Annotated in this window: 447 protein-coding genes and 4 tRNA genes (2 of these 451 only partly in view); 229 read left to right on the forward strand and 222 right to left on the reverse strand. The window is 61.3% G+C overall.

Translation table 11 applies throughout. The features are described from left to right. Window positions 1–575, forward strand: partial view of a LolA family protein gene (locus tag AC0V6T_RS13365; RefSeq protein WP_486127623.1) — the 3' portion only. It extends 91 nt beyond the left edge of the window; 575 of the gene's 666 nt are visible here — the last part of the coding sequence; its start codon lies off the left edge, out of view; its stop codon occupies window positions 573–575. A gap of 445 nt (window positions 576–1,020) precedes the next feature. On the opposite strand, the gene AC0V6T_RS13370 is transcribed toward AC0V6T_RS13365, so the two are convergent. Next, on the reverse strand, window positions 1,021–2,454 hold the full coding sequence (locus AC0V6T_RS13370) for an alkaline phosphatase (RefSeq protein ID WP_486127625.1): 1,434 nt from the start codon (window positions 2,452–2,454) through the stop codon (window positions 1,021–1,023). A gap of 101 nt (window positions 2,455–2,555) precedes the next feature. On the opposite strand from AC0V6T_RS13370, the gene xth (AC0V6T_RS13375) reads away from it, so the two are divergent. Genes xth (AC0V6T_RS13375) through AC0V6T_RS13385 form a run of 3 tightly spaced genes read left to right on the forward strand, consistent with a single transcriptional unit; the run spans window position 2,556 to window position 4,947 of the window. After that, window positions 2,556–3,344, forward strand: a complete 789-nt coding sequence (gene xth / locus AC0V6T_RS13375) for an exodeoxyribonuclease III (RefSeq protein WP_486127627.1) — start codon at window positions 2,556–2,558, stop codon at window positions 3,342–3,344. Next, window positions 3,341–4,435: a GTP cyclohydrolase II gene (ribA, locus tag AC0V6T_RS13380; protein WP_486127629.1), complete on the forward strand. Its 1,095-nt coding sequence runs from the start codon at window positions 3,341–3,343 to the stop codon at window positions 4,433–4,435. The genes xth (AC0V6T_RS13375) and ribA overlap by 4 nt, the downstream gene beginning before the upstream one ends. Continuing rightward, window positions 4,432–4,947 carry a GNAT family N-acetyltransferase gene (locus AC0V6T_RS13385; protein ID WP_486127631.1) on the forward strand — a complete coding sequence of 172 codons (516 nt, stop codon included), beginning with the start codon at window positions 4,432–4,434 and terminating at the stop codon, window positions 4,945–4,947. Before ribA ends, AC0V6T_RS13385 begins: the two co-directional genes overlap by 4 nt. Here the strand turns inward: AC0V6T_RS13385 and AC0V6T_RS13390 are convergent. Then, on the reverse strand, window positions 4,944–5,960 hold the full coding sequence (locus tag AC0V6T_RS13390) for a right-handed parallel beta-helix repeat-containing protein (protein WP_486127633.1): 1,017 nt from the start codon (window positions 5,958–5,960) through the stop codon (window positions 4,944–4,946). The genes AC0V6T_RS13385 and AC0V6T_RS13390 overlap by 4 nt on opposite strands. A 151-nt stretch (window positions 5,961–6,111) precedes the next feature. Between AC0V6T_RS13390 and AC0V6T_RS13395 the strand changes: the two genes are divergently transcribed. The 6 genes from AC0V6T_RS13395 (at window position 6,112) to AC0V6T_RS13420 (ending at window position 11,260) form a co-directional block, all read left to right on the forward strand. Beyond that, complete coding sequence (locus AC0V6T_RS13395; protein ID WP_486127635.1) at window positions 6,112–6,423, forward strand: hypothetical protein; 312 nt, start codon at window positions 6,112–6,114, stop codon at window positions 6,421–6,423. Window positions 6,424–6,429: 6 nt separating this feature from the next. Continuing rightward, window positions 6,430–6,684, forward strand: coding sequence for a hypothetical protein (locus AC0V6T_RS13400; RefSeq protein ID WP_486127637.1), 255 nt, complete (start codon window positions 6,430–6,432; stop codon window positions 6,682–6,684). Beyond that, complete coding sequence (locus tag AC0V6T_RS13405; protein ID WP_486127639.1) at window positions 6,681–7,886, forward strand: acyl-CoA dehydrogenase family protein; 1,206 nt, start codon at window positions 6,681–6,683, stop codon at window positions 7,884–7,886. Before AC0V6T_RS13400 ends, AC0V6T_RS13405 begins: the two co-directional genes overlap by 4 nt. Window positions 7,887–7,913: 27 nt before the next feature. After that, complete coding sequence (locus AC0V6T_RS13410; protein ID WP_486127641.1) at window positions 7,914–9,167, forward strand: CoA transferase; 1,254 nt, start codon at window positions 7,914–7,916, stop codon at window positions 9,165–9,167. A 10-nt stretch (window positions 9,168–9,177) separates the two neighbouring features. After that, window positions 9,178–10,404 (forward strand): acetyl-CoA C-acetyltransferase, encoded by a 1,227-nt coding sequence (locus AC0V6T_RS13415; protein WP_486127643.1) that lies wholly within the window; start codon window positions 9,178–9,180, stop codon window positions 10,402–10,404. A 250-nt stretch (window positions 10,405–10,654) separates the two neighbouring features. Beyond that, window positions 10,655–11,260, forward strand: coding sequence for an HTD2 family dehydratase (locus tag AC0V6T_RS13420; RefSeq protein WP_486127645.1), 606 nt, complete (start codon window positions 10,655–10,657; stop codon window positions 11,258–11,260). Here the strand turns inward: AC0V6T_RS13420 and AC0V6T_RS13425 are convergent. From AC0V6T_RS13425 to ppk2, 4 genes are all read right to left on the reverse strand, one after another. Next, window positions 11,257–12,213 carry an alpha/beta hydrolase gene (locus tag AC0V6T_RS13425; RefSeq protein WP_486127647.1) on the reverse strand — a complete coding sequence of 319 codons (957 nt, stop codon included), beginning with the start codon at window positions 12,211–12,213 and terminating at the stop codon, window positions 11,257–11,259. The two genes, AC0V6T_RS13420 and AC0V6T_RS13425, sit on opposite strands and share 4 nt — an antisense overlap. Before the next feature lies 1 nt (window position 12,214). Continuing rightward, window positions 12,215–12,415 carry a type II toxin-antitoxin system antitoxin gene (locus AC0V6T_RS13430; protein ID WP_486127649.1) on the reverse strand — a complete coding sequence of 67 codons (201 nt, stop codon included), beginning with the start codon at window positions 12,413–12,415 and terminating at the stop codon, window positions 12,215–12,217. Between the two features lie 25 nt (window positions 12,416–12,440). Beyond that, a complete protein-coding gene (locus tag AC0V6T_RS13435; RefSeq protein WP_486127651.1) occupies window positions 12,441–13,358 on the reverse strand; it encodes an SPFH domain-containing protein in 918 nt (305 codons plus the stop codon). A gap of 65 nt (window positions 13,359–13,423) precedes the next feature. Beyond that, on the reverse strand, window positions 13,424–14,200 hold the full coding sequence (ppk2, locus tag AC0V6T_RS13440; protein WP_486127653.1) for a polyphosphate kinase 2: 777 nt from the start codon (window positions 14,198–14,200) through the stop codon (window positions 13,424–13,426). A 56-nt stretch (window positions 14,201–14,256) separates the two neighbouring features. On the opposite strand from ppk2, the gene phhA reads away from it, so the two are divergent. Continuing rightward, window positions 14,257–15,195, forward strand: coding sequence for a phenylalanine 4-monooxygenase (phhA, locus tag AC0V6T_RS13445; protein ID WP_486127655.1), 939 nt, complete (start codon window positions 14,257–14,259; stop codon window positions 15,193–15,195). On the opposite strand, the gene AC0V6T_RS13450 is transcribed toward phhA, so the two are convergent. The 4 genes from AC0V6T_RS13450 to AC0V6T_RS13465 form a co-directional block, all read right to left on the reverse strand. Beyond that, window positions 15,192–15,449 carry a hypothetical protein gene (locus tag AC0V6T_RS13450; RefSeq protein WP_156777282.1) on the reverse strand — a complete coding sequence of 86 codons (258 nt, stop codon included), beginning with the start codon at window positions 15,447–15,449 and terminating at the stop codon, window positions 15,192–15,194. The genes phhA and AC0V6T_RS13450 overlap by 4 nt on opposite strands. Before the next feature lie 18 nt (window positions 15,450–15,467). Further along, on the reverse strand, window positions 15,468–16,325 hold the full coding sequence (locus AC0V6T_RS13455; RefSeq protein ID WP_486127657.1) for an undecaprenyl-diphosphate phosphatase: 858 nt from the start codon (window positions 16,323–16,325) through the stop codon (window positions 15,468–15,470). 63 nt (window positions 16,326–16,388) lie between these two features. Beyond that, window positions 16,389–18,560 (reverse strand): M13 family metallopeptidase, encoded by a 2,172-nt coding sequence (locus AC0V6T_RS13460; RefSeq protein ID WP_486127659.1) that lies wholly within the window; start codon window positions 18,558–18,560, stop codon window positions 16,389–16,391. A 222-nt stretch (window positions 18,561–18,782) separates the two neighbouring features. Beyond that, window positions 18,783–20,609 carry an ABC transporter transmembrane domain-containing protein gene (locus AC0V6T_RS13465; RefSeq protein WP_486127661.1) on the reverse strand — a complete coding sequence of 609 codons (1,827 nt, stop codon included), beginning with the start codon at window positions 20,607–20,609 and terminating at the stop codon, window positions 18,783–18,785. Window positions 20,610–20,803: 194 nt separating this feature from the next. Between AC0V6T_RS13465 and AC0V6T_RS13470 the strand changes: the two genes are divergently transcribed. After that, window positions 20,804–22,039, forward strand: a complete 1,236-nt coding sequence (locus tag AC0V6T_RS13470) for a polyhydroxyalkanoate depolymerase (protein WP_486127663.1) — start codon at window positions 20,804–20,806, stop codon at window positions 22,037–22,039. Window positions 22,040–22,055: 16 nt separating this feature from the next. Here the strand turns inward: AC0V6T_RS13470 and AC0V6T_RS13475 are convergent, their stop codons facing one another. Beyond that, the gene (locus AC0V6T_RS13475; protein ID WP_486127665.1) at window positions 22,056–23,945 is read right to left on the reverse strand and encodes a TonB-dependent receptor plug domain-containing protein; all 1,890 of its coding nucleotides are present in this window, start codon (window positions 23,943–23,945) and stop codon (window positions 22,056–22,058) included. Window positions 23,946–24,083: 138 nt separating this feature from the next. On the opposite strand from AC0V6T_RS13475, the gene AC0V6T_RS13480 reads away from it, so the two are divergent. Further along, the gene (locus tag AC0V6T_RS13480) at window positions 24,084–26,198 is read left to right on the forward strand and encodes a PQQ-dependent sugar dehydrogenase (protein WP_486127667.1); all 2,115 of its coding nucleotides are present in this window, start codon (window positions 24,084–24,086) and stop codon (window positions 26,196–26,198) included. Beyond that, window positions 26,195–27,202 (forward strand): NAD(P)H-dependent flavin oxidoreductase, encoded by a 1,008-nt coding sequence (locus AC0V6T_RS13485; protein WP_486127669.1) that lies wholly within the window; start codon window positions 26,195–26,197, stop codon window positions 27,200–27,202. Before AC0V6T_RS13480 ends, AC0V6T_RS13485 begins: the two co-directional genes overlap by 4 nt. Before the next feature lie 9 nt (window positions 27,203–27,211). On the opposite strand, the gene AC0V6T_RS13490 is transcribed toward AC0V6T_RS13485, so the two are convergent. From AC0V6T_RS13490 to AC0V6T_RS13520, 7 genes are all read right to left on the reverse strand, one after another. Further along, on the reverse strand, window positions 27,212–27,655 hold the full coding sequence (locus AC0V6T_RS13490) for a hypothetical protein (protein WP_486127671.1): 444 nt from the start codon (window positions 27,653–27,655) through the stop codon (window positions 27,212–27,214). Then, entirely contained in the window at window positions 27,652–28,614 is a 963-nt protein-coding gene (locus AC0V6T_RS13495) for a DUF5996 family protein (RefSeq protein WP_486127673.1), read from the reverse strand. Before AC0V6T_RS13495 ends, AC0V6T_RS13490 begins: the two co-directional genes overlap by 4 nt. 17 nt (window positions 28,615–28,631) lie before the next feature. Further along, a complete protein-coding gene (locus AC0V6T_RS13500) occupies window positions 28,632–29,813 on the reverse strand; it encodes an acetyl-CoA C-acyltransferase (protein ID WP_007165920.1) in 1,182 nt (393 codons plus the stop codon). A 104-nt stretch (window positions 29,814–29,917) separates the two neighbouring features. Then, window positions 29,918–30,367 carry a MaoC family dehydratase gene (locus tag AC0V6T_RS13505; protein ID WP_007165919.1) on the reverse strand — a complete coding sequence of 150 codons (450 nt, stop codon included), beginning with the start codon at window positions 30,365–30,367 and terminating at the stop codon, window positions 29,918–29,920. A gap of 104 nt (window positions 30,368–30,471) precedes the next feature. After that, on the reverse strand, window positions 30,472–31,569 hold the full coding sequence (locus AC0V6T_RS13510) for an acyltransferase family protein (RefSeq protein WP_486127675.1): 1,098 nt from the start codon (window positions 31,567–31,569) through the stop codon (window positions 30,472–30,474). Next, window positions 31,566–32,948: a DUF5935 domain-containing protein gene (locus AC0V6T_RS13515; RefSeq protein WP_486127677.1), complete on the reverse strand. Its 1,383-nt coding sequence runs from the start codon at window positions 32,946–32,948 to the stop codon at window positions 31,566–31,568. The genes AC0V6T_RS13510 and AC0V6T_RS13515 overlap by 4 nt, the downstream gene beginning before the upstream one ends. Next, a complete protein-coding gene (locus AC0V6T_RS13520) occupies window positions 32,945–33,148 on the reverse strand; it encodes a hypothetical protein (protein WP_486127679.1) in 204 nt (67 codons plus the stop codon). Before AC0V6T_RS13520 ends, AC0V6T_RS13515 begins: the two co-directional genes overlap by 4 nt. A gap of 68 nt (window positions 33,149–33,216) precedes the next feature. Here AC0V6T_RS13520 and AC0V6T_RS13525 point away from each other — a divergent pair, with 68 nt between their 5' ends. The 7 genes from AC0V6T_RS13525 (at window position 33,217) to AC0V6T_RS13555 (ending at window position 44,451) form a co-directional block, all read left to right on the forward strand. Beyond that, entirely contained in the window at window positions 33,217–34,482 is a 1,266-nt protein-coding gene (locus AC0V6T_RS13525; protein ID WP_486127681.1) for a TIGR04063 family PEP-CTERM/XrtA system glycosyltransferase, read from the forward strand. Window positions 34,483–34,530: 48 nt separating this feature from the next. Beyond that, complete coding sequence (locus AC0V6T_RS13530) at window positions 34,531–35,634, forward strand: hypothetical protein (protein ID WP_486127683.1); 1,104 nt, start codon at window positions 34,531–34,533, stop codon at window positions 35,632–35,634. Window positions 35,635–35,934: 300 nt separating this feature from the next. Then, window positions 35,935–40,587: a glutamate synthase large subunit gene (gltB, locus tag AC0V6T_RS13535; protein ID WP_486128609.1), complete on the forward strand. Its 4,653-nt coding sequence runs from the start codon at window positions 35,935–35,937 to the stop codon at window positions 40,585–40,587. A gap of 12 nt (window positions 40,588–40,599) precedes the next feature. Next, window positions 40,600–42,036, forward strand: a complete 1,437-nt coding sequence (locus AC0V6T_RS13540) for a glutamate synthase subunit beta (RefSeq protein WP_486127685.1) — start codon at window positions 40,600–40,602, stop codon at window positions 42,034–42,036. 164 nt (window positions 42,037–42,200) lie between these two features. Continuing rightward, window positions 42,201–43,538: a carbohydrate porin gene (locus AC0V6T_RS13545; protein WP_486127687.1), complete on the forward strand. Its 1,338-nt coding sequence runs from the start codon at window positions 42,201–42,203 to the stop codon at window positions 43,536–43,538. A 36-nt stretch (window positions 43,539–43,574) separates the two neighbouring features. Then, a complete protein-coding gene (locus AC0V6T_RS13550; protein WP_486127689.1) occupies window positions 43,575–44,045 on the forward strand; it encodes a Panacea domain-containing protein in 471 nt (156 codons plus the stop codon). After that, complete coding sequence (locus AC0V6T_RS13555) at window positions 44,023–44,451, forward strand: hypothetical protein (protein ID WP_486127691.1); 429 nt, start codon at window positions 44,023–44,025, stop codon at window positions 44,449–44,451. The genes AC0V6T_RS13550 and AC0V6T_RS13555 overlap by 23 nt, the downstream gene beginning before the upstream one ends. On the opposite strand, the gene AC0V6T_RS13560 is transcribed toward AC0V6T_RS13555, so the two are convergent. Together AC0V6T_RS13560 and ung are read right to left on the reverse strand one after the other, a co-directional pair. Beyond that, the gene (locus AC0V6T_RS13560; protein WP_486127693.1) at window positions 44,448–44,780 is read right to left on the reverse strand and encodes a TraR/DksA family transcriptional regulator; all 333 of its coding nucleotides are present in this window, start codon (window positions 44,778–44,780) and stop codon (window positions 44,448–44,450) included. The two genes, AC0V6T_RS13555 and AC0V6T_RS13560, sit on opposite strands and share 4 nt — an antisense overlap. Beyond that, window positions 44,777–45,463 carry a uracil-DNA glycosylase gene (gene ung / locus AC0V6T_RS13565; protein ID WP_486127695.1) on the reverse strand — a complete coding sequence of 229 codons (687 nt, stop codon included), beginning with the start codon at window positions 45,461–45,463 and terminating at the stop codon, window positions 44,777–44,779. The genes AC0V6T_RS13560 and ung overlap by 4 nt, the downstream gene beginning before the upstream one ends. A gap of 84 nt (window positions 45,464–45,547) precedes the next feature. Between ung and AC0V6T_RS13570 the strand changes: the two genes are divergently transcribed. From AC0V6T_RS13570 to AC0V6T_RS13580, 3 genes are read left to right on the forward strand one after another with little or no spacing between them, the layout of a single operon-like run. Continuing rightward, window positions 45,548–46,183, forward strand: coding sequence for a ribonuclease D (locus AC0V6T_RS13570; RefSeq protein WP_486127697.1), 636 nt, complete (start codon window positions 45,548–45,550; stop codon window positions 46,181–46,183). A 9-nt stretch (window positions 46,184–46,192) separates the two neighbouring features. Beyond that, window positions 46,193–46,858 carry an LPS export ABC transporter periplasmic protein LptC gene (locus tag AC0V6T_RS13575; protein WP_486127699.1) on the forward strand — a complete coding sequence of 222 codons (666 nt, stop codon included), beginning with the start codon at window positions 46,193–46,195 and terminating at the stop codon, window positions 46,856–46,858. A 4-nt stretch (window positions 46,859–46,862) separates the two neighbouring features. Further along, a complete protein-coding gene (locus AC0V6T_RS13580; RefSeq protein WP_486127701.1) occupies window positions 46,863–47,414 on the forward strand; it encodes an LptA/OstA family protein in 552 nt (183 codons plus the stop codon). Here AC0V6T_RS13580 and AC0V6T_RS13585 read toward each other — a convergent pair. From AC0V6T_RS13585 to AC0V6T_RS13605, 5 genes are all read right to left on the reverse strand, one after another. Beyond that, window positions 47,411–48,814, reverse strand: coding sequence for an exopolysaccharide biosynthesis polyprenyl glycosylphosphotransferase (locus AC0V6T_RS13585; RefSeq protein ID WP_486127703.1), 1,404 nt, complete (start codon window positions 48,812–48,814; stop codon window positions 47,411–47,413). The genes AC0V6T_RS13580 and AC0V6T_RS13585 overlap by 4 nt on opposite strands. Before the next feature lie 116 nt (window positions 48,815–48,930). Further along, window positions 48,931–49,971 carry a DNA polymerase III subunit delta gene (gene holA, locus AC0V6T_RS13590; protein ID WP_486127705.1) on the reverse strand — a complete coding sequence of 347 codons (1,041 nt, stop codon included), beginning with the start codon at window positions 49,969–49,971 and terminating at the stop codon, window positions 48,931–48,933. Between the two features lie 19 nt (window positions 49,972–49,990). After that, a complete protein-coding gene (gene lptE, locus AC0V6T_RS13595; protein WP_486127707.1) occupies window positions 49,991–50,497 on the reverse strand; it encodes an LPS assembly lipoprotein LptE in 507 nt (168 codons plus the stop codon). Continuing rightward, window positions 50,497–53,064: a leucine--tRNA ligase gene (gene leuS / locus AC0V6T_RS13600; RefSeq protein ID WP_486127709.1), complete on the reverse strand. Its 2,568-nt coding sequence runs from the start codon at window positions 53,062–53,064 to the stop codon at window positions 50,497–50,499. Before leuS ends, lptE begins: the two co-directional genes overlap by 1 nt. A 42-nt stretch (window positions 53,065–53,106) precedes the next feature. Next, window positions 53,107–53,559 (reverse strand): DUF3576 domain-containing protein, encoded by a 453-nt coding sequence (locus tag AC0V6T_RS13605; RefSeq protein ID WP_007165900.1) that lies wholly within the window; start codon window positions 53,557–53,559, stop codon window positions 53,107–53,109. Between the two features lie 427 nt (window positions 53,560–53,986). Here AC0V6T_RS13605 and AC0V6T_RS13610 point away from each other — a divergent pair, with 427 nt between their 5' ends. The 6 genes from AC0V6T_RS13610 (at window position 53,987) to AC0V6T_RS13635 (ending at window position 57,426) form a co-directional block, all read left to right on the forward strand. Then, complete coding sequence (locus tag AC0V6T_RS13610) at window positions 53,987–54,772, forward strand: hypothetical protein (RefSeq protein ID WP_486127711.1); 786 nt, start codon at window positions 53,987–53,989, stop codon at window positions 54,770–54,772. A 137-nt stretch (window positions 54,773–54,909) separates the two neighbouring features. After that, window positions 54,910–55,632: an acetoacetyl-CoA reductase gene (gene phbB / locus AC0V6T_RS13615; protein WP_486127713.1), complete on the forward strand. Its 723-nt coding sequence runs from the start codon at window positions 54,910–54,912 to the stop codon at window positions 55,630–55,632. A 34-nt stretch (window positions 55,633–55,666) separates the two neighbouring features. Continuing rightward, window positions 55,667–56,062, forward strand: a complete 396-nt coding sequence (locus AC0V6T_RS13620; protein WP_486127715.1) for a RidA family protein — start codon at window positions 55,667–55,669, stop codon at window positions 56,060–56,062. Between the two features lie 130 nt (window positions 56,063–56,192). Then, window positions 56,193–56,837, forward strand: coding sequence for a PilZ domain-containing protein (locus tag AC0V6T_RS13625; RefSeq protein ID WP_486127717.1), 645 nt, complete (start codon window positions 56,193–56,195; stop codon window positions 56,835–56,837). Between the two features lie 107 nt (window positions 56,838–56,944). Further along, on the forward strand, window positions 56,945–57,163 hold the full coding sequence (locus AC0V6T_RS13630; protein ID WP_486127719.1) for a DUF2805 domain-containing protein: 219 nt from the start codon (window positions 56,945–56,947) through the stop codon (window positions 57,161–57,163). Then, on the forward strand, window positions 57,160–57,426 hold the full coding sequence (locus tag AC0V6T_RS13635; protein ID WP_486127721.1) for a ribbon-helix-helix domain-containing protein: 267 nt from the start codon (window positions 57,160–57,162) through the stop codon (window positions 57,424–57,426). Before AC0V6T_RS13630 ends, AC0V6T_RS13635 begins: the two co-directional genes overlap by 4 nt. Here the strand turns inward: AC0V6T_RS13635 and AC0V6T_RS13640 are convergent. Together AC0V6T_RS13640 and murA are read right to left on the reverse strand one after the other, a co-directional pair. After that, window positions 57,423–57,650: a hypothetical protein gene (locus AC0V6T_RS13640; RefSeq protein ID WP_486127723.1), complete on the reverse strand. Its 228-nt coding sequence runs from the start codon at window positions 57,648–57,650 to the stop codon at window positions 57,423–57,425. The genes AC0V6T_RS13635 and AC0V6T_RS13640 overlap by 4 nt on opposite strands. Before the next feature lie 75 nt (window positions 57,651–57,725). Then, window positions 57,726–59,009 (reverse strand): UDP-N-acetylglucosamine 1-carboxyvinyltransferase, encoded by a 1,284-nt coding sequence (murA, locus tag AC0V6T_RS13645; protein WP_007165891.1) that lies wholly within the window; start codon window positions 59,007–59,009, stop codon window positions 57,726–57,728. 148 nt (window positions 59,010–59,157) lie between these two features. Here murA and galU point away from each other — a divergent pair, with 148 nt between their 5' ends. Continuing rightward, window positions 59,158–60,036: a UTP--glucose-1-phosphate uridylyltransferase GalU gene (gene galU, locus AC0V6T_RS13650; RefSeq protein WP_486127725.1), complete on the forward strand. Its 879-nt coding sequence runs from the start codon at window positions 59,158–59,160 to the stop codon at window positions 60,034–60,036. A gap of 62 nt (window positions 60,037–60,098) precedes the next feature. Here the strand turns inward: galU and AC0V6T_RS13655 are convergent, their stop codons facing one another. The 8 genes from AC0V6T_RS13655 to glnE all read right to left on the reverse strand — a co-directional run bounded on the left by AC0V6T_RS13655 (window position 60,099) and on the right by glnE (window position 71,119). Next, window positions 60,099–61,868, reverse strand: a complete 1,770-nt coding sequence (locus AC0V6T_RS13655) for a flotillin family protein (protein WP_486127727.1) — start codon at window positions 61,866–61,868, stop codon at window positions 60,099–60,101. A gap of 84 nt (window positions 61,869–61,952) precedes the next feature. Further along, entirely contained in the window at window positions 61,953–62,591 is a 639-nt protein-coding gene (locus tag AC0V6T_RS13660; protein ID WP_486127729.1) for an OB-fold-containig protein, read from the reverse strand. A gap of 561 nt (window positions 62,592–63,152) precedes the next feature. Continuing rightward, window positions 63,153–64,442, reverse strand: coding sequence for a cytochrome P450 (locus tag AC0V6T_RS13665; RefSeq protein ID WP_486127731.1), 1,290 nt, complete (start codon window positions 64,440–64,442; stop codon window positions 63,153–63,155). Next, a complete protein-coding gene (locus AC0V6T_RS13670) occupies window positions 64,439–65,983 on the reverse strand; it encodes an acyl-CoA synthetase (protein ID WP_486128611.1) in 1,545 nt (514 codons plus the stop codon). The genes AC0V6T_RS13665 and AC0V6T_RS13670 overlap by 4 nt, the downstream gene beginning before the upstream one ends. Before the next feature lie 252 nt (window positions 65,984–66,235). Beyond that, window positions 66,236–67,021, reverse strand: a complete 786-nt coding sequence (locus AC0V6T_RS13675) for a M23 family metallopeptidase (protein ID WP_007165885.1) — start codon at window positions 67,019–67,021, stop codon at window positions 66,236–66,238. A gap of 110 nt (window positions 67,022–67,131) precedes the next feature. Then, complete coding sequence (locus tag AC0V6T_RS13680; RefSeq protein WP_486127734.1) at window positions 67,132–67,923, reverse strand: ferritin-like domain-containing protein; 792 nt, start codon at window positions 67,921–67,923, stop codon at window positions 67,132–67,134. 5 nt (window positions 67,924–67,928) lie between these two features. Further along, a complete protein-coding gene (locus AC0V6T_RS13685; RefSeq protein WP_486127736.1) occupies window positions 67,929–68,402 on the reverse strand; it encodes a peroxiredoxin in 474 nt (157 codons plus the stop codon). Further along, the gene (gene glnE / locus AC0V6T_RS13690; RefSeq protein ID WP_486127738.1) at window positions 68,402–71,119 is read right to left on the reverse strand and encodes a bifunctional [glutamate--ammonia ligase]-adenylyl-L-tyrosine phosphorylase/[glutamate--ammonia-ligase] adenylyltransferase; all 2,718 of its coding nucleotides are present in this window, start codon (window positions 71,117–71,119) and stop codon (window positions 68,402–68,404) included. Before glnE ends, AC0V6T_RS13685 begins: the two co-directional genes overlap by 1 nt. 115 nt (window positions 71,120–71,234) lie before the next feature. Here glnE and AC0V6T_RS13695 point away from each other — a divergent pair, with 115 nt between their 5' ends. From AC0V6T_RS13695 to AC0V6T_RS13705, 3 genes are read left to right on the forward strand one after another with little or no spacing between them, the layout of a single operon-like run. Next, window positions 71,235–72,929, forward strand: coding sequence for a M28 family metallopeptidase (locus tag AC0V6T_RS13695; protein ID WP_486127740.1), 1,695 nt, complete (start codon window positions 71,235–71,237; stop codon window positions 72,927–72,929). A gap of 27 nt (window positions 72,930–72,956) precedes the next feature. Further along, on the forward strand, window positions 72,957–73,937 hold the full coding sequence (locus AC0V6T_RS13700) for an agmatine deiminase family protein (RefSeq protein WP_486127742.1): 981 nt from the start codon (window positions 72,957–72,959) through the stop codon (window positions 73,935–73,937). A gap of 43 nt (window positions 73,938–73,980) precedes the next feature. After that, window positions 73,981–74,115 carry a hypothetical protein gene (locus tag AC0V6T_RS13705; RefSeq protein WP_486127744.1) on the forward strand — a complete coding sequence of 45 codons (135 nt, stop codon included), beginning with the start codon at window positions 73,981–73,983 and terminating at the stop codon, window positions 74,113–74,115. Here the strand turns inward: AC0V6T_RS13705 and AC0V6T_RS13710 are convergent. The 3 genes from AC0V6T_RS13710 to thrS are packed head-to-tail and all read right to left on the reverse strand — an operon-like array spanning window position 74,112 to window position 77,629. After that, complete coding sequence (locus AC0V6T_RS13710) at window positions 74,112–74,846, reverse strand: sulfite exporter TauE/SafE family protein (protein WP_486127746.1); 735 nt, start codon at window positions 74,844–74,846, stop codon at window positions 74,112–74,114. The genes AC0V6T_RS13705 and AC0V6T_RS13710 overlap by 4 nt on opposite strands. A gap of 8 nt (window positions 74,847–74,854) precedes the next feature. Next, window positions 74,855–75,610 carry a TSUP family transporter gene (locus AC0V6T_RS13715; protein ID WP_486127748.1) on the reverse strand — a complete coding sequence of 252 codons (756 nt, stop codon included), beginning with the start codon at window positions 75,608–75,610 and terminating at the stop codon, window positions 74,855–74,857. A gap of 3 nt (window positions 75,611–75,613) precedes the next feature. Beyond that, window positions 75,614–77,629, reverse strand: a complete 2,016-nt coding sequence (thrS, locus tag AC0V6T_RS13720) for a threonine--tRNA ligase (protein ID WP_486127750.1) — start codon at window positions 77,627–77,629, stop codon at window positions 75,614–75,616. Window positions 77,630–77,984: 355 nt separating this feature from the next. Here thrS and AC0V6T_RS13725 point away from each other — a divergent pair, with 355 nt between their 5' ends. The 4 genes from AC0V6T_RS13725 to AC0V6T_RS13740 are packed head-to-tail and all read left to right on the forward strand — an operon-like array spanning window position 77,985 to window position 79,550. Further along, window positions 77,985–78,161, forward strand: a complete 177-nt coding sequence (locus AC0V6T_RS13725) for a hypothetical protein (protein WP_007165874.1) — start codon at window positions 77,985–77,987, stop codon at window positions 78,159–78,161. Then, window positions 78,158–78,766, forward strand: a complete 609-nt coding sequence (locus AC0V6T_RS13730; protein ID WP_486127752.1) for a hypothetical protein — start codon at window positions 78,158–78,160, stop codon at window positions 78,764–78,766. The genes AC0V6T_RS13725 and AC0V6T_RS13730 overlap by 4 nt, the downstream gene beginning before the upstream one ends. Beyond that, window positions 78,763–79,362 (forward strand): hypothetical protein, encoded by a 600-nt coding sequence (locus AC0V6T_RS13735; RefSeq protein ID WP_486127754.1) that lies wholly within the window; start codon window positions 78,763–78,765, stop codon window positions 79,360–79,362. Before AC0V6T_RS13730 ends, AC0V6T_RS13735 begins: the two co-directional genes overlap by 4 nt. After that, window positions 79,359–79,550, forward strand: a complete 192-nt coding sequence (locus AC0V6T_RS13740; protein ID WP_486127756.1) for a helix-turn-helix transcriptional regulator — start codon at window positions 79,359–79,361, stop codon at window positions 79,548–79,550. Before AC0V6T_RS13735 ends, AC0V6T_RS13740 begins: the two co-directional genes overlap by 4 nt. Before the next feature lie 63 nt (window positions 79,551–79,613). Here the strand turns inward: AC0V6T_RS13740 and AC0V6T_RS13745 are convergent, their stop codons facing one another. Both AC0V6T_RS13745 and AC0V6T_RS13750 read right to left on the reverse strand, forming a co-directional pair. Then, window positions 79,614–79,877: a hypothetical protein gene (locus AC0V6T_RS13745; protein ID WP_486127758.1), complete on the reverse strand. Its 264-nt coding sequence runs from the start codon at window positions 79,875–79,877 to the stop codon at window positions 79,614–79,616. 55 nt (window positions 79,878–79,932) lie between these two features. Then, window positions 79,933–81,609: an alkaline phosphatase D family protein gene (locus tag AC0V6T_RS13750; protein ID WP_486127760.1), complete on the reverse strand. Its 1,677-nt coding sequence runs from the start codon at window positions 81,607–81,609 to the stop codon at window positions 79,933–79,935. A gap of 82 nt (window positions 81,610–81,691) precedes the next feature. Between AC0V6T_RS13750 and AC0V6T_RS13755 the strand changes: the two genes are divergently transcribed. The 6 genes from AC0V6T_RS13755 to AC0V6T_RS13780 all read left to right on the forward strand — a co-directional run bounded on the left by AC0V6T_RS13755 (window position 81,692) and on the right by AC0V6T_RS13780 (window position 91,606). Next, window positions 81,692–82,423 (forward strand): alpha/beta hydrolase, encoded by a 732-nt coding sequence (locus tag AC0V6T_RS13755; RefSeq protein WP_486127762.1) that lies wholly within the window; start codon window positions 81,692–81,694, stop codon window positions 82,421–82,423. A 13-nt stretch (window positions 82,424–82,436) separates the two neighbouring features. Then, a complete protein-coding gene (locus AC0V6T_RS13760; protein WP_486127764.1) occupies window positions 82,437–83,303 on the forward strand; it encodes a tetratricopeptide repeat protein in 867 nt (288 codons plus the stop codon). Continuing rightward, window positions 83,300–84,292 (forward strand): LLM class flavin-dependent oxidoreductase, encoded by a 993-nt coding sequence (locus AC0V6T_RS13765; RefSeq protein WP_486127766.1) that lies wholly within the window; start codon window positions 83,300–83,302, stop codon window positions 84,290–84,292. The genes AC0V6T_RS13760 and AC0V6T_RS13765 overlap by 4 nt, the downstream gene beginning before the upstream one ends. 126 nt (window positions 84,293–84,418) lie before the next feature. Then, window positions 84,419–89,140, forward strand: coding sequence for an NAD-glutamate dehydrogenase (locus AC0V6T_RS13770; protein ID WP_486127768.1), 4,722 nt, complete (start codon window positions 84,419–84,421; stop codon window positions 89,138–89,140). Between the two features lie 63 nt (window positions 89,141–89,203). Beyond that, window positions 89,204–90,448, forward strand: coding sequence for an NAD(P)/FAD-dependent oxidoreductase (locus tag AC0V6T_RS13775; protein WP_486127770.1), 1,245 nt, complete (start codon window positions 89,204–89,206; stop codon window positions 90,446–90,448). Window positions 90,449–90,454: 6 nt separating this feature from the next. Beyond that, window positions 90,455–91,606, forward strand: a complete 1,152-nt coding sequence (locus tag AC0V6T_RS13780) for a CaiB/BaiF CoA transferase family protein (RefSeq protein ID WP_486127772.1) — start codon at window positions 90,455–90,457, stop codon at window positions 91,604–91,606. Here the strand turns inward: AC0V6T_RS13780 and queG are convergent. Then, window positions 91,603–92,622 carry a tRNA epoxyqueuosine(34) reductase QueG gene (gene queG, locus AC0V6T_RS13785; protein ID WP_486127774.1) on the reverse strand — a complete coding sequence of 340 codons (1,020 nt, stop codon included), beginning with the start codon at window positions 92,620–92,622 and terminating at the stop codon, window positions 91,603–91,605. The genes AC0V6T_RS13780 and queG overlap by 4 nt on opposite strands. 112 nt (window positions 92,623–92,734) lie before the next feature. On the opposite strand from queG, the gene AC0V6T_RS13790 reads away from it, so the two are divergent. From AC0V6T_RS13790 to msrB, 4 genes are all read left to right on the forward strand, one after another. Further along, window positions 92,735–93,721 carry an ABC transporter ATP-binding protein gene (locus tag AC0V6T_RS13790; RefSeq protein ID WP_486127776.1) on the forward strand — a complete coding sequence of 329 codons (987 nt, stop codon included), beginning with the start codon at window positions 92,735–92,737 and terminating at the stop codon, window positions 93,719–93,721. Further along, a complete protein-coding gene (locus tag AC0V6T_RS13795) occupies window positions 93,718–95,022 on the forward strand; it encodes an ABC transporter permease (protein ID WP_486127778.1) in 1,305 nt (434 codons plus the stop codon). Before AC0V6T_RS13790 ends, AC0V6T_RS13795 begins: the two co-directional genes overlap by 4 nt. Window positions 95,023–95,132: 110 nt before the next feature. Further along, on the forward strand, window positions 95,133–96,470 hold the full coding sequence (locus AC0V6T_RS13800; RefSeq protein ID WP_486127780.1) for a cytochrome P450: 1,338 nt from the start codon (window positions 95,133–95,135) through the stop codon (window positions 96,468–96,470). Window positions 96,471–96,563: 93 nt separating this feature from the next. After that, entirely contained in the window at window positions 96,564–97,070 is a 507-nt protein-coding gene (gene msrB / locus AC0V6T_RS13805; protein WP_486127782.1) for a peptide-methionine (R)-S-oxide reductase MsrB, read from the forward strand. Here msrB and AC0V6T_RS13810 read toward each other — a convergent pair. The 7 genes from AC0V6T_RS13810 to AC0V6T_RS13840 form a co-directional block, all read right to left on the reverse strand. After that, window positions 97,048–98,886 carry a hypothetical protein gene (locus AC0V6T_RS13810; RefSeq protein ID WP_486127784.1) on the reverse strand — a complete coding sequence of 613 codons (1,839 nt, stop codon included), beginning with the start codon at window positions 98,884–98,886 and terminating at the stop codon, window positions 97,048–97,050. The genes msrB and AC0V6T_RS13810 overlap by 23 nt on opposite strands. A 6-nt stretch (window positions 98,887–98,892) precedes the next feature. Next, window positions 98,893–99,318 carry a GtrA family protein gene (locus AC0V6T_RS13815; protein ID WP_486127786.1) on the reverse strand — a complete coding sequence of 142 codons (426 nt, stop codon included), beginning with the start codon at window positions 99,316–99,318 and terminating at the stop codon, window positions 98,893–98,895. A gap of 4 nt (window positions 99,319–99,322) precedes the next feature. Continuing rightward, window positions 99,323–100,954: an NAD(P)/FAD-dependent oxidoreductase gene (locus AC0V6T_RS13820; RefSeq protein ID WP_486127788.1), complete on the reverse strand. Its 1,632-nt coding sequence runs from the start codon at window positions 100,952–100,954 to the stop codon at window positions 99,323–99,325. Between the two features lie 145 nt (window positions 100,955–101,099). Then, window positions 101,100–101,792, reverse strand: a complete 693-nt coding sequence (locus tag AC0V6T_RS13825; RefSeq protein ID WP_486127790.1) for a PilZ domain-containing protein — start codon at window positions 101,790–101,792, stop codon at window positions 101,100–101,102. 109 nt (window positions 101,793–101,901) lie between these two features. Then, a tRNA-Leu gene (locus AC0V6T_RS13830) sits at window positions 101,902–101,988 on the reverse strand. A gap of 143 nt (window positions 101,989–102,131) precedes the next feature. After that, window positions 102,132–102,413, reverse strand: a complete 282-nt coding sequence (locus AC0V6T_RS13835; RefSeq protein ID WP_007165838.1) for an integration host factor subunit beta — start codon at window positions 102,411–102,413, stop codon at window positions 102,132–102,134. Window positions 102,414–102,598: 185 nt separating this feature from the next. Next, complete coding sequence (locus tag AC0V6T_RS13840; protein ID WP_007165837.1) at window positions 102,599–102,937, reverse strand: GntR family transcriptional regulator; 339 nt, start codon at window positions 102,935–102,937, stop codon at window positions 102,599–102,601. Window positions 102,938–103,148: 211 nt separating this feature from the next. Between AC0V6T_RS13840 and AC0V6T_RS13845 the strand changes: the two genes are divergently transcribed. From AC0V6T_RS13845 to AC0V6T_RS13860, 4 genes are all read left to right on the forward strand, one after another. Continuing rightward, entirely contained in the window at window positions 103,149–104,792 is a 1,644-nt protein-coding gene (locus AC0V6T_RS13845) for a peptide MFS transporter (RefSeq protein WP_007165836.1), read from the forward strand. Between the two features lie 127 nt (window positions 104,793–104,919). Beyond that, window positions 104,920–106,314, forward strand: a complete 1,395-nt coding sequence (locus tag AC0V6T_RS13850; RefSeq protein ID WP_486128613.1) for an amidohydrolase — start codon at window positions 104,920–104,922, stop codon at window positions 106,312–106,314. Then, window positions 106,311–107,627 carry an amidohydrolase family protein gene (locus AC0V6T_RS13855; protein ID WP_486127793.1) on the forward strand — a complete coding sequence of 439 codons (1,317 nt, stop codon included), beginning with the start codon at window positions 106,311–106,313 and terminating at the stop codon, window positions 107,625–107,627. The genes AC0V6T_RS13850 and AC0V6T_RS13855 overlap by 4 nt, the downstream gene beginning before the upstream one ends. Further along, window positions 107,627–108,148 (forward strand): FKBP-type peptidyl-prolyl cis-trans isomerase, encoded by a 522-nt coding sequence (locus AC0V6T_RS13860; RefSeq protein WP_486127795.1) that lies wholly within the window; start codon window positions 107,627–107,629, stop codon window positions 108,146–108,148. Before AC0V6T_RS13855 ends, AC0V6T_RS13860 begins: the two co-directional genes overlap by 1 nt. Here AC0V6T_RS13860 and AC0V6T_RS13865 read toward each other — a convergent pair. Further along, the gene (locus AC0V6T_RS13865; RefSeq protein ID WP_486127797.1) at window positions 108,145–108,498 is read right to left on the reverse strand and encodes a winged helix-turn-helix transcriptional regulator; all 354 of its coding nucleotides are present in this window, start codon (window positions 108,496–108,498) and stop codon (window positions 108,145–108,147) included. The genes AC0V6T_RS13860 and AC0V6T_RS13865 overlap by 4 nt on opposite strands. 80 nt (window positions 108,499–108,578) lie before the next feature. Here AC0V6T_RS13865 and AC0V6T_RS13870 point away from each other — a divergent pair, with 80 nt between their 5' ends. Both AC0V6T_RS13870 and AC0V6T_RS13875 read left to right on the forward strand, forming a co-directional pair. After that, entirely contained in the window at window positions 108,579–109,028 is a 450-nt protein-coding gene (locus tag AC0V6T_RS13870; protein WP_486127799.1) for a PaaI family thioesterase, read from the forward strand. Window positions 109,029–109,062: 34 nt separating this feature from the next. After that, window positions 109,063–109,737 carry an NnrU family protein gene (locus tag AC0V6T_RS13875; RefSeq protein ID WP_486127801.1) on the forward strand — a complete coding sequence of 225 codons (675 nt, stop codon included), beginning with the start codon at window positions 109,063–109,065 and terminating at the stop codon, window positions 109,735–109,737. On the opposite strand, the gene AC0V6T_RS13880 is transcribed toward AC0V6T_RS13875, so the two are convergent. Together AC0V6T_RS13880 and AC0V6T_RS13885 are read right to left on the reverse strand one after the other, a co-directional pair. After that, window positions 109,734–110,549, reverse strand: a complete 816-nt coding sequence (locus AC0V6T_RS13880; RefSeq protein WP_486127803.1) for an alpha/beta hydrolase — start codon at window positions 110,547–110,549, stop codon at window positions 109,734–109,736. The genes AC0V6T_RS13875 and AC0V6T_RS13880 overlap by 4 nt on opposite strands. 3 nt (window positions 110,550–110,552) lie before the next feature. Continuing rightward, complete coding sequence (locus AC0V6T_RS13885; RefSeq protein ID WP_486127805.1) at window positions 110,553–111,350, reverse strand: crotonase/enoyl-CoA hydratase family protein; 798 nt, start codon at window positions 111,348–111,350, stop codon at window positions 110,553–110,555. 124 nt (window positions 111,351–111,474) lie between these two features. Here AC0V6T_RS13885 and AC0V6T_RS13890 point away from each other — a divergent pair, with 124 nt between their 5' ends. Then, complete coding sequence (locus AC0V6T_RS13890; RefSeq protein ID WP_486127807.1) at window positions 111,475–112,587, forward strand: MlaA family lipoprotein; 1,113 nt, start codon at window positions 111,475–111,477, stop codon at window positions 112,585–112,587. Here the strand turns inward: AC0V6T_RS13890 and AC0V6T_RS13895 are convergent. The 8 genes from AC0V6T_RS13895 to rpe all read right to left on the reverse strand — a co-directional run bounded on the left by AC0V6T_RS13895 (window position 112,584) and on the right by rpe (window position 121,236). After that, complete coding sequence (locus AC0V6T_RS13895) at window positions 112,584–113,009, reverse strand: hypothetical protein (RefSeq protein ID WP_486127809.1); 426 nt, start codon at window positions 113,007–113,009, stop codon at window positions 112,584–112,586. The two genes, AC0V6T_RS13890 and AC0V6T_RS13895, sit on opposite strands and share 4 nt — an antisense overlap. An 18-nt stretch (window positions 113,010–113,027) precedes the next feature. Beyond that, window positions 113,028–114,953 carry a 1-deoxy-D-xylulose-5-phosphate synthase gene (dxs, locus tag AC0V6T_RS13900; protein WP_486127811.1) on the reverse strand — a complete coding sequence of 642 codons (1,926 nt, stop codon included), beginning with the start codon at window positions 114,951–114,953 and terminating at the stop codon, window positions 113,028–113,030. Between the two features lie 158 nt (window positions 114,954–115,111). Next, window positions 115,112–115,579, reverse strand: coding sequence for a Fur family transcriptional regulator (locus AC0V6T_RS13905; protein ID WP_486127813.1), 468 nt, complete (start codon window positions 115,577–115,579; stop codon window positions 115,112–115,114). Between the two features lie 53 nt (window positions 115,580–115,632). Continuing rightward, the gene (gene msrA / locus AC0V6T_RS13910; RefSeq protein WP_486127815.1) at window positions 115,633–116,319 is read right to left on the reverse strand and encodes a peptide-methionine (S)-S-oxide reductase MsrA; all 687 of its coding nucleotides are present in this window, start codon (window positions 116,317–116,319) and stop codon (window positions 115,633–115,635) included. Beyond that, entirely contained in the window at window positions 116,316–116,522 is a 207-nt protein-coding gene (locus AC0V6T_RS13915; protein ID WP_486127817.1) for a hypothetical protein, read from the reverse strand. The genes msrA and AC0V6T_RS13915 overlap by 4 nt, the downstream gene beginning before the upstream one ends. Before the next feature lie 536 nt (window positions 116,523–117,058). Then, entirely contained in the window at window positions 117,059–118,681 is a 1,623-nt protein-coding gene (purH, locus tag AC0V6T_RS13920; RefSeq protein ID WP_486127819.1) for a bifunctional phosphoribosylaminoimidazolecarboxamide formyltransferase/IMP cyclohydrolase, read from the reverse strand. A gap of 9 nt (window positions 118,682–118,690) precedes the next feature. Next, window positions 118,691–120,574 carry a heparinase II/III family protein gene (locus tag AC0V6T_RS13925; RefSeq protein WP_486127821.1) on the reverse strand — a complete coding sequence of 628 codons (1,884 nt, stop codon included), beginning with the start codon at window positions 120,572–120,574 and terminating at the stop codon, window positions 118,691–118,693. After that, the gene (gene rpe / locus AC0V6T_RS13930; protein ID WP_486127823.1) at window positions 120,574–121,236 is read right to left on the reverse strand and encodes a ribulose-phosphate 3-epimerase; all 663 of its coding nucleotides are present in this window, start codon (window positions 121,234–121,236) and stop codon (window positions 120,574–120,576) included. Before rpe ends, AC0V6T_RS13925 begins: the two co-directional genes overlap by 1 nt. Window positions 121,237–121,482: 246 nt before the next feature. Here rpe and AC0V6T_RS13935 point away from each other — a divergent pair, with 246 nt between their 5' ends. Further along, a complete protein-coding gene (locus tag AC0V6T_RS13935) occupies window positions 121,483–122,019 on the forward strand; it encodes a DUF2141 domain-containing protein (protein ID WP_007165817.1) in 537 nt (178 codons plus the stop codon). Between the two features lie 10 nt (window positions 122,020–122,029). Here the strand turns inward: AC0V6T_RS13935 and AC0V6T_RS13940 are convergent, their stop codons facing one another. Both AC0V6T_RS13940 and AC0V6T_RS13945 read right to left on the reverse strand, forming a co-directional pair. Continuing rightward, window positions 122,030–122,944, reverse strand: coding sequence for a hypothetical protein (locus AC0V6T_RS13940; RefSeq protein WP_486127825.1), 915 nt, complete (start codon window positions 122,942–122,944; stop codon window positions 122,030–122,032). 18 nt (window positions 122,945–122,962) lie between these two features. After that, window positions 122,963–124,000, reverse strand: a complete 1,038-nt coding sequence (locus tag AC0V6T_RS13945; RefSeq protein ID WP_486127827.1) for a diacylglycerol/lipid kinase family protein — start codon at window positions 123,998–124,000, stop codon at window positions 122,963–122,965. A 197-nt stretch (window positions 124,001–124,197) separates the two neighbouring features. Between AC0V6T_RS13945 and AC0V6T_RS13950 the strand changes: the two genes are divergently transcribed. Continuing rightward, window positions 124,198–125,406 carry a M20 metallopeptidase family protein gene (locus tag AC0V6T_RS13950; protein ID WP_486127829.1) on the forward strand — a complete coding sequence of 403 codons (1,209 nt, stop codon included), beginning with the start codon at window positions 124,198–124,200 and terminating at the stop codon, window positions 125,404–125,406. Between the two features lie 3 nt (window positions 125,407–125,409). On the opposite strand, the gene AC0V6T_RS13955 is transcribed toward AC0V6T_RS13950, so the two are convergent. Beyond that, window positions 125,410–125,486: transfer RNA gene (locus AC0V6T_RS13955), tRNA-Arg, on the reverse strand. 177 nt (window positions 125,487–125,663) lie between these two features. Here AC0V6T_RS13955 and AC0V6T_RS13960 point away from each other — a divergent pair. The 10 genes from AC0V6T_RS13960 (at window position 125,664) to AC0V6T_RS14005 (ending at window position 135,253) form a co-directional block, all read left to right on the forward strand. Next, entirely contained in the window at window positions 125,664–126,056 is a 393-nt protein-coding gene (locus tag AC0V6T_RS13960; protein ID WP_486127831.1) for a hypothetical protein, read from the forward strand. A gap of 50 nt (window positions 126,057–126,106) precedes the next feature. Then, complete coding sequence (locus AC0V6T_RS13965) at window positions 126,107–126,604, forward strand: MmcB family DNA repair protein (RefSeq protein ID WP_486127833.1); 498 nt, start codon at window positions 126,107–126,109, stop codon at window positions 126,602–126,604. Between the two features lie 52 nt (window positions 126,605–126,656). Continuing rightward, window positions 126,657–127,433, forward strand: coding sequence for a sterol desaturase family protein (locus tag AC0V6T_RS13970; RefSeq protein WP_486127835.1), 777 nt, complete (start codon window positions 126,657–126,659; stop codon window positions 127,431–127,433). Further along, window positions 127,430–127,867 carry a DUF2141 domain-containing protein gene (locus tag AC0V6T_RS13975; protein ID WP_486127837.1) on the forward strand — a complete coding sequence of 146 codons (438 nt, stop codon included), beginning with the start codon at window positions 127,430–127,432 and terminating at the stop codon, window positions 127,865–127,867. Before AC0V6T_RS13970 ends, AC0V6T_RS13975 begins: the two co-directional genes overlap by 4 nt. A 170-nt stretch (window positions 127,868–128,037) precedes the next feature. Continuing rightward, the gene (locus AC0V6T_RS13980) at window positions 128,038–129,987 is read left to right on the forward strand and encodes a PAS domain-containing protein (RefSeq protein ID WP_486127839.1); all 1,950 of its coding nucleotides are present in this window, start codon (window positions 128,038–128,040) and stop codon (window positions 129,985–129,987) included. A gap of 79 nt (window positions 129,988–130,066) precedes the next feature. Beyond that, entirely contained in the window at window positions 130,067–131,173 is a 1,107-nt protein-coding gene (locus AC0V6T_RS13985) for a phosphatase domain-containing protein (protein ID WP_486127841.1), read from the forward strand. Window positions 131,174–131,202: 29 nt separating this feature from the next. Further along, window positions 131,203–132,162, forward strand: a complete 960-nt coding sequence (locus AC0V6T_RS13990; protein WP_486127843.1) for an alpha/beta hydrolase — start codon at window positions 131,203–131,205, stop codon at window positions 132,160–132,162. 11 nt (window positions 132,163–132,173) lie between these two features. Beyond that, window positions 132,174–133,553 (forward strand): M48 family metalloprotease, encoded by a 1,380-nt coding sequence (locus AC0V6T_RS13995; protein ID WP_486127845.1) that lies wholly within the window; start codon window positions 132,174–132,176, stop codon window positions 133,551–133,553. 12 nt (window positions 133,554–133,565) lie between these two features. Continuing rightward, window positions 133,566–134,267 carry a DsbA family protein gene (locus AC0V6T_RS14000; RefSeq protein ID WP_486127847.1) on the forward strand — a complete coding sequence of 234 codons (702 nt, stop codon included), beginning with the start codon at window positions 133,566–133,568 and terminating at the stop codon, window positions 134,265–134,267. Further along, complete coding sequence (locus tag AC0V6T_RS14005; protein WP_486127849.1) at window positions 134,267–135,253, forward strand: M48 family metalloprotease; 987 nt, start codon at window positions 134,267–134,269, stop codon at window positions 135,251–135,253. The genes AC0V6T_RS14000 and AC0V6T_RS14005 overlap by 1 nt, the downstream gene beginning before the upstream one ends. Here the strand turns inward: AC0V6T_RS14005 and AC0V6T_RS14010 are convergent. Further along, the gene (locus AC0V6T_RS14010) at window positions 135,250–135,384 is read right to left on the reverse strand and encodes a hypothetical protein (protein ID WP_486127851.1); all 135 of its coding nucleotides are present in this window, start codon (window positions 135,382–135,384) and stop codon (window positions 135,250–135,252) included. The two genes, AC0V6T_RS14005 and AC0V6T_RS14010, sit on opposite strands and share 4 nt — an antisense overlap. Here AC0V6T_RS14010 and AC0V6T_RS14015 point away from each other — a divergent pair. The 4 genes from AC0V6T_RS14015 to AC0V6T_RS14030 all read left to right on the forward strand — a co-directional run bounded on the left by AC0V6T_RS14015 (window position 135,368) and on the right by AC0V6T_RS14030 (window position 138,832). Continuing rightward, window positions 135,368–136,603 (forward strand): sensor histidine kinase, encoded by a 1,236-nt coding sequence (locus tag AC0V6T_RS14015; protein ID WP_486127853.1) that lies wholly within the window; start codon window positions 135,368–135,370, stop codon window positions 136,601–136,603. The two genes, AC0V6T_RS14010 and AC0V6T_RS14015, sit on opposite strands and share 17 nt — an antisense overlap. Next, complete coding sequence (locus tag AC0V6T_RS14020; protein ID WP_486127855.1) at window positions 136,603–137,400, forward strand: LytR/AlgR family response regulator transcription factor; 798 nt, start codon at window positions 136,603–136,605, stop codon at window positions 137,398–137,400. Before AC0V6T_RS14015 ends, AC0V6T_RS14020 begins: the two co-directional genes overlap by 1 nt. Window positions 137,401–137,528: 128 nt before the next feature. Next, entirely contained in the window at window positions 137,529–138,395 is an 867-nt protein-coding gene (nadC, locus tag AC0V6T_RS14025) for a carboxylating nicotinate-nucleotide diphosphorylase (protein ID WP_486127857.1), read from the forward strand. Beyond that, complete coding sequence (locus AC0V6T_RS14030) at window positions 138,392–138,832, forward strand: hypothetical protein (protein WP_486127859.1); 441 nt, start codon at window positions 138,392–138,394, stop codon at window positions 138,830–138,832. Before nadC ends, AC0V6T_RS14030 begins: the two co-directional genes overlap by 4 nt. Window positions 138,833–138,890: 58 nt before the next feature. Here the strand turns inward: AC0V6T_RS14030 and AC0V6T_RS14035 are convergent, their stop codons facing one another. Continuing rightward, window positions 138,891–139,076, reverse strand: coding sequence for a hypothetical protein (locus tag AC0V6T_RS14035; protein ID WP_486127861.1), 186 nt, complete (start codon window positions 139,074–139,076; stop codon window positions 138,891–138,893). A 303-nt stretch (window positions 139,077–139,379) separates the two neighbouring features. Between AC0V6T_RS14035 and AC0V6T_RS14040 the strand changes: the two genes are divergently transcribed. The 3 genes from AC0V6T_RS14040 to AC0V6T_RS14050 all read left to right on the forward strand — a co-directional run bounded on the left by AC0V6T_RS14040 (window position 139,380) and on the right by AC0V6T_RS14050 (window position 141,444). Next, window positions 139,380–140,060: a ribonuclease T2 family protein gene (locus tag AC0V6T_RS14040; RefSeq protein ID WP_486127863.1), complete on the forward strand. Its 681-nt coding sequence runs from the start codon at window positions 139,380–139,382 to the stop codon at window positions 140,058–140,060. 43 nt (window positions 140,061–140,103) lie between these two features. Further along, window positions 140,104–140,514 (forward strand): phosphate-starvation-inducible protein PsiE, encoded by a 411-nt coding sequence (locus AC0V6T_RS14045; protein ID WP_486127865.1) that lies wholly within the window; start codon window positions 140,104–140,106, stop codon window positions 140,512–140,514. Window positions 140,515–140,583: 69 nt separating this feature from the next. Continuing rightward, on the forward strand, window positions 140,584–141,444 hold the full coding sequence (locus tag AC0V6T_RS14050) for a SpoIIAA family protein (RefSeq protein ID WP_486127867.1): 861 nt from the start codon (window positions 140,584–140,586) through the stop codon (window positions 141,442–141,444). Here the strand turns inward: AC0V6T_RS14050 and AC0V6T_RS14055 are convergent. The 3 genes from AC0V6T_RS14055 to AC0V6T_RS14065 all read right to left on the reverse strand — a co-directional run bounded on the left by AC0V6T_RS14055 (window position 141,441) and on the right by AC0V6T_RS14065 (window position 142,821). Beyond that, window positions 141,441–141,941 (reverse strand): GNAT family N-acetyltransferase, encoded by a 501-nt coding sequence (locus AC0V6T_RS14055; RefSeq protein ID WP_486127869.1) that lies wholly within the window; start codon window positions 141,939–141,941, stop codon window positions 141,441–141,443. The two genes, AC0V6T_RS14050 and AC0V6T_RS14055, sit on opposite strands and share 4 nt — an antisense overlap. A 152-nt stretch (window positions 141,942–142,093) precedes the next feature. Further along, complete coding sequence (locus tag AC0V6T_RS14060; protein WP_007165793.1) at window positions 142,094–142,543, reverse strand: nucleoside deaminase; 450 nt, start codon at window positions 142,541–142,543, stop codon at window positions 142,094–142,096. 47 nt (window positions 142,544–142,590) lie between these two features. Then, a complete protein-coding gene (locus tag AC0V6T_RS14065) occupies window positions 142,591–142,821 on the reverse strand; it encodes a hypothetical protein (protein ID WP_007165792.1) in 231 nt (76 codons plus the stop codon). A 240-nt stretch (window positions 142,822–143,061) separates the two neighbouring features. Between AC0V6T_RS14065 and rpmB the strand changes: the two genes are divergently transcribed. Next, window positions 143,062–143,349, forward strand: a complete 288-nt coding sequence (gene rpmB / locus AC0V6T_RS14070; RefSeq protein WP_007165791.1) for a 50S ribosomal protein L28 — start codon at window positions 143,062–143,064, stop codon at window positions 143,347–143,349. Window positions 143,350–143,422: 73 nt separating this feature from the next. Here the strand turns inward: rpmB and AC0V6T_RS14075 are convergent, their stop codons facing one another. The 4 genes from AC0V6T_RS14075 to xseA are packed head-to-tail and all read right to left on the reverse strand — an operon-like array spanning window position 143,423 to window position 147,069. Next, a complete protein-coding gene (locus tag AC0V6T_RS14075; RefSeq protein ID WP_486127872.1) occupies window positions 143,423–144,400 on the reverse strand; it encodes an esterase-like activity of phytase family protein in 978 nt (325 codons plus the stop codon). A 1-nt stretch (window position 144,401) separates the two neighbouring features. Next, window positions 144,402–145,322: a M23 family metallopeptidase gene (locus AC0V6T_RS14080; protein ID WP_486127874.1), complete on the reverse strand. Its 921-nt coding sequence runs from the start codon at window positions 145,320–145,322 to the stop codon at window positions 144,402–144,404. Between the two features lie 11 nt (window positions 145,323–145,333). Further along, window positions 145,334–145,537 carry a DUF2093 domain-containing protein gene (locus AC0V6T_RS14085; protein ID WP_007165788.1) on the reverse strand — a complete coding sequence of 68 codons (204 nt, stop codon included), beginning with the start codon at window positions 145,535–145,537 and terminating at the stop codon, window positions 145,334–145,336. A 47-nt stretch (window positions 145,538–145,584) separates the two neighbouring features. Then, window positions 145,585–147,069, reverse strand: coding sequence for an exodeoxyribonuclease VII large subunit (gene xseA, locus AC0V6T_RS14090; RefSeq protein ID WP_486127876.1), 1,485 nt, complete (start codon window positions 147,067–147,069; stop codon window positions 145,585–145,587). Here xseA and purD point away from each other — a divergent pair. Beyond that, on the forward strand, window positions 147,068–148,354 hold the full coding sequence (gene purD / locus AC0V6T_RS14095; RefSeq protein ID WP_486127878.1) for a phosphoribosylamine--glycine ligase: 1,287 nt from the start codon (window positions 147,068–147,070) through the stop codon (window positions 148,352–148,354). The two genes, xseA and purD, sit on opposite strands and share 2 nt — an antisense overlap. Before the next feature lie 44 nt (window positions 148,355–148,398). Next, entirely contained in the window at window positions 148,399–148,758 is a 360-nt protein-coding gene (locus AC0V6T_RS14100) for a hypothetical protein (RefSeq protein WP_486127880.1), read from the forward strand. A 225-nt stretch (window positions 148,759–148,983) separates the two neighbouring features. Here the strand turns inward: AC0V6T_RS14100 and AC0V6T_RS14105 are convergent, their stop codons facing one another. Then, entirely contained in the window at window positions 148,984–149,976 is a 993-nt protein-coding gene (locus tag AC0V6T_RS14105; protein WP_040465048.1) for an adenosine kinase, read from the reverse strand. Window positions 149,977–150,110: 134 nt separating this feature from the next. Between AC0V6T_RS14105 and AC0V6T_RS14110 the strand changes: the two genes are divergently transcribed. The 3 genes from AC0V6T_RS14110 (at window position 150,111) to AC0V6T_RS14120 (ending at window position 152,271) form a co-directional block, all read left to right on the forward strand. Continuing rightward, window positions 150,111–150,830 carry an EI24 domain-containing protein gene (locus tag AC0V6T_RS14110; RefSeq protein ID WP_486127883.1) on the forward strand — a complete coding sequence of 240 codons (720 nt, stop codon included), beginning with the start codon at window positions 150,111–150,113 and terminating at the stop codon, window positions 150,828–150,830. Further along, the gene (locus AC0V6T_RS14115) at window positions 150,823–151,242 is read left to right on the forward strand and encodes a hypothetical protein (protein WP_486127885.1); all 420 of its coding nucleotides are present in this window, start codon (window positions 150,823–150,825) and stop codon (window positions 151,240–151,242) included. The genes AC0V6T_RS14110 and AC0V6T_RS14115 overlap by 8 nt, the downstream gene beginning before the upstream one ends. Window positions 151,243–151,326: 84 nt before the next feature. After that, window positions 151,327–152,271, forward strand: a complete 945-nt coding sequence (locus tag AC0V6T_RS14120) for a hypothetical protein (RefSeq protein ID WP_486127887.1) — start codon at window positions 151,327–151,329, stop codon at window positions 152,269–152,271. A gap of 3 nt (window positions 152,272–152,274) precedes the next feature. On the opposite strand, the gene AC0V6T_RS14125 is transcribed toward AC0V6T_RS14120, so the two are convergent. The 15 genes from AC0V6T_RS14125 to AC0V6T_RS14195 all read right to left on the reverse strand — a co-directional run bounded on the left by AC0V6T_RS14125 (window position 152,275) and on the right by AC0V6T_RS14195 (window position 163,772). Beyond that, window positions 152,275–152,829, reverse strand: coding sequence for a hypothetical protein (locus AC0V6T_RS14125; protein ID WP_486127889.1), 555 nt, complete (start codon window positions 152,827–152,829; stop codon window positions 152,275–152,277). 44 nt (window positions 152,830–152,873) lie between these two features. Beyond that, entirely contained in the window at window positions 152,874–153,350 is a 477-nt protein-coding gene (locus AC0V6T_RS14130) for a hypothetical protein (RefSeq protein ID WP_486127891.1), read from the reverse strand. After that, on the reverse strand, window positions 153,350–153,718 hold the full coding sequence (locus AC0V6T_RS14135; RefSeq protein ID WP_007165779.1) for a HesB/IscA family protein: 369 nt from the start codon (window positions 153,716–153,718) through the stop codon (window positions 153,350–153,352). Before AC0V6T_RS14135 ends, AC0V6T_RS14130 begins: the two co-directional genes overlap by 1 nt. Further along, window positions 153,718–154,215 (reverse strand): SUF system Fe-S cluster assembly protein, encoded by a 498-nt coding sequence (locus tag AC0V6T_RS14140; RefSeq protein ID WP_486127893.1) that lies wholly within the window; start codon window positions 154,213–154,215, stop codon window positions 153,718–153,720. The genes AC0V6T_RS14135 and AC0V6T_RS14140 overlap by 1 nt, the downstream gene beginning before the upstream one ends. 4 nt (window positions 154,216–154,219) lie before the next feature. Beyond that, complete coding sequence (locus tag AC0V6T_RS14145) at window positions 154,220–155,446, reverse strand: cysteine desulfurase (RefSeq protein ID WP_486127895.1); 1,227 nt, start codon at window positions 155,444–155,446, stop codon at window positions 154,220–154,222. Then, window positions 155,443–156,210, reverse strand: coding sequence for a SufD family Fe-S cluster assembly protein (locus tag AC0V6T_RS14150; RefSeq protein ID WP_486127897.1), 768 nt, complete (start codon window positions 156,208–156,210; stop codon window positions 155,443–155,445). Before AC0V6T_RS14150 ends, AC0V6T_RS14145 begins: the two co-directional genes overlap by 4 nt. Then, window positions 156,207–156,512, reverse strand: coding sequence for a hypothetical protein (locus tag AC0V6T_RS14155; RefSeq protein ID WP_486127899.1), 306 nt, complete (start codon window positions 156,510–156,512; stop codon window positions 156,207–156,209). Before AC0V6T_RS14155 ends, AC0V6T_RS14150 begins: the two co-directional genes overlap by 4 nt. After that, the gene (gene sufC, locus AC0V6T_RS14160) at window positions 156,509–157,264 is read right to left on the reverse strand and encodes a Fe-S cluster assembly ATPase SufC (RefSeq protein ID WP_486127901.1); all 756 of its coding nucleotides are present in this window, start codon (window positions 157,262–157,264) and stop codon (window positions 156,509–156,511) included. The genes AC0V6T_RS14155 and sufC overlap by 4 nt, the downstream gene beginning before the upstream one ends. Next, window positions 157,248–157,802, reverse strand: coding sequence for a hypothetical protein (locus tag AC0V6T_RS14165; protein ID WP_486127903.1), 555 nt, complete (start codon window positions 157,800–157,802; stop codon window positions 157,248–157,250). The genes sufC and AC0V6T_RS14165 overlap by 17 nt, the downstream gene beginning before the upstream one ends. Further along, entirely contained in the window at window positions 157,799–158,833 is a 1,035-nt protein-coding gene (locus tag AC0V6T_RS14170) for a GNAT family N-acetyltransferase (protein WP_486127905.1), read from the reverse strand. Before AC0V6T_RS14170 ends, AC0V6T_RS14165 begins: the two co-directional genes overlap by 4 nt. Continuing rightward, complete coding sequence (sufB, locus tag AC0V6T_RS14175) at window positions 158,830–160,317, reverse strand: Fe-S cluster assembly protein SufB (protein WP_486127907.1); 1,488 nt, start codon at window positions 160,315–160,317, stop codon at window positions 158,830–158,832. The genes AC0V6T_RS14170 and sufB overlap by 4 nt, the downstream gene beginning before the upstream one ends. Then, window positions 160,314–160,748 (reverse strand): SUF system Fe-S cluster assembly regulator, encoded by a 435-nt coding sequence (locus AC0V6T_RS14180; protein WP_007165770.1) that lies wholly within the window; start codon window positions 160,746–160,748, stop codon window positions 160,314–160,316. Before AC0V6T_RS14180 ends, sufB begins: the two co-directional genes overlap by 4 nt. 86 nt (window positions 160,749–160,834) lie before the next feature. Further along, window positions 160,835–161,749, reverse strand: coding sequence for a helix-turn-helix transcriptional regulator (locus tag AC0V6T_RS14185; protein WP_486127910.1), 915 nt, complete (start codon window positions 161,747–161,749; stop codon window positions 160,835–160,837). Window positions 161,750–161,935: 186 nt separating this feature from the next. Beyond that, window positions 161,936–162,814 carry a helix-turn-helix transcriptional regulator gene (locus AC0V6T_RS14190; protein ID WP_486127912.1) on the reverse strand — a complete coding sequence of 293 codons (879 nt, stop codon included), beginning with the start codon at window positions 162,812–162,814 and terminating at the stop codon, window positions 161,936–161,938. A gap of 31 nt (window positions 162,815–162,845) precedes the next feature. Further along, window positions 162,846–163,772 carry a helix-turn-helix domain-containing protein gene (locus AC0V6T_RS14195; RefSeq protein ID WP_007165767.1) on the reverse strand — a complete coding sequence of 309 codons (927 nt, stop codon included), beginning with the start codon at window positions 163,770–163,772 and terminating at the stop codon, window positions 162,846–162,848. Between the two features lie 300 nt (window positions 163,773–164,072). Here AC0V6T_RS14195 and AC0V6T_RS14200 point away from each other — a divergent pair, with 300 nt between their 5' ends. The 3 genes from AC0V6T_RS14200 (at window position 164,073) to AC0V6T_RS14210 (ending at window position 168,893) form a co-directional block, all read left to right on the forward strand. Further along, window positions 164,073–165,140: a quinone-dependent dihydroorotate dehydrogenase gene (locus AC0V6T_RS14200; RefSeq protein WP_486127914.1), complete on the forward strand. Its 1,068-nt coding sequence runs from the start codon at window positions 164,073–164,075 to the stop codon at window positions 165,138–165,140. Window positions 165,141–165,152: 12 nt separating this feature from the next. Further along, complete coding sequence (gene ggt, locus AC0V6T_RS14205) at window positions 165,153–166,910, forward strand: gamma-glutamyltransferase (RefSeq protein WP_486127916.1); 1,758 nt, start codon at window positions 165,153–165,155, stop codon at window positions 166,908–166,910. A 135-nt stretch (window positions 166,911–167,045) separates the two neighbouring features. After that, the gene (locus AC0V6T_RS14210) at window positions 167,046–168,893 is read left to right on the forward strand and encodes an AMP-dependent synthetase/ligase (protein WP_486127918.1); all 1,848 of its coding nucleotides are present in this window, start codon (window positions 167,046–167,048) and stop codon (window positions 168,891–168,893) included. Between the two features lie 12 nt (window positions 168,894–168,905). On the opposite strand, the gene AC0V6T_RS14215 is transcribed toward AC0V6T_RS14210, so the two are convergent. The 3 genes from AC0V6T_RS14215 to AC0V6T_RS14225 all read right to left on the reverse strand — a co-directional run bounded on the left by AC0V6T_RS14215 (window position 168,906) and on the right by AC0V6T_RS14225 (window position 170,943). Then, window positions 168,906–169,412, reverse strand: a complete 507-nt coding sequence (locus AC0V6T_RS14215; RefSeq protein ID WP_486128615.1) for a hypothetical protein — start codon at window positions 169,410–169,412, stop codon at window positions 168,906–168,908. A 109-nt stretch (window positions 169,413–169,521) separates the two neighbouring features. Further along, window positions 169,522–170,514 carry a sulfur carrier protein ThiS gene (gene thiS / locus AC0V6T_RS14220; protein ID WP_486128617.1) on the reverse strand — a complete coding sequence of 331 codons (993 nt, stop codon included), beginning with the start codon at window positions 170,512–170,514 and terminating at the stop codon, window positions 169,522–169,524. Between the two features lie 39 nt (window positions 170,515–170,553). Continuing rightward, the gene (locus tag AC0V6T_RS14225; RefSeq protein WP_040465039.1) at window positions 170,554–170,943 is read right to left on the reverse strand and encodes a MerC domain-containing protein; all 390 of its coding nucleotides are present in this window, start codon (window positions 170,941–170,943) and stop codon (window positions 170,554–170,556) included. 117 nt (window positions 170,944–171,060) lie between these two features. On the opposite strand from AC0V6T_RS14225, the gene AC0V6T_RS14230 reads away from it, so the two are divergent. The 5 genes from AC0V6T_RS14230 (at window position 171,061) to rpsI (ending at window position 174,509) form a co-directional block, all read left to right on the forward strand. Continuing rightward, a complete protein-coding gene (locus AC0V6T_RS14230; RefSeq protein WP_486127920.1) occupies window positions 171,061–172,152 on the forward strand; it encodes a COX15/CtaA family protein in 1,092 nt (363 codons plus the stop codon). Next, window positions 172,149–172,487: a divalent-cation tolerance protein CutA gene (gene cutA / locus AC0V6T_RS14235; protein ID WP_486127922.1), complete on the forward strand. Its 339-nt coding sequence runs from the start codon at window positions 172,149–172,151 to the stop codon at window positions 172,485–172,487. Before AC0V6T_RS14230 ends, cutA begins: the two co-directional genes overlap by 4 nt. Window positions 172,488–172,672: 185 nt before the next feature. After that, the gene (locus AC0V6T_RS14240; RefSeq protein ID WP_486127924.1) at window positions 172,673–173,278 is read left to right on the forward strand and encodes a hypothetical protein; all 606 of its coding nucleotides are present in this window, start codon (window positions 172,673–172,675) and stop codon (window positions 173,276–173,278) included. Between the two features lie 233 nt (window positions 173,279–173,511). Then, window positions 173,512–173,991 carry a 50S ribosomal protein L13 gene (gene rplM / locus AC0V6T_RS14245; protein WP_486127926.1) on the forward strand — a complete coding sequence of 160 codons (480 nt, stop codon included), beginning with the start codon at window positions 173,512–173,514 and terminating at the stop codon, window positions 173,989–173,991. After that, window positions 173,991–174,509 (forward strand): 30S ribosomal protein S9, encoded by a 519-nt coding sequence (rpsI, locus tag AC0V6T_RS14250; RefSeq protein ID WP_486127928.1) that lies wholly within the window; start codon window positions 173,991–173,993, stop codon window positions 174,507–174,509. The genes rplM and rpsI overlap by 1 nt, the downstream gene beginning before the upstream one ends. A 434-nt stretch (window positions 174,510–174,943) precedes the next feature. Here the strand turns inward: rpsI and AC0V6T_RS14255 are convergent, their stop codons facing one another. Further along, on the reverse strand, window positions 174,944–175,690 hold the full coding sequence (locus tag AC0V6T_RS14255) for a metallophosphoesterase family protein (RefSeq protein WP_486127930.1): 747 nt from the start codon (window positions 175,688–175,690) through the stop codon (window positions 174,944–174,946). A 47-nt stretch (window positions 175,691–175,737) separates the two neighbouring features. Next, window positions 175,738–176,064 carry a hypothetical protein gene (locus AC0V6T_RS14260; protein ID WP_486127932.1) on the reverse strand — a complete coding sequence of 109 codons (327 nt, stop codon included), beginning with the start codon at window positions 176,062–176,064 and terminating at the stop codon, window positions 175,738–175,740. A gap of 175 nt (window positions 176,065–176,239) precedes the next feature. Here AC0V6T_RS14260 and AC0V6T_RS14265 point away from each other — a divergent pair, with 175 nt between their 5' ends. Continuing rightward, window positions 176,240–176,548: a UrcA family protein gene (locus AC0V6T_RS14265; RefSeq protein WP_486127934.1), complete on the forward strand. Its 309-nt coding sequence runs from the start codon at window positions 176,240–176,242 to the stop codon at window positions 176,546–176,548. Window positions 176,549–176,679: 131 nt separating this feature from the next. Here the strand turns inward: AC0V6T_RS14265 and AC0V6T_RS14270 are convergent, their stop codons facing one another. From AC0V6T_RS14270 to fumC, 3 genes are all read right to left on the reverse strand, one after another. Next, window positions 176,680–177,450: a LytR/AlgR family response regulator transcription factor gene (locus tag AC0V6T_RS14270; protein ID WP_007165750.1), complete on the reverse strand. Its 771-nt coding sequence runs from the start codon at window positions 177,448–177,450 to the stop codon at window positions 176,680–176,682. 21 nt (window positions 177,451–177,471) lie between these two features. Beyond that, window positions 177,472–178,728 (reverse strand): sensor histidine kinase, encoded by a 1,257-nt coding sequence (locus AC0V6T_RS14275; RefSeq protein ID WP_486127936.1) that lies wholly within the window; start codon window positions 178,726–178,728, stop codon window positions 177,472–177,474. Window positions 178,729–178,864: 136 nt separating this feature from the next. After that, window positions 178,865–180,316, reverse strand: coding sequence for a class II fumarate hydratase (gene fumC / locus AC0V6T_RS14280; RefSeq protein WP_486128619.1), 1,452 nt, complete (start codon window positions 180,314–180,316; stop codon window positions 178,865–178,867). Window positions 180,317–180,553: 237 nt separating this feature from the next. Between fumC and AC0V6T_RS14285 the strand changes: the two genes are divergently transcribed. The 5 genes from AC0V6T_RS14285 to AC0V6T_RS14305 are packed head-to-tail and all read left to right on the forward strand — an operon-like array spanning window position 180,554 to window position 185,778. Continuing rightward, window positions 180,554–181,153, forward strand: coding sequence for a protein-L-isoaspartate O-methyltransferase family protein (locus AC0V6T_RS14285; protein WP_486127938.1), 600 nt, complete (start codon window positions 180,554–180,556; stop codon window positions 181,151–181,153). Continuing rightward, window positions 181,150–182,625, forward strand: a complete 1,476-nt coding sequence (locus AC0V6T_RS14290; RefSeq protein WP_486127940.1) for a TolC family outer membrane protein — start codon at window positions 181,150–181,152, stop codon at window positions 182,623–182,625. The genes AC0V6T_RS14285 and AC0V6T_RS14290 overlap by 4 nt, the downstream gene beginning before the upstream one ends. A 50-nt stretch (window positions 182,626–182,675) precedes the next feature. Next, entirely contained in the window at window positions 182,676–183,146 is a 471-nt protein-coding gene (locus tag AC0V6T_RS14295; protein ID WP_486127942.1) for a DUF2497 domain-containing protein, read from the forward strand. A gap of 56 nt (window positions 183,147–183,202) precedes the next feature. Next, entirely contained in the window at window positions 183,203–185,368 is a 2,166-nt protein-coding gene (locus tag AC0V6T_RS14300; RefSeq protein ID WP_486127944.1) for a dipeptidyl-peptidase 5, read from the forward strand. Then, window positions 185,365–185,778 carry a (2Fe-2S) ferredoxin domain-containing protein gene (locus AC0V6T_RS14305; RefSeq protein WP_486127946.1) on the forward strand — a complete coding sequence of 138 codons (414 nt, stop codon included), beginning with the start codon at window positions 185,365–185,367 and terminating at the stop codon, window positions 185,776–185,778. The genes AC0V6T_RS14300 and AC0V6T_RS14305 overlap by 4 nt, the downstream gene beginning before the upstream one ends. On the opposite strand, the gene AC0V6T_RS14310 is transcribed toward AC0V6T_RS14305, so the two are convergent. Next, complete coding sequence (locus AC0V6T_RS14310; protein WP_007165742.1) at window positions 185,775–186,089, reverse strand: hypothetical protein; 315 nt, start codon at window positions 186,087–186,089, stop codon at window positions 185,775–185,777. The genes AC0V6T_RS14305 and AC0V6T_RS14310 overlap by 4 nt on opposite strands. A 149-nt stretch (window positions 186,090–186,238) precedes the next feature. Between AC0V6T_RS14310 and AC0V6T_RS14315 the strand changes: the two genes are divergently transcribed. The 3 genes from AC0V6T_RS14315 to xth (AC0V6T_RS14325) are packed head-to-tail and all read left to right on the forward strand — an operon-like array spanning window position 186,239 to window position 187,905. Next, window positions 186,239–186,670: a CBS domain-containing protein gene (locus AC0V6T_RS14315; RefSeq protein ID WP_486127948.1), complete on the forward strand. Its 432-nt coding sequence runs from the start codon at window positions 186,239–186,241 to the stop codon at window positions 186,668–186,670. A gap of 49 nt (window positions 186,671–186,719) precedes the next feature. Then, entirely contained in the window at window positions 186,720–187,049 is a 330-nt protein-coding gene (erpA, locus tag AC0V6T_RS14320) for an iron-sulfur cluster insertion protein ErpA (protein WP_486127950.1), read from the forward strand. A 49-nt stretch (window positions 187,050–187,098) separates the two neighbouring features. Further along, the gene (gene xth / locus AC0V6T_RS14325) at window positions 187,099–187,905 is read left to right on the forward strand and encodes an exodeoxyribonuclease III (RefSeq protein WP_486127952.1); all 807 of its coding nucleotides are present in this window, start codon (window positions 187,099–187,101) and stop codon (window positions 187,903–187,905) included. A 63-nt stretch (window positions 187,906–187,968) separates the two neighbouring features. Here xth (AC0V6T_RS14325) and AC0V6T_RS14330 read toward each other — a convergent pair whose 3' ends face one another. From AC0V6T_RS14330 to AC0V6T_RS14375, 10 genes are all read right to left on the reverse strand, one after another. Next, window positions 187,969–188,517, reverse strand: coding sequence for a cell wall hydrolase (locus tag AC0V6T_RS14330; protein ID WP_486127954.1), 549 nt, complete (start codon window positions 188,515–188,517; stop codon window positions 187,969–187,971). 317 nt (window positions 188,518–188,834) lie between these two features. After that, window positions 188,835–189,170, reverse strand: a complete 336-nt coding sequence (locus AC0V6T_RS14335) for a DUF1491 family protein (protein WP_007165737.1) — start codon at window positions 189,168–189,170, stop codon at window positions 188,835–188,837. Between the two features lie 16 nt (window positions 189,171–189,186). Next, window positions 189,187–189,654, reverse strand: coding sequence for a PaaI family thioesterase (locus AC0V6T_RS14340; RefSeq protein ID WP_486127956.1), 468 nt, complete (start codon window positions 189,652–189,654; stop codon window positions 189,187–189,189). Next, entirely contained in the window at window positions 189,644–190,105 is a 462-nt protein-coding gene (locus AC0V6T_RS14345) for a PTS sugar transporter subunit IIA (protein WP_486128621.1), read from the reverse strand. Before AC0V6T_RS14345 ends, AC0V6T_RS14340 begins: the two co-directional genes overlap by 11 nt. A gap of 164 nt (window positions 190,106–190,269) precedes the next feature. Next, the gene (gene hpf / locus AC0V6T_RS14350) at window positions 190,270–190,833 is read right to left on the reverse strand and encodes a ribosome hibernation-promoting factor, HPF/YfiA family (RefSeq protein ID WP_007165734.1); all 564 of its coding nucleotides are present in this window, start codon (window positions 190,831–190,833) and stop codon (window positions 190,270–190,272) included. 27 nt (window positions 190,834–190,860) lie between these two features. After that, on the reverse strand, window positions 190,861–191,565 hold the full coding sequence (gene dnaQ / locus AC0V6T_RS14355) for a DNA polymerase III subunit epsilon (RefSeq protein ID WP_486127959.1): 705 nt from the start codon (window positions 191,563–191,565) through the stop codon (window positions 190,861–190,863). A 52-nt stretch (window positions 191,566–191,617) separates the two neighbouring features. Then, entirely contained in the window at window positions 191,618–192,226 is a 609-nt protein-coding gene (gene coaE / locus AC0V6T_RS14360; protein WP_486127961.1) for a dephospho-CoA kinase, read from the reverse strand. Then, window positions 192,223–193,086 (reverse strand): shikimate dehydrogenase, encoded by an 864-nt coding sequence (gene aroE / locus AC0V6T_RS14365; RefSeq protein ID WP_486127963.1) that lies wholly within the window; start codon window positions 193,084–193,086, stop codon window positions 192,223–192,225. The genes coaE and aroE overlap by 4 nt, the downstream gene beginning before the upstream one ends. Next, window positions 193,083–193,679, reverse strand: coding sequence for a Maf family protein (locus AC0V6T_RS14370; protein WP_486127965.1), 597 nt, complete (start codon window positions 193,677–193,679; stop codon window positions 193,083–193,085). Before AC0V6T_RS14370 ends, aroE begins: the two co-directional genes overlap by 4 nt. Next, a complete protein-coding gene (locus tag AC0V6T_RS14375; RefSeq protein WP_486127967.1) occupies window positions 193,676–194,521 on the reverse strand; it encodes a pyruvate, water dikinase regulatory protein in 846 nt (281 codons plus the stop codon). Before AC0V6T_RS14375 ends, AC0V6T_RS14370 begins: the two co-directional genes overlap by 4 nt. A 330-nt stretch (window positions 194,522–194,851) precedes the next feature. On the opposite strand from AC0V6T_RS14375, the gene hemE reads away from it, so the two are divergent. From hemE to rho, 3 genes are all read left to right on the forward strand, one after another. After that, window positions 194,852–195,880 carry a uroporphyrinogen decarboxylase gene (hemE, locus tag AC0V6T_RS14380; protein WP_486127969.1) on the forward strand — a complete coding sequence of 343 codons (1,029 nt, stop codon included), beginning with the start codon at window positions 194,852–194,854 and terminating at the stop codon, window positions 195,878–195,880. A gap of 2 nt (window positions 195,881–195,882) precedes the next feature. Next, window positions 195,883–196,338 carry a CopD family protein gene (locus tag AC0V6T_RS14385; protein ID WP_486127971.1) on the forward strand — a complete coding sequence of 152 codons (456 nt, stop codon included), beginning with the start codon at window positions 195,883–195,885 and terminating at the stop codon, window positions 196,336–196,338. Between the two features lie 245 nt (window positions 196,339–196,583). Then, a complete protein-coding gene (rho, locus tag AC0V6T_RS14390) occupies window positions 196,584–197,849 on the forward strand; it encodes a transcription termination factor Rho (protein WP_007165726.1) in 1,266 nt (421 codons plus the stop codon). A gap of 43 nt (window positions 197,850–197,892) precedes the next feature. On the opposite strand, the gene AC0V6T_RS14395 is transcribed toward rho, so the two are convergent. Further along, window positions 197,893–198,297, reverse strand: coding sequence for a nuclear transport factor 2 family protein (locus AC0V6T_RS14395; RefSeq protein WP_486127973.1), 405 nt, complete (start codon window positions 198,295–198,297; stop codon window positions 197,893–197,895). After that, window positions 198,294–198,992, reverse strand: coding sequence for a dienelactone hydrolase family protein (locus AC0V6T_RS14400; RefSeq protein ID WP_486127975.1), 699 nt, complete (start codon window positions 198,990–198,992; stop codon window positions 198,294–198,296). The genes AC0V6T_RS14395 and AC0V6T_RS14400 overlap by 4 nt, the downstream gene beginning before the upstream one ends. Window positions 198,993–199,130: 138 nt before the next feature. Here AC0V6T_RS14400 and AC0V6T_RS14405 point away from each other — a divergent pair, with 138 nt between their 5' ends. The 9 genes from AC0V6T_RS14405 to AC0V6T_RS14445 all read left to right on the forward strand — a co-directional run bounded on the left by AC0V6T_RS14405 (window position 199,131) and on the right by AC0V6T_RS14445 (window position 209,725). Beyond that, complete coding sequence (locus AC0V6T_RS14405) at window positions 199,131–199,400, forward strand: DUF6489 family protein (protein WP_007165723.1); 270 nt, start codon at window positions 199,131–199,133, stop codon at window positions 199,398–199,400. Window positions 199,401–199,424: 24 nt separating this feature from the next. Next, window positions 199,425–200,711 carry a tRNA uridine-5-carboxymethylaminomethyl(34) synthesis GTPase MnmE gene (mnmE, locus tag AC0V6T_RS14410; RefSeq protein ID WP_486127977.1) on the forward strand — a complete coding sequence of 429 codons (1,287 nt, stop codon included), beginning with the start codon at window positions 199,425–199,427 and terminating at the stop codon, window positions 200,709–200,711. Between the two features lie 62 nt (window positions 200,712–200,773). After that, window positions 200,774–202,627, forward strand: coding sequence for a tRNA uridine-5-carboxymethylaminomethyl(34) synthesis enzyme MnmG (mnmG, locus tag AC0V6T_RS14415; RefSeq protein WP_486127979.1), 1,854 nt, complete (start codon window positions 200,774–200,776; stop codon window positions 202,625–202,627). Then, window positions 202,624–203,265 (forward strand): 16S rRNA (guanine(527)-N(7))-methyltransferase RsmG, encoded by a 642-nt coding sequence (rsmG, locus tag AC0V6T_RS14420; protein WP_486127981.1) that lies wholly within the window; start codon window positions 202,624–202,626, stop codon window positions 203,263–203,265. The genes mnmG and rsmG overlap by 4 nt, the downstream gene beginning before the upstream one ends. Before the next feature lie 62 nt (window positions 203,266–203,327). Then, the gene (locus AC0V6T_RS14425; protein ID WP_040465028.1) at window positions 203,328–204,104 is read left to right on the forward strand and encodes a ParA family protein; all 777 of its coding nucleotides are present in this window, start codon (window positions 203,328–203,330) and stop codon (window positions 204,102–204,104) included. Next, window positions 204,101–205,087, forward strand: a complete 987-nt coding sequence (locus tag AC0V6T_RS14430; protein WP_486127984.1) for a ParB/RepB/Spo0J family partition protein — start codon at window positions 204,101–204,103, stop codon at window positions 205,085–205,087. The genes AC0V6T_RS14425 and AC0V6T_RS14430 overlap by 4 nt, the downstream gene beginning before the upstream one ends. Window positions 205,088–205,331: 244 nt before the next feature. Beyond that, a complete protein-coding gene (locus tag AC0V6T_RS14435; protein ID WP_486127986.1) occupies window positions 205,332–205,871 on the forward strand; it encodes a DUF4402 domain-containing protein in 540 nt (179 codons plus the stop codon). Between the two features lie 206 nt (window positions 205,872–206,077). Continuing rightward, window positions 206,078–206,914: a fimbrial biogenesis chaperone gene (locus AC0V6T_RS14440; protein WP_486127988.1), complete on the forward strand. Its 837-nt coding sequence runs from the start codon at window positions 206,078–206,080 to the stop codon at window positions 206,912–206,914. A 30-nt stretch (window positions 206,915–206,944) separates the two neighbouring features. Beyond that, a complete protein-coding gene (locus AC0V6T_RS14445; RefSeq protein WP_486127990.1) occupies window positions 206,945–209,725 on the forward strand; it encodes an MSCRAMM family protein in 2,781 nt (926 codons plus the stop codon). Window positions 209,726–209,734: 9 nt separating this feature from the next. On the opposite strand, the gene AC0V6T_RS14450 is transcribed toward AC0V6T_RS14445, so the two are convergent. Both AC0V6T_RS14450 and AC0V6T_RS14455 read right to left on the reverse strand, forming a co-directional pair. Then, a complete protein-coding gene (locus AC0V6T_RS14450) occupies window positions 209,735–210,601 on the reverse strand; it encodes a glycine zipper 2TM domain-containing protein (RefSeq protein ID WP_486127992.1) in 867 nt (288 codons plus the stop codon). Between the two features lie 207 nt (window positions 210,602–210,808). Further along, the gene (locus tag AC0V6T_RS14455; RefSeq protein WP_486127994.1) at window positions 210,809–211,306 is read right to left on the reverse strand and encodes a GAF domain-containing protein; all 498 of its coding nucleotides are present in this window, start codon (window positions 211,304–211,306) and stop codon (window positions 210,809–210,811) included. Between the two features lie 89 nt (window positions 211,307–211,395). On the opposite strand from AC0V6T_RS14455, the gene AC0V6T_RS14460 reads away from it, so the two are divergent. Then, complete coding sequence (locus AC0V6T_RS14460; RefSeq protein WP_486128623.1) at window positions 211,396–212,880, forward strand: PQQ-dependent sugar dehydrogenase; 1,485 nt, start codon at window positions 211,396–211,398, stop codon at window positions 212,878–212,880. On the opposite strand, the gene AC0V6T_RS14465 is transcribed toward AC0V6T_RS14460, so the two are convergent. Then, on the reverse strand, window positions 212,877–213,701 hold the full coding sequence (locus AC0V6T_RS14465; RefSeq protein WP_486127996.1) for a DUF815 domain-containing protein: 825 nt from the start codon (window positions 213,699–213,701) through the stop codon (window positions 212,877–212,879). The genes AC0V6T_RS14460 and AC0V6T_RS14465 overlap by 4 nt on opposite strands. 6 nt (window positions 213,702–213,707) lie before the next feature. Next, window positions 213,708–215,450, reverse strand: a complete 1,743-nt coding sequence (locus AC0V6T_RS14470) for an acyl-CoA dehydrogenase family protein (protein ID WP_486127998.1) — start codon at window positions 215,448–215,450, stop codon at window positions 213,708–213,710. 81 nt (window positions 215,451–215,531) lie between these two features. Between AC0V6T_RS14470 and AC0V6T_RS14475 the strand changes: the two genes are divergently transcribed. After that, window positions 215,532–216,479, forward strand: a complete 948-nt coding sequence (locus AC0V6T_RS14475) for an L-threonylcarbamoyladenylate synthase (protein WP_486128000.1) — start codon at window positions 215,532–215,534, stop codon at window positions 216,477–216,479. 2 nt (window positions 216,480–216,481) lie between these two features. Here the strand turns inward: AC0V6T_RS14475 and AC0V6T_RS14480 are convergent, their stop codons facing one another. The 7 genes from AC0V6T_RS14480 to AC0V6T_RS14510 form a co-directional block, all read right to left on the reverse strand. After that, window positions 216,482–216,808 (reverse strand): hypothetical protein, encoded by a 327-nt coding sequence (locus AC0V6T_RS14480; RefSeq protein WP_486128625.1) that lies wholly within the window; start codon window positions 216,806–216,808, stop codon window positions 216,482–216,484. A gap of 57 nt (window positions 216,809–216,865) precedes the next feature. After that, complete coding sequence (locus AC0V6T_RS14485) at window positions 216,866–217,633, reverse strand: head GIN domain-containing protein (protein ID WP_486128002.1); 768 nt, start codon at window positions 217,631–217,633, stop codon at window positions 216,866–216,868. A gap of 157 nt (window positions 217,634–217,790) precedes the next feature. After that, window positions 217,791–218,327, reverse strand: coding sequence for a CarD family transcriptional regulator (locus AC0V6T_RS14490; protein ID WP_007165706.1), 537 nt, complete (start codon window positions 218,325–218,327; stop codon window positions 217,791–217,793). A gap of 218 nt (window positions 218,328–218,545) precedes the next feature. Next, on the reverse strand, window positions 218,546–219,343 hold the full coding sequence (locus tag AC0V6T_RS14495; RefSeq protein WP_040465022.1) for a YihY/virulence factor BrkB family protein: 798 nt from the start codon (window positions 219,341–219,343) through the stop codon (window positions 218,546–218,548). A 58-nt stretch (window positions 219,344–219,401) separates the two neighbouring features. Continuing rightward, window positions 219,402–219,740 (reverse strand): ferredoxin FdxA, encoded by a 339-nt coding sequence (gene fdxA, locus AC0V6T_RS14500; RefSeq protein WP_007165704.1) that lies wholly within the window; start codon window positions 219,738–219,740, stop codon window positions 219,402–219,404. A gap of 123 nt (window positions 219,741–219,863) precedes the next feature. Then, window positions 219,864–220,142 (reverse strand): S4 domain-containing protein, encoded by a 279-nt coding sequence (locus AC0V6T_RS14505; RefSeq protein WP_486128005.1) that lies wholly within the window; start codon window positions 220,140–220,142, stop codon window positions 219,864–219,866. Further along, window positions 220,139–222,808: a helicase-related protein gene (locus AC0V6T_RS14510; protein ID WP_486128007.1), complete on the reverse strand. Its 2,670-nt coding sequence runs from the start codon at window positions 222,806–222,808 to the stop codon at window positions 220,139–220,141. Before AC0V6T_RS14510 ends, AC0V6T_RS14505 begins: the two co-directional genes overlap by 4 nt. Window positions 222,809–223,023: 215 nt before the next feature. Between AC0V6T_RS14510 and AC0V6T_RS14515 the strand changes: the two genes are divergently transcribed. The 5 genes from AC0V6T_RS14515 (at window position 223,024) to AC0V6T_RS14535 (ending at window position 227,488) form a co-directional block, all read left to right on the forward strand. Continuing rightward, the gene (locus AC0V6T_RS14515) at window positions 223,024–224,757 is read left to right on the forward strand and encodes a peptidoglycan DD-metalloendopeptidase family protein (protein ID WP_486128009.1); all 1,734 of its coding nucleotides are present in this window, start codon (window positions 223,024–223,026) and stop codon (window positions 224,755–224,757) included. Window positions 224,758–224,829: 72 nt separating this feature from the next. After that, entirely contained in the window at window positions 224,830–225,825 is a 996-nt protein-coding gene (gene hemB / locus AC0V6T_RS14520; RefSeq protein WP_486128011.1) for a porphobilinogen synthase, read from the forward strand. Next, entirely contained in the window at window positions 225,818–226,375 is a 558-nt protein-coding gene (locus tag AC0V6T_RS14525) for a GNAT family N-acetyltransferase (RefSeq protein WP_486128013.1), read from the forward strand. The genes hemB and AC0V6T_RS14525 overlap by 8 nt, the downstream gene beginning before the upstream one ends. Continuing rightward, a complete protein-coding gene (locus AC0V6T_RS14530; protein WP_486128015.1) occupies window positions 226,368–226,925 on the forward strand; it encodes a GNAT family N-acetyltransferase in 558 nt (185 codons plus the stop codon). The genes AC0V6T_RS14525 and AC0V6T_RS14530 overlap by 8 nt, the downstream gene beginning before the upstream one ends. After that, on the forward strand, window positions 226,922–227,488 hold the full coding sequence (locus AC0V6T_RS14535; RefSeq protein WP_486128017.1) for a gamma carbonic anhydrase family protein: 567 nt from the start codon (window positions 226,922–226,924) through the stop codon (window positions 227,486–227,488). The genes AC0V6T_RS14530 and AC0V6T_RS14535 overlap by 4 nt, the downstream gene beginning before the upstream one ends. Window positions 227,489–227,492: 4 nt before the next feature. Here the strand turns inward: AC0V6T_RS14535 and AC0V6T_RS14540 are convergent, their stop codons facing one another. The 5 genes from AC0V6T_RS14540 to AC0V6T_RS14560 form a co-directional block, all read right to left on the reverse strand. Then, window positions 227,493–228,005 carry a DUF1993 domain-containing protein gene (locus AC0V6T_RS14540; RefSeq protein ID WP_486128019.1) on the reverse strand — a complete coding sequence of 171 codons (513 nt, stop codon included), beginning with the start codon at window positions 228,003–228,005 and terminating at the stop codon, window positions 227,493–227,495. A 51-nt stretch (window positions 228,006–228,056) separates the two neighbouring features. Further along, window positions 228,057–229,649: a cisplatin damage response ATP-dependent DNA ligase gene (locus AC0V6T_RS14545; protein WP_486128021.1), complete on the reverse strand. Its 1,593-nt coding sequence runs from the start codon at window positions 229,647–229,649 to the stop codon at window positions 228,057–228,059. Next, window positions 229,646–230,683, reverse strand: coding sequence for a ligase-associated DNA damage response exonuclease (locus AC0V6T_RS14550; protein ID WP_486128023.1), 1,038 nt, complete (start codon window positions 230,681–230,683; stop codon window positions 229,646–229,648). The genes AC0V6T_RS14545 and AC0V6T_RS14550 overlap by 4 nt, the downstream gene beginning before the upstream one ends. Window positions 230,684–230,749: 66 nt before the next feature. Further along, entirely contained in the window at window positions 230,750–233,155 is a 2,406-nt protein-coding gene (clpA, locus tag AC0V6T_RS14555) for an ATP-dependent Clp protease ATP-binding subunit ClpA (protein ID WP_486128025.1), read from the reverse strand. 122 nt (window positions 233,156–233,277) lie between these two features. Then, on the reverse strand, window positions 233,278–233,481 hold the full coding sequence (locus AC0V6T_RS14560) for a DUF1192 domain-containing protein (protein ID WP_007165692.1): 204 nt from the start codon (window positions 233,479–233,481) through the stop codon (window positions 233,278–233,280). 149 nt (window positions 233,482–233,630) lie between these two features. Here AC0V6T_RS14560 and AC0V6T_RS14565 point away from each other — a divergent pair, with 149 nt between their 5' ends. From AC0V6T_RS14565 to AC0V6T_RS14590, 6 genes are all read left to right on the forward strand, one after another. Beyond that, window positions 233,631–234,617, forward strand: a complete 987-nt coding sequence (locus AC0V6T_RS14565; RefSeq protein ID WP_486128627.1) for an NAD(P)H-quinone oxidoreductase — start codon at window positions 233,631–233,633, stop codon at window positions 234,615–234,617. Beyond that, window positions 234,610–235,239: a glutathione S-transferase family protein gene (locus AC0V6T_RS14570; RefSeq protein ID WP_486128027.1), complete on the forward strand. Its 630-nt coding sequence runs from the start codon at window positions 234,610–234,612 to the stop codon at window positions 235,237–235,239. Before AC0V6T_RS14565 ends, AC0V6T_RS14570 begins: the two co-directional genes overlap by 8 nt. A gap of 150 nt (window positions 235,240–235,389) precedes the next feature. After that, window positions 235,390–236,337, forward strand: a complete 948-nt coding sequence (locus AC0V6T_RS14575) for a UDP-2,3-diacylglucosamine diphosphatase (RefSeq protein ID WP_486128029.1) — start codon at window positions 235,390–235,392, stop codon at window positions 236,335–236,337. Continuing rightward, entirely contained in the window at window positions 236,334–237,431 is a 1,098-nt protein-coding gene (locus tag AC0V6T_RS14580) for a glycosyltransferase family 4 protein (RefSeq protein WP_486128031.1), read from the forward strand. Before AC0V6T_RS14575 ends, AC0V6T_RS14580 begins: the two co-directional genes overlap by 4 nt. Before the next feature lie 156 nt (window positions 237,432–237,587). Continuing rightward, window positions 237,588–238,409 (forward strand): cell cycle transcriptional regulator TrcR, encoded by an 822-nt coding sequence (locus AC0V6T_RS14585; protein WP_486128033.1) that lies wholly within the window; start codon window positions 237,588–237,590, stop codon window positions 238,407–238,409. A gap of 112 nt (window positions 238,410–238,521) precedes the next feature. After that, window positions 238,522–240,189 carry a long-chain-fatty-acid--CoA ligase gene (locus AC0V6T_RS14590; protein WP_486128035.1) on the forward strand — a complete coding sequence of 556 codons (1,668 nt, stop codon included), beginning with the start codon at window positions 238,522–238,524 and terminating at the stop codon, window positions 240,187–240,189. Between the two features lie 68 nt (window positions 240,190–240,257). Here the strand turns inward: AC0V6T_RS14590 and AC0V6T_RS14595 are convergent, their stop codons facing one another. Together AC0V6T_RS14595 and AC0V6T_RS14600 are read right to left on the reverse strand one after the other, a co-directional pair. Next, on the reverse strand, window positions 240,258–240,668 hold the full coding sequence (locus tag AC0V6T_RS14595; protein ID WP_486128037.1) for a bactofilin family protein: 411 nt from the start codon (window positions 240,666–240,668) through the stop codon (window positions 240,258–240,260). 55 nt (window positions 240,669–240,723) lie between these two features. Next, complete coding sequence (locus AC0V6T_RS14600; protein WP_486128039.1) at window positions 240,724–241,755, reverse strand: M23 family metallopeptidase; 1,032 nt, start codon at window positions 241,753–241,755, stop codon at window positions 240,724–240,726. Between the two features lie 382 nt (window positions 241,756–242,137). Here AC0V6T_RS14600 and AC0V6T_RS14605 point away from each other — a divergent pair, with 382 nt between their 5' ends. From AC0V6T_RS14605 to AC0V6T_RS14645, 9 genes are all read left to right on the forward strand, one after another. Continuing rightward, the gene (locus tag AC0V6T_RS14605) at window positions 242,138–243,442 is read left to right on the forward strand and encodes a glutamate-5-semialdehyde dehydrogenase (RefSeq protein WP_486128041.1); all 1,305 of its coding nucleotides are present in this window, start codon (window positions 242,138–242,140) and stop codon (window positions 243,440–243,442) included. A gap of 17 nt (window positions 243,443–243,459) precedes the next feature. Continuing rightward, window positions 243,460–244,101: a nicotinate-nucleotide adenylyltransferase gene (locus AC0V6T_RS14610; protein ID WP_486128043.1), complete on the forward strand. Its 642-nt coding sequence runs from the start codon at window positions 243,460–243,462 to the stop codon at window positions 244,099–244,101. A gap of 90 nt (window positions 244,102–244,191) precedes the next feature. Continuing rightward, the gene (gene rsfS / locus AC0V6T_RS14615) at window positions 244,192–244,605 is read left to right on the forward strand and encodes a ribosome silencing factor (RefSeq protein ID WP_486128045.1); all 414 of its coding nucleotides are present in this window, start codon (window positions 244,192–244,194) and stop codon (window positions 244,603–244,605) included. A gap of 117 nt (window positions 244,606–244,722) precedes the next feature. Further along, window positions 244,723–245,145: a 23S rRNA (pseudouridine(1915)-N(3))-methyltransferase RlmH gene (locus AC0V6T_RS14620; RefSeq protein ID WP_486128047.1), complete on the forward strand. Its 423-nt coding sequence runs from the start codon at window positions 244,723–244,725 to the stop codon at window positions 245,143–245,145. Window positions 245,146–245,149: 4 nt separating this feature from the next. Beyond that, window positions 245,150–246,388 carry a murein hydrolase activator EnvC family protein gene (locus AC0V6T_RS14625; RefSeq protein WP_486128049.1) on the forward strand — a complete coding sequence of 413 codons (1,239 nt, stop codon included), beginning with the start codon at window positions 245,150–245,152 and terminating at the stop codon, window positions 246,386–246,388. A gap of 166 nt (window positions 246,389–246,554) precedes the next feature. Further along, complete coding sequence (locus tag AC0V6T_RS14630; RefSeq protein ID WP_007165678.1) at window positions 246,555–247,958, forward strand: S41 family peptidase; 1,404 nt, start codon at window positions 246,555–246,557, stop codon at window positions 247,956–247,958. Between the two features lie 33 nt (window positions 247,959–247,991). Continuing rightward, entirely contained in the window at window positions 247,992–248,444 is a 453-nt protein-coding gene (locus tag AC0V6T_RS14635) for a disulfide bond formation protein B (RefSeq protein WP_486128051.1), read from the forward strand. A gap of 28 nt (window positions 248,445–248,472) precedes the next feature. Continuing rightward, window positions 248,473–248,994, forward strand: coding sequence for a demethoxyubiquinone hydroxylase family protein (locus AC0V6T_RS14640; RefSeq protein WP_486128053.1), 522 nt, complete (start codon window positions 248,473–248,475; stop codon window positions 248,992–248,994). Window positions 248,995–249,099: 105 nt separating this feature from the next. Then, on the forward strand, window positions 249,100–249,717 hold the full coding sequence (locus tag AC0V6T_RS14645) for a hypothetical protein (protein ID WP_486128055.1): 618 nt from the start codon (window positions 249,100–249,102) through the stop codon (window positions 249,715–249,717). A 10-nt stretch (window positions 249,718–249,727) separates the two neighbouring features. Here the strand turns inward: AC0V6T_RS14645 and AC0V6T_RS14650 are convergent, their stop codons facing one another. The 4 genes from AC0V6T_RS14650 to AC0V6T_RS14665 form a co-directional block, all read right to left on the reverse strand. Next, entirely contained in the window at window positions 249,728–250,741 is a 1,014-nt protein-coding gene (locus AC0V6T_RS14650) for an SDR family NAD(P)-dependent oxidoreductase (RefSeq protein ID WP_486128057.1), read from the reverse strand. A 30-nt stretch (window positions 250,742–250,771) separates the two neighbouring features. Next, complete coding sequence (locus AC0V6T_RS14655) at window positions 250,772–251,767, reverse strand: UDP-glucuronic acid decarboxylase family protein (protein WP_486128059.1); 996 nt, start codon at window positions 251,765–251,767, stop codon at window positions 250,772–250,774. A gap of 112 nt (window positions 251,768–251,879) precedes the next feature. Further along, window positions 251,880–252,647, reverse strand: coding sequence for a glycosyltransferase family 2 protein (locus tag AC0V6T_RS14660; protein ID WP_486128061.1), 768 nt, complete (start codon window positions 252,645–252,647; stop codon window positions 251,880–251,882). Between the two features lie 82 nt (window positions 252,648–252,729). Then, window positions 252,730–254,139, reverse strand: a complete 1,410-nt coding sequence (locus AC0V6T_RS14665; RefSeq protein ID WP_486128063.1) for a capsular polysaccharide export protein, LipB/KpsS family — start codon at window positions 254,137–254,139, stop codon at window positions 252,730–252,732. A 186-nt stretch (window positions 254,140–254,325) separates the two neighbouring features. Between AC0V6T_RS14665 and AC0V6T_RS14670 the strand changes: the two genes are divergently transcribed. The 5 genes from AC0V6T_RS14670 (at window position 254,326) to AC0V6T_RS14690 (ending at window position 259,889) form a co-directional block, all read left to right on the forward strand. Then, window positions 254,326–255,933 carry a lipopolysaccharide biosynthesis protein gene (locus tag AC0V6T_RS14670; RefSeq protein ID WP_486128065.1) on the forward strand — a complete coding sequence of 536 codons (1,608 nt, stop codon included), beginning with the start codon at window positions 254,326–254,328 and terminating at the stop codon, window positions 255,931–255,933. Window positions 255,934–256,099: 166 nt separating this feature from the next. Further along, window positions 256,100–257,500 (forward strand): DUF6418 domain-containing protein, encoded by a 1,401-nt coding sequence (locus AC0V6T_RS14675; protein ID WP_486128067.1) that lies wholly within the window; start codon window positions 256,100–256,102, stop codon window positions 257,498–257,500. A gap of 78 nt (window positions 257,501–257,578) precedes the next feature. Then, the gene (locus tag AC0V6T_RS14680) at window positions 257,579–258,217 is read left to right on the forward strand and encodes an SDR family NAD(P)-dependent oxidoreductase (protein WP_486128069.1); all 639 of its coding nucleotides are present in this window, start codon (window positions 257,579–257,581) and stop codon (window positions 258,215–258,217) included. After that, window positions 258,214–258,930, forward strand: a complete 717-nt coding sequence (locus AC0V6T_RS14685) for a metallophosphoesterase family protein (RefSeq protein ID WP_486128071.1) — start codon at window positions 258,214–258,216, stop codon at window positions 258,928–258,930. The genes AC0V6T_RS14680 and AC0V6T_RS14685 overlap by 4 nt, the downstream gene beginning before the upstream one ends. Then, a complete protein-coding gene (locus AC0V6T_RS14690; protein ID WP_486128073.1) occupies window positions 258,927–259,889 on the forward strand; it encodes an ATP-grasp domain-containing protein in 963 nt (320 codons plus the stop codon). Before AC0V6T_RS14685 ends, AC0V6T_RS14690 begins: the two co-directional genes overlap by 4 nt. 127 nt (window positions 259,890–260,016) lie before the next feature. Here AC0V6T_RS14690 and AC0V6T_RS14695 read toward each other — a convergent pair whose 3' ends face one another. The 13 genes from AC0V6T_RS14695 to AC0V6T_RS14755 all read right to left on the reverse strand — a co-directional run bounded on the left by AC0V6T_RS14695 (window position 260,017) and on the right by AC0V6T_RS14755 (window position 276,904). Further along, window positions 260,017–261,519: a surface carbohydrate biosynthesis protein gene (locus AC0V6T_RS14695; RefSeq protein WP_486128075.1), complete on the reverse strand. Its 1,503-nt coding sequence runs from the start codon at window positions 261,517–261,519 to the stop codon at window positions 260,017–260,019. Beyond that, complete coding sequence (locus AC0V6T_RS14700; RefSeq protein ID WP_486128077.1) at window positions 261,516–263,765, reverse strand: N-acetylneuraminate synthase family protein; 2,250 nt, start codon at window positions 263,763–263,765, stop codon at window positions 261,516–261,518. The genes AC0V6T_RS14695 and AC0V6T_RS14700 overlap by 4 nt, the downstream gene beginning before the upstream one ends. Further along, window positions 263,762–264,445, reverse strand: a complete 684-nt coding sequence (locus AC0V6T_RS14705; RefSeq protein ID WP_486128079.1) for an acylneuraminate cytidylyltransferase family protein — start codon at window positions 264,443–264,445, stop codon at window positions 263,762–263,764. The genes AC0V6T_RS14700 and AC0V6T_RS14705 overlap by 4 nt, the downstream gene beginning before the upstream one ends. Beyond that, window positions 264,442–265,665, reverse strand: coding sequence for a hypothetical protein (locus AC0V6T_RS14710; protein WP_486128081.1), 1,224 nt, complete (start codon window positions 265,663–265,665; stop codon window positions 264,442–264,444). Before AC0V6T_RS14710 ends, AC0V6T_RS14705 begins: the two co-directional genes overlap by 4 nt. Before the next feature lie 85 nt (window positions 265,666–265,750). Further along, the gene (locus AC0V6T_RS14715; RefSeq protein ID WP_486128083.1) at window positions 265,751–268,009 is read right to left on the reverse strand and encodes a GumC family protein; all 2,259 of its coding nucleotides are present in this window, start codon (window positions 268,007–268,009) and stop codon (window positions 265,751–265,753) included. Window positions 268,010–268,041: 32 nt separating this feature from the next. Continuing rightward, complete coding sequence (locus AC0V6T_RS14720; RefSeq protein WP_486128085.1) at window positions 268,042–268,788, reverse strand: polysaccharide biosynthesis/export family protein; 747 nt, start codon at window positions 268,786–268,788, stop codon at window positions 268,042–268,044. A gap of 46 nt (window positions 268,789–268,834) precedes the next feature. Next, window positions 268,835–270,268, reverse strand: a complete 1,434-nt coding sequence (locus AC0V6T_RS14725; RefSeq protein WP_486128087.1) for an O-antigen ligase family protein — start codon at window positions 270,266–270,268, stop codon at window positions 268,835–268,837. Window positions 270,269–270,277: 9 nt separating this feature from the next. Beyond that, entirely contained in the window at window positions 270,278–272,356 is a 2,079-nt protein-coding gene (locus tag AC0V6T_RS14730; RefSeq protein ID WP_486128089.1) for a polysaccharide biosynthesis protein, read from the reverse strand. A 40-nt stretch (window positions 272,357–272,396) separates the two neighbouring features. Next, entirely contained in the window at window positions 272,397–272,957 is a 561-nt protein-coding gene (locus tag AC0V6T_RS14735) for a sugar transferase (RefSeq protein ID WP_486128091.1), read from the reverse strand. A gap of 41 nt (window positions 272,958–272,998) precedes the next feature. Further along, on the reverse strand, window positions 272,999–273,916 hold the full coding sequence (locus AC0V6T_RS14740) for an NAD-dependent epimerase/dehydratase family protein (RefSeq protein WP_486128093.1): 918 nt from the start codon (window positions 273,914–273,916) through the stop codon (window positions 272,999–273,001). 23 nt (window positions 273,917–273,939) lie between these two features. Continuing rightward, entirely contained in the window at window positions 273,940–274,752 is an 813-nt protein-coding gene (fabI, locus tag AC0V6T_RS14745) for an enoyl-ACP reductase FabI (RefSeq protein WP_486128095.1), read from the reverse strand. Between the two features lie 23 nt (window positions 274,753–274,775). Further along, window positions 274,776–275,873, reverse strand: a complete 1,098-nt coding sequence (locus AC0V6T_RS14750) for a YihY/virulence factor BrkB family protein (protein ID WP_486128629.1) — start codon at window positions 275,871–275,873, stop codon at window positions 274,776–274,778. Window positions 275,874–275,908: 35 nt separating this feature from the next. Continuing rightward, window positions 275,909–276,904 carry a DnaJ C-terminal domain-containing protein gene (locus tag AC0V6T_RS14755; RefSeq protein WP_486128097.1) on the reverse strand — a complete coding sequence of 332 codons (996 nt, stop codon included), beginning with the start codon at window positions 276,902–276,904 and terminating at the stop codon, window positions 275,909–275,911. A gap of 234 nt (window positions 276,905–277,138) precedes the next feature. Between AC0V6T_RS14755 and pdxH the strand changes: the two genes are divergently transcribed. Together pdxH and AC0V6T_RS14765 are read left to right on the forward strand one after the other, a co-directional pair. After that, window positions 277,139–277,792 (forward strand): pyridoxamine 5'-phosphate oxidase, encoded by a 654-nt coding sequence (gene pdxH / locus AC0V6T_RS14760; RefSeq protein ID WP_486128099.1) that lies wholly within the window; start codon window positions 277,139–277,141, stop codon window positions 277,790–277,792. Window positions 277,793–277,799: 7 nt separating this feature from the next. Next, on the forward strand, window positions 277,800–278,606 hold the full coding sequence (locus AC0V6T_RS14765) for a PhzF family phenazine biosynthesis protein (protein WP_486128101.1): 807 nt from the start codon (window positions 277,800–277,802) through the stop codon (window positions 278,604–278,606). Window positions 278,607–278,610: 4 nt separating this feature from the next. Here AC0V6T_RS14765 and AC0V6T_RS14770 read toward each other — a convergent pair whose 3' ends face one another. Next, window positions 278,611–279,747: a serine hydrolase domain-containing protein gene (locus AC0V6T_RS14770; protein WP_007165650.1), complete on the reverse strand. Its 1,137-nt coding sequence runs from the start codon at window positions 279,745–279,747 to the stop codon at window positions 278,611–278,613. Window positions 279,748–279,783: 36 nt separating this feature from the next. Between AC0V6T_RS14770 and AC0V6T_RS14775 the strand changes: the two genes are divergently transcribed. Continuing rightward, a complete protein-coding gene (locus tag AC0V6T_RS14775) occupies window positions 279,784–280,143 on the forward strand; it encodes a hypothetical protein (RefSeq protein ID WP_486128103.1) in 360 nt (119 codons plus the stop codon). A 3-nt stretch (window positions 280,144–280,146) separates the two neighbouring features. Here AC0V6T_RS14775 and mnmA read toward each other — a convergent pair whose 3' ends face one another. Next, a complete protein-coding gene (gene mnmA, locus AC0V6T_RS14780; RefSeq protein ID WP_486128105.1) occupies window positions 280,147–281,319 on the reverse strand; it encodes a tRNA 2-thiouridine(34) synthase MnmA in 1,173 nt (390 codons plus the stop codon). Window positions 281,320–281,475: 156 nt separating this feature from the next. On the opposite strand from mnmA, the gene AC0V6T_RS14785 reads away from it, so the two are divergent. The 7 genes from AC0V6T_RS14785 to AC0V6T_RS14815 all read left to right on the forward strand — a co-directional run bounded on the left by AC0V6T_RS14785 (window position 281,476) and on the right by AC0V6T_RS14815 (window position 289,496). Next, a complete protein-coding gene (locus AC0V6T_RS14785; protein WP_486128107.1) occupies window positions 281,476–281,874 on the forward strand; it encodes a hypothetical protein in 399 nt (132 codons plus the stop codon). Then, on the forward strand, window positions 281,874–282,173 hold the full coding sequence (gene sciP, locus AC0V6T_RS14790) for a CtrA inhibitor SciP (RefSeq protein ID WP_007165646.1): 300 nt from the start codon (window positions 281,874–281,876) through the stop codon (window positions 282,171–282,173). Before AC0V6T_RS14785 ends, sciP begins: the two co-directional genes overlap by 1 nt. A gap of 118 nt (window positions 282,174–282,291) precedes the next feature. Beyond that, complete coding sequence (locus AC0V6T_RS14795; RefSeq protein ID WP_007165645.1) at window positions 282,292–282,558, forward strand: GlsB/YeaQ/YmgE family stress response membrane protein; 267 nt, start codon at window positions 282,292–282,294, stop codon at window positions 282,556–282,558. Between the two features lie 234 nt (window positions 282,559–282,792). Beyond that, entirely contained in the window at window positions 282,793–283,992 is a 1,200-nt protein-coding gene (locus AC0V6T_RS14800) for an efflux RND transporter periplasmic adaptor subunit (RefSeq protein WP_486128109.1), read from the forward strand. 82 nt (window positions 283,993–284,074) lie between these two features. Continuing rightward, window positions 284,075–287,578 carry an efflux RND transporter permease subunit gene (locus AC0V6T_RS14805; protein WP_486128111.1) on the forward strand — a complete coding sequence of 1,168 codons (3,504 nt, stop codon included), beginning with the start codon at window positions 284,075–284,077 and terminating at the stop codon, window positions 287,576–287,578. A 90-nt stretch (window positions 287,579–287,668) separates the two neighbouring features. After that, complete coding sequence (locus AC0V6T_RS14810) at window positions 287,669–288,934, forward strand: DUF445 domain-containing protein (protein ID WP_007165642.1); 1,266 nt, start codon at window positions 287,669–287,671, stop codon at window positions 288,932–288,934. A gap of 187 nt (window positions 288,935–289,121) precedes the next feature. Continuing rightward, window positions 289,122–289,496 carry a hypothetical protein gene (locus tag AC0V6T_RS14815; protein ID WP_486128113.1) on the forward strand — a complete coding sequence of 125 codons (375 nt, stop codon included), beginning with the start codon at window positions 289,122–289,124 and terminating at the stop codon, window positions 289,494–289,496. A 144-nt stretch (window positions 289,497–289,640) separates the two neighbouring features. Here the strand turns inward: AC0V6T_RS14815 and AC0V6T_RS14820 are convergent, their stop codons facing one another. Both AC0V6T_RS14820 and AC0V6T_RS14825 read right to left on the reverse strand, forming a co-directional pair. Further along, the gene (locus AC0V6T_RS14820; RefSeq protein ID WP_486128115.1) at window positions 289,641–290,573 is read right to left on the reverse strand and encodes an electron transfer flavoprotein subunit alpha/FixB family protein; all 933 of its coding nucleotides are present in this window, start codon (window positions 290,571–290,573) and stop codon (window positions 289,641–289,643) included. Between the two features lie 30 nt (window positions 290,574–290,603). After that, on the reverse strand, window positions 290,604–291,350 hold the full coding sequence (locus tag AC0V6T_RS14825) for an electron transfer flavoprotein subunit beta/FixA family protein (RefSeq protein ID WP_486128117.1): 747 nt from the start codon (window positions 291,348–291,350) through the stop codon (window positions 290,604–290,606). A 324-nt stretch (window positions 291,351–291,674) separates the two neighbouring features. Between AC0V6T_RS14825 and AC0V6T_RS14830 the strand changes: the two genes are divergently transcribed. Then, window positions 291,675–292,121, forward strand: a complete 447-nt coding sequence (locus AC0V6T_RS14830; RefSeq protein WP_486128119.1) for a DUF6265 family protein — start codon at window positions 291,675–291,677, stop codon at window positions 292,119–292,121. Window positions 292,122–292,235: 114 nt separating this feature from the next. On the opposite strand, the gene sucC is transcribed toward AC0V6T_RS14830, so the two are convergent. Beyond that, complete coding sequence (sucC, locus tag AC0V6T_RS14835; RefSeq protein WP_486128121.1) at window positions 292,236–293,435, reverse strand: ADP-forming succinate--CoA ligase subunit beta; 1,200 nt, start codon at window positions 293,433–293,435, stop codon at window positions 292,236–292,238. Between the two features lie 131 nt (window positions 293,436–293,566). On the opposite strand from sucC, the gene AC0V6T_RS14840 reads away from it, so the two are divergent. Further along, complete coding sequence (locus AC0V6T_RS14840; protein WP_007165636.1) at window positions 293,567–294,343, forward strand: 3'(2'),5'-bisphosphate nucleotidase CysQ; 777 nt, start codon at window positions 293,567–293,569, stop codon at window positions 294,341–294,343. 48 nt (window positions 294,344–294,391) lie between these two features. On the opposite strand, the gene AC0V6T_RS14845 is transcribed toward AC0V6T_RS14840, so the two are convergent. Further along, the gene (locus AC0V6T_RS14845) at window positions 294,392–295,087 is read right to left on the reverse strand and encodes a YiaD family glycine zipper/OmpA-like lipoprotein (RefSeq protein WP_486128123.1); all 696 of its coding nucleotides are present in this window, start codon (window positions 295,085–295,087) and stop codon (window positions 294,392–294,394) included. Window positions 295,088–295,277: 190 nt separating this feature from the next. On the opposite strand from AC0V6T_RS14845, the gene AC0V6T_RS14850 reads away from it, so the two are divergent. After that, window positions 295,278–296,594 carry a hemolysin family protein gene (locus AC0V6T_RS14850; RefSeq protein WP_486128125.1) on the forward strand — a complete coding sequence of 439 codons (1,317 nt, stop codon included), beginning with the start codon at window positions 295,278–295,280 and terminating at the stop codon, window positions 296,592–296,594. Between the two features lie 35 nt (window positions 296,595–296,629). Here the strand turns inward: AC0V6T_RS14850 and AC0V6T_RS14855 are convergent, their stop codons facing one another. From AC0V6T_RS14855 to AC0V6T_RS14900, 10 genes are read right to left on the reverse strand one after another with little or no spacing between them, the layout of a single operon-like run. Further along, window positions 296,630–297,040: a DUF3035 domain-containing protein gene (locus tag AC0V6T_RS14855; protein ID WP_007165633.1), complete on the reverse strand. Its 411-nt coding sequence runs from the start codon at window positions 297,038–297,040 to the stop codon at window positions 296,630–296,632. A gap of 3 nt (window positions 297,041–297,043) precedes the next feature. Beyond that, window positions 297,044–297,577, reverse strand: a complete 534-nt coding sequence (gene lspA / locus AC0V6T_RS14860) for a signal peptidase II (RefSeq protein WP_486128127.1) — start codon at window positions 297,575–297,577, stop codon at window positions 297,044–297,046. Then, a complete protein-coding gene (gene ileS, locus AC0V6T_RS14865; RefSeq protein ID WP_486128129.1) occupies window positions 297,574–300,405 on the reverse strand; it encodes an isoleucine--tRNA ligase in 2,832 nt (943 codons plus the stop codon). The genes lspA and ileS overlap by 4 nt, the downstream gene beginning before the upstream one ends. Before the next feature lie 54 nt (window positions 300,406–300,459). Beyond that, window positions 300,460–301,512 carry a glycerophosphodiester phosphodiesterase family protein gene (locus AC0V6T_RS14870; RefSeq protein ID WP_486128131.1) on the reverse strand — a complete coding sequence of 351 codons (1,053 nt, stop codon included), beginning with the start codon at window positions 301,510–301,512 and terminating at the stop codon, window positions 300,460–300,462. Further along, complete coding sequence (locus AC0V6T_RS14875) at window positions 301,509–302,435, reverse strand: bifunctional riboflavin kinase/FAD synthetase (protein ID WP_486128133.1); 927 nt, start codon at window positions 302,433–302,435, stop codon at window positions 301,509–301,511. Before AC0V6T_RS14875 ends, AC0V6T_RS14870 begins: the two co-directional genes overlap by 4 nt. Then, window positions 302,435–302,959, reverse strand: coding sequence for a dihydrofolate reductase (locus tag AC0V6T_RS14880; protein WP_486128135.1), 525 nt, complete (start codon window positions 302,957–302,959; stop codon window positions 302,435–302,437). The genes AC0V6T_RS14875 and AC0V6T_RS14880 overlap by 1 nt, the downstream gene beginning before the upstream one ends. Window positions 302,960–302,967: 8 nt before the next feature. Beyond that, window positions 302,968–304,038: a 5-(carboxyamino)imidazole ribonucleotide synthase gene (locus AC0V6T_RS14885; RefSeq protein ID WP_486128137.1), complete on the reverse strand. Its 1,071-nt coding sequence runs from the start codon at window positions 304,036–304,038 to the stop codon at window positions 302,968–302,970. Beyond that, window positions 304,035–304,514 (reverse strand): 5-(carboxyamino)imidazole ribonucleotide mutase, encoded by a 480-nt coding sequence (purE, locus tag AC0V6T_RS14890; protein WP_486128139.1) that lies wholly within the window; start codon window positions 304,512–304,514, stop codon window positions 304,035–304,037. The genes AC0V6T_RS14885 and purE overlap by 4 nt, the downstream gene beginning before the upstream one ends. Before the next feature lie 14 nt (window positions 304,515–304,528). Beyond that, window positions 304,529–305,215, reverse strand: a complete 687-nt coding sequence (gpmA, locus tag AC0V6T_RS14895; protein WP_486128141.1) for a 2,3-diphosphoglycerate-dependent phosphoglycerate mutase — start codon at window positions 305,213–305,215, stop codon at window positions 304,529–304,531. A gap of 52 nt (window positions 305,216–305,267) precedes the next feature. Then, on the reverse strand, window positions 305,268–305,417 hold the full coding sequence (locus AC0V6T_RS14900) for a hypothetical protein (protein WP_007165624.1): 150 nt from the start codon (window positions 305,415–305,417) through the stop codon (window positions 305,268–305,270). 87 nt (window positions 305,418–305,504) lie between these two features. Here AC0V6T_RS14900 and AC0V6T_RS14905 point away from each other — a divergent pair. From AC0V6T_RS14905 to AC0V6T_RS14915, 3 genes are all read left to right on the forward strand, one after another. Next, window positions 305,505–305,579 (forward strand) — tRNA-Thr (locus AC0V6T_RS14905). Between the two features lie 176 nt (window positions 305,580–305,755). Further along, complete coding sequence (locus AC0V6T_RS14910) at window positions 305,756–306,493, forward strand: PH domain-containing protein (RefSeq protein WP_241761216.1); 738 nt, start codon at window positions 305,756–305,758, stop codon at window positions 306,491–306,493. 6 nt (window positions 306,494–306,499) lie between these two features. Continuing rightward, window positions 306,500–308,056, forward strand: coding sequence for a PH domain-containing protein (locus AC0V6T_RS14915; RefSeq protein ID WP_486128144.1), 1,557 nt, complete (start codon window positions 306,500–306,502; stop codon window positions 308,054–308,056). On the opposite strand, the gene AC0V6T_RS14920 is transcribed toward AC0V6T_RS14915, so the two are convergent. Next, window positions 308,053–308,382, reverse strand: coding sequence for a GNAT family N-acetyltransferase (locus AC0V6T_RS14920; RefSeq protein WP_007165621.1), 330 nt, complete (start codon window positions 308,380–308,382; stop codon window positions 308,053–308,055). The two genes, AC0V6T_RS14915 and AC0V6T_RS14920, sit on opposite strands and share 4 nt — an antisense overlap. A gap of 52 nt (window positions 308,383–308,434) precedes the next feature. Here AC0V6T_RS14920 and AC0V6T_RS14925 point away from each other — a divergent pair, with 52 nt between their 5' ends. Both AC0V6T_RS14925 and AC0V6T_RS14930 read left to right on the forward strand, forming a co-directional pair. Continuing rightward, the gene (locus AC0V6T_RS14925; RefSeq protein WP_486128146.1) at window positions 308,435–309,442 is read left to right on the forward strand and encodes a threonine aldolase family protein; all 1,008 of its coding nucleotides are present in this window, start codon (window positions 308,435–308,437) and stop codon (window positions 309,440–309,442) included. Continuing rightward, window positions 309,439–310,359, forward strand: coding sequence for a DMT family transporter (locus AC0V6T_RS14930; RefSeq protein WP_486128148.1), 921 nt, complete (start codon window positions 309,439–309,441; stop codon window positions 310,357–310,359). The genes AC0V6T_RS14925 and AC0V6T_RS14930 overlap by 4 nt, the downstream gene beginning before the upstream one ends. Here AC0V6T_RS14930 and AC0V6T_RS14935 read toward each other — a convergent pair. Continuing rightward, a complete protein-coding gene (locus AC0V6T_RS14935) occupies window positions 310,342–311,124 on the reverse strand; it encodes an NAD-dependent epimerase/dehydratase family protein (RefSeq protein WP_486128150.1) in 783 nt (260 codons plus the stop codon). The genes AC0V6T_RS14930 and AC0V6T_RS14935 overlap by 18 nt on opposite strands. 53 nt (window positions 311,125–311,177) lie before the next feature. On the opposite strand from AC0V6T_RS14935, the gene pepN reads away from it, so the two are divergent. The 8 genes from pepN to AC0V6T_RS14975 all read left to right on the forward strand — a co-directional run bounded on the left by pepN (window position 311,178) and on the right by AC0V6T_RS14975 (window position 320,968). Further along, the gene (gene pepN, locus AC0V6T_RS14940; protein WP_486128152.1) at window positions 311,178–313,832 is read left to right on the forward strand and encodes an aminopeptidase N; all 2,655 of its coding nucleotides are present in this window, start codon (window positions 311,178–311,180) and stop codon (window positions 313,830–313,832) included. After that, window positions 313,825–314,628, forward strand: a complete 804-nt coding sequence (gene pgeF / locus AC0V6T_RS14945) for a peptidoglycan editing factor PgeF (protein ID WP_486128154.1) — start codon at window positions 313,825–313,827, stop codon at window positions 314,626–314,628. The genes pepN and pgeF overlap by 8 nt, the downstream gene beginning before the upstream one ends. A 243-nt stretch (window positions 314,629–314,871) precedes the next feature. Further along, on the forward strand, window positions 314,872–315,420 hold the full coding sequence (gene petA / locus AC0V6T_RS14950; RefSeq protein ID WP_486128156.1) for a ubiquinol-cytochrome c reductase iron-sulfur subunit: 549 nt from the start codon (window positions 314,872–314,874) through the stop codon (window positions 315,418–315,420). Between the two features lie 59 nt (window positions 315,421–315,479). After that, window positions 315,480–316,856, forward strand: a complete 1,377-nt coding sequence (locus AC0V6T_RS14955; RefSeq protein ID WP_486128158.1) for a cytochrome b — start codon at window positions 315,480–315,482, stop codon at window positions 316,854–316,856. Between the two features lie 47 nt (window positions 316,857–316,903). Further along, window positions 316,904–317,758, forward strand: coding sequence for a cytochrome c1 (locus AC0V6T_RS14960; RefSeq protein ID WP_486128160.1), 855 nt, complete (start codon window positions 316,904–316,906; stop codon window positions 317,756–317,758). Window positions 317,759–317,888: 130 nt separating this feature from the next. Further along, window positions 317,889–318,425: an adenine phosphoribosyltransferase gene (locus AC0V6T_RS14965; protein WP_486128631.1), complete on the forward strand. Its 537-nt coding sequence runs from the start codon at window positions 317,889–317,891 to the stop codon at window positions 318,423–318,425. 55 nt (window positions 318,426–318,480) lie between these two features. After that, window positions 318,481–320,358, forward strand: a complete 1,878-nt coding sequence (locus tag AC0V6T_RS14970) for a cation:proton antiporter (RefSeq protein ID WP_486128162.1) — start codon at window positions 318,481–318,483, stop codon at window positions 320,356–320,358. A 13-nt stretch (window positions 320,359–320,371) separates the two neighbouring features. Next, window positions 320,372–320,968, forward strand: coding sequence for an OmpA family protein (locus AC0V6T_RS14975; RefSeq protein ID WP_486128164.1), 597 nt, complete (start codon window positions 320,372–320,374; stop codon window positions 320,966–320,968). On the opposite strand, the gene AC0V6T_RS14980 is transcribed toward AC0V6T_RS14975, so the two are convergent. From AC0V6T_RS14980 to panC, 6 genes are all read right to left on the reverse strand, one after another. Then, window positions 320,948–321,685 (reverse strand): 3'(2'),5'-bisphosphate nucleotidase CysQ, encoded by a 738-nt coding sequence (locus AC0V6T_RS14980; RefSeq protein WP_486128166.1) that lies wholly within the window; start codon window positions 321,683–321,685, stop codon window positions 320,948–320,950. The genes AC0V6T_RS14975 and AC0V6T_RS14980 overlap by 21 nt on opposite strands. Window positions 321,686–321,696: 11 nt before the next feature. Further along, window positions 321,697–323,613: a sulfate adenylyltransferase subunit CysN gene (cysN, locus tag AC0V6T_RS14985; RefSeq protein WP_486128168.1), complete on the reverse strand. Its 1,917-nt coding sequence runs from the start codon at window positions 323,611–323,613 to the stop codon at window positions 321,697–321,699. Then, the gene (gene cysD / locus AC0V6T_RS14990) at window positions 323,613–324,515 is read right to left on the reverse strand and encodes a sulfate adenylyltransferase subunit CysD (RefSeq protein ID WP_486128170.1); all 903 of its coding nucleotides are present in this window, start codon (window positions 324,513–324,515) and stop codon (window positions 323,613–323,615) included. The genes cysN and cysD overlap by 1 nt, the downstream gene beginning before the upstream one ends. Window positions 324,516–324,579: 64 nt before the next feature. Then, window positions 324,580–324,653: transfer RNA gene (locus tag AC0V6T_RS14995), tRNA-Gly, on the reverse strand. Window positions 324,654–324,709: 56 nt separating this feature from the next. Continuing rightward, window positions 324,710–325,762: a DUF475 domain-containing protein gene (locus tag AC0V6T_RS15000; protein ID WP_486128172.1), complete on the reverse strand. Its 1,053-nt coding sequence runs from the start codon at window positions 325,760–325,762 to the stop codon at window positions 324,710–324,712. Window positions 325,763–325,791: 29 nt separating this feature from the next. Further along, window positions 325,792–326,649, reverse strand: coding sequence for a pantoate--beta-alanine ligase (gene panC, locus AC0V6T_RS15005; RefSeq protein WP_486128174.1), 858 nt, complete (start codon window positions 326,647–326,649; stop codon window positions 325,792–325,794). 86 nt (window positions 326,650–326,735) lie between these two features. Here panC and AC0V6T_RS15010 point away from each other — a divergent pair, with 86 nt between their 5' ends. The 6 genes from AC0V6T_RS15010 (at window position 326,736) to AC0V6T_RS15035 (ending at window position 333,553) form a co-directional block, all read left to right on the forward strand. Further along, complete coding sequence (locus AC0V6T_RS15010) at window positions 326,736–327,548, forward strand: division plane positioning ATPase MipZ (protein WP_111990975.1); 813 nt, start codon at window positions 326,736–326,738, stop codon at window positions 327,546–327,548. 3 nt (window positions 327,549–327,551) lie between these two features. Next, window positions 327,552–327,875, forward strand: a complete 324-nt coding sequence (locus tag AC0V6T_RS15015) for a J domain-containing protein (protein ID WP_486128177.1) — start codon at window positions 327,552–327,554, stop codon at window positions 327,873–327,875. Between the two features lie 61 nt (window positions 327,876–327,936). Further along, complete coding sequence (pgmG, locus tag AC0V6T_RS15020) at window positions 327,937–329,352, forward strand: phosphoglucomutase/phosphomannomutase PgmG (protein ID WP_486128179.1); 1,416 nt, start codon at window positions 327,937–327,939, stop codon at window positions 329,350–329,352. 14 nt (window positions 329,353–329,366) lie between these two features. Next, window positions 329,367–330,209, forward strand: a complete 843-nt coding sequence (locus AC0V6T_RS15025) for a DUF2059 domain-containing protein (RefSeq protein ID WP_486128181.1) — start codon at window positions 329,367–329,369, stop codon at window positions 330,207–330,209. Window positions 330,210–330,280: 71 nt separating this feature from the next. Continuing rightward, window positions 330,281–332,782 (forward strand): ligase-associated DNA damage response DEXH box helicase, encoded by a 2,502-nt coding sequence (locus tag AC0V6T_RS15030; protein ID WP_486128183.1) that lies wholly within the window; start codon window positions 330,281–330,283, stop codon window positions 332,780–332,782. Window positions 332,783–332,785: 3 nt separating this feature from the next. Next, window positions 332,786–333,553: an aminoglycoside adenylyltransferase domain-containing protein gene (locus tag AC0V6T_RS15035; RefSeq protein ID WP_486128185.1), complete on the forward strand. Its 768-nt coding sequence runs from the start codon at window positions 332,786–332,788 to the stop codon at window positions 333,551–333,553. A 76-nt stretch (window positions 333,554–333,629) separates the two neighbouring features. On the opposite strand, the gene AC0V6T_RS15040 is transcribed toward AC0V6T_RS15035, so the two are convergent. The 4 genes from AC0V6T_RS15040 to AC0V6T_RS15055 all read right to left on the reverse strand — a co-directional run bounded on the left by AC0V6T_RS15040 (window position 333,630) and on the right by AC0V6T_RS15055 (window position 336,308). After that, window positions 333,630–334,067: an ExbD/TolR family protein gene (locus tag AC0V6T_RS15040; protein WP_007165597.1), complete on the reverse strand. Its 438-nt coding sequence runs from the start codon at window positions 334,065–334,067 to the stop codon at window positions 333,630–333,632. Window positions 334,068–334,101: 34 nt separating this feature from the next. After that, on the reverse strand, window positions 334,102–334,638 hold the full coding sequence (locus AC0V6T_RS15045) for an ExbD/TolR family protein (protein ID WP_174214221.1): 537 nt from the start codon (window positions 334,636–334,638) through the stop codon (window positions 334,102–334,104). A 131-nt stretch (window positions 334,639–334,769) separates the two neighbouring features. After that, window positions 334,770–335,567 carry a MotA/TolQ/ExbB proton channel family protein gene (locus tag AC0V6T_RS15050; protein ID WP_486128188.1) on the reverse strand — a complete coding sequence of 266 codons (798 nt, stop codon included), beginning with the start codon at window positions 335,565–335,567 and terminating at the stop codon, window positions 334,770–334,772. 72 nt (window positions 335,568–335,639) lie between these two features. Further along, the gene (locus tag AC0V6T_RS15055; protein WP_486128190.1) at window positions 335,640–336,308 is read right to left on the reverse strand and encodes an energy transducer TonB; all 669 of its coding nucleotides are present in this window, start codon (window positions 336,306–336,308) and stop codon (window positions 335,640–335,642) included. A 485-nt stretch (window positions 336,309–336,793) separates the two neighbouring features. Between AC0V6T_RS15055 and AC0V6T_RS15060 the strand changes: the two genes are divergently transcribed. Together AC0V6T_RS15060 and AC0V6T_RS15065 are read left to right on the forward strand one after the other, a co-directional pair. Next, a complete protein-coding gene (locus AC0V6T_RS15060; protein ID WP_486128191.1) occupies window positions 336,794–337,633 on the forward strand; it encodes a hypothetical protein in 840 nt (279 codons plus the stop codon). A 120-nt stretch (window positions 337,634–337,753) separates the two neighbouring features. Then, a complete protein-coding gene (locus AC0V6T_RS15065; protein ID WP_486128192.1) occupies window positions 337,754–339,079 on the forward strand; it encodes a homoserine dehydrogenase in 1,326 nt (441 codons plus the stop codon). Here the strand turns inward: AC0V6T_RS15065 and AC0V6T_RS15070 are convergent. Both AC0V6T_RS15070 and AC0V6T_RS15075 read right to left on the reverse strand, forming a co-directional pair. After that, window positions 339,063–339,707 carry a hypothetical protein gene (locus AC0V6T_RS15070; RefSeq protein WP_486128194.1) on the reverse strand — a complete coding sequence of 215 codons (645 nt, stop codon included), beginning with the start codon at window positions 339,705–339,707 and terminating at the stop codon, window positions 339,063–339,065. The two genes, AC0V6T_RS15065 and AC0V6T_RS15070, sit on opposite strands and share 17 nt — an antisense overlap. Then, the gene (locus AC0V6T_RS15075) at window positions 339,704–340,432 is read right to left on the reverse strand and encodes a hypothetical protein (protein ID WP_486128196.1); all 729 of its coding nucleotides are present in this window, start codon (window positions 340,430–340,432) and stop codon (window positions 339,704–339,706) included. Before AC0V6T_RS15075 ends, AC0V6T_RS15070 begins: the two co-directional genes overlap by 4 nt. On the opposite strand from AC0V6T_RS15075, the gene glpX reads away from it, so the two are divergent. Then, window positions 340,431–341,471 carry a class II fructose-bisphosphatase gene (gene glpX, locus AC0V6T_RS15080; RefSeq protein WP_007165589.1) on the forward strand — a complete coding sequence of 347 codons (1,041 nt, stop codon included), beginning with the start codon at window positions 340,431–340,433 and terminating at the stop codon, window positions 341,469–341,471. The two genes, AC0V6T_RS15075 and glpX, sit on opposite strands and share 2 nt — an antisense overlap. Window positions 341,472–341,544: 73 nt before the next feature. Further along, on the forward strand, window positions 341,545–342,423 hold the full coding sequence (locus AC0V6T_RS15085) for a TolB family protein (RefSeq protein ID WP_486128198.1): 879 nt from the start codon (window positions 341,545–341,547) through the stop codon (window positions 342,421–342,423). Here AC0V6T_RS15085 and AC0V6T_RS15090 read toward each other — a convergent pair. Then, complete coding sequence (locus AC0V6T_RS15090) at window positions 342,420–343,706, reverse strand: patatin-like phospholipase family protein (protein WP_486128200.1); 1,287 nt, start codon at window positions 343,704–343,706, stop codon at window positions 342,420–342,422. The genes AC0V6T_RS15085 and AC0V6T_RS15090 overlap by 4 nt on opposite strands. A gap of 182 nt (window positions 343,707–343,888) precedes the next feature. Between AC0V6T_RS15090 and AC0V6T_RS15095 the strand changes: the two genes are divergently transcribed. The 16 genes from AC0V6T_RS15095 to AC0V6T_RS15170 all read left to right on the forward strand — a co-directional run bounded on the left by AC0V6T_RS15095 (window position 343,889) and on the right by AC0V6T_RS15170 (window position 359,904). Beyond that, window positions 343,889–344,824 (forward strand): ribose-phosphate pyrophosphokinase, encoded by a 936-nt coding sequence (locus tag AC0V6T_RS15095; RefSeq protein ID WP_007165586.1) that lies wholly within the window; start codon window positions 343,889–343,891, stop codon window positions 344,822–344,824. 112 nt (window positions 344,825–344,936) lie between these two features. Beyond that, window positions 344,937–345,296, forward strand: a complete 360-nt coding sequence (locus AC0V6T_RS15100; RefSeq protein WP_486128202.1) for a ribose-phosphate pyrophosphokinase — start codon at window positions 344,937–344,939, stop codon at window positions 345,294–345,296. A 118-nt stretch (window positions 345,297–345,414) separates the two neighbouring features. Next, a complete protein-coding gene (gene hisN, locus AC0V6T_RS15105; RefSeq protein ID WP_486128204.1) occupies window positions 345,415–346,185 on the forward strand; it encodes a histidinol-phosphatase in 771 nt (256 codons plus the stop codon). 474 nt (window positions 346,186–346,659) lie between these two features. Beyond that, entirely contained in the window at window positions 346,660–347,310 is a 651-nt protein-coding gene (locus AC0V6T_RS15110) for a hypothetical protein (RefSeq protein ID WP_486128206.1), read from the forward strand. 515 nt (window positions 347,311–347,825) lie between these two features. Next, window positions 347,826–348,254 carry a gamma-glutamylcyclotransferase family protein gene (locus AC0V6T_RS15115; protein WP_486128208.1) on the forward strand — a complete coding sequence of 143 codons (429 nt, stop codon included), beginning with the start codon at window positions 347,826–347,828 and terminating at the stop codon, window positions 348,252–348,254. Between the two features lie 373 nt (window positions 348,255–348,627). Further along, window positions 348,628–348,831, forward strand: a complete 204-nt coding sequence (gene rpmI, locus AC0V6T_RS15120) for a 50S ribosomal protein L35 (RefSeq protein WP_040464994.1) — start codon at window positions 348,628–348,630, stop codon at window positions 348,829–348,831. A gap of 23 nt (window positions 348,832–348,854) precedes the next feature. Beyond that, entirely contained in the window at window positions 348,855–349,214 is a 360-nt protein-coding gene (rplT, locus tag AC0V6T_RS15125) for a 50S ribosomal protein L20 (protein ID WP_486128211.1), read from the forward strand. 186 nt (window positions 349,215–349,400) lie between these two features. Then, window positions 349,401–350,333 (forward strand): helix-turn-helix domain-containing protein, encoded by a 933-nt coding sequence (locus AC0V6T_RS15130; RefSeq protein ID WP_486128213.1) that lies wholly within the window; start codon window positions 349,401–349,403, stop codon window positions 350,331–350,333. Window positions 350,334–350,485: 152 nt separating this feature from the next. Next, a complete protein-coding gene (locus AC0V6T_RS15135; protein WP_486128215.1) occupies window positions 350,486–351,382 on the forward strand; it encodes a helix-turn-helix domain-containing protein in 897 nt (298 codons plus the stop codon). A gap of 97 nt (window positions 351,383–351,479) precedes the next feature. Continuing rightward, window positions 351,480–352,580 carry a phenylalanine--tRNA ligase subunit alpha gene (pheS, locus tag AC0V6T_RS15140; RefSeq protein ID WP_486128217.1) on the forward strand — a complete coding sequence of 367 codons (1,101 nt, stop codon included), beginning with the start codon at window positions 351,480–351,482 and terminating at the stop codon, window positions 352,578–352,580. Next, entirely contained in the window at window positions 352,577–354,976 is a 2,400-nt protein-coding gene (pheT, locus tag AC0V6T_RS15145; protein ID WP_486128219.1) for a phenylalanine--tRNA ligase subunit beta, read from the forward strand. The genes pheS and pheT overlap by 4 nt, the downstream gene beginning before the upstream one ends. Window positions 354,977–354,994: 18 nt before the next feature. Further along, window positions 354,995–356,515 carry a peptide chain release factor 3 gene (locus AC0V6T_RS15150; protein WP_486128221.1) on the forward strand — a complete coding sequence of 507 codons (1,521 nt, stop codon included), beginning with the start codon at window positions 354,995–354,997 and terminating at the stop codon, window positions 356,513–356,515. Window positions 356,516–356,552: 37 nt separating this feature from the next. Next, window positions 356,553–357,428, forward strand: coding sequence for an alpha/beta fold hydrolase (locus AC0V6T_RS15155; protein WP_486128223.1), 876 nt, complete (start codon window positions 356,553–356,555; stop codon window positions 357,426–357,428). A gap of 12 nt (window positions 357,429–357,440) precedes the next feature. Next, window positions 357,441–357,998: a pyridoxamine 5'-phosphate oxidase family protein gene (locus AC0V6T_RS15160; RefSeq protein WP_486128225.1), complete on the forward strand. Its 558-nt coding sequence runs from the start codon at window positions 357,441–357,443 to the stop codon at window positions 357,996–357,998. Between the two features lie 223 nt (window positions 357,999–358,221). Next, window positions 358,222–358,560, forward strand: coding sequence for a P-II family nitrogen regulator (locus AC0V6T_RS15165; protein WP_007165571.1), 339 nt, complete (start codon window positions 358,222–358,224; stop codon window positions 358,558–358,560). A gap of 18 nt (window positions 358,561–358,578) precedes the next feature. Continuing rightward, the gene (locus AC0V6T_RS15170; RefSeq protein WP_486128228.1) at window positions 358,579–359,904 is read left to right on the forward strand and encodes an ammonium transporter family protein; all 1,326 of its coding nucleotides are present in this window, start codon (window positions 358,579–358,581) and stop codon (window positions 359,902–359,904) included. A 178-nt stretch (window positions 359,905–360,082) separates the two neighbouring features. On the opposite strand, the gene AC0V6T_RS15175 is transcribed toward AC0V6T_RS15170, so the two are convergent. From AC0V6T_RS15175 to AC0V6T_RS15190, 4 genes are read right to left on the reverse strand one after another with little or no spacing between them, the layout of a single operon-like run. Then, window positions 360,083–361,678, reverse strand: coding sequence for a GMC family oxidoreductase (locus AC0V6T_RS15175; protein ID WP_486128230.1), 1,596 nt, complete (start codon window positions 361,676–361,678; stop codon window positions 360,083–360,085). A gap of 24 nt (window positions 361,679–361,702) precedes the next feature. Further along, window positions 361,703–362,674 (reverse strand): sterol desaturase family protein, encoded by a 972-nt coding sequence (locus AC0V6T_RS15180; RefSeq protein ID WP_486128232.1) that lies wholly within the window; start codon window positions 362,672–362,674, stop codon window positions 361,703–361,705. A gap of 8 nt (window positions 362,675–362,682) precedes the next feature. Beyond that, window positions 362,683–363,081 (reverse strand): hypothetical protein, encoded by a 399-nt coding sequence (locus AC0V6T_RS15185; protein WP_486128234.1) that lies wholly within the window; start codon window positions 363,079–363,081, stop codon window positions 362,683–362,685. Between the two features lie 37 nt (window positions 363,082–363,118). Beyond that, window positions 363,119–363,550: a protein tyrosine phosphatase family protein gene (locus tag AC0V6T_RS15190; RefSeq protein ID WP_486128236.1), complete on the reverse strand. Its 432-nt coding sequence runs from the start codon at window positions 363,548–363,550 to the stop codon at window positions 363,119–363,121. A gap of 287 nt (window positions 363,551–363,837) precedes the next feature. Between AC0V6T_RS15190 and AC0V6T_RS15195 the strand changes: the two genes are divergently transcribed. The 6 genes from AC0V6T_RS15195 to queC all read left to right on the forward strand — a co-directional run bounded on the left by AC0V6T_RS15195 (window position 363,838) and on the right by queC (window position 369,103). Beyond that, the gene (locus tag AC0V6T_RS15195) at window positions 363,838–364,626 is read left to right on the forward strand and encodes a cold-shock protein (protein ID WP_486128238.1); all 789 of its coding nucleotides are present in this window, start codon (window positions 363,838–363,840) and stop codon (window positions 364,624–364,626) included. A 120-nt stretch (window positions 364,627–364,746) separates the two neighbouring features. Next, window positions 364,747–365,946, forward strand: coding sequence for an acetylornithine transaminase (locus AC0V6T_RS15200; protein WP_486128240.1), 1,200 nt, complete (start codon window positions 364,747–364,749; stop codon window positions 365,944–365,946). Continuing rightward, window positions 365,946–366,887, forward strand: coding sequence for an ornithine carbamoyltransferase (argF, locus tag AC0V6T_RS15205; protein ID WP_486128242.1), 942 nt, complete (start codon window positions 365,946–365,948; stop codon window positions 366,885–366,887). The genes AC0V6T_RS15200 and argF overlap by 1 nt, the downstream gene beginning before the upstream one ends. A 52-nt stretch (window positions 366,888–366,939) precedes the next feature. Beyond that, window positions 366,940–367,845 (forward strand): Hsp33 family molecular chaperone HslO, encoded by a 906-nt coding sequence (hslO, locus tag AC0V6T_RS15210; protein WP_486128633.1) that lies wholly within the window; start codon window positions 366,940–366,942, stop codon window positions 367,843–367,845. A gap of 85 nt (window positions 367,846–367,930) precedes the next feature. Beyond that, entirely contained in the window at window positions 367,931–368,344 is a 414-nt protein-coding gene (locus AC0V6T_RS15215) for a DUF3617 domain-containing protein (protein WP_040464992.1), read from the forward strand. A gap of 60 nt (window positions 368,345–368,404) precedes the next feature. Beyond that, window positions 368,405–369,103 (forward strand): 7-cyano-7-deazaguanine synthase QueC, encoded by a 699-nt coding sequence (queC, locus tag AC0V6T_RS15220; RefSeq protein ID WP_486128244.1) that lies wholly within the window; start codon window positions 368,405–368,407, stop codon window positions 369,101–369,103. Between the two features lie 109 nt (window positions 369,104–369,212). Here queC and AC0V6T_RS15225 read toward each other — a convergent pair whose 3' ends face one another. From AC0V6T_RS15225 to AC0V6T_RS15315, 19 genes are all read right to left on the reverse strand, one after another. Continuing rightward, window positions 369,213–370,355 carry an OmpA family protein gene (locus tag AC0V6T_RS15225; RefSeq protein ID WP_486128246.1) on the reverse strand — a complete coding sequence of 381 codons (1,143 nt, stop codon included), beginning with the start codon at window positions 370,353–370,355 and terminating at the stop codon, window positions 369,213–369,215. 179 nt (window positions 370,356–370,534) lie between these two features. Beyond that, window positions 370,535–370,999, reverse strand: a complete 465-nt coding sequence (locus tag AC0V6T_RS15230) for a DUF2793 domain-containing protein (RefSeq protein WP_486128248.1) — start codon at window positions 370,997–370,999, stop codon at window positions 370,535–370,537. A 17-nt stretch (window positions 371,000–371,016) separates the two neighbouring features. After that, window positions 371,017–373,197 carry a phage tail protein gene (locus AC0V6T_RS15235; protein ID WP_486128250.1) on the reverse strand — a complete coding sequence of 727 codons (2,181 nt, stop codon included), beginning with the start codon at window positions 373,195–373,197 and terminating at the stop codon, window positions 371,017–371,019. 17 nt (window positions 373,198–373,214) lie between these two features. Further along, window positions 373,215–373,640: an NlpC/P60 family protein gene (locus AC0V6T_RS15240; protein WP_486128252.1), complete on the reverse strand. Its 426-nt coding sequence runs from the start codon at window positions 373,638–373,640 to the stop codon at window positions 373,215–373,217. Beyond that, a complete protein-coding gene (locus tag AC0V6T_RS15245; protein WP_486128254.1) occupies window positions 373,627–374,442 on the reverse strand; it encodes a DUF2163 domain-containing protein in 816 nt (271 codons plus the stop codon). Before AC0V6T_RS15245 ends, AC0V6T_RS15240 begins: the two co-directional genes overlap by 14 nt. After that, window positions 374,442–376,763, reverse strand: a complete 2,322-nt coding sequence (locus AC0V6T_RS15250) for a DUF2460 domain-containing protein (RefSeq protein WP_486128256.1) — start codon at window positions 376,761–376,763, stop codon at window positions 374,442–374,444. Before AC0V6T_RS15250 ends, AC0V6T_RS15245 begins: the two co-directional genes overlap by 1 nt. A gap of 16 nt (window positions 376,764–376,779) precedes the next feature. Further along, complete coding sequence (locus AC0V6T_RS15255) at window positions 376,780–377,352, reverse strand: tail tape measure protein (RefSeq protein ID WP_486128258.1); 573 nt, start codon at window positions 377,350–377,352, stop codon at window positions 376,780–376,782. Continuing rightward, entirely contained in the window at window positions 377,345–377,560 is a 216-nt protein-coding gene (locus AC0V6T_RS15260; RefSeq protein WP_007165552.1) for a phage tail assembly chaperone, read from the reverse strand. The genes AC0V6T_RS15255 and AC0V6T_RS15260 overlap by 8 nt, the downstream gene beginning before the upstream one ends. Next, entirely contained in the window at window positions 377,557–377,865 is a 309-nt protein-coding gene (locus AC0V6T_RS15265) for a gene transfer agent family protein (protein WP_486128260.1), read from the reverse strand. The genes AC0V6T_RS15260 and AC0V6T_RS15265 overlap by 4 nt, the downstream gene beginning before the upstream one ends. A 2-nt stretch (window positions 377,866–377,867) precedes the next feature. After that, complete coding sequence (locus AC0V6T_RS15270) at window positions 377,868–378,275, reverse strand: phage major tail protein, TP901-1 family (RefSeq protein ID WP_486128262.1); 408 nt, start codon at window positions 378,273–378,275, stop codon at window positions 377,868–377,870. Between the two features lie 22 nt (window positions 378,276–378,297). Beyond that, complete coding sequence (locus AC0V6T_RS15275; protein WP_486128264.1) at window positions 378,298–378,690, reverse strand: DUF3168 domain-containing protein; 393 nt, start codon at window positions 378,688–378,690, stop codon at window positions 378,298–378,300. 4 nt (window positions 378,691–378,694) lie between these two features. Then, window positions 378,695–378,859: a hypothetical protein gene (locus tag AC0V6T_RS15280; RefSeq protein ID WP_486128266.1), complete on the reverse strand. Its 165-nt coding sequence runs from the start codon at window positions 378,857–378,859 to the stop codon at window positions 378,695–378,697. Continuing rightward, entirely contained in the window at window positions 378,856–379,413 is a 558-nt protein-coding gene (locus AC0V6T_RS15285; protein WP_486128268.1) for a head-tail connector protein, read from the reverse strand. The genes AC0V6T_RS15280 and AC0V6T_RS15285 overlap by 4 nt, the downstream gene beginning before the upstream one ends. Before the next feature lie 181 nt (window positions 379,414–379,594). Beyond that, the gene (locus tag AC0V6T_RS15290; RefSeq protein WP_486128270.1) at window positions 379,595–380,749 is read right to left on the reverse strand and encodes a phage major capsid protein; all 1,155 of its coding nucleotides are present in this window, start codon (window positions 380,747–380,749) and stop codon (window positions 379,595–379,597) included. Between the two features lie 76 nt (window positions 380,750–380,825). Further along, entirely contained in the window at window positions 380,826–381,245 is a 420-nt protein-coding gene (locus AC0V6T_RS15295; protein WP_486128272.1) for an HK97 family phage prohead protease, read from the reverse strand. Continuing rightward, on the reverse strand, window positions 381,245–381,550 hold the full coding sequence (locus AC0V6T_RS15300) for a DUF6127 family protein (RefSeq protein WP_486128274.1): 306 nt from the start codon (window positions 381,548–381,550) through the stop codon (window positions 381,245–381,247). The genes AC0V6T_RS15295 and AC0V6T_RS15300 overlap by 1 nt, the downstream gene beginning before the upstream one ends. Next, window positions 381,547–382,704 (reverse strand): phage portal protein, encoded by a 1,158-nt coding sequence (locus AC0V6T_RS15305; RefSeq protein ID WP_486128276.1) that lies wholly within the window; start codon window positions 382,702–382,704, stop codon window positions 381,547–381,549. Before AC0V6T_RS15305 ends, AC0V6T_RS15300 begins: the two co-directional genes overlap by 4 nt. A 26-nt stretch (window positions 382,705–382,730) precedes the next feature. After that, window positions 382,731–384,056 carry a DNA-packaging protein gene (locus AC0V6T_RS15310; protein WP_486128278.1) on the reverse strand — a complete coding sequence of 442 codons (1,326 nt, stop codon included), beginning with the start codon at window positions 384,054–384,056 and terminating at the stop codon, window positions 382,731–382,733. Beyond that, window positions 384,053–384,526 (reverse strand): hypothetical protein, encoded by a 474-nt coding sequence (locus AC0V6T_RS15315; protein ID WP_486128280.1) that lies wholly within the window; start codon window positions 384,524–384,526, stop codon window positions 384,053–384,055. The genes AC0V6T_RS15310 and AC0V6T_RS15315 overlap by 4 nt, the downstream gene beginning before the upstream one ends. Window positions 384,527–384,795: 269 nt before the next feature. On the opposite strand from AC0V6T_RS15315, the gene AC0V6T_RS15320 reads away from it, so the two are divergent. Both AC0V6T_RS15320 and AC0V6T_RS15325 read left to right on the forward strand, forming a co-directional pair. After that, complete coding sequence (locus AC0V6T_RS15320; protein ID WP_486128635.1) at window positions 384,796–385,419, forward strand: YqaA family protein; 624 nt, start codon at window positions 384,796–384,798, stop codon at window positions 385,417–385,419. Next, window positions 385,416–386,099, forward strand: coding sequence for an aquaporin (locus AC0V6T_RS15325; protein ID WP_486128282.1), 684 nt, complete (start codon window positions 385,416–385,418; stop codon window positions 386,097–386,099). The genes AC0V6T_RS15320 and AC0V6T_RS15325 overlap by 4 nt, the downstream gene beginning before the upstream one ends. Here the strand turns inward: AC0V6T_RS15325 and spt are convergent. Both spt and AC0V6T_RS15335 read right to left on the reverse strand, forming a co-directional pair. After that, on the reverse strand, window positions 386,089–387,324 hold the full coding sequence (gene spt, locus AC0V6T_RS15330; RefSeq protein ID WP_486128284.1) for a serine palmitoyltransferase: 1,236 nt from the start codon (window positions 387,322–387,324) through the stop codon (window positions 386,089–386,091). The two genes, AC0V6T_RS15325 and spt, sit on opposite strands and share 11 nt — an antisense overlap. 13 nt (window positions 387,325–387,337) lie before the next feature. Further along, complete coding sequence (locus AC0V6T_RS15335) at window positions 387,338–387,580, reverse strand: acyl carrier protein (protein WP_007165537.1); 243 nt, start codon at window positions 387,578–387,580, stop codon at window positions 387,338–387,340. Between the two features lie 135 nt (window positions 387,581–387,715). Here AC0V6T_RS15335 and AC0V6T_RS15340 point away from each other — a divergent pair, with 135 nt between their 5' ends. Then, window positions 387,716–388,297 (forward strand): Pycsar system effector family protein, encoded by a 582-nt coding sequence (locus AC0V6T_RS15340; RefSeq protein ID WP_486128287.1) that lies wholly within the window; start codon window positions 387,716–387,718, stop codon window positions 388,295–388,297. Between the two features lie 3 nt (window positions 388,298–388,300). On the opposite strand, the gene AC0V6T_RS15345 is transcribed toward AC0V6T_RS15340, so the two are convergent. Continuing rightward, window positions 388,301–388,669 carry a response regulator gene (locus AC0V6T_RS15345; RefSeq protein ID WP_040464442.1) on the reverse strand — a complete coding sequence of 123 codons (369 nt, stop codon included), beginning with the start codon at window positions 388,667–388,669 and terminating at the stop codon, window positions 388,301–388,303. A gap of 83 nt (window positions 388,670–388,752) precedes the next feature. On the opposite strand from AC0V6T_RS15345, the gene AC0V6T_RS15350 reads away from it, so the two are divergent. Genes AC0V6T_RS15350 through AC0V6T_RS15370 form a run of 5 tightly spaced genes read left to right on the forward strand, consistent with a single transcriptional unit; the run spans window position 388,753 to window position 391,981 of the window. After that, complete coding sequence (locus AC0V6T_RS15350; protein ID WP_486128289.1) at window positions 388,753–389,028, forward strand: DUF3572 family protein; 276 nt, start codon at window positions 388,753–388,755, stop codon at window positions 389,026–389,028. Beyond that, window positions 389,025–389,645, forward strand: a complete 621-nt coding sequence (locus tag AC0V6T_RS15355; RefSeq protein ID WP_486128291.1) for an HAD family hydrolase — start codon at window positions 389,025–389,027, stop codon at window positions 389,643–389,645. The genes AC0V6T_RS15350 and AC0V6T_RS15355 overlap by 4 nt, the downstream gene beginning before the upstream one ends. A gap of 4 nt (window positions 389,646–389,649) precedes the next feature. Continuing rightward, complete coding sequence (locus AC0V6T_RS15360; RefSeq protein ID WP_486128293.1) at window positions 389,650–390,105, forward strand: RidA family protein; 456 nt, start codon at window positions 389,650–389,652, stop codon at window positions 390,103–390,105. Continuing rightward, window positions 390,102–390,830 (forward strand): glycerophosphodiester phosphodiesterase family protein, encoded by a 729-nt coding sequence (locus AC0V6T_RS15365; protein ID WP_486128295.1) that lies wholly within the window; start codon window positions 390,102–390,104, stop codon window positions 390,828–390,830. The genes AC0V6T_RS15360 and AC0V6T_RS15365 overlap by 4 nt, the downstream gene beginning before the upstream one ends. Beyond that, window positions 390,827–391,981 (forward strand): GNAT family N-acetyltransferase, encoded by a 1,155-nt coding sequence (locus AC0V6T_RS15370; protein WP_486128297.1) that lies wholly within the window; start codon window positions 390,827–390,829, stop codon window positions 391,979–391,981. Before AC0V6T_RS15365 ends, AC0V6T_RS15370 begins: the two co-directional genes overlap by 4 nt. Before the next feature lie 11 nt (window positions 391,982–391,992). Here the strand turns inward: AC0V6T_RS15370 and AC0V6T_RS15375 are convergent, their stop codons facing one another. After that, the gene (locus AC0V6T_RS15375) at window positions 391,993–392,319 is read right to left on the reverse strand and encodes an SEL1-like repeat protein (protein WP_007165529.1); all 327 of its coding nucleotides are present in this window, start codon (window positions 392,317–392,319) and stop codon (window positions 391,993–391,995) included. Window positions 392,320–392,642: 323 nt separating this feature from the next. Between AC0V6T_RS15375 and dksA the strand changes: the two genes are divergently transcribed. From dksA to AC0V6T_RS15415, 8 genes are all read left to right on the forward strand, one after another. Then, window positions 392,643–393,101, forward strand: coding sequence for an RNA polymerase-binding protein DksA (gene dksA / locus AC0V6T_RS15380; RefSeq protein ID WP_007165528.1), 459 nt, complete (start codon window positions 392,643–392,645; stop codon window positions 393,099–393,101). Window positions 393,102–393,335: 234 nt separating this feature from the next. Continuing rightward, window positions 393,336–393,713, forward strand: coding sequence for a PilZ domain-containing protein (locus tag AC0V6T_RS15385; RefSeq protein ID WP_486128300.1), 378 nt, complete (start codon window positions 393,336–393,338; stop codon window positions 393,711–393,713). A gap of 76 nt (window positions 393,714–393,789) precedes the next feature. Beyond that, complete coding sequence (locus AC0V6T_RS15390) at window positions 393,790–395,259, forward strand: ABC transporter substrate-binding protein (protein ID WP_486128302.1); 1,470 nt, start codon at window positions 393,790–393,792, stop codon at window positions 395,257–395,259. 90 nt (window positions 395,260–395,349) lie between these two features. Then, window positions 395,350–395,733: a DUF4112 domain-containing protein gene (locus AC0V6T_RS15395; protein WP_156777386.1), complete on the forward strand. Its 384-nt coding sequence runs from the start codon at window positions 395,350–395,352 to the stop codon at window positions 395,731–395,733. A 50-nt stretch (window positions 395,734–395,783) separates the two neighbouring features. Continuing rightward, window positions 395,784–396,575, forward strand: coding sequence for a tryptophan 2,3-dioxygenase (locus AC0V6T_RS15400; RefSeq protein WP_486128304.1), 792 nt, complete (start codon window positions 395,784–395,786; stop codon window positions 396,573–396,575). After that, entirely contained in the window at window positions 396,575–397,207 is a 633-nt protein-coding gene (gene kynB / locus AC0V6T_RS15405) for an arylformamidase (protein WP_486128306.1), read from the forward strand. The genes AC0V6T_RS15400 and kynB overlap by 1 nt, the downstream gene beginning before the upstream one ends. Further along, window positions 397,200–398,417: a kynureninase gene (gene kynU / locus AC0V6T_RS15410; protein ID WP_486128308.1), complete on the forward strand. Its 1,218-nt coding sequence runs from the start codon at window positions 397,200–397,202 to the stop codon at window positions 398,415–398,417. The genes kynB and kynU overlap by 8 nt, the downstream gene beginning before the upstream one ends. 88 nt (window positions 398,418–398,505) lie before the next feature. Further along, window positions 398,506–399,213, forward strand: coding sequence for a hypothetical protein (locus AC0V6T_RS15415; RefSeq protein WP_486128310.1), 708 nt, complete (start codon window positions 398,506–398,508; stop codon window positions 399,211–399,213). 38 nt (window positions 399,214–399,251) lie between these two features. Here AC0V6T_RS15415 and AC0V6T_RS15420 read toward each other — a convergent pair whose 3' ends face one another. After that, window positions 399,252–399,689, reverse strand: a complete 438-nt coding sequence (locus tag AC0V6T_RS15420) for a potassium channel family protein (RefSeq protein ID WP_486128312.1) — start codon at window positions 399,687–399,689, stop codon at window positions 399,252–399,254. A gap of 57 nt (window positions 399,690–399,746) precedes the next feature. Next, the gene (locus tag AC0V6T_RS15425) at window positions 399,747–400,340 is read right to left on the reverse strand and encodes an HNH endonuclease (RefSeq protein WP_371170589.1); all 594 of its coding nucleotides are present in this window, start codon (window positions 400,338–400,340) and stop codon (window positions 399,747–399,749) included. Window positions 400,341–400,509: 169 nt separating this feature from the next. Between AC0V6T_RS15425 and gluQRS the strand changes: the two genes are divergently transcribed. The 5 genes from gluQRS to AC0V6T_RS15450 all read left to right on the forward strand — a co-directional run bounded on the left by gluQRS (window position 400,510) and on the right by AC0V6T_RS15450 (window position 403,526). Then, window positions 400,510–401,340: a tRNA glutamyl-Q(34) synthetase GluQRS gene (gene gluQRS / locus AC0V6T_RS15430; RefSeq protein WP_486128314.1), complete on the forward strand. Its 831-nt coding sequence runs from the start codon at window positions 400,510–400,512 to the stop codon at window positions 401,338–401,340. 24 nt (window positions 401,341–401,364) lie between these two features. Continuing rightward, window positions 401,365–401,601, forward strand: a complete 237-nt coding sequence (locus AC0V6T_RS15435) for an HIG1 domain-containing protein (RefSeq protein WP_007165516.1) — start codon at window positions 401,365–401,367, stop codon at window positions 401,599–401,601. 11 nt (window positions 401,602–401,612) lie between these two features. After that, window positions 401,613–402,200: a cob(I)yrinic acid a,c-diamide adenosyltransferase gene (locus AC0V6T_RS15440; RefSeq protein ID WP_486128316.1), complete on the forward strand. Its 588-nt coding sequence runs from the start codon at window positions 401,613–401,615 to the stop codon at window positions 402,198–402,200. 62 nt (window positions 402,201–402,262) lie between these two features. Then, on the forward strand, window positions 402,263–403,132 hold the full coding sequence (locus tag AC0V6T_RS15445) for a 3-hydroxyacyl-CoA dehydrogenase NAD-binding domain-containing protein (protein ID WP_486128318.1): 870 nt from the start codon (window positions 402,263–402,265) through the stop codon (window positions 403,130–403,132). An 82-nt stretch (window positions 403,133–403,214) separates the two neighbouring features. Then, window positions 403,215–403,526: a hypothetical protein gene (locus tag AC0V6T_RS15450; protein WP_486128320.1), complete on the forward strand. Its 312-nt coding sequence runs from the start codon at window positions 403,215–403,217 to the stop codon at window positions 403,524–403,526. Between the two features lie 55 nt (window positions 403,527–403,581). On the opposite strand, the gene AC0V6T_RS15455 is transcribed toward AC0V6T_RS15450, so the two are convergent. Then, a complete protein-coding gene (locus AC0V6T_RS15455) occupies window positions 403,582–404,046 on the reverse strand; it encodes a hypothetical protein (protein WP_486128322.1) in 465 nt (154 codons plus the stop codon). 48 nt (window positions 404,047–404,094) lie between these two features. Continuing rightward, complete coding sequence (mutS, locus tag AC0V6T_RS15460) at window positions 404,095–406,722, reverse strand: DNA mismatch repair protein MutS (protein WP_486128324.1); 2,628 nt, start codon at window positions 406,720–406,722, stop codon at window positions 404,095–404,097. Between the two features lie 177 nt (window positions 406,723–406,899). Between mutS and AC0V6T_RS15465 the strand changes: the two genes are divergently transcribed. Further along, on the forward strand, window positions 406,900–409,161 hold the full coding sequence (locus tag AC0V6T_RS15465; protein ID WP_007165510.1) for an NADP-dependent malic enzyme: 2,262 nt from the start codon (window positions 406,900–406,902) through the stop codon (window positions 409,159–409,161). A 93-nt stretch (window positions 409,162–409,254) separates the two neighbouring features. Here the strand turns inward: AC0V6T_RS15465 and AC0V6T_RS15470 are convergent, their stop codons facing one another. The 3 genes from AC0V6T_RS15470 to trmB form a co-directional block, all read right to left on the reverse strand. Continuing rightward, window positions 409,255–409,755, reverse strand: coding sequence for a ferritin-like domain-containing protein (locus AC0V6T_RS15470; RefSeq protein ID WP_486128326.1), 501 nt, complete (start codon window positions 409,753–409,755; stop codon window positions 409,255–409,257). 127 nt (window positions 409,756–409,882) lie between these two features. After that, window positions 409,883–411,124 carry an S-methyl thiohydantoin desulfurase family protein gene (locus AC0V6T_RS15475; RefSeq protein ID WP_486128328.1) on the reverse strand — a complete coding sequence of 414 codons (1,242 nt, stop codon included), beginning with the start codon at window positions 411,122–411,124 and terminating at the stop codon, window positions 409,883–409,885. Between the two features lie 96 nt (window positions 411,125–411,220). Then, window positions 411,221–411,925 (reverse strand): tRNA (guanine(46)-N(7))-methyltransferase TrmB, encoded by a 705-nt coding sequence (gene trmB / locus AC0V6T_RS15480; protein WP_486128330.1) that lies wholly within the window; start codon window positions 411,923–411,925, stop codon window positions 411,221–411,223. Between the two features lie 121 nt (window positions 411,926–412,046). Here trmB and AC0V6T_RS15485 point away from each other — a divergent pair, with 121 nt between their 5' ends. Continuing rightward, the gene (locus AC0V6T_RS15485) at window positions 412,047–413,255 is read left to right on the forward strand and encodes a mechanosensitive ion channel family protein (RefSeq protein ID WP_486128332.1); all 1,209 of its coding nucleotides are present in this window, start codon (window positions 412,047–412,049) and stop codon (window positions 413,253–413,255) included. Window positions 413,256–413,319: 64 nt separating this feature from the next. Here AC0V6T_RS15485 and ctrA read toward each other — a convergent pair whose 3' ends face one another. The 3 genes from ctrA to lptB all read right to left on the reverse strand — a co-directional run bounded on the left by ctrA (window position 413,320) and on the right by lptB (window position 416,667). After that, a complete protein-coding gene (gene ctrA, locus AC0V6T_RS15490; RefSeq protein WP_007165505.1) occupies window positions 413,320–414,015 on the reverse strand; it encodes a response regulator transcription factor CtrA in 696 nt (231 codons plus the stop codon). Between the two features lie 207 nt (window positions 414,016–414,222). Next, window positions 414,223–415,728 (reverse strand): RNA polymerase factor sigma-54, encoded by a 1,506-nt coding sequence (gene rpoN, locus AC0V6T_RS15495; RefSeq protein WP_486128334.1) that lies wholly within the window; start codon window positions 415,726–415,728, stop codon window positions 414,223–414,225. A 138-nt stretch (window positions 415,729–415,866) separates the two neighbouring features. Next, window positions 415,867–416,667, reverse strand: a complete 801-nt coding sequence (gene lptB, locus AC0V6T_RS15500; RefSeq protein ID WP_486128336.1) for an LPS export ABC transporter ATP-binding protein — start codon at window positions 416,665–416,667, stop codon at window positions 415,867–415,869. A gap of 194 nt (window positions 416,668–416,861) precedes the next feature. Here lptB and AC0V6T_RS15505 point away from each other — a divergent pair, with 194 nt between their 5' ends. Continuing rightward, on the forward strand, window positions 416,862–417,233 hold the full coding sequence (locus AC0V6T_RS15505) for a hypothetical protein (protein WP_486128338.1): 372 nt from the start codon (window positions 416,862–416,864) through the stop codon (window positions 417,231–417,233). Between the two features lie 78 nt (window positions 417,234–417,311). Further along, window positions 417,312–418,688: a mechanosensitive ion channel domain-containing protein gene (locus AC0V6T_RS15510; protein ID WP_486128340.1), complete on the forward strand. Its 1,377-nt coding sequence runs from the start codon at window positions 417,312–417,314 to the stop codon at window positions 418,686–418,688. 9 nt (window positions 418,689–418,697) lie between these two features. On the opposite strand, the gene AC0V6T_RS15515 is transcribed toward AC0V6T_RS15510, so the two are convergent. After that, window positions 418,698–419,267, reverse strand: coding sequence for a hypothetical protein (locus AC0V6T_RS15515; protein ID WP_486128342.1), 570 nt, complete (start codon window positions 419,265–419,267; stop codon window positions 418,698–418,700). 89 nt (window positions 419,268–419,356) lie between these two features. Next, on the reverse strand, window positions 419,357–419,887 hold the full coding sequence (gene ppa, locus AC0V6T_RS15520; RefSeq protein ID WP_040464438.1) for an inorganic diphosphatase: 531 nt from the start codon (window positions 419,885–419,887) through the stop codon (window positions 419,357–419,359). 98 nt (window positions 419,888–419,985) lie between these two features. Here ppa and hisS point away from each other — a divergent pair, with 98 nt between their 5' ends. The 7 genes from hisS (at window position 419,986) to AC0V6T_RS15555 (ending at window position 428,377) form a co-directional block, all read left to right on the forward strand. Then, the gene (gene hisS, locus AC0V6T_RS15525; protein ID WP_486128344.1) at window positions 419,986–421,221 is read left to right on the forward strand and encodes a histidine--tRNA ligase; all 1,236 of its coding nucleotides are present in this window, start codon (window positions 419,986–419,988) and stop codon (window positions 421,219–421,221) included. A 126-nt stretch (window positions 421,222–421,347) separates the two neighbouring features. Continuing rightward, entirely contained in the window at window positions 421,348–422,415 is a 1,068-nt protein-coding gene (gene prfA / locus AC0V6T_RS15530) for a peptide chain release factor 1 (protein WP_486128346.1), read from the forward strand. Next, complete coding sequence (gene prmC, locus AC0V6T_RS15535) at window positions 422,412–423,236, forward strand: peptide chain release factor N(5)-glutamine methyltransferase (RefSeq protein ID WP_486128348.1); 825 nt, start codon at window positions 422,412–422,414, stop codon at window positions 423,234–423,236. Before prfA ends, prmC begins: the two co-directional genes overlap by 4 nt. A 247-nt stretch (window positions 423,237–423,483) precedes the next feature. Beyond that, the gene (locus tag AC0V6T_RS15540; RefSeq protein WP_486128350.1) at window positions 423,484–424,122 is read left to right on the forward strand and encodes a DUF4167 domain-containing protein; all 639 of its coding nucleotides are present in this window, start codon (window positions 423,484–423,486) and stop codon (window positions 424,120–424,122) included. Between the two features lie 32 nt (window positions 424,123–424,154). Further along, window positions 424,155–425,816, forward strand: coding sequence for an apolipoprotein N-acyltransferase (gene lnt / locus AC0V6T_RS15545; protein ID WP_486128352.1), 1,662 nt, complete (start codon window positions 424,155–424,157; stop codon window positions 425,814–425,816). 95 nt (window positions 425,817–425,911) lie between these two features. Then, window positions 425,912–427,159, forward strand: a complete 1,248-nt coding sequence (gene metK / locus AC0V6T_RS15550) for a methionine adenosyltransferase (RefSeq protein ID WP_486128354.1) — start codon at window positions 425,912–425,914, stop codon at window positions 427,157–427,159. 18 nt (window positions 427,160–427,177) lie between these two features. Next, a complete protein-coding gene (locus AC0V6T_RS15555; protein ID WP_486128356.1) occupies window positions 427,178–428,377 on the forward strand; it encodes a DUF418 domain-containing protein in 1,200 nt (399 codons plus the stop codon). Here AC0V6T_RS15555 and AC0V6T_RS15560 read toward each other — a convergent pair. From AC0V6T_RS15560 to AC0V6T_RS15575, 4 genes are read right to left on the reverse strand one after another with little or no spacing between them, the layout of a single operon-like run. Beyond that, complete coding sequence (locus AC0V6T_RS15560) at window positions 428,374–429,525, reverse strand: CaiB/BaiF CoA transferase family protein (protein WP_486128358.1); 1,152 nt, start codon at window positions 429,523–429,525, stop codon at window positions 428,374–428,376. The two genes, AC0V6T_RS15555 and AC0V6T_RS15560, sit on opposite strands and share 4 nt — an antisense overlap. Before the next feature lie 16 nt (window positions 429,526–429,541). Next, entirely contained in the window at window positions 429,542–430,207 is a 666-nt protein-coding gene (locus AC0V6T_RS15565; protein ID WP_486128360.1) for a CoA transferase subunit B, read from the reverse strand. Continuing rightward, the gene (locus AC0V6T_RS15570) at window positions 430,207–431,586 is read right to left on the reverse strand and encodes a hypothetical protein (RefSeq protein WP_486128362.1); all 1,380 of its coding nucleotides are present in this window, start codon (window positions 431,584–431,586) and stop codon (window positions 430,207–430,209) included. Before AC0V6T_RS15570 ends, AC0V6T_RS15565 begins: the two co-directional genes overlap by 1 nt. Before the next feature lie 6 nt (window positions 431,587–431,592). Further along, on the reverse strand, window positions 431,593–432,315 hold the full coding sequence (locus AC0V6T_RS15575; protein WP_486128364.1) for a CoA transferase subunit A: 723 nt from the start codon (window positions 432,313–432,315) through the stop codon (window positions 431,593–431,595). A gap of 540 nt (window positions 432,316–432,855) precedes the next feature. Here AC0V6T_RS15575 and AC0V6T_RS15580 point away from each other — a divergent pair. Next, window positions 432,856–435,189 carry a CDC48 family AAA ATPase gene (locus AC0V6T_RS15580; protein WP_486128366.1) on the forward strand — a complete coding sequence of 778 codons (2,334 nt, stop codon included), beginning with the start codon at window positions 432,856–432,858 and terminating at the stop codon, window positions 435,187–435,189. Here the strand turns inward: AC0V6T_RS15580 and AC0V6T_RS15585 are convergent. Further along, the gene (locus tag AC0V6T_RS15585) at window positions 435,186–436,277 is read right to left on the reverse strand and encodes a mechanosensitive ion channel family protein (protein ID WP_486128368.1); all 1,092 of its coding nucleotides are present in this window, start codon (window positions 436,275–436,277) and stop codon (window positions 435,186–435,188) included. The genes AC0V6T_RS15580 and AC0V6T_RS15585 overlap by 4 nt on opposite strands. Further along, window positions 436,259–439,099, reverse strand: coding sequence for a DNA polymerase I (gene polA / locus AC0V6T_RS15590; RefSeq protein ID WP_486128370.1), 2,841 nt, complete (start codon window positions 439,097–439,099; stop codon window positions 436,259–436,261). Before polA ends, AC0V6T_RS15585 begins: the two co-directional genes overlap by 19 nt. A gap of 277 nt (window positions 439,100–439,376) precedes the next feature. Here polA and AC0V6T_RS15595 point away from each other — a divergent pair, with 277 nt between their 5' ends. Further along, window positions 439,377–439,640: a hypothetical protein gene (locus AC0V6T_RS15595; RefSeq protein WP_486128372.1), complete on the forward strand. Its 264-nt coding sequence runs from the start codon at window positions 439,377–439,379 to the stop codon at window positions 439,638–439,640. A gap of 98 nt (window positions 439,641–439,738) precedes the next feature. Here the strand turns inward: AC0V6T_RS15595 and AC0V6T_RS15600 are convergent, their stop codons facing one another. Beyond that, window positions 439,739–440,761 (reverse strand): serine hydrolase, encoded by a 1,023-nt coding sequence (locus AC0V6T_RS15600; protein ID WP_486128374.1) that lies wholly within the window; start codon window positions 440,759–440,761, stop codon window positions 439,739–439,741. A gap of 287 nt (window positions 440,762–441,048) precedes the next feature. Here AC0V6T_RS15600 and AC0V6T_RS15605 point away from each other — a divergent pair, with 287 nt between their 5' ends. Next, complete coding sequence (locus tag AC0V6T_RS15605) at window positions 441,049–443,415, forward strand: DUF305 domain-containing protein (protein ID WP_486128376.1); 2,367 nt, start codon at window positions 441,049–441,051, stop codon at window positions 443,413–443,415. An 83-nt stretch (window positions 443,416–443,498) separates the two neighbouring features. On the opposite strand, the gene AC0V6T_RS15610 is transcribed toward AC0V6T_RS15605, so the two are convergent. After that, the gene (locus AC0V6T_RS15610) at window positions 443,499–445,337 is read right to left on the reverse strand and encodes a DUF885 domain-containing protein (RefSeq protein WP_486128378.1); all 1,839 of its coding nucleotides are present in this window, start codon (window positions 445,335–445,337) and stop codon (window positions 443,499–443,501) included. 134 nt (window positions 445,338–445,471) lie between these two features. Further along, a protein-coding gene (locus tag AC0V6T_RS15615) for a baeRF12 domain-containing protein (RefSeq protein ID WP_486128380.1) crosses the window boundary here: on the reverse strand, window positions 445,472–445,633 show its 3' portion. Its footprint extends 249 nt past the window's final position; 162 of the gene's 411 nt are visible here — the last part of the coding sequence; its start codon lies off the right edge, out of view; its stop codon occupies window positions 445,472–445,474.

Consider the following 445,633-nt stretch of genomic DNA (forward strand, 5'->3'; position numbering starts at 1 on the left):
CGGCACCGCATGCGCTCGCGCAATCCTCCGCCGACCTCGATCGCGCGGTCTCGGCGCTGCGCAGCATTTCGACCATGAAGGCCGACTTCTCGCAGACCGACCGCCAGGGGCGGACCGCGCGCGGGACCATGACGCTCAAGAGCCCGGGCAAGATCCGCTTCGATTATGGGCGCGATTCGGACCTGCTGATCGTCTCCAACGGACGTTCGCTCTACATGGTCGATTACGAGGTCAACCAAGTGGAGCGATGGCCGATCCGCAATTCGCCGCTCGGCGCGTTGCTCGATCCCGAACGCGACATGAAGGACTACGGCACGCTGATCCCCACCGGCAATCCGGACGTGCTCAGCATCGATGTGCGCGATCCTAACAAGCCAGAACTCGGGCGCATGAATCTTATCTTCGTGCGCAATTCCGGTGCTCCGGGCGGCTTGCAGCTGACACATTGGGTCGCGCTCGATGCGCAGAATCACCGAACCACTGTTCGGCTGACGAATCACCGCTATGGCGTTTCTGTTCCTGACAGCACGTTCAATTTCCGCGATCCGCGCCGCTCATCCCGTCGCCCACGCTGAACGTTTCGCCCGCGAAAAGTTGTAGGAACGCGACAAACCTAGGTGCGCGTTCATATAGGCGAAAGCGAACGGGTCGTATTTCTTAGATCAAGGCGGGCGAGGAAGGGTTTCCCCCCTGTTGCCCCTCCACCGAGAATGGCCGCCTTGCAAAAGCGTGACGAACGCTAAGACGAAGCCCCTGTGCCACCGCCCCCGGCACAGGGGCTTTTTTGTTTCCCTCAAGCGCCGGCGCGCGCATCCGCGCGCTTGGCTATCCTCCGGGGACCCGACGCCTTCGGCGCCACCCCTCCGGACGCGCAGTCGCGCTTGCGGCCGCTTGCGCGTCCGAAAATTCACTTAAACCGCCAGTCGGTCCGCGAAGCGGATCGCAAGGCCGACTGGCCGCCCGCAGCGGGCGCAGCTTTGCTGCGCGTATAGCGAGGACGCACCCGCGGATGCGGGTGCGCTACTCCCACCCATAAGCGCTTCGGATGATGTCGTAGATGACGTTCTGTTCGATCACGCCGCGTGCCCTTTCCGCTCCCGGCCCTTGGGCGTAGAGCGCGACGTCTTCGCCCGCATGGGTTTCGCTGTAGAGCGGGACGGTCGATTGCTGGCGTGCTGCGACACCGGTTTCGGGGATCGGGCGTTCGGCTTCGCCCGCAATCGAGCCGGGGCCGTTGCCGTATCCGAGCGTGGTGTAGGGCTTTTCATCCTGCGCAAGCGTGGGCTCTGCCGCTTCGCCGTCTTCGCCTTCGCTGGGCGGAACGACGAGGCCGAGAATTTCGTTGCCGCGCCTCGGATAGCCTGAAATCGTGAAGACGTGACTGTGATCGGCAGTGACGAGGATCAGCGTCTCTTCCGGGTTGGTGTTCTGGATTGCGTAGTCAATCGCATTCGCGAACTCGACCGCTTCTTCGAGCGCCAGGCCTGCGCGGCCCGCGTGGTGGCCGTGGTCGATCCGGCCCGATTCGACCATCAGGTAATATCCGTCGGGATCGCTCGAAAGCCGCGTGATCGCCTGTGCAGTCATTTCGGTCAGTGTCGGCTCGGTCGAGCTTTCGTCTTTTTCAGCCATGTAGGCCATGTGGCTGTTCGAGAAGAGCCCGAAGACCGGGGTGTCTGCCGGTGCTGCCGAGAGCTCCTGGGCGGTGGTGACATACGTGCCGCCAGTGCGAGCGACCCAGCCTGCCGGTAGATCGGCGACTTCTTCGCGGCGGCCCCCGCCATTTTCGCTGCCGAAGAATGCGCGCGCGCCTCCGCCCAGCGCAACGTCGAAGTCGCTTTCGACCAGCTGGGTCGCGATGTCGCGGCAGCCGGGGGTCTCAGGGTCGATGACACGCTCGAGATAAGCCTCCCAGTCGCGGTCTGCGGCGCGCGCATAAACGCTTGCAGGCGTTGCGTGCGTGATCCGCGCGGTCGAGACGATGCCAAGCGCAAGGCCGCGCTCATTGACTTCCTCGCCAAGCAGCGGAAGCGGGTGGGCGAGCGTGCCTGCGCATGAGCTGCGCCGTGCCCCGGGACCCACTCCCAGAAATCCGATCTTGGTCTTGCTGCCCGAATGCATCGCCGTCGCGGTTCCCGCGCTGTCGGGCACCTGCGCGTTGGTATTGTAGGTCTTTACCAGCGCGACATTGTCGAAAGTCTCAAACGGCAGGACATATTCCTCACCGCTCTGCCCGCGCTTTTGTCCGGCGTAGATGCGAGCGGCGGTGATCGTTGAAATTCCCATGCCATCGCCGATGAACAGGATCACGTTCTTCGCGCGAGGCTCGGCCGCCTCGTCGGCTGGTTCGGCATAGGTCGAGGCGCTCGCAAGCGGTGCGGTTCCCTGATCGGTGGTGCAGGCGCCCAGAGCGAGCGTGGTGGTGGCGAGCAGGGCGGTGAGCGAGCGGGTCATCACAAGGGTCTCCATTGAGTTTGCGGGTCTCGCTATCGCTTATGCGCATGTCGGGAAAGTGAAAGGTGGCGTTTTTCGAAGGCGCTGCCTAAATCGCCCCCATGCTGTCTGTTGCTACCTGGAATATCAATTCGGCTCGCCTGCGCCTGCCGATCATCGAAAAGTATCTCAAGGCCGAGGCCCCCGACGTCCTGTGCCTGCAGGAGATCAAATGCGAGAGCCACCTCTTCCCCGCCGAGGCGCTGGCCGAAATGGGGTACGAGCATCAGGCGATCAGCGGGCAGAAAGGCTATCACGGGGTCGCCACCGTCAGCCGCGTTCCGATCCGCGAAATTTCGCGCCACGACTGGCAGGACAATGGCGAAGCGCGCCATGTCGGCGTCGAGGTCGTGGGCAAGGATATGCTGATCGAGAATGTCTACGTGCCCGCAGGCGGCGACATTCCCGACCGCGAGAAGAACGCAAAATTCGGACAGAAGCTCGATTTCCTCGGACGCATGACCAGGTGGGCTGACAAGGTCGACAAGCCCACGCTGATTGTTGGCGACTTCAACATCGCCCCGCTCGAAAGCGACGTCTGGAGCCACAAGCAGCTCCTTAAAGTCGTCAGCCACACGCCGATCGAGGTCGAGACGCTCCAGCGTTTCAAGGACGCGCATGGCTGGGTCGATATCGGGCGCGAGCACATCCGCGATCCCGAGCGCTACTACAGCTGGTGGTCCTATCGTTCGCCCGACTGGCGCAAGAACGATCGCGGGCGCAGGCTCGACCATATGTGGGCGTCGCCCGAACTGGCGGCGCAGGCAAAGGCACACCGCCTGCTGGAAGAAGCGCGCAGCTGGGAAAAGCCCTCCGATCACATTCCGCTCGTCACCGAGTTCGATATTTGAGCGAGGGGGGCAACCTCCCTGCCGCTTCGGCAGAGCGGCGCGCGGCGCAGGCCGTCGATGCGCTGCGCCATGGCTGGCCTCTCGGGTTCGAAGGTGGACCTGTGCTGCTTCCTATCGAGACCGCGATTGCGAGCTCGGCCTCGGCGGATCACGTCCTGATTTCGGCTGCACGAGCGGCCACTCTCAAGCTCACCAATCAACTCGAAGCGGCGCGAAGTGATGTGCCTCACACCCCGATTCTGATCCGTGGTGGCGAGCCGATTGCGCTGCCTGAAGCAAGGGCCATCGCCGATCCGGCGCTCGACCTTGCCAATCCACTCAAAGGGCCGTTCCGCGCACAAGCGATCGAATGGGCCGATGAAGCCGTGGCGGCAATGGAACTCGCGCGAATCGCAGGCATCCTTCCCGCCTTCATGGTCGACCCGGAGCAAGGCGGCGAAGCGCACCATCTCCTCGCCAGCGATCTTGCCGCGTACACCGATGCGGGCCAGCTCGACATCGTCACCCGCGCAAGGCTGCCGGTCAGCGCCTGCGACACAGCCGAGATCGTGGCCTTCCGTTCGAACGCCGACACGCGCGAGCATGTTGCGCTCATCATCGGCGAGCAATCAGGCGACCGCGAACCGCTCGTGAGGCTGCATTCCGAATGCCTCACCGGGGACGTTCTCGGCAGTCTAAAGTGCGATTGCGGGCCGCAGCTTGATGCAGGGCTCGATGCGATGGCTCGCCATGCGCGAGAAGACAGCGGCTGGGGCGTACTGCTTTACATGCGGCAGGAAGGGCGCGGGATCGGCCTCGTTAACAAGCTGCGCGCCTATCGCCTGCAAGATCAGGGCTTCGATACGGTCGATGCCAACCAGCGACTGGGCCTGCCTGATGAAGCGCGCGACTTTCCGGTGGCCGCGCGAATGCTGCATCTGCTAGGCGCACGAAAGGTCCGGCTGATGACCAACAATCCCAAGAAAGTCGAAGCGCTCACCGAAGCGGGTATCGAGGTGAGCGAGAGAGTGCAGCACCAGCTGCCCGACAATCCGCACAATGCGCGTTACCTTGCGACCAAGCGCGATCGTTCGGGGCATTTGCTGACATGATCGGTCCTGCAATCCCAATCACGATCCGCCCCGAAGCACCCGGCGACGAAGAGATCATCTTCGCCATCACCGAGGCTGCCTTCACCGACATGAAACACTCCGACGGCGACGAGCAACATCTGGTGGATCGCCTTCGCAAAGCCGGTGACCTGACCCTGTCACTTGTCGCGGAGGATGGCACACGGATCGTTGGTCATATCGCGATATCGCCGGTGACGATCAGCGATGGCGCCAAAGGCTGGTACGGGCTTGGCCCGGTATCCGTTTGGCCCGAAGTCCAGCGCGCAGGGATCGGCGGAGCACTCGTCAAGCGGGCCATCGCCGACATGCGGGCGGCGGGTGCGAAGGGGATCGTGCTCTTGGGAAGCCCTGAGTATTATTCGCGCTTCGGATTTCAGTACGTGCCACAGATCACCTTCCCCGGCCCACCTGCGGAGTACTTCCAAACTTTGCTCCTCGACGGTGAAATGCCCAGCGGCGAGGTCACCTATGCGCCGCGCTTCTACGGCTAGCGCCGCTCGTAGCCAGTGAGGCCGCGCGCCAGATTGTTTTCCGACATCGCAACGCGCGCACCCATCCAGTCGGCCAGAAAGACGCTCGACCGGGTGAGGCCGGGTACGAAGCGCGCTTCGTTGCCCTTGATTACCAGCCCATCGGCGGAATGCATGACCGTCTCCGCGCCGAGCGCGATGAAGGCGGAGTAATTCTCCTTGTCGCGCCCCTGGACGAACCAGTTGTCCGTGATTGCGCCCTGACTGCCGGCAGGAAGGTCAATCATGTAGTTCGTCCCGCGCCCTGCGCTGTCGTCGAAGGAGTTGTTCTCGATGATGACCTTGGCGCTGCGCGACTTGACGTAGTGCCCGCCCGTTCCGCGCTCGAAGCGGCTGTCTCGCACGGTGAGCTCGCCGTAATTGCCGACATAGATCGAATGCGCGCAGCCACCTGAATTTTCGCAGGTGCCAAGCCCGCTGAAGGTCGAGCGCATGATGTAGATGCGGCTGTCGGTATCGTTGTTCGCAAGGATGCCCTGCTGGCTGTCCTCAAAGCGCGAATAGGCGATGTTGAGCGCACCTTTCTCAAGCCGGATGCCAGCGCCATTGCCATCGGCAACGGCCATGCCGGTGAAGGTGATCCCGCGGATCTCTGCGCCAAGCCCGCGCAGCACCAGTGCTGCTTTGCCCTGGCATGTCTTGCGCGCGAAGGTGACGGTTCCATACTCGCTCGCAGTGTAGATGATCACGCCCTCATCCTGCACCGCGCATTGCTCGTAAGTGCCCGGCGCAATCTGAATCGTTCCGCGCTGAGAGCCGATCGCATCGACCGCCGCCTGCAGCGTGGCGTAACCGCGTCCAGTCTCGGCAATCGTGAAAGGTCGGCTGCTCGACTGTGCCTCGGCAGGAGCGGAAAAACCAACTCCGACCGCCAACGTGACCAGTGCGAATGCGAAGACTGTATCGAGCCAGCCTGCCAGTCTCCGGGAAAGCGGCGTGCGGCGAATGCGATCGAGAGATTGTGCGTGTGCCATAGCGTATGGTCATACCTCAGTTTGCACGGTGATACGCAGGCTCGTCTTGGCGCTGTGCCGTTTCGGCGCAGCAAAAGGCGCTTGGCTTAACCCGGCTTACCTCGCTAGACCGTGATCCAACGAAATCTGGGATCATTTGAGGAGGCCTCCCATGAAAAAGCTCATTCAATTCGCAGGCGCCGGCGCGCTCGCTCTTGCACTCGCAGCATGCGGCAGCACCGACGACGCATCGACCGAGGCAGAGGCCGACACGGTCGAGATGCCCGCAGACGAGGCGCTTGAACCTGTCACGGAAGAACCGGTCGCAGACCCCGAGGTCCTTCCCCCTGCTGATCCGGCAGATACCGCACCTGACCTCCAGACTACCGAGGAAGCCGCCGACGCCGCTGCCGATGTCGCCGCCGAGGCCGCTGCTGCTGCCGCAGCCGCTGAAGCTGCTGCCGACCTTCCTCCCGAAGAGTAAGATTGGATGATCACGGGCCGATTGCCCCTTTTGGCAGGTGCTCTCGCCGTCACACTTCCGCTTGCCGGATGCGATAGTCCGGGTGCTGGCTCAAGCGGTCCAGGCGGCGTAAGCGAGGGCGAGGCGCGCGCGCTCGACGATGCGGCTTCGATGCTCGAAGAACGCGAGCTGCCCGAAGGCGTGCTGCCGCCGACAGGCGCAGACGCCCTGCCGCCCGAGGATGCGCCCGAAACCCCCGCGCAAGAGGAAAACGCCGAATGAACAGCGAACTCAAGCACCCCTTGGGGGCGAACCCCGGCATGGACGAGGATGTTTTCGAACAGTTCGCCGAGCAGCTTACACGCTATGTCCGCGAGCGCCTGATCCCGGCCGAGCCGGAAGTCATCGAGAACGACCGCATTCCCGACGAGATCGTCGACGAGATGCGCGAAATGGGCCTGTTCGGCCTGTCGGTCCCGGAAGATTATGGCGGCGCGGGCCTCAACATGACGCAATATGCGCGCATCGTGAACATCATGGCCTATGCCGCGCCCGCCTACCGCTCCATCTTCTCGATCAACGTCGGCATGTTTGCGAGTGCTCTGAAAAACGGCGCAACCGAGGCGCAGCGCGCGGAGTGGTATCCGAAGCTGGTCGAGGGCAAGATCGCCTGCTTCGGTCTCACCGAACCCGGTTCGGGAAGCGATTCTGCCGCGATGGCGACCACGGCCACGCCCGATCCTGACGGCAACGGCTGGGTCTTGAACGGCACGAAGCGCTACATCACCAACGCTCCGCATGCCGATGTCGCTCTCATCATGGCGCGCACCGAGAAAGAGGCGCTTCCCAAGAACGCGCATGTCAGCGCCTTCCTCGTGCCGATGGACACGCCGGGGATCTCGACCGGCTCGCCCGACAAGAAGATGGGGCAGGCTGCGAGCCATATCTCGGACATCATGCTCGACAATCTGAAGGTTCCGGGCGATGCGCTCTTGGGCGGCGAGACCGGCAAGGGCTTCCGCTTCGCCATGCAGAGCCTCGATAATGGCCGCATCTCGGTCGGCGCGGCTGCCACCGGTTATGCCCGCCGCGCTCTCGACAGCGCGGTGCGCTACGCCAACGAACGCAAGGCTTTTGGCGAACCTATCGCACGTTTCCAGCTGATCCAGGCGATGCTGGCTGACAGCGAGATCGAAATCTACGCCGCCGAAGCGATGATGGCCGACGTCACCGCCCGTGCAGACCGGGGAGAGAACATCCTCGTCAAGGCCGCCGCCTTCAAGGTCTTCGCCTCCGAAATGTGCGGCCGCGTAGTAGACCGCGTCGTGCAGGTCTATGGCGGCGCGGGCTACCTCGCCGAATACGATGCCGAGCGCTTCTATCGCGATGCGCGAATCTATCGCATCTACGAGGGCACGACGCAGATCCTTCAGCTCCAGATCGCCAAGCATATGCTGCGCGAATGGGAAGCTGCGAACAGCTAGGCGAATTGCTCTCCAACAGGGGAATACATGTACAACCTTCTGAATGACCTCTCGATCATAGAGGTCTCCAGCTTCGTCGCCTCGCCCACTGCTGGCCTTTACTGTGCGCAGATGGGTGCAGAAGTGATCCGGGTCGACCACAAGGCGGGCGGGCTTGATTACGATCGCTACATGCTGACCAAGGAAGGGCGTTCGCTCAGTTGGGAAAACCTCAACCGCGCGAAGAAATCGGTCGCTCTCGACCTGCGCAGCGGTGAGGGGCGAGAGCTTTGCGTCGAATTGGCCGCGCGCACCGGCAACTGCATCACCAACCTGCCCGAGAAAAGCTTTCTCAGCCATGACGCGATGAAGGCTGCGCAGCCTGAGGGCGCGCCCGACATGACATCGGTGCGCATCATGGGCTGGCATGACGGCAGGCAGGCGATGGACTTCACGGTCAATGCCGCTGCGGGATACCCGCTGATGACGGGGCCCGAAGAATGGGAGATGGAAACCGCGCCGCCGATCAATCAGGTGATGCCTGCGTGGGATTTCATCACCGGCGCCTATTGTGCCTTCGCCATTCTCGCCGCCCTGCGCCACCGTGACGCTACGGGCGAGGGCAGCGAAGTGCGCGTGCCGCTGGGCAATGTCGCCATCGGTACGCTCGCCAATTCGGGCACGATGGCCGAAATGCTCCTGCGCGGCGCTGACCGCGAACGGCTGGGCAATGCAATCTGGGGAGCGTTCGGACGCGATTTTCGCACCAAGGACGGCGTGCGCTTCATGGTTGCTGCATTGACCCCAAAGCAGTGGGACGGACTGGTCGAAGCCTTCGGTCTCGCGACGCCCATCGGCCAGCTTGAAGCCGAACTCGGCGTCAAATTCTCCGATGGCGACCGCCCGCGTTTCGAGCACCGCCACCGTTTGTTCGAGCTGTTCCAAGGCGTCGCAGGAAGCCACGAATTTTCATCACTCGAAGCACGCATGGCCGCGCAGGGTTGTACCTTTGAACGATACCGGACCGCTCACGAGGCGGCAAACGATCCGGTACTCGTCGCCGACAATCCGCTGTTCGGGCCCTCGCCTACCAACCCGTCCGGCCTCGACTATCCCGCAACCCGAAGCTTTGCGAACCTCCCTGCAAAGGAAGCAGGAGACCCTGCACCAGCGCCCTATCTCGGCCAGCATTCCGAAGAGGTTCTCGCCGAGCGCCTCGGGCTATCGTCGGGTGCGATCGGCAAGCTCGTCGATGCAGGCACGGTCGCGCTGAGCGACGAAGGCAAGACATACAACCGCTAAGGACCAAGGCATGACCAGAAGAGCCGCCATCGTATCGCCCCTGCGCACGCCCGTAGGCAAGTTCCTCGGCGGGTTGTCGAGTCTCAACGCAGGCGAACTCGGCGCAATTATCCTAAAGGCACTGGTCGAGCGATCAGGCATCGATCCGGAGCGCGTCGACGATGTCGTCTTTTCGCAAGGCTACGGAAATGGCGAAGCCCCCGCCATCGGGCACTGGTCCTGGCTTGCGGCTGGACTGCCGCTCGAAGTGCCTGGCTACCAGCTGGATCGCCGGTGCGGGTCGGGCCTTCAGGCAGTCGCCAATGCGGCGATGATGGTCGAAACCGGTATGGCCGACGTGGTGGTCGCAGGCGGCTGCGAGAGCATGTCCAATGTCGAGCACTACACGCTGCAAGGGCGCGGCGGCGCGCGGATGGGCGACATCACTCTGCATGACCGCCTCTCGCGCGGGCGCTTGATGAGCCAGCCGATCGAGCGCTTCGGCATCATCACCGGCATGATCGAAACCGCCGAAAACCTCGCCAAGGATTACGATATCACCCGCGAGGATGCCGACGCCTACGCGGTGCGGTCGCACCAGAACGCAGCGACCGCTTGGGATGCGGGCAAGTTTGACGATCATCTCGTGCCGGTCGAAGTCCCTCAGCGCCGCGGCGATCCAGTGATGTTCGAGCGCGACGAGGGATACCGCGCCGATGCTTCGATGGAGACGCTCGGCAAGCTGCGCGCCATTGACCTCAAACGCGATCCCGACGCGATCGTCACGGCCGGCAATGCAAGCCAGCAGAATGATGCCGCAGCGGCTTGCCTCGTGGTGGCAGAGGACAAGCTTGCGGAGCTGGGGCTTACCCCTTCGCTTTGGTTCGGGGGATGGGCGGCTGCGGGCTGCGACCCCTCGCGCATGGGGATCGGACCGGTCCCCGCGGTCGAGCGCCTGTTCGAGCGGCGCGGCTACAGCTGGGACGATATCGACCTTGTCGAACTCAACGAAGCCTTCGCACCGCAGGTTCTCGCGGTGCTCAAAGGCTGGGGCTGGAGCGGCGATGACAGCCGCCGCGAGATACTCAACGTCAATGGCTCGGGGATCTCGCTGGGGCACCCCATCGGTGCGACCGGCGGGCGTATCCTCGCTGACATGGCCGCCGAAATGCACCGCCGCGAGGCGCGCTTTGGACTTGAAACCATGTGCATCGGGGGCGGCCAGGGTATCGCTGCGGTCTTCGAGCGAGCAGCATGAACTTTGAGCAATGGATCGGGCGCGAGGTTCGGGCTACGGACCGTCTCGACGAAGCACTTGCTGCACGTTGGCTTGCGACCTTCGACCTCCCGATGCCAAGCCCTGCAATCATGCCGCAGGGCATCCATTTCGCGCTGTGCACGCCCGATGCACCAACCGGCACACTTGGCGAAGATGGCCATCCGGCGCGCGACGAAAGCGAGAGCAGCTTCCTCCCCCCTTTTCCCAGTTCGTTTCGGGGCCGCGCCGCATGTGGGCATCGAGCGCGATCGAATTCATCGCTCCCATTGCCATTGGCGCTGTGGTCGAGCGGACGAGCCGCGTCGCTTCGATCAAGGAGAAGGAGGGCGGATCGGGCAAGCTCGCCTTCGTCGAAGTTGAGCATGAAACGAAGGCCAATGGCACGCGATCGGTGCGCGAAATGCAGACGCTGGTTTACCGCGATGCCGCCGCGCATGATGCACCGCTTACCCCGCCCGAGCCGGAAAGCGGTCATTTCGACAAGGAGGCATGGCGAACCGTTCGCGCGCTTACGCCGGACCCGCGCCTCTTGTTCCGGTATTCGGCCCTCACCTTCAACACCCACCGCATCCATTACGATGCGCCCTATGCGCGCGGTGTTGAGCGGTATCGCGGGCTGGTTGTTCACGGCCCGCTTACGGCGAGCCTGCTCCTCCAGCTTGCGGCGAGCGAGCTTGGCGAAAACCGCCTGCGGCGCTTCGCCTTTCGCGGTGTGTCGCCAGCGATTGCCGGTGACCTGCTGTTTCTGGCGATGCGAGACAGCGATGAGGGTTTCGAACTCGGCGCATTTGCCCGTGATGGGCGTCAGGTCATGAAGGCCAGCGCCGCGCTCTAGATGCCCGGTTCTTCCACGAAAGCCACAACCGCCTCGACCAGCTCTGGGTGGATCGGAAGCGAGCTGTCGCTGTAGGTGGCCATATTGGCGAGGCGCGTGTCCCCCTCGACCGCCTTTAGAACGTGGTTCATGTCTTCAATCACGACGAGTTTTGCCTCGGGTTGTCCTTCGGCCAGAGCCTCCGCGTCACTCACGGGGGTCTGGATATCCTTGCCTCCTGCGACGATCAGCATGGGCACCTCCACCGAGGCTGCCAGCTCGGCCGGATTGCGAGCGAACATGTCGATCAGGAAGCCCTGCACGGCCGGATTGAACAGCGGCAGCAGCCCGCGATGCATGTCCTGCGTATCGACCCGCTCGCCCGCTTCGAGCTTGTCGATGGCGGCGAAGGCTTCGTCCAGCACGACCGCATTGGCCGGATTGGATTGAAGCTGTTCGCGCAGCGTATCGCCCAGAGGTCGACCAACCGATGCCACCAGCAAGATGCCGCACAGATCGCCCGCTTCCTGCGCAGCCGCGAGCGTGACGAGACCGCCTTCGCTGTGGCCCAGCACGAAGACGCATTCCACACTCGTCTCGCTCTTCGCCACTTGAGCCCACGCGGCAACGTCATCGGCATAGCCGCCAATCGTCACATCATTGGGGTCAGGGATTGCGGCCTTGCTCCCGAACATGCCGCGCTTGTCGATCCTCAGCGAACCAATGCCGCGCTCTGCCAGAGCTTCCGCAAGCAGACGATAGCTTGCTGCCGTGACGCCCATCGGATTGTTTCCATCGCGGTCGGTCGGGCCAGACCCCGGTACGATCAGGACAAGAGGCTTGCCCTCTTCAGGGGCGATGAGCGTGCCCGCAAGTTCGCCCTCCGGTCCCGGTGCGGTTACGGCCACAGGCTCCGATGCGGCAATGCTTGTCGCGAGGCTCGCAGCCGCGAGCGTGCAAAGGGTTTTCTTCATCTCAATCCTCCTTGGGCGGACGACCCCGCCGGGGCTGCTCAGACTGCCGCACGTCGATCCCGCGATGCTCCAGTGCCTCGCGCAGGAGCATTTCTATCTGTGCATTGGCAGAGCGCAATTCGGCCCCCGCCAGCCGCTCGACCGCTGCGTGCACCGCTGGGTCGAGCCGGAGGGCAAAGGCTTTCTTTTTGGGTGCAGCCATGGCTGCCTCCTCAGGTGTTCTCGCGTTACTGGTAAAGCGTTCCGGTGTTGACGACCGGATGCGCCTCGCGGTCGCCGCACAGGACCACCATGAGGTTCGAAACCATCGCCGCCTTGCGCTCTTCGTCGAGCTCGACAACGCCGTCCTTCGAGAGCTTTTCGAGCGCGTCTTCGACCATCGAGACCGCCCCGATCACGACTTTCTTGCGTGCAGCGATCACCGCATCGGCCTGCTGGCGGCGCAGCATCGCCCCGGCGATTTCCGAGGCATAGGCAAGGTGGGTAAGACCCGCTTCGTCGACTTCGATCCCGGCGACCTCGAGCCGTTCATTGAGCTCGGTGCGCAGCTCGGAGTTCACGACATCGGCGCTGCCGCGCAGCGTTGTTTCGTCTTCGTCGGACATGTCGTCATAGGGGTGGCGCGCGCCCACGGTGCGAAGTCCCGCTTCGATCTGGATGTTCACGAACTCCTTGTAATCGTCGACGTCGAACACTGCCTGCGCGGTATCCTTGACGCGCCACACGACGTTGCAGGCGACCTCGATCGGGTTGCCGCGCAGGTCGTTGATCTTGACCTTGTCGGAGTGAATGTTGATCGCACGAACGCTGACCTTCTTACGCATCATCCAGGGCCAGACCCAGTGAAGCCCTTCCTTGCGCACGGTGCCGCGATATTCGCCGAACATGGTGATGACGGCTGACTGGTTTGGCTGGATCATGAAAAAGCCGAGCGCGACAAATGTCAGAGCGAGGCCGCCGCCAACGAGACTGGTGACCACCATGTCGGGCACGGGCATCGCAGCGATCAGCAGCGCGGGAATTAGCAGCGTCGCGAAGAGCACGACCAGCATGGCGTATCCATTGTAGCTGCTGGCTTTGCTTTCGACGCTGGGCACGCGAGGCGCTGCGGCCTGAGCCGATTGAGGGGATGGGGTGTCGGACATGCGAGGGCCTCCTGTTGATTGCGATATAATTATGATATCATATTTATATCGTCAGAGACCTTTTGTCAATCAATCGGGAAGTTCTCGATCGGCTCAAGCACGGCGTAGCTTTCCTGTTCAGGCTCGCGGCCAAGTTTGGGAAAGTCGATTGCCGGAGGCTCGCAATAGGTATCGGGCAGACGGTCGAGCAGGTCGCGGATCAGCGTCAGCCGCCCGCGCTTCTGGTCATTGAAGTCAACCAGCGTCCAAGGGGCGTTGTCCCTATGCGTCGCGCGCAGCATCGCCTCGCGCGCATTGGTGTAAGCATCGTATTTCTCGCGCGCGGCCAGATCGACGGGCGAAAGCTTCCAGCGCTTGAGCGGGTCTTCCAGCCGCTCGCGCAGCCGCTCCTCTTGCTTGTCCTGATCGGTTGTGAGCCAGTACTTGAAGAGCAGGATACCATCGTCGGTGAGCATCTTCTCAAAGACCGGAGCCGCTTCGAGAAACGCCTCGGCTTCCTCCTCGGTGCAGTAGCCCATCACGCGTTCGACGCCGGCACGGTTGTACCAGGACCGGTCAAACAGAACGATTTCGCCTGTCGTCGGAAGGTGATCGACGTAGCGTTGGAAATACCATTGGCCGCGCTCGTCATCGGTCGGCTTGCCAAGAGCCACTGTGCGGCATTGGCGCGGGTTGAGCTTGTCACGAACGGCCCGGATCGCCCCGCCCTTGCCCGCCGTGTCGCGTCCTTCGAAGATCACGACGATGCGCTGTCCCGCCACCCTCGCCCAGCGCGCCATAGCAACCAGCTCTTCGGTCATGGGCTCAAGCAGATTGCGGTATTCCTTGCCCTTCAGGCCCATAGGTTTCCTCGCCTCGGTTGTTGTTACAAGGCGGTGGTAGTATCATATGCGACATCATGGCTACCCTCGCTGACCCGGAAACCGACTTTACCCGCCTGCCCGAGCTATCGGACGAGGTTTTCACCGCGCCTTTGCGCCGTCCGGCTCATCTCGGCGAAGACTGGCTGGAGCCGGAGCAAGCGCACTATTCGAGCGACGACCACGCGATCTGGGACGAGCTTTTTACGCGCCAGATGGACGTACTTCCGGGCCGTGCGGCGAGCGCCTTTATGGCAGGCCTCGATAAGCTAGACCTCTCGCGCGGTGGCATTCCCGAGTTCGGCCAGCTTTCGGAAGAACTGGACAAGCTGACGGGGTGGAGCGTCGTCCCGGTGCCGATGCTGATCCCGGATCACGTATTCTTCTGGCATCTTGCAAACCGCCGTTTCCCGGCGGGCAACTTCATCCGCACGCGCGAGACATTCGACTACATTCAGGAGCCTGACGTATTCCACGATGTCTTCGGCCACGTCCCGATGCTGACCGACCCGGTCTATGCCGATTACATGCAGGAATATGGCCGCGCCGGGTGGAAGGCGATGCGCTACAACCGGCTGAAAGCGCTTGGCGCGCTCTACTGGTACACGGTCGAATTCGGGCTGATCGAGGAAGATGACGGCATCAAGGCCTATGGCGCCGGTATCCTGTCAGGCCCGACTGAGGCGAAGTTCGCCGTCGAAGCCGAGAGCCCCAACCGCATCATGCTCAACGTCGACCGGGTGATGCGCACAGATTACGTCATCAGCGACCTGCAACCGACCTATTTCGTGATTGAGAGCTTCGAGGACCTCTACCGACAGACGGTGGAGCGCGATTTCGACCGGCTCTATCGCAGCCTTGGTCCCAACTTTACCTATGCCAATTCAGCGATCATCGACGTCGACAATGTGGTGAAACGTGGGACGCAGGAATACTGGCTGCGCGGTGGCCGGGGTTCAGGCGCCAAAGCGATTTAAACTTCAGCGTTTCGCCGCAAGTAATAGTGGTAGCCGCCAAGCGCCGCCGCGCTTGCAAGGATCGCGGCGCCTGCCCCGATCCAGCCGAGGCTGCCCAGGAACGTCCCGCTGTTCGCCAGAAGACCCACGACCAGGCTTACCACCAGGCCAATGCCGATCTGCCTCAAGATTGCGCCGCGCTCTTCGGTGCGGGCGATGATCGAGGCGAACCAGCCGGCAAGCACTCCGATGATGAACAGCAATATGAGCGCCATGGCGTCGAATTCCTCCAGCTAGAAGAAGTATAGCAGCGCGCAGCCCATCGCCACCCGGTAGAGCACGAAAACCAGCATTGAGGCGCGTTTGAGGAAGTTCATCAGGAACGCCATCGTCAGGAAGGCCGAGATGAAGGTCAGCACCCCGGCGATCAGCGCATCGAACGCCAGCTCGGTCCCAGCCTCGAAAATCTCGGGCACGATCAGCACACCCGCCCCCGCGACCGCCGGGATCGAGAGAAGAAACGAAAAACGCGCCGCTTCCACCCGCTTGAAGCCAAGGAACCGCGCCGCCGTCATGGTGACCCCTGAACGCGAAGTGCCCGGAATGATCGCAAGCGCCTGAGCAATCCCGACCAGTAGGCCGTCGCGCCAGGTCATGTCCTCGAACACCTTCACTTCCTTGCCCAGCCAGTCGGCGAGGCCAAGCAGCACGCCGTAAAAAATCAGGTTGAAGGCGATGAGGTCGGTGAAGCGGATCGAGCTCATCAAGTCGCCGTCGACGATCTCGATCCCGAACATCGAGGTCGCGAAATCGTTGAAAAGGCCAAGCTTGATCGACAGCCCGAATGCAACGGCGGGGATGGTGCCGAGCACGATCCACCACAAGAGACGCTTTTCTGCGGGCGCTTCGGGCCGGTCTGCGCCGATCCCGATTGTCGCAAAGCCGCCGCGTGCAAGGACTACGACATCCTTGAAAAAATAGACCATGATCGCGAGCAGCGAACCCACGTGCACCGCCACGTCGATCAGGGGACCCTGATCGGAAAAGTCGGTAAGGTAGGGGATCAGGATCAGGTGCCCCGACGAGGAAATCGGCAGGAACTCGGTGATCCCCTGAACTACCGCGATGATGAGAAGCTGCAAAAACGTCATGACCCGCACTCCATGAATGAAGCGCGGGCCATGTCAATTTGCGAAAGGGCTGTGCGCCCAGTTTTACCAGATCTTCACGCGCTTTTCGGGCGGCAGGTACAGCTCGTCATCCTCGGAGACGTTAAACGCTTCGTACCATGCATCGGTGTGACGCACCGCATTGTTGAGGCGGAATTCACCCGGAGGGTGGTTCGCGGTCATTACGCGGTTGCGCAGGCTCTCCTCGCGCTCCATCCCGCGCCAGATCTGCGCGTAACCAAGGAAGAAACGCTGGTCGCCGGTCAGGCCGTCGATCACCGGAGCTTCCTCGCCATTGAGGCTCATCTTGTACGCGCGGTAGGCCATCTGCAGACCGACCACGTCGCCAAGCGTTTCACCCATCGACTGACCGGCGCGAAGGCATTCAGGGCCTTCCGAACCTTCGACCGGGCAATAGGCCTCGATGAATTCTCCCATGGCGCGGGTGAACTTGACGAAGCCTTCGCGGTCCTCGTCCTGCCACCAGTTGCGCAATGTGCCGGTTGCATCGAATTGCGACCCCTGGTCGTCATAGCCGTGGCCGATCTCGTGACCGATCACTGCGCCGATGCCGCCATAGTTCACCGCCGGATCTGCTTCGGCGTTGAAGAACGGCGGCTGAAGGATCGCAGCGGGGAAGACGATGCGGTTGGTGAGCGGCGAATAATACGCGTTCACCGTCTGCGGCGTCATGCCCCATTCGGTCGGGTCGACCTCGGTGCCGAGGCGCGAGCGCGAGTCCTCGTCGTTCCACTTGGCGGTCGCCATGCGGTTGGCGAGCGGATCGTCAGCGACGATGGTGAGGCCGTCATAGGTCTCGAATTCGTCGGGATAGCCGATCATCGGGACGAAGCCGTTGAGCTTCTCGCGTGCCTGCTCGATGGTCGCAGCGGTCATCCACTCGTTGTCGTCGAGGGCCGCGTTCATGGCCTTGCCGAGATTGGCGACAAGCTCGTCCATCCGGGCCTTGCTGGTTTCGGGAAAGTGTTTCTCGACGTAAAGAGCGCCAAGCTGTTCGCCGAGCGAGCTTTCGACCACCGAGATCGCGCGCTTCCAGCGTTCCTGCTGCTCTTCCTGGCCGTTGATGGTGCGCCCGTAGAAGTCGAACACCGCCTCGTCGAGCTCGCTCGACAGGACCGCGGCGTTATTGCCGAGGAACTGCGCGGTCATGAAGGCCTTGAGCGTGGCGAGCGGCGTCTCGGTGAGAAGTTCCATCATCGCCGGTAGGCCGCCGCCGATCATGGTGCGCTGCTCATCGGTCAGCTCGGCTGCTTCGAGCTCTTCCTCGGTCGGCGGAATCTGCGCAGCAAGAAAGCGCGGCTGGCCCTCAAGCTGAGCGGAGGCAAGCAGCGTGTCGATCGGGAAGTCGCCCGCGTAACCGGCGAGGTCTTCAGGCGAAAGCTCGTTATAGGTCAGCGTCGGCTTGCGAAAAATCTGACGAGCCCATTCGATTTCGGCGACCTTGGCTTCGAAAGCATAGACCGCTTCGGCGGCAGCGACGGGGTCAGCATAGCCTGCCTGGCCAAGCACGGTTGCGAGCAGCGCCTTGTACTTCTCGCGGATCTCGAGATTGCTCTCGCTGTCGACGAGATAATAGTCACGGTCGGGAAGGCCCATGCCGTCGAAGCCGATACCGACGACATATTGCGTCGGGTTGCGCGCATCGATGGTGACGCCAGCGCTCACGAGGGAAGGATAGCCCGGCTTGCCAAAGAGCGCGGTCAGAGCTTCAAGATCCTCGGCTTCGAAAATTTCCTGCAGGTAAGGCTGTGCGGGTGCGAGGCCGCTTGCGTCGATAGCCTTGACATCCATGAAGGCGTTGTAGGCATCGACGATACGGCGCGCCTGCGTGCCCTCGGCCGGATTCGAAGCGACCAGAGTGTTCACCAGTTCGCGGACATCGTTGATCGAGCCTTCGCGAAGCATGTCGAACGCGCCGTAACGCTGGCGGTCGGCGGGGATTTCGTTGGCCGCGATCCACTTGCCGTTGACGTAGGCATTGAAGTCATCGCCCGGATCGACGTTCTGGTCGATGGTCTGAAGGCCGACGCCCCAGGTGCCGAAATCCATTGTCGGCGCGCTGCTCTCGCTGGCGGAGGCGTCTTCGTGAGCCTCGATCAGGACGTGTTCGGCATGGCCTTCGTCATGGGCAAGAGCCGCGCTCGAAAGCGCGAATGTGGCGGTGGATGCAAGCAGGAGCTTGGCTGTGCGGATCATATTGGTCCCCGTTGGTCAAAAATGTTCAGTTGTTCCCCGGACGCTCGTCTAGCGCATCTCGCGCATCAAGGATGCATCTCGTCGCCGCGAGGCCGCGCTTTGTCGAAAGTTTGCTCGAACTCACGGCGCCGCACGCGTTGCAAGCGCGACTGCGCGGCCGAGCTTATGCGAGGAAGCCAAGCGGGCCGGATGGCCCGCGCCCGGCGTCTTAGGGCGAAGATATTACGCGGCTTCGGCGGCGAACTGGAGCGAGGCCAGCCGAGCATAAAGCCCGCCAGCGGCGGTCAGCTCTGCATGCGTGCCTTGCTCTGCGATTTCGCCATTATCGAGCACGATAATCCGATCGGCAGCGCGCACGGTCGCAAGGCGGTGGGCGATGACCAGAGTCGTGCGATCCTTCATCAGCTCGTCCAGTGCCTGCTGCACAAGCTGCTCGCTTTCAGCGTCCAGCGCGCTGGTGGCTTCGTCGAGCAACAAAATCGGCGCATCGCGAAGCAGCGCGCGAGCGATAGCCACGCGCTGGCGCTGGCCACCAGATAGCTGCGTGCCGCCTTCGCCGAGATAAGTGTCGAGGCCGGCGGGCAGCGCTTTCAGGAACTCATGCGCGTTTGCTGCGCGTGCGGCTTCCCAGATTTCCTCTTCGCTCGCATCCCAGCGGCCATAGCGAAGGTTGTCGCGAGCATCCGCGCTGAACAGCACGCCGTCCTGCGGGACGAAGGCAATCCGATCGCGAATCTCTGCAGGGTCCGCCTTGGTGAGCGGGACCCCGTCGAGCCGGATTGTGCCGACCTGCGGGTCATAAAATCGCTCGACCAGCTGGAAAAGGGTCGACTTGCCTGCACCGGACGGTCCGACGATGGCGACGGTCTCGCCCGGTTCGATCTCGAGGCTGAAATCCTTGAGGGCTGGCGTCTCTGGCCTTGCGGGATAGCGGAAAGTCACATTGCGGAAGGAGAGCGAACCGCGCGGCGGCACGGGCAGGCTTTCGGGACGCGCCGGAGCTGCGATAGCGGGCCGTGCTTCGAGCAATTCTGCCAGACGGCTTGCCGCGCCTGCTCCGCGCAAAAGGTCTCCATAGACTTCCGTAAGCGATCCGAACGCGCCCGCGACAAGACCCCCCGTCAGCACAAACGCGGCGATTGTGCCGCCGCTGATCGCGCCTTCCGAGACGGCAAGCGCGCCGCGCCACATGACCAGCGTGATACCGCCGAAAATCAGCAGAATGACGATCGAGGTCATTCCGGCGCGAAGGGCGATGCGCTTTCTCGCGGTGTCAAATGTCCGTTCGACCACGCCGCCGAAGCGGTCTCCTTCGCGCTTTTCCTGTCCAAAGCTCTGGACCACTTTCATCGCGGAAAGCACTTCGGTGACGTAAGCGCCCACATCGGCCACGCGGTCCTGGCTCGAGCGCGAGACGCTGCGGATCTTGCGGCCGAAGAAAACGATGGGTGCAATCACCAGCGGAATGCCGATCAAAAGGCCCAGCGTCAGCGTCGGCGCGAGATAGAGCAGCAGCGCAATCCCGCCGATACCGGTCAGCGTGTTGCGCAAAGCAACCGAGACCGTCGTGCCCACGACCGTCTCGATGATCGCGGTGTCCGATGTCATGCGGCTCGATATTTCCTTGGGACTGTTCTCTTCATAGAAACCGGGCGACAGGCGCAGCAGATTCTGCTGAACTTTAAGGCGAATATCGGCGACCACGCGCTCACCAATCCAGCTTACGAAATAGAACCGCGCCGCCGTACCGATTCCGAGGATCACGACGATCATAAGCAAGTACTGAAACGCGTGCGCGATCTCTTCGGGGCCGGCCGTGCCGCCAAATGCATCGTCAATGATGACCTTGAAGCGCCACGGAATAGCCAGCGTCGCAAGCGCGGTGACAGTCAGCGCGGCAAGCGCGTAGCCGATCTGTGCAGGGTATTTGCCCGCCTCGCGATAGACCATGCGCAAGGGCGCGAGCGAGCGCGATTTCTTCGTCGCGGCTGCGTTTTCGACGTCGCCTGCGACTTCATCGGACGAGATTTCGGATACTTCCCCGCTCATAGCTGGCCCCATCTAGCCACCCATCCAGCAAATTTCACGTGCAAAAAGCACATGAGAGCGCCTCGGGCTGCTGGATTGAGATTAATTGTGCATTGCACCATTAGCGGGTAAGGCCCATCTCACACACCGATAGCACAGCTGCGGGCTCAGAACGCGCGGCAGGCCTTTCTCGAAGGCCGCAACAGGGAACGCACATGCTTTACCAAGCCTACGAACTGCAACGCAGCTGGATGAATTCGGTGAGCTCGCTCGCTTCGATGAGCTCTGAAATGCTGGCGAGCCCGGCCAACCCGATGAGCTATTGGGGCATTGGCGGCATCGCGGCTAACGCACTCGACGTGTTGGCCCATGCGACGGCTCATTATGGCAAGCCCGCTTTTGGGATCACCGAGGTCGATGTCGACGGAAAGACCATGTCGGTGATCGAAGCAACGGTGCTCAATCGACCGTTCGGCGACCTGAAGCGGTTCCGCCTCGACGGCGTCGACGACAAGCGGTCCAAACTGCTGATCGTTGCCCCGATGAGCGGGCACTATGCGACCCTGCTGCGCGGCACGGTCAAACGGATGCTCCAGAAATACGAGGTCTACATCACCGACTGGGCGGACGCGAAGACGGTGCCGCTGCACGAAGGGCATTTCGATCTCGACACCTATATCGACTACCTCAGCGAGTTCCTCGAATATATCGAGCAGGTCGAACCGGGTCAGCGCCCGCATATGCTCGCCGTGTGCCAGCCGAGCGTGCCTGCTTTTGCGACCACCGCGCTCCTCAATCAGCACAAGTCGCCCGCGACACCCAAGACGCTTACGATGATGGGCGGCCCCATCGACACCCGCGAAAGCCCGACTACCGTCAACGACCACGCCATGAACCGCCCGATCGAGTGGTTCCGCACCTCGGTCATCGCGCGCGTCCCGATGCAATATCGCGGCGCTGGACGCATGGTCTATCCCGGCTTCATGCAGCTGAATGCGTTCATGAGCATGAACCTGCAAAGTCACATGATGAGCCATTGGGAGATGTTCAAACACCTCACCGCAGGCGATGACGAGAGCGCGCAGGCGACCAAGAGATTCTACGACGAATATCGCGCCGTGTGCGACATGACCGCGGAATTCTATCTGCAGACGGTCGAGGAAGTGTTCCAGAAGCACTCGATCCCCAACGGCACGTTTGAGCACAAGGGCGAGATCGTCGACCTGACCCAGATCACCGACACCGCTCTGCTCGCGATCGAGGGTGAACGCGATGACATTTCGGGCCTCGGCCAGACCAAGGCTGCGCTCAAGCTCGCAACCGGGCTGAGCGAAGACATGAAGCGCTACTACATGGCCGAGGGCGCCGGGCATTACGGCATCTTCAACGGCAGCCGCTGGCGCACCAAGGTGGCCCCGGTTGTCGAGGAATTCATCGAAGCGCACGGCTGATTAGCGCCGCGGTGGTTCAGAACCGCGTTCGCACCCCGACGAACACATTTCGACCCGGCTCTGGAAAACCGACCGTCCGCTCGAAATCGCTGTCGGTAAGGTTTCGCAGTGCGCCGAAGATTGCGACGTTCTTGCTGGCTTGCCATTCTGCGTCGAGCGCTAGCGTCTCGAAGCCCGGATTGCGAAGAAAGCCGGTTGGAACCGAGGAATCTGCGAAGCTGCTTGAAAGCTCGCCGTTGAGCGTGATCGCGAGGGTACTGAGCGCCTGCCAGCGGATCGCAAGTCGCCCGGTCCAGTCAGGCCGGAAACGAAGTTGAGCGCCGTCGGCGCTGCTCGTCGTTTGATAGGTCAGGGCCGCGCGCGCACTCACTTCTCCCATCTGCAAAGTGCCCGCCGCTTCGAAGCCGTGGACCTCGACGCGGCTACGATTGACGTTGGTGAAGAGCTCGGGCTCGAAATCGACGAGGTTGCGGTAGGTCGCGTTGAAGTAGGCAGCCGTCAGCGACCAGCCTTCGCCATCGGGGGCGAGTTCGACCCCCGCGTCGAAAGTCTCGCTGCGTTCATCTTCAAGGTCCGGATTGGCAATCAGCGGGAAGCCGAGCGCGAACAGACTGGGCCGCTTGAAACCGCGCGCGTAGTTGGCAAACAGTCGCGCGCCGTTTTCGCCGACCGGAACGCTTGCCCCCACCCGCGGGGTCCAGCGAGCCGAGGCATCTTCGGGCCAGTCGACGCGAAGGCCCCCGCTCAGTTCCACGCCCGATCCGGGCGCGATCGTGACCGTTGTGAACACGCCGGGCATATCGCGCTCGATGGTGAATGCGGTGGGAATCAGCACGCCGAAATCGAGCGAGCCAGTGCTCTCTCCATCTTCGCGCGTAAAACTGGTGCCGACCTCGAGTGAGAGCCAGTCAGCCGGGCGATGCGTAAGGCTCGCCACCGCCTCGTACCGCTCAAGTTGGCTGTCCGAAACGATCGGCGGCACGCCGTCAAGCGCGCCGGGCGCGATGCCGGGCGCGTCGGTTTCAAGGTCGCTTTGCGAGTAGCCGAGCCTCAACTGCGCGGTGAGATCCGGCGCGAGCGCGGCAGCAAGCGTGCCTCCCACTGCAATCTGTTGCCTCTCGCGGGTCTCAAGTTCGCCAATGACAGCAAGCTGGGGTCCGCCGCTATCTTCGGGAAAGCCCTCGCTATCGCTTCCCGCGATGAGGGCGAACAGGTCGAAGCTGACAGTCGCGCCAAGGTCGGGCGAGGCCGTGGCAGCGATCGAGTAACGCTCGCTCGTAGTGCCCGGCACGAAATTGTCGCTGTCGAGAAAACCGCCAGCGATGCCGAATGAGCCCGCATTGCCTTCTACGCCCAGTGATCCACCGAACCGATAGCGCCCCTCGCTCCCGATGCCGGCATGCGCCGAAGCGCCGGTGCCGAGCGGTCCGACGTCCAGCGCGATGACACCTGACAATGCATCGGCGCCGTACGCGGTCGATTGCGGGCCTGAGACGACCGCGATGCGCTGCACGATCTCAGGGTCGATCAGCGAGAAGTCGAACCCGCCGCCGCTCGAATTGAGCGGATCGTCGACCCGCACGCCGTTGATCGTCACCAGTGCAAAATTGGGCTCGCCGCCGCGAATCGAGACGTAGGAGCCTGCCCCGGGTCCGCCCTTCTCGAACGCGACGACACCGGGAAGCAGCGACAGGTCTTCGGTGACCGAAACCGCGCCGCGCACGCCCGGACGATCCTCATCGAGCACTTTTGCGCTCGCTCCCGCATCGCTCGCCGGATCGGCGAGGTTGGCCTCGACGAGGATTGCGGGCGCCTCTTCCTGCGCCTGGGCTGAGACCGGCAGCGCAAGCGATAGGGCAGCAAAAACGCCGCATCGCCGGACTGGCGTGAATAGAGTCAAAGTCATGGTTTCGGAGAAATCTTGCAGAAAGGGGGTTGGCAGACGTGTCGTTTGTCGATTCACAGTTAGGCGAATTGTTACGAAAACACGGTTAACAGTGCATCCTCACCGGCGCACCTTCGCTTCGCGCATTGAAGGGTATTTATGCAAAGAATTCTCGGAGTAGCGATCAGCGTGGTCATCGCAGGCCTGGCGCTGGGCGCGGGCTATGCGCTGGTGGACGTGACGCATGCGCTCATCCGCCTCGCGCTGCCGCTACCCGAAGTCGAGCTTTCGGGAGACGATCTCGCCAACACGGTGACTTATCTGATGGGGGCAAGCCTTGTCGTCTTTTCGCTGGTCGCTGTTTTTGCAAAACAGGGTGTGTTCGAAACCGCTCGCCGCACAGCCGCTCAGGTCTATGCGTGGGGCACGGCGTGGGGCGCAGGATCCCTGACGCTGTTCCTCATGAGCGCGAGCGTCTTCCCGCATCGCCTGCTCGTGGGCGCGTTTCTGGTCGGCGTCGTGGTTTTCGTTGCCGGTTATGCCGTTTTCGGCGGCGACCGCGAGAAGGGCGTCATCGGGCGCCTTGGCGAAGTTATCGTCGCGCTCTTCACCTCGCTCAAGAACCCGCTCGCATGGCTGGCGATCCTCGTGACCATCGCTCCACTCGCAGCAGCGGTTGCCTATGTCGTGAGCCAGGAGTTCCGCGATGCGGTCGCGGAATTTCGCGTACAGCAGAACGTCTCGGTTGACGGCGACTGGATCACTGTGCCGGTCAACACGCAGACCCAGTTGCTTCAGCCGATTATGATCCGCATGGTTCCGGGCGAACCCGGCCAAATGGTCGTGCTCGAGCGCGCTGGACGCCTCTACCGCATCGGCTATCCTGACAACGGCACCAAGGAATTGCTCGTCGATTTCGCCGATCAGGTGGGCGAGGTGAACCTCGAAAACGGTGCGATGGGTTTTGATTTCGACCCGCGCTTTGGCGAGGAAGGGCGCAGTTTTCTCTACGCCTATTTCACCAGCTTCGAGACAGACGCTCAGACCAACTACCTAGCGCGCTTCGATCTTGGCGCGGGCGATCCCGAAGCCGTGCTTGCAAGCCAGCAGAACCTGATCGAGATCGGCCGCCCGCCCACGCAGTATCACAATGGCGGGCATGTCGAGGTCGGCCCTGACGACATGCTCTACATCGCCATTGGCGAGCTCGACATGGCGGACAGCCATCAGACCATCGACACGACGCTTGCAGGTGGCATCCTCAGGATCGACGTGCTCAATCAGGGTGGCGACGTCTCAGGCCCGATCCTGCGCCAGCCTGAAAACGGAGCATCGCGCGGCTATTCGATACCGCTCGACAATCCCTTCGCCGGGCGCGAGGACGCCTTTGGAGAATTTTACGCCATCGGTCTTCGCAATCCCTTCCGCTTCGCCTTCGACCCGGCCAACGGTTCGATCTGGGCAGGCGAGGTCGGCTCGACCGTGTGGGAGGAAGTCAACGTGATCGAGAAGGGCATGAACTACCAGTTCCCCTTCATCGAAGGCCGCGAAGACACCACCTTCGCGCCGCCGCCGGTCATCCACGGCCAGCAGAAAGGCCCTGCTTTTACTTATCGCCACACCGCCTATGATCGTTCGGTCATCGGCGGGATCGTCTATCGCGGGTCGCGCTGGCCCACCCTCGATGGCAAATATTTGTTTGGCGACAATTACTCGGGCAAGTTCTGGGCGATGCCAGCCATCAACGAGGTGACCGAAGAGGTCGAGGTGCTGGGGCAGGCTGACAAATATGCGCAGCGCGGCTTCACCTCGATGATCCAGACACCCGATGATCGCATCCTCATCACGGTGATGGGGTCATCCTCCTCGCCAAACGGCGCCATCGTCGAACTGGTGCGCAAGGATGCGGGCGCTCAGGCGAGCATTGGCGGCGGAGGGCAGGCCGCGGCGGCAGAGGCTGTGCCACTGACCGAGCTAGAAATCCGTCAAAGCTACGTCACCAATTGCGCGCGTTGCCACGGTGAGAACGGCTATGGCGACGGACCGGACGCCGCAGCCTTGCTGGAAAATGCAGGCGCGGCACCGATCAGCTTCCATTCGGACGAATTCGCAACGCGCAGCCGCGACCATGTTCGCCTTGCCATTTCGGGTGGCGGCGAAGCGGTCGGGATGAGCTACGCCATGCCTCCATGGGAGGGCGTGCTGGTCGAGGAAGAGATCGACGCGCTAACCGATTACATCATGGCCATGCGCGAGAATGAGACTGCGCCATGAGCACTCGGTTGAGCGAGAGCCGGTTTGCCAAACGCTTCGGCCTCACCACTCCGATCGCGCTTGCCCCAATGGCATTCGCGACAGGAGGATCGCTCGCCGCCGCCTGCGCAAAGGCAGGAGCGCTCGCGCTGATTGGCGGGAGCTACGGCGATCTCGACTGGACGAGCCGCGAATACAGCGTCGCCGAAGATGGACTGGCGGGCGATGCAACCGCCCTGGCGAAACTGGGCTGCGGGTTCATCACCTGGAAGCTGGACGAGGACGCCTCCGCGCTCGATTGGGTGCTCGAGCGTCCGGCAAAGCCTGCCGCTATCATGCTCTCTTTCGGTGACCCGACCGCGATTGCGAGGCGGATCACCGATGCCAATGTGCCTCTGATCTGCCAGATCCAGACGATCGCGCAACTGCCCGAAGCCGTCGACGCGGGCGCCAATGTAATCGTCGCACAAGGCGGTGAGGCTGGCGGGCATGGCATGAACGCCCTCGACGGTCGCGGCACTTTCACGCTCGTGCCCGAGATCGCTGACTGGCTTGCAGGTCATGCGCCACACGTTCAACTGCTTGCTGCCGGTGGCGTAGCGGATGGTCGCGGCCTGGCCGCTGCGCTCATGCTTGGTGCAGACGGTGCGCTTGTAGGGTCGCGGTTATGGGCAACGCGGGAATCGCTTGCTCCCGATGCGGCGATTGCGGAGGCGATCAACGCGTGCGGAGACGGTTCAGCTCGCTCGAAAGTGTTCGATATCCTGCGCGAGAAGAACTGGCCTGCCCATTTCGATTTCCGCGCTCTTAGAAACGCGATCCACCGCGAATGGGAAGGCCGCATCGACAAGCTTGCCACTGACCCCGCTGCCGCAGTTGCACGCTACAAAGAAGGCGTTGCAACCGGCGACTATTCGCGAGCGCACGTAACTGTAGGCGAATGCACCGGCCTTATCCGCAGCAATGCCAGCGCCGCCGAAGTCATAGCCGCGATCGACGAAGAGGCGCAGCGGCTTTTTGGATAGAAGCAGCGCCTATGCGCGGCTACGCGGCGGGACAATCAGGCGCTGGATCAGTGTAAAGACTGCCCGGTAGAACAGATAAAGCAGCGCGGCGATGAATGCCGGCATGAGGACCGCATCAAATTGCAGCCTCCCCATCCAGAAAAGCCGGTCCCACAATGGGCCAGCGATGAGCAGGTGAACTGCAACCGCTAACAGAATACCGAGGGTCGACGCGGGGAGCTCAGGCAAGCGCCCAAAGCGGCCAAGCGCCCATGCAGCGACGCGCGCAATCGCGAACAACGTCAGGAACGATGCGACTGTAAACCCCAGCCAGGCTATCGGAGCCTGAGCAAAGACCGATCCTGGACGCGAGATATGGTCCCAGTAATCAAACGCGCTCCACACAAGCAGGATCACGAACAGCCAGACCCAGTGCGATGCGGCAAGGCGAGCACGGTCGCGGCCTCCGGTCATCCGCGCATATCCCTCAGTTTGGCAACATCATAGGGCCGTCCCAATCGTCCGCCGGGTATCTCCAGCGCGGCCCTGTCCCAGCCTGCGCGCTCCGCAATCGCTTCGTAGGTCTCATGCAGGAAACCAATCAGCACCTTGTCCGGGTCATCGGCCATCGCAACTACCGCATAAGGCAGGATGAATTCGCCAAGCTGCGCATCCCGGTACGCGCCGTCAGTCTCCAATGAAGCTTCCGCAATGCCATCAGGGGTGGGATATCCGTAGGCGTAGAAAGCCGCTTCCTCGATCCCCCCGCCTCCTAACCAGAAACCGGCGCTGGCGACCTCGTGGCTATAGGCTTCGCGCGTGGCACGGTCAGGCAGGTTGGGAACACCGCCCGGGTGGAGCGGGGCTTCTTTCCCGGAGAAGCGCGTGACGGCCAAGTCGAAGCTGCCCCAGAAGAGATGGCTTGGACTGGACTTGCCGACGAAGAAGCTGCGGAAGTGCGTGAAGACCCGGTCGGCGCTGCGGAAAGCGGCGTGGAAGCGGCGCAGTGCGCCCTCGTCCCAGTCACGCGGGCGGTCGTCGGATTGGAAAGGGACTGCGGGGTCGACCTCATTGGGCGAGCCGCCAATGTCCGGCGCGATCCCAGCGCGCCTTAGAAGCCCCGTTAGGCTCTGAAAAAGCTCGGCGACCGTCTGCCCATGGAGCGCAACCGAGCCTCGGAATCCCGCGGAGGTTTCAAGCACTACCTCGCTCGCGAGGCAATCGAACAGCAATTCCGCTTCGTGATCGCCGACGGCCACCGGGTAGGTGCGAAAGCCGCGCGGCGTCACGCGAAGGGCAAGCTGCCACCCGTGATTGGTCCAGACCCGCGCACGGGTGGGAAGCTTGCCGATAATTTGCAGATAGGCGTGGCACGTCTCGATCATCGCCTTGTCGGCTGCGTAATCGAGAACAGGCCAGCGCCCATCTGTCATCAGGGTCGATCCCTTGCTTAGAAGACCTCGAACAGGCCAGCTGCGCCCATGCCGCCGCCGACACACATCGTGACGACGACATATTTCGCACCGCGGCGCTTGCCTTCGATCAGCGCGTGGCCGGTGCAGCGAGCGCCGGTCATGCCGTAAGGGTGGCCGATCGAGATCGAGCCGCCATTGACGTTGAGGATGTCGTTGTCGATGCCGAGCTTGTCGCGGCAGTAGAGCACCTGCACAGCAAACGCTTCGTTCAGTTCCCAAAGGCCGATATCGTCCATCTTGAGGCCGGTCTGCTTGAGCAGCTTGGGAATGGCGAAGACCGGGCCGATGCCCATTTCGTCAGGCTCGGTTCCGGCAACAGCCATACCAACATAACGGCCAAGCGGCTGAAGGCCCTTCTGCTCGGCAAGCTTCGCTTCCATCAAAACGCTCGCCGAAGAACCGTCGGAAAGCTGCGAGGCGTTGCCCGCAGTGATGACCTTGTCCGGGCCCATCACCGGGTTGAGGCTCTGCAGGCCTTCAAGCGTCGTCGAGGGGCGGTTGCCTTCGTCCTTGGTGATCGTGGTTTCAACCTGCGAGATCTCGCCGGTTTCCTTGTCCTTGACCATCATGGTGGTGCTGACGGGCACGATCTCGTCGTCGAACTTGCCCGCTTCCTGAGCTGCTGCGGTGCGCATCTGCGACTGGAGCGCGTATTCGTCTTGCGCTTCGCGGCTGATGTTGTAGCGCGCAGCAACCGTCTCAGCGGTGCCGAGCATCGGCATGTAGACGTCCTTATGCATTGCGATCAGCGAGGGATCGGGAGCGACGCGCATTTCCGGGGTCTGGACCATCGAGATCGAGTCCTGACCGCCGCCGACGACCACATTCATATTGTCGACCACGATCTGCTTGGCAGCCGTCGCAATTGCCATCAGGCCTGAAGAGCACTGACGGTCGATCGTCTGGGCAGCAACCGTCACCGGAGCGCCGCCGCGAAGCGCGACCTGGCGACCGATGTTACCGGCCTGCGTGCCTTGCGTGAGGACAGCGCCCCAAACGACATCGTCGATCTCGCCAGCGTCAATGCCAGCGCGCTCAACGGCAGGAGCGAAGGAAAGCGAACCGAGCGTTGCGCCCGGCGTGGCGTTGAAGCCGCCCTTGTAAGCACGGCCAATCGGCGTGCGAGCGGTGGAGACGATGACTGCATCGCGTGACATGAGAGGTATCCTTTCAAACGTGTGGGTCCGTCCCCGTCTTCACAAGATGGAGACTGAATGGGTCAAAAGCGCGTCAGATTTTCTTCGCGCGCTGAAAGTGGGCTTCAGACGAAGTAGAGGGTGATCCACTCGCAGATCAGCGCGGGCGTTTCCTCGCCCTCGATCTCCATCGTCACTTCGCAGGTCTGCTGCCACTGGCCGGGGCGCTTTTCGACCATTTCGGTGAGCTTCCAGTGGCCACGAATGCGCTTGCCAGCGCGCACGGGCGAGAGGAAACGGCATTTGTTGCCGCCATAGTTCACGCCCATCTTCACCCCGTCGAGCTTGGGCGTGTCGCTGTTCGCGCCGAGGTAAGGCATCATCGAAAGCGTGAGAAAGCCGTGCGCGATGGTCCCGCCGAACGGGGTCATCTTGGCCTTTTCTTCGTCGATATGAATGAACTGGTGGTCACCGGTCGCATCGGCAAACTGGTTGATGCGTTCCTGGCTCATCTCGACCCAGTCACTGGTGCCGATGGTTTCGCCAACTTTGGCTGCGAGATCCTGCGGGGTCATTTGGCTCTCCCTTTTGAGTGTTGAGTCCCTAAATCCGCGCGCGGTTTGGGCGACAAACGCCGCGAGGGCAAGCCCCCGGCACTCGGACGTAGCGTGCCCTAACGTCAGGCGGACTTGAGAAGCAGGGGAGTGCGCTGATTAAGCCATTTCTGCGCCGGTTTCTCGAATCCGGCAAAGAGCGCTGCGGAAACGGCAAGAACGAGCGCGCCATAGACGGCAAGGCCGATCCAGCCGATCTGAAGATCGCTGCCGACAAAGGCCAGTTTGAAAACCACGAACAGGAGGTAGTGCGAAAGGTAGGTCGCATAGCTCCAGTCGCCGAGCTTCACGAGCGGGCCCGATGCCAGAACGCGGGCGGGAATGCCGCCATCAAGTGCGAGCGCGAGCAGCAGGCTTGCAAAGCAGGCCGGAACCCATAGCGTTTCGGGAAGGCCAAGTGCGAGCCCCGCGATGGCTAGCGCGGCGCTGACCGCGAAAGGTATCGCGCCGCCACGTCGGCAATCGCGCATCTGCCGCCATATCTGTGCAAGCGCGATCCCCATGGTGAACTCGGCAAGGCAGCGAACGAGGCCGGTGCGCGGTATGTCGTCGTCCAGGATCGCGTATCCGAACGCTGCAAACCAGGCGTGCAGACACAAAGCCATCGCTCCTAGCGCCGCAATCAGCGCCGGAAGCCCAAGCTGCTCCCATCGGACTGCGAGGATGAGCGCGGGAAACGCAAGATAAGCCGCAAACTCGGCGCTGATCGACCATGCAGGCGGGTTCCATGCAAGCTCACTCGTAAACCCCCAGTTCTGGATCAGCAGTACGTGAAGTGGCAACTCTGCCAACGGATAGTTGCCGATTGGGCGGCCTGTCAGCGCGAGCATGAGCGCCAGCATCGCAAAGCCTGACAAAACCAGCGCGTGAAGCGGCCAGACCCGCGCAAATCGCTTCCACAGGAACGGGCGGGTCTGCGCCCAGCCTTGGGCTCTGAACTTCTCGCCATAGCTTAGCCACATAACGAAGCCCGAGAGCATGAAGAAGAAATCGACCGCGAGATAACCCTTGGAGAACACCGCGATAGCATCGCCCGGAAGGATCGCGGTGAGGCTGAGGCGGATGTGGTAGAGCACCACAAACCACGCCGCGAGCCCGCGCAACCCCGTCAGCTGGTCAAGCTGCAGACGCGATTTTGAAACGGGCGATCCGGCAACGCTCATAGGGCCTCGCTCGGTTTGCCGATCGTCGGAGGCGCGCGGCGCGATACAGGGCGCGCGGTCGCAGCTTCAACGGGCTCTTCGCATTGCTTGAGGTAGCTCGACAGTCCGATCTGGAAGGCGAGCAAAAGCAGCATTGGCGGTGTGTAGGCGATGCCTGTAAAGAGCGCGCCGACGAGATAAATGATCTGCGCCTGCGCCAGGGCTGAGGCCAGTGGCGCCTGCCATTGCTCGTCCGGTCCCTCGCGTCCCTTCCATCGTTTGCGGATGCGTGCCATCGAGACAAGGCCGGTGATCTGGATCAGGCTCCATAGAATGAGGCCGGGATAGCCTTGCTCGCCAAGAACCTCGAAAATCGCCGAGTGATAGGCACGCGCCTCGTCGACCACGTCCTGATAGGTGACCGAGGTTGTGCCGCCCGCAGTCTCTTCCACGCGCATGCGGTATTCGAACGAATTGCCGCGATAGGCGTCGAACCCGCCGCCCCACGGATTTTCGGCAGCGTAATCGAGCGTCCAGCTCCACACCGCGACGCGGGTCGAGGCGCTCTGGTCCTGCTCGAACTCGGTGATCGTGCCCATGCGCTCGGTAAAGCTGGCGGGCAGGAACGGGATCGCCGCGATCATCGCAATCGCGCCAAGCCCAGCGAACAGCACCTTGTTCTTCACATGCCGGAAGGTGAGCAGCAGCAGCACCGCAAAACAGACAAGCCCCGTGCGCGCTTCGGTGCCGACAGGAATCAGGATGCAGGCGAAAATGAAGGCATAGCCGAACAGCTTCACGCGCCAGTCGGGCGGAAAGATCGTACCATGCCGCGTGAACCAGTGGATCGCGGGGATGATCGCGATCGCCATGCAGGCTAGGACGCTGGTCTCATAGATGCCGGAATTATCGTTCACGATCAGCATGCGGGTCTCGTATCCGCCGCCGCCGAAGACGACCTTGATCCCGCCGCCGACGATGATGACCGCCATCGACAGGAGCATGGTTAGAAGCGCGCCTTCGATGCGCAGCCGCGTGGTCAGCGTCAGCGGCAGGAAGATGGCGAACAGCATCGCCTTCCACACCCAGTCCCACTTGGTCGCAGCATTTTCGGGAAAGTCGGCAAAGCCCGTCGTCCACCAGCAGTAAAGCAGAAACAGCAGCATCAGCCCCTGTCTCCCGGTGAAGCGTGCGCCCTTCTTGCTGTCGAGCGCGAGCCAGCCTCCGAACGCCGCCGCGAACGCAATCAGCGACACAGACAGCGATGTGATCAGCGAATAGCCAATACGCTGAGGGGCGAGGATGTCGATATAGATATAGAGCAGCACCCAGAGGAACGGGCGCTTGATGCCGAGCACCAGCACATATCCGATAAAGGCGATAAGGAAGAGATCGATCATTCCGAGCCTGACCCATCCTTCATCTGCGCACGCCGGCGCGCATTGCGGCTCGCCGCGCTGCCCTCCTCGCGCGCCGCCTCGGCCTTTTCGTCCAGTTCCCTGAGACGCGGATCGACGTCGGTATCCTCGCGCAACACCAGCCGAAGCAAGGCGAGCGCCAACAGGCCGTGGCCCAGCGCGAGTGCGAAATAGTCAATCATGGCAAGGATCGCCGTACAGGAGCGCGGTTGACGGCCCGTTAAGCATGGTTGCGCTAATTGCCTTTTCCATGACGCGCGTCCTCCACGTCCTCGACCACTCGCTGCCGCTGCATTCCGGCTACACCTTCCGCACGCGTGCAATCCTGAAAGCTCAGGAAGCGCTGGGGCTGGAAGTCCGCGGCCTGACCTCGCAGCGTCACAACGCCGAAGCGGAATGGGAGAATGAGAAGGAAGATTTCGACGGGTTGACCTTCCACCGCACGCCGGGCGTTTCGACAGGGCCCATGCTGGTGCGCGAATTCCGAGAAATGGCTGCAACGAGCGACACCATCCGCAAACTGGCGCAGGATTGGCGCCCTGACATCATTCACGCTCATTCCCCGGCGCTCAATGGTGGCGCCGCGCTGAGAGCCGCGCGCAGCCTCGGCGTCCCGCTAGTCTATGAAATCCGCGCATTCTGGGAAGACGCAGCGGTCGGCAATCGCACAGGCAAAGAAGGGTCGCCAAAGTATCGACTGACGCGCAGCCTGGAAACGCAGATCTCGGCGCGCGCTGATGCGGTGTTCACGATTTGCAACGGTCTGCGCGACGATCTCGTGGCCCGCGGCATTCCGGGCGGCAAGATCGGCGTGATGCCCAACGGCGTCGATCTCACCTTGTTTGGTGAACAGGTCCCCCGTGACAATGCATTGGCGACCGAGCTCGGCATTGACGAGAGTGCGCTCTTGATCGGCTATATCGGCAGCTTCTACGACTATGAGGGCATCGACGATCTGATCGCAGCCATGCCGATCCTGCGACGCTCGCATCCCGGCGCTCGGCTGCTTTTGGTTGGCGCTGGCGAGATGGAAGGCGAATGGCGCGAAGCTGCTGCAAAGCTGCCGGAGCCCGAAGCCGTTATCTTCGCAGGCCGCGTCCCGCATGACGAGGTCGAGCGTTATTACTCGCTGATTGATGTGCTGGCCTATCCGCGCAAAGCCTCGCGCCTCACCGATCTCGTTACCCCGCTCAAGCCGCTGGAAGCCATGGCGCAGCGTCGCCTTGTTGCTGCCTCCAACGTAGGTGGCCATCGCGAACTCATCACTCACGGCGAAACGGGTGTCCTGTTTGCTCCCGACGACCCGGCGTCTTGCGCACAGGCCCTCGGCGATCTGCTTGATGCACGCAGCGAATGGGACGCGCTGCGCGCAAATGGATTGGACCATGTCCGTTCGCGTCATGACTGGCACGCAAATGCGCGGCGTTATCTTGACGTTTACCATCTCTTGTTAACCCGAATTGACGGCGAAGTCGGTTCGGAGCCGCTTTCGCCAGAACAGGGATTACGGGCGTAGCGAGAGTGATCGGTGCGCCCGATGCGAAGAGAAGCACAAAAGGGCGCCATGCGACTGAGCCAGATCAAAGAAGCCAAGCCGAGCAAACGGCGCAAGGCTGCCACCTCCAATCGACCCTTTGCGGGCGTCGCGGCTCACAAGGCTTTCATTCCGATCGTCACGATCTGGGGCGCCGCATTGTTCGGCCTGATCATGGTCGTGCTGCCGCAGGGGATGATCGACAAGCTCGGGACACTTTCTGGCGGATTGGTCGCAGGATTGGTCGCGCGCATCGTGCTCGCCGCAGCCGCAGCAGTGATCGGCGGCGTGCTTTGCTACGGCATTTCATCCACGCTTCATTCTCGCGCCGCCAAACCGGCAGCAAGCCGCGGCGTGTACTCGGCATATCACGCTAGCCGCACGCGCCCCATCGACCCGGCAGCCGACCTTGGCAGTGAAAGCCTTGATGCGCCGCTCGACGCGGATTTCTCCGATCCCGAAGAGGCTGAAGCCGGCGAGGGTGGGCAAGCGGACAATGGCGCGCCCCGAGGTGAAACGCTCGGTGAATTGGCACAGCGCGGCTACGACATCGAAGCTCCCGAAGACGAAGCTCCGAAAGCCAATGCGCTCTTTACTCACGGGCAGTACAAACAGGCGCTGATCGAATGCTGCGAAGGCGCTTCGTGCGAGGCAGCGCCAGTGGACGATGCGCCCAAATCACCGCTCGTCGAAAAGCCAGAGCGCAGCGCGCAATCAAATAAACCGCGCGAACTCGACCTTGCTGAATTTGCTGAACTCCCGGGCCGAAATGCAGTTTGGGTCGTGGAGGAAGGCGCCAAAGCGCCCGCCGCAAAGCTCAAACCCGTTCCGGCCTCTGCGCTCGACAAACTGCGCGAGCGGCCAACCGATGAACTCAGTCTTGTCGAAATGGTCGAACGGTTTGCTGGCGCCCTGCATCAGCATCAGGAAAGCGAGCGCGAGCGTCAGTCTGGACACGCGCCGGGCCGCGATGCAGCGCTGGCCGAAGCGCTCAAGGCGCTGACGATGTTCACCGAGAGCGGCTTCGACACGCAAGCTGCTGCTCCCGCACAGCCGGGCGACCAGCTTGGCCAGACCGAGCGTGATCTGCGCGACGCGCTCGCCAAGTTGCAGACCCTTCGCGGCGCAGCATAAGCGCGGCGTAAGCTCGACACGGCGCTGCCTCCAAACCCGCTGAGAATCGGCAAAATCGCTGAAAACGACTCGCAAAAGCCACATTGACGCAACGTCATTAAAGCCTGGCTTTGCATCCTTGTAATATTCCTTCGCTTTTCGCGGTTGCAAAACGGCATATCCGCCTGCATTAGAGTTGGCCAACGATGCGCGGCTGCGGCCAAAAACCGTGAGCGCGCGTATTTCTGGTCGAGATCGAACATGCGAACCCTTCGGGATCGCCGCGGTATCGACATCTGACAGAACGGAAAGCTTGCCATGGTGGGTCAACCCGCTCCCCAGGGTCTCTACGACCCGCGAAACGAACACGACGCCTGCGGTGTGGGCATGGTCGCTCACATCAAGGGTGAGCGTAGCCACTCGATCGTCGAGCAATCGCTCGAGATTCTCGAGAAGCTCGACCATCGCGGTGCAGTTGGGGCGGACCCGCTTCTGGGAGATGGCGCTGGCCTCTTGATGCAGATTCCGCACGCGCTGATTCAGCGCTGGGCAGACGAGCATGGGCACGAGCTTCCCCAACCCGGCGATTATGCCGTCGCGATGAGCTTTATGCCGAAGGACGAGGTCGCGCGTGGTTTCGTTGCCGATCGTTTCGAAAAGCTGCTCGCCAAGGAAGGTCAGCGCCTCATCGGCTGGCGCGATGTGCCAACCACGCTTGATGGGCTTGGCGATGCGGTGATTTCCTCGATGCCCGTGATCCAGCAGGCTATCATCGCCAAGGGTGATAGCACGCCCGATCAGGACGCGTTTGAGCGCAAGCTCCTCGCGATCCGCAAGCAGACGCTCAATCCGCTCGCAAAACTGGCTGAAAAGCACGGACTTCCGGGTCTCACCGAAACCTACATGCCCTCCGTGTCGACCCGCACGATCGTCTATAAGGGTCTGCTGCTCGCAACGCAGGTGCAGAGCTTTTACGACGACCTGCGCGACCCCGAATGCGTCAGCGCTTTCGGCCTCGTGCACCAGCGTTTCAGCACCAACACCTTCCCAAGCTGGCGGCTTGCCCACCCGTTCCGCTTCATCGCTCACAATGGTGAGATCAACACGGTTCGCGGCAACGTGAACTGGATGAATGCGCGCCGCCGCACGATGGAAAGCGACCTGCTCGGCCCCGACCTCGACAAGATGTGGCCGCTCATCCCGCATGGCCAATCGGATACGGCCTGTCTCGACAACGCGCTCGAATTGCTGATCGCGGGCGGATATTCGCTTGCTCACGCGATGATGATGCTGATCCCCGAAGCGTGGAACAAGCATGAGCTGATGGCGCCCGAACTGCGCGCCTTCTACGAATATCACGCTGCCCTGATGGAGCCATGGGATGGGCCGGCCGCGGTCTGCTTCACCGATGGCCGCCAGATCGGTGCAACACTCGACCGCAACGGCCTTCGCCCGGCGCGTTTCTGCGTTACCAAGGACGACATCGTGTGCCTCGCGTCGGAAAGCGGCGTGCTACCCTTTGCCGAAGAAGACATCGTTCGCAAATGGCGTCTCCAACCGGGCAAAATGCTCCTGATCGACCTCGAACAGGGTCGCATCATTGAGGATGATGAACTTAAGGCGGAACTTGCGGGGGCCGAACCCTACACCGAATGGCTCGACCAGGCGCAGGTGCGCCTTGGCGATGTGAGCGAGATCGAGCCTGATCTTTCCGAGCTGCCCGAAGAGACGACAACCCTGCTCCAGCGCCAGCAGGCGTTTGGCTACACGCAGGAAGACATTGCGCGCTTCCTCGAACCGATGGCGGTGAAGGGGGATGATCCGGTCGGTTCGATGGGCACCGATACGCCGATTGCGGTTCTCTCGAACAAGGCGCGGCTGCTCTACGACTATTTCAAGCAGAACTTTGCGCAGGTCACCAACCCGCCGATCGACCCGATCCGCGAGGAATTGGTGATGAGCCTGCTTTCGATGATCGGTCCGCGCCCCAACCTGCTCGGCCATGATGCGGGTACGCACAAGCGGCTTGAGGTCGATCAACCGATCCTGACGAATGATGACCTTGCCAAGATCCGCTCGGTCGAAGCCGTGATGGATGGCGCTTTCCGCTGCGAGACAATCGACATCACCTGGGACGCCGAGGCAGGCGTCGAGGGGATCGAACTCGCGATCAGGGAAATGTGCTGGGCCGCGACCGAGGCGGTGCTGCAGGATCACAACATCCTGGTGCTGTCGGACCGCGCGCAGGACGAAGGCCGCATTCCGATGCCAGCGCTGCTCGCCACCGCTGCGGTGCACCACCACCTCGTGCGGCAGGGCCTGCGCATGCAGACCGGCCTCGTCGTCGAAACCGGCGAAGCGCGCGAAGTGCACCATTTCTGTGTGCTCGCCGGATATGGCGCCGAAGCGATCAATCCTTACGTTGCGTTCGAAACGCTCGAGGACATTCGCCGCCGCAAGCATCCGGGCGCAACCACCGATGCGGTGCAGCAGAATTACATCAAGGCGGTCGGCAAGGGCATCCGCAAGGTCATGTCCAAGATGGGCATCTCGACTTACCAGTCCTATTGCGGCGCGCAGATCTTTGACGCGGTGGGGCTGTCGAGCGCCTTCATCGACAAGTATTTCACCGGCACCGCCACGACCATCGAGGGCGTCGGGCTCGAGCAGGTCGCCGAAGAAGCGATCCGCCGCCACGCACAGGCCTATGGCGACAACCCGCTCTACAAGGGCATGCTCGATGTGGGCGGGATCTACCAATACCGCTTGCGCGGTGAGGAACACGCCTGGACCCCGCAAAATGTCGCGCAATTGCAGCACGCGGTTCGCGGCAATGTCTCCGAGCAATATCAGGAATTTGCCAAGTCGGTGAATGAGCAGAGCGAACGACTGCTCACCATTCGCGGGCTTATGGAGTTCAAGACCGCTGACGAGCCGTTGCCCCTCGACGAGGTCGAACCAGCCTCCGAAATCGTCAAGCGTTTCAGCACCGGCGCGATGAGCTTTGGCTCGATCAGCCACGAAGCGCACTCGACGCTGGCGGTTGCTATGAACCGTATCGGCGGGCGCTCGAACACCGGCGAAGGCGGGGAGGAACCCTTCCGCTTCACCCCGCTGGAAAACGGCGATTCCATGCGCAGCCGGATCAAGCAGGTTGCCTCTGGCCGCTTTGGCGTCACCACCGAATACCTCGCCAATTCCGACGACATCCAGATCAAGATGGCGCAGGGCGCGAAGCCCGGCGAAGGCGGTCAGCTGCCTGGCCACAAGGTCGACAAGCGCATCGGCGCTGTGCGTCACTCGACGCCGGGCGTGGGCCTGATCTCCCCGCCGCCGCACCACGACATCTACTCGATCGAAGACCTCGCGCAGCTGATTCACGACCTCAAGAACGTGAACAACGAAGCGCGCATTTCGGTGAAGCTCGTCTCCGAAGTGGGCGTGGGCACGGTTGCCGCTGGCGTGTCTAAGGCGCGTGCGGATCACGTCACCATCTCCGGCTACGATGGCGGAACGGGCGCATCACCGCTCACCAGCCTCACCCATGCCGGATCCCCTTGGGAAATCGGTCTTGCCGAGACGCAGCAGACGCTGCTCCTCAACGATCTTCGCTCGCGCATCGCGGTTCAGGTCGATGGCGGCCTTCGCACCGGACGCGACGTTGCCATCGGCGCGCTTTTGGGCGCGGACGAGTTTGGCTTTGCCACCGCCCCGCTGATCGCGGCTGGCTGCATCATGATGAGGAAGTGCCACCTCAACACCTGCCCGGTCGGCGTCGCGACGCAGGACCCGGTATTGCGAGCGCGCTTCACCGGTGAGCCTGAGCATGTGGTCAACTACATGTTCTTCGTCGCCGAGGAGCTTCGCGGCATCATGGCCGAAATGGGCTTCCGTACGGTCGAGGAAATGGTTGGCCGCGTCGACCGGCTCGACATGACGCGCATGCACCGTCACTGGAAAGCGCGCGGGATCAATCTTGAGCGCCTGCTTCACAAGCCGGAGCTCAAGGAAGGTGCACCGCTTCGTAACACCGAGGGGCAGGACCACGGACTTGGCGCGGCGATGGACAACGCGCTCATCGCCGATGCAACGGACGCTATCGAGGCGAAGGCCCCGGCACAGCTCGACTATACTATCACCAATGTCCACCGCACGGTCGGCGCGATGCTGTCGGGCGCGATTGCCAAGGCGCATGGCCACGAAGGCCTGCCCGCTGACACGATCCGCGTAAACCTCACCGGCGTTGCGGGACAGAGCTTCGGCGCATGGCTTGCGCATGGCGTGACGCTAGACCTTGTCGGCGATGCCAATGACTATGTCGGCAAGGGGCTGAGCGGTGGCCGGATCATCGTGCGCCAGCCCGACGGCGTTCCGCGCGAAAGCAGCGCCAACATCATCATCGGCAACACCGTGCTTTACGGCGCGATTGCGGGCGAGGCGTATTTCAACGGCGTCGCGGGCGAGCGCTTTGCCGTTCGCAATTCAGGCGCAATCGCCGTGGTCGAAGGCGCGGGCGATCACGCCTGCGAATACATGACCGGCGGCGTCGTGGTCGTGCTCGGCAAGACAGGCCGCAATTTCGCAGCCGGGATGAGCGGCGGCGTGGCCTATGTCTACGATCCCGACGGCGTGTTCAGCGCGCTCGTCAATCACGCACAGGTCGACCTGCTACCCGTATCGGCAGAGCGCGATGCCGAAGACGGCACCAACGATTCTTGGGGCCGCCCGCAGCAGCGCGGCAGCTCGGTCCACGATTTCGGCATGGGCGACATGCTGCGCCACGATTCAGAGCGCTTGCGCATCCTCGTCGAACGCCACCAGCTGCACACCGGCAGCGCGGTTGCGAGCGAGCTGCTCGCCGACTGGGACAAGGCGCTGGGCGCTTTCGTGAAGGTCATGCCGCGCGACTACAAGCGCGCGCTCGAAGCGCTCGAGGCAGAGCGCGAAGAAGCCGCCAGCGTGGCAGCGGAATAAGGTCAGGAAAAGATGGGCAAGGACACCGGATTTCTCGAACTGGATCGGCGCGAGCGCGACTATCTCGCGCCCGAAGAACGGCTGAACAATTACCGCGAATTCGTGGTGCAGCCGAGCGACAACGTGCTCGCTGCGCAGGCCTCGCGCTGCATGGATTGCGGCATTCCCTATTGTCACAACGGCTGTCCGGTGAACAACATGATCCCGGACTGGAACCACCTGGTCTACGAGCAGGACTGGAAGAACGCGCTCGACGTCCTGCATTCGACCAACAACTTTCCCGAATTCACCGGCCGCATCTGCCCTGCGCCGTGCGAGGCAAGCTGCACGCTCAACATCGTCGACCAGCCGGTCACGATCAAAAGCATTGAATGTGCGATTGTCGATCGCGGGTGGCAGGAAGGCTGGGTCACGCCGCAGGTTCCTGAGAAGAAGACCGGCAAGTCGGTCGCAGTCGTCGGCTCAGGCCCTGCCGGCATGGCGTGCGCGCAGCAGCTTGCGCGCGCGGGTCACTCGGTCACCTTGTTCGAAAAGAGCGACCGGATCGGCGGCCTGCTGCGTTATGGCATTCCCGACTTCAAGATGGAAAAGCACCTCATCAACCGCCGCTGCGTGCAGATGGAGGCCGAGGGTGTGACCTTCAAAACGTCCAAGGAAGTGGGCGTCGACATCTCCTTCAAGAGCTTGCAAGAAAACTTCGAGGCGGTCGTGCTTGCAGGCGGCTCTGAAGATGCGCGTCAGCTTGCCATCCCGGGCGCGGAGATGCCGGGCGTGCGCCTCGCAATGGAATTCCTGACCCAACAGAACAAGCGCAATGCGGGCGATGATGAGCAACGCGCAGCCCCGCGCGGCACGCTCAAGGCGACCGGCAAGCATGTCGTCGTAATCGGCGGCGGCGACACCGGCTCGGACTGTGTGGGTACGTCCAACCGCCAGGACGCGGCCTCTGTCACCCAGCTTGAAATCATGCCCAAGCCCCCTGAAAAGGAAGACAAGGCGCTGACCTGGCCCGACTGGCCGTTGAAGCTGCGCACTTCCTCCAGCCACGAGGAAGGCGTCGAACGCGACTGGGCAGTTCTCACCAAGCGCGTCGTGGGCGATGGCGTAGCCGTCACAGGCCTCGAATGTGCCCGCGTGGAGTGGGTTGATGGCCAGATGCGCGAGATCGTCGGCAGCGAATTCACGCTAAAGGCCGACCTCATCCTGCTCGCCATGGGCTTTGTCGGGCCGAAGAAGGCAGGCCTGCTCGAACAGGCGGGCGTCGATCTCACGGACCGCGGCAATGTGGGCGCCAACACCGAAAACTACCGCACCAATGTCGAGAACGTCTTCGCCTGCGGAGACATGCGCCGTGGTCAAAGTCTTGTCGTATGGGCCATCCGCGAGGGCCGCCAGGCAGCCCGCGCAGTGGACGAGGCGCTGATGGGCGCGAGTGAATTGCCCCGGTAAATCAGCGACTTCTTAACCAAACACGAAAGCCACAAGCGCGGATAAATCGTGCATTGCGGTTGAACCTGTCTTGACCGCCTGTGGTGGCGGTGGTTTGCCTCTCTCCCGTGCAAGGGAGCGAAGGCGCGCTGATAATGCGCCTGCAGGAGAGGATAAGGGTCGTCATGATTTCACGCAGCCGCCGCGCTGGCGCGCTAGGATTCGCAGCAAGTGCATTCGCCCTTGCCGCCGCAAACCCTGCCTTGGCCGAAACAAGCGAAGTCGAACTTACGACCGAGACCTTCGAACTCGCGGCAAGCGGCAAGGCTTCGCCCGACCTGCTTGAGATCGACGATACGGTCGAGCTCGCCCCGCAGACCGGCCCTGCAACTCCGGTCGCTGCTCCGCCATCCCGCCCGGCGCCCAAACCGGTCGATCTTCGCGTGGTCGCCTCGCAATTCGTCGACGTGCCTGTTGCAGGCGATGCGCGCAGCCTTGCGCGCTATTCAGGCCGTGTCGATGGATATCTCGAGGTGCGCGGCAGCTATTATGGCGGCCCATCAAACCTCAAGCTCAAGATCCGCCCCGAATACACTTGGGGCAAGACGTCGAATGGCGAGATCGGGCTGATCCCGAACAACACCGCGCTGTTCCGGCCAGAGAGCAAGGGCGACTTCGACCTTTCGGCCAGCCTCGAATATCAATGGCCATCGGGCGCGACCTTCGAGATCGGCAAGATGAACGTGCTCGATATCTCCGGCGCGCTCCCGATTGTTGCGAGTGACGGTCACTACGGGTTCCAGAACCTCGGCATTGCGCTGCCGCCGACCGCTGTCGTGCCCAACACGCTGACCGGCGCAATGCTGACCGTGCCCAAGGGCAAGATGATCTACCGCGCATGGGTGTTCGACCCCGACAGCCAATATCAGCGCACCGGGTTCGAGACCGCGTTCGAAAGCGGCGTTGCCTTCATGGTCGCAGCCGCACGCCGCACCACCATCAACCGCTTGCCTGGGATCGTGAACCTCGCCATCGTCGGCTCGACCCGCGACACCTTTGCGCAGGACATCCTGCCGCGCGCGCTGACCCCGCCGCCGCAGCCGTTTGGCACATTCGGCAATGAAAGCGGCGAAGTAGCGATGCAGCTTTCGTTCTACCAGTTCCTCAAGATGCACCCGCAGGCGCGCGGCAAGGGCTGGGGCATCCTCGCCCGCTTCCAGGCCTCGAACGGCGATCCGACCTTCCTCGACTATTCGGGCTATTTCGGCATCTCGGGCAATCCCGGCTATCGCCCGCAGGACCGTTTCGGCATCGCCTATTTCCACTATTCGCTCACCGACGAGCTGGTCGACGACATCGCCTTCCGCCTGCCGATCGAGGACGAAAACGGGGTCGAGGCCTTCTACACCTACCAGTTTGCCGAAGGGCTCGGCCTCACCGCAAACGTGCAGGTGGTCGACAGCGCGGTTGCGTTCCGCGACACCGGGGTGATTGTCGGCGCTAGGCTGACCGCGGGATTTTGATTTTCCTACGCTGGCTCCTATATATACGGCAAGACTATGGCCTACGATGCTCGTCAAATTGCGAATTGGTTTATTAGGCGCGCTGCCGATGACGGTAGGGCGCTCTCAATTATGTCGATACTGAAGTTGGCCTACATTGCCCATGGTTGGCATTTGGAGATGTATGGTAAGCCACTTTTCGACAATCGCATTGAAGCTTGGCAACATGGCCCTGTAATTCCGGATGTCTATTCGCGTTTCCGGAGACAAGGAATAGTTCCGAAGCAAATCGACGCGGAGTTTGATCAGCCAATTGGGCTAAATGACGTCACCTTTCTCGAAGAAATCTATGCGCTTTACGGTAAAATGTCGCCCTTCCATCTGTCAGAGTTGACACATGTAGCCGGAGGACCATGGCATACGTCGCGTGAGATTGGCGGCTGGTACGCCCCCATTCCGGATCACGTGATCAAGGAGCATTACGAAGCGAAAAGGCGGGTCGCCAATGCCGCAAGTACCGCAAGTTGATATCGGTTCAGAGTCAACCCAAGCGGCTTCTTCGCCCGAAGCGGTTGAAGCGAACGAGGGGCACGATTTTCGCTCTCTTGAAGCTGAAGTTCGAGCCAAGGAGAACCTAAACAGGGAGGCGGATCAACGCTACGGACTACGATTTTGGGCCGTAGTGGTGGTATCATTCCTGATTCTTTTCTTCCTTATTGTGTTTGCTCATATCCTCCACAATCTGGAGAAAATCCTTAATTCAGAACCATCGCTACCATTGATCTTGGCTCTCTATGTGGCCCCAACAATAGCTTGCTCTGGATTGGGGATCTCATTGCTCGTGGCGGCTTTTCGGGGCTACAAAGATAATGACAGCGCACATGCAGCAGATGCAATTGGCAACGGCGCTCGGCTAAGTAACCTTTCTCCTTAACTGCCTCCCGCACAACCCACGCATACCGCGACGCTGGGATCGTGCCTCAAACGCGCCTCCGCGATCTCATCACCGCAGCGCAGGCAATAGCCCCATTCGCCTTCGTCCAGCCTCGTCAGCGCAGCGGAAATCCGCGTGCGTTCGGCTGCGCGGCGGCGTTCCTGCGCTTTTGCCATTGCCTGTTGCTGCATCGCATCAATGCGTGAGAGGCGCCCGACGCTGTCCTGCTGAAGTTCGACCGTATCGCGAGAATCCGCGTTTGCAGCATCTTCGCGCGCAAGCTGTTCCCGGCGTGCAAGCAAGGCAGCGCGGGCTTCGTCCTTGGTCATAGCGTCCAGTCGATGCTGCCGCGCCCTTGGGCTTCGAGAAACGCGTTGGCCTGACTGAACGGCTTGGAGCCAAAAAAGCCCGAATGCGCCGATAGCGGGCTGGGGTGAGGCGAGGTCAGCACGAGGTGATGATCGCCTGCGCCAAGCCCCTTTACCCGGCCCGCTTTCTTGCGCGCATGGCTGCCCCACAGGACGAAAACGGTTGGCTCGCCGCTAGTCGCAACGGCCTCGACAGCCGCATCGGTGATCGCGTCCCAGCCGCGTCCCGCATGGCTGCCCGCCTGTCCCGCCTCGACCGTCAGCGTGTTGTTGAGCAGAAGCACGCCCTGCTTCGCCCATGGCAAGAGATTGCCAGTCGAGGGGCGCGCGATGCCAAGATCGCTTTCAAGTTCCTTGAAGATATTGACCAGCGAAGGAGGCTGCTTGACCCCGTCCTGAACCGAGAAACTCAACCCATGCGCTTGGTTTGGCCCGTGATAGGGATCCTGCCCGAGTATCACCACGCGCACATCGGGCAAAGGCGTTGCGGCGAGCGCTGCCAGCCGTGACCCACGCGGTGGGTAGATCACCTTGCCCGCATCCTCTTCGGCGCGCAGCCACCCGCCCAAACGGCGCGCTTCGGGTGTCTGAAGCACCGGCTCAAGCGCCTCGCGCCAGCTGTCGGGTATCTCTTCGGAAGCCATCGAGCGCCATGACTACACCGCCCGGCCCCGCGCAGGCGAGAGTCCCCTTTCCCTCTATCCCCATTACGCGTAATGGCGGTGGCGATGACAGTTCATTTCCATGAAGAAGACCTGCCCGCAGGCGTGCTCGAAGGCACCGGCCCGCTCGCAGTCGACACCGAGACCATGGGTCTCATCACCCACCGCGACCGCCTCTGCGTCGTCCAGATCAGTGACGGATCAGGCGATGAGCACCTCGTGCGCTTTTCTCCGGGCAGCGATTATGAAGCGCCCAATCTCTCGGCGATCCTCGCTGATGAAAGCCGGGTGAAGCTTTATCACTTTGCACGCTTCGACCTGGCCGCGATCCAGTATTATCTTGGCGTTGTCGCAGCGCCCGTCTTCTGCACCAAGATCGCATCGAAGCTGGTGCGCACTTACACCGATCGTCATGGCCTGAAAAACCTGACCGACGAACTGCTCGGCGAAAGCATTTCCAAGCAGCAGCAGAGCTCCGACTGGGGCGGGCCTGAGCTAAACGACGCGCAGCGCGAGTATGCGGCAAGCGACGTGCGCTACCTTCACCGCCTTCGCGATGAATTGATCGTGCGGCTGACGCGCGAAGGGCGCATGGAGATTGCGCAGGCTTGCTTCGACTTCCTCCCGACAAGAGCCGCGCTCGATATCGCCGGGTGGGACGGGCGCGACATATTCAGCCACAACGAAGGGTTCTACGCGTAAACAGCCGCCATGGTTATCAAGCGCCGCATCGAGACCAGTGAAGCCAAGGCGCTGCGTTCGCGACGTCAGCACTTCGCGGCGCCCGGTGGCAACCATGACCGGTTGGTCGCCTTCCTCGCACGCGCCTTGCCGATGGGCGTCGGGGTTCTCGCAGCGTTGATGATCATCACGCCCCTGTCACCGCGCGGCGAAGTCAGCTTTCTGCTCGATCGCAACGCCGTCTCCGTCATCGACGAACGGCTGAGCGTCGATAACGCCATGTACCGCGGGCGCGACGATCAGGGTCGCCCTTTCTCGATCACGGCGGGCGAAGCGGTCCAGCGCTCAAGCGCCGAGGGCAAAGTGCGTATGGACGACCTGATGGCGCAATTGCTGCTTCAGGATGGGCCAGCGCGCCTGATGGCTCCGGGCGGTGTTTACGATATCAACGAAGAAGTGGTTTCGGTCGACGGCGAGCTGCGCGTGCGCACCGCCGATGGCTATTCGATGACCGCAAGCGGCGTCGCCTTTGACCTCGAAACCCGCACGATGAGTGGCGAAGGCGGTGTCCAAGGGGCAGTCCCCGCTGGCACGTTTTCGGCAGACACCATGCAAGGCGACCTTGATGCGCGCACGATCATCCTTGATGGCAATGCGCGGCTTAGAATGGTGCCCGGTGAGTTACGGATGCCCTGATAGGATGACGGCAATGACGAAGAACCTCGGAAAAGTTGCGCTCAGCTGGGCTGCTGGCGGCCTCGCTCTCGGGCTGGTAGCCGCTGGCGGGATGACGCTTTCCGCGCAAGGCATCGCCTCGCACAACACGCGCGCGCCGGTGTCATTCGATGCAGGAAACATCGCATTTGACGACCGCGCGAACCGGGTGGTTCTGACCGGCAACGTGATTGTAGATCAGGCGGGATTGCGCGTACGATCTCAGCGCATGCTCATGAATTACAGCGATGAGGGATCAGTCGATATCAATCGCATTACCGCCAATGGCAACGTCGTGGTCACGCGCGGCAATGAGCGCGCAAGCGGCGATGTCGCGGTCTACGACTTCAACCGCCGGATCATCACTATGGCCGGTAATGTGAGCCTTCGCCGCGGAACGGACACGCTCAATGGCGGTCGTCTGGTCATCAACCTCGACACCGGGCTTTCGACGATGGACGGACGCGCCAGCGGTGCGCAGACCACCACGAACAGCGATGGCCGCGTGACCGGCACCTTTACAGTGCCGCAAGACTAAAACGCGTTGTCGTGGCGGAGCACGAAGATCGTGCGCCAGACGATCTCGATATCGCGCCTGAGTGACCAGCCGGAGATGTACTCCAGATCCGACTGAAGCCGGTCGGTGAGGTCTTTCTCCTGCGCCGTCGCGCCCCTGTGGCCGCGCACTTGTGCAAGGCCGGTGAGGCCCGGCTTGAGACAATGACGCCGCCAATATTGCGCGTCGACTTCCCAGAAAAGCTTGTTCCCCGCCTGACTTCCCAGCGCGTGAGGACGCGGGCCGACAATCGCCATGTCGCCGCGCAGCACGTTGATGATCTGCGGAAGCTCATCAATGCTCGTGCGGCGGATGAAGGCGCCGATCTTCGTCACCCGGTCATCGTCGCGCGCGGTCGAGCGGTCGCCATCGGCATCGTTCTGCTCGACCTTCATCGAGCGGAACTTGAGCATGTTGAAAAACTGGTTCCCGCGCCCCAGCCTGCGCTGCACGAACAGCACCGGACCGCCATCCTCGAGCTTGATCCGGGCGGCGATAAACAGCAGCAGCGGCGAGAGGACAACCAAGGCTCCTCCGGCCAGCACGATGTCGAAGAGACGCTTCGAAATACGTGATCGCAGCGCCAGCGGTCCGGTCGAAATCACCAGCGTTGTCCGGTCTTGCACCTCGTATCGATGCACCCCGATCGCGCCGAGCGAGTGAGCAGGCTCACTCACCACTTCGCCATAAACACCCGAGGATTTCAGAAGGAACGCCCATGCCTCGCGCCGCTCCTGCGGTGTCGAGACCACGACCTTGTCCTGGTTTTGCAAGAGCTTGCCCAGCCGGTCGAGCATGAAGGGATCGTGGCTGGTCGGGTCAAGTTCGAACTCGGCCGATGTGATGCGCAGCGAATTGTCGAGGTCGAAGCTCGGTCCGCCATCGTCAATGATCAGGCGATTGGACGTACGCCCGCCCCAGAAACGCTCGATCACGACCGGCACGAGACGCCTCAGCCCAACCACGGTGACGACAGAGAGCATGAAGCCAAGTGTTACCGAGACGCGGGAAAACTCGGCGTTCGACTTGGTGTAGAACGCGACGAAGTTCAGCAACGCGGCAGAAATCACCAGCGCGGTAAGCGCCTGGCGGCTGGCGAACATCCAATCGTCGAGCGCGCGCCCGCCATAGGTCTGGTTATACAGCGCGATAGTGAAATAAACCGGCAGCAGAGTCTGCGCTGCCAGCATGTTCTGCGCTCGCCACCAGTAGCCTTCGTAGAGCAGGCCGGCGCCTGCAAATGCAAGGTTGATCAGCACTGCATCGAACAGCATCAAGAGGACGTAAGCGCGCAGCCGACGCTTCTCTAGCGACGGCGCGATGGCGCGCAGATTTGTATCGGATGAACCGCCGTCGACGAGCGGTCCGGAAAGCTTATTCATCGTCCCTCATGCGCTTCCCTTAGGAAACACCCCTAACTTGCACCCCGACCCCTATAGGACATTTACGCAGAAATGCTTATTTTTTGCGAGTGCGAAATGCCGGGTGTCCGGATTTGCTACCCTTTAGCCGCAAAGCGAGCGATCTCTGCAAGGTCCTGGGCAAGCAGGAGTTCAGCGGCCTGACTGTTCGCAAGCAGGCTCTGATGAAGCGCGATCAGGCGCGGGACAAGCCGTTCGAGCTTGGCGGTTCGCCAACGCGTAACCTGTTGACGAATATCGCGTTCTTCCTTCCAGAAGATGCCAAGCCGCGCCTTTTCGCCGCGGTCGAGGTTTTCAAAACTGCCGCGTGGACCAAGGCGCGCAGCGATCTGCGCCAATTGCGCAGCACGCCTTTCGAGAGCGAGCAAAAGCCCCACGGGATTGAGCCCCAATTCCTTCATGCGCTTTAACTCGACCGCCAGTTTTCCAAGCTCTCCGCCCAGAACAGCGTTAACGATTGGGGCGAATCCGTCCTCTTCGGTCGACGCGCCGATCTCCCCGTAATCCTCGACCGAGGCGGTCTTGGGGCTTTGCGAGGAAGCGTCGAGATAAAGCGCGAGCTTGTCGACTTCCGACTGTGCCAGCCGCACGTCGAGACCCGCCGCGCGCGCAATCCGTTCGGCAAGGTCACCGCCCAGCCTGAGCCCCGCCCCATCGGCCATGGAGCGAACCGAAGCCGCAACGCTCGAGAGGTCGGGCGGGTAGAACATCGTCACCAGCGCATCGGGCCGCTTTTCGAGCAGCTTTGCGGTGCGCGACTTGTCGGTTGCGCTGGTCGCGACGACCAGGATGGGCGCCGCATCGCCTCCGCCGACGTCAGCGGTTTCGATCAGGGCCTTGAGCGCATCATGCGCTTCGTCGCCGGTTGCACGCACGAGAATGTGGCGCTTGTCTCCGAAGAGCGATCCCGAACGCGCCTCATCGCCCAGTTTGGCCGGGTCTCGCTTGAGGTCGCCGCCCGTTAATTCGATCCGTTCGCCCGCATCGGGAAGCGCCTCGATTACCTTGGTCGCGGCTGCGGAGGCTCCGGCTTCATCAGGTCCGCAGAAGAAGAATATCGAAGCCTGCTGCGCGGTTCTGGGAAGTCCGCGCGCGAATTCGGAATGTTTGGCTTTCATGCGCGATCCGCCCCTCGCGCTACTGCGTGCCCAGTGTTTGCTCTTGCTCTCGAAGGGCAAGCGCGATGCGGCGCGTCATGCGATCGGCGACGTCGCGGGCAAGCAATTCGAGCGCGCGCTGTTCTGCGGCGATGGTCGCATATTCCGAGGAGACCACGTCGATACCCGCGTCCGAACCTGCGGTCGCATCGAGGAGAATCTCTCCGGTCGCCAGATCGACCAACTGGTATCGCGCGCGAAGGATGCGGCGCTCGCGGCTGATCGTGTCATCGTTGAGAACACCGAGCGCTTCGAGCGCGTCGTCCAGCCGCACGTCTAGGCGATAGCGAGGGCTCGCATCGCCCGCAGCGCCAAGCCGCTCCTGAAGCGCGTTGCGCACCAGCCACCCGTCGCGCCCCGGAATCGCGGGCACATCGACGGCAGCCAGACCTTGCGCAATGCTGCTCGACGCGCCGCCGCCATACATCGGCTGCAAGCCGCAGGCAGAAAGCGCGAGAAGCGCTGCCAAGGCGAGCGAGCCGCGCATCACGTTACGATATTAACCAGCCTGTCGGGCACCACGATCACCTTTCGCACTTGCGCGCCATCAAGCGAACGCTGGACCTTCTCGCTGGCCAAAGCAAGCGCTTCGAGGTCCTCTTTCGACGACCCCTTGGGAGCGGTCAGCGTGTCGCGCAGCTTGCCCTTGTGCTGGATCGCGATGGTGACCTCGTCCTCGACCAGCATCGCAGGGTCGTGCTCGGGCCATGCGGCATCGGCGAGCAGGCCATCAGCGCCAAGCTTGGCGTAGGCTTCTTCGGCGAGGTGCGGCATCATCGGCGCAATCAGGTGCAGGATGGTGCGGATCGCGAAGTTGCGGCTCTCGCTCGGTTTTGCCTTTTCGGCGGCTCCGGTGAGTTCGTAAATGCGCGCGACCGCCTTATTGAAGCTGAGCGCCTCTATGTCTTCGGCCACAGCGACAATCGCCTGATGGGCTTTGCGGGCGAGTGATTTGTCTTCGCCGGTCGCGCTCTCGTCGATCTGGTCGAACAGGCGCCACAAACGCTGGACGAAGCGCCAGCAGCCTTCGATCCCGCTCTCCGACCAGGGCAGGTCGCGTTCGGGAGGGCTGTCGGACAGCATGAACCAGCGCACCGCATCCGCGCCGTACTCGTCGATGATGTTGTCGGGGTCGACGACGTTCTTCTTCGACTTCGACATCTTGACGACGCGGCCGGCTTCAACGTCACCACCTGTATCTTTAGCGAACCAACTTCCATCGCGTCGCTCGACTTCATGCGGGAAAAGGTACTCGCCGAGAATTCTAGCCATCTCAGGTGGCGTATCCGTCTGCGGCGGCAATTGGAGAATACGCTGATACGTCTCGTGCGTCACCATCCCTTGCGTGAACAGCGAAGCGAAAGGTTCCTTCACATCAAGCTTGCCGATGTGGGCGAGCGCGCGGGTCCAGAAGCGGGCGTAGAGCAGGTGCAGGATCGCGTGCTCGATCCCGCCGATATAGTGCTGCACCGGCATCCACTTGGCGATCTCTGCCGGGTCGAACGGCGCGTCGGCAGGCTGCGAGGCAAAGCGCAGGAAATACCAGCTGGAATTGGTGAAAGTGTCGAGCGTGTCGGTCTCGCGGGTCGCCTTGGCGCCGCATTTGGGGCAGTCGACATTCTTCCAAGTCGCGTGACGCTCAAGCGGGTTGCCGGGTGTCTCGAAATCGACATCCTCGGGCAGCTTGACCGGCAGCTGGTCCTTGGGAACGGGCACGATGCCGCACTCATCGCAATGGATGAAGGGTATCGGCGTGCCCCAGTAGCGCTGGCGCGAAATGCCCCAGTCGCGCAGGCGCCACACCGTCGTGCCCTTACCCCATCCGCCCTCTTCCGCGCGGCGGATGACGTCGGCCTTGGCATCTTCGACGGATTGTCCATCGAGAAAGTCTGAGTTGACGATCACGCCCCCATCATCCTTGGCGCCGCTCTCGGCCTCGTTGCCCATTGGCGCTTCGGCTTCGCTCGCATCGCGCGCAACGACGCGCTGGATCGACAGGTCGTACTTGGTCGCGAATTCGAAGTCGCGCTGGTCATGGCCGGGAACGCCCATGACCGCGCCGGTGCCGTAATCCATCAGCACGAAGTTCGCGATGAACAGTGGCATCGCCTCGCCGGTGAAGGGGTGGCGCGCGGTGATGCCGGTGCGATAGCCGAGCTTTTCAGCGGTCTCGAGAGCAGCTGCGGTCGTCCCGCCGCGCTTGCACTCTTCGATGAAGGCGGCGACCTCAGGATCGTCCGCAAGGCCCCGTGCAACCGGATGGTCGGCAGCGACCGCGACGAAGCTTGCGCCGAAGATTGTATCGGGCCGGGTCGTATAGACCGGCAACTTCTCGCCATTCGACAGATCGAACGAAAATTCGAGGCCCGACGACTTACCGATCCAGTTTTCCTGCATCAGTTTTACCTTGTCAGGCCAATCTTCAAGCTCGCCGAGCCCGTCAAGCAATCCTTGCGCAAAGTCGGTAATTTTCAGAAACCATTGATCGAGCTTGCGCTTTTCGACCTCTGCGCCCGATCGCCAGCCCTTGCCGTCGATCACCTGCTCGTTTGCCAGAACGGTCATGTCGACCGGGTCCCAATTGACCTCGGATGAGCGGCGATAGACGAGCCCGGCTTCATACATGTCGAGGAACAGCGCCTGTTCGTGGCCGTAATATTCGGCGTCGCAGGTCGCGAATTCGCGGGTCCAGTCGAGCGCGAAACCGATACGCTTCAGCTGCGCTTTCATCGCCTCGATATTGGCGTAGGTCCATTCGCCCGGATGGACCTTCTTTTCCATCGCGGCGTTTTCAGCCGGCATCCCGAAAGCATCCCAGCCCATCGGGTGGAGCACCTCGAAACCGCGCATCGCCTTGTAGCGCGCGAGCACGTCGCCCATCGTGTAGTTGCGCACGTGGCCCATGTGGATGCGCCCCGAGGGGTAAGGGAACATCTCGAGGATGTAGCTCTTGGGCTTGTCGCTGTCGGAGTTGGCCGTGAAGGTCCCGGCCTTCTCCCACGCAGCTTGCCAGCGCCCGTCGGCAGTGGACGGATCGAATCGAGTGTCAGTCATGAAAAACCGCTAGCGCGCCCTCGGTAAGGCGCAAGGCTTGAATTAGCCGGCGAGCGCTTTGCGGCGCAGGTCGCGAGCCTTGGTGAGGATGATATCCTCAAGCTTCTGGACGGTCGCGGCCTGAACCGGCGCATCGACCCAGCCCGCACCTTCAGCAACCTGGCGGCTGGCCGAAACGCGAAGCGCATCGGCGCGCAGATCCTGGTCGAGAATGGTCACGGTGACCTTCACGCGCTCATTCGGGTTCGACGGGTTTGCATACCAGTCGGTCACGATCACGCCGCCCTGGCTGTCAGCCGAAGCGAGCGGTGCAAAGCTCAGCGTCTCGAGCGCGCCGCGCCAGAGATAGGCGTTGACCCCGATCGTGTTCAATTGCGCTGCGGCAAGTTCGGTGCGGGGACGTTCGCTGCCACCGCATGCGGCAAGCAGGCCAAGTGCGCCGACAGCTGCGGTGAGACGGATGGATGTGGCAGTAATGGAAGTACGGCGTGTCACTGGAAAAACATGTCCCTCATTTGGCGTGGCGATTGCTCTATACCCGGCACTCGCTTGCGGCAAGGCCTCACTCTGGGCACTAAGTTGGGAGAGGCAGGTTTGGCGTCTCGCGCTGTATCCCGGCTGAACCGTTCATGCGCGCGACTCGCAGGCGATTCGGCAGCTACGTGCAAAAGAGTCTGTGTGCTGGGCGCAACAGGTCTTGCGCTAAGCGGAGGAGAAATCACCGAAATGATTGCACAATTGGCTGTCACACACCTATCAAGAACTGTCATAAATTGGATGTACCAATAGCGAGTCGGCGCCTGCTCAGCGCAAGTTAAGGCTCGATCTGGTTGAAGATTTTTCAGAACGGTCGGGATCAATCCGGCAAGACGAACGTAGAATAGTCGAACGTAAACAGAGTCATACGCAAGCAAGGCTGACAATGGCACGCAAGGACACACAGACAGCGACGAAGCAGCCCCGGCTGCCGCTGCTTGGCGTGGCCGGTGCACTTCTGTTGGCGCTGCCCAGCGCAGGGCTTGCGGTTGTGAGCTTCTCCGGCGGGGAAGCCGGTGTGCGCGCAAGTGCCTTCGACGTCTTCACCCCTGCTTCGGTCGATCCTGAACTGGCCGCCCGCGTTGCACAGAAAGCGCGCGAACGCGGCATTCGCTTCACTCCGGTTGGTGTGAACACTGGCGACAGCGAACGCACTGTAACGGTGGCCGTGCGCGTCGACGATGAAACTGCGCGCGCGATTTCGGTTCGCCCCTCGAACGAAGGGGCTCCCGGCCTTGGCAAGGGCATTGCCGGTCTCCAGACCAGCCGCTTCAATCTTGGCACGGCGCGTGGTTATCAGAGCTTTGCTCGGACGCCCGCTCCTGCGGCTCCCGTATCCGGTCGTCAGCCTGAGCTGCGCGAAACGCTCAGCGATCTGCAGATGCCCGATCTTGCCGACTTCGCTCCATCGCAGCCGACCCGCGAAGACCGGCCTAGCCGACTTCAGCCGCGGATCGAGCTTGGGGACGAAGCCATCGCTGGCCGTTCGCCCAACACGCTCGATGCAATCGGATCGCAGACGGTCGATGTCGGCGGCTCCTTCCGCCTTTCGCGCAATCTCGACGTGACCGCAGGTGTGCGCCTGTCACAGGAACGCGATCGTCTCGCGCCTCTGACGAATTCGGTTCAGGACAGCCAGGCGGTTTACGTAGGCACTCAGATCAAGTTCTGATCGACCGGCGACTTACCGCCCCACACATTGGCCACCTAAGACATTGGTATGAACGACCCTGCTTCGGCGGGGTTTTTTGTTGCCTGACGCTACGGCACCGCTAGGCTCGCGCGCAGACAAAATCAGGGAGTGGGATTATGGGCCGGGTAGCAATTGTCACCGGGGGAACGCGCGGTATCGGGGAGGCCATCTGCCAGCGCCTCAAGCGGCAGGGCCACACGGTCATCGCCAATTACGGGGGCAATGACGATGCCGCCGCCGCTTTCACCGAAGAAACCGGCATCCCCTCGATGAAATGGGACGTGGGCGATCACGAGGCCTGTCTCGAAGGCTGCGCCAAGGTCGCCGAAGAGCTTGGCGATGTCGACATTGTCATCAACAATGCCGGCATCACCCGCGACGGCACGCTTCACAAGATGAGCTTCGAGGACTGGAACGACGTCATGCGCGTCAATCTCGGCGGCTGCTTCAACATGGCGAAAGCGACCTTCCCCGGCATGCGCGAGAGGAAATGGGGCCGCATCGTCAATATCGGCTCGATCAACGGGCAGGCGGGGCAGTATGGCCAGGTCAACTACGCCGCCGCAAAGTCGGGCATTCACGGCTTTACCAAAGCGCTCGCACAGGAAGGCGCCAAGTTCGGCGTCACCGTCAACGCAATCGCGCCGGGCTATATCGACACCGACATGGTCGCCGCCGTGCCCGAGCCGGTGCTTGAAAAGATCGTCGCCAAGATCCCGGTCGGCCGCCTCGGCCAGGCAGAGGAAATCGCGCGCGGCGTCGCTTTCTTCACCAGCAAGAATGGCGCGTTCATGACCGGCTCGACCATGAGCATCAATGGTGGCCAGCACATGTATTGATGGTACTCTCCCTCACAGCAATGGGGGAGAAATCATGCAGAAGTCTACACACAACCCGACGCCGTGGCTCACACATTTCGGGCTCAATCACGGTGTCGAGGTCACGGGCGGCGCGCGCACCTTATACCTTTCAGGCCAGACGGCGAGCGATCCTGAGGGCGAGCCGCTGCACGCTGGCGACATCGTCGCGCAATACGGTTCCGCGTGGCAAAACCTGTTGGATGCGCTTGCCTCGGCAGGCATGGATGCAAGCAATCTGGTTAGGCTTAATTTCTACACCACCGATGTTCCTGCCTTCATGGAAGCGGCTGAGCCGATCACGGCCCATCATGTCAAAGCTGGCGCCACGATTGCGTCCACCTTGCTTGGGGTGAGCGCGCTTTATCATCCCGACATCATGATCGAGATCGAAGCGACAGCTGTCGGATAAGCCTGCCCCTGGCAGAGGGAGCGCCTTCACCGCCGCACATTAGCAAATTATTAAGTATCCTCAGCTAGCTTCACTTAGGAATAGTTACGATTCCGCTCGGAATTTTAACCACACACCCAAGGATGCAAGCGTGGAACACGGTAAGCAGGCATGGTCGGGAGAAGAAGCGAGGGCCGCAAAGCGCGCCTCCTTGCTGCTTCGCCGTGCCAAGCTGGTTTGCCAGTCGGGCGAGTATCTGTGCCTTATTCGCGATGTGTCTTCACTGGGCGTGGGGCTTGGCTTTGCTCACCCCGTACCGCCCGAAAAGCGCACGCTGCTGCAGTTGTCCAATGACCTGACCTATCCGGTCGAGCGTGTCTGGACCGGTCAGCGCCAAGCGGGCTACCGGTTCGGCGGCGAGATCACGGTCGAGGAATTCTTGCGCGAACAATCGCCGCATCCCTCGCGCCCGCTTCGCCTCAACATGACCGGAAATGTCCGCATTCAGGACGCACGCCAGCGCATCGATGCGCGGTTGGTGGACCTTTCCTGCGAAGGAGCGAAAGTGGCGAGCCAAGCCGAACTCAGGCTCGGGCGGCTCATCACATTCGAGCTCGACGGGCTGCCTGCCCAGCTTGCTCAGGTTCGCTGGAACGAGAATGGCCGCTACGGCATCCAGTTTCAGCATGCGATCGACACCGAAGAACTAGCGCGCTGCGCGCTTCACCTTCAGCCGTTCGACAAGACCCGCTCAAGCGGCTTTTCAAAGCTCCTGCGCAAGGCCCGCGCTGCCTGAATACGCTCACACTGGTTTGGTTCGCATCATCGGTGCATAAATTCCTGCGCCGTGCACGTATTTGGCTTAGTCTCTCTTTTCCGATTTTTGCGAAGTCAGCCAAGCCGATGCCCAGCCAATCCCGCTCCCTTTCCGAAGCTCAGCAAAGCGCCGTCGTCGAAATGGCTCTGAGCGATCATGTGCGCTTTTCGCAGATCGAGGATCAGTTCGGTTTGGGGGAGAAGGACGTGAAGGCGTTGATGCGTTCGCGGCTAAAGCCGGGAAGCTACCGCGCATGGCGCAAGCGCGTTCGCACCTTTTCGGATCGGCGCGAGCATTACAAGTGAGCAGCGACGACCCTCAGGCCCCGCACTATCACCCGCCGGTCAAACGCTCGGTCGCGATTGCCGGACACAAGACGTCGATCAGTCTCGAGCCCTTGTTCTGGGACATGCTCAAAGAGGCGGCCGAGCGCGAATCCATGCCGCTCAGCGCCCTTGTCGCAAAGATTGATGCCGAGCGGATCGCATCGGACACGCCGCCCGGCCTCGCCAGCGCGATCAGGGTATGGCTGGTGACGAACGCGCCAAAAGGCGCGCGCCGCTTTTAGTACTTCGCGGTAGCATCGCTCGCAGGATAGGTCGCATCGAGCGCTTCGTCCTGCTTGGTCATCGTGTCGTCCTTGGTGCCGGTCGCCTCTGCGCCAGCGTTGCGAAACGCGCCATTGGGTTCACCGTCAGCGAAGGCAACGCCGTTCTCGTCGACCTTTGACTTCTGGTAGAGCTTGTAGCCGGCAAAGCCGACCGCGCCGAGGACTGCGAGTTGTACGAGCATGGGAGTTCTCCAATTGAGTGTTCACTCAAATGAAGTCGCAGCCGCTCCGGAAAGTTCCAATTCTAGCGCATTCGATCAGTCATCGCCGACGCGCTCGATGTCGGCGCCGACCAGCTGGAGCTTTTCTTCCAGCCGCTCATAACCGCGATCGAGGTGATAGATGCGCCGCACCTGCGTTTCGCCTTCGGCGGCAAGCGCTGCGATGATGAGGCTCATCGACGCGCGAAGGTCGGTCGCCATGACTTCTGCGCCAGTAAGGTCGGCAGGTCCCTTGACGATTGCGGTGCGCCCCTCGGTCGAGATGTCCGCGCCCATGCGAGCCAGTTCAGGCACGTGCATGAAGCGGTTTTCGAAGATCGTTTCGGTGAGGACGCTCGTGCCCTCCGCCTTGCAAAGCAGGCTCATCAGCTGGGCCTGCATGTCGGTGGCAAGACCGGGGAACGGAGCGGTTGTCAGGTCGACGGGCTTGAGCGCGCCGTTGGTCTTGATCGTCACGCCCTTGGCATCGTCCTCGACATGGATGCCGATCTTGCGAAGCGCGGCGAGCGAGGAAATCATGTCGCCGGCGCGAGCGCCTTCGAGCCGAACATCTCCGCCCGTTATCGCGGCGGCGCAGGCATAGGAGCCTGCCTCGATCCGGTCGGGCATGACCTTATAGGTCGCGCCATTGAGCCGCTTTACTCCGTGGATCGTCAGGTCGGACGTACCGATCCCCTCGATCTCCGCGCCCATCGCGGTGAGCAGGTTGCACAGGTCGACGATCTCAGGCTCGCGCGCAGCGCCGGTCAGGCGGCTGGTCCCGTTGGCAAGGACGGCTGCCATCAGCGCGTTCTCGGTCGCGCCGACGCTGACCACCGGGAAGTCGAAATCGCCGCCCGGCAATCCGCCTTCGGGTGCAGAGGCTTTCACGTAACCCTGGGTGAGCTCAATCTCGGCGCCGAACGCTTCGAGCGCCTTGAGGTGGAGGTCGATCGGGCGGTTCCCGATCGCGCAACCGCCCGGCATCGACACGGTCGCCTCACCCGTTCGCGCGAGCATCGGGCCAAGCACGAGGATCGAGGCCCGCATCTTGCGCACCAGGTCATAGGGAGCAACGTTTGAGGTGATCCGCGAAGCTTCAAAAGTGACGACACGGCCGAATTCTTCGGGTCGCTTGCCGTGGATCTCGGTCGAGACCCCGAACTGCGTCATCAAGTGCTGGAAGCCGTCGATATCGGCAAGCCGAGGGAGGTTGCGCAGCGTCAGAGGCTCTTCGGTCAACAGCGCGCAGGGGATGAGCGTGAGAGCCGCGTTCTTCGCGCCGGAAATGGGAATTGTGCCCGACAGGCGATTGCCGCCCTTGATGATCAGTTTGTCCATGGCGCAGTTCCTTAGCGTAACGGGCGGTCTGCGCAACTGACCTGCAACATTGGGCGCGGATGTGGGCCTTCCATTGACCTTGTAACTCGAGCAGGGCACGTGACCGACGACGCTTGAAACGCACCAAACGCAAGAGAGTTCAATTTCCATGTCGCAAAAGCCGATCAAGAAAGCAGTCTTTCCCGTTGCAGGGCTCGGCACCCGCTTCCTCCCCGCAACCAAGGCGATTCCGAAGGAATTGCTCCCGATCGTCGACCGCCCGCTGATCCAGTACGCAGTGGACGAAGCGCGCGAGGCGGGGATCGAGCAGATGATCTTCGTGACGGGTCGCGGCAAGACCGCGATCGTCGAACATTTCGACGTCGCCTACGAACTCGAAGACACGATGAGCGAGCGTGGCAAGGATATGTCGGTGCTCGACCCCACGCGCGCGACGCCGGGCGACATCATCACCGTGCGCCAGCAGGTGCCGCTCGGCCTTGGCCACGCGATCTGGTGCGCGCGCGCTATCGTAGGCGATGAACCCTTCGCGATCTTCCTTCCCGACGAATTGATGATCGGCAAGAAAGGCGGCACGGGCTGCATGAAGCAAATGGTCGATGCCTATGAGAAGACCGGCGGCAACCTTATCAGCGTGCTCGAAGTGCCGATGGAAGAGGTTTCCAGCTACGGCGTCATTGCGCCGGGCGCGCAGAACGGGGCGCTGACTGAAGTCACGGGCTTGGTCGAAAAGCCCCCGGTGGCCGAAGCGCCTTCGAACAAGATCGTCTCGGGCCGCTACATCCTCCAGCCTGAGGTGATGCGCGTTCTGGAAGACCAGGAAAAGGGCGCTGGCGGCGAGATCCAGCTGACCGACGCAATGGCCCGCATGATCGGCGACCAGCCGTTCCACGCGGTGACTTTCGACGGCAACCGCTACGATTGCGGCAGCAAGCTCGGGTTCGTGGAAGCGACGCTCGCACTGGCGCTCGAGCGCGAGGATATGGGCGGCGAAGTGCGCGCCATGGCGCAGAAGCTTCTCGGCTAGTCCAAAACGAAACGGGGCCCACCACAAGGGGGCCCCGTCCGTTTGCCTCAGATCGGCAGTTCTTATTCGGCGGCGTCTTCCGCCTCTGCATCGTCGCCGCCAAGACGCTCTTCAGCCTCCTGAACCTGCTCTGCGACATCGGCCATGATCTGCGTCAGCGACTTGTCGTTGGCAGGTTGCTGCACGCCTTCAGCTGCGCCTTTTGCAAGGCCGCCGATGGACGAGCCGTCGAGCCCGAGCTCCTTCATCAGCCCGTCAAGCACTGGCGCCTGTGCGCGGTAGGCGAGAGCAGCTGACACGGCGTCGGTGGCAAGGTTGCCAGAAGAACCGGACGCGCCGCCTCCGCTTGCACCGCCAGCGCCCGATCCGTTCGAACCGCCGCCATTGTTGGTGAGCCCGTCGACCTGGACGATCTTGATCGAATCGATCGCTTCCATCGGTTTCGCGCTTTCGCGGATCACCTCTGGCAGGACCTTGAGCAGCGCCAGTTTCGTCTGCAGGCTGATCTGGTCCATCGAGAGGATGTTCGCGGCCTCGTTGATGGCTTCCTGACCGGCTGCCTCGACCTCGAAGCGGATGCGGTCGGCTTCGGCGCGCAGCACCTCGGCGTCAGCCTCACCCTTTGCTTCGAGCCTCGCGGCTTCGGCGCGGTTGGTGGCTGCATCCTTCTCAGCTTCGGCCTCGACCTTGATGCCGATAGCGTCGCGTTCTGCCTGCTTGGCTGCCTCGATCAGTTCGATCTTCTTCTGACGCTCGGCAATCTCGCTTTCACGGGACGTTGCGACCTGTTCTTCGGCGGCAACGGCTTTGGCGCGGGCCGCGTCTGCTTCGGCCTTGGCCTGGCTTTCCTCGCGCGACTTGTTCTGGACAGCGATCTGCTGTTCCTGACGGGCGATTTCGAGAGCGCGCTGTTGATCGATGCGGGCTTCTTCGACGAGGCGATCCGCCTCGATCTGCTGCGCGTCGACCTGCTTTTTCGCCTCGATCCGGGCAGCGTCGGCTTCGCGCTGGCGCTCTGCCTGTTCGCGGGCGATTTCAGACGTCTGCGAAGCCCTGCGCACCTCGACCTCACGCTCCTGCTGAAGGCGGGCATATTCAGTGTCACGCCCGATCTCGAACGAACGCTGATCGGCCTCGAGGTTCTTCGTCTCCATCTGCACGCGCGTGTCCTGCTCGATATCGTTACGCAGCTTCTTGCGCGCCTCGATCTGTTCGGTGAGCTTGGTCAGACCCTCGGCATCGAAGGCGTTGTTGGCGTTGAAGTGCTCGATACTGGTCTGGTCGAGACCGGTGAGCGAGACCGATTCAAGCTCCAGCCCGTTCATGGCAAGATCGTTCGACGAGACCTGCTGCACCTTCTGAACGAAGTCGGCGCGCTGTTCGTGCAATTCGTTCATGCTCATCCCCGCCGCGACCGAACGCAGCGCGTCGACGAATTTACCTTCGACGAGGTCCTTGAGCATTTCAGGCTGCATCGTGCGCATACCCAGCGTTTGCGCAGCCATCGCAATGGCGCCCGCATCGGGCCGAACGCGGACATAAAATTCCGCCTTCACGTCGATCCGCAGACGATCGAGCGTGATGAGCGCCTCACCATCGCGGCGCACGACCGCAAGCACCAGCGTGTTCATGTTGACCGGCATTGTCTCGTGGAAGACCGGCAGCACCAGCGCGCCGCCATTCATCACGACTTTTTCGCCGCCGACACCGGTTCGCACGAATGCGATTTCCTTCGATGCCCGGCGATAAAGGCTGGTGAGTACGACGAAGATGATGAGCAATACAAGAAAGCCGAGGCCAATCCAGATTGCAAGATCGAGTAAGTTTTCCATTTTCCCTCCTGTTTGGTGAACCGCGCTGGCTGTCGGGGAGCGCGCGGCATGTGATTGATCCCGGTTCGCGTCAGTGAGTTTTCATCAATTCAGGGCCAACATCGGGTTTTCGTATTGAACGGCGTAAAATGTCTCGCCCTCGCGGCGCACCAGCATGACGGTCTCGCCTTCGCTCAGGATGGCGCTGGGATCATGCGGTTCGACCATGACGAAATGCGGGTGGCCGTGCCGGTCGATCACCTTTGAGCGCGCGGGGCTGCCGGCGCGTGCGCTGCCGATCTGTATCTCGGCATCGCGGCGAACGAGGCTGTCTAGCCCCACTGCGCTTGTTTCATCCTGCGGGAGCAGGCGCGCGAGCGGACGGGTAAGCGCTCCTGTCACCGGCAGCGCGACCGCTGCGGCCACCGGGGCGGCGAGCCACATGGGCGCAGGCGCGCCGATCGTTTCGATAAGGGTCTGCTGACCTGCGACGCCGATTGCGGCGAACACGAACAGCAGAATGGCGAGCCAGATCAGGAATGGCACACGGCCAATCCCGAGCAGGCTGACCAGCGAGGCAAAGAACCCGGTCGGTTCAAGCCCGTCGGCATCGAGGTCGAGGTCGATATCCGCGTCTGCGCCGTCGAACATGTCGCCCATGCCGATCACCTGCGCGAGCGCGATGAAGATCAAGAGGATCGCAGCGCCTGCAAAAGGCAGGTTGTGCGGTTCCAGCAAAGTCATGTGAGCACTCCCTCCCAAGAAGCCCTCGCGTCAGCGCTACAAACGCAGCCGATTCCCTCGACCAGCATAGTCGAATTCGCGGCTCCGCAGCAGTTAAATGCGAAGCGTTTCCAAACTTTTCCCATGAATTGTCGATTAACACATATTGTGTGAAAAAGACAGATAAATCGTATATTGCAGCGCAATAATTCGTGATTAAAACTTTATCTTGTCTGTATACCTTGTAATATTGCGCGCGCCTCCCCATATCGGGGGCTTAGGCAGTTGGGCTCCCTCAGCGCTTTGCCGCGATTTTCCTACATCGATGACGCTTGATAGGCCGGGTGCATGGCACCCTCGCACGCCAACACTTCTGGAAGGGTAAATGCGGCGCGCCGCGAGGTGGTCGGAGCGGGTGACACTTTCTCGGCACAAGGTCACGGTTTTGCGAGCGATGTCGACGCTTTTGGCCGCTACAGTGACACTTTGCGCGCCCAGAATGACACAATCACGGTTTTGCCCCTGGACCGTGTAACATGCGGTCCACTTCTCGGCTTCGCGAAGTCCCAGAGCCTCTGCGAATCAGCTTGCCGTGATCCTCACTGGCAGCGTCTTGAGCCCGCCGACAAAGGTGCTGTTCGCGCGCCTCGCCTCGCCCGCAGGCTCCACAGCCTCCACCCGGTCGAGCAACGCTTCGAAGAGCAGCCGCATCTCAAGCCGCGCCAGATGCAGGCCAAGGCATTGATGCGCACCGGCCCCGAAGGCGAGATGACGATTGGGAGAGCGCGCGGCATCGAAGCGGCGCGGATTGTCGAACTGCGCGGGGTCGTGATTGGCGGCGACATAGTTGATCATCATCCAGTCGCCCTTGCGGATCAGCTGCCCGCCCACTTCGACATCCTCGGCAGCGGTGCGCATGAAGTGCTGCACCGGGCTGGTCCAGCGGATCGCTTCCTCGACGATACCGGGGAGGAGCGAACGGTCGGCCTTCACCTTTGCGAACTGCGCAGGATCGTTCGCCAGCGCCATCATCGCACCCGCGGTTGATGCGCTGGTCGTATCGTGCCCGGCGGTTGCCACGATGATGTAGTAGCCCGCCATGTCGCGCGGCGGCAGCGGCTTGCCATCGACGGTGGCGTTGGCAATCACGCTTGCCACATCGTCGGTGGGATTGGCGCGCCGCTCCTCGGCAAGCTTGGCGAAGTAGTCCTCGAACGTGGTCACGGCCCCGGCGACAAGCTGCACGACCTGCTCGGGCGACATGTTCTCAATGCCGCTGCCCGAAAGGTCGGCATCCTGCCCGCCGAACAGCTGCTGCGTGAGCATCTGCATGCGCGGCTCATCCTCGGGCGGAACGCCGAGGATCTGCATCACGACGCGCAAGGGGTATGGCCCGGCGACCTCCTTCACGAAGTCGAGTTCGGGCCCCGCCCCGATCATGCGGTCGACCGTCTGGTGGGCAAGCGCGCGGATCTCGTCCTCGATCTGCCTCAAGTTGCGCGGCATGAACCAGTCTTGCGTCAGCTTGCGGTATTTCGGGTGGATCGGCGCATCGAAGACCACCAGCGAATCCACCAGCATGTCCGACCCCGTTGCCGCGCGGCTGAACTCGGTCGCCTGACGGGTGGAGAAGACGACCGGGCGCGGATTGTTGAGGAAGGTCGCGTTGTCCTTCGAGATGCGCATCACGTCTTCGTATCGGGTGACGAGCCAGAAGGGCTCGAAGCTGTCATCCTCGGCGACGATCTTTGCGACCGGGCTCTCCTCGCGAAGCCGGTCGAACAGGTCGAGCAGCGGGTCCCACCTCGCATAGCTCTCCGGCGCGATGACCGCGCGCGCATCGTCATGGGCGAGGACGGCAGGCTCGCTCACGCCTCGGCGCTCTCTGCCGCCTTGGCCGCGAACTCGTCGCGAAGCTCGCGCTTGTACAGCTTGCCGTTCGCTTCGCGCGGAAGCTCGGGGCGGAAGTCGAAGAGCCGGGGCATCTTCACGCGGCTGAGGTTCGGGGCAAGGAAATCGCGCAGCTCCTCTTCGAGCGCTTCGCCCGCCTCGTCCATCGTCATGGGTTGCACCACCGCGACCACCTTCTCGCCAAGGTCGGGATCGGGTGCGCCGATAACGGCGGCGTCCATGACCTTGTCATGCGTCACCAGCAGGTTCTCGATCTCTTGCGGGTAGATGTTGACCCCGCCCGAGATGATCATGTGGCTCTTGCGATCGGTGAGATAGAGGAACCCGTCCTCGTCCACATGCCCGATATCGCCCAGCGTCATCCAGCCCTTGGGATGCATGGCGTCCTTCGTCTTGTCGGGGTCGTTGTGATAGGTCGGCAGCAGCGCGTTCTCGAAGTAGATGAGGCCGTCGGTGCCCGCCGAAACCTCCTCGCCATCCGGCCCGCAGATGTGGAGCGTGCCGTAGATCGCGGGACCGACGCTGCCGGGGTGGCTGAGCCATTCGGGGCTCTTAACCAGCGTCATGCCGATACCCTCGGAGCCTGCATAGTACTCGTTGATGATCGGCCCCCACCACTCGATCATCTCGCGCTTGATCGGCACCGGGCACGGCGCTGCGGCGTGCAGCGCGCGCAGATGGCTGGAGAGGTCGTAGCGGGTACGGATTTCGGGATCGAGCTTGAGGAAGCGTACGAAATGGGTTGGCACCCACTGGCTGTCGGTGATCTTGTAGGTCTCTATCGCCTTGAGCGCAGTCTCGGGTTCGAACTTCTCCATCACCACCACGGTCCCGCCAAGCCGGTGAACTGTCGAAGCCCAGCCGATGGGGGCTGCGTGATAGAGCGGGGCGGGGGAGAGATAGACCATCGAGCCATCGGTCGGCATGCCGGCGCCCATGATCGCGAGCCCCATGAGCGGGACCGCCGCCTGCACATCGGGATCCTCGGGAGGGGCGGGGCGAATACCCTTGGGCCGCCCTGTCGTGCCCGAGGAATATAGCATGACGACGCCCGCGCTCTGGTCATCGATTGGATCGGTTGGCTGAGCGTCGAGCGCGCTTGCGAAGTCCTCGTCCCCGCCACCATCGGCGATAAGGACTTCGAGGTCAGGAAGCTCTTCGCGAACACCTTCGAGCACGTCGGCATAGTGGGTCGAGGTGATGAGGATCTTCGCCTCGGCATCCTTGATGATGTAAGCGACCTCGGGCGCAGTCAGGCGGGTAGAGATCGGCACAAGCATCGTGCCCGAACGCTGCGAGCCCCAGATGAGGGTGAAGAACTCGATCCGGTTCTCAAGCAGGACCGCAAACGCATCGCCCTCGCCAAGCCCCCTAGCGCGCAGCAATTGGGCGAAGCGGTTGGCAGCTTCGTCCATTTGCTTAAAGGTCATCTGCTCGCCGCTGCCGGCCATGATGACTGCCGGATGATCAGGACGGTTCGCGGCGTGCGCGATCGGATGCATGCTCATGTTCTCTCCCATTTGCAGCGCCGCGCCCGCGTGGGGACGAAGGGCAGCGCTTCTCTCTCGAGCAGGAGATTAACGAGGCGGCAGAGCCACTCAAGCGAAATCGGTTGCAAGAAGGAGACTGAACGAAGGCGCACCACGGGCCTGCCGAACGCGCAAAAAAAGGCGGCGGGAAAACCCGCCGCCTATACTCGGACACCCTCTCCAATGTCCGACCCGCTTCCAGGCGGGCAATCTGTTCAGAGCGGCTTAGGGGCCGCCAACGCCGACCCGGCGGCGTCCCGGAAGCATGTCGCTGCGCTCCTCGGCCATCTGGATCTGCTCTTCGGTCTCCACCATATAGGGAATTGGATTAACCGCAACCCCATCTACTCGGACCTCGTAATGGAGGTGCGGGCCGGTCGAGCGGCCGGTCGAACCGACATAGCCAATCACGTCGCCCTTCTTGACCCGGTCGCCAGCAGCGACCGCGAGGCGCGACATGTGCGCATAGCGCGTTTCAAGGTCGGCGCCGTGGTCGATGCTTATGTAAAGACCGTAGCTCGAGAACCAGTCCGCGCGGCCAACGATGCCGTCAGCGGTTGCGTAAATCGGCGTACCGGTCGGAGCTGAAAGATCGACGCCCTTGTGAGCGCGGCGACGGCGCAGAACCGGGTGGTTGCGCATTCCGTATCCGCTGCTGAGGCGCGCGCCTTCGAGCGGCATGCGCGACGGAATCGAAACAGTCGAGCGTTCGAGCACCGTGGGCGCAACGCCGGATGCCTGCGGGCCCTTGTTGTCGAGAGCCGACCAGCTCGCGAACAGCTCGGTGAAGCGTTCGTCGTTGCTGGCAAGACCTTCATCCTGCGCTTCGAGCGCGGGCTCTGCCATGTCGGCTGCTGCTGCATTGGTGGAAGTGTTTGCAAGGGCAGGGCTTGCTGCCATCAAGCCCGCGGCGGCGCAAAAAGCGGCGGCGATCTTGGAAACTGGTCGCGAAATGCGCGAAATCATAATGACCCGGTCCTGACTGGCGTTCTCGCCATTGGTCTGAAGCACACGCGAACTTTTTTTGTTTTTGACGGAACCTTCGCGATCCCGGAAGCGTATGCAATTTTGTAATGGCGAACTCTGCGCCTTGGTGCGGGGTCAGTTATCGGTGCGATTCGTTAATTCGCAACATCTTCATAAAAGTCTCGCGATAGACCGGCTGCAAGACGCGCTGAGTCGTTGAACGGTGGTTTAATGGGCCCGCGAAAGTGGGCGCTTACCAGCGTTTTCCATGCTTCGGACGGCACTTGGCCGCTAGATTCGACAACTTTCAAAAAGTGCTTGGTGCCAAAGCCCACATGACGAATTTCGTCGTCAAGGATGCGGGCGAGGATTCTTGCGCCGTGCTCGTCGCCTGCGGCCCGGACGCGCTCAAGAGTTGCAGGCGTGACGTCAAGTCCGCGTGCTTCGAGCACCATGGGAACCACCGCAAGACGCGCAGCGACGTCGTGGCGCGTGTCGTGCGCCGCCTGCCATAAGCCGCCATGTGCCGGGAGCGCCCCGTAATTACTGCCGAGGCGTTCAAGCTTGCGTGCCAGCAGTGCGAAATGCATCGCTTCGTCTGCCGCAACCGAGAGGAAGTCCGATACGAATTCCTCTCCCATCTGCTCGCCGAATCGCCCTGCCATATCGAGCGCGAGGTCAATCGCGACGAATTCGATATGGGCAAGACTATGCCACAGGGCGATTCGCCCGCGCTCCGATCCGAACTTGCCGCGCTTGGGCATTCGGTTTGGCGCAAGCAGCTCAGGCCGTTCGGGCCGGGCGGGCTGCGATGGCATCGTGACGTCAAATTCGAACGCCAACGCACCCTTGCGCCAGCGGCGCGCGACATCGCGCGTGGCGAAGCACTTGGCGCGCGGCTCCCCGGTCAGGAGCGCGGCCCGAATGGCCGAAGCGACACTTTGCATAGAGGTCAGAGCGCTTTGGCAGCCGCCAGCACTTCCTCTGCGTGGCCCTTGACCTTCACCTTGTTCCAGACCTGAACGATCTTGCCGTCGGCATCGACGAGGTATGTCGTGCGGACCATGCCCATGAAAGTCTTTCCGTACATCTTCTTCTCGGTCCAGATGCCGAGAGCATCGGACAGGCCGTCTTCTTCCGAGTCGGTCGCAAGCGGTGTGGTCAGGTCGTGCTTGGCGATGAAGTTCTGGTGCTTCTTGGCCGAATCCTTGCTGACGCCAAGAAGCTCGACGCCTGCCTTGTCGAATTCAGGCTTGAGCGCGGTGAAGTCCTTCGCCTCGGTGGTGCAGCCGGGCGTGTTGTCCTTGGGATAAAAGAACACGACAAGCTTCTTGCCTTTGAAATCGGACGGCTTGACGGTCCCGCCATCGGGAGTGCCCATTTCGATATCGGGCATCGGGTCGCCTGCCTGGGGTAAATCGCTCATCAATCCAGCTCCAATGTCTGTTCGAAACTTTGCGCCCAGCTGCACGCGACAACCGCGCGCGCCTGATCGAGCCGGGCTTCGAGGTCCGCGTAGCTATCGCACTGACACGCTCGTGCAAGCGCTTTTGCGGCGGCGGGTGGGGGCTTTGAGCCATCGGGAGCGAGCAGGCGGCCAGCAACCAACAGATCGGTCATGAGATCGTAGGAAGGCCACAGGTCCTCTCCGACTAGTCCAGCCCGCATCATTGCAGGAATTGCCTTGGCAAAGTCGGGTGCGAGCATGTCCGGGTTCTCAGCCGCCAGTTCAGCCGCGTGGCGCAGTTGCAGGAAGTGGACGAGAAACTCGACATCGACGAGACCTCCACGCAGCAGCTTGACGTCAAGATTGCCGCGCGCCGGTTTATGCTGCGCGATATCGGCGCGCATCTTGAGCACGTCTTTTCGCAAGCTCGCGGGATCGCGCTCCTGACATTGCACCTCGGCAATAACGGCGTCGACTTGCGCGCGGGCGCTGTCAGACCCTGCCAGCACGCGAGCGCGGTTGATTGCCATATGCTCCCAGGTCCACGCGCTCTCGCGCTGATACTTGGCAAAGGCTTCGACCGACACGGCGAGCGGTCCCTGATTGCCTTGCGGACGCAGCCTCGTGTCGACCTCGTAGAGCACGCCCTGCGCGGTCGGTACCGAGAGAGCAGCGCTGACTTTGCTCGAAAGGCGGTTGTAATAGAGCGTCGCGCCCAGCGGCTTCTCTCCGTCGGACTGATCGGAAAATTCGCCTGTGAACAGGTAGATCATGTCGAGGTCCGAGGCATGCGTGAGAGCGCCGCCGCCGAGCCTTCCGAGGCCGACAATGACCAATTCGCTCTCGTCGATCTGCCCGTGCCTTCGTGCGAATTCGCGCGCCGCAGCTTCGCGCGCGACGTTGATCGCGGCTTCGGCCGTGTCTGACAGCGCGGCGCCGATTTGCGAGGGCTTGTATTCGGCAGTGATGAGGCCGACGCCTAATGTGAAGCGCGCCTCGCTGGTTATGTGGCGGATGCAATCGAGTTGCGCTTCGTAGTCGTCGCGCTCAGGTCCCCGGCGCATTTCTTCCAGCGTCGTCTCGAACAGATGCTCGAAATCGATCGGCTCGCGGTCGATCAGCACGTCGAGCGTTTCGGGCCGCCTTGCAAGCTCATCCGCCAGAATCGGTGAGAGCGTCAGCGCTGCGACAAGCCGTTCGAGCACGTCCGGCTCGGCGGCGAGCAATCGGAACAGTCGGATAGCCGAAGTCGTGCGCTCAAGGATGCCCTGCCACCGCGCAAGCGCGCGCTCGGGATCGTCGCTCTTGGCAATTGCCTTGAGCAGGCCAGGCAGCATGCGGTCGAATGCCTCGAGCGCCTGCGGGCTGCGGATCGCGGCATAGCGGCCATCGCGCCATTCCTCGATCCGCGCAGCCAGGCTCTCCGGATTGTCGAAGCCGAGAGCTTCGAGTGCGGCGGCGCGCTCGGTCGGTGGAGGCGCGCTCGCTACAGTACGCTGCTCTTCGCCGATCAGCTCCTCGTAGATCGCTCCGGTTCGCTCGGTCAGTTCGACCAGTTCCTCGACCAGTATCGCACCGCTTTCGATCGCGTCGAGCCGCGCGACACCGTCAAGCGCCCCTGCTTCGGGGAGCGAATGGGTCTGGCGGTCGTTCACCATCTGGAGGCGGTGTTCGATTTCGCGTAGGCGATCATAGCCCTCGCCGAGCACCCTTGCTTGATCGTGCTCGATACGACCCGCAGCCGCCAACGCGTCGAGCGCCTCGCGCGTGCCTCTGACGCGCAAGGAAGGGTCTCGCCCGCCGTGGATCAACTGGTGCGTCTGGGCGAAAAATTCGATCTCACGAATGCCGCCGCGCCCGCGCTTGATGTCGAAGCCCGGTCTAGGACGCTTGGGACCGTCGTAGCTTTGCCGGATGCGCAAGGTGAGGTCGCGGATTTCCTCGATTGCTCCAAAATCGAGAGCTTGCCTCCACACGAAGGGCGCAATCTCGGCGAGGAATTTTCGGCCCGCCTCGATGTCACCTGCCGCGGCGCGGGCGCGCACGAAGGCGGCGCGTTCCCATGCGAGCGCCTGTCCCTGATAATGCGTGAGCGCCGAGCTGCGCGGGACGACGAGCGGGCTGATCTCGGCTGCGGGGCGAAGCCTCAAATCGACCCGCAGCACATATCCCTCCGGCGTGTTGTCGGAGAGGACCTTGATGATCCGCCGCGCATATCTTTGGGCTACCTCGCCGGGATCATCGCTCTCGCGGCGCGGGAGGGTTTGCGGATCGTAGAGAAGGATCGGGTCGATGTCAGAAGAGTAGTTGAGCTCGCCTGCCCCCTGCTTGCCCAGCGCAAGCGCAATCATGCCATCGCTTCTATCTTCGCCGGTGCGCTCGACAATTGCGGCGCGGATCGCTTTGTCGAGCGCGTGATCGGCGAAATGGCTGAGTTCGCCCATCACACGCGCGAGCGGAAAGGCGCCTGCGAGATCGCCAATAGCCAGCGCCGTTGCGAGGCCGAGCCGATGGCGGCGAAGCGCGATGTCGACATCATCGTGATCCCCGCGCGCCCTCGCCCATTCCAGCGCGGCTTCGCCCTGACCATCGGCGAGCAACTTCGCAAGATCCCCCTGACGGTCGAGCGAACGTGCAAGGAAGGGCGCGTATTCGCGCGCGCGTTCGATCGCTCCGGTCCAGTCGGGCTCTGCCATGCGCAATCCTTTGGCCGCACGCCTGCGGCGGCGCAAGCCGCTTGCTAGGCACCGCGCGCTCTGCAACAAGCCGCGCTCACAGACACGTCATTCGAATGCGAGAGAGGAAATTTCGATGATTAGACGGGCAATGGCGCTCGGCGCTGCTGCACTGGCGCTCGCGGGCTGCGACGCGATGATGGGTACAGGCGAGGAAACGCCCGCGCTCGACATCCCCGAAGTGGAAGCCGGAGACATTTCGCAGGCCACCATGGTCGACATCACCCGCGAACTTTCGAGCGATGAATTCGAGGGCCGTATGCCCGGAACCAAGGGCGAGGAACTGACCGTCGCCCTGCTCACCGAGCGCTTCGAAGCTGCAGGCCTCCAGCCCGGCAATGGCGACAGCTGGGTGCAGGAAGTCCCGCTGATCGAGATCACCGGCAAGAACTTCGCCCCGCTTACCATCACCAATGGCGAGACCGATCTCGTTTACGATTTCGGTGCTGAATGGGTCGGCGTTACTTATCAGGAAGAGGCTCGCACGCAGCTTGCGAACAGCGAGATGGTCTTCGTCGGATACGGCATCAACGCGCCCGAGCGTGGCTGGAACGACTATGAGGGCGTCGATGTCACCGGCAAGACGGTCGTGATCCTCGTCAACGATCCCGACTACGAAACCGAAGGGCTTGAAGGCACCTTCAACGGCCGCGCGATGACGTTCTACGGGCGCTGGACCTACAAGTATGAGGAAGCCGCGCGCCAGGGTGCGGCAGCCGCGATCATCGTCCACGACACCGAGCCTGCAAGCTATGGCTGGAATGTCGTTGAAAGTTCGTGGTCGGGCCCGCAGGCCTATGCCGCACGCGGCGACAACCCGCCGCCGCTGACCAAGATGAATGGCTGGGTCCAGAAGGACGTTGCGCGCGAGATCCTCGCCGCCGCTGGACAGGACCTCGACGAGCTGTCCGCAGCTGCGAAGACCGAAGACTTCAAGGCGGTCGAGCTCGGCATGACCGCATCGACCAGCTTCGAAAACGATTTCCGCACCTTCAGCTCGCAGAACGTAATCGGTGTACTGCCCGGATCAGAAGCGCCCGATGAATACATCATCCACACCGCGCACTGGGACCACCTTGGTCGCTGCACGCCTGCTCCTGATGGCGACGACATCTGCAACGGCGCGGTCGACAACGCGACCGGTACGGCTGCGCTCGTTGCGCTTGCAGAGGCGCATGTGAAAGCGGGCGCGCCGCGTCGCAGCCTCGTCTTCCTCGCTGTCACCGCAGAGGAATCGGGCCTGCTCGGCGCCTATTACTACGCGTCGAACCCGGTCTTCCCGCTGGACCAGACCGTTGGCGGGATCAACATGGACGCTTTCCTTGTTGCCGGACCTTCGCAGGACGTGACCGTCGTCGGGCCCGGCAAGTCGCAGCTCGACGACTTCCTCAACGCCGCGCTCGAGGCCGACGGACGCACCCCCACTCCCAATCCGAACCCCGAAGCTGGCTACTATTACCGCTCCGACCACTTCGCATTCGCCAAAGAAGGCGTGCCGATGCTTTATGTCGACGGCGGCGAGGATCTGGTCGAGGGTGGCCGCGAAGCGGGTGCGGCGCTAGCAGCCGAATATCGCGCTGACCGCTATCACGGGCCGAAGGACGAGTTCGACGAGAACTGGGACTGGTCGGGCGTGATGCAGGACCTTCAGCTGTTTTACCGCATCGGCCGCATGATGGCGATGAGCACCAGCTGGCCGAACTGGAACGATGGCGATGAATTCCGCGCCATCCGTGATGAAAGCTGTGCCAGCGCCGAAACTGGCTGCTGAGCCACACTGACCTAGCGAAGCCGATCCATGACCAAACTGATGCCTCCTGAATGGGCGCCGCAGGACTGGCTGTGGATCGGTTTCCCGCACCTGGCCGAGGAATGGCCGGGCTGGCTCACGCCTGCACAGGAGCAGATCGCGGCTTTCGCTTCCGCTGTGGCGGAAAGCGGGCAGGAGGTTCGCCTGCTGGTTCGCGATGCCGACAACGAGGCCCGTGCAAGTAGCCTTGTAAGTGAGAAGGTCACTCTGGAGCGGCGGACTTACGGCGACATTTGGTTGCGCGATACAGGACCACTTATTGTCTCAGACGGCGGCTCGCGGTCGGCGGTCAGGTTCGGTTTCAATGGCTGGGGTGGCAAGTACCTGATGCCCGGCGATCGGACGATCGGCGAGGAATTGGCTCGCGATACGGGCCTGCCGGTCGAAAGCTCAACCATGATCCTCGAAGGCGGGGCGCTGGACGGCGATGGCACCGGGCTGGTCGCGACGACCGAGCAATGCCTGCTCAATCCCAATCGTAACAGCGGGATGACCCGCGAGGCAATCGAAGCTGAGGTCAAGGAGATGCTCGGCTTCGACCGCGTCCTTTGGCTTGGCGACGGATTGATGTGCGATCACACCGACGGCCATGTCGACAATCTCGCCCGGTTTGTCGGGCCGAACCAGCTGGTCGTACCGCATGCGACGGGCGATGATGATCCCAATGCGGCGATTTATGCCGATGCCAAGGCGCGCGCAGAAGCTTTCGGGGTCGAGGTGGTCACGATCCCCTCGCCCGGGCTGATCGAGCGCGACGGCATGATCGAGCCTGCAAGCTATGTGAACTTCGCAATCACCTCGAATCTCGTGGTCGTGCCGACATTCGGCTCCCCACACGACGAGGAAGGCGTGGCAGCAATCGCCGAGCTGTTCCCGGACCGGGACACGGTCGGATTGCCCGGCGATGCCGTGCTGGCAGGTGGCGGGGGCTTTCACTGCGCGAGCCAGCAAATGCCCTCCGCAGGCTGAAACTTAACGCCGCGTTAGGAATTTTGCGCGAGTTTGCTCTTTCATGAGCAAAGCCGTCGCCATCACCCGCACCGCACTCGCCGAAGCGCGCCGCCGTCAGGCCGAAGCGCTGAGCAGCGTCATCGTGCTCGGTTGCGGCGCTGCGCTGATCCTCGCGGGACAGGCGCTGCCCCTCTAAAGCAGCTTGGCCGCTGCACCCACAGCCGCCGCTCCCAGCACCAACCCCGTCGAAACCTGCCACTGGCGCGCCGTCACGTGTCCATAGGCCCTGTGCCCGAACCAGTCTCCGACAAGCACTGCGGGAAACAGCGCGAGCGCAAGCGCAGCCTCGCGCCATGACCCGATGCCCAGCACGATGAAGAAAAGTGCCGAGAGCGGGGTGAGCACGACGAAAATCGCCATCATCGATGCGCGTGCGCTTGCGGGTGGAAGGCGGCCTCTGAGGTAGAACGGCGCCATTCCCGGCCCCGGCATCCCTGCAAAGCCTCCGAAGAAACCGGTCGCGAGGCCGGATATCGCCATGGCCGGTCTGCGCGGCATGACCACTTTGCCGAGTGGAACGACGACCAGCACGAATGCTCCCAGCGAAACCGCTGCGATCATGACCCGCGCCCAGTCGGGCGGCAAAGCGACCAGAGCCCATAGGCCAAGAGGCATTGCCGCAAGTGCAATCAGGGTAATTGGCACAGCCGAGCTATCTGCATCGCGGCGAATGCGGCCGATGTCGGTTAGCCCGATCAGAAAGAGCGAGACGATGCCCACAAGCACCGCCGAAGACGGATCAATTGCCAACTGAAGCACAGGTACGAGAATGACCGAGAGGCCGAACCCTGCAAGGCCGCGCACGAAGCCTGCCGCAATAGCTGCGGCGACAGCAACGAGAATCGCTTCAGGAGTAAATCCGAACATGCGCGCGCTCAAATCAGCTTGACGAGCGCAGCGACAGCGGCAGCTCCCAGCACCACTCCGACACAGGCGCGCCATACCGGATCGCTGACCTTGCCGAACGCAAGGCTGCCAATCCAGTTGCCGAACAGGACCAGCGGAAAGAGCGCCAAGCCAAGGACCAAAGTGCGCCACTCGAGCACTCCGATAGCCGCTCCCGATCCGATACCGGCCAGCGCGGCGATGCCGAAAATGCCGATCATCGAGGCTTTCGCGGTCGTTCGCGGAATGTCGCGTCCGACATAGTAGGGCACGACCGGAGGGCCGGGCATGGCCGCAAAACCGGTGAGCAAGCCTGCTGAAATGCCCACTGCTCCCGTCGTCGCGGCACCCGGTTGTTGCGCGCCGCGCTTTGGAAGCAGGATCGCAAAGAAGGCTGAGAGCGCGATCAGCGCAATGAGCAGGCGGGCCAGATCCTGCGGTGTTGCATCGAGCAGGATCAGTCCCGGCGCGGTTGTAATCAAGACGAGCACCCCAATCGTAAGCGCGCTGCGCTCTGCTTCTCGCAAGATCAGGCGAATCTCGGTGAGTGCGAGCAGCCCTGCCATGATGTTAATCGCGAGCACCGCTTGAACCGGCGTCAGCGCCAGCGCGAGGATTGGCACCAGCAATATGCCGAAGCCGAATCCCGTTAGCCCGCGAATGAATGCCGCCCCGAGCGTCGCCGCAACAGCAACCGCGATCTGGACCGAAGTGAAGCCGGCCAGAAAGTCCGCGACCAGTTCCAAGACTTAGCCGCGCAAATCGGGCGGCATCGCCGCATCGCGCAGCATGGTGATGGCTTCATCGAGGCTCATCACGCGCTGCTCTTTCTCGCCAAGCGTGCGGACGGCGACCGTGCCTTCCTCGGCCTCGCGCTTGCCGACGACCAGCAGGTGCGGGACCTTGGCAAGCGAGTGTTCGCGGACCTTGTAATTGATCTTCTCGTTTCGAAGATCGCTTTCCACGCGAATGCCAGCTGCCTGAAGCTTGGCGGTTGCCTCGTTCGCATAATCATCTGCATCCGAAACGATGGTCGCGACCACGGCCTGCACGGGCGCGAGCCACGAAGGCAGGCGCCCGGCGAAGTGCTCGATCAAAATGCCGATAAAGCGCTCATACGAACCAAAGATCGCGCGGTGAAGCATGACAGGGCGATGCTTCTCCCCGTCCTCGCCGACGTAAGTTGCATCGAGGCGGTCGGGCAGCACGCGGTCGCCCTGGATCGTGCCGACCTGCCAGGTCCGCCCGATTGCGTCGGTAAGGTGCCATTCGAGCTTGGGGGCGTAGAAAGCGCCTTCGCCGGGCAGTTCTTCCCAGCCGTATTCCTCGTTCATCATGCCGGCTTCGCGCACGGCATCGCGCAGTTCCTGCTCGGCCTTGTCCCAGTCCTCGTCGGAACCGAGCCGCTTCTCCGGGCGCAGTGCGAGCTTGATCGCGAAGGTGAAGCCGAAGTCCTTGTAGACGTCGGCAGCCAGCTTGCAAAAGGAGCGAACCTCTTCAACCACCTGGTCCTCGGTGCAGAAAATGTGCGCGTCGTCCTGCGTGAACTGGCGCACGCGCATAAGGCCGTGGAGCGCGCCATGCGGTTCGTTTCGGTGGCAGCAGCCCATCTCGCCAAGGCGGATCGGCAAGTCACGATAGGACGTGATGCCTTGCTTGAAGACAAGGACGTGCGCCGGGCAATTCATCGGCTTGATCGCCATCCAGTCCGCATCGTCGGCGACCTTGGGCGAGGCTTCCGCTTCGCCGCTATCGTCGACGTCGGGTACGATGTCGGGCACCGCGAACATGTTCTCGGCGTATTTCCCCCAGTGCCCGGACTGGGTCCATTGGCGCACATCCATCAGCTGCGGCGTCTTGATCTCGCGATAACCACCGCCGTCCATCTTGCGGCGCATGTAAGCCTCGAGCTCGCGCCAAATGCGATAGCCCTTAGGGTGCCAGAAGACGCTCCCATGCGCCTCCTCCTGCAGGTGGAAGAGGTCCATCTCGCGGCCAAGCTTGCGGTGATCGCGCTTGGCGGCTTCCTCGAGCCGGTGGAGGTGAGCGTTCAATTGCTTCTTGTTAAGCCAGCCCGTGCCGTAGATGCGCGTGAGCTGAGCATTGCGCTGGTCGCCGCGCCAGTATGCGCCTGCAACCCGCATCAGCTTGAAGGCCTGCGGGTCGAGCTTTCCGGTCGAGGCGAGGTGCGGGCCGCGGCACATGTCGAGCCAGTCGTCACCCGACCAGTATACCGTCAGCTCTTCGTTTTCAGGCAGTTCCTTCGCCCATTCGGCCTTGAAGCTCTCGCCCTCGCTCTCCCACTTGTCGATCAGCTGCTGGCGCGACCAGACCTCGCGGCGCAGCGGCTTGTCGGCCTTGATGATCTCGCGCATCTTCTCTTCGATCGCGGGAAGATCATCCATGGAAAACGGCTCACGCGAGGCGGGCGCCATCACGTCATAATAGAAGCCGTCATCGGTTGCAGGACCGAAGGTGATCTGCGTGCCCGGATAAAGCGCCTGCACCGCTTCGGCGAGGACGTGGGCGTAATCGTGGCGCGCGAGTTCGAGCGCTTCTTCCTCGTCCTTCGAGGTAATCAATGAGAGTTCAGCGTCCCCCTCAAAAGGCCGGTTGAGGTCGCGAACTTCGCCGTCGACACGTGCGGCGAGCGCAGCCTTGGCGAGGCCCGGCCCAATCGCGGCGGCCACATCGGCAGGCGTCGAGCCCGCTTCCATTTCGCGCACCGATCCATCGGGCAGGCTGATCTTGAGCAATTCGGTCATTCTTCAAATCCGTCTCGTTTCGCCGCGCCCTGCCACAAGCAGGCTCGCACCGGAAGGGCGGTGTGTCAGTCTTTTTGCGATTTCGGGAGGACACCGCGCCACCCGAAACCGGGTGGCGAGAGCGCCGAGCCTAGCCCAGCCGCGACCGCCCCCGGAAAACCGAGGTTGTCGTGGTGGTAGTTGTGGTCAGCGTCATGCCCATGGCCCGGTAGATAGCGATCCATGGTTGCATTGTCATTACGCGAGTTGCGCAACCAGAAAACGGAAAGCCTCCGCTCCACTTTGGAAAGCTCGCTTGACATTACCGCGAAACAATGACAAGTGTCCTTTCCATAGTTGAAAGGAAGCTTTACCAATGACTGAGCAATCCAAATCTCTCCTATGGGCCGCGATCATTATCGCAGCCGCGCTCGTCTGCCTTGGCATCGACCTGAACACTGGCGCATCGTTCGGTGTGATCAGCGGATTGTCGGGGGCTGCATGGGGCTCGCTCAGCAGCGACTTCAGCTGCGGGCGGAGCTGCGTACTATGACGCAGCTAGAGGGAAATGCATGGCGTACGCCCGGCCCGTGGGTCGGGTTGACCATCGGCACCGCCGCCCCGATCCTCGCTCTGGCATCTGCCGGCGCGATCGGGACCGGGCTTGCCGCAGGACTCATGATCGTGCCGCTCGCCCTCGCCATTCAGGTGGTGCGAACCATCAGGAACCCGGTCGAGGTGCAGGTTTATGGCAGCGAAGCGATGCGGACCTACAACAAGCGGATGCTTGTCGCGAGCATGGCTTATGCCGCTGGGGTCATGTGCGGGGTTGGGCTTTACAATAACGCCGAGCTCAGCAGGCCGCTCGCCTTTGTAGCAGCACTCCTTCCGACCATTCCTGCGCTCGCAATGGTGTGGGCGATGGGGCGTTACCTCACAGAAGAAACCGACGAATATCTGCGCCACCGCGCCAGCCTGTCGGCCATGATCGGCCTCGGTTTCGTGTTGGTGGCTGGAACCGTGTGGGGCTTCATGGAGACCTTTGGCGTCGCACCGCATGTGTGGGCCTGGTGGGTCGTTCCGATCTTCGCCATCGGCCTTGGCATCGGCCAGGTCGTGATCTCGAGAAATGAACGGTCGCAAGGAGACGACGAATGACCAAGCAAAACAGCAAGGCCGTAAACCGGTGCTTGGTTGCCGCGGTCTCTTCGGTACTCAGCGCGCTGGCGCTCCTGTTCCTTTGGAAGTCCAACGCCATCAACACCACGACCGCCTACATCCTTGCGATTGTCCCGGTGAGTTTGATGATCTTCGCTTTCGTCAAGTCACTGCGCGGTGCAGCGCGAAGTGGTCCTGCGGCCCAACGCTATCTCACGCGCATCGCGATTACGATGGCGTTTTACCTCATCACGCTTTTCATGGCCGAACACTTCATTGAAGACCGCGGGGTGACGGGGCCGCTCGCCGTACTGATCGCGCTCTTACCGGGCCTTTCCTTTGCAGGTGTTATCTGGATTTTCGGCGCGCTGATTGTCGAGGAAAAGGACGAGTTCTACCGTCTGCTTTACGTGCGGCAGGGCCTGATCGCCACCGGCATTGCATTTACGCTCGCAGCAGTATGGGGCTTCCTTGAGACCTACAACATTGTCGAATCGGTCGCCGCGTTCTGGTGGCCCACGATCTGGTGCGTCGGCATCGCCATCGGCGCGGTCGCAAACAAGATCAAATACGGCACATTCGGTGAGATCCGATGAACAACCGCCTCAAGGTCCTTCGCGCCGAGCTGGACTGGAGCCAGCAAGATCTAGCCGACCGGCTCGGCGTTAGTCGGCAGAGCGTGAACGCGATCGAGAAGGGACGGTATGACCCGTCGCTTCCCCTCGCATTCAACATCTCCGAGGTTTTCGGCCTCCCGATTGAGGAAATCTTCAGCCGAGACTGAGCGCAAAACGAAAAGGGCGGCAATGCACTTGCCGCCCTTTCCAAAATTCAGTCTGATTGCCGCTTACGCAGTCGCGGGTTGCGGGATGCTCGCCACGGGTGCGGTCTCGCCTTCGGGCTGCGGCATCTCTTCCTCACCCTGCTTGTTCTTGCGTATCCGGTTGATGGCATAACCGCCCACTCCGAGCGCGATCATGGCCGGAATGCTGAGGCGGCTCAGAACGAACGGCGCCGCTGCGCCAAGCACCGCGCCTGTTGTTCCACCGATATTCTTAGTCTGGTTTGCGAGTTTGCCGCCTGCGACGGCGCCGATAATCTTACCAAGCATTGCATGTCTCCTTCTGCCTTTGCGAACAGAAGAGAAGCGCGATTGGTTCCAATTATCAGGCGTCTAGGGTGTTGCTGCCCGCTTGCGTGGTGATGCGCTTGGTTCCTGCAAGCTGCGTTGAGCGCTGGCGGATGCCCGAGACAAAGCGATATTCGGTTGTCGCAGCAGACGGCGTCAGCTCGACAGTCATGTAGCCGCGCTGCGAAGTATCAGCCCAAAGCAATTCGTCATTGGCTCCAACGACGCCAGCTGCGAGCGTTTGCGGCGGGATAGCAGCGAGATAGCTCTCGAAGCCCGGCGAGCTGACCGAGCAGACACCAAGCTCGACGCCGACACTCTCACCTTCATGGCCGAGATTGAACGCCCAGCCATTATGCGTATCGCCCGCCAAGACGAGCAGGTTCGCATCGGCGGCAAGCGCAGTTTCGAATACGCGGTCGCGCGCGGCAGGGTATCCGTCCCATGCGTCCATGTTAAGCGGAAGGCCGGCCTCGGCAGCGAGCGACGAGGCGATCAGACGACGACGCGCATAATCGGGCAGGCTATCGCCAATCAGCTCGAGCATGCCGCGCGGCGAAGAAAGCTTGCCCATCAGCACCTGCTGCACGAGAACCTGCCACGTCGTACCGCGCGCCTTCGACGATTGAAGCGCCTCTGCCAGCCACTGCTCCTGCGCAGCGCCCAGCAGCTGGCGCTCCGGATTGGCGTAATCTGCCTCTCTAAACGCGGCGAGGGCGGCGATCATGGCCTGCGGGTTTTCCTGCCCCTCGATGATCTTCGCGATGCTGAACTGCTCTTCGCGCCCCTCGAGGCGGGTGTCGAGACGGAACAGGGTAGCAAGGTCACCGATATCATATGCGCTGTACGGCTCATCCGAGACAGGCATCCACTCGCGATAGACGCGCTTCGCCACGGCCTTGCGAACCGACCACTCGCCCTCAGTCTCGGGCTGATGGTTTTGAGCACCATCTTTCCAGCTGTCATTGGTGCTCTCGTGATCGTCCCAGACAGCAATCATCGGGAGGACCTGATGCAAGCGCTGAAGATCGGGATCCTTGCGATAGGTCGCATAGCGCAGCCGGTAATCGGCTAGCGCGACGATCTCGGTCTGGGGCATAAGACTGCGGTCCGGATGCCGATTATTCGCGTCGGGATAGGTGTCGCCGCCATACTCGTAGATGTAGTCGCCAAGGTGCACGGCGAGGTCGCAATCGTTTGCCTCGGCCGCATGGGCATAGGCGTTGAACCACCCAAACCCGAAATTCGAGCACGAGAAAACTGCAAGCTTGAAGGAGGACGTCGGCCCTTGCGGCAAAGTGCGCGTGCGACCGACCGGCGACATCGAGCCGTCGGGGGCGACGAAGCGGTAAAAATACCAGCGGTCAGGGGTCAGGCCGCTCGCTGTTGCCTTCGCGCAAAAGTCGCGATCAGGGCTTGCCATGACTTGCCCTTCGGCGGCCACGCTAGAGAATTCGGCCGTTTCACTGATCTGCCACTCGAGCCTTGTTTCATCGTCCGAGACAAAACGCGTCCACAGCAAGACGCTGTCGGCCTTCGGTTCGCCGCTGGCGACCGAGTGCGTGAACCCTGTCCCGAAGGTTCGGGCGGTTGCCGGGGTGGCCGCTATTGCCGCCGTCGCGCCAGCAAGCGCGAAAATACCTCGGCGAGTGACTGCCGTGGCTGAGTGGTCATTCGGGCGAGCGGGCTGTCCAGCGGGTTCGGTCTTGATCATGCAAAGCGCGATATAGCGCAGTTTTTTCGTCATCGTGACAACTATTGCACCGACCCCTTCGGTAAGGGCATGAAGTCGCGCAATGATTGACACTCAATTTCACGAAATGCCCGATGGCACTCGCATCGCGCATCGCTTTCACTCTGGCGAAGGCCCTACCCTTGTTTTTCTGCCCGGCTACATGTCGGACATGGCTGGCGGGAAGGCGACCGCGCTCTTTGGCGAGGCACAAGACAAGGGGCGCGCTGCCCTTCTTCTCGACTATTCGGGCTGCGGTGAGAGCGATGGCGAGTTCGCCGACGGCTCCCTCTCCAAGTGGCGCGACGAAGTGCTTGCTTTGATTGAAGCGCGTGTCACTGGCGACGTGCTGCTCGTCGGCTCCTCGATGGGCGGGTGGCTCATGCTGCTTGTGGGGGAGGCGCTAGGTGATGGACTCGCTGGCATGATCGGGATTGCCCCCGCGCCCGATTTCACCCGGTGGGGATATTCGCCCGAGCAACGCGAGACGCTCGCTTCCGGCGGGATCGTCCTCGAAGACAATCCCTATGGCCCCGAGCCGACCCCTACGCATCCCGGCTTCTTTGCCGATGCCGAAAGGCTGCTCAAGCTTGAGAAAGAGATCGCAATCGAATGCCCGGTGCGCCTGCTGCACGGCCAACGCGATACGGACGTCCCTTGGGAAACTAGCATTCGGCTTGCCTCGGCTTTGCGTTCGGACGAGGTACAGCTTTGCCTCATCAAGGACGGAGACCACCGGCTTTCGCGCGAATCTGATATTGCGCTGCTGAAAGCTCAGGTCGACGGTTTCTACTAACGGACACCATATCGTGGCACTAATCTCCTCCCTCCTCGTTCTCGCACTGCAAGTCGGGCCCAACCCCAATGCGGGGGCATTGCCGGGCCTGCCCGATGAACTGCTTAACCGCCCACCCCGTCCAGGAGAGGAAAGCGCCGACTCATCGCCTGAAAGTGCGTGGCTTGCAGCGTGCCTTGACCTCGTCGCCGAGGACCCGGCTCGCGCGCACGCGCTTGCCCAGCTGCGCCGCAATGAAACCAGCGCGACCAATCGCATTCTTGCCAATCATTGCCTCGGCCTTGCCGCAACCGAACTATCGCTATGGGACGATGCCATCACCGCATTCACGGCGGCTCGTGACGAAACGCCTGACGATGAATTGAGCGCCCGTGCGCGGTTTGGGACGATGGCGGGCAATGCAGCGCTGGCAAGCGGCGATCACGGCGGTGCAAGGACAATCCTGGAGGCGGCAAAACGCGATGCGCAAGCCTCTGCTTCCGCAGATCTGCAGTCCATCGCCGCAACAGACCTTGCGCGCACGCTTGTCGCGCTTGGCGATGGCGAGGCAGCGCTCGCAGAGCTTGAGACAGCCACGACGCTGACACCAGACAAGGCGGAAGGCTGGCTGCTCAAGGCGACCCTGCTGCGCCGGCTTGAGCGGTTCGACGAGGCACAGATCGCGATTGAACGTGCCGGACAGATTGCTCCCGCCGATCCGCAGATTGGCCTGGAGGCTGGTGTGATCGCAGTCCTTTCAGGGCGCGATGAAGCGGCACGGGCAAGCTGGCAATCGGTGATCGATATTGCACCGGGCGATCCGGCGGCGCTGACCGCGCAGGACTATCTGGCACAGCTTGGACCGCCACCAACAGCAGGCGTGGAGCAGGAGCCATCATGACCGAGTTTTCCGTCCTTGACCTCGTGCCCGTTCGCGAGGGCGGGAGCGTAGGCGAGGCAATGGAAGCGAGCACCTCGCTCGCCCGCAAGGCGGAGGAACTTGGCTGCAAGAGGTTCTGGGTTGCAGAGCATCACGCCATGGAAGGCATTGCAGGAGGCGCCACCTCGGTAGTGCTCGCCCATATCGGCAACGCCACCAACCGCATCCGCATCGGTTCTGGCGGGATCATGCTTCCCAGCCACACGCCGTTCCAGATCGCTGAACAGTTCGGGACACTCGATGCGCTATTCCCCGGACGGATCGACTTGGGGCTGGGAAGGGCGCCGGGAGCGGGCCCTGAACTTCAACGCGCACTGCGCAAGAACCTTCAGCAGGCTTCAGAATACTTTCCACAGGATGTGGTCGAATTGCGCGCGCTGCTCACCGGCGACGTCGAACTATCGGTCAAGGCGACACCTGGGCTGGGCGCGTCGGTTGAATTCTGGATGCTGGGATCGAGCCTGTTTGGAGCGCAACTCGCAGCGAAGTTAGGCATGCCCTACGCTTTTGCCGCGCACTTCGCGCCCGACCATCTCGACGAGGCGCTAGACCTTTATCGTCGCAATTTCGAGCCTTCTGATGCGCTCGGCGAGCCGCATGTCATGGTCGCCATCAATGCTTTTGCAGCCGACAGTGACGAGGAAGCCCGCACTCTTGCATCCAGCCAGCAACAGGCTTTCGTTGCATTGCGCACCGGTAACCCGGGCAAATTAAAGCCCTCGATGAAGGATTACACATCGACATTGCCTGCGCCCCACCGGGCCATGCTCGACCATATCGGTCAGGCTTCCGCGGTCGGAAGTCGCGAAACGGTGGGAGACGCAATCGAACGCTTTATCAAGCGCACCAGAGCAGACGAGATCATCTTGTGCGGGTCGACCTATGATCCTGCGGCACGAGAAGCTTCGCTCGAGATCACGCTTGAAGCGGTAAGCGCCGTAGCGGCTTAAGCGCTTTACCGGCGCGGTTCTCGCTTGCGCCGACTCTCCAAATTCCTGTATTGCACCGAGCACAATACAAACAACCCGGCACAATAAAATTATACAAGTCAGACCGGGAGCAGGAGCAGTTAGGCGATGAGCGCAAATTCCTCAGGCGCAACCAAATCCGCGCCAGCAAGCAAGCGGAAAGCCCCTCCCAAAACGCTGGTTAAGGAGCTGAGTAAGCATCTCGCAGCCGCGATCCTGCCCGGCGACACTCCCCTTGATGGCGATGCGCTCGATGAGGCTGCCGAATTCCTGTTGGTGACGGCCCAGTCCCGCCAACCGTCGCAATCCGCGTTAAAACTGCAGTCCGACACATCCGAGCGTCGCCTGCGTATTGCCATCGTCAACGATGACATGCCGTTCCTCGTCGACTCGATCGCCGCGACGATCACGGCGCACGGCCTCAGCATCGACCAACTGATTCACCCGGTCGTAGCGGTAGAGCGCAACGACGCAGGCGAACTCACCAGTTTGACCAAGGCCGGTGGTAAGGGATCGCCTGAAAGCCTGATCTACATCGAAACCCCTCGCGTCGATGCTCGCCAGCGCCGCGAGCTTTTGGCTGAGATCAAGGTGACGCTCGGTGATGTCCGCGCCGCGGTGAGCGATTGGCCGAAAATTCAGGCCGCCATGAAAACCGATGCGGCTTTGATTGCAGACGAAACTCCGGAAAGCGCGGCACTGCTCGAGTGGCTTAACTCCGGAATGCTGACACAGCTCGGCCACGTCGTACGCACCCGCACCGGAGAACAAAGCGATGCTCTCGGCATTTGCCGCAAGAGCGCCAGTGAAATCCTCGCTGACACATCCTACGAACGCGCATTCGAGTGGTTTGATGTCAACGGGTCGGACGGCAAACCCCGCAACCTGCTCGTCATCAAGGCCAACCGACTTTCGAACGTGCACCGCCGGTCGCCGCTTGACATCTTCATCGTCCCCCGGCGCGAGAACGGAGCGGTAACTGCACTTTCGATCCATGCAGGTGTCTGGACCAGCGCCGGTCTTGCAACACCTCCTAGCGAAGTGCCCGTCCTGCGCAACGCTTTGAGCGAAATCATCAGCGCATTGGGTTTTGACCCTCAGGGTCATGCGGGCAAGGCACTGGTCCATGCATTCACCACCCTGCCCCACGACCTCCTGGCTGGCTTCAGGCCGAGCGATATAGAGCGGCTCGCAACCGCGATGATGAGCCTGGTCGATCGTCCGCGGCCGCGCGTCGTTCTGGTGCAGTCCGCGCTTGAGCGGCATGTCTTCGCTTTCGTGTGGCTCCCGCGCGACTTCCTCTCGACCGGCGTGCGCCTCCAGATCCAGGACTTGCTGACCAAGTCCACCGGGGTCGACATGCTAAGCTGGAGCCTTGAAGTCGAGGGTTCGACGCTGGCGATGCTCCAGTTCCTGCTCGATTCGCGCTCGACCGGTCAGATGCCGGATGCCGCAAAGATCGAAAGCGAGCTTATCGATCTGCTCAAGGGCTGGAACGAGGCGGTAGAGGCGCGCCTGGCCGAAGCGGAAGACAGCTCGCGCGTAGCTGCCATTGCGCAACGGTACGCCGGGGCATTCCCGGGGACCTATCGCGCGCGCTATGGAGCCGCCGAGGCCGCGCTCGACATCCTTGAGCTGCGCGCGATTGCCACCGGTGACAATCCCGAAGCGCGCTCTTGCCGACTTTACACGCTCGACCACGATCCGGTCGGCGACCTTCGGCTGAAGATCTATCACTCAGCCGGCGAAATGGCGCTTTCGGATGCGGTCCCGGCGCTTGAGAACTTCGGGTTCCGGGTGCTTGCGGAAATGCCGACGCGGCTTGACGATGGCAAGCTTGGGACGATCCACGAGTTTACGCTCGAATTGCCCGTCGGATCGCAGGTGAGCGACCTGCTCGATCGTGCAGACACAATCGAGACTGCAATTGCTGAAGTGCTTAACGGTCAGTCCGAGGACGATCCGTTCAACCGTCTGGTTGTCGCCACCGGGCTGAGCGCGCAGCACGCGATCTGGCTACGAGCGATCTACCGCTATCTGCGCCAGACGGGAATGGGTTTCACCATCTACACCGTGGTCGATGCACTGCAACGTGCGCCGGGCGTGACTCAGTCGATGATCGACCTGTTCGCCGCGCGCCACGATCCCGATTTCAAGGGCGACCGCGACGCCGCCATCGCAGCGGCAATCAGCGCATTTCAGCGCGGTCTCGGCAAAGTCAGCGCGATCAACGATGATCGCCTACTGCGTCTGTACCGCGCCGTGATCGATGCGATCCTGCGCACGAACGCCTTTGCGCTGGCAGCCGACGAGGCGCTGGCCTTCAAGATCAACTCATCGCTCGTCCCAGGCCTTCCGAAGCCCGTGCCATGGCGTGAGATCTTTGTCTATTCGCGCCGGGTCGAGGGCATTCACCTTCGCTCGGGCTCTGTGGCCCGCGGTGGTCTGCGCTGGTCCGACCGGCGCGATGACTTCCGCACCGAAATCCTCGGCCTGATGAAAGCGCAGAAGGTCAAGAACGCCGTCATCGTCCCAAGCGGTGCGAAGGGCGGCTTCTATCCCAAGCAATTGCCATCGCCTGCAATCGACCGCGACGCCTGGGCTGCCGAAGGTCAGGGTAGCTACGAAGTCTTCATCCGAACCTTGCTTTCGGTCACAGACAACATCGTCGATGGCAAAGTCGTCCACCCTGACGGCGTCCACGTTCTTGATGGCGAAGACCCTTACTTCGTTGTTGCCGCCGACAAGGGCACCGCTCGCTTCTCCGATGTTGCCAACGGGATCGCCGAGAAAGCAGGGTTCTGGCTCGACGACGCTTTCGCGAGCGGTGGTTCCAATGGGTACGACCACAAGGCGATGGGCATCACCGCACGCGGCGCGTGGGTGAGCGTGCAGCGTCACTTCCTCGAGATGGGCGTCGACGTCCAGAAGGACAGCGTGACAGTGGCTGGCTGCGGAGACTTGTCGGGCGACGTGTTCGGCAACGGCATGCTTCTGTCAAACGCCATCAAGCTGGTAGCAGCCTTTGACCACCGCCACATTTTCATCGATCCCGATCCCGATCCGGCGACAAGCTGGAAGGAGCGCAAGCGCATGTTCGAGCTGCCGCGTTCCAGTTGGGAAGACTACAATCCTGACCTGATATCAAAGGGCGGCGGCGTCTATTCGCGCGACCTCAAACGCATCAAGCTCTCCAAGAAAGCGCGCGATCTCCTCGGCATCGAGGAGAAGGAGATTGAGCCCGATGCGCTGATCAGCGCGATCCTCAAAGCCAAGATTGACCTTCTGTGGTTTGGCGGGATCGGAACCTACATTAAAGCCGAGAGCGAAAACCACGTCCAGGTCGGCGATCCCTCCAACGACGCGCTGCGCGTCGATGCCCGCGAGGTAGGCGCCAAGGTCATCGGCGAAGGCGCGAACCTCGGCATCACGCAAGCCGGACGCATCGCCTATTCGCTCGCCGGAGGACGGATCAACACCGACTTTATCGACAATTCGGCAGGCGTCGACTGCTCGGACAACGAGGTAAACATCAAGATCGCACTTGCCGCAGCCAAGCGCGATGGCGTGCTGACCGAGACCAAGCGCAACAATCTTCTCGCCAAGATGACCGACGAGGTTGCCGAGATCGTGCTCGAGGACAACCGGCTTCAGGCCTTGGCGCTTTCGATCGCCGAAAGCGGCGGACCCGGAGCAAGTTCCTCATACATCCGCCTGATCGAGCAACTCAGCGAAATGGGAGCGCTCGATCGCCGCAATGAAGGGCTGGCCGATGCCGATACATATGCTCGCCGCGCGGCAGACGGACTTGGCTTCACGCGGCCCGAACTCGCGGTTCTGCTCTCGTCAGCCAAGCTTGCGCTGCAAGACGCGATCGAGGCGAGCGGCCTGCCTGATGACCCGATCCTGGAGAGCAATCTGATCGCGATGTTCCCAGGTCCAATGCAGAAGAAGTTCGCCGACCAGATCCGCGACCACCGCCTGCGCCGCGAGCTGATCGCGACTGACCTGTCGAACCGGATCGTCAACCGTCTTGGCCTGATCCATGCCTTTGAGCTACCTGAGGAAGAGGGCGTGGGCCTTGCTGACGTTGCCGCCGCTTTCGTGGTGGTTGAGCGCCTGTTTGACCTCAAGACGCTGTGGCAGGACATCGACGCAAAGGCGATGAGCGAGACAGCGCGTCTCAGCCTGCTCGACAGGCTTGCTGCAGCGGTGGGCAACCTTATGTCTGATGTCTTGCGCACGGGCGCTGGCCGCGTCGAAGCAAGCGCCATGATCGAATCCCTCAAGCCGGGCGTCAGAAAACTTGCGGATGGCCGGGCCGACCTCATCACCGGCGAAACCCGCGAGCGCTCCGAAGCGCTGCGCGCGCAATTCGTGGAAGAAGGCGCACCCGAGGCCATCGCGAACCGGGTCGCAGACCTGTTCGACTATGATGGATCGGTGGGCCTTGCGAGCCTCGCGCTCAAGACCGAGATCGATCCGACCGTGCTGACACGCGCCTTTACCGATATCGGCACGCGTATCGGGCTCGATTGGGCACAGGGGACCGCTGCGCATATGACGCCGACCGACATCTGGGAGCGGTTGCTGGTCGATGGCCTTGCGCGCGATTTTCAGCATATGCGGCTCGAGTTTCTCGCCAAGCTCATGCGCCGCAAGAGGGGCAAAGACGATCCGCAAGGCGCGATTGCAACCTGGGCCGATCACAACAAGGATGCAGTCACGCAGTTCCGCGCTATGATCGCGCGGGCGCAATCGCGGCCTCCTGTGGCTCCGGCAGTGCTGGCCCAGATCGCAAGCCAGGCGCGGAACCTGCTCGACCGATGATGGCTCCCGGCCTTCGCAGGCGGGGTTGACGCGGGCCATGGTTTCGGGCGAACGCCCCTGCCCATGAACGCAACTGGAAGCACTTCGGCTGACGTCGTCATCGTCGGCACTGGACATGGCGGCGCGCAGGCGGCGATAGCACTGCGACAGCAGGGGCATGAAAGCTCGATCCTGATGATCGGTCGCGATGCCGAGCCGCCTTACGAACGTCCCCCTCTTTCCAAAGAGTATCTGGCGGGAGACAAGAGCTTCGAGCGCATGATGATCCGCCCGGAAAAGTTCTGGGCTGACAAGGGTGTCCAGCTGCGCCTTGGCTGCGCGGTTATCGAAATCGACTGGATGCGGCACGAAGTGACGCTCTCGGACGGGTCGAAGGTCGGCTACCGCAAGCTCATCTGGGCAGGAGGCGGCGATCCGCGCCGGATTGATGTGCCCGGAGCGGGCCTAAAAGGCATATTCTGCGTGCGCGACAAGCGCGATGCTGACGCGATGATGGGGGCGCTCGAAGCGGGCGCAAAGCGCGCGGTCGTCATCGGCGGAGGCTATATCGGGCTCGAAGCCGCAGCCGTCCTGCGCAAGCTGGGCTGCGAGGTCACGCTGCTCGAGGTTCAGGACAGAGTGCTTGCGCGAGTCGCGGGTGAGGAGCTGTCGCGCTTTTACGAAGAAGAGCACCGCCGACAGGGCGTCGATGTGCGGCTGTCTCAAGGCATCTCAGAGATCCTGGGCCAAGACGGCAAAGTGACCAGCGTCCAGCTCGACAATGGCGAAGTGCTCGCTTGCGACATGGTGGTGGTCGGCATCGGAATTGTGCCAGCTGTGGCTCCGCTCATTGCAGCAGGCGCGGCGGGCGCCAATGGAGTGGACGTCGATGTGTATTGCCGCACGACGCTCGATGACATCTACGCGATTGGCGACTGCGCGGCACATGTGAACCCCTTTGCGGAGAGCGCAGTCATCCGGCTGGAATCCGTGCAGAATGCCAACGATATGGCCAACACGGTCGCGCGGGCGATCATGGGGGACAAGCAACCCTATCACGCGCTGCCATGGTTCTGGTCGAACCAATATGACCTCAAACTCCAGACCGCTGGGCTAAGCCTTGGCTATGATGCGACTGTCGTGCGCGGCGACCCTGCCGAGCGCAAGTTCAGCGTGGTTTACCTCAAGGAGGGCCGCCCCATCGCTTTCGACTGTGTCAACGCGATGAAGGATTATGTCCAAGGCCGAAAGCTGCTCGAACGAGGGATAGAGAAGGTCGATCCCGCCTTGCTGGCGGACACTGAAATCCAGCTCAAGGAACTGATCTGACATCTCATGATGGCGCCGGGTGACAGCCAGCCGATGCTCGAAGGCATCAAGGTCGTTGACCTCACCAGCGTCGTGTTCGGTCCCTACGCCACACAAATCCTCGCCGACCACGGAGCCGAGGTCACCAAGATCGAGGCACCCGGCGGCGACGTCTATCGCTACAGCGCAAAGCCTGCGCAGACCCCCGGCATGGCGCCCGGCTTTATCGCGCTCAACCGCGGCAAGAAGTCGGTTGTGTTTGATCTCAAGGATAACGAGGACGTCGCGCGCCTGCGCGAGATGCTGAGCGTAGCAGATGTGTTCATTCACAATGTGCGCGAGGCTGCGATTGAACGGTTGGGGTTCGGCTATGATGCGGTCAAGGCGCTGAACCCTGCGATCATCTATGTTCACTGCGTCGGCTTTGGTTCTGGCGGTCCGTACGGCGGATTGCAGGCCTATGACGACGTAATCCAGGCGGCGACCGGTGCGACTTCGCTCCTGCCACGCGTCGATGGTGATGAGCGCCCGCGCTACTTGCCTTCGCTGATCGCAGACAAGGTAGCTGGGTTGCACGCCGCCTATGCGACGCAGGCGGCGATCATCCACCGCCTACGCACCGGCAAAGGACAGCACGTCGAAGTGCCCATGTTCGAAGCCTTCGCGAGCTTCATGATGAAAGAACATCTCGATGCGAAGACCTTCGACCCGCCCAATGGCGATGCAGGGTATTCGCGGCAGGTCGATCCCGACCGCCAGCCATTCCAGACCAAAGATGGTTGGATCAGCATCGTGCCCTATGTGCCGCAGCATTTCCCGTATGTTGTCGGCCTTTTGGGCGACCCTCAGATGGCTGCTGAAGAGCGGTTCGAGGATGTGAAGGGGATCATGTCAGCTGGGCCTGAGCTTTATCGCAGGATCGGTCAACTTACGAAAATGAAGAGCACGCAGGAATGTCTCGACATTCTACGCGAAGCCAACATTCCCTGCATGAAGGTGACCGATCTCAACGAAGTCATCGACGACCCGCACCTGCGCGAGAGCGGCTTTTTCGAGCGGGCCGAGCATCCAAGCGAAGGCGCGGTGTTCCAGATGCGCGATCCCAATCGGTATAGCGAGTGGTCAGCAGGCCCGCTCCAGCACGCCCCGCTCCTTGGCGAGAACAACGAGGACGATTAGCCCACCTTAGCGAGGCGCTCCGCCGCCCAGCTGGCTGCATCGGCGACCGCGGGATCGGGGTCGGACGTCAAATCGCGCACGCAATCGAGCATGCTAGGGTCATCGCTGTTTCCAGCCGCATAGAGGCAATTGCGCACGAACCGATCGCGCCCGATCCTCTTGATCGGTGAGCCAGAGAACAGAGAGCGAAAGCCAGCGTCGTCGAGGCACAGAAACTCGGCAAGCTTGGGCGCGGTCAGCTCTGCCCTCGGAAGGAATTCGCGCGCTGCATTGGCCTCGCTGGCAAACTTGTTCCAGGGGCACACTGCAAGGCAATCGTCGCAGCCATAAATCCGGTTGCCCAGCGCCTCTCTGAATTCTTCATCGATCGGGCCCTTGTGCTCGATCGTGAGGTAGGAAATGCACCGGCGCGCATCGAGCTTGTAGGGGTGCGGGAAGGCATCGGTCGGGCAGGCATCGAGGCAAGCGCGGCACGATCCGCACTGGTCGCGGTGTGGCTCCGCGGCAGCAAGCTCAAGCGTCGTGTAAATCGCACCGAGAAAGAGCCAGCTGCCATGATCGCGGCTGACAAGGTTGGTGTGCTTGCCCTGCCACCCTATGCCTGCTGCCTCGCCAAGCGGCTTTTCCATGACAGGCGCAGTGTCGACGAAGACCTTGACTTCGGCCCCCGGCGCTTCGGCGACCAGCCAGCGCGCCAGGGCTTTCAGCCGCTTCTTGACGACATCGTGATAGTCCTTGCCTTGCGCATAGACCGAAATCCGGGCGCGGTCCGGATGCGCTTCTAGCGCCATTGGGTCGATTGCGGGCGCATAGCTCATGCCGAGCGCGATTACACTGCGCGCTTCAGGCCAGAGCCCTTGTGGCGATCGACGGTGATGGAGGCGCGTCTCCATCCATTCCATCGAGCCGTGATTGCCTTCGCCAAGCCATTGTTCAAGGCGCTGCGCCCGCACAGGGTCCTCTGCCGCGCTGGCAAACCCGCAGGCGGCGAAGCCAAGGCTTCGCGCCTTCTCCATCAGCCGCTGCTCTAAGTTAAAGGTTGCCGCGTCGTTAACCACGTTTCGGGTTGCTCCCGTTCAGTTTCGCACGTTAACTCCCGCGCTCATGCACATGCAGGTAGGCCAACACATGACGCCAGACAATGCGGCAGCGCTCCACCATGGCGCCGAAGCATTAGCTCGTCCCCTCGCAATCGAAGCCCGCGGTCTCGTCAAGAGTTTTGACGGCACGCGCGCTGTCGACGGAGTCGATCTTTCCGTGCCGGAAGGTGCCATTTACGGCGTGCTCGGCCCGAACGGAGCGGGCAAGACGACCACGCTCCGCATGCTTCTCGGCATCATCGACCCGGACGAAGGCGTTCGACGTGTTTTCGGACATGATCGTCCGCACGATATCGGTCGCCTGATCGGTTATCTGCCTGAGGAGCGCGGGCTCTATCCCGCCATGAAAGCTATCGAGGCGATTGCGTTCATGGGCGCGCTGCGCGGCCTGCCGCTCGCCGAAGGGCGCAAGCGCGGCATGGAATTGCTAGAACGACACGAATTGCTTCACGCGGCAGAGCGCACGATCAAGCAGCTTTCGAAAGGCATGGCGCAAACCGTGCAGCTGCTCGGCACGCTGGTTCATCGCCCGCGCCTCGTGGTGCTGGACGAGCCCTTCTCAGGTCTCGATGCGATCAACCAGGGCAAGCTTGAAGGCATGATCCGCAACCTTGCCGAAGACGGCGTGACGGTGATCTTCTCGACCCACGTGATCCACCATGCAGAGCGCCTGTGCGAAGGCGTTGCGATTATCGCGGGCGGCAAGGTTCCTTATGCAGGCAGCGTTGAGACCGCACGCGACCGTATCCCGGCGCAGGTCCGCCTCGAGACCCGAGCGCGCGATGGCGGATGGACCGCGGCCTTGCCCGAAGACACCCGCCGCGAAGGCGACTTCTTCTATTTCTCGCTTCCCGAAACCGGCGTCGAGCCGCTGCTGCGCCAGCTGATTGAAGGCGATGCGGGTATCCTTTCGCTTTCGATCGAACGCGCCGGGTTGCACGACGCCTTCGTCGCGATTGCGGGCGAAGCGGCCGCGCGCCAGCTCGAAGCCGATGCACAGGGAGGCAACTCATGAGCGCTCACGATCAAGCCGCCATCGACGCGCGCCCGCGCCTCTCCCGGCTCGAAGCCGCCTGGGTCATCGCGCGCCGCGACTTCGTCGCCGTACTGTTCAGCCGCGCTTTCCTGTTCTTTCTAATGGGCCCGCTCTTTCCGGTAATCGTCGGCGGACTTGCCGGAGCGGTCGGCGGGCAAGTTGCGCGCGATGCAGTCGTGATCGAAGTCGGCCTTGCTATGTCTGCAGAAGACAACGCCGCCATGATCGCAGCACGCGACGAGCTCGCACCGCAATTGGGCGGAGCTGTCCCGATCCTGCGTGAAGTTCCCGAGGCGGCGAGCGGCCCATCCTTCGACGCGCGCGAATTCATGGAAGCTCGTCGTGGGAACTACGCCGCCATCGTGACGGGTACGTTGGCCTCTCCCGAGGTCGTAGGAACCAATCGACAGCTGCGCCGCTGGCAGGGGCCGGTTGAGCTGATTGCTGCGCAGGCCACCGCGGTGACACCGCTCACTATCCCGCAATCGAGCGCCCAGGCTGTTGCATCGAGCGCAGCGAGCGAGCGATCCAACCGTATCCGCACCGCTCAGGCCGCGCAGATGGTGATGTTCCTCCTCACCATGCTGCTTGCCGGGATGGTGCTTTCGAACCTCGCCGAGGAAAAGGGCAACAAGATCATCGAAATCCTCGCCGCAGCCATTCCGATGGATGCCGTGTTCATGGGCAAGCTGTTCGCGATGTTGGGCGTATCCTTCGTCGGGATCGCCGTGTGGGGTATGGTCGGTTGGGGTTTCTGGGCGCTCGCCGAAGATGCGATCCAGACTGTGACGCAAACCGACTTCAGCAACCTTCCTGGGCCCGCCGTGGGCTGGCCGCTATTCCTCGCGCTGGGCATTATCTACTTCTCGATGGCTTACCTGCTTCTGGGCGCAATGTTCCTCACCATCGGCGCGATGGCGAACACGGTGCGCGAAGTGCAGACCATGTCGATGCCGGTCACGATGATGCAGCTCATGGTGTTCTTCCTCGCGGCCTATACGATTACGCAGCCGGGCACCGCGCTCGAGATGTTCGCGATCGTCTTCCCGCTTTCCTCACCCTTTGCGATGCTGGCACGCGCCGCGCTCGATCCGGCGCTCTGGGTCCATGCGGCCGCGCTGGCGTGGCAGGCGCTCGCGGTGGTGCTGCTCGTCAAGGGCGGATCGCTGTGGTTCCGCAAGCGCGTGATGAAATCGGGCGGCGCGGGACGCGAGAAGAAGAAGCGCAACTGGTTCGGAAGCAAGCCGAGCGCACCCGAAGCGCTTGAACCCGCGGAATAGGTAGCCAAAAGAAACTGACTATTGACATTGCTGTCAGTTACGGCAGGATGAGAATCAAGGGAGAGGGTCGGCAGACGTAACGGCAACGGGCTCCTCCCAAGGAGAGAGACATGGCCAGTATTGCACCCGAACGTCCCAAGGTCCGCACGTCGCCCACGGCGTATGAAGCGCTGACCGAGCACTTCGCGAAGCATCCTGAAGAGCGTCCCTCCCACCCGCACAAGTGGGATCTCAGCCGATCCGACATCTATTTCGAGGACAAGTGGCAGCCAATCGTTGCTGAAATGCAGGCGGCCGGCCCGCTCCACTGGATTCCCGACAGCCCCTATGGTCCTTATTGGTCGGTCGTCGGCCACAAGGCGATCCAGCATATCGAGGCTCTGCCCGAAACCTTCTCTTCAAGCTGGGAATATGGCGGCATCACGATCCTTGAACGCCTGTCCGAGGAAGAAATCGCCGAAAGCGGTGTCGACCGCCGCGAGCTTCCTATGTTCATTGCGATGGATCGCCCACAGCACACCGGTCAGCGCCGCACCGTCGCTCCCAAGTTCACGCCTTCAGGCATGAAGGAAATGGAGCCGGAGATTCGCCAGCGCACCGGCGAACTCCTCGACACGCTGCCGCGCGGCGAAGTGTTCGACTGGGTCGACAAGGTCTCGATCGAGCTCACCACCGGCATGCTCGCCATCCTGTTCGGTTTCCCGTGGGAAGACCGCCGGATGCTCACCTTCTGGTCCGACTGGTCTGGCGATACCGAGCTTGCGACCGTCCGCGAGCTTGACGAGATGCGCTGGGAATTCCTCCACGAGATGGCAGCCTATTTCCAGTCGCTCTGGATGGAGCGCACGATGGAGAAAGAGCCGGGCAACGATCTCATCTCGATGATGATCCATTCCGAAGCGATGAACCAGATGCGCCCCGAGGAATTCATGGGCAATCTCATCCTGCTGATCGTAGGCGGCAACGACACCACGCGCAACTCGATGAGCGGCTTCGTCCATGCGCTCGACAAGTTCCCGGACCAGCGCAAGCTGTTCGAGGAAAACCCCGAGGTCATCCCTAATGCGGTGCAGGAAATGCTCCGCATGCAGACCCCGCTCGCGCACATGCGCCGGACATGCACCGAGGATACCGAGGTGTTCGGCAAGACCATCAAGAAGGGCGACAAGGTCGTGCTCTGGTATCTTGCCGCCAACCACGAGGCTGAAATCTTCCCGGAGCCGCACAAGCTCGACCTCAACCGCGAAAACGCCAAGCGCCATATCGCGTTTGGCTATGGCATCCATCGCTGTGTCGGGGCGCGCCTCGCCGAGCTTCAGCTGCGCGTCCTGCTCGAAGAGATGCACAAGCGCCGTATGCGCGTGCATATCGCGGGAGATATCGAACGGGTGCGAGCCAACTTCGTGCACGGTTTCCGCAAGCTCGAAGTGGAAATCACGGAGTTCTAATCGGGCCAGCCTAGGCAAGGGCGAAGTGAAACTTTTCGGGCTTTTGCGACGTATTAGAGTGTAGAAACACACTCAATTCGCGAGGGATCGCCCATGCCGTTCAACCTGACCAGTCGCCGGACCTTCATCGCCGCCACCGGCGTTGCCGCTGCCATGCCGCTGCTAGCCAGCTGCGGCGGGAGCGGGACCGAGTTCCGCAAGGAACGCTCCTTTCGCATCTCCAAAACCGAAGGCCAGTGGCGACGCCAGCTGACGCGCGAGGAGTTTCGGATCCTGCGCGAGGCAGGGACGGAGCGCGCTTACACCTCACCACTGAACGATGAAAAGCGCCGCGGCGTTTATAAGTGCGCAGGCTGCGGCAATCGGCTGTATTCCTCGGCGCACAAATACGACAGCGGAACAGGCTGGCCGAGTTTCTGGCAACCAATCGACAATGGCGCTGTGGGCACATCGGTCGATTACAAGATCGGCTATCCGCGCACGGAGGTGCATTGCGCCGATTGCGGCGGGCACCTTGGGCACATTTTCGGCGATGGACCGCGCCCAACAGGCAAGCGGCACTGCATCAACGGCGTCGCTATGGATTTTGTCCCGGCGTAATCGTCTGCGTGTCGCGGGCCGAAACAACGCGCCAGACCTGAAGGCCTGACAGCCCCTCGATAGCGACGGGCTCAAGCCATTCGGGCTTTTCGCCCCTCACGAGCGAAGCGACGAAACCCTCGGGCGCAATCTTCGAATACATGCGCGCTTCGCCGAGGTTGGGACAAATGGCGACATAGGAGGTCCCCCGATCGTGCAGTGTGTTGTATGCTGTTCGCTCGTCGGCGAGGGCTGTTTCGATCAGCACCTTCATCGACCTGTGACCGCGATGATGGCCCGTCGCGACGACCGTGTGATCAGTAACGAGAAGCAGCTCCGGCGCTATGTCGAGCAGGGCATAGAACTCGCCGGTCGGCAACTTCGTGAGCGCTTCGCCAGCATCCTGCACGCGGCAGTCAATCGCCTTCACGGGGGGCGGGCTTGCAGCGCTTACGGCAGCACCGCTCGGCATGGCGCGTGCGGGCAAGGCGCTAGCCAGCAGCATGGCAGGAAGCGCCGGCAGCAGCGCGAAGCACACGCCAACCATCGCGGCCATTCTCGGTGCAGGGCGCTCCATCGAACGGATCGCGCGTAGCCAGTGGCGCAACTGCCAGGCAAGCGGCGCGGCGGCCAGCGCGCAGGCAACGGCTCCAGCGCGCGACACGAAGATCGATACGAGGAAACTAGCCGCAAGAATGATAGCGTAATCGCTCCAGAACTGGCGCAACCAATCATGCGATCGCGAGGCAAGATTGATCGCTGCTGCCAGAGCAATGAGAGGCGTCACCGCAAATTGTAAAGCGGTGATGAGCGACTGGCGCCAGATCGGCATGCCTTCGAGGACATTTGCGTGCCAATAGCGCGCGACCACCGGATCAAGCGCTGAAAAGCCACCTCCGGTTGCGCATTGCGGCGCGTTATAGAGGAGCATTCCCACAGCGCCGCCGCCAGCCAGCGCAAACCCCATGACGAGAACGCCGCGCGGTGCAGGTTCGAAGCGCGAGAAAAGTGTGAGGACAAGCGCTCCCCAGCCGAACATGGCTAGGTGAATGGGACTGATAGCATCGCAGTAAGCAAGGAGATCGCCAAGCCCGCGGGTTAATCCGAAGAGCGCCGCACTGACAATTGCAAGCGCTTGAATCGCGCTTACCAACCATGCTCGCTCGTTACGACTGCGAAGCCAGCGAAGCGCCAGCACTGCGAAGAAAACAGCTGCAAGAGGCAAGCCCTCGATCGAGATGGAAAGCCAGGTAGCAAGCGCGCTGCCAATGACCCAGCCTCCGACCTTGGGAGAGCGCGCCATAAGGCCATTCACCGCGACCAACGCGCACACGATCTGCCAGCCGTGGTGGTCGATGCGCAAAGGTCCGAGTTGGAAGAGGACCGGCACCGAAAGAGCGACCACCAAGGCAGTCAATGTCGCTTCTTCGTCACCCATCAATCGCCATGCAATACGCGAGGCGAGCAGGATAACGGCCAAGAGGGTAATTAGCGGCACCGCGATCAATGCCGTGGTCTCCGCTGCGCTCGCTCCGATGACCGGGGTGAGGACAAGGATAATCAGCGCAATCGGCAGGTCAACGAGACGCGACCAGTGCATGCCAACACCGCCATTCGGGGCATCAACCCGGTATTGGGTGAGATCGAACCAGCTTTGGCCCGCGATCAGGTCGCGCACCTGAAGCAAGCGCATAATGTCATCGGGATCGGGGAAACGCTGGGTTGCGATGGCGTTCCAGTTGACGGCGACAAGCAGGGCACTGACGAGGGCCCATGCGATGCCAGCCCGCATCAGAAAGGCGAGCGGAAAAGCAGAACGGCGACGCTCTACCAACATTGCCCCTCAGCCTCCTTCGCCGCGAAAGACGATCCGGCTGCGGATCAGCCATGTGACAATGAAGCTCACCACGATCGCGCCCGCCTTTGCGATGCGCGGATCCATGCCGCTCCAATCACCGGCACCGACTATGGCCGTAGTGAGAGCGAGGCCGACCAAGGCCGAGATGACGAACAGCGCTTTCTGCTGAGTGCGCGCGGTCCCTTTGCCGGCAACCTTGTCCTGAAACACCGCACGGCTCGACATCAGCCAATGAGCCACAATCCCAAGCGAATAGCCGACAGCGGATGCAGGTGCGGCCGCTATCCCTAGCGAGAGAAGAGCCAGAAAGCTGCCGACGTCCACTGCAAGCGCGCCGACACTCGCGAGCACGTAACGCACAAAGCGTACGTCGCGCAGCTTGGTCAGAACGGATGCGGGAGACAGTTCCATCGCATCAAGCCGATTTGCGGGTGTCTTCGTCGTATTCCTCGCTGGCCGCGATGCGCTCGGGCACTCCGCGGATCGAGGTGAGCGCTGCGACCTGGTCCTCGGACAGAGGCTTGGTCTCGGCTTCGCGCGCAGGCAGGGCGGTTTCGGCGCCTTCGTCGCCTGCTTCGTGATATTCGGCGTCCTCGTTGACGCACCAGGTGTCGTAGATCCGCTTGCCAGAGATGATGTTCTCGACCGTCAGCATGGCGGTCATCATCGCGTGGTCCTGGTTGTTGTAGCGATGCATGCCGTTGCGGCCCACGAGGTGCAGCGTCGGGTGCTTCTCCTCCAGCTCCGCTCGCATCGCATCGACATTGGCTTCGTAATCGTCGTCATAGACCGGATAGGCCTTTTCTTGACGAACCACAGCGCCCGAGACGACCTTTGCCGGATCGCACAGTCCGAGAATTTCCATCTCGCGCGTTGCCTGCTTGACGAGATCTTCGTCGCTCGATGACCAGAGGCCGTCGCCTTCGAAGCAGAAATACTCAAGGCCCACGCAAGCCATGTCCTCATCGGGCACCATTTCAGGCGACCAGCTGCGGAAGTTCTGAACTCGGCCTACAGCCACGCGCTCGTCGTGGATGTAGATCCAGTTGTCGGGGAACAGGTCCTCGCTCTTCACCATCAAAGCGACGGTGAGGAAATCGCGATAGCGCAGATTGTCCGCTTGCAGCGTCGATTGCGGCAGCGGGTGGATGCGCTTCGAAAGCTCGCGCATGGGCGCTGAACTGATGACATGCTTTGCGCGGATCTGAGCGCTTCCGCCCGGTCCGCTTGCGGTCATCGACCAGTCATAGCCTTCATCGTTCGGCCCGATTTTAGCGAGGCGATCAAGCCCATGCCCCATGAGGACCTGACCATTACCGCTCGCTTCGATATGATCTTTTGCGGCGTCCCACATCATGCCCGGCCCAAGACGCGGATAGCGGAAGGTCTCGAGCAGAGTCTTCACCGCCTGCCCGTCATTGGGCTTCTTGTTGAGGCCGAGAGAGCGCTTGAGCCCGTCGGTCACGGCATTCCAGAGCGACAGGCCCTTGATGCGTTGAGCGGCCCAGTCGGCGCTCATTTCGTCGCAAGGCATGCCCCACACCTTCTCGGTATAGGTCTTGAAAAAGATCGAGTAGAGTTTCTTACCGAACTGGTTGGTGGTCCAGTCCTCGAAACTCTTCACGTCCTTGATCGGGAAGAGCTTGTAGCGAAGATAGCTCAACATGCAGGCGGTTGAGCGCAGGATGCCGAGATTGCGCAAAGCTTCGAAGGCGCGCAGCGGGTAGCTGTAGAACTTTCCCTCGTAATAGATGCGGCTCATGCGCGGGCGCTGGATGAAATCGTCCTCGCCGAGAATCTCGTTCCACAAGTCGACGACCTGCTGCGACTTCGAGAAGAACCGGTGACCGCCAATATCGAAGCGATAACCTTCGTGCTCGACCGTGCGGCTGATCCCGCCGACATAGGTCTCGTCCTTTTCGATGATTGCGACCGTCTTGCCCTGCTTCGTGAGCAGGTAGCCGGCGGTCAAGCCAGCAGGCCCCGCGCCAATGATCGCGACGTCACAATCGATAATACCAGGCTGCTTTTCGCCAACCACGCTCATTCGGGCCCCCGTTTGATGTGCCAATTTGCGGCTCGATGTCGGGAGTGAAGGAAATTGGTTAGCGAGGAGTAAACGTGACCGGTGAATTCCCTAAAATCGACAAGATTGCGGCACAAAATGTCCGCCACCTGGTCGCCATGCGGGTTCAGGTCAGGAGATCCGGGCACTGCAGCCGCGCTGTGAGCCGAGCAAATTCGCTTAAGGAAAGCGTGTCGTCGAAGACGACGCCGAACTCATTGTCGCGCCGCCAGCGGACCTTTGCGCGAACGTCTTTGAGCTCGTGTCCCCCATCAAGGCTTTCGATGCGCAGGTTCTGATCGATTGCGAAAACCTCGTCGCATTCGAAGCGCGCACCTTGCTGCGACAGGTTCAGAATGACAGCTTCGCTCGACTGAGTGAGTGTCTTCACCTTGATAGGGAAGCAAACGCCCAACCTTAGCCCGCGCTTGGGAAACTCGCCCGCTTCATTAATGAGCTGCGTGACATCAACCGGTTCGGCGAACTCAAAACCAGCTTCGTGGTCGCGCTCCCAGACGGGTTTTAGCTCGTACACACGCCCACCCGGCATGTGCAGCTCGATGGGGTCGCCCTTGGGAGCCTTGTGGAACAGGCGCACGCAAACACCCGTTTCCGAGACGTCTCTCAGGACGCCGACAAATTCGCCATGCGAGGAGACGAGCTTCGCCGCTCGGATAAGCAGAGTGATACGCTGCGCGGTGCGTACCCCGCTTTCGGCCGACGCGGCGTTTGACCCTGAGGGAGCCTGGTTTTCAGGCTCACAGCTGTCCACGCTGTGCCAATCACCCTGCGTCTGTGGTCTGCTCGCTGCTTCGCTCATCAAAAAATCGCCTATCGTGCCCCGCTCATGACATTGAGGAGGCACGAAAAAGAGGGGTCCCAATCCTTGAGCCGCCAGCCGTAGCGACAATCCGTTAAAGGTGAGATAATGGTGCGGGTGGTGGGACTCGAACCCACACGATCTATAGGATCAGGGGATTTTAAGTCCCCGGCGTCTACCATTCCGCCACACCCGCAAGGCTCTGAGCAAGCAGTCAGGAATGCCCGTTAGCCGAAAGCGATAGCGGCTAGCAATATAGGCACGAGGCTGGGGACAGATTGCATCGCACTGACAAGTCAGCGCGAATCCGATCGACAGGGAGAATAGACGTGAGTGCGATCAGTCTTCGTTTAGGCGGTTGCGGATTTCCTTGCCCGCCTTGAAGTACGGAACACGCTTGGCGGGGACTTCAACCGCCTCGCCCGTACGCGGATTGCGACCCGTGCGAGCTTCACGATCGCGGGTCGAAAACGCTCCAAACCCGCGAAGCTCGACGCGGCCACCTTCCGCAAGTCTCTGAGATATCTCATCAAAAAAGATGTCGACGACCTGTTCGACCTCTTCAGATCGCAGCTCAGGATTGTCTTTATGGAGTTCGGTAAGAAGCTCGGATCTTATCATTTTCGCCCTCCCGGCCCGTGCTGCAGCCCCTGGTCTGCAATCACACCGTCGCGACTCTTTGTTCGCCACCAATCAAGAACCCGGACCCGACGGGCGCTATTCGATTGCTAAGGGATGCCAGAATCTTGCTAATTCCGCAAGGATAGCAACAAAATATATTAGAATGCGGATCAGGAAGATCGCGGTCAGCTTTGCTCGACAAGGTCGGCGGGCTTGAGCCCAAGACGCTCCATCCGGGCACGGATTTCGGGCCACTCTTCACGAAGGAACAGATCGCGCTCTCGCCTGCGAAGCAGCTCCGCGGCACCTTTCACGACGTACATGCCCACGCCGCGCTGGACTTCGACCAATCCATCATTCTGAAACTGCTGATACGCTTTCGCCACCGTCAGCGGATTGGCACCCTGCTCTGCAGCCAACGCCCGAACGGAGGGAAGCATGGCGCCTTCTGGATACAGCCCTTCAATGATCGCGGCGGCGATCTGGTCGCGCAGTTTGAGATAAACGGGTCGTGATTGGGTCATAATTGTCTCTTCGCTAGGTGCTTCAGTGCCATAATACAGCCATGCGCGTCAAGCTACGCCTCTGACCGCATGCCGGATGCAGGAGGTCCCCACATGCGCGGCAATCGATCCCGTTCAGCGAAACAAAAGCTTCACACACGCAAAACGCACGCTAGGGTGCGCCGCATTGAAGCTCGGCACACACGAGCACTTTCGGGGATATTCATACAAAATGGTCGAGGGATTCTTCTTCACATTCGATAGCGCGTTCGAAATGTGGGCATTTCGCGGTGCCTCCGTCGCGCTGGCAGCCTTCCTGCTTGGCGGGCTTTTCCTAATCACGCGGCCCGAGCCCGAGGTCGTCGGACATCCGAAGGGCCTCTTCGTGCTCTTCCTCGCAGAGATGTGGGAGCGCTTTTCCTATTACGGGATGCGGGCGCTGCTGATCTTCTACCTCGTCCAGCACTGGATGTTCTCGGACAGCGAGGCCTCGATAATCTACGGCGCTTACACCGCGCTGGTCTACATCACCCCGGTCGTCGGCGGCTATCTCGCCGACCAGTTCATCGGACAGCGCAAGGCCGTTTTGTTCGGAGCGGTCCTGCTGACGATCGGCCACTTCTTCATGGCGTTCGAAGGGACGGGCGGTCAGGACGATCCGACCATCAACGTCTTCTGGCTTGCGCTCGCCCTGATCATCGTTGGTTCGGGCTTCCTCAAAGCCAACATCTCGGTGATCGTCGGACAGCTCTATTCGCGCACCGATATTCGCCGCGACCCGGCCTACACGATCTTCTACATGGGGATTAACGTGGGTGCTGCGACCGCATCGATCATCTGCGGTTTCCTTGGCCAGACCTATGGCTGGGAATACGGCTTTGGTCTCGCCGGTGTCGGTATGCTGATCGGCCTTATCTTCTTCGTCATCGGCAAGCCGCTGCTCATGGGCAAGGGCGAGCCGAAAGACCCGGCGCGCATTGCCGGTGGCAAGGAATGGGGCATTTATGGCGCAGGCCTCGGCATGGTCGCGCTGTGCTGGCTCGCCATCCAGTATCAGGACATGGTTGGCTGGGTTCTGCTCATCTTCGGCGGCGCATTGGTGGCCTACGTCATCTTCACCGCCATCGTGAAGTTGCCTTCCGAAGAACGCGACCGCATCTTTGCGGCGATGTTCCTGATCTTCGTTTCGATCGTCTTCTGGGCTTTGTTCGAACAAGCGGGCTCCTCGCTCAACCTGTTCACCGATCGCCACGTCGATACGCAGGGTGTTAACGCCTCGATGTTCCAGTCGATCAACGCGATCTATATCGTCCTGCTCGCGCCATTGTTCGCAATGACGTGGCAGGGGCTGGCATCGAAGGGGATGGAGCCTTCCACCCCGATGAAGTTCGGCCTTGGCGTCGTCCAGGTTGGCCTCGGCTTCCTCGTTCTCGTCTGGGGCGCATCGAGCGTCGGCGTGAACGTACCGACGCCGGTGATCTTCATCTTCCTCATCTACCTGCTGCACACCACCGGTGAGCTCTGCCTTTCACCAGTCGGCCTGTCAGCAATGAACCGCCTGAGCCCGGCTCATATGGCATCGCTCATCATGGGCACGTGGTTCTTCGCATCGGCTCTCGGCAACTTTGCTGCGGGCCTGATCGCGGCGGCAACCGGCGGTGACGGTATGACCGAAGAGGCCGGCAAGCAGGTCGTGCTCGAGGTTTATTCAACCGTCGGTTGGTACGCGGTTGCAATCGGCGTCGGGGTCATGGTCATCAGCCCGCTCGTCAAGAAGCTGATGCATCTCGACACGCTCAAGGACGACAGCGCGCACATCGAAGGCGAAGCCGAAGCAGGCCTCGAAGCGCACGAAGCAGGCCTTAGCAAAGCCTGACAAGCAAGCTTGTAGGCCAAGCTGTCCAGAAAACTGGACAACACCCTGATTTCTCGCCAAGTGAATGCTTTGCGCGAGAAATCAGGGGGCCAGCATGGCAAGACGTAGGGCAAGCACTCTTCCGGGAATGATGAGGGGGGCTGCACTCGCCACCCTCGCCAGCGCGCTGGCACTCGGGGCATGTGCCACGACCGGAACGGCCAGCGCTGCCTCGGACGACGATGATGACGAAGCACCGCGCTTTGCCGCAATGACCGAGGCTGACGGGCCCTTCGCATCTACCTATCGACGCTATCCCGGCCGCCCGACCGCGCTCGTCAATGCGACCATTTTCGATGGCGCGGGCGGCATGATCGAAGGCGGCACCGTGCTGTTCCGCGACGGCGAAGTGGTCGCGGTCGGCACCGCTCTTTCGACTGATGGATATGACGTGATCGATGCGAGCGGCAAATACGTTACGCCTGGTATCATCGACATCCACTCGCACCTCGGCGACTATCCAAGCCCCAGCGTCGACGCACACGCCGACGGCAACGAGGCGACCAGCCCTACGACTCCCGAAGTCTGGGCCGAACACTCGGTCTGGCCGCAGGACCCCGGCTTCAGCCGCGCGCTTGCCAATGGCGGGATCACCGCGCTTCAGATCCTGCCTGGCTCGGCAAACTTGATGGGCGGGCGCTCTGTCACGCTCAAGAACGTTCCCGCCCGCACGGTGCAGGGTATGAAGTTCCCCGGCGCGCCCTATGGATTCAAGATGGCCTGCGGCGAAAACCCCAAGCGCGTCTATGGCAATCGCGGGCGGATGCCTTCGACCCGCATGGGTAACTTCGCGCTCAATCGTCAGACCTGGTACGACGCGATCGACTACGCCAATTCCGAAGACCCCGACCGCGATCTCGCTAAGGAAACGCTGGTGGGTGTGCTCGAAGGCGATATCCTCGTTCACAACCACTGCTACCGCGCCGACGAGATGGCGCTGGTGATGGATATGGCGAAGGAGGTCGGATACCGCGTCACCGCTTTCCACCACGCGGTCGAAGCCTACAAGATCGGCGACCTCCTGCGCGAGAACGAGGTCTGCAGCGCGATCTGGGCCGATTGGTACGGCTTCAAGATGGAAGCCTATGACGGCATCCTCGAAAACGCCGCCTACCTTCAGCGCGAAGGCGCGTGCGTCGTGATCCATTCGGATGACCAGAACGATATCCAGCGTCTTAACCAGGAAGCGGCAAAGGCGCAGGCAGCCGGTCGCCGCGCAGGGATCGAGATTTCAGACGCGACCACCATCCAGTGGATCACCTTGAACGCCGCCAAGGCGATGGGCATCGACGAGATGACCGGTAGCCTCGAAGCTGGAAAGATGGCCGACGTGGTTTTGTGGAATGGCGATCCTTTGAGCGTCTATTCGCGGCCCGAAAAGGTCTGGGTCGATGGCGCGTTGTTGTTCGACATGATGGACCGTTCGCGCCGACCGGTCAGCGATTTCGAGCTCGGCCAACCGGGTGAAGGAGACGTGAAATGAGGAGTGTTCTCACAGCAGGACTGCTAGGCGCGGCAAGCGCTCTCGTCATCGCATCAAGCCCGCTCGCTGCGCAGGACGTCGTCATCACAAACGCAACCATTGCGATTGGGGATGGGACAGAGCCGATTGAGAACGGCACCGTGGTCATCCGCAGCGGGACAGTTGTCGCAGCCGGTGCCGGTGTGGCGGCACCTGCCGATGTGCCGGCAATGGACGCGGGCGGAGCCTGGGTGACGCCCGGCTTGTTCGCTACCGTCAGCACGCTCGGTATCTGGGATGTCAGTGCGGTCAGCGAGTCCAACGATCAACGCGCCGGTGGCTCACCCTTCAGCGCGGCGCTTGATACAGCGCCGATCGTCAACCCGAACTCGCAACATATTTTGATCGGACGGTCTGCCGGGGTGACACGCGCAGCAACCGCCACACTCCCTTCCGCCTCCATCTTCGGCGGGCAGGGCGCGATCATCGATCTCGATGGCGATGCGACACCGGTCATGCGCGAGAAGGCGTTCCAGATGGTGGTCCTCGGCGAAGCAGGCGGGCGAATTGCAGGTGGCAGCAGGGCCGCAGCCTTTGCCTTATTCCATGCCGCACTTCGCGAAGCGGCCGCGCTCGGCGCGGGCATGCCGCGTACGCCCGAAATCGCGCAGGACGGCGAAGTCATGCTCAGCCGCTTCGATGCCGAAGCGCTGCGCAGCGTGGTCAGCGGTAAGCAGAAGCTCTACGTGTGGGTTGAACGCGCCTCGGATATTCGCTCGGTCCTCGCGCTGAGGGAGGAGTTCGCCAACCTCGACCTTGTACTCGTCGGTGCGAGCGAAGGCTGGATGGTGGCAGGTGACATCGCTTCTGCGGGCGTGCCGGTGATCGCCGACAGCCTCGACGATCTGCCCTCGAGCTTCGAACAGCTCGCCGCAACACAGAGCAATATCGGGCGGATGGTCGATGCGGGCGTCAAGGTCGCGATCAATTCCGCAGGCCTCAATCACAGCCACCGGCTTTCGCAATATGCGGGCAACCTCGTCGCGCTCAACAAGGTGCCGGGTGCATCTGGCCTCAGCTGGGGCGAGGCGTTCGCAGCGATCAGCTCCGTCCCCGCCTCGATCAGCGGGTATGACGGTAGCGCCGGCGTGCTCGCGCCGGGCGCATTGGGCGACGTGGTAGTCTGGGATGGCGATCCGCTCGAAGTGACCAGCGTACCGACGCAGGTCTATATCGGCGGGGTCGAGCAATCGCTCGAGAGCCACCAGAGCCGCCTTCGCGAACGTTATCGCGATCTCGATGAGAGCATGTTGCCAAAGGCGTATGACTGGTGATGCGCGCATTGCTGATTGCATCGCTTGCGGTTCTGGCGAGCCCTGCGGCCTTGGCAGAGGCTCATATGGAATCGCCCAGCGAGGAAGAGCTTGCGGAAGAACAGGCCGCCGAGGAGGCCGCCAAGCGCGCCTATCTCAACGCGCAGCAAGCCTACCTGTCGGGACTGATGGCGACCGATGGCTGGTACACAATGCCCGGCGGGCTGCGCTGGCGGTATGTCGAATATCGCGGGACCGGCCCGAAACCCACGCCAGCCGACCGGGTGACGGTCAATTACGAGGGCACCTTCATCGATGGAGAGGTCTTCGACAGCTCGTTCGAGCGCGGGACGCCTGCGACTTTCGGGCTGAGCGGCCTGATTGAGGCGTGGGAGATGGCAATACCGCAGATGCATGTCGGCGAGACGATCGAACTCGCCGCTCCTGCGACTCTCGCTTACGGTCCTCAGGGTCGTGGGCCCATCCCGGGCGGGGCGACGCTTGTGTTCAAGGTTGAGCTAATCGGGATCGAAGGGCGCTAGCTGACCTTTGTAGCCCAATCCGTCGGGGCCTCGTCTTCGCCAAAAAGATGCTGCGCTCCCCAATCGGCCATCTCGCGGTACATCGGCGTGAGCGCTTTTGCGCGCTCGGTCAGCACATAGCGCGCGCGCTTGCCTTCGGGCGGCTCGCGCGTCATCAGGCCTGCCTCCTGCAGGATAGCCAGGCGTGAGGTCAGCGCGGCACGGTTGATCCCCAACGGCTCGATGAAATCTTCGAACCGCTCAGCGCCGAAGAAGGCTTCGCGCAGGATGAGCAACACCCAGCGGTCGCCGAGCACGCGCGCAGCACGGCCGATCGGGCAAGGCGAGCGAGAAGGCTGATAGGTCTTCATACAGTCTGCATATCAGACTTGGCAGCGTCGCTGGCAAGAGGCATAACGTCTGCGAATCAGACTTTATGGAGATGTCCGTCATGCCCTCGTCCCGTTTTGACAGTCCCGAAGCCTCGATCGACTACATGAAGAAAGTCGCAGTCGCGCGCTCCGGCTTTTCCAACTGGCTACAGGTCGAACCGCTGGTCGTATGGGAGGGCAAGAGCGAGTTGCTCCTCGAATTGCGCCCAGAAATGACCCAGCACCACGGCTTTGCGCATGGCGGCATTGTCGGGCTGATGGCCGACAACGCCTGCGCATGGGCCGGAGCGTCGGTCGCGGGCGACGTCGTGACAGGCGGCTACACGATCAATTTCCTGCGCCCCGCCCTCGGCGAGAGGCTCCGTGCCAAGGGAGAGGTCATCAAGCCGGGCAAGCGACAGGTCATCGTGCGTGCGAATGTCTGGGCAGAGAGCGAGGGCGCAGATCCGGTTCACGTGGCGACCGCGCAGGCCACAATTATCCCCACAGGACGCGCACAGGCAGACTAGGGGATCGGCTGGGCAAGTGGTATCTTGTCCAGCCATGGACGGGACAATCATCACGCTCATCGCGGCTAACGCCGCCTTTGTCGGCACGCACTTCATCATGTCGCATCCGCTGCGGGCGCCCATGGTGAAGATGTTCGGCGATCTGGGCTTTCAGGTCGTCTATTCGGTAATCAGCATCGCAACGCTCGCCTGGGTGTATTTCGCCTTCAAAGCCGCTCCGCCTTCCGATCTGCCCGGATCGGGACAGGTTGGCTGGATCATCGCGACGCTCCTTACATTGCCTGCGATGGTTTTGTTTGCAGGATCGGTGATGGGCAATCCCGCCCTGCCGACGCCGCAAGCCAAAGAGCAGGCCCGCGCCGCGCCCAAGGGCGTCTTCACCATCACGCGCCACCCGATGATGTGGGGTTTTGCGCTCTGGGCGCTTTCGCACATCGTGCTGTTCTGGAGCCTGCGCACCACCATCACTGCGCTGGCCATGGGCATCCTCGCACTGGTCGGAGCAAAGCTTCAGGACCGCAAGAAAGAGGCGCTGATGGGCGATGCCTGGCAGCAATGGGAGTCGAATACGAGCTTTTGGCCGCGAGTTGGCGGTTTTGCGAAGGCCGGGCCGCTGCCATGGACGCTGGGCCTGATCTTCTTCGTTTTCTTCAGCTGGCTCCACTGGCCGCTTGGCGGTATCCGTGCGGGCATCTGGGCCTGGTTCTAGCGCGCAGCTTCCTGTCCGAGCACCCAAGTGAGCCGCGCCTCCTGTGAGCGGCGCTCGAATGACAGCGCGTGGCCCGATCCCTCAAACGACTGAAATTGCCAGCCCGCGCCGATCTGAGCGAGCGCGCGTCCGTGGCTGTCATCGATGACGCGGTCGGCGGTGCCATGCTGGATGAGCACCGGCAGGTCGGAGAACTTCTCAAGCCTTTCAGCATTTTCGTATCGCTCACGCAGCAGGGCGCCGACAGGGACCCACCACAAGCTGTCCGACGCGGCATCGGTAAGCGAGGTAAACGGCGCGATGAGGACAAGTCCAGCTGGCGGCGATCCCGCCTCGACAAGTTTCAGCGCCGCATAGGTCGCGACCCCGCCGCCAATCGAGTTGCCGATAACGTAGAGCTCCGATGGCGATTGGCCACGCTCGCTCAGCCACGCCAGCGCCGCATCGGCATCGCGGTAAAAGCCCTCTTCCGAAGGCTCACCCGGATTTCCGCCATATCCGCGATATTCGACCAAAAGCACGCCCAGCCCTGCAGCAGCAAGCGCGCCATTCGACACACTCGCTCCTTCGAGAGTGCCGCCATTCCCGTGAAAGTAGAGCACGCTCGGCGCGCCGGGGGAGGGTGCGCGGTAGAAGGCTCGCAGTCGCAACCCGTCTTCGGTCTCGAGCGTGACTTCCTCATAGCCCGGAGTCAGCGGGGCAATGCGGTTTGGCGCGGGGTAGATGAAGCGAGATTGAAGCAGAAACAGCGCTGCAACCACGAGGGCGTAGGCGAGCGCTGCAAACCCGACAAACCGAAGCGCTGTGGTCAAGCTTTATTGCCCCTTGAACTGCGCCTCGCGCTTTTCGATCAGGGCAGCGACACCCTCGGCGTGATCATCGGTGGTGTGCATCATCGCCTGCGTGTTTGCTGCCATCTCGAGCGCAGTGTCATAGCTGACCTGCTGACCCTGGCGCAGCAGCATCTTGGACTGGCGAAGGCTGTGCGGCGGCATCTTGGAGATCTTCGCAGCCATGGCCTGCGCTTCGTCCATCAGGCTCTCATGCGGCACGACTTCGCTCACCAGCCCCCATTCCTTAGCCTGCTCTGCACCGATGACATCACCGGTGTAGAACAATTGCGAAGCGCGGCTCATTCCGATGACGCGCGGCAGGATCCACGTGCCGCCATCGCCCGGGATGATGCCGAGCTTGAGGAAGGTGACACCGAACCTGGCCTTGTCGCTCGCAATGCGGATGTCGGCGAGACAGGCGACGTCGCATCCCAGCCCGATCGCCGGACCGTTGATCGCCGCGATCACCGGCACGCGCAAAGTGTGAAGCGCGCGCAGCATCGTGTGAATGTTGTCGCGATACCCGTCCGAAATCGCAGGCGTCGTACCTCCGAACGTGCCGGTCTTGTCGCGCATCGACTTGATGTCGCCGCCCGCCGAGAAAGCCCGGCCAGCCCCGGTCAGGATGACGCAGCGAACCTCCATGTCACGGTTGATCGCCGTACAGACCCGCGTGAACTCATCTCCGTCGCCCGGCGCGCCGAGCGGGTTCATGGTTTCGGCGCGGTTGATCGTGAGCGTGGTCACTGGACCGTTGCGATCGATGGAGAGCAATGTCATTGTCCGAGGCAAGTCTTTCTATGAATGAGGCACGAAGATGCCTCGCATAGCAGGGCCGGGCGCCTGGAGGGAACCTTTGCAAAGCCTTGCAGTTGGTAAGGCACGGTAACACAGGAGTATTTGCATGGCGCATGCCGCATTGGCCGTATTGACCTCGCCCGTGCTCGTCGGGCCCATTCCGGCAGCAGCGATGGTCGATGTAAACGTTGCGGGCGTGCCAATTCCGGTGCTCGAATCGCCCGCTTCGCCGCCGCAGGAGCTCTTGCCGCTCAGCTGGTCGCTGACCCCGCGACAGGAAGAGCAGGAGCCGCAGCCCGGCACAACTCCACCCGAGCAAGGCGAAGAAGGCGACGAAGAGAACGTCATCGTCGTCGAGGGCGAGTATGGCCCGGCTGAAGGCGATCCGATGGAAGAGATCAACGCGGCGAGCTACCGGATCACTCAGGAAGTGGACGAGGCGCTCGTCCAGCCGGTTGCCTATCTTTACCGCGACGCTTTACCTGATCCGATCCGTGACGGGCTCAGCAATGTTGTTCGCAACCTGCGTGAGCCTGCGAATTTCCTGAACTTCCTGCTGCAGTTCAAGATCGGCGATGCGCTTGAGACGCTTGGTCGGTTCGCGATCAACTCGACGATTGGCGTGGGCGGCCTTTTCGATGTCGCCGAAAAGGACGGGATCGGCCTGCCATATCGCCGCAACGGCTTTGCCAACACGCTTGGCTTTTATGGCGTGGGCTCAGGGCCCTACCTCTACTTGCCCATTGCGGGCGCGACTTCCTTGCGCGACGTGATCGGCGATACGCTCGATCAGTTCGTGCTCCCGGTGGCGGTCGGGCGCCCGTTCAACACGCCGGAATATGCGATCCCCTATTTCGTCGTGAGCAACCTCGACAGCCGTCTCGAAGTCGATGCGGAGCTGGAGGAGATCCGCCAGACTGTCGATCCCTACGCCGCGCGCCGTGACACCTATCTTTACCGCCGCGAGCGCGAGATCGCCCTCCTGCGAGGCGAAGAACCGCCCGAACGGCCCGCCATCGTTGAGGAGATCGACGAAGCGCTTCCGGGGCTGCAGCCGGGTGAAACCGAAGGCGGTCCGGAGGATGACGATGCTCCGGATAGCCCGAGCATTTCGTACGAGCCGACCCTCGAGGCGATGCAACTGGCGCACGCAATCACGATCACGCGGCCTACCGAATACACGATCGCCTATGCCGGAGCTGAGCCAGCGACACGCTAAGGCTTGATCGAGAGGTCGAGACAACGAGAGTAATTTCGCACTGTTGCAGGCTGGTTCGCCGGCCACTCGGGCATCTCTGAGACATCGACGCCGCTAAGCCTGGCCCAGTCATGCGGCCAGTCGAGCGCGATATCGTCGCCGTCGATCATGAGGTCGGTGACCAGATCGTCGTCAGGATGAGGCGTCAGGCGTGGCTCCACATAGGGGAGCAATATATCCCATACGAATTGCGCCGCTGCGGGTGAGCATTCGTCGGACAAGCGGCGAAGAAACTCGCTCTGGTTCGGATTAAGCCGCGAGCGGGCCAGCCGCTCATGCGCGCGGCGGATACGCCAATAGCCATAGCCCATCCACGCCGACAGCGGAGTGACCACGAAGATCGTGGCCGCAAGCCATTCCGGGATACCCAGCAGCTCGCCCACAGGCGATCGCCGTCAGGTTCAAGCCCGCGCTTCCTCCTCGATGCTCGCCGAGTTGTGCTTGAGCGCCTTGAGGACAGTGTCGACGATATGCGGCGCGCTGAGGCCCGCTTCCTCGTATTGCTTTTCGGGCGAATCCTGATCCTGGAACGTGTCGGGCAGACGCATGGTGCGCACCTTCAGCCCGTTGTCGGTGAGGCCTTCGTCCGTGGCGTAGGTAAGCACATGCGCGCCCAGACCGCCGATTGCGCCCTCCTCGATCGTCACCACCACTTCATGTGTGCGCATCAGGCGGGCGATGAGGTCTTTGTCGAGCGGCTTGGCAAAGCGCATGTCGGCAACCGTGGTCGACAGTCCCTTGGCTTCAAGCTGGTCGGCGGCTTTCTTGGCTTCTTCGAGCCGGGCACCGAGCGAAAGAATCGCGACCTTGGAACCCTCGCGCACGAGCCGGCCCTTGCCGATCTCGAGCTTTTGCGGCGTCTCGGGAAGCGGGACGCCGACGCCGCTGCCACGCGGATAACGGAAAGCGATGGGGCCTTCGTCATACTCGACGGCCGTGTAGGTCATGTGGACCAGTTCGGCTTCGTCCGCTGCGGCCATGACGACCATGTTGGGAAGCGTCGCGAGATAGGTGATGTCGAACGATCCGGCATGGGTACAGCCATCCGCGCCCACGAGGCCAGCGCGGTCGATTGCGAAACGAACCGGCAGGTTCTGAATCGCAACGTCGTGCACGACCTGGTCATAGGCGCGCTGCAGGAAGGTCGAGTAAATCGCCGCGAACGGGCGCATACCCTGCGCTGCAAGGCCTGCGGCGAAGGTTACGCCGTGCTGCTCAGCAATGCCGACATCGAAGCTGCGATCCGGGTGGCGCTGGGCAAAGCGATCGACGCCGGTGCCCGACGGCATCGCAGCCGTGATCGCGCAGATACGTTTGTCGGTGTCAGCCAGGTCTGCCAGCGTGTCGCCGAAAACGTTCTGGTAAGCGGGCGCTCCCGCCGAACCCTTCTGCTTTTCGCCTGTGACAACATTGAACTTTGGCACGCCGTGATACTTGTCGGCGCTTTCTTCGGCAGGCTTGTAGCCCTTGCCCTTCTCCGTGACGACGTGGATCAGCACCGGGCCTTCGGACGTGTCGCGCACGTTTTCAAGCACGGGGATCAAGTGGTCGAGATTGTGCCCGTCAATCGGGCCGACATAGTAGAAGCCGAGCTCTTCAAAAAGCGTGCCGCCGGTCACCATGCCGCGCGAATACTCTTCCGCCTTGCCAAGTGCATCGTGCAGGCGGCGGCTCATCTTCTTGACTGCCTTGGAAGCAAGGCTGCGAAGGCCGAGATACTCGCTGGAGGAGACCATCCGCGCAAGATACGCCGACAGGCCGCCAACCGGAGGCGCGATCGACATGTCGTTATCGTTGAGGATCACGACCAGGCGATTGCCCGCCTGCGCCGCGTTGTTCATCGCCTCGTAGGCCATCCCCGCGCTCATCGCGCCGTCGCCGATCACCGCGATGCCGCGGCCAGGCTTGTCGTTGAGCTTGTTGGCAATCGCAAAGCCGAGCGCAGCTGAGATCGAGGTCGAGGAGTGCGCCGCGCCGAACGGATCGTATTCGCTCTCGGCACGTTTGGTGAAACCCGAAAGCCCGCCACCCTGACGGATGGTGCGGATGCGGTCGCGTCTGCCGGTGATGATCTTGTGCGGATAGCACTGGTGCCCGACGTCCCAGATCAGCTTGTCGTCAGGCGTATTGAAGACGTAGTGGATCGCCACAGTGAGCTCGACCACGCCAAGGCCGGAGCCAAGGTGCCCTCCCGAGACGCTGACCGCGTCGATCATTTCGGCGCGCAGCTCATCGGCCAGTTGGCGCAGCTGTTCAGGCTTGAGTTTACGAAGCTCGTCAGGAGTTGGGACCGTATCGAGCAGCGGAGTGGATGGCGAAAGACTCATGGCGAAATGCCCTACACCTTTGTTTCTAGCCTGTCGATGAACGCTTTACCGCTTGTGAAGCCCGGTTCACCGACCAGTGACAATAGACCCTTACACATAGCCTGTCAGGCTATCACGACTCTGGCGTGTTGGATAGGTTCGTCCGGGAAGACGTAGCGTCAAGCGCAAAGGCGGCACAGGCCGCGGATTTCCAGAACGGGCCGCTTAGCCTGAAAATCACGCGCGGAAGCAAGCGCACGCACGGCGCGGCTCACCTCTTCATCGTCGACATGGCTTGCCTCTCCGCATTCGTCACAGACTAGGAAGATGCAGTCATGCTGACAGCCCGGATGCGTATTGGCGAGGTAGGCGTTGGCGCTTTCGACCCTGAGCGCAAGGTTGTTCGCCACGAAAAGGTCGAGGATGCGGTAGACCGAATTGGGCGCAACGCGTTTGCCGCGCGCTTTCGAGAGATTGTCGGCGATGTCGTACGCAGATGCGGGGCGTTCCTGTCCGGCAAGTTCGCTGAAGACCGCCTCGCGCATGCTCGTCCACTGCTCGCCTGACGCAACGAGCGCGTCGTGGGCGGCGGCGATCAGATCGTCGCCTGCATGCTCTTCATGAGCGTGTTGGTGCTGTGTAGCCATGCGCCCTTTATAGGCGCGCGGTCGCCGGTTTGCCAGTCGCGCTGCCCCCACGATCAACCGTCGCGAAGGAAGCTATCCCTGAAGTCGCTCGGGAACATCACGCGCAGCGCCTCGACCTTGGGCGCGTCCCAGCGCACGATGTAGGGGCTGCGCGGGTTCTTCACCATGTAGTCCTGGTGGTAGTCTTCCGCCGTATAGAAGGTGCGCATGCGCTCGACCTTGGTGACGATCGGGCGCCCCCAGATGCCTGAGGCGTCCATCTGCGCAAGATATGCCTCGGCAACCGCACGCTGCTCGGCGCTGGTGGGGACGAGAGCGCTGCGGTAATGCGCGCCCACGTCAGGGCCCTGGCGGTTAAGCAGGGTCGGGTCAGCAACGACCGAGAAGAAGATGCGCAGCAATTCGTCATAGCGAATGACATAGGGGTCGTAAGTGATCCGCACCGCTTCGGCGTGGTTCGTGCCGCCAGAGGTGATGCGGTTGTACTTCGCGGTGGCAGCCGCGCCGCCGTGATAGCCGCTTTCTGCCGACTTCACGCCCTTGATGTGGCTGAAGACGCCTTCGACGCCCCAGAAGCATCCGCCTGCGAAGATCGCGGTCTTGAGCCCGGCGCCTTCGCGCGCGATGCGTTCGGGAGCGGGGGCGTTGACCGGCTTGTCGAGCGCAAGCGCCGGGGTTGCGGCACCGGTCAGCGCGAGGGCGATTGCAGCGTTACGGATTGCGCGGCGGGCTTTGCTCATTCGGCGTTCTCCGCAGCGTCGGCTTCGAAGGGCACGATCAGGAACTCGTCAGCAGGCTGCGGCGCTTCGAGCGGCTGCGCGGCGATTGCGGGCGATTCGAGTTCGGGGCCCCACTGGTCGATGGTGGCAGCACCGACAAGCAGGCCGCCAGCGGCAAAGCCGAGGGCGAAGTTGCGATAGAGATCAGGGGCGAAGAGGGTCATTGGTCGTCTCGCGGGGTCTGTTCAGGTTCGTCGGTCGTTCCATTAATAACGGCGCGCTTGCGCTGAGCTTAACGGGCGGATCATGCGACATTTCGTTACAGTGTTCGTGCCAAGGTGTTCATGCACGTGTTCGTTGCTGGCCCTGATTTGGTTACGCTTGCCCGTGTGCGAAAGATGCAGACCCCCAAGCCTTTCTTCGCCATCACGCAGGCGAACTTTGCCGCAAAGTGGACCACCCAAGCCCGCCTTTAGGAAAACGCGAAGTCGCTGCAATCACCTGTTTCCATGAGACAAAATGCTGTTTGGGTGTATTCATTGTGTGACTTTCCGAATTCCGCATTCCGATCCGCCGACCGAGCGGGTTTCGGAAAACGAATTAGCTGCTCAGAACTAAGTAGGAAAATCGAATGTGAAGGCGCTCGCAACCAATCGGTCGCCCCAGCGACCGCAAGGGCGACCGCCCGACCGCAGCGGGTGCGTAGCGAAGCGGAGCACGTCTAGCGAGGACGAGGGCGCGGATGCGCCCTCGCTAAGCTTTAGTGCCTGAAATGCCGCATCCCGGTAAAGACCATCGCGAGCCCCGCTTCGTCGGCGGCCGCGATCACCTCTTCGTCGCGGATCGAGCCGCCGGGCTGGATCACCGCGCTCGCGCCCGCTTCGGCGGCAGCAATCAGGCCATCGGCAAACGGGAAGAAGGCGTCTGAAGCCACCGCGCTTCCGACGGTTTTCGGCTCCGCCCACTCGTAGGTCTCAGCCGCTTCCTTCGCCTTGATCGCAGCGATGCGGGCCGAATCGCGGCGGTTCATCTGGCCTGCGCCAATTCCGGCGGTCGCGCCGTCCTTGGCATAGACAATCGCGTTCGACTTGACGTGGCGCGCGACGGTCCAGGCGAAGAAGCAGTCTTTCAATTCCTGCGCCGTGGGTTCGCGCTTGGTCACGACCTTAAGGTCGGCTTCGGCGACCGCGCCATTGTCGCGGCCCTGTATCAGCATGCCGCCTGCAATCGTCTTCATGAAGAAACCGCCGCGGCGCGGATCGGGCAACGTGCCGCATTCAAGCACGCGCAGGTTCTTCTTCTTTGCAAAAACAGCACGCGCTTCGTCGCTGACCTTGGGCGCGATGATGACTTCGGTGAAGATGCTAGCAATCGCCTCTGCGGTCGCACCGTCGAGCTCGGTGTTGACCGCGACGATCCCGCCGAATGCCGAAACGCTATCGCATTGCAGCGCCGCGTTCCATGCGTCGAGCAGCGTCGCGCCCTGCGCCACACCGCAAGGGTTGGCGTGCTTGACGATCACCACTGCCGGATCACCACCTGCAAATTCCGCCGCAAGCTCAAGAGCGGCATCGGCATCATTGAGGTTGTTGTAGCTCAGCGCCTTGCCCTGAAGCTGCTCGGCCTGAGGCACGCCCTGTGCGCCTGTCACCTGAGGCACGTAGATCGCGGCGGACTGGTGCGGGTTCTCGCCATAACGCAGCACGTCCTCTCGCTTGAAGGCGAGCGGCATGGTCTCGACAAAGGGCGTTGCCTTGAGCGTTTCTGCCCCAAGCGGATTGGTGAAGGCATCGCCGAACGCAAACCAGTTGGCGATCGCCGCGTCATAGGCTGCCGTGCGCGCATACGCTTTGCCCGCCATTCGGATGCGGAATGCATGGCTGGTCGCGCCGTCATTGGCGTCGAGTTCGTCGAGCAGCTCGGGGTAATCCGCTGCATCGGTCATGATCGTCACAAAGCCGTGGTTCTTCGCCGCCGAGCGCACCATCGAAGGCCCGCCAATGTCGATGTTCTCGATAATCTCGGCGCGCTCTGCGCCTTTGGCGACGGTTGCCTCGAATGGGTAGAGATTGACCACGACGAGGTCGATCGCGCCAATTGCATGGCTCTCCATCGCGGCGACGTGTTCGTCATTGTCGCGCAACGCGAGAAGCCCGCCATGGACCTTGGGGTGAAGCGTCTTCACCCGGCCATCCATCATCTCGGGAAAGCCGGTGAGGTCGGAGACATCGCGCACTTCAAGCCCCGCTTCGCGAAGCGCGCGCGCCGTGCCGCCGGTGCTGACCAGTTCAACGCCTCGCTCTGCCAGCGCCTTGCCCAGATCCGCCAAACCGGTTTTGTCGGACACTGAAAGCAGCGCCCGCTTGATTGCCTTCTCACTCATTTTTCGATGTTACCCCATCTTTTTGAGGAGCCAGCTGAACTGCCCCCCGCCGCGCGATGTCAGGCCCTCTATCACCAATTGCTCGGTAGCGTGAGGGCGTCCTTCACCGTCTACCCACAGGCTGTCTTCGAGAGAGAGCTTGATCTCGCTTTCGCGCGCCGCCTCGCCCCGCAGGCGGAACTGCCAGAGCTTGCCATCGGGCGTCAGCAGGCTTGCACCGCGTGTGTCCTGCGTGATGCGCGCATCGACGCCGCGTCCGAGGTGGAAGCGGATAGCGAAGCCGATCTTGCCGCGCTTGCCCTTGCGCGAGACGGGAAGGAGGATGTCCTCGCCGCCCAGTTCGGTGCCGTCACTGCGCAGCGTCAGGATGCGGCTGTGGGTGAGGCCAAACCGCGCGGCGTAGCCATCGTGGCTCGCCTCGACCCGGATTGCCTCGGCATTGCCGTTGCCCGAAGCGCGCTTGACCACGCGGCGCTTGACCTCGACCGTCTCGGCCCCGCGCCCAAGCTTTCCGTGAAGCAGGACGGCGGTCGAATTGGCATCGTCGAGCACCAGCGTCGAATGCGCCGCCGTTGCGCGCAGGCCCTGACCGATGCGCGCAGGCACCAGACCGCCCGCAATCGCCGCGCCGCCGCAATTGACGATGAGGCGCGAAGGTCCATCCGACAGTTCAAAGGCAAGCGTCGAGGCGCAACCAACCCGCGTATGGCGCGCGCGCGGCGGTGGTCCAGCGTCGAACTGCACGGTTGTCTTGCCGCCGCGAAGGCGCTGATAGCCCCAATGCTGCGGTTCGTTCAGCGGGCGGGTGCGGATACCGGTCGAGGCGATGAGACTGGCGACGCGGTCGGCGCTGATCGCCATCTGGCCCTGCCAGCTGCCAAGCGCGCCATCCTCGTGTCGCAACGCAAGAAGCGGCGGGACCAGCAGTTCGCGCATCACCCACAGCGCATCGGGAGCATCGACTTCGACCGCTTCGTAGCACGCGATGAGATGGGTGAGGATGCGGATCGCTTCCATCTGCGCGAGCGGACAACGGGCAAGCACTCCGCCATCTTCGGCAACCAGCTCGCCAAGCGACTTGATAAGCGCCGCCTCGCCATAGAGGCGGCGCGGGCGACCTTCGGGCAGCAGCAGCCCTGCCGCGGTGACCGCAGCCCAGCCTGCCACCTGCCCAAGCCCGGCGCCGTGACGCACGGTCTTGCGGTCGAGCCAGTTGGCGGTTTCTTCGATCGCGGTGAGAAGCCGCGGCTTCAGCGCGCCATCCTGTCCTGCCAGCACCAGCGGCGCGTGGACCAGCCATGCGAGCAGGCGAAGCCCGGTGTGCTCGACATCCCACGGCGGGCCTTTCGCTGGCGAAGGATTGGCGTCGAGCCACAGCGACGTGATGCGCTCTGCCACCGCGATGCAATCTTCGCGCGGTGCACTGGCAGCAAGATCGTCGAGCCATGAGAAGGAATGGACCGTGCGCTCAAGGCCGGGGCTGAGGCGCGCGGCGGCGTCGAACTCGACCGAGTGGATCGGCTGCTTGACGCCGTGAACGAGGAAATGGCCTGCACGAAGCGCGATGCCTGCAGCCCGGTCCCCCGCAACGGGGCTCTGCACGGTCGCAAGGATGCGCACCGGCGCGGGCCGGCGGAAAGGCGCGGCAAGGGCATGGCCGGGGACGCCGAGGCGATAAGCGAACCGGATGAGCGCCTCACCCGGCTTGGTGCGCGGCGCGATGACGTCGGTAAGCGCGAGGGCGCGCTCAGTCTCGACACTGGCCGCGCTCGCAGTTTCGCCCTCTTCGCGAAGCGGCTCGTCTCCAGGCCCCAGGCCAAAAGCTGCGTTCTGGTCTGCGGCGATCTCTTCGAATTCAGCCTCGACCGGCTCCTTGTTGAAGAGCGTCGCCATCAACTCTCTCCCTTGAGCGCCGCAATATTGGCGGCGTAGTGATCGGGGCCGCCCTTGAAGGTCGCGCTGCCTGCGACCAGCACATCGGCACCCGCCTCGACGCACAGCTTGGCGGTGTCGGGATTGACGCCGCCATCGACCTCGAGATGGATCTCGCGGCCAGTTTTCTCGATCATCGCGCGGATCCGGCGCACCTTCTCAAGCTGCGAGTGGATGAAACTCTGCCCGCCAAAGCCCGGATTGACGCTCATCACAAGGATGAGGTCGACCATGTCCATGATGTTGTCGAGCACCTCGACCGGCGTGCCTGGATTGATCACCGCGCCTGCCTTCTTGCCGAGCGAACGGATCGCCTGGAGCGTGCGGTGGATGTGCGGGCCAGCCTCGGGGTGGACGGTGATGATGTCGGCACCCGCCTCGGCGAAAGCTTCGAGATACGGATCGACCGGCGAGACCATCAGGTGGACGTCGAAGGTCTTGTCCGAATGGGGGCGCAGGGCCTTCACGACGTCAGGTCCGATGGTGAGGTTGGGCACGAAATGCCCGTCCATGACGTCGATATGAATCCAGTCAGCGCCCGCTGCATCGACTGCGCGCACTTCTTCGCCCAGCCGCGCAAAGTCGGCCGACAGGATGCTGGGAGAGATTAAAGGTGCTGCCATCAGTAACGCTGGTGCATGCTTAAAGCGCCTTCGCCGGTTTGGTGACGCATACGGCAGGGGCGATTCGCGCAGCAACGTCTATTAACCGCTTTTCCCCGCCCTTTTGCACAGGCTGGCGCTTGCTTGACCGCGCATTTCCGCCAGTTCAGCCGCAATTCAGCACGCAAATGTCATCTGAGGCTCATATTGTTGCGGCAAAGTGTTAGCCGTATTCCCGCTCACCACCTTTTTTGCGAGTTTCACCCGATGGCTTCGACTTCGAAGATCAAACAGATGGCCTTGGCCGCAGGAGCGGCGACGCTGCTTGGCCTTGGCGCTGCGGCGACCAGCGCGCCCGCGCTCGCACAGGCGTCAAACACCAGCGATTATCGCAACCAGATTTCGAACAACATGCGCTCTTGCGCGCCCGGCGGCGGCCCGGCGGTGCGCGTGACGATCAACGGCATCAAGAGCTCGACCGGCAAGGTCCGCGCGCAGGTCTACAACGGCACGCGCGACGACTGGCTTGAGCGTGGCCGCTGGCTTAACCGCATCGAACTTCCCGCACGCCGTGGCCGGATGGTGGTCTGCATGCCCGTGCCTGCAAGCGGCACTTACGCGATCGCCGTGCGCCACGACGCCAACGGCAATGGCGAGACCGATATCAGCGAAGATGGCGGCGCGATGTCGAACAATCCGTCGATCAACATCTTCAATCTTGGCAAGCCGGGGGTCGACAAGACCCGCTTCAATGTCGGCAACGGCGTGAGCACGATTGCCATCACGATGAAGTACCTGACCTAAGGCTTCGGGATTACTCGCGCGACTTGCGGTGCTTTCTGAGCGCCCACAGCACGCCCGGCGCCGCAAGCAGCGGATAGCGCTCGCGGAAAGGCGTTACCTCGATTGCAAGGCCGGTGTGCCGCTCGATCTTCCACGCGGCATAGCGCGCGGCACCTTCGAACGTGGTCGAAGCCTTGGCGAGCCGCGCGAAGTTGAGCGGCTTGCCGAGCCTTTGGCGGCGCCTCCACCATGCGAGGATACGCGAGCGCTCGCTTGCAGCGAGGCTTGGCGTCAGGAGATCGCCTGAGCGCGTGAACTGAACTCCGCCTGCTTCGAAAGCCAGTGGCAGAAGACCTTCGAAATGCGCTTCGTTGACGCTGAGAATGTCGTTCTCGCGCCCCGGCTTCTCGACGCGGAATTCTGCCTTGTAGGTCGCGCGGAACAGCGCTCTCCAATAATCCTCCGCCGCACCGCTCACCGGGCCGAGCGCAGCGGCAAGCCGCGCTGCGGTGGTCGCGGCGTCACCGATCGCAGAAACCACCTTGGCGCGTGCCGCGTCATCCTGAACCCAGGCAAGTGCGCTAGGCTGGACAAAACGCGCCCAGATCGTCGTATCGGTCAGTTCGCCCGAGGCGGCCTTGGCAAATGTCTCGATCCCCATCGTCGCGACCTTTGCGCGCAGCGTTGTCTCGCCAGCCTCGCGTTCGTGATAGCTGATACGCGGCCAGATGCGCGCTGTCGTTTCGCCGGAATGGAGGACGTAAAAATCCAGCACCCCGTCAAGCGATCCGGTCCGCAAATTCGACCCATAGAACAACACCGCCAGCGCGCCGCCTTGCGATGCCTCTTCGGCAAGCGCCTGCGCAAAATCACGCACTTCGGGTCGAACCTCGGCGCCGAGTTGCTGCGATATGCGTAAGGACAGGGTTTGAGGTGAGCGCGCCATGGCGCGGAGCTCTAGGCCTTAGGGGCGGACGAATTCAAGCTCGGGGCCTTGGCCGATGCGATATTTGCCGGCCGGAAACGCCTCGCCATCGAGGATGAAGCTGTCTTCGATCTCAAGCGTAAATTGCGGCGTGCTCAGCTGGTGAAAGCCACGCTCGCGAGCGCCCACAGGCGTGTGGCCGCGGATCATTCGAAACAGATCGAGGACCGACTTGCGCGAAATCTGGTCGGTGACGGCGAGTTTCAGACCCTTCTTCATCTCACCAAACGGCTTAATCCCGGCAGGCATGGTTTCGAGCGTCGAAGCGAGAAGGATCTGGCGCCATTCCGGATCGCCTACGCCGCTATGCTCCATCGCAACGGCTCCGTTGCCGAGCCGGATCGCCATCTTTGCGCCGCGACGCCAGGGATTGGCGCGTGAGCCAAGTGCCCACTGCATGACGCCCCAAGCCGCCGTGACCCCAACCACCGTCGAATTGAACGCGCCAAGGCGGTGCGCGCCCTGACCTGCATTGATAGCGGTGGTGAAAGCGCCGGCTCCAAAGATGAAGCCGAGCACGCGGCTGACCGGCCCATCGTTCAACGAGGTGACCTGCACAGGGCGGCGCACGACACGCGATCCGTTCTCGAAAGCGTCGATCGCATTCTGAAGCGACCAGTCGCCCGGCACGCCCAGATCGACGGTCAGCGCGTTGGTCTTGCCCTTGGGCAGCACCGCAATCGCGGGCCAATCGTCGCCGAAGATATCGATACCGTGCGTCAGCACGTCACGCACGGTCCCGTCGCCGCCATTAATGACCAGAAGGTCGATGCCGGTGGCGGCAAATTCGGCGAGCGCCTCAGGCAGATCGGAGCGATCGCCGGGTTTCGAGATGTGGACCTGCGGGTTGATGTCGCAGTCGAAGTCCGCGCCTTTGTTGCCATGGCTGCGCGGGTTGTAGATCACGCCGACGCTTGGCGGTTCGCCTTCAGCGCGCGCACGATGCGCACGCGCATTCACCGGGCTTATGGCAGAGCCTTTCGGTAGTTGCGAGAACTGATAAATCGGCGTCGCCATGCGTGGTCCTTAATCGTTAGTCGGCATTTTTACCACCGCGTTCATGTCCCGGTATTGTAATATCCGGTCATGTGTCGCAGCGCGGTTACATGGGTGGCTAACTTTCTTTCACAAGCTCTTTCCCGACCGATAGCCCGGCACATCGGTTGAACGTTAAACTGCTGGTCTTGGGCGCGATGCGCGCTAATCTTGTGGCCATGCTGACCCAAACCCTGCTCGAAGCCGCCCGCTCGCTCGCACCCGAAACCGTCGCCTTGCGCCGCGCGATCCATGCAGAGCCCGAACTCGGCCTGCACACGCCGCTGACAATGGCAAAGGTTCGCGAAGCGCTGGCTGGACTGCCGCTCGAATGGAAGAGCGGCCCGTCGACGACCGGAGAGGTGGCGACCTTGGTGGGAGCGAAAGCGGGCGAAGGCGCACGCCGCGTGCTTCTGCGCGGCGACATGGACGCACTGCCTATGGACGAGAAGACCGGGCTCGAATTTGCCTCGACCATTCCGGGGCGCATGCATGCCTGCGGCCACGACACGCACACCGCGATGCTGGTGGGCGCGGCGAAGGTCCTGTGCGCGATGCAGGGCGAGCTTGCCGGAACGGTCGATTTCATGTTCCAGCCGGGCGAGGAGGGCCATCACGGCGCGCGCTTCATGCTCGACGATGGGTTGATCGACCCGCTGCCCGATGCGGCCTTTGCGCTTCACATCATGCCCAATGCCAGGTTCGGAGTGGTCGCCGGGCGTGCTGGCCCCCTGATGGCTGCGGCTGACCAATTCACCATTACGGTCAAGGGCACGGGCGGGCACGCCTCGATGCCGCATGACTGCGCCGACCCGATCCCCGGCGCCGCCGCGATCGTCAGCGCGCTTCAGGCGATGGTGACCCGCCGGTTCAAAGCCTCGGACGCAGTGATCGTGACGGTCGCGCGCATGGAAGCAGGCACCACCTTCAACGTCATCCCCGACGAAGCGGTGCTGCAAGGTACGATCCGCACGCTCAGCCATGAACACCGCGAAAAAGTGCATGAGCTCCTCACCCAAACCGCCCGCGCCACCGCCGAAGCGCACGGCGTTGCCGCCGAGGTCGCAATCGAGCGCGGCTTTCCCGTCACCATCTGTGACGAACGGGCTGTGCGTCTGGGTCAAAAGGTCGCCCGCGGCATCGGTGACATCGAGGAAGGCTGGCACGACCTCCCCGCCCCGATCATGGGAGCGGAAGACTTCTCATACGTGCTGGAGAAAGTGCCCGGCGCCATGTTCTTCCTCGGCGTCGCGCCGGAAGGCGACAACTGGAGCGCCTGCTGCGCCATCCACTCCCCGCGCATGCATGTCGACGAGACCGCATTGCCCAGAGGCATAGCCATGCTCGCAGGCTGCGCGCTGGAGTTCATTGACGAGGAATTCGAATAAGACTGGCGCACCCGAGAGGATTCGAACCTCTGGCCTCTGCCTTCGGAGGGCAGCGCTCTATCCAGCTGAGCTACGGGTGCCGGTGCCATGACGGCGGTCATACTGTTCGCATGATCGCGTTGGGCGGGGCGCTTAGCAAGCCTGCTGGGTTAGCGCCAGTTGAATTGTTCCCAACCTTGCTCAACTTATCTCACGGCGTCATGCTCGCCTCGATCGCTTAACCAATAGGTAAGTGGCGGCGGATTAAGACTCGCCTCATGTCGGCTCTTCCCCCCAGCCAGATGCGCGCGATGCGCCTTGCCGTTCAGCCCGAGGCTGCCCCGGTAATCTCGATCGAGACCCGCTGGGACGCGTTGCAAATGCGCGCTGACGAAGTCGCTGCTCTTGCCCAACTTGCTCCGGAAAGAGGCGTGATGAGCGGCGATGCGCTAAGCGCCCTTTTTACCGAGGTTGAAGAATGGCAGGTCGAGCTGGCCCAGCGCGCGATCGAGGATCTCGATGCGCTTATGGACAAGGGGCTCACCGCGCTAGGCACTCTGGTTGAGCGCGGCAATGACACGACGGCACCGGCGCTCGCCCTGTGGCGCGAGTTTTATCACGGGCGCGAAGCGGTGCTTTCGCTGTTGAGACCACACCCTAAAGCTGCCTGAACTGATCATCCACGCTTGACCGCGTTCGCTCTATGTTCCAATCGTGGGGCATGAGCCAGCCAGCACCCCCTGTCCTTGATTCGGTTTTGCCCGAGACCGCCGCCGACGTTGCGCGCGGGATCAAGCGGTTGTTTGCCCGCAACGACATCTGGTGCGTTGAGGAGATCGCGTTGAAGAATGGCCGCCGCGCCGACCTGATGGGTGTTGATGCGCGCGGCCAGGTCGTGATTGTCGAGATCAAGGTCGCGCGCTCCGACCTTCTGGGCGATAACAAGTGGCCCGATTATCTCGACTTTTGCGACCGTTTCTTCTGGGGCGTTCCGCCGGGATTGGACCGCTCGCCGCTCGAGGGTGAAGCATACCAGCCAGAACGCTGCGGCGTGATCGTGGCTGACGGTTACGACGGCGAGATATTGCGCCCCGCTCCGCTCGAGCCGCTGGCTGCGGCCCGGCGAAAGGTGCAGGTCGAACGCCTCGCCCGGATCGCGATGCGGCGTAACACCGCTTTGATCGACCCCGAATGCAGCCAGTTCGGGATTGAGGAATAGGCGCAAAAATCCCCCTCGCACGCTGCCTGATTGTGCGTCATAAGTCGCTGCCATGATCCCCGGCGACACCCCCTTCCTGCTCGCATTTCTGATTGCCGGCACCGCGATGAGCGTGATGGTCATGCTGCGCTATTTCCTTGCAAGCGGGATGTTTGCCTGGATTACCGCGCGCACTCGGCCCGGCCTGTATGCCAAACAGCGCGCGCAGATCATGGCCGAGATCCGCTGGTCGCTCATTTCCGCTTTCATTTATGGCGCACCCACCGGGATCATTTTCTGGCTGTGGCGACACCACGGCGTCTCGCAGCTTTACACCGACTGGAATGCCTATCCCCTCTGGTGGTTGCCCGTGTCGGTGGCGATCTATCTCTTCGTCCAGGACAGCTGGTTCTATTGGAGCCACCGCGCGATGCACCATTGGCCCGCGCTCTTCAAAGCCGCGCACCGCGTTCACCACGAAAGCCGTCCGCCGACCGCATGGACCGCGATGAGCTTCCACCCTTGGGAGGCGGTGAGCGGGGCGATTGTCATTCCGTTCCTCGTCATGCTGGTGCCGATCCACCTCGCCATGCTGGGAGTGGTTCTTGCGGTTGCGACGATCATGGGCGTGGTCAATCACATGGGCTGGGAAATTTTTCCGAGGTCTTTCGTTCATTCAACGTTGGGAGGCTGGGTGATAACCGCCAGCCATCACGAGAAACACCACGAGGATTATCGATGCAATTTCGGGCTGTATTTCCGCTTCTGGGACAGGGTCTGCGGGACCGATCGCGGGCTTTCGACGCGGCTCGAAAAGCGCGAGGCAGCGCTCGCCGAGGTGCAGGGGTGAGGCGCGTCGCTGCGCTTACTGCGGCAACCGCATTGGCCGGTTTTGCCTCGCCCGCATTGGCCGGCACGGTCACGATCACCGTCACCGACCTTCGCAACACCGACGGCGTTATCCGTGCGTGCATGACCACGGTCGAAGACATCTTCCCGCGCTGCATCCGCGACCCCAAGTCGCATCGGACTGTCGTGCCTGCTGGCGACAACGTCACCATTCGTTTCGATGGAGTGGAGCCGGGCCGATATGCGATTGCCCTGCTTCACGACGAAAACGAGGACGGCAAGGCGAACCGCGTACTCGGCATGGCGCCAAAGGAAGGCTACGGCTTCTCGCGCGATGCGCCGGTGCGCATGGCGCCTCCCAAATGGGAGGATGCGGTCTTCGAGGTTAGCGAAGGTAGCCAGCGCGTCACGATCAAGATGCGCTATTTCCTTTAAACGCAGTCGCTTCACTAAGCCCCTGAAACTTCAGCGCAGCGCTGCGCCTATGCTCGGCCACGCCATCATCAAGAATTAACGCAACTTTCCGGCGCGACTTAACACTATGTTTACCACGTCCCTTCAAAACCGCGATGAACAGGCGTTTTTCAAGGGGCAAGAGCCGAGCCATGGACAATCTTCGGGGTACTTTCGACAGCGAACTTCCTGCTGACGACAGCGACGATTGGGGTGCAGATACTTCTGGACCCGACGAAGAGGCCGTGCGCGAATTGCCGCCAGAGGCCATCGGCCAGGATGAGCGCCGCATGCAGGTGCGCGCCTACAATCACTGGGCCAGCCTGCTGGGCGAGGCGACCTTCCCGTCCATCGAAGACCTCGAGCCAAACAACCTTCCCGATTTCGGACCCTATTCGGTCCTGCTCGACTTTTCTTCCGGCATCGAAGACCCGGTGGTCCAGTATCTCGGGGACGTTCTCGCCGAGGAATGCGGGACCGACAACATTTCGGAGATCGAGCGTCTGTCCGACGTCCCGCCGCGCTCTTTGCTGAGCCGCATCACTGATCACTACATGCAGATCCTCGCCAATCAGGCGCCGATCGGCTTCGAAGCGGAATTCGTGAACCAGCGCGGCTCCTCGATCCTGTATCGCGGTATCCTTCTGCCGTTCTCCAGCGATGATGAGACAATCGATTTCATTTACGGTGTGATCAACTGGAAAGAGATGGCGGACGCCGCCACCGCTGACGAGCTGCTGCTCGAAATCGACCAGGCCATCGAACAGGGCGATGCCGAAGAAGCTGAGGTCGAAGAAGACACGCCGCACAAGCATCACTCCGACCCGCTCACCGAATGGGCTGATGCGCCCTCGCATGAAGGCTCGCAAGAAGCCGAGGAGCCGGAGCTTCAAAATCCTGCCGATATCGACGAAGACCCTGCCGAGCTTGCCAATATTGCGAACCTTGGTTCGGATCTGATCGGCGACCAGTCGCACGAAGATGATCAGGGCGATGACCTGCCCTTCCCCGATTTCGGCCAGTTCTCGCTCGATGACGAAGACGAGCTCGACGAGTATGGCGAACCGGTCGAGGAAGAAGACGATGGCGCCGGCTACAGCTTCGCCTCGCTTTCCGACTACATTGATGCGCCGACCAAGAAAGCCGTCGACCTCGACGCTGAACGGTTTGACCCGGAAGACTATCGCGTAGACCTCGAGCAGCAACCTGTCAGCGAGCCTGATGCCGAAGCCGAACTGGCGAACGACGAGAGCCTCGAGGAAAGCGCCGGCATCGTCGATCCGCTCGACCTTTCGGGCCTCGAAGCTGCTGTCAGGAACGAAGAGCCTGCGGTTGAAGAAGCGGCTGAGGCTGAAGAAACCGCTCACAGCGAGCCGCAGCCTGAAGAGGTCGAATCACCGCAGATCGTCGAGGCTGAAGAACAGCGGCAGTCTGCCCCGGCACCTGTACGCGCACCGGACCCGGCTCCCGTAGTCGCGCAGAGCGATCTCGGCGAGGATGCAGACCTGTACGATTGCCTCGCCGCTGCACGCGAACTCGCGCAGACGGCAAGTGTATCCGAAGACCGCACCCGCAACGCGCTTTATGCCGCTGTTGGCCGCGCCTACGATTTCTCGCTGGCTGCCCAGGACGAACCTGAAGCCTATGAAGAGTTGATCGAGGACAGCGGCCTAACGGTCCAGGACCGCGCGCCGATGACGCCGATCGTCAAGCTCGTCTTTGGTCACGATTACGACAAGACCCGCCTGACAGAATACGCAGCCGTGCTCAGCCACGCGCATCGTATCGGGCTGGATCGTGGCAGCCTTGCAGGCTTCCTCGGCAAGGCCGATGGCGGTCTCAAGGGCGTCGTCGCGGCAGAACGCCGCCTGCGCCGCGAAGAAGCTGGCCAGGAAGTCGAAGCCGAAGGCGATGTCCGCGCACAGCTCGCAAAGAAGCTGCGCGAACTTGAAGAACTCACGCTTGAAGCGCTCTCGGGCGAAGGTCCGGAATTCTCGCTCGTCATGGTCCGCCGCGACGGCAAGGGCAAGGTCGCGCTGATCGGCGAGATCGACGACGACGTGAAGCTTATCGAGAAGGCAGGCAAACGCCTCGTAGGCTGACCGCTTAAGCGATACCTTACGCCGCATTTGCGCTTTAAACGCTTGGCCTTGAGGGCGGGCCCGGTTACCCGGTGCTCACATGCCTATCGGCCCTCTCTCCCGCCGCGCACCTGTGCGCGTGCAGCCTTTCTTCGGCTATCGCAACGCCTCGCGCCTCACCCTCAACGCGCGCGCAATCCGTTCGCGGGAACCTGAATTCGAAAACCGCAGCTTCTGGCGCGATTTCTCGACCATGGTGCGCCAATATATGAGCCACGAGGTGCCGGGCCTGCCGGTTGAACTCGAATACAGCTACGGCGATGCTCCTAGCGTTACCCGTACTGCCGTGACCGGGCCGGAGGGCTTTGCGCGTTTCGACCTCGAACTGCCCGCACCCTTTATCCCGCCCAAGCGCACCCGGTGGGAGAAGGCGACGCTGCGCTGGGGCGAGGGAGAGGAGGCTTCGGCCTATATCCTTACGCCGGGAAGCGAGACGCAGCTGGGCATCATCTCGGATATCGACGACACGATCCTGGAGACCGGGATCACGGGCAATTTCCGCAAGATCGCGCGCAACTGGAAAAGGGTCATGGCGCAAATGCCGTCGCAGCGCGTGATCGTACCGGGGGCGAGCGCGTTTTACGCAGCGATTGGCGGCAATCCGGCAGGCGCACGTGAACCAGCAAAGGCGATCGACGAGCTTGCGCCCGAAGCGCGCGTTCGCCCGGTCTTCTACGTCTCGTCGAGCCCGTGGAACCTGTTTTCCTATCTCGTCACCTTCAAACGCGAGCGCGGGCTGCCGCTTGGGCCGGTGATGCTGCGCGACTGGGGCTTCAACCGCGAGACACTGGGCAAGGAAGGGCACGGCTCGCACAAGCGCGATGCGATCGAGCGCATTCTGACGACCTTCCCTAACCTCAAATTTGCGCTCATCGGTGACGATACGCAAAAAGACCTCTCCGCTTTCGGCAGCATCGTGAGGGCGCATCCGGGCCGAATCGCGGCAGTCTTCATCCGATCTGTCGCGGGCGAGCCCTTGAGCGATGAGGAGCTTCACGCAAAAGAGGTGATCGAAAAGGCCGATGTTCCGCTATGGACAGGCGGCGATTACAGCTCGGCTGCCGATTTTCTTGCCGAAACCGGGCTCGATTTCGAAGGCGGGGTCGAACGGCTGGTCCGCACGGCCAGCGAGGGAACACCGGGCTGATCGACAGCGCGCGAACGGAGAGACGACGAGTGAAGACATTTCTGACCATCCTCGGCGTGATTGCCGTCATATGCATTGGCTTCGGCGCCTATCTGACCATGACCCTGTCGCGCAACGGCCCGGCATTGCTGACGGCGATCGACCGCGTGGCTGGGGGGGACGGCGGCGCCAGCGAGCTCGAAGTTGCCTCCACCGGCTCCCACCCCGCGCAAAAACTGCACGTCTGGGGCGCGGAAGACGCGGCCGGCGATGATCGCCCGGTGCTGGTCTTCGTCCATGGCGGGGGCTGGCGCAGCGGCGATCCGGGCACTTATGGATACTTTGGTAGAGCATTTGTGCCAGAAGGGTTCATCGTCGTTCTCGCAGGCTATCGCCTGGGCGAAGACGGGGTCTATCCAGGAATGCTCGAAGACACCGCAAGCGCGATCGCCTGGACCAAGGCCAATATTGCCCGTCACGGCGGCGATCCGGAGCGGATCGTGCTCGCTGGGCATTCAGCAGGGGCTTACAACGTCGTGCAAGTCGCGCTCGAGGATCGCTGGCTTGCCGCACACGGGCACTCGCCTGCCGATATCTCCGGTGTGATCGGGATGGCGGGGCCTTACGACTTCGCGCCGTTCAAGAGCGATTCGACCATTGCTGCCTTCGGCCATGTCGAGGATGCAGGTTCCACCCAGCCGATCAACCATGTCAGCGCCGATGCGCCGCAGATGCTGCTCATCAATGGCCAGAAGGACGAACTGGTGGGGGCGCGTAATGCGCGGCTGCTTGCCGAGAAATTGGAGGCTGCGGGCGGTCAGGCGCTCACCATCCTACCCCAGGAGATGGACCATAACGGGCCTATCGTCAGCCTCGCCGCCCCATGGCGCGGCAACAGCGACTTCTTCGACCTCGTCTCCGGCTTCGCGATAGCCGTGACCAACGAGGCACGCGACGTTGCGACGACACGCGACGAGGTTTCAGTTCCCGTTCAGGACGAAACGGGTTAGCACGACGCTTGATGCGCCCCGTCCTGATCCCTGTCCGCTCGCTAGCCGCTTACGCGCTCGCATTCTTTGCCGCCTGTGCGATGGCGGTCCAGCCGGTTTCCGCGCAGTCGATCCTGCGCGATGCGGAGACCGAAGAGCTGCTGCGCGACATGGCATATCCGCTGATCGAGGCATCCGAGCTTGAGCCGGAAAATGTCGAGATCGTGCTGATCAACGACAACTCGATCAACGCTTTCGTTGCAGGCGGCCAGGTCGTTTATGTCCATGCCGGGCTCCTGAACGCCGCGGAAACCGCTAACGAGGTACAGGGCGTTCTCGCGCACGAACTCGGCCACATCACCGCAGGCCACGTTGTCCAATTCAATGAACGCACCAGTCAGGCGCAGGGGATCACGATCCTCTCGCTGCTACTCGGCGTGGGCGCCGCGCTTGCAGGTGCGGGCGATGCGGCGTTGGGCGCAGTGCTGGCCGGACAGCAGGCCGCTGTCGGCAGCTTCCTCGCCTTCAACCGCAATCAGGAAGCCGCAACCGACCTTGCCGGCGCGCGCTACCTTTCGGGCGCAGGCATTTCGGGCAAGGGCATGCTCGATTTCTTCGACCGCCTGCGCGATATGGAAATCCGCCGCGGTTTCAGCCAGTCCGAAGCGGCGTCCTACGGGCGCACTCACCCGCTGGCAGGCGACCGTATCCAGATCCTTCGCGGATTGCTTGAAGGCGATGCCGCGTGGGACACGCCTCCCGATCCCGAATTGCAGGAACGCTTTCTCGCCGCGCAGGCCAAGCTTTACGGCTATCTCGCAGAACCGCAGCGCGTGATGCAGCGATACCCGGAGAGCGACCAGAGCGTACCCGCGCGCTATGCCCGCGCCTACGCCTATCACAAGGACGCGCAGGTCGAGAAAGCCGTGGCTGAGGCGGATTCGCTGCTCGGGACCGAACCTAACAATCCGTACTTCCTTGAGCTGAAGGGCCAGATCCTGCTCGAATCGGGCCGCCCTTCAGATGCGCTTCAGCCGCTTCGCCGCGCGGTCGACCTTACACTCGGTCAACCACTTATCGCAGGGATGTTCGGCCATGCGCTGATCGCAACCGAGGATGAGGCCAATTTTGACGAGGCGGAACGCGTGCTGCGCTCTGCCGTCTCGCGCGACCGGTTCAATCCGTTTGCCTGGTATCAGCTCGGCGTCGTCTACGCCGCGCGCGGCGACATTCCGCGCGCGCGCCTCGCCAGCGCCGAACAACAGGTGATGAGCCGCCGCTACCCCGAGGCCTTGCGCAGCGCGCAGGCCGCCGAGGCGGGACTGCCCGTCGGCTCGCCCGACTGGATCCGCGCACAGGATATCTCGCTTCAGGCTCGCGCCGCGCTGGAACGGATACGCGACAGCCGCTAAACGTGGGCCCCAATGGATAACACCTTCAAGAATTCGCTCCTGACCGCGATCACCGCGCTCATCTTCGGTTTTCTCGGTGCAGCCGCCTGGTCCTATGCGGGCCTCGCGGACAATCGCACGCGCGCTTACCTGATGGAGAACCCCTCAATCCTTCAGGACGTCGCGCAGGCTCTGTCGGACGAGCAGGCGCGCGAACGCCTCGCTTCGGTGGGGGACGAGCTTTTCACCCCCTTCCCAGGCGCGATCATCGGCAATCCGCAAGGTTCCAAGGTGCTGATCGAGTTCACCGACTACAATTGCCCCTATTGCGAGGCGAGTCTCGCCGATGTGCAGAAACTCGTCGCCGAAGACCCCGACCTCAAGGTCATCATGCGCGAATGGCCGATCTTCCAGGGCAGCGAAGACGCCGCCCGCATGGCTCTCGCCGCCGGGATGCAGGGCAAGTACCGCGAATTTCACGAGACCATGTTCGAGCTTGGCGACACATCGCCGCTCGGCGTAGAAACCGCCGCTCGCCAGATCGGCCTCGACATGGAGCAGGCGCGGGCTGACGCTGCGAGCGAAGCAGTTTCTCTCGAACTCGTGCGCAACCTGACCTTCGCGCAAAGCCTCGGCTTTTCCGGAACGCCCGCCTTTATCGCGGGAGAGACCCCGTTTGGCGGAGCGGTCGGTTACGAGGCCCTCAAGGAAGCGCTCGACGAAGCGGACAGCTGATGCTCGCACGCCTAATCCCGGCGCTGTGTCTCCTCGCGCTGCCCGTTGCAGCTGGGGCCGAGGTTAACTGGGACCGCATCGACCTTGCTGCCGAGCGCGCTGCAATCGAGAACTACCAACGTTTCGACCAGCGCCTTCAGGATGTGGGCTGGAAGCTGGTGCGCGGCAACGCCGATTTCTGCGACCGGGTGATCCCGTCAATCGGCCTGCAATTGCAGGACCTTGCCAGCTATGGAGGTCCAGCAATCGCACGCCGTGCGCTCGGCATGACCGGCGATTTCGCGGTGCAGACCGCGGCTCGTGGATCGCCTGCGGGGGCAAGCGGAGCGTTTGCTCAGAACCGCGAAGTGGTCGCGCTCGGCGCGCTCGACCCGAACAGATGGGAGGCGGAGGACCGCCTCGACTGGGCGCGGCTCAAGCGGGCGCACGACCATGTCGATGCACAGCTTGAAGGTGCCGGCTCGATCAATGTCACCTTCGCCGATGGCGACGTAGCGAACCTCGCAGCGGTCCCCGTCTGCGCCACGCGTTTCGAGCTCATGGGCGATGGCCGCAAGGCGGTTGCCGATGGCGAGCGGGTGGTGATCGGGATCAAGTTCGAAGCTTTCTCCTACGACGAAGAAGTGTTTGCGGGCGTTGTTGCGCATGAGCTTGCGCACAATTTCCTCGGCCACACCGCGTGGCTCGACCGCAACGGACGCGGACGCCGCAATGTGCGCCGGACCGAGCGCGAGGCCGACCGCCTGATGCCGTGGCTCATGGCCAATGCAGGCTACGATCCGGTCGCGGCGCAGACCTTCATGGAGACATGGGGCAAGCGCCATGACGGCGGCCTCCTGCGCGGGCGCACGCATGATGGCTGGGACGAGCGCGCGGAGTTCATCGCGGCAGAAATCCCCACGATCCGCGCTCTGATTGAGCAGACCGGCAAAGCCGACTGGCGCACCTATTTTCGCCGCGAGGTCGATCCGGACGCAGGGTTTTAGCGCGCGGCAAAACGCCCGTGAAACTGCGGCAGGCGGTTGCGCATATGCGCCCATCGCCGCCGCGTGGCGCAATAGACCATGCGACGAACCGAAAAATCGGCTACATGAGGCATCATGTCGATGATGCGCATCCAGCCTGCGCCCTTTTTCGCGAGCAAGAACCGTGCGTTCTGGAACCTGCAGCTTGCAGGCTGGGGCGGCTATTTCCTGCTTCGCATCGTCGTCGCGGTTGCCAACGACCAGCCTCTGAACCTGCTCGCCGTGCTGGTTGTGACCACGGTCACCGGCTTTTCGATCAGCCTCATCCTGTCGGTCATCTATCGCCAGTTGATCGACCGCCAGCCGATCGTCACCTGGGGCGGATCGGCTGTCGCGCTGATGGGTGCGGTGATCGTCTATGCGAGCATCGATGCGTGGCTGCAGGGCCTCTATTACGGCGCCGCGCGCGAGACGACCTTTGCCCAGCGTTTTATCGGGCTGTCGTTCATTCCGCTCACTCTGCTGGGCGCATGGAGCGCGCTTTACTACGCCATCAACTTCTTCCTGACGGTCGAGAAACAGGCCGACAGGCTCGAACGGCTTGAGGCTCAGACCACCGCCGCGCAGCTCGCCATGCTGCGTTATCAGCTCAATCCGCACTTTCTGTTCAACACGCTGAATTCGATCAGCACGCTGGTGCTGCTCAAACAGACCGAGCCTGCCAACGCCATGCTGACGCGCCTGTCGGGCTTTCTTCGCCATACGCTCATCACCGAGCCGGGCAGCCAGGTGACGCTCGCCCAGGAGGTCGAGACGCTCAAGCTCTATCTCGACATCGAACGCATGCGTTTTGAAGAGCGCCTGCGCACCCATTTCGAGATCGACGATGCGGCGATGGATGCGTGCCTTCCGGCAATGCTGCTCCAACCGCTGATCGAGAACGCGATCAAATACGCCGTCAGCCCGCAGGAGGAAGGCGCGCGCATTTCGCTCACCGCCCGCGTCATCGGTGAACGCCTGCGCATCGCGGTTGAAGACACCGGGCCAGGCATCGAAGGTCCCGTTCAGCTTTCTATGCTAGAACACCTGCCCGAAGGCGCCGGAAAGCCGGTTTCGACTGGCGTCGGCCTTGCAAACATCCGCAATCGGTTGATGCAAGGCTACGGCGAGGATCACGTCTTCGAAACCACCTCACAGCCCGGCGGCGGGTTCACCGTGCTGATCGAGATCCCCTTTGAACCTGTAAAGAAATCGCAATCCGCTCCCTCAGCGGCATCAAAAGGCAGACCCGCGAAATCCGCGTCCCCCGCAAATGAAACGCCGGACAACGTGGTCGCCCTCAACCCCCAACGCGCAATCGGGAACACATAATGACAATTCGCACCATCATCGTCGACGACGAGAAGCTGGCCATTCAAGGCCTCGAGTTAAGGCTCAAGGCGTTCGAGGACGTCGAGGTGATCGACACCTGCTCGAACGGGCGCGAGGCCATCCGCAAGATCAAGACCGAGAAGCCCGACCTCGTCTTTCTCGACATCCAGATGCCCGGTTTCGACGGCTTTTCGGTCGTCAAAGGCGTGATGGAGATCGAGCCGCCGCTGTTCGTCTTCGTCACCGCATTCGAGGAACACGCGATCCGCGCATTCGAAGCCAATGCGGTCAACTACCTCATGAAGCCGGTCGACGAGGACAAGCTTGCCGACACGGTCGAACGCGTGCGCCAGCGCCTTGCCGAGAAGAAGTCGGCCGAAGATGCCGAGCAGCTGATGGACGTGCTCGCCGAAGTCGCGCCTGACCGCGCGGCGGATTTCGGCGGCGATGGAGCCGAAAGCGCAGACCGTTTCGAAAAGCTCATCAACGTCAAGGATCGAGGCCAAATCTTCCGCGTCGAGGTCGACCAGATCGAGCGTATCGAAGCCGCGGGCGACTATATGTGCATCTACACCGCCGAGAACTCGCTGATTCTGCGCGAGACGATGAAGGACCTCGAACGCCGTCTCGACCCGCGCGTATTCCAGCGCGTTCACAGGAGCTGGATCGTCAATCTCGACCAGGTGCGGCAGGTGAAACCGCACACGAACGGCGAATGCTTCCTGGTGCTCGATTCGGGCGCAGAGGTGAAGGTGAGCCGGTCATATCGCGATGTGGTCGCGCGCTTTGTGCATTGACCTCAATCCTCGTCATTGCGAGGAGCGATAGCGACGAAGCAATCCATGGAGCGGTGCTCTAAGCCGAGAGCGCGCGCCATGGATCGCCACGGGGCTTTGCCCCTCGCGATGACGATATTGGGGCTGAGATGTCATTTGGGTTAGCCGGTTTCGACCTCGACAAATTCATCCGCGAAACGCTTGCCGAGGATCTTGGCGAGGGGCTTGAGGGTGGCGGGCGCGATGTCACTTCCGAAAGCGTGATCCCCGAAGACGCGCGCTTTGCAGGCGTCATGGACAGCCGCGATGCCATCGTGGTCGCAGGCCTTCCGCTGGCGGAGGCAATCTTCCGCCATCTCGACCCGCACTGCACCGTCCGCAGCCTTGTCAGCGATGGCGATGCGGTGGAGCCGGGTGCGGACCTCATGCACCTTGAAGGCAATGCCCGCGCGCTCCTGACCGCAGAGCGAAGCGCTCTCAACATTGTTCAGCACCTTTCGGGCATCGCTTCGATGACGCGCGATTATGTCGCCGCGATGCGCGTCGGCAGCGCGACCTGCACGCTGCTCGACACGCGCAAGACCCTGCCGGGCCTGCGCGCGTTGGAAAAATACGCGACGCGCCAGGGCGGCGCTCAGAACCACCGCATGGGCCTGTGGGATGCGGCCATGATCAAGGACAACCACGTCGCGGTCGCAGGCAGCGTCGGCGAAGCGGTCGCCCGTGCGCGCGAGGCAGGCGTCAGCCCGATCATCTGCGAGGTCGACCGGATCGACCAGATCGAACCGGCCCTTGAAGCAGGCGCACACCACCTGCTGCTCGACAACATGTCGCCGGTGATGCTCAAGGAAGCGGTCGCACTGGTAAACGGGCGAGCCAAGACCGAAGCGTCTGGCGGGATCAACCTCGACACCATCGCAGCCAAGGCCGAAAGCGGGGTCGACTATTGCTCGGTCGGACGCTTGACCCAGAGCGCGCCAGCGGCAGACGTCGGTCTGGATTTCAAGCCGCTGTGAACCTGGCCAGAAACCCGCGACCTGCTTCGATCCATGGCTTCGCGCTGCTTACAATCGCTGCAGGCCTTTCCGATCTCATCGAGAGCCTGCTCTTTATCGATCCGTCGTCTTATGAGTACTTGTTTCCGATAATCGAATGGACCCGCGACACGGTGATCGTCTTTGCCTCCGCGATGTTCACGATCGTTCTCATACCAGCCGTCGCTGTCTGGTTCTTTGCCAGCCGCACGGCTCGTACCATCGTCACGGTCATGTTCGCAATTTCCCTCCTGTGGCATTTGTTGACCGTATGGTCGGCGGTCACCGGCCTCGTCCAGAGCCCGCTGGACCTGCTCGAGGCGCTTGCCGTCATTGCCGCCATCGCCCTCCTGCACAGCCGCGCTTCCTCGCGCTGGCTGGAGCGAAATGGTCGCCGCCCGGAGGCCGCGCTTGCTTAGGGGAACGCTTGTTTCGGCAGGCTGCGCCGCCATGAAATTTGCCTGAAAATGAACCACTTTACCTCGCAGACTGTGCTGCTATCGATGTGTAAATGAAGCCAAAACCCATCATCGTTTTTGATTGGCTCTTCTGGATCGCGTTGATCGCGAGCGCTGCCTTTTCAGCGGGCGAGTGGTGGTCGACAACACAGGCAAACTGGGCTTCAGCAGAAATGCGCAACACCGTTATATCAGGCACGATCATCGGCCTGGTCCTCGTGTACGGAATCCCGATTTGGCTTTGGTCGCTGATATCATTGGCTGGGAGCAATGGGGCGCGATGGATTTATGCGATCTCGGTCGGCCTTTACCTCCTTGTTTCGATCCTTTGGCCGTCTTCCAATCCTCATACCTCACTTGCTGTCACGGCTGGCTTGATCGTTCTCAATGCAATCAAGATAGCCTGTCTCTTCGTCCCGAACGCAGCGTCTTGGTTTTTGAACAGCGGTGAGCAGGCGCGCATTGACGCACGCACTTTCGAATGAGGCTTGGGAAGGCGGCAGCGTTGTTGGCTTTGTCGGCGCCCACGCTTGCCAGCGCGCAAGCCTATCAATGCCGCACGCCGTCGGTCTCATCGGTCCCGCAGATCGCCCCCGACGGCGCGAGGCGCGATACGCCTGTCACCGGCTACACGCTGGCACTCAGCTGGTCGCCCGAGTTCTGTAAACCGCGTGAGGACAGCCGCGCCCACCGTGTACAGTGTTCAGGCGACAACGGACGGTTCGGCTTTGTCGTTCACGGCCTTTGGCCCCAATCGCCGCGCGGGAGCTGGCCGCAATGGTGCGCTGCGCAAAGCCGCCTGACCCCTGCACAAATCCGCGAGCATATGTGCATGATGCCCTCTGCGCGCCTCATCGCGCGGCAGTGGGCCAAGCACGGCAGCTGCATGACAAAGCGCCCGGAAACCTATCTCGGCGTCACCCGCATCCTTTGGGACAGCCTCCGTATCCCAGATTACGATCGGGTCAGCCGCGAAGACGGCCTCACCGCAGGTCGCATCCGCCAAGCCTTTGCCGATGCCAACGGCTCGAGCTGGCAGGCCAGCCATGTCGGTGTGAAGCTGAACGAGCGCGGATGGCTGCAGGAGATACGCCTTTGCTACTCCCGCCGCTTTCGCCCCACGCGCTGCGACGATGCGCGTTTCGGCGCGCGCGATGACGTAGCGGCAAGGATCTGGCGGGGGCTGTAGAACCAGCTGGCCTGCCATACCCACTTCGCGCTACAATCGCGCCATGGCTGAGCACAAACCCACGAAAGAGCGCCAATCACGGCTCAGCGCCCCGGAAACCACCGCCGATCGCGCCTTCATGCTGGTGGAGCGGCTGCTTCTCATCTTCGTTGCAGGCATGACCGTGCTTGCAGCCGGGGTCGAAGTGGTCACCGTCTACGAGCGCGGTTCGATCAACCTTGCAGATATCCTGCTGATGTTCCTGTACACTGAAGTCATCGGGATGATCGCGGTCTACTACACCGGCAAAGGCACCTTCTTCATCTACCCGATCTTCATCGCGATCACCGCAATTGCCAGGCTGATCGTGTTGCAGGGCAAGGACATGGCGCCAGAAAACGTGGTGTTCGAAGCGGGCGCGATCCTGCTGCTTTCCATCGCGGCGCTCGTCCTTTCGCACAGCAAGGAAGCCTAGCTTCTCCTCCGTTGCATTAAAGCCATTGCGGCTCGCACCGGCTGCGATGATCGGTTGCGCGCGAAAGGCTTGACAGGGTGGCGGCGCCAGGTCCGCATCTTGGCATTGACGCCGATCAAGGAAGGCACGCTGATCCGTGGTACAATGGCGGCCATGATAGACATCGAACGCCTCGCACCGCACGCCCACCGCATCGTCGTTATGGCCCAGTTCCAGCAAGACGATGTAAAAACCCTGCTCGACTTCGTGAAGGATCAGAACGCCTCCGCCGAAAAGGGCGGCCATCTCCTGATCGACGTGACAGCCATGGCGGGCTTTTCCTTTGCCTCGGTGGTCGAAGAGCTCGGCCACATGGGCACTTTCATGAAGTATATCTACGGTCTCGACCGGATTGCGATCGTGTCCGATGAAGAATGGATCAGGACAGCCGCGCGGCTGGAAAGCGCGCTGCTTCCGGGTGTCGTCTATGAAGTCTACGACGAAGATGAAGCTGACGCCGCACGCGCCTGGATCATGGAAGAGGCTGACGAACCGCATAAGGGCGCTTTTCACCCGCTCTACATCGATGCCCCCGGCATTGCCGCTTTCGAGCTCACCGGCAGGCTCGACCGCGAAGAATCCGAACGCGGCGTGGCAATGGTGCGCGCTTCGCTCGAAGACCCGGAATGCTCAAACCTGATGATCGTGATCAAGCGCTGGCACGGTTTTGACCCGGACGCCGCGATCAGCCGCGAAGTCATGGCGGGCAAGCTTGAATTGATGAAGAAGATCGAACGCTATGCCATCGTCGGTGGCCCAGCCTGGATCCGCAACCTCGCGAGCACATTCAGCGTATTGGTTAAGCCTGAGATCAAGAGCTTTGAACTGGACGATCAGGACGACGCGATCGCGTGGCTTAGCGAAAAAGCCACGCAATCTGTCGATGCTTAGAGGCTCCGGCTAAGCTGAACCGAAGGGATCGCTCGATCGAAGCCCGTTTTGCGGTAAGCCGCGCGGGCCGGAGCGTGGCTTGCGTCTCCTCCGGTAGAGACAACCGCCACCTTCATCCCAGCCGAGCGCATCAATTCCAGCGCGTGCCCATAGAGCGCCGCGCCAATTCCCCCGCCAGCGAAGTCGGGGTGGACGCCGTTCAAACCGATCTCGCCGATCAGGGTCTCGGCGTTGCAACTGTGATCGCAAAAGCCAACGACCTCGCCGCTTGAAACGGCGACGTGAACGCTGTGGCCCGCCGATGCCTCGCCGCATATCTTGTCCAGCCATGCGCCCTGCGCCTCTTCGGCTTTGGCAAAGAGGAGAGGAGCGATCTCGGGACCTGCGAGTTCCCGGAAGGATGCGAAGACTGGCGCGAAGGCGGCGATACGGACGCGGTGGACTGCCGGATTGTCCGCGGCCTTGAAGGCGCGGATGCTGAATTCAAACTTGCTCATGATTGCCTCATCGTAAATCCCGCCCGAACGCGAGAGGCCGGGCGGTCTAGGTGATTGTCTGCGATTTCGATGAGCGATCAAACCAACACGGTGCGTCCCCTGTGAGAGGGACTCAGCATAGGTCACGCCTGCGACCCGTCAACTTGCGGCCTTCAGCGACGTTCGCGAAAGAACCCGCGCAGCATGTCTGCTGCCTCTTCTTCGCCGAGCCCTGAATAAACCTCGGGCCGGTGGAGGCACTGCTCCTGCTCGAACACGCGCGCGCCATGCTCGACGGCGCCGCCTTTTGGGTCGCTTGCAGCATAGTAAAGCCGCGCGATGCGGGCATGAGCGATGGCGCCCGCGCACATTGCGCAAGGCTCCAGCGTGACCCACAGATCGCAGCCCGTCAGCCGGTCATCTCCGAGCGCGGCGGCGGCGCGGCGAATCGCCACGATCTCGGCATGGGCTGTTGGATCATTCTGGTCGCGCGTTTCGTTGTGTCCCTCGGCAATGATCTTGCCGTCCTTTACGACCACAGCGCCGATCGGCACTTCGCCAAGCTCGCTGGCGGCGCGCGCCAGGGAAAGCGCGCTGGACATGAAAGAGGCCGGGAAACGCATGATCTGCGCTCTCCCGGCCTCTCTTGATTAAGTCAAGCTGGTTGGGGTTATTCGCCCGGCTCGCCAGCGTCAGCTTCTTCGACATCGACGTCAAGCGTCGGAACTTCGACGGTCTCGGTGTCGCCTTCAACCGATACTTCAGCCGCGTCGACGTCATATTCGGGCAGGTTACCGCCCTCGACTTCGGGAAGTTCAGCTTCTTCGGTCTGTTCGACGTCGCAAGCGGCAAGGCCGAAAGTCGCAGCAGTCAGTGCAGCAGCAGCAATAATCTTTTTCATGTATTCCTCCAAAAACGAGCGAAGGACCGGTCCTTAGACGAACTCGGCCACATTCTCGACATAAACGTTTGGTGCCGTCAGAAGGTTCCAACTTGACGTTCGGTGCCGCGATAAGGTTCCAACTTGACCTTTGGTGCCCTCAAACGTATGTGCGCCGCTTTCCGGGATAACCCGAATTTTTCCACGGCGCGCCGATTCGACCGGTGAGCCTCACGCATATTGAACGAGACGAGAGATACCATGTCGCGTATTTGCGAACTGACCGGCAAGGGTCGCCAGGTTGGCAACAATGTCAGCCACGCCAACAACAAGACCAAGCGCGTCTTCCTGCCCAACCTGCAGAACGTCACGCTGATGAGCGAAAAGCTCGACCGCAGCTTCAAGTTCCGCGTGTCGACTCACGGCCTTCGTTCGGTTGAGCACAATGGTGGCCTCGACAACTGGCTGCTCAAGACCAAGGACGACAAGCTGTCCACGCGCGCCCTCAAGGTGAAGCGTGAGCTGAAGAAGGCTGTCGCCGCAGCCTGATCGCCCTTCGGGCAAACATCATGCGGGAGAGGCGTGCGGGTTGACCGTCACGCCTTTTTTGCGTTTGCGCCGCCTATTGCGCTTCGATCGAGGGGTCGAACACCAGCTTTGCCAGCAAGGTGCGCTGCAGGACCGAGAAATTGTCGTCCGACATAATCCAGACGGCGATCGTTCCATCGCCGTTGGCCCGCACCGCAATGCCTTCATAGTTTTCCGGCGGTATCACAGCGTCGAGGTCGAACAGTATCTCGGCTGACCACTCGCCTGTCATGCCGCTTTTGGGAGCGTTCGCGATGGCGAGTTTCCCGGTGAAGGGCGGGATACCCCAGGCAACATCGCGCAGCAGCAACAGCAGCCTGCCATCGGGCAGCTGGGCTATGTCCGTCACGGCATGATCGCTTGCCGGATTTGCGAACACGATCTCTTCAGGCGCGCCGCCTTCGATCGGATCTGCGGGGTAGATCAGTGCCTCGCTGCGGCCCTCGGGAATGGCGAGGAAGCGCCCGTCCGACAGCCGCTCCATCGCTTCGAGCCCGCCATTATCGTACCAGTCGACCTCACCGCCCAACATCCGCAACTCTTCAGGTTCGCTGCGTGCGGAGAACCGGTGGATCGCATGAGTGTTCTCGAAACCGAGCCAGAATGATCCCGTCTCCGGGTCGCGGGTGGCGGATTCTATGTCCCAAAGCATCCAGTAATGCTCGGGCTCGGCAAAATGCATGCGCGAGACACTCCGATCCTCGGCACGCTCAAGCGGTTGGTCAGGCTCGGTTATCGTCAACAGGAAACCGCGATCCGAATAGGCTCTCAATCTCCCGCTGCTGAGCGCAAGGAGCGCGGAATAGCCTCCGAAGCGCAGGTTGGGAGCGGTGGTGTATTCCCACACGCCGGCAACGCGCCAGCCGGCCGCGTCGATGTCGCTTTCTCCGGCGATCTGCTGAAGCTCAATCGACGTCGGGTTTTCTCGGACGATCTCGCTGCGGAGCCAGACTGTCGGTGCGCAAAGGGCCGCGACGACGAGGGCCGCGATCAAACGCCGCTTGCCGCGCATCCTAGTCCATCGGGCCCGTGAACAGCAGCGGATCGAGCCGCGCAGCGTTCCATTTCAGACCCCAGTGCAGGTGCGGCCCGGTCGCTCTCCCCGAAGCGCCGACATTGCCGATGTGATCGCCCTGCTTCACCGCCTGCCCTTCCTCGACAACGATGCGCGAGGCGTGGAGGAACGCGCTGTTCAGCCCTGCGCCGTGATCGATGATGATAAGCGAGCCTTCGAGGCTGAACCCCGTGCGCGCGAGCACCACGACCCCATCGGCGGGAGCGACGAACGCGACGCCGTTACCCGGCGCGATGTCGATACCCGAATGATAGCTGCCCGGCTCGCCGCGATAGATGCGCTGGCGGCCGAAAAGCCCGGAGATGCGACCCTTTACCGGCCAGATGAAGTCTTGGGTCCAGCCAGTCGCCCCGGTCTCCTTCGCGCGCGCGTCCTGAATGGCATTCCATTCAGGCTCGCGGCGTTTCCACCAGGCTTCGCTCGACCCGCTGGGGCGCTTGGCGACGTTGACGCGCTGGATCTGCCATTCGCGCGGCGAAACCGCGAGCTCCTCGCGGAGGATCCGCCCGCTTTCGAGCGTCGCGGTAAGCGGCAGGCTGTCCGCGCTGTCGCGATCGAAGGCAGCGAAGAAGCTGCCGTCGGGCGCGATGTCGAGCACCTGTTCGCCAAGCGAAGCGCTGGCCGTTCCTGCGGGGACGGTTCCACGGATGAAGCCGCCTTGGGTCAGCTCGCCAGAAAAGTCGAACTTCGCCTCTACGGGCTCCACCGGCGCCGCATTGCTCGCAGCAGGCTCAGCTTCGGCAACGATTTCGGGTTCGCTCGAAAGCGCTGCGTCCGCTGGCGCGCTCGGCTCTGTCCCGGCACAGCTGACGAGCGCCGAAAGTCCCAGGACACCAGGCGCCAGTGCTGCTCGGATCATGGAAGGCTCGCTCACCCCTCGCCAAGCAGGCGGCGGGTTGCGATTTCAGCCGAGGCGTAGGCCTCCTGATGCTCGGCGCTCCAGTAGCGCAGTTCTTCGAGCGGGATGACTTCGGCAGAAACGGCACAGATCACATGCTGGCCAGGGCGCAACACGCGGAAACTGGAGGCGCCGTAATAGAGCTTGGCGGCTTTTTCGCTGGAGGACATCAACATGGGGCTTGCCTTAGCATGGGGGGTGGGGGGCTGTCAGCCGGTCAATCTTAACCGAACAGGTCATCCTGTTTCGGGTTTGGCGCCGGGGCGCGACGCTTCTTCGCTGGCGCTGGCGCAGGCCTGGCAGGCGGCGGAGGCGGCGCGTCGCCAACACCGACATCGAGCTTGCCATCGCTGAATTCAAGGCTAAGCGCAGTCCGCTTTGCAGCCTCCGCGCTCGAAGTAACGACTTCGCCCGTCTCGCTGCGCACGATGGCATAGCCGCGTTCGAGCGGCTTCTTTGGATGAAGCTGGCTGGCCAGCCGGGCCAGCGCGTTCAGCCGCTCTTGCGCGGTGAGAATCGGGCGTTCAACCAGCTGGGGCGACAGCCTCGTGCGATCAAGCCGCTCCCTCCTACCCGAGAGCGCTTTTTCGAGAAGGCGCGGGGCGAGCCGTGATGCGGTTCCGGCCAGTTGCTGGCGCCCATGCGCCGCCCGGTCGGTGAGCCCGCGCCGCAGCCGCTCGGCCAGATCGTCGAGCCGCTGTGCCTGTGGTTGCAGCAGCACCTCGATCCGAGGCATCCGCCGGGTGCGCGCCTCGAGCCGCTCGCGTCCCAGCTCGACCGGACGGTGCACCGCGCGCCGCTGGCGAGCGGCGAAATCGGCGAGCGTCGCCTGCAAGTCGGCGCGCACAGGAACCGCCATTTCAGCAGCAGCAGTCGGCGTCGGTGCACGTCGGTCGGCGGCATAGTCGGCAAGCGTCGTATCGGTCTCATGTCCGACGGCTGAAATAACCGGAATGGTACACTCTGCGATGGCGCGAACCACGATTTCCTCGTTGAAGCTCCAAAGGTCTTCGATCGACCCGCCTCCGCGCGCGACAATCACGACGTCGGGCCGCCGCACAGCATCGTCCTTCGAAAGCTCTGAAAACCCTCGGATAGCGCTTGCAACCTGCTCCGCCGCACCCTGCCCCTGAACCAGGACCGGCCACACGATCACATGGCTGGGAAAGCGATCTGCGAGGCGGTGGAGGATATCGCGGATAACCGATCCGGTTGGCGATGTGACAACCCCGATCGTGCGCGGCAGGAAGGGCAGGCGGCGCTTGCGCTCACGCGCAAACAGGCCTTCTGCCTCCAGCCTCAGCCTCGTTTTCTCTAGCAGCGCCAGCAACGCGCCCTCGCCCGCAATCTCGAGACTGTCGATGACGATCTGATACTTCGAGCGCCCCGGATAGGTCGTCAGCTTGCCCGTCGCGATCACTTCGAGCCCATCTTCGGGCACGAATGCCAGCCGCCCGGCATTGCCGCGCCACATCACCCCGTCGAGCACCGCCTTGTCGTCCTTGAGCGCCAGATACATGTGTCCGGACGCCGCGCGTTTCACCCCCGACAGCTCCCCGCGCAGTCGCACATAGCCGAAGCGTTCCTCGACCGTGCGCTTCAACGCCTGCGAAATCTCGGTGATCGAGAGCGGCTCGGCGTTGTCGCCCGCCCGGCTGCGCGCTACCAGCCCGGTGTCTTGCGATGAGGATGAGGGAGTGCGCGCCATGAATGTCCTGCTGTTGGGGTCGGGAGGACGCGAACATGCGTTAGCGTGGAAGCTGGCGCAATCCCCGTCTCTAAGGAAGCTCTACGCCGCCCCCGGAAATCCCGGCATCGCCGAGGAAGCCGAGTGCGTTTCGCTCGATGCGAGCGACCATGGCGCGGTGGTGGAATTCTGCCGCTCGCACGAGATCGCGCTGGTCGTGATCGGGCCGGAAGCGCCGCTGGTCGACGGCCTCGCCGACAGCCTGGCCGCCGCCGATATCCCAGCATTCGGTCCGTCCAAGGCCGCTGCCCAGCTCGAAGGCTCTAAGGGCTTTACCAAGGATCTTTGCGCCCGCGCCGAGATCCCTACCGGAGGCTATGTCCGCACCCATTCGCGCGATGAGGCGGTTGCGGCGCTCGACGGATTCAGCGCGCCCTTTGTGCTCAAGGCCGACGGGCTTGCAGCGGGCAAGGGCGTCGTGATCTCACCGACGCGCGAACACGCCGAGGCGACGCTATCCGACATGTTCGGCGGCCAGTTCGGGTCGGCAGGTGCGCAGATGGTGATCGAGGAGTTTCTCGAGGGCGAAGAGGCGAGCTTCTTCGCCATCACCGACGGCACGCACGTCATCCCCTTCGGCACCGCGCAAGACCACAAGCAGGTTGGCGAAGGGGACAAGGGCGCGAATACCGGCGGCATGGGCGCCTATTCGCCCGCGCCCGTGCTGACCGAAGCCCTCCAACAGCGCGTGATGGACGAGATCATCCGGCCCACCGTCGACACGATGCGCTCAGAGGGGATGCCCTATTCGGGGGTGCTTTATGCTGGCCTGATGCTGACCGCGACCGGCCCGCAGCTGATCGAGTACAATTGCCGCTTCGGTGATCCTGAATGCCAGGTGCTGATGATGCGCTACCAAGGCGACCTTGCCGCGATGATGCTCGCCTGCGCGAAAGGCGAGCTTGAGGGGGCGGGCGCGACATTCGCGGAGAAAACCGCGCTCACTGTGGTGATGGCGGCAAAAGGCTATCCCGGCACGCCGCAAAAGGGCGGCGCAATCGCGCTGGATGGTGCCGAGGCGAACGGCGCGAAGGTTTTTCACGCAGGCACGGCGATCAAGGATGGCTCGCTGGTCGCCAATGGAGGCCGCGTGCTGAACGTAACAGCTATGGGGGCCAGCGTCACCGAAGCGCAAAAGGCCGCTTACGATGCAGTAGCCAAAGTCGACTTCGCCAGCGGATTCTACCGGAGCGATATCGGTTGGAAGGAAGTGGCGCGGGAAAAGGGCGACACGCCGCAGAATTGATCTGGGTCAACGACAGGTGCGCGCTGGTGAGCCATTATGCGGGCATGACAAGACACATCGCCCCGCTCGCCCCCGTCGCCGCACTCATGGCGCTTGCCGCCTGCCAGTCGGCCTATACCCCAAGGGTAGCGACCGAAGCGCCGCCTCCGCCCGCCTTCGTCGAGGCGGCCTGCGGAGGATGCCACGCGGTTGAGCCGCCGTTCCTGTCACCCAATATGCGCGCGCCAAGCTTCGAAGCGGTGGCCAATCGCCCCGGCGTGACCAAGGCAACGATCAGGGCCTGGCTCAGGGATGCGCACAATTACCCCGAGGATATGGATTTCGACCTGACGCGCGAGAGGGTCGACGAGGTCGCGGACTACATGATCACGCTGCGCCGCGCCGATTACGTGCCCATGCCTTGAGGCTGCGCAGATTGGGTTTTCCTACTCGTTCGCGCGCTGCCAATGTGTCGGCGGCTCTTTCACATCGTCGGGTTCGGTCAAGTTGCGCGTAAGGTCACGCTTTCACCCAGAAGGTGACACTTTTCGCACCTAAGCTGACAGAAAGCGGGTTTTGCCCCTGGACCGTGTAACATGCGGTCCACTTCTCACCTAAGTCGCTGAAAAAGCGAGGGTTGCCTAAGACCCTTACAGCCTCTCGGCCATCAGCGCCTTCATGTCGGCTTCGGGACGCGGACCGTAATGGGCGATCACCTCAGCCGCAGCAATCGCGCCGCGCTTAAGGCAGACTTCAAGTCCCTCGCCCTTCGCGTAGCCCGAGAGGAAGCCAGCGGCGAACTGATCGCCTGCACCGGTCGTGTCGACGACCTTGGCGACCGGAGCAGCGGCGGTCACCGCGCGCTCACCGTGAGCGCTGGCGACCGCGCCCTTGGCGCTGCGCGTGGCGACGAGAACGGGGACCTTGGGCGCAACAGCGTTGAACCCGGTTTCGAAGTCGTCCTCTCCCGTCAGCGTCGCAAGCTCGCTCTCGTTGACGAACAGGATGTCGATCAGCCCGTCGTCGATCATCGCGCGGAAGTCGTCGCCGTGACGCTCGATCACGAAGCTCTCGGACGCGGTGAAGGCGACCTTGCGGCCTGCCTCGCGGGCAACCTCGATCGCGCGGCGCATGGCGCGGCGGGGTTCTTCGGGGTCCCACAGATAGCCTTCGAGGTAGAGGATCCCGGCGCTTGCGATCAGGTCTTCGTCGAGCGCTTCGGCGGGCAGGAACTGGCCTGCGCCAAGGAAGGTGTTCATCGTACGCTCGCCATCGGGAGTGACGAAGATGAGCACGCGGCCCGTTGCGGGTTCGCCGTCGCGCGCGGGCGTGTCGAAATCGATGCCGGTTGCGCGCATGTCGTGGCGGAAGACCTTGCCAAGCTGGTCATCGGCGACCTGCCCGATGAAGGCACATTGCAGGCCAAGAGTGGAAAGGCCAGCCAGCGTGTTGGCCGCCGACCCGCCGGAAAGCTCGCGCGCTGGGGGCATGGCATCGTAGAGCTCGTCGGCGCGCGCTTCGTCGATCAGGGTCATGCCGCCCCGGTTAAGCGAAAGCTCGTCGATCAGCCCCTCTTCGCAAGAGGCGATGACGTCGACAACTGCGTTGCCGATGGCGATGACGTCGTAGCGGGTGTCGGTCACTAAGAAGGCGTCCTTGTGGTATCTGGTCTGATGGAAGGTTGCCGCAGCGCCTAGCCGCAAGCGCGCGGAAGGCCAAGAGGTTTGGCTTCGATGTTTGACAGGCGCCCCAACCCATCGCATCGCGGCGTGCGATGATGTCAGTGTTCAAAGCGCTTGGTCTGGCGGTGAGCCAGTTGACCCATGGGCCGGTGCTCAAGGTGCTGCTCAAGTCAGTCGCGATCACGGTGGGCGTGTTCATCCTCTTCGGTGCGCTGCTATATTGGGGGCTCGTCGAGGTCTTTGCAGCTTACGGATTAGAGGGCGGAGGGTTCGTCGGCGCTGCCGCGGCCGTTCTGGTTGCGGGGCTGTCCTTCTGGTTCCTGTTCCGCCTTGTTGCCTTGGCCGTGCTGCAGTTCTTCGCCGACGAGATCGTGGTCGCGGTAGAGGCCCGGCACTATCCCGAGGCTGCGCGAATGGCCCGCAAGCTGCCCTTCCGGCGCGATCTCGCCAATTCGGTGAAGGGAATCGGCAGGACGGTCGCGCTCAATTTGCTCGCCTTGCCGGTAGCGGCGGCGCTGGTTGTAACCGGCATCGGATCGGCCGCAGTGTTCCTTGCGGTCAATGCGTGGCTTCTGGGCCGGGAGCTCACCGATATGGCCTGGCTTCGCCATTGCGGGAGCGAACCTGCGGAGAACCCGGTGTCTTGGCAAAAGCGCGCCTTGCTGGGGGCGGCGGTTGCGGTGATAATGCTGATCCCGTTCGCAAATCTGCTCGCACCCGTGATCGGTGCTGCGGCAGGAACCCATCTGACCCAATCGGCATTGTCGCTGCGTGATGAGAAAGCTCTGCACCTGCATGGACAAAGAGATGCGTAGAATTGGTCTGCTGGCATTGCTTGCGATGGCCACGAGTGCGTGCGCCGGGGGTGCGGCGAGCGGCAACTACATCCGCACCAGCAACCCTCAAGCAACAGCGCAGCCAAGCTCGGCACCTGCCTATCGCGCACCCGCAGCGAGGTCTGGCCCCGGCGCTGACGGCATCCTTGGCCAGTCTGCCCCCTTCCTTGTAAGCCGCTTCGGAGCCGCAAGGATCGACATGGCCGAAGGCGATGCACGTAAGCTGCAATTCGCCTCTGAAAGCTGCGTGCTCGACATCTACCTGTACCCCGTTGGCGCAGGCAATGCGCCGGTTGCGACCCATGTCGCCACGCGGCTCAGGCAAGGCGGTGGAGAGACCGACAATGACCGCTGCATTGCCGACGTCGAAAGCGCTGCATCCGGGGGCTGAGCGTCTGCGGGCGGCGTGCTTGGTAACCCGGTCTTAAGCACATTCTGCGATGCCGATGGTTCAATAACAGGGACCAGACGGCCAATGACGACCCAATTCACCGATCTTGCACGGCGCGTTGCTACCGATGGACAGGTAACGGCTGACGAGGTTCTGGCGCTGCGCCGCGAAGGCTGGGGCGACGGGATCATCACCCGCGAAGAGGCCGAGGCGCTGTTCGCGATCAACAATGTGCTCGATGTGCGCGACGAACAGTGGTGCGACTTCTTCGTCGAGGCAGTCGGCGAATTCGTGTTGAACGGCACCGAGCCGCGCCTTCAGTGCAGCGTCAAGGAAGCCGGGTGGCTGATCGGTCAGGTCGATCATGACGGCGTGGTCGAAAGCCTCGTCGAGCTCGAAACCATCGTTCGCATTATCGAGCGCGCCGAGAATACGCCGGACAGCCTCAAGAACTACGTGATCGAGCAGGTCGAGCGCGAAGTGCTCAGCGGCACCGGCCCGACACGCTGCGGCGGCGAACTGTCAGACACGCATATCACCGCAGCTGAAGCGAATATCCTTCGCCGCGTTGTCTTTGCAAGCGGCGGTCACGGTCCCGCGGCCGTTAGCCGGTTCGAAGCCGAAATGCTCTTCCGCCTGAAGGACGAGACGCTGGCCGAGGCTAACGATCCGGAATGGGATGAGCTCTTCCTCGACGGCGTAAGCAACTACCTCAAGGGCTTCGCTCTGCAGAACGCGCAGCTTGAACATGGCCGGGCGAAGGAACTTCAGGAGTTCGTTGCCGACAACAAGGCCAATGTCGGGCGCTTCATCGGACGCATGGCGCGCGAAGCGCCGCAAGTTGCCAATCACTTCGGCAAGGTCTTCGGCAAGCGCGATGCTGGGCCGAGCTTCACCGAACAGGCGATTGCTGGCGAGGAAATCACCGATCACGAGCAGGAATGGCTCGACAAGATGATCGAAGCCGACGGTGAGATCGACGAACTCGAACGCCGCCTGATCGCCCGCATCATCGACGAAGGCGAGTAAGCCCTAGCTCTCGAAGTCGAGTGGAGCTTCGGCGCCGCCTTGCTTGGGCACAGGTCCATGTGGAGGCACGGCGGGAACCGGAATGCCAGCCTCCGGCGGCTTCTTAGGCCCACCTTTGGTCGCCTCGAGGATCGCAAGCAGAATGGCACGGTGTGGTCCGTCGAAGGCCGCGAGAACGCGTTCGATCCGATCTTTAGGTATCCGGTCCACCGGACCAAGCGAATCCGGCGCACGGTCGTGATACCTGAGGTCCGCCCTAAGGTTCTGGACCACCGCCTCGAAATGCACCAACTCTGCGCGCAGGAAGATGCGTTCTTCCGGCTCCTCGCAGATCTTCAACTTGCGATTGAGCCGTGTGATTTCACGCAAGAGCAGCGCGATCGAAAGCCGCAATTCGCGATCGCGCCGCGCCGCTCTACGATCATGCAAACGAGCGGTCGGCCTGCGAGACTGTCGCAGCTGCTCGATCTCTCGCCGATGAGCGTTGCGCAGCCGCTTCGATGCGCCGCGCATCAACTCCTGATAGCGTTTGGTATAGTCGCGATCGCGCTTTGCCATGGTGTTTAATTACCATAAAGCACCACGGCGCGCTATCAGCCTTATCAGCTTTCGAGCGCGGCGAATCCGTCCGCCGCGAGCTCACGCCAGCGCTTCTGCCTATGCGCGTAAAAGCGCTTGGCATAGGCGGCGACGGCGTTGGTCAGAAGACCTGCCTCGATATGGACGCGGTCCGTATAGTGCGTGGTTTGCGGCGAGCTTCCAGGCTTGAGGATGATCCAGTGGTCCCAGCGCTTGATCATCTGACTGTACCCGTTGTCGCGTAACATGAAGCTGCCTTCCGGGGCGTCGGGATACTCGATACCGATCACCTGCCAGCCAATTGGAGCCTTTCCGAAGGCATAGATCTGAGCGCGGTGTTCACCCTCGGGCCAGGGCGCTGAGCGGTCGAAACCGTCCTCGTACTCGAACCGGATTAGGGGATGCGCGATATGATCGAGAAGCGCGGGCTGTCGCACCCACTCCCACGCCTCCTCCAGCGGACAGTCAAGCTCGGTGGAAAGCTCGACCGTCGTGGCCATCAGACCATGAAGCTTTCGCCGCACCCGCAAGCGCCCTTGGCGTTGGGGTTGTCGAACACGAAGCCTGCGGTGAAGTCGTCCTCGACCCAGTCCATGGTCGAACCAACGAGATAGAGAACGCTCGCGCCGTCGATATAGAACGTGCCGCCGGGCGTTTCGATCTTCTCATCGAACTTGGCTTCTTCGGTGACGAAGTCGACCGAATAAGCGAGCCCTGAGCAACCCCGGCGCGGCGTCGACAGCTTCACGCCGATCGCGTCGTCGGGGGCCTTGCTCATAAGTTCGGCGATGCGGGCTTCGGCGCCCTTGGTGAGGATGACGGCGGCGGGGCGCTGGCGTTCATTGGCTCTTGTCTTGGTGTCGGCCATCAAAGCATCCCCAGTTCTAGGCGTGCTTCGTCGCTCATTTTCTCAGGCGACCACGGCGGATCCCAGACGAGCTCAACCTCGGCATCGCGGATGCCGGGAACCGAAGCAGCGCGCAGTTCAACCTCGCCCGGCATGGTCTCGGCAACCGGGCAATGCGGCGTGGTGAGCGTCATCGTGATCGTCGCATCGGCTTCGTCGTCGACGTCGACGCCGTAGATCAGGCCCAGGTCGTAGATGTTGACCGGGATTTCCGGGTCGTAGATTTCCTTGAGCGCGTCGATCACGGCCTGCTGCAAATCGCTGCCTGCCCCGCCGACCGGACCCTCGGCTGGCTTTTGATGGAGAAACCCTTCAAGATAGTCGCGCTCGCGCTTGGCAGCGGGCGCGTCGTCCTCGTCGATCGCATCCTCGACACGCGCGCGCGGCGGCTTGTCGATCACCGTGTCGTTGGGCGCGGGTGCGGCAACGTAGTCTTTCTCGTCCTGAGGCTTGTCCATCAGCCTAGTCCTTTCCAAAAATCCGGCGCGTGCGGGCGATCCCTTCGAGCAGCGCATCGACATCGGCCTCGGTCGAATAGAGCCCGAAGCTGGCGCGCGCGGTCGCGGGAACGCCGAGATAATCCATCAATGGCTGTGCGCAATGGTGGCCTGCGCGAATGGCGACGTTTGCCTCGTCGAGGATAGTGCCCAAATCGTGCGGGTGAATGCCGTCGATGGCAAAGCTGACGATGCCGGCACTGTTGTCAGGGCCGAACACCGTCACATCGTTCATCGCGGTAAGCTCGCGGCGCAGCCTCGTGACGAGCTTCGATTCGTCCTCGTGCATCTTCGCAAGTCCGACTTCGCTGACATAATCGGCGGCGGCTGCGAAAGCTATCGCTTCGGTGATGGCGGGTGTGCCAGCTTCGAATCGCTGTGGCGGTGCATCGTAAGTGGTCTTTTCGAAGGTCACGCGGTCGATCATGGACCCGCCACCTTCCCATGGGGGCATGGCTTCGAGCAATTCGCCCCGCGCCCAAAGGGCTCCGATCCCAGTGGGACCGTAAAGCTTGTGGGCCGAAAAAACATAGAAGTCGCAATCGAGCGCGGCGACGTTGACCGGCATATGCGGCACCGCCTGACAGCCGTCGAGAAGGATCTTTGCACCGACCTTGTGCGCCATGTCTGCTGCACGTTTTGCGTCGAGCACGCTACCCAACACGTTCGAAACATGCGCCAATGCGACGAGCTTGTGCTCTTCGCTGATCATCGCCTCGGCGGCGTCGAGATCGATCTGGTGATCGTCGGTCAGAGGGACGACGTCGATTTTCGCACCAGTCGCTTCGGCCACCATCTGCCACGGCACTATGTTGGAGTGATGCTCAAGCTGCGAGAGCAGAATCCGATCGCCTGCCTTTAGGTTCGCCCTGCCCCAGCTGTTCGCGATGAGATTGATCGCTTCGGTCGCGCCTCGGGTGAATACGATCTCGTTCTCCGCGCCGCCGACCAATTCGGCAATCCGCCGACGGGCCGCTTCGTAGGCAAGCGTCATGTCGGCCGAGCGCGAATAAACCCCGCGGTGAACGGTCGCGTAATCCTCGCCCATGGCGCGCGCCATCGCATCGATCACTGCGCGCGGCTTTTGCGAAGTCGCGGCGGTATCAAGATAGTGCCAGGGCTCGCCATCGCGGGTCACAAGACCCGGGAAGTCGGCGCGCAGATCGCGTGTCAAGGCGGTCGGAGCGTTCACAGCGATGCTTCCTCGAGCGCTTTGAGCGCGTCTTCGAGCATGCGCTCACGCGTCGCCTCGTCTTCAAGCGCGACAAAGGCATCGCCGATGAAGGCCTGAACAAGCAGGCGCTTAGCAGCGTCGGGCGAGAGCCCGCGTGCTGCCATGTAGTAGCGCGCCGCCTCGTCGAGCTGGCCAACCGTCGCGCCATGCGCGCACTTCACATCGTCAGCGAAAATCTCAAGCTGCGGGACGGCATTCGCGCTCGCGCCCGCTTCGAGGAGCAAACCCTTGAAATCCTGCGCGGCGTCGGTTTTCTGCGCGTGGCGAGCAACCTTGATCTCGCCAAGGAAACTACCCGTGCTCTGACCCCAATGCACCGCTCGAACCGTCTGGTTCGAGGTCGCGTTGGGATGATCGTGGCGGGTGAGCGTCACGAATTCCTGGACCTTGTCGCCGCCGCCGATCGTTACGCCGCCAAATTCAAAGTGCGCGCCTTCTTCAAGGGTCACGTCGAGCTCGACGCGCGCATACTTGCCGCCGGTGATTACCTTGAACGCTTCGAAGCGTCCGCCCCTGCCGACATGCACGCGCAGGCGGTCGACCATGCCCGGCGATTGCGGGCCAGCGCCGTGCACCGTGCATTCGCGGCGCGTCTCGCCAGCGGGCACTTCGAGCGTGCGCCAGTGGTTGATCGCCTCGGGTTTCGCCTTGGCGAGGTAATCGGCATCGGCATAGCGCCATGCTTCGTCCCGGCGGGTGGGGAGGGTTGCGGTGTCACTCATGAGGCATTGCGCTCCATCGCGCGTTCAACTCTGCGCATCAATCTTGCGCGTGTTTCTCGAATACAGCTGCTCACAGCCTGCTGGTCGCTCGCCCCTTCGCGTACGCACTGCGTCACTGCTCGGCAAAAGCGGTCGTCGAGGCGCGGCCGCCCGGTCGACTTGCTGAGCGAGCAATGCCAGTTGCCTTCGCGGTCCTGGCCCACGTTCGCCTGAACGCTACGCAGGTTCCCGAGCACAACGATCTCGGGCACGGGCTCAGCCGGCGCGGCCTGAATGGCAAGAAGGAGCGAGGTCAGGATCACGCGGACATCTCTGCCATGATCGCGTCGTAGCCTTCACTCTCGAGGCGAAGCGCAAGCTCGGGACCGCCGGTTTCGACGATGCGGCCACCTGCAAGCACCGATACGCGGTCAGGCTTCACCACGTCGAGCAGACGCTGGTAGTGCGTGATGAGCAGCACGCCCTTGTCGGGAGCACGCATGATCGAATTGATACCCTCGCCGACGACACGAAGCGCGTCGATGTCGAGGCCGCTATCGGTTTCGTCGAGAACGGCAAAAGCAGGGTCGAGAATGCCCATCTGGACCATCTCGGCGCGCTTCTTTTCGCCGCCGGAGAAGCCGACATTGACCTGCCGCTTGAGCATTTCCATGTCCATCTTGAGCAGGCCCGCCTTTTCCTTGGCGAGCTTCAGGAACTCGCCGCCGGAAAGCGGCTCTTCGCCGCGATACTTGCGCTGGGCGTTGAGCGCCTCGCGCAGGAATTGCACGTTGGAGACGCCGGGAATCTCGACCGGGTACTGAAAGCCCAAAAACAAGCCCGTCGCCGCACGCTCATGAGGGTCCAGGTCGAACAGCTCTGCGCCGCGAAACGTCACCGATCCGGCGGTCACATCGTAGCCCGACTTGCCGCCCAGCACATGCGCGAGCGTCGATTTACCGGCGCCATTGGGGCCCATGATGGCGTGGACCTCACCGGCCTGAACTTCGAGGCTCAGACCCTTGAGGATCGCCTTGCCGTCTACTTCGGCGTGGAGATTATTGATTGTCAGCACTGCGTGCCTCCCGTTCTTCATAAGCGGCCTGTGCAGCGTCCGCAGTCTCGTCTGTGCGCGCCTTGACTACCGATGCGTCGCGCAGTTCGAGCACGAGGCCTTTGGGTCGTTCGGCTTCGTATTGCTCCTGAGCTGCGGCCTGTGAGCGCTGCACGAAAGTGAATTGATTATCGAGGTCAGCGCCGCGGGCGATGTGAATGCGCCCGATATGCTCGAAGATCTCGCGCACATCGGCCGCGGTGTATTCAGCATTCTCCCCGCGACGTGCGAGGACCGAGCTTGCACCCTCAACCGAGGCGTCGAAAACCTCCGCGCAGCGAGGAAGGTCCGAGCGATGCTGCGATTCAAAGTCGGCCTGCCCGCGAACCTTGCGCAACTGCACGGATAAACAGCGCCGGTAATCGGCTACGAAAGGCTGGATCAGGCGCGGATATTCTAGGGTCCACGTCTCGGGCGCATCGTTCTCGATGGCAACAGGAGCCTGGCCCACGCCCTGAAGCGCGATCAGGGGAGCGATAATGAGAGATAAGCTGGTCATTGTTCGGCTGTGTCCCGTGATTGATACCTGCTGGGTGTGGAGGACGCGCGGTGTTCACGCCGCGCTTGACGCTTGTCATCGATGCGAATGCGCATTCCGGCGGTGACCCGCTGAAGGACGGCGTCCATGTTTTCGAGAATATCGCTTGCCTTGATTCGCATTACACGGATGCCAACCGCCTCAAGGCTCTTGTCGCGGCGCTTGGCCAGCGTTTCATCCTGATCGTCTTCGTCGATCATGATCGCCATGCCGAGATTGTGGCAATTGAAGTCGACAATCGCGCTACCGACTACGGCAAAACGCTTAAAGGTGTAGCGACCAAGGTCGGCATCGGCGAACCGCTTGGCGAGCGCCTTGTGTGCGGGCGAAGCAAACCGCCGCATTTCGCGCGCGCGGTCGTGCAACTCGTCGAGACGCTTGTCCGAAATCTTCCAGCCGCGACCTTTCTTGTTGAGCGTCGGCTCTGTGCTCGAAGTGTCCTTGAGGCCCAGGGTTTTACGAGCGGTTTCCTGATCGCTTTTCGCAGTCAGCGAATGGCGTTTGTGCACCCGGTCAACAGGTGTCCCGTCTGTAAGAGGTACGCCCGGGGTCACGTCATGATCCTCAAAACCCATCTTCGAATAAAACTCGAGGCCGCCGGTATTGTCGGCACGAACTGTCGCGTTGATCGCCTCAAAACCGAGTTCGACGGCGCTCGCTCGCGTCGCTTCGAACAGGCTCTTGCCGATCCCTTGCTGCGTTGCGCCAACCTTGGCGAAGGTGGCGATGTCAGCAACACCTTCGGGAAGTGCATCGTTTTGCACCAGCGTCTGAAAGCCCAGGAGCTCGCCCGTTTCGCTATCGATGGCAGCCACGCAGTTGCAAACGCCGGGACCGGTCAAATAAGCTTCGGCCAGATGCTCAGGGGTGAACGCCTCTTCAAGCGCGGTTGTCCCGCCCTTCGCGATAATCTCGTTGAGGATTACGGTCAGCCCCGGCGCGTCATCTTCTGTGACGGGCCTGACTACTATGACTTCTTCAAGAAGGCTCACCCCACGCTCCCTTCGAGGCTGATAGCGAGAAGCTTCTGCGCTTCGACGGCGAACTCCATGGGCAGTTCTTTGAGCACGTCCTTGGCGAAGCCGTTAACGATCAGCGCCACGGCCTCTTCCTCGTCCAGCCCGCGCTGCATGGCGTAGAACAACTGCTCGTCTGAGATCTTCGAGGTGGTCGCCTCGTGCTCGATCTGGGCCCCGGGGTTCTTCACCTCGATATAAGGCACGGTGTGCGCGCCGCATTCGTCACCGAGCAGCAGGCTGTCGCACTGGGTGAAGTTGCGCACGCCTTTGGCCCTGGGGCCGACGCGGACCAACCCGCGATAGGTGTTGTTCGACTTGCCCGCCGAAATACCCTTCGAGATGATCGTCGAGCGCGAGCCTGCGCCGTTGTGGATCATCTTGGTGCCGGTATCGGCCTGCTGATGATTGTTAGTGACAGCGACCGAATAGAACTCGCCGACGCTGTCTTTGCCGTTGAGCACGCAGGACGGATACTTCCACGTCACCGCGGAACCGGTCTCGACCTGCGTCCAGCTGATCTTGGAGCGGTCGCCTTGGCACAACCCGCGCTTGGTGACGAAGTTGTAGATGCCGCCGACGCCTTCGGAATTACCCGGATACCAGTTCTGGACCGTCGAATATTTGATCTCGGCATCTTCCATCGCGACCAGTTCGACGACGGCAGCGTGGAGCTGGTTTTCATCGCGCATCGGCGCAGTGCAGCCTTCGAGATAGCTGACGTATGAACCCTTCTCAGCGACGATCAGGGTGCGTTCGAATTGTCCGGTGTTTTCGGCGTTGATGCGGAAATAGGTGCTGAGCTCCATTGGGCAGCGCACACCCTCTGGCACATAAACGAAGGTGCCGTCCGAGAAGACTGCGCTGTTCAAGCAAGCAAAGTAATTGTCGCGCTGCGGCACGACGCGGCCGAGCCACTTTTTGACAAGGTCCGGATACTCCTTGATCGCTTCGGAGATCGACAGGAAGATGACCCCCGCCTTCTTGAGCTCCTCGCGGAAGGTGGTTGCGACGCTCACACTGTCGAAAACGGCATCAACCGCGACCTTACGCGCGCCTTCGACCCCGGCGAGCACTTCTTGCTCCGCCACGGGAATGCCGAGCTTGTCGTAAACCGCCTTGATCTCGGGATCGAGCTCGTCGAGCGATTTGAGCGTCGGCTTCTTCTTGGGCGCGGCGTAGTAATACGCGTCCTGATAGTCGATCGCCGGATAGCCGACCTTGGCCCAGTCGGGCTCCTTCATTTCCTGCCAAAGGCGAAAGGCCTTCAGACGCCAGTCGAGCATCCATTCCGGCTCGCCCTTTTTGGCCGAGATGAAGCGGACGGTCTCTTCGGAAAGGCCTTTTTCCGCATACTCGGTCTCAATATCCGAGGACCAGCCATGCTCGTATTCTGCAGCATTGGCTGCAGCCGCCTTGGCCTCTGCGTCCATCTCTTGTGTGTCGATCTGTTCGGTCATGCCATGTGCTTTTCGTAAGAAGTAGTGGGCGCCGGGGAGTGGCGCAGATGTTCGAGAGTGACCTCGGCGAGGGCGCCGCGCAGTTTTGCGTTGATGATCGGCCAATGCGGCTTCATCGAACAGCGCGCTTCGTGTTCGCACTCTTTGTGGTCGACGCAGGCGGTCAAGGCGATCGGACCTTCTACCGCCTCGACAATATCAGCGACAGTGATTGCCGCGGCGGGACGCCCAAGCTGCAAGCCACCACCTGCCCCGCGAACCGAGCGCAGCAGCCCGGCGGAAGTCAGCTTTGAGACCAATCGCTGTACGGTTGGAACAGGAAGCCCCGTCTCACTTGCCAATTCAGCAGCGCTCACGCGTCCATCGCCACAATGCGTGGCGGCCTGGCACATCGTAATGACGGCATAATCGGCTAGGTTGGAGAGGCGCATGAGCTCAGGAAAATCCGCTTGTTGCGAGTCATTCTTAAATCGGACTGAATCAGTCGGATTTCAAATACGCACAATTTGGTCTGATTTCAAGCTGTGTGATTCTCTATGCCAAGCGCCATGAAGGGGCTCAGGCGGTTGAGATTCTTCATCCTCAGCATCGTCTGGAACAGTGGCTCCGCTTCACCGCCCAGCCTCGACGGTGTGTAGCCACAATATCGCCTGATCTCATTTATCATGTGCGGCTGGTCGTAGAAGGCGGAAGCGATCTCCGCTTCGGCTTCGTCTGACAGATCTGGCTGGGCAAGCAGGTGAGCCGCGCGGACTGCACGCATCTTTCGGGCAAGGGCTGCGGGCGCAAAGCCGAAATACTTTGCGACCAATCGTTCAGACTGACGTCTGGAATAAGCAAGCTCGTCATAGAGCGCTTCGATGTCCGGATTGAGCGAAGTACCCAGCCAAGCGAGGACTGTCCTGATCACGGTTTCATGCGGCTTGGGTACTGACTTCAAACGCTGGGCGATCCAACCGGCCAGTTCGGCGCATGCCTCCGGACCGCCAATCTCGCCCGAACGATAGCGCGCGACCAGATCGTCATGGAACCTGGTCACTTCGTCACCGAGCAATTTCTCGGCCGGGATGAAGCGGTCGAGATGCGTGCTGGCGTCGGCCCTCGACAAGGCGGCCCAGCCGAGCGGGGAGAGCGACGCGCCAATGGCGTGCCAAGGCCCCGACATGCGAAACGGAGCAGCAGTCCTGAAACCGCTGAACATGTATGGCTTTCCGCCGACCTTCTGAACGACATCGTCAAACTGGATTTCACCCGACCCATAGGGCGTGAAAAACAGCTGCCCCAAAGCGCCGGGGTGGCGGTCGGCGATCTCACGTTCATCCCATTTGAAATGAAACAGCGCGAGCACGTGCTGCTTCAGGCCTTCAGGCGGATCAAAATAGGTGAGTTGAAAGTGCCGGTTGCTTGCGTCGGCCGCCTTGCCCGAGTTCATTGATCGTCTCGCAAGCGGGGCGGCACGATCGACCAAGTGCGACCCTTCGGTCGCACCGCCCCCAGTGCCTCTGCGCCAGGCGCTGGAGAACCGCGTTTGCGCGGCTCTTCGGCAGGGACATATGCTGGCTCGACCATATCGCCTTGTAATACAGCGACATGAGGCTTTTCAAAGCCTAAGTGTTTGTTATTCCTTCTCAAGCGCGTCGCGTGCATACTTTCCAGGCGGTCCATGGGCGGCAGGATCGAATGTCCGCACGACCAGGTCCCCCTCCTCCAGAATAGTCGGCGTTCTACCTGTGTAGCGACGCAAGTCGTTGATCAGATGCGACTGATCGAAATAAGCCAGTGAGATCTCGTCTCGAACGGTGGTTGGCAAATCTGGTTGCGACAGCAAGGTTGCTGCCCGCATTGCTCTTACTCTTTTCAGGAGTTGCCTCGGCGGGACACCGAAAAACCGATTGCTGAGCCGTTGGGCCTGTCGCCGCGATATCGCAAGCTGATCGAAGAGGGCCTCGACAGGCGGATTGAACTCTTTCGAGAGCCACGACATGGTCTCGTCTATGAAGGTCGCATGAGCGGGCTTGATCGGCGTGATCGCTTCACGGAACACTTGCGAGAGCGCTTCGGTCGCCTGCGCAGGATCGTCAGGATCTGCCTGTCCAATGCCGACCAAGCGATCAGCGAGTTCGTGGCTCAGAGCATCGTGTGGTGGGATCATACGGTGATGAACCGCGTCAACGGGCTCGCCAACCAGTTCAGCCCATCCGCGGTGTGTCAGCGACGCGCCCACGCAGCGGAAGGGTCCGAGAACCGACAAGCGGGTCGCTTGCAACAAGGGCGCATTGAGGAAGACAGGGGCGGGTGCTCTTTGCGTACCGCTCTCGAAATGCAGCTCGAACGTGCCTTCGAAAATAGCATAAACCTGACCCGAATAGGCCGGCATGACGTCCTCGATACGCTCGGCGCCTGTACGCATGGCGTAGAAGATGTTGACCTGTTCTCGAAGATCAGGCGGAGGGGCGATAAGCTCAAATTCGACAGGATGTTTGGTTTCGAAGAGCATGCCTTGTGTTGGGCAGCTTTGCTGCGCCCCCTTATGAATCCAGCTCGCGCAGATTTTTCGGCGCGATCATTTCGGACAGGTAGGGGTTGTCCGGGTTCTTGAGTCTGGCAGGGGTGCGGCCGACGAAGCGGTTGATCTCTCTGATCATGTGCGACTGATCGAAAAACGCTTCGCCAAGTTCGGCTTCGAATTCTGGGGTCAGGGTGGGGAAAGATAGCAGCGCCGCCGCTCTGAGCGCGCGATATTTGCGAGCCAGCGCTTGCGGTGAGAGGCCAAAATATCGCTCTGTCAGGCGTTGAACTTGGCGCTCCGAATAGGCCGCCTTTTCAAGCAGATCGCCAAGGTCCGGGCTGAGAGATGAACCAAGCCAATTGTTGACGACCTTGATGAGCTCTGCGTGTCGCGAATTCACGCGTTTGACCGAGCTGCCAATGAACTCACCAATCGCAAGCGCGCATTCCTGCCCGGTTTTCGTGCCCGCGCGATACTCGGCGATCAAGTCAGCACCAAGCTTGGTCGCACGGTCGCCAAGAATCTCGCCAGCATCGCGAAGCCGGTCGCGATTCTCGCCCGCGTGAAGCCCCGTCAGCGCGGCCCAGCCAAGCGGCGTGAGGGCTGCGCCAATGGCATGGAACGGGCCATCGACCACGATTGGATTGGCGGTCGACAGCGGTGTCATCACGGCCACTTCGGGATTGGGGTCGCTGTGGCCTGCCCGAAAGTGCATTTCACCCTTGCCGTAAGGGAACAGCGACAAATGGCCTACCGAAGCAGGCTGGATATCGGTGATCTTGGGCTCGTCACAGCGGAAATGATAAAGCGTTGTTACGTAGTCGCTGATCGCCGCTGGCGGGGCGATGTAATCGACGTGGATGAGCGACTGAGATGTGAGCTCATAGCTCACCTCATCAGGCTCAAATTCTGTGTCTCCATTCATGGAGTCTGTGAATTTTTCCATCAACAACGCCCCGATATGGAGGCGTGTAGCGTCTTTCTGGCTGTTATAACATCAAAAAAAGGGCGGCCCACGGATGGGCCGCCCATTTGAGTTGAGGAACTCTTTGCATTGCTGCTCCGAGCCCTTCGGGTCGCAGGACAGTATCTAGACGCGAACTCGGCCCAAGAATTGTATGCAAACGACAAGGTATCATGGAGCAAATTTTCGGTTCGATCACAAAGTTTTGAGCTTACCGCTTGGTAGAATGGTCGGACGTGCTCCTCTCGACAGATCGGATGAAATCGGCTTACGCGCAAAGCCATGACGCTCACCTCTCGCCTCTTCGCGCTCGCTCGTCCGGCCATCTTTGCGCTCGACCCCGAGACCGGCCACCGCCTTGCAATTAACTCGCTGAAAAAAATGCCTTTTGCTTCAACCTCTTCGGGAAGCTCCGGAAGCAATTCGCTGGCGGTACGAGTTGCCGGATTGGACTTCCCGAACCCGGTGGGAGTCGCAGCCGGGTTCGACAAAGACGCTGAAGTGCCCGATGCCCTGTTGAGACTTGGCTTTGGCTTCACCGAAGCAGGGTCGATCACTCCGCGCCCTCAAGCTGGCAATCCCAAGCCTCGACTCTTTCGACTCGCCGAAGATCGAGCGGTGATCAATCGGATGGGCTTCAACAACGCCGGCGCGCAAAAAGCTCTCAAGCGATTCGCAGCACGCAGCGGCCGCCCAGGCGTTGTCGGAGTCAACATTGGCGCCAACAAGGATTCCGAAGACCGCACGGCAGACTACGCTGAGATGGCCCGGCTCATGGCACCTTATGCGAGCTATCTTGCGGTCAACGTGTCGAGCCCGAACACTCCGGGCCTTCGAGCGCTTCAGGACGAAGCTGCATTGGCTGGCCTGATCGATGCCGTGATCGAGGCGCGTGGCCAAGCGGAGACGGAAACTGTGCCCCCGATCTTCCTCAAGGTCGCGCCAGATCTTGAGTACGATGATATCGACGCGATTGCGCGCATAGCCATCGACAAAAAGCTCGGCGCACTCATTGTGTCGAACACTACCATCTCGCGACCTGACCTTAGGTCACGCCACGCAAACGAAACCGGGGGGCTTTCGGGTGAACCACTGCGCGCCATGGCGCTCGAACGGGTTCGCGATTTCCGCAAGGCAACCGGCGGAGAGATGCCACTTGTCGGCGTTGGCGGCATTGCGACAGCCGAGCATGCGTGGCAGCGCATCAGGGCGGGCGCGAGCCTTGTCCAGCTTTACTCGGCCATGGTCTATGAAGGTCCCGGTCTCGGCAGCCAGATCGTGAGCGGACTGAAGCGGCTCATGAAACGCGACGGATTTTCGAGCATTGCAGAGGCGGTGGGAAGCGAATAGCAGTCGCAACCGATGCTCAAACACTTCTCGATAATCGCCCCGATCGCGCTTCTGGCCACAGCCTGCGCGGACAAGGATGCTCCCGTCGCAAGCCCGGCATCGGCCGCGCAAGTCACAGCGCCGGGCGCGGTCAGCGCAGCGGACCCGCGCGCCGCAGCAGCGGGCGAAGCGATCCTCGCGAAGGGCGGCTCTGCGGCCGATGCAGCCATCGCTGTCATGCTGGCCCTGACTGTGGTCGAACCGCAAAGTTCCGGAATTGGCGGCGGCGGCTTTATGATCCATGTGGGTTCGGACGGCATCGAAAGTTTCGACGGTCGCGAGACAGCTCCGGCCACGGCCACAGGGACTCGCTTTCTTGACGCAGATGGCGAACGCCTACCGCGTGAGACCCGAGTCACTTCGGGTCTGAGCGTCGGGGTTCCGGGCAACATCGCCCTCGCAGCGCTCGCCCATAAGGAACACGGCAGTCTTGCATGGGCCGAGCTGTTCGAGCCAGCAATCGCTCTTGCCCGCGAAGGCTTCATTATGAACCGCCGACTTCACCAGTCGCTCAGCGGTCAGCAATCGCGCGCAGGCAAAACCAAAGCTGCGAGGGCCATATTCTTCGGCGAAGATGGCGAGCCGCTTTCCGTTGGGGCGACGGTGAAGGTGCCTGAACTTGCGGATACACTAGAACGGATCGCAGCTGGCGGTCCCGAAGTCTTCTACCGCGAAAGCGCTGCCGAATTTGCGCGATACGTCGCCGCCGAAACGCCGCAGGACGGCAAGATGAGCGCCAGCGATGTGCGGGGTTATACAGCCAAGATGCGCGATCCAGTATGCGCCCCTTATCGAACTTATAAGGTGTGCGGCATGGGCCCGCCCTCTTCAGGCGGGGTCGCGGTTGCACAGATGCTGGGCCAGCTTGAGGGATTTGATCTCTCGGCACTGGGCCCGCAAAGCGCCGAATTCTGGCACTTGTTCCTGGAATCGCAGCGGATAGCTTACGCAGACCGCGAGCTCTATCTGGGTGACGCAGATTTTGTTGAAGTGCCAGTCGAAGGCCTCGTCAATCCCGATTACATGGCCAGCCGCGGTGCCTTGATTGACCGCAGCACCGCGATAGCAGAGGTACAACCAGGAACGCCCCCCGGTGCACCGATGGCCCGCGCTGACGGTGACGAACCGCCAGAAAACGGCACCACCCACTTCTCCGTGGTCGATGGTGAAGGCAATGCGGTCAGCTACACCTCAACCATCGAAGGAGCGTTCGGCTCTGGCCTCCATTGGGGCGGATTCTATCTCAACAACGAGCTCACCGACTTCAGCTCTTCGCCTGATGTCAACGGTGTCCCGGTGGCAAACCGGGTCGAAGGCAGCAAGCGTCCGCGTTCTTCGATGGCGCCTACAATCGTCTTCGATTCAGATGGAGAGATCGTGCTCGTGATCGGAGCTGCTGGCGGGCCGACTATCCCAGTACAGGTCGCGCGCTCAATCATTGGCGTCATTGACTTTGGCATGAGCGCTGAAGAAGCGCTTGCCCTTCCCTTGCTGATGTCATTTGGATCGGTCGCGATCACCGAAGAAGGCAGCGTCGCGGCAGCTGTGGCGGATCAGCTTACAGCCATGGGCCACGGCGAAATTCGGGTGATCTCACCGCGAGGCAAGACCAACGCGTTGCTTCGGACCGAAAATGGGTGGGAATCGGCTGGCGACCCAAGGATTGCAGACCTTTTGCGCTACGATCCCTTGTCAGCGTCAGAAGGCAACCGGGGTGCTGAACAGCCCTGAGCCGAAAGGCGCCAGCTGACGGCAACGCTTGTCGCTACGCGCTTGGGGGTTTATCTTAAGAACAATACTAAAAATGCAACGCCTCCAGCGCGGCTATGGCCTGGCGCAGCGGGGCGGGAAGAGGAGCTTCATTCCGTGCACGCACCCAACACCGCCCCGGCGGCGGATCCGAACGACGATCCGATCCTGCAGGATGTCGATAGAGCCAACAATCTGGTCGAGCTTTTTCTGAAACGCGCTGACGAAAAGGGTGACGCTCCTTTTCTAGGTCGAAAGCAGGACGGCGGATGGAAAACGCAGAGCTGGCGCGAAGTTGCTGACCAGATTTGCCTGCTCGCCGAAAGCCTGCGGCATCTTGGCCTGAGCGATGGCGACCGCGTTGCGCTCGTCTCCGAAAACCGTCCTGAATGGTGCATCGCGGACATCGCGATCATGGCGGCGGGCTGCATTTCGGTGCCGACCTACACCACCAACACCGAACGCGATCACGCGCACATCCTCGACAATTCGGGAGCACGCGCCGTCGTCGTCTCGACCGAAAAGCTGCTGGGTCCGGTGGTTGGCGCGATTGGCCGCACAGGCATTGTCGACCACGTGATCGGCATCGACGACCTTCACCGTCAGCAGGCTGGTAGCTTCGAGTATCACTCCTGGGACGATCTTATCGCAGGCGATGCAACCGCAGCGCGCGAGGCGGTCGAAGAGCGGATCGCTGGTATCACACGGGATGATCTCGCCTGCCTGATCTACACCAGTGGCACCGGCGGAGCGCCGCGCGGTGTCCGCCAGCACCACGGGTCGATCCTGTGCAATGTTGCGGGCGCTGCGGAAATCCTGATCAACGACTTCGGCATCAAGGACGAACGCTTCCTCTCCTTCCTCCCGCTCAGCCACGCTTACGAGCACACTGGCGGCCAATATCTGCCGATCGGTGTTGGGGCCGAAATCTTCTATTCCGAAGGCCTTGAGAAGCTCGCTTCCAATATCGAGGAAACGCGCCCGACTATCATGGTCGTCGTCCCGCGCCTGTTCGAAGTGCTGCGCACGCGCATCATGAAGCAGGTCGAAAAGCAGGGCACGGTCGCCAACTTCATGATGGATAGCGCGCTGAAAATCAGCGAGAATTCGCGCGACGGCAAGATCCGCAAGCGCGACATGCCACTCAACATGCTGGTCGAAAAGACCCTTCGCCCCAAGATCCGCGCTAAGTTCGGCGGCAGGATCAAGGCGATGGTTTCGGGCGGCGCGCCTCTAAACCCCGAAGTTGGCAATTTCTTCGAGGCAATGGGCCTCACGATGCTCCAGGGCTATGGCCAGACCGAGGCGGGTCCGGTGATGAGCTGCAACAGGCCAAAGGTCGGCCTCAAGATGGACACGGTCGGCCCGCCGATGCGCGGCGTCGACATCCGCATTGCCGATGATGGGGAAATCCTGTGCCGCGGCGAGCTTGTGATGCACGGCTATTGGCAGAACGAGGCCGAGACCGCGCGTACGATCGTCGATGGCTGGCTTCACACAGGCGACATCGGACACCTCGACGATAAGGGCCGGATCGTCATCACCGACCGCAAGAAGGACATGATCGTCAACGACAAGGGCGACAATGTCGCTCCACAAAAGATCGAGGGCATGCTCACACTTCAGCCCGAAATTGCGCAGGCGATGGTGAGCGGCGACAAGCGCCCCTATGTGGTCGGCCTGCTCGTGCCGGATGCGGAATGGGCGCTCGAATGGGCGCGCGCGAACGATGAAAAGTTCGACCTTAAGGCGCTGCAGGAGCTGCCCGCGTTCAAAAATGCAGTGCGCGCAGCAGTTGATCGCACAAACAAGGACCTCTCGGTGATCGAAAAGGTGCGCCAGTTCGCCTTTGCGGATGAAGCGTTTTCAATCGAGAACGAAGAAATGACGCCGAGCATGAAAATCCGGCGCCACAAGATCCGCGACCGCTACGAGGACAAGATCAACGGGCTTTATCGCAGTTGATCGAGAGGCGGCTCATGCTGCCTCAACGTCCTCCACATATTCGGGATAGAAACTCGGGCAACGGTCGGACCAGCCCGGCGCTGTCGCGGCTGCTTCGCTAAGCGATTGCAGCAGCACTTTGCGTTGGTGTGGGCGGATGGTCGGCAGCGCTGCCGCTGCACAGAAGGCTGCAGGCAGGTACGGCCGCGCTTCGGCTCCAAGAAGGCGTTCATACAGAAAGCGGAAAGCTGAGAAGCTGTTCAGGCGTTCTTGCGAAAGATCGAAAGACGTCATCCTTACCAGCTTGCCGATAAAGCGCTCGATCTCACCCATGGCGCCCTCTTGCGGGACCAGGTCGCGCAGCACTTTAAGGTCCTGATAGGCCACATACTGGCGACGGATGGCGGTGTTCTCAGCTTCTGTGCGGCCCCACAGCTTGAATGCATCGCACCGGCCGAGGCCAATATCGAGACTGCGCTTGATGTAGCGTTGCTCACATGCAGCGAAGGCCGCGAATTCGCGCATTTCGCCGATGGCCATGGTCGAAGTGGTGGCAAGGGTCACTGGCTCGTCTCCTCAAGTGCTGGAGACGTTTGTCCGACAGTTTGGTTAACACCGGGTAACCATGGCGCAGAAACTAGCGACTAGATCAGATCAGTCCTGCAAGCGGGCTCGAAGGATCGGCATATTTGCGCCGTCCCATGCGCCCAGCAAGATAGGCTTCGCGGCCGGCTTCCACCGCGAGCTTCATCGCGCGCGCCATGCGGATCGGATCTTTTGCCTCCGCAATGGCGGTGTTCATCAGGATGCCATCGCAGCCAAGCTCCATGCCGACAGCCGCGTCCGAGGCTGTTCCCACTCCCGCATCGACGAGCACGGGTACGTTCGCACCCTCTACAATGAGGCGGATGGTGACCTGATTTTGGATCCCGAGGCCTGATCCGATTGGCGCACCAAGAGGCATGATAGCGACCGCGCCCGCATCTTCGAGTTGCTTGGCGGCAATCGGATCATCCACGCAGTAGACCATGGGCAGAAACCCTTCCTTCGCCAGCGTCTCCGTCGCAGTCAGCGTCTCTCGCATATCCGGGTAAAGCGTGCGAGCCTCACCCAGCACTTCGAGCTTCACCAGATCCCAGCCGCCCGCTTCGCGTGCAAGTCGCAGGGTGCGAATGGCCTCTTCGGCGTTAAAGCACCCAGCGGTGTTGGGCAGGTAAGTGATCTTCTTTGGATCGATATAGTCTGTCAGCATCGGCGCCTTGGGATCGCTGACATTGACCCGGCGCACCGCGACGGTGACGATCTCTGCACCACTCGCCTCGAGCGCGGCGGCGTTTTGTTCGAAATCCTTGTACTTCCCTGTGCCCACGATCAGGCGAGAGCTGAATGTGCGGCCGGCAACGCTCCACGTATCCTTGGCGGGCGCGGAATGGTCGCCGCCACCGACGAAGTGTACGATTTCCAAGGTGTCCCCTGAACCAAGCGAAGCCTCGTTCAAGGTCGACCGCGGGACGATTTCGCCATTGCGTTCGACCGCCACTTTTTCAGGCACAAGGTCGAGTTCGCGGACCAGATCTGCGATGGTAGCGGCATTGGTGCGGCGCACTTCGCCATTCAGGGTTACGGATTTCGTTTCGGTCATGGCGATCATGGAATAGCCGCCAAACCCGCAGGTGCAAGCCTAGCGTAGCGAGGACCGAATGTTGAGCAGATGGCCGGCGGCAACGAGGGTGACGCCGATCATCGTCAGGACGATTTCTTCCTCACCATGAGGCATGGCCAATGCGCCGCCCATGAAGGTAAGCCCCATCATGGCAATCACGAAGGGTGCTGCGCGGCGATGCCTGAGTGCGCCCCAGCCGATTGCGACGGCGGCGATGACGAGGGCGATAGCGAGACCAACGCGGTGAATCTCGGGCGCAAGCAGGAAGTGTCCGCCGATGCCCAAGAACGAAACGACCACAATCGTTGCAAGGCAATGCAACGCACACAGACCCGCAAGGCCAATGCCAAGCTGGTCGAGCCGCCGGTTCGTTTCGGCCGTAGAATCAGAGAAGGGTCCCGGTGCCATCGCGATTGCCATGTATGTAATGTTGTCACATTGCGCAAGGGCTTGCGCCCCGCGCAGCATCCTTTTTCACGAACGCACTTGTCACGATGCGCGTTCCCTCACATTTACGCAGGCGTCATGGCCAGCCTTGCAGACAGCCCCTCTATCAAGACCAGCGAAATCGGATCACGCGCCCGCCCCTTGGCGATTGCGCGCTGGCTGGAGGTTGTCGCGTTCGTCGTCGTTATGATCGTGCTGGTTGGCGGGATCACCCGGCTTACCGAAAGCGGGCTGTCAATCACAGAATGGGAAGTTGCGACCGGCATCCTGCCTCCGCTAAGCGATGCGGCGTGGCAGGCTGAATTCGCGAAGTATCAGGCGACGCCGGAATATCGGCTTGAAGCAAGCTTGACCGGAATGACGCTGGCGGATTTCAAATTCATCTATTTCTGGGAGTGGTTTCACCGCCTGCTCGCCCGCATGGTCGGCTTGCTTTATGCCGCGCCGCTGGTCTTGTTCTGGGTGAAGGGAGCAATCCCGAAAGGGTTTAAACCGCGCCTCGTCGGGCTGCTTGCTCTTGGCGGACTGCAAGGCCTGTTTGGTTGGCTGATGGTGCAGTCGGGCCTTGTCGGGGACATGACCGATGTCAGTCATTTTCGCCTCTCATTACACCTTCTGACCGCGCTGTTGCTGTTGGGCCTGTTGGTCTGGACCGCGCGCGACATGCGCCGGCTCGCTCGTGAGCCCGGTTCAGGGGCGGCGCCGCTGACCTTGCCCGCAGCGCTCGTGGCCGGCGTTCTTTTTGTCCAGCTGCTCCTCGGCGCTTGGGTTGCCGGTCTCAACGCAGGCCACGCTGCTTACGATTGGCCGCTGATGAATGGTCGACTGGTGCCGGAACTTGATTTTACCTCGGGCTTCTTGTGGACGCTGACTCACGACCCCTTCCTGCTTCACTTCCTGCACCGTTGGTGGGCATGGATTGCTGTCGCTGCATTAGTTTATCTCGCGAGACGGGTCCGCAAGAGTGATCGCCGCGCATCGATCGCGGTTCACAGCGCCTTCGGCGTCATGATCATCCTCGGGATTGCAACGGTCATGACCGAAGTCTCGCTCTGGGTCGCGGCAGCACACCAGTTGACAGGCGCGCTCCTCGTCGCGTCAACGGCCTGGGCGATGCATAGCGATGGCGTTCGCATTCAAGAGCAGCGCGTCAGCGCAAAGTCGGCATGAACGACATTCAGGCCGCCTTGGCCTGGTGCCCGTTTCCCGACGTCGAAAGCGCAAAAGATGTCGCAGCGACACTTCTCGAAGAAAAGCTGATCGCCTGCGCCAACATCATTCCGGGCACCATCTCCGTGTTCGAATGGGAAGGCCAGTCCTCAACGCAGTCGGAAGTGGCAGTTCTGTTCAAGACGACGGAAGAATGCCTCAATCGCCTTGTGGCTCGACTGGGCGAATGTCACCCATATGACACACCGGCGATTGTCGGGTGGCTTTGCAACGCTGCACATCCTGATACAAAGCAATGGCTTGGAGTGACTCTGGGCAGCACAACTTCGGGATAAAGGATGCGCCGTGCAATTGTGGGGCGCCGCGTAACGGGTCCAAGAGCAAAGTGGTCGAGACAACAAAGATTGAAGAGGTATCACGTCGAGGGGCGCTAACCTCAATGGGGGCCGTGAGCGCGTTTCTAGCGATGCCTCCTGCCTTCGCGAGGACATCGAGCAGGCTCGCAATTCCTGAATCCAGCATGGTTTTACGGCGCCGGGTCGAGCGATCACTGCGCGATGGCAATGTGGTTCGCGTGGATCGCACGTGGGCAGTCACATTCAAGCGTCAGGGCCAGGTCATTGCAATAGACGGGGCACAGATTGGCGCTCGCGTTGATGCGCCCCCATCGCTCGCCCAACTCGCAAAGGTCGAACAAGCACGCTCTACAGATGATATGTGGCCGATGATCGTGTCGCAGGACGGCATACTGGTTGCGTCAGGCGGGCGGATTAGTGAGGAAGATCTCGCCTCGGCCATCGCCATCGCCAAGGATATGATGGCGAAGCGAAGGGGCCCCGGGCAACCGAGTCAGGCCGAGATGCAATATCTTGCAGATTTGCAGAGAGCGGGGTCAACGCTCCTCGATCGTTTGCCGGAAGACCTGTTCTACCCGCGATTGGGCCCAGTCCGTGCTAGTCGACAGATGACATTGCCTGACGGAATGATTGGAGAGTTTGAGGTTCGCTACGAAGGGGTTGCTGATCCTCAGGGAGGGTGGCTATCGCAAGCCGAGCGCAGCGTTACTTCTCGTATTGGTGACAGCGAGCAAACAGCGCGCGAGATGTGGCGGATGCAAGCCGAGTAAGCTGCCCACGATCTCTTTGAATAGCTCATCAAAGGCCTAGAGGTATTATTTTACCTCCCCGGAAACCCCCGGTTTTGGTTGACTTCCGCCCGGTTTGACGACAAATGCGCGCCTCCTAGCTGTGAGGGCAGATGTCCAAACCAGCGATTCGCTCGACCGAGGCCGAACCAGTCGGCCGGCCGTCGGCGAGGAACAGATTACTGCAATCCCTTTGATTGAAGGACAAACGAGCCATGAAGGCGCTTAGCAAACAGACCCAGTCGGTGAAGCCGGCAGAGGTCGAGAAGAAATGGCACCTGATCGATGCCGACGGCCTTGTGGTCGGTCGCCTTGCCTCGATCATCGCCAACCACCTGCGCGGCAAGCACAAGCCGAGCTACACCCCGCACGTCGACTGCGGCGATCACGTGATCGTCATCAATGTCGACAAGGTGAAGTTCACCGGCAAGAAAGCCACCGACAAGGTTTACTACAAGCACACCGGCCACCCGGGCGGCATCAAGGAAACGACCCCGGCCAAGGTGCTCGAAGGTCGCTTCCCCGAGCGCGTGCTCGAAAAGGCTGTTGAGCGCATGATTCCGCGTGGCCCACTCGGCCGTGCGCAGATGAAGGCGCTGCACCTCTACACCGGCACCGAGCATCCGCATGACGGGCAGAGCCCGGCCGTGCTCGACGTCGCCTCGATGAACCGCAAGAACAAGGTCACCGCATAATGGCTGACGAGAACAACACCGTTTCCGATCTGTCGGATCTCAAGGACATCGCCGGCGACGCACCTGCTGCGGACGCTGCCGAAATAGCTCAGAACCCGGCTGCGCCGCTTCGCGAGCAAGAACTCGACGCACAGGGCCGCGCCTACGCGACCGGTCGTCGTAAGGACGCCACGGCCCGCGTGTGGCTCAAGCCCGGCACCGGCAAGATCACCGTCAATGGCAAGGATCAGGAAGTTTACTTCGCACGTCCGACCCTGCGTCTGATCATCAACCAGCCGTTCGGCATCACCGAACGCACCGGTCAGTACGACGTCGTCGCCACCGTCAAGGGCGGCGGTCTGTCGGGCCAGGCTGGCGCCGTAAAGCACGGTATCAGCCAGGCTCTCACCAAGTACGAGCCGGAACTTCGCAGCACCGTCAAGGCAGCTGGCTTCCTGACCCGCGACAGCCGCGTGGTCGAGCGTAAGAAGTACGGCCGCGCCAAGGCACGCCGCAGCTTCCAGTTCTCGAAGCGCTAATCGCTCGCGAACAGATCAGCTTACGAAAAAGGGCGGCTTCTCTTCGAGAGGCCGCCCTTTTTCTTTGCCGTCCGGGTATCGTCAGCGCTGGATTATAAGCAGGGCCCAGAACAAGCCTGTGCCTCCAAGGAACATTGGCCAAGACCAGTATACCTTAAAATCAGCAATATCGAGCGCGTGGATGGCGAGCGCGCCCCCACTTGATCCCTGCGTGCCTACAACCACCGCGATGCAACAGGTGATCAGCGCGCCAAATCCCATAGCTTTCAGCAGGTCCATTCCACGACCTCCCCGTCTTCGCCCTTGCCTTGCACCAAACCTGCAGCCTGAGTTGAGGACCGGCTGCAAGCTTTGATGCTCATACGACTATCACCAACAAAGTCTTAAAGCGCAGCCGCTAAAAAGGGTTAAATCATGGGCCTGCTATCTTACGATCAGGTCGCGGCAAGTTCACGCAACTCCACGTGCATCTCTTCGCCGCGGCGACAATTAAGGACGCGGTAGGATGGCGGCGCTCCGTGGCGTAAGCGGGTTGAAAGAGTTCCTGCTCCGATCATGCGCATGGAAGCGCCCGCCATTTCGCGGGTTTCATCGAACGGGCGATGGACATGACCTGTCATGATCGCATCGGCCCCCGCAGACGCCAGTGCCGCAAAGGCTCTATTGCCTCCGATCGTCGGATTGCCCGCATCCTCCTTCGGGCCAAGCAGAGGGTGATGGGCGGTCACGATCACATGGCGCGGATCGCCGCTTAGCTTCCTAAGCTCTGCAAGCGTCCTTTCGAGCGACCGCTTCGTCACAATCCCATCAGACCATGGAAAGCGCGGCTGGGCACGCACAGTGGACTTCAGGGAGACAAGTACGACGTCGTCGTTTTCGAAGCGGCTGCCCACGGCAGAATCAAGCCGTCGGAAGCGGCGGTAAGGATCCGAAAACCGCTCGAGCAAATTGTAGTAAGGCATGTCGTGGTTCCCGGGCTCGAGAACCACCGGCACTCCCAGACCCGCAAACCATTCAGCGGCAGCTGCATATTCCAAGTGTTTCGCTCGCTGAGTGACATCTCCGGTGCAGACCAGTGCATCGGGCTGTTCATCACGTATTGCTTTTGCGACGTGCTCCAGAGCTTCGCGGTTTTCGACCCCGAAGTGAACATCGCTGACATGGAACAGGCGTGTGGTCATAGTGAGATAGGCTCAAGCGCGATTGCAGGAGGCTTGCAACCGCTATTTCAAATGCGCCCGCTGAGGATCAGCCAAGCAGACACGGCATTAAGCGCGCTGTATGCGCCATACGCCCAAGCAAGACCCTGCCACCCATTTGCGACAAGCAGCATTGCGGCGAGAAGAACAAGGAACTCAGCCAGCAATGTCAGGCGTCCGCCAAGCGCTTGAACAAAAGACGGCATCTGTCCCAGCAATCGGTGACCGCTTGAAAGAACAGCGCTGTGAAGAGCGAAGTTCACGATACCGAGCATGAAAATGGCGATCAAAGCGGCAATCACACATGACAGTATGGCGTAAACGTCCGTCGGATTGAAGGTGCCGTTGATCGGCAATACTCTGACATTCGTAATTCTGGCTGCTGCCAATCGACATGGATCGACGGGTTGGTCGAGTCTGAAATGACTGGCCGGGCCACCCTCGGTATTTCTTCAATCACGGCAAACGGATGGCATCCCCGGTTCGAACTCCCCGATCGAACTCCATCCCTTTGTCAGGAGGAGAAATGAAATGAAGACCCTTGCAATCGCGACAGCCGCCCTGGGCCTCGCTTTCACCGCATCACCGGCTCTGGCTGGGAGCAACGAATACCAATCCATGGATGTCAGCTATGCTGGCCTCGACCTTTCGACCATTGAAGGCCAGCGGCTGCTCGAACAGCGCGTTGAAATCGCTGCTCGCAAAGTGTGCGGCTACGATGACCGCCAGGTGGGCACGCTGATCCGCTCAAAGGAAGTGCGCGACTGCGTCGCCAACGCTCGCGCCAGCGCCCGCCAGGACGTCGCCACCATCCTTCAAGAACGTCAACGCGGCGGCTGAACCGCGTTCACGACCTGCACTTCCTCGCAAGTGCAGACATTGCGGCTCGAACCCTACTCAGTCCCGGGGTTCGGGCCGCTTCTTTTTGTGGTGGGTTTTGACCGAGCAATGACTGGCTCGAGCCAAGAGGCCTAGCGCCCGGCCATAGCCTTGACCTTGGAAAGGTATGTGCGCCCGATCCGCAGCGCCTCTCCATTTTGAAGCTCGGCTGACCAAACACCCAGCCCGTCGTGGCGCAGGCCGCGAATATTATCACGGCGCAGGATGGTGGAGCGGTGGATACGGATGAACTGCTCCGGATCGAGCCTCGCTTCCAGTCCGGCAATCGTCTGCAAGAGCAAGTAGGAGCGGCTCGGTTCGCCATTTTCTGACGGTTCACCCACATGCAGACGGACATAATCACGCTCGGCATCGATCTGGTGAACTTCGCTGACCGCGATGCGAAGCAATTCGCTGCGATGCGGGACCCAAAGTTCGTCCAGCCACTTGCTTTGCGGTTCCTTGCGTTCGCCGCGGCGCGCAACCGCGCGCTCTATCGCGCGTTCGAGTCGGTCGGCAGAAACGGGTTTGAGAACGTAGTCGATCGCCTCAAGATCAAACGCTTCAACCGCGAAATGGTCGTGGGCTGTGACGAAGATCACGGCAGGCGGTTCTCCGTCGCTTTCCGCAAATTTGCGGGCAACGCCAAGACCGTCGAGTTCAGGCATGGTCATGTCGAGCAGGACCAAATCCGGCTCAAGCTTCTCGGCAAGCCGCAGGGCGGCAGCACCATCGCTTGCCGTGCCGACGACATTGATGGCGGGAAGCTCCGCGCAAATCACCTGAATGCGCTCAACCGCGAGTGGCTCATCATCAACGATCATCGTCCGAAGAGCCTGGGTTTTGGTGTCTGTTTCGCTCATGTCAGCCCCTCCCTATATGGATCAGCTGGCGCGTCGGCGGGTGCTTGCCGGACGCGACAGGGGAATTCGCATTTCTGTCTTATAGCCGCCGGGGATCGGTGCTGAGGTGAAAGCAATGTCCGAACCGAAGCGCGCTTCGAGGCGTTCGCCCACATTGGCAAGCCCGATCCCAAAACCGTGCGGTGAGCCTTCCGGCACGCCTGGCCCATCATCTGTGACGGTTACGACTAGCCGGTCGAATTCCTCGCGCGCTGAAACCGTGATCGTGACCGGACGAGTTACAGCCGAAACCGCGTACTTGACCGAGTTCTCCACCAAGGGCTGCAGGATCATGCCCGGAACCCGGGCTTCTTCCAGATCTTCCGGAAGATCGAATTTGGGGATGAGGCGCTCTGGGAAGCGCACAGCCTCGATGTCGAGGTAGAGCTTCTGCAGATCGAATTCGTCCCTGAGCGCGACATCGCTCGTCGGTTCGTCGGCCAGAGAATGGCGATAAAAGCGGCTGATCGTCTGGATCATCCGTTCCGCGCGTTCGGCCTTACCCGTCATGACCAGCGCGGAGAGCGAGTTCAGCGTGTTGAAGAGGAAATGGGGATTGACCTGATAGCGGAGCGAACGAAGTTCTGCCGCCTTAGCAGCTGATCGGAATTCCTGTTCGCGCCGCTCTGCCGCGCGAGCCTGATAGCCTGCTAGCAGGGCAAAGTAGGTCGATGCCCAGGCCAGCAGCAGGAAATATCGCCCGATCGCAATTTGGAAGACGGCTTGCCAGGTTTCATCGCGCGCCTCGGCAGGTGCGATTATGAGCGATTCTGAAACTTTGTAACCGCCCGATCCATCCGGCGCGGGTGCCTTGATCGCGACGCCTGCAGGCAAATCATAGAGCAGGTTTCCTTCATCATCGAAACGGAAGCCCCGCTCCTCAGCATAACGTTGCTCGAGTTCCTTCTGGATGTCTGCGAAGACATACTGGTTGATGTGCCCGGTTGCTGTCGCAACAGGGATCGCAAACAAGCTGGCTGCCCCGATCTTGACCCACAGAGCCTGTCGATCAACCAGCCTGAGCATGCCCCACAGCACTATGGTGAGGCCGATGCCGGCGATTGTCACCGCCGCACGGCGCATCAGCATCTCGGACTGGAAGTCCATGTCCAGAATATAACTGCGCGCGCTGATGAGGACGAAATAGGTCCCCCACAGCAGCGCCATCGACAGCAAAACCGTGCGGAACGGTACGCTTACTGGCGCCTTCTTTGCAGGCGCTTTGGGTGGTGAGCTCATTTCCATAGTCTTGGCTGCCAGATAGCGCCTATTGCTCCGCAGCGCCAACCGGTCGTCGGCCTGGATGATCGCTTGGTCGATGGAAATCGACGCCGAACGACCAATCTCAGGCCCGCAAAGCCCGGTAATCCAAGACTCAGGCGCGCGGCTTGATCATGTCTGCCGGGACCACCCATTGAGCAAATTGTTCTTCGGTGAGCAGGTCAAGCTCGAGCGCGGCTTCTTTCAACGTCGTCCCGTCTGCATGGGCCTTCTTCGCAATTTTCGCCGCATTGTCGTAGCCAATATGCGGATTGAGCGCGGTGACGAGCATCAGGCTTTCGTTCATCAGCTGGTCGATCCGGCCACGGTTCGCCTCGATTCCGACGACACAATTGTTCGTGAAGCTGATCGACGCATCGTTGAGCAAGCGGATCGATTGCAGCACATTGTAGATCATCACTGGCTTGAACACATTGAGCTCGAGATGGCCGTGTGAGCCGGCCACACTGACTGTAGTGTTGTTGCCCATGACCTGCGCGCACACCATTGTCAGCGCTTCACACTGGGTCGGATTGACCTTGCCCGGCATGATCGACGAGCCTGGCTCGTTCGCCGGGAGCGCAATTTCACCAAGTCCCGAACGCGGGCCAGAGCCGAGCAGTCGGATATCGTTAGCGATTTTCATCAGGCTCACCGCGATGGTGTTGAGCGCTCCTGAGAGCTCGACAAGAGCGTCATGCGCGGCGAGCGCTTCGAACTTGTTTGGAGCGGTGACAAAGGCATGCCCGGTTGTATTGGCGACATGTTCGGCGAATTTTTCAGCAAATCCGGCCTTCGAATTGATGCCTGTGCCGACTGCCGTGCCGCCTTGAGCGAGTTCAAGAACCCGCGGGAGCGCGCTCTTGAGACGCGCGATGCCGTATTCGACCTGCTTCGCGTAGCCCGAAAACTCCTGACCCAGCGTCAGTGGCGTAGCATCCTGCAAGTGCGTGCGGCCAATCTTGACGATGTCGCCAAAGGCATCGGCCTTGTCATCCAATGCGCCGTGGAGGTGCGATAGGGCCGGGATGAGTGTGTCGATTGTCTCGCTCGCCGCAGCAATATGCATCGCAGTCGGGAAAGTGTCGTTCGAGCTCTGACCCATATTGCAGTGGTCATTGGGGTGCACCGGCTCCTTACCCCCGTGCTGGCCGGTGAGAATCTGGTTGGCGCGGCTCGCAATCACTTCGTTGGCATTCATGTTCGACTGTGTGCCCGAACCGGTCTGCCAGACGCTGAGCGGGAACTGGTCGGCGAGCGTTCCATCGATCACTTCGCTCGCTGCCTGCACGATGGCTTCGCCCAGTTTCGAATCCAGGACGCCAAGATCCATGTTGGCCTTCGCCGCAGATTGCTTCTGGATACCCAGCGCCTTGATCAGCGGTGCGGGCATCGTCTCAGTGCCGATCGCGAAGTTTGCAAGGCTGCGCTGGCTTTGGGCACCCCAGTGGGCGTCCACCGGGCAAGCCACATCGCCTAGCGAGTCGGCTTCGATGCGAACCTCGCCCGTTGCACCAAAAATGGATCCGTCGTTGTGGACGACTTTCGCCCCACCCTCGTTGGTCATGTCACTCATCGAAGCCCTCCTTGTTTCGGTCGATCCGGCAAGCCCTGTCTCTTGGCCGGTTTGATTGCGGCGTTCATATGCCGCCCCAGTGCATGAGGTCAAAGAGAAGCTGACCAATTGGAGCGCCTTAATTCGTTGTCACAATTTTGGCGCAAGTATCTTGGAAGTCCGAGCGCCGATGGCTAGGAAGGGTTGACGAACTGTATTGCGGTACTAATACAGCTCAACGGAGTAGTTATGAGCAACCAGACCATCTCGCACGATACCTTTGCTGCTCGCAAAGCGATGATCGACAGCCAGCTTCGCACCAGCGGCGTGAATGAGGAATTCGTCCTTGCCCGCATGCAGAGCGTTGCTCGCGAGGAATATCTTCCGCAGGACAAGGCCGCGATTGCCTATATCGACCGCTCTATCGCGCTCGATGACGGCCACCTCGCATCGCCGCTCTTCTACGGCAAGCTGCTGCTTGAGGCAGCACCCAAGCCTTCCGACCGCGTTCTGGTCGTTGAAGGTGGCACAGAATATCTCACCGATCTTATCCGTCCATTGGTGACCGATCTCGAAACCGTTTCCGCAAAGGACGCCGCTGAAGGCAAGCTTCCCGAAGGCACGTTCACGCTGATCCTTGTCGACGGTGCCATTGAGGCGTTGCCGGACGCAATCGCTGATGCGGTCGAAGAAAACGGCCTGATCGTCTCCGGCCTTGTGCTGCGCAAGGTGACCCGCCTCGCGTCGGGCCGCAAGGTTGCAGGCCAGGTGTCGCTTTCCGTGGTGGAAGACCTCGGCATTCCTGTTCTTTCCGCATTCAACAGACCCAAGAGTTGGACCTTTTCGTGACGCACACTTCCCGCCTGTTGACCACTGCTGCCGGGATCGGCGCTCTGACACTGGCGGGAACGGCAGTCCCGGCGCAGGCCGAGACGCTGCGCGATGCGCTCGTCGCGGTCTATAATACGAACCCGACGTTGGAAGCCGCGCGGGCCAACCAGCGCGCGACCGATGAAGGCGTGCCGATTGCTCGCGGGCCTGGTCTGCCCAGCGTCAGTGTTACCGCTACCCATATCGAGTTCCTGCGCCAGTCGGGCAACTCGTTCACGGCGCCGGAGCGCAACCTTGGGATCAACAGCCAGTTGCAGGTCCCGATCTACTCGGGCGGCTCGATTCGCAACGGGATCAACGCTGCGAAGGAGCGGGTAGCTGCGGGTCAGGCAGATCTGCGCGGGACCGAAAGCTCGGTTTTCAGCCAGACTGTCGCTGCATACATGGACGTCCTTCGCACCGAGGCGCTGGCACAGCTTGCTGCGAACCAGGTCGAGGTCCTTGAAGTCACCTTTCAGTCGACGAGTGACCGGTTCGAGATCGGCGACCTCACCCGAACGGATGTAGCGCAGGCGCAGTCCCGACTCGCTGTTGCACAAGGCGACCTGCGGACCGCTTACGCAAACCTCGTGACGGCGCGCGAAACCTACATCCAGCTTGTCGGACGCGCTCCGATGGGACTTGAAGCCCCTCCCCCGCTGCCGGGACTTCCCGACAATGTGGGAGATGCAGTGGTCACTGCAATTGAGAACAATCCTGACCTTATCGCAGCGAAGGAAAACGCCGAGGCGGCAGGGTACGACACCGAGGTTGCCGGTGCCGGTCGCCTTCCGACGGTCGGGTTCTTCGCAAATTACGACTACAGCGATTTCTTCGGCACCTTGGGCGGTCCTGTTTCGGCAAACTTTCTTCAGCGGGAAACGACAGCCAATGCGGGCGTGCGCGTGACCATCCCGATCTTCCAGGGCGGCCTTCCGGCGGCGCGTCAACGCCAGGCAGGTGCGCGCGAAAGCGCAGCGCTTGAGCAATTGATCGCAACCGAGCGCAGCATCATCCAGCAGACCCGTGCCGCCTATGCGAGTTGGGAGGCGTCGAACGCAGTCATCGAAAGCTCGCGCGCGGCGGTAGAAGCAGCCGAGGTAAGCCTTGAAGGCGTGCGCGCTGAAAACTCGATCGGCAATCGGACGATCATCGATGTTCTCAACGCCGAGCAGGAATTGCTCTCGGCACGCGCCCAGCTCGTGACTGCTCGGCGCAACGCATACGTTGCCGGATTCACGCTTCTTGCTGCCATGGGCAAAGCCGAGGCGCGCGATCTCAACCTCGACACTGGCGGCCCGCTCTATGATCCCGAAGTGAACTACGAACGCGTTCGCGGGCGTTTCTGGGATTGGGATCGTGATCCCGAACCCGCCCCGAATTCGACGAGAACCGTTGACATAGAGGCAGCGGACGCATTCATTGGCCCCGTTCTCAATCCGGACGAATGACACTAAAGTAGTGATTCGAATGGTTAACGCGCGTTTGCGAAGGATTTGTCGTGGCGAATGATGGTGGCGCTTCGGATACCGGGGCATCGGTTGAAGAAATTCTCGAATCGATCAAGAAAGTGATGGATCGCGACAGCCGCGAAGCCGCAATCAAGACGCGGGCACGCGCTACGCCAAAGGCCGAAGAAGCGCGCGAAGAATCCGAGCCGGAGGAAGAAGTTCTCGACCTCGCGGAAATGGAACTCGACGAGGTTGTCGAGGTCGAAGGCGAGGGTGAAAGCGAACCGCTCATTACCGAGGCCGTTCGCGGCGCGATGCAGGAAAACCTTGCAGCGCTGGCCATGCTGTCAGAGCCACCCGCCAAGCCTCAGATCGTTCGATCCGGCGAAACCTCGCTGGAGGGTCTGACGCGCGAGTTGCTTCGACCGATGCTGGCCGAATGGCTCGATCAAAACCTGCCAGGAATGGTCGAGAAGATGGTTCAGGCCGAAATCGCGCGGATCGCTGGCAAGCGTAGCTGATTCCCCACACGGGACTTTCGCTGGAATATCTCAGCGAGGCACGTTAACTCCCCTTTATGGGATGGAAGCTTCTGACAGGAGCCGCTTTCGCGGCTCTGGCATCGTTTGGCTCAGCCCCTCTGCTTGCAGAGGATCATGGCGAGTCGGTTTCTCACAAAGCTATCGAAGGCGTCAGCAAGACGCCGATGTCCGCTCGCGATCTAGTGACGATGCCGCGCTTAGGTGGTCCCACTGCGACGAGCGACGGTCGATACGCTGTCTATTCGATTACGATCACCGATCCTGATACTCTCAAGCGATCGCAGCGCCATTTCATTATTGATCTAACTCAGCCGGGAAGCGAGCCGATCTCTTTCGAGCTCGGGATCTCGGGTTATGGTCTAGCATTTGGTCCTGACGATTTTCTCTATTTTCTGAGCGCAGATAGCACGGACGAAGAGGCTGAGGATCGCGTTCGCGTGTGGAGAGTTGCGCTTGAGGCAAACGGCAACGTCACAGGCCCCATGCTTGTCGCTGATATCGAGGGTACGGACATTGGCGGCTTCAAGCTTGCCCCGACCGGAGATGCGATTGCGCTCTGGGCCGAGATAGATCGCGATTGCGAGCAACTTGAATGCGAAAGTAATGAAGGAGCGACAGGCAGCGGTTGGCTCTACGATGGAAATGATGGTTTCTATCGCCACTGGGATACCTGGACGCGGCCGGGCCACTTCAACCGTGTCTTCGTATTCAGCTTGGAGAACGGCAAAGTTGCCGGCGACGGCACGCCATTGGACGGCGGCAGCGCCGACAATGCACTGGTTGGCAATACTCCAACGAAGCCATTTGGCGGTGGCGGAGATATTGCCTGGGCGCCGGATGGCTCGGGCGTCTATTTCGTCGCTCGCCGAGCGGGCGCAGAGGAGCCGACCTCCACCGATCTCGACATTTACTGGTCTGACCTGTCGGGAAGCGCACCGGTCGAGCTGACATCAGCCAATCCCGCGCATGATTCCTCACCTGCACCGTCGCCCGATGGGTCAGCGCTCGCCTATCTCGCCATGGCCCGACCCGGCTACGAATCAGACCGCATGGTGGTGCACCTTCGCGATCTTCAATCAGGGGAGACCCGCGCTCTTACACAGAACACTGACCTGTCATTCGGCAGCCTCAGCTGGAGCGCAGACGGGTCATACCTGCTGGCTACCGCTGCAGACGTCCTGGATACGCCGGCATTTCGTATAAATCCCATGAGCGGCGAGGTTACCGAGCTCAACCTTATCGCCGGAAACGAAGCTCATATCGGCAGTTTGCGACCATTGCCGGGCGATAGGATGCTCTTCACGCGCGATTCGATCGGTGTGCCCAATGAGCTTTACCTTGCAGTAGGGAGCAGCGAAGCGCGCCCACTGACCGATGCGGTCACGACGCGGATGGGAGAGTTCGCCTCGACCGTGACCACCCGCTTCAGTTTCGCAGGCGCCAACGGAGATACAGTCTGGGGCCAGATCACAAGGCTGGAGCAGCAGGAAGGTTCGATCCCTGCGATCCTTTACATTCATGGCGGCCCGCAAGGCTCTTTCAGCGATGGCTGGTCATCACGCTGGAATCCCCGTGTGGTCGCGAGCCAGGGCTACGCTGTGATCTCGGTCGATTTCCATGGGTCGGCCGGATACGGGCAGGAATTCATGGACTCGATCAACCGCGATTGGGGCGGCAAGCCGCTGGAAGACCTCCAGAAAGGCCTCGCTGCCGCTCTGGAACTCGACCCCCAGATTGACGGTTCGCGCGCCTGCGCGATGGGAGCAAGTTATGGCGGATACATGGTCAACTGGATCGCCGGGCGCTGGCCTGAACGCTTCGATTGCCTTGTCCAGCACGATGGCCTGTTCGACTTGCGCAGCTTCTACTATTCGACCGAGGAATTATGGTTCCCGCGCTGGGATTTCGGCGGCTCCTACAGCGAAGCGCGCGAGACCTATGAGCGCTGGAATCCCGTCAATCACGTAGACAACTGGCAGACGCCCATGCTTGTCATAACGGGCGAGCTGGATTTCCGCGTTCCATACACTCAGGGAATTCAAAGCTTCACCGCCTTGCAAGAGCGCGGAATTCCTTCGCAATTACTCGTGTTCCCCGACGAGAACCACTGGGTCCTAGGCGCGAGAAACTCGTTACAGTGGCATGAGACAGTGTTTGCCTGGCTCGATCGCTGGCTGAACAAAGAAGATGATACCGAATGAGTGAGATTGACCGGCTTGCAGCCGAAACGGCGCTGGCCAAAAAATACGGTTCGAACGACGAGAACCACATTGAGCGACAGATTTTCCTATGCGCGCTTTCGGAAAAGCAGAAATGCTGCTCACGAGAAGAGGGTGAAGTCGCTTGGCAGCACCTCAAAGACACGCTCAAGAACCGTGGTCTGGTGGGGCCTAAGAGGACACAGGGGCACCCAAAGGGGCCCGGTGGCATTCAAAGGACGAAGGCTGATTGCCTTCAGATTTGCTCGCACGGACCGATCGCGGTCGTATGGCCTGATGGCGTCTGGTATCATTCTTGCCGTCCAGAAGTGCTTGACCGGATTGTCGATGAGCATCTCATTGGCGGGCAACCTGTCGAAGAATTCCGACTGAAGGCTCCGGGGGCGTCCTAGTCGTTGTCCTTCGGGGACCAGAACTCATCTTTGCCCGGCAACCGATTGTCGACCGATTCGTCGTGGCCGGTTCCGTTTGACAGGAACACGAGACCCATCAAGCCTCCGCCGAGCAGCATCGTGAAGCTTATCCCCAATGCGACCGCGATGTAGAAGTGAACCGACACCATGCCGTTGAATGCGTAGAGAATCCCAATCGCGAGCAAAACCGTCGCAATCGTCACGCCGAGTAGCACTTTCATGATGCTGCGATAGCGCGCCCATGCATGGGCGGCGTTCTCGGGGTCGTCGAGGGGGGATTTCTTGACCATCGGTGTCACATGCGGCTCGCGTCGTTATATTGCAATGCGAAAGCTACGGACCGAGCGGCAAAGTGGAGGCAATGCGGGCTAAATCCACGCCGGACTCGCCTTTTGGCTGCATTGGTGGCATTTTCGTTGGGGTAGAGAGGAGTACCCCAATGACTATCTCCAAAATTATAGGGGACCGGGACGCAACCGACATCATCTCCTGCGAAGTCACGACACCTGTTGCCGAGGCAGTGAGTCTGCTGGCCGGCAAGCGGATTGGTGCCCTACCCGTCATGCGGGACGGCAAGATCGCCGGGATCATTTCGGAGCGCGACGTTGTCTATCGCCTCGCCGAAAGCGGCCATGATGCGCTCGACATGACCGTTGGCGACATCATGACATCGCCCGCCGTCACGGTTGAGCCCGCGACATTGATCGATGACGCGCTCGCGCTGATGACGAAGCGGCGCTTCCGTCACTTCCCTGTGGTCGACAACGACAAACTTGTCGCGTTCATCTCAATCGGTGATCTGGTGAAACACAAGATTGACGAGGTCGAGCATGAGGCTGCGGCGCTGCGCGACTATATTCAGCACGCCTAACAGCACCGCACAGACTTGTGATTCAATCTGACGCCCCTAAATCGCACTAATGAGCCAAACACTCACACTGACCCCTGCCGCGGCCAAGCGCGTTGCCTGGATTGCCGAAAAGCAGACCAAGCCAGCAATCCTTCGCCTTTCGGTAGAGGGAGGGGGCTGTTCTGGCTTTCAGTACAAGTTCGACCTCGCCGATGGTGCCGACAGCGATGATGCGGTGAGCGAAACCGACGGCGTGAAGCTGGTTGTCGATCCGGTCAGCCTCGACCTCGTCGACGGCAGCGTCGTCGATTTTGTCGAATCGCTGGGCGGTGCCGCTTTCCGCGTCGACAATCCCAATGCTGCCGCCGGTTGTGGCTGCGGCTCGAGCTTCGGGATCTAGTCTCACCAAGCGATAGACGCGCTCGCCACTATCCGTCATGGATAGCGCCATGAAAATCGCGACCTACAACATCAACGGTATCAAGGCGCGCCTGCCGCGGCTCAAGGAATGGCTCGAGGAAACGCGGCCCGCAGTCGCTTGCCTTCAGGAAGTGAAAAGCCAGGACAAGGACTTCCCCGCCTCCGAATTCGAGGAACTTGGCTATCAGGCGATCTGGCATGGCCAGAAAGCCTTTAACGGCGTTGCGATCCTCGCGGATACCAAGGCGGGTTACTCGGCAAAGGAAGTCCAGCGCGGGCTCGGCATCGATGGGCCCAAGGAAGGTGAGGGTGAGCAGGCGCGTTATCTCGAAGTCGACGTTACGCGCGAAAGTTCAACCTGCCGGATTGTCTGCATTTATCTGCCGAACGGCAATCCGCAGCCTGGTCCCAAGTTCGACTACAAGCTCGCCTGGATGGAAAAGCTCCGCGGCCGAATGGCGCAAGTCTGGGAAAGCGAGGTGCCCGCCGCAGTGCTTGGCGATTTCAATGTCATTCCCGAAGATGACGATGTCTTCTCGGTGAAAGCGATGGCTTCGGATGCCCTCATGCAACCCGAATCGCGCGCAGCGTACGCACGGCTACTTGCCGACGGCTGGACCGACGCTCTGCGGACCCACAATCCGCGTGGGGGGGTGTGGACTTATTGGGATTACCAAGCCGGTGCATGGCAACGCGATCATGGCTTTCGGATCGACCACATCCTTTTGTCACCCGAACTTGCCGATCGACTGGTGAGCGTAGGCGTCGATCGAGAGCATCGCGGGCGCGAAAAGGCGAGCGATCATGCGCCGACCTGGGCAAAGCTGAACTTCTGAAGTGATGCACAAAAAACCCCGCCGATGAGGGCGGGGTTTCCAGTTTTCAGTGCGAACCAGGGCTCAGCGATAGAAGATGTGCGTATCGATCTGGGCGAGCCGAGTCTTGCGACGGCTCCAGCCCGGGCGAACGTAATTGGCGTGGAAGTAGACCGCGTCGGACGCTTTCGATTCCCAAAGGCCTTCATGTGCGATCTTCGCGACGGCTTTTGCACGCTTCCATGCATTGGAAGACTTGTTGATCTGCGGCATGCGGCCACCGCGAACGAACGAGAACTGGGCTCGCTGGTAGACAACACCGCAATAACTCGCCGGCCATCGGCGATCTTCGGAGCGGTTGATCACGACTTGCGCGACGGCCAGCTGGCCATCAAGCGGCTCACCGCGCGATTCGAAATAGACGGCACCAGCAAGGCAGTGCATTTGCTCGGAAAGCTTGTCAGGCGTGGTGACCTTGCCAACGAGCTCGCGGAGCGTAGAGGCCTGAAGTTCTGAGTCAGCATTTTCGTCGGCACTCGCTTCTTCGAGCGGCTGCACGACTTCTTCGGAAACGAAGACCGGCTGCTGGGGCACGATCTCGACGGTCTCTTGGACCGGTTGTGCAACGTCCATCTGGGACACTACAGGTGCATCCTGGGCGGATGCGACAGCGCTATCTGCGCTGGAAAAACTCAAACTGGCAGCCGCTGCTACTGCGACCGCACTCAACGAGTACGTCTTATGACCCATCGGTTGTACTTTTTATGCGGTGAGCAAGCTCCGACGCAGGTGAGGACCATGACGATTTTTCGTCTTGAGAGGTGGGTCTTGGTTGTGCCTGCCGGCTGCCCCCCGTCTGCGTGCCAAGACAAGCGATCGAATTATCGCTCGAAAAGGCCTGCGCGTCTGGAAGCTCGCGGCCAAATAGTCACAACTGAAACTAAGTCAAGTTAACGAGGGAGAAGTTCGACGAACCGTTCTCCACCGTCGATATCCACCTCAATAATCCAGATGTCGGGGTCCTGGCTTTTTCGGCGGTCGAGATACTCTGAAAATTCCATTGGTTTTTCAGGATCTTGTGCTTTGGTTGAAATAAATGGCCGAGTGCCGTCGAGTTGCGGCATTCTTTCGAAAAGCGTGGCATCCTGCCCGCGATGCATGGTTACTATGAGGACAGTCCCTGCGTCTCGCTCCCCCTTGGCTAGCACCATGGCGCTGCCACCCTGCGATTCGACGAGACGTATCAGCCCCGCCACTTCGAGGTGAGTGGGCAGTCTTTCACTCATTGTAGGGTCGCACGCCTCAAGCCGAATAGCTGTCGAGGCTCGACAGCGCGATACGTGAGCGCATGAAAGTGCCGGTCCCGCGACCGATCTCATCGCCTTCTTGGTCGATCAGCCGGCTTTCGGCAACGAACACCCGCCGCTTGCCGCTTACCCAGCGACCCTCTGCGATCACCTCGCCCACTCTCACCGGCTTGGTAAAATGCAGGTTGAAGCTGGTGGTGAGGAGAAATCGATCGGTAGCAAGCGTGTTCGCCGCATAGAACGCGGCATCGTCGAGCATCTTGAAATAAATCGTCCCGTGCGCAGCGCCCGCTGCGTGGTAGACATCTTCTGTGATCGAGAATGTAAGCCGCGAGAGCCCTTCACCCGAAATCTCGAGGCGAGAGGCAAACTTGTCATTGATCGGAGCCGACGCATAGAGTCGCTCAAGCGCGCGGTAATGCTGGCTCGCGCCGTCTTCCATCTGGCCTGCGTCAGGCGGCATCGCGCAGAAGCTGGTTGGTCAACAGGCCAAACAGGGCATCGGGATCAGGCGCTTCCGTTAGCGCGCTGAGCATCGTTTCGTCGCGCACCATGCGCGAAATCGCAGCAAGCGCGTGTAAGTGGGTTGCACCAGCGTTCTCAGGAGAAACGAGGCCGAACGCGAGGCTCACTGGAACAGCATCTGCCGCCTTGAAATCGACCGGTTGCTCCAGCTTCAGGATCGCCATTGTCGGACGATTGACCGACGCACTGCGGCAATGCGGGATAGCGACGCCTCGGCCAAAACCTGTGCTGCCAAGCAACTCACGCTGTTCGAGACCATCAAGAATATCCGCAAACTCTAGGCCGTAAGCCTTCATGTAGAGCTGCGAGAGCTGGTCCAGCACCTGCTGACTGGTTGTAAGGCGAGCGAAGCCAATAGCCTCAGGCTCGAATTTGATGTTCACGTCCATTGTGTTCACGAAATCCCGGTCACTTCAATCCGTGGGACCAAAGCTCATCATTCTCCAAACATGGCGCGAGACCGCACATGACGCGGCCGTTCTGCCAAGTTCAATGGGTTGGACCTCCCTCTCAATCCTCGTGATTACCTATTCGGTTTCACGTTATCGAGGTCCTAACGCGGCTCAACCCATCCGATCGAGCCATCTGCGCGGCGATAAACCATATTATGCCTACCAGTTCCAGCATTTTTGAAGAAGAGAGCCGGAGTATCGCGCAAATCCAGCATCATGACTGCATCGGCGACGCTCGATTCTGGGATATCAACGCTGGTTTCTGCAATAACGGGCGGCGCATCTGCGGGCGCCTCTTCTTCGGCTTCGTCTGCAGCAAAAATCGTGTAGGCGGCTTCTTCTTCTGCCCGCACCTGCAGAGCGCGTTCGTGGCGATCCTTGAGCCGCCTCTTATACCGACGCAGTTGTTTCTCAATCTTGGCCGCCGCTTCGTCGAGCGCATGGTGAGCATCGTGCGCGCTGGCCTGCGATTTGAGGATCATACCCTGCGTCACGTGCGTGACGATATCGCAGGAAAACGCTCCGGCAGGTGCCTTTCCGAAGGTCACATGTGAAGAAAGCGCTCGGTCGAAATACTTATCGACGATACCCCCCAGCCGATCCGAGGCATGCTCCTGGAGCGCTGCGCCGGTTTCAACCTGATGTCCTGAAATCCGGATATCCATCGTCACCACTCCTCCTGTTGGATAGTCCTATCGAGCCCAGATCGCGTCCTTGATCCCCTCAACAAATTCGCGATGCCTGGCCAATTCGCTCTCACTCGCCGCATACGGCCTGGGTTCGCGAAACGGTTTGTCCGACCGCCTGCCGATGACAGTTTCGACCACCTTCTCTGCGGCAGCGTGTGGGTCTTCGACGGTATCCGCGGCCAATTCGAGGCCGATTTGTCGGCCGCCTGTCAATTCGACATAAACCTGCGCGAGCAATTCGGCATCGAGCAGTGCACCATGCTTTACACGATGGCTGCGGTCGATCCCGTAGCGCGTGCAAAGCGCATCCAGCGATAGCTTCGCGCCAGGGTGTTTCTTGCGAGCGATAGCTACGGTGTCGACCATCCGCTCCATCGCGATCGGTTCGCGCCCAATGCGCTCCATTTCTGCATTCAGAAAGCCGAAGTCGAACCCGGCATTGTGCGCCACGAGCGGTGCATCGCCGAGGAACTCCAGCAGCTCGTCAACGGTCTCAGAGAACTTGGGCTTGGTTTCGAGAAACGAAATCGAAAGCCCATGAACCGCTTCTGCGGCAGATGGCATATCACGTTCCGGATTGTAGTAAGCGTGGTAAGACCGCCCGGTTTCGACCCGTCCGACCATTTCGACGCATCCGATTTCTACCATTCGGTCCCCGGTTTTCGGATCGAGGCCGGTCGTTTCGGTGTCGAAAATCACTTCACGCATTTGAAGCGTTATTCACCCAAGCGGGCGGCATGGCAAGAGGGGAGGGTGCGGCTCAATCTGCCGCGCCAGCTTCCCTGCGCAATTGCTTGATGAGCGCGTGCACTTGAGATTTGGTTTCCTCGAGTGCGGTGCCAGTGTCGATCACATAATCGGCCCCGGCTCGCTTATCGGCATCAGGGGTCTGAAGTCCTAGGATATGCTCGAACTTCTCGATCGTCATGCCAGGCCTTGCGAGCACTCGGTCGCGCTGCACTTCCGCAGGCGCCGATACGACAACGACCACATCGACGGCCTTGTTGCCTCCGCCTTCAAACAGGAGGGGTATGTCAAAAAGAATGAGAGGCGCTTGTGCATTCTCTTCAAGGAAAGTCGCGCGTTTGCGCCCGACTGCCGGGTGAACAATCGCCTCGAGTTCTGCAAGCTTGTCCTTGTCACCGAACACAAGCTTTCCGAGTGCCTCGCGATCGACGCCTCCGGGGCCGGTTAAGCCGGGAAATGCCGCCTCGATTGCGGGTAGAAGCTCTCCATCTGGGCCTTGCATGGCACGAACCGCAGCATCGGCGTCGAAAACCGGTACGCCTGCCTCCTCGAACATCGCGGCGACAGTCGATTTTCCCATGCCGATGGAGCCGGTGAGTCCAATGATTACCGGTCGTTTCATTGCGAGAGCCGCTTCATGAGCTCGGCGTCGTGAGCGCGTGGCGGAGGGGTACCGTAGAACTTCTCAAACGCGATTGCCGCCTGACCAATGAGCATCGCCAGGCCGCCAATCGTGCGAAACCCGGCGGCCTCGGCCTCTGTCAGGAGCCGCGTTTCGACCGGGCTTGTCACGATGTCGTAGACAATCGAGCGCGGAGGAGCATGACTGAGATCGAAACTGAGAGACTCGTTGCCCCTCATTCCGAGAGGCGATGCGTTTACGATCAGGTCCATGCATCCTTCGCGGTCGTCGAAAGCAAAGTCGGTCGGATCTGCAAAGTGCGATAAGTGGATAGCGTGATGCTCGCCTTCTGGTGCGAGCTCATCGAGCAATGTCCGCGCTTTCGCCGGATCACGCCCGGCCACGACGAGTGTGAAGCCCTGGTCGGCAAGAGCGGCAATAATCGCCCGCGCTGCACCTCCGGTGCCCAAGATCCTTGCCATGCGAAACAGGTGGTTGTTCGCGAGTTCTTGGCGAAGCGGTTCGAGAAAGCCGCGAGCATCGGTGTTATACCCGGTGAGCAACCCATCGTCGCTCCGAACGACCGTGTTCACCGCCCCGAGCCTCTTGGCAAGCGGGCTCACAGCATCGAGAAGAGGAATTATGTCTTGTTTATGCGGCATAGTGACATTGCAGCCGACCCAGCCGGATTTCGTGCGAGATGTGCCGAGATAATCGGCAAGATGCTCTGTGCTGACATGCGCCGCAGTGTAATCACCGGAAAGGCTGAGCTTCTCCAACCAGAACCGATGGATAATCGGCGATTTAGACTGCGCAATCGGATCTCCAATGACCTGCGCCAGGGGAGGTGGGCTTGTCACGACAGCAACACGCCTTGGTCACGCAATGCCTCCAGAACCGCCAGCAATGGCATTCCAAGGACAGTGAATTGATCGCCTTCGATGGATCCGAACAGTTGCACGCCCATTGCCTCGATCCGGAAACAGCCGACCGTAAAGCCCACTTCAGGCCATTCCTGCGCCAGGTAGTGCTCGATGAATTCATCGGAAAGAACGCGCACAGATAGCCGTGCACAATCTGCATGGCTCCATTCGCATGTATCGCCGCGCACAAGTGCTGCCGCACTGTGCAACTCGAGCGTCTTGCCGGAGAAGAAGCGAAGGTGTTCTGCGGCGTTTTCGCGCGAGGTTGGCTTATCGAAGCGTTTGCCATCGACCACGACAAGGGAGTCGCTTCCGAGCACTAGCGCGTCAGGGTGTTCCGCAGTCAGTGCAGCGGCCTTGGCAACGCTCAAGGCTTCGGCGATCTCTGGCGGTGTTGCATCCTGAAGGCCCGCTTCGATGGCGCGTTCATCCAATTCAGCGGGCAGGGCGCGATACTCCACCCCTGCTGCATCGAGCATCGAGCGGCGCGACGCGGATTTCGATGCGAGGATCAGTTCAGGCGAATTCATATTGGCTTCGCAACCCCGTCGACCTGCCGGTCCTTTCGCTCACGCTCTTGTACAAGCCGGATGATCGCAGCCGCGCTCTCTTCAATTGAGCGGCGCGTTACGTCGATCACCGGCCAGCCATTGTCCGCGAACATACGCCGCGCAAACTGGAGCTCTGTTTTGACCTTCTCACCGTCAACATAAGAAGTCTCGGTTCCCTCATTTAGCGACAGCAGGCGATTGCGGCGGATCTGGACGAGACGTTCGGGCGCAGTGGTGAGGCCAACGACAAGCGGATGCCTCAGCCCGAAGAGCGTCTTGGGAGGCGGGCTTTCCACCACCAGTGGAATGTTCGCGACCTTATAGCCACGATTAGCCAGATAGATGCTGGTGGGAGTCTTCGAGCTGCGCGACACCCCAGCAAGGACGATATCGGCATCCTCCCAATCTTCATGCCCGACGCCATCATCGTGAGCAATCGTGTACTGAATCGCCTCGACGCGCTTGAAATAGTCAGCGTCCATCATGTGCTGACGCCCAGGCCGGCCGTGTGCCTCCTGACCCAATTGTGCCTCAAGCGCAGCGGTCACTTGATCGAGAACTGGGACAGCCGGAAGGCCAAGATGCCGGCAATGCTCTTCCAATCGCGCGCGAGTCTCCGGATTGACGAGCGTGAAAAGCACCAAACCCGGATTGGCGGCGAGATCAGGCACGATCCGGTCTAGATGCTGGCGTGAACGCACCATCGGCCAGAAATGGCGGCTCACCTGCGGATCGTCGAATTGCGCAAGCGCCGCCTTCGCGATCATCTCCAGCGTCTCACCGGTTGAATCCGATACAAGGTGCAGGTTCAGGCGGTTCATCGGATGATTCGCTAGCCGCGATTGCGACCTGTGGAAAGTGGGTGGCATAAACTAAGGGAGAGAAGTGTCGACAAGCATGGGAGAGGAAAATGTGCCCACAATTCGAAATTTCGCAGGGCGACTTCTCGACACGGGATAGATGATGTCGACAGCCTGCGAACAGTGGGGATAGTTCGCTCTTGACTCAATCTGACTGCAGAGTCGCGAAACGCACAAGATGCTTCTCAGCGCGGGAGAAATCAGGCAGGGCCCGGTAATTCCCAGTATCCACAGGGCCAACAAACTCCTTCATCCCTTTTATAATTACATTTTATTTGATTAGAGAGACGCATGCCTGGACCTTTGCTCGAAACCCTTAAGGGTAACCGCCAGAAGATCGCCCCTGTCTGGCTCATGCGTCAGGCTGGTCGCTATCTCCCTGAATATCGTGAACTTCGTGCCGAAAAGGGCGGGTTTCTTGAGCTCGTGTATGACAGCGAGGCAGCGGCCGAGATTACGGTTCAACCAATCAGGCGGTTCGGGTTCGACGGCGCGATCCTGTTCTCCGATATCCTGATCGTGCCGCATGCAATGGGGCAGGGACTGGAGTTTCTTGCCGGAGAGGGCCCAAAACTAAGCCCAACTTTGCTCGAAACGACGATGGGTTCGTTCGAGCCGCAATTCGAGCGCTTTGAGCCGGTATATGAAACGGTGCGCCAAACTCGCGCGCAGATTGCCGATACTGTCACGATGCTGGGCTTTGCGGGGTCGCCCTGGACGGTCGCAACATACATGATTGCAGGCGAAGGCTCCAAGGATCAGGGCCCAGCGCGCTTGCTCGCATATCGCGATCCGGGACTGATGCAGGAAATCTGTGATCGCATCGCCGAGGTGTCGGTCGAATATCTGCGCGGTCAGATCGATGCCGGTGCCGAGGCCGTTCAATTGTTCGACAGCTGGGCGGGAAGCCTAGCCCCTGATGAGTTCGAACGTTGGGTTGTCGCTCCCAATGCGAAGATTACCGATGCGATCAAGCGATCGCATCCTGACACCCCGGTCATTGGCTTTCCGAAAGGCGCTGGCGCGAAATTGCCCGGTTACGCGCGCGAAACAGGCGTTGATGCAATAGGCTTGGACGAAACGCTCGATCCGGTTTGGGCTCATGAGGTGTTGCCGGACGGCATGCCGGTTCAGGGTAACTTCGATCCGCTGCTGATCGAGGCAGGCGGACCGGCGTTGGCTGTGAGGGTTCGCACGATCCTTGAAGCCTTCGAAGATCGCCCGCATGTCTTCAACCTTGGGCATGGCATTGGCCAGTTCACGCCGATCGAACATGTCGAGCAGCTGCTTGCAGCCGTTCGCGGCGGGGAAGGGGCGTAATCATGGACATTTTTCCGACGATTTACCCCTGGGTGAAGGCAGGACACGTGATATTCATGGTGTTCTGGCTTGCCGGGCTTTTCATGTTGCCGCGTCAATGCATCTACATCCTGGACACCGAGCCTGGTTCGGCTGACGAGGCGAAGTGGGCGCATCGCATGGGATTGCTGCGCAGAGTGATCCTGACGCCGAGCCTGATCGTCGTTTGGCTGCTCGGGCTCTATCTCATGTACGGTCTTTTCATTTCATCGGGCACGCTGGGTCAAAACGGCTGGCTACACGCCAAGATTACCCTCGTGCTTGTTCTCTCCGGCTACCATGGGTGGCTGGTCGCTCAGACCAAGAAGATGGCGCGTGGCGAGCGTCCTTTGACCGAAAAGCGTTTGCGCATAATCGGTGAAATTCCAGGCCTGCTTCTCGTTCTGATCGTTGTACTGGTTTACGTAAGACCGTTCTAACAGCTTCGATCGCCGCATTGATCAATTGAACGATTGACCTTCCCTCGCACGAATCTTATTTTGTGCGAGCCCACCACCGGTATAGGCAGCGCATCCAAAGCGCGGCCAGGTCTGCTTTCACCAAGCCCATACCCTCACCGTTGGACGCAAGAGATGAAACAACTTGCTCAGCTCAGGTTTGAGGGGGCCTCGTCCAAAGAGGCTTCGACCCGCCGGCCACCCCTACATTACGGATTAGAAAACCAATGCATCTCAAAGACTTGAAAGAACGCACACCGGCCGATCTGGTGGCGATGGCTGAGGAGCTCGGCGTCGAAGGTGCTTCGACCATGCGCCGGCAGGACCTGCTCTTCAGCATCCTTCGCGAACTGGCCGAGGATGAAGAATACGAAGAAAAAATCATGGGCATCGGCACCATCGAGGTGTTGCAGGATGGCTTTGGCTTCCTGCGCTCGCCAGAAGCAAACTACCTCGCCGGTCCCGACGACATTTACGTTTCGCCTAACCAGATCCGCAAATGGGGTCTGCGCACCGGTGATACGGTAGAGGGCGAGATTCGCGCGCCCAGGGAAGGCGAGCGCTATTTCGCGCTCACCAGCCTTGCAAAGGTCAACTTCGAAGATCCTGCCGCCGTTCGCATGCGCACCAACTTCGATAACCTGACCCCGCTCTATCCGGACCAGAAGCTCAATCTCGACACTGTGGATCCGACCGTAAAGGATAAAAGCGCGCGCGTGATCGATATCATCTCGCCGCAGGGCAAGGGACAGCGTGCGCTGATCGTCGCGCCGCCGCGCACCGGTAAGACGGTTCTGCTTCAGAATATCGCGAAGGCGATCACTGACAACCACCCTGAAGTCTTCCTCTTGGTTCTGCTCGTCGACGAGCGGCCTGAGGAAGTCACCGACATGCAACGCAGCGTGAAGGGTGAGGTTATCTCCTCGACCTTTGACGAACCGGCCAATCGTCACGTTCAAGTTGCTGAAATGGTTATCGAAAAGGCCAAGCGGCTGGTCGAGCACAAGCATGACGTGGTGATCCTGCTCGATTCGATCACTCGTCTGGGCCGCGCGTACAACACCGTTGTTCCGAGCTCGGGCAAGGTGCTGACCGGCGGTGTCGATGCCAACGCACTTCAGCGTCCCAAGCGCTTCTTCGGTGCTGCACGAAATATCGAGGAGGGCGGTTCGCTCTCAATCATTGCAACCGCGCTGATCGACACTGGCAGCCGAATGGACGAGGTTATCTTCGAAGAGTTCAAGGGCACCGGTAACTCGGAAATCGTCCTCGACCGCAAGGTTTCGGACAAGCGCATTTTCCCGGCGCTCGATGTCGGTAAATCCGGCACCCGCAAGGAAGAGTTGCTGGTCGAGAAGGACAAGCTTTCGAAGATGTGGGTGCTCCGCCGTATCCTCATGCAGATGGGCACCGTCGACGCGATGGAATTCCTCCTCGACAAGATGAAGGATTCCAAGACCAACGAAGACTTCTTCGATACGATGAACCAGTAATCTACGGTTCTGAGATCAGGCGAGGGCGGGCGATCCGAAAGGGTTAGCCCGCCTTTGCTTTTTCGAGCTGGCGTCCCATCATCTCCCAGACCTTGTTCACGGCCTTGAGTGGTCTGACCATTACCTTGAAATCCTTGATCATACCTACCTCGTCGAAAGTGATCATGTCGATCCCGTTGACCTTGATACCCTCCATCTCACACGCAAACTCCAGAACGGCGGTATCGCCGTCAGCGACTTCGCGCAGATAACGGAAGGTGTCGTTACCAAGGGTCTGGCCGGCGGCAGCGAGATAGGCGACGACGATTGCACGACCTTCTTGCGGTGTGTGGACCACGGGCGAGTGGAAGACGGCATCCTCTCGGATGATTTGGGCAAGGGCGTCACGCTTGCTGCCTCCCCCGATGACCGCGTGCCAATTCGCGAGGCCTTTTGCCGCGCTGCTCATGCCAGATGCGCCTTGAAGAATGCGGACGTCCGACTGTCGGCGAGATTTGCGGCTTCCTCGTCGCGGCGCTTGCCTATCTCGGTTGCAAATCCGTGGTCGAGACCTTGATAGTCGTGCAGCGTTGCCTTGGGATGGTTGTCCAGGCCTTCATGCATCGCGGCTTGTGTTTCCTTATCGACGAATCCGTCCTCGGTCGGAATATGAAGCATCAGAGGCTCTGCGATCGCTTCTTTTTCGCCAAGCAATCCATCGATCCCAACACCGTAATACCCGACAGAAGCATCGACGTCCGTGCGTGCGGCTGTCATGAATGCGAGCCGACCGCCCAGACAGTATCCAACGCAGCCGACCTTGGGCACAGCTTCTGCCTGGCGCACATGGTTGATTGTCGCCTGAATGTCTTTGATGCCTGCGTCCTGGTCGAAATTGTTCATGTGACCCAGAGCCTCCTGAAATTCAGGTTCAACGTCCGGGTCTAGCTCGATTCCAGGCGCAAGGCGCCAGAAAAGGTCTGGCGCGATCGCGAGATAGCCTTCGTTGGCCAGCTTGTCGCATTTCTGGCGGATGCCGGTGTTTACGCCGAAGATCTCCTGAATGACGACGATTGCTGCCCGTGGTGTTCCCTCGGGCCTCGCCACGTAGGCATTGAAGCTTTGGCTCTTGTCCAGGGTCGAGATCGAAACTGTGTCTGACATTGCTTGGTTATCCTCTCGAATCATGATGCTTTCAGCGTGGATCAAGGCCTAGCTACTGTGTTGGGACTGGCCAAACGCATTTATCTGCTGAATATACCAAAGGGTTGAACCCGTGCCGCTGGATGAGAGGACAAGCCCATGAAGGTCAATATCGAGATCGATTGCACACCTGAGGAAGCGCGAAGCTTCATGGGGCTTCCAGACGTGAGTGAGGCCAACACGATCTACGTCGACAACATCAAGAAAGCGATGCAAGGGGTGAGCAATCCTGCGCAGATGCAGGAATACGCCCAAGCTCTGGCTCCTATGGGGCAGGTGGGGCTCAAGATGTTTCAGAGTTTCGTCGAAGGCGGCATGCGTGCAGCCGGGGGCGGAGGGAAGAAGTCACGGGATAGCGCCGGAGACTGATTTGCCCACAGGTATGACGCTGGAATGAGCAGCGAAAGTTCGACAATTTTTGCGGTGTCCAGTGGATCGCCGCCAGCAGCCATTGGGGTGATCCGGATTTGCGGTCCGTCAGCAGGTTTGGCATTGCGTCAGCTGGCGGGCCGCAGCTTCACGCCGCGCAGAGCCAGCCTGGCTGTCTTGCGCGATGCAAACGGTGATACTCTCGACCAAGCGCTGGTGCTCTGGTTCGAGGGGCCTGCGACAGCAACCGGTGAAGATTTGGCAGAGCTTCACTGCCACGGCGGTCGAGCGGTGCTCCGGGCTGTTACAAAGGCGCTGGGGGAGATCGATGGATTGCGCCCCGCCGAGGAGGGCGAGTTCACGCGGCGAGCCTTTGCCAACGGAAGAATCGATCTCGCGGAGGCAGAGGGACTTGCCGACCTGCTGGAGGCAGAGACCGAGCTTCAGCGCGCAGCCGCAGTTGCTAACGTAAGCGGCGCCTTGTCGTCCAAGATCAACGAGTGGCGCGAGCAAGTCCTGCGTTTATCCGCTCAAGTCGAAGCCGCGCTCGATTTTTCGGATGAGGACGATGTGTCCGATCTTCCGGAAGGTTTCACGTGGAACATTGAAGAGCTGTCGCTGGGACTAGGTGAGTGGCTTGAGAGACCGAAGTCAGAAAAGCTCAAAGAAGGGTTCAGGGTTGTCCTTGCTGGACCGCCAAATGCAGGAAAATCAACCCTATTCAATGCCTTAATTGAGAGTGAAGCCGCTATTACATCACCGATTGCGGGTACTACACGCGATGTCATTGAGCGCAGTGTTGCGATTGGTGGTGTGCCGTTCACCTTTGTCGACACGGCTGGACTTCGTGATGACAGCGATGAGGAAATTGAGGTGATCGGTATCGAGCGCGCACATGACGAGCTCGCTCGAGCCGATCTTATACTTTGGCTAGGGGTAGAGGGCCAGGGTCCGGAAGGCGCTTGGGAAATCGGCGCGCGCGCAGATGCACAAGACCATGTAGGCAAGCGCTCCGCCCGCCACAATTGTTCGGCAATTTCAGGGCAGGGCATTGAGGAGTTGAAATTTGATCTCGTGCAAGCCGCGCGATCTTCGCTCCCGCGGCCCGGCGAGGCTGCGCTGAATGCTCGCCACCATGCGCGATTGCGTGAGGCGTTTGATGCCTTGGAATCGGCTCGCACCCAGTCTGATCTGCTTTTGATCGGAGAGGAGCTTCGTCGCGCTCGGGTCGCGTTCGACAGACTGGTTGGACGGGCAACCACTGAAGACATGCTCGATGCTTTGTTTGGTCGGTTTTGTATCGGCAAATGAGCGGCGGTGTTTCACGTGAAACAGCTTTGACGATTGAGGGGCGAAGTCCTATTTGCCCCCGCATGCATGAATTTGATGTCTTGGTGATTGGCGGCGGGCACGCCGGTGTCGAAGCGGCCTGCGCCGCAGCGCGAATGGGCGCGCGCACGGGGCTCGTCAGTTTTGACCTCGAAGCGGTTGGGGCCATGAGCTGCAACCCTGCCATTGGCGGCCTTGGTAAGGGGCACCTCGTTCGTGAGGTGGACGCCCTCGACGGCGTTATAGGGGTAGCCGCAGACGCGGGGGCCATCCACTATCGGATGCTCAACCGCTCTAAAGGAAGCGCGGTTTGGGGACCTCGCGTCCAAGCTGACCGGGTCCTATTTAGGGCAGCGGTTCAACAGATCGTCAGACAACAACAGAATTTGACGCTTGTGGAAGGTGAGGCGGCCGCCTTGTCGATAAAGGGCGGCGCTGTCGCAGGCCTCGAACTGGCCGATGGCACCTTGCTCCAGGCACCGCGAGTGATCCTTTGCACGGGAACATTCCTTGGCGGCGTGCTCTTTCGCGGCGAAGAGCGTTTCGAGGGCGGCCGAATAGGTGAGAACGCGGCCAGGCGGTTGGCATCGCAATTGCGCAGTGCCAACCTACCCATGGCTAGGCTCAAGACCGGCACGCCCCCGCGGTTGGACGGACGCACAATCGATTGGTCACAGCTCGAAGAACAACCCTCGGATGACGAGAGTTGGACCATGTCGTCCCTGACGAAAGAGCGACAAAACCCTCAGGTTTTCTGCGCGATCACCCGCACGACGCAGGTCGCGCACGACATCATCCGCGACAATCTCGACCGGTCACCGCTGTTTTCCGGAGCAATCGATGCCGCTGGACCGCGATATTGCCCGTCAATCGAGGATAAGATCCATCGATTTGGCGATCGTGACGGCCACCAGGTGTTCCTCGAGCCAGAAGGGTTGGGGACCCATCTGGTGTATCCGAATGGAATTAGCACCTCGCTGCCGGTTGATGTGCAGCAGGCGATGCTTCGGGCAATGCCTGGCTTGGCGTCCGTAGAAATGGCTGTGCCGGGTTACGCGGTAGAGTACGATCACATCGATCCCCGCGCGCTCACCCCCGATCTTCAGCTTCATGCAATCCCGGGCCTATACTGTGCTGGGCAAATCAACGGCACAACTGGCTATGAAGAAGCGGCTGCTCAGGGCCTTGTGGCGGGTCTTGAGGCTGCGGCTTCGGCGCTTGGGACGATGGCGCCCGCGCTCGACAGGGCCAATTCGTACATCGCGGTGATGATTGATGATCTCACTTTGCAGGGCGTGAGTGAGCCGTATCGAATGCTTACCTCTCGAGCTGAGTATCGTTTGCGGCTGCGCGCCAACAACGCATCTTCGCGCTTGACGGGGCTCGGCCTTGAAGCTGGTTGCATCGGTGACGATCGAGCAAAGTGGTTCTCGGAGCGACAGTCTTCGCAAACGACCGTGATTGAGGCTTTTTCCTTGCCGATTCATGCTCGCGAACTTGCAGATGCAGGTCTGAACGTTCGACGCGATGGGGGAGAAAAGACGATCGAAGAATGGTTACGCCACGACGGGGTGACGATCGATACTCTTCGGCCATGGCTTCCTGATGCGATCTTGGAGGATCGGCAGATCCTCGAGGAAATGGCTGAGGATGCCGCATACGCACCTTATCTCGCGCGGCAAGAATTGGAGTTACGCGATTTGCGGGCAAGCGAAGAGCTCCCTCTGGCGAGCGATTTCCCCTATGGCGAAGTGCCGGGCCTATCGAATGAGATGGTTGAACGTCTGTCATCTGCTGCACCAACAACTTTGGCAGCTGCGGGGAGGGTGCCTGGCGTGACTCCTGCGGCACTGTCGGCACTCTTGGTCCACGCCCGTCGCTGGCAACGTGCAGCGTGAGCGAGCGTCGAAAGATAGCGGGCGAAGCGGACGCTCGCGCTTATGTGGAAAGTTGGGCTGACGACCGCGCCGTTGGGCGGCTTCACGAATATGCAGGCCTGCTTCTCGCTGAAAACCAACGACAAAACCTGATCAGCAAACCCAGCGAAGAACAGCTTTGGCAGCGCCATATTGCTGACAGTGTGCAGCTATTGGAGCATGTTCCACGTGAAACATATGGGGATGGTGCACCAGGCCCATGGCTGGATCTTGGCACCGGGCCTGGGCTTCCCGGCCTCGTTATCGCGATCCTTTGCCCTACAATCGACGTCATTCTCGTCGAGTCCCGTGGTCGGCGCGTGGAGTTTCTGGAGAATTGCGTCACTCAGCTGGGGCTCGAAAATTGCAGGATCGAGGGCCAGCGCCTTGAGCGCGTTAGTCCATTCGAAAGTTGGGTCATTTCGGCACGCGCATTTGCGCCGTTGGAGAAACTCATCGCGTTATCCGCACCCTTCTCCACAAAGCGAACACGCTACCTCTTGCCCAAAGGCCGCTCCGCAGAGCACGAATTGTCTCAGGCTAAACCTGCGATTCGGAAGATGTTTCACGTGAAACACTCGTTGACCGATGATGAGGCGGGTATCATCGTGAGCAAATGAGCTCCGAATATGCCGAGTTTGATGAAACCGCCCGTCTGAGCGGGCAAATTGGGAAGCGCCCTATGCTAACGATTGCAATTGCGAACCAGAAGGGCGGGGTGGGCAAGACCACAACCGCAATCAATATGGCGACGGCAATGGCAGCGACAGGATGGCGCACGCTGCTGATCGATCTCGACCCCCAAGGCAACGCATCGACTGGTCTGGGTGTTGGTGCGGATGCACGCGACATTTCCAGCTATGATCTCTTGGTAGACGAAGTGCCATTGGTCGATTCGATTGTCCCGACAAGCATTCCCGGCCTCGATATCGTTCCTGCCACCGTCGATCTGAGCGGTGCGGAGGTTGAGCTTGTCTCCGTCGAAGAGCGGACTGCGCGGTTGCGTACCGCTCTGAGCAACCATGGTGGTCATGAAGTGTGTTTCATCGACTGCCCGCCCTCCCTTGGACTTTTGACCCTTAATGCTCTGTGTGCCGCTGACACATTGATGGTGCCTCTGCAGTGTGAATTCTTTGCCCTTGAGGGACTTAGTCAGCTTCTCAAGACCGTTGAGCAGGTGCAGCAGCGGTTCAACCCAACGCTCGATATCATCGGGGTTGTCTTGACGATGTACGACCGTCGGAACCGTCTCACCGATCAAGTTTCAGAAGATGTTCGCGATTGCCTCGGTGGATTGGTCTTCGAAACCGTCATTCCTCGCAACGTGCGGCTTTCCGAGGCTCCCAGCCACGGGCTGCCCGCGCTTGTTTACGACCATTCCTGTGCCGGCAGCCGCGCTTACATTGCGCTTGCGCGAGAGTTGATCGGGCGATTCCCTCCTGAAAGGAAGGCTGCATGAGCAAGCCATCAGACCCCATTCGTTTCTCCGTCCCGCAACGCAGCCCCGCCGATCGCAAGAAGAAACTCGGCAAAGGGCTGGGGGCCCTTTTGGGTGAAACCAAGCGAGAGGAACCTCTGGTTCGAAGCGATTCGGAAGTTGCGGCCTTTCAGAAGGGATCGGAGGAAGCTGTTGCCGCTTCCCCGCTGAAAGTGCTGCCGATCGCCAAGATTGAGCCTCTCCCGGGTAATCCTCGCAAGCACTTTGATGAGGCTGCCCTTGACGAGCTTGCCGCCTCCATCTCGACGCGGGGCGTAATTCAGCCGATTATTGTCCGCCCACACGGGGCAGGACGATATCAGCTCGTTGCGGGCGAACGGCGTTGGCGCGCTGCGCAAAAGGCTCGCCTGCACGAGATTCCAGCACTTGTCAGAGAATTGACCGAGCGCGAAGTGATGGCGCTGGCCCTGATCGAGAATCTGCAGCGCGAAGATCTCAATCCGGTCGAAGAAGCGCGGGCATATCAGAGGCTTAGCGGGGACGAGGGGATGACCCAGGCTGAGATCGCCAAGATGGTCGAGAAATCGCGCAGCCATGTTGCCAACCTTCAAAGGCTTCTCGGTTTGCCAGAGGATGTTCTGGATCTCGTCGAGAATGGTCGTCTTTCTATGGGCCATGCGCGTGCGCTCATCGGTCAGGAAGACGCGGCAAACCTCGCCGCCAAAGCGGTCAATGACAATTTGTCGGTGCGCGAGATCGAGAAGCTTGTTCGCAAAGTCTCCAAGGGCGTTAAGGCCGGGGCAGCCAGCGCAAAGGCGCATCCGAAGGCAGAGCATGAGAATGCCGACATCGTCGCGGTCCAGCGCCATCTCGAGGAGTTTCTGGGCCTCGCCGTACGGATCAAGGCTGATGAAGACCCCAAATCTGGCGCAATCACGATCAAGTATGGCTCGCTCGACCAGCTCGACATGCTTTGTCAGCGCCTCACTGGCGGCGATATTTAATGGGTTTTTCCAACCGGTAAGCCGTCCGGAAAGCCCGGAAAATCAGGCATTTTTGGCACTCGCGCCGCAAATCTTACGCGGCCATTAACCTTTTCCGAAAACGAAAGAGGAACTGGGTAATCCTACCTAAGTGAGGCGAGCGGGGTGACCAACCCGTTCGGCAGGCATGATTCGGCTCAAGCGATTCGGGTTGCTTATCGAACATGCGTGCATCGGGAATAGACCACGCTTGGAAGGACTTAAAATGACCAAGACCATTCGTTTCGGCGCAGCCGGCATCGCCATGTTCGCTGCTCTGGGCATGGGCACAGCGGCTCACGCAGACACTGCAACCGCAGACGCCACCGCAGAAGTGCTTGACGCACTGATCCTCAATAACGACGCAGCACTCGACTTTGGCACCATGGTTGTGACCGGTGCCGGCACGGTTACCATCGAAAGCGACGGTTCGGTGGATTGCACCGCAGCTGACATCGTTTGCTCGGGCACGACCAGCGTTGCAGCTTTCTCGGTAGAGGGCACCGCAAACAAGGCCGTGACGATCAGCCTCCCGGGTGCGGGTGTTGAACTGCGTCACCCCGATTACACGCTCGCAACCGCTGCGGAGCACACGATCGAGCTCGGAACGTTCACATCGAGCGAAAACGGTGCAAGCGGCCCGGAAGTAGGCCTCGACGGCACCGGCAACGCGACTTTCGACGTTGGTGGCACCATCAGCCTCGACGGCACTGAAGCCGCAGGCGTTTTCTCGGGTTCGTTCGACGTTTCGGTCGAATACTCGTAATCCTCACGGGCTGCGCTTCAGGGCGCGGCCAGTGATATCGGTTCGAGCCGCGCTCTCCCCCGAGAGCGCGGCTCTGCTATTTTCACGAAGGGCCCAGTTAGCGTGAGTTTAAGCCTTCTTAACCCTGATCGCTTACCAAGATCCGTGAAAATACGCGGGTCCGTGTGCTTTGCGCACTCGTCCCTGCATCAGGGAGTCAATAAGAAATGTCATTCAAAACACTTCGGAAATTGGCGCAGGGCAGCGCGGCGATGGCTGCCTTCTCGACGCTCGCCTTGGCTACGCCTAGCCAGGCGCAAGGCGACCTTCTTGTCGCCCCAACTCGCGTCATTCTTGATGGCTCACGCGGAACCGAAGTTATCCTGAGCAATATCGGCACAGAAGAAGCGACGTACCGCATCGGACTTGAGCTTCGCCGGATGCTCGACAATGGCCGACTCGAGCCGGTTGAGAAAACCGACGCAAACTCGGCAGAAGAGGCGGCATTGGGCATGATCCGGTATGCGCCCCGCCGTATCACGCTTCCGCCGGGCCAGCCGCAGGCCGTGCGTCTCGCGGCGCGCCCCGGGGCGGATCTTCCCGATGGGGAATACCGGGTGCACATGTCGTTCAAGGCGATCCCGCGCACGCGCGCGGTAGCCGAAGAGGCGCAGCCCGGTGAAGGCGTTTCGATCCAACTCATCCCGATCTACGGTGTCACTATTCCAATTATCGTGCGGCACGGCCGGGTGGAGGCACAAGTTGCGCTGTCTCAGCCGACGCTTGTCGATGGGCCCGATGGTCCGGAACTCGCACTGACAATCAATCGCGCCGGCGACAGCTCGACCTACGGTGTCCTTCAAGTGACCAAGCCAGGACTGGAGGAGCCGCTTCTCAATTTGCGCGGCCTGGCTGTTTATCCCGAGGTCAACGAGCGTGAAGTTCGAGTTCGCCTCACGCCGGAGCAGGCAGCCAGTTTTCGCGGCCAGCTGCGCATCGAGTATCGAGAGATGCCAAATGCCGGCGGCGGGCTGATTGCGGCGATCGATAGCTTCATCGGCTAGGGCCTCGCGAACGAGCCTGGATAGCTAGTCATGATCTCGCTGCGCCAAAGAACCCTGAGCGCCGCCGCGACTTTCGCGGTGGCGCTTGGTGCGTTTTCGGGTGCAGCACCTGCGTCCGCGCAGGAACAGCCAGAAACCTTGCAGTCCACTGCAGGTTCGGCGGGTTGGCAGGCCACCGATGACGATTTCCTCTTCCTTCAGCTCGTCATCAAGAACTTCAAGCTAAATTATGACGTGCGCGGCTATCAAACCGATCGGGGTGTATGCCTTGATCTTGCCGATGTCATTCAGTCGCTCGATCTTCCCATTCGCATTGACAAAGAGTCGCGCCGCGCAACTGGCTGGTTGTTCGCGGAGGACCAGAAATTCACGCTTGATCGAGACTCCGGTATAGTACAAAACGTGAACACAGGCGCTGCGCCGGTGTCTTCTGACATTTATGACACCCCAGAAGGGTGGTGCGTTGACACAAATGCCCTGTCTCGTTGGTTTGGCATCGAATTCCGTCCCGATCTCTTCAACGCGATCGTCAGACTGGAAACTGACGAAGATCTTCCCTTCATGCAGGCGATCGAGCGCAGAAGTCGCGCGGCGCGACTTCGTTCTCGACCCGCAACTTTTGATTTGTCGCAGTATCCCAGCGCGGAAATGGAGTATCGACCTTGGCGCACACCGTCGGTTGATGTCGTCGCGCAGGCGGGTTTTCGCGCGGGCGAGGGTGGCCGCAATGGAGCCGAGGGCCGTGTAGAGTTTTATGCTGCCGGTGAGGCGCTGGGTGCGAGCTACTTTGCCCGCGTCGCGACCGATGATCAGTTGAGCCCGCAGGCTGTCCGCCTACGCGCGTACCGCAACGACCCGGATGGCGGTCTTTTGGGTCCCCTCGGAGCTACACAGGTCGCTGCAGGTGACGTAGAAACGCTCCCCGGGCGTTTGACGGGGCAAACCGCCGTCGGGCGGGGTGCTTTCATCAGCAACCGTCCATTGGGTCAGGTATCCCGGTTCTCTGCGACCACCTTGCGCGGCACACTGCCGGCAGGATGGGATGCAGAACTTTATCGCAACGGCCAATTGATCGCCTTCCAGGACGATCGCGGTGACGGGCGCTACGAATTTATCGAAGTCGAGCTGTTCTTTGGCCGAAACGATTTGGAGGTCGTGCTTTACGGCCCTCAGGGACAGATCCGCCGCGACCGAACATCGGTTCCAGTGGGCTTCAATCAGATCGAGCCGGGTGAGACTTATTACTGGGCTGGAATACTCCAGACTAACCGGGACCTGATTGACCTCGGCACAGGCATTCGTGACGGCCCGCAGGCCTGGCGCTGGGGCATGGGGGTCGAGCGCGGCCTCGATGAACGAACCAGCGCCGCGCTCGGCGTTCAAAGCCTAGTCGTAGATGGCGCGCGCCGCAGGTTTGCGGAGGGCGCCGTTGCGCGCACATTTGGCGCCATGCAGCTAGAAATCGCCGCTGCACACGAATTCGGGGCCGGTTCGGCCCTCGAAACCAACGCGCTTGGCCGAATAGGAAGCAATTTCAACTTCGGAGCGAATGCGTTAGTGGCATTTGGCGACTTCACGAGCGAATTCACCGAGGGTGAGCTCGACTATCGCGGCGGATTCAATTTCTCGACCTCGCTGGCGATGGGCAAGGTCGTGCTGCCCGTGCAGGCGGAGGTGAGCCATTCGGCGCTGAAGGACGGCTCAAGGGTTAACGAATTCCTAATGACCACCTCGCTCACGGCGGGACGCTTCGCTGTATCCGCGCAACTGAGCCACCAGCAGCGAACCGAAGGCGATCTTACGCCAGCTCGGAACGAGACACGGGTGAGGTTGCTTGCAAATGCGCGCTTCAAGGATTTCCGTGTGCGCGGCAACGCCACGTTCCTTACCGGTGGCCGCGAGCAGGGCCTCGAGAGTGTCACCGTGCGCGCCGACATGGATATCGGGGAGGACGCCGATCTGCAGGGACAGATCGACTATACGGCCCGGGTCGACGAATTCCGCCTGACCGGTGGCTACACGCACAACTTCGAGAAGTTCTCGCTTCGCGGTGACGCCTTCGTTACGTCACGTGGCGGTGTCGGAGCTTCTGTCCAACTCGCTTTCAGCCTGGGCCCTGATCCGGTCTCTGGCGGTGTTCGGGTTACGGGCAGCAAGTTGGCTCGCAGCGGCCAGGCGGCCGTGACCGTCTTCAGGGACGATAACGGCAATGCGCGCCGCGATGAGGGCGAAGAAGTTCTGCCTGATGTGATGGTCGAAGCCGGTTTGCGCAGCACGGACGCGATTACCGGCGAAAATGGCCGCGCGATTGTCGATGACCTCCGGCCATTTCGTCCTGTGCTGGTAGGCATCGACACGTCCTCTCTGGACGATCCGTTCCTTGCGCCATCGGAAATGGGTATCGTTCTGACCCCGCGCCCCGGAGTGGTCGCGCAGATCGAGCTCGCTGTATCACCCACGGGTGAGGTCGAAGGAACCATTCGCAGTTCGTCAGGTGTTGAGCAGCCTGGTGTCCGGCTGGAGCTCGTCGACAATCGCGGAGCGGTTATCGCGCAAGCAATCAGCGAATTTGACGGGTTCTTCCTGTTCCAGCGCGTGCCCTATGGCCAGTACCGCCTGCGAGTGGATGAAGAGACGGCAAGGACGCTCGGCGTGCGCCGTGAGGTGAACCTCAACGACGGCCGCTCGCAATTTACCCTTAATCGCGACGAAGACGTGGTTCGCTACGGAACCGTAAGTCTCGTCCCTGAGGACAGGGACAACCAAGCACCCGAAACTGGCCCGGTCATCGCGGCGGTAAAGCCTGAATAACTACAGGCTTCAGTTGCCCTTGATATAGCGCGGCGGGTTTGGCCGCGGGACAGGGCGAGGCTCTGGAGTGGGGGCGGGTATCGTGCGCGCCGCGCCAGAAATGATCTCTTCGCGCACTGTCTCGCGCACGATCACGCGCTGCTGCTGCTCGTATCGGACGGGCACATAGACAATCTGTTGAGGGGGTGCGTAGCTGTATTGGTACGCTGGCGCATATCCATAGCCGTACCCATACGGGGCCGGCGGCGCATATGCCGGGTAGGCCGGTGCAGGAGCAGGGATTGTACGGAAAGCATAGCGCGGACCGGAGTGGCCATATTGCGAAAGGTAGCTGTCGAGAGCAGCCTCGCAATCATAGTCACCGCGGTCATTGCGTCCGCCGCCGATCAGGCTGCCAAGGAGCACCCCACCGATACCGCCAGCGCCAGCACCGATTAGAGTGCCGGCAAGCCTGTCGCCGTCGGCGACGCGGTTTCCGATGATGCCGCCTGCGATCGCGCCGAGCAGGCCCCCGATGATGCCGCCCTTTTCGCGGTCATCGCGCCCATTCGTGCGGCGCTCGCACTCGGCGATCCACTGGTCGCGCTCGAAAACGCTTGCTGCCGGGGCGTACCCGTATGAGTGACCTTGAGCAGGAATGGCACGGTGAGCATAGCGTTCGTCACCGCGATACTGCTGATATTCCATCGCATAGGGTGCTGTGCTTTCGATACGCCTTGTGCGCGTGATCGTCTCGACACCATCTGCGTCAACGGTAGTCTCTGTGAGGTCAGTGATGGTCGGCGCAGTGCGATATTCTGCAGGGAGTGCTTCGACTTCGGCGACACTCATCGGTGTAGGATCAGCAATTTGGGCCTGCGCCGTAGCCGGCATCATGAGCCCGCTCATTGCTACACCAGCCACTGCCAGACTTGAGAACGCCTTGATCGTCATAACTAAACCCCCGAAAACTGGGCGCGCGACTCGCATGGAGCGATGCACGACGCGTGATTTGGCGCAGGTTTACCATTGGCTAACCAAGGCAACCAAGCGCGCTTGGGGCCCTGTCTCGTTTCGGGGCGATCTTGCGCGGGAGACTAAGGCTCAGATTCGATCTGCGAGCAGTTCGGCCAGCTGTTCCAACCCTGTGGCATCATCTTCGCCAAAGCGTGCAGGCGAAGGGCTGTCGAGATCGATTACTGCGACGACTTTGCCATCACGCACGACTGGGACCACCACCTCAGAGCGGCTGGCGGCATCGCAGGCAATGTGGCCTGGAAAGGCATGCACGTCCTCGACCAGCTGGGTTTCTGCTTTCTCCGCGGCAGCACCGCAGACGCCGCGTCCGATTGGAATGCGAATACAGGCAGGGCGTCCGACGAACGGTCCGAGCACGAGTTCTTCTGCACCCGACTTGCTCTCGCCAACGCGGTAAAAGCCTGCCCAGTTAAGGTCGTCCACGAACTCCCAGATCAGCGCGGCGACGTTCGCCATGTTGGCAACGGCGTCCGGCTCGTCAGAAGTGAGCGCGTCGGCCGCATCGACCAACTGGCGATAGCGCTCCGCGACATCGATTGACGGGTCGGGTTTGAAATCAAACATGGTTCTTCCTGGTGAGCGTCCGGCTCGGGAAAACTGAAACGCAGAACAATCGGGTTGTCGGCAGCGATGCTCCGACCTATTCCGCCTACATGGGAATTTTACGCAAACTCGCAATCGCTCTCGTCGTCTTTATCGCAATATTGGGCGCCGGTTTCTTCTTCCTGTCGCGCGGCGACACTGCGGATTTGTCGGTCGATGCAGTCGCGGGAACTGACCCCACCCTTCAGGCACCAGAAGCCGAAAGCTTCCCAACGGTGCAGATCGCCAAGCCAATTGGCTGGGAAGAAGGGCAATTGCCCGACGCTGCAGAAGGTCTGACCGTCGGCAGGTTTGCAGAAGGCCTCGAGCACCCGCGTGTCCTTTATGCGCTGCCCAATGGCGATGTTTTGGTTACTCTCACCCGCTCTCCCAAAAGCGCCGATGACGGCGAAGGCGGCATCATGGCCACGATCCGCGGCTGGGTTGCAAGTTATCTATTCTCCGAAGCAGGTGCGGCGGGGGATTCTCCGAACCAAATCATCCTGCTGCGCGATGCGGACGGTGACGGCGTCGCTGAGATCCAGGAAACGATACTAAGCGATGGGCTGGATTCCCCATCGGGCATGAGCTGGCATGAAGGCACGCTGTTCGTTGCAAACCATGACGCAGTGCTGGCGTGGGATTATGAGCTTGGAAGCGAGGCAGTCACCGGCTCACCGCGCAAGCTCATGGATTTGCCCGCGGGTGGCGGCCACTGGATGCGTAACATGGAGATCCATCCCGACGGCGATCGGCTCTATGTGGCTGTCGGTTCGGTCAGCAATATTGGCGAATCTGGCATGGAGGTCGAGGAAGGGCGCGCTGCGATCTGGGAATACAATCTGGAGAACGAAACGGCTCGTCCCTTCGCTGCTGGCCTTCGCAATCCCAATGGTCTCGATTTCAGCCCCTGGTCGGGCGAGCTTTGGACGACAGTGAACGAGCGTGACATGCTCGGCTCAGATCTTGTGCCAGATTATCTCACCAACGTACCGCTAGGTGCGCAATATGGTTGGCCTTGGGTGTACTATCGCGAGAACATCGACCGCCGTGTCGAAGCGCCTATGCCGCGCTTCTTGCTCGAATATGCACGTAATCCTGAATTCGCTCTCGGCCCGCATGTCGCGGCGCTCGGACTGGTTTTCACCGCTGAAGGCCACCGAATGGGCGAAAACATGGCAAGCGGCGCTTTCATTGCCCGCCATGGGTCGTGGAACCGCAAACCACCATCTGGCTATGATGTTGTCTATGTCGCTTTCGACGAGTTCGGAAAACCGCAGGGCAAGCCCGTCCCCGTACTTACAGGCTTCTTGAATGAAGATGGCACGACCAAAGGTCGCCCAACTTGGGTCGAATGGGCGAGCGATGGTTCGCTTCTGGTTTCCGATGACACGGCAGGGATAATCTGGCGGACTTACGCGCCGAATTCCGAGCCTGGCGCAGCGATCGCGCGGCGAACGGGCGCTCCGCTCAGGCCACAGGGAGAGTTGGTCGACCCGCGTGCCACCTTCGAGGAAGATTATCTGCGGCAGCAGGCTGGACAGGAAATTCGTTAGAGCGCCTTGCCGGCTCTGCCTGCGACTTCGTTTGCAAACTGGTAGGCAATTCGGCCCGAGCGATTGCCGCGCGCAACAGCCCACGCCAGCGCTTCTTCCTCGTCGAAAGAGAGTGCCAGCGGATCGGTGTAGGCGCGCACGATCTCTAGGTAGGTGGCCTGATCGCAGGGGTGAAAGCCAAGCGTAAGGCCAAAGCGATCGGCGAGAGCCAGGGCATCGTCGCGCTCGTCGCGTTCGTGCCGCGCGGCGTTTTCTTCGTGACCACGCGGAACAATGGCCCGCCGGTTTGATGTGACGGCAAGCCGGACGTTGGGTGGACGAGCGACCACCGTCCCATCGAGAAGGCTGCGCAGTGCCAGGTTTTCGTGTGGTTCGCCTTGTGCAAACCCCAGGTCGTCGAGGAAAAGCAAGTAGGCACGATCTTGCTTTGCCAAGGTGTCAATCAGTCCTGCAATTGAGCCAAGTCCATCCGAGGCAACTTGGACAAGTGCCAATGCGCCTGGGTGCTCTTCGCCCTGCCATACGCTTGCCGCGCGGATGAGCGCGGATTTTCCCATGCCTCGAGAACCCCATAGCAACATATCATGCGCGGCAGCGCCCGTGGCGAGGCGCTCAAGATTGGTGCAGACCGCCTTCTTCTGCCGGTCGATACCGCGCAAAGTCGCAAGCGGCACAGTCTCGAGGCTGCCGATTGCGGCAACCGTGGTCCCGCTCCACACATAGGCGGGTGCGCCGAGCCAATCGATCGGCGTGCTCACCGGCGGCGCCAACCGCTCCAGCGCATCAGCAATACGCTCAAGTGGTTCGCGGCGCTCGGTCATTCGGGTTCAGCCTGCCAGCTTGTCGGAAGGCAGAGTGTAGAGCAGATCGGCGCCGGCCATTGCGCCCGCCTTAAGGCCAGCGGCTTCAGGTACGATCCTATCGAGGAAGAAGCGCACCGTGACCGGTTTGGTCTCTGCCAGTGCCGGGGCCGCACCTTGCGCGACTGCCTTGTCCTGTTTCATCAACTGCCAGCCAGCTACCGCGACTGCCGCCATGGTGCAGAAAGGAACGCTCCCAGCAAGACGATCATCGAGGCTGGCTTCGCCCTGCATCCAGCGGGCAATGTCGGCGCAGTCCTTCGCCAACGCGGCAAGCCCTGCTTCATCGCCCGCATCGCGCGCGATCTCTTCGAACAATACAATCACGGCTTCACCGCCCTCAAGGCCGAGCTTGCGCGTCACCAGATCGGCGGCCTGGATGCCATTCGTGCCTTCGTAAATCGGGGCAATCCTGGCATCGCGCCAATGTTGAGCTGCGCCCGTTTCTTCGACGAAGCCCATGCCGCCATGAACTTGGACGCCGATCCCGGCGACCTCGACACCGATATCGGTGCCCCAGGCTTTGAGAAGCGGCACCAGAATTTCCGACCGGTTCTTCGCATCGGCGTCTCCGATTGTGCCCCGGTCAACCTGTCCTGCACAGTAATAGAGAAGCGCTCGGGCCCCCTCGGTGAGAGCCTTCATGCGCAAGATCATGCGGCGCACATCAGGGTGCTCGATGATTGCGACTGGGCTTTTGTCCGGCGAACCGGCACGTGCTGATTGCACACGGTCGGTGGCGTAGGCGATCGCCTGCTGGGTCGCGCGCTCTCCGATCTGGACGCCCTGGTTGCCTACATTGATGCGGGCGTTGTTCATCATCGTGAACATCGCCATCAGTCCGCGGTTTTCCTGTCCGACCAACTCACCGATACACTCGCCATTGTCGCCATAGCTCATGACGCAGGTAGGCGAGGCATGGATGCCGAGCTTGTGTTCGAGGCTCACCGGGCGAAGATCGTTGTGCGGACCAAGCGACCCGTCGGCGTTCACGTGATACTTTGGCACCACGAAGAGCGAGATCCCGCGCGAGCCTTCTGGTGCACCCGGAAGGCGGGCGAGCACCAAGTGAATTATGTTCTCGGCAAGCTGGTGGTCGCCCCAAGTTATGTAGATCTTCTGACCCGCGATCCGATACTTGCCCGCATGCTCGCCTTCGGAGATCGGTTCTGCGGTTGAACGAAGCGCGCCGACATCGCTCCCAGCGGCTGGCTCGGTCAGGTTCATCGTACCCGACCACTTGCCGCTGACGAGGTCGGGCAGGTACATGGCTTTCTGCTGGTCGCTGCCGTGATGCTCGAGAGCCTCGATGGCGCCGACCGACAGCATCGGCAGCAGGCTGAATGCCATGTTGGCCGATCCGAGGTTCTCAAGGACATTGCAGGCGAGAGTGAAGGGTAGGCCTTGTCCGCCGTGTTCCGCCGGGCTTGCGATCGCATTCCAACCTTGCTCGACATAGCCCCGATACGCTTCGGCGAACCCGTCCGGCAGGCGGACTACGCCATTCTCAAGCTTCGCGCCTTCGAGATCTCCGATCCGATTGAGCGGCGCGAACTCGCCAGCAGCAAACTGACCCACCCCCTCGACGATAGCTTCGACCAGATCGGCTTCCGCGTGAGCAAATGTTTCTGTCTTAGCGAGCTGTTCGATGCCTGCATTGACTCGGATGGCGAGCAACTGGTCCTGGGTGGGAGGCGTGTAAGGGGTCACGTTGCGTTGGTCCTCTTTCTCGTGCGGCCATGCAGCCAAAGTCTGCTTGGCAAGTTGACGCTTCAGATATAGCGCGCAGGCATGACCGACAAGGACGCTACGGAAATCATATCGCCTGACGCGGCTGGAATTGCGAAGGCCGCAGATCATCTCACTTCCGGTGAACTTGTCGCAGTGCCGACCGAGACCGTCTATGGTCTCGCAGCACGCGCCGACAGCGCAGACGCTGTCGCGAAGATATACGCGGCCAAGGGGCGACCGGATTTCAACCCGCTTATCGTGCACGTTCGTGACATTGAGCAGGCGGAGGGATTGGCCGAGTTTGATGATAGAGCAATCGACCTGGTCGAAAGGTTCTGGCCCGGACCGCTAACGCTCGTTCTTCCAATACGCTCCGATGCCGCCATCGCGAAGGCGGTGACAGCTGGCTTACCAACAATCGGTCTGCGCCAGCCGTCACACAAGGTAATGCAGGCAGTGCTCAAATCGGTCGGCGTGCCTCTTGCCGCTCCGTCAGCCAATCGAAGCGAACATATCAGTCCGACCCGTGCCGAACATGTGACCGCCTCGCTGGGTGATAACGCTCCACTGATCCTCGATGGAGGACCAAGTCAAAGCGGGCTTGAATCGACGATCGTTGCTTTGAGACAGTCGGGTGATTGGAATCTTCTGCGTCCTGGCCCTGTCACCAAGGAGACTCTTGAGCGCATTCTTGGCCCGGAAAGCGAAATCGAAGGATCTAGCGTCGAAGCACCCGGCCAGATGGAGCGGCATTATTCGCCGGGCAAGCCGATGCGGCTGAGCGCGTCAGAAGTTGCGCGAGACGAGTTCTTCATCGGCTTTGGATCGCTCGAAGGTGACTGCAATCTGTCGCAGGCCGGCGATCTCAACGAAGCGGCTGCTCGCCTTTATGATTGCCTGCATCTTGCCGCAGCATCAGACAAACCCGCCATATCGGTCGCGCCTATACCCTATGGTGAAATGGGCCGGGCCATCAATGATCGGCTAAGGCGCGCCGCGACGCATTAACGTCAGCGCGGCTCCACCGGGACGGTGGGCAACAATTCCTGGATTTCTGCATATACCTCGCGCGCCTCATCGCATGCGCGGCGGTCGCCGTCCTCGCACTCTTCGCTTAATTCACGATATTCGCGCTCCAGCTTGCCGAGACGTTCTTCGCGGCGGCGAATTTCGCGTCCTCGCGCTTCATCGGCTTCCGACTGGCTGGTCGTGGCAAGATCGACCGCTTTACCTGCCGCACGCACCGGTGCGGTGACGACATTTGCTGCGGTTTTCACCAGGCAGCCAGACAGCATTAGCGACATGGCCACGAGGCCGAATACAGCAGGAGCGCGCATGGCCATCACCTTGCGCGCTCCCAGTGATAATGCAAGCCGGGAATTGCCCGGAAGTTCTTAATCTGCGGCCACTTCTTCGGTCGCGCGAGCGTCAGCTGTCTCCGGATCAGGGCGGCAGGTCAGCGAACCCGAGCCGGCTGTCGACACGGTGCAGGTGGCAGAGCCGACCACGACCACATCGCCCGAACCGGCGATCTCCGCATCGACCTTGCCGTTCGAAGCAAGGGAAACATTACCCGAGCCAGCGATTTCGACGCTTACATCGTCAGCAGTGAGCTCTGCGAGCCGGACATCGCCAGATCCGGCGATCTCGATTGAGAGGACTGAAGCGGTCCCTGCAGCCATCACATCGCCCGAGCCCGCGATTTCGACATCGAGCCGGTCGGCTTCAATGCTTTCGACCGTGATCGCACCTGACCCTGCGATTTCGATCTCTGCCGTACTTGCCATGCTGGCGGCTTCGATCGTGCCACTGCCGGCAATCCCGAGAGCGCCAGGCGCGGGCATGGTCATGCGCACTATTGCAGGCCGCGAGCCATCATAAATCTTGCTGTCGCGCGCAATCGTCAGCCGGTTTCCGTCGCGATCGAAACGTAGCGCATCGCCGGCTTCGTCATGGCCTTCGAGCGTGATCGTGAGCGCATCGCCTTCTGCGATCATCACCTTGTCTGGGCCTGCCAGCGTGATTTCGGTTGGGGCATCGCCCGACATGTCGAGCTCAGCAAGCGGAACGCCCTCAACTTCGCCCCAGTCGTTAATGTAGGCACAGGCGGAGAGCGATGCTCCAAGCGCAAGCGCTGCCAGCGCACCTGCGCCCTTTTTCATGTTTTGCCCAAATCCACGGAACATCGAACCCTCCAAGTATAAACAATGTGTATTGCCGATATAATACACTGGCAGAGGGCTTGCAAGACGGCTTCGTGCCCAAAACGAGAAAGGGCCACCAAAAGGCGGCCCTTTCGAATTTCTGGACAGACGCGACTTACTTGCTGTCGTCGTCGTTGTCGTAATATTGCGGAGCATGCTCGCGAAGCACTTCGAGAATCTTCTCAAGTGCGGTCGGCTCGTCGGTTTCTTCCATCGCAGCAAGCTCGCGTGCGAGACGGCTCGATGCCGCTTCGAAGATCTGGCGTTCGGAATAGCTCTGCTCGGGCTGGTCGTCCGGACGGAAAAGGTCGCGGGTGACCTCTGCGATCAAAACGATCTCGCCGGAATTGATCTTCGCTTCGTATTCCTGAGCGCGCCGTGACCACATGGTGCGCTTGACTTTCGGTTTGCCCTTCAGCGTGTCCATCGCCTCTTTCAGGGTCTTGTCCGAAGACAGCTTGCGCATGCCGATCGATTCAACCTTGTTGACCGGAACGCGCAGCGTCATGCGCTCTTTTTCGAATCGCAGAACATACAGCTCAAGCTGCATGCCGGCGATTTCTTCGCTTTGCAGTTCAATCACACGGCCAACGCCGTGCTTGGGGTAAACAACATAGTCGCCAACGGTAAAGGCGGGCGCATTGCTTGCCATGCGAGTTCCTTTCATGCGGCCCAACAACTATCAGAAAATGCAACATCTTTCCTCTGCGGTTCAGCAGCTCGATATCGAGAGCTGGACCGGGGCGATGCGTTCTGGAGCTGTTTTAGCTGGTAGCGGGCCTTTCTGGTTTCACGTCCGCGATCGGGTCCGACCGGCGCGGTTGCCTCATTATATAGCACAATCGCAACAATATTGCGAGTCTGACGTATTTAGTGAGCGTTGCGCCGAGAAGCGGCGGCGATATGAGCGCCGAGAAGCAACAGATATGCTGACAGGTACAACCATGTCAGGAATACGACAATCGCACCGAGCGAACCGTAAGTCGCGTTGTAGTTTCCGAAATTCGCAGCGTACCAGGCAAAACCAGCGCTCGCGATCATCCATCCAACTGCAAAAGGCAGCGCGCCGCGAAACGCTTCGCGCAAGGTTACGTCGTCGACGTTAGGAACGATACGATAGGCGAGAAGTGCCCCGCCGAGCCCTGCGATTGCAGCAACAACAAGACTGGCTGCTGCTTCACCCGAGTTGGAAATTGCGTTGGTAGCCAGTGTTGTCAGGGCCGCGACCAGCCCGAAAGCGATAATTGCTCCAACAGTGATGCACAATGCGAGCAGGTTGGCCTTGATGAAGCCCCGGCTTTCCGCCGCAGCAAAGGCTACGTTGAAAGCGGTGATGACAGCCCCCGCGGCAACGCGAGCTGCGAAGATTGATAGAGCAATAGCCAGAATCAAACCCAGCCCCGATGTGTCGGTGCGATTGTCGGTAATGTCTTTGAGCTGATCGCCGATCAATTCTGCAGCCGAAGGCGGAAGCGTTCTGGCGAGCTCTCGCGAATTCTCGGCAACAAGCGCCGGGTCGGCAAGCAACCCGTAAGTCAGCACGATTGCTGCAAGAAGCGGCATGAAGGACAGGAAAGCGTAATAGGTGACGCCTGCCGCTAGCAGCCCGGCATTGTTTGCCTGAGCCTTCGTCCAACCTGCTTTCAAAATGTGTAGGTAACTATGCATGCTCACCGAACGCGCCAAGGCGCTCGGCTGTTCCATGGCTTAGCGGAAGCCTGGCCTCTTAGTCGCCTTCGCCCGGCTCTGCGCTGAAGTACTTTTCGAACTTGTTCTCTTCGCCCTTGTGCTCGTCGGCATCGGCGGGCGGGTCCTTCTGGCTCGTAATGTTCGGCCATTCGGCAGAGAACTTGGTGTTGAGCTCGAGCCATTTTTCAAGGCCGTCCTCGGTGTCCGGGAGAATTGCCTCAGCAGGGCATTCCGGTTCGCAGACGCCGCAATCGATGCACTCGCTGGGATTGATCACCAACATGTTGTCGCCTTCATAGAAGCAATCGACCGGACATACTTCGACACAGTCGGTGTATTTGCATTTGATGCAGTCTTCGGTGACGACGTAAGTCATGTGAGCGCTATTCCGGTTGGTGATGCGATATTGAGCGCGCCTGCTATGGGCATTTTCCAAGGCGGGTCAAGGCCAGTATCGTTTTTGAAACGTGTCCCACTGTTTGGACAGCACGATCTTGGCCTAGGCCATGCGGCTCCACGCTCGCGCGGCTTCACTTGGCGAAAGGCGCCGGTCGGGTAGCTTCTCTATTCGCGCTACGCAGATTTCGCCGCGATAAGCGAGTGTCAGGACATCGCCGACACCCACCTCGCAGCTGATCTTCGTTATGCGCGTTGAATTCAAGCGCATCCGGCCGCTCAGGATCATCGCCTTCGCGATTGAGCGTGTCCGGGCAAAGCGAAGAAAAACGAGCAGGCGGTCGAGGCGCATTGTGCCTTCCTCGCCGCTCGTCGAACTCATCCCTTCAAAAGGTCCGCAAGGCCGTCAAAAGCACCGCGTGCACGCGCAGGTCCAGTATCGTGCCGCGGCGCCGGTTTGCCCTTGCCGCCTTTCTGGTTGCCCCGGCCAGGTTTGCGCTTTGCGTCCGCGTTTCTCTTTCCCGATTGGGGCCCACGACCTTTCCCCTTGCGCGCTTCGCCTCGCTTTGGTCGGCGCTCGTCGTTTGCTCGGCGCGGTCTCCAGGTCCAGCTGTCGGGCGCCGCAGGGCCGAAAGCCCCTTCTTCCAGCTCGCGTCCGCGCTGGAGGCGGAAACCCGCGCTGCCGAGCAAGCGACGGGCGTTGTCCTCTTCAAGACCGATAGATACCGGCAGCGAAAGATCGAGGGAGAAGCGCGGATTGCGCTCCTTGCCTGCTTTTTCGTTCGCCTTCGCCCGCGCCTCGAACGCTGCACGAAGGATCTTCTCTGCCAAGTCGACCCGGATCAACTGCTTGCCTGCGAGGCGATACCCTGCAGGAATTGCATCGCTTTCCGGAAGCACAGGCAGCATTGCTTCCTGAAGTGGCCTAGTGTCGAGCGCCAGTTTGTGAAGCAGCTGGCGAGGTGCCGGCTTGAGCAGATCGCGCGCAAAAATGTCCAGCGCGCCAAAGGTCACGCCCAGCTTTCTCAGGAATGGACGCATTTCCTTGGGCAAATGTTCAAGCCCGGCTTTCTCACGTCCGACCACACCGCGTGCGTCGATCAGCGTGACAAGCAAGGCGCGCGCTTGGCTGCCGGCTTCCGGATCGTTTGCGGCCTCTGCCAGTTTTCGCAGCGGGGCAAGCGGCTCAAGCTGGACCGTCAGCCAATTGCCGAGCCCTGCTTCAAGCCGTGCTTTTGCGTCCTCGGGAATGGCAGCGGTCTCGCGTGTGAACTCCAGCCGGGGTGCAGCGAAGTCATCAGGCACAACGATCCTGGCTAGCTCGCGCCCTTGCCAAACGATCGCTCCGCCTTCGATCGCAAGGTCCTCCATTCCAGCAGCCAGCAATTGGTCAGCGCGTTGCGCCAGAATAGCGGGCAACGCTTTCTCGCCGGCGGCGAGCAGCATCTTGCGGTCTGCGACGCCAGCATCGGGGTCGACACTGAAGCGGAAACCGTCGAGCTTCCCGATCGTCTCGCCCTCAACAGTCAGGCTGTCGTCGGGTTCTAGTGTTACGGGAAGGGATCCTCCGTCCTGTCCCAGCGATTTCATCAAGATTGCAGTCCTCCGGTTGACGAACCGTTCCGTGAGACGCGCATGAAGCGCATCTGAAAGTTTAGCTTCGACCGCACGCGCGCGTGCCGCCATTTCGTCGCGCGCCAGAACCCAATCGGGTCGCTGGCAGATATAGGCCCAGGATCGGATCGCGGCGATCCTGCCCTGGAGTGTGTCGATATCGCCCTGCATCCGGTCGAGTTCTGCGATGCGGGCGGCCACGAAGTCGGCGCCAATATAGCCTTGTTGCAGGTCTTGCCAGAGCCTCGCGACAAATCGCGCATGAGGATCGACGCCCAGCTGTCGAAAATCGGGCAGAGAGCAGGCCTCCCAGAAACGGCGCACGCTGCCCTTTCCCTTGACCGATTGCGCGATTGGCTCGCTTGCAAGCCGTTTGAGAACCGCCAGATCAATGGCTTCGGGAGCGGCGCGCAGAGCCTCATGCTCGGGTCGCGATCCGAGATCGCCGATAAGGGTCGCGAGCGTGTCGAAGCGAGGCTCCGCTTCTCGCCAGTGTAGCTTTGTCAGCGGCGCAAACCGATGCTCTTCGATCGCGTAGATTTCTTCCTCCGAGAACTCGATCGGAGCGCCAGAGCGACTGCCACCACCAGTCAGCACGCCAAAGCTGCCGTCCGTCTGGTGCCGACCTGCCCGCCCGGCGATCTGGGCCATCTCCGAGGGTGTGAGCCTGCGTTTGCGCCGCCCATCGAACTTGGTCAAAGCGGCGAATGCGACGTGCTGGAGATCAAGGTTGAGCCCCATGCCAATCGCATCGGTGGCAACGATGTAGTCGACTTCACCCGACTGAAAGAGCTCAACCTGCTTGTTGCGGGTTTCCGGCGAAAGCGCTCCCATGACCACTGCGGCTCCGCCTCGAAAACGGCGCAACGCTTCCGCCATTGCGTAAACTTGCTCTGACGAGAAGGCGACGACCGCGCTGCGCCGAGGCAGCCGCGATAGTTTGGCGCTCCCGGCATGAGTGAGGGTGGAAAAGCGCGGGCGCTCGACCATTTCGGCACCCGGGATCAGCTGTCGCACCAGCGGTTCCAGCGTCGCGGACCCTAGGATCATCGTCTCTTCGCGGCCACGCGCATTGAGCAGTCGATCAGTGAAGATATGGCCGCGCTCCGGGTCCGCACCGATCTGCGCTTCATCTATTGCAACAAAGGCGTGGCCTCCGCCAAGCCGGTCCATCGCTTCGGCAGTACAGCAGAAATAACGGGCATCGGGCGGTTCGATCCGTTCCTCGCCGGTGATCAGGGCGACTTGCGCATCGCCCTTGATCGCGCGAACCCGGTCGTAAACCTCCCGTGCGAGCAGTCGCAGAGGAAAACCCATCATGCCGCTCGAATGCGCGCACATTCGCTCGATCGCGAGGTGGGTTTTACCGGTGTTGGTGGGGCCAAGCACCGCTCGCACATGGCCGCCTGAGTGATTGAAATTGTTGCGGGTCACGTCACCGCTTGTGTCAGCCGCGCCGCCTCGGGGCAATCCCAAGTTGGGATTGCGTGTAGATGGACGTTTGCCGACGCCGGGCATCTAGGTAAAACACCTTATCGCACGAATGACTCGACTGAGCGCGAGTTAAGTGGACATTTACCTTAATTGGCCATGGATTAGCGGCGCGAGAGACGGGTTGGGGACAGCCTGCGCATTTGAGAAGCAGACAGTTGGAACACTCAGGCGATATTGCGGAAGGCAGCGAGGCCCAAGGCCCGGACGAAACATCGTCCGAGGGCGCGCTGGTCCCTGCCCCCTATGGTGCCGCAAGCCCTGTCGGCATTGATGCAGAGACGGCACGCGAATTTGCGCCCTATTTCAACCGATCTAAGAAATCCGCAGGGCCTACGCCTCAAAGCAAGGTCAAGCGCCAGGTACTTGAGCGCGTCGGAGGCTGGAGTGCGCGCTACGATGAATGGAAGTTGCGCGCGGGCGCAAGGCTGGAGGGGCTAGACCTTGCACCTGACCTTGCAGAAAACATCGGCAGTCGCCGCTGGTTTCGCGGGCTTGGAACGATGGTCGCCCTCGGAGCAATGGCGCTTGCATTCTGGCCAAGCCTGACCCCGCTCGAAGCGCGCGCCGCCATGCCCGAAGGCGAGGAAATCCGGGACGAGTTCCGCAGCCAGATGATCATGCCGCTCGCATTCGGAGCAGACAGTGGCCGCCGCATGGGGCCGACGGCTGACGTCATTCCACTCGCAAGCGCTCCCGAGCGGCCGCAGATCCAGCTGGTCGCAACGCTCGCTCCTGGCGACAGTTTCGCGAGCATGCTGCGCCGCGCAGGTGTTTCGGCGAGCGATATCGGCAATGTGAGCAGCCTGGTTGGTGAGGCTATGCCACTCTCCGAGATAGAGCCGGGCACCAAGATCGATATCACGCTCGGTCGCAGAGCCGCCACCGAAGCCGCGCGTCCGCTCGATGCGCTGAAATTCCGCGCCCGCTTCGATCTCGAGCTTGAGATCGCGCGGCAGGGGATGAATCCCGAAACCGGTCAGGGCGGTTCGCTCTCGCTCGCTCGCAACTTCATCCGTGTCGACGACACGCCCTTGCGCGTGCGCGGCCGGGTTGGATCGAGCTTATACCGCTCGATGCGAGCAGCGGGCGTACCTGCCAGCGCGGTGCAGGATTACCTGCGCACCGTCGATGATCAGATCGACATGGATCGGGAAGTCCGCGCCAACGACGAATTCGACGTCATCATAGCCTATCGCCGCGCTGCAACCGGCGAGCGCCAGGCGGGACAGCTGCTCTATGCAGGGATCGACAGAGGCGGTGAGCCCAAGACGCAGCTGATGCGCTGGGGCAAGGATGGCCGGTTTTTCGAAGCGTCAGGCGTCGGCGAACAACGCCGTGGCCTTGTCGCTCCCGTGCCAGGGCCAGTTTCCTCGCGTTACGGTATGCGTCGCCACCCGATCCTTGGATATCGCCGGATGCACGCCGGAATGGACTTCCGTGCGCGTCACGGGACGCCGATCGTGGCCGTGACTGATGGACGGGTATCGTCCGCTGGTCGTGCTGGCGGTTGCGGGATTGCCGTAAGATTGGACCACGGAAGCGGGCTTTCGACGCGCTATTGCCACATGAGCCGCATGTCCGTGCGCCGCGGGCAGAGCGTGCGGCGTGGGCAGGTCATAGGTTATGTCGGTTCGACCGGCCTGTCGACTGGGCCGCACCTCCATTACGAGATGTATCGCAACGGTCGCCATATCAATCCTGCGAGCGTCGACTTTGTCACCCGCGCGGTCCTTTCGGGCAGCGAGCTCGTCGATTTCCAGGAGCGCCTCCTAACGCTACGCCGGATCGAGCCGGGAGCAGCGCTTGAGGACCTCGTGCCGCTGCCAAGCGAGGTCGGCGAACCCGAGCGCGAGATCGAGAAGATCGACCTAGCCCAGCGTGTCTCCTGATCGACAAAGCTGACACCGGCAGCTGACAAGTGCGATTGATTAGCCGCACGAATTCCGGCAAGCCTCTCCTTTATGAGAGCAAGCTATCCGAATATCCGCCTGCGCCGAACGCGAGCATCTGCTTGGAGCCGCTCGCTACACCGCGAGACGCTGATTACACCGGCGGACTTGATCTGGCCGCTTTTCGTGACAGACGGCGAGGGTGTCGAGGAGCCGGTGGGCTCGCTTCCCGGCGTATCGCGCTGGTCGGTCGACGGAATTGTCGCGCGCGCAAAGGAAGCCGTCGATCTCGGCATTCCGGTTGTGGCGCTCTTCCCGAACACGCAGCCCGATCGCCGGTCGGACGATGGAGCGGAGGCGCATAACCCCGACAACCTGATGTGCCGCGCGATCCGCGCGATCAAGGATGCTTGCGGTGAAGACCTCGGGGTCCTGACCGATGTGGCGCTCGACCCTTATACGAGCCACGGTCAGGATGGCCTGATCGACGAGCGTGGCTACGTCACCAATGACGACACCGTGGCAGTGCTGGTAGATCAGGCGCTCAACCAGGCCGAAGCCGGTGCGGACATCATCGCTCCGTCTGACATGATGGATGGCCGCGTCCACGCCATCCGGATAGCGCTCGAAATGGGCAACCACCATAACGTCCAGATCATGAGCTACGCCGCCAAATATGCGAGCGCCTTCTACGGCCCGTTTCGCGATGCGGTGGGTTCCGGCGGCCTGCTGAAAGGCGACAAGAAAAGCTACCAGATGGACCCGGCCAACAGCGACGAGGCGCTGCGAGAAGTCGAACTCGACATTGCCGAGGGCGCGGACAGCGTCATGGTGAAGCCGGGTCTCGCCTATCTCGACATCATCTACCGCGTGAAGGAAGCTTTCGGCGTCCCGGTCTTCGCCTATCAGGTGAGCGGCGAATACGCGATGATCGAGGCAGCGCAGAGCGTGGGCGCAGGCGACCGCGATGCGCTGCTGATGGAGAAGCTGCTTGCCTTCAAGCGCGCCGGGTGCAGCGGGGTCTTGACCTATCACGCACCGGTGGCTGCGCGTCTTTTGAATGGCTGAATTCCGGCACGAGACCGACCGACTGATCCTGCGCGATTGGCGCGAGGATGACTGGGAGCCGTTCTGGAAGGGCGTGAATACGCCTGCAGTCGCCAAATGGGTCGGTGGGGTTGCGAGCGAGGCGGCCATGACCGAAGGGCAGGCAAGGCTCGAACGCTATGCTCGCGACTTTGGCCACACCTTTTGGTGTATCGAGCGAAAGGAAGACGGCAAAATTCTCGGTTTCTGCGGGCTCAAACGCTGCACCGACGAGGAAGGTCCATTTGGTGAGATGGAGGCAGGCTGGCGTCTTCGCGAAGATGCCTGGGGCAAAGGTTATGCAAAGGAAGCGGCTATTGCTTCGCTCGACCTTGCATTCACCCGCTTCGGCGCGGAGCAGGTCATCGCCATGACCTTCAAGGGCAACGAGCCAAGCTGGGGCCTTATGCTGAGGCTCGGCATGTCGCGGCGAGAGGATCTCGACTGGATCGATACAATGTGGGAGCTCGATGACCCGAAGGTCATCATCTACGCGATCACGCGCGAGGAGTGGCAACAGCAGCATGCCTGAGATTGTCCTCGAAACCGGGCGCCTTGTCCTGCGAACCATCGGTGAAGGGGACGCGCTGGAACAGGACCGCGTTCTCAACACGCCGACCGTCATGGACCACCTCGGCGGCGTCGAGGAACTGCACGAAATCGAAGCCAAACACGCGAAATCGATGCAACTTCACGCGCGCGAAGGGTTCAGCTTCCTTTTCCTGATCGAGAAGGCGACCGGCGAGATGGTCGGCACTTGCGGGATCAAGCGTGTCGACAATGATCATGCACCCAACCATGGCGATCACGAGATAGGCTGGCTGGTGCGCGAGGATCGTTGGAGGCGCGGTTACGCCTATGAGGCCATGCGCGCGGTGATTGACTGGGCCTTTGGGCGTGTCGCAGCGCCCCACGTCGTCGCGCTTACGAGCGAGGCGAATGTCGGCAGTTGGAAGCTGATGGAAAAGCTGGGTATGGAGCGGCGTAAAGACCTCGATTTTGTCGACCCGGATTTTCCGGAGAAAGACAATCCGATCATCCAATATTCGTTGACCGAACAACAGTGGGAGCAACGCACATGACCGCTCATCCCGGAGCCAATATCATCCCGATCCACGGGAAAGCGCCGAAGATTCATGAGACTGCCTTCATCGCGCCGGGATCGACGATCATCGGTGATGTCGAGATCGGGGCAGGGTCATCGATCTGGTACAATTGTGTCGTGCGCGCTGATGTGTTCAAGATCCGCATTGGTGAGCGGACCAATGTGCAGGACGGAAGCGTCCTTCATTGCGATCCACCAAGGCCAGATGATCCCGGCGGCTGTCCGCTTATCATCGGGGACGATGTGTTGATCGGTCATATGGCGATGGTCCACGGCTGCACGATCCATGACCGCGGCTTTGTGGGCCTTGGTGCAATTGTGATGAACAAGGCAGTCATTGGATCTGACGCCATGCTGGCAGCAGGCGCAATGCTAACCGAGCGCAAGGTCATGGGCGAGCGCGAGCTTTGGGCGGGCCGCCCTGCGAAAAAGCTCAAGGACCTCTCCGATGCCGCAATCATGGGCATGAAGATCGGCACGGCGCACTACGCCGAGAACGCCAAGCACCACACCACGGCGGTCCGCGACGCGCTGGGCTAGCCAATCAGCCCGGCCCCTTGGTCATGTATTTCATCATGTGCGGCATGAAGTCCGCCTTGCCGATCTCAAGGCCAGCCATCCTTAGAAGCGCGTAGGCCGTGGTCAGGTGGAAATAGAAGTTAGGCAGCGACCATTCGTGCACGTATTGCTCAGCGGTCATCGTGAACTGCATGCCGTTGGGAAGGTCGAGCACGATCGTGTCTTCGGTCCCGACCAACTCGTCTGGGTCGATCGAATCGAGCAGTTCGGCGGTCTCGGCAATATGCGCCTTTGCCTCGGCCAAAGTCGTCGCGTTTTCCTCGCGCGAGGTGAAGCTGCGTTCGGTGAGACGCGGCAATGCCTCGCCTGGCAGGTTCGCGACGAAGCGAACCTGCGTTGCGAGCGGATGCATATCCTCGGCAAGCTTGGCCTCGAGCAGCGCATCGCCTTGCGGGTGCGATTCGGCCTTGGTCAGAAGTGCGGCTAGGGTGTCGAGCCGCGTGCGATAGACGGCGATGGATTGTTCGTGCAGGGTCATTCGGTTCTTCTCCTCTGACCCAAAGATAACAAGCCAGTTGCGAATTGCAACTCAATCTCGGATAAGCGCGCGCAAGGTTTTGATCCGGTCGGCCTCATGCACGGGCTTGTCCCAACGAATGCGGTGAATGCGGGGGAAGCGCATGGCGAGACCTGACTTGTGCCGTTTCGAAGTGTGCACGCTGTCGAAAGCAACCTCGAACACCAGCGTCCGCTCGACTTCGCGCACCGGTCCAAAGCGGTTGAGCGTTGTCTGCCGCACGAGCCGGTCGAGCTTTTTGAGTTCAGCATCGGTGAACCCGGAATATGCCTTGCCGACGGGAAGCAGTTCCGCCCCTTCGTCTGGGTCGCCATCCCAGCATCCAAAGGTGTAGTCCGAGTAGAAGCTCGACCTTTTGCCCGACCCGCGCTGCGCATACATCAGCACGCAATCGATCAGCAGCGGATCGCGCTTCCACTTGTACCAGTAGCCGACCTTGCGTCCAGCGATGTAGGGACTGTCCTTGGCCTTCAGCATCAAGCCTTCGATCGCATCGTCGCGCGTGCCCTCGCGGATCTCGGCAAGATGGTCGAAATCGCGCGCCTGGACGATCTCCGAGATATCGAAGTGTGATGGTGGGAGCTTGCCCATCAGCTCTTCGAGCGCCGTTCGCCTTTTCGTCCATCGGTATTCGCGCAGGTCATCTCCCTCGACAATCAGCGCGTCGTAAAGGCGGACGAATGCCGGAAACTCGGCCAGCATCTTCTTCGAAACCGTCTTCCGACCCAGCCTTTGCTGAAGCGCGTTGAAGCTTGCAGCACCGCCTTGCTCGCCGCCCTGGACATTTCCGCGCACTAGCAACTCCCCATCCAGCACAGCGTCAATTGGCAGAACTTCGAGCAGTTCGGGAAAGGTCGCCGAGATATCATCACCGGAGCGCGAGTAGAGCCGCGTCTCACCGCCGACGCGGACGAGCTGGATGCGAATGCCGTCCCACTTCCACTCGGCTGCGAAGTCCGCAAGATCAACTCGCGTATCCTCAAGCGGATGAGCGAGCATGAACGGCCGAAAGCGCGGCGTATTCGAAACGTCCGGAGGATCGGCCCCATCGGCTGCCCATGCGAAAAGATCGGGGTAGGGTGCCTCGAGAGCGTGCCAATATTCCTCGACTTCCTCCACTGACACGTCGAAGGCCTGCGCAAAGGCGGTCTTGGCGAGCCGCGCCGAAACGCCGATGCGCATGCCACCTGTCGCCATCTTGATGAGCGCAAAGCGACCATTGGCATCGAGCCGATCGAGAAGGCCGGGCAATTCCTTGGGCGCGGTGTTGCGATTGAACGCCGACAATTGGTCGACCACTTGCGACACGCTGGGTGGATCGTCATCAACCTCGCCGCCAGGCCAAAGCAGGCTCGCCGTCTCGGCAGTGTCGCCCACGAAGTCGCGGCTGAGCGCCCAGAGAACAGGATCGACGCGATCCTTCATGAGGTTGCGGATCGTCGAGCTTTTCACCGCGGGAAAGTCTAGCTCGCCTGTGAGAGCAGCGAGAGCCCAGCCCCGATCGGGATCGGGTGTTTCGCGCAGATACTCGGCAATAAGCGCGAGCTTGCGGTTGCGGCTGGTCGTGTAAACCAGCGTGTCGAGGAGGGTAGCGAAATCCTTCACTCGTCCTCCTCCTCGCGGCCCACTAGTGCCAGCGCCCGCGCGCGGCGCTGGTGAAGCTCGCACCAGCGCAGCAAGGCCTCCTCGCGTCCATGAGTGATCCAGGTCTCCTGCGGATCCACCTCTGCAATCGTGTCTGTCAGTTCATTCCAGTCAGCATGGTCGGAGATCACCAGCGGCAATTCGACCCCCCGCTGCCTTGCCCGCTGGCGCACCCGCATCCAGCCCGAGGCCATTGCGGTGATGGGATTGGGCAGTCGCCTGCTCCAACGATCATTGAGCGCGCTGGGCGGAGCCATGACGATGCTGCCCTGCATGTCCTCTTTGGAGTGGTCGCTCACCAGACGCAATTCCCCGAGGTTCACCCCGTGCTCCTCGTAAAGCCGACACATTTTCTCGAGTGCTCCGTGAAGGTAGATCGGGTCACTGTGACCTGCTGCCCGCAATTCGGCGATTACGCGCTGCGCCTTACCAAGCGCATAGGCGCCGACGAGCACGCATTGATCGGGATGTGCCTCCAGCGCGGAAAGCAGTTTTGCCATTTCATCGGCGATCGGCGGGTGCGTGAAAACAGGGAGGCCGAACGTCGCCTCGGTGATGAAGATGTCGCATGGCGCAACTTTGAAGGGAGCGCAGGTCGGATCGGCGCGCCTCTTGTAATCGCCTGTGATGATTACGCGCTCGCCAGCATGTTCAAGCAGGATCTGTGCCGAGCCAAGGACGTGTCCAGCCGGAATGAAGGTCGCATCGACACCGCCGCCCAGGCTTAGGGTTTCGCCATATTCAACCGGCACGGCCTTGTGCGGGATCTTGCCCGCCTCGTCCTGTGAGCCGGTGCGGTATCGCAATTCCATGATCGCGAGTGTTTCGGGTGTTGCGAGCGTTTCGCCATGTCCGCCGCGCGCGTGGTCGGCGTGGCCATGCGTCACCAGCGCGCGTGGGACGGCCCTGCCGGGATCGACCCAGACGTCTGCTGGGACAACGTGGATTCCCCAAGGTTCGGGGCGGATCCAATGAGAGCCAGAAGTGTGTGCCATGGTGTACTTACGAAAAGGGCGCGAGAAGGTTTCCCTGCTCGCGCCCCCAATTCGTTTGAAGCTGGATCAGCTTTCCTTGTCGCTGCCTGATTCTTCGGGCTTCGTATCGCCCTTCGGATCCTCCTTGGCAGAAGGCGGCGCCTTCTTGGCTGCGGGCTTCTTGCGAGCCGGAGCCTTGCGCTTTGGCTTCGCCTTGGGCGGTGACGGGGTGAGTTCGAAGGAGGGTTTGCCGTCCTTCATCGTCACCGACACCTCGCCGCCATCGGCGAGCTTGCCGAAAAGAAGTTCTTCCGCGAGCGGTTGCTTGATCTTGTCCTGGATCAGGCGGCCCATCGGACGCGCGCCATAGAGGCGGTCGTAACCCTTGTCCGCCAGCCACGCACGCGCATCGCTATCGAACTGGATGTGGACGTTCTGTTCGGCGAGCTGGAGTTCGAGCTCGAGGATGAACTTGTCGACCACGCGGGCAACGGTGCTCTTGCCGAGATAGCCGAAGGGCACGATCGCATCGAGACGGTTGCGGAATTCGGGCGTGAACATCTTGTTCACCGCCTCGGTCCCGGCATCTTCCTTGGAAACGTCGCCAAAGCCGATGCCGCTCTTCGCCATATCGGCCGCGCCCGCATTGGTCGTCATGATGAGAACCACGTTACGGAAATCGACCGTCTTGCCGTGGTGGTCGGTCAGGCGGCCATTATCCATCACCTGCAGCAGGATGTTGAAGAGATCAGGGTGCGCCTTCTCGATCTCGTCGAGCAGCAGCACGCAATGCGGGTTCTGGTCGACCGCATCGGTGAGCAGGCCGCCCTGGTCGTATCCGACATAGCCCGGAGGTGCACCGATCAGACGCGAGACGCTGTGGCGTTCCATATACTCGGACATGTCGAAACGCTTGAGCTCGATGCCCATGATCGATGCTAGCTGGCGCGCGACCTCGGTCTTGCCGACGCCGGTGGGGCCACTGAACAGGAACGACCCGATGGGCTTGTCCGGATCGCGCAGACCTGCACGGCTTAGCTTCATTGCGGTCGAAAGGCGGGTGATCGCCTCGTCCTGACCGAAGACGACGTGCTTGAGATCGCGCGAGAGGTTCTCGAGCGCCTTCTTGTCGTCCTTCGAAACCGATTTGGGCGGAATGCGCGCCATCGTCGCAATCACGGCCTCGATTTCCTTGGCGGTAATCTTCTTCTTGCGGCGGCTGGGCGGCACAAGCATCTGCATCGCGCCAACCTCGTCGATTACGTCGATCGCCTTGTCGGGGAGCTTGCGGTCGTTGATGTAACGCGCCGAAAGCTCGACTGCGGTCTTGAGCGCATCGGGCGTGTACTTGACGTTGTGATGATCCTCGAAGGCGCTGCGAAGACCCTTCAGAATTTTCACCGTATCTTCGATAGTTGGCTCGTTCACGTCGATCTTCTGGAACCGGCGAAGCAGCGCGCGGTCCTTTTCGAAGTGGTTGCGGAATTCCTTGTAGGTGGTCGACCCGATGCAACGGATCGCACCCGAGGACAGCGCAGGCTTCAGCAGGTTCGATGCATCCATCGCCCCGCCGCTGGTCGCGCCGGCGCCAATCACAGTGTGAATCTCGTCGATGAAAAGGATCGCGTGCGGCATCCCTTCAAGCTCGGAGACGACCTGCTTGAGACGCTCCTCGAAATCGCCGCGATAACGCGTGCCGGCCAGCAGCGCGCCCATGTCGAGCGAGTAGATCACCGCTTCGGCAAGCACTTCGGGCACATCGCCCTCGACGATCTTGCGAGCCAGACCCTCGGCGATGGCGGTCTTACCAACGCCGGGATCACCGACATAAAGCGGGTTGTTCTTTGAACGGCGGCACAGGATCTGAACCGTGCGATCCACTTCAGGACCGCGACCGATCAGCGGATCGATCCGGCCATCCTCAGCCTTCTTGTTCAGATTGACCGTGAACTGGTCGAGCGCAGTTTCCTTCTTCGAGCCAGCATCCTTGGCCTGCTCGGCCTCGGCTGCGGCCTCTTCGGAACCCTGCGGCGCTTTCGATTCAAGCTGACGGCCACCCTTGCCGATGCCGTGGCTGATATAGCTCACCGCATCGAGGCGGCTCATATCCTGCTGTTGCAGGAAATAGACCGCGTAGGAATCGCGCTCGGAAAACAGCGCCACGAGGACATTAGCGCCTGTCACCGTGTCCTTGCCCGAGGACTGAACGTGCAGGATCGCGCGCTGGATCACCCGCTGGAACCCGGCGGTCGGTTGCGGGTCGGCGTCTTCCTCGGTCTTGAGGCTCTGATATTCCTGATCGAGATATTGCTTCACCACCTCGCCAAGCTCGGCAAGATCGACCCCGCAAGCGGCCATCACCTGCGCGCCGTCTTCATCATCGATCAGCGCGAGCAGCAGATGCTCCAAAGTCGCATATTCATGGCGACGCTCCGAAGCGTGAGCGAGCGCGTTGTGCAGTGTCCGTTCGAGATTCTGGGCGAAACTTGGCATGGATTGAGGTCTCTATTCGGGGGCGAAGAATGCTCCGACTATCGAAGCATAAAGGAGGGTGTACGAATTATATGGTACGCGTCTGCATAATTGCGAATCCGAATGGGGTTTCGCAAAAACGATCATGAGCCGGGACCCTTAAAAAGTGCATCTGCCGCCGCGCGATGAGCACTTGCCTTGTCGCGGTGCGCCGTGACCCGATCGATCTCCGCTTCAAGCAACGCAATACGCTCGGTCAGTTCATCCTGAGAGTAGGGTGCAAGGTCCTCTGCTGCCAGCTTGCTGGCGGCGTCTCCTTTGGGGCGCGGGAGATCGAGATCATCCATTGACGCCAGCATCGCTCGACACGCGGCTTGCTGTCAATGCGCTTGGCCTGTATTTCCGCTCTCCGCATCAAGGGTCGTCGCATGTGCGATCGCCAAATCCGGGGGCAGAACTCATGCTAGAGGCGAAAGCGCCAGTCATTCCTGACACCATGCAGGCTGTGGGATTTGATTTGCCCGGTGGCCCCGAAGTCCTTCGGCTCGAGCAGACAGCCACTCCAGCACCCAAGCAACACGATGTTCTCATCAAGGTGGCTTTTGCAGGCGTGAACCGTCCCGATTGCGCGCAGCGTGCAGGAATGTATCCGCCGCCGCCGGGCGCATCGCCGCTGCCAGGTCTTGAAGTAGCAGGCGAAGTTGTCGCGATCGGGAGCGGTGTCCCGGCCGAAATGCTCGGCCAGCGTGTCGCCGCCCTGACGCCGGGTGGTGGTTATGCCGAGTACTGCACCGCACCGTGGCAACACTGTCTCTCTCTGCCCGATGGCATGGACCTCAAGACCGCCGCCGCTCTCCCCGAGACGCTCTTTACCGTCTGGCACAACGTATTCGAGCGAGGGATGGCACGTGATGGTGAGCGACTCCTCGTTCACGGTGGAACTAGCGGCATCGGAACGATGGCGATCATGCTCGCCAAGGCGTTCGACATCGAAGTGCTCGTGACCTGCGGCGATGAGGCAAAATGCCAGGCCGCGCGCGACCTTGGCGCAGATCTAGCAATCAATTATCGCGAGCAGGATTTTGTCGAGATGGTCAAGGAGCACACGGGCGGCGAGGGCGTGAACGTGGTGCTCGACATGGTTTCTGGCGACTACGTCCCGCGCAACCTGCAGTGCCTCGCGGAAGACGGTCGCCACGTGACGATCGCCATGTTGGGCGGCGCCAAGGCCGAGCTGTTCATGCCGATGGTGATGATGAAGCGCCTGACTCTTACGGGTTCCACGCTGCGCCCGCGCTCGGATGCTTTCAAAGCCGCCCTCGCAGATGAGATCGCTGCGAATGCGTGGCCGCTATTCACCTCTGGCGAATTGGCGCCGGTAATGGACCAAACCTTCCCGCTTGGTGAGGCTGCCGCTGCGCATGCCCGGATGGAAGCGGGCGAGCATATTGGCAAGATCGTGCTGGAAGTCTCCGATGGCTGAGCAATTCACGCTTCACGAAGATCCGCGCAGCGGCAATTGCTACAAGATCAAGCTTACCGCCGCACTGCTCGGCTTGCCGCTAGCGACCCGGCAATACGACATCATGAAGGGCGAGACGCGCACACCCGAATTCCTCGCCAACATCAACGCGAATGGCCGCATCCCGGTGCTCGAAATCCGCGACAGGGAAAGCGCCCGATTCCTGCCCGAGAGCAATGCGGCGTGCTGGTATCTGGCAAGCGATTCCGACCTCATCCCGCAAGACCGCTATGCGCAGGCCGACATGCTTCGCTGGATGTTTTTCGAGCAATACAATCACGAGCCGAACGTCGCGACTCTTCGGTTCTGGCTGACATTCGTGGGCAAGGCGAACCTGTCGGAACAGCAGAACGCCCAGATCATGGCAAAGAGGATCGCCGGTTGCGACGCGCTTTCAGTGATGAATGTCGAGCTCAAGGACAGGCGCTTTCTATGCGGCGATCAGGTGACGCTCGCTGATATTGCGCTCTTTGCGTACACGCATGTCGCCGATGAAGGCGGCTTTCACTTGCGCGATTATCCCAATCTTGCGCCCTGGATCGAACGCATCTGCTCACTGCCGCGCTTCGTCCCGATGCAGTGAGGGTGTGGGTGCCGCTCTATTTACGCACTGCAACATGACCGTCATCTAGCTGCCAAAAGACGCGGAACCGTCACCGCCTTGTGAATCGCCTGTAACATTGGCGTGCCATGGATGCCTTTGAAATGCATCGCATTGCAAAAAGGCGCGTTCATGACCGACTTCATGCCGCAGGATAAATCTGGCGACTTCTCCGATCTCGGAAATGTGGCAAATCTCCCCGTGTCGCAGATCAATTCTCGGTTCAGCGCGCCCGAGCCGGAAGGGATTAATCGCACCAAGTATCGCACCATATGGATCAGCGATGTTCATCTCGGCACCAAGGGGTGCAATGCCGAGATGCTGATCGACTTCCTCGACCACACCGACAGCGATGTCATGTATCTTGTCGGCGACATTATCGACGGGTGGCGTCTCAAGAAGAAGTTCTACTGGCCTTCCACTCACAATGACATTGTGTGGCGCGTGCTCAAGCGGGCCAAGCGCGGTACGCGGATCGTCTACATTCCGGGCAACCATGATGAGATGTTCCGCCAGTTCACTGGATTGAACTTCGGCGGCATCGAAATTCGCCGCGCTGCCTTTCACGACACGGTCGACGGACGGCGGCTCATGGTCCTCCACGGCGACGAATTCGATGCAGTGATGCTCTCACAGCGCTGGCTCGCATTCGTCGGTGACTGGGCATACATCACCGCGATGAAGCTCAACGTGCTGGTGAATGCCGTGCGAAAAGCGATGGGCCTACCTTACTGGTCTCTTTCGAAAGCAGCCAAGCACAAGGTGAAGAACGCGGTCGAATTCATCGGGAAATACGAAGAAGTCGTCGCCAAGGCTGCTGGAGAGCGCGGTGTCGACGGGGTCGTTTGCGGCCACATTCACACAGCGGAAGCCCGTGAGTTCGAATTTGGCGGAAAGACGGTCGAGTATTGGAACGATGGCGACTGGGTGGAAGGGTGCAACGCTCTGGTCGAGCATCACGATGGTTCGATGGAGATCATCAATTGGGCAGACGTGATCGCGGCGCGCGCTCGTCATAGCGAACGCGCCCTTATCTCCGACCAAGAAACGAGCGAAAGCCGGGAACAGGAGGCGGCATGAATATGTCCGCAAAGATCGCTCCCGCCCGATTGGCAGCGGCGGAACGACCACAATCAATCGCGATCGTGACGGATGCGTGGTTCCCGCAGGTCAATGGAGTGGTCCGCACCTTGTCCACGACGTGCGAATTTCTGCGCCGCTGGGGCTATGACGTGACGGTCATTTCGCCTGAGCAATATCACAGCGTCCCCGCACCGACTTATCCCGAGATCCGGTTGGCCCTGACACTTCCGGGTGCGGTGGGAAGGCAACTGGGGAGAATCGCTCCTGATGCGGTTCATATTGCGACCGAGGGACCTTTGGGCTTTGCCGCGCGGCGATATTGCGCTGGGCGAGGGGTGCCGTTCACCACCGCTTATCACACGCAGTTTCCCGACTATATCTCGCGTCGCACTGGCCTGCCGGCGAGCGTGTTCTGGCCTTACATCCGCTGGTTCCATGGCCCTGCCGAGCGTGTGATGGTCGCAACCGAAAGCATCCGTGATGAACTGCGCGGTGAGGGACTTACGCGGCTCGCGCATTGGAGCCGCGGTGTAGACCTTGCCAGCTTCTCGCCTGATGTGCCCGCGCCGCTAGAGCTCGCCGACCTCGGTGGCCCCATCCTCCTTTATGTCGGGAGGGTAGCTGTCGAGAAGAACATCGAGGCTTTTCTGTCATGTGACCATCCGGGGACCAAGGTCGTGGTTGGCGACGGACCGGCGCGCGCTTCGCTTGAGGCGAAATTTCCTGAGGCCGTCTTCCTTGGTAAACGCACGGGCGCCGAACTTGCTGGCTGCTACTCCGCCGCCGATGTGTTCGTGTTTCCGAGCAAAACCGACACGTTCGGCCTCGTTATGATTGAAGCGCTTGCCTGCGGCACTCCGGTCGCTGCCTTTCCGGTGAGCGGGCCGGTGGACATCCTGAACGAGACTGTCGGCGCCATGGACGCGGATTTGGCCAAGGCGATTGCAACGGCGCGAACCCGTGACCGAGCGGCCTGTACTGCCCACGCTGCATCATTTTCATGGGAGGCGGCAACGCAGCAATTCCTCTCCGGTCTTGCACCTTTGGCCGACGAGGAATGCGTCTCGCTGCGGGCAGTGTCGGCGATTTGAAGGCCACGATGCATCCGGATCGGGGCCATACCGATCACCAGTTTTAGGCGCGGAGCACCCTTTCCCTTGCCGCGCGCACCTCTTTAGCCTATCTGACACTCGCACAGTGGCCGCTCCGCAAGGGGCGGCCCTTATATTTTGAACGGAGATTTCCCCATGGCACAAAAGGATCAGCCCAAGCCGCTGATGCCGCACGCCACGGCTACCTGGCTGGTCGACCACACCGGCCTTTCGTTTGAGCAGATCGCCGCATTTTGCGGCCTGCACATTCTCGAAGTCCAGGCGATGGCCGATGACCTTGCGGGCAGCAAGTATACAGGCCGCGACCCTGTGCACGCCGGTGAACTGACCCTCGAGGAGATCGAGAAGGGTCAGGCCGATCCCGAATACGCGCTGAAGATGCACAAGGCGCCGGTTGAAGTCACCCGGACCAAGGGCCCGCGCTACACCCCGGTGTCGAAGCGTCAGGACAAGCCCGACGGGATCGCATGGATTCTGCGCAACCACCCGGAAGTGTCGGATGCGCAGATTTCGAAGCTGATCGGCACCACCCGCAATACGATCGGCGCGATTCGCGAGCGTTCGCACTGGAACATCCAGAACATCCAGCCCAAGGATCCGGTGACCCTTGGCCTGTGCTCGCAGCGTGAACTCGACGCGGTCGTTGCCAAGGCAGCCAAGCGCGCTGGCGTGACGGAAGAAGTCGAAACCGTCGTTGGCGAAGACACTCGCAGCGACAAGGACAAACTGATCGAAGAGCTACGCGCAGAACGTGAAGCCAACGTTAAGGCTGCTGCCGAAGCCGCTCAGGAAGCCGAAGCCGAAGCATGGCTTGCCCAAAAGCGCGCTGCCGAAGCCGCTGGCGAAGATGGCGTGACGCCGCCGGACAGCGTGACCCCTCCCGCCTTCGCTCCGTCGGAGCCGAGCGAAGAAGAGGCCGTCACCGCACCCGAGCCGGAAGACGACGACAACGCCTGATTGCTCAATCAGTTAGGAAGGGCGGCCCCGCACATCGCGGCGCCGCCCTTTTTTGTGCCCGATGCCGCACCAATCGCTTGAGAATCGCTCGCAGATCGGCCATGTTACTGACATGAATGTAAATACGGCCAGCTATCACCACCCGACCCCCTGGGATGCGACATTCGAGCCAATGTCCCTGCCCGAAATGCTGGCGCGTACTGTCGCTCACAATCCGGACGCGCCGTTCCTTCATTTTCTGGGGCGAACATATTCGTTCAGCGAGATCGAGCGCGAGGCGAAGAGCTTCGCCGCCGGGCTGATCGCGATGGGCGTGGAGCAGGGCGACCGCATCGGCTTGTTCCTCCCTAACGTACCGATCTACGCCTCGGCCTATTACGGCTCGATGATGGCTGGCGCGGTGGTGGTGAACTTTTCGCCGCTCTATTCGGTCGAAGAACTTGCATGGCAGGTTGGCGATAGCGGGACGAAAGTGCTCGTGACGCTCGACGTGCCTGAACTCTATTCCACGGCAGCCAAGGTCCTCGAGGAATCAGAGCTTGAAACGCTGATTGTCGGCTCGCTTTCGGAAATGCTCCCGGCGGTGAAGGGGCTGGCGCTCAAACTCTTCAAGCGTAGCCAGATTGCTGACGTGGCCTGGGGTCCCGATACTTTGAAGTGGAGCGAGATGCTGCGGTCATGGCCCGAGGGTGAGGCCACGCTCGACCGCCGCGATGACCTGGCGCTCCTCCAATACACCGGAGGCACAACCGGGCGGCCCAAGGGGGCGATGCTCGGCCACAGCCAGCTGACGCAGAACGCGCAACAAGTCGCCGCGATCAACCCGTTCGAAGATCCACGCAAGGAGGTCTTCATGGGGGCTCTGCCATTCTTCCATGTCTTCGCGAACACTGCGCTGCTCAACCACGCGGTTGCAGCGGGCGCCTCGATCGCGATGGTGCCCCGCTTCGAGGCCAAGCAGGTTCTCCAGATGATCCAGAAATATAAGACGACCGGCTTTCCCGGCGTCCCGACCATGTTTCAGGCGCTGCTCGATCATCCCGACCTGACGAAAACCGACCTTTCATCGCTCAAGGTATGCATTTCGGGCGGTGCCCCAATGCCGGCGCAGGTTCACACCAAGTTTGAAGAGGTCACCGGCGTGCGCGTGGTCGAAGGGTACGGCCTGACGGAAAGTTCGGGCGTGGTCTCGACCAATCCCTATGAAGGGACCCGCAAGAAGGGTACTATCGGACAACTCGTAGCAGGCACCGAAATCGTATTGCTCGACAAGGAAGACCCGACCAAGCTTGCGCCCGACGGTGAGCCGGGTGAGCTCGCAATCCACGGGCCTCAGGTCATGCGCGGATATTGGCAGAGGCCCGAAACCGATGTTGACGGTTTCGTCGAACGAGACGGCAAGCGCTACCTGCGCACGGGCGACGTCGCGGTGATGGACGAGGACGGGTTTCTCGAAATCGTCGACCGGATCAAGGACATGATTGCAGTGGGCGGGTTCAAAGTGTTCCCTAGCGTAGTCGAAGATGCGATTCTGAAGCACGAGGCTATCAAGGAAGCGCTCGTGATCGGTGTGCCCGACGACTACAAGGGAGAGGTCCCCCGCGCATACGTCACGCTCGAAGATCCCGAGACCGATATCGGAGCCGATGCTCTCAAGGGCTGGCTCAACGACCGGATCGGCAAGCACGAGCGGGTCGATCAGGTTGTGATCCGCAAGGAGCTACCCAAGACGATCATCGGCAAACTCGACCGCAAGGCTCTGCGCGCCGAGGTTCTCTGACAGACAAAGAAAAACGCCGCAGACCCTCCGGGGCCCGCGGCGTTTTTGAATTCGCTAGACTGTGATGGTCAGTTGGCGATCTGAAGCTTTGCCTGCGCGTCGTCTGCGCTCGGCGATTCTTTTTTCATTGGCGCCGGAGCCGGCTTGGTCTGGCGATGCGAATTGGGTGCGAAGCGACCATCGACCTGCGCGCCTTGTTCGATGGTGAGCGCATCATAATGCACATCGCCTTCGATCTCGGCGGTCTTGAGGATAACGAGCTCCTTGGCGGCAATCGAACCGACGACTTTGCCTGACATGCGGGCGGTGTCTGCCATGACGGCGCCGTGAATGGCGCTGCCTTCACCCTGAACGATCGAAGCGCATTTGATGTCGCCTTCAATGGTTCCGTCGATGTGAAGGTCGACCGTGGCGCTGACATCGCCCTTGATCGTTACGTCTGAACCGATCACCGAAAAGGTGGAGTTACCGTTTGCCATGCTGCGTCCTTGAGATTTGGGGGCGGGTGCGCGCGGAGCGGGCGGGGCCGAATTATCAGTTGCCGCGGGCTTCTTTGAGAACATCGGGAGCTGTCTCCAGGAAAGGACGCGGATTTACGGGGCGTCCGTTGACTCGAACTTCGAAATGCAGGTGAGGACCTGTCGATCTACCTGTGCTGCCAAGACCGCCAAGAGTCTCACCCGCTTCGATGGACTGCCCGACCTTCGCGTCAATCCGAGACAGGTGAGCGTAGCGGGTCATGATGCCATTGGTGTGCGTGATCTCGACGCACTTGCCGTATCCACCCTTGCGGCCGGCGAAAGTCACGCGGCCCTTGGCTGCGGCATAGATCGGCGAGCCGTGCGGGCCCTTGAAGTCGATACCGTTGTGCATCGCGCTGCGGCGGGTGAAGGGATCGCGGCGATAGCCAAAGCGCGAAGAAATGCGCTGGTCGGCAGCCGGAACAACTTGAGGAACGCCTTCAAGTGCGAGCTCAAGTTCTGCCATGCGTGAGAGGCTGAACCCCAAGCGCTCAAAGCGCGGATCGAGCGAGCCGTCAGCCGAAGTGGCGAGCAATTCGAGCGGACCACCCATCGCGCTCTGTGCGGCGCGGCGGGTTGCGCGGGTCATTTCGCGCGGGTCGAGGTTGAGTTTGCGAAGCGCTTCTTCTGCGCGCTTGGCGCGCCAGTCGGCATAGCGCGTCATGTTCTCGACATAGGCCAGCTGGCGCGCTTCCACCTGCGCAAGGCCCACGGCTTGCGGGAACATCGCGCCGACTTGCTTTACCGTCTTCGCGGTTTCATCCGAGGAATCGGTCACATTGGTGTCGACGGTCTGGATGTCTTCAGGAAGCATTTCGCTCATTGCATCGAGCACGTCCTGACGCGCCTTGAGGTCATCGACGACGCGTTCAAGATTGCCGCCATACGCTTCAAGCCGCTGACGGTGATCGGCGACCTCTGCTTTTTCGTTCTGAAACGATGCAAGGTTCGATTCAGCGACGTAGTTGTTCCACGCCATGACGCCCATCGAACCGGCCCAGCCGGTTGCGAACAGCACTACGCCAAGTGCTGCACCTTTCTGCATGCGCGACGAGATTTTGATGAAGCGAACTTGCCCCTGAGACCGCATGAAGAATTCGCGGTCGGGAAACCACTCGCGCAGTTTCTCACTCCAAGAGCGTGAACTTTTTGATTCTGACAAAACGGCCCCGGCAACTTTTGTGTTTTTATTGCGAGGCGAGGGCTACCAAGTTGCGCGCAGGTGGTCGAATTGAAGTGTTAATGCGAGGGCTGAGTTGAAGCCAAAATGCGGCGAAACGTTCACAACGATGGAACGATCCCAAAATTCGTGTGTTTTCGGCGTCCAATCCCTGTCCGAACGGTAAGTTCGAGCCCGCCAAGAGGCGGCTAGGTGATTCCCTTGCGGAACCCTGACAGCGCCGTGAATCACTGCTATCGGACGCCGCATGAACACCCTAGCCACCCCTATCGCACCCGTTGATACCCAAGATATCGAAGCTCAAGACGCCAAGATCCTTATCGCAGAGCTCGCCCGCGCCGCTCGCAAGGCGCAGCGCGTGCTTGCCGCCATGTCCAGCGATGCGCGCGCCAACGCGCTCAAGCTTGCCGCCAAGCAGCTGCGCACGGATGCGGCAACCATCCTTGCCGAGAATGCCAAGGACATCGAGGCAGGCGAGGCGAACGGCCTCACAAAGGCGATGCTTGATCGGCTGAAGCTCGACGAAGAACGCCTCGAAGGCATCGCGTCGGCGGTGGAAGCCGTCGCCACTTTACCCGACCCGGTTGGCCAGGTGATCGACCAGTCCGAGCGTCCTAACGGGCTCAAGATGTCGCGCGTTCGCGTACCGATCGGAACAATCGGCATCATCTATGAAAGCCGCCCGAATGTGACCGCTGACGCCGCTGCACTATGTGTGCGGGCGGGCAATGCTGCCCTGCTTCGTGGTGGAAGCGAGGCGGTTCACTCGAACCGGGCAATCCTCGCAAGCCTGGCGGCCGGCCTTGCCGAAGGCGGCGTGCCTGTTGAAGCGGTGCAGCTGGTCCCCACACAAGACCGTGCGGCGGTTGGCGCCATGCTGACGGCATCGGGCCTCATCGACATGATCGTCCCTCGCGGCGGGAAGAGTCTTGTCGCGCGGGTTCAGTCCGATGCGCGTGTTCCGGTGCTCGCTCATCTCGACGGCATCAATCACACCTACATCCATTCCGCGGCTGATCCCACGATGGCGCGCGACATTGCGCTTAACGCCAAAATGCGCCGGACCGGCATTTGCGGTGCGATGGAAACGCTGTTGATCGACAGCGACTTTTCGGACGCTTCGGCACTTATCAAGGCGCTGATTGATGCCGGTGTCGAAGTGCGCGGTGATGACCGCATTCAGGCACTCGACGACCGCGTCACTGCCGCGAGCGCGAACGACTGGGACACGGAATATCTCGATGCAATCGTCTCGGTCGCGATGGTCGACGGTTTCGATGAAGCAACAGCGCATATCGCGCGCCATTCATCGGCGCACACCGATGTCATCGTCACTGGCGACGACAGCGTTGCCGAGCAATTTTTCGCCCGCGTCGACAGCGCCATCGTCATGCACAACGCATCCTCGCAATTTGCAGATGGCGGGGAATTCGGGCTTGGCGCAGAAATCGGCATCGCGACCGGGCGCCTGCATGCTCGAGGGCCCGTCGCACTCGAAGGTCTCACCACGTATAAGTGGCTTGTTCGCGGCAGCGGGCAGGCGCGCCCCTGAGGGCGATCTGGCAGGGCATGCGCACGGGGCTTCTTGGAGGCAGCTTCAATCCTGCTCACGGCGGGCACAGGCGCATCTCGCTCTTTGCGAAGGAAGCGCTGGGACTAGATGAGGTGTGGTGGCTTGTGTCGCCGGGAAATCCGCTGAAGCCCAAGGCGGGCATGGCGCCGCTTGCCGCCCGGCTCCTTTCCGCGCGCGAGCAGGCGCGCGGCGTCCCGATCGTGCCGACCGCGATAGAGGCACATTTCGGCACGCGCTACACCCACGAAACGCTGGGTCGCATCGTGCGGCGCTATCCCAAGCGGCAGTTCATCTGGCTCATGGGGTCGGACAATCTTGCTCAATTTCACCGGTGGAAAAACTGGCGCGCCATCGCGAGAACCATGCCGATTGCAGTCATCGATCGGCCCGGCTATAGTCGTGAGGCTATGACGAGCCCCGCCATGGCCTGGCTCAGGCAACATAAGGTGCCTGCCGCCAGAATTCGGAAACGGGGGCAATGGAGCGCACCGGCCCTGGTGTTAATGCGTTTCGATCCGGACCCACGATCGGCCACGGCCATCCGCCGTGACAACCCTGATTGGGCCCAGCGATATCGCGGCAAGGCGGTGCGTGACCGGCTGACTTTTCGCAACATATCGGGAGAAGGTACGGCATGAGGGCTAATCCCTTACGCTTGACCGTCACCCTTGCGAAACAGCGCGCCGGCGCCCATCTTAACCTCAAAATCTGGAGATCTGAACTTGCCTATGACACAGGCACACACGGCTTCGGCCGACACACTCAAACCGGTTGCTTCAATGCCCGCTGACATGAACCATGATGACCTGCATGACCTCGTCATGCGCCAACTCGACGATGACCAGGCACAGGAAATCGTCTCGATCCCGCTCGAAGGTAAAAGCTCTGTTGCCGATCACATGGTGATCGCCAGCGGACGCTCGACCCGTCAGGTGGCCTCGATGGCTCAGAAGCTTGCCGAAAAGGTCAAGCAGGCTGGCTTTGGTCCCGCGCGGATCGAAGGGCTTCCCGCAGCAGACTGGGTGCTCATCGACGCAGGCGACGTTGTCGTTCACCTGTTCCGGCCCGAAGTGCGCAGCTTTTACAATCTCGAGCGCATGTGGTCGTTCGAAGGCGGCGAAAAGGCAGCCGGAAGCGCATAACTGTTCCTTGCTCATCCATCCGGGTGAGCATTCTTGGTGCTGCGTCACGCCGTCCCGGCTTGAGCGCCTGAAGGCGGGCAGCTGTCCGTCCAACCCTTCATTTCAGGGTAAGTGCCTGTGCTTCTTCATGTTATCGCCCGCGGCAAGATTGCTCGCTCTCCAGAGGCGGAGCTGGTCGCACGGTATGAGAAGCGACTTACCTGGCCGGTCAAATTGACTGAATTGCCCGAAAGCGGCGGCAAGATCCCTGAGCCGCAAACCCCATACAAAACCGTAGTGCTTGATGAGCGCGGGAAGGCGCTTTCTTCCGAAAAGCTTGCCGCAACGCTCGAGCATTGGCGGGACACGGGTACGCGCGAGACGCGCTTTGTGCTCGGCGCTGCTGACGGGCATTCCGAGCAGGTGCGTCGCGAAGCCGACTTGCTTCTCGCCTTCGGACCCGCAACATGGCCCCATCTGCTGGCGCGCGCTATGTTGATGGAACAACTCTACCGCGCCACCAGCATTCTTGCAGGCCACCCCTATCATCGGGCAGGTTGAGCAGATGAACAAAGCTCGCCTTGCTGTCCTTGCCGTGACCGGCGCTGCTTGCGCAGCCTTGCTAGTCGCCCCGCCGCAAGGATGGGCGCAGCGCGACCCGGTGTTGCTCGAACCCGACGAAGCTCAGGCCCAGCTGGAACGGGCAACGCGCGAGGGCCAGCAGGCAGATGCACGCGCCGAGCGCTTTGCCCGAGAGGCTGAAGCCGCGACCGAGGCAGCCGAAAAGACCGCCCGCGAGGCCGCATCACTGGCCGCCGAAATTCAGGCGGCGGAGGCTGGCATCGCGATTGCGCGCGCACGCTATTCGCTGGCCCAATCGGACCGGGCACGGCTTTCTGTGCGGCTTGCGCAGCGTCAACAACCGCTTGTTCGCCTGACCGGCGCATTGCAGACAAGCTCGCGCCGCCCGCTCGCGCTTTCGGCGCTCCAGCCGGGATCCTTGAAGGACCTCGTTTACGTCCGCGCAGTTCTCGCATCGGCTGTGCCGGAAATCCGCCAGCGCACCGCTGCGTTGCGCGGTGAGCTGGAACAAGGTCGGCGGCTCGAAGCGCGCGCGGCCAGAGCAATCGACAACCTTCGCTCGAGCGAGCAGGAACTGCAGACTCGTCGCGCCGAATTGGCAGCGCTCGAGACGCGCCAACGCCTGACGTCACGCGAAGCCCGCAGCAACGCGGTGCGCGAGGGGGAGCGTGCACTCGCACTGGCAGAGGAGGCGCGCGATCTCGACGGGCTGATCGATCGGCTGGACGAAGCGGCTGGGCTTCGGCGCGAACTCGCCGCGCTGCCCGGTCCGATCCTGCGTCCTCGCGATATCTCGAGAGCTGTCGAAGGGCCGGCCAGCGCAGCGCCATCGCCGAATGCGGAAGGTGAAAGTGCACGGCTCGGCTCATTCCAGCTTCCCGTCCAGGGCCGCACACTCGCCGGTTTCGGTGAACTTCGCGAAAGCGGCCTCCGTGCAACCGGACTAACGCTTGCACCTGCCGCCGGCGCACTCGCAGTGGCGCCAGCGTCAGGCCGGGTTGCTTTTGCGGGGCCCTATCGCGGCTTTGGACGAATCGTGATCATCGAGCATCCCGGCGGCTGGACGAGCCTTGTGACCGGTCTCGCCAGCGTCGATGCCGAGGTCGGTGACGAAGTCATCGGTGGAGCGCCGCTCGGCAATGCTGGAAATGCCGGTCAGCCGCTCACAATCGAGCTGCGCCGTGACGGCGAACCGGTCAACCCGCTCAATTATCTTGGTTAATCGCGCCGCCAATGGCCGCGAGTATGCGTCACTCTCGCAGCGCTGCACGTAACTTCACTACGGCTGACTGCCCCGTCGCGGGACGCAGGATAACGCTCGTCGATGTTATCTGGCGTTAATGCGCGCTTGCCTATACGTTAATATTCGAAAGGAGCCCTCCACTCACATGAAAATTGCCGCTCTGCTTCGTAGCGCCGCGCTTGTCACCGCTGTTGCGCTTGTTCCCGCCACCACGGCCACCATGGCGCAGGTCGATGCCCGCGCAGGAACCGAAATCGCCAAGATCTTCACGATCATGCAACGCGTGCAGGCCAACTATGTAGAGCCGGTGGAGGACGAAGTGCTCGTTCGCGGCGCGATCGATGGAATGCTCGCAGCGCTCGATCCGCACAGCGCCTATCTCGATGGCAGCGATCTTGAGCGTCTGAACACGCTGATCGACGGCAATTATTCGGGGCTTGGCCTCTCGGTGATCCTCGAAGACGGTGCGGTGAAGGTCATTTCGCCGTTCAAGGGCAGCCCCGCAGACCAGATGGGCATCAAGGCGGGCGACTTCATCACCCACCTTGACGGTGATCTCATCTATGGCGGCGATCTCGACGATGCAGTCGCGCGTATGCGCGGCAAAGCCGGCACCTCGATCCAGCTTACTATCTTCCGCCCAGGCCGCGACGAGCCTTTCGAAGTCGACGTGACCCGCGGCGTGATCGAGCTCGAGCCGGTCACTTACGAGCTTCAGGCAGGCAATATTGGCCTGATCTCAGTCAACGAATTCTCCGCCGATGTTGGTCGCGACGTTTTCGAGGCCTGGCAATCGCTTCAGACCGAAGCGACGGGCCGGATGAGCGGTCTCGTGCTCGACCTGCGTTCGAACCCCGGTGGCAGCCTCGACGAAGCCGTCGCGCTGACCGATCTCTTCATCGATGAAGGCCAGATCGTCTCGCAGCGTGGGCGTTCGTGGGGCGAAACATTCCAGTTCGAAGCCGACGATATCAATTACTATCTACGCCGCCGGATGAGCCGCGATCAGGCGCAGATCTTTATGGGCCAGATCGCGAAGGACGTGCCGATGATCGTTCTGATCGACGCGGGCTCTGCCTCGGCAAGCGAAATCGTGGCGGGCGCGCTGCAGGATCACGGACGCGCGCTGATCATGGGCCAGCGCAGCTTCGGCAAGGGTTCGGTCCAGTCGCTTCTGCCGCTCGGTCCAGACTCGGCGCTCAAACTGACCACTGCTCGCTATTTTACGCCGAACGGCAAGTCGGTTCAGGAAGGCGGCATCGCGCCCGATATCCGCGTGCCGCAGCTTTCCGATCCGGATTACGCGCTTCGCGAACGCTATCAGACGCGCGAATCCGATCTTCGTGGGCATTTGATCAACGAACTCGGCATTGCTGACGAGGAAATGGAAGACGACCGGATCGATGATCCGCGCTTCCAGCTGACCTCCGAACAGCTTGAAGAGCAGGGTGTAGAGGACTTCCAGCTGCATTATGCGCTCGAAACCCTGCGCCGCACCACCGCCAGTTCGGTGGCGCTGCGTCCTGCTCCTGCGATGAAGCGCCCCTAGTCAGGAACGCGCTCGCCGCCTAAGGGCCTCGGCATGAATGGTTTGGATCAGGCGCGTGCGCTCGCGGTGGCAATTCCGGCGGCTTTGCTGGGCGGAGCCTACATCGCGCAATTCGGCTTTGACCTCTATCCGTGCGAAATGTGCTGGTGGCAGCGATACCCGCACTTCGCCGCCATTGGCTTGGCGATCGTATCCTACATTATGGTCCCGCACCGCGTCTGGGCCGCGCTTGCAGGGCTTGCGATCATCACCTCGGGCCTGATCGGCGGGTTTCACGCAGGCGTCGAATATGGCTGGTGGGAAGGCATCACGGGATGCTCTACCTTGCCGAGCTCGATTGACGTGATGGACGTCAATGCAGCGCCGATCGTGCGATGCGATGTTGCCCCTTGGGACTTGTTCGGCATTTCTCTTGCAGGCTGGAACTTCCTTATTTCCGGCATCGGCGGTGCAACAATTCTCGCGCTGGCTGCGTATAAGAAGTAGAAACAAAGCGATTTTTCGGGAGCGATTGATGGACAAGGCCGAACTTCACCGAATGATCCGCGTAGACCAGGCCGGAGAGTTTGGCGCAACGCGCATCTACGAAGGTCAGCTCGCCGTGATGGGTGACCGTGGGCCTCATTCGGCAGAAATCCGCCACATGGCTGAACAGGAAGAAGGCCACCGCGCCCGTTTTGACGAAATGCTCGCCAAACGCGGCGTTCGCCCGACGGCGCTGCAACCTTTCTGGTCGGTTGCCGGCTATGCGCTGGGCGCTGGCACTGCGCTGCTTGGTCCCGAAGCAGCCATGGCTTGCACCGCCGCAGTCGAGGAAGAGATCGACAAGCACTATTCCGAGCAGCTCGACCGCCTTGCGGAAACGAAGACCGATCCGGAGCTTGCCGAAATGATCGAGGAGTTTCGCGAGGACGAGCGCGAACACCGCGATGCAGCGCTTGCCAATGGCGCGGAGAAAGCGCCCGCCTATCCGCTGCTCTCCGGCGCGATCAAACTCGGATGCCGCATCGCGATCAAGGTCAGCGAGCGCGTTTGATTATTTGAAAACGCTAGAGCTTCAGTACCGGTTCACCGAGTGCTATCTAGCGGTGAAGATATGAAGGTTTGCGCCCATCCTGGGTGCGCCAGATAAGGAAACACCATGGCTTCGCTTGACCGTCTTGCGCTTGCAGCTTCTCTCGCGGCTTTCGCCATCGCAACTCCCGCCGCCGCGCAGGACGACATGGCGCCGCCTCCGGGTCAGGAGCGGGTCAATATGGTCATCGCCTACAGCGAAGACGAATGCCCTGAGCCGACCGACGCAAACGAGATCGTCGTTTGCGAAATCCTCGTCGAAGCAGATCGCTATCGCATTCCCTCCAACCTTCGCCAGAGCAACTCGCCCGAAGGCACAGCCTGGACTGAGAAGGTCGAGAGCATCCGCTATATTGGCGAGTTCGGCACGATGTCATGCAGCCCAGCGGGCGCGGGCGGCATCACTGGCTGCACGCAGGCGATGATCGACGTCGCTTATGCCGAGCGTGATCAGGGCGATGCCGTGCGCTTCAGCCAGCTGATCGAGGAAGCGCGTCAGGAACGCCTGTCGACCATCGACGAAGACGCAGCTGAAATGCAGGAACGCGTCGAGCAGATCGAACGCGAATATCTCGAGCGGTTGGAGCGTGAACGCAGCGCTCCTTTGCCGGGCGAAGATGAGCTTCCTGCGACCACTACGCAAACGACCGGCCCTGAGCCCGAAACCGAAGGTCCGGGCCAGTAAGCTCGACCTTTTAAACCTGGTAATAGTCGCGATACCACGCGACGAAGTGCTTCACGCCGGTGCGGATATCCGTCTTCGGCGCGTATCCCGTCAACTCTTTGAGCAATCTCGCGTCCGCCCAAGTGGCGGGGACGTCGCCCTTTTGCATAGGCATGAAGTTCTTCACCGCTTCGCGCCCGCATTCGGCCTCAATCGCTTCGACGAAATCCATAAGCCGCACCTTGTCGGAATTACCGATATTCGCGACGCGCCACGGCGCCGCAGGTGAGAGCGAATCCCACTCAGGGATGTCGTCACGATTGTCAGGGCGCACCGGTGGCTGATCAAGCAGCAGCCGAATACCGCGCACCAGATCGGTTACGTAGGTGAAGTCGCGGTACATCTCCCCTTCGTTGTAGATGTCGATCGGCTTGCCTTCGAGGATCCCGCGCGTGAACTTGAACAGAGCCATGTCGGGCCGACCCCACGGACCGTAGACCGTGAAGAACCGGAACATCGTCGTGGGCAGGTTCCACAAATGCGCATAGGAATGCGCCATCGCCTCATTGGCCTTCTTGGTCGCGGCGTAGAGCGTCAGGGGGTGGTCGGTTTTCTCCCGCTCATCGAAAGGCATGTCCTCGTTTGCGCCATAGACGGAGCTGGTCGAAGCCATCATCAGGTGATCGACGCCCAACTCGCGCGCGCATTCCATTACGTTGAAGGCGCCAACCAGATTGGCATCGACATAAGCGCGGGGATTTTCGAGGCTGTATCGCACGCCCGCCTGTGCCGCGAGGTGGATGATCGCGTCGGGCTTTGCTTCCATCGCCAGCGAATGCAGCGCTTCGAAGTCCTCGAGCATTCCGACTTTGCATGAGAAGTTTGCATTCTGAAGCAGCATCTGGTGCCGCCGCTCTTTTAGGGCCACTTCGTAGTAATCGGTCATCCCGTCATAACCGACGACGCGAAAGCCTTCGTCGAGCAGAAGCTGGGCGAGATGGTAGCCGATGAAGCCGGCCGAACCGGTGATGAGTACGGTGCGCATGAGTGAGAGGTTCCTTGCTTTTGCAAGCCTCTACACAACGCATTCCTCTGGTGCCAACACTGTTGCGGGACCGCCCACGACTTTGCGGAAGTAAGCGATGGTGCGATCCAGCCCTTCATCAAGTTCGACCTGTGGCTCCCAATCGAGCAGCTGCCGAGCCTGAGTGATGTCAGGCTTCCGCTGGAGCGGATCGTCCTGCGGCAGCGGTTGTGTCACGAGGTGTGACGGACCGCCCACTTTGGCGAGGACCAGCTCGGCAAGCTCCCTGATCGTGAACTCGCAAGGGTTGCCGATGTTGATTGGCCCGGAGATATCGGGGCCGGTGTCCATCAGTCGCAAAATTGCTTCGATCAGATCATCGCAGAAGCAAAAGCTGCGCGTCTGAGACCCGTCTCCGAAGATCGTAATGTCCTCTCCGCGTAGGGCCTGAACGATAAAGTTTGACACGACCCGGCCATCGCTTGCGTGCATCCGAGGGCCATAGGTGTTGAATATTCGCGCGACTTTCGTGTTGATCGCGTGTTGACGGCGATAGTCGAAGAACAGGGTCTCCGCGCATCTCTTGCCCTCGTCATAGCACGAGCGCGGGCCGATCGGATTGACATTGCCCCAATAGGCCTCTGGCTGGGGATGGATCGAGGGATCGCCATAGACCTCGCTTGTGGAGGCCTGAAAAATCGGGACTTTCAGGCGTTTCGCGAGACCCAACATGTTGATCGCACCGTGAACGCTCGTCTTGGTCGTCTGCACAGGATCGTGCTGGTAATGAATTGGCGATGCCGGGCAGGCGAGATTGAAGATCGCGTCCACCTCGACGAAAAGTGGGAAGCACACGTCATGGCGCATGAATTCGAAGCGCGGATTCCCTGCAAGGTGATCGATGTTGCTCTTGTCTCCGGTGAACAGATTGTCGACGCACAACACTTCGTCTCCGCGAGCGAGAAGCCGGTCGATAAGATGCGAGCCGAGAAATCCAGCCCCTCCTGTGACCAGTACGCGGCGGCGGCCATAAGACCTTTGTGACATGGGAGCCTCCCTCAGCGATGGACTGTTTCGAAAGGCGAATGTGCTGTCTGCCTCGACGCCGGTCCACGCGAATTGGCACCAGATCAGAGGCAGTTTGAGAGGCCTGCCGCCCTCAGAACTGCCTGTATTTGTGCAGCGCGCGCGCCGCGTATTGTGAGAAGTACCAGGCGCTGATCAGCGGCCCCAATTGCTCGATCTCTCGGTAGGCACGCCAGACCTGGGCTGCGCTCTTGCGCTTGTCGCGGCTGACCGAGGCATCCATCACCCGGTAACGCATCAGGTCTTCATCAAGGCCAACCGCCATGCCGCCTTTCTTGAGTAGCGACAGCCAGCAGGCAAAGTCGTCATAGTAGGTCTGCCGCATCGCAAATCGACCCGATAACGCCCTGTCGACAAGCACGCTCGACGTCGCGATCGCCGTGTTGCCGAGGAGTCCGCGATAAGTCAGCCGACCGGGCACGGAAATGTAGGACCCCGTCCGCGAAGCGTCGTCCGATATCCGCCTGAAGCCCGTGTAACTAAGCACCGCATCTGGCTGAGCGCGGTGGAATTCGAGCTGTCTTTCAAGCTTCAGGGGCAGCCACATATCGTCGCTGTCCAGAAATGCGATCCACCGCCCTTTTGCGAGCGCCAGAGCGTGGTTGCGCGCTGCGGCTGGCCCTCCATTGCGATCAGGTTCGATCAGCTTTACGCGCCTGTCCATGCTGGCAAAAGCGCGCACACACTGGCGCGTGTTATCCGGACCGCAATCTTCCGCGATGAGCATTTCCCAGTTTTCGTGTGTTTGCGACTGCACCGAACCGATTGCAGCGCCAATCACCCGCTCAGCCTTGTAAGCGGGGGTTATGATCGAGACGAGCGTTTCGATGTCGTTGGACATGACGTCTGGCTATCTCACCTGAGCGCTCTCGGCTGCAGATGAAAGCACCACAATGGAGGCTTCTGCGTCGTGGCGGACGGCTTCAGGCTGAGAGCCTGACCATTTCATCTTCAGAGTTCCGCCGATCTAGCGCCGCCAACAGCGAATCCGTGAATGCGGCAATGTTGGCCTGATTCGGCGCATAGAGTTCACCGGGAAGGCTGCGCTCCCACAGCGTGGCAAAGAAGCTTTGTGTCTCGTCCGCAGAGATGGCGGCGCGCGGCGTCGAAATCTGCTGAGCGATCGCAGGTCCAAGCTCAGAGATGTGATCGATCGTCCGTGCAAACGGCGCCTCGCGATAGAAGGCGTCTCCCAGCACAATGGGCTGCTTGCCAAGCAATCCTGCTTCCGCCCCGCTCTTCGAGTTGATCGTCACTATGCATTCAGCAGCACGCAGGACGTCGTAATTGTTGGCGTCCGGACGGATGATGGCGAAGCGATCGTACTGTGTCTTGAGCGCGATCAGAGCCTTGCTCGGCACTGCGCCAATCATCGCAGGGTGCTCCTTGATCGCAATAGTGATATCCACCGGCGCGACCCGGCAGAGGTAGTCCAGCAGCGCGATCTGATCGCAAAATTCGGGCGAGCGCAGGGTCAGAGCGATATCGCCCGGAACGTGAAGTGGGAAATACAGGAACCGGCCAAGCTCGCGAAAATCGCTGTAATACCCGCGCATCTTGGCAGCGCCAGCAAGCATTTTGAGATGGCTGCGCAGCTGAAGCCCAATCGCGCCGAATTCCTGCTCTGCTCCAAGGATGTACTTGTCGCGCGACTTTTCGACGAAGCGCCTGATATTGTGAGGTTTCAGAAGCTTGCTGCCGGGCCCAGAATAGAGGTGCCGATCTTTAGCCGGTATAACCACGGTGCCGCTCGCCAGCGCGTCGTCGATATAGGCGGCGAGGTCCGCGGACGGACTGATTTGACCCTGCGCGGTGATCTTTGGGGCGTTCAGCGAGTTCGCGACAAACAGCATGCGCCCTTTGAAGAAGCTCGGCTCGATCATGATCGTGTCGACCTTTGCGCTGAGTGCCGCGTGGTGCAGTCCGAGCACCGAGGCAAATCCGCCAAGTTCCTGGACAAGCACGGGCTGTCCCTTGCCACGGGCCCTTTCGATTGCCGCATCGCCGACAATCAACGCGCCTGCCAATTTGCGAAGGGCAGTGGCAGTGCTCCGCTCGGCAAAGGCAATGCGCTCGTGGGCGATAAGGGGGGCGGGATCGCTGATGCCGTGGGCAGCGCAGACCGATACCGGGTCAGCTGCGCCGAGGGCGGCAGCACGCGCGCTCACCGTTGCTTCGAGCACATCGAGGCCAGCTGCCTCCAGCATCCGCGTGCTGCGCGTGTCACACGAGACAAACGTCACCGCGTGTCCGCTAGCTTCCAGCGCCTTGCCAACCCGAACCCAGAATTCGGTCTGATACTCGGCAAGGGTCGAAATGATGATCGAGTGCATATCGAAGGCTCCTGCAAATTGGTCCTCAGCCTGAGGTCAAGGCGCGAGAAACGGGGTCGATAGGTCGTGAACGAACCTTTCTCCGCACCGTGACGGCTCGCCCCTCTGGTATCGCAAGGCTTGGCAAAGGGCGCTCTCATCTAGGTCCATTGCCGAGTTGACTGAGGCGAAAGGATCGCAACGAACATGCCTTCGAGTGCCGCCGCCAATGCTGAAGAGTTCCAGCAGCGCGCTGCGCAAGAGGAGTCGCGCTCGAACGGCCGGCTTGTGCGAAACACGGCTTTCAGCCTTGCGCAGCAGGTATCTGCGATGGCGCTCGCACTGCTGCTGGTCCCGTACATGTTGTGGATGCTCGGGCCAGAGCGCTACGGAATGTGGCTCAGCCTTCAATTGTTCAACATTCTGGGCCTCGCAGGGCTTGCGGAGCTCGGCTTTCAGGGGGCGATCATTCGGTTTCTCGCGCGCTATCACGCGCAGGGCGACCGGGCGGCCTGCGCAGGGGTGATGATCGCCGGTCTCGCGCTGTTCTGCGCGCTTGGGTGTGTTGTGGCAGCGGCCGTCATCCTTTTCGCCCAGACGGGGCTAGCGACGGTGTTTCCCTTTCCGGATGAAAACGCGGCAGAAATGCGGCTCGCGCTTTCGATCATGGGGGCCGGTCTCATCACGAGCTTTCCCGCGCTTGCGATCAAGGCATTTTTTGCCGGGCGTCAGGAGTTGGCGACCACCAAGGTTTGGGAGTTCTGTGACCGGCTGGCATTCGCGGTGGCAACGCTGGTGCTGCTGCAATTTACCACCAATCTGGCGATGCTTGTTTTCATCGAGCAAGCGATTGCCGTCTGCTTGGCGGCAATCTTCGGGGTTGTCGCATGGCGCAGCTCGGACGGCTGGCGAGACTGGAGCGCGGGCAAAGAGCTGCGGCGGCATCTTCGCGATATTGCTCGGCTATCGCGCCCGGTCTTTGCGGCGAACATTGCAAGTCAGGGCTTTAACCGGCTGCCTGACCTATTTGTCGCGGTTCTGCTGGGGCCTGTTTCTTTGACCGCTTACCAGATTGCAACGCGCATCCCGCGAGCGATCAAAGTGCTGCAGGGCAGCCTCAATGCAGCCGTGCTTCCCCATGTCGCCAAGCTGGATAGATCGCTGGTCGAGCGCGAGCCTGGTTCCGTCTCGCCTCAGGCCCAAGCGGAGTTTGTCCTTCTTGGGCTACGCCTCAACATGCTATTGGCGGTGCCGATCCTCATGGGCATGTCAGCGCTTGCACCGCTGCTTCTCGCAATGTGGGTAGGCCCGGATTATCGGAACCTTGCTGGCTACATGGTCGCCTTTGCGGTTTTTCAGACGCTGTTTCTGCTGTCCAATTACGCAGGCGCCACGCTGACACAGCCGCATCACTTCAAGGTATTCGTTCGCATCAACTTGTCGCTGCTTGCCGCGCTAATCTGTGTCTTGGCGTTAGGGTTGCAGAAGGGCGGGATTGGCTTGCTTGTCGGCGCGCTGGTTTTGAGCGGAGTTGGCATGGCAGGCGCCGCGCTTTTCGTCTTTCACACGATTCACGGGCTGCCTCTGGCAAGGATCTATCGCGAGGCGATCGCCGGTCCGGTGCTCCTTTCGGCAATGTCGGGGCTGATCCTGCTCGCGCCCGGCGCTCTTATGCTCGCAAACGGGCAATGGCTCACAGGCGCGGCGATAATTGCGGGCTCAGGTGTCTTCTATGCAGTAGTGCTTTATCGCGTGGTCCTGAAGGCGCCCGAGCGATCGTTTCTCACTGGCCGGCTCCGCAGGGCGCGCCACTGATGCCGCCAGATTGAACCCAATGGTGCTGGCGCTCGCTCGCAATTCTCTCAAGACTTGAAGGGTCAAAAACCCGGATTTCAGGAGAATGGGCTATGCAAACAAACCGGAAGCCATGGCGCAACCTGAATAGCACTGAGTCCGGCTCAACAGCTGCAATCAGCAGGGGATGAGCGCGTTCAGCCTTCTGGCGCTTGCGGCGTTCCTCGCGGTCATCGCTCACTTGGCCATAAGGCGCAAAGCCCTGCTTCTGGCCGGGTTCTTCACCATCTTTCCGCTGGTCTATCGCTCTATCGACGTGACTGTGCTTGACCTTTTCGGGCCAATGTACACCCGCGAACTTGGCGAGTTTGTTGGCGGCAACTTCGCAGCGCCAGTCTTCATATACTCGGCGCTCGCCTTGATTGTGCCGATGATGTGGCTGTTTCCAGATAAGGGGCGCAGATTTGCGAGCCTTGCTCGACTGCGTCCGGTTTACTCCGCATATCACTGGATGATAGCCAACTGCGCCTTCGCCGTGGGTTTAGCTGTCATCGCCCTGCTCGCGGCGAATTTTGTGCTGACCGGCACCATTCCCATCCTACAAGGCATCGACAGGATCGCTTACGCAGCAAGCGCGGGGCCGGTTCATTCCATCGCATATGAATTCAATTTCCTGCTGAATTTCGCGTTTGGGGCCTTCACCGTTCTGCCCCGCCTAAACGGGCGGGGTTACGATCTCCGATTTGCGATGCTTGCGGCGCTGTTGACCGCCTACTGGGTCATCACGGGCAATCGCTTCAGTGTCTTTTTCGTGCTGATCTCGTTCTATCTGATGCCGGCAGCGCTGGTGATCATCGCAAGCGCTGCCGGGCGTATTGGCGAACTAGACCGCAACCTGATCGGGCAACGCATCCTGACATCAGGGGTCAGCAAAGCCGGGGCCGTACTGGGGCTGGTGCTGATGGTGTCGGGACTGCTCTACAACTCCTATTACAATGTTCGCGACTATCGCGAGCCGCTCCAGGAAATCGAAGAACGCGTGCTGGTCCAACCGGTTCACCTATGGGTCAACGCCTGGGACAGGGTCGATTTCGAGAATGTCGCCGACCCGGTCAACGAGCATGCAGCTCGAGAGATCCTCGACCCGATCGATCCGAGCCGAAACAGTACGATCCAATACCTGATGACGCTGGAGCTCGGATACTTTCGTACCGCCGAGCTGACGCAGTTGGGGCAGGCGTATAACGGCGGCTATCCTGAGGTGCATTTCGAGCTGCTGGGCGCCTGGCTTCCCTTTGTGACGCTGCCTCTTGCTGGCATTATCACGGCGTGGTTCCTGTGCCTCTTTCTAAAGCTGCTTTACCGAAATCTGATCCTGACCTCGGTCCTGGGTCTCTACGTCTATTTCGGCATTACGCTCCACTACACAGGAGGGATGCTGACCTTTCTGCTGGCGCCGACATATTGGGTGAAGATCGCACTGTTCCTGATTTGCTGGGCGATTGAGCGGCATGTCGTCGAACGCGGCGCGCAATCGCGCGGGCGGGTGCTTTCGAACATGCATCATCCAGTTGCCACTGCTGCCTGAAATGGATCGCAATCTGACCCAAGCCTCCATGGCTGTGACCACGCATCAGGTAGTGGGACGGCGCTGCAAGCGATGAGGGTGGCGGTCGTCATCACAGGAGCGCGAAGCGGTCTGGGGGCAGCCGCTTATCGCTCACTCAGCGAACAGCAGGTTCATTGCATTCCGATCGTGCGCTCGCCCATGCCCGACGGAAATGAACAACAATGCATCGCCGACCTCGCAGAGCCGCAAGACTGGACCTCCAAACTTGCTCCATTCCTGAGCCACCTCGCCTTTGAGCGCCTTTGGTTCTTCGATATCGCTGCGGTCCTTCCCTTGGGCGGAATGCTCGATGATGGGGCCGCAGGGCGAATGGAGGAGGCGATGATGGTCAATGTTGCAAGCCCCTTCGCCATCGCTGGTGCTCTCGCGCCAATTGCGCGGGCCAAATCCGCCTCCCTCGATGTGGTCCATATCTCAAGCGGGGCGGCGAGCCGACCAATCCCCGGCTGGGGAGCATACAGCGCAAGTAAAGCCGCAGCGGCCCTTGGCTGGCAAGTTCTCGCTGATGAGAACAAGGACGTTGCCGTCCACATCTTTCAGCCGGGCGTCATAGCGACCCGCATGCAGACCAGTCTGCGCGAGGCTGACGATCCCGCAGCAGCGCCTGAAGCGGTCTTGCAGTCGCCCGAGGAAGTGGCGCGAAACCTTCTCTCGCAAACTGGCTTTGCGCCATGAAGGTCGCAGTCCTCGCTGACATTCACGCCAATCTCGCTGCACTTGAATTGGTAATTGAGGACGTGCGCCGCGAAGGGATCGAGCACCTTGTCGTACTGGGTGATGTCGTCGGATATTATCACGAACCTAGACGGGTAATTGAAATCCTGGCCGAGTTCGATTGCACCGTGATCCAGGGCAATCACGATCGGATGGCTCTGGACGCTCGCCACGATGCTAGCGTGCTTGACGATTATCGGCGGCGCTACGGTTCGGGTCTCGATGCGGTGTTCGAGCAGTTCGATGAGCCGCATTGGGATTGGCTGGCGCGAGCCCCCCAAACCCGCGAGATCGAGCTTGGCGCGTATCGGATTCTCCTCGCTCATGGATCGCCCTTTGATCCTGATGCCTATATCTACCCTGATGCTCCGCAGCGCATCTTGGGAGAGGTTGCCGGCCGGTTCGCGGGCGACCAGATATGGCTGGGACACACGCATTGGCCGTTCATTCAATCGGGCGCTCCGACAATCTTCAATCCCGGCTCCGTCGGCCAGCCGCGCGATATCGGGGGGCTGGCAAGCTGGGCAATCTTCCACACTGAGACCGGAGCGATTGCACCGCGCCGAACCGAATTCCCCGTCAAGGCGCTTTTGGCGCAATGCGAGGTTCGCGACGCCGCCCGCGCTAGCCTTGCCAGCACCCTCACGCGCCGGCGCATCGGATACGGCGCATGATTTCGGGGCCGATTCTCCTCACAGGGGCTGGCGGAGACATTGGCGTCTCGCTCGCAGGTATTCTGCGCGAGGCGTTCCCCGATGCAATTCTGCTCGGAGCGGACTGCGATCCGGCTGCGCCAGGTGCTCTATCTTTCGACCAATTCTTCACGCTGCCGCGAGCTGATGCTCCCAACTACCTGACAGCGTTGCGTGGCCTCGTGCGTGAGAACGCAGCACAGGCCTTGATCCCGCTTGCCGAAGCGGAGCTTGCCCGGCTTCTGGATGCACATGCGATCGGACTGTTTTTCGAAGGGGCCGTTATGATCACGGCAAACGATCGAGCGCTCTCGATTGGATTGGACAAGCTTGCCACCGCGCGTTGCCTGCAAACAGCTGGCATTCCGGTGCCCGAAACCGGAATTGTCGGCACGGATCAACCCGGCGACTATGATCTGATCGTAAAGCCTCGCAGCGGACAGGGCAGCAAAGGCCTGCTCCAGATCCGCCGGGAAGATTTCGATTTTCACGCAAAGGCCCGATCCGGTGACATTTGGCAGCGGTGGCTGAAGCGGCGAGAGGACGAGTTTACCTGCGGCCTGGTCCGATTTGGGGGGATGCCAACGCGGAGCATCAGTTTTCGCAGAACTCTGAAGGGGGGGCTGACCGGAAGCGGAGAGGTCGTGCACGATGCGCGCATCGATGCGATTTGCAAGGAAGTCGCCGACGCACTCGATCTTGATGGGGCGATCAATGTACAGCTGAGGATGGATAAGGGCGACCCGACTATCTTCGAGATCAATCCGCGCTTCTCAAGCACCGTAGGCTTTCGCCACCGGCTCGGTTTTCAGGACTGTGTATGGTCGATCGTCAATCGACTGTGGCTGGCTAGCGGCAGTTATGAGCCGCCTATAGCGGGCACGCTGATTGAACGCGGCGAACAAGAAATCATCCGGGTCCCCCAAGCCGCCGCCATATGAGAACCGATATGCTCGCGAGCGCGCAGAGGCTGGAAGTCACGTCATCCCCGCAAAGACTTTGAAAGACGCGGCATTGTGGTGCTTGCGAACGGGCAAGCGCACAATTTGGCCGACTGGGGAGAACCTGTCAGCGCAGGCGTTGAGCTTCGGTGAGGCGGCATTCCGCAGGCTGCTTTCTGACCGGCCTTAGTCGCAGAGCCATCGTTGGGGCTCCTGATGCTGTTCGAACCGTCTCGACAGTCGCAGCATTCGTTTGATGAACCGAGGCGAAGTGCTCAAGGCGCGGGCGAACATCGGCCGCATCGAACGCCTTGAGCGCGCGAGATGGTTTGAGCGATTGCCGGACCTTCTCAACACACCTTGAACCGAGAACCCTGCCAGCAAGTAGGTTCAATCCCTTTCTTATAAGCCGATAGCTCGCGGCCTGCGCCCCTGAGTCAACAAGCTCCGCCGAACTCAAAGCTTCGGCGGCACGCTCAGCTGCTCTCGCGTCTAGGGGTCCGAAAAAAGGAGAGATGTCTTTTGCCTTGGATGTCGCTGCGAGTGTGGGTGAGCGATCAATGAGAGCCAGTGCATGCGCGAGGTCTCTTGCATTGTGGCTGACTTTCGTGGGCAGGCTAGCCATAGCCTGCAGCTGCGGATCGTTGATGAAGTCCAAGGAAATGGCTGGGATGCCGCAAAGACCGGCCTCTATAGCGGTCGTGCAATTGACGTGGAGCATGCAGTCCGATTGCAGCAGCGCGCTCATGGCGCTGTCTTCCCTCACCACCGCGACATTGGGATGCGCTGAGAAAGCCTTTCGATAGGGCTCGCATCTCTCAAACGGGTGAGGGCGAATGACAAAGGAGCGCGAGGGTCTGGCTTCTGCAAGTCTGCCAACAGCCACGATCATTCGATCCATCACGGTTCGGACCGATTTCGCCAGTTCTTCAACTTCATCTTGAGTGAAGCCGGCGCTGCGCAGTGCCTTGTCATCGATACGCCTGCGACCGGTCTGCGCTGGATTTACGATCGGGAAGTTGGTGTTGACCAGCACGCAGTTATTGCGAACGCTGCCGCGCTTGTATCGGCTTGAGGAGAGGTCAAACCGTGGCGCCCCTGATACCACGGCGCGCGAGGGGGCTAAGGCGGTTTTTTTCACTATCGCGTCGCGCAGCCTCTCTCCCCAGAAGAGGTACACCGATAGGCGGGTGTCGAGGCCGCTCTCGCGCAGATAGGCAGCAATCCCGCTTGCAGAAGTCGGTCCAGTTTCCGGCAGCAATCCGCCTTCTGTATCGAGCACCGCGAGAGCGATCCCCCGCGCCGAGGCTGCCTCGACGAGTGCCCGGTTGGCCGGTCGCACGTAGTTGAGCACAATCAGGTCAAGTTCGAGGTTGGGCAGGTCAAGATGCTGCGTGTAAAATGGCATGAGCACGACCTCATGTCCCCGCTCACACAGCAACTGAGCGAGCAGGCACAGGCCATCAAGGTCACGAAGCGGATGGTCGACGACCAGGCCAATCCGCCGCGGCTTTGCGTCCGCAGCGGCGCCAAGATTGGCAACCCCATGCGGAGGGATCGAACCGCTTGCTCCGGAATAAGCGGCGGTGCCGTTCGGAGCATCGAGGCAAAGCGAGGCAGTGGAAGTCAAAACCACGCCTCCAGCCGGTCGAGCGCGGTCCAGAAGCCGGCTCCACCATCCTTGTGGCCCTGCCATATCTCGGGAATGAAGCTTGCCTGAGGGGCGCACTGATCGAGGACATTTGCGACCATTCGAAAGTCGATCGTGCCATCGCCAATCTGCAACCCTTCGCCATCAACGCCAGCTGCATCGACGATATGCAGATGGCGAGTATAGGGGGCGACCCGCTTGAGAAAGCTTTCGAAGCTGGTCTTCAGATGCGTCGCCGCCAGCGCCGAGTGCGAGATATCCAGGCAGATACGAGCATCGTAATCCTCGCAGTACTTGGCGATCTCGTCGGCATGCAGGAAGAGGTTGTGAAAGCGCTGACCCCCAAAATGCCAGGGGAAGGGCGGCATTGTCTGCGGGATGATTTCAACCCCATCGGTATCCAGGTTGGCAATGGCGTCGGCAATCCTAGCATAGCAACCCGGCCGGTCCGCGTCCGGCATCGGACGGTCGGCAGTGAAGCCACCCGCATTGACGATGATCGGTATCTCACCGTCAGTGTTGAAGCGTTCTGAGAGAGTGCGGGTGACGTCGATCACGCGCTGCAATTCGGCAATGGACCGAGCGCGATAATTGGCATCATCCGAGCAAAGATCCAACACATGGTCGCCCGCAAACAGTTCGGGGGCGTGGACAACAAGATCAATGTCGAAATGCCGTGTGCCCAGAACCTCTTTGATGTCGACTTCGAGATCCTTGAACGAGAAGTGGAACTCGACAAGATCAAGCTTGGAGGCATCCACCATATGCGTCAGGTCGTGATATCGGACCGGCACGCCAAAGGGCCTCTTGAACGTGTAATCGCGCGCCTTTGTTCTTTCCTCGTCAAGGTCGCTTGGGAAGAAGAAATCGCCGGCTTTCATGTCGTGCTTGGCAGCGCAGCCTAGAAGGTCTTTGCGACGGTATGGCTCAAGCCCCTGTCCCGGGCTGCGCACGGCGAAATCCTCATCACAAAGCATCGCGCCGCGCATGATCGGGCGCGCGGCGACGAGGCTTTTGCCTAACACTTCGCGGTTCATCATCTCGCCCTGAGTGACGACGCGCGGACCGCTTGAGCCCATCGCGGTCTCTACCTCGCGCACCTGTTCGACCATCGCCTTGAACTCGGCCGGGAGCAGGCTCACGCGGTGATCGTTGCCTTCCATGCCGCGATCGAGCGTGAAATGTTTCTCGACCACCTTTGCTCCACGCGCGACGGCTGCAACGGGAACATGGTATCCGCGTTCATGCCCGGAATAGCCGACCAGGCCATTCGAGAGCTTGCCCAGCCGTTCCATGAAAGACAGGTTGATGTCCTTGAACGGGGCGGGATATGTCGAATTGCAATGCAAGAGCACAAACGGCGATCCGTGGCGCCGAAGGAGGTTCGCCGCGTCTTCTATCTCGGCCTGGCTTGACATGCCGGTTGAGCAGATGAGCACCTTGCCGGTTCGCGCAAGGGCCCCCAGCAATTCGTGGTTGGTCAGGTCAGCCGACGCCAGCTTATAGGCGGGCATGCCATAGTCTTCGAGGATGGAAAGGCTCGCCTCGTCCCACGGCGTGCACAGCGGCTGGATACCGACCGATTTGCAGTGATCGAAGGCCTCCAGCATCTCCTCGTTGGTAAGCTGCATGCGCGCCAGAAGGTCGAGCGTGTACTGAGCGCCCAGATCCGCGCTCTGATCGCCGGCATCACCTCCGCCCCGGTAAAGCGAGGCCATGTCTCGCATCTGGAACTTCGCGCAGTCGGCGCCAGCTTCGGCGGCAAGCTCGATCAGGTCCTTGGCCAGATCGAGGCTCCCATTATGATTGTTGCCGATTTCCGCGATGATGTAGCACGGCTCATCCTCGCCAATCGAGCGCGCGCCGATCGAGATCCGCCGCGCATCCTCCCAAGCGACGGCAACCACGCGGTCCTGTGCATCAAGCACCGGCACGAAGCTCACCCGGTCTGAGAACATCGCCTCAATTGCGCCATCATCCATTCCGTCGCGCGCGGCAGTGAACCGCGTGTTGGCGACGCTGAGCGCGGTCACATCGAAATCGAACCGGTCTGCCTCCACCAGCCAGCGGCGAACATCGCCGTCGGTCAGCACCCCTTCAAGGCGACCAGACTGGGAGATGCACAAAACGCTGCCTCGGCGATTGTCGCTGATCTTGCGAAGCGCCACCAGAAGATCTTCTTCGGCAAAGACCACATAGGGCCGCAGGTTGGTGTCTATAATCATGCCGGGATCGCCTCCGACATCAGTGTTTCGAGCAGGCGGAAATCGGCAAGGCTGTCTATTTCGAAGCCTTCCTCCTCGCTGGTTTCTAGCAGCGCGATTTTGCCGCCGAGACGATTGCGCTCCCTGACGAGGACGTCGCGCCGAGTCAGATAGAGCGATCCCGTTTCCCGGTAATGGCGCTTGTCAGGGGCGATGTCCTGACGTCGCGGCCGGTTGTCATAATCGTAGAGCGCACGCACCGGCGATTGCCGCCAGAAGAAGGCGTGGCTCTCTGTTACGGTGAGCAAGCTGTCCGCTTGCTCGGAATTGAGCTGGGCGAGGGCGCGGGCACTCATCTCACGGGCGCGTAGCGGGGAGGTTGGCTGGAGCAGCGCAACACAATCGTAGCTGCGGCCCATATCCTCCATCGCCTGGAGAGCGTGAAGCATGACTGGCTCGGTTGGAGCCGTGTCTGTCGCGAGATCCGCAGGTCGCAAAAACGGCACCTCTGCCCCGCACCCGCGCGCGATTGCAGCGATTTCGGGCGAGTCGGTGCTTACCACGACATCGGCGATCGCATCGCAATTGACTGCATGCTCTATCGACCAGACGATCAGCGGTTTGCCAGCGAGAATGCGAAGGTTCTTGCCCGGAAGACCCTTTGATCCACCGCGTGCTGGAATGATTGCGAGTACTCTCAAAGCGTCTCTCCATCCGTGGAACTGGGAGTGGTTGCCCGCTCGAACCGGGCGCTTTCGATCAGGACGCTGATCGCTTCGCCGTTCGCGGCGATGGCAAGTCTGAGCGATTGGTATGGGCAGCCCGGTGGAACGGTGATTGTGAGGGCGGCGCCGGGCAAAGCGATCAATGCCTGCGCTGTGCCGGCGGTCCACTCACGGCCCTCAGCCAGGCAGACAGTCTCGAGCGAGAGCCGCCCTCCTTCGCCGCGCAGATCGCCGAGCGACAGGCCCAGCACATACTGGCCCGGATCAAGCCGGGTGATTACGCGCGCTGCTTCGCCAGACCTGTGTGCCTGGGCAAACAATTCGACAGCGCGATCGCGCGATCCGACCTGTCTTGCACCTGTGTCGATGTTGTCGATTTGTCGCCAATCCAGCGGGGGAAGCCGCGTGTTGATCAGGCTGCCCGGGTCTTGGGGCTTGGGGGAATAGGCTTCGTATGCGCCGAACGCTCCATCGAAATCGCGGCTGCCGGCAAGGCGGTCAACCAGTGGAGCGCCGTAGTCGATCGAGCGCGCGCGCGACCCTTTTGGAAAGTGCCGGGCGATGCGTGCGAATAGCGATGCTGAACCGCCTGGCCCGATGGCATGCTGGGCGAGTCTTTCTCCCCAAGCAGGGTCGCGCTCCAGAATTTGCCGAAACGCCGGCTCGAAGTCTTCGAACCGTGTTGCGCTTAAAAGCAGCGGGAATATTCGATCATCCAGTGAGCGGGAAATGACGAGCGCTTCATCCAGCGTCTCAAGACCGCGTTGCAGGTTGCCATTTCGAAATTCGAGTTCGGCAGTGTGCGCAGCGGCGCCAACATCGCGCCGCGAAACTCGGCGTGATAAGGTGAGCAGGCTGCGCTGCTGAGTGCGAGAGGGGCTGGCGATTGCAAGTTGGCGCAGGGCACCCGGCGAATAGGGAGTGTTCGCCAAGCTCGAACGGGCACTTGCTTCAAGTCGCGCCCGAACGTTCGGCGAAAGACTGTCTAGTCGTGCAGGGAGCGAGGCGAGCTCAGTCGGCTCGCCCCCGTGTGCAATCGGCGCTGCCGTGGCCTGCAGAGATTGGGCCAACACCGCGTCAGCTGCCTTTACCTTCGCCTTGGCATGCGCCGGATAGAGCTGATGAGCTGCAACAGGGTCGGTGGTGACCAGTGTATTGGCAAGCGACAGGGCGCCGCTCACAAAAGCGAGCGGCATCAGGAACAGGGCCGTAACCGCGACCCGCCTCGGTCGCAGTTGCGGCGCGCCAAAACGCTTTGTGCGAAACCCGCTGGAGGCGCGCTCAGGCTGCACCGCGCTCATCCTCCAGTCGGTCTGAGTAGGAATAGGAGTAGCTGTACCCGTACCCGTAATGCGAGGATCGCTGATCGAGTTTGGTAAGGATCGCGCCGACAATTGGCGATCCGGCTGCGGTCATCCGCTCAAGCGCCGAATTCAGACCACGCACGGACACACGTCCAGCCTCGGCGACGAATATGACAGCCTCGACCGCCTGGCTGACCAGGGGAGCATCTGCGAGCCCGATTACGGGTGCCGAATCAACGATGACGTGATCGTATTCCTTCGCCATTCGCGCCGTAAGCTCTCGCAGCCGATCGCTCGAGAAAAGCTCCGCTGCGCTGGGAACGCTCGGGCCCGAGGCCATCAGGTCGATATTGGGACGAACGTTCTGGATCAGAGCGCCGACTTGTTCATTTCCGGCAAGGTAATTCGACAGGCCGACCTTTCGGTGCGTGCCAAGATATGCGTGCGCCGACGGATTGCGCAGATCGGCATCGATCAAGAGCACCCGCTTGCCCATTCGGCCAAGCACAAGCGCGAGCGCCAGCGCGCTCAAACTTTTGCCCTCGGCCGGTTGCGAGCTCACCAGCATGAAGCTTTTTGGGACGCCTTGTGTGGTCGTGAACGCAAGGCTTGAGCGGATCGCGATATAGCTTTCGGCAATTTCGGTCTTGGGATCGGCGACCAGCTCGACCGGATCTTCATGATCCGGCACCTGCGGGACACTTCCAAGAAGGGGAATGCCGAGCGCTTCGTGCACCTTGCTTGGGTCACTCAACCCCTCGGTGCTCTGTTCGAGAAGGAAAACCAGTCCGCCAGCGCCGATTGCGCCTGCAACCAGAGCCAACGCCATGTTCAGCAGCAGGTTTGGCGAGGACGGGCGCTGGGGCGGCTGGGCTGTATCGATGACGGCGATATTGCTGGCCGAGACCGCGGCCACTCCGATCTCTTTGTAGCGTTGAAGCAGGCTGTCGTAGAGTTGGCGATTGGTGTCGGCTTCGCGCTGAAATATGTTGTACTGGATCGCGTCGCGACGCTGCGACAGCACCTGGCCGGACAATCCGGCGACCCTTGAGCGCAGCTCTGCTTCGCGCCTTTGAGCGGCGATCAAGGCTTCATTGGCAGCACGGCTGATCCGCGCTTCCTCGCCAAAAATCGCGCTGTCGAGTTCGGCTATCTGGTTTTCAAGAGCCAGAGCGCGCGGATACCCGGGCTCGAACTGGACCATCAGTTCGGCAAGCTCTGCAGCGCTTACCGCACGCTGTTCGCGGAGCCGGGCGAGGGTGGTGTTTGTCTGTGCAGACCCGCTATTTCGCGCGAGAGCCTGCGCTTCGACGCGCTCACCGGTTGCGGCGATCAGCTGAGCGTTCAGTCCCTGAAGGTTTTCAGATGCCAGCGTGTGTTCGCGGATCTGCGCTGTGCCCTGACCGCCGCTGTCCGATGTCAGGGTGATGATCCCCTGCTGCGTGGCGAAGTCGACCAGCGCTCGCTCGGATTGTTCGACCTTTGCGCGGAGTTCATCGAGGCGGCCTTCAAGGAAGTTGCGCGCCTCGGCAGTGGAGTCGAATTTGCGCGCAATCGACTGCGCGATGAATTCATCGACCCAGACATTGGCGATGCGGGCTGACATCTCGGGATCGTAGGAGGAATAGTCGAGGTCGATCAGCGATGAGCCGCGGATCGGATTGACCGAGACGTTTTCGAGGAGCGTCTCGATAGCGATGCGTTCGCGAGCACTCACGTTGCGGCGCGCATCCGTGAGCGGGGCGCTCGCGGCTCTGGAGCGTGCGTTCACCTGATCCGACTGTGCGAGTGACGATTTATCGATGGCAGCCGGATCGATGCCATGCGCGTTCCAGAAATCTTCGTTGCGATCGAGCCTCAGGCCTCGCACGACCCGTTCCGCAAGGGAGCGCGCTTCGAGCAATTCATATTGTGTCTGATAGAATTCGAGGTCGCGCCCGGCATTTTCGGATTCCACGCCTTGGACATTGGTCACATTGGCTTGTTCGCGGCTGACCTGAACCTGTGTGGTGGCCGTGTAGGTCGGGCGGGTCAGCAAGGTGATGACGAGCGCCGCCATCACTGCTGCCAGGATCACGGCCAAGATGACCCATTTGCGCCGCCGTAGCACGTCGAGATACTCAACCAGCACCGGCCGCATGCCACCTCTTTCTCCACTGGCAGAAAGGTCTGGGGGGAGCAGGGCCGCGGGCGCTGCGAGCGGGCGCATCGGGACGAGATTGGTGCTGTCGGTCATGATTGCCTCACCGGCCCGTTCGGGCGCACTTGTTAGTTCTGCAACAGTGCGATGATCGGGGCGGTCAGCAGCGGAGTAGCTGCAAGGATGTCGCGGAAGAGGCGACGCGAATTGGATTCGCCCACCACCACGACGTCACCGGCGTAGATCTCGGGATCGGAGTAGATGCCGCGCCTGATCGCACCCAGATTGTAGAGCGCGGCATAGCGTTGTCCGCCTGCCTCTCTGAAGACGACGACGTCATTGACCTTGGCAAATTCGGTAAGGCCGCTTGCCGTTGCGACGCCCTGCATCAGTGTCATCCGTCCGATCACCGGGTAAAGCCCCGGCTCACGCACCTGACCGTCGACCGTGACCACCTGGCTGACGGTTTCTTCAAGGTTCACCGTGACCTGGGGGTTGCGGATGAATTGTGCGCTGAGCGCGCTTTCCAGTTCGGCTTCGATTGCGCTTGGCGTTTTACCTGCCGCTTCGAAACTGCCCACGAGCGGAAACGACACCCGCCCGGCAGCGTCGACTTGCACTTCGCGGTCGCTGAGCTCCTCGATGCCGAATACGTCGATCCGAAGCTTGTCGAATGGACCGACATGGTAGGGCCGCGCCGAATGGCTTGCGGAGCCGGGCACGGGCGTGGGCAGCTGCGAGGCGGAGACGACATCAAGCCCCGGAGCGCCGCCAAGGGGCGGGGCCGATGCGCAGGCTGCGAGCAAGGACGATGCGCACATCAGGACGCCAATCCGTGTGAAAATGCCCTTATGCGATGCCGGTGTCGTAGCCATGATGCATTCCCCCTCGGTCAATCCCGACCGCGAGGGCGGCCATGGATCATGCCGCCAGTTTCGCGGCAGGTTCGGCTGTGCGAGCCGTCTGTTTGAGCGGGCGCATCGCCGATGCATCAGGGCTACTCTCTGGCGCTCGGCCTGCAATCCAGACCAGCGCCAGAATGGAGACAGTCGCGAGCGATGGAGTTCGCAAGGGGTAGTCATAAAGGCACGCCAGGGCGATCAGACCGACAGTGACCATGCCGAGGTGACGCAAGGTGCGGTCAGCCCCGGAGCTGTGCGCAAATGCGCGCAATCCCCTAAGCGAAAGCCAGCAAACACCACCCACAGCAAGTAGCGCCGCGGGCAGCCCTCCGGTCAGCGCGATCTCGAGAAAATCGTTGTGCGCGTGATTGATGTAGGAAGGACCCAAAGTGGAGGAAGTCTCACCCGCTTCGAACACTTCAACAAAGGTGCCGATGCCAGAACCGACGGGGAAATGCTCCGCGGCAAGCTCAATCACGCGAGGCCAGATTCGCATCCTTAACTCATCGTCCGCGTTGCCGCCCGTGATCAGCCGTTCGATCGCATTGTTGCCTGTCAGAACGCCTGTGAGAGCTGCCAGCGCAAGGGTTGCTGAAGCTGCGGCGAACAGTCCTAGTACGGTTCTGCGCGAGCTCTTCCTCGCCCCATCGGCTGGGCGCGCACTGCTGTGAAACCACCAAGCAGCGCCGAGCGACAGGAGGCCCAAGGCTAGGCCAGCACGCGACTGCGTGATGATCACGAATGGCACAAGCGAGAGCGCCCCGAACAGTGCAATCACCGGCAATCGCAGCGCATGCCGTCGCTCGACGGTGATCAAGCCTGCAAGCCCGCCAAGCACTGCGATGCCGATGGCGAGGAACACCGCGTTGTGATTGCGATTGGCGAACAGGCCGACTGCGGAATCGGCATTGGTGATCCGGTAAAGATAGAAGGCATTACCGGGCCCTCCGATCACCTGGAGCAGGCTTACGAAGGCGCTGGCAAAGGCGAGCAGCGCCAGCGCGAGCGCGGTCAGGCGCAATTGGCTGCGCGAAAGACTAAGCGAAAGCATCAAGGCCGCCGCCGGAACCGTGAGAGAGAACAGGCTGTTCATCGTGCGGTGCGGCACGAGACTTATCGGGCGCCATTTGTCCTCCAACCCCGTGGCAGCGTCGATCGCGACGGCAAGCTCACGGCCGGGGAGTTGGTGCCATAGGGCTGGTGGCAGTGGGACAAGGTGAATTGCTGTCAGAGCGATCCAGGCCGCGGCGAGCGCTACAAGGCCCTTGTTCGCTCGCAGCTGGTCAGGATCGAGGATGGCAATCGCGTAGCCTAGCACCGCGATAGACCCGACCCGCAAAACCGCGAGCGATCCAATGTCGGCCCGCGCGCCCCCTCCAAGCAGGAACACGAAAGCAAGGTAGAAGAGCATCACCGCCAGCGGTGGCGAAATTGGCGCGGCTCTTGGCATCATCGAGCGTTTCTAGGCCTGCGTCGGCTGTTGGTTTGGAGCGTTGACAACGGCCCCGCCGGCGCCGCGTGGAGAGCCGCTCTCGAGCATTCGCACTACTGGCCGGGAATAGGGTCTACCCCGCGCAGTCCGCTCTTGGGCCGAGAGGCGCAAGGTCGGCGCCACAATTCGCAGCGCGCGTTTGCAGGCGCCGACATCAGCGCGCGCGATCGCGATCTCGATTTGTGACAGCACCTGCGCGACTGTTGCCGCATGAGGAGCTGTGTCCGCACCTTGCATGATGCGGGGGTGTTCGGTCGCTGCGGCGGCTGCGTCGATCAGCAATTCCTCGAAGAGCTTTTCACCCGGCCGAAGTCCGCTTTCGATAATAGCTATGTCGCCAACAGGATTAGCAGCATCGCGCACAGAAAGGCCGGACAGACGCACCATCGAGCGCGCGAGATCCCAGATCTTCACGGGCTCGCCCATGTCGAGAAGAAAGACCTCGCCCCCTCGCGCCATCGCGCCGGCCTGGATGACAAGCTGCGCAGCCTCGAAAATGGTCATGAAATAGCGCGTTACCTTGCGGTCGGTGACCGTTACCGGCCCGCCCGCTTCGATCTGGCGTTGGAAAGTCGGGACGACCGAGCCGCTTGATCCCAAGACATTGCCGAAGCGCACGATAGCAAAGATTGCAGCCCCGCGGCAGCGCGCAAGGTCCTGAAGGACAACTTCGCACAAACGCTTGCTCGCACCCATGACATTGGGAGGGCGCACCGCCTTGTCAGTGCTGATGAGCACGAAACGCTCTACGCCATGCCGCTGCGCGGCCTCAGCCATAAGGCGCGTTGCAACCACGTTGTTTCGCACCGCCTCGAGGACGTTTTCCTCGACCAGCGGGACATGTTTGTAGGCTGCCGCATGGAAGATCGCATGCGGGGTAAACTCGGCAAACAGCCGATCGACAGCACCCGCCAGTGAGACGTCGGCAAGGCGTCGATACACAGTGGGCCGCGTCGCGGAGTCGCGCGCGGCAAGGCTCGCCTCAAGCTCACACCCGATGGAGAAGAGCGCAAATTCGTTCGCCTCGACGAGGATCAGCGCTGCCGGGTCCTGCGCGAGGACTTGGCGGCAGATTTCTGAGCCAATCGACCCGCCAGCGCCGGTCACCATCACGACTTTCCCTGAGATTTCACGAGATAGCAGGTCGCCATGCTCGGGCACGGCCGCGCGTCCGAGCAGGTCTTCGATCGCGACCGGGCGCAGCGCAGCAGCTGAAATCCGTCCATCCATCACCTCGCGCACCGGCGGCAGGGTCTGCACGTTCACGCCCATCGGTTCGAGCGCTGCGATGATGTGCTTGCGCCGTGCAAAACTGATCGCGGTGATCGCGATGACGATATCGGTGACGCCAAGCTGTTCGACGAGCGTGCTGGTCTGCGACGAGTGATAGACCCGCGCGCCGTTGAGAAAATGCCCGTCCTTGGCTGGGTCATCGTCGACGAACCCGACCACGCGCATGGCGGGCTCTGCAGAAAGCGACGAGGCAAGCTGCTGTCCTGCCGCGCCTGCGCCGTAGATGATGACCCGTTTGACGTTTGCATGGCTCGCACGCGCGCTGAACAGGTCGACCAGCACGTAGCGCCCGACAATTCGGGAGAGGGTGACGGCCATGAAGAACAGGAGCGGCGCAAGGATCGCGAGGGTGCGCGGGATGCCGTCGTGAGCGACCACCATAAAGCCCGCGATCAGCGGCAGTGTCACCAGCATCGCCGACACCATGAGGGACACAATCGCCCCGCGCCCTGCAAAGCGAAAGATCGAGCGATAGGTGCCGCGCCGCAGCGCTATCGGAAACCAGAGAGCGGTCATGGCAAGCGTGAGGAGCGCAAACCCCTCTCCCGGAACGTGGAATTCCCCGAGCCTCAGCGAGAAAGCGGCCCAGACTGCGAGAGCAGCGAGGCACACGTCCAGCGACATGACCGCAAGTCTCTTGAGCCGGCGAGGCCAGAGCATGGAGCCGGCTGCGAGGTTGACCCCAACGTCGACAAGCGCCGACACGCGCGCCTCAAGCGCGCTCGCCATATCGCCCGTTTTTGCGCTGCTTTGCATGATCTGCCCCCTTCCGGCGCCCAAGGTGCAAGTGTCGCGCCTAGTGCTGGATGCTGTCGGCGCGAACCACCTTGACGAATGTCAGAGCCAGAATGCGACAATCGAACAACAGGCTCTGACGCCTGTGATATTCGCCATCTAGAGCGACCTTGCGTTTGAGTGTCAAAACGTCGCGCCCGTTGACCTGCGCCCATCCTGTGATGCCCGGAGTGAGCGCGTACGATCCATTTTCTCTGCGCATTTCAATAAGATCGCCTTGATTGAACAGGGCCGGGCGCGGGCCGACGAGGCTCATGTCACCAACGAGAACGCTCCAAAGCTGAGGCAATTCATCGAGGCTTGTGCTGCGCAGAAAGCCCCCGATCCCGGTCAGAAGGCTCGTGCTGTCTTTAACCAGATGGGTTGGTAGCTGCGGCGCGTCTGTCCGCATGGTGCGAAATTTGGGCATTGCAAAAAGGCGCGCGCTGCGACCGTAGCGCTGTGACCAGAAGAGCGCGGTGCCGGGGGAATCGAGCCGGATCGCGATCGCGATCAGAACCATCAGCGGAGCGAACAGAAAGAGACCCGTCGCAGCAACGATGATATCCAGCAAGCGCTTCATTTCTTTGCCCTTTTGCCGTTGGCGCCCGCAGCGCCCTGCGGTTAGGCAAAGCTCAGCGTAAGCGCCTCGTCCATGTGGACCCGCGGCTCCCACCTGAAAGTGCGGGCAAACCTCGAGCCATCGAAAGCGGCGTTGCCAACCAGGCTGCTTGCCCTCTCGCCCAAAGCGGCGCGCGCAAGTGGCTGCACGAGCGGTCTTGGCCAGTTCCACACGCGCCCCGAATGGCCGGAGAGCGCGGTAAGCTTTCGATAGAGGGTGCCTACGCTGATCGGGACGCTGTCGGTCACGATAAATGATCCGTTCTGGTGGGACCGGGCGCTTGTCACGACGGCGTCGGCGATATTGCCGACGAACGCGATGCTCCGCGCATTGTCGATGCGGCCGATGGGAAAGGGCACGCCAAGCCGGGCAGCACGCGCGAGCATTGCAAACCATGCGCCCACGCCAGGGCCATAGATTGCGGGCGGACGCAATGAGATGACAGAGAAGTCCTCGCTCGCCAGCTCGGCAAGCGCCCTGTCAGCCGCCAGCTTGGCCTGCCCGTAAGGTGTGGTGGGGGAAGGAGCGCTTTCATCGTCGAACACCTCACCCGGCGCGGTTGCACTGGCAATCGCGGCAACCGAACTGACTTGAACGAACCGTCCAACCCCGGCGTTGCGCGCGGCCTTGGCCAGTTGGACCGGCAGTTCGGCATTCATCGCATGGAAGGCGGCCCGAGCCTTGGCGGGGTCCTCGCGCTTCAAGACGTGGACCCGCGCGGCGCAGTGAATCACCGCGTCAACGCCTTCAAAGTTGAGACTAGACCCACCTAGCAAGTCTCCGCTCGCCTGCACATCGCCGGCGCCCGGCACAGCCGCGCCCGCACGGCTGGCAGCGATCATGTGGTGTCCGGCCTTGGCCCCGCTCGCAACGACGGCGCGGCCCAGAAAGCCGCTCGCTCCCGTCACCAGCAGGCGCATGCCGCGCGTCGTTCCTTATGCGCTCAGGATACGGCGATATCGGGTGCGTCGACCTGCTTCATGCCGACAAGGTGGTAGCCCGCATCAACGTGGTGAACCTCTCCCGTGACGCCTGAGGACAGGTCGGAAAGGAGATAGAGGCCAGCGCCGCCCACATCGTCCAGCGTGATGTTGCGGCGAAGCGGTGCGTTGAGCTCGTTCCACTTGAGGATGTAGCGGAAGTCGCCGATCCCGCTCGCCGCAAGCGTCTTCACCGGCCCTGCGCTGATCGCGTTCACGCGGATGCCCGAGGAGCCGAGATCGTTGGCGAGGTAACGCACGCTCGTCTCCAGCGCCGCTTTCGCAACGCCCATGACGTTGTAGTGCGGCATGACCTTTTCCGCGCCGTAATAGGTTAGCGTCACGATCGAGCCGCCGCTTTCGGGCATCATCTCGGCCGCGCGCTTGGTCACCGCGACCAGCGAATAGGCCGAAATGTTCATTGTCATCAGGAAGTTGTCGAGGCTGGTATCGACATATTTGCCGCGCAGCTCGTTCTTGTCGGAAAAGCCGATGGCGTGGACGACGAAGTCGAGGCTGTCCCAGTGCTCCTTCAGCGTGTCGAACGCCGAGTCGAGTGAGGCCATTTCCGACACGTCGCACGGTATCGTGATGTCGCTGCCTAACTGTTCGGCGAGCGGCTTCACGCGCTTGAGCAAGGCTTCGCCCTGATAGGTGAAAGCCAGCTCGGCGCCCTGTTCGGCGAGCTGCTTGGCAATGCCCCAGGCGAGCGACTTGTCATTCGCAAGCCCCATGATCAGCCCGCGTTTGCCCTGCATCAGCCCTTGACCCGACATCTGTGTACTCCCTTTTGTCGCCCTTACTCGGGCCTTCCGTGCGCGCCTGTCTTCGCAAGCCCGGCGCCGATTTGCGCACCCGCATCGGGCCTTGCTGCATCGGCCGGCACGATCGAGCTGTCCTTTTCCGGTTCAGCCAGCGCCGCATTCAACTCTGCCCCGATAACGAGGCCGAGGCCAACGAGCCAGAAAAAGAACAGTGCAATGATGATCCCCGCCATGCTGCCATAGGTGAGATCGTAAGTGAAAAAACTGCGCATGATCGGCGGCAGCGCGATGGTGACGCCAAACCACCAGACGGCGGTGAACAGCGAGCCGGGCCACTTGGGATAGACCTTCGCGCGGTATTCAGTCGGCGTCAGCGTGTAAAACAGAAGATAAAGCGAGAGCATCAGGCCCGCAGCCGGAACGACCCGCGACAGCCGCAAGGTGCCGAGCGCTTCTAGCAATTGCGGAAAGCGCTCCATGATGACGACCTGTGCGGTCCCGATCATGACCTGCGCAAACAGCGAGGCCATCAGCACCACCACCGCGCCAAGGATAATCCCGGCAGAAAGCAGGCGATAACGCACGAAGGAATGGCGCGCGCGTGTGCCATACGCGCGGCGCAGGATGTCGCGGATTGATTCGATCAGGCTCGACACGGTCCACAGCGCAACCGCTGCACCGAACCACAAGAGCCAGCCGGTCCGCGCATAGACGACGTCCTCTGCAACCGGCGCAATCACCTTTGCCGCGCTGGGCGGCAGGCCCGCCACAACCGTCTGCACCATTGAAACGGCGAGATCGCGCCCGCCGAACAGCTCAAACAGGGCAGCGCCGAGGATGAAAAACGGGAAGATCGCCAGCATCGAGAGATAGGCGAGGTTGCCCGCGTGAATGAAGCCGTCCTGCCACGTCCCAACCAGCGTGCGACGCACCGTCTCGTAGATGCGCGTTCCGGGGCCGACGTGGTGGAGGATGAACCAGAACACGCCCGGCTGGCGGGGCGCCGGTTCACCCGGATCGGAGAAGAAAGCCTGCCGTTCGAGCGCGCGGACGCGGCGCGCCTCGGGCGAGAGCGAGCGGACTTCCGGCCCGCTCCACGGGTCGTCATAGACCTGCAATTGCTCTGGGCGCATCGTCACGAATGCTTCGCCTTTCGCCCTCTAGGCTCTCAGAGCCCGAATTTCTCGCGCGGTTTGGCCGGATCGGTCCAGTCGCCGAGACGATCCTTCAACCCGTCCAGATCCTCTGGCATCTGGATCTCTAGCGTGACCAGCTGGTCACCCCGCGCCGGTCCGCCATCCTTTGCCTTGCCGCTTTTCTTGGTCCAGCCCTTGCCGGACAGACGCATCACCGTGCCGCCATTTGCTCCCGGCTTCAACGTCAGCATCACCGGACCATCGACCGTCGGGCATTTGACTTTGCCGCCGTTGACCGCCTCGTCGAGCGTGATCGGCAAGTCCATGCGAATATGGTCGCCATCGCGGCGGAAAAAGGGATGCGGGCCGATTTCGACCATGACGATCCCGTCGCCCTTGCCGCCCGGGCCGTCGTGGCCCTTGCCCTTGAGACGCATCTGCGTTCCGTCTTCTACACCGGCTGGCAGTTTTAGGCTGATCGCCTTGCCATCGGCCAGCGTGATCCGCTGATCGCGGCCTGTCGCCGCATCGACGAAGGGAACCGCCAACCGGTATTGAATGTCCGCGCCCCGTTTGGGTGGAGGTGTCGGCCGCGCGCCGAAGCCACCGCGCCGAGGTGGCGGGTCATTCTGGCGCGCGCGTGTTCCGAAGAGCCCTTCGAACAGGTCGCCAAGGTCCATGTCTTCTGTGCCGAAGCCGCCGAATTCCTGGTCGCGATAGCCGCCGCGTGGGCCGCCCCCTCCATAAGCGCCGCGCGAAAAGCCTCCACCGCGCCCGCCACCCATGCCCGCAAACGGGTTCATCGGGTTGCCGTCGGCGTCGATCTCTCCTCGATCGAACTGCGCGCGCTTGTCCTTGTCCGAAAGCAGGTCATAGGCCTTGGTCGCCTGAGAAAACTTCTCGGCGGCCTTCGGATTTTCCTTGTTTCGGTCGGGGTGGAATTCCTTGGCGAGCTTGCGATACGCGCTCTTGATCTCTTTTTCGGACGCAGTGCGCGCCACGCCAAGGGTGGAATAAGGGTCGGACATCGTGTGTTAGCTAGGTCAGACAGTTGGAAGGTGCAAGCGGCAGCTTGGAATCGGGAAAGATGTTCGTCTTTCCTACTCGCGAGAACGTAGATAGCTGAAGTTAAATGTCGATCGCCCGATCATATTGCAAGCCGCGCCAAGGTGACACTTTTCGCAGCCAAAGTAACACTTTGCGGCTTTTCCCTCTGGACCGTGTAACATGCGGTCCACTTCTCAAGTAAGGTGTTGAAATCAATGGGAACCTCCGAAGCGCTCAACGACGCACAATTGGCCGACAGTGTCATCCCCGCAGGCGCGGACCCGTATGCCTTGTTCGATGAGTGGTTTGCCGAGGCCAAGGAAAGCGAGCCCAACGATCCCAACGCCATGGCGCTTGCGACCGCGACGCCCGATGGCAGGCCCTCGGTGCGCATGGTGCTCCTGAAAGGGCACGGCGCGGATGAGCGCGGCTTCACCTTCTTCACCAACGCCAACAGCCGCAAGGGCGGCGAGATTCGCGCCAACATGCACGCCAGCCTGCTGTTCCACTGGAAGAGCCTGCGCCGCCAGATCCGGATCGAAGGGCCCTTGGTCGAGGTGACGCCTCAGCGCGCCGATGCCTACTTCCACTCGCGCCCTTACAAGAGCCAGGTCGGCAGCGCGGCGAGCGACCAGTCGAGCCCGCTGCCAGAACGTCAGGACTACCTCGACCGGGTTCAGGAACTGTGGGGAAAGCACGAACAGGAAGGCGAGGTTCCGCGCCCCGATCACTGGACTGGCTTTACGCTGCGGCCTGAGGCCATCGAGTTCTGGATCGACCGCGACAACCGCCTGCACGACCGCCGCCGGTTCACGCTCGAAGGCGCAGGCGACGCGCTCAAATGGACCGACACCCTCCTCTACCCGTGAGACCTCTATGACCCAATCGATCCCCTACTGGCACGTCGATGCCTTCAGCGCGAAGCCGTTCGGCGGCAATCAGGCGGCTGTCATGGTAATGGACGAATGGCTGCCGGACGAAACGCTAGTCGCGATTGGCGGTGAGAACCTGTTCGCCGAGACAGCCTTCGTCATCCCCGATGCCAGCGGCGAGGCCGACTGGGAGCTGCGCTGGTGCACACCGACTTGCGAGATTGCGCTGTGCGGCCATGCGACGCTGGCGAGCGGGCATGTGCTTCTCACCCATCATGAATGGGGGAAGGGCAGGGATCGCGTGACCTTCCGCACGCGCAAGTCCGGCGTCCTCGAAGTGCGGCGCGATGGCGAGGGCTATGCGCTCGCGCTGCCAGCAATCGCAACCGAACCGGCGGAGCATCCGCAGGCCTCGGCGCTGATGGGGGCTGAGCCGCAGAGCATTCACCGATCCGAGCTTGGCTACAACATCATGCTCTACCGCAACGAGGCGGAGGTGCGCGCGCTCACCCCTGATATTCGCGGGCTGGAGAAGCTGGGCGCAGACCAGTTCATCGCCACCGCGCCCGGCGATAACAGCGACATTGCCAGCCGTGTCTTCGTGCCGGGCGGCGGCGTCGACGAGGACAGCGTTACCGGCTCAGCCCACGCGGCGCTTACGCCATATTGGGCAGCCAAGCTTGGCCGCGACGCCTTCACCGCGCATCAGGCAAGCCAGCGCGGCGGTGATCTGACGCTCAGGCTGGACGGCGACCGAGCATGGCTCGGCGGGCCTTGCGTGACGGTTGTGGAAGGCCGTTTCCTGCTTTGAAGCCTTACCTTACGGGATAAAGCGCCATGACGTCGGCGGCTTCTTGGAGCATCCGCGGGCGCTCTTCGCTGGTCGAGTGGCCGAGGCGAACGAGCGTCAGGCGCTGATCGGGTGAGACCAGCACGTACTGACCCATATGTCCGATCAGCGAAAACATGCTCGTTGGCGCGCGGTCGGGGAACAGTGGGTGCGGCCATTCGAGGTCGGGCTCGGGGCGGTTGAGCCAGATCTGGTAGCCGTAATGCTCGGAAACCGGGCTCGGCGTCAGCATCGCCTCTACCCAGCGGCGCGGGACCAGCTGCTCACCGCTCGGCGCCTGCCCGCCAGCGCGCAGGAACTCGCCAAAGGCCGCGTAATCGCGCGCCGATGCGTGCATCAGGCTGCCACCGATGAGCGTACCCGACGCATCGAACTCGGGTACGATGGAGGACATGCCGAGCGGCGCAAACAGTCGCTGCTGCAGGTAGGACGCGACCGCCTCGCGCCGCGCGGCGGGCTCTTCGCTGTCGGTCAGGGCGCGAGCCGCGATGTCAGCGAGGATGACGGTGGTGTTGGACGAATACTCGAACCGCTCACCCGGCTCCGCTTCAAGCGGCTGCTCCTTCGCCCAGCGCGCCATATCATCGCGCCCGTCGAGGAACAGCATCCGCACCTCCGAGCTCTCATAGGGAGGATCGCCCGCCTCGGTGTGACGCAGCCCGGCGCGCATCTGGAGTAGGTGGCGCAGCGTGATGTCCGAGCGCGGATCGCCGCTGCGCTGCCACATTGGGACAGGTGCAGGCTCATCAACGCTGAGGAGGCCATCGGCCACCAGCATCCCGATCAGTACGGCAGTGACGGTCTTTGCCATCGACCAGCTGATGTGGCGGGTCTCCTCGTCATAGCCATCGGCATACCGTTCAGCGGCGAGCTTGCCGTCGGCATAGACCAGCACCGCGCGCGTCTCGCCGAGCCCCTCCTTGGTGAAAAGCTCGTCCACGGCGCGGGCCAGCTGGTCCTTGGGAGCGCCAGCATTGTCAGTCACGGCGGCAAGCGCTTCGCCGGTCAGCGGAGGCAACTCGGATGGCGGACCCTCGCCACACGAAACGAGCACTGGAATGCAGGCGATGGCGGCGATAGAGGAAGCGAAACGCGTGATCATGGTCACGCTCAATCGAACAAGGGCCCGGACAAAGCAATGGCAAATCGCAGGCCAAATTCAGGAGCCAAGCGCTCGCTCGCATCGCGCCTAATCCTCTGGCTGCTCGTGCTGGCCGCGATCGGGGTGGCTGCGGCTGTGTGGGCCAATCGCGCACCCATCGAAGGCTATGCCAAGGTCGGCACGTCCTATGCCGCGCGGGTTGCGTGTTCGTGCCGCTTCGTTGCCGGGCGAAACCTCGAGGATTGCGAGAAAGACAAGCTTGCAGGGATGGAACTGGTCTCGCTCAGCGACGATGCCGATGCGCGCAGCGTTACGGCGAGCTTCCCGCTGGTGACGGCCAACACCGCCACTTACCGCGAAGGCTATGGCTGCGTGCTGGAAGAGTGGGAAGGCTAACGCTTAAGAGGCGACCGAGGTCGTCGCATCGATCCAGCCGCCACCGATCACACGATCATCGGCATAGATCACCGCCGCCTGGCCCGGTGCAACGCCGAACTCTGGCTGCTCGAAGTGCAGCGTCACTGTCGCGCCATCGCCCAGATCGCCCTCGAGCGTTACCGGAACCGGCTTTGCGAGGCTGCGGACTTTAGCGGTCAGCTGCGCTCCATCAGGGATCGCGCCGATGCGGTTGGTCTCGATCACTTCCGCGCTCTCGACCCCGAGCATGCGCTTGGGTCCGACTCGCACCTCGCGCGATGCGGCGTCCAGCGAGATGACATAAAGCGGTTCGGGCTGACCGCCGATTTCCAGCCCTTTGCGCTGGCCGACCGTGTAATGGATGATGCCTTTGTGCTCGCCCAGCGTCTCGCCGGTCGCGGCATGGACGATAGCGCCCGGTACTCCGCCTTCGGGGCGCAGCTTCTTGACGATGCCGGCATAGTTGCCGTCGGGCACGAAGCAGATGTCCTGGCTGTCGGGCTTTGCGGCGTTGCGAAGGCCAGCGGCCTCGGCGAGTTCGCGCACCTTGGTCTTCGGCAGTCCGCCAAGCGGGAAGCGGATATAGTCGAGCTGCTCCTGCGTCGTTGCATACAGGAAGTAGGACTGGTCGCGGCTCGGATCGTTGGCGCGGTAGAGGTGAGGGCCGCCTTCGGCCTCGACCCGGCGGACATAGTGCCCGGTCGCCAGACAATCCGCGCCCAGCTCGCGCGCCATGCGGAACAGGTCGGTGAACTTGGGGCCCATATTGCAGCGGATGCAGGGGACGGGCGTTCGGCCTGCAAGGTACTCGTCGGCAAACTGCTCGACCACATCCTCGCGAAAGGCGCTTTCATGGTCGAAGACATAATGCGCGATGCCAAGCCGGTCTGAAACAGCGCGCGCATCGGCGATGTCGTCGCCAGCGCAGCACGCACCCTTGCGACCCGTCGCGGCTCCATAATCATAGAGCTGCAGCGTGATGCCGATCACTTCCGCGCCGGTATCGGCGGCGAGTGCCGCGACCACGGACGAATCGACCCCGCCGCTCATCGCGACCACGATCCGGCACTCGGACGCAGGGCGCCGCAGGTCGAACAAGGCGGCGGAGTCCAGCCCGAACGGGCCGGTCGTTTCAAGGGCAGTCTGGGTGTTCATGATTGGCGCGCCATATAGGGGCAAGCGCGCCGGATCGCCAGCCTCGCTGGTCGCGGGTGGGGTCTGACTGCTTGCTCAGAGCGTCTGCGTTCTTCCTAAGCATTGGTAAAGGCGGGTTTTACCTGATCTTGACGACCGGTCCTTATAGCCGCCCGCATGTTCGAAAATGCACAGCCAATTCAACATGCAAGCGAAGACCGATTCGTGCGTGCCGAAGCGGAAGTATCCGCCGCTGGCGGCTCGGCCTTGCGCATGATGGACTGGAGCGAACTGACCGCCCGGCTCAACGCTGCGCGCGATATTCGCCATGTCCTCAGGCGCGATGCGTCACGCAGCATCGAGGCCTCGGCAAACTGCTTTGCCGACGCTGCGGCTCGCTATTTTCGCACTAAGGAAGAGGGGGAACGAGACGTTAACCCTGTTGCTTTAGAGCACAGCAAAGGCTCGCCCGGCATTGTCCCCGAAAGTCAGGGGGTTCCGGCATATCAGAGGCTTGAAGACCAAGACCAAGTAAATCCGGGGCAAGCTGCAACAGGCGATGCGAGAGAAGATTGATGATTGAGAACCAGGACATCCGCCCGGCACAGGTGATTGGCCCCCTCGGCGAGCCGTTGACGATCGACGACCTGCCTTCGCCCAATACCAAACGCTGGGTCGTTCGCCGCAAGGCGGAAGTGGTCGCAGCGGTGAATGGCGGCCTGTTGACGATTGACGAAGTGCTTGAGCGCTACGGCCTCACGCTTGAGGAATTCGCCTCGTGGCAGCGCGCGGTGGACCGTTCAGGTATGCAAGGTCTGCGTGTGACCCGCATTCAGCACTATCGCGACCTCTACGAGCGCCAGCTCAAGTACTGACGCGCGGCGCTCGCCTGGCGCCCGATCTCTACAATCCGGAACAATCCCGACCGCTTCTTGTTTGAGTGGCAAGAGCCATTGCGTCTATAGCAATGGCTGGGCTTCAAGGAGGAAGAATATGGGTTGGATTATTGCACTTATCGTCGGCGGTGTTGCCGGTTGGCTGGCGAGCCTTGTCATGAACCGCGATGCCTCGATGGGCATCTTCTGGAATATCGTCGTGGGCTGCATCGGCTCGGTTGTCGGCAACCTGATCGCTGGCCCGCTGCTGGGTATCAGTGGCAGCGTGCAGGAATTCTCGCTGGTCGGATTGGGCGTTGCCGTCCTCGGCGCGGTTGTCCTGCTCGGCGTGATGAACCTCATCCAGCGTGGTCGGGTGCGCTAAACCCCTGACGACATTATACAGTATCGGCAAGGCGGCGCGGCAGAGATGTCGCGCCGCCTTTCTCATGTTGCCAGGCCCGCTAGGCCCTTCGTCTAGGCTCAAAGTCATCAGTCGATGCACGGATTGCCCTTCGCTCCCCCTTGATTAAGAGGGATTGCGAAGGGTGACTTATACGTATAACACACTTGGGCCCGTTGAACCGGCCACAAAAGCCACCCGCATAAGGGAAGTATAATGAACTACGCGACCACGATCACAGCCGAGGCACAGGACGACATCCCCGCCGATGTCGCGACCCGGCATGGTCTCAACCGGTCCAATTCGCTGACCCGCACTCTGCTGATTGCAGGGGGCGGTCTTTTCGCCTTGTTGCTTGCGATCGCGGCCTATTTCGCTCTTCAGGGCGGCGAGCCTGCCGCGATGGCGGACGATAATGAGCAGGCACCGGTGGTCACGGTGATCACTCCCGGTCGTACAAGCGTCGACGGCACGATAGAAGCGCCCGGAACTCTGGCTGCACGTCGCCCGATGCCGGTGGGCGTCGTGGGTGAGGGCGGCCAGGTCCTGTCGGTGCGAGTCGATGCAGGTGACTGGGTGCGCCAGGGGCAGGTGCTCGCCGTGATCGACCGCTCGGTTCAGACGCAGCAGGCAGCGGCGCAGGCAGCCCAGATTGATGTCGCCCGCGCCGATGCGCAGCTCGCCCAGTCCAACCTCGACCGTGCACTTCAGCTGGTGGAGCGCGGCTTCATCTCGCAGGCCGAGATCGACCGCCTGACTGCCACCCGCGATTCGGCGGTGGCCCGCATCAAGGTGGCAGAAGCTCAGCTTTCTGAGCTGCGCGCGCGCAACGCCCGCCTCAACGTGATCGCTCCGGCAACCGGCTACGTGCTTGAGCGCAATGTCGAGCCCGGCCAGACCGTGACCGGCGGCACTCCGGCGCTGTTCGTGATCGCGCGCGGCGGCGAGTTCGAGCTTCTCGCACAATTGAGCGAAACCCAGCTTGCAGGCCTCTCGCAAGGCGTGACGGCCAGCGTCATCCCAACCGGGTCGGACAAGACTTTCGAAGGGCAGATCTGGCAGCTTTCACCCACGATCGACCAGCAGACCCGTCAGGGTACTGCCCGCATTGCATTGCCTTACGCTCCTGAACTGCGCCCCGGCGGTTTTGCAACGGCGAGCATCCAGAGCGGAACGCTCGAAGCGACGGTGCTTCCACAAAGCGCCGTTCTTGCTGATGACGAGGGCAGCTTCGTCTACGTTATCGATGAAGAGAACAAGGCCGTGCGCACTCCCGTGACAACCGGAATGACCACGCCCCAGGGGATCGCCATAACCGAAGGCCTTTCGGGCACTGAACGAGTGGTTCTGAGCGCTGGCGGGTTCCTCAACCCGGGCGAAATCGTCAAACCGCGCAAAGACGGCGAAGTAGAATGATAAGCCGCGCCGCTCCTCCTTTCGTAACTCTTTCGAAGGGTCATGGCGCGGCCCCGCATGCAGCTGAACTGGCAGAAACGATATGAATTTTCGCAATCTCTCGGCCTGGTCGATCCGCAACCCAGTGATCCCGCTCGTGCTGTTCACCGCGCTGCTCCTTGCCGGCATCGTCAGCTTCAGCCGCATGGATGTTACCAACAACCCGGATGTCGAATTCCCGGCGGTTACGGTCAACATCTCGCAGCCCGGCGCTGCACCGACCGAGATCGAAAACCAGATCACGCAGCGCGTCGAAAGCGCGCTGCGGTCGATCAACGGCGTCAACTCGATCCAGTCGACCGCGAGCGAGGGCAACTCCAGCACGTTTGTCGAATTCGAAGTCGGCACCGACATCATCGAGGCGGTCAACGAGGTCGAAACCGCCGTGAATGGCGTGCGCGCCAGCCTGCCTGACGGCATTCTCGAGCCGCGCATCGGCAAGGTCGACGTGACCGGCGACGCGATCGGCTATGTCGCGGTTGAAGCCGACGACATGACGATCGAGGAACTCAGCTGGTTCATCGACGACACGGTCGCAAAGCGTCTGCTCCAGATCGAAGGCATGGCCGAGGTTGGCCGCTTCGGCGGTGTCGATCGCGAGATCGAAGTGATCCTCGACCCTGCCAAGATGCAGGCGCTCGGCGTCACTGCATCGCAGATCAACGGCGTTCTGCGCAGCGAAAACCTCGATGCTGCTGGCGGCCTCGCCGAAGTCGGTGGCACGCGTCAGTCGCTGCGCGTCCTTGGCAACAATGACAGCGCATTCGAACTCTCGCAGCGCCAGATCCAGCTTGGCGGCGGACGCACAGTGCGCCTTTCGGATGTCGCAACCGTGCGCGATGGATTCGGTGAACGCGGCTCGATCAGCGAAGTGGGCGACCGCGAAGTCGTAAACTTCTACATGAACCGCGGACGCGGCTTCTCGGACCTTGCCGTCTACGAAGCCGCCGTTGCTGAAATGGACAAGATCGAGGCGGAGACCGCTGGCGTCCGCTTCATCCGCATGTTCACCAGCACCAAATACACAGAAGACCAGTACAAGAGCTCGATCTCGGCGCTGATCGAGGGCGCTGTTCTGGCGATCGTGGTCGTGTTCCTGTTCCTTCGCGATTGGCGCGCTACGTTCATCAGCGCAGTTGCGATCCCGCTTTCAGCGATCCCGACCTTCTTCTTCATGGACCTGATGGGTTTCAACCTGAACTTCCTCTCGCTCCTTGCGCTTGCGCTGGTGGCGGGCGTGTTGGTCGATGACGCGATCGTGGAGATCGAGAACATCGTGCGCCACATGCGCATGGGCAAAACTGCCTATCAGGCGAGTATCGACGCCGCTGACGAGATTGGTCTGCCGGTTGTGGCCACCAGCTTCTGTATCGTCGCTGTCTTCCTGCCTGTGGGCCTGATGCCTGGCATCTCGGGCCAGTTCTTCCAGAACTTCGGTCTGACTGTGGTGGTCGCGGTGCTCATGTCGCTGGCTGTCGCCCGAATGGTGACGCCGCTTATGGCGGCCTACTTCCTCAAGGCGAAGGGTCACGGCGCGCATGGCGAGGGCCCGATGATGGACCGCTACATGGCGGTGCTCGGCTGGACGCTTGATCGCGGCAAGATGCGCAACCGCCGCGAAGGGCTGGAAAGCCCGCGCAACCGCTGGGTGTATTCGATCGCATTGTTCCTGACCGTAATGCTGCTGCTGGTCGTCAGCGCAATGACCTTGTTCCAGGGCTACGGCCTCATCGCAGGACTTGAGATCCCAACGCGTGCTGCTGAGGCGTTCTCGGACGATATGAACTCGACGCTCTACAAGTTTGTCGCGAAGGTCTTCGAAGTCGTCCTCGTGCTGTTTATGTCGGTGCTCGCTTTCGTGGCCGGCTTTGCAGCTCTCAAGCTGGTCGAGCTTCTCGGAAGGGCCGGCGGCGCGTTCGGCCGGGGCGTCAAGTGGATGACGGCGCGCTTCTACGATCACCGTGTCTGGATGCTTGGCGTGGGTTGGTTCTCGTTCCTCGTGACCATCCTGCTGTTCGGCCAGATCCCGGCAGCCTTCCAGCCAACCATCGACGACGAAAACTCGACGGTTGAGATCGAAATGGTCCCCGGAACGACGCTCGCAACGACAAAGGGCGTGTCCGACCGTGTCGACGCGCTGCTCCGCGTACAGCCCGATGTCGAACGCACTTTGCAGCGCATTCGCGTCGGCAATTCGACCATCTTCATCAAGCTGAGGGACGACCGCGAGCTCTCCTCGATCGAGTTTGAGCGAAACCTAGCACCGCAACTCGCCCAGATCGCCGATGCGCGCGTGCGTTTCCGTTCGCAGAGCGGCGGCTTTGGCTCGGGTCGCGACCTTACCGTCATGCTTGCTGGATCCGACCCCGAATTGCTCGAACAGACGGCTGCGACTCTCGTTGAACAGATGCGCGGGCTAGACACGCTGGTCGCACCGCGGATCAGCGCCGACCTCAACCGGCCCGAGATCATCATCACACCGCGCGAACAGATCGCCGCCGAACTGGGCGTAAGCACGATCGCGCTTTCGCAGACGATCCGCATCGCGACCTTGGGTGAGATCGAGCAGAACGCGGCGCGCTTCTCGCTATCGGATCGCCAGATCCCGATCCGCGTGAAGCTGTCCGAGGATGCGCGCGGCGAGTTGACCACGATTGAGAACCTGCCGGTGCCAACCGCGAATGGTGGAACTGTCCCGCTCTCGCGCGTGGCGGAAATCTCCTTCGGTTCGGGCCCGACCGCGATCCAGCGTTACAACCAGAACCGCCGCGTTCTGGTGGGCGCCGACCTCGCCTCCGGCGTGATCAAGGGCGAGGCGCAGGCCGAGGTCGACCAGCTGCCGGTCTTGAAGAACCTGCCGACCGGCGTGATCCGCGATGTCGTTGGCGAAGACGTCTGGCAGCAGGAGCTCCAGCAGAACCTCGTCATCGCGATCATCGCCGGCGTCCTGCTGGTCTTTGCCTGCCTGGTCCTGCTCTACAAGCGTCTGATGAGCCCGCTCGTCAACATGACGTCGCTGGCGCTCGCACCGCTCGGAGGCATCCTGCTGGTGTGGCTGTCGGGCTTCGCGCAGTCGATGCCGGTCTATATCGGTATCCTGCTGCTGCTTGGCATCGTCTCGAAAAACTCGATCCTGCTGATCGACTTTGCAATCGAAGAGATGGAGCGTGGCACCGACAAGCTCGAAGCGATCATGGAAGCCGGGCACAAGCGTGCACAGCCGATCGTGATGACCACGGTTGCCATGACCGCAGGAATGGTCCCTGTGGCGCTATCGCTGAGCGGCGATGGTGCCTGGCGTCAGCCCATGGGCGTGGTGGTGATCGGCGGCCTTATCATGTCGACGCTGCTCACTTTGGTCATCGTCCCGGCAGGCTTCAGCCTTGCTGACGGGTTCGAGCGCCGTGCCGGGCCGTGGCTGCGCGAGCGTCTGCTCACCTACAAACCCGGCGACGACGGTCAGCCTGTTCGCGGCGAACACGGCGCTCCCAAGCCCGACCTGCCGTTCCCCGGCCAGCACCGCCCGGGAGCCGAGCCTGCTGAGTAATCGCACAGCATGCAGGGAGGGCGTGGCGCGCCGCGCTCTTTCAGGCTAGTAGGCGCCGAAATGGCAAGCACACCGCGCCCTATACCCTTGATGTTCGGCGGAGAACCGCTGACCGCCGACCGCGCGCGCCGGATGCGCTGGACCGCGACCGGGTTGCTGGCGGCAATGGCCGTGCTGTTCTTCTCGACCCACGCGTTGGCGGTCACGGGCCACCCGGCCTGGGGCTACGTCAACGCCTTTGCCGAAGCAGCGATGGTGGGCGGATTGGCCGACTGGTTCGCGGTAACTGCGCTGTTCCGCCACCCGCTCGGCTTGCCGATCCCGCACACCGCGATCATCCCGTCCAACAAGGACCGCATCGCCGATACGATGGCGCAGTTCCTTCAGGAGAACTTCCTGACGCCCGCCGTGGTCGCAAGGCGCATGGCGGGGATGAACGTCGCGCGCGCGGTCGGGGATTTTCTGGTCGAGAGCCCTGATCGCAACGGTGAGGACACGCGCTCGCGCATCACCGGCGGCGCTGCGGAACTGCTCGCCGAAGTGCTCGAATCGCTTGATCCTGACAGGCTCGGCAATCAGGTGCGCTCGGGACTTGGAGCGCAATTGGCGAAGCTTGATGTCTCCCCGCTCGCCGGGCGGATGCTTGAAAACGCGATGACCGACAATCGGCACTTGCCGCTCATCAACGGGCTGATCCGCTGGGCCGGCCTGACGCTTGAGGACAACGAGGACACGGTCCGTGATATCATTCACAACCGGGTCGCCGGTGTCCTTCGCTGGGCCGGGCTCGACAAGACGATCTCGGGCAATGTTCTCGATGGCCTCTACAAGCTCTTGGCAGAAGTGCTGGTCGATCCCGAGCACCCGCTTCGCGGCAAGATGGAAGAGGGCCTCGAAAAGCTGGCTCAGGACCTTCAGCACGATTTCGAAACCCGCGCGCGGGTCGAGGATATGAAGCGCGACCTGCTCGAAAACCCGGCTGTGGCTGAGTGGTGGCTGGGCGTCTGGGAGCGTATCCGCCAATCGCTCATCCGCCGGGCGCGCGATCCCGACAGCGAGCTGGGTGCGGAGATGCGCAACGGGCTTGCTGATCTTGGTGCAGCGCTCAAACAGGACCATCGACTGCAGCTCCAGATCAATCGCTTCGCTCGCCGTACGCTGGTTGGCATCGCGACGCGCTATGGCGGCGAGATCGTCACTCTCGTTTCAGAGACGGTGAAACGCTGGGATGCAACGACCATCACCGGACGCATCGAAAGCGCAGTGGGCCGCGACCTTCAGTTCATTCGCATCAATGGTACGCTGGTCGGTGGGCTCGTAGGGATGACGCTGCACTTCATCACAAGCCTCATGTGACCGGCCCCGTAGAACTGCGTTGAGGGTTGATGCGGAGCAACTTCATGGCTCCTGGTCCGTTGTAACCGGTATGATGCACACTCGCGCTCCAGAACGGATTGACCTTGGCAGCGGCCACCAAGCGGTGATCAATGGCGCCGTCGTCACAGTGGACGGGCCATGCACTCTGATCGTGAACGCAGGTGCAATGGTCATCGCACAGATCGAGGACGCAAAAACTGACAGGTCGTCGCGAAACCCGCGGGAAGAGCTGTACTTCTCGCTCATCGAGAAAGGGGCATCCCCTTATCTCGCCGAGGAGGATCAGATCAGGTTTTTCACACTGCTCTCCGAGATCGCGTCGCGACCCATGAGCGCGGAGGATGAGCAAGATTGCCGATCCTGCTGCACCGCCATGATGGAAAGCAGTTTGAGGGACGCTCTGGTTTACGCCGCAAGGCTGGCCTCACATAGCGTCGGCCCGGACCCGCTGCGCGCAAAGCCGGGGCCTGCGAAACAAGAACCTCAGAGGAACGAAAATGATTGCCTGTATTCGACGAAGGAATCGATCGGCTCGCCATAGGCATCGCGCGTTCGGCTGACATATGAGCTTCAGCAGAGGTTGAAAGTCAGATGGCGGAGTTGGCGAGGCATGAAAAAACCCTCCGCCGAGCGTGTTAGCGCGGCGGAGGGCTTTGATAAACTTCAGTTTTTCAGAACGTGAGGATTAAAGCGCCTCGGTCACTTCCGGAACAGCGTTGAACAGGTCGGCGACGAGGCCGATGTCTGCAACCTGGAAGATAGGTGCGTCTTCGTCCTTGTTGATGGCGATGATGACCTTGGAGTCCTTCATGCCGGCAAGGTGCTGGATCGCGCCCGATATGCCGATGGCAATGTAGACTTCGGGAGCCACGATCTTGCCGGTCTGGCCGACTTGATAATCGTTCGGCACGTAGCCTGCATCGACCGCAGCACGCGATGCGCCGATGGCTGCGCCAAGCTTGTCGGCGAGCGGGTTGATGATCTGTTCGAAGGTCTCGCCGTCCTTGAGAGCGCGGCCACCTGAAACGATGACCTTTGCGCTGGTCAGTTCGGGGCGGTCGCCGCCATCGGCGACTTCGCGGCTGACGAAGCTGGAGATGCCAGCATCGCCCGGACCTGCGACGTCTTCGACCGAAGCCGAACCACCTTCAGCAGCGGCCTTTTCAAAGGCGGTGCCGCGAACGGTGATGACGAGCTTGGAATCGCTCGATTCGACAGTTGCGATTGCGTTGCCCGCGTAAATCGGACGGGTGAAGGTCTTGGGGCCTTCGACCGAGAGAATGTCCGAAATCTGCATCACGTCGAGCAGGGCAGCAACGCGCGGGGCGATGTTCTTGCCCGAAGTGGTCGCAGGCGCGAGGAATGCGTCGTAGCCTTCCATGATGCCAGCCACCAGCGGAGCGACGTTTTCAGCAAGGCCTTCGCCGTAGGCTGCGTCGTCGGCCTTGAGGACCTTCGATACGCCAGCGATCTTGGCAGCAGCTTCGGCAGCGCCAGCGCAGTTGCTGCCAGCTACCAGAGCGGTGACTTCGCCCAGCTTGCCAGCAGCGGTAACCACTGCGAGCGTCGCGTCGTTGACGGAAGTGTTGTCGTGTTCGACCAGAACCAGAGTGTTCATTGTGTCTATCCTTCTCCTTAGCCGGGCCGCTTAGGCGATCCCCAGCTCCTTGATCTTGGCGACGAGCGCGGCGACGTCTTCCACCTTTTCACCGGCCTGGCGAACCGGCGGTTCGCTGACATTGGTGGTGGTAAGACGCGGTGCGATGTCGACGCCGTAGTCGGCCGGTGCTTTTGTATCGAGCGGCTTCTTCTTCGCTTTCATGATGTTCGGCAGCGAAGCGTAACGCGGCTCGTTCAGGCGAAGATCGGTGGTGACGATCGCTGGCGTGGTCAGCTTGACCGTTTCAAGGCCGCCGTCGACCTCACGCTTCACGATGACGCTGTCGCCGTCGACTTCGACGGTGTTCGCAAAGGTACCCTGCGGGCGACCCATGAGAGCTGCGAGCATCTGGCCGGTCTGGTTGCTGTCGTCGCTGATCGACTGCTTGCCGAGGAGTACGAGTCCGGGCTGCTCTTCGTCAGCGATGGCTTTGAGGATCTTGGCAACGGCGAGCGGCTCGACCTCTTCATCGGTCTCCACAAGGATCGCGCGGTCAGCACCCATGGCGAGCGCAGTGCGCAGCGTTTCCTGCGCCTTTGCCGGGCCAATCGAGACAGCCACGATTTCCTCGGCCTTGCCCGCTTCCTTGATCCGGATCGCTTCTTCGACTGCGATCTCGTCAAACGGGTTCATGCTCATCTTGACGTTGGCGAGGTCTACGCCGGAGCCATCGGGCTTCACGCGCGGCTTCACGTTGTAGTCGATCACCCGCTTGACGGGGACGAGGATTTTCATGGGTCTTGTTCCTTCCCTTTGTCCGCTCACTTCGGATCGGTGTGCGGATTTGGCTGTGCGAATTCGATGGCGCCGAGCTAGCTTGCGTTTACGTAAACGTCAAGCAAGAGGCCCATCAAATCTTTTTCGTTCCTTGTGTCGAATTGGGGTCTCGCGCTCCGTCTTACCTGCGTCAACCTCCTATTTGATGCTGCTTGCTTTCGAGTTGCATCAGGGGGAGGGTAATCGCGAGGAGACAGTGCAGTGTTTGCAATTGGACGCCTGTTTGGAAGCTTCTTGGTGGCGGGATTGCTGGCCGGAGCGGGTTTGGCTCAGGACTCGACCATGGAAACCCGGTTGGGTGACGAAGGTTCCGAATCGCCTGCCGCAACGCTCGAACAGATGGACTGGCTGGTAGGGCAGTGGGTTGGCGACGGGATCGGCGGCGCACCTGCCATGGAGAGCTGGCTGCCTCCCAGCGGCGGCACGATGGTCGGCACATTCGTTCAGCAGAACGAAGATGGCGGTATCCAGTTTACCGAGCACCTCTACCTGATGGAGGAAGAGGGCACGCTGGTCCTGCGCCTCAAGCACTTCAATGCCGACCTCACTGGGTGGGAGGAAAAGGACGGCATGCTGACATTTCGCCTGGTCGCGATGGAAGAATGCGCGGCATACTTTCACGCGCTGACGCTGAGATGTGCGGACGCCGAGGCACCGGGCGAAGGATTGGTGGCAGCAGTGCGAATGCAGTCCGGCAACGAACTGCTGTTCACATTCGAAGCAATGTAGGCGCAATACGCCAATCGGTCGCAAAGCCACCGTAAGGGCGACTGCCCGACCACAGCGGCGCGACGTGCCGCGCGTCTAGCGAGGACGCGGGCCCGGATGGGCCCGCGCACTACGTCACGCCGCCTGCTTGACCTCTGCGACGATCTTTTTGGCTGCATCGCCAAGATCGTCAGCCGGGACAATCGGAAGGCCCGAATTGGCGAGGATTTCCTTGCCCTTCTCGACGTTGGTGCCTTCGAGGCGCACCACCAGCGGAACGCTCAGGTCGACTTCCTTTGCCGCGATCACGATGCCTTCCGCAATGGTGTCGCAGCGCATGATGCCGCCAAAGATGTTGACGAGGATACCCTCGACCGCCGGGTCCTTGAGGATGATCTTGAACGCTGCCGTCACCTTCTCCGTGGTGGCGCCGCCGCCCACGTCGAGGAAGTTTGCGGGGAAGGCGCCGTTCAGCTTGATGATGTCCATCGTCGCCATTGCAAGGCCTGCGCCGTTGACCATGCAGCCGATGTTTCCGTCGAGCTTGATGTAGGCAAGGTCGTATTCGCTCGCTTCGACTTCGGCCGGATCTTCTTCGGTCTCGTCGCGCATCGCTTCGATGTCGGGGTGACGGAACAGCGCATTGCCGTCAAAGCTCATCTTCGCGTCGAGCACGAGCAGCTGGCCATCTTCGGTTTCGACCAGCGGGTTAATCTCGAGCATCTCCGAATCGGTTGCCATGAAGGCGTCGTAAAGCTTCTTCGCGAGCTTCTGTGCCTGCTTGTTGAGGTCGCCGGTGAGCTTGAGGCCGAATGCGACCGCGCGGCCATGGTGCGGCATGAAGCCCTGCGCGGGGTCAATCGTGATGGTGACGATTTTCTCGGGCGTGTCGTGCGCGACCGCTTCAATATCCATGCCGCCTTCGGTCGAGACGACCATGGCAACCTGGCCCGATGCACGATCGACGAGAAGCGAGAAGTAATATTCCTTGGCGATGTCGACGCCGTCGGTGACGTAGAGGCGGTTGACCTGCTTGCCTTCAGCGCCGGTCTGCACGGTCACGAGCGTGTTGCCGAACATTTCCTTGGCGTTGGCTTCAACTTCCTCAATGCTCTTGGCGAGGCGCACGCCGCCCTTTGCGTCCTCGGGGAGTTCCTTGAACTTACCCTTGCCGCGTCCGCCGGCGTGAATCTGCGCCTTGACCACGTAGAGCGGACCCGGAAGCTTCTTGGCAGCGGCAACCGCTTCTTCGACACTGAGTGCCGCGTGCCCGTCAGGAACGGCAATTCCGTGTTCCTTGAGCAGTTCCTTGGCCTGATATTCGTGGACGTTCATGAGCGCGTGATCCCTTTTGACTCGTATCGGTATGGGGGAGGAGGTTCTTGCGCAGCGCATAAGCATGGATTGGAGCACTTGAAAAGTGCCCGCGGTGCCGTCACGAGGGCGCATCCTACGAAAGTCGCACAATGATTGATCAGGCAGCATTTCAAGACATCGTCCGCGAGGCGGGCCGCATCGCGTTCGACCGCTGGCCGGGCGCGGGCAACGAATGCGAAACCTGGGAGAAATCACCGGGCAATCCGGTCAGCGAAGCCGACCTCGCGGTCGATGCGTTTTTGCGCCGTGAATTGGGCAAGTTGTTGCCTGCCGCGGCGTGGCTGTCCGAGGAGACGGCGGACGACAAGATTCGCACCCGAAGCGATCTCATCTGGTTGGTCGACCCGATCGACGGGACGCGCGATTATGTGCGTGGGCGTGCCGGGTGGTCAGTCTCTGTCGCGCTGATCAGCTCCGGCAAACCGCTTATCGGGATGCTTTCAGCGCCTGCGCGCGAGGAAGAGTGGTTTTCGTTCGCCGGACGTGGCTCGACGCTCAATGGCGAACCGTTGAAAGCCAGCACGCGCAAGGAGTTCTCAGGAGCGCGCGTTCCTACCGACCAGTTGCCAAGCGCCGATTCCGACCTCGTCGCGGTTGAGAAACCCAATTCGATCGCTCTTCGGATCGCGATGGTGGCTGACAATCGCGCTGACCTTCTGGCGACGCTGCGCTGGGGATTTGAGTGGGACATTGCCGCCGCCACTCTGATCGCGCGTGAGGCGGGCGCGCAGGTGTCGGACGCCTTTGGCAACCCGCTCGCCTATAACAAGCACGACCCGCGTGACTTCGGCGTGCTGGTGAGCGCCCCCGGCATTCATGCCGCTGCGGTCGCAAGGCTGGCCGAGCGGGCCAAGGCGCTCAAATAGAAAGGGCGGCCCGCAAGGGCCGCCCTATCAAAAGCGTTTCAGCGCGAATTACTGCCCGCGGGCAGCGTTCACGTCATCCTGGCTGATCGGAGTGATCTTGATCTCGACCCTGCGGTTCAGCGGCTCGTTCACACCGTCGGCGGTCTTGATGCGCAGATAGTCATAGCTTTCGCCATAGCCGCGCGTTTCCATGCGGCTGCGGGCAACGCCTCGGCTCGCGAGATAGTCTGCGACAGCCTGTGCGCGCTGTTCTGACAATCGCTGGTTCAGCGCATCCGAACCGGTCGTGTCAGTAAAGCCGTACACGTCGATCAGGCTGTTGGGATACTGGATCAGGCTGTTTGCGACCGAATCGAGCGAATCGTAAAAGCCCGGATTGATCGATGCCGAGCCGCTGGCGAAGGTGACGCCATCGGGCAGGCGAACGAGAATTGCGTCCTGGTCGCCGATTTCCTCGACATCAACCCCGGTGCCTTCGAGTTCTTCATCAAGTTCGCGGATCTGGTCGTCGAATTGCTTGCCGACAACCGCGCCCGCCGAGCCGCCAATACCTGCGCCAATGATGCGGGCCGTGTTGCCGCCGATAACTCCGCCAAGCAGGTAGCCGAGCGTACCGCCGACGCCTGCACCGATGGCTGTACGTGAAACCTTGCGCTCACCGGTGTTGGGGTCCGTGACGCAGGCGCTCGTTCCAAGAAGTGCGACAGCTGCGGTGGCCGAAAGCAGAATGCGTGATTTTTTCATTATAGTCCTCCAAGCGTTGGATATTCCGTGACCTAGTAACAGGTGATCATCGGCGAAGTTCCAACCTTTTCGCGCATGAGCGCCTCAGGTTTGCGGCAAGCTGAATGCATTTGGTGCAATATTCGGGTCACTTTCAAGCGCGTGAAGCCAGGGACTGGAACAATGTGGCAATTGTGCTAGCGCTCAACGCGTGACACCTTTTCCCTGGTCAGACCTGATACTCATAGCTGGGCTCATCGTGCTCAACGGCGTTTTTGCCATGTCCGAGCTCGCGATAGTCTCGGCCAAGACGAGCGCGCTGCGGGCACGCAGCGACGAGGGCTCTATTGCCGCGCGGATCGCTATTCGACTGGCGGAAGAGCCGGGCAAGTTCCTCTCGACCGTACAGATTGGCATTACGCTTATCGCGATCGTGACGGGCGCTCTTTCAGGCGCGAGCCTTGAGGCACCAATTGGCGAACGGGTCGCGCTCTTGGGCGTGCCGGAGGATACCGCGCGCCAGGTCGCTTTCGTCGGCGTTATTGCACTCACCACCTATTTCAGCGTCGTGGTGGGCGAGCTTGTGCCCAAGCAGCTCGCCCTGAGAGCAGCTGTCCCGATCGCTATCGTGATGGCGCGTCCCATGGACTTGCTCGCGCGGCTGGCGGCGCCCCTTGTCTGGCTGCTCGACAAGTCGTCCGCAGGAATCATCGCGCTGTTCGGCATCCGCACCAAGGGCCGCCCTTCGCTCACGGCAAAGGAGCTACAGATGATCTTTGCCGATGCGACACGCTCGGGCGTGATCGAGCAGGACCAGCACCAGATCCTGACCGGCGTCGTGCGCCTGGCCGAGCGGCCCGTGCGCGAACTGATGACCCCGCGCACCGAGCTCGACTGGGTCGATGCCGATGCCGATCTTGAACAGGTCCTTGCGACCATCAGCAACAGCCCGCACTCGCTGCTTCCGGTTGCCGAGGGATCACCCGACGCGATCCTCGGGATCGTCAAAGTGCGCGAAGTTCTGGCCGCACTCGTGGCAAAGGAGCCCGTCTCGATCCGCGGCATGGCGAAGAAAGCCGAAGTCGTTCCCGATCAACTCGACGCTATGGATGCGCTGCGCGTGCTGCAATCGGCAGAGATCGCCATGGCGGTCGTGCACGATGAATATGGCCACTTCGAAGGCATCGTTACTCCGGTCGACCTGTTGACCGCTATCGCCGGCACATTCGCCAGCGATCAGGATCAGGGCGACACACCGCAGATCATCGAATGCACCGACGGATCGCTGCTCGTCTCGGGCGCGCTGTCGGCTGATGGTCTGGCTGACCGGCTTGGGCTGGAATACGGCGAAGACCGCGAGTTCGGCACGGCAGCCGGCTATGCGCTGTCAGTGATGAAGAAGCTCCCGCTGATCGGTGAGAGCTTTACCGATCAGGGCTGGGAATTCGAAATTGTCGAGATGGACAACCGCCGTATCGACAAGATCATCGTCCGCAAGCGAGCGGAAGATCCAAGCGAAGACGGTTAGAAACGTGCGAGGCTCGTCCGGATGGGCGGGCCCGATCAGCCAGGAATAAGCGTTTGAGCGGTCGCGCCGTCACCTTCGGGTGCGGCGATGATGTCGCGCGTCACGCGGCCTTTGGCGACGGTGTTGGTGTCGGGATCGCCGATCTGCGAGCGGATGCTCGGTGCGGCCTGGCCTGCGCGGTCGATTGCGCTCGTCTCGATCTCGCTGCGCGGAGCCGGGCCGCCGAAGAGCGCTTCGAGAGCCTGCTCCGACGCGGTGCCTTCTGCCGGGCGCGGCGCGCCGGGTGCGGGCGGGGTGAGCGAGAAATCGGGCGGAACCACCAGCGGAGCCTGACGCTGTACGGCAAACTCGTCAGGGCGATCGCGGTTGAAAAGTCCGCCGCCGCCGCACGCGGCGAGCATTGCACAGCCGGAGGCGAGCAGGATGGCGGTCTTGAGGTTACGCATTACTTATTCTCCGCGTAGGATGGGTGTGCCATCCGTGTCCGTATTGTCTTCCTTTTCGCGCATGAAAAGGCTGCGCGCAAGGATGATGACGACGCCGATGGTGATAGCGGCATCGGCAACGTTGAAGATCATGAAGGGCCGGAACGTGCCGATGTGAAAGTCGGCATAGTCGATCACATAGCCCAGCGAATAGCGATCGTAGATATTCCCGATCGCTCCACCCAGAATGAGGCCAAGGCCGAGGATATCGCCAAGCAAACGCTCGCGCATCATCCACACCAGCACCACCAGCGCGATCAGAGCGGTCATGGCAACAAGCAGCCAGCGCATCTCCATATTGGTCGCCTGCAGCATCCCAAGCGAAATGCCGCGGTTCTCGGTATAGGTGAGGTCGAAGAACGGGATGAGCTCAATATGGCGCACGCTGCGCAGGTTGAGCGGGCCGATCACGTACCACTTGATGACCTGGTCGATGCCCGCGACAAACGCCGCGAGCGCCAGTCCGATCGACCGGTTGCGGGTGAAAAGGTCGCTCATGCCGCGCTGTCCATCTCAGCGACGACGCTATCGCACCGCCCGCACAGCGCGCCGTCTTCGGGCACGTCAGGGAGCAGGCGCCAGCAGCGGCCGCATTTCGCATCGGTGGACTTGGCGACGATCACCTCGTCTCCATCGCCGCGCGTCACTGTCCCGGTGATGAACAGTTCGGCGAGTTGTTCGTCGGTCACGCCCTCAGGCACCGCGCTTGCGGGGACTGTCACGACCGCTTCGTTGCTTGAGCGGATGACCTTCTCGCGCCGCAGTGGCTCGATTGCTTCGGTAACCCGCTCACGAAGGGCGCGAAGCTGCGTCCATTTAGCACGGTCTGCGGGAACGGCGGGCACGCTCGGCCATTCGAGCAGGTGGACGCTGCCGCCCTGCTCGTCGTCCTCGGGATAGCGGGTCTTCCACACTTCCTCGGCGGTAAAGACCAACACCGGCGCGGCGTAGCGGACCAGCGCGTGGAACAGCAGGTCGAGCACCGTGCGATAGGCGTTGCGCGTGGTCGAATTGGGCCCGTCGCAATAGAGCGAATCCTTGCGGATATCGAAGAAGAACGCGGAAAGGTCCTCGTTGCAGAAATCGACCAGCAGGCGGGTGTAGGTGTTGAAATCGTACTCTGTCGCGGCCTTGCGCAGCTTGCCGTCGAGCTCGGAGAGCAGCGCAAGGACGTAGACTTCTAGCTCGGGAATCTCGCCCGTGTCCGACATGTCGCCGACGAACCCGTCGAGCGCGCCGAGCAGGTAGCGGAAAGTGTTGCGCAGGCGGCGGTATTGGTCTGAGACACCCTTGACGATCTCGTCACCGATCCGGTGATCCTCGGTGAAATCGACGCTGAGCGCCCACAGCCGGATGATATCCGCGCCGGTCTGCTCCATCATCTTGACCGGATCGGTCGTGTTGCCGAGCGACTTGGATTGCTTACGCCCCTTGGCATCCATCGTGAAGCCGTGAGTCAGCACCTGATCGTAAGGCGCGCGACCGCGTGTGGCGCAGCTTTGCAGGAGCGAGGACTGGAACCAGCCGCGATGCTGGTCGGAGCCTTCGAGATAGAGGTTGGCGGGCCATTGCAGGTCCGGCCAGCGCCCGCTTTCGAGGACGAAGGCGTGGGTGCATCCCGAATCGAACCAGACATCGAGAATGTCGGTGACCATCTCGTAGTCGTCGGGATTGTGCGCATCACCCAGGAATTCGGCTTTGCGCGCCTCTTCCCATGCATCGACGCCTTCTTCGCGGATCGCGGCGACGACGCGGGCGTTCACGTCCGGGTCCTGAAGATAGGTGCCATCGGGCTTCACGAACAGCGTGATCGGCACGCCCCACGCGCGCTGGCGGCTGAGCACCCAGTCGGGGCGGCCTTCGACCATCGCACCGATGCGGCGCTCGCCCTTGGGAGGGACGAATTCGACGCGCTCGATTTCCGCCATGGCGCGGCTGCGCAATGTACCGCCGCCTACAAGCTGATCGTCCATCGGCACAAACCATTGCGGCGTACAGCGATAGATGACCTTGGCCTTCGAGCGCCATGAATGCGGGTAGGAGTGCGCGTAATCGGCAGAGGCGCTGAGCAGAGCGCCTGCTTCCCTGAGGTCCGAGCAGATCGGACCTTCGGGCGCGTTGAAGGGCTTGTTGATGACGGAGCGGCGGCGGTCATCATCGCCGCCAAGCCAGAGCCAGTCGTCGCGATAGCGCCCGTCGTCCATCACCGCGAAAACGGGGTTGATGCCATTCGCCTTGCACAGATCGAAATCGTCCTCGCCGTGGTCGGGCGACATGTGGACGATGCCGGTGCCGCTATCGGTGGTGACGAAATCGCCAGCGAGCATCGGGCGCGGTGTCGCGTAGAACCCGCCGAGATGATGCATCGGGTGCCGGACCTTGGTTCCGGCTAAGTCGGAGCCTTTGCCTTCCCAGATTACCTTCAAGTCAGAATCATCAAGCCATCCGCGTGACGCGGCTCCGGCAATCAAATCCTTGGCGAGAACAACCAACGGACCATTAGAATTGTGAACAGCGACGTAGTCGAGTTCTGGCCCATAGGCGAGCGCTTGGTTGACTGGGATCGTCCAGGGAGTGGTCGTCCAAATCACGGCGAACATTGTATCGCCTATGTCGAGAAGATCTTGGAGTGTCTTGCAGTTCGGAGCCGCAGTGATCTCGAACGCCACATCGATCTGCGGCGAGTCCGTGAGGTCCTCGTACTCGACCTCGGCCTCGGCCAGCGCGGTTTCCTCGACCGGGGACCACATCACCGGTTTCGAGCCGCGATAGAGGTTGCCTGCCTCCGCGAACTTCATCAGCTCGGCGACGATCGTCCCCTCAGCCTCGAAATCCATCGTGAGGTAGGGATTGTCCCAGTCGCCCATGATGCCCAGGCGCTTCAGCTGCTCGCGCTGGGTGTCGACCCATTTCTGAGCGTAGGCGCGGCATTCGGCGCGGAATTCCTTTGGCTCGACCTCGTTCTTGTTGCGCTTCTTCTTGCGGTACTGCTCTTCGACCTTCCATTCGATCGGCAGGCCGTGGCAGTCCCAGCCCGGAACATAGGGAGCATCCTTGCCCATCAGGTTCTGCGTACGGCAGACCATGTCCTTGAGGATGTGGTTGAGCGCATGGCCGATATGCATGTCGCCATTGGCGTAGGGCGGGCCATCGTGAAGGATGAACTTCTCGCGCCCGCGACGTGCCTCGCGCAATTTCTCGTACAGCCCAATCTCGCGCCAGCGTGCCTCAATGCCCGGTTCCTTCTGCGGAAGGCCGGCTTTCATCGGGAACGCGGTCTTGGGAAGGAAGACCGTATCTCTGTAATCGCGCTTATCGTCAGACATAAGGCGCAAGCCGTTAGGACATCTGGCGCAGGTGCGAAAGCCTTATTGCGCCCTTCATTGCCGAGCGCGACGTCGCTCGAGCCCTGCCTGACCCGCTTCGATCTCGGCTCGGGTGCGATTGTCGAAGCGCTGGTAGAGCGCCGGGGCAAGGTTGAAGGTGTCCTCGACCCAGATATGGCCGTTATAGCTGTCGGGGATCTGGGTGAGTTGTTCGGGCAGGGTAAGGCCGGTGTTGGGCTCGCCCGAAACGTATGGTCCGGTGACGATGATCCGCCCGCCATGCGCTTCCATCCGGGCGATCAGGCGGTCGGGCCAACCCCAGAACAGCCACTGGTAATTGAGCGGGATGACCATGGTTTTGCCTCGGCAGGAAGAGGGCAGGTAGCCACTCCAGCCCAGCGCCAGATACTCGGTTGCGCAGGTCCGCGCTTCGGCGGGGCTCCAAGCCCAGGCATCGGGATAAAGCTCGCGCACACGGCCGATCACAGTTGGTGCGCCGTAGAAGGCATCGCCCTTGGCTTCGGGGTCGCGCCCTGCTTCCAGGAGTTTTGCCGCGACGAGGTCGGCCTCTGCCGGATCATCCGACTTGAAATTGATCATCAACCGCCCGCGCGGGGGCAGCGCACGCGCCACGTCGACCAGCGTGGGCATTTTGCCGAGGCCGCTACCACGCAAGGGATAGGTTTCGCCGCCGTCCGCGCTGTAGCCATAACCGATATCGAGAGCGCGCAACTCCTCAGCGGTGGCCTCGCGAACCGGGCCGGAACCATCGGTGCGGCAATCGAGCGTCCAGTCGTGGAACAGCATGACTTCGCCATCGGCGGTGGGTGCAACGTCAACCTCGACAAAGGCCGCGCCCAGCTTGTCAGCGCGAAGCACCCCTTCGCGGGTGTTTTCGAGATAATCGTGGAAGGGCTCCTCGATCCGGGTCGCCGTGCAGGTGTCGCGCTCAACGCCTGCGCGGTCGAAATCCTGCGCGATCCCCCGGTGAGCGATCAGCTGCGGCGAGCCTACCGGAACCGGCGCAAGCCAGCTGGCATTCGTGACCGAAAGGATAAGAACCGCAAGGGCGAGCGCAAGCAGGCCCCAGCGCAGGACACGCTTCATCCCAGCAGTTCTCTTGCCCGGTCGCAGTCGCGCTCCATCTGCACCATCAGATCATCGAGGCTGTCGAACTTGGCCTCGCCGCGCAGGAAGTGGTGGAAGGCAACCTCGATCTCCTGCCCGTAAAGGTCGCCGGAGAAGTCAAAGAAATAGGGTTCGAGCAATTCCTTGGGCGGTTCGAACTGTGGGCGGATGCCGATATTGGCGGCGCCTTTCAGTTCTTGGCCGGTCGCGAGGATTTTGCCGGTGACCGCGTAGACGCCGTATTTGGGGCGCAGATAGGTGTCGATCGCGAGGTTCGCGGTCGGATATCCGAGCTTGCGGCCGTTCTTGTCGCCGTGTTCGACGATCCCGCGAATGGCGAAAGGACGCGTGAGCAATTCTGCCGCCAGTTCCGGTTTGCCCTCACGCAAAGCTTCGCGGACGCGGCTGGACGAGACAACGTCGCCGTGCCCCTCGACCGCCTCGACCACTCGGGATTTGAGGCCCTTTTGGCTTCCAAAGTCGCGCAGAAGATCGACATTGCCCTTCGCGCCCTTGCCGAAAGTGAAATCGCCACCGATTACCACGCCGTAAGCGCCAAAACGCTTGATCAGGATGTCGGTGATGAAGTCCTCGGCTGGCGTTCCTGCCAGTTCGCCGTCGAAGTGGAACACCAGCATCGCCGTCGCTCCGGCGGCAAGGTAGAGTTCCTGACGCTGTTCGAGCGTGGTTAGGCGAAAGGGTGGCACATCGGGACGGAAGAACCGCACCGGATGCGGGTCGAAGGTCGCGATTATCGAAGGACGACCTTCTTCATGCGCCCATCGGATCGCTTCACCCGCCACCGCCTGATGACCCCGATGAAATCCGTCAAAATTGCCGAGCGCAATAACCGCGCCGCGCAGCGCCTGCGTGACCTGTTCGCGGTGGTCGAGCCAGCGCATCAGCTGTGCTCCTCCGCGCTTTCTTCATCGTGGCGAACATAGGTGACGAAGGAATAGGCTGGCATCTCGCCATCCGCCGCGTGGTCTTCGCGTGCTTCCACTATCCATTCCGCGCCGAGCGGTTTCATGAATACATCGCCCTTGTACTCGGCATGGATTTCGGTGACTTCGATGCGGTGCGCCACAGGGCGAAACACGTCGTAAATCGCCGATCCGCCGACGACCGCGATTTCGCCGGTCTCGTTCCCGTCCTTTGCCGTAGCAATCGCCTCATCGACGCTGCAGACATGCTCCGCGCCGTCACTGTCCCAGCTGTCGCGCCGGGTCAGGACGATGTGGCGGCGACCGGGGAGAAGGCCGGGCAGGCTCTCGAAGGTCTTGCGGCCCATGATCATCGGCTTGCCCATGGTAAGCGCCTTGAAGCGTTTGAGGTCGGCTGGGATGTGCCATGGAAGGCGGCCCTCGAAACCGATCGCGCCGTTGGATGCACGCGCGTAAATCAGGACAATTTCGTAGTCTTCCATCGCGCTGATTATGCCTTGTGGCTGACCCGCGTGACATGACCCATCTTGCGGCCCTCACGCGCTTCGCGCTTGCCGTAGAGGTGCAGGTGCGGCTCGCCATCTTCTGCCAAGATCTGATGGGCGGATTGCGCATCCTCTCCCACGATGTTGCGCATATCGATGCTGGCGAAGCGGGTTTCGGTAGCGCCCAGGGGAAGGCCGCAAATGGCGCGGATGTGGTTTTCGAACTGGCTCGTCGCTGCGCCTTCAATGGTCCAGTGACCTGAGTTGTGCACTCGCGGAGCCATCTCGTTGAAGACCGGGCCTTGCTTGGTTGCGAAGAACTCAAGCGTGAGAACGCCGACATATTGCAGAGCGTCGGCAGTCTGGCGTGCAATATCGCGGGCGATCTCGACCTGTGCCTCGACCGCTGGGCCGGCGGGCAGGGTCGAGCGCACCAGCATGCCGCCTTCGTGCGTGTTGGCGGTCGAATCCCAGATACGCACCTCGCCGTCATGTCCGCGAACGAGAATGACGGAAAACTCGGCATCGAAATCGACCATGCCCTCATACACGCAGGGGCGACCGGGAAAGCGCACGCCCTCGGCTTCATGCGCAGACGCAATGCGCCACTGGCCTTTGCCGTCATAGCCTTCGCGCGCGGTCTTGAGGATGCCGGGCGTTCCGATCCGATCCAGAGCGCGGCGGAAATCCTCATCGCTTTCGACGCGCATGTAAGGCGCACACGTCGCGCCAAGCTCTTCGACGAAGCGCTTTTCGGTCAGTCGGTCCTGCGCCACTTGAAGCGACTTTGCGCCGGGTGCGAGGCGATCTGCCGGCATTGCATTCACAGCGGTGAGAGGGACGTTCTCGAACTCCCAAGTCACCACGTCGCACTGGGTGGCAAACGCTGCGAGCGCAGCGGTGTCGCCCCAGCCGTTCTCGAAAAAGTCGGCGCACAGGTTGGCTGAAACATTATCGCCTGCTGGCGCATATCCGATGCAGCGATAGCCTAGCTGGCTTGCCGCCATCGTCAGCATCCGGCCAAGCTGGCCTCCGCCAAGGATACCAATTGTCGATCCGGGGGTTGCGACTTTCATTCCGGCGCCTCTGCAACCGCATTGCTGCGCGCTGCTCGCCAGTCTTGCAGCCTCTCGGACAATTCCTCGTCGTTGATGGCAAGGATCGCGGCCGCCATTAGCGCCGCATTGTTCGCGCCCGCCTCGCCTATTGCGAGGGTTCCGACCGGAATTCCTGCTGGCATTTGCACGATAGACAGAAGGCTATCCATTCCGGACAGCGCCTTGGACTGAACGGGCACGCCGAGCACGGGAAGGTGTGTCATTGCAGCGATCATTCCGGGAAGGTGCGCCGCGCCGCCAGCGCCCGCGATAATGACGTCGAACCCTTCGCCTTCAGCGCCCTTGGCAAAAGCGCTCATGCGGTCTGGCGTTCGGTGGGCCGAGACGATCCGCGCCTCGTGTTCGACTTCGAGTTCGTCGAGTATCTCGCTCGCGCAGCACATGGTTGGCCAGTCCGACTGGCTACCCATCACGATTGCTACTTTCCCTCCCACTTGAGTTCTGCCCCTCAGCTGTCTTTCAGATAATACCGCTCGCCAGGCGTCATCGTATCATCGAATTCGTAGACGATCGGTTGACCGGTGGGAATCTCCAGCCCGGTGATGTCCTCATCAGAGATATTCGAGAGGTGCTTCACCAGTGCGCGCAGCGAATTGCCGTGCGCCGAGATGATGACTGTCTCTCCGCTGGAAAGAACGGGAAGAATGCCGCTTTCCCAATAAGGCAGCACGCGCTCGATCGTGAGCTTGAGGCTTTCAGTATAGGGAACGTCGATCCCTTCGTATCGAGGATCCGCGCCGGGGTCGTACTCGCTGCCCGGCTCCATCGGAGGGGGCGGCGTATCGAAACTGCGACGCCAGATGTGGACTTGCTCGTCGCCGTGCTTGTCCCGGGTTTCTTGCTTGTTGAGCCCCGTGAGGCCGCCATAGTGCCGCTCATTGAGGCGCCAGTCCTTGGTAACCGGCAACCATAGGCGGCCCATCTCTTCCAATGCCAGGTTGAGCGTCTTAATCGCGCGGGTCTGGACACTGGTAAAGCAGGTCGTGGGCAGGACGCCTTTTTCCTTCATCAGCGTCCCCGCGGCCTTGGCTTCGGCCACACCCTTTTCGGTCAGATCGACGTCCCACCACCCCGTGAAGCGGTTTTCGAGGTTCCACTGGCTCTGGCCGTGGCGGACCAAAATCAACTTAGGCATGTCGGCTCCCGCGAGACGGGGTCCCTTGCGCCCGCCATCAAGAGACAGCGCGTTAGCCCTCAGGCGCGTCCTTGGAAACCCCGTTCTCGCCTGATTCGGCTTTCATCTCACGGCTCTGGGCTTTTCGGCGGCGCAGGTTTTCGCGCAGCTTTGCCGCCATGCGCTCTTCTCGCGACATTTTCTTGCCAGTATCGTCGTTCATGCGAAACGCCTTGCCCCGTACGCAATCTCTCATCAAGCCCGCGCTTGACATTCGCCGCGCACCCGACAATAGGGCGCGCCTCGGTTGGCTGCTGTAGCTCAGTGGTAGAGCGCACCCTTGGTAAGGGTGAGGCCGAGAGTTCAATTCTCTCCAGCAGCACCATCCCTCTTTCATCCTCATCGCTATTCGCATCGCGGCGACTGCGGGCGGCCGGTCGGCCTTGCGAACCCTTGCGGGTTCGAGTGGCTTCCTTCTTCATCGGCTCTGCCTGACGGTTCACCGAATGCGAGGCGCTTTTGGCCTTGCGTGTGCGCGCCGGGTTCATCATCTATCGTTGCATGAGCGATACAGGTGGGGACGACGCCGACAAGAACGGCAAGACCGCGGGCAGCGCGCGGCAATTGTTCGGACACAAGGGCGGCGCAAAGCCTTGGGATGCGCCCAGAACTCCTCCGCCTCCTCCCCCGGCTGAGAGCAAGGACACCTCCTCCGCACCCTATCCGCGCGATGCGACCTACACACCGCGTCCGTCTGCTGAAGAAAAGCCCGCCGCATCCTCCGAAGCCAAGGCCGAACTCGAATCGCAATTGGGGCCGCTGGACGATGAAGGCGAGCTCACGAAGCTGCACCCCAACTACAAGCTGCTGATGCGAGTGGGTGCGATTATCGTTGCGCTCGTGATTATCGGGGGCGCGGCAGTGCTTGAGCTGGCGCTTAGCCAGGAAATTGATTTCCCGACCGGCATCATTCTCGGCCCAGCGGTGCTGGTTGCGCTGTTCATCGCGATCCGCATCCCGCTCGCGCGCTATAATGCGCGCGGCTATCAGATCAGCCGCGACCGCCTGCGAGTGGTGCGCGGGATATTGTTTCGCTCGGATACGGTCGTGCCGTTCGGCAGGGTTCAGCATATCGACGTAGATCAGGGACCGATCGAGCGAGCGCTCGATATTGCGACGCTGACGCTTCACACCGCAGGAAGTCACAACGCCTCGGTCCGGTTGCCGGGACTTGGCCATGCCTTGGCTGTCGAAATGCGCGAAACGATCCGCGCTCACATCAAGCGTGAGACGCTGTAAGCGCACATGGTCGAACCGGCCCCTGCACCAGCGCGCATGAACGAGCCGCGCAACACGGATCCCAAAACCATTATGGTGGGCGCCCTGGCGAGCGCTCAGAACTCGATCCTGCCTGTCGCCGCGATCATGTTCAGCACCGGCGGGTTCGGCCTGCTGGTCGCCATTCCGGCAGCGCTCGCCATCATCGCGATCGGGACGGCATTCAGCTATCTTGCATGGAAGCGCCTGACATACACAATCGGTCGGCAGGACATCCGGGTCGAAAGCGGCATCTTGAGCCGCGCGGCGCGCTCGGTCCCGTATGAGCGCATTCAGGATGTCAGCCTTGAGCAGAAACTGATCCCGCGCCTCTTCGGTCTCGTAGCGGTCAAGTTCGAAACCGGCGCAGGCGGCGGTGAGGACCTCAGCCTCTCCTATCTCACCGAGGAGCGCGGTGAAGAGCTGCGCCAACTGGTCCGCGAATGGCGCGACGAACAAAGCGCCGAGACGAGCGGCGATTCCGGTGACAGCGCTCCTGCCAAACCAGTCGAAGAGCATGCCGAGCCGCTCTTCACGATGGGGACGGGCAGGCTCTTCACCTTCGGATTGTTCGAATTCTCGCTCGCTGTTTTCGCCGTGCTGGGCGGCCTGCTGCAATATGCCGACACCCTGTTCGACTTCGAGTTCTGGGATCCCGACATCTGGCGCGGCTGGATCGATCAGACCGGCATCGACCTCAGCGCGCTCGATGCGACGATGCAGATCCTGGGCGCGATTGCCGGAATCGTCGTGCTGCTGATCATCGGCTCGCTCACGGGCATGATCCGCGTCTTCACCCGCGAATGGGATTTTCTGCTCGAACGCACCGCGCGCGGCTTCCGCCGCCGGCGCGGGCTCTTCACCAAGACCGACGTCGTCATGCCGATCCACCGGGTTCAGGGTGTGAAGCTCAATACAGGCTTCGTACGATATCGCTTCGGTTGGCACGGCCTGAGTTTCGTCAGCCTTGCGCAAGACATGGGCGCATCAAGCCACGTCGTCGCCCCGTTTGCAAAACTCAGTGAAATTGCCCCCATCGTCGAAGCGGCAGGCTTCAGGCTGCCGGGTGAGGATGCAGACTGGCGACGAGCAAGCGGGAAATACCTGGTCGACAATACGATTATCGAATCGATCTGGTTCGTGATCGGGGCGGTGGTCGCTGGCATCGCGACCGCGATTTACGCGCCTGAGTGGGTCGAAGTCGCAGTCGGCATTCCACTCGTGCTCGCTGGCCTGACTGTTGTCGCGAACGCGCTTGCCTGGCGTTTCCAGCGCCATGCGCTTGGCGAAGCTCAAATCATGTCGACGCGCGGGGTGCTTGCCCCAAAAAGCCAGATCGCGACGCGGCTCAAGCTGCACTCGGTCGAGATCTCGCAAGGTCCGATTGCGCGGCTGCGCGGCTATGCGACCATCCATTTGGGTCAGGCAGGTGGTACTTTCTCGATACGAGGGGTGCCGATTGAGCGTGCGCGCGAACTGCGTGGCATGGTGCTCGAAACGATTGCCGCGACCGATTTCTCGCAGCTGGAAAGCCAGACGGCTTAGGCTTTGAGGTCAGCCCAATCGGGGTTCTCGTCGAACTTCTTAGCGACGTATGAGCATTGCGGGACGATCTTGAAGCCCTTTTCGCGCGCATCCGACACCAGCCTTTCGACCAGCAGGCCTGCAACCCCGCGCCCGCCGATAGCAGGCGGCACGATCGTATGCGTCGCCACGCGCACATCGGCGGCGACCTGCTCTTGCGGAAGGCCCGTTTGCGGCTCCCATTCAAGGTGGCCCTGCGCGTCCTCGCCTTCGACATTGGCGACGTACTTGCCGCCCTGTCCCTGCGCGTGGTGAGTGATCGAAACTTTCTCGGCAATGTCGGTCATGGGGGCTTCTCCTTCTTGCCATAAACGTCTGCACGGTTAGAGGCGTTCCACGATGACCCAGATGAAGCCCTTCCTCTCCGACAACGCGGCGCCCGTCCATCCCAAGGTCTGGGAAGCGATGCGCGCCGCCGACAGCGCCGACAACCCCTATGACGGCGACGCGCTGAGTGCCGAGCTCGATGAGCGGTTCTCCGATCTGTTCGGGCGCGAATGTGCCGGGCTGTGGGTAGCGACGGGAACAGCTGCGAACTGCCTCGCGCTTGCCACGATGTGCCAGCCGCATGGCGGCGTGGTGTGCCACGAAGAGGCGCATATCGAGGTCGATGAAGGCGGTGCTCCGGGTTTCTACCTCCATGGCGCAAAGCTGATGCTGTGTGAGGGCGAAGGCGCGAAATTGACGCCAGAGGGCATTTCCGCGCTGATTGGTCCGATCCGCGACGATGTGCACCAAGTGCAGCCGCACGCCATCGCGATCACGCAGGCGAGCGAATATGGGCGCAGCTACACTTTGGCCGAGATCGAAGCGCTAAGCGCCTTTGCCAAAGAGCGCGACCTTGGCCTGCACATGGACGGGGCGCGCTTTGCAAACTCCGCCGCATTCCTTGGCGGGTCGGCAAAGGACGCGGCAGGCCCGGTCGACAGTCTCGCTTTCGGCTTCATCAAGAACGGCGGCATGAGCGCAGAGGCCGTGGTGCTGTTCGATCCCGAACAGGCCGACCTCGTCAAATATCGCCGCAAGCGTGCTGGGCACCTGCAATGTAAGGGCCGCTATCTCGCGGCGCAGGTCCTCGCGATGCTCGACGGCGACCTCTGGCTCGAAAACGCGCACCACGCCAATGCAGCTGCGCAAGATATTGCGAGCGGTTGCGGCGACCGGTTGATGCATCCGGTCGAAGCGAACGAGCTTTTCGTGCGTCTCTCGCCAGCAGAGCGCGAGGCGCTTCGTGCGCAGGATTTTGCTTTTTACGACTGGGGCGAAGACGCAGCGCGGTTCGTGACGGCATGGGACACCCGCGAGGATCACGCGGTCGCGCTGGGCAAGGCCATCGCCAGCTTGTGAGCGCCGCCACACCTCAAGTCCTCAATTGGCGTGTGATCGTCCCCTTCGTGCTGACCGGCACGATCTGGGGCTCGACCTGGCTTGTCATCACCGGGCAGATCGACGGAGTGCCCGCCGCTTGGTCGGTGTTCTACCGTTTCCTCCTGGCGACGCCCGCACTGTTCCTCGTCGCCTTTTTTATGAAGCGCCGCCTCAAGCTGACGGGGCCAGAGCATAAGCTCGCCCTGCTCGTCGGCATCTTCCAGTTCAGCGGCAACTTCCTGTTCGTCTATCACGCCGAGCTTTACGTCACCTCAGGTATCGTCGCGCTGATGTTCGGTTTGATGATGGTGCCCAACGCCCTGCTCGCGCGGGCTTTTCTCGGTGAGAAGGTGCAGGGCGGCTTCATGCTGGGAAGCGCGATTGCTATAGTCGGAGTGTCGTTCCTGCTCATCCACGAATGGACTTCGAACCCCAATGCAGGGGTGATCGGGGGCAATGTCGGCCTCGGCATCATTCTCGCGCTGCTCGGCATTCTTGCAGCATCGGTCGCCAACGTGATCCAGGCCAATCCGACCGGGCGCGCAGTTCCGATGGTGAGCCTGCTTGCATGGGCGATGCTGTACGGGACGATCTTCGATCTTGGCTTTGCGTTGCTAACCGCGGGGCCGCCTCCGCTCCCGACAAATCCGAACTACTGGGCAGGCATCGTCTATCTCGCGTTGATCGGATCGGTCATCACCTTCCCGCTGCACTACAATCTCGTGCGCGAGATCGGCGCGGGGCGCACGGCGTACAACGCGATCCTCACGATTTCGGTCGCGATGCTGCTGTCGACGCTGTTCGAGGACTATCGCTGGACGAGCCTCACCATCACCGGGATGGGCCTAGCGGTGATCGGGATGGTGCTGGCTCTGCGATCAAAGCAGCGCCGATAATCCTTCGACATAGGTCGGGTACTTCGGCTCCCAGCCAAGCACGCGCTTCGCCTTGCCATTCGCCACGCGGCGGTTCTCCGAGTAAAATCCGAGAGCCATTTCAGAGAGGTTGGCTTCCTCCAGAGTCTGCATCGGGGGCGGCTCTACCCCAAGCAACCGGCACGCATACTCGGTCACCGCATTGCCGCTCGCCGGAAGGTCATCGCCGAGATTGTAAGCGCCCGGCGGTGCGTCTTGCGTCAGCGCAGTGATCACGCCGCTCGCAATGTCGTCGACATGAATGCGGCTGAACACCTGTCCGGGAAGATCAATGCGCCGCGCCTTGCCCTCGTGCACCCGGTCGAGCGCGCTGCGACTCGGTCCGTAGATACCCGGCAGGCGAAAGACGCGCGCGCCCATCTCCATCCATGCAGAGTCCGCATCCGAACGCGCATTGCGGCGACCGGTCCCGGTGGGTGAGGCCTCGTCGACCCAGGCTCCCTGTTGGTCGCCGTAAACGCCTGTCGATGAAAGGTAGTAGAGCGCAAGTCCCTTGAGCTCTTCGCTATAGGCCTCGAGCACCGGATCGGCCCCCGCCTTGCGATCGGGTGGAACTGAGGACAGGACGTGGCTCGACTTCGCGAGCGCATCTGTCACCGCGCCGCGATCGTCGAAATCGATATCGCCGTCGCTGCCCGTCGCGCTGACGCTCCAACCTTGCTCCTCGAGCTCCGATTTGATCCGTTTTGCGGTGTAGCCGAGGCCGAATATGAACAAATGCGCCATGCCAAACGTTCTAATCGCTGGACCCGCCCTCAAATCAACTTAAATCGAGACTTATGGATATCGCCACGAACCCGACGAACCCCGAAGGCAACCCCGAACTCGCCGATGCAGCGCCCACGCCGCATGAGCCGCCGGTGATCCGGCGAGAGGATTACAAGCCCTATCCCTGGCTACTTCCCGAGACCCATTTGCACTTCGACCTCGGGATCGAGAAGGCGCGGATCACCTCCAAGATTGCAGTGGAGCGCAATCCCGCTTCCGAGCCTTCGAACGAACTGCGCCTCAACGGCGATGGCCTCACCGCATTGAGCGTGACGGTAGACGGAGAGGCGATCAATGATTGGCAGATGGACGGGCCGGACCTCGTCCTGACGCTTCCCGGCGACAAGCACACGGTCGAAATTGTCACCGAGATCGATCCGAGCGCCAACACCCAGCTGATGGGACTTTATGCCTCGAACGGCATGCTGTGCACGCAGTGCGAGGCCGAAGGCTTCCGCCGCATCACTTTCTTCCCGGACCGCCCCGATGTCCTCTCAACGTACCGGGTGCGGATGGAGGGTTCGAAAGAGCAATTCCCGATCCTTCTTTGCAACGGCAATAAGGAGGCCGAGGGCGACATGGATAATGGTCGCCACTTTGCCGAGTGGTTCGATCCCTGGCCCAAGCCGTCTTACCTGTTTGCACTGGTCGCAGGCGATCTGGTCGCGAACTCCGGGCCTTTCACCACGATGTCTGGCCGCGAGGTCGAGTGCAATATCTGGGTTCGCAAGGAGGATCTTGCGCGCACCGACCACGCGCTCCAGTCGCTTCACCGCTCGATGAAGTGGGACGAGGAGGTTTTCGGGCGCGAATACGATCTCGACCTATATAACATCGTTGCGGTCAGCGATTTCAACATGGGGGCGATGGAGAACAAGGGCCTCAACGTCTTCAACACCAAATACGTGCTTGCCGATGTCGATACAGCGACCGATGGCGATTTCGACGGCGTGGAAGGCGTGATCGCGCACGAATACTTTCACAACTGGTCGGGCAATCGCATCACCTGCCGCGACTGGTTCCAGCTTAGCCTCAAGGAAGGTTTCACCGTGCTGCGCGACCAGCTGTTTTCGCAGGACATGCAAGGCGAAGCGGTCAAGCGGATCGAGGATGTGCGCATCCTTCGTGCGGCCCAATTTCCAGAGGATGCCGGGCCATTGGCGCATCCGATCCGCCCGGACAGCTATCGCGAGATTTCAAACTTCTACACCGCGACGGTCTATAACAAGGGCGCTGAGGTCATCCGAATGATGCGCTCGATGGCAGGGGTCGAACGCTTCCGTCAGGGCACCGATCTCTATTTCGACCGCCACGACGGCGAAGCGGCAACCTGCGAGGATTTCATCAAGGCGATCGAGGACGGCGCAGGCCTCGACCTTGAGCAGTTCCGTCTGTGGTACTCGCAAGCGGGCACCCCTCGCATCCACGTTATGCAGGAAGAGAAGGACGGCGCTCTCGTCCTGACGCTCAAACAGGTGCTTCCTGCAACACCGGGACAGATCGACAAGCAGCCGATGCCAATCCCGCTGCGCGTTGCGGTGCACAGCCGTGCGAGCGGGGCGCTGGGCGACGAGCAGTTGATCGTGCTCGACAAGGAAGAAGGCAGCTTTGAGCTTCCGCTTGCTGGTGCGGAGCCGGTGGTCTCGATCAACCGCGGCTTCACCGCTCCGGTGGTGATTGAGCGCGAACTGGCGCGCGAAGACCTCGTTTTCCTGGCTGCAAAGGATGATGATCCTTTCGCGCGCTACGAGGCGATGCAGGAGCTGGCCGTCGGACATCTTGTCGCGACAGCGCGCGGCAAAGGTTCCAGTGAAGGCGAGGCCGCGATCATCGAGGCGATGAAAGCGATCATCACCGACGAAGCGCTCGACGATGCGATGCGCGGCGAGTTGATGATGCTGCCGAGCGAGACCTACCTCTTCGAAGCGATGGCGAGCGGCGACGAAAAAGCCGACCCCGGCGCAATTCACGAGGCGCGCGAGGCGCTCAAGGCGGCTATCGGTCGCGAATGCGCAAGCGAGCTTCACGCGCTATACGACCGCGCGGAGAAAGTCGCATTCGACGATCCGGCCGGTCGCGGCGCGCGCAAGGTGAAGACCGTGGTGCTGGGCTTTGCCGCAGTGAGCGATCCTGCCAAGGCGGCTGAGCTTGCCGCGCATCAATACGACAAGGCCGACAACATGACCGACCGGCAGGGCGCCTTGATGACGCTCGCAGGTCTCGATTGCCCCGAGCGCGAGACGCGGCTGGCTGACTATTACGAGCGCTATTCCGACAACGCTCTGGTGGTCGACAAGTGGTTCACGCTTCAGGCGCTCTCGCTTCATCCCGATGTGATCGAGCAGGTAAAGGTGCTTGCCGAGCACAAGGACTTTACGATGAAAAACCCGAACCGCGTGCGCTCGCTCTACATGGCGTTTGCGGGCAACCCGCAAGGCTTCCACGCAGCGGACGGGGCGGGGTATCGCATGATCGCCGATGTCATCCTCGAGCTCGATCCGATCAACCCGCAAACGGCTGCGCGCTTCGTATCGGCGCTGGGTCGCTGGCGGCGGATCGAGCCTAAGCGAGCCGCGCTGATGAAAGGCGAGCTTGAGCGGATTGCGAAAGCCAAGAACCTTTCGCGCGACACCTACGAGCAAGTCAGCCGTTCGCTCGATGGGTGATAGCGGCGAACCCGTGAGCGCGAAGGACACCCCGTTCGATATCGCGCGCAGCGACGTGCTCGAAGGCGTGCCGCACGGGTTCTTTGGCCATGCAGGCGGCGCGCATCAATTCGGTTATGGCGGGCCGGGCGATGTGCGCGACATTCGCGAACTGCGCGCGGCTGCGGCCAATGCGATTCGCCCCGGCGCGCCGCTGATGGCTCCGCATCAGGTCCACTCGCCCGAAGTCGTGACGATCGGCACGCCCGGCACGCGCAAATGGCCCGATGAGGAACTCAATCGCCCGGTCGCCGACGCCGTCGTGGCCAAGCGTCGTGATGTCGTGCTCGGCATCGTTACCGCCGATTGTGGCCCGATCCTGTTCGCCGATGTCGATGCGGGTGTGATCGGCGCTGCGCATGCGGGATGGCGCGGCGCGCATAATGGCGTGCTCGAAAACACCGTCGCCGCGATGGAAGCGCTGGGCGCCAGTCGAGAGCGGATTGCGGCTGCGCTTGGTCCGACGATCGCTCAGGAAAGTTACGAAGTTGACGCTGTGTTTCGCGAGCACTTCGATGCGTCGCAGGACGAATTCTTCGCCTCAGCCCCCGAACGTGAAGGCAAGGAGAGGTGGCATTTTGACCTACCGGCTTTCATTCTGTCCCGCTTGCGTGAAGCGGGCCTGTCGCGGGTCGGATGGGTCGCCAGCGACACGCATGTGCTTGAGAACAGGTATTATTCCTATCGCCGCGCGAGCCAGGCGGGTGAGCCAACCTATGGACGGCAACTCAGCGCCATAGCGTTGCCTCGCACCTAAGAAGCACCCAGGGCGGTCTTTCGCGGCTTGCACGAGAACGAACAGGCAGTGTTCAAAACACGGTTGGATTCTTGCGAGATTGCCGTATATCGCGCCCATCAGCCGGAACTGACTGCTCGACAGAGCGTTATCAACTCGGCCGGGATAATCACCATGGCTCTAGCGCCGGACGGGGCGAAGAGTTTTAACTGAAGCCACGAAGAGCAAATGCGCTTCGTGGCAAAACGAGCAGGGTAATACGTTATGGCTTCCACTGCAGAGGGTACCGAAGAGGGCGTTCGTCGCCGCGATTGGATCCACATTGCAGCTGTCAGCACGGCCGGTGTCGGCGGTGCGTCCGTTCTCTTCCCGTTGATCAGCCAGATGGCTCCGACTGCAGACGTGCTCGCCGCGAGTACGACTGACGTCGACGTCTCCTCGCTTGAGCCGGGTCAGTCGATCAAGGCCGTTTTCCGTGAGCAGCCGCTCTTCGTGAAGCGCCTGACGCCTGAAGAAATCGAAGAAGTGAATGCAATCGACGCAGGCGGCCTGCGCGATCCGCAGACGCTCGAAGATCGTCTAGGCGCTGGCAACGAAGATATTCTGGTCAATCTTGGCGTTTGTACTCACCTTGGGTGCGTGCCGCTTGGCGCTGCTGATGGCGAGAACAAGGGTGAGTTCGACGGTTATTTCTGTCCGTGCCACGGTTCGCACTACGATGCGCTGGGCCGCATTCGCAAGGGCCCGGCACCGACCAACCTCGAAGTGCCAGAATTCAGTTTCACGACCGAAACAACCATCCGTGTCGGGTGATCGTTCGTAACTGAACGCGCACCTGAAAATTTATCGCTGAGAACAAGCAAGAGATCATTATGAGCTTCGCCTGGGCAAATCAGTACGAACCGAAGAACGACTTCACCAAGTGGCTTGATGAAAAGCTTCCGGTTCCGCGGCTGGTCTACAACGCAGTGGGTGCCGGCTATCCGGTTCCGCGCAACCTCAACTACATGTGGAACTTCGGCGTGCTCGCCGGCTTCTTCCTCGTGTTCCAGATCATCACCGGCGTTGTTCTCGCGATGCACTATGCCGCGAACACCGAAGTTGCGTTCGGACAGATCGAACACATCATGCGCAACGTGAATTACGGCTGGCTGCTGAAATACGCCCACGCCAACGGCGCAAGCTTCTTCTTCGTCGTCATCTACATGCACATTTTCCGCGGCCTGTATTACTCATCCTACAAGGCTCCGCGCGAGATGATCTGGCTGCTCGGCGTGGTCATCTTCCTGCTGATGATGGCAACCGCATTCATGGGTTATGTCCTTCCCTGGGGCCAGATGAGCTTCTGGGGTGCGAAGGTCATCACCGGCCTGTTTGGCGCAATTCCGTTCATCGGTGAGCCGCTGCAGATCTGGCTGGTCGGCGGCTATGCGCCGAACGACTTAACCCTGAACCGCTTCTTCTCGCTGCACTTCCTGATGCCGTTCATCATTGCCGGCACCGTGATCCTGCACATCTGGGCGCTTCACATTCCTGGCTCGTCGAACCCGACCGGCGTCGAAGTGAAGCAGGAAAGCGACACCGTTCCGTTCCACCCGTATTATACGGCGAAGGACGGCTGGTTCCTGGGTCTAATCCTCATCTTCTTCTCGGCAATCGTGTTCTTCGCTCCCAATGCGCTGGGCCACGCTGAGAACTGGATCGAAGCCAACCCGCTTTCGACCCCGGCGCTGATCGTTCCGGAATGGTACTTCTACCCGTTCTACGCGATCCTGCGCGCCTTCACCGGCGACCTCACCATTCCGTTCACCGGTATCGTGCTGATCGAAGCCAAGCTGCTTGGCGTGATCGCGATGTTCGGCTCGATCCTGGTGTGGTTCTTCCTGCCGTGGCTCGACAAGAGCCCGGTTCGCTCGGGCTCCTATCGTCCGCTGTTCAAGAAGTTCTTCTGGTTCGGCCTCGTGCCCTGCATGGCCGGTCTGTTCTACCTTGGCGGCGCCAAGGCTGAAGAGCCCTACATCGTGCTCAGCCAGATCTTCACGGCTTACTACTTCCTTCACTTCCTGGTGATCCTGCCGATCATCAGTCAGATCGAAGTGCCCAAGCCGCTGCCGTTCTCGATCACGCAGGCTGTCCTTGGCAGCGACGACACCCCCGGCGGCACGTCGGGCGGCGGTGACAACCCGGGCGAAGTGGTCAAGCCGCTTCCCGGTGGCGACACCGACGGTTCGCTGCAGCCGGCCGAGTAATCGAGCCAACACCATTCACTGACCCGATAACGAGAAAGAGTTAGGTCATGACCATTCGACTTGGAGGCATCATCCTCGGCCTCGGCCTCACGGCGGTCCTGCTGCTGTGGTCGCTCGCGCCCGGCCTCTTCACGCTGACGAGCGAAGGCTTCCCGGAAAAGCCAGACTATTACGCTTTCCAGGAAGAGAACATCGCCCCTGAGGGCGGCTTCGCCTTCGACGGACCGCTCGGCACTTGGGACTACGCACAGCTCCAGCGCGGCTACCAGGTCTACAAGGAAGTCTGCTCGGCCTGTCACAGTCTGAAGTATGTCGCGTTCCGCAACCTCGAACAGATCGGCTACACCGAAGACGAAGTTCGCGCGGAAGCGGCGACCTGGATGGTTCCGGGCATCGACGAGAAGGACGGCTCGGTCATCGAACGTCCGGGTCTCCCGACCGACCAGTTCCCGAGCCCCTATGCCAACGACATCGAAGCGCGCGCGTTCAACAACAATGCGATCCCGCCTGACCTGTCGCTGATCACCAAGGCGCGCAAAGACGGCGTCCACTACGTCTACTCGCTGATGCAGGGCTATAACGAGCCCGATCCCGAGGACGTTGCCAAGTCGCCGAACTTCGAAACGCCTCCTGGTCTGTACTTCAACGAGTACTTTTACAACATCAACATCGCCATGCCGCCGCAGCTTCTCGATGGTATCGTCAGCTATTCCGATGGCACCGAAGCGACGGAAGAACAGATGTCCCAGGACGTGACCGCGTTCCTGACCTGGGCGGGCGAGCCTTCGCTAATCAAGCGCAAGCAGACCGGCTGGTTCGTGATCGGCTTCCTGCTGTTCGCCACGATCCTCGGCTTCCTGTCGTACAAGACAGTCTGGGCGACCAAGAAAAAGAAGATCTGATCGAGCGCCTTAGCCAAGAGGCACTGATTTTCGGCGAAGCGCCCCATCATCCCTTGCGGATGGTGGGGCGCTCGTGCTTTGAGGCTGGCAAATTCAGTGACTTGAGGGGAAGAGTGTGAGCGCTTCAACCATGACACCCGAAGCGCTGAAGGCGCTCGTCCGGACCGTGCCTGACTTTCCCGAACCCGGCATCCAGTTCCGCGACATCACCACGCTGATCGGACATGCTGAGGGGCTGTCGGCCAGCGTCGAGCATCTTGCCGCAAAGGCTCGCGCAGGCGGCGCACAGAAGATCGCAGGAATGGAAGCGCGCGGCTTCATCTTTGGCGCCGCTGTCGCCGCGGCGCTTGGCATCGGCTTCGTTCCGATTCGCAAGCCCGGCAAGCTCCCGATCGACACCATCGGCATCGACTATGCCCTCGAATACGGGGCCGACCGTCTCGAAATGGACCCGCAAGCGGTTGCCGCTGGAGAGAGGGTCGTCATCGTCGACGATCTGATCGCGACCGGCGGCACCGCGCTCGCCGCTGCAGAGCTCATTCGCATGGCGGGAGCCGTGGTCGAGCACGCGCTTTTCGTCATCGACCTGCCCGATCTGGGCGGCGCGGAAAAATTGCGTGGAGCCAAAGTGGCGGTTGAAGCGTTGATGCACTTCGAAGGCGAGTGACGCCAAGCGCAGGCATCCTGCCCGCGATCAAGCTGAAAGGGCCATAGCTATCTCGATGGAATCGCAAGCCGTGGTGATTGCAGCAGTCGGCGCATTGGGCGTAGGCGCCCAATGGGTTGCCTGGCGCACCGGTTGGCCTGCGATCGTCCTGATGCTGGCGGCAGGCTTTATCGCCGGGCCGATCACGGGGCTGATCGACCCTGAATCGGCCTTCGGAGAATTGCTCGACCCGATGATAAGCGTCGGAGTTGCGCTCATATTGTTCGAGGGAGGGCTAAGCCTCGACCTGAGAGAGTTGAGGCATTCGGGCAAGGCGGTATGGAGGCTTGCGACGATCGGCGTGCTCGTCGGTTGGGCGCTGGGTGCCTTGGCAGGGTTCTACATTGCAGGACTCGTCTGGCCTGTCGCGGTGCTATTTGGCGGTATTTTGATTGTCACTGGGCCAACCGTGGTGATCCCGCTGCTGCGCCAATCCAACATCCAGACGCGTCCCAACTCGATCCTTAAGTGGGAGGGCATCGTCAACGACCCGACCGGCGCGCTGTGCGCGGTCATCGCTTACGAATACTTCCGAAGGATCAACGAATTCCCTGACGCCTCGCTCGTCGACGTCGTGCCCCCGCTGATCTTTGCCGCGATCCTTGCCGGGCTCATCGGATACGCGGCTGCGCGCATGATCGCATATCTGTTCCCGCGCGGAGCGATCCCCGAATATCTCAAGGTGCCGGTGCTGTTCGTCGTCGTCATCGCGGTCTTCGTGCTCACCAACCTTATCGAACACGAAGCAGGGCTTGTCGCCGTGACCGTGATGGGCGTGACGCTGGCGAATCGCGAAGTCTCGAGCATCCGCTCGATCCATCCCTTCAAGGAGAACGTCGCGGTCCTCTTGGTGTCGGGCATCTTTATCCTGCTCGCCTCCAGCCTGTCGCTGGAGGATCTCGCTTACCTCAACCCGATGGAATCGGTCGGTCAGCGCTTCATCCTGTTTCTGCTGGCGCTCCTGTTCGTCGTCAGACCGATCACCGTCCTGGTCAGCCTCCTCGGCTCCGATGTGCCTTGGAACGAGCGCATATTCGTCGCATGGATTGCGCCGCGCGGGATCGTTCTGGTGGCTATCTCGGGCCTCTTCGCGCTGCGCCTCGGCGACCTTGGCATCGAAGGCGGGCAACTCTTGATCGGCCTGAGCTTTGCTGTGGTGGTCGTCACCGTCATAGCTCACGGCTTTACGATCGAACCCGTCGCGCGGCTCTTGAACGTCAAGGGATCGTCGCGCCCAGGGCTGCTGATCGTAGGCTCGACACCGTGGACCATCGCGCTCGCACGGCAGATGAGCGCGCTCGACACACCCGTCATGATTGTCGACCAGAGCTGGCAACGCCTCGGCGCAGCACGGCGTGAGGGGCTGCCCTATTATCACGGCGAAATCCTGAACGAGGCGACCGAGCACAATCTCGACCTGTCACCTTTCCAAGTCCTGATCGCTGCTACCGATAACGAGGCTTACAACACGCTCGTCTGCAACGAATTCGCGCACGAAATGGGCCGCGATTCGGTCTATCAGCTTGGCGAGAGCGCCGATGGCGATGACAAGCACGCTCTGCCGCTCTCGCTGCGTGGCCGCGCCTTGTTCGAAAGCGGCTATGGCGTCGACGAGGTCAACGACAAGCAGAAGCAGGGCTGGGTTTTCAAGAAGACCAAACTGTCCGAAGAGTTCGATTTCGAGGATGCGCAGCTGAAGCTGTCCGACACCGGCACCATGCTGTTGCTGGTTCGTAAATCCGGAACGCTGCGCTTCTTCACGCACGCCGCGCGGCCCGAGCCGCGCGCCGGCGACACCATCGTGAGTTTCACACCCCCGCAAATCAGGGCTAGTCCGAAGGAAGATACCGATCCGAAAGCCACAGAGGTCAGGCCAAGACCGCAAGCGACTTAGGACGAATGAGAGGATGAAAATGCAATACCGGGCCGCGATAATCGCGCTTTTTGGCCTTGGAGCCTTGAGCGCATGTCAGGCGAACAACGAAAACGAGGACGCTGGCGAAACGCAAACAGCGCCCGAAAGCCCTCTTGAGGGGGCGGAGCCCACCGAACCCGTTTCGATCCTGCGCGCCGACATTGATGGGCCCCCGCTTCCGGCCGCGCCGGTTTCCTCGTTCGAGCTGACCGTGGGATTTCCCGATGGCGGCGCCGAACTGGACGATGATGCGCTCGCAGCGCTCGAGCAGATCGCGAATTCCGAGCAGATCGCGCTGGGCGGACCGATTGTCCTAGGCGCCCACAGCGACAGCGACGGAAGCGACAGTGCGAATGAGCGCGCCGCCGAGGCGCGCGGTCTCGCAGTAGCAGGATGGCTGATCGAGCGCGGCGTGGACGAAGACCGGATCGACGTGATCGTCTTCGGCGAACAAAACCCCGCTGAGCCCAACGCGCTTCCCGATGGTTCACCCAATGAAGAAGGCCGCGCCCTCAATCGCCGGGTCGAGGTGCTGGTGGTGGTTCCTGATGCCAACGAAGCGGACGATTCAGTCGAGAGCGGCGACTAGTTCGAGCACGCGCTCGGCATATTCGGGGCGGCAGATGAGCAGGTCGGGCAGGTAAGGGTCGGCCATGTTGTAGCGGATCGGCGACCCGTCAATGCGCGAACAATGCAGGCCATGCGCTGCAGCGACGGCGACCGGTGCGCAGCTGTCCCATTCGTACTGGCCGCCTGAATGGAGGTAGATTTCAGCCTCGCCGCGCACAACGGCCATCGCCTTTGCGCCCGCGCTGCCCATGGCGACAAGCTCGCCGCCCATTTGTTCGCAAACCGCGGTTGCTTCCCTCGCAGGCCGGGTCCGGCTGACTAGGAAGCGTGGATTGTCGGCGGCGTCCTTGAGCGGTGCGATTGTATCAGTGCGAAGGACCGTGCCGCCATCAAGGCCCGGAAGCGCCACTGCGCCAACCGTCGCGGCGCCATCGACCGAAAGGCCCACATGGACCGCCCAGTCGCTGCGCTGCTCGCCATATTCGCGGGTGCCATCGACAGGATCGACGATCCACACACGGCTCATCGAGCAGCGCGCGGTGTCGTCCTTTTCCTCCTCCGAAAGCAGCCCGTCATCGGGCCGCACCGCACGAAGCGCATGGCACAGGAATTCGTTCGCAGTCGCATCGCCCGCTTTGCCCAGCGCTTTACCCTCAAACATCCCGCTTGAACGGACATCAAGCAGCATGCGCCCGGCCACTTCGGCCAAGTGAGCGGCAAGCTCGGCGTCGGTCATCGTCTCCGCACTCATTTGAGCGGCATGATCTGGCTGATGATGTATTCGGCAGCCTCGACCGGCGTCATGTCCACGGTGTTCACGCGGATCTCTGCATTTTCGGGCGCTTCATAGGGGCTGTCGATGCCGGTGAAGTTCTTGAGTTCTCCGGAGCGAGCCTTTTTGTAAAGACCCTTCACGTCGCGCTGCTCAGCGACTTCGAGCGGGGTGTCGACAAACACCTCGATGAACTCGCCTTCGGGAAGCATGCTGCGCACCATCTGCCGCTCGGCCCGGAAGGGCGAGATAAAGGCGGTGAGCACGATGAGGCCAGCGTCCGCCATCAACTTGGCAACCTCGCCAATGCGGCGGATGTTCTCGATCCGGTCGGTCTCGGTGAAGCCCAAGTCCTTGTTCAGCCCATGACGGACATTGTCGCCATCCAGCAGGAAGGTGTGGCGGTTCATCAGCGAAAGCTGCTTTTCGACCTCGTTCGCGATAGTGCTCTTGCCCGAGCCCGAAAGTCCGGTGAACCACAGCACGCGCGGCACCTGGTTCTTGAGCGCGGCATGCTCTTCGCGGGTGACCGTGGTCGGTTGCCAGTGCACGTTCTGCGCTCGGCGAAGGCTGAATTCGATCATCCCTGCGCCAGCGGTCGCGTTGGTGAACTTGTCGATCAGGATGAACCCGCCAAGTTGGCGGCTCTTGGCATAGGGTTCGAACGTGATCGGTCGGTCGGTCGCGAACTCGGCGACACCGATCGAGTTCAACTCCAGTGTCTTGGCCGCGAGGTGCTCGAGGCTGTTCACGTCGATCTCGTATTTGGGTGGCTGAACAGTGGCCGTGACCATCTGGCTGCCGAGCTTGAGCCAGTATCCACGGCCCGGCTTCAACGCGGTTTCGTCCATCCACACGAACGTTGCGCAGAACTGATCGCTGGCTTCGGGTGGATCGCCAGCCGCCGCAATCACGTCACCGCGCGAGCAATCGACCTCGTCCTCAAGCGTCAACGTGACCGACTGGCCCGCAACGCCTTCTTCAAGGTCGCCGTCGAAGGTCGTGACAGTCTTGACCGTGCTGGTCTTGCCAGCTGGCACAACGCGCACTGTGTCGCCCGGCTTGATCGTGCCGCCGGTGATCTGCCCCGCAAATCCGCGGAAGTCGAGATTGGGGCGATTGACCCACTGAACCGGCATGCGGAACGAACGTTCCTGCGCAGCGGTGTTCGCGACCTCGACCGTCTCGAGATGCTCGATCAGCGCCTGGCCATTGTACCATGGCGTGTTCGCGGAGGGCGATGACGTGATGTTGTCGCCCTTAAAGCCGGAGATCGGGATCGCGGTGAAGTCTTCGATGCCGACTTCCTTCGCGAACTCGGAATAGTCGGCAACGATCTTATCGAAAGTGGCCTGATCGTAATCGACAAGGTCCATCTTGTTCACCGCCAGCACTAGATGTTTGATGCCGAGCAAATGGGTGATGTAACTGTGCCGCCGCGTCTGCTGGAGCACGCCCTTCCGAGCATCTACGAGGATCACCGCGAGGTCTGCGGTGGAAGCGCCAGTGACCATATTGCGGGTATATTGCTCGTGTCCCGGCGTATCGGCGACGATGAACTTGCGCTTTTCAGTCGTGAAAAAGCGATAGGCGACGTCAATCGTGATGCCCTGTTCGCGCTCTGCAGCAAGGCCGTCGACCAGCAAAGCAAAGTCGATCTCTTGGCCTTGCGTACCGTGCTTGACGCTGTCGGCTTCGAGGCTAGCAAGCTGGTCCTCGAAGATCATCTTGGAATCGTAGAGCAGCCGCCCGATCAGGGTCGATTTGCCATCATCCACGCTGCCGCAGGTGATGAAACGCAGCAGGCTCTTGTGCTGATGCTGCTGAAGATAGGCGTCGATGTCCTCGGCGATGAGAGCATCGGTCTGAAAGCTGGAGTCAGCCTTGTTCATCAGAAGTAGCCCTCCTGCTTCTTGTCTTCCATCGAAGCGGATTGCCCCTTGTCGATCGCGCGGCCCTGACGCTCCGACCCAGTCGCGAGCAGCATTTCCTGGATGATCGCGTTCATGTCGGTCGCCTCGCTCTCGGTTGCGCCGGTGAGCGGGTAGCAGCCGAGCGTGCGGAAACGGACCGAACGCTCGACCGGTTCCTCGCCATCTTCGAGGCGGAAGCGATCATCATCGACGACCAGCAGCAGCCCGTCGCGTGTCACCGTGGGACGCTTGGAGGACAGGTAAAGCGGCACGATGTCGATCTTTTCGAGCGCGATGTACTGCCAGATGTCGAGCTCGGTCCAGTTCGAGATCGGGAAGACGCGGATGCTCTCGCCCTTGTTCTTTTTCGCGTTGTAGAGGTTCCAGAGCTCGGGGCGCTGATTCTTTGGGTCCCAGCGATGCGATGCGGTGCGGAAGCTGAATACGCGCTCCTTCGCCCGCGCCTTTTCCTCATCGCGCCTGCCGCCACCGAAAGCCGCATCGAAACCGTGCTGCGTCAGCGCCTTTTTCAGCGGATCGGTCAGCTGGGCCTGCGAATAAAGCGCGCTGCCGGTGTCGAACGGGTTGATGCCCTGTTCCTCGGCGTCTTCGTTCTGCGCGATGATCAGTTCAAGCCCGTACTCCTTCACCGTCTTGTCCCGGTGATCGAGCAGCGCCTGAAAGTCCCATCCGCTTGCGACATGCAGCATCGGGAAGGGCGGCGGCGAGGGGTAGAACGCCTTGCGCGCCAAGTGCAGCATGACGCTCGAATCCTTGCCAACCGAATACAGCATCACCGGGTTTTCAGCCTCGGCCACGACTTCGCGAAATATATGGATGCTCTCGGCTTCGAGCCGCTCGAGATGGGTCAGACTACGCATGAAACCCAGCTAGCGGGTGTGCGTGGCAACACAAGCCAAGAAAAGTTTGTGCAAGGGCAAGCTCTGGAGCGGGTAAGGGGAATCGAACCCCTCTAGCCAGCTTGGAAGGCTGGAGCATTACCACTATGCTATACCCGCCCGCTTTCGAGGGAGCGCCATTGCCATTATAACGCGGCGCTCGTCAAGAAAATGCTTCAGCCAACAACTTCGCCCGTCGGCCCCCGAAGCTCTGCGCGGTTTGCGCGAACCGATGACCAGAAGGCGAGACCGATAAGGACCGCTCCGATCAGGCCGGTGATGACCTCGGGGATATGCGAGAAGGTGTTGATGTACATGATCGTCGCGAGCGCGAGGATCGCGTAGAACGCGCCGTGCTCAAGATAGCGGTACTCGCTCATCGTTCCCTTGCGCACGAGGAAGATCGTCATCGAACGCACGAACATGGCGCCAATGCCCAGGCCGATCGCGATGATGATGAGATTGTTGGTGAGCGCGAACGCGCCGATCACACCATCGAACGAAAAGCTCGCATCGAGCACTTCGAGATAAAGAAATGCGCCAAAACCCGCCTTGGCAACGTCGCCGGAGGACGGGGTGGGCGGCTCGAGCACGTGATTGACGATCTCGACCGCGAGATATGTCAGCAGGCCGCCAATTGCCGCGATGATGAAAGTAAGAGCGTCAGCGTCGGCAAGCATGGTCGATGTCGCCCAGGTGGCGGCGAGCACAAGCCCGATTGAGATCGCTTCGATATCGGCAACCTTGGCCAGCGGGCGTTCGATTGCGGCGATCCAGTTCAGCTCCTTGTCGGCATCGAAGAAGAACTTGAGCCCCACCATTCCCAGAAACGCGCCGCCAAAACCCATCAGGCCGATATGCGCGTCGCTGACGATGCGCTGGTATTCGGCCGGATCGCTCAGTGCGAGGCGCACCGCGTCAATCGGGCCGAGGCTGGCTGCGACCATCACGATCACGATCGGGAACACGATCCGCATTCCGAACACTGCAATGGCGATACCCCAGGTGAGGAATCGCTGCTGCCAGACGGGGTCCATGTCCTTGAGGATCGAGGCGTTTACGGCGGCGTTATCGAACGACAGCGACACTTCGAGCACGGCCAGAACCGCGCAGATCCAGAGGATCGACAGCATCCCGCCAATCGTGCCGTGCAGCGCCCAGCCATACCATCCGCCAAGCGCAAGGCAGACAGCAGTGAAGAGGAGCGATCCCCAGAAATGCTTCAACATCGCTAAATCATGTCCCTAGAGCGGATCACCTAGCCCACCGCCATGTTGTCGATGAGCCGCGTGCCGCCAATCCGTGCCGCGACAAGAAGCCGCGCTGCGGCGCCAGATAGGCCTGTCAGAGGCGCAAGGGAAGCGGCATCTGCAAGCACGGCATAATCGACGCTGCTGAAGCCTGCGCCCAGTAGTTCATCCTCAAGTGCATTCAGCGTCGGCTGCACTTCCTGCCCGTCCTCGATCCGGGCGATTGCCTCTTTCATCGCGCGCGGCAATGTCGCGGCGGCTTCGCGGTGCTGGGGCGAGAGGTAGCGGTTGCGGCTCGACATGGCGAGGCCATCGGGCTCGCGGACCGTGGGCACGCCGATGATCGAGAGGACGTATGGGTGAGTGAGGTCGAGGTCTCGCGCCATCGCTCGGATCACGGCAAGCTGCTGGAAATCCTTTTCGCCGAAGAAGGCGAGGTCAGGCTGCACCTGGTTGAAGAGCTTGTTCACCACCGTCGCGACCCCGTCGAAGTGGCCGGGACGATCAGCGCCGCACAGCCCCTCGCTCACCCCGCTCACCGATATGCTGGTGACGAAGCCGTCAGGATACATGGCTTCGACGTCCGGCGCCCACAAAAGCGCGCAGCCTTCGCCCTCGAGCATGGCGGCGTCTTCCTTCAATTGGCGGGGATAAGCGTCGAGGTCTTCATTTGGCCCGAACTGGGTGGGATTGACGAAAATGCTCGCAACGACATGGTCGCAAGCCTCGCGCGCGCGGCGCACCAGGGTCAAGTGCCCTTCATGCAGCGCGCCCATGGTCGGCACGAGGCCAATGGTCGCCCCGTCGCTGCCGCGCAGCTTTGCGACCTGCGTTCTCAACACATCGAGCGTATGTGCAGTTTGCACGCCTCAAGACCCTCCGATATTGTCAGCAGCGTCGCTTTACCCCTTGGCCGCCATTCGCCAAACCCCGCACTAGGAAATATCTCCCGATGTCTCGCAACACCGCTCACCGGATTGTCTTTGCCAATGAGAAGGGCGGCACCGGCAAATCGACCACGGCGGTGCATGTCGCGGTCGCGCTGTCCTATCTGGGCGCCCATGTGACGATGCTGGATCTCGATCCGCGCCAGCGCACGTCCCACCGGTATATGGAGAACCGCTTCCACACGATGCGGCGGCGCAAGATCAATCTGCCGACGCCTGCGTGCGAGGTGTTCCTGAAGGGCGACAGCGACCAGCTGATCGAGACGATCCACGCGCTTGAGGCCGATTGCGATTTTCTGGTGATCGACAATCCGGGCCGCGACGATCCGCTTGCGCGCACTGCGGTTGAACATGCCGACACTCTGGTGACGCCGATGAATGACAGCTTCGTCGATTTCGACCTTATCGGGCAGGTCGATGCGGAGAATTTCAAGGTCAAGAAACTCTCCTTCTTCGCAGAGCTGATCTGGGAACAACGCATGAAGCGCACCAAGACCGCGATCACCGAAAAGCGCCCTGAGATGGACTGGATCGTCGTGCGCAACCGCACCGGCTTTACCGAAGCGCGCAACATGGCGCGTATCGAGCGTGCGCTGAAGGAAATGTCGAAGCGCGTCGGGTTCCGCGTGGCTCACGGCCTGTCCGAGCGCGTGATCTTTCGTGAGCTGTTTCCGTCGGGCCTGACCCTGCTCGACAAGGGGCATCTGGGCGATCTCGGCACCAGCCACATCGTTGCGCGCCAGGAGCTGCGCACTCTGGTTCAGGCGCTCAAGCTTCCCGAATTTGCCCGCGCCGACAACCCGCTGGAGCCGGCCTGAGCCATGCTTTTGCGCATCGCGATCATCCTGATCCTGATCTGCATCCTGTGCCGCTGGGCGCTGGGTCGCTGGCCGTGGCAATATATGAGCTTGCAGCCCTCGCGCTCGCAGGTCGTCCTCAACGCGCGCAAGCTTCTGAATGTTGAGCAGGGGGCCAGCCGCGAAGAGATCATGGCAGCGCACAAGCGCAGGATTGCGATGGTCCACCCCGATCGCGGCGGCTCGAACGCAGAAGTGTACGAGGCCAACGATGCGCGCGATGTCCTGCTTGGCGAATTGCCGGCGGGCAAGGTCGAAACAATCCGCGATGACGCATCGGAAGATTGACACATTCGCGCGGCAAGCGCTTTGCTTACTTCAATACTTTCACACTCAAGGCTTTTGACAGATGAACCACCAATTCGATCCAACCGTACTGCGCGAATACGACATCCGCGGTATAATCGGCGAGACGCTGGGCCCGGATGATGCACGCGCAATCGGGCGCAGCTTCGGGACGTTGCTCGTGCGTGACGGCGGATCGACGGTGGCGGTTGGTTATGACGGGCGCGTCAGTTCGCCCATGCTCGAACACGCGCTGGTCGAAGGGCTCACCGCAAGCGGGTGCAACGTGGTGCGGATCGGCATGAGCGCGACCCCGATGCTGTATTTCGCCGAAGCCTCATCCGAAGAGGTACATGGCGGCATTCAGATAACTGGCAGCCACAATCCCCCCAATTACAATGGCTTCAAGATGGTCTTTCAGGGCCGTCCGTTTTTTGGGAGCGATATTCAAAAGCTCGGGGAACTGGCCGCGGCGGGCGACTGGACGGATGGTGCGGGGAGCGTCACGTCGCTCGACATTCTGGACGCCTATGTCGAGCGGATGCTCGCCGGGCTCGACGGGATCGACACCGCGGTCCTCTCCTCGCTCAAGGTTGGCTGGGACGCTGGCAACGGCGCTGCCGGCCCTGCGCTCGAGGCGCTGGCCGCGCGGCTTCCGGGGGAGCATCACCTCCTTTTCACCGAAGTCGACGGGCATTTTCCCAATCACCATCCTGATCCAACCGTTGAGGAGAATCTGGAGGATTTGCGCGCTCTCGTCGCTGAGAAGCGACTCGATTTCGGAGTGGCATTCGACGGCGACGGCGACCGCATCGGCGCGATCGACGGCGAGGGCCGGGTAATCTGGGGCGACCAGCTCCTGATGATCTACGCCGAGGACCTGCTCAAAACCCGCAAGGGTGCAACGATCATCGCCGATGTGAAGGCCTCGCGCGCGCTGTTCGATCACGTTGCCGAGCATGGCGGCGAGCCGCTGATGTGGAAGACCGGCCACTCGCTGATTAAGTCCAAAATGAAGGAGACAGGCTCGCCGCTCGCAGGTGAAATGAGCGGGCACGTCTTCTTTGCCGACACCTATTACGGCTTCGACGATGCGCTTTATGCCGGTGTCCGCCTGCTGGCGGCCTCGGCGCGGCTCGGGAAATCGGTGACTGAGCTCAAATCCGCGATCCCCGATATGCTCAACACGCCCGAGATGCGCTTCCAGGTCGACGAGGCGCGCAAGTTCCCCGCCATGGCCGAGATTTCCGAGCGTATGACCACCAATCCCGGAGCAGGCGTCGAAGAGGTCAACACCACTGACGGAGTGCGCGTGAACACCGCCGATGGCTGGTGGCTGCTGCGCGCGTCGAATACGCAGGACGTGCTGGTCGCGCGCGCCGAAAGCGACAGCGATGAGGGCCTTGAACGCCTGATCGCGCAGATCGACGAGCAATTGTCGCTCTCGGGCCTCGAGCGCGGCGAGAGTGTGGGTCACTAAGAAAGGGTCGAAGCATGTTGAAAGGTCTCGTATTCGCCACTCTGGCCAGCGTCACCGCGCTGACCGCGACACCGGCTCTTGCCGATGCTCACACCGACACATCCAACGGGGCGGTCGAGCGTGAGCTGAGCGCTATGGGCGAGCTCTTCGGAGACATGTTCGGGACTGCCGAACCGCTCACCGCAGACCAGGAAGCGCGCGTCCCGATGGCGCAGTCGGTGGTGCTCAAGCTCTTCCCCGAAGGCACCTATGCCAAGATGATGGACGAGACGATGGCGCCGATGATGGACTCGATGCTCGGCAGCATCACAGGCTCGCCCGCCATGTTGCTCCTCGAGCTCACCGGCCTTCCGCCAAGCGAATTGAGCAGCGTCGACGAAACGCGGCTAGAAGCAGCGGTCGATCTGCTCGACCCGAACGCCGAGGCCCGCAACGCCGAAATCGCGGGCATGACCATGAGCCTTATCAGCGACATCGTGGTCCAGATCGAGCCAAGCTACCGTGCGGGCCTCGCGCGCGCTTACGCGGTGCGGTTTACCGAGGCTGAGCTTTCCGAACTCGACGCCTATTTCGCAACGCCCGTTGGCAGCAAATATGCAGCGGAAAGCTTCCTGATTTTTGCTGACCCTCAGGTCATGTCGGCGATGAACCAGATGATGCCCGCTGTGATGGAAGCCATGCCGGCGATGATGGGCGACATCGGCGACATCGCGTCGCGCTACCCCAAGGGTCGGACCTTCTCGGATCTCTCGCCAGCAGAGCAGGACAAGCTTGCAACGCTCCTGGGTGTCTCGCTTGAGGACCTCGCTGCGAGCGAGCCTGCATCGCAGACTGCTCCGCCACCCAAGGGCAAGTAGCAATGACCGAAAAGGTCTGAGATTCTGCGCCCTTGTCGGCGGGGCGGTCGGTGGCCATCTTTGATGGCACAGTGACAAAGACCGCTCTCTCTCCCCGCGCCTCCAGCATCGCGGTTCCACCTGAGATTCAGGGCTGGTTCGACGCGCGCGGCTGGCGCATCCGGCGTCACCAGAGCGACATGCTCGCCAAGGCGCGCGACGGGCGCGATGCGTTGCTGGTGGCTGATACCGGCGCGGGCAAGACGCTGGCGGGCTTTTTGCCGACCCTGTGCGATTTCGCGCCTTCCAACGATGCCGCGCCGCCCGAAGGTCTGCACACGCTCTACGTCTCGCCGCTGAAAGCGCTCGCGCATGACGTGAAGCGCAACCTGCTCACCCCGATCGAGGAAATCGGGCTGCCGATCACGGTAGAGACGCGCAGCGGCGACACCTCCTCGGACCGTAAAAAGCGCCAGCGCACCAAGCCGCCTAACGTGCTTCTGACGACGCCGGAGAGCCTGTCGCTGCTGCTCTCTTACCCAGAAAGCTTCGAGCTGTTCGCCAGCCTCAAGCGGGTGGTGATTGACGAGATTCATGCTTTCGCAACAGGCAAGCGCGGCGACCTGTTGGCGCTCGCCCTCGCGCGGCTCCAGACCATTGCGCCGGGCATGCAGCGCGTCGCGCTTTCGGCAACGCTCGCCAATCCGCTCAGCTTTCAGGAATGGCTCGCCCCGCAGCCCGCCGATGATACCGGCGAAATTCACGCCGCCGATCTGGTGTTGGGCGAAGAGGGCGCCGAGCCCGAGGTCGAGATCCTGCTTCCCAACGAGGAGCGCGTGCCGTGGGGCGGGCATGCCGGGCGCTGGGCGGTCGGGCAGCTCATGGAAGCGATAAAGGCCAATCGCACAACGCTGGTCTTCACCAACACGCGCTTCCTTGCTGAATTCATCTTCCAGTGCCTGTGGGAGGAGAACGACGACAACCTGCCCATCGGCGTTCACCACGGGAGCCTTTCCAAAGAGGCACGGCGCAAGGTCGAGGATGCGATGGCGGCGGGCGAGCTGCGCGCTCTGGTCTGCACTGCGAGCCTCGATCTCGGCGTTGACTGGGGCGATATCGACCTCGTCGTCCAGATGGGCGCGCCCAAGGGCTCTTCGCGCCTGCTCCAGCGCATCGGGCGCGCGGGCCACCGGCTCGACACCGCGAGCCGCGCCATGCTCGTGCCCGGCAACCGTTTCGAATTTCTCGAAGCGATGGCGGCGAAGGACGCGGTCGATGAAGGCATGCGCGACGGTGAGGATTTCCGTGAAGGCGGGCTCGATGTGCTTGCGCAACACCTCATGGCCTGCGCCTGCGCCGGGCCATTTCACGAGGATGACATGCTCGCAAAATTGCGCAGCGCCCTGAGCTACGCGTGGCTCGATGCCGAGGGGCTGGGGCGCGTGCTGCGCTTTGTCGAAAACGGCGGCTATGCGCTGCGGGCTTATGACAAGTTCAAGCGGATCGTGCGCCAAAAAGACGGCACCTGGCGGCTCACTCATCCGAACCAGGCGCAGCGCCACCGGATGAATGCCGGGATCATCGTCGACTCTGAAATGCTGGTCGTGCGCTTCAGAAACGGGCGACAGCTGGGCAAGGTGGAGGAACGCTTCGCCGCGCAGCTTTCGCCGGGCGATACGTTCTTCTTCTCCGGGATGAGCCTCGAGGTCGAGAAGTTGCAGGACATGGACCTGATCGTGCGCGCCGCAAAGACCAGCGCGACGATCCCGAGCTATGGCGGCCTTCGCCTGCCGCTCACAACGCATCTGGCAACCCGCGTTCAGGCGATGCTAGACGATCGTGCGGGCTGGGGGCGCTTTCCCGACGATGTGCGCGAGTGGCTGGAAGTGCAGGATTATCGCAGCCGCCTGCCGAGGCCCGGAGAGCTGCTGGTCGAAAGCTTCCCTCACGCGAAGAAGCATTACACGACCTACTATACGTTCGAGGGATGGAACGCGAACCAGTCGCTCGGCATGCTTGTGACGCGGCGGATGGAGGATCGCGGCCTGATGCCGGGCGGCTTCGTCGCGAACGATTACTGCCTCGCGGTCTGGGGATTGAAGCCGGTGACCGACCCCAAGCCGCTGCTCTCTCCCGATATCCTTGCAGGCGAATTCACCGAATGGGTCACCGAAAGCCATCTGCTGCGCCGCGCATTCCGAGAGGTCGCCGTGATCAGCGGGCTGGTCGAGCGCCAGCATCCCGGCAAGCGCAAGACCGGAAAGCAGGTCACCTTCTCGACCGACCTGATTTACGATGTGCTCAAGAAGTACGAGCCCGACCACGTCCTGCTCGAAGCCGCATGGGCCGATGCGCGCGCGCGGATGACGGATGTGGGCAGGCTCGCCGACTTGCTTGAGCGTTCGCAACATGAATTGGTGCATGTGGAGCTGGAGCGGGTTTCGCCTTTGGCCGTGCCCGTCATGACCATGATCGGCCGCGAAGCTGTGCCTCAGGGCGCGGTCGATGATGAGCTGCTGCTCGAAGCCGAAAGCCTCGCGGGCGAAGCGATGCGGATCGACCCGCGCGAAGCCGAGATGCTCGAAGGGGATTAGCGGTTGGACAATCCCGCCAGGCTTTTCCCCGCAGGTTCGGCGATCCCCGCTTACCTCGAGAACGTGGTTAGTGTTCACCGCGAGATTCTCGGCGACGACCTGATCGCCCTCTACCTTCATGGATCTGTGGTTCAGGATGACTTCCAGGCCGGGTCGAGCGACCTCGATATCCTGGGTGTCGTGTCGGGGCCTTTGCGTCCCGCGCAGCGAGAGCGGCTTGCGGTGGGCCTCAGTCACGAGGCCTTGCCTGTACCAGCCTTTGGGCTGGAGCTGATCCTCTGCATTGCCGATGCGGTGCGCGCACCGGTCGAGGCGATGCCTTATGATTTCGCGCTATCGACCGGGGTGGAATGGGGCACTGCGGTCGAAGTGAACGGCACCACCAGCGATATTCTCGTCCATATGCAGCTGTGCCGACAGGCAGGTCTGGCGCTGGTGGGTCAGCCGCCGTGGGAAGTCCTTTCTCCGATAAAGATGTCGGCTTTGCGGGCCGCCCTCAAGGGAGAGCTGGTCTGGCACCGCAATGAGTTGCGCGGCGAGCCGAGCGGGCAGGGAATAGTCAATGCAGTTCTGAATGCAGCGCGGTCGCTCCATGCGGCCGAGACCGGAGAAATCGTCTCGAAGTCGGAGGGCGCGAGGTGTTGGCTCGAAGTTCATCCGAATGAGGAGGTCGTCGCCGAGGCATTGGGGTACAGGCACCGGGATAGGAGCGGCGCTCCTGCTCTCCGTTCGGCCCGAAACTTCGTGGAGTTCGCCATCGCTGCGCTTTAGGCCGAGCGCCCCTGCAACAAAAAAGGCGCCGCGGTTTCCCGCAGCGCCTTATCTCGTTGGCCTGTTTGGCGGGTGCTTACGAACCCGAGCCGAACTGGCGATACTTTTCGTTGCCGACAAAGCCGAACTTCGTCACGCCCGAGCTCTTGATGACCTGCAGCACCTTTGCTGAAAGGTCGTAGCTGGCGAGCGCTTCTGGCTCGAACTGCAGCTCTGGCTCGGTCGCCATCTGCGTCGTCTCTGCAAGCAGGGTGACCAGCTGGCCCTGATTCACGGCTTCGCCGTTCCACAGGATCTGGTCGTCCTGCGTCAGGACGAGCTTGTTCTTGATCGGGTCGATGATGACATCAGTCGGCGGCGGATCGCCCTGCGGAAGGTCGATATCGACCGAGTGCGTTGCCACCGGGATGGTGATGATGAACATGATCAGCAGAACGAGCAAAACGTCGATCAGCGGCGTCATGTTCATGTCGATCATCGGTTCGCCGTCGAGCTTGCCTCCGGACATACCCATGTCAGTTACTCCTTAATCGTGTGTCCCGACCGGCTTAGCCGTTCGGGTCGACCGGGTTCGAAATGAAACCGACGGTCGGATAGCCAGCGGCCTGGACCTGATAGATCGTGCCCGCAACACAGCGCCACGGTGCATTCGAGTCTGCACGGATGTGGACCTGCGGGATGGCGTCGGGATCGTCGATGATCGCCTCTGCACCGCCCGGATAAGCCTGCACGATGTTGTCGAGCTTGGTGAAGGCTGCGTCGTAAAGCTCTTCAGACGACATCGGGGTGATGTTGTTGAAGTAGACGCGGCATTCGCCGGTGCGCGTCGCGCCGGTAAAGCCCGAACGGATCGTGCCTGCGGTGCGACCCTCGGCGTCGGTCGTGCTCACGGTCAGCTGGAGGTTTTCCACCTTGTCTTTCGATTCAACCGATTCGAAGACCGGGATTTCCAACTGCTCAACCGTCTGGATGGCCACCGGAACCGCGATGAGGAAGATGATCAGGAGAACCAACATCACGTCCACCAGCGGCGTGGTGTTGATGTCGGACATCGGGGTTTCCCCGCCTCCCATCGAAATCGCCATTGTGAATTCCTTATCTGCTCAAAAGAGCGTTTCTACTGCCAAGGCACCTTTGCGCAGATGCCATTTGCGAACCAAGATCGTCGCAAGAGACGGGCCGGGGCAGACATCGCCGCCCACCCCGGCAATCGCCCTTACTTCTTGATCGAGGCCGAAGCGCCGCCAGCCGTGGTGGCCGGCTTCGCAGCAGGCTTGGCAGCCGGCTTCGCAGCCGCAGCGGTCACAGCCGGCTTAATCGAACCGTTCGAGCCGATATAGGCAACGATGTTGTTCGAGAAGTCGGTCATGAGAGCGTCGATGCGACGGTTGCGCGACTGCAGCCAGTTAAAGGCAAGCACAGCAGGCACAGCAACGAGCAGGCCGATTGCGGTCATGATCAGTGCTTCACCAACCGGACCTGCAACCTTGTCGATCGAGGCCGAACCTTCGATGCCGATGTTGATCAGTGCGCGGTAGATGCCGATCACGGTGCCGAGTAGACCGATGAACGGTGCGGTTGCGCCGACCGATGCGAGGAACGACAGACCGCCCGAAAGCGACTGGTTGATGGTGTTCTGCGAGTGAGCGAGCTCTTCCTCGACGAAGTGAACTTCCTGGCCTGCGCCTTCCATCTTGCCGTGGTGCTCCTGAGCGGTCACGGCGTCGTCGGCGAGCTGGCGCCACGCGCTGTTTTTCTCAAGCTTGGTCGCGCCTTCCTTAAGCGACGATGCACGCCAGAACGACTGACGAACGCTCTGGTACTGGCGCATCACCTTGTTCTGTTCGAACAGCTTGGTGAACAGGATGTAGAACGAACCGACCGACATGATGATCATGACGGCAAGGATCGACCAGGCGACGGGGCCGCCTTCTTCCATGGCTTTCCAGAAGCCGAATTCGTTGACGGGCGCTTCCGTGTCGGCGGCCGCAGCTGCGAGATAATAAAGGTTCATTGCGAGTAGTCCTCTTAAAAAGTGTCCCGAAGGTCCCGGCGCCTTCCAGCGGGCCGGGAGCCTCAAAATTCATCAGTTCAAACGATAGGTGATCCGGGTGGAGTAGGATCCCGTGGTCTCGTTACCAGCGGCGTCGAGTGCGGGGTTGAAGCGCGCATAGCGTTCCATCCCGCGACAGGCTGCATCATCGAGGATGCTCGACCCGCTCGAACCGGTGACCTGGCAATTCGTTGCGCGGCCGTCAGCAGTGACGGTGACGCGAACGCCCACGGTGCCCTCAATCTCTTCACGCAGAGCACGCGAAGGATAGTTTTCCTGGATCCGCGTCGCCCAGCGGCGTTCGTTGCGGGTCGTCGCTCCACGCGCCAGCGAAGGCGGCGGGGGCGGCGGCGGTGCAACCGGTGCAGGCGGCGGAATTGTAAGAGCCGGTGGTGCAGGCGGCGGAATCGTCGGCTGCGTTTGAATCGGTGGCGGTGCCGGCGCGATGTTAATCGGCGGCGGCGGAGCAACCGGAGGCGGCGGGGCCGTTTCCTGCGGGGGCTGCTCGGGCGGTGGTTCCTCGGGCTCCTCAGGGGGCTCGGGCTCCTCAATGTCGACCGTGGTGACGCGCTCAACCACTTCCTGCACTGCCGAGATGGCAAGGCCGGAAATGAGCAGGTACCCGATCAGCACATGGATCAACGCCACAATGATGATGGAAGTTACCTTACTTCCACCCATTTGTTGGTCAGCGTAGGCCATCCAGTCGCTTTCTCTCCGTTATTTCCGTCGGGCGGGGGCCCGACACAATTCTCGCACACCGGGCCTAATCCTCGTCGCAACCGATTCGCAAAGCATGCGAAAGGCCAGCGATGAGATCGACCCGGGATGCGAATCCCAGAATCTTAAATCTCGGTCGGTTCCCAGAATTTGCCCGCGACGCTCGTCAACCCAGTGAGCGCTCGTAAGGAATCCTGCTCCAACCATCCGCGTGCAGCGCCCGTTCCAAAAGGCACCACAACGCAGCCGAGTTTGCATCGATCTTGTCCCCAACCTCGATACAAGCTCCCCGCGCTTTAACGGTCAACACCTATGCAATCAAACGAATTTACGGTTCAGCGGTGATTCACTGGCGGCTGCGTCCAATGTGGTCTAGCCCGAAAAAATGTGATGCCGGGAAACAGGATTTGACCATGAGACGGCGCGTTAACGCGATTTTAACCAATAAATTCCGCAGGTTGCTTTTGATGCCGCTTGCTGCAACGGCGATTGCGCTGGGCTCAGCACCGGCATCTGCGCAGCAAACTGTCCCATCTCCGGTCACCGCTGCCGAAGCGGCGACCTATGCCGACCTCGTGGATCTGGCCGAGCGAAGCGATCTTGTCATCCGCGCCGAGATTCGCCGGCAGATCGAAGTGGAGCCTGAGCGCGCGCCTGGTCTCGCCCCCGGATTCGCGCGCCTGTATATTGAGGCGCGCACGCAGGCCCTCCTTGCCGGAACCAGCCCGCTGGGCGAATCTCTGGTCTATCTCGTGGACGTCCCCTTGAATGAGCGCGGCAAGCCGGAAAAGCTCAAGGACAAGGTCATGCTGCTGTTTGCCGACGCGGTCCCGGGCCGTCCCGGCTCGATCCAGCTCACCGGCAAGAATGCGCAGCTCGATTATTCGCCCGAGCTTGAGGCGCGTGTGCGTCCGATCCTGACTTCGCTGGTAGCTAACGATCGTCCGCCGCTTATCACCGGCATTCGCGACGCGCTTGCGGTGCGCGGGACGCTTGCCGGAGAATCGGAGACGCAGATCTTCTTGTCCACCGACAGCCGCTCGCCGGTGTCGATCACGGTCCTGCGCCGTCCGGGTCAGCGCCCGGCCTGGGGCGTTTCCTGGGGCGAGATCATCGATTCGAGCGCCCGCGCGCCCCAGCCGCGCACGCTGCGCTGGTATCGCATGGCTTGCGCGCTGCCGCAGCGCCTGCCTTCGGCTGCAAACCTCGCGCGAGATCCTGAAGAGCGCCGGCTGGCTGAGGCGGACTACGCCTTCGTGATGCAGGAACTGGGCCCGTGTGCGCGGGCGATTACCGAGGCCACCTGAACCTTGCTCGCAAAGCGGGGCTGCGATTTGCCGCTTGACGCGTGAGGCGCTGATTGCCAGCGCTGCATCCCGCTTATATTGCATCGCACAACGAAACTCCCGGCCCAAAGGAACCTGCGCTTGGCTACCAACGCGTCCACTTCATCGCCTCTGCGCATCGCCATCGCCGGGCTCGGCACGGTTGGCGTCGGGGTCATCCGGCTGCTCGGCACCAACCGCGACCTCATCGCTGCACGCGCTGGCCGTGCGATCGAAGTCGTCGCGGTGAGCGCGCGCGAGCGGCACAAGGATCGCGGCGTAGACACCGGCTCCTATGCTTGGGAAGACGATATGACGGCGCTTGGCGCGCGCGATGATGTCGATGTCGTGGTCGAACTTGTCGGCGGATCGGACGGGCCTGCGCTTGCTTTGTCCCGCGCGGCTCTCAAAGGCGGCAAGGGGCTGGTCACCGCAAACAAGGCGATGGTCGCGCATCATGGGCTTGAGCTTGCCGAGGCTGCCGAAGCTGCGGGCGCGCCGCTCAAATTCGAAGCGGCCGTTGCAGGCGGGATTCCGGTGGTGAAGGGCCTTCGCGAAGGCACCAGCGCCAACGCGCTCACCAAGGTCTACGGCATCCTCAACGGCACCTGCAATTATATCTTGTCCGAGATGGAAGAGACCGGAGCGGACTTTGCCGAAACGCTCGCCGAAGCGCAGGCGCTGGGTTATGCCGAGGCCGACCCGACCTTCGATATCGAGGGGATCGACGCCGCCCACAAGCTCGCAATTCTTGCAGCGATCGGGTTTGGCGCAAAGGTCGATTTCGCCAGCGTTTCCACCACCGGCATCGTCCAGGTGCGCGCTGCCGATATTGCGCAGGCCGATGCGCTCGGTTTCGTCATCCGCCTGATCGCGGAGGCCGATGTGCAGGACGAAGACGGTACGCCCAAGCTGCTACAACGCGTGCGCCCCTGCCTTGTCGCCAAGGGTCACCCCTTGAGCTCGGTCGATGGGCCCACCAACGCGGTTGTCGCGGAGGGCAATTTTTCGGGCCGCCTGCTGTTTCAGGGCGCGGGCGCCGGCGATGGACCGACCGCGAGCGCAGTGGTTGCCGACCTTATCGACATTGCGCGCTCTGAAGTGGGCGCACCGTTCTCGATGCCGGTCGATCAGCTGCAGGCGCTCGGCCCCGCACAGCCCGGCCACCGCACAGAGCGCACCTATCTGCGCTTTACCGTCAAGGACCGCCCCGGCGTACTCGCCGAGATCACCGCCGCGATGCGCGACGCCGATGTCTCGATCGAGAGCCTGATCCAGCAGGGGCGAGAGCATGGCGGCGGCGAAGTGCTGGTCGCGATGGTCACGCATGAAGGGCCAGAGGCGAACGTCACCAAGGCGCTCGCGCTGCTTGAAGGATCGGAAAGCCTGACCGGCGAGCCGCTGGTTCTGCCTATCCTGCCGGCCTAGCGTCGCCCTCTTCGCGCGACGGTTCATAGCGCGAGGGCGGCAGGCCCAGCTCCTGCTCCAGCAATGCGCGCGCTTCTTCGGTAGGCTCGCCATCCTCGCCGATGGGATTAAGCCCGCGCGCGATGCGTTCGGCATCGCTGCCTGCGGGCGGCGCAGGCAATGCCTCGACATCGATCATCACCGGATGCGGGCCAGGGCAGGGCGGAATGAAGCAGCCGGTGAGAACAATCGTCACGCCCGAACCGGCGAACGGATGGTGGGTGTTGTCGACGTCAGGCGCCTGCGGGTCGTTGATATAGGCGCTCTCACGAGCATAACGGTCGGCCCAGGCCTCTGCCGAGCCTGAATACCAGTTGCCCGGATCATCCCCGCGCTGGCGGCACACGATGATGTCGCCTGAGATTGCGCTCGCATCCACCTCTTCCTCGCACTCCCTGACATCGGTTTCCGATGGAGCAGGCGCGGCGACGGACTGAGGCGTGAGGTCGATCCGCTGCGGCGGCGATCTCGGTTCGCTAAAGCCCTCGTCATCGAGAGGGATCGGTACCCGTTCCTGCGCGGCAACGGGAAAGGCCCCAGGGAAGGCCAGCGCCAGTCCAGCTAGAAGGCTGAACCGGGCATGCCTCACTCGGGAACCGGCGGCGCTTCGAGGCCGAGCGCGCGGCGGCGTGCAGCGATTTCTTCGGGCGTGGGGTCAGGATCGCGGCCAAGCGGCGGGAGGCCGCGCGCGATCCGGTCAGCGTCCGATCCCTCGGGCGCTTCGGGCAGGGCCTCGACATCGATCATGAGCGCCGCTTCGGGCGGGCAGGGCGGAATGACGCACAACCCGCTGACCGTTGCAGGTCCGCTGAAGATGCCGCCGCCCGCAACATTGACGGGCTGCTCACCCTGCGTGCGCTGGGCGTAGCGTTGTTCCCATTCTTCCTTGTTCCACGAACCATCGGTTGCCTCGCCAAGCTGGCGGCACACGACGATCTCGCCCGCGATCCGGCCCGCATCGGCCTCTTCCTCGCAGTCTTCTTCAAGGAGGCGGTCCGATTCCTCGCGCGGGACCGTCACCGACAGGTCGAGCCGGAGCGGGCGGGGCGCGCGACGCGGGGTCGCGGCGCTATCGGGCGCGGCGTCTTCGGCATCAGCCTCGGGCTCAGTTTCGGCTTCCTGTGTCACCGGCTGGTCATCCTGCGCGGCCACAGGAGCAGCAAGCGCGATGCCCAATCCTGCTGCAACCCCGAAAAGGGTCGATTTTCGGGGAAGGCGGGCGGCATTGCTCGACAAATGCGGCTCCTCCTGTCTAAGCGCATTGCGTTTCGAAGCTGAGCCGATGACAAGGCGCAAGAGGACTGAATTTCGCATGAACACCCCTACTGACACAGATGTGCTGGCGGCAAAAGAGCCTGAAGATTCAAACGCGATCGACCGTGTTTTGGTCCTGGAGATGGTTCGCGTGACCGAGGCCGCTGCGGTCGCCGCAGCGCAGCTGATCGGACGCGGGGACGAGAAGGCCGCCGATGCCGCTGCGGTAGAAGCGATGCGCCGCGCTTTCGATACGCTTTACATGGATGGCACCGTCGTCATCGGCGAAGGCGAACGCGACGAAGCGCCGATGCTCTATATCGGCGAGAAGGTCGGCATGGGCGCAGATGGCGGCAAGGCTCCGAAGATCGACATCGCGCTCGACCCGCTCGAAGGCACCACCATCACCGCCAAGGCTGGCCCCAACGCGCTTGCCGTTCTGGCGGCAGCGGAGAAGGGCGATCTTCTCAATGCGCCCGACGTCTACATGGACAAGCTCGCGGTTGGCCCCGGCCTTCCTGCCGACGTGATCGACCTTGCGAAGTCTCCGACCGAGAACGTTCAAGCGGTTGCGGCAGCCAAGGGCGTCGAGCCGAGCGCGATCAATGTCTGCGTCCTCGACCGCCCGCGCCATGCCGACCTCATCGCAGAGCTGCGCGCGCTCGGTTGCGGCGTTTACCTGATCGGCGATGGCGACGTTGCAGGCGTGATCGCCGTGACCGACCAGGACACCGGGATCGACATGTATATGGGCCAGGGCGGAGCCCCCGAAGGCGTGTTGGCCGCGGCTGCGCTTCGCTGTGTCGGCGGACAGTTCAATGGCCGCCTCGTCTTCCGCAACGACGATGAAAAGGCGCGCGCGAAGAAGTGGGGCATCGAGGACCTGGGTCGCATCTACAAGCTCGACGATCTCGCCAAGGGCGATTGCATCTTTGCAGCCACCGGCGTGACCGACGGCTCGCTGCTCGACGGCGTGAAGAAGCGCCGCAAGTCAACCGGCGCAACGATCATGACCACCGAAAGCGTCGTGATGCGCGCTTCGTCAGGCACTGTAAGGTGGATCAAGGGCGAGCACCGCATCACTCCGCACCGGAGTTGAGGGGCGGCTCGCCGCTAAACCATTGCTGACCCAGCCAAAACGCGCAGGCTGACCTTTGAACAAGGGGGCAAGCATGCTTTGGCTTTTTGGACCGGTTATCCTCACGGCGGCGAGCGCGCAGGGCGCCGCCTCCGACGATGCTCCCATCCCGCCCACGGAGCCCGAAGTGCTGGGCGCTGGAACGGTCTCGCAAGAGGGTCGCTACGAGTTCTGCTCGACCATGTCGCGCGACCGACGCACGGTCACTATCGGGATCGAGCATGGCGAGTGGCAGTCGATGGAGGCGTGGCACTGGGAGGACGGTGAGTGGACCGGGCCTCAGCATATTCTCGGCACGCCCGAATACACCGCGCAGGACCCCTATCTCAGCGAGGACGAGGCGCGGCTCTATTTCATTACGCGGGTGCGCGGTGACGCGGATATCGGCTATCTTACGCGCAACGCCGTGGGTGATTGGGCGGACCCGGTCCTGCTCGATGCGCCCATCAACGGACCTGGAAACGACTACTTCGTCTCGATCACGCGTTCGGGCGAGGTCTACTGGTCATCCGACCGCGCAAATGACGAGGGCGGGTATGACATCTACTCGGCCAACCTTGCGGACAGCGCCGAGGATAACGCGGCACGCCTTCCATCGCCCGTCAACACGCGCGCCTATGAAGGCGATCCCTATATCGATCCGGAAGGTCGCTACCTGATCTTCGCATCAAGCCGCCGCCGGGGGCTGGGGCGGGGCGACCTCTACCTATCCTTGCCCGACGGAGAGGGCGGCTGGTCTTATCCGATCGCATTCGATGAGCGGGTGAACACGCCGGGCCATGAGTTGTGCCCATTGGTGACGCTCGACGGATCGGCGCTGCTTTTCACGAGCAATGAGGACATTCGGTGGGTGTCGACAACCATCATCGACGAGATGATTGCAGAGCACTCCGAAGCGTCGGCTGAACGCTAGCGCGGCTGCTCGTCCCACTCGGCCTCTCTGGCACGATCACGTCCATACTCGATCAGGCAGCGCATGAAGCAGCGGTGAAATTCGACCGGGTCGTCCTGTGCATCGTCGATGCTGCGCCATTCTTCGCAGGTCTTGGGCCCCTGATCCTCGAAATCGGGGATCGAATAGCGACGATGCGGATCGCTCAAATCCCCGTTGCGGATGCGCGCGAAAAAGAATGGCAGGTTATCGTTGAGAGCCCGCTCGCGGGCGCGGTCAACCGATAGTCGCCTAATCTGGTTTTCGAACAGTTCGAGCGTGCGCACCGCAAGGTCCAGCACCTCCCAGTCCTTGCGCTGGCCGAACAAGGCCCGCTCGGGCGTGCAGTCGTCTGGATCGACCTTCTGACACTCTTCGCGCGAATCCCCCGACGCGTTGAGGATCAGGTAAAGCGCGTGGCGGTCTCCCGTGCGGACAGGCACATTCACAGGAGAAGGGCGCAGCACTTCGCTGAACCGGTCGTCGAAGACGGCGTAGCGCACGCCGCCGTCAATATACATGCGGTTGTCGATGAAGGACGGGCGCGCGCCCGGCGGGACGATGGATGAGGCGACGAGCGCCTCGATGTAGCAGTCCTTGTGACGATCGCGATCGGCCTTGGTTTTGGCGTTGGCATAGTCGAGTGCGATCTTGGTCATGTCGAACGCGACCGCAACGCCGAGGTCCACATCGGTCGCGCCGGCGAGCAGGTAAGAGCGGTTATCGGGATCGCGGTAACGGTCCGCCACCTCTCTCAAGACCTCGTCGGTCATGATCTCGTCCAGCCGATCGCGCAGCGGGATGAGGTCCGAGATCGCACCTTTGGTCAGCAGCTTGTAGATAGCCTTGAAACTGAACCCGTCATCGATATCCGAGCCATCGACATAGGTGACGAGCAGGCGGCCCTCGTCGTCGATGGTGTAGCCGTTTACGGAAATCTCCGGCCGCCCGATGAAAGCGCCGGTCGATTGCAGCGCTCCGGTGCTGATCCCGGTGACGAGCCTGAAATTCGGCATGGTGCCGCTCTTGTGCCAGCCATCGAGAAAGCCGACCCCGAACGCCCCGTTCTGGCTGCCGCCCGAAAGGAGCAGCATGTTTCCGGGATTTTCCGCGATGACACTGCTGAGGGGCCGTTCGCCCGGCAAGGATGTCTCGAGCGAATAGCGCGTTATATTGCACAGCTTGTCCTGCGGCGTGAACTCCGGCGTGTGCGAGCATGCGCCGAGGAAAATCAGCGCGAGGAATGCGACCCAAAAAGACTTCATGAAACGACCCCCATTTGCATAAGCTCCCTTGGACTGACACCAAAAAAGCGCGGATGCAAACAGGAGCGCGGCAAACACGCATTCGGGCAATCTGACGACAACGCAGACGCATGTGTTGCAATTGCATGACGCTTGGCTAGGCGTGGCGGGACAGCAGCACACCTCGTCGGGGATTCGCATTCATGAAAATCATGTCGGGCAATTCGAACCTGCCGCTTGCGCGCGCGATTGCGGCCTATCTCGAAATCCCGCTGACCGATGCGAGCGTTCGCCGGTTTGCCGATGAAGAGATCTTCGTCGAAATCCATGAAAACGTGCGCGGCGAAGACGTCTTCCTCGTCCAGCCGACCGGCTATCCGGCGAATGACAATCTCATGGAATTGCTGATCTGCATCGACGCGCTGCGGCGTGCATCGGCCAAGCGGATTACCGCGGTGATCCCTTACTTTGGCTATGCGCGTCAGGACCGGAAGCCCGGCCCGCGCACGCCGATCTCGGCCAAGCTCGTGGCCAATCTCATCACGGAGGCCGGCGCTGACCGCGTCCTTGCGGTGGACCTGCACGCAGGGCAGATCCAGGGCTTTTTCGATATCCCGACCGACAACCTCTATGCAGCGCCCGTTATGGCCGCCGATATCCAGGCGCGTTATGGCGACCAGGACCTGATGGTGGTGTCGCCCGATGTCGGCGGCGTGGTGCGCGCCCGTGCGCTTGCCAAGCGGCTCGACAACGCCCCGCTCGCCATCGTCGACAAGCGCCGCGACCGTCCCGGCGAGAGCGAGGTCATGAACATCATCGGCGATGTCGAGGGTCGGCACTGCATCATGATCGACGACATCGTCGATTCTGGCGGGACGCTGTGCAACGCAGCCGACGCGCTGCTTGAGGGCGGAGCGAAGTCGGTTGCCGCATACATCACCCACGGCGTCCTTTCGGGCGGCGCGGTGGCGCGCATCGATGGGTCGCAGCTGAAGGAACTGGTGATCTCCGATTCAATCCGTCCGACCGAAGCGGCGGAAGCTTCGGAGAAGATTCGCATTCTGACGATGGCCCCGCTGGTAGGCGAAGCGATCCGCCGGATTGCAGACGAAAGTTCGGTTAGCAGTTTGTTTGACTGATGGAACCGGTCGCAACGCGACCGCAAGGCCGACCGGCCGCCCGCAGCGACGCGATCTTTGATCGCATGAGCGAGGAAGTCGCGCGCCCGGATGGGCGTGCGCAAGAACAATAGTGTTCGACAAGGCTGAAGTTCGCGAACTCCTCATTGGCGCTGCCCGCGCAGGAAACGCGCTGACCTATTCGCAAATGCTCGGCCTGCTCGGCTACCGCTTCACGCGGCCCAAGATGCGTGCGCTGTGCAAGGTGCTCGACGCGATTGATCAGGACGGACGCGTGGCGGGGGAGCCTGACCTTGCGGTCCTCGTGGTGCGCCAGTCCGACGGGCTTCCGGGCCAAGGCTGGTTCGTCGCCCGCTCGCACCTGGCTGAGACCATGAAAGGCACATGGCCGCTCGACTGGGAGGGGGCGGAAGCGAAGGCCTATGTCAAATTGCACCAAGAACAGGCTTTCGATTTCTGGCAGGCGCGTTAGTACGCGCGTGCCAAGCCACCCGCTCCCTCCACCCTTCCACCCGGATCGTGACCCGGAGTGATAATCCGGGTGGAAGGGTGGAGGGAGCGGGTGGCCCCGGACCTTCAAAGAGAGCCCCATGACTCCAGCCGACCTCCAACTCGCCAACCGCCTTGCCGATGCTGCGGGCGCTGCCATCCGTCCCCTGTTCCGCGGCGAATGGGCCGAAGAGCGCAAGGAAGACCGCTCCTTCGTCACCGAGGCCGACCGCGCAGCCGAAGCCGCGATGCGCCAGATCATTGAGGCCGAACACCCCGACGACGGCATCATTGGCGAGGAATACGGCACCCGCAACGAGGGCGCAGGGCGGCAATGGGTGCTCGACCCGATTGACGGCACGACCAGCTTCATCGCCGGTCGCCCGATCTTCGGCACGCTGATCGCACTCCTTCAGGACGGCTGGCCCGTCCTCGGCGTCATCGACCAGCCGATTGCGAAAGAGCGCTGGGTCGGGCGGATCGGGGAGGGCACGACCTTCAACGGCAAGCCTGCCATGGTTCGCCCATGCAAGGACTTCTCCGACGCGGTGCTCGGCACCACCACCCCGCACCAGTTCGCAGGCGACGATGTCGATGCCTTCATGGGCGTCGCCAAGGCGGTCGCCGAGCGCAAGATCATCTATGGCGGCGACTGCTACAATTACGGCCTCGTCGCATCCGGCCACGTCGATGTCGTGATCGAAGCAGGCCTCAAAATCCACGACTTCGCCGCGCTCGTCCCCGTGGTCGAAGGCGCTGGCGGCACGATGAGCGACTGGCAGGGCAACCCATTGGATGCCGACAGCGACGGGCGCGTCATCGCCCTTGGGGACCCAGCACGGCTTGAGGACGTTCTTGAAGCGATGGGGTGAAGTCTGGAATTCTGACTTTTCCACAGGAGGTAAACAGGTCAACCCTCTGATTTCGTTAGAGCGAATCAAAAATGGGACGAAATGGTTTGTTACGGGATTCCCTTGGTCAGGCTCAGGTGCCATCTTGTGGGAATGTGGTGTCGGCATTGTTGCCAAATGAGTTGGGTCGCGTTATGGCACGCCGCTTTTTGGGGGTGATTCGCCTCTGTGGCTCTCAGTGAGCCGATGGGGTTGTAGGCTAGCTAATGAATGATGCTCTGAGATATCTAACTGGTCGCGGTCGTGATCCAAGGTACGGCTTTGGCGGAAGCATGCGTCATTCTGCTTTGCAGGTGGCTGCGCGTTTGTGGCGTGGCAACGTTCTGGCTCAGTTCGCTCGGAGGCAGCTTGGTCGCCCATCGGTCATCGACTCTCCCATATTTAAAGAGCTGGATTGACCCCGCGCTGGGGGCACTTGGGGGGGTCGCTTTCTCAATGCGTGAAACGGTTTTGCTCAGGCCGATTGAGGCCACTCCGCTGGACGTCGGAGAGCAGATCGGCAAGGCTGTTGCATTCTGGGACCAGACGGAAGGCCTGCTTAAGCGTGCGGAACAGATCAACGGCGCAATGGTCGGCCCTGCGGTTTCCGAACTGCGCTATGCTGGCCGGAAGCTAATTGATTTCGTTCGTGAAACATCTGCATCAGCTGACGCAGATAAGAGGCGCAGTCATCTGGAAGACTTTCTTCAATGTTGCGTCAGAGCTAGGCATGATGCTGTCGATGCGATGTTCAGCTATATTGTACTTTATCTAGAAGAACTCGAAGATCGCGTTGATTCCGATCTGATCGCGGTTCAATTCCCAAAGTATAAAGTGCTGAAATACGACCTAAAGAAGGCTATGATAAAAATCGCGGCATCTCGCGCTGACCGTGATCAGCGGAACAAAATTTACGAGGATATCGTAACGGCTGGTATCGAGAGAACCGTGAAAACCTTCGAAGGCCTGAGGTATATGGAGGACGAGCTATTTGCAGCACAAGTTAAGCGGAACAGAACGAGGCATCTCGTAGGATGGGCGATGTCATTTTCTGTCTCGGTGCTTGCGATAGCCATTTTAGCGCTCTTGGTGGTCTTAGCCACTTAGCGACCAGCCACCTCGATGCGTCTTATGTTCTATCTTGTTTTCGTTCTTGTGGCTGCGCCATTTGAGGCATGGACCCTGTTGGGAATTGGGTGGGGGCTCGGCGATAACGAGTTGATGATGAGGCCATATTCCAATGGTTTGCTATTTTTGGCCTCACTCATATTCTTTTGCGAGACTCTTTTTCGCATGAGCTTTGAATGGGCCGATGTGATGAGGGGAGATCGGAGTCGCTTGGCAACTTGGTTCTACCAAGCAGTATTTGGAGCTGTTCTAGTGGGGGCTATCATTACCGGCTTCTTTTACGTTGTAGGCCAGCTTAGAGCTGCCAATGGTGGGCCAATCATTGATCCGACAGGTACGTATCAAAGATGGGTTCTCACCGCGGCTATCATATCATCCTTGCTATCATTCGTTTGGGAGGATCGGAAAAGCAACCAGACCCGGCGACGGTCAAAGATTGAGCCACTGAGTTACTGAGCTTGAATGACTGATCCCAAGAACCGAAGTCGCGGATTATGATCCGTACCAAACATCTCTTCTTCTACGGCGTTTTGCAGGATGGGCTTGGTCCCGGCGGGCAGGACTGGCCCTTTTTGAAGGGTCTCGGGCTCGGGGCGAAGGCCACCGTGCACGGGTCGCTGTTCGCCATTCCCGACGAACACGGCTGGTATCCTGCGCTCATCCCCACGCAGGCGCGGCTTTCCTCGGTGGTGCAGGGCACGATCCACGATGCAAGCGGGGTGGATATCGCGGCAATCGATGCGTTCGAGGGGCCCAATTACACCCGCCAGCCCATGCCGGTCGATGGCTGGGACGGATATGGCGAGACACATGCCGAAACATATGTCTGGACCGCCGAGCTGCCCGAGGGAGCAGAGGTGATTGTGAGCGGCGATTTCAAACTGTGGCTTGAGACGACGGGACGCAAACCCTTCACCGGCTGAGCCTTCGCAGCGTTTTCCTACAGCGCTGCGGGCCGCTATGTTCGCTCGCGCTCTTTCCCATCGTCGGCCAGCCTTCAGCTTACACAAACGGGGTGATTTTTTATGAGCGCGAAGGTGACACTTTTCGCACTCTAAGTGACGGTTCTCGCCCCAAGGTGACGGTTTGACAGCACCAGAGTGACAGGTGAGCAGTTTTGGCCCTGAACCGTGTAACATGCGGTCCACTTCTCGCCTGCAGGACCCCCTCACAACGCTTGCAATCCTGCGCCAAAACGCTAAATGGCGCGTCTTCAACGACACGAATCAAGCGACCGGCCTGGCTGAAAGGGCTGCCAGGGCTGGTTTGACGTGTCTCTGATCAAAGGAGATGAAAATGCCCAAGCTTAAGACCAAGAGCGGTGTGAAGAAACGCTTCAAGATCACCGCCAACGGCAAGGTCAAGCACGGTGTTGCTGGTAAGCGCCACCGCCTGATCAGCCACAATGCGAAGTACATCCGCCAGAACCGCGGCACCACTGTCCTGTCCGAACACGACACGAAGACGGTGAAGAAATGGGCCCCTTACGGGCTCGACTGATCGCGATCTAAGGAGAAACTGATATGCCTCGCATCAAACGCGGCGTTACCACGCGCGCCAAGCACAAGCGTCTGCTCGATCAAGCCAAGGGCTATCGCGGTCGTCGCAAGAACACCATCCGTATCGCTCGTCAGGCCGTCGAAAAGGCCGGCCAGTACGCCTACCGCGATCGCCGCATCAAGAAGCGCAACTTCCGCGCTCTGTGGATCCAGCGCATCAACGCGGCGGTCCGCGCTGAAGGCCTGACCTACTCGCAGTTCATGCACGGCGTGAAGCTTGCCGGGATCGAGCTCGACCGCAAGGTCATGGCCGACCTCGCCATGAACGAAGAAGCGGCGTTCAAGACGATCATCGCTCAGGCGAAGGAAGCACTTCCCGCCTAAGCAGCATTGATCTGCTGACACCTCAAAAAGGGCTCCGGTGCAGGTCATGCACCGGGGCCCTTTTGCGTTGGAAGTAGGCGTTCGGCGCCCGCGTCTCATGCACCGCGCTCTTGTAGTAATGCGCCAGAACGCTTGTAGAACTGCGTCAATTGGCGCAGACTTCAACTCATGGGGATTGAGCAGGACATGCGAACCGGGGCGATCGCCCCCGCAGCCGGGCTGACGGGGCCCCAGCACTCTGTCCGCAGCCAGTTCTTCGCACCGACGAGCGAGTTCGACGGATGCTTCACGACGTTCTACCACCTTGAACTCGACGTGGCCGATGGCGGCACGGTCAAAGACTACCTGCAGCCCGAATGGGGCAATATCCGCTTCTTCAGCGGATCGCTGCCGAAATCGCAGATCGGCGAAACCTCGCTTGAGGGAGCAAGGTTCAACACCACCGGCCCAAGCTCGCTGCCCTGTGACTTCACCGTGGGCACGACGCGGATGTGGGGGATCGGCTTTCTCCCGATGGGCTGGGCGCGTTTCGTCGATGCGGAAGCCTACGACCTTGCCAACACGGTCTTTGAAGGAACCCAGCACCGGGCCTTTCGCAAGTTCGATGAGCTGTCAGGCGTGCTGTGCGATCCCGATGCGACGCTTGAAGAGCAATATGCTCACATCATCGAAGTGATGGGCAGGCTGATGCGGCCCTCGCGTGATGAGCCCAAGATCGTGCGCGTCCATGCAGCCCTTGTCAGCGGAGAGCATTTCGCGGTGGGCGACCTTGCCGACGCCTGCGGGATGAGCATTCGCACCCTCGAACGGGTTTGCCACCGCTACTTTGGCTTCGCACCCAAGCTGCTGATGCGTCGCCAGCGCTTCATGCGCAGCCTCACCAGTTTCATGCTCCATCGCGGACAGGGTAGCAGTGTGCGGTGGACCGAAGCGATGGACGGCGACTATCACGACCAAGCGCAGTTCACGCGCGAGTTCACCGAATTCATGACGATGACGCCGAGCCAGTATGCGGCGCTCGACAAGCCGGTGCTGACCTCTTTCATGGAAGCCAGGGCCCGCGTCTGGGGAAGCGCAGCGCAGACGCTCGATGAACCCAAACAGGGTGAGGGGACCTAACTCGCACGACGATCCGTGCAGTTTGCGGTTTCCTACCGGGCAAGGCGTCCCTATGTAACAGCTCTTCACAAGTAATGGGGTGAAGTCTCAGGCGGCCTTAAGCGGGGCCAAAGGGACCACAAAACGGGCAGTTGGGGGTTCGCACACCGTAAATGCGGAACGAGTTGGGTAATGCGATCACGATCCGCTTCGCGCTGCCTGCTGAAGAGCTGCGCCCTTATGTGACGACCTATTACTGCACAGAAGTTGCCGCTTCGCCCAAAGAGCCGGTGCTCGAAGATTACCTGCATCCCGAATGGGCCAATCTGCGCTTCATGGACGAGGGCTGGGCGCAGAGCGCGATCGGCGATGCGCCGCTTGAAGCGTCGCCCGCCTTTTCGGCTACCGGCCCGACCAGCAAGGCGGCCCGCTTTCGCATCGGCACGGGAAGGAGTTGGGGCATCGGCCTTATGCCGCTAGGTTGGGCAAACTTCGTGGACGCCCCCGCGAGCGATTACGCTGATCGCACCGCTGACGGGAATGCCGACAACGCCTTTGCCGCGTTCCAGCCGCTTGCCCGCGCTCTGGCCGCAAGCACTGGCGACTTTGCATCCGAACTGCGCCTGATCGAAGCGCACATGGCGCAGATTGCCCCCACCGAGAATGCATCGGCGCAGGCGATTCAGCGCATCAATGCGCAGCTGGTCGATCCAGAGCTTTCGAAGGTCGCCGATCTCGCCGACCGGGTGGCGATGAACGTGCGCTCGCTTGAGCGGCTGTCGAAGCGCGCTTTTGGCTTCACTCCCAAACTGCTGCTGCGCCGCCAGCGGTTCCTGCGCAGTCTTGCCCAGTTCATGCTCGATCCCTCGCTCAGATGGCTTTCGACGCTCGACTACCAGTATCACGACCAGGCGCATTTCGTGCGCGATTTCAAGCGCTTCATGGGCATGAGCCCGACTGCCTATTCAAGGCTGGAGAAGCCGCTGCTGGTCGCTGCTGCCCGGGCGCGCATGGCGATTGCGGGCGAGGCGGTGCAGGGCTTGCACGACCCGCGCACCAAGGGTTCGTAAGCCACACCCGCACCTGGCTCGCTCGCACCTGCAACAAGCGCTTTGCAACTGGAGCCAATAGGCGCTAGCGGACCCGCTCACCCAAGCAGGCCAGACAATGACCGAACTGACACAACAAAAGACCACCGCTCTCGAAGCGATCGCGGCCTCGACGTCGCTCGATGCGCTCGAGGAACAACGCGTTGCCGCGCTCGGCAAGAAGGGCTGGGTAAGCCTTGCTCTCAAGACGCTCGGCCAGATGAGCCCGGAGGAGCGCAAGGACGCAGCTCCCGCCATCCAGGCCGTGCGCGCCGAAGTCGCCGAAGCCATCGACGCGCGCAAGGCTGCGCTCGAAGCGGAAGCTCTCGAAGCGCAGCTGGCAAGCGAGACGATCGACCTGACGCTGCCCGCACCGAACACTCACAAGGGCTCGATCCACCCGGTGAGCCAGGTGATGGACGAGCTGGCGGAGATCTTCGCCGACCTCGGCTTCCAGGTCGCGACCGGTCCTGAGATCGAGGACGACTGGCACAATTTCACCGCGCTCAACATGGATGAGAGCCACCCGGCGCGCGCGATGCACGACACGTTCTACTTCCCGGACAAGTCGGCTGATGGCGGCGAGATGCTGCTGCGCACGCACACGTCACCGGTGCAGATCCGCTCGATGAAGGAGCAAGGCGCGCCCATCCGCATCATCGCGCCGGGCCGCGTCTATCGCTCTGACAGCGACGCGACGCACACGCCGATGTTCCACCAGGTCGAGGGCCTCGTCGTCGACAAAGGCATTCATCTGGGCCACCTCAAATGGACGCTGGAGACCTTCTTCAAGGCCTTCTTCGAGCGCGAGGATATCACGCTTCGCCTCCGCCCCTCCTACTTCCCCTTCACCGAGCCTTCGGTCGAAGTCGATGTCGGCTATTCGAATGAGGGCAACCGCCGCGTGGTCGGCGGTCATGGCGATGATGAAGGCCATGACTGGATGGAACTGGGCGGCAGCGGGATGGTGAACCGCCGCGTGCTCGAAATGGCGGGCGTCGATGCGGACGAGTACCAGGGCTTTGCCTTCGGCCTCGGCATCGACCGCATTGCGATGCTCAAATACGGGATGAACGACTTGCGCGCCTTCTTCGATGGCGATCCGCGCTGGCTGCAGCATTATGGCTTCTCGCCCTACGATCAGCCAACCCTCTCCGCAGGTGTAGGAGCGCGGCCATGAAGTTCTCGATCACGTGGCTGAAGGACCACTTGGAAACCGATGCTTCGTTGCAGGAGATCACCGATACGCTGAACGCGATCGGGCTTGAGGTCGAAGGCGTTGAAGACCCGTCGGAAACGCTTGCCGGCTTCAAGGTCGCGAAGGTGCTGACGGCAGAGAAGCACCCCGATGCGGACAAGCTTCAGGTGCTCACCGTCGACACCGGCGAAGGCGATCCGCTGCAGGTGGTCTGCGGCGCCCCCAATGCGCGTGCTGGCATGAAGGGCGTGCTGGGCCTTCCCGGCGCGGTCGTTCCGGCCAGCGGGATGGAGCTCAGGAAAAGCGCCATTCGCGGGGTCGAATCGAACGGCATGATGTGCTCGGTTCGCGAACTTGAGCTGGGCGATGAGCATGATGGCATCATCGAACTGCCCGAAGATGCGAGCGTCGGGCACTGCTTTGCTGACTATCAGGGCTCCTCGCCGATCATTGACGTCGCAATTACGCCGAATCGCCCCGACTGCATGGGTGTCTACGGCATTGCCCGCGACCTTGCGGCAGCTGGCCTCGGCACGCTGAAGCCCATCGCCTTTCCCGAATTCTCAGCCTCGGGCGAGTGCCCGGTCGAGATCCGCACCGACGATCCCGAAGGCTGCCCGGCCTTCTTTGGCCGCGTGATCAAGGGGGTGACAAACGGTCCGTCGCCTGATTGGCTGCAGCAGCGGCTGAAGAGCGCGGGCCAGCGTCCGATCTCGCTGCTGGTTGACCTCACCAACTACCTGATGCTCGCGTTCGGGCGTCCGGCGCACGTTTACGACCTCGCCAAACTGTCGGGCGCAGTCGTCGCCCGCCGCGCGAAGGGCGGCGAGCAGGTGCTGGCGCTGAACGAGAAGACCTACACGCTCGATGAGAGCATGGTCGTGATCGCGGACGACAACGAAGTCCACGACATCGCAGGCATCATGGGCGGCGAGAATTCGGGCGTTCAGGACGACACGACCGACGTACTCCTCGAGATCGCTTACTTCGACCCGCCGCGCATCGGCGTCACGGGTCGCAAGCTGGGCCTGGCCTCCGACGCGCGCACCCGGTTCGAGCGGGGGGTCGATCCGGCATTCCTCGAAGACGGTCTCGACCTTTTGACCGGCCTGATCGTCGAACTTGCAGGCGGAAGCGCGAGCGAAGCCGTGCAGGCCGGCGTGCCTCCGATGGCTCCCAAGGTCGTGCTGTTCGACACCGATCTGACCGCCAAGCTGGGCGGCGTCACAGTGCCAGCCGACGAGCAGCGCCGTATTCTTGAAACCCTCGACTTCACGGTTGATGCCAACTGGAACGTCACCTGCCCGCTGCGCCGTCACGACATCGAAGGGCCCGCTGACCTCGTCGAAGAAGTCGTGCGCATCCATGGCCTCGACAAGGTCGAAAGCGTTGCACTCCCTCGCATGGACGGCGTGGCTCGTCCGACTGCTACGCCGCAGCAGCAGATGGAGCGTAAGCTTCGCCGCGCAGCTGCCGGAAGCGGGCTGGACGAGGCAGTGACCTGGTCGTTCCTGCCCGAAGATGCCGCCGCGCACTTCACCGCGACCGACGATCTGTGGAAGCTCGACAACCCGATCAGCGAGGACATGAAGGTCATGCGCCCCTCGCTCATTCCGGGCCTGCTGATCGCCGCCAAGCGTAATGCCGATCGCGGCGCGGGCGCTTCGCGCGTGTTCGAACTCGGCCGCCGCTACTTCCGCGGCAAGAATGGCATGAGCGACGAGCGCGCGACGCTTGGCGTGGTGCTGACGGGTGAGAAGGTCCAGCGCGGCTGGGCAAGTGGCAAGGCCGCGATGTACGATGCCTACGACGCGAAGGCCGCCGCGCTCTCGCTGCTCGAGGCGGCAGGCGCACCTGCGGATAAGCTGATGGTGATGGGTGAGGCTGGCGACCAGTTCCACCCGGGACAGTCGGCAACCCTGCGCCTTGGTCCCAAGAACGTGCTTGCGCGCTTCGGCATGCTCCATCCCGCAACGCTCAAGGCGTTCGACATGGATGGCCCCGTCGCAGCGGTCGAGCTGTTCCTCGATGCGATCCCGGCGAAGAAGGCACCCAAGGGGCCGGTCAGCTTCGCACGTCCGGGCTTCACGCCGCCCGCGCTGCAGGCCGTGACCCGCGACTTCGCCTTTCTCGTGCCCGCCGACCTTGCAGCAGAAGACCTGCTCAAGGCAGTTCGCGGCAGCGACAAGACGAACATCACCGCCGCGCGCGTCTTCGACCTCTTCACCGGCGAAGGCGTGCCCGAGGGCAAGAAATCGCTCGCAATCGAGGTGACGCTGCAGCCGCAGGACAAGAGCTACAAGGACAAGGACCTCAAAGCGATTGCCGACAACGTGGTCGCCGCTGCGGCCAAGCTGGGAGCGGAACTGCGCGGCTGATCCGCAGGCCAGATTGTCATGTCGAACAGAAGAACCTTCGCGATCATCTCGCACCCTGACGCGGGTAAGACGACGCTGACCGAAAAGCTGCTGCTGCAAGGCGGCGCGATCCATCTGGCTGGCGAGGTTAAGGCGCGCGGGGCTGCGCGGCGGGCGCGCTCGGACTGGATGAAGATCGAGCAGCAACGCGGCATCTCGGTGACGTCCAGCGTCATGACCTTCGAACGAGACGGCGTGACCTTCAACCTGCTCGATACGCCGGGGCACGAGGATTTCTCCGAAGACACCTACCGCACGCTGACTGCGGTGGACTCGGCGGTGATGGTGATCGACGCGGCCAAGGGCATCGAGCCGCAGACGCGCAAGCTGTTCGAGGTCTGCCGGTTGCGCAACGTCCCGATCATCACCTTCGTCAACAAGGTCGACCGCGAAGGCCGCGATCCGTTCGAGACACTTGATGAAGTCGCCGACATGCTCGCGCTCGACGTCAGCCCGCAGGGCTGGCCGATCGGCATGGGCGGACGCTTTGAAGGCATCCTCGATTTCGCGACCGGCGAAGTGAGCCGCCCCGAAGGCGCTTCCAAGGAGTTCCTCGGCAAGCGCGACGCTGATCCCGAAATCCCGGACGAATTCGCCGAGGAAGCCGAGCTCGCGCAGGTTGGCTATCCCGAATTCGACCTCGAAGCCTATCGTAGCGGCGATCTGACGCCGGTCTATTTCGGATCGGCGCTCAAGAATTTCGGTGTCACCGAACTGATCGAAGCCATCGCGCGGGTAGCACCCCCGCCGCGTCCGCAACCTGCAGGCGAGGAACAGATCGCGCCTGACCACGGCGAGGTCACCGGCTTCATCTTCAAGGTGCAGGCCAATATGGACCCCAATCACCGCGACCGCATCGCTTTCATGCGGCAGGTGTCGGGCACCTTCAAACGCGGTATGAAGCTGACGCCGTCAGGCCTTGGCAAACCAATTGCGATCCACTCGCCGATCCTCTTCTTCGCGCAGGATCGCGAGATCGCCGACACGGCAGAAGCGGGCGACATCATCGGCATTCCGAACCACGGCACGCTGCGCGTGGGTGATACCCTGTCGGAAAAGAACGAGCTTCGCTTCACGGGCCTCCCGAACTTCGCGCCGGAAATCCTGCGCCGTGTGCAGCTGAAGGACCCGACCAAGACCAAGCAGCTTCGCAAGGCGCTCGATGATTTGTCCGAAGAAGGGGTGATCCAGGTGTTCTATCCCGAGATCGGCGCACAGCACATTGTGGGCGTGGTCGGTCAGCTGCAATTGGACGTGCTCATTTCGCGGCTGGCAGCGGAATACAAGGTCGAGGCCGCACTTGAAGCCTCACCCTTCGCGACCGCGCGCTGGATCAAGGGCGATGCGAAGGCACTTGCCGAATTCGAGAGCTTCAATCGCGCCAATCTCGCGCGTGATCGTGACGGCGATCTCGTTTTCATGGCCAAGAGCCCGTGGGATGTGAACTATCAGGTCGAGAAGAACCCCGAGCTTACGTTTAGCGCGACCAAGGAAAGGTGAGGTTGCGAGCCGCGCAACTTCGCGCCATGGGAACCGCATGAACGGTTCAGGCCCCACTTCACAAAGCTTCATCTCTCAGCGGCTCAAGCTCAATTACGAGGATTGGGGAGGCAGGGGAAAGCCGCCATTAGTGCTCGTCCATGGTGGACGCGACCATGCCCGCAGCTGGGACTGGACCGCCGAGGCGCTGCGTGACGAGTACCATGTCATCGCAATGGACCACCGCGGCCATGGAGACAGCGACTGGGTGTCCGACGGCAATTATGGCGCAGGCGATATGGTCTATGACCTTGCCCAGCTAATCCATCAGCTTGGCGTTGGCCCGGTGCGGATCGTGTCGCACTCGATGGGCGGCAATGTCGCGCTGCGCTATTCCGGCATGTTTCCCGAGATGGTGACCAAGCTTGTGGCGATTGAAGGTTTGGGCCCGTCGCCTGAATGGAAGGAAAAGCAGCGCGAGACGCCTTATCCTGAGCGTATGCGCGAATGGATCGAGAAGAAGCGCAAGGCGGCAGGGCGAAGCCCACGCAAATATGAGAGCATCGAGGCTGCCTTTGCGCGGATGATCGAGGAAAACTCCTATCTCACAGAGGATCAGGCGCGCCACCTCACCATCCACGGCGTCAACCGCAACGAGGACGGCACGTACAGCTGGAAGTTCGACCCGCACCTCAATGTCTGGGGCGTTGAGGATATCGCCGACGAATTCATGGAAGCGATCTGGGGCGCGATCACCTGTCCTACGCTCCTGATGTACGGCGCAGACAGCTGGGCCTCGAACCCGGAGAAGGACGGGCGGATCAAGCACTTCAACACCGCCGAGGTGATAGAGTTCGAAAAAGCGGGTCACTGGCTACACCACGACCAGTTTGACCGCTTCATCGGGGTCGTGCGAGACTTCCTCAAGGACTAGGAGACCAAGAACATGTCTGATTTCTTCGACGCGCTTGAACCCAAACACGTAGCGATGATCGAGAAACAGCCGGTGTTCTTTGTCGCTACTGCCGCCGCGGATGCGCGGATCAATCTCAGCCCTAAGGGCTACGATGCTTTTCGCGTGCTCGAGCCGGGCAAGGTCGCTTATCTCGACCTTGGCGGATCGGGGAACGAGACTCACGCCCACCTGGCTGCGGATGGCCGCATCACCATCATGTTCTGCAATTTCGAGCGGCCAGCGCTGATCCTGCGCATATATGGTCGAGGGAGGCCGGTTCTGCCGCAGGATGCCGAGTGGGAGGAGCTTGCGGCCAACTTCACGCTTCTTCCCGGCACGCGACAGATCTTCGTAATCGACATCGACAGCGTCCAGACCAGCTGCGGCTGGGGCGTTCCTTTCATGAGCCTCGAGGGTGAGCGCGAAACGCTCAAAAAAGCCCACAAGCAGTCCAATCCGGAGGAGTGGGAGGCCAAAGCCGCATCTCGCACAAGCAGCATTGATGGACTGCCGACCCGCGCGACGACGCAATATATTGCAGGCGAGTAGCCCACTGCGGTTACAAAGTAACATCAGAGACGCGTCAATTGCGGTAAATCAACTAACCCTGCTCAATAAATAAACAAATGATTAAACCTTAGGCACGCACTTTTGTGCAGGTGCGAAGAAAGCGCCTGATTCCCCAGCGTCAACCGTGTTGCACAATTGTGGCACGCCCCTTGCAGACCAATTGGTCAGCCGGATGAGCCGGCCAAAGCCAAAGGGGGCACGGATGAAGTTCATCATCGCCATCATAAAACCGTTTAAGCTTGATGAGGTCCGCGAAGCGCTGGGCTCCATCGGGGTCGCCGGGATGACTGTTTCCGAAGTTAAGGGGTTCGGCCGCCAGAAGGGCCAGACCGAAATCTACCGCGGGGCCGAATACTCCACCAACATGTTGCCGAAGGTGAAGCTGGAGATCGCTGCGAGCGACGATATCGCTCCGCAAGTGGTCGAGACGATCCAGCAAACCGCCAACACCGAAGCCATCGGTGATGGCAAGATCTTCGTGCTCGACCTTGCATCGGCCACCCGCATTCGCACCGGCGAAGCCGGCGAAACCGCGCTCTAATCCGGGGGACCTGAACTCATGAAAAAGCCTCTCCTTACCGGCGCTGCCCTATTGGCAGGCTCGGCATTCGCCGCGCAGCCCGCTCTTGCTGCCGTGCCTGACGCGGAAGTCGTTTCGGCTGGCACCGCGTATATCTTCAACACGCTGCTGTTTCTCATCGGCGGCTTTCTCGTCATGTGGATGGCAGCCGGCTTCGCAATGCTCGAAGCAGGCCTTGTCCGCGCCAAGAACACCTCCACCCAATGTATCAAGAATATCGGCCTTTATTCGATTGCCGGCCTGATGTTCTGGGTGATCGGCTATTCGATCGCGTATCCTGGCTTTGCCGAAGGTTCGCTTGGCCTGTTCGGCATCGGCGCTGCGCCTTATTCGATGCAAGGGGTAGGCGAAGCCGACACTGGCACGGGTTACTCGGTCGCATCCGACTGGTTCTTCCAGATGGTTTTCTGCGCCACCACCGCCTCGATCGTTTCGGGAACCGTGGCTGAGCGAGTGAAGATCGTTCCGTTCTTCATTTTCGTCACCATCCTGACCGGCATCATCTATCCGGTGGTCGTCAGCTGGGAGTGGGGCGGGGGCTACCTCGACACCGTCCACGGGTTCAGCGACTTTGCAGGTTCGACTCTGGTCCACTCGACCGGTGGCTGGGCTGCGCTTGTTGGTGCTGTCATCATCGGCGCTCGTGCCGGTCGCTATGGCGCGGATGGCAGGGTCAACGTATTCCCGGGCGCGAACATTCCGCTCGCAACGCTTGGTACCTTCATCCTGTGGCTCGGCTGGTTCGGCTTCAACGGTGCATCGCAGCTTGCGATGGGCACGGTTGGCGATGCTTCCGATGTTTCGAAGATCTTCGTGAACACCAACATGGCAGCCTGTGCCGGTGTGGTCGTCGCGATCATCCTCACTCAGGTCATGTACAAGAAGGCCGATGTCACCATGGCGCTCAACGGCGCACTGGCTGGCCTCGTGTCGATCACGGCAGAGCCTCTTGCACCCACCGTTGGCCAATCGATCCTGATCGGCGGTATCGGCGGCGTCATCGTGGTCCTGACGGTCCCGATGCTTGACAAGCTAAAGATCGACGATGTTGTCGGCGCCATCCCGGTTCACCTCTTCGCAGGTATCTGGGGCACGCTGATCGTTGCCTGGACTGGTGATGCGACCTTCCTTGGCCAGCTGGTCGGCGTGCTGCTCACCGCAGTCTGGGTCAGCCTAGCTTCGGCAGTCGTCTGGCTCGCTCTCAAGTACACCATCGGGGTCCGCCCGACGGAAGAAGAAGAGTTGGCAGGCCTCGATCATGCCGAGATTGGTGTGGAAGCCTATCCCGAATTCGCTCGAACCTGAGCGCATACAGTTTGGCGGGGGGAGGCTCTCTCTCTCTTCTCCCCTCTCCCCGCCAAAAGCCGTTCCTCCTGCGAACGAACAGACTGATGAAGGCCGGAGCGGCATGTTCGCTCCGGCCTCTTTTTTGTTGGGTTCGCTAAGCGCTGCGCGCCTTGGGTAGCGCCAACTGCACTACGTATTACGCGCCTACTTTTTCAGCCGCCTTGATGAAGTCAGCGCAGCGTTCGCCGATCATGATGCTGGGCGCGTTGGTGTTGCCGCTGACTATCTTGGGCATGATGCTCGCATCCGCGATCCAGAGGCCATCTATCCCGCGCGCTTTCAGCGTCGGATCGACGACAGCGTCGTCGTCCGCTCCCATCCGGCATGTACCGACCGGGTGGTAGACCGTGTCGGCACGCTCGCGGATCAGCTGATCGAGCGCATCGTTATCCTGAAGGTCAACCGGATGGCGGTCAGTGGGCCCGTAAACCTGCATCGCTGGCGTATCGACAATGCGGTGCGACAGGCGCACGCCCTCGCGCAGCACCGCGATATCGCGATCATCGTCGAGGAAATTGGGGTCGATCACCGGAGCCGCAGCTGCGTCCCGTGACCCGAGGCGCACAGTTCCGCGGCTTTCGGGGCGCAGCACGCAGGCGTGCAGCGAGAAGCCGTAACCCTTCACATTCTCGCGCCCATGATCCTCAAGTACCGCGGGGACGAAGTGCCATTGCACATCGGGCGCAGGAGCTTCGTCCATCACCTGCCAGAACCCACCGGCTTCGGCGAAGCAGGTGGTCATCGTCCCGGTGCGCTTGCGGCGATGCTCCAACACGGCGGCAGCCATCTTCAGCGTGCCTTTCAACGTGCCGCCGATCGGCACGTCGCTGTCGGTTTGCCAGCCGGAGACATAGTCGATGTGATCCTGAAGCTCGGAGCCCACCGCTGGCTTGTCGAGCACGACGTCGATGCCATGCTCCTTCAAGTGTTCGGCTGGGCCAATGCCCGACAGCATGAGGATTTGCGGCGAGCCGAATGCGCCCGCTGAGAGGATTACGCCATGCTTTGCGTGCAAGGTCTTCGACGTCTTGCCCTCGCGGATTTGGACCCCGGTGACCCGGCCATCCTCGATCACCAGCCTTTCAACCAGCGTCTTGGTGCGAACGGCGAAATTGCCCTGCTCGCGGATCGGCTCGACATAGCCGCGCGCGGCAGACCAGCGCTCGCCGTCACGCTGCGTGACTTGATAGAGGCCAAAGCCTGACTGTCGCTCCCCGTTGAAATCATCGTTGGTGCGAAGCTGGAGAGACGCGGCGCCTTCGACGAAAGCGTGGCTTGTGGGATTGGGCGCGCGTTGGTTGGAAACGAAGAGCGGACCTCCGCCGCCGTGATACTCGTCCCCGCCATTCTCGTTCGATTCGGACTTGCGGAAATAGGGAAGCACGTCGTCATAGGCCCAGCCGGTGCAGCCCATGTCTGCCCAGTTGTCGTAGTCCCATTTGTTTCCGCGGATATAGACCATCGCGTTGATGGCCGAGGATCCGCCCAAGCCCTTGCCGCGCGGCTGATAGCCAATGCGTCCGTTCAGGCCCTTTTGCGGGACGGTGTCGAACTTGTAGTTCGACGAGTTGCGGATGAAGGGCATGAAGCCGGGCGTCTTGATCAGGACGTTGTCGTTGCGCCCGCCCGCTTCGAGCAGGCAGACCCGCCGCGTTCCATCAACCGCAAGCCGGCCCGCTACAGCGCTACCGCCACTGCCACCGCCGATGACGATGTAGTCAAAGCTTTCCATATTCTCTCCTCTTGGCGAGGGAGGTTAGGCAGCTTGGCCGGGGCTTTCAATCGGGTTTCTTGTCGCAACCGAATTTGTGGCGGCATCGGCATGCGTTGTCTGCGCGTCTTGCCGCTCCAGCCAGCGCGCGCGTATCGTGTCGGATGTGTCGCGGCTGCCGTCATGCGTCCAGCCGGGCTCGCGCAGCAGGTAGGAAAGTTTGTGCCTCCATGGCGCGCTCCAGATATCGCGCACCATGCCGATCCATTCGTGGAACACAGCCCACAGCAGGTTGAACGAGCCTAGCTGTTTTATAATGCCGTAGCGGATCTGTTCTTCGTCGCGCTCTGGCTCGAAGGTGCCGAACATCTTGTCCCAGACGATGAAAACGCCCGCATAGTTGCGGTCGAGATAGCGCGGATTGGTTGCGTGGTGGACGCGGTGGTGGCTCGGCGTGTTCATGACCGCCTCAAACCAGCGAGGCATGCGGTCAATCGCCTCGGTGTGGATCCAGAATTGGTAGATGAGATTGAAGCCGCCACAGATCGCGATCATCAGCGGATGAAAGCCGAGCAGCACGAGGGGGATAGCGAACAGCAGGCCGAACGTGAAAGCGCCGGTCCAGCTCTGCCTGAGCGCAGTCGAAAGGTTGTAGTGCTGCGAAGAGTGGTGGTTCACATGGCTCGCCCACATCCAGCGGATGCGGTGGCCTGCACGGTGGACCCAGTAGTATTTGAGGTCATCGAGCACAAAGCAAAGCGGCCATGCCCACCAAACCGCCCACCACTCAGGGCCAAAATCGAACAACCGATATTCGTAGGCCTCGATAAAGACGTAAGCAGCAAACCCACCGAAAAGCGCGCCCGCCACCGTCGATCCCAGCCCAAAGGCGAGGCTGACGAGCGTATCCATCGGCTCGTATGCTTCCGGACGGCGCAGGCGCGACCAGATCATCTCGGCAAGCACGGCGACCACGAATAGCGGCACGGCATATTGGGTGGGCGCGAAGTCGGGCATTGAACGCTCTATAGCCGGTTGATCGCGTCAGCCCAATATCCGGGGTCGTCGAGAGATAACCGGACTGTTCCGAATCGCGCCTCTCCCGGATCCACGATCAGTGCATCGACCACCTCACTCACCGAAGCACGTGCGTCCAGCACCCTTCCAGCAAACTGATTGCCGTGGAGCTTGATCACAATGATCTGTCCCGATGCGTCGCGAGCAAGGGCGGCCGAGCCGCCGCGCGCGATCGATATGCGCGTGGCCTCGTAGCCATCGAGCACTTCCCGGGCGACCCGGCGCACATCGGCCTCATCCTTCAGGGCGGGTTTGCTCCCGAGCTTGAGCCAGCGCGCCAGCACAAAGAGCGCGAAGATCGCAGCCAGCGACCCGCCAAACTGAAGGAGGAGTGGGGGAATATCCATGCTTTATGAGAGATGCTGCCCGCAGCGAAATCTGGCTTCAGCGCGCTGAGAGCATGTCGATCATTGGTCTGATCGGGCTGACATCATAGCCTGCCGCCTTTGCAGCGCTGACTATCTCGTCAGGTGCGGCGCCGCTCTTCGCCTGAGCGAGGGCCCAGAGAAATGTCGAGCGTGTTCCGGACCGGCAATAAGCGAGAACGGGGCCGTTGGCGGCCTCGAGCGCAGCGACCATCTCGTTGACCTTCGCTTCGCTGAAACTGGAATGCCCAATCGGAATTGCGACATACTCAAGTCCCGCATCGTGCGCGAGGCTTGCGATCTCATCGCCCTGCGGCGCGCTTGGCTCCTCGCCATCGGGGCGATTGTTGACGATCATCGCAAAGCCCTGCTCCTTTGCAGCTGCAATATCCTCCGCGTCGATCTGCGGGCTTGCGGAGACGGAATTGGAGAGCTTGCGAAAATCTGACATCGTTCCTGCGCTTTCGTCTGGCTTGTCGCGACCTGCGTGGCAATGCCCTCGCTTGATCTGGCATGCAAGACCAACAGATCCATCAGGACCCCTCGAAATTGTCACATTTTTACGTCAAGACACTGTCTTGAGTTAAATCATTCGCATAGCGCCGCTTTGTGCGCTATGACTTGATCAATGAAGAGTTCTCTCGAATGTGGGAGCGCGATTCTTCGTCTGGTGCGGGTTGCTGCCCACGTTACCAGCGATTTGGAGGCCGGGTAGCGTGATAAGGTACGTACTAAGTTATGGGTTACGACAGGGGACGTCGGCGCGGACGGGACAAGCGGGACGGATTCGGCGAAGACAGCTTTGATCCATTTGGCGGCGGTGATGGCTTCTCGCCTCCTTCCGATTACGGAAATGATCGTGGTGGCGACCGTTTCGGCGGTGGTGATCGTTATGGCGGCGGAGGCGGTGGTGACCGCTTCGGCAGCGGTGATCGAAACGGAGGTGGCGGCGGCTTCGGCGGCGGTCCTCGTGGCGGCGGCGGTGGTGGCCGCGGCGGCGGCGCTGGTGGCGGTGGCGGCGGCTTCAACCGCATGCCCGCTCAGGTCGTTGGCACCGGCAAAGGCACGGTAAAGTTCTTCAACGGCCAGAAAGGCTTCGGCTTCATCCAGCAGGAAAGCGGTGGTGAAGACGTCTTCGTTCACATCAGCGCAGTCGAACGCGCAGGGCTCGAAGGTCTTGCCGAAGGCCAGGAGCTGGAGTTCAACCTGGTCGACCGCGGCGGCAAGGTGTCCGCCCAGGATCTGCAGGTTGTGGGTGACGTGATCGCCGTCCAGCAGGCCGGCGGCCCGCCCAAACGCGAACTCACAGGCGAAAAGGCAACCGGCACCGTCAAGTTCTTCAACAGCATGAAAGGCTTCGGCTTCCTCGTGCGCGATGATGGCCAGCCGGACGCTTTTGTTCACATCAGCGCAGTTGAGCGCTCGGGCCTCTCGGCGATCAACGAAGGCGAGCGTTTCGAGTTCGACCTCGAAGTCGATCGACGCGGGAAGTATTCGGCGGTCAACCTCGTGCCGGTGCAGGGCTAAAACTCTCAACATCCGGCCGTTTGACCATTCAGGTGAGCGGCCCTATTTCAAAGCGAATGGCGGCTCATAGACGAGCCGCCATTTGCTTTTGAGCTGCAAACACAATCAGGGATTAAACTCATGTCGATATCGCCGCTTATGCCAGTCTATCCGCGTTGCGGAGTACGGCCTGTCCGAGGCGAGCATTGCCACCTTATTGACGAGGACGGCACGCGTTATCTGGACTTTGCCAGCGGCATCGCGGTGAACTTGCTTGGCCATTCTCATCCCGGCCTAACCAAGGCGATCCAGGATCAGGCGGCGACCCTGATGCATGTCTCGAACCTCTATGGGAGCCCGCAAGGCGAGAAGCTGGCGCAGAAGTTGGTCGACAAGACCTTCGCCGATACCGTCTTCTTCACCAACTCGGGAGCAGAAGCGGTGGAAGGCGCGATCAAGGCAGCGCGCGCCTATCACCAGAGCGCCGGTGAGCACGGGGACAAGGATCGCTTTGAGCTGATTACGTTCAGCAATGCCTTCCATGGACGTACGATGGCGACGATCAGCGCGTCCAACCAGACCAAGATGCATCACGGCTTCTCGCCAATGCTCGAAGGTTTCAAATACGCGGAGTTCGACAATCTCGAGTCTGCGAAAGAATTCATCGGTCCGCGCACGGCAGGCTTCTTGGTAGAACCGATTCAGGGCGAAGGGGGCATCCGGCCTGCTTCCGACGGTTTCATGAAGGGGTTGCGCGAACTCGCCGACCAGCACGACCTGATGCTGGTTCTGGATGAGGTTCAGTGCGGCGTTGCTCGTACCGGTAAGATGTACGCTTACGAGCATTACGGGATCGAGCCAGACATTCTCGCCACGGCGAAAGGGCTAGGCGGAGGTTTCCCGATCGGGGCCGTTCTCGCAACCGAGAAAGCTGCGCGCGGCATGACCTTTGGCACGCACGGCTCGACCTATGGCGGCAATCCGCTCGCAATGGCCGCAGGCGGTGCTGTCATGGACGCGGTCGCAAACGAGGAATTTCTCGCTGAAGTAACAGAGAAGGGCGAGCGCATCCGAGCCCGGCTCGAACAATTCATCGGAAACTATCCAGAGCTGTTCGAACTTGTTCGCGGTAAGGGGCTGATGCTCGGGATCAAGATGAAGGTCGAAAGCCGGCCCTTCTTCGTCCACCTGCGCGATAACCACCAGCTTCTCACCGTTGCCGCTGGCGATCAAACTCTGCGCGTCCTGCCGCCGCTGGTGATCGGCGATGCTGAGATTGACGAGTTCTTCGAGAAGCTCTCGGCTGGGGCGGCAAGCTTCAAAGTGCCCGAGGCCGCGTGATGACTGTTGCCCGGCATTTTCTCGATCTTGGCGATGCCGGAGCCGACGCAATAGCCGCGATGATTTCGGATGCGCTCGACCGCAAGGAAGCGCGGCGCGATTGGCCGAAGGGCAAGACGGACGCAGATGAGCCGCTCAAGGGGCGTGTCCTGGCGCTCGTCTTTGAGAAGAACTCGACTCGAACCCGTGTCAGCTTTGACGTGGCGATGCGGCAGTTGGGCGGGACCGTGCTGATCCTCGAAGCGGGATCGAGCCAATTGGGCAGAGGCGAAACTATCGCTGACACCGCAAGAGTGCTCAGCCGGATGGTAGATGCGATCATGCTGCGCACCGACGATCATGCGAAGATCGAAGAAATGGCCCGCCATGCGAGCGTACCGGTCATAAACGGCCTGACCGATCGTTCTCATCCCTGTCAGATTGTGGCCGACCTCTTGACCATCATTGAGCATAAGAAGCCTTTACCCGGCCTCGAAGTTGCATGGTTTGGAGACGGCAACAACGTGTTGCACTCGGTTCTCGAGGCCGCAGGGCTGCTTAAGTTCAACGTGCGAGTGGCCACCCCAGAGGGTTACGAACCAGCGCCGGAGTTTGTCGAGATAGCTCGTTCAGGCGGCGCAAGCGTGACGCTGACGCATAACGCTCAGCAAGCCGCAGATGGCGCCGATGTGCTTGTTACGGACACTTGGATATCGATGGGTCAGGCAGATGCCGACGATAAGCGCAAAGCCATGGCCCCCTATCAGGTTAACGGCGACTTGATGGCGCGTGCCAAGCCCGAGGCAATCTTCCTACATTGCTTGCCGGCCCATGTGGGCGAAGAGGTGAGCGAGGATGTATTCGAAAGCTCCCAGTCAGTCGTATTCGACGAAGCAGAAAACCGCATCCATGCCCAAAAGTCAGTGCTTTTGTGGAGCTTCGGACTCTTGGCCAACGGCTGAGAATTTCAGGAACTCGGCAAGAGGGCTTCAAGGCAAGCATATCACCCACCATATGGTGTGGATGGAAAACCAACCTGAGACCTTTGCCGACAAGTTGCTCGGCTTTACACTGCCTTTGCGCAATGCCCGCGCCAGGGTTGTGAGACTAGACCGGGTTATAGACGACGTTCTTGCCGCCCATGATTACCCGCCCCCGATCACTCACCTACTAGGAGAAGCGCTGGTCCTCGGCGCCCTCATGGGCGGCTTGCTCAAAGCTGATGGCGACGATGCCCAACTGACAATGCAGGCTCAGACCAAGGACGGGGCGGTATCGCTTCTCGTGTGCGATTATCGCGGTGGGCAATTGCGCGGATATGCCGATTTTGACGATCCACGCCTGTCGCAGCTTGGGGCAAACCCGTCGCTGACCGCCCTCTTCGGTGAAGGATATCTCGCGATCACATTCGAGACTGGTCAGGGGCAGAGATACCAAGGAATTGTTCCGCTCGAAGGCGATAATTTGGCTCAGGCGTGTGAAAGCTATTTCACCCAGTCTGAACAGATCCCCACGCTAATCCGCATTGCCAGCAAGTCTTCTTCGACCGGGCGAGTTGCAGCGGGAATTCTTGTTCAGCATTTGGCAGACGGAGAAGAAGGCAGGGAGCGTCTGCATGTTCGGATGGATCATCCAGACTGGGAGCACATCGTCGCATTGGCGGGCACGATCAGTCACGAAGAGTTACTGGACCCCGCTCTGTCGCTGGAAGGCATCGCGTGGCGCCTTTTCCACGAAGAACCAGAGATCAGGATACAGCCAGGAGCAGCCCTTTCGCGAGGCTGTCGCTGCAATGCCGAGTATTATAACACCGTGATCGCGCGGTTTCCTGAGGCCGAACGGGAAGAAATGCGCGATGAGCAAGGACTTATCGTCGTTGACTGCGCATTTTGCGCAAAGAAATTTGAACTGTCCGTTTAACGATTTGCCGCTGTTCAGAAACGGCTCATCGTACTTAGCCTAATTTGGACAAGTGAAATTCATGCAATCCCGCAAGGACACCAATATGACTGAGCGTGTTCAACTCTCGCCGATTGGCATAATCGCAGCCTTGGGAATGATTATCCTGGGGCTCACGGTCCCGGCTGCCGCGCAGTCAGATAGCCTGTCCATGCTGACTGGGCTTTCGAAAGGCGAATGGACGATCAAACATCGAGACGGATCGGCAGATCGCAAGGTTTGTGTCAGGACCGGTGAGGAGCTCATTCAGCTTCGTCATATGACCTCGGGTTGCAGTCGGTTCGTTGTTGAGGACGATGCGAGCAAGGTGACCGTTCAGTATACGTGTCCCGGCAATGGCTATGGCCGCACCAACATCCGTAAGGAGACCGGCGCGCTCGTGCAGATTGAAAGCCAGGGAATTGCTTCAGGACTGCCGTTTCAATTTGTTGCAGAAGCGCGGCGTACGGGCAGCTGCTAGGTCTTAGACCAGTAAGTCGGGGTGGATTGCTAATTCGTCTACGTCCGCTAGTTGGTCTTGATGAAAAACAAAGGAAGCCAAAGCGGTCGACCCAAGGCGGTGGTTCTATTGTCTGGTGGACTCGACTCGATGGTCAGTGCGGCGACTGCTCTCGAGAATGGTTTCGACGTTCATGCCCTGACGATAGACTACGGCCAGCGCCATAGGCGGGAACTGGCAGCGGCGAGGTCGATTGCCGAGAAACTTGATCTGAGCAGCCAGACCGAACTCGCTCTCGATTTGACTGCATTTGGCGGATCAGCGCTTACTGACGAGATTGAAGTGCCGAAAGGAGGGGTCGGGGACGATATCCCGGTCACTTATGTGCCAGCGCGCAACCTCGTCTTCCTCGCGCTCACCACAGCTTGTGCTGAGGCCGCAGGAGCAAAAGACATCTTCATCGGGGTGAATGCGCTCGATTATTCAGGCTATCCTGATTGTCGGCCCGAATTCATTGCCAGTTTTGCGGAAACAGCAAAGCTCGGGACAAAGGCTGGCGTGGAAGGGGCTCCCTTCAAGATTCACGCGCCGCTCCAAAACATGACGAAGGCTGATATTGCGCGCGAATGCGCGAGGCTTGGCCTCGATCCGTCATGGAGCTGGTCTTGCTATGATCCGACGCCCGAAGGCCTTGCATGTGGCCTGTGCGATTCCTGTCGGTTGCGTAAGAAAGGCTTTGAAGAAGCGGGTCTCGTCGACACCACGCCCTACGCCAACTGATTGAAGCTCTTCAAAATCCTCTTTGAGACATCTGCGAAGATCGCCAAGCCAAAAAGAAAGGGGCCGGATCTCTCCGGCCCCTTCTTTACTTTGTGGCTGAAGCCAATCCTTACATGCCCGAGCCCGGACCGTAGGTTACTTCAACGCGGCGGTTCTGCAGTTCGCGAACACCGTCAGCGGTCGGAACACGCGGCTGTGATTCGCCGAATGCTTCACTGCTGATGCGGCCGTCAGGAATACCGCGACCCGTGAGGTATGCGCGGACCGATGCGTTGCGACGCTCAGCCAGACCCATGTTGTAGGTCACGCTGCCCGAACGGTCGGTGTGACCTGCGAGCATCACTGCAGCGGTGCCGCAGTTTGCGTAAGCCGTGACCGCGTTGTCCAGGATCGTCGCAGCATCAGCCGTGATGACCGATTCATCGAAGTCAAAGAAGACGATGTACGGGCCCGTGTTGCACGGCGGCGGCGGCGGCGGTGGAGGCGGCGGCGGCGGCGGTGGCGGAGGCGGCGGCGGCGGTGGTGGCGGCGGCGGCGGAGGAGGCGGAGGAGGCGGCGCTTCACCACCGAAGTTGTACGTCAGCGTACCAAGGATCGAGTGCGTGTTGAAATCGCCTTCGAGCGGACGACCGAGCGGGTCAATGATGCTCACGCTTTCGGCGTTGAAGTAACGATACTTCAGGCCGACGTCGAAGCTGTCGCTAAGCGGCGCACGGATACCTGCAAGCAGCTGCCATGCGAGACCGGTGTCGGAATCGTCCCACACGCCGGGGCCGTTGGTGTTCACGCGACCATCGAGATCGACACGAGCAACACCAACACCAGCGCCGGCAAAGCCCTGGATACCGTCGTCCGAACCGAAGTCGAACAGGCCGTTGATCATGAAGCTGAGCGCGCTCGTTTCACCGAGAGCGTCACGCACGTCAAAGAAGCGGTTGAAACCACCTTGAGCCGACGGGTTTAGCGCGAGGCCTTCCGTGCCTGCAGCCACTTCGTCGAGTTCAGCTTCTTTGTAGCTAACCTCTGCTTCGAGACGGAATGCTCCGAAGTCATAACCGACAAGCGCACCGAAGTCGCCTCCGGTATCGTGGTCAGCAACGGCGTCGCCGCGGCTGCCGTCTACATCAAATGTGGTGTCTTCGACGAGCATCACACCAGCATCACCCTGTACGTACCATTGACCTTCGCGGGCCATGGCGGGCGCGGTGAGTGCGGTCGAAGCCATCGCCAAGCCGATGACTAATTTACGCATTCTAGAATTCCCCTTCTTTTAAGTCTGAGGCGCCCAATATCTCTATCTTCTCCACAGATGAGTAGCAAGCGATCAATGGCGCAGATGTGTTGCAAGAATGCCGCTATTGGGGTGCTTTGCTGCAAAATGTGCAATTCTGACCAGAGCTCTTTGCAAGGCGGCCGCTGTTCCCAGCGCTCTTAAGCCGAGTTTCTCGGAAAAACTCCAATCATTCGAAGCGCTTCAATTAACTCGCCGATGGCGGCACGAGCTTCGCTATCGACAGTCGCCCCGCCGGTTGGGATTGCCGGTTCTGATGCTGCGCTCCAGCCTGCCTCGAAAAGCAGTGTCGCCATCGTTTCACGATTGGAGACCTGCATGCCGTCTTGAGGCGAGACATACTGCCAAGCCCCGGCGATCCACATAGCGATTTCGTCAACGTGGCCGGCCCATTCATCGATTGGGTCCGGACCAATCAGGAAACAGGCACCTTCTGCGGGATTGTCAGGCGGTGTGCTTGTGTGTTGCTCAACTGCACGAGGCAGCAAGGCATCGAGAATGGAAAAGGCTTGGTTCAGGAAGAATTCCTTTTGAGCCTGCCCCGAAAACAGCAGCGGTAGCGCGGCGTTTGGGGTGGTCGAGGGAAAGTGAATGGGGACAGCCATGACGAGTGCTCCTGGAGTTAGTCGATTGTTGCAAGCAGAAGGGCGCTTGATTGGCCGAAAGTGCCGATCTGTCTGACCCAAAGGGCGTTGCTGCCGTGTTGAGCTAGAAGCTCAGCCCGCATCGACTGCGAGAGCGAGAAGCTCGCAGTCGTTACAAGCCAAGCTTTTGCAGGATTTTCGCAAGAGCCATAACCGACGGTATAGGCTTCCTTTTCCTCAACGAGAGGCACCTCACTGGCATCGGGCCAATGCCACTGTCCACGTGCGCGCCTTGTCCAACAGAACGTTTGTTCACCGTCAGCCTGTCGGGTTGAGCGCGGCGCCATAGGCATAATCGGACGTTGCGATAAGCCCGCATTGTGAATGCTGGAAAAGACCGGTTCCTGGTCGGCGCGCCCGATGGCAGCGATCCTCGAACCTGCTCCCGGTTCCACCAAAGTCGGATCGATAGCTGTCAGTCTATGGTCTAGCAGCACAACGAGAGTCCCCGCTGCATGTCCTTCGGATGCAACGTCTTCTGTACCAGCGCGTGCTCGCAACAGGCCTTGGAGCCGCCACTGTGTCTCCGTGAGGCGCTGTGCAGACAAGAACTGGATGATCTCTCCCCCTACCAGCAAGCGATTGGCTCCCATGGCCAGCCCAGTCACATCGGTATCGTCGAACGCCAGGTCGTTCGCAGCGAGAGCGATGTCGAGGTGCGCATCTGGCTCCAGCAATGCGCCTGAGGACGGCCCGACTGGCGCAGATAGCTCGCCCGCGACTGCCCGGTCCTTGGCGCTCACACCGATTTCTTCGAGAGTTCCGGCGCGCTCGGCATAAAGAGCCGATCCCCGCCACCCTGCCCCCGAGGAGGATGCAGCCGCCATCACTACAGGATTGGTGGGCGATGAGCCATTCTCCGGGGGCAATTCAAAGGCCCAAAGGAGGCTTGGCGTCGCAATCAGATCCGCAGGGACGTTTGCAGCCCCTGCATCGCTCGACAAGGTTTCGGGAAGGACAGGTGCAAGTCGCTCGAGGCCAAGCTCAATTCCACGGTCGAACCACTCCCAGCTTCGCACCTTCCAGTTCCCGGTCTTGTTGGGCAGGCGAACCACGCTCCCAGGAGTTACACCGGGGTCAAGTTCTCCAATGCGCCAAACAACCTGCTCGTTGCGCCACCGAGCGCGGTAGGCGTTGGAATTTGCGAGCCTTCGTGCGCCTTGAGCGGTCATCGTGGCGGGTAGGTCGACCATCATCTCCCGGCCATTTGGGCGCAAGCCCGCCGCGCGTTGCACCCCTGGCTGATAGTCCCGTTGCTCGTCGTAATAACGAATGGCCAACGGCTCCGGGCCTGGCGCGGCCTCGCGCCGCGTGACTTGCTCGCTCGCCTCTTCGCTGTCGCGGTCAGACAGTTGTTCGGGCAGGACTGGAATTTCGCTCGGCAGGATACTCGCCGATGATAAGCGCAAGCCTTCACGCTGCGTCACGCAATCCATGGGAAAGACGCGGTTGATCGCGGAGAGTGAGGACCCGACTGCCCCTCCATCATCGGTAAATCCGCGAGCATCTTGAAGCTTGGATTGGGGTGAGCCCGAGATGCATTCCGGGACCAGCCGGTCGAGCGTTACCGCCGCGTCGTGGTCCGCGAATATCTCGAAGCTCAGCGCTGGGATGCGATTGCCATACTCGCCCAATTGCAAGTTTTCGAACACGACATAAGCGCAATCGCGAAAGGCGGGTGCCGATGTGCCCTTGTCGGCTGAGATTGCCGGGTCGACCGAATTGTCGCCCGTACCAAGGTAAACCCGCATATCGCCATCTGCCTTGAGGTCGCCGCTTGCACCTCGCAACAGATTGCCATCCGCCCATATGCGCCCAATTCCTGCGATCGGAGTGCTTGAAAGAGCGACGGCAAAGGAGACCGAATAGGAGTAGGTCGTGGTCGAAGGACGGCCCTTGCCGCCACCTTGTTTCGCCGAAGTTTCGACCAGATCTGTTGACCAGATGATCGTCCCTGCCGTTCGCACTCGCCCGAAGTTACGCGGAATTGACTGGCCGTACGTCGATGTGGTGACGGAGAGCTCTTTCAACCTCGGGCCTTCCCGAGCTCCGGCTCCGACAATGATGTTGTCAGCCTGTCTTCCGACGAAAGCACCGATTGCGCCCCCAAGCGGGCCGCCGATCGCAGTGCCGATCGCGGTGAATAACAAGGTGGCCATGGCCGCTCCTCAAATGTTCATGATGGAAAGCGCCAGCGCGCAACTATGGTAAGCGTCGGATCGCGCCGCTCGCGAACGACACGTCTGATCCCGGCATGCGCGTGAATAATCTCGGAGGACGCTTCGATAATCTGAATGTGCTGCTGACCAGGTCCTGCCTGTACAAGCAACACGTCGCCGCGCCTGTCGCAGCCTGTCGCCTCTTCCAGACCATACTGGCCGGCGGCCGCGAACCATCGCGAAGGAGCGCTGTTGCGCAATCTGTACCCTGATGGCGCAGGTGCTGATATTCCGATTCTGCGCAGGCTTTCATGAAGCAGACCGATGCAATCGAGGCCTGTTTTGACATCCCGGCCATACAGCCGAAAAGGCGTTCCGATCAGCCCAGCGGCGGCTTGGGCAAGCGCGTCGCCGCGCGACACCTCGGCGTTATCCGCTGCCATTTCCGTACCGGGCTAAAAGATCATTTCCAGGAAGGAATGGCTCACCGCGAAAGTTGATCGAGTTGCCGAAGCGCGAAGTGCAAGTCGCGAGCAGGTGATCGCAGCCCTGCAATAGCTCAGCCTGCACGCCTGCTTCGATCTGCGCGCTGATTGGCCGGTCTAGTGTGAGCCAGTCCTCCTCGCCGCCTAGAACGCCAAAAACTGAGCCGGTCTGTGGGCCAGCAAGAAAGCGAACCTGCCCTTCGATGTGATCCGCGGCCAGAACGTCAGCGACCTGGATGCGGTTGCGTTCATGATCGACCGCCGCGACGGTGCGTCTCGAGGTAAAGCGCGGGGCGGAGAGCCCACAACCAGGCCCGCAAAACTGGGCTCGGCAAGTGGGGCTTGTTCGCGGCACGAGGTCGCGTTCGAGGATATGCTTCGCTGACTTCAACTCGCCCGAAAACGCGCGACCGTCATCCTCGATGGAGCCAAGAATTCCGGCATAGATCGTATGATGATCGAGCGTTTCCCAATCCACTATTCCAACTTCGATCGTCGCGTCATCAAAGAGGCCGTTGGCGAGATCATCTTCTCGGATTGAAGAATGGCTGAGCGCACCTTCGACACCTGCACTGTCTTCCGACAGGTCGGAAGTCATACGAATAGCGGCTGGAACCATGCCGGGCGCTGCGCGGTGCGTTATTCCGTCGATTAGGAGATCGCGATTGTGACTGGTGAAGCCGTACGTCACTCCATCGCGGCGAAAGATTCGCCAGAAGGTGGCAGCCGTTTCGAGCTCGCTGGAGAAAAACCGCCGCATCAGATTTCTTCGCGAAGCTCGATCAGCGGCACGCTTGGCGCTTCTCCAGCTTCGAAGTTCACAGCCGAAATGTCGATGCGATCCTCGGCAAATCGAACTGGGACGTCGAACAGAAAACCCGCCCGGATTTCATCGCCTTCAACCGGCGCGGTGGCAAAAGTCAGAAGGCCTTTCTCACCGAGCGTCCAGTCATTGTTAGGGCTTCCGCCTACGCTAACCATCAGGCTTTCAAGGCGTGGTCGTGTGATCGGACGGATTTGTGGATCGGCGCCCGAACCGTATGATTTGACGAGCTGGAAATCCGCAGTGAATCCATCGCCAACCCCAATGAGCTGGTCGAACATGGACGGCGTACCGGTCATGGCATTTGTGCTGTTGTCAAAGGGGTCGCTTATGCGAAATCCTCGCGCCGCCCCACGCCTGGCGCGGAAGAAGGCCACCAGTTGCGAGAGCTCGCTTTCCGACCGGATCCCCGGCCCCACATCGAAATGCACGCGTGCATCGGACCAAAGCGAATTGCGGCGCTCATGACCTGACGCAGTAACTGACACCGAAGTTGCAAACTCTGGAGCGACAGCGGTGCTCCGCCCGAGGGGGAAGGGGTAAAGCGTGTCGTCAAATGCATCCATGGCATCCTCCAGAATTGTTGGCAAGCGGGTGTAGCCATCGCGGTTGATCTGAGGCTGCGCCCAAACATATCGGCGCATGATCGAGCGCCGTGCGGCTTCGTCGATGCCCGCATCAATGCGGGTCCAGAATGTCTTGGCGTCCTCTGGCAGCAAAACGAAACCAGCGAGGTAATCCTGCTCTTCAAGCGGATACTTCAATCGCTCGTCCACAAAGGCGTAGGCATTGCGGCGCAAGGCGTCTGCCCCGCCAGTCAGCCAATCGTAGTCTTCAAGTTGCAGACGATCGAAGGCGGGGTGCGCCCATCCGGACGGAAGGTTTGCCCTATAAAGCTCGGGCATGTTAGGATCGAGGATAGTTGGCGTGAATGCGAGAAGTAGAACCTCCGCATCACCGGTCGCCGCGCCGCGAATGTCCGAGGTGAGCGAGGCAGTCGATTGGGCGAGCAGCTCTCCAGCAGCTTCCAACAGCGCGATCTGCGCTGCATCGAGTGGTAACCGCATATCGGCGATGTCAGGTGGCGAACCACCGAAGACAGTTCGCGCTGCATCGTCATATAGGCAGATCTGCGCGTCGCTTGTCGTCCACCACCATGGCTCCCCAATCTGCATTCGAACAGGCTGAGACGATTGTTCGAGCAGACTGACAAACCGAAGAGCACCGGCGCTGAGCCAGGCCATGGCATCGGAGTTGGCTGGAGACAGAAGCGTTGAAGGCGGTATCCATCCTGTCAATGCTGGTGCACCGCTTGATGTTCTTTGCTTCCATTCCTCCGGGCAGTAAGCATCGAACAGTTCATAAGAGATCGATGCAATCGTCTCCAAATCCTGATCGGCTGCCAGTTTGAAGAAGTTCGCGTGCCATTCCGCCGCCGGGGTACACAATTTGCCGATTGGGCTCGCCAGGAGGTCCGAGCCTTGCCGTTCAAGCCGCATGAAGTGGCTCATTCCGACGTAGTGAACGATGTCCTCGCGATAACCCAGACCGATGACCCCGCGCAGCAGGCGAGCGGGTGTCTGGTCGTATCCATCGTCATAAGCCGTTGCCATGCGCTCGCCGTGTATGGGCAAGCGCACGTCACCGATTTCCAGCATCGAGTTGAGGCCATCAGCGTTGATTCGCGAGATCGTCACCCGGCCATTGAATCGCTCCGACAAAGGAGCGTTGCTGCCAGCGACATATCCAGGCGCGACCATCGAGATGAACATCCGGTCGATATCGGCAGCGTTGATCGGCACGCCGGGTAGAGTGAAGCCTGACTGGATGTCCGAGAATGGCAACTCGATCTCGGCATCGGTTGGCGTCCCGGATGCATAGTTCCACAAGCGAATAAACCAGGTTTGCGGATTGCCCGCTTCATCTCGGCCGTCGATTGTCAGGGTCGGCCCGTTGACCGCGTCGAGCGGGATCACGCCTTGCGACTTCCAGCGAAAGCTTAGCGTCGTGTGCGAGTAATCCAGGCTGGTTTCATAGGCGAGAAGCGGATGGTCGAGCCGGTCCACACTGTCCCAGATAAGCCCGACAAGCTCGCCCTCGTTATGAAGTTCGAGATCGACCTGCATGCTGTCGGCACTGGTGGTGATAACCGAAGCCATCGCGGGCCGCGGAAAATTGACCGTCCAGAAGCGTGGATCAAAGCGCTGGATAAAGCTCGATTGCTGTCCCCTGCGTCCGTCTGCGAGGTAAAATGCCACGGGCCTTTCTCCTCTCTCAGCGGTCGCGCAAAGCGCGGCGAACTGCGCTTGCGACCTGGCGTGACGAGCGTCTCATCGCGGTGGGCGCTGCCGTTCCGCGCGGTGTTGCGAGTTGAATAGAGACCTGCACATTTTGGCCCGGCGCAGACGGTCCAGCATTCGGCGCGATGCTGCCGGCGCTGGTGGGCACGAAAAGTTCAGGACCATTCTCACCAACGACATAGCCGCGTCCGGGTGAAACCGGGCCGCCGGTTGCACGTCCCGGCAATCCAAGCAAAGCTCCAAGCGATCCGCTGAGAAGTTTGCCCGCCCCGCTTTTCGAGCTTGAGAAAAGAGATCCGATCCCGGCGCTGATCGCGTGCGCGGCGATGGAGTCCATAGCGCGAAAAGCGACACGTTTGAGATCATCAAAGCCGAGCGCCCCGCGGCGCAAGGCCGAGGTGAGGCCGCGTTCGAGGACAGATCCTGCGCGCCCGAACCCATCGACCAGAGACGTGTCGAGCGCGCCCCGCATCGATTGCAGGTCTGACGTGAAGCCGTCGGTGGTCGCTCGCACGTCGATCACGAGTTCATCGAAGTTGTCATCCATTTTGATCGCGCTCCATCAATTGGGAGATCAGGTCGCGGCTGGGCGCTGCAGCGCCTAGCGAGTGGGTTTCGGGGTCGCGCAGGGCTGCGATGAGCTCGGCTGGCGTTGCGCTCCAGAACTCGGCTGGACGCCAATTGAGCAGGCGCGAGGCGAGGCTGCACCACGGCGGCCAGCAATCTGCGAAAGCTGCCTCACGATCCTCACTCACGTTTTGCCTTGCAGCACTTGAGCGAGGATTGCGCGCACCGGCTTGGTGGCTTCAACCAGGCCGCCGTTGACCACTGCCTCGCCGAATGCTTCGCGCTTCGGCCGCGTGTCTTCGGAGGCGCAGTGCCACAGGAGTGCTGCGATCTCTGAGATCGTGAGCGAGCCTTCCGAGGCCCGTTCGACAAGAGCGAAGAGCGACCCGATTTCGCCCTCTGCCGCGACAAGACTTTCGAAAGTCGGGCGCAGCACGAGCTCCTGCCCGTCGAACGAAAAGCTGGTCTCGCCTCTGTGCGGATTGGCAGCCATTTTCAGGCTGCCACCACTGGGCCAGAGCTTTCGAGCTGGAGCGTGTAGTTGCGCTCCCCGTTGAAGTCGCCCGAGTAATCGAGGCGCTGAACGAGAAAACGCCCGCGTAGCTTTTCCCCGTCCTCGAAAGACAATTCATAATCGTCGATTGTCCCGGCAAGGGCATGCGAGCGGACAGTGCCTTCTTCCGTGCTGCCGAGGAAGATACCCGCAGCGCTCACTGAAACCGATCGGGTTCCGGCCCCTGAAAGAAGGTCTCGCCAACCGCCCGATTGCTTGTGTGTGACCGCAACCGGGTCGCCATTTATGGTCATCTGCGTGGTCCTGAGACCCGCAACAGTCTGGTACGCGACAGGGGAGCCCTGGTCTGAAATCTTGAGAAGGAAAGCGGAGCCGTTTTGCGCAGGCATAGAGAATTCTCCGTGGGTAATATCAGGATTGCGGGGCGAAGATCCGGAAGCGGAATTCGAGCAACGTGCCGCGAAGGTTGTTCGCGCGCTCTTCGCTGCGAGATCTGATGAAGCGAATTGAGGCTACCTCGAACCCGGCTTGAAATGGTGGGAGGTCGAGCACGCGCTGTTCGATCGCGGCAACAAGCAGGCCATCAGCGTCAGCCTCATCAGCGCGGCTTTCGAGCTCAAGCGCAATTCGAACCTCGCGCCCCGGTCGATCCTTGGTTCCCCAGTCGATCGAAGCGCTTGCTGCAATGCCCAGCCACGGCGCGCTTGCGGTGATGGGCGCCTCTTCCTCGATCGCGTTGATTTGAGTGAGTGCCGGGTCGGCGCGTAGCCAGTCGCTCAGCTCGCGGCGCAGGAAGTTTTCCATGGTGTCACTCCATTCCCAGGTCAGGCCAAAGTGATGCGGGCGAATGCCAATCCGCGCGCGACTGACGTGTGCGCACAGGCAGCCTCTGCGCGCGCTTGTCGCCAAGACGCTGAGCGGCCGTTTGCAGGCGACGGGTAAGGCTGTCGATGTCGGCAAAGGTCTTGATCATGCGATCCGCACGCCGCGCCACGGGCGCCAAAGCGCGCTTACGCTCGCGGGCGGAATTGAGAAACTTTTGCTCTCTCCTACCCTGTCGCGCTCGCGATACTCGAACGCGCAAAGCCGGATGATGCCTTGCTTGAGCGGGCCAGGAATGTCGTTCCATGTCCCGGCGATCCCGGTGCGGACCCGGACAGCGATCGCCTGGCCTTCGACGTCGTGAAGCAGTTGGAAGCAAGCGGTGCCGTTCTGCTGCAACTCGAATGTGAAGTTTTCAGCTTCCAGCGACACGCGCGAACCATCCTGCGCAACGATTTCTACCGTTGCGAGTGAGGCAATCGGCCGTGCGCTGAGCTGGGTGGAGCCACGGCGCACTGGCAGGCGCTCTTCAACCAGCTGCGACAAAGGGGACCGCCCGGTGAATGCCTCGCAGGTCGAGAGTGCTGAGCGCAACAGGCTTAGCAGTCGGTTGTCTTCATTCGGCCTCGTGATCCCGAGCCAGTCTTTGAGGTCATCCAGAGCAGCCCCGCTGAGATCGGCTGGTTCGACTATTGTTCGCCGCATCGCGGTCTCCCACAAACAGAGTTTCGTATGTAAAAAGTGCACCCGCGCCGCTCGCGCTCGAGACGGGAGGACGCCGTCGGGGCGGCGCGGGTGCGAGATGCCGGCAGGGGAGAAAGGGGGGGCTCGACCTTGCCGGGAACTGGCGAACCGCGCGATCACGCAGTCCGCCAGCTATCTGCGACTAGGCCTCGATCTTGAGCAGCTTGATCGCATTCGAATCGAGCACCCGTCCGCCCACGCGCTTGGTTGCGTAGAAATGGACGAAGGGCTTGTTCGAGAACGGATCGCGAAGCACGCGGGTCGCGCTGTGTTCGGCGATCAGGTAGCCGTGGCGGAAGTTGCCGAAAGCGATCGGGAACTCGCCGGATGCAACATCGGGCATGTCCTCTGCCTCGACCACGGGATAGCCGAGCAGGCGATCGGGCTGACCTTCGACCAGACCCGGCTGCCACAGAAACGCGCCATCCGCTGTCTTGAGCTTGCGAACCGATGCGAGCGTGGTCGAATTCATCACGAAGCTCGCGCCCTGACGGTGGCCGGCCTTGAGCGAATGGATGAGATCGATGAGCTTTGCATCGGGCGCTGCATCGAAACCGCTGGCATTGCCCGACCCGATATACTGCACGCTGCCAAACGCACGCACGCCGTCTTCAGCGGTGCTTGTCGCAGTGTTGAGGAACCCTTCGGGCTGGTTGGTTCCGGACCCATTGACGAATGCGGAGCCTTCGGCGCGGGCGAACTCGATCGCGATCTCGTTTGCAAGCCAGCTTTCAAGGTCGAATGCGACATCGTCGAGCATGCTCTGGCTCGCAGCCGGGTTAGCGTAGAGATCGCCGGAAGGCGGTGCGATTTCGGCAAAGTTAGGCGTGTCTGTTTCGGGGCGTGCAGCGGTCTCGCTAACCCAGCCCGATGCGGTGCCGCCGGTCGACACCAGCTTGCGATAGCCGGACGTGCCGGTCTGCACGACCTGTGCGATCGAACGGATCGGGCTGATTTCGGTAAGCTCGCGCGCGATGACAGCGTCGATATCGCGCGGGACTGCGAAGCCGCCATCTGAGGGCGATGCTCCATTGATCGACTTCACTTCGGTTTCGCGGCCACGACGCAGATAGCCATCGACGAAGCCCTTGACCTCCTCAGTCTTGGCGGCAGCGCCGCCGATCACGGGGCGAGAAGCTGCGCGCGAGACTTTGTCGAGCCGGGCTTTCACCTCATCGACATCGCCGCGCAGGGCCTTGATATCGGCCTCGGCCTGATCCTGACGCGCGACGATATCGAAGCTCTGCTCCAAGGTGTCGGCGGGCGTGTCAGCGGGAGATTGGGGCAGTGTATCCATAGGGTAATGGGCCTTTCAGTTGGGCATAAAAAAGGCCGCCCCAATGGCGGCCCGGCTTGGAACTTCTCTGATTGTCTCAGGCGACGAAGTGCACCCGCGCACCGTGTTGAAGCGGATGAGTGACGAGGCTGACTTCGAAGAGGTCGATCGACAGCAGCTCCCGGCCAGCTGAGGTGTGGCGAGCTTCGCGAGCCCGATATCCAAAACTCAAGCCGCTCACCTGCCGCGCTGCCAGCATCGATGCAGCGCGGCTTTGGAGGCGTTCAATTCTGGCAATCACCTTCAGACCACGCAGGTCCTCTTCGATGCGCTCGATTTCGCCGATCTGCTGGTCGGCGCGGTGTTGCCACAAGAGGGGAAGGGGTTTGCTCGCTTGTCGAAGGCTCCTTGCAAATGCGCCGCGCCGAATTGTATCGCGATCAGCGTCAGGGATGTCGAACAGTCCTGCATAGCCTGCAAATCGCAACGGAGCGTGGGGGACGACGGCTTGTGTCATCAGCCGGCCTCCCAGACACCAAGACGCACGGAAATCCCGATCAGCAATACGGCGAAGACCGCGCGGACGGCCCAGTCGATGAAGGCCTTCCAGGCGCTCGCCTTTGCGTCGCGCCATGCGCCGAGCAATTCGCGCAGCTCATCGAGGTCACCCTCTGCGCCCGCGTCTGCGAGGCCAAGCCTGTCGAGCACCCGCTTTGCCGCAAGTTCGCTTGTCTCTTCGACAATTGCCCGCAGCGTGACGACATCGGCGCCTTGTTCGTTCGCCTGGACCATCAGGCTGGCCAGTGTTTCTTCCTGCCTCATGCGCTCTCTCCATCATTTGAAAAGCCGAGCAGTTCGCGCTTTTCGCTTCGCGTGAGGAAGTCGGCGTCCGAGACTTGTTTCCAAAGCCGCTCGCGGTCCTCGGAAAGTGCGGTGATCCGGTCGAGGTCCACTTCGATCCGCGCCCCTTCGAACCACGGGGCAAGACCCTGCTGGAGTGAGGAGAAAAGCTTGCTGGCAAGCGGCAGAAGCGTGAGGCGCCATAAGGCGCGGTTGGCCTCCCGATAATTGGAATAGGTGTTATCGCCCGGCAGCCCCAACAACATGGGCGGCACGCCGAAAGCGAGGGCAATCTCGCGCGATGCTGCACTTTTGAGGGTCGCAAAATCCATGTCGGCTGGGGTCATCGCCATCGATTGCCATTTGAGGCCGCCATCAAGCAGCATCGGGCGTCCGGCATTGCCCGCCCCCGAGAAAGCCAGCTCAAGTTCGTGTTTAAGCCGCTCGAACTGCTCGCTCGTCAAGCCGGCGCCGTCGCCGGTTTCGTAAACCAGCGCTCCAGACGGGCGCGCGGCATTTTCCAGTAGCGAGCGGTTCCAGTTCGAGGCTGCGTTGTGGATGGCGATAGCCTGCTGCGCGGCTGCCAGAGCGCTCGCGCCATTGTGGTCGTCGAGCGGATGCATGGTCTTGACCTGGACGATGTTGGGCCATCCATCCTCGTCCTCGACCGGGATCCTCAAACGCTCGCCCGGCACCGAGTACTCGAACGCACATGGCCAACCGTCATTGCCCGGCACAATCGTCACCCTGTCCGGGCGCAGCGCAAAGAGCTCGGTCGGCTTGCCGCTTGCATCTTTCATGATCTGCACGAACCCGTTGCCATGCAGGAGCACGTGCGAGGCCAGCGTTTCGATCAGCGATTGGCCAGCGCTGGTCGAAGTCAGGAGCGATGCGATCTCGGGGTCGCTCACAGACAGGGGGGCCTGCCCCACACCTTCGGCCACAATCCGCACGGCACGCTGGGCAATCGGATTGGCAAGAAATCCCTCGCGCACATCGGTTTCGTAGCGAAAGGGACGCAGGCCGCAATTGTCGGAATAGGCGGGCATCCAGTTTTGCAGCACACCCGATGACAAGGGGGCAGGGTTATTCGCTCCGCCCTTGAAGGCAGAGAGCATTTGGTCGAGCAACGCCATGACGTTTTCCTTCGTGTGTGGTGCGCTCAGAGCGAGCGAACGCTGGGACTGGCCGCGCGGCCAAGCATCAATTCGGAAAGAGCCCAGACGAGCGCGTCGAGCCGATCGGGCGAACGCCCCGGCCCTGCATATTCACCGCCGATAAGCATGCCGCACATCTGATCTTCGAGCTGCGGGAAATTGCCCGCGTGTCGGACCCGGTCCGAGGCGTAAAGCGCAGCCACCGGTTCAGCGCGGGCGACTTTGCCGCGGCTTGCATGGACGAGCTTCACAGGCAGACCGGCATCGGCTGCGCGCAAAACGCTTTCGACCATTTCGCCGCCCTGGTTGGCCTCCGCAATAATACGATCGCTTCTCCAATGGTGCGCTGCTTCGGCAACGGCTCTGGCCCATTGCTCGGGCTGAGCTCTTGCAACGGAGCAATCGGCTAGCACCCACGCTTTCTTGTCTTCGCCCAAGGCCGCCACAACGATCCCGCATTCGTCTCCAGTCGACGAGCTTGGCGGATCGACGCCTATGACGATGCGTCGGAAACCGGGTGGGCCAGCCTCTTCTTTGCTTTGTTCAAGAAGCGAACGGCTCCACAAGGCCCCTTCTATGTCTTCAATCAACTCGCCTCCGATTTCCTGCCGCCCCAGCTGCGAGCCAGCGAACTCGTCCGCGATCGCTTCGAGAAAGCGAGCCGGAAGATTGGCCGAATTGTCGTAAGTCGAACCGCGCGTCACTGCGGTGGCCTGACTGGTTTCCTGCTTGAGCAAGCGTTGGACGAGCGGGACGGCTCTTGGGGTTGTGGTGACCGCGATGCGCGGATCGTCACCGAGGCGTAGCCCCATCAGCAGATTGTCCCACGCCCGCGTTGCCCGGCTATGCGAAATCGGCCACTTGCCTACCTCATCGCACCACGCGTGGCTGAATTGCGGTCCGCGCAGGGATTCCGGTTCGCCAGCAGAATAAAGATGCGCCTCGGCCCCATTGGGAAAGCGAACGCGGCGCAGGGATGGCTCGAACTCGGGGCGCCGGTCTGGCGGTGAACAGGCGAGCAGACCGCTTTCCCCTTCGACCATGACCGCTCGCGCTTCGGCCAGCGAAGACGAGACTAGCGCAATGCGCGCTTCGCTATGGCTTTCGGCTATGCTCCTGACCCATTCAGCGCCTGCTCTGGTCTTTCCGAAGCCGCGCCCAGCCATGATGAGCCAGACGCGCCATTCTCCATCGGGCGGCAATTGAGCTGACCGTGCGATCATGTTCCAATGGTAATCGAACTCGTTGCGTTCTTCCTGATCGAGCGCTGCTGCTAATTGCCTGGCGACCTTGTTGTCCTGTCTTGCGATCCAGTCGAGCTCGCTGGTCACTTATCGTCACCTTTGCGTTCTTTCTCCTTCATCACCTGCTCGCGGATGGCCAGCACTTTACGGTCAATCGAGGCGCGAACCTGAGCGGCGCTGACATTGCGCTGCGAGGCCTGTGCTCTGGCAGCGTTGTCGCGGTGAGCGGCAAGCAGACGGATCGCGTTTGCAAAGTCGTACTTGTCGCTGTCCCTGGTCTGCTGATCGCCTTCGCGCAGGCGCCGGAGAACCTCCATCTCGAGGTGGAGATATCCCTCGTACAGCGCGTCCAGCCACTGGCGGGCAAATTCGGGTTCCCCCCGGCGAACCTTGTAGGCCCGGCTTACGCTGATGCCTGCGTTTCGGGCCGAAAGGCTGACATTCGAGCTTTCTGCAAGGTAATCGAGGAAAACCCCCCTCCAGTGACGGTTCAGGCCAGACTTCTCTCCGTGTTTGAGCTGAGATTTGATTTTGGTGCGTTTACGGATCGAAGCCATGAGCAGCCTTTCGGATTACCGGAAAAGAAAAGGCGACCCTTTCGAGTGAAAGAGCCGCCAGCTGCGCGTCCCGGTTGGCCCGGAAGCGAATCACAGATTTTTGATCCTTCACCTACCTAACCAAAGAGCGTGACGATGTCAAGATAAATGACCAAATAGGTTATCACAAATTGAGTTGCACGGGCGAGGGCTGTGCCTTAACCCCCCGCGCCAGAAACAGATAAGGACTTCCTTCGGTGGCTTGGCTGCGCGCTCTCTACAACTGGACGATGGACAAGGCCGCGCACCCGCATGCGGTTTGGTGGCTGGCCTTCTTCTGCTTCATTGAAGCCAGTTTTTTCCCGATCCCGCCGCATCCCCTACTGGGCCTGATGTGTCTTGCCGAGCCAAAGAAAGCGCTCCGGTTTTCTATCATCGCAACGCTGGCATCGGTCGCTGGCGGCTTGTTCGGCTACGCGATCGGATACCTGCTCTACGATTCGGTGGGTGTCCCGCTGCTGATGATGATCGGCCTTATCGACAGCCTGCCCGCAGCCAAGTGCACGTTCGACGAATACGGCGCATACGCGGTGACAATCGCAGCGGCGACGCCTGTCCCGTTCAAACTGCTAACCATCACCGCCGGTTTTCTGGCGATGGACCTGGCGCCCTTCCTCATCGCAAGCCTTGCGGGAAGGGCGCTGATCTTTGTGACGGTCGGCATCCTGTTCCAGATCTTCGGACGCCCCATCAAGCGGATCATTGATGAATATCTTGGCACCCTCACCACAGTCTTCGTCTTGCTCGTGGTCGGCGGTTTTCTGGCGATCACTCAGCTTGGCGGCGGTGATGACGAGGCAGGCGACGAGGACGTTTGCGCTGCCGCAATAGAAGAACCGGCGCAGCAACAGTGATCGAGAATTTCCGCCCCGGAGCCGCTCAGAAGGTCGTCTCCGAGGCTGTCGGGAGCTTCTTCCTATTCGTGGCCGTGATCGGCTCAGGGATCATGGCTGAGACGCTCGCTGGCGGGAACATCGCAATCGCCTTGCTGGCGAACACCGTGGCAACAGGTGCGATCCTCTATGTGCTGATCGCCATGCTCGGCCCGATTTCGGGCGCTCATTTCAATCCGGCGGTGACTTTTGCATTTCTCATTCGGCGCGAAATCAGCGCGAAGATGGCAGCGGCCTTCGTGTCCGCCCAGATCGTCGGCGGTGCAATCGGAGCTTTTGCCGCGCACCTCATGTTCGATCTGCCAGTCTTTCAGTTCTCGACAAAGGCGAGGGCCGGGATCGGGCAATGGACTGGGGAGTTCGTTGCGACCTTCGGCCTTGTGCTGACGATCCTGTTGCTCGTCAGGCTCCGACCGAGCGCTATCCCGGCGGCGGTCGGGCTCTACATCACCAGCGCTTACTGGTTCACCTCATCGACCAGCTTTGCGAACCCGGCGATCACCGTGGTGCGATCTCTATCGGACACCTTTGCAGGCATCGCACCGGTCGATGTGCCGCTTTTCATTGCCGCGCAATTCGCCGGGGCAGGGGTTGCAGTCGCGCTCGCCGCCTGGCTCGCGCCGAGGAACGTCAGGAGATAATCCCCACCGCTTTACCCGCACGCTCGAACATCGAGAGGATCGTTTCGACCTCTTCCGATGAGTGCTCGGCGCACAGCGAGCAACGCAGCAGCGTCATGTTCGCAGGCGTTGCAGGAGGACGGGCGAGGTTGACGTAGAGGCCCTCTTTCAAGAGCGCCTCCCACATCGCCGCGCCGCGTTCGAGGTCTGGCATGATCACCGCGACGATCGCGCTCTGCGGTTCGTCGGTGCCGATTTCGAAACCAAGCTCGGTAAGACCTTTATGAAGGCGCTTGGAATTCTCCCACAGATGCGCGCGCTTGTTCGCGCCGTGCATCAGCTTGCGGATCGAGGTGGCAGCGGTTGCAACCACGCTCGGCGGCAGGCTGGCAGTGAAGACATACGGACGGCAGACGAGCCGCAAGATGTCGAACTTGGGATGATTGGAGACGCAGAAGCCGCCGACCGTCCCGACGCTCTTGGAGAAGGTGCCAATGATGAAATCGACATCGTCGATGACGCCCTGTTCCTCGCAAACGCCGCGACCGTTCTCGCCGATGAAGCCCATCGAGTGCGCTTCGTCGACTAGCACCATCGCGCCGTAATTTTTGGCGATAGCGACCATTTCCTTGAGCGGCGCGACATCGCCGAGCATCGAGTAGACACCTTCGAGCACCACCAGCATGCCCGCGCCTTCAGGAATGCGCTTCAAGCGCTTTTCCATCGCTTCGATGTCGTTGTGGCGGAACGGCACGATCTCCGCATTGCCCATCGCGCAGCCATCATAGATCGAGGCATGGCTGTCGATGTCGAGGACGATATAATCGCCCTTGCCAGCCAGCGTCGAGATGATCCCGAGGTTCGCCTGATAGCCGGTTGAGAAGACCATCGCGTGGTCCATCGCGTAAAATTCCTTGAGCGCGTCCTCGCATTCCTTGTGCCCCTGATACGTACCATTAAGGACCCGGCTACCCGTTGTGCCCGAGCCGAATTCGGTCAACGCATCGCGGCCGGCATCGAGCACGTCCGGATCGAAGGTCATGCCCATATAATTGTAGGTGCCGAGCAGGATCGTATCGCGCCCGTTACAGATTGCGCGGGTCGGCGAGAGCACCTTCTCCATCACCAGATTGAACGGGTCTTCCACGCCGCTTGCGAGAAGGGTCTCGCGGGTCTGGATGATCGGATCGAACTTGGCGAACAGGTCCGCGCCCGGCGTCTTGGTCTGGGTTGCGCTGTCGGTCATGGGGGGTCTCTTCTTAGCTGCCTTGCAGCTTGTGCACGGCTGTGACGAGCTGGCCGTAAGTCTCGATCTCGGCCTGCTGGTTCATGCTGATGATGATGTCGAATTCGTCCTCGATCTCGGCGACGAAGTCCATCACCGTGAGGCTGTCGAATTCCAGATCGTTTGCGAAAGTCGTGTCATTCGTGATCGTCACGCCCTTCTTGTTAAAGGGTTCGATCAGCGCGCGGATGCGTTCATCAACTTCAGCTTCGGTCATCGTGAATATCGCTCTTTCGCAAATCTTGAGGCTTTGCAGGTCTCTGATGGCCTTGCAAAGCGTGGAGAGGCCAAGCTTGTCAAGCTTTCGCGCCGGTGGCACACCTTGTCCCTGCAATTGGGGAAAGTGTGGGGCATGGCACAAGTTGGGCCGGACATAGGGACTGAGGAAGGTACGGTAAAGGCCGCGCCTTCAGATGCAGCGCCCAAGGACCGCGAGTTCTCCGCACATGCAATCCATCTTTTGCGCACCTCGCAAATCAACACTCTGACACTTTCGCAGATGGCCGACCAGAAGGCTTCGATCCTGATCGGTGCGACCTTTGTCGTGTTCTCGCTGGCTGTGACCCGGCTGATCGGAACCGAGATAAGCTGGTCAACGGTTTCGCTGGCGGTGACCGCCTTCCTGTCATCGCTGAGCGCGGTTTTCGCGGTCATCCCCTCGCTCAGCAAACCGCCGAAGGATCTCAACCTGCTCAATCCGTTGTTCTTCGGGCATTTTGCGGCAATGGGAACCGATGAGTGGTCGGACGAGATACTTGATCGGCTGGAATGTGACGAAGATCTGTTCCGAACGATGCTCAGGGACATTCATCAAAACGGCCAAGTGCTTTACCGCCGCAAATACCGTTTTCTGACATGGGCTTACCGCATATTCCTGTTCGGACTGGCGGTGACGATGATGATCTATTTTGGCGAATCGATCACCGCCTCTTGATGGTCAGGTGGGCAGCAGCTCATTCACTGCATTCATGAACGGCATGATCGACACAGGTTTCGCAAGATAGCTGGCGGCACCGGCTGCGCGGATACGCTCTTCATCGCCTTTCGCGGCAAAAGCGGTAACCGCAAGCACCGGAATGTCCGATAGTCCGCTATCCTGCTTGGCCTGCGCGATGAGTTCGATGCCCGAAATTCCCGGAAGCTGAATATCCATGATGATCAAATCAGGTTGAACGCTTCGTGCTGTTTCGAGCACTTTTTCGCCTTCGGCCACAGGTTCAACCTCGAAACCGTTCGCTTTTAGCACGTCGCAGAACAATCTCCGGTTGAGATCGTTATCCTCGACAACCATAACTCGCTTTGTCACACCCGCGCCCCAAAGGTTGATCTACGAGATCAGCGTAACCCTGCAAGAAGGCCATCACAATCCCTCTCTCTACTGAAACGCAAATGGATCGCGGGCCGGCGCATGGCCCGCAGCGTGCCGCGACGCTCGCTCTCGCAGCGATCGGCTGGCTAATGCAGGACACTGATCGTGCAGAACGTTATCTGGCGCTGACCGGGTTGGACCCTGACTCGCTTAGAGCGGGCCTTGGCGACAATCAGGTGCTTTCATCCGCGCTGGATTTCCTCGCCAATCACGAGCCCGATCTCGTGCGCGCCGCCGAAGCTCTGGCGGTAACGCCCGAAGAGCTGGTGGCTGCCAGAAGGGAGCTTGCAGCATGAGCCGCCCACTCGTCATCAGCGATTGCGACGAAGTCATCCTGCACATGGTCGCACACTTCAAGGAATGGCTTGAGGAGAGCCAGGGCGTCAATTTCGACCTAGTCGGTGGTAATTTTGGCGAGGCATTGAGCTGGCAGAAATCCGGCAAGGTGCTCGAAGCCTCCGAGGTCTGGCGTATGCTTGGCGGTTTCTTCGACACCGAAATGGAGCGGCAATTGCCTATCGCAGGCGCGGTCGATGCGCTGAATGAGCTGAACGAGCATGCCGACGTCGTGATCCTCACCAACCTCGTGGATTTCCGCCGCGACAAGCGCGCAGAGCAACTTGCTGCTCACGGACTCCACGCCAAGGTCTTCACCAACCAGGGGCCAAAGGGCCCGGCGCTTCAAAAAATCATCGAAGAATATGCACCCAGCCGCGCGCTGTTCATCGACGATCTGGCGCAGCATCACCGCTCGGTGAAAGAAACGGCGCCTGACGTCGTTCGCTTGCATTTTTGCGGCGAGCCTATGATCGCCGATGGCATTGACTGCGCGCACGAGGCCGGACACGCCGATGCCAGGATCGACGTCTGGTCCGACGCGCTCCCTTGGCTCAAGGCACAATTGGAGAATTAGATACATGTCTATCGAAGAACGCCTTGCCGAACTTGGCATCGACCTTCCCGCTGCCGCTGCGCCTGTTGCGAGCTATGTTCCGCTCGTGGAGCATGCCGGCATCGTACACATTTCCGGCCAGCTCCCCTTTGTTGACGGCAAGGTGGTTACCGGAAGATTGGGCGAAGATGTCGATCTAGAAGGCGGGATGGAAGCTGCGCACGCATGCGGATTGATGATCCTTGCGCAGCTCAAGGCAGCTGGCCTGCTTGAGAAAGTCGAGCGCGTCGTAAAGCTTGGCGCTTTCGTTAACTCGACAGGCGATTTCACCGATCAGCCGAAGGTTGCAAATGGCGCATCGGACCTGATGTTCGAGGTCTTCGGCGAAAAGGGGCGCCATGCACGCGCGGCTGTGGGCGTGCCGGTCCTGCCGCTGGGTGCTGCTGTCGAGGTGGATGCTGTCATCGCCATCGCGCAATGACCCGGTGCAACGCGCCCGACTGGCTGGCCAAGTGGGAATACGCCCATCGCGGGTTGCACTCACCCGGTGTGCCCGAAAACTCGCTTGCCGCGGCCAGAGCCGCGATGGCCGCTGGCATGGGGATCGAGTGCGACATCCAGCGCAGCCTCGACAAGCAGCCCATGGTCTTTCACGACTGGGAACTGGGCAGGCTTACGGATGGATCGGGCCTGACCGAGGTTTTCAGCGCTGACGAGCTGGAAGCTCTGTTCCTTCAGGACAGCGAGGAACGGCCGCTCCGCCTATCAAGGTTGCTCGAAGAAGTTGCAGGCAAGGTGCCGCTGCTGATCGAGATCAAATCGCGGCCAGAATACGACGTGGAGCGTACCTGCCTGTGCACCGCCCAATTGTTGAAAGACTATGACGGGGAACATGCCGTGATGAGCTTCGATTACAAAGTGGGCGAATGGTTCGCTGCGAACTCGCCGGAAACCGTGCGCGGGCTGGTCTGCACCGACACTCTCGACCTCGGCTTTCTCGGTGCCTGGCGTGCGTCGGGAGCTATCGAGGCGGCCGCACCCGATTTTCTCGCCATGGACATTCGCGACCTGCCCTCGGCAATCCCCTCCATGTGGCGCGAGAGCGGGCGGCCCTTGCTAAGCTGGACTGTTCGCAGCGCTGAGTTGCGCGAACATGCCCTGGCGCACGTCGATGCCCTTATCAGCGAGGGCGAGGGGCTTGCGTGACGGCAAAGGCAGCTGATCCCGGCGAACTGACTGTCCGCCTCGCACCCGGAGTGCGGGAATTCGAGGCGGAGGAATGGAACGCGCTCGGCGGTTTTCGCAATCCATTTGTCAGCCATGCATTCCTGACCGCGCTCGAAGATTCGGGCAGCGTGGGGGAGGGCACCGGCTGGGACCCCGTGCCGATAGTCGTCACCGACGCTGAAGGTCGCCTCAAGGCCGCAATGCCCAGCTACGCCAAGGGGCACAGCCAGGGCGAGTATGTCTTCGATCACGCCTGGGCGGATGCGCTGCACCGAGCGGGGCGGCACTATTACCCCAAGCTCCAGATCGCCGTACCTTTTACGCCAGCGAGCGGACCGCGGCTGCTCTTGTCCGACGATGCATTCGCGCCACATCTGCTCAAAGGCGCGCAGGTCGTGTGTGAACAGAACGGCCTGTCAGGTGCGCATGCGACCTTTATCGAACCCGAACAGGTGCCATTGTTCGAGGCCGGCGGATGGCTGATGAGGAGCGATATCCAGTTTCACTGGCTCAATCGCGAATATGACAGCTTCGAAGGGTTTCTGAATGCGCTTGCCTCGCGCAAGCGGAAGAACCTGCGAAAGGAACGTGCGGCTGCGCAAGAAGGGCTCCGGATCGAGCGGCTGACGGGCGATGACATCAAGGAGCATCACTGGGACGCGTTCTGGGTGTTCTATCAGGACACAGGGGCACGCAAATGGGGCACACCTTACCTCACGCGCGAGGCTTTCACTCTGATAGGTGAGCGGATGGGCGAGAAACTGGTTCTCATCCTCGCATACGATAACGACGAGCCGATCGCGGGTGCTCTGAATTTTGTTGGATCGGATGCCATCTACGGTCGCTATTGGGGGTGCGCGCGCGATGTGCGCTTCCTGCATTTCGAGCTGTGCTACTATCAGGCGATCGACATCGCGATTGAGCGGGGCCTCCCACGGGTCGAAGCTGGCGCTCAGGGTGGGCACAAACTCGCGCGCGGATATGAGCCGGTCAAGACATGGTCAGCGCATTGGCTGGCCGATGAAGGGTTTCGCGCAGCGGTTGCCGACTTTCTCGAACGAGAACGAGAGGGCGTTGCTACCGATCAGGTATTCCTCGATCGCCGCACGCCCTTCAAAAAAGAGGACTGAGCCCCCGGCAATCAGGCGGCGCGGCGCTCTTCCGACAGCCAGCGACGCGCGCGGCGCTGAGCTTCGGCGATTTCGCGAGCGGTCATTTCGTCAGAGACGTCAGCGCGGCACCAGCCGGCTTCTTCGTGCCCACGCGATGCTGCAAGGTTGAACCACTTGTGTGCCTCGACCAGGTCGCATTCGACCCCATTGCTGCCGGTTGAATAGGATACGCCGAGATTGAAGAGCGCGGCGATGTCACCACCGGCTGCATCGGCTAAAAATCCAGCAATCGTCAGATCGATCGCACCGCTTTGAAGCGACCGGGCTTCTCCTGCATTGAACGTTTCAAGTTTCATTTCAATTCCCCGTTAACCCCCGGTCCATTCCCCCTTTGAGGTAAACCCCAATCGGACCGTGCACCCCCAGACCTCACGGATCATGGTCAACAAATGGTTAACGTTGCGCGCCTTTTTTCGCGCAGTATGAGGCTGATGCGCCGTATTTGAGCGGTTTTCGACATGCAATCGACCGGCGTTTGGCAAAGCGGCTTGCGGGGAATTGGCTGCTTGCCTATAGGCCGCGCGAGAGACGAGGCTTGTCATGCGGCAAGCGGGCCAAGGGAACATCCACGCAAAAACCCTGGAAGGTTTTGCGAGAGGTTTTGGGATTAGAGAACCAGATGGCAGCGGCGGCTTCTGACGACAGTAAAATTCTCGATAAAGCGAAGAGTCTTTTTCCTGAGAATTACGTCCCCAGCGACGACGAAGAATACATGAACGAGCGGCAGCAGGCTTATTTTCAGATGCTGCTGATCGAATGGAAGCGCTCTATTCACACAGCCGCAGGTCAAACGCTCCAGTCGCTTGCCGACGGCCCCATCCGCGAAGCTGACTTGAATGACCGCGCATCAAGCGAGACCGATTGGGGGATCGAGCTGCGCACCCGCGACCGCCAGCGCAAGCTTGTTTCCAAGATCGACTCCGCGCTGCGCCGTATCGACCAGGGCGAATATGGATATTGCGAAGTGACAGGCGATCCGATCGGATTGAAGCGCCTCATCGCAAGGCCCGTCGCCACGATGACTGTCGAAGCGCAAGAAGCGCATGAGCGCCGCGAGAAGATCTCGCGCGACGACTAGGCAACTTAGGTCTCTTCAACGCTCAAAACGGGCGTTGCGCATTCAAGTCTGACGATCTTTCGTTCCAGAATGAGACGCTAGTTCATTGAACCGGCGCTGCGGCCTTATTCTTTACGGCTCGTTTACCTCGAAGTCCTAGCTCCCCTCTTGCGTTCGGCGAGCGGTGCAGTGAACCTTGTCGAACGGGGGTCGAAAACAAAAAGATCATCCCGATGGGGCTAGGAGTTACTGCTAATGACGGGTGTCGAAACCAGAAGCGATTCACGCGACAGCCTATTCTTGCTTGCCAATGTGAGCATCGAGAACGAGAGCGAACAGCACCGGGTCCGTGTGCGCAATCTGTCCGATGGCGGTATGATGGGCGAAGGTCCCATGCGTGTCGCGCGTGGCAATCGCGTCACTGTCGAACTGCGCAATGTCGGTAAAATCAAAGGCAACGTAGCCTGGGTGCAAGACCAGCGCTTCGGTATCGCATTCGATGAAGACATCGACTCTCAGGCAGCCCGCAAGCCGAGCGGTACTCCGCAGGAATCGTCGGTCGGCTCTGCAGTGATGTCGCATGCACACCGCGCTCCACCGCCACCAAAACCGCAGAATATCCGCAAAGTCTGACACCGCACGCTATTCGCGTCGGCAGACACGACACTTTGGACTGAATAATCTCGCCCAAGCTGCTAATCCGGCAGGCGTGATACGATTCCTCGCTACCTTCCTGTCTGCACTTTTAGCCGCGTCCTGCAGCCCCGGTGGCGAGCGCGGTCCGGTCGACGTCGCGATTTTCGGAAACGAGAACGCGCTCTTTCAGCAGGGCGTGAGGCTTTCCAGCGCCGCCCAGCATTTGCGCGCTGCAACCAATGAAGGCCTCGTTGCGCTTGACCCTTCGGGACAAGTCGTCCCGGCGATTGCCGAACGCTGGATCGTTACCGATGACGGGCGCAGCTACATCTTCCGACTTCGCGACGCGAATTGGCCCGATGGCGAGGAACTGACGGCCGAGGACGTGCGGACCGCTCTTCGGGAGAGGATTGACCAGCTCGAAGGAACGTCACTGGGCCTCGATCTCGCCAAAGTGACGGAAATTCGCGCAATGACCGGGCGGGTCGTCGAGTTGCGCTTGTCGGGACCGATGCCCGAATTCCTCCGCCTCCTCGCTCAACCCGAATTGGGCCTGACCAAGCGAGGGAGCGGTGTGGGGCCCATGGTCATGTCTCGCGACGAGGATTCTTCTCTGGCGCGCCTTAGCGTTCTCCCACCTGAGGCGCGGGGCCTGCCTGCTCGTGAAGACTGGGAGGATCTTTCGCGCGGGCTGACCATTCGTGCAATCAGCGGGCAAGCGGCGGTCGATGCCTTTACCAGCGGCGAGGTTGACCTGCTTCTCAACGGTACAATCGCGACCTTCCCGCTCGCGCAGTTGGGACCGCTTTCACGCGGGACAGTTCAGGTCGACCCTGCGCTCGGCTTGTTCGGGCTGATCTTTCGCAGCGATGCGGGCCTGCTTTCCGATCCCGACCGACGCGAGGCGCTATCGATGGCAATCGATCGAGCGGCGCTCATCCAGCCTTTCGGGCTTGGCGGTTGGCGAGCGAGCACCTGGATTGTGCCGTCCGACCTTTTCACTCCGCAGCGTTATCCCGCCTCGCGGTGGGACGACCTCACTTTCGAGCAGAGGCAAGCAACCGCCCGTGCGCGCATTGCTGCATGGGAGGCTGAGACGGGCGAGGAGGCAAGCGTCACGGTCGGAATGCCCGGCGGACCGGGGAGCGAGTTGCTGTTTCGTCAGATCGCCACTGCCTGGCAGTCGATCGGGGTCAGCGCGACACGCGTTGGAATGGGTGAAGGCGGCGACCTTGAATTGCGTGATCGCCTCGCGCGCTATTCCTCGCCCCGCTGGTTTCTCAACCAGCTCAACTGCACCATCGAACTGGGCCTGTGCTCTCCGACTGCCGACGACCTTGTGCGAGATTCGCTCGAACTGCGCGATCCGGCAGCCAAGCAGGCGTTGCTCGCAGAAGCGCATGCCGAATTGGTTGCAACAGAGGTCTTCATTCCCTTCGGTGTACCCGTGCGTTGGTCGCTCGTGCGCGGTGCGGTGAGCGGATACCAGGCGAACCCGTGGGGCCTGCACCCCTTGTTCCCGCTGTCGGAGCCCACCACATAGATTGGAAAGGAGAGTGCAATGAACGGTCCAGAAGGACCCCGCCGCCCTGTGGTAGAAAACCCATTTGCAGAGCGTCCCCAGGTCATGGGCATGTCGCTGCCAACCGGCACCGATCCCGCATCGGTCCGTGCCCGCGTAGAGGCGATGGAAATGCTGCTAGAACGCAGCTTTCGCGTGCCGGGCGTCAACGTACCTATCGGGCTCGATGCATTGATCGGGCTCGTCCCGGTGATCGGCGATTTCATCACCACCGCGCTTGGCGCCTACATCGTGTGGGAAGCCCGCAATCTCGGCATGTCGAAGTGGCAGCTGACACGCATGGGCACCAATGTCGCGTTCGATACGCTGCTGGGCCTTGTTCCTCTGGTCGGCGATGCGGCGGACTTCGTGTTCCGCTCGAACACTCGCAACCTGCGGATCATCAAGAAGCACCTCGACAAGCACCACCCCGAAACGCGCGTCCTCGAAGGCTGAGCCGCTCACGGCTGGTTTCAATCGATACCGTCTTGGTCTAGCGGTGAGGCATGGCCGACACCGTCACTTACACGAGCTATCTCGACCTCGGGAAAATCCTCGACAGTCAGCATCCGGCATCGGGCGCGCATGACGAGATGCTGTTCATCATCGTCCACCAGTCGGGCGAATTGTGGCTCAAGCTGTGCCTTCACGAATTGACGCTGGCGCGCGAGCATATCGAGGCGGATGATCTGCGCCCGGCGTTTAAGATGCTTTCACGCGTGGCGCGGGCGCAGGAGCAACTGATCCAGAGTTGGGACGTGCTCTCGACCATGACCCCGCACGATTATTCGACGATCCGCCCCCATCTCGGGTCTTCGAGCGGCTTCCAGTCCCCGCAATACCGGATGATGGAATTCATGCTCGGCGCGCGCGACGCAAAGCACATCCGCCTCCATGAAAAGACCGGCGACTGGTCACAGCGCCTCGAGAGCGAAACGACCCGCGCGAGCATTTACGATGCGGCGATCCGTCTTCTGGCGAAGCGCGAATTTGCGATCGACGCGGATGTGCTGGAGCGGGATCCGACCAAGCCTTACGTCCACAATGCCAGCGTCGAGGCTGCTTGGGCCCAGATTTACCGCAAGCCGAGCGCGCATTGGGACCTTTATGAACTCGCGGAGAAACTGGTCGACCTCGAATATCACTTTCAGCGTTGGCGGTTTGGCCACCTGAAGACGGTCGAGCGAATCATCGGCTTCAAGCGCGGTACGGGTGGGACGCCGGGTGTGCCTTACCTAGAAGGCGTCTTGAAACAGGCGTTTTTCCCCGAGCTTTTGAGCGTCAGGACCGCGATCTGATGGCTCGCAAGATCTGGGACATTTCGCAGCCGCTGCGCCGCGACCTGCCGGTCTGGCCGGGCGATACCGCCTTCACGCAGGCGCGCACGTGGCAGATGGAAGACGGATCGCCGGTCAACGTTTCGGCGCTGACCTTGTCGACCCACTCAGGCGCTCATGCCGACGCGCCGCTGCACTATTCGCAGGAAGCGCCGGACATCGCCTCGGTCGATCTCGATCCTTATCTCGGCGAATGCCTGGTGGTCGATGCACGCGGGGTGGGGGCGCTCATTGAAGTCGGCGATTTGCCTCACATCAATTCTGCCGACCGCGTGCTCTTCCGCACTTTCGAGAGCTTTCCGCACGAGGAATGGGACGAGCAAACGACCGCGATTGCACCTGAGACGATCGAATGGCTCGCCGTGCAAGGCGTGAAGCTGATCGGGATCGACGGCCCCTCGATCGACCCCCAGTCCTCGAAGACGATGGACGCGCACAAGGCGGTGCTCAAACACGATATCCGCGTGCTGGAGGGGTTGGTGCTCGATGACGTGGAGGAGGGACGATACGAATTGATCGCTCTCCCACTCCCCATTGTTTCCGGCGACGCATCGCCGGTGCGGGCCATTTTGAGGGAACTCACCGATGCTTGATCGCGCCCGCGAACTCGATGCGGCCGATCCGCTCGGCGCCTACCGAGACCGCTTCGTAGTGCCAGAGGGCGTGATCTACCTCGACGGCAATTCATTGGGCTGCCTGCCCAAAGCAACGCCTGCGGCCATGGCGCGGGCGGTGGAGCGCGAATGGGGTGAAGGCCTCATCCGCAGTTGGAACGAAGCTGGCTGGTTTGACCTCGGCGCGCGCGTGGGCGCAAAGATCGCCCCCTTAATCGGCGCGCAGCCTCACGAAGTCATCGCCTGCGACACCGTAAGCGCGAACCTCTTCAAGCTGATCGCAGCTGCGCTCGACATGAGGCCGGGGCGCAATGTGATCTTGTCCGAGCCGGGTAACTTCCCGACCGACATTTACATGATTCAGGGTCTAGAGCGGCAGGGCTTGGCGACCCAGCGCCTTGCGCCGCGCGATCAGATACTCGCAGCGCTCAACGATGATGTCGCACTGCTGATGCTCACCCACGCGCATTATAAGTCGGGCGAGTTGTTCGACATGGCGGCGCTGACCAAGGCTGCTCATGATGCGGGTGCGCTGGTCCTGTGGGACCTGTCGCATTCGACCGGAGCGATGCCGGTCGATCTCAATGGCGTGAACGCGGATTTCGCCACCGGGTGCGGATACAAATATCTGTGCGGCGGCCCGGGTGCGCCTGCCTTCGCATTCGTTGCAGAGCGGCATTTTGCGGACCTCAGGCAGCCGCTCACCGGCTGGTTCGGCCATGCGCGGCCATTCGCTTTTTCCGACGAATACGAAGCCGCTCCCGGTATCGAGCAATTGCAATGCGGCACCTCGCCCGTCCTTGGTCTCACCGCGCTTGAAGTCGGGGTGGACCTCATCGCAGAAATCGGAATTGGTCGGCTTTATGCAAAATCGCAGGCGCTTTCTGAGCATTTCCTCGAATGCCTGTCTCAGCTCGGCATCAAACTCGATCTCGTCAGCCCGCCCGTCGCCAGTGAGCGCGGCAGCCAGCTCTCCTTTCGCCATCCGCAGGCCTACGCGATTTGCCAGGCGCTGATCGCGCGCGGCGTTATCGGAGACTTCCGCGATCCCGATATCCTGCGCCTCGGCTTTGCACCTGCCTATCTGCGTTTCGAAGACATGGCCGAGGCTGCGCGGCATCTGGCTGAGGTGCTCGGAAGCGACGAATGGCGGCGAGACGAATTCAACCGTCGCAGCGCCGTCACGTAATCGCCCGACTTTTCCCTCGCGCAAACTTGCCAGCGTGAAAGAGCCTTGCCATCCCTTGTCTCGCTACGCGAACTGGGGGGTGAGCACGATGGCAGATACCGCGAGATCCGGCCGCTTTTTCGAGATCATGGGGTGGATCTTCCTCGCCCTCGTCATCGCAGGCTTTGGTACATTGCAGGTGGTCAGCCCGGAACTGACCAGCTCGATGCGCCCGACGCTCCTCGTGCATATCGTGCTCTTCCTGGCTTGGTATGCCCTCCTGATTGTCCAGCCGCGCCTCATCGCGGCCCGCGATATCCAGACTCATATGAAAGTCGGCAAAGCCAGCATCGCGCTAGCTTTCGCAATGGTAATCATCGGCTTTGTCGTGATCCGCGAAGCCTACCTCAAGCCCGGCTGGTCGATCGCCGGAATGTCCCCGCAGGCATCGGTGATGTTCCCGTTCACCGACATGATTTTCTTCCCGCTCGCATACGGACTGGCGATCTTTAATCGCCGCAAGGCCGACGCGCACAAGCGCTTCATGCTGTTTGCCGGCATGGTGATGCTCGATCCGGCTTTGGCACGCCTCGTTGGAGGGCTGGGACTGCCGCCGCCGCTCATCATGGCAATCGAGCTGACGCTGGTTGCCTCGGTATTCATCTATGACCGCAGGACGCTTGGACGGGTACACCCCGCGACATGGGTGGGCTCGGCCATGATCGTGCTGACTTATCCGGCGGTCTTCGCATTGGCGCAAACACAGGGGTGGAGTGACTTCGTGACTGCAATGCTCGGAGCCGCGCCGACACCCTAGCTTCGAAGGCCTTACCGACTTGTGCGCGCAGCAATAGCTTAGCTCTTCCCTGTCCCATTGTGCCGCCAGTGTCTCTCCATGAACAGAAAGGTAGCCGAAGCCGTCCAGGTGACCATGACGAGACCATTCAAAGCTTCGACTCCGCTGAGCAGGCGAACCTGTCCGGTGGGGTAAATGTCGCCGATGCCGAGCGTCGTGTAGCTCGTGATGGAGAAATAGAAGGCATCGTAGAAAACGCCTGTTTCTGGTCCTGCAATCGCTCCCACTGACCAGACATGCTCGAGCAAGATAAAGCCTCCGGCATAGAGGAGCACGTGAGCGATATGCGACACGATCGCCGACGACAGCATGATCCAAAGGCGTGTGCGGGGGCGCACCTCAAACTCATCAGCCCCACGCGCAGCGAGCCTGAGGGTCTCATAGTGAATGAGGATCGTAGCTGCGATCAGCAACGCTGATAGTGCAATAGCGGCCATTCCGAAATCATCGAACGGATCGCCGCCAAACGCAACAATTGGCGCAAGAGGGGTTTTCTAGGCCTCCAGCTCGATATCCCAGTAGAGCCAGTCCCGCCACGTCTCGTGGAGGTAGTTGGGCGGGAATTGCTTGCCGTGCTGTTGCAGCTGCCAGCTGGTCGGGCGGATTGGCTTCATCCGCACGGGCATGTGCGCTTGTTTGGGTGTGCGTCCGCCCTTCTTCATGTTGCACGGCGCGCAGGCGGTGATGATGTTCTCCCACGTGGTCTTTCCGCCGAGCCTTCGCGGCATGACGTGGTCGAACGTCAGGTTGTCGGGGCTTCCGCAATACTGGCAGCTGAACTTGTCGCGCAGGAAAACGTTGAAGCGTGTGAAGGCGGGAAACTCGCTCTGTTTCACATATTGGCGCAGCGCGATCACGCTCGGGATCTTCATGTCGAGCGATGGCGAGTGCACCTCGCGGTCATAGCTCTCGACGATGTCCACCCGGTCGAGGAACACCGCCTTGATCGCGGTCTGCCAAGGCCACAGGCTCAAGGGATAATAGGAAAGCGGGGTGTAGTCCGCGTTCAGGACCAGCGCGGGGCATGCCGACAGGTTGCGTGTCGGGTCCTCCTCAGCGCTGCGGAACTTGGCCGCCGTTTCGATCAGTTCGCTTCTGAACACGGGTTAGCGTTCCTCCCTGATTGAATGGAACATGCCGTGGCAACTTTAAGAGTCAAAGTCGTGACAATGTGGCTATCCACAGGGACAGCCTGTGGATGACCTGTGAAGAGCGAAAGAATATGACCTTTTTGCAGCCTTGTGTCATGTCTGGTGCATGAGCGACCTTCCCCTCGTAACGCGATTTGCGCCAAGCCCCAACGGGCATTTGCACCTGGGGCACGCTCTTTCGGCAATCGTCGCGCATGACATCGCGAAGGCCGCAAACGGCCGATTTCTCATGCGGATCGAGGACATAGACGGCCCGCGCTCGCATCCTGAACTGGCCGACGAGTTTCGCCGCGATCTCGAATGGCTGGGGCTCGAATGGGAAGAGGTTCCCGCTCAATCGACCCGGCTTGACAGCTATGCCGAGGCGGCGAGTGATCTTGTCGAGAGGGGCTTGCTTTATCCGTGCACCTGCACGCGCAAGGAGATTGCCGCGTTGCCGAAGCGCACCGGCTCGGACGGCCTCGAATTCCCCGGCTCCTGCCGCGACAAGTGCGATGGCGCAGCGGGCGACGGGGCGGCGCTCAGGATTGATGTCGAGCGGGCGCTTGCCGAGGTAGGCGAGATCGTCTGGGTGGACGAGAAGATCGGCTCGGTCGTTGCTGATCCAAGGGCGCTCGGTGACGTCGTAATAATGCGCAAGGATCTGCCCGCAAGCTACAATCTCGCCGTTACTCTCGACGATGCCGCTGACGGTGTGACGTTGGTAACGCGCGGGGAGGACCTGCTTGAGACCACGCATATTCACCGCGTTCTGCAGGAGCTTCTGAAGCTTCCTGTGCCGACCTGGCACCACCATGAACTCGTTCTCGACGAAGGCGGTGAGAAGCTTGCAAAACGGCGTGGATCGCCGCCTCTTTCCGACCGCCGAAAGGCCGGAGAAGACGGACTCGTGCTTGCCGAGCAAGTGCGGTTGCGCAATTTCGAGCTTGGAAATTAGGGCCCGACCGCCCATTTAACCGTCATGAATTACATTCTCGTTCCCATTCTCGTCATCCTCTGCATCCTCGTGGTCGTATCGCTGGTGCGCGGGATTATCGCCTTTCTCAAGACGACCAAGATCGATCTTGAAAGCGGCGAGGCCGAGACCGTGACCGAGATGCAGATGTTGCAGAACAAGGCGATGTTCTCGCGCATCAAGTACCAGGCCATGGCGATCGCGGTCGTGGCGGTGATTGCCCTGCTTGCAAGCGGCGGCTAACCCGCTGGCCTATGGTCAAGCTTAACAAGATCTATACGCGCACCGGTGATGACGGGACAACTGGCCTCGTCGATGGGTCACGCTCACCCAAGCATTCGGCGCGGATCGCAGCGATCGGCGCGGTGGACGAAGCGAATAGCGCGATAGGCTTGGCACTGGTGGCCACGGGCCAGGAAACGCCCATCGGTGGAACGTTGCTGCGCGTGCAGAACGACCTCTTCGACCTTGGAGCAGACCTGGCGACGCCGAAAGGCGCGCTTGATGGCGAAGATTTCGAACCCGGCGAAATGGTGCTGCGCGTCGTGCAGGGCCAGGTTGACTGGATCGAGACACAGATCGACCACTTTAACGAAAAGCTTGAGCCGCTTTCGAGCTTCATCCTTCCCGGCGGAAGCGAGGCAGCGGCCCGCATGCACGTTGCGCGCGCCTCGACCCGTGCGGCGGAGCGCGCTGTTACGGCGCTCGCGGAGCTTGAGCCGGTTAATCCGGCGGCTTCATCCTACGTGAACCGCCTGTCAGACCTGCTCTTTGTGCTTGCCCGCTGTTGCAATGCAAACGGGGCGGACGACGTGAAATGGGTCCCCGGCGCTAATCGCTAGCCAGCGCGCTGCATCCTCGCTAGTGAGCGCGCTTTGCTGCACTTGCGAAGGGAAATGACGCCATGCGGAATATCGCCGTTATCGGAGCGGGCCAGATGGGCACCGGGATTGCTCAGACTGTTGCTGCGCATAGAATGCAAGTGATGCTGTCCGACGTCGACCTCGCCACTGCTGAGGCGGGCAAGGGCAAGGTCGAAAAGGCGCTGGTCAAGCTTGCAGGGCGCGGCAAGATCGAAGCGGACGACGCTGAAAAGCTGCTCTCGCGCATCACTCCTGTCGCCGACTATTCGCCGATGACGGATGCCGACCTCATTATCGAAGCCGCAACCGAGCGCGAGGAGATCAAGAACGCGATCTTCGAAGCGGCTGGCAAGGTCCTTCGCGAAGACGCGATCATGGCCTCGAACACCAGTTCGATCCCAATCACACGCATGGCGAACCATTCGCCCGATCCCGCGCGCTTCATCGGCCTTCATTTCTTCAATCCCGTTCCCGTCATGGGCCTGATCGAGGTTATTCCGGGCCTCGCAACCGCCAAAGCGACAACCGAAACCGTCACCGCGTTTGCCGAAGGGCTGGGCAAGGAAGTGGTGTTGAGCCAGGACGAGCCCGGCTTCGTCGTGAACCGCATTTTGCTGCCGATGATCAACGAAGCGGTCTTCGTGCTCGGCCAATCGACTGCCGGGATCGAGGATATCGACAAGGGCTGCCGCCTTGGCCTCAACCATCCGATGGGTCCGCTCCAGCTTGCTGACTTTGTCGGGCTCGACACCTGCCTCGACATCATCAAGGTGCTCTACAAGACCACCCGTGACAGCAAGTATCGTCCCGCGCCGCTTCTCGTGAAATATGTCGAAGCTGGCTGGCTGGGGCGCAAGACGGGCCGCGGTTTCTACGATTACACGGGTGAGGCGCCGGTTCCGACCCGCTAAGGCACCGTCCTGCCGTCACGGCGCTGATCTTTGTGGAACTCCTGGCGGGGCGAAACGGTATCTCTCATGAAGGAGAAACCCGATGACCGACACGACCAAGCCGCTGAGCCAGGAAGAACGCATGTCTTCGCTCGCCCCCGAAATGCATAATGACGAGCAGGACGATCACCGCAGTCAGGCGCAGGAAATCGCCATGCAGGCCAAAGAGCACGCTCAGAATGCAGCGTCGACAGAAGGCCTGAAAGTGGCATCACCGGGCGTCGACAATGTCGCAGGCAGCGAAACCGACATGATCGACCAGATGCGCGACATGGAAGACAGCGGCCACATCGACAATGACGCGTTCGCTGGTGAGCCGAACCACGACGACAACGTCGACAAGTACGACAGCTAAGAATCTATCGGAAAATGGTACGAGCGCCTGGCGAGAGCCGGGCGTTTAGCTGTGTTCAGAAGCCTTCGCCGGGCTGGGGAACCCTGTCGCCGACCGCTGTCGATGGTGCGCGAAAATCCCTTGCATTGGGGTTGGGGCCGCTCTCGCTGCCGCCTCGGCCTCTGGACGCAAAGCTGCTCGTCGAAGAACTGCCGCTATCCTCGGGCTCGTAATCGCCGAAGTCCACGTCGAGCTCGCTCGCGCCTTGCGAAAAGCCGTTTCCGCCTTGCGAACTTGCTGCCGGGCCTACGTTCCAGTCGTCCGACAATCCATCATCCGACCACCCGCTGACGGCCACCTCCTCGGCGGGATTTTCTGTCGCTGCTTGCGCTTCCTGCTCGGCGGCGGCGCGCTCGTACTGGTTCGGACCGGAGGGAGTCACGAAGGATCCCGCTCCGAGCGAAATCACGACGGCTGATGCCGCGACGACACCGACAAAAGCGAGCGTACGCTTCGGGTTTCCAAGGACGTTTTTCGACATAGTCCCACTTGCTTATCGCAGGGTGGTTAAGGTTTGGTAGAAGCGTGTTCAGTCTAGCGAGCGCTTGAGCTCGTATAGCAAATCCAGCGCATCGCGCGGCGAGAGGGCGTCGAGGTCCGTTTCGCGCAGTTTGGCCGCGAGCGCATCTTCGGGTGTCGCCTGTGGCTCAGGCAGGGCGGCGGCAAACAACGGAAGTTCGCCGAGTCCGGCAGCGAGACCACCGGTTTCCTCGCGAGAACGCTCCAGCTTCTCCAGCACCGCCTTTGCCCGCGCCACCACATCTTTGGGGACACCGGCGAGTTTCGCAACGGCGAGGCCGTAGGATCTGTCCGCCGGGCCCTCTGCGAGCTCATGGAGGAGGACCAGATCACCCTTCCATTCGCGCGCGCGGACATGGTGAAGCGAAAGGCTCTCACAGCTTTCGGCGAGGCGTGAAAGCTCGTGGTAATGCGTTGCGAAGAGGCAGCGACACTCGATCCGCGAATGCACCGCCTCGACCACGGCCCATGCGAGCGCGAGACCGTCATAGGTCGAGGTGCCGCGTCCGACTTCATCGAGGATGACGAAGCTGCGCTGCGTCGCCTGGCTCAGGATCGCTGCGGTTTCGACCATCTCGACCATGAAGGTCGAACGCCCGCGCGCGAGATTGTCGGATGCACCAACGCGGCTGAACAGGCGGTCGACGAGCCCAATTCGGGCCGACGCGGCCGGCACGAAACACCCCGCCTGCGCCATCAGAACAATCAGCGCGTTCTGACGCAGGAAGGTCGATTTACCGCCCATATTCGGGCCGCCGATAAGCCACAGGCGGTCGTCGCACCCGAGGTTGCAATCATTCGCAACGAACCGGTCGCCTGCCTTGGCGAGTGCGGCTTCGACGACGGGATGGCGGCCTGCCTCGATGTCGAGCGCGTATTCCTCTGAGATCTCGGGGCGGCACCAGTCGCCCTCGCTTGCGCGCTCGGCATTAGCGGCGCTGACATCGATCCGGGCGAGCGCGGCGGCGGTCGCGGCAATAGCCTCGCGCGCTTCGACGACTGCTCCTACCAGTTCCTCGAAATGCGCCTCTTCGGCTGCGAGCGCGCGCCCGCCTGCTTCCGAAATGCGCGAGGCTTCTTCGTGCAACGAAAGCGAGTTGAAGCGGACTGCGCCTTTCATCGTCTGCCGGTGCGTGAAGCCGCTGTCGGGCGCCATCAGGGCATCGCCATGGCGGCTGGGCACTTCGATGAAATAGCCAAGCACACCATTGTGCTTGATCTTGAGCGAGGCGATGCCCGTTTCCTCGCGGTAGCGCGCTTCCATCGCGGCAATCGCGCGCCGTGCATTGCCGGAAACTTCGCGCAATTCGTCGAGGCTCGCATTGTAGCCTTCAGCAATAAATCCGCCGTTGGAACGCTCGGTCGGAGGAGACGGAACAAGCGCCCGGGACAACAGATCGGTCAGCGCGCCGTGTCCTGAAAGCTGGGGCACGAGCGCTTCGAGCAGGGCAGGGCGGTCGTCCTCACGCGACAGCCAATCATAGAGCCGCCATGCTTCGCCGAGCCCGTCACGGATCTGGCCAAGGTCACGCGGACTCCCGCGTCCCGCCACCAGCCGTCCGAGAGCACGGCCGATATCAGGCAGGGCGCGGAGCACATCGCGCAAGTTCGCGCGCTCGATCGGTCGCTCGCGCCAGAATTGTACAAGCGAGAGGCGGTCGTCGATTGCAGCGTGGTCGAGCAGCGGCGCGGAGAGGTCTTGCGCGAGCAGCCGCGAACCGGCGCCAGTCGAGCAGCGATCGAGCGCTGCAACGAGGCTGCCCGTGCGCGCTCCGTTCTGGCTTTCGAGGATTTCGAGGCTCCCTCGCGTTGCCTCGTCCATCACCATTCCAGCAGAATTGTCGCGCAAAACGGGCGGCAGCAGCAGCGGTAAAGTGCCGCGCCCCACGTGGTGGAGATAACCGATCAATCCGCCCGCCGCGGCTAACATGGCGCGCGAGAAATCGCCGAAGCCATCCAGCGTGGAAACGCCATGGACCTTCTGCAATGCGTCGGCCCCGCTATCGCTAGAAAATGCGCTGCGGGCGTGGAAGCTCGCTTCTTCCGGTCCGTGCTCCCACCCCTCGGGCACAACGACTTCGGTCGCGCCGAGGCGTGCGAGCTCCGCGCCAAGCATTTCGGGCGAGCACTCTTCAAGCGTCATCGTCCCGGTCGATATGTCACAAGCCGCAAGCCCAATCGTGCCGCGCACATCGGCCAGCGCGACTAGCAGATTGGCGGCGCGGGGGTTAAGCAGTGCCTCCTCGGTCAGCGTGCCCGCCGTGACGAAGCGCACGATGTCGCGCCCGACCAAAGCCTTTGACGCGGGCTTTCCTTCGCGCTTGGCACGCGCCTTCGCCTCGTCGGGCGTTTCGACCTGCTCGGCAATCGCGACCCGCTGTCCCGCCTTGATCAGGCGCGCGAGATACCCTTCCGCTGAATGCACCGGCACACCGCACATTGCGACCGGCTCGCCGTCGTGTTCGCCGCGAGATGTGAGGGCAATGTCGAGAATGTTAGCCGCGACTTTCGCATCGTCGAAAAACAGCTCGAAAAAGTCGCCCATTCGATAGAACAGCAACGACCCGCCCGCCTCGCTCTTGAGCGCAAGGTATTGCTCCATCATCGGAGTGGGTTTGGACGTATCGGATCGGGCCATCTGTCCGGGTTAGCGAGGGTCCAGCCAATTCGGGAGTCGGCCCCGCGCACTTATCCAACGCGCACTTCTGGATCGCGCAGTTGCAGATGACGCATTGGGCCTATCATCTGTCACGCAAGGCAGCTAAGTCTGGCGCAACACGAAAATTTGGTGGGATTTGAAGGGGGGACTTCGATAATGGCTGATGCACCCAAGGGCGGCTTTACCAGCCGCGAGGCGCTGTTTTATCACGAGACCGGCAGGCCCGGTAAGATCGAGATCGTCGCAACTAAGCCGATGACCTCGCAGCGCGACTTGAGCCTTGCCTATTCGCCGGGCGTCGCGGTTCCGGTCGAAGCCATCGCCGAAGACCCCAAGCTTGCCGCACGATACACCGCCAAGGCTAATCTCGTCGCCGTGATCTCGAACGGGTCCGCGATCCTTGGCCTCGGCAATCTGGGCGCGCTTGCCTCCAAGCCGGTGATGGAAGGCAAGGCGGTGCTGTTCAAACGCTTTGCCGACGTCGATTCGATCGATATCGAGCTCGACACCGAAGACCCCGAAGCCTTTATCAACGCGGTTGCGCTGATGGAGCCGAGCTTTGGCGGCATAAACCTTGAAGACATCAAAGCGCCCGAATGCTTCATCATCGAGCAGGCGCTGCGTGAGCGGATGAATATTCCGATCATGCACGATGACCAGCACGGCACTGCGATTATTACCGCAGCTGGATTGCTCAACGCCTGCTATCTCACCGACCGCAAGATCGAGGATGTGAAGGTCGTCGTGAACGGCGCGGGCGCAGCGGCTATTGCGTGTACCGCCCTCGTCAAGGCGATGGGCGTGCGTCACGAAAACGTGATCATGTGCGATCGCAAAGGCCCGATCACACCGGGCCGCGAAGGGGTCGACCAGTGGAAAAGCGCGCATGCGGTCCAGACCGATGCGACGACACTCGAAGAAGCGCTAAAAGGTGCGGACATTTTCCTCGGCCTCTCGGCCGCGGGCGCTCTCAAGCCTGAATGGGTTGCGGAGATGGCGGACAAACCGATCATCTTCGCGATGGCCAACCCGGTCCCGGAAATCATGCCGGACGAAGCCAAGGCCGTGCGCGCCGATGCGATTATTGCAACCGGGCGCAGCGACTTCCCGAACCAGGTCAACAACGTCCTCGGCTTCCCGTTCATCTTCCGCGGCGCGCTCGACGTGCAGGCGACGACGATCAACGAGGAAATGAAGGTAGCCGCCGCAACGGCGATTGCCGAGCTCGCGCGCGAGCGCGTGCCTGAGGAAGTTGCGAGCGCTTACGGCAAGAACCAGAAGTTTGGCACCGACTACATCATTCCGGCCCCCTTCGATCCCCGCCTGATCGAGGTGGTCTCGTCTGCTGTAGCCAAGGCTGCGATGGATTCGGGCGTTGCCCAGACCACCATCGACGATTTCGAAGCATACGGCATTTCGCTGCGCTCGCGCCTCAACCCGACGACCTCGGTACTCACCGGGGTCTACAACGAGGCCAAGGCGAACCCGAAGCGCATGGTCTTTGCCGAAGCGGAGGAAGAAGTCGTGCTGCGCGCCGCGATCCAGTTCCGCGATTTCGGCTACGGCACACCCATTCTCGTGGGCCGGACCAAGGCGGTGCTCGACAAGCTGCATCAGCTGTCCGTCTCCGATCCAGGCGGCTTCGAGATCCAGAACTCGGCCGACAGCGAGCATGTGCCCGCGATGGTCGACTTCCTCTATCAGCGTCTCCAGCGCCGTGGATACACGCAGCGTGACGTGCGACGGATGGTCAATCAGGAGCGTAACGTCTTTGCTGCTCTGCTGGTCGCGCTTGGCCATGGCGATGGCATGATATCAGGCGTCACGCGTACTTATGCGCAGACCATGCGCGAAGTCAGCCTTGTCCTCGACAAGAAGGCGGACGCGCTTGCATTCGGCATTCACATGATGATTGGCAAGAACCACACGACCTTCCTTGCCGACACGACCATCAATGAACGTCCCACCAGCGAGGAACTGGCCTATATCGCCAAGGAAACCGCTGCGGTGGCCAGGCGCATGGGTCACGAGCCGCGTGTCGCGTTTCTTTCCTATTCGACCTTCGGCAACCCCTCGGGTCAGTGGCTCGGCAATATTCGCGATGCGGTTGCGATCCTCGACCGCGACGGGTGCGATTTCGAATATGAGGGCGAAATGGCTCCCGATGCCGCGCTCAATGACAAGGTCATGGGGCTTTACCCCTTCAGCCGACTGTCGGGGCCAGCCAACGTGCTGATCATGCCGGGGCTGCAATCGGCCAACCTGTCCGCCAAGCTCCTGCGTGAGCTTGGCGCGAACACGACCGTCGGACCGATGCTGATCGGTATGGAAAAGCCGGTCCAGATTGTTCCGATGACGGCAGCGGCGCCCGATCTGCTCACGCTCTCCGTCCTGTCGAGCGCGGGGATCGTGGGCTAAGGCCAGCGTGTCGAATGCGCATGAAAAAAGGGCCCGGGATCAACTCCCGGGCCCTTTTTCGTGAGGTCAGTTAGATACGACCAATCGTGGTTTTCACGCCGCCATCGCTTCGGCGTTCACTTCGCCGGTCGCGATCGAGGTCATGCGGCGGTCGCCATCATAAGTGTTGTCGAGGCATTCCTGCAGGACCTTGGCGTCGTCTTTGAGGCCGAGGCGCTTTGCGAATGCCACTGCGGTTCCGTAGCCGGCGAGACCGTAGTGGGTCATGCGCTGATACTGGGTAATGATCGACGCATCGAGAACGTCCTTGTCATCGATGTCGGCATTGATTGCGTGGGCCTTGGCTTCGTTGACGAGGCCTTCCATGCCCTTGCAGTGTTCGCCATTGGGGTTGGCGTCATGGTTTTGGATCAGGCCTTTGACCTTTTCCATGCCCTTCGAAATGCCGCAGGTGCCATCTTCAAGCGCGGCGCGCAGCTCTTCCGAGGTCGCCTTTTCGTGCAGCTTTTTCGTCGCGTCGAGCGATTGCTTGTCGGCGCTGTAGATGTCCTGAAGCTGGTCGATATAGAGGTCTTTAAGGGTGCTGATAGTCATGAGCGGGGTATTCCTTCGTTTGCGGGGGTTCTCAACCAGCTAATGAAGTCAGGCCGCCAATCGTTCCAACAAAACTCGTTATAATTCCGTCACATAAGTTCAGCCGGGAGTCGTCCGCGACGAGCCGTTAGGAAGCGCGCTCATAGAGGGCCTCAATTGGCACGTAATCGAGATCATATCCGAAATAGCGCGGGCTGAAGACTTCAAGACCAGCCTCGCTCCGCCACAGCGGATCGCATCGGAAGCCAAGCACTGCGACGCGCTGACCGCGCTCATATCCGGGGTTCACGATCCCATCTCCGCTCTCCACGTCGATGATGCTGATGAGGTCGGGGCAGGTGGCGACCACTGCTCCATTGCGGCGTGCGACGAGATGCTCGTTCTTGACCTGCGTTTCGAACCTTTGTGCGGCGAAGCCGTCTGTTCCCGCAAGTGTGACTTCCCCGACCAGAAACCCATCCTCGTCGCGCCAGTCGAAACCGGCGACTGTCCCGGTGAACAGCAGGTAGCCATCAGCAGCCGCGCGGGCTGCTTCGATTGCGTCAGAGCCTGCGGCCTTCGCCTCGCGCACTGCTGTGCCGATCTTGCGCGAAAGGGTAAGGCTCTCGGTCACGAGAGTGCCTTCACGTTTGGCGAGCCGTCCGGAAATCGGACTGTCCGTCACTCCGCACTCGCGGCTCACCACGGCGATGGACCTCAGGATGTCTTCGGCCCGCGTCGGGTCGCCCAACGTCTCGACTATCATCTGGTCGCCAAAGGGCGTTGCGGCCCCGATGGGCGTGAGCGGAATGCCTGCGACCTTGACCGAATGCTGGTTGATCTCCGGCACGGCGCGCCCGACCGTGTCTGCATCGAGCGCAGGCACGCCGAGGCGGGCGGCGATCGAAAGCCCTTCGGCAAGGCTGAGCGGCCCGATCTCGCCCATGATGACGCCAGCGAATTTCTGACCAAGGTGGCTTTCGAGGGCTTCGAAGGCAGCCTGGACAGGAACCTCGACCCGGTTCTCGATCGCGTCGAGCCGAGCCTGCATGTCCGCGCTCGTCTCGGCGAGGCTCGCAAGACCATAGGGGCACGCTACCCTGTCGCTGTCCGCGAGCGCTTCAACCGGCAACATCGAGAATGTAAGTCCCGCGCTCAGGTCTTTGGCGATCAGTTCACGTGCCTCAGAAAGGCTCCCGCCGCCGCCAGTTCCGAGATAGGAGCTCCCGACCAGAATGTCCTCGAGCGCCTGCGCATCAAGTTCGGTGCTCGCGCCCGCCTGAGCGCGCTCGGGACGCTCTGCGCTGTCGCCGGGAGAGATCTCACGGCACGCGGCAAGAGTGCCCGCCGCAACTGCCAGTCCACCCAGAAATTGTCTACGCGCTACCATCTTCGCCTCCCCCTTCGCTTCGGGAGTGGCACAGTGACGATTGCGAGGCAATCAATCTATCCGCGTCGCGCTCGCCCGCAAATGTCGGGAGTGCGCTCACCCGCGTCGGCGGAACCTGAAGTACCAGACCTCGTGCCCGAATTTCTCGCGCGCTTTTTGCTCATAGCGTGTCTCGCACCAGCCAGAGGGGCGTTCCTGCCAGCTCTTCGGACCGGTTGCGACCCATTCGAACTCGTTGGTGAAGCGCTGCATGACCATGAGGGCGTGGCGGACATAGACCGGGTGATCGGTGCCGAAACGAAACTCGCCGCCCGGCTTTATCTTGTCTGCAATCAGGCGAACCGGCCCATCGTTCATCATGCGCCGCTTAGCGTGCTTGTTCTTGGGCCAGGGGTCAGGGTGAAGCAGGTAGGCCATCGTCAGCGCGCCATCGGGAATGCGCTTTAAGACCTCGATCGCGTCGCCGTGATGGATGCGCACGTTCGCGAGGCGGCCTTCCTCGACTTGGGTGAGCGCCTGCGCAACGCCGTTCAGGAATGGCTCGGCACCGATGAAGCCATGGTTGGGTAACAGGTCGGCGCGGTAAGCCATGTGCTCGCCTCCGCCGAAGCCGATCTCGAAATGAAGCGGGCAATCCTCACCAAACAGGGTCTGCGCGGTCACCGGGCCCTCTTCTGGCACGCTGATCTGCGGCAGCAACTTGTCGACCAATGCCTGCTGCTTTGCACGCAGCGGCTTGCCGACGCTGCGCCCGTACAGACGGCTGAGAGTGGTGGGGTCGCCTTCCTTGAATGCGGTCATGGCGCGCTCGCTAATAGCGCAGGCAGCCGCTTGTCCAGCCCCATCTCGCAGCCAGCAATCGGAGGCGCTGGGGATACTTCCCCTTGAGGGGCACGGCGACATGCCTATATCGCGCGGGCTAATGGAACAGCTCCTCGAAACCTTCTACGCACAGCCGCTCTGGCTCCAGTCGTTGCTGGGCCTGACGTTGCTCTTCACCGCCGCGTTGCTGGTGAACTATGTCCTCAAACATGTGATCCTGCGTATCGCCGCGCCGTATCTCGACCGGAAGACCAAGACGATCGACAAGGCGGCTGCATGGCTTGCCACCGCCGCGCCATTGCTCATCATTTCGCGCGGGATCGCGTTGGTCCCCAACCTGCCGGATGAGGTCTACACGCTGGTCCGCAACTCCGCGCAGGCGCTGATCGTGATTTCGGTCGCGATGGCGATCGTGAAGGGGCTGACTTACGCAAACGAGCTGTATGAGCGCCTTCCGCGATCCAAGAACCGTCCGATCAAGGGGTTTGTTCAGGTCGTGAAGATCGTCGTGCTGTGCGGCGCAGCGATTATCCTCATTTCCGTTCTGATCGACGAATCTCCGCTTCTCTTGCTTTCGGGTCTTGGCGCTGTGACGGCGGTGCTGCTGCTGGTGTTCAAGGACACGATCCTCAGCCTAGTTGCGAGCGTTCAGCTGACCACCAACGATATGCTGCGCGTCGGAGATTGGATCACGATGCCCAGCATGGGCGCGGATGGCGACGTGATCGACATCTCGCTTCACACGGTGAAGGTCCAGAATTTCGACAAGACCATCGTCACCATCCCGACCCATCGGCTGGTGTCCGATAGCTACCAGAACTGGCGCGGAATGAGCGAGAGCGGTGGGCGCCGGATCAAACGCTCCATCGCATTGGACCAAAACTCGGTGCGCTTCCTGAGCGATGAGGAAGTGGTGGACCTCAAGAAATTCAAGATGCTCAAGGACTATCTCGTCGCGAAGCGCGAGGAGATCGCCGAGTGGAACGCGAAAGAACTTGCCGGCGAAGATGCGCCGGTCAATGCGCGGCGGCTGACCAATATCGGCACATTGCGGGCCTATATCGCCGCCTATCTCGAATGGCATCCGCGGATCGATGAAAAGTTCACACTGATGGTCCGCCAATTGCCGTCGGGACCGCAAGGTCTGCCCTTGGAGGTGTATTGCTTCACCGACACGACGTCATGGCCGATCTACGAAGGCATACAGGCGGACATTTTCGACCACCTCGTTGCAATCCTGCCAGAGTTCGACCTGAGGCTTTTCCAGGAGCCGACGGGCAAGGATCTGGCAGAGGGCCTCGCGGCCTGATCCCTAAAACGAAAACGCCCGAGGCGCGATGCCCCGGGCGTATCGGTTACGGTGTACCGGAAGATTAGGCGGCTTCGGCCTCGTCCTGCGGATCGCGCAGCACGTAGCCGCGGCCCCAAACGGTTTCGATGTAGTTCTCACCGCCGCATGCGTGGCTGAGCTTCTTGCGCAGCTTGCAGATAAAGACGTCGATGATCTTGAGTTCGGGTTCGTCCATGCCGCCATAAAGGTGGTTTAGGAACATTTCCTTGGTCAGCGTCGTGCCCTTGCGCAGCGAAAGCAGCTCGAGCATAGCGTATTCCTTGCCGGTGAGGTGGACGCGGGCGCTGTCGACTTCGACAGTCTTCGCATCGAGGTTCACGGCGAGCTTGCCGGTGCGGATGACCGACTGCGAGTGGCCTTTCGAACGGCGCACAACAGCGTGAATGCGGGCAACCAGTTCTTCGCGGTGGAAAGGCTTGGTCACGTAATCGTCGGCACCGAAGCCAAACGAGCGGATCTTCGAATCCATCTCGGCAATGCCGGAAAGGATGAGAACCGGCGTCTGCACCTTGGCGACACGCAGCTTTTTCAGCACGTCATAACCGTGCATGTCCGGCAGGTTCAGGTCGAGCAGGATGATGTCGTAGTCATACAGCTTGCCCAGATCGAGGCCCTCTTCGCCCAGGTCGGTCGAATAGACATTGAAGCCTTCGGTCGTCAGCATGAGCTCGATAGCCTTTGCGGTTGTCGGCTCGTCTTCGATCAGCAGCACTCGCATTATACGTCCCCTAATTGCCCCTAATGGCGGACATCGTGTCGCGTGGTAACGCCTCGCTAAGAGGTGTTGCCCTCTATTAACCACACAACATCTGAACGGAAAAGGTTAACGCGTCGTAAATGGGTTACCGAAAACTTGCTGAGTTTTTTAGGTAACAGGGGGTTAGGGGCAGGTCCTACGGACAGTTAGCCCCGGATCGGAGCAATTTCAGAGCCCGGCCAGTTTCTTGGCACGGCGGCGCTGAGCGCTCGAACCGATGCCGATCGCCTCGCGATACTTGGCGACGGTGCGCCGGGCGAGGTCGAAGCCCTCCTCCTTCAGAAGATCAGCGAGCTTCTGATCGGACAGCACCTTCTTTGGGTCTTCGGCATCGGTCAGCGCCTTGATCCGTGCCTTGATCGCTTCGGACGATGCGCCTTCTCCATCGCCAGAACCACCGACACGGGCGACACCGCTTGAGAAGAAGTATTTGAGCTCGAAGCTACCCCGGTCGCAGTGCAGGTACTTGTTGCTGGTGACACGGCTGACCGTGCTTTCGTGCATATCGATCTCTTCGGCCACCTCGCGCAAGGTGAGCGGCTTCAGCTCCGACACGCCGCGGAGAAAGAAGCCTTCCTGCTGTTTCACGATTTCGGCGGCGGTCTTTAGAATTGTCTTTTGCCGCTGGTCGAGCGCGCGGATCAGCCAATGCGCGTCGGCCAGCTTCTCCTTGAGCCAGCTCTGCGCTTCGGCTCCGGGCGATCCGCTTTCGAGTTCGACATAATAACTGCGGTTCACCACCAGTCGCGGGAGCGTCGCTTCGTTGAGTTTTATGTCCCAACCTCCGCTCTCGCTGCTTGTCACGAGCACGTCTGGCACGACGGCCTCATCGCTGGCCGGTGCAAAGGCGAGGCCCGGCTTGGGATCGTATTCGCGAAGTTCGCGCAGCATATCGGAGAAGTCTTCGTCATCGACCTGGCAAAGTCGTTTCAATCGCGCGACTTCTCCCTTGGCCACGAGGTCGAGATTATCGAGCAGCGTATCCATGCACGGGTCGAGCCGGTCCGCTTCCTTAGCTTGCAGGCGCAGGCATTCAGCAAGGTCTCGCGCGCCCACGCCGGTCGGGTCGCACATCTGAACTACTTCGAGCGCGTCTTCGACGCTGTCCATATCCACACCGAGGTCCTGCGCTACTTCGCGCAGGGAGGTCGGCAAGTACCCCGCATCGTCAAGCAATCCGGCGATGTGCCGGGCGACGAAGGCTTCCTGTTCGTTGCAGGCAAGCGCGCCGATCTGCGCATCGAGATATTCGCTGAGCGACAATTCAGCCGCGCGACTGGCCTCGATCCCCGGCAGATCGTCTGCCCCGAGGCCCGAGCCGCCGGCAGAGCCCCATTCGGCATCCGACATGCGCGCGCCGTCGCCTGTCTCCCGGTCGCGGTCGATTGCGCTCACGTCGATATCCAGTGGTGCTTCGCTTTCGCCCTGCGCCTGCGCCATTAATTGGTCCGAGGTGAATTCCTCTCTCGGAATGTCGTCGGGCTCGCTCGAAGGACCGGTGTCTTCGCGCGACACGGCGCCTGCTTCGAGCAGCGGATTGCTCTCCAGCGCTTCGCCGATGAAGGTCTCGATCTCGAGGTTGGATGCCGCCAGCAGCTTGATCGCCTGCTGCAGCTGCGGCGTCATGACCAGCTGTTGTGACTGTCGAAGATCGAGGCGCGGACCCAGGGCCATCAGGATTGCTCGCTCACGCTCGGACGGTGCCTGCTCACACCAACACCCGGCCAACCTATGGAATAGCGGGTGTGGGCAGGAGCCGCCCCGGCGGACCTTGATCCGCCAAACTGCATCAGGTTGCCTCCCGCCGGGTCATCACAACGTGAAGTTCTCGCCGAGATAGAGGCGCTTCACGTTTTCGTCCGCTACGAGTTCTTGCGGCGTTCCGGCGAAGAGGACCTGTCCGCCGTAGATGATGCAGGCGCGATCGACGATATCGAGCGTCTCGCGAACATTGTGGTCGGTGATGAGGACACCGATCCCGCGCCGTTTCAGGTCTTTGACGAGGTCGCGGATGTCGCTGATCGAGAGCGGGTCGATTCCGGCGAAGGGTTCGTCGAGCAGCATGATCGAAGGCTTGGCCGCGAGCGCGCGGGCGATTTCGCAGCGGCGGCGCTCACCGCCAGACAGGGCCATGGCGGGGCTTTCGCGCAGGCGGGTCAGGCCAAATTCGCTGAGCAGGCGTTCAAGCTCATCCTTGCGAGTCGATGCGTCGGGTTCGACCATTTCGAGCACGCAATTGATGTTCTGCTCGACGGTCATCCCGCGAAAGATGCTCGTTTCCTGCGGCAGATAACCAAGCCCGAGGATCGCACGGCGATACATCGGCAGGTTGGTCACGTCTTCGCCGTCCATCAGGATTCGGCCCGAATCGGGCTTTACCAGACCCATGATCGAATAGAAACAGGTGGTCTTGCCCGCCCCATTGGGGCCGAGCAGGCCAAGCACCTCGCCTTTTCCGACGGTCAGGGAGATATCGGTCAGGACGGCGCGCTTGTCGTAGCTTTTCGCGATCGAAATGACTTCCAGACCGCCATCGGGCAGCGGGGCGGTGGCATCGACCGTTTCGGCGCTAACGGCCTGTGCGGCCTCATCGAATGTGGGGGTCTCGCTCATATCGGGCCGGTGATAGCACCCTCGCGGCGTGAGAAAAGGGAGGGCGAGCGCTTTTGCGCCCGTTTTGGCAAGATTTTTGCTTTCGAGAGCCTCAAAACGCGGCTGCGCCACGTTGCAATATGGTTATGAAGCTTGATCCTTGCGCGACTCTTTGGAATACTCAGGTCACAAACACACCGTTGGGGAGCGGACCTATGAACGATATTCTGCACGGGCAGGAAAGCCGCGCGAGCGAACGGCCGCGCGATTGGCGTAAATCCATGAGCGACCACGTCGCATGGGCCCTGCTGGTGTATACCGGTCTCCAGATCTTCATGACGGTCAAGGCGATGAGCGAGGGGCTCCCTTCGATCGTTCCCTATCTCGCCCTTGTCATTTTGGTTGCCGGCATCATCCCGGCATGCCGTTGGTTCGAACGCCGCTGGACCGGTCTCAGTGATGCCGAGGCCGCCGATGAAAACTATGCTGCAGCTTTCAAGCGCGACGCGATTGGCCTTTGGGCGCTCGCAATCCTTCTGCCGGTTGGACTGACCGCGCTCTTCAAGGCGATCTTCTCCTTCATCTGATCGTTCAATCCCGCGCCTTTGCGGGAACATCGATGCGCCTGAGTTGGTTTCTCCTTGGACACCAAGGGGACAACACCTGTGAACGCAATCCGCACTTTGATCCTTCTGGCGCTGCTGGCGCTCGCTTCTCCGGCTTATGCGCTGCTGCCTGCCGGGGACGCTGGCGGACCGGAACAAGCCGAACCCGCCAGCGCAGAGCCGCTGATCGAGCAGGCCCCCGATGAGGGCGACGATGAACGAATAGCCGAGCGGATCGAAGGCATTTTCGGAGAGCTCCCTGCCTTCGAGACTGTCGATGTCGAAGTCAGCGAGGGCGTGGTTTCGCTCACCGGCACGCTTCCCGATGCAGATACTATCGCCCGTGCGGAGGCGATTGCAAGCCGGGTTTCGGGCGTCGTCACGGTCGAGAACGGCATCGAACGCGACCTCTCGGTCGAGCAAAACCTCTCCATTTTGGGCAAGGCGTCTGAGCTCATCGAGAGCGCGCTTGCCGGACTGCCCCTGTTCCTGGTTGCGGTGGTCGTGGCGCTCGCGATTGGGACGCTCGGTTATCTGATCGCGGGGCTCGGGTTCCTATGGGACCGCATCGCGCCCAACGCGTTTCTGGGTGAGCTCATCCGCAGCGCGATCCGTTTCGTTTTCGTAGTCGGCGGCGTGGTCATCGCACTCGACATGCTGGGCGCGGGTGCCTTGCTTGGCGCGGTGCTCGGCGGGGCAGGCGTGGTCGGGATCGCGCTCGGCTTTGCGATGCGCGACACGATCGAGAATTATGTCGCGAGCCTCATGCTCAGCCTTCGCCAGCCGTTTCGCCCCAATGATCATGTCCTGATCGACGACCTCGAAGGCCGCGTCATTCGCCTCACCAGCCGCGCCACCGTGTTGATGACCCTCGAAGGCAATCACCTGCGCATCCCGAACGCACAGGTCTTCAAGGCAGTGATCCTCAATTATACTCGCAACCCTCAGCGCCGCTTCGATTTCGAGCTTGGCATCGACGCCGATGACGATCCGCGCGCGGCAATGAAGCTGGGCGGTGAGGTGCTGCGTTCGCTTGGCTTCGTGCTCGGCGACCCTGCGCCTGCTGCTCGAATCAGCAATGTGGGCGATTCGAACATTGCGATCCTGTTCCTTGGCTGGATCGACCAGAACGAGGCTGACTGGTTCAAATCGCGCAGCCTCGCCATTGCGGCTGTGAAGGATGCGCTTGAGGAAGCCGGTTTTGCCTTGCCCGAACCGATCTACCGCCTGCGCTTCGACGGGCGTACAGATCCGCTGCCCATCGGGCGCTCTGCCAGCGTAACCGAGGCAAAGCCTGCCGAGAAACCACGAGCCACGTCCGGCGCGGATGAGGACGTTCGCCCCGAAAGCGAGATCAGCGAGTTGGTTGAGGCAGAACGCCGTAGCGACGACGAACAGTCGAAAGACCTCCTCGACACCTCGCGTCCGGTGGAGTGAGCTAGCGCCTCAGCTTGATTTCGGAATGTCGCGGCAGAGGTAAGCCGTGCTGTAAGGCTCATCCCAGCACCGCTTGAGCCCTTCGAGCACGTCGAGGTTTTGGGGCCACGGCATCGAGATCGGTTGCCCGTCCGCACCGACTGCGTTGTCCCAGCCCGGCGGTTTCGGAAGCGCGGCTAGAGTGGCAATCGCAGCCTCGAACCCCTCACGATCCCGGCGCATGAACGCGATGGTCCCGTCGACATAAAGGTTCCAGGCTCGGCCCGAATTTGCCTCGTCAGCGTCGATCGCATCGAAGATCGGCATCGCCAGATCATTGCGACCCGCGAAAGCCCACATCTGCGCTTCGTGGCATGCCAAAGTCCGCAGGAGTTGAGCCTCGCGCCGGTTCTCTGGCGACAAATTGCCGCTGTTCTCGGCGCGCCAGTCTCTCAGGATCTCGGCCGCCTCGACATAGCAACCCGCATCGTAAAGCGGGCGCCATCCCTGGCCCTCCGTCTGGTCGAAGGTGACGACATCAAGCGCCAGCATGGCCTCTTTGTCGTAGGCGCAATCAGGCGCAGCCGGCTGGGCTGCCATTGCTGCCAAAAATGCAAGAAGCGCGAACACGCCGCGAGACTAGCTGCGAGCGCGGTTGTTCACAACGATCCCGCTCGCAAGGCCAGTGCTTAGCTCTTCTTCGCGCGTTCGATCGCTTCGATGACGATCTGGCGTGCTTCGGCGCGGTCGCCCCATTTGCCGACGCGCACCCACTTCTCGGCTTCCAGATCTTTGTAGTGCGTGAAGAAGTGCTCGATCTGCTGCATGATGATCGAGGGCAGATCCTTCGTTTCGCCGACATCCGAATAATACGGGAAGGTCGTGTCGACCGGCACGCAGACCAGCTTTTCATCGCCGCCATGCTCGTCTTCGAGGTTCAGCACGCCAATCGGGCGGGCCTTCACCACGCAGCCTGGAATAAAGGGCGAGCGCGCGATGACCAGCGCATCGAGCGGGTCGCCATCGGGCGAAAGCGTATGCGGCACGAAGCCGTAATTGGCGGGGTAGCGCATCGGGGTGTGCAGAATGCGGTCCACGAACAGCGCGCCCGAGGCTTTGTCGAATTCATACTTCACCGGTTCGCCGCCGGTGGGCACTTCGATGATGACATTGAGGCTTTCGGGGGGATTGTCGCCTGTCGGGATGTTGTCGATGCGCATGATTTTCTCGTTTTTGCGTAGGAGAGGAACTGATAGCCCGCGCCGTTAGCGCCGTTGCGATATTGCGGCAAGTTCGACCTTCGCCTAGTTGCGCGCTCATGAGCAAGAATACCCCTAAAGCCATTCGCGGCACACAGGACATTTTCGGTGCGGACGCGGAGGCCTTCGCGTTCGTGGTCGAGACATTCGAACGCGTGCGCAAGCTCTATCGCTTTCGCCGGGTTGAAATGCCAGTTTTCGAGAAAACGGAGGTCTTCAGCCGCGCCATCGGCGAGACCACCGATGTTGTCTCGAAAGAGATGTATTCCTTCGAGGATCGCGGCGGCGATTCGCTGACGCTGCGCCCCGAATTTACCGCCGGAATATCGCGCGCGTTTCTGACAAATGGCTGGCAACAGCACGCGCCGCTGAAGGTTGCAACCCACGGACCGCTGTTCCGCTATGAGCGCCCGCAGAAGGGCCGCTATCGCCAGTTCCACCAGATTGATGCCGAGATCATCGGCGCTGCCGAACCGCAGGCGGATGTCGAGTTGCTTGCGATGGCCGACCAGCTTTTGAAAGAGCTCGGTATTGAAGGCGTGACGCTCCACCTCAACACGCTAGGCGATGCGGAAAGCCGCGATGCGTGGCGCGCTGGGCTGATCGAGTATTTCGGCGCGGTGAAAGGCGAGCTGTCCGAAGATTCGCAGGAGCGGCTTGAGAAAAACCCGCTGCGCATCCTCGATTCCAAGGACCCACGCGACAAGGTTTTCGTCGCCGACGCGCCAAAGATCGACGCTTTCCTGTCAGACGATGCGCTGGCCTTCTTCGACGTGGTGACGAGCGGGCTGGATGCCGCAGGGGTCAAGTGGGAGCGCGCCGAAAGCCTGGTGCGCGGTCTCGATTATTATCGCCACACCGCGTTCGAGTTCATCCCGGACGAGGGTTCTGCGGCGGCAGGTGCACTGGGCAGTCAGAGCACGGTGCTGGGCGGTGGCCGCTATGACGGGCTGATGGAAAGCCTTGGCGGTCCGGCAACCCCGGCAGTGGGCTGGGCTGCGGGGATTGAGCGATTGGCGATGCTGGTCGGCGAAAAGGCCGAGGAGCCTGCCGATCTCATCATCGTGGTCGAAGATCGCAGCGAGGCGGCACTTGTCCGCGCCACCAGCGCTCTCAAATCGGCACGGCTTACAGGCTTGAGCGCGGAGATGATCGCCGAAGGATCGCCGCGCAAGCGCTATGACAAGGCAGTGAAGCGTTCACCGCGTTCAATCGTCAGCTTCGAGGAGGACGGCCACAGAGTGAGCGGCGGCGATGAAGGCGGTCCGGACCTCGAAAAAGTCTTGGGTCTCTAGCGACCTTTCCTACATGACGTGACCGGCGCTATCGTCTGCAAAAATGACCGCAAAGCGCCCACCAGTTTCCCACCCAGGACCGTGTAACATGCGGTCCACTTCTCACCCCAACCGAGCCTGAAACCCTTGCAAATCCCACCCGAACGCCTTGACCAGATCGCCAACCGCTTCGCCGAACTCGAAGCGCGCATGGCTTCGGGCACGCTTGAGGGCGAGGAGTTCGTGGCGGCGAGCCGCGACTATGCCGAGCTCGAACCGGTTGCCAAGATCGCGGGCGAGGTGAAGGCTATGCGCGAGGAGATCGAGGGGCTTGAGGAGATGCTCGCTGATCCCGAGATGAAGGCGATGGCCGAGGAAGAACTCAGCGCGATCCGCGAGGCTCTGCCTGAGAAAGAGCGCTCGCTTGCCATCGCGCTGCTGCCGCGCGACCGGGCCGATGCGAAGCCCGCGATGCTTGAAATCCGCGCCGGTACCGGAGGCGACGAGGCTGCGCTGTTCGCAGGCGACCTCTACCGCATGTACGAGAAGTACGCAGCCGAGCAGGGCTGGCGCGTCGAACCGGTCAGCATGAGCGCGAGCGAAGTCGGCGGCTTCAAGGAGATCGTCGCCAATGTGAGCGGGCAGGGCGTCTTCGCCAAGCTCAAGTTCGAAAGCGGCGTCCACCGTGTGCAGCGCGTCCCCGTCACTGAAAGCGGCGGTCGTATACACACCTCTGCAGCCACCGTCGCTGTGCTGCCTGAGCCTGACGAGGTCGATGTGCAGATCGATCCGGGCGACCTCAAGATCGACACCTATCGCGCCTCGGGCGCAGGCGGTCAGCACGTCAACACCACCGACAGCGCAATCCGCATCACGCACGAGCCGACCGGGCTCGTCGTTACCTGCCAGGACGGGCGCAGCCAGCACAAGAACCGCGAAAAGGCGATGCAGGTGCTGCGCGCGCGGCTCTACGAGAAGACCCGAGACGAAGCGCAGGGCGCAGAGGCCGAGGCTCGCAAGGCGATGGTCGGCAGCGGAGACCGCTCTGAGCGCATACGCACCTACAACTTCCCGCAGGGGCGCGTGACCGATCACCGTATCGGCCTGACGCTTCACAAGCTTGAGGAGGTGCTCGCAGGGCCGGGACTCGACGAGTTGGTCGATGCTCTGATCGCGGAGGATGAAGGCAAGCGGCTGGCGGCGCTGGCCGAGTGACCGTTTCCGAGGCTCTGCGCAAGGCTGCAAACCGGCTCGCGAACACCAGCGACACGGCAAGGCTCGACGCCGAATTGCTGATGGCCCATGCGCTTGGGGCGAGCCGGTCGAACATGCTGCTGCGGCACATGTCGGACGCAGAGCCGGAGAGCTTCGCGAGCCTTGTCGAACGCCGTGCCGCGCATGAGCCGGTGGCGCACATCACCGGCACTCAGGAGTTCTACGGGCGCGATTTCGCCGTCTCGTCGCATGTCCTGATCCCGCGCGGCGATAGCGAGACGCTTATCGACACGGTGCTTGAGAGCGCTCCAGATGCAAAACGCGTGCTCGACCTTGGCACCGGATCGGGAGCGCTGCTCATCACTGCGCTTCTCGAACTCGAAGGCGCGAGCGGGCTAGGGATAGATGCCTCTGAACCAGCGCTGGAAGTGGCCCGCAGCAACGCGCAGGCGCTTGGTTTGATCGGATCACAGGCGCGGTTCCTACTGCGCGATTGGCACGAAGAGGGATGGGACGACAATCTGGGAACATTCGACCTCATTGTGTGCAACCCGCCTTATGTCGAGGAGGGCGCCGAGCTCGACGCAGACGTGCGCGACTACGAACCGGCCTCGGCGCTGTTTGCCGGGCCCGAGGGGCTTGACGACTACCGCGTCATCATCCCGCAACTGCGCAAGCTCTTATCGGCCGAAGGCATGGCGGTCCTGGAAATTGGCGCTTCGCAAGGCGAGGCGGTGAGCAAAATCGCCACAGAACACGGATTCTGCGTGAAAATACTCAAGGATCTTGCAAATCGGCCACGCTGCGCGGTCCTTTCTTGAGGAAAACACCACAGGGGCTTGGCAAACGGGGTTCGGCTCGCTACCTCCGAATCAGGTCTCCGATCTGCGAAGGGCGCAAATCGGGTGGGCCAAGCTCCAAATTCGATGTCACACGGCCGTCAGGGCTCGCCCTCGGCCATAGGCAGCGCGGGGCGCTGCGCTCTGTCGGGCGCACAGACGAGAGGTCTATTGGCCAAGGGCGTATGCAAGTATCCGCTGCGTCAGGTCGTTAATGGGATGAATATCCTTGAATAACAATCGCAACAATCGTCGCCGCGGTCGCGGAAATCGCAACAATCAGAGCGGCGCGAACAACCAGAACCGGATCGATAGCCGCGCACGTGGCAACGCGCCGCAGCTTCTCGACAAGTACAAGAAGCTTGCTCAGGACGCGCAGCACAATGGCGACCGGGTTCAGGCCGAATACTATCTGCAGTTTGCCGACCACTATTTCCGTGTGATCGCCGATAACAAGGCTCGCCAAGAAGAGGCGCGCGCAAAGCGCAACGAGAGCCGCGGTGATGATCGCGGACAGGCAAACGATGACAGCGACGAGGAAGACGGTAACAACAACCGCAAGAGCAACCGTCGCTCACGAAGCCGCCGCGATGGGCAAGACCAGGACGCGCGTGACACCGCTTCGCCCGAAGAAGGCGAAAAAGGCTTTGAAGGCGAAGAGGCTGGCGCCGAGGAAGAATCGGCAAAGCCCAAGCGCCGCGCTCGCAAGCCGAAGTCCGACGATGCCGGTGACAAGCCACGTCGCAAGCCGCGTCGCAAGGCTGACGAGGATACGGGCGAAGGCGAGATCGACTCTGCCGTTCTGCCGCCAGCGATCAGCGCTTCGACTGCGTCGGATGACGACGACAGCCTTGAGGCCGTTGGCTGAGCCAATTCCGATCACTTGAGGATCGACAGAATATGGCCGGTCCCGAGCTGGATTCCTACAGTGCGCTCCTGACGCGGCTGACCACACGCATAAGTGCTTTTGCGACGAGCTGGCCGGGTCTTGTGTCGGCGCTGCTCGGCCTTGTCGCTGCTTGTGGCTTTCCGCCGCTCCACGCCTGGTGGGTCGCACTTCCCGCGCTCGCGCTATTCGTCGCGCATCTGCATTCTGCTCCTTCTTGGAAGAGCGCCGCTTGGTGTGGCTGGATGTTCGGGTGGGCGCATCTCACGCTGGCCAACAACTGGATTGCGACTGCCTTTACGTACCAGGCCAACATGCCTGAGTGGCTCGGCTGGCTGGCAGTGCCGTTGCTGTGCGTCTATCTGGCGGTTTATCCCGCTCTCGCGGCGGTGGCGGCGCATTTGGCTGCGAAGCGATCAGGACTGCTCGTGTTCGGAGCGGTGTTCGCGGCTGGCTGGATCGTCACAGAATGGCTGAGAAGCTGGGTGTTCACGGGATATCCCTGGCCTCCGCTTGGACTGATGCTGTTGGGCGGATGGGAGGCGCAAGGTGTTGCGCGTCTACTGCCTTGGTTAGGCACTTATGCCTTGTCGGGGTTGGCGATCTGGATTGCTGCGATCCTCGTGTGGCTCGCCGTCAGTCCCATGCCATCGAAGTGGCACCGGGCAATCGCGGTCGTCGGTTTCAGTGGTGCCGTGATTGTCGGGCCCATGGTCATCCCGCATCGAGCCACGGATAGCTCCGACATCGCTTACACCCTCATTCAGCCGCTCATCCCGCAGGATGAGATCAATGACGGGACCAAGTTCGAAGAGCAGTTTCAGCGTACAGCTGATCTGACCCGGCCCGGCAACGACACTTCGCGTCTCGTCCTGTGGCCGGAGAGCGCGATCCCAGACTACCTCGAGGAAGGCTACCCGGACCGATATTACCGCGCGACCACTTACGCTGCGAGCCCGACGCTCGCTCGCGAACGGATCGGACGCGTGATTGGCGAGGATACGACGCTTCTGACCGGCGTGGTCAATCTCGACATCGGCATTCGGCCAAGCGGCGTTCCGGGCGCGATCACCGCGCGCAATTCGGTCGTGGTTCTGAATGGCGAGGGCGAGATCACGCACCATTACGCCAAGGCTCACCTCGTCCCTTACGGCGAATATCTGCCGCTTGAGAGTTGGCTGGGCGCCATAGGTTTGTCGCGGCTTACGGCTGGAACCGTACCCTATCGGCCGGGGCCAGGCCCAGGGACGTTGGATCTTGGTGAGCATGGGCTGGCCGGTATCCAGATTTGTTACGAGATCGTGTTCTCAGGCCAGGTGGTCGACCAGGACAATCGGCCCGACTACCTCTTCAACCCTTCCAACGATGGCTGGTTCGGAAGCTGGGGCCCACCGCAGCATCTGGCGCAAGCACGTATGCGCGCGCTTGAGGAAGGGCTGCCCGTTCTGCGTTCGACGACAACAGGGATCAGCGCAGTAATCGATGCCGATGGTATCGTGCGGCAGAGCATCCCAACCGGAGTTGCTGGCAAGGTCGAGGGCTTCATTCCCGCTGCCAAGCCACCCACCCTCTTTGCCAAGTTCGGAAACGCGTTGCCACTCGCATGGGCGGCCCTGCTTGCAATTCTGGCGCTTGGCCTGCCGAGATTGCTTGCGCTGCGCTCGGAGCGCAGCTAGTGCGCTTGGCTATGGATATAAAGGTTTCCTTATGTCTGCATAAGGCGGCCTGAGGCGACAAATGAAAGTCACGGGAGGCCTTCTTAGGAACGACTATGCGCAGCGATTATCTCTTCACGTCCGAAAGCGTTTCCGAGGGGCATCCTGACAAGGTCTCCGACCAGATTTCCGACGCCATCGTCGACCTCATGCTGGCCAAGGATCCCGAAGCGCGGGTCGCTTGTGAGACCATGACGACGACGCAGCGCGTGATCTTGTCAGGCGAAATTCGCTGCAAGCCGATGTACGATGACAAGAACGAGGACTGGGCTTTCAACGGCGGCTGGGCGCCGGGTGCGAAAGACGAGATCGAGCGAGCCGTTCGCTCCACTGTTCGCGATATCGGTTACGAGCAGGACGGCTTCCACTGGAAGACCCTGACATTCGAAAACCACCTCCACGGACAATCCGCTCACATCGCACAGGGCGTGGATGCGGGCGCGGAAGGCTCCAACAAGGACGAGGGAGCCGGCGACCAGGGCATCATGTTCGGCTTTGCCTGCGACGAGACGCCCGACCTGATGCCGGCAACGCTCGATTACAGCCACAAAATCCTCGAGCGACTGGCAAGAGACCGTCATTCGGGAGCTGCGCCATTTCTTGAACCTGATGCCAAGAGCCAGGTGACGCTGCGCTACAAGGACGGCAAGCCGGTTGCCTGCACCGCGATCGTCGTCAGCACTCAGCATGCACCGGGTTACGATGATGGTGAGAAGGAAGCTCAACTCCACTCCTACGTGAAAGATGTGGTTGCAGAGATCCTGCCCGATGGCTTCATCTCCGACGAGACCATCTGGCACATCAATCCCACCGGCAGCTTTGTGATCGGCGGCCCGGACGGAGATGCTGGGCTGACCGGCCGCAAGATTATCGTCGACACATATGGCGGTGCCAGTCCGCATGGCGGCGGTGCGTTCAGCGGCAAGGATCCCACGAAAGTTGACCGAAGCGCCGCTTACATCACGCGCTATCTTGCAAAGAACGTCGTGGCTGCCGGGTTTGCCAAGCGGTGCACAATCCAGATCGCCTACGCAATTGGCGTGTCGGAACCGCTTTCGCTCTATGTCGACACGCATGGCACTTGTGGAGACGGCATTGACGACGCCGCCATCGAGGAAGCGATCAAGGGCATCACCAAGCTTGGTGGCCTAACGCCGCGTGGCATCCGCGAGCATCTTGGCCTGAACAAGCCGATCTACCGCATCAGTGCAGCCTATGGTCACTTTGGTCGCACGGCTGATGGTGACCTGTTCCCCTGGGAGCGTACGGACTTGGTCGATGAGTTGAAGGCAGCGCTTACCTGACCTGCTAGGGCGCACTTCATGGCAGCGCCCGACCATTCTCAAGACGCGAGCCGCGTCGTCGAGCTGGACGCCTTGCGCGGACTGGCCGTCCTCGGCATCGCTTGGATGAACGTCTACGCTTTTGCGCTGCCGATACAGGCCTACGCCAATCCAATGGTCTGGGGCGGCGAAGGCGCTCTCGACCGGTTGGTTTGGGCGTCAAGCTTCGTCTTTATCGAGGACAAGTTTCGAACCCTGTTCGCGATGCTGTTCGGCGCGGGATGCCTGATCCTGATCGAGCGATCTGGCGAGAATGTCTGGCGCTCTCATCTGGCCCGTATGGCGGTGCTTTTCATTATCGGCTTCGTCCATGCATTGCTGCTTGCGAGCAATGACGTGCTTCGCGCCTATGCGCTTGCCGGATTGGCGATCCCCTTGCTCTCCCCGCTTAGCCACCGCGCCCTTTATGCGACCGCGATCGGACTGGTCGCGCTTCACGTCGGAGGCGGAATGGTCGCCTTTGGAAGCGCTGTGGTTGATGTGTATGTCGGCCGGGTTGGAAGCGACGCTGCGCTTTTTGCCGAGCGCCAATTCGGCAGTGACCCGGGGGCTCTGAAGTATGCTCTGGAGCTAGGCCGGCAAACTCTGGCCGAGCGGATAGAGAGAAGGATTGGCGGGTTCAGCTCGCAATTTGCGGTCCTCGCTACCTCGATCCCGCTCAACCTTGCGGCGATGGCGCTCGGCATGGCGCTTTGGAAGGATCGGATGCTCAGAGCCGAATGGCGCACCTTCAGGCTCCAGCGGCTTGCTGCAATTTGCGCTCTACTGGCGATACCGCCGCTTCTTGCACTCGCCTGGTGGGTTTCGGACAGCGCCTTTGCACCCGCTTTCGCAGGGGCGGCCGCGATAATTTTGTCAGCCCCTTTCGATACGTTACTGGGGCTCGCCTATGCAGCGCTCGCCATGGCGTTTTTTGATCGGGAGGGAGGCTTCACCAAGAGGCTCGCAGCGGTGGGCAGGCTGTCGCTAACCAACTACCTGATGACCTCGGTCATCTTTGCCTCACTTTTTGCCAACTGGGGGCTGGGGCTTTTTGGAGAGGTCAGCCGGTCGCAGGCTTTCGCGCTCAGCTTCATACCTATCGCAGTGATGCTGGCATCGTCACCAGCATGGGTAGATCGTTTCGGACAAGGGCCATTCGAGCGCGTCTGGCGATGGGCCTCGATCCGCCTCGGCTAGCCGTCCTCACCAAGCATCGGGGAAGGACGGTCGAGCGCGAGCTCTGCATCCGAAAATAGGAAAGGGCTACGAACCCCTGGCATTCCGCCGAGATCGATCCGCATACCGCGAGCGATCACCTGCGGGTCCGAGAACACCTCATCGAGATGATTGATGGGTCCGGCAGGCACACCTTTGGCCTTGCACGCAGCCAATAGGTCGGCCTTCGACCAAGTGACCGTCGCCTGGGCGATGAGCTCATCGAGTTCGCCCGCATTTGTGACACGATCGCCATTGCCAGCGAAACGCGGATCGCTTGCAAGCTCGGTGAGGTCGAGAACCTCGACGAGCCTTGCGAAAAGGCGATCATTGGCAGGGGCGAGGATGACGTGCCCGTCGCTCACCGGAAACACGCCGTAGGGTGCGACCTGCGCATGCGCGTTGCCCATGCGCGGCGGGTTTTCGCCAGTCGTAAAGTGATAGCTCGCTTGGTTTGCGAGCAATGCGACCGAGCAATCGAGCAGGCTCATGTCGACATGTTGTCCTTTGCCGGTGCGCGCACGCTGAAGAAGCGCAGCCTGAATTGCGTTCGCCGCGTAAACACCCGTCGACAGGTCGCTTATAGAGATGCCCATCTTGACCGGCACGCCGTCAGGCTCGCCCGTCACGGACATAAAACCGCTCATGCCCTGGATGACGAAATCGTAGCCCGCTTCGTGAGCGCGAGGCCCTGTCTGGCCAAAGCCAGTGATCGAGCAATAGACCAGCGCGGGACTGATCTGCGAAAGCGCTTCATAATCCAGCCCGAACTTTATCAGACCACCGGTCTTGAAATTCTCGATCAAAACGTCAGCGCCGCGCGCGAGCTCGACAATCCGCTCGCGGTCGGATTGATCCGCGAAGTCCGCAATGATGGAGCGCTTCCCGCGATTGGCTGCGTGGTAATAGGCCGCCTCGCGCCGGATTTCGCCATCGGGCCCTTTGCGTTCGACCCACGGCGGTCCCCAAAGCCGAGTTCCATCGCCTTCGGGGCTTTCGACCTTGATGACATCAGCGCCAAGATCGGACAGGATCTGTCCAGCCCATGGGCCCGCGAGAACGCGCGCGAGTTCCAGCACCTTGAATCCCGCGAGCGGGGCGTTGGGATTACGGGGTGTGTCGAGCCACATATTGAGGAAATCGCAGTCAGGCCGCCGCGAGCGCGACCTCGTAATTCGCGCTGGTGCTCGCCGCGATGTCCGCTTCGCTCACTCCGGGGGCGAGTTCGATCAGCTGGAAAGCCGATTGCTTGTCTGGCCGCAAGAACACGCCGAGATTGGTGATGATCATGTCCACCACACCAGTGCCGGTCAGGGGCAGAGTGCATTCGGGAATAAACTTGGGATCGCCCGCCTTGCTCGTGTGATCCATAACAACGATGATCTTCTTCACGCCCGCAACGAGATCCATCGCGCCGCCCATGCCCTTGATCATCTTGCCCGGGATCATCCAGTTGGCGATGTCGCCGTTCTGAGCGACTTCCATCGCTCCCAGCACGGTCAGGTCGATATGCCCGCCGCGGATCATCGAAAAGCTCGTCGCGCTGTCGAAATACGCGCTGTGCGGCAGTTCGCTGATGGTTTGCTTGCCGGCGTTGATAAGGTCGGGATCAACCTCGTCCTCGTAGGGGAAGGGGCCAATGCCAAGCATTCCATTTTCGCTTTGCAGCGTGACCAGCATGCCCTCGGGAATGTGGTTTGCGACCAGCGTCGGGATGCCGATGCCGAGGTTGACGTAGTAGCCATCCTCCAGTTCCTTCGCAGCGCGCGCTGCCATCTGGTCACGGGTCCAGCCTTTCGGTTGGTCGGTCATCAATTGGGCCTTTCGGACAAGAGCGGGGTGGGGATGAGGAACCAGCCCTCACCGATCAACGGCTCGAGCACCGCTGCGTCACCGGGGTTAAGGAGATAGTCGTAGAGTTCGTCGAAGTCGGAGCGATCATCGCCAGCGATTGCGATCAGGCAGGTTTGCTGAGCGAGCTGTTCGCGGCGGATTTGCTTACGGTCATCGGGTCCGCGCATGAGGAGAAGCTGATCGGCTCCCGATTCATCGAGGCCCGTGCGTGCGAGCGCGTCACGGTAGATTTCCGAGAAGGATGACGAACCGCTCGAAATCCATGCGATCGCCACTCCGGCACCGCGCAGCCGGTCGAGCCCGGCAGCAAGACCCGCAGGCGGGTTCTGCGCATCGACCGGTGAGAACGTGCCCTCCTTGGGGTCGAGGTCGATCAGGACGGTCGGCTGGATGCCTACGCAATTAGCGCGATCTGCTTCGAGATTGACCCTGTCGATCAGCATCGCCGAGGTCCGCGATTGGCCCGGTGTAAACTCGAACTTGCTCTGGTTGGCGTAAGAGATGAGCGCAGTGATCGCTGTCGGATCGGATGCTGATGACGCCGACGCCGAAATGGGAATCACGGGCGATTGGTCCGCCGATGGCTCGGGGGGCACCGCAGGATTGCGCACGGTTGCGCTCGGCGCAGCAGTCGTCGTCGCTGCTGCGACTGTCGTTGACCCTGTCGCAAGCGCGGCAGCAGCCTCCGCGGCAGAAACGGTAGGCTCGTTCGCAGTGGTATCCGCAAGCGCCACTTGGGAATCGACCGTGATCCTGCGGACCGACGTGTCATCCAAGTCGGAGCTGCGGCCAGAAACCGGGGCTGCTTCCGGTTGCTCGATGGTGGCAACCAGTTCCGAGTCTTCGCTGGCCGACATTGCGGGGCCTCGGCCATCCATTGCCTCAACCGAGTTCTCGGTTTCTGCGAAAGCAGAAGTGAATTCATCCGATCCGGACGGCGTGCTTTCGACGCTCGCGGTTGCGGCCATTTCTGTGGCGGTCATTGCTTCTTCGGCAGTTGCCGCCGAGGCAGAGTTGGGGAGTTCGACCGCCAATTGAGCGGGCTCTTCGACAGCTGCCACCTCGGCCTCGACAGCCATGCGGGTGACAGAGCTTGTTTGTGGCGCAGGCGCAGGACTGCTCTCGACGAAGGCGCTTTGTGAAGGTGACGTTTCGATGATGACGCTTGGGTCCGTGACAGGCCCCGCAACTGCGGCTGCTGGTTCATCATCGCCGTCGATAGCGCTGGCCCCCATGAGGCCGCTTGCCGCGAGTGGTACGACGGCCGCGACGCAGCCTTGCAGCATTGTTGCCGCTCCGGCGAGCAATGTCAGCTTGTAGATTTTTCTCCCCTCCATGACCCGTTACGCCTCCTCGCGTTCTCTTACGGTGCGAAATTCGATTTTCTTGTCGTAAGGTGCTCCGAGCACCATCCGGTTTACAAAGACGCCCGGCAGGTGGATCGCGTCTGCATCAAGCGCGCCAGCGGGCACAATCTCTTCGACCTCTGCGATGCAAACCTTGCCGCAAGTGGCAGCGGGCTGGTTGAAGTTGCGCGCCGTTTTGCGGAAGATGAGATTGCCGGTTTCATCAGCCTTCCAGGCCTTGACGATGGCAAGGTCGGCGAAAATCCCGCGTTCCAGAATGTATGTCGACATAACGCCGTCCTGATCGGGAAAGTCCTTGTGCTCCTTGCCGTCAGCAACCTGTGTGCCCACGCCGGTCTTGGTGTAAAAACCGGGTATGCCAGCGCCGCCTGCACGCATACGTTCCGCCAGCGTTCCCTGCGGACAGAATTCAACTTCGAGCTCGCCGGCGAGATATTGGCGCTCGAACTCCTTGTTCTCGCCGACATAGGACGAGATCATCTTTCTCACTTGCTTGGTGCGAAGGAGCTTGCCGATACCCTCGTTGTCGATGCCGGCATTGTTGCTGGCGAAGGTGAGGCCTGTGACTCCGCTGTCGCGGATCGCATCGAGGAGCCTCTCAGGTATCCCGCACAATCCGAAGCCTCCCGATGCGATAAGAATCTCGTCGGCGATGACCCCGTCGAGCGCAGCTGCGGCGTCAGGAAAAATCTTTGACATGAATTGTGCCGGTCCCTTGCAGTCCAATCATGCCCTGACAGCTTTGTCAGGGACGTAGATTCCTGATTGATTAGTAGCTTGTGTCGGCCATGTCACGGGCGGGGATTAAGCCACCTCCTCGCAGGGCAAGTTGCGCCGCACTGCAACATGAATGAAGTTTCAAATTGCTGTAAAATTGGGCCATTGACTAATAATTAATCAGTTTGCGATGCAAAAAATGTCATAAATCGCGCAGATTTGGCCAATCAGATTGCAGAATTTGCAATGTGCGGTGCGGCTTTCGCATTTGCACAATAATGAGCCTCGCATCATACCTGATCCTGCCTTTTAGGCATCCTCTCCCAAACTTTCACAGCCCGGCCCCGTGCCGGGCTTTTTTTGTCTGCGTTCGGGACCCGTCCCAACGGTTGAGCGACGGGAAAGAGCCCGTCTCGCACCGGATCAATCGGCGAGCTTGTCGGTTTGCATAAAGGCCTGCCGCTTCCTAGCTAGCGGACAGCCGAACTTTTTGCAGAATCTAACCGACCAGAGGACTTGCCCATGGCCGACGCGCCGAGTGAAACTGACGCTACTACTTCAGATCGCACGGTGCGCTTGCAAGTTGCTCCAGCCAGGCAAGAGGAATCGGGACAGGGCATCGCGAGAATGCCGCGAACCGCGTTCCAGCAGCTTGGGATCACCGAGGGCGATGTCGTCGAGATCAGTGGGAAGCGCACTACCGCCGCGATCGCGATGGCGGCCTATCCCGAGGACGATTCACTCGATGTCGTGAGGCTCGACGGCCTCCAGCGTGGCAACGCAGAAGCAGCCTCTGGTGAGCATGTCGAAATCGTCGTTGCCGAATCGCGCCCCGCAACCCGCGTAGTGTTTGCTCCAGCACAGCGCGAGATGCGGCTTCAGGGCCCGGCGCAAGCGCTCAAGCGCAATTTCTTCAAGAAGCCCATCACGGCTGGCGACCTCGTCGCAACGACTGGTCAACAGCCGGTCCAGAATATGCCGCCGGACGTGCGCCAGATGCTTCGCGCTCCAGCGTACGCGCTTACCCAGATCAGGCTCTCGGTACACTCGACCAGCCCCAAGGGCATCGTACATATCGACGAGAACACCGAGGTCGAACTGCGCACCGAGTTCGAGGAACCGCGCGATGCACGCGGCATGGTCAACTATGACGATGTCGGCGGGATGGAGGACACCATCCAGCAACTGCGCGAAATGGTTGAGCTGCCCCTGCGCTATCCCGAACTGTTCACGCGCCTCGGCGTCGACCCTCCCAAAGGCGTGCTGCTCCACGGCCCTCCGGGAACCGGCAAGACTCGCCTTGCTCAGGCTGTCGCCAATGAAAGCGATGCTGAGTTCTTCACCATCAATGGCCCGGAAATCATGGGCTCTGGCTATGGCGAGAGTGAAAAGCGGCTGCGCGAGGTCTTCGAGGAAGCGACCCGTGCATCGCCAGCCATCGTCTTTATTGATGAGATCGACTCGATCGCTCCCAAGCGCAGCGGCGTGCCCGGCGAGGCAGAAAAGCGCTTGGTCGCGCAAATGCTGACCCTGATGGACGGGATAGAATCACGCGCAAACCTCGTCGTGATCGCGGCGACAAATCGTCCCGATGCCATCGACGAGGCACTGCGCCGACCGGGGCGCTTCGACCGCGAGATTGTCATCGGTGTCCCCGACCAACGCGGCAGGCGCGAGATTCTCGCGATCCACACGCGCGGCATGCCGCTTGAAGAAGCGGTCGACTTGTCCGAACTCGCGCGTGTCACGCATGGGTTCGTCGGCGCGGATATCGCGGCACTAGCCCGTGAAGCTGCGATCGATGCCGTCCGCAGGATCATGCCGCGCCTTAATCTTGAAGAGCGCACCATACCTCAGGACGTGCTTGAGGATTTGTGCGTCACCCGCGCCGACTTCTTCAGTGCGCTGAAACGCATCCAGCCCTCAGCGATGCGCGAAGTGATGGTGCAGGTTCCCAATGTCGGCTGGGACAACATTGGCGGCGTAGGCGATGCGATCGACAAGCTGAAGGAAGGCATTGAGCTACCCCTCAAGAATGCCGAAGCCTTCCGCCGTCTAGGCATTCGCCCGGCCAAGGGCTTCCTACTCTATGGCCCGCCGGGTACTGGCAAAACACTGCTGGCAAAGGCTGTCGCAAAAGAGGCGGAAGCCAACTTCATCTCGATGAAGAGCTCGGATCTCTTGTCCAAGTGGTTTGGCGAGAGTGAGCAGCAGATCGCAAAACTCTTCGCTCGCGCCCGTGCGGTGGCTCCCTGTGTGGTCTTCATCGACGAAATCGACAGCCTCGTGCCCGCACGCGGCAGTGGCCAGAGCGAACCGCAGGTGACGGGACGCGTCGTCAACACGATCCTTGCCGAGATGGATGGTCTCGAAGAATTGCAATCGGTCATCGTAATCGGTGCGACCAACCGGCCAGCACTGGTCGACCCTGCACTGCTTCGTCCGGGCCGCTTCGATGAGCTTGTCTATGTCGGAACGCCTGACAAGGAAGGCCGCGAGCATATCCTTGGCATCCACACCAAGGACATGCCGCTTTCCAGCAATGTCGACCTCGCCGAAATCGCTGAAAAAACCGACCGCTTCACCGGCGCCGATCTCGAAGACGTGGTGCGCCGTGCAGGGCTTGGTGCGCTGAGGCGCATGGGCGGCGACGTGAAGGCGGTTGAAATGCAGGACTTCGAGGATGCGCTGGAAGACAGCCGGGCCACGGTCACTCCGCGAATGGAAGCCGAATATCGCAGGATGCGCGGTGAACTGAAAAAGCGCGCGGCGGAGGCCAATCCGATCGGTTTCTTTGCACCAGACTCGCTTGCGCCTGCCCGCGCGAAGAAGCACGGGAGCGACGAAGAGGCTTAGGGTTCGCCAGCCTTGGGGTGCCCGTGCGGCACTTCGAGGCGATGGCGGATCAGCACCTCTTCCATGTTCTCGCGCAACCACGCCATCATGTGTTCGCGCACATCACAGCGCAGCGTCCACAGATCGCCGGGATTCTCTGCACTGACGACGATCCTGAGCTCTAGGCTCTCAGGATAAGCCTCCGTGACCGCGAGGCCGTGGTCGCGGCCATCAAACAGCTCGTGGGTCTCGACATAACGCTCGAACTCGGCCCGAATTGGAGCGACATCGGTAATCGGGTCGAGATGCAGGAACACCGTACCGGTGAGCGTTTCATCGAGCCGCGACCAGTTCTCGAAGGTCTCGTCAAGGAACCGGCTGGTAGGAACAACAAGCACCCGGTCATCCCACGTGCGCACCGTGACGAAGCTCATGTGAATTTCCTCGACCCGGCCCGTGTCGCCGTCGACCCTGACAAGATCGCCAATTCGCATGGGCTCGGTCAGCGCGACCTGCACACCCGCAATCAGCGACTTAAGTGCAGGCTGCGCGGCGGCGCCGATGGCCAAAGCTGCGAGGCCCGCTGAAGCAAGCATGGTTGTCCCGATTGCCCGCACAGAGGGGATCGAAAACAGCATCAGGCCCACGGTGATGACGACTATTGCAAAGACCACGATACGCGAGAGCACGGCGACGCGCGTACGGCGGCTGCGCGTGGCGACCGGATCGGCATCGGCCATGCGCAGCTCCATCGCGGCGGTCAGACCGCGCACAACGTTATAGGCAATCCAGCCAAGCAGGGCGGGCCGCAGAAAGCGCGCCAGCGGCTCCCACCACTGGCGAAGCTCGGGATCATACTGGGCCGCGATGGTCACGCTGATCGCGAGGAAGGACCACTTGATCGGCTGGCGGATGCGTTTGACGAGGATTTCGTCGACCGCAATCTCCGACAGATGCGCGAGCCTGCCGATGATCTTGAAGACGATCAGGTAAGCAACATAGGCGATCGCGAGCGCAACCAGCACTGTCAAAGCTGAAACCGCGAATGCGTCCCAGTCGATGGTCAGCGTCCCTGTGATGATCCGCTCAATCAATGCGCTGCGTCCCATGATTGGCCCGTGCCGATATCGACCGCGAGAGGCACGTCTAGCGAGACCGCAGGCAGGGCAGCATCTGCCATGACCCGTTCGATGATCGGGGAGGCTTTCTCAACATCGCCGTCGGGCAATTCGAAGACCAATTCATCGTGCACCTGCAGCAGCATGCGCACGTTGCCCAGACCCTCATCGCGAAGGGCAGGGAGCATGCGTGCCATCGCTCGCTTGATGATGTCGGCGCTGGTTCCCTGGATCGGCGCGTTGATCGCGGCGCGCTCCGAGCCTTGGCGTTCGGCCTGGTTTTTGGAGGTGATGCGCGGGAACCAGGTCTTGCGACCGAAAAGCGTCTCAGAATAGCCGCGCTCGCGAACGGTTTCGAGCGTTTCCATGATATAGCGCTGGATGCCAGGGAAGCGCTGGAAATAGGTGTCGATCATGTCTTGGGCTTCGTCGGGTTCGACCTCGAGCCGGCCCGCAAGTCCCCAGCGCGAAATGCCATAAAGGATGGCGAAGTTGATCGTCTTGGCACGAGCGCGCGTATCGCGGGTAACTTCGCCGAACATCTCGGTCGCGGTGCGCGCGTGGATGTCTTCTCCGTTGGCGAAGGCCTCCTTGAGCGTGTCGACATCGGCCATGTGCGCGGCGAGGCGCAGTTCGATCTGCGAATAGTCAGCAGCGAGAAGCACGTTGCCATCTTCGGGGACAAAGGCCTGACGAATAGTGCGCCCGATCTCGGTGCGGATCGGGATATTCTGCAAGTTTGGATCGGTTGAGGAAAGCCGGCCGGTCTGCGCGCCGACAAGACTGTAGCTGGTGTGTACGCGGCCCGTTTCAGGATTGATCTGCGCCTGCAGAGCATCGGTATAGGTCGACTTCAGTTTCGACAGATGCCTCCACTCGAGCACCTTGTCGGCGATCGGCTTGGCCGCGTCGTTCTTGGCGAGGTTTTCGAGCACGGACTGATCGGTCGAATAAGCTCCACTCTTGCCTTTCTTGCCGCCCTTGAAGCCCATCTTGTCGAACAGGATTTCGCCCAGTTGCTTGGGGCTGCCGACGGCGAATTCCTGACCGGCGATCTCGTGAATTTCCTTTTCGAGCGAAGCCGTCGTGGTGGCGAATTCTTCCGACAGCTTGGCAAGGCGCGCTCGGTCGACCTTTATGCCTTCGCGCTCCATTCCCGCGACGACCGGGATCAGTGGGCGGTCCACGCGCTCGTAGATTTTCGTGCCGCCTTCTTCGGAAAGGCGTGGCTTGAGCATGCGGTAGAGCCGCAAGGTGACGTCTGCGTCCTCGGCGGCATATTCGGTTGCATGGTCGAGCGGGACTTCTCCGAACGGGATCGCTTTTTTGCCGGTACCGCACACATCCTTGAAGGCGAGCGGTTTGTGGAGCAGGTGGCGTTCGGACAGTTCGTCCATCCCATGACCGCCGCCCATGCCTTCGCCGCGCCCTGCGTCGAGGTCGAAGCTCATCACCATCGTGTCCTCTATCGGCGAAACGTCGATGCCGACCCGCGCCAGGACATTGAGGTCGTATTTGCCGTTCTGGAAGACTTTCAGGACGCTGTCGTCCTCGAACATGGGTCTGAGAGCAGCGAGCGCGTCCTCCATCGCTACCTGTTCCGGCTTGTCGGAGAACATGTCGGTGCCGCCATGGGCGAGCGGAATGTAACAGGCATCGTTGGGTGCGAGGGCGAGGCTGACGCCGACCAGATCGGCTGCCATGGCGTCGAGCGAGGAGGTCTCTGTATCAACCGCGACCAGGCGTGCGGCTGAGGCGCGGTCGATCCATGCCTGCAGCCGATCCAGCGTCTGCACAGTCTCGTAGGCGCTGCGATCCACCTTTGGCATTTCGGGAAGCGGCTGGCGATTGCCCTCTGCATCGCCCTTGTCGCCGGCCTTGTCTGCCATTGTGGGATTGAGGTCATTTGGACGGTCCGGGCTCCCAGCGCCCGCGCCGAGCCGCTTCAGCAGCGAGGTAAAACCGTGCTTCTCGAGAAATGCCGCCAGAGGCTCGGATGGGATGCCTTCCAGCTTCATTTCATCGATCGCCATCGGAAGGTCGCAGTCTTCCTTGAGCGTGACCAGAACGCGACTCATCTCGGCATCTTCGCGGCCTTCGATCAGGCGCTCTTTAAGCTTCGACTTCTTCATGTCAGGCGCCTGGTCGAGCGCCGCGGTCAGCGAACCATGCTCTGAGATCAGTTTGGAAGCCGTCTTGGGTCCGACGCCGTAAATGCCGGGAATGTTGTCGACGCTGTCGCCCATCAGCGCGAGGACATCTCCGACCTTTTCGGGCGGGACGCCGAATTTCTCTTCGACTTCCTCGATGTAGATGCGCGCGCTTTTCATCGTGTCGAGCATGTCGATCTTCGCGCCGTTTTCCTCGCCGACCAGCTGCATCAAGTCCTTGTCGGAAGAGACGATGGTGACGTTCCAGCCCTCGCGTTGGGCAGCACGCGCATAAGAGGCGATCAAGTCGTCTGCTTCGAGCCCGGATTCCTCAATGCACGGCAGGCTGAAAGCGCGGGTCGCGTCGCGAATCAGTGGGAATTGCGGGCGAAGATCTTCGGGCGGTTCGGGACGGTTCGCCTTGTATTCGGGATAGATGTCGTTGCGGAAGCTTTTGGAATCCTTATCGAGAATGACCGCAAGGTGCGTTGGCCCCTCTGCCGCATCGAGGTCATCGGCCAGCTTCCACAGCATCGTGGTGTAGCCATAGACTGCACCGACCGGAGTGCCCTCGGGATCGGTTAGCGGAGGAAGCCGGTGATAGGCGCGAAAGATGTAGGACGAACCATCGACGAGATAGAGGTGCTGCTGCTCAGATGACATGGCCGGTGTGCTAGCACCGCTTCGGTTTGCGCGTAAGCCGGTTTGCACGAGGTCATGCACCGATAAATGCGCCCATACGGGCTACGATGAACCGGTGGCAAAAAGCGGCCAAATTGAGGCGGGAAAAGGGCAATGATGACCAATTTTGCCACATTTCGCTTGTATCGCCACATTTCGGCCATTATTTAGGCATCGGAGCCGGGGGGATCATCCGGCTTTGGCAGGGACTTCATCGTGAAGCCCGCCTGTTCCATTCGCTGAACAAGGAATTTGAATTATGCGTAAGATCGTTCTTGCTGCTGCAATCGCAACCTCGGCTCTCGGCCTCGCTGCATGTGCTGAAGAAGCTGCTGAAGCCGACGCTGAAGTAGACGCAATGGCTGCTGAAGCCGACGCAATGGCCAACGAAACCGCTGCAGAAGTCGACGAAGCTGCTGCCGACGCCGAAGCTGCTGCTGAAGGCGCTGCTGCCGACGTCGAAGCTGCTGCTGAAGAAGCTGCTGCCGACGCTGAAGAAATGATGGAAGGCGAAGGCGAGTAATCGCTTAAGCTTGCATCATAGCCTTCTAGGCAATGCAAAAGAAAAGGCGGCGTCCAACCGGGCGCCGCCTTTTTCTATGGGCGACTTGTAATCGGGCCTTAGCCGCCGGTGCGCGGTGCCGAAGTCCAGTTGCGGTTCTGGCGCGCTCGGGCTGCGAAGCCATCGTAGAGCGCGCGCGCAATCGACGCGATGCGCGCTTCTCGATTGCGGCGGGTGCCTTGCCCGGTGACGTAAATAGCAACGGCAATCGCCCGGCCATCGGGAGATTCGATGATGCCGATATCGCTCGACGTGTTGTTGAGGGAGCCGGTCTTGTGGCTCACCACTGCTTCGTCAGGCATATTGGCGGGGATACGGCGACGGCCAGTGACCGTGCGGCTCATCGCACCAAGCAGCACCTGACGGCTCTGGTCCGACAGGAAATCGCCGCGATAAAGTCCTTGAAGCAGGCGCACCATCGCGCGCGGGGTGGCCGCGTCACGCGGGTCGATCCAGTTCGCCGGATCGTACTCCCCATCGTCGCGTACGAGCGTTGCGATGTCACGGTCGATCGAGAAATCGGTAATGCCCTGACGGCGCATCCAGTCATTCACTTTCTCAGGCCCGCCCACCGCAGCAAGAAGTGCGTCAGTCGCAGGATTGCTTGAGCGCGTGATCATGATCTCGATGAGGTCGATTGCGGGCATGTAATTGCCCTTGCGCACTGGAGCGGCGGGAGATGAGAACTTTGCTGAACGGATTGGAATCAGCAGCGGGAATTCTGAGGTGAGCGAGTATTTGTTCTGCTCGACCATCTCCAGATAAGCCGCAGCGACTGCGATCTTGCTGGTCGATGCCATCGGGAAGAGCTGGTCGCCCAGCACTGCAACGCTTTCGCCTGTCGCGAGGTCGAGCGCGGCAACGCCGATGCGACCGCGATCCCCGTCGGCAAGTTCAGCGATGCGCTGTTCGAAGCCGTTCGCGTAGATCGCCTCGAACGTCTCGGGCGCACGCATCTCGGTGCCGAAAGCATCGTCAAAGTTCGCCTGGAGCTCGTTGGTCTGCGCATTCGCGGTGGCGGAGAAAGTCGCGGCAAGGGCGGCGACGAGACCAAATATCCGGGAGCGATGTCTGAGAGCCATCAGCGGTAAATACTCCTAACAGGGTTAGCGGGGCCTTAATTGCGCAGTCTTGATCGGGCAGATTCGTCGCGGCAAGCACTCGATTCGCCGTGTGCGATGAATTGTGCGGCGCGCGCGCCAGATTCCTGTCTGCGTTCACCAAACGCCCTGAAACCGGAACATCTCGGCGCTTGAAAGGTTCCTGTTGTGCCTTCGTCGATGCTTGACCGGTTGCTCTGGGAGACCCCTTGACTGTCAAGCGGCATCCGGCAAGCAAGGCCGACCTATTTTCGCGAACAGGGACTGACATGACAATCACACGCAATGCCGCTGAGCGTGCGGCCATTATTGGCACGCGCTCTTTTGTTACCGCCATGCTTCTGACCGGTTCGAGCCTCGCCATGGCTCAGACCGCTCCCATCGTCCAACCGGGCGCGCCCGGACAGGCAAGCAAGACCCTGAGCGCAGACGAAGCAAGCGAGATCGCCAAGTCGAGCTACATCAATGCCGATGTTGCATTCCTGCAGGGCATGATTGTCCATCACCAGCAGGCGGTAGAGATGGCGCAGCTTGTTGCCGATCGCACCAACAACGAAGAAGTAATAACGATAGCTGACAAGATCCTCGCCAGCCAGGCTGACGAGATCGAGTTCATGAATGAATGGCTGGCGGCTCGCGGTGAAAAGACCGTGATGGCCGGCATGGATCATTCTGGCATGGACCATTCGGGCATGGACCACTCGAACCATGCGATGGTTGACCATTCCACGATGGCTGGAATGGCAACGCCTGAGCAGATGGCGCAGCTTGCCACACTCGAAGGCACCGATTTCGACCGCATGTTCCTTACGCTGATGATTGCGCACCACGAAGGCGCAATCGACATGACCGAGGAACTGCTGCGTCAACCGGGCAGCGCCGCCGATCCGATCCTGTTCCGCTTTGTCGGCGATATCGACAACGACCAGAGCTCTGAAATCGAGCGCATGGACAAGATCCTTGCGAGCCTCTCGGACGATCCGCGCGCAGGCCTCAAGCCCGGCTTTGCCGATGCAGGCGAAGCGATCTGGAACCTGCGTAAGGTCGTCTCACTTCCCAAGCCCGCCGGTTTCTTCAACCCGGAAAATCCAGCTGACCTGCGTGCCGTGGTTCCGCCTCGCGAAGAGGATGAGGATGATGCACTGGAGGCCGAGGCCGAAGCGAACCTGATCGATGCCAGCGAATCCGATGTCGTTGCGGTCGAAGCCGACCCGGAAGGCGCTGATAACGAGATCGCTGAACCCGACGAGGATGGTGAGAGCCTCACTCAGTTCGCCGAGCGTTCACCGCTCCTCGACTTCGCCAATACCGACATGGCGTTCTTCGACGACATCATGGTCACCGGCAATTATCACGGCTTCAACATCTATCGCCTTGGCGATGATGGTGTGCCCAATTTGCTCTCCTCGGTCGTGTGTCCGGGTGGTCAGGGCGACGTTTCGGTCGTCGGCAACCTCCTTGTGATGAGCGTCGAGCAGACACGTGGCCGCGTCGATTGCGGCCTGCAGGGCGTCGAAGGCGACGTCAGCGAAGAACGTTTCCGCGGCCTTCGCATCTTCGACATCTCCGACCTTACTGCCGTTCGTCAGGTCGGCCAGGTCCAGACCTGCCGCGGCAGCCACACGCATTCGGTTGTGAGCGCGGATGCTGAGAAGATCATCGTCTACAATTCGGGCACGTCGAGCGTTCGCAAGACCGAAGAGCTCGAGCGTTGCATCGCCAACCGCTCGGATTCGCGTACCGCGCTGTTCAGCATCGACGTGATCGAGATCCCGGTCGCCAATCCGGCAGCCGCTCGCATCGTCAGCAGCCCGCGTGTTTTCGCTGACGAAAGCACTGGCGAGATCGCAGGCCTCTGGGAAGGCGGCGAGATCGAGGACGGCGCGCAGAACACGCGTCAGACCAACCAGTGCCACGACATCACCGTGTTCCCGTCGCTGAACATCGCGGCTGGCGCGTGCTCGGGCAACGGCATCCTCATGGACATCTCGGACCCCTACAACCCGGTCCGCACCGATGCCGTGTTCGATAAGGGCTTTGCCTACTGGCACTCGGCCACGTTCAACAATGACGGCACCAAAGTCATCTTCACCGACGAATGGGGCGGCGGTGGCCGCCCGCGTTGCAAGGCGTCGGACCCGATGACCTGGGGCGCGAACGCGATCTACGACATCGTCGACGGCAAGCTCGAATTCCGCAGCCACTACAAGATGCCCGGACCGCAGGGTGAGTACGAAAACTGCGTTGCTCACAACGGTTCGATCGTTCCGGTCCCCGGCCGCGATATCTTCGTGCAGAGCTGGTACCAAGGCGGCATCAGCGTTATGGACTTCACCGACAGCGCGAACCCGACGGAGATCGCCTACTTCGATCGCGGTGCGATTGATGACGAACAGCTCGTCGTCGGCGGGTTCTGGTCGTCCTACTGGTACAATGGCCGCGTCTACGGAACTGAGATCACGCGCGGCCTCGACGTGTTCGCGCTTGAGCCGAGCGAGTACCTGACCGCTGCCGAGATCGCAGCGGCCGAAGCGGCGTCCTATGCCAACACGCGCTTCAATCCGCAGACCCAGACACAGGTTATCTGGTCGGAAGCGGATATCGAAGCAGCCGAGGCGAGCCGCTCGGGCGGCTGACCGACGCATTTAACAAGCCCAATAGGAAAGGGCGGGGTAGCCAGTCGCTACCCCGCCCTTTTTGTTCGCCAGGCCTTGCGGGCTTAGCTTTCCTTGACCGATGCGATCCAGTTGTCGACACGGCGTTCGAGCACGGACAGCGGCATCGAGCCCCCATCGAGCACGGTGTCGTGGAAGCCGCGAATGTCGAAGTCGTCACCCAGTTCTTCAGCGGCCTTGGCGCGCAGTTCCTGGATACGGATCATGCCGATCTTGTACCCGGTCGCCTGACCCGGCAGCACGAAGTAACGTTGCACCTCGCTGCGGGCGACGGTTTCGGGATTTGGCGAGTTTTCGAGGCAGTAGGCAACGGCCTCGTCCTCGGTCCAGCCTTTCGAGTGGATGCCGGTATCGACCACCAGCCTGATCGCGCGCCACATCTCGCTCTGCAGGCGGCCAAACTCCGAATAGGGGTCCTCGTAGCCGCCCATCTCTTTGGCGAGGGCCTCGGAATAGAGCGCCCAGCCTTCGACATAAGCGTTCTGGAAGTTGCCCTGTGTGCGAAAACGCGGGATGTCTTCGAGTTCCTGCGAGATCGAGATCTGCATGTGGTGGCCCGGATTGCCTTCGTGATACGCGATCGCCTCAAGCGGTGGGATCGGCATTGCGGTCATGTCGGACAAGTGAGCGTAGTAGATGCCCGGGCGTGAACCGTCAGGCGTGCCGGGACGGTAGTGCTGTGCAGCGCCCGGTTGTTCGCGGAACGGTTCGACCCGGCGCACTTCAAGCTCGGCCTTGGGTAGCCGACCGAAGAACTCGGGCAGGCGTTCGGTCAGCTCGTTGATGTGCATGGTTGCGCGGTCGATATAGTCCTGCGCGCCTGCCTCATCATCCGAGAAGAAGAACTGATCGTCGGTGCGGATGAAGACAAAGAAGTCCTGAAGGCTGCCTTCGAACCCGACCTGCTCCTTGATCGCTTCCATCTCGCCGCGAATACGCGCGACATCGGCGAGGCCGATTTCGTGGATTTCGTCGGCGGTCAGCTCCGTCGTGGTCATCTGGCGCAGCATATAATTGTAGTAGTCTTCGCCGTTGGAAAGCATGCCTACACCTTGCGCCACGTCGGCAGTGTTCGGCAGATCCTCGGTGAACCAGTCGGCAACTCGCTGGTAAGCGGGGGCCATCTGGCCGGTCAGCGCACTGCGCGCTTCCTCGCGCAGTTCGTCGGCGCGTTCCTCGGTGATGGTTCCGGCTTCGACGAGGCTCGCGAGGCGCTCTTCCGTACCTGTCCAAAGTGCCGAGGGTTCGCCATCGTCAAATGGAGCGCCGCTGATGAGGCCCTGCGATTCCGCGATGACCGCGTCGTAGGAAAAGCGCGGCGGACGGGTGCCTGCTGCGGCATTGGCTTGCGCGCGCTCAAGCAGTTGGTCCATCGCCGTGCCCATCGCAGCCAGACGCGCGACAAAGGCTTCCATGTCGCTTTCGCTTTCGACCGTGTGCTGGCTCAAAAGGAAGCTCGGCAGGAAGGCATGCGCTCCTTGCATCTGGTGAAGGATGTATTCCTGCTCCAGATATTCGGTGCGCTCTTCCATGCTGGCAGTCATTTCGGCGAACAGGTCGTAAGACTGTTTTGCCTCGTCGGTCAGCTCGTCATAATCGAAGTTTGCTTCCATATCGGCGCGCGCCTGACGCGCCCATGCAGCCTGCTCCTCGATACCTGCGACGCTGAAGTCGTCGAGCTTGTCATAGTCGGTCTTGATGCCAAGGCTGGTCTGGAGGATCGGGCTGAACTGAAGGCCTTCCTCGAACTTCTCGTCAAACCATGTGTTGATGCATTCGGTCTGCGTGGTGGCGCATTCGATCGTCGCCGTACTCGTCGTCATCGCATCGCAGCCAGCGAGCGCGACCGACGCGAGCAGCAGCGCTGCAAACTTCGTTTTCAATGGATTTCCCCTCTACGTGAAACTGCGAGGGGTTATGCGGCACGGGCCAGCGGTTGGGAAGGGGAGCAATCGACCAACGAAAAACCCCGGAAGACGAATGTCCTCCGGGGTCCCCGATAATTGCTTATTGTCGTTTATTTGGCAGCGACGATTGCCTTTTCGATCTCGTCGACGGGCTGGTTGGTCAGCGTTTTGTCGATTTCGCCGACAACGCGTTTCTCGAGCTCACCGTGATAGTGGTTGCGCATCTCGCCGAGCGACTTTGGGTCAGCGATAATCAGGACGTCGTGCAGATC

The sequence above is a fragment of the Erythrobacter sp. S158 genome (assembly GCF_057364915.1).

Excerpts from the sequence above, each read along its gene's own strand:
- AC0V6T_RS13370 (WP_486127625.1), bottom strand. The coding sequence starts at position 2,454 with ATGACCCGCTCGCTCACCGCCCTGCTCGCCACCACCACGCTCGCTCTG.
- xth (WP_486127627.1), top strand. The coding sequence starts at position 2,556 with ATGCTGTCTGTTGCTACCTGGAATATCAATTCGGCTCGCCTGCGCCTG.
- AC0V6T_RS13385 (WP_486127631.1), top strand. The coding sequence starts at position 4,432 with ATGATCGGTCCTGCAATCCCAATCACGATCCGCCCCGAAGCACCCGGC.
- AC0V6T_RS13390 (WP_486127633.1), bottom strand. The coding sequence starts at position 5,960 with ATGGCACACGCACAATCTCTCGATCGCATTCGCCGCACGCCGCTTTCC.
- AC0V6T_RS13395 (WP_486127635.1), top strand. The coding sequence starts at position 6,112 with ATGAAAAAGCTCATTCAATTCGCAGGCGCCGGCGCGCTCGCTCTTGCA.
- AC0V6T_RS13400 (WP_486127637.1), top strand. The coding sequence starts at position 6,430 with ATGATCACGGGCCGATTGCCCCTTTTGGCAGGTGCTCTCGCCGTCACA.
- AC0V6T_RS13405 (WP_486127639.1), top strand. The coding sequence starts at position 6,681 with ATGAACAGCGAACTCAAGCACCCCTTGGGGGCGAACCCCGGCATGGAC.
- AC0V6T_RS13410 (WP_486127641.1), top strand. The coding sequence starts at position 7,914 with ATGTACAACCTTCTGAATGACCTCTCGATCATAGAGGTCTCCAGCTTC.
- AC0V6T_RS13415 (WP_486127643.1), top strand. The coding sequence starts at position 9,178 with ATGACCAGAAGAGCCGCCATCGTATCGCCCCTGCGCACGCCCGTAGGC.
- AC0V6T_RS13420 (WP_486127645.1), top strand. The coding sequence starts at position 10,655 with ATGTGGGCATCGAGCGCGATCGAATTCATCGCTCCCATTGCCATTGGC.
- AC0V6T_RS13425 (WP_486127647.1), bottom strand. The coding sequence starts at position 12,213 with ATGAAGAAAACCCTTTGCACGCTCGCGGCTGCGAGCCTCGCGACAAGC.
- AC0V6T_RS13430 (WP_486127649.1), bottom strand. The coding sequence starts at position 12,415 with ATGGCTGCACCCAAAAAGAAAGCCTTTGCCCTCCGGCTCGACCCAGCG.
- AC0V6T_RS13435 (WP_486127651.1), bottom strand. The coding sequence starts at position 13,358 with ATGTCCGACACCCCATCCCCTCAATCGGCTCAGGCCGCAGCGCCTCGC.
- ppk2 (WP_486127653.1), bottom strand. The coding sequence starts at position 14,200 with ATGGGCCTGAAGGGCAAGGAATACCGCAATCTGCTTGAGCCCATGACC.
- phhA (WP_486127655.1), top strand. The coding sequence starts at position 14,257 with ATGGCTACCCTCGCTGACCCGGAAACCGACTTTACCCGCCTGCCCGAG.
- AC0V6T_RS13450 (WP_156777282.1), bottom strand. The coding sequence starts at position 15,449 with ATGGCGCTCATATTGCTGTTCATCATCGGAGTGCTTGCCGGCTGGTTC.
- AC0V6T_RS13455 (WP_486127657.1), bottom strand. The coding sequence starts at position 16,325 with ATGACGTTTTTGCAGCTTCTCATCATCGCGGTAGTTCAGGGGATCACC.
- AC0V6T_RS13460 (WP_486127659.1), bottom strand. The coding sequence starts at position 18,560 with ATGATCCGCACAGCCAAGCTCCTGCTTGCATCCACCGCCACATTCGCG.
- AC0V6T_RS13465 (WP_486127661.1), bottom strand. The coding sequence starts at position 20,609 with ATGAGCGGGGAAGTATCCGAAATCTCGTCCGATGAAGTCGCAGGCGAC.
- AC0V6T_RS13470 (WP_486127663.1), top strand. The coding sequence starts at position 20,804 with ATGCTTTACCAAGCCTACGAACTGCAACGCAGCTGGATGAATTCGGTG.
- AC0V6T_RS13475 (WP_486127665.1), bottom strand. The coding sequence starts at position 23,945 with ATGACTTTGACTCTATTCACGCCAGTCCGGCGATGCGGCGTTTTTGCT.
- AC0V6T_RS13480 (WP_486127667.1), top strand. The coding sequence starts at position 24,084 with ATGCAAAGAATTCTCGGAGTAGCGATCAGCGTGGTCATCGCAGGCCTG.
- AC0V6T_RS13485 (WP_486127669.1), top strand. The coding sequence starts at position 26,195 with ATGAGCACTCGGTTGAGCGAGAGCCGGTTTGCCAAACGCTTCGGCCTC.
- AC0V6T_RS13490 (WP_486127671.1), bottom strand. The coding sequence starts at position 27,655 with ATGACCGGAGGCCGCGACCGTGCTCGCCTTGCCGCATCGCACTGGGTC.
- AC0V6T_RS13495 (WP_486127673.1), bottom strand. The coding sequence starts at position 28,614 with ATGACAGATGGGCGCTGGCCTGTTCTCGATTACGCAGCCGACAAGGCG.
- AC0V6T_RS13500 (WP_007165920.1), bottom strand. The coding sequence starts at position 29,813 with ATGTCACGCGATGCAGTCATCGTCTCCACCGCTCGCACGCCGATTGGC.
- AC0V6T_RS13505 (WP_007165919.1), bottom strand. The coding sequence starts at position 30,367 with ATGACCCCGCAGGATCTCGCAGCCAAAGTTGGCGAAACCATCGGCACC.
- AC0V6T_RS13510 (WP_486127675.1), bottom strand. The coding sequence starts at position 31,569 with ATGAGCGTTGCCGGATCGCCCGTTTCAAAATCGCGTCTGCAGCTTGAC.
- AC0V6T_RS13515 (WP_486127677.1), bottom strand. The coding sequence starts at position 32,948 with ATGATCGATCTCTTCCTTATCGCCTTTATCGGATATGTGCTGGTGCTC.
- AC0V6T_RS13520 (WP_486127679.1), bottom strand. The coding sequence starts at position 33,148 with ATGATTGACTATTTCGCACTCGCGCTGGGCCACGGCCTGTTGGCGCTC.
- AC0V6T_RS13525 (WP_486127681.1), top strand. The coding sequence starts at position 33,217 with ATGACGCGCGTCCTCCACGTCCTCGACCACTCGCTGCCGCTGCATTCC.
- AC0V6T_RS13530 (WP_486127683.1), top strand. The coding sequence starts at position 34,531 with ATGCGACTGAGCCAGATCAAAGAAGCCAAGCCGAGCAAACGGCGCAAG.
- AC0V6T_RS13540 (WP_486127685.1), top strand. The coding sequence starts at position 40,600 with ATGGGCAAGGACACCGGATTTCTCGAACTGGATCGGCGCGAGCGCGAC.
- AC0V6T_RS13545 (WP_486127687.1), top strand. The coding sequence starts at position 42,201 with ATGATTTCACGCAGCCGCCGCGCTGGCGCGCTAGGATTCGCAGCAAGT.
- AC0V6T_RS13550 (WP_486127689.1), top strand. The coding sequence starts at position 43,575 with ATGGCCTACGATGCTCGTCAAATTGCGAATTGGTTTATTAGGCGCGCT.
- AC0V6T_RS13555 (WP_486127691.1), top strand. The coding sequence starts at position 44,023 with ATGCCGCAAGTACCGCAAGTTGATATCGGTTCAGAGTCAACCCAAGCG.
- AC0V6T_RS13560 (WP_486127693.1), bottom strand. The coding sequence starts at position 44,780 with ATGACCAAGGACGAAGCCCGCGCTGCCTTGCTTGCACGCCGGGAACAG.
- ung (WP_486127695.1), bottom strand. The coding sequence starts at position 45,463 with ATGGCTTCCGAAGAGATACCCGACAGCTGGCGCGAGGCGCTTGAGCCG.
- AC0V6T_RS13570 (WP_486127697.1), top strand. The coding sequence starts at position 45,548 with ATGACAGTTCATTTCCATGAAGAAGACCTGCCCGCAGGCGTGCTCGAA.
- AC0V6T_RS13575 (WP_486127699.1), top strand. The coding sequence starts at position 46,193 with ATGGTTATCAAGCGCCGCATCGAGACCAGTGAAGCCAAGGCGCTGCGT.
- AC0V6T_RS13580 (WP_486127701.1), top strand. The coding sequence starts at position 46,863 with ATGACGGCAATGACGAAGAACCTCGGAAAAGTTGCGCTCAGCTGGGCT.
- AC0V6T_RS13585 (WP_486127703.1), bottom strand. The coding sequence starts at position 48,814 with ATGAATAAGCTTTCCGGACCGCTCGTCGACGGCGGTTCATCCGATACA.
- holA (WP_486127705.1), bottom strand. The coding sequence starts at position 49,971 with ATGAAAGCCAAACATTCCGAATTCGCGCGCGGACTTCCCAGAACCGCG.
- lptE (WP_486127707.1), bottom strand. The coding sequence starts at position 50,497 with ATGCGCGGCTCGCTCGCCTTGGCAGCGCTTCTCGCGCTTTCTGCCTGC.
- leuS (WP_486127709.1), bottom strand. The coding sequence starts at position 53,064 with ATGACTGACACTCGATTCGATCCGTCCACTGCCGACGGGCGCTGGCAA.
- AC0V6T_RS13610 (WP_486127711.1), top strand. The coding sequence starts at position 53,987 with ATGGCACGCAAGGACACACAGACAGCGACGAAGCAGCCCCGGCTGCCG.
- phbB (WP_486127713.1), top strand. The coding sequence starts at position 54,910 with ATGGGCCGGGTAGCAATTGTCACCGGGGGAACGCGCGGTATCGGGGAG.
- AC0V6T_RS13620 (WP_486127715.1), top strand. The coding sequence starts at position 55,667 with ATGCAGAAGTCTACACACAACCCGACGCCGTGGCTCACACATTTCGGG.
- AC0V6T_RS13630 (WP_486127719.1), top strand. The coding sequence starts at position 56,945 with ATGCCCAGCCAATCCCGCTCCCTTTCCGAAGCTCAGCAAAGCGCCGTC.
- AC0V6T_RS13640 (WP_486127723.1), bottom strand. The coding sequence starts at position 57,650 with ATGCTCGTACAACTCGCAGTCCTCGGCGCGGTCGGCTTTGCCGGCTAC.
- murA (WP_007165891.1), bottom strand. The coding sequence starts at position 59,009 with ATGGACAAACTGATCATCAAGGGCGGCAATCGCCTGTCGGGCACAATT.
- galU (WP_486127725.1), top strand. The coding sequence starts at position 59,158 with ATGTCGCAAAAGCCGATCAAGAAAGCAGTCTTTCCCGTTGCAGGGCTC.
- AC0V6T_RS13655 (WP_486127727.1), bottom strand. The coding sequence starts at position 61,868 with ATGGAAAACTTACTCGATCTTGCAATCTGGATTGGCCTCGGCTTTCTT.
- AC0V6T_RS13660 (WP_486127729.1), bottom strand. The coding sequence starts at position 62,591 with ATGACTTTGCTGGAACCGCACAACCTGCCTTTTGCAGGCGCTGCGATC.
- AC0V6T_RS13670 (WP_486128611.1), bottom strand. The coding sequence starts at position 65,983 with ATGCATCCGATCGCGCACGCCGCGAACCGTCCTGATCATCCGGCAGTC.
- AC0V6T_RS13680 (WP_486127734.1), bottom strand. The coding sequence starts at position 67,923 with ATGCAAAGTGTCGCTTCGGCCATTCGGGCCGCGCTCCTGACCGGGGAG.
- AC0V6T_RS13685 (WP_486127736.1), bottom strand. The coding sequence starts at position 68,402 with ATGAGCGATTTACCCCAGGCAGGCGACCCGATGCCCGATATCGAAATG.
- glnE (WP_486127738.1), bottom strand. The coding sequence starts at position 71,119 with ATGGCAGAGCCCGACTGGACCGGAGCGATCGAACGCGCGCGCGAATAC.
- AC0V6T_RS13695 (WP_486127740.1), top strand. The coding sequence starts at position 71,235 with ATGATTAGACGGGCAATGGCGCTCGGCGCTGCTGCACTGGCGCTCGCG.
- AC0V6T_RS13700 (WP_486127742.1), top strand. The coding sequence starts at position 72,957 with ATGACCAAACTGATGCCTCCTGAATGGGCGCCGCAGGACTGGCTGTGG.
- AC0V6T_RS13705 (WP_486127744.1), top strand. The coding sequence starts at position 73,981 with ATGAGCAAAGCCGTCGCCATCACCCGCACCGCACTCGCCGAAGCGCGC.
- AC0V6T_RS13710 (WP_486127746.1), bottom strand. The coding sequence starts at position 74,846 with ATGTTCGGATTTACTCCTGAAGCGATTCTCGTTGCTGTCGCCGCAGCT.
- thrS (WP_486127750.1), bottom strand. The coding sequence starts at position 77,629 with ATGACCGAATTGCTCAAGATCAGCCTGCCCGATGGATCGGTGCGCGAA.
- AC0V6T_RS13725 (WP_007165874.1), top strand. The coding sequence starts at position 77,985 with ATGACTGAGCAATCCAAATCTCTCCTATGGGCCGCGATCATTATCGCA.
- AC0V6T_RS13730 (WP_486127752.1), top strand. The coding sequence starts at position 78,158 with ATGACGCAGCTAGAGGGAAATGCATGGCGTACGCCCGGCCCGTGGGTC.
- AC0V6T_RS13735 (WP_486127754.1), top strand. The coding sequence starts at position 78,763 with ATGACCAAGCAAAACAGCAAGGCCGTAAACCGGTGCTTGGTTGCCGCG.
- AC0V6T_RS13740 (WP_486127756.1), top strand. The coding sequence starts at position 79,359 with ATGAACAACCGCCTCAAGGTCCTTCGCGCCGAGCTGGACTGGAGCCAG.
- AC0V6T_RS13745 (WP_486127758.1), bottom strand. The coding sequence starts at position 79,877 with ATGCTTGGTAAGATTATCGGCGCCGTCGCAGGCGGCAAACTCGCAAAC.
- AC0V6T_RS13750 (WP_486127760.1), bottom strand. The coding sequence starts at position 81,609 with ATGATCAAGACCGAACCCGCTGGACAGCCCGCTCGCCCGAATGACCAC.
- AC0V6T_RS13755 (WP_486127762.1), top strand. The coding sequence starts at position 81,692 with ATGATTGACACTCAATTTCACGAAATGCCCGATGGCACTCGCATCGCG.
- AC0V6T_RS13765 (WP_486127766.1), top strand. The coding sequence starts at position 83,300 with ATGACCGAGTTTTCCGTCCTTGACCTCGTGCCCGTTCGCGAGGGCGGG.
- AC0V6T_RS13770 (WP_486127768.1), top strand. The coding sequence starts at position 84,419 with ATGAGCGCAAATTCCTCAGGCGCAACCAAATCCGCGCCAGCAAGCAAG.
- AC0V6T_RS13775 (WP_486127770.1), top strand. The coding sequence starts at position 89,204 with ATGAACGCAACTGGAAGCACTTCGGCTGACGTCGTCATCGTCGGCACT.
- AC0V6T_RS13780 (WP_486127772.1), top strand. The coding sequence starts at position 90,455 with ATGATGGCGCCGGGTGACAGCCAGCCGATGCTCGAAGGCATCAAGGTC.
- queG (WP_486127774.1), bottom strand. The coding sequence starts at position 92,622 with ATGGAGAAGGCGCGAAGCCTTGGCTTCGCCGCCTGCGGGTTTGCCAGC.
- AC0V6T_RS13790 (WP_486127776.1), top strand. The coding sequence starts at position 92,735 with ATGACGCCAGACAATGCGGCAGCGCTCCACCATGGCGCCGAAGCATTA.
- AC0V6T_RS13795 (WP_486127778.1), top strand. The coding sequence starts at position 93,718 with ATGAGCGCTCACGATCAAGCCGCCATCGACGCGCGCCCGCGCCTCTCC.
- AC0V6T_RS13800 (WP_486127780.1), top strand. The coding sequence starts at position 95,133 with ATGGCCAGTATTGCACCCGAACGTCCCAAGGTCCGCACGTCGCCCACG.
- msrB (WP_486127782.1), top strand. The coding sequence starts at position 96,564 with ATGCCGTTCAACCTGACCAGTCGCCGGACCTTCATCGCCGCCACCGGC.
- AC0V6T_RS13810 (WP_486127784.1), bottom strand. The coding sequence starts at position 98,886 with ATGTTGGTAGAGCGTCGCCGTTCTGCTTTTCCGCTCGCCTTTCTGATG.
- AC0V6T_RS13815 (WP_486127786.1), bottom strand. The coding sequence starts at position 99,318 with ATGGAACTGTCTCCCGCATCCGTTCTGACCAAGCTGCGCGACGTACGC.
- AC0V6T_RS13820 (WP_486127788.1), bottom strand. The coding sequence starts at position 100,954 with ATGAGCGTGGTTGGCGAAAAGCAGCCTGGTATTATCGATTGTGACGTC.
- AC0V6T_RS13825 (WP_486127790.1), bottom strand. The coding sequence starts at position 101,792 with ATGAGCGAAGCAGCGAGCAGACCACAGACGCAGGGTGATTGGCACAGC.
- AC0V6T_RS13835 (WP_007165838.1), bottom strand. The coding sequence starts at position 102,413 with ATGATAAGATCCGAGCTTCTTACCGAACTCCATAAAGACAATCCTGAG.
- AC0V6T_RS13840 (WP_007165837.1), bottom strand. The coding sequence starts at position 102,937 with ATGACCCAATCACGACCCGTTTATCTCAAACTGCGCGACCAGATCGCC.
- AC0V6T_RS13845 (WP_007165836.1), top strand. The coding sequence starts at position 103,149 with ATGGTCGAGGGATTCTTCTTCACATTCGATAGCGCGTTCGAAATGTGG.
- AC0V6T_RS13850 (WP_486128613.1), top strand. The coding sequence starts at position 104,920 with ATGATGAGGGGGGCTGCACTCGCCACCCTCGCCAGCGCGCTGGCACTC.
- AC0V6T_RS13855 (WP_486127793.1), top strand. The coding sequence starts at position 106,311 with ATGAGGAGTGTTCTCACAGCAGGACTGCTAGGCGCGGCAAGCGCTCTC.
- AC0V6T_RS13860 (WP_486127795.1), top strand. The coding sequence starts at position 107,627 with ATGCGCGCATTGCTGATTGCATCGCTTGCGGTTCTGGCGAGCCCTGCG.
- AC0V6T_RS13865 (WP_486127797.1), bottom strand. The coding sequence starts at position 108,498 with ATGAAGACCTATCAGCCTTCTCGCTCGCCTTGCCCGATCGGCCGTGCT.
- AC0V6T_RS13870 (WP_486127799.1), top strand. The coding sequence starts at position 108,579 with ATGCCCTCGTCCCGTTTTGACAGTCCCGAAGCCTCGATCGACTACATG.
- AC0V6T_RS13875 (WP_486127801.1), top strand. The coding sequence starts at position 109,063 with ATGGACGGGACAATCATCACGCTCATCGCGGCTAACGCCGCCTTTGTC.
- AC0V6T_RS13885 (WP_486127805.1), bottom strand. The coding sequence starts at position 111,350 with ATGACATTGCTCTCCATCGATCGCAACGGTCCAGTGACCACGCTCACG.
- AC0V6T_RS13890 (WP_486127807.1), top strand. The coding sequence starts at position 111,475 with ATGGCGCATGCCGCATTGGCCGTATTGACCTCGCCCGTGCTCGTCGGG.
- dxs (WP_486127811.1), bottom strand. The coding sequence starts at position 114,953 with ATGAGTCTTTCGCCATCCACTCCGCTGCTCGATACGGTCCCAACTCCT.
- AC0V6T_RS13905 (WP_486127813.1), bottom strand. The coding sequence starts at position 115,579 with ATGGCTACACAGCACCAACACGCTCATGAAGAGCATGCAGGCGACGAT.
- msrA (WP_486127815.1), bottom strand. The coding sequence starts at position 116,319 with ATGAGCAAAGCCCGCCGCGCAATCCGTAACGCTGCAATCGCCCTCGCG.
- AC0V6T_RS13915 (WP_486127817.1), bottom strand. The coding sequence starts at position 116,522 with ATGACCCTCTTCGCCCCTGATCTCTATCGCAACTTCGCCCTCGGCTTT.
- purH (WP_486127819.1), bottom strand. The coding sequence starts at position 118,681 with ATGAGTGAGAAGGCAATCAAGCGGGCGCTGCTTTCAGTGTCCGACAAA.
- AC0V6T_RS13925 (WP_486127821.1), bottom strand. The coding sequence starts at position 120,574 with ATGGCGACGCTCTTCAACAAGGAGCCGGTCGAGGCTGAATTCGAAGAG.
- rpe (WP_486127823.1), bottom strand. The coding sequence starts at position 121,236 with ATGGCAGCACCTTTAATCTCTCCCAGCATCCTGTCGGCCGACTTTGCG.
- AC0V6T_RS13935 (WP_007165817.1), top strand. The coding sequence starts at position 121,483 with ATGGCTTCGACTTCGAAGATCAAACAGATGGCCTTGGCCGCAGGAGCG.
- AC0V6T_RS13940 (WP_486127825.1), bottom strand. The coding sequence starts at position 122,944 with ATGGCGCGCTCACCTCAAACCCTGTCCTTACGCATATCGCAGCAACTC.
- AC0V6T_RS13945 (WP_486127827.1), bottom strand. The coding sequence starts at position 124,000 with ATGGCGACGCCGATTTATCAGTTCTCGCAACTACCGAAAGGCTCTGCC.
- AC0V6T_RS13950 (WP_486127829.1), top strand. The coding sequence starts at position 124,198 with ATGCTGACCCAAACCCTGCTCGAAGCCGCCCGCTCGCTCGCACCCGAA.
- AC0V6T_RS13960 (WP_486127831.1), top strand. The coding sequence starts at position 125,664 with ATGTCGGCTCTTCCCCCCAGCCAGATGCGCGCGATGCGCCTTGCCGTT.
- AC0V6T_RS13965 (WP_486127833.1), top strand. The coding sequence starts at position 126,107 with ATGAGCCAGCCAGCACCCCCTGTCCTTGATTCGGTTTTGCCCGAGACC.
- AC0V6T_RS13970 (WP_486127835.1), top strand. The coding sequence starts at position 126,657 with ATGATCCCCGGCGACACCCCCTTCCTGCTCGCATTTCTGATTGCCGGC.
- AC0V6T_RS13980 (WP_486127839.1), top strand. The coding sequence starts at position 128,038 with ATGGACAATCTTCGGGGTACTTTCGACAGCGAACTTCCTGCTGACGAC.
- AC0V6T_RS13985 (WP_486127841.1), top strand. The coding sequence starts at position 130,067 with ATGCCTATCGGCCCTCTCTCCCGCCGCGCACCTGTGCGCGTGCAGCCT.
- AC0V6T_RS13995 (WP_486127845.1), top strand. The coding sequence starts at position 132,174 with ATGCGCCCCGTCCTGATCCCTGTCCGCTCGCTAGCCGCTTACGCGCTC.
- AC0V6T_RS14000 (WP_486127847.1), top strand. The coding sequence starts at position 133,566 with ATGGATAACACCTTCAAGAATTCGCTCCTGACCGCGATCACCGCGCTC.
- AC0V6T_RS14005 (WP_486127849.1), top strand. The coding sequence starts at position 134,267 with ATGCTCGCACGCCTAATCCCGGCGCTGTGTCTCCTCGCGCTGCCCGTT.
- AC0V6T_RS14015 (WP_486127853.1), top strand. The coding sequence starts at position 135,368 with ATGTCGATGATGCGCATCCAGCCTGCGCCCTTTTTCGCGAGCAAGAAC.
- AC0V6T_RS14010 (WP_486127851.1), bottom strand. The coding sequence starts at position 135,384 with ATGCGCATCATCGACATGATGCCTCATGTAGCCGATTTTTCGGTTCGT.
- AC0V6T_RS14020 (WP_486127855.1), top strand. The coding sequence starts at position 136,603 with ATGACAATTCGCACCATCATCGTCGACGACGAGAAGCTGGCCATTCAA.
- nadC (WP_486127857.1), top strand. The coding sequence starts at position 137,529 with ATGTCATTTGGGTTAGCCGGTTTCGACCTCGACAAATTCATCCGCGAA.
- AC0V6T_RS14035 (WP_486127861.1), bottom strand. The coding sequence starts at position 139,076 with ATGATCGTGCCTGATATAACGGTGTTGCGCATTTCTGCTGAAGCCCAG.
- AC0V6T_RS14045 (WP_486127865.1), top strand. The coding sequence starts at position 140,104 with ATGGCTGAGCACAAACCCACGAAAGAGCGCCAATCACGGCTCAGCGCC.
- AC0V6T_RS14055 (WP_486127869.1), bottom strand. The coding sequence starts at position 141,941 with ATGAGCAAGTTTGAATTCAGCATCCGCGCCTTCAAGGCCGCGGACAAT.
- AC0V6T_RS14060 (WP_007165793.1), bottom strand. The coding sequence starts at position 142,543 with ATGCGTTTCCCGGCCTCTTTCATGTCCAGCGCGCTTTCCCTGGCGCGC.
- AC0V6T_RS14065 (WP_007165792.1), bottom strand. The coding sequence starts at position 142,821 with ATGAAAAAGATTATTGCTGCTGCTGCACTGACTGCTGCGACTTTCGGC.
- rpmB (WP_007165791.1), top strand. The coding sequence starts at position 143,062 with ATGTCGCGTATTTGCGAACTGACCGGCAAGGGTCGCCAGGTTGGCAAC.
- AC0V6T_RS14075 (WP_486127872.1), bottom strand. The coding sequence starts at position 144,400 with ATGCGCGGCAAGCGGCGTTTGATCGCGGCCCTCGTCGTCGCGGCCCTT.
- AC0V6T_RS14080 (WP_486127874.1), bottom strand. The coding sequence starts at position 145,322 with ATGATCCGAGCAGCACTGGCGCCTGGTGTCCTGGGACTTTCGGCGCTC.
- AC0V6T_RS14085 (WP_007165788.1), bottom strand. The coding sequence starts at position 145,537 with ATGTTGATGTCCTCCAGCGAAAAAGCCGCCAAGCTCTATTACGGCGCC.
- purD (WP_486127878.1), top strand. The coding sequence starts at position 147,068 with ATGAATGTCCTGCTGTTGGGGTCGGGAGGACGCGAACATGCGTTAGCG.
- xseA (WP_486127876.1), bottom strand. The coding sequence starts at position 147,069 with ATGGCGCGCACTCCCTCATCCTCATCGCAAGACACCGGGCTGGTAGCG.
- AC0V6T_RS14100 (WP_486127880.1), top strand. The coding sequence starts at position 148,399 with ATGACAAGACACATCGCCCCGCTCGCCCCCGTCGCCGCACTCATGGCG.
- AC0V6T_RS14110 (WP_486127883.1), top strand. The coding sequence starts at position 150,111 with ATGTCAGTGTTCAAAGCGCTTGGTCTGGCGGTGAGCCAGTTGACCCAT.
- AC0V6T_RS14115 (WP_486127885.1), top strand. The coding sequence starts at position 150,823 with ATGCGTAGAATTGGTCTGCTGGCATTGCTTGCGATGGCCACGAGTGCG.
- AC0V6T_RS14120 (WP_486127887.1), top strand. The coding sequence starts at position 151,327 with ATGACGACCCAATTCACCGATCTTGCACGGCGCGTTGCTACCGATGGA.
- AC0V6T_RS14125 (WP_486127889.1), bottom strand. The coding sequence starts at position 152,829 with ATGGCAAAGCGCGATCGCGACTATACCAAACGCTATCAGGAGTTGATG.
- AC0V6T_RS14130 (WP_486127891.1), bottom strand. The coding sequence starts at position 153,350 with ATGGCCACGACGGTCGAGCTTTCCACCGAGCTTGACTGTCCGCTGGAG.
- AC0V6T_RS14135 (WP_007165779.1), bottom strand. The coding sequence starts at position 153,718 with ATGGCCGACACCAAGACAAGAGCCAATGAACGCCAGCGCCCCGCCGCC.
- AC0V6T_RS14140 (WP_486127893.1), bottom strand. The coding sequence starts at position 154,215 with ATGGACAAGCCTCAGGACGAGAAAGACTACGTTGCCGCACCCGCGCCC.
- AC0V6T_RS14150 (WP_486127897.1), bottom strand. The coding sequence starts at position 156,210 with ATGAGTGACACCGCAACCCTCCCCACCCGCCGGGACGAAGCATGGCGC.
- AC0V6T_RS14165 (WP_486127903.1), bottom strand. The coding sequence starts at position 157,802 with ATGACCAGCTTATCTCTCATTATCGCTCCCCTGATCGCGCTTCAGGGC.
- sufB (WP_486127907.1), bottom strand. The coding sequence starts at position 160,317 with ATGACCGAACAGATCGACACACAAGAGATGGACGCAGAGGCCAAGGCG.
- AC0V6T_RS14180 (WP_007165770.1), bottom strand. The coding sequence starts at position 160,748 with ATGCGCCTCTCCAACCTAGCCGATTATGCCGTCATTACGATGTGCCAG.
- AC0V6T_RS14185 (WP_486127910.1), bottom strand. The coding sequence starts at position 161,749 with ATGAACTCGGGCAAGGCGGCCGACGCAAGCAACCGGCACTTTCAACTC.
- AC0V6T_RS14190 (WP_486127912.1), bottom strand. The coding sequence starts at position 162,814 with ATGCTCTTCGAAACCAAACATCCTGTCGAATTTGAGCTTATCGCCCCT.
- AC0V6T_RS14195 (WP_007165767.1), bottom strand. The coding sequence starts at position 163,772 with ATGGAAAAATTCACAGACTCCATGAATGGAGACACAGAATTTGAGCCT.
- AC0V6T_RS14200 (WP_486127914.1), top strand. The coding sequence starts at position 164,073 with ATGACGCTCACCTCTCGCCTCTTCGCGCTCGCTCGTCCGGCCATCTTT.
- ggt (WP_486127916.1), top strand. The coding sequence starts at position 165,153 with ATGCTCAAACACTTCTCGATAATCGCCCCGATCGCGCTTCTGGCCACA.
- AC0V6T_RS14215 (WP_486128615.1), bottom strand. The coding sequence starts at position 169,412 with ATGGCCATCGGCGAAATGCGCGAATTCGCGGCCTTCGCTGCATGTGAG.
- thiS (WP_486128617.1), bottom strand. The coding sequence starts at position 170,514 with ATGACCGAAACGAAATCCGTAACCCTGAATGGCGAAGTGCGCCGCACC.
- AC0V6T_RS14225 (WP_040465039.1), bottom strand. The coding sequence starts at position 170,943 with ATGGCACCGGGACCCTTCTCTGATTCTACGGCCGAAACGAACCGGCGG.
- AC0V6T_RS14230 (WP_486127920.1), top strand. The coding sequence starts at position 171,061 with ATGGCCAGCCTTGCAGACAGCCCCTCTATCAAGACCAGCGAAATCGGA.
- cutA (WP_486127922.1), top strand. The coding sequence starts at position 172,149 with ATGAACGACATTCAGGCCGCCTTGGCCTGGTGCCCGTTTCCCGACGTC.
- AC0V6T_RS14240 (WP_486127924.1), top strand. The coding sequence starts at position 172,673 with ATGGTTTTACGGCGCCGGGTCGAGCGATCACTGCGCGATGGCAATGTG.
- rplM (WP_486127926.1), top strand. The coding sequence starts at position 173,512 with ATGAAGGCGCTTAGCAAACAGACCCAGTCGGTGAAGCCGGCAGAGGTC.
- rpsI (WP_486127928.1), top strand. The coding sequence starts at position 173,991 with ATGGCTGACGAGAACAACACCGTTTCCGATCTGTCGGATCTCAAGGAC.
- AC0V6T_RS14255 (WP_486127930.1), bottom strand. The coding sequence starts at position 175,690 with ATGACCACACGCCTGTTCCATGTCAGCGATGTTCACTTCGGGGTCGAA.
- AC0V6T_RS14265 (WP_486127934.1), top strand. The coding sequence starts at position 176,240 with ATGAAGACCCTTGCAATCGCGACAGCCGCCCTGGGCCTCGCTTTCACC.
- AC0V6T_RS14270 (WP_007165750.1), bottom strand. The coding sequence starts at position 177,450 with ATGAGCGAAACAGACACCAAAACCCAGGCTCTTCGGACGATGATCGTT.
- AC0V6T_RS14275 (WP_486127936.1), bottom strand. The coding sequence starts at position 178,728 with ATGAGCTCACCACCCAAAGCGCCTGCAAAGAAGGCGCCAGTAAGCGTA.
- fumC (WP_486128619.1), bottom strand. The coding sequence starts at position 180,316 with ATGACCAACGAGGGTGGGGCGAAAGTCGTCCACAACGACGGATCCATT.
- AC0V6T_RS14285 (WP_486127938.1), top strand. The coding sequence starts at position 180,554 with ATGAGCAACCAGACCATCTCGCACGATACCTTTGCTGCTCGCAAAGCG.
- AC0V6T_RS14300 (WP_486127944.1), top strand. The coding sequence starts at position 183,203 with ATGGGATGGAAGCTTCTGACAGGAGCCGCTTTCGCGGCTCTGGCATCG.
- AC0V6T_RS14305 (WP_486127946.1), top strand. The coding sequence starts at position 185,365 with ATGAGTGAGATTGACCGGCTTGCAGCCGAAACGGCGCTGGCCAAAAAA.
- AC0V6T_RS14310 (WP_007165742.1), bottom strand. The coding sequence starts at position 186,089 with ATGGTCAAGAAATCCCCCCTCGACGACCCCGAGAACGCCGCCCATGCA.
- AC0V6T_RS14315 (WP_486127948.1), top strand. The coding sequence starts at position 186,239 with ATGACTATCTCCAAAATTATAGGGGACCGGGACGCAACCGACATCATC.
- erpA (WP_486127950.1), top strand. The coding sequence starts at position 186,720 with ATGAGCCAAACACTCACACTGACCCCTGCCGCGGCCAAGCGCGTTGCC.
- xth (WP_486127952.1), top strand. The coding sequence starts at position 187,099 with ATGAAAATCGCGACCTACAACATCAACGGTATCAAGGCGCGCCTGCCG.
- AC0V6T_RS14330 (WP_486127954.1), bottom strand. The coding sequence starts at position 188,517 with ATGGACGTTGCACAACCGGTCCAAGAGACCGTCGAGATCGTGCCCCAG.
- AC0V6T_RS14335 (WP_007165737.1), bottom strand. The coding sequence starts at position 189,170 with ATGAGTGAAAGACTGCCCACTCACCTCGAAGTGGCGGGGCTGATACGT.
- AC0V6T_RS14340 (WP_486127956.1), bottom strand. The coding sequence starts at position 189,654 with ATGCCGCCTGACGCAGGCCAGATGGAAGACGGCGCGAGCCAGCATTAC.
- AC0V6T_RS14345 (WP_486128621.1), bottom strand. The coding sequence starts at position 190,105 with ATGGACGTGAACATCAAATTCGAGCCTGAGGCTATTGGCTTCGCTCGC.
- hpf (WP_007165734.1), bottom strand. The coding sequence starts at position 190,833 with ATGGATATCCGGATTTCAGGACATCAGGTTGAAACCGGCGCAGCGCTC.
- dnaQ (WP_486127959.1), bottom strand. The coding sequence starts at position 191,565 with ATGCGTGAAGTGATTTTCGACACCGAAACGACCGGCCTCGATCCGAAA.
- coaE (WP_486127961.1), bottom strand. The coding sequence starts at position 192,226 with ATGAAACGACCGGTAATCATTGGACTCACCGGCTCCATCGGCATGGGA.
- AC0V6T_RS14370 (WP_486127965.1), bottom strand. The coding sequence starts at position 193,679 with ATGAATTCGCCTGAACTGATCCTCGCATCGAAATCCGCGTCGCGCCGC.
- AC0V6T_RS14375 (WP_486127967.1), bottom strand. The coding sequence starts at position 194,521 with ATGAACCGCCTGAACCTGCACCTTGTATCGGATTCAACCGGTGAGACG.
- hemE (WP_486127969.1), top strand. The coding sequence starts at position 194,852 with ATGCCTGGACCTTTGCTCGAAACCCTTAAGGGTAACCGCCAGAAGATC.
- AC0V6T_RS14385 (WP_486127971.1), top strand. The coding sequence starts at position 195,883 with ATGGACATTTTTCCGACGATTTACCCCTGGGTGAAGGCAGGACACGTG.
- rho (WP_007165726.1), top strand. The coding sequence starts at position 196,584 with ATGCATCTCAAAGACTTGAAAGAACGCACACCGGCCGATCTGGTGGCG.
- AC0V6T_RS14395 (WP_486127973.1), bottom strand. The coding sequence starts at position 198,297 with ATGAGCAGCGCGGCAAAAGGCCTCGCGAATTGGCACGCGGTCATCGGG.
- AC0V6T_RS14400 (WP_486127975.1), bottom strand. The coding sequence starts at position 198,992 with ATGTCAGACACAGTTTCGATCTCGACCCTGGACAAGAGCCAAAGCTTC.
- AC0V6T_RS14405 (WP_007165723.1), top strand. The coding sequence starts at position 199,131 with ATGAAGGTCAATATCGAGATCGATTGCACACCTGAGGAAGCGCGAAGC.
- mnmE (WP_486127977.1), top strand. The coding sequence starts at position 199,425 with ATGAGCAGCGAAAGTTCGACAATTTTTGCGGTGTCCAGTGGATCGCCG.
- mnmG (WP_486127979.1), top strand. The coding sequence starts at position 200,774 with ATGCATGAATTTGATGTCTTGGTGATTGGCGGCGGGCACGCCGGTGTC.
- AC0V6T_RS14425 (WP_040465028.1), top strand. The coding sequence starts at position 203,328 with ATGCTAACGATTGCAATTGCGAACCAGAAGGGCGGGGTGGGCAAGACC.
- AC0V6T_RS14430 (WP_486127984.1), top strand. The coding sequence starts at position 204,101 with ATGAGCAAGCCATCAGACCCCATTCGTTTCTCCGTCCCGCAACGCAGC.
- AC0V6T_RS14435 (WP_486127986.1), top strand. The coding sequence starts at position 205,332 with ATGACCAAGACCATTCGTTTCGGCGCAGCCGGCATCGCCATGTTCGCT.
- AC0V6T_RS14440 (WP_486127988.1), top strand. The coding sequence starts at position 206,078 with ATGTCATTCAAAACACTTCGGAAATTGGCGCAGGGCAGCGCGGCGATG.
- AC0V6T_RS14445 (WP_486127990.1), top strand. The coding sequence starts at position 206,945 with ATGATCTCGCTGCGCCAAAGAACCCTGAGCGCCGCCGCGACTTTCGCG.
- AC0V6T_RS14450 (WP_486127992.1), bottom strand. The coding sequence starts at position 210,601 with ATGATGCCGGCTACGGCGCAGGCCCAAATTGCTGATCCTACACCGATG.
- AC0V6T_RS14455 (WP_486127994.1), bottom strand. The coding sequence starts at position 211,306 with ATGTTTGATTTCAAACCCGACCCGTCAATCGATGTCGCGGAGCGCTAT.
- AC0V6T_RS14460 (WP_486128623.1), top strand. The coding sequence starts at position 211,396 with ATGGGAATTTTACGCAAACTCGCAATCGCTCTCGTCGTCTTTATCGCA.
- AC0V6T_RS14465 (WP_486127996.1), bottom strand. The coding sequence starts at position 213,701 with ATGACCGAGCGCCGCGAACCACTTGAGCGTATTGCTGATGCGCTGGAG.
- AC0V6T_RS14475 (WP_486128000.1), top strand. The coding sequence starts at position 215,532 with ATGACCGACAAGGACGCTACGGAAATCATATCGCCTGACGCGGCTGGA.
- AC0V6T_RS14480 (WP_486128625.1), bottom strand. The coding sequence starts at position 216,808 with ATGCGCGCTCCTGCTGTATTCGGCCTCGTGGCCATGTCGCTAATGCTG.
- AC0V6T_RS14485 (WP_486128002.1), bottom strand. The coding sequence starts at position 217,633 with ATGAAAAAGGGCGCAGGTGCGCTGGCAGCGCTTGCGCTTGGAGCATCG.
- AC0V6T_RS14490 (WP_007165706.1), bottom strand. The coding sequence starts at position 218,327 with ATGGCAAGCAATGCGCCCGCCTTTACCGTTGGCGACTATGTTGTTTAC.
- AC0V6T_RS14495 (WP_040465022.1), bottom strand. The coding sequence starts at position 219,343 with ATGCATAGTTACCTACACATTTTGAAAGCAGGTTGGACGAAGGCTCAG.
- fdxA (WP_007165704.1), bottom strand. The coding sequence starts at position 219,740 with ATGACTTACGTCGTCACCGAAGACTGCATCAAATGCAAATACACCGAC.
- AC0V6T_RS14505 (WP_486128005.1), bottom strand. The coding sequence starts at position 220,142 with ATGAGTTCGACGAGCGGCGAGGAAGGCACAATGCGCCTCGACCGCCTG.
- hemB (WP_486128011.1), top strand. The coding sequence starts at position 224,830 with ATGAGAGCAAGCTATCCGAATATCCGCCTGCGCCGAACGCGAGCATCT.
- AC0V6T_RS14525 (WP_486128013.1), top strand. The coding sequence starts at position 225,818 with ATGGCTGAATTCCGGCACGAGACCGACCGACTGATCCTGCGCGATTGG.
- AC0V6T_RS14530 (WP_486128015.1), top strand. The coding sequence starts at position 226,368 with ATGCCTGAGATTGTCCTCGAAACCGGGCGCCTTGTCCTGCGAACCATC.
- AC0V6T_RS14535 (WP_486128017.1), top strand. The coding sequence starts at position 226,922 with ATGACCGCTCATCCCGGAGCCAATATCATCCCGATCCACGGGAAAGCG.
- AC0V6T_RS14540 (WP_486128019.1), bottom strand. The coding sequence starts at position 228,005 with ATGACCCTGCACGAACAATCCATCGCCGTCTATCGCACGCGGCTCGAC.
- AC0V6T_RS14550 (WP_486128023.1), bottom strand. The coding sequence starts at position 230,683 with ATGGCACACACTTCTGGCTCTCATTGGATCCGCCCCGAACCTTGGGGA.
- clpA (WP_486128025.1), bottom strand. The coding sequence starts at position 233,155 with ATGCCAAGTTTCGCCCAGAATCTCGAACGGACACTGCACAACGCGCTC.
- AC0V6T_RS14560 (WP_007165692.1), bottom strand. The coding sequence starts at position 233,481 with ATGGATGATCTCGATCTCCCGCGCCCCAAAGGAGACGCCGCCAGCAAG.
- AC0V6T_RS14565 (WP_486128627.1), top strand. The coding sequence starts at position 233,631 with ATGCAGGCTGTGGGATTTGATTTGCCCGGTGGCCCCGAAGTCCTTCGG.
- AC0V6T_RS14570 (WP_486128027.1), top strand. The coding sequence starts at position 234,610 with ATGGCTGAGCAATTCACGCTTCACGAAGATCCGCGCAGCGGCAATTGC.
- AC0V6T_RS14575 (WP_486128029.1), top strand. The coding sequence starts at position 235,390 with ATGACCGACTTCATGCCGCAGGATAAATCTGGCGACTTCTCCGATCTC.
- AC0V6T_RS14580 (WP_486128031.1), top strand. The coding sequence starts at position 236,334 with ATGAATATGTCCGCAAAGATCGCTCCCGCCCGATTGGCAGCGGCGGAA.
- AC0V6T_RS14585 (WP_486128033.1), top strand. The coding sequence starts at position 237,588 with ATGGCACAAAAGGATCAGCCCAAGCCGCTGATGCCGCACGCCACGGCT.
- AC0V6T_RS14590 (WP_486128035.1), top strand. The coding sequence starts at position 238,522 with ATGAATGTAAATACGGCCAGCTATCACCACCCGACCCCCTGGGATGCG.
- AC0V6T_RS14595 (WP_486128037.1), bottom strand. The coding sequence starts at position 240,668 with ATGGCAAACGGTAACTCCACCTTTTCGGTGATCGGTTCAGACGTAACG.
- AC0V6T_RS14600 (WP_486128039.1), bottom strand. The coding sequence starts at position 241,755 with ATGCAGAAAGGTGCAGCACTTGGCGTAGTGCTGTTCGCAACCGGCTGG.
- AC0V6T_RS14605 (WP_486128041.1), top strand. The coding sequence starts at position 242,138 with ATGAACACCCTAGCCACCCCTATCGCACCCGTTGATACCCAAGATATC.
- AC0V6T_RS14610 (WP_486128043.1), top strand. The coding sequence starts at position 243,460 with ATGCGCACGGGGCTTCTTGGAGGCAGCTTCAATCCTGCTCACGGCGGG.
- rsfS (WP_486128045.1), top strand. The coding sequence starts at position 244,192 with ATGACACAGGCACACACGGCTTCGGCCGACACACTCAAACCGGTTGCT.
- AC0V6T_RS14625 (WP_486128049.1), top strand. The coding sequence starts at position 245,150 with ATGAACAAAGCTCGCCTTGCTGTCCTTGCCGTGACCGGCGCTGCTTGC.
- AC0V6T_RS14630 (WP_007165678.1), top strand. The coding sequence starts at position 246,555 with ATGAAAATTGCCGCTCTGCTTCGTAGCGCCGCGCTTGTCACCGCTGTT.
- AC0V6T_RS14635 (WP_486128051.1), top strand. The coding sequence starts at position 247,992 with ATGAATGGTTTGGATCAGGCGCGTGCGCTCGCGGTGGCAATTCCGGCG.
- AC0V6T_RS14640 (WP_486128053.1), top strand. The coding sequence starts at position 248,473 with ATGGACAAGGCCGAACTTCACCGAATGATCCGCGTAGACCAGGCCGGA.
- AC0V6T_RS14645 (WP_486128055.1), top strand. The coding sequence starts at position 249,100 with ATGGCTTCGCTTGACCGTCTTGCGCTTGCAGCTTCTCTCGCGGCTTTC.
- AC0V6T_RS14650 (WP_486128057.1), bottom strand. The coding sequence starts at position 250,741 with ATGCGCACCGTACTCATCACCGGTTCGGCCGGCTTCATCGGCTACCAT.
- AC0V6T_RS14655 (WP_486128059.1), bottom strand. The coding sequence starts at position 251,767 with ATGTCACAAAGGTCTTATGGCCGCCGCCGCGTACTGGTCACAGGAGGG.
- AC0V6T_RS14660 (WP_486128061.1), bottom strand. The coding sequence starts at position 252,647 with ATGTCCAACGACATCGAAACGCTCGTCTCGATCATAACCCCCGCTTAC.
- AC0V6T_RS14665 (WP_486128063.1), bottom strand. The coding sequence starts at position 254,139 with ATGCACTCGATCATCATTTCGACCCTTGCCGAGTATCAGACCGAATTC.
- AC0V6T_RS14670 (WP_486128065.1), top strand. The coding sequence starts at position 254,326 with ATGCCTTCGAGTGCCGCCGCCAATGCTGAAGAGTTCCAGCAGCGCGCT.
- AC0V6T_RS14675 (WP_486128067.1), top strand. The coding sequence starts at position 256,100 with ATGAGCGCGTTCAGCCTTCTGGCGCTTGCGGCGTTCCTCGCGGTCATC.
- AC0V6T_RS14685 (WP_486128071.1), top strand. The coding sequence starts at position 258,214 with ATGAAGGTCGCAGTCCTCGCTGACATTCACGCCAATCTCGCTGCACTT.
- AC0V6T_RS14690 (WP_486128073.1), top strand. The coding sequence starts at position 258,927 with ATGATTTCGGGGCCGATTCTCCTCACAGGGGCTGGCGGAGACATTGGC.
- AC0V6T_RS14700 (WP_486128077.1), bottom strand. The coding sequence starts at position 263,765 with ATGATTATAGACACCAACCTGCGGCCCTATGTGGTCTTTGCCGAAGAA.
- AC0V6T_RS14710 (WP_486128081.1), bottom strand. The coding sequence starts at position 265,665 with ATGCCGCTCGCTTTTGTGAGCGGCGCCCTGTCGCTTGCCAATACACTG.
- AC0V6T_RS14715 (WP_486128083.1), bottom strand. The coding sequence starts at position 268,009 with ATGACCGACAGCACCAATCTCGTCCCGATGCGCCCGCTCGCAGCGCCC.
- AC0V6T_RS14720 (WP_486128085.1), bottom strand. The coding sequence starts at position 268,788 with ATGGCTACGACACCGGCATCGCATAAGGGCATTTTCACACGGATTGGC.
- AC0V6T_RS14725 (WP_486128087.1), bottom strand. The coding sequence starts at position 270,268 with ATGATGCCAAGAGCCGCGCCAATTTCGCCACCGCTGGCGGTGATGCTC.
- AC0V6T_RS14730 (WP_486128089.1), bottom strand. The coding sequence starts at position 272,356 with ATGCAAAGCAGCGCAAAAACGGGCGATATGGCGAGCGCGCTTGAGGCG.
- AC0V6T_RS14735 (WP_486128091.1), bottom strand. The coding sequence starts at position 272,957 with ATGAAGCGCTTGCTGGATATCATCGTTGCTGCGACGGGTCTCTTTCTG.
- AC0V6T_RS14740 (WP_486128093.1), bottom strand. The coding sequence starts at position 273,916 with ATGCGCCTGCTGGTGACGGGAGCGAGCGGCTTTCTGGGCCGCGCCGTC.
- fabI (WP_486128095.1), bottom strand. The coding sequence starts at position 274,752 with ATGTCGGGTCAAGGGCTGATGCAGGGCAAACGCGGGCTGATCATGGGG.
- AC0V6T_RS14750 (WP_486128629.1), bottom strand. The coding sequence starts at position 275,873 with ATGCGCCCAGAGCAATTGCAGGTCTATGACGACCCGTGGAGCGGGCCG.
- AC0V6T_RS14755 (WP_486128097.1), bottom strand. The coding sequence starts at position 276,904 with ATGTCCGACCCTTATTCCACCCTTGGCGTGGCGCGCACTGCGTCCGAA.
- pdxH (WP_486128099.1), top strand. The coding sequence starts at position 277,139 with ATGGGAACCTCCGAAGCGCTCAACGACGCACAATTGGCCGACAGTGTC.
- AC0V6T_RS14765 (WP_486128101.1), top strand. The coding sequence starts at position 277,800 with ATGACCCAATCGATCCCCTACTGGCACGTCGATGCCTTCAGCGCGAAG.
- AC0V6T_RS14770 (WP_007165650.1), bottom strand. The coding sequence starts at position 279,747 with ATGATCACGCGTTTCGCTTCCTCTATCGCCGCCATCGCCTGCATTCCA.
- AC0V6T_RS14775 (WP_486128103.1), top strand. The coding sequence starts at position 279,784 with ATGGCAAATCGCAGGCCAAATTCAGGAGCCAAGCGCTCGCTCGCATCG.
- mnmA (WP_486128105.1), bottom strand. The coding sequence starts at position 281,319 with ATGAACACCCAGACTGCCCTTGAAACGACCGGCCCGTTCGGGCTGGAC.
- AC0V6T_RS14785 (WP_486128107.1), top strand. The coding sequence starts at position 281,476 with ATGTTCGAAAATGCACAGCCAATTCAACATGCAAGCGAAGACCGATTC.
- sciP (WP_007165646.1), top strand. The coding sequence starts at position 281,874 with ATGATTGAGAACCAGGACATCCGCCCGGCACAGGTGATTGGCCCCCTC.
- AC0V6T_RS14795 (WP_007165645.1), top strand. The coding sequence starts at position 282,292 with ATGGGTTGGATTATTGCACTTATCGTCGGCGGTGTTGCCGGTTGGCTG.
- AC0V6T_RS14800 (WP_486128109.1), top strand. The coding sequence starts at position 282,793 with ATGAACTACGCGACCACGATCACAGCCGAGGCACAGGACGACATCCCC.
- AC0V6T_RS14805 (WP_486128111.1), top strand. The coding sequence starts at position 284,075 with ATGAATTTTCGCAATCTCTCGGCCTGGTCGATCCGCAACCCAGTGATC.
- AC0V6T_RS14810 (WP_007165642.1), top strand. The coding sequence starts at position 287,669 with ATGTTCGGCGGAGAACCGCTGACCGCCGACCGCGCGCGCCGGATGCGC.
- AC0V6T_RS14815 (WP_486128113.1), top strand. The coding sequence starts at position 289,122 with ATGGTCATCGCACAGATCGAGGACGCAAAAACTGACAGGTCGTCGCGA.
- AC0V6T_RS14820 (WP_486128115.1), bottom strand. The coding sequence starts at position 290,573 with ATGAACACTCTGGTTCTGGTCGAACACGACAACACTTCCGTCAACGAC.
- AC0V6T_RS14825 (WP_486128117.1), bottom strand. The coding sequence starts at position 291,350 with ATGAAAATCCTCGTCCCCGTCAAGCGGGTGATCGACTACAACGTGAAG.
- AC0V6T_RS14830 (WP_486128119.1), top strand. The coding sequence starts at position 291,675 with ATGGAAACCCGGTTGGGTGACGAAGGTTCCGAATCGCCTGCCGCAACG.
- sucC (WP_486128121.1), bottom strand. The coding sequence starts at position 293,435 with ATGAACGTCCACGAATATCAGGCCAAGGAACTGCTCAAGGAACACGGA.
- AC0V6T_RS14840 (WP_007165636.1), top strand. The coding sequence starts at position 293,567 with ATGATTGATCAGGCAGCATTTCAAGACATCGTCCGCGAGGCGGGCCGC.
- AC0V6T_RS14845 (WP_486128123.1), bottom strand. The coding sequence starts at position 295,087 with ATGAAAAAATCACGCATTCTGCTTTCGGCCACCGCAGCTGTCGCACTT.
- AC0V6T_RS14855 (WP_007165633.1), bottom strand. The coding sequence starts at position 297,040 with ATGCGTAACCTCAAGACCGCCATCCTGCTCGCCTCCGGCTGTGCAATG.
- lspA (WP_486128127.1), bottom strand. The coding sequence starts at position 297,577 with ATGAGCGACCTTTTCACCCGCAACCGGTCGATCGGACTGGCGCTCGCG.
- ileS (WP_486128129.1), bottom strand. The coding sequence starts at position 300,405 with ATGTCTGACGATAAGCGCGATTACAGAGATACGGTCTTCCTTCCCAAG.
- AC0V6T_RS14870 (WP_486128131.1), bottom strand. The coding sequence starts at position 301,512 with ATGAAGCGTGTCCTGCGCTGGGGCCTGCTTGCGCTCGCCCTTGCGGTT.
- AC0V6T_RS14875 (WP_486128133.1), bottom strand. The coding sequence starts at position 302,435 with ATGCGCTGGCTCGACCACCGCGAACAGGTCACGCAGGCGCTGCGCGGC.
- AC0V6T_RS14880 (WP_486128135.1), bottom strand. The coding sequence starts at position 302,959 with ATGGAAGACTACGAAATTGTCCTGATTTACGCGCGTGCATCCAACGGC.
- AC0V6T_RS14885 (WP_486128137.1), bottom strand. The coding sequence starts at position 304,038 with ATGAAAGTCGCAACCCCCGGATCGACAATTGGTATCCTTGGCGGAGGC.
- gpmA (WP_486128141.1), bottom strand. The coding sequence starts at position 305,215 with ATGCCTAAGTTGATTTTGGTCCGCCACGGCCAGAGCCAGTGGAACCTC.
- AC0V6T_RS14900 (WP_007165624.1), bottom strand. The coding sequence starts at position 305,417 with ATGAACGACGATACTGGCAAGAAAATGTCGCGAGAAGAGCGCATGGCG.
- AC0V6T_RS14910 (WP_241761216.1), top strand. The coding sequence starts at position 305,756 with ATGAGCGATACAGGTGGGGACGACGCCGACAAGAACGGCAAGACCGCG.
- AC0V6T_RS14915 (WP_486128144.1), top strand. The coding sequence starts at position 306,500 with ATGGTCGAACCGGCCCCTGCACCAGCGCGCATGAACGAGCCGCGCAAC.
- AC0V6T_RS14920 (WP_007165621.1), bottom strand. The coding sequence starts at position 308,382 with ATGACCGACATTGCCGAGAAAGTTTCGATCACTCACCACGCGCAGGGA.
- AC0V6T_RS14925 (WP_486128146.1), top strand. The coding sequence starts at position 308,435 with ATGACCCAGATGAAGCCCTTCCTCTCCGACAACGCGGCGCCCGTCCAT.
- AC0V6T_RS14935 (WP_486128150.1), bottom strand. The coding sequence starts at position 311,124 with ATGGCGCATTTGTTCATATTCGGCCTCGGCTACACCGCAAAACGGATC.
- pepN (WP_486128152.1), top strand. The coding sequence starts at position 311,178 with ATGGATATCGCCACGAACCCGACGAACCCCGAAGGCAACCCCGAACTC.
- pgeF (WP_486128154.1), top strand. The coding sequence starts at position 313,825 with ATGGGTGATAGCGGCGAACCCGTGAGCGCGAAGGACACCCCGTTCGAT.
- petA (WP_486128156.1), top strand. The coding sequence starts at position 314,872 with ATGGCTTCCACTGCAGAGGGTACCGAAGAGGGCGTTCGTCGCCGCGAT.
- AC0V6T_RS14955 (WP_486128158.1), top strand. The coding sequence starts at position 315,480 with ATGAGCTTCGCCTGGGCAAATCAGTACGAACCGAAGAACGACTTCACC.
- AC0V6T_RS14960 (WP_486128160.1), top strand. The coding sequence starts at position 316,904 with ATGACCATTCGACTTGGAGGCATCATCCTCGGCCTCGGCCTCACGGCG.
- AC0V6T_RS14965 (WP_486128631.1), top strand. The coding sequence starts at position 317,889 with ATGACACCCGAAGCGCTGAAGGCGCTCGTCCGGACCGTGCCTGACTTT.
- AC0V6T_RS14970 (WP_486128162.1), top strand. The coding sequence starts at position 318,481 with ATGGAATCGCAAGCCGTGGTGATTGCAGCAGTCGGCGCATTGGGCGTA.
- AC0V6T_RS14975 (WP_486128164.1), top strand. The coding sequence starts at position 320,372 with ATGAAAATGCAATACCGGGCCGCGATAATCGCGCTTTTTGGCCTTGGA.
- AC0V6T_RS14980 (WP_486128166.1), bottom strand. The coding sequence starts at position 321,685 with ATGACCGACGCCGAGCTTGCCGCTCACTTGGCCGAAGTGGCCGGGCGC.
- cysN (WP_486128168.1), bottom strand. The coding sequence starts at position 323,613 with ATGAACAAGGCTGACTCCAGCTTTCAGACCGATGCTCTCATCGCCGAG.
- cysD (WP_486128170.1), bottom strand. The coding sequence starts at position 324,515 with ATGCGTAGTCTGACCCATCTCGAGCGGCTCGAAGCCGAGAGCATCCAT.
- AC0V6T_RS15000 (WP_486128172.1), bottom strand. The coding sequence starts at position 325,762 with ATGTTGAAGCATTTCTGGGGATCGCTCCTCTTCACTGCTGTCTGCCTT.
- AC0V6T_RS15010 (WP_111990975.1), top strand. The coding sequence starts at position 326,736 with ATGTCTCGCAACACCGCTCACCGGATTGTCTTTGCCAATGAGAAGGGC.
- AC0V6T_RS15015 (WP_486128177.1), top strand. The coding sequence starts at position 327,552 with ATGCTTTTGCGCATCGCGATCATCCTGATCCTGATCTGCATCCTGTGC.
- pgmG (WP_486128179.1), top strand. The coding sequence starts at position 327,937 with ATGAACCACCAATTCGATCCAACCGTACTGCGCGAATACGACATCCGC.
- AC0V6T_RS15025 (WP_486128181.1), top strand. The coding sequence starts at position 329,367 with ATGTTGAAAGGTCTCGTATTCGCCACTCTGGCCAGCGTCACCGCGCTG.
- AC0V6T_RS15040 (WP_007165597.1), bottom strand. The coding sequence starts at position 334,067 with ATGGGTATGTCCGGAGGCAAGCTCGACGGCGAACCGATGATCGACATG.
- AC0V6T_RS15045 (WP_174214221.1), bottom strand. The coding sequence starts at position 334,638 with ATGGCGATTTCGATGGGAGGCGGGGAAACCCCGATGTCCGACATCAAC.
- AC0V6T_RS15050 (WP_486128188.1), bottom strand. The coding sequence starts at position 335,567 with ATGAACCTTTATTATCTCGCAGCTGCGGCCGCCGACACGGAAGCGCCC.
- AC0V6T_RS15055 (WP_486128190.1), bottom strand. The coding sequence starts at position 336,308 with ATGGCCTACGCTGACCAACAAATGGGTGGAAGTAAGGTAACTTCCATC.
- AC0V6T_RS15060 (WP_486128191.1), top strand. The coding sequence starts at position 336,794 with ATGCCGCTTGCTGCAACGGCGATTGCGCTGGGCTCAGCACCGGCATCT.
- glpX (WP_007165589.1), top strand. The coding sequence starts at position 340,431 with ATGAACACCCCTACTGACACAGATGTGCTGGCGGCAAAAGAGCCTGAA.
- AC0V6T_RS15075 (WP_486128196.1), bottom strand. The coding sequence starts at position 340,432 with ATGCGAAATTCAGTCCTCTTGCGCCTTGTCATCGGCTCAGCTTCGAAA.
- AC0V6T_RS15085 (WP_486128198.1), top strand. The coding sequence starts at position 341,545 with ATGCTTTGGCTTTTTGGACCGGTTATCCTCACGGCGGCGAGCGCGCAG.
- AC0V6T_RS15090 (WP_486128200.1), bottom strand. The coding sequence starts at position 343,706 with ATGAAGTCTTTTTGGGTCGCATTCCTCGCGCTGATTTTCCTCGGCGCA.
- AC0V6T_RS15095 (WP_007165586.1), top strand. The coding sequence starts at position 343,889 with ATGAAAATCATGTCGGGCAATTCGAACCTGCCGCTTGCGCGCGCGATT.
- hisN (WP_486128204.1), top strand. The coding sequence starts at position 345,415 with ATGACTCCAGCCGACCTCCAACTCGCCAACCGCCTTGCCGATGCTGCG.
- AC0V6T_RS15110 (WP_486128206.1), top strand. The coding sequence starts at position 346,660 with ATGCGTGAAACGGTTTTGCTCAGGCCGATTGAGGCCACTCCGCTGGAC.
- AC0V6T_RS15115 (WP_486128208.1), top strand. The coding sequence starts at position 347,826 with ATGATCCGTACCAAACATCTCTTCTTCTACGGCGTTTTGCAGGATGGG.
- rpmI (WP_040464994.1), top strand. The coding sequence starts at position 348,628 with ATGCCCAAGCTTAAGACCAAGAGCGGTGTGAAGAAACGCTTCAAGATC.
- rplT (WP_486128211.1), top strand. The coding sequence starts at position 348,855 with ATGCCTCGCATCAAACGCGGCGTTACCACGCGCGCCAAGCACAAGCGT.
- AC0V6T_RS15130 (WP_486128213.1), top strand. The coding sequence starts at position 349,401 with ATGCGAACCGGGGCGATCGCCCCCGCAGCCGGGCTGACGGGGCCCCAG.
- AC0V6T_RS15135 (WP_486128215.1), top strand. The coding sequence starts at position 350,486 with ATGCGGAACGAGTTGGGTAATGCGATCACGATCCGCTTCGCGCTGCCT.
- pheS (WP_486128217.1), top strand. The coding sequence starts at position 351,480 with ATGACCGAACTGACACAACAAAAGACCACCGCTCTCGAAGCGATCGCG.
- pheT (WP_486128219.1), top strand. The coding sequence starts at position 352,577 with ATGAAGTTCTCGATCACGTGGCTGAAGGACCACTTGGAAACCGATGCT.
- AC0V6T_RS15150 (WP_486128221.1), top strand. The coding sequence starts at position 354,995 with ATGTCGAACAGAAGAACCTTCGCGATCATCTCGCACCCTGACGCGGGT.
- AC0V6T_RS15155 (WP_486128223.1), top strand. The coding sequence starts at position 356,553 with ATGAACGGTTCAGGCCCCACTTCACAAAGCTTCATCTCTCAGCGGCTC.
- AC0V6T_RS15160 (WP_486128225.1), top strand. The coding sequence starts at position 357,441 with ATGTCTGATTTCTTCGACGCGCTTGAACCCAAACACGTAGCGATGATC.
- AC0V6T_RS15165 (WP_007165571.1), top strand. The coding sequence starts at position 358,222 with ATGAAGTTCATCATCGCCATCATAAAACCGTTTAAGCTTGATGAGGTC.
- AC0V6T_RS15170 (WP_486128228.1), top strand. The coding sequence starts at position 358,579 with ATGAAAAAGCCTCTCCTTACCGGCGCTGCCCTATTGGCAGGCTCGGCA.
- AC0V6T_RS15175 (WP_486128230.1), bottom strand. The coding sequence starts at position 361,678 with ATGGAAAGCTTTGACTACATCGTCATCGGCGGTGGCAGTGGCGGTAGC.
- AC0V6T_RS15180 (WP_486128232.1), bottom strand. The coding sequence starts at position 362,674 with ATGCCCGACTTCGCGCCCACCCAATATGCCGTGCCGCTATTCGTGGTC.
- AC0V6T_RS15185 (WP_486128234.1), bottom strand. The coding sequence starts at position 363,081 with ATGGATATTCCCCCACTCCTCCTTCAGTTTGGCGGGTCGCTGGCTGCG.
- AC0V6T_RS15190 (WP_486128236.1), bottom strand. The coding sequence starts at position 363,550 with ATGTCAGATTTTCGCAAGCTCTCCAATTCCGTCTCCGCAAGCCCGCAG.
- AC0V6T_RS15195 (WP_486128238.1), top strand. The coding sequence starts at position 363,838 with ATGGGTTACGACAGGGGACGTCGGCGCGGACGGGACAAGCGGGACGGA.
- AC0V6T_RS15200 (WP_486128240.1), top strand. The coding sequence starts at position 364,747 with ATGTCGATATCGCCGCTTATGCCAGTCTATCCGCGTTGCGGAGTACGG.
- argF (WP_486128242.1), top strand. The coding sequence starts at position 365,946 with ATGACTGTTGCCCGGCATTTTCTCGATCTTGGCGATGCCGGAGCCGAC.
- hslO (WP_486128633.1), top strand. The coding sequence starts at position 366,940 with ATGGTGTGGATGGAAAACCAACCTGAGACCTTTGCCGACAAGTTGCTC.
- AC0V6T_RS15215 (WP_040464992.1), top strand. The coding sequence starts at position 367,931 with ATGACTGAGCGTGTTCAACTCTCGCCGATTGGCATAATCGCAGCCTTG.
- queC (WP_486128244.1), top strand. The coding sequence starts at position 368,405 with ATGAAAAACAAAGGAAGCCAAAGCGGTCGACCCAAGGCGGTGGTTCTA.
- AC0V6T_RS15225 (WP_486128246.1), bottom strand. The coding sequence starts at position 370,355 with ATGCGTAAATTAGTCATCGGCTTGGCGATGGCTTCGACCGCACTCACC.
- AC0V6T_RS15230 (WP_486128248.1), bottom strand. The coding sequence starts at position 370,999 with ATGGCTGTCCCCATTCACTTTCCCTCGACCACCCCAAACGCCGCGCTA.
- AC0V6T_RS15235 (WP_486128250.1), bottom strand. The coding sequence starts at position 373,197 with ATGGCCACCTTGTTATTCACCGCGATCGGCACTGCGATCGGCGGCCCG.
- AC0V6T_RS15240 (WP_486128252.1), bottom strand. The coding sequence starts at position 373,640 with ATGGCAGCGGATAACGCCGAGGTGTCGCGCGGCGACGCGCTTGCCCAA.
- AC0V6T_RS15245 (WP_486128254.1), bottom strand. The coding sequence starts at position 374,442 with ATGCGGCGGTTTTTCTCCAGCGAGCTCGAAACGGCTGCCACCTTCTGG.
- AC0V6T_RS15255 (WP_486128258.1), bottom strand. The coding sequence starts at position 377,352 with ATGGATGACAACTTCGATGAACTCGTGATCGACGTGCGAGCGACCACC.
- AC0V6T_RS15265 (WP_486128260.1), bottom strand. The coding sequence starts at position 377,865 with ATGGCTGCCAATCCGCACAGAGGCGAGACCAGCTTTTCGTTCGACGGG.
- AC0V6T_RS15270 (WP_486128262.1), bottom strand. The coding sequence starts at position 378,275 with ATGCCTGCGCAAAACGGCTCCGCTTTCCTTCTCAAGATTTCAGACCAG.
- AC0V6T_RS15275 (WP_486128264.1), bottom strand. The coding sequence starts at position 378,690 with ATGGAAAACTTCCTGCGCCGCGAGCTGAGCGACTGGCTACGCGCCGAC.
- AC0V6T_RS15280 (WP_486128266.1), bottom strand. The coding sequence starts at position 378,859 with ATGATCAAGACCTTTGCCGACATCGACAGCCTTACCCGTCGCCTGCAA.
- AC0V6T_RS15285 (WP_486128268.1), bottom strand. The coding sequence starts at position 379,413 with ATGCGGCGAACAATAGTCGAACCAGCCGATCTCAGCGGGGCTGCTCTG.
- AC0V6T_RS15290 (WP_486128270.1), bottom strand. The coding sequence starts at position 380,749 with ATGGATACACTGCCCCAATCTCCCGCTGACACGCCCGCCGACACCTTG.
- AC0V6T_RS15295 (WP_486128272.1), bottom strand. The coding sequence starts at position 381,245 with ATGACACAAGCCGTCGTCCCCCACGCTCCGTTGCGATTTGCAGGCTAT.
- AC0V6T_RS15300 (WP_486128274.1), bottom strand. The coding sequence starts at position 381,550 with ATGAGGCAGGAAGAAACACTGGCCAGCCTGATGGTCCAGGCGAACGAA.
- AC0V6T_RS15305 (WP_486128276.1), bottom strand. The coding sequence starts at position 382,704 with ATGGCGTTGCTCGACCAAATGCTCTCTGCCTTCAAGGGCGGAGCGAAT.
- AC0V6T_RS15315 (WP_486128280.1), bottom strand. The coding sequence starts at position 384,526 with ATGGCTTCGATCCGTAAACGCACCAAAATCAAATCTCAGCTCAAACAC.
- AC0V6T_RS15320 (WP_486128635.1), top strand. The coding sequence starts at position 384,796 with ATGGACAAGGCCGCGCACCCGCATGCGGTTTGGTGGCTGGCCTTCTTC.
- spt (WP_486128284.1), bottom strand. The coding sequence starts at position 387,324 with ATGACCGACAGCGCAACCCAGACCAAGACGCCGGGCGCGGACCTGTTC.
- AC0V6T_RS15335 (WP_007165537.1), bottom strand. The coding sequence starts at position 387,580 with ATGACCGAAGCTGAAGTTGATGAACGCATCCGCGCGCTGATCGAACCC.
- AC0V6T_RS15340 (WP_486128287.1), top strand. The coding sequence starts at position 387,716 with ATGGCACAAGTTGGGCCGGACATAGGGACTGAGGAAGGTACGGTAAAG.
- AC0V6T_RS15350 (WP_486128289.1), top strand. The coding sequence starts at position 388,753 with ATGGATCGCGGGCCGGCGCATGGCCCGCAGCGTGCCGCGACGCTCGCT.
- AC0V6T_RS15355 (WP_486128291.1), top strand. The coding sequence starts at position 389,025 with ATGAGCCGCCCACTCGTCATCAGCGATTGCGACGAAGTCATCCTGCAC.
- AC0V6T_RS15360 (WP_486128293.1), top strand. The coding sequence starts at position 389,650 with ATGTCTATCGAAGAACGCCTTGCCGAACTTGGCATCGACCTTCCCGCT.
- AC0V6T_RS15365 (WP_486128295.1), top strand. The coding sequence starts at position 390,102 with ATGACCCGGTGCAACGCGCCCGACTGGCTGGCCAAGTGGGAATACGCC.
- AC0V6T_RS15375 (WP_007165529.1), bottom strand. The coding sequence starts at position 392,319 with ATGAAACTTGAAACGTTCAATGCAGGAGAAGCCCGGTCGCTTCAAAGC.
- dksA (WP_007165528.1), top strand. The coding sequence starts at position 392,643 with ATGGCAGCGGCGGCTTCTGACGACAGTAAAATTCTCGATAAAGCGAAG.
- AC0V6T_RS15385 (WP_486128300.1), top strand. The coding sequence starts at position 393,336 with ATGACGGGTGTCGAAACCAGAAGCGATTCACGCGACAGCCTATTCTTG.
- AC0V6T_RS15395 (WP_156777386.1), top strand. The coding sequence starts at position 395,350 with ATGTCGCTGCCAACCGGCACCGATCCCGCATCGGTCCGTGCCCGCGTA.
- AC0V6T_RS15400 (WP_486128304.1), top strand. The coding sequence starts at position 395,784 with ATGGCCGACACCGTCACTTACACGAGCTATCTCGACCTCGGGAAAATC.
- kynB (WP_486128306.1), top strand. The coding sequence starts at position 396,575 with ATGGCTCGCAAGATCTGGGACATTTCGCAGCCGCTGCGCCGCGACCTG.
- kynU (WP_486128308.1), top strand. The coding sequence starts at position 397,200 with ATGCTTGATCGCGCCCGCGAACTCGATGCGGCCGATCCGCTCGGCGCC.
- AC0V6T_RS15415 (WP_486128310.1), top strand. The coding sequence starts at position 398,506 with ATGGCAGATACCGCGAGATCCGGCCGCTTTTTCGAGATCATGGGGTGG.
- AC0V6T_RS15420 (WP_486128312.1), bottom strand. The coding sequence starts at position 399,689 with ATGGCCGCTATTGCACTATCAGCGTTGCTGATCGCAGCTACGATCCTC.
- gluQRS (WP_486128314.1), top strand. The coding sequence starts at position 400,510 with ATGAGCGACCTTCCCCTCGTAACGCGATTTGCGCCAAGCCCCAACGGG.
- AC0V6T_RS15435 (WP_007165516.1), top strand. The coding sequence starts at position 401,365 with ATGAATTACATTCTCGTTCCCATTCTCGTCATCCTCTGCATCCTCGTG.
- AC0V6T_RS15440 (WP_486128316.1), top strand. The coding sequence starts at position 401,613 with ATGGTCAAGCTTAACAAGATCTATACGCGCACCGGTGATGACGGGACA.
- AC0V6T_RS15445 (WP_486128318.1), top strand. The coding sequence starts at position 402,263 with ATGCGGAATATCGCCGTTATCGGAGCGGGCCAGATGGGCACCGGGATT.
- AC0V6T_RS15450 (WP_486128320.1), top strand. The coding sequence starts at position 403,215 with ATGACCGACACGACCAAGCCGCTGAGCCAGGAAGAACGCATGTCTTCG.
- AC0V6T_RS15455 (WP_486128322.1), bottom strand. The coding sequence starts at position 404,046 with ATGTCGAAAAACGTCCTTGGAAACCCGAAGCGTACGCTCGCTTTTGTC.
- mutS (WP_486128324.1), bottom strand. The coding sequence starts at position 406,722 with ATGGCCCGATCCGATACGTCCAAACCCACTCCGATGATGGAGCAATAC.
- AC0V6T_RS15465 (WP_007165510.1), top strand. The coding sequence starts at position 406,900 with ATGGCTGATGCACCCAAGGGCGGCTTTACCAGCCGCGAGGCGCTGTTT.
- AC0V6T_RS15470 (WP_486128326.1), bottom strand. The coding sequence starts at position 409,755 with ATGACTATCAGCACCCTTAAAGACCTCTATATCGACCAGCTTCAGGAC.
- AC0V6T_RS15475 (WP_486128328.1), bottom strand. The coding sequence starts at position 411,124 with ATGGTAGCGCGTAGACAATTTCTGGGTGGACTGGCAGTTGCGGCGGGC.
- trmB (WP_486128330.1), bottom strand. The coding sequence starts at position 411,925 with ATGACCGCATTCAAGGAAGGCGACCCCACCACTCTCAGCCGTCTGTAC.
- AC0V6T_RS15485 (WP_486128332.1), top strand. The coding sequence starts at position 412,047 with ATGGAACAGCTCCTCGAAACCTTCTACGCACAGCCGCTCTGGCTCCAG.
- ctrA (WP_007165505.1), bottom strand. The coding sequence starts at position 414,015 with ATGCGAGTGCTGCTGATCGAAGACGAGCCGACAACCGCAAAGGCTATC.
- rpoN (WP_486128334.1), bottom strand. The coding sequence starts at position 415,728 with ATGGCCCTGGGTCCGCGCCTCGATCTTCGACAGTCACAACAGCTGGTC.
- lptB (WP_486128336.1), bottom strand. The coding sequence starts at position 416,667 with ATGAGCGAGACCCCCACATTCGATGAGGCCGCACAGGCCGTTAGCGCC.
- AC0V6T_RS15505 (WP_486128338.1), top strand. The coding sequence starts at position 416,862 with ATGAACGATATTCTGCACGGGCAGGAAAGCCGCGCGAGCGAACGGCCG.
- AC0V6T_RS15515 (WP_486128342.1), bottom strand. The coding sequence starts at position 419,267 with ATGGCAGCCCAGCCGGCTGCGCCTGATTGCGCCTACGACAAAGAGGCC.
- ppa (WP_040464438.1), bottom strand. The coding sequence starts at position 419,887 with ATGCGCATCGACAACATCCCGACAGGCGACAATCCCCCCGAAAGCCTC.
- hisS (WP_486128344.1), top strand. The coding sequence starts at position 419,986 with ATGAGCAAGAATACCCCTAAAGCCATTCGCGGCACACAGGACATTTTC.
- lnt (WP_486128352.1), top strand. The coding sequence starts at position 424,155 with ATGGCCGGTCCCGAGCTGGATTCCTACAGTGCGCTCCTGACGCGGCTG.
- metK (WP_486128354.1), top strand. The coding sequence starts at position 425,912 with ATGCGCAGCGATTATCTCTTCACGTCCGAAAGCGTTTCCGAGGGGCAT.
- AC0V6T_RS15555 (WP_486128356.1), top strand. The coding sequence starts at position 427,178 with ATGGCAGCGCCCGACCATTCTCAAGACGCGAGCCGCGTCGTCGAGCTG.
- AC0V6T_RS15560 (WP_486128358.1), bottom strand. The coding sequence starts at position 429,525 with ATGTGGCTCGACACACCCCGTAATCCCAACGCCCCGCTCGCGGGATTC.
- AC0V6T_RS15565 (WP_486128360.1), bottom strand. The coding sequence starts at position 430,207 with ATGACCGACCAACCGAAAGGCTGGACCCGTGACCAGATGGCAGCGCGC.
- AC0V6T_RS15570 (WP_486128362.1), bottom strand. The coding sequence starts at position 431,586 with ATGGAGGGGAGAAAAATCTACAAGCTGACATTGCTCGCCGGAGCGGCA.
- AC0V6T_RS15575 (WP_486128364.1), bottom strand. The coding sequence starts at position 432,315 with ATGTCAAAGATTTTTCCTGACGCCGCAGCTGCGCTCGACGGGGTCATC.
- AC0V6T_RS15580 (WP_486128366.1), top strand. The coding sequence starts at position 432,856 with ATGGCCGACGCGCCGAGTGAAACTGACGCTACTACTTCAGATCGCACG.
- AC0V6T_RS15585 (WP_486128368.1), bottom strand. The coding sequence starts at position 436,277 with ATGGGACGCAGCGCATTGATTGAGCGGATCATCACAGGGACGCTGACC.
- polA (WP_486128370.1), bottom strand. The coding sequence starts at position 439,099 with ATGTCATCTGAGCAGCAGCACCTCTATCTCGTCGATGGTTCGTCCTAC.
- AC0V6T_RS15595 (WP_486128372.1), top strand. The coding sequence starts at position 439,377 with ATGCGTAAGATCGTTCTTGCTGCTGCAATCGCAACCTCGGCTCTCGGC.
- AC0V6T_RS15600 (WP_486128374.1), bottom strand. The coding sequence starts at position 440,761 with ATGGCTCTCAGACATCGCTCCCGGATATTTGGTCTCGTCGCCGCCCTT.
- AC0V6T_RS15605 (WP_486128376.1), top strand. The coding sequence starts at position 441,049 with ATGACAATCACACGCAATGCCGCTGAGCGTGCGGCCATTATTGGCACG.